Annotated in this window: 335 protein-coding genes, 3 tRNA genes, 1 pseudogene and 2 riboswitches (1 of these 341 only partly in view); of the genes and pseudogenes, 165 read left to right on the forward strand and 174 right to left on the reverse strand. The window is 60.3% G+C overall.

What is annotated here, in order from left to right:
* The 3 genes in view from ARCT_RS0123160 to aroC are tightly spaced (each overlapping or abutting the next) and all read right to left on the reverse strand, a layout consistent with a single transcriptional unit that may run on beyond the window.
* Nucleotides 1-327: the start of an AEC family transporter gene (locus ARCT_RS0123160; RefSeq protein ID WP_027242221.1), read on the reverse strand. The gene continues 618 nt to the left of window position 1, outside the view; the window shows 327 of its 945 coding nt (coding positions 1-327); it begins with the start codon at nt 325-327; its stop codon lies beyond the left edge, outside the window.
* Entirely contained in the window at nt 324-1,010 is a 687-nt protein-coding gene (locus ARCT_RS0123165) for an HD domain-containing protein (RefSeq protein WP_027242222.1), read from the reverse strand. The genes ARCT_RS0123160 and ARCT_RS0123165 overlap by 4 nt, the downstream gene beginning before the upstream one ends.
* Complete coding sequence (gene aroC, locus ARCT_RS0123170; RefSeq protein WP_027242223.1) at nt 1,007-2,113, reverse strand: chorismate synthase; 1,107 nt, start codon at nt 2,111-2,113, stop codon at nt 1,007-1,009. The genes ARCT_RS0123165 and aroC overlap by 4 nt, the downstream gene beginning before the upstream one ends.
* A gap of 251 nt (nt 2,114-2,364) precedes the next feature.
* Nucleotides 2,365-2,461: riboswitch (TPP riboswitch) on the forward strand.
* Nucleotides 2,462-2,493: 32 nt separating this feature from the next.
* Here aroC and thiB point away from each other — a divergent pair.
* The 3 genes from thiB to ARCT_RS0123185 are packed head-to-tail and all read left to right on the forward strand — an operon-like array spanning nt 2,494 to nt 5,685.
* A complete protein-coding gene (thiB, locus tag ARCT_RS0123175; RefSeq protein WP_027242224.1) occupies nt 2,494-3,474 on the forward strand; it encodes a thiamine ABC transporter substrate binding subunit in 981 nt (326 codons plus the stop codon).
* Entirely contained in the window at nt 3,450-5,006 is a 1,557-nt protein-coding gene (locus ARCT_RS0123180) for a thiamine/thiamine pyrophosphate ABC transporter permease ThiP (RefSeq protein ID WP_027242225.1), read from the forward strand. The genes thiB and ARCT_RS0123180 overlap by 25 nt, the downstream gene beginning before the upstream one ends.
* Complete coding sequence (locus tag ARCT_RS0123185) at nt 4,993-5,685, forward strand: thiamine ABC transporter ATP-binding protein (RefSeq protein WP_027242544.1); 693 nt, start codon at nt 4,993-4,995, stop codon at nt 5,683-5,685. Before ARCT_RS0123180 ends, ARCT_RS0123185 begins: the two co-directional genes overlap by 14 nt.
* Nucleotides 5,686-5,731: 46 nt before the next feature.
* On the opposite strand, the gene ARCT_RS0123190 is transcribed toward ARCT_RS0123185, so the two are convergent.
* Complete coding sequence (locus ARCT_RS0123190) at nt 5,732-6,172, reverse strand: 6,7-dimethyl-8-ribityllumazine synthase (protein ID WP_027242226.1); 441 nt, start codon at nt 6,170-6,172, stop codon at nt 5,732-5,734.
* A gap of 86 nt (nt 6,173-6,258) precedes the next feature.
* Nucleotides 6,259-6,471, reverse strand: a riboswitch (FMN riboswitch).
* Between the two features lie 151 nt (nt 6,472-6,622).
* On the opposite strand from ARCT_RS0123190, the gene ARCT_RS0123195 reads away from it, so the two are divergent.
* The 4 genes from ARCT_RS0123195 (at nt 6,623) to ARCT_RS0123210 (ending at nt 10,254) form a co-directional block, all read left to right on the forward strand.
* Nucleotides 6,623-7,225 carry a glutathione S-transferase gene (locus ARCT_RS0123195; RefSeq protein WP_027242227.1) on the forward strand — a complete coding sequence of 201 codons (603 nt, stop codon included), beginning with the start codon at nt 6,623-6,625 and terminating at the stop codon, nt 7,223-7,225.
* Nucleotides 7,226-7,432: 207 nt separating this feature from the next.
* Nucleotides 7,433-7,993, forward strand: a complete 561-nt coding sequence (petA, locus tag ARCT_RS0123200) for a ubiquinol-cytochrome c reductase iron-sulfur subunit (RefSeq protein ID WP_027242228.1) — start codon at nt 7,433-7,435, stop codon at nt 7,991-7,993.
* A gap of 12 nt (nt 7,994-8,005) precedes the next feature.
* Nucleotides 8,006-9,337: a cytochrome b gene (petB, locus tag ARCT_RS0123205; RefSeq protein WP_027242229.1), complete on the forward strand. Its 1,332-nt coding sequence runs from the start codon at nt 8,006-8,008 to the stop codon at nt 9,335-9,337.
* A gap of 17 nt (nt 9,338-9,354) precedes the next feature.
* Nucleotides 9,355-10,254 carry a cytochrome c1 gene (locus tag ARCT_RS0123210; protein WP_027242230.1) on the forward strand — a complete coding sequence of 300 codons (900 nt, stop codon included), beginning with the start codon at nt 9,355-9,357 and terminating at the stop codon, nt 10,252-10,254.
* A gap of 160 nt (nt 10,255-10,414) precedes the next feature.
* Here ARCT_RS0123210 and mtaB read toward each other — a convergent pair whose 3' ends face one another.
* Together mtaB and dapF are read right to left on the reverse strand one after the other, a co-directional pair.
* Nucleotides 10,415-11,671, reverse strand: coding sequence for a tRNA (N(6)-L-threonylcarbamoyladenosine(37)-C(2))-methylthiotransferase MtaB (gene mtaB, locus ARCT_RS0123215; protein ID WP_027242231.1), 1,257 nt, complete (start codon nt 11,669-11,671; stop codon nt 10,415-10,417).
* A gap of 1 nt (nt 11,672) precedes the next feature.
* Complete coding sequence (dapF, locus tag ARCT_RS0123220; protein ID WP_027242232.1) at nt 11,673-12,512, reverse strand: diaminopimelate epimerase; 840 nt, start codon at nt 12,510-12,512, stop codon at nt 11,673-11,675.
* A 186-nt stretch (nt 12,513-12,698) separates the two neighbouring features.
* Here dapF and ARCT_RS0123225 point away from each other — a divergent pair.
* Nucleotides 12,699-12,774 (forward strand) — tRNA-Lys (locus ARCT_RS0123225).
* A gap of 237 nt (nt 12,775-13,011) precedes the next feature.
* On the opposite strand, the gene ARCT_RS0123230 is transcribed toward ARCT_RS0123225, so the two are convergent.
* Entirely contained in the window at nt 13,012-13,725 is a 714-nt protein-coding gene (locus tag ARCT_RS0123230) for a substrate-binding periplasmic protein (RefSeq protein ID WP_027242233.1), read from the reverse strand.
* Nucleotides 13,726-13,871: 146 nt separating this feature from the next.
* The gene (locus ARCT_RS0123235) at nt 13,872-14,480 is read right to left on the reverse strand and encodes a 3'-5' exonuclease (protein WP_027242234.1); all 609 of its coding nucleotides are present in this window, start codon (nt 14,478-14,480) and stop codon (nt 13,872-13,874) included.
* Nucleotides 14,481-14,935: 455 nt separating this feature from the next.
* Between ARCT_RS0123235 and ARCT_RS0123245 the strand changes: the two genes are divergently transcribed.
* Nucleotides 14,936-17,125: a thiamine pyrophosphate-dependent enzyme gene (locus ARCT_RS0123245; RefSeq protein WP_027242235.1), complete on the forward strand. Its 2,190-nt coding sequence runs from the start codon at nt 14,936-14,938 to the stop codon at nt 17,123-17,125.
* On the forward strand, nt 17,122-18,159 hold the full coding sequence (locus ARCT_RS0123250) for an acyl carrier protein (RefSeq protein WP_027242236.1): 1,038 nt from the start codon (nt 17,122-17,124) through the stop codon (nt 18,157-18,159). Before ARCT_RS0123245 ends, ARCT_RS0123250 begins: the two co-directional genes overlap by 4 nt.
* 164 nt (nt 18,160-18,323) lie before the next feature.
* Here ARCT_RS0123250 and ARCT_RS0123255 read toward each other — a convergent pair whose 3' ends face one another.
* The 3 genes from ARCT_RS0123255 to ARCT_RS0123265 form a co-directional block, all read right to left on the reverse strand.
* Entirely contained in the window at nt 18,324-19,997 is a 1,674-nt protein-coding gene (locus tag ARCT_RS0123255) for a DUF427 domain-containing protein (protein ID WP_027242237.1), read from the reverse strand.
* A gap of 249 nt (nt 19,998-20,246) precedes the next feature.
* Nucleotides 20,247-20,948, reverse strand: coding sequence for a winged helix-turn-helix domain-containing protein (locus ARCT_RS0123260; RefSeq protein ID WP_027242238.1), 702 nt, complete (start codon nt 20,946-20,948; stop codon nt 20,247-20,249).
* The gene (locus ARCT_RS0123265) at nt 20,920-21,213 is read right to left on the reverse strand and encodes a hypothetical protein (RefSeq protein ID WP_027242239.1); all 294 of its coding nucleotides are present in this window, start codon (nt 21,211-21,213) and stop codon (nt 20,920-20,922) included. Before ARCT_RS0123265 ends, ARCT_RS0123260 begins: the two co-directional genes overlap by 29 nt.
* A gap of 239 nt (nt 21,214-21,452) precedes the next feature.
* Between ARCT_RS0123265 and ARCT_RS0123270 the strand changes: the two genes are divergently transcribed.
* The 4 genes from ARCT_RS0123270 to ARCT_RS0123285 all read left to right on the forward strand — a co-directional run bounded on the left by ARCT_RS0123270 (nt 21,453) and on the right by ARCT_RS0123285 (nt 25,488).
* A complete protein-coding gene (locus tag ARCT_RS0123270) occupies nt 21,453-21,929 on the forward strand; it encodes a hypothetical protein (protein WP_027242240.1) in 477 nt (158 codons plus the stop codon).
* A 140-nt stretch (nt 21,930-22,069) separates the two neighbouring features.
* Nucleotides 22,070-22,687 carry a ribonuclease HII gene (locus tag ARCT_RS0123275; RefSeq protein ID WP_027242241.1) on the forward strand — a complete coding sequence of 206 codons (618 nt, stop codon included), beginning with the start codon at nt 22,070-22,072 and terminating at the stop codon, nt 22,685-22,687.
* Nucleotides 22,688-22,798: 111 nt separating this feature from the next.
* A complete protein-coding gene (locus ARCT_RS0123280; RefSeq protein ID WP_027242242.1) occupies nt 22,799-23,902 on the forward strand; it encodes a site-specific DNA-methyltransferase in 1,104 nt (367 codons plus the stop codon).
* Between the two features lie 197 nt (nt 23,903-24,099).
* Nucleotides 24,100-25,488 (forward strand): adenylate/guanylate cyclase domain-containing protein, encoded by a 1,389-nt coding sequence (locus tag ARCT_RS0123285; protein ID WP_027242243.1) that lies wholly within the window; start codon nt 24,100-24,102, stop codon nt 25,486-25,488.
* 322 nt (nt 25,489-25,810) lie between these two features.
* Here ARCT_RS0123285 and ARCT_RS0123290 read toward each other — a convergent pair whose 3' ends face one another.
* Both ARCT_RS0123290 and mutY read right to left on the reverse strand, forming a co-directional pair.
* Complete coding sequence (locus ARCT_RS0123290; RefSeq protein ID WP_027242244.1) at nt 25,811-26,947, reverse strand: alkane 1-monooxygenase; 1,137 nt, start codon at nt 26,945-26,947, stop codon at nt 25,811-25,813.
* Nucleotides 26,948-27,080: 133 nt separating this feature from the next.
* Nucleotides 27,081-28,184, reverse strand: a complete 1,104-nt coding sequence (gene mutY / locus ARCT_RS0123295) for an A/G-specific adenine glycosylase (protein WP_027242245.1) — start codon at nt 28,182-28,184, stop codon at nt 27,081-27,083.
* Between the two features lie 84 nt (nt 28,185-28,268).
* Here mutY and ARCT_RS0123300 point away from each other — a divergent pair, with 84 nt between their 5' ends.
* Both ARCT_RS0123300 and ARCT_RS0123305 read left to right on the forward strand, forming a co-directional pair.
* Nucleotides 28,269-28,796 carry a DUF721 domain-containing protein gene (locus ARCT_RS0123300; RefSeq protein ID WP_027242246.1) on the forward strand — a complete coding sequence of 176 codons (528 nt, stop codon included), beginning with the start codon at nt 28,269-28,271 and terminating at the stop codon, nt 28,794-28,796.
* Entirely contained in the window at nt 28,793-29,464 is a 672-nt protein-coding gene (locus tag ARCT_RS0123305) for a DsbA family protein (protein WP_027242247.1), read from the forward strand. The genes ARCT_RS0123300 and ARCT_RS0123305 overlap by 4 nt, the downstream gene beginning before the upstream one ends.
* 98 nt (nt 29,465-29,562) lie before the next feature.
* On the opposite strand, the gene lpxK is transcribed toward ARCT_RS0123305, so the two are convergent.
* The 5 genes from lpxK to ARCT_RS0123330 form a co-directional block, all read right to left on the reverse strand.
* Nucleotides 29,563-30,564: a tetraacyldisaccharide 4'-kinase gene (lpxK, locus tag ARCT_RS0123310; protein WP_027242248.1), complete on the reverse strand. Its 1,002-nt coding sequence runs from the start codon at nt 30,562-30,564 to the stop codon at nt 29,563-29,565.
* The gene (locus ARCT_RS0123315) at nt 30,551-31,735 is read right to left on the reverse strand and encodes a 3-deoxy-D-manno-octulosonic acid transferase (RefSeq protein ID WP_027242249.1); all 1,185 of its coding nucleotides are present in this window, start codon (nt 31,733-31,735) and stop codon (nt 30,551-30,553) included. The genes lpxK and ARCT_RS0123315 overlap by 14 nt, the downstream gene beginning before the upstream one ends.
* A gap of 40 nt (nt 31,736-31,775) precedes the next feature.
* Entirely contained in the window at nt 31,776-32,582 is an 807-nt protein-coding gene (locus tag ARCT_RS0123320) for a 3'(2'),5'-bisphosphate nucleotidase CysQ (protein WP_027242250.1), read from the reverse strand.
* Nucleotides 32,569-33,915 carry a TldD/PmbA family protein gene (locus ARCT_RS0123325; protein ID WP_027242251.1) on the reverse strand — a complete coding sequence of 449 codons (1,347 nt, stop codon included), beginning with the start codon at nt 33,913-33,915 and terminating at the stop codon, nt 32,569-32,571. Before ARCT_RS0123325 ends, ARCT_RS0123320 begins: the two co-directional genes overlap by 14 nt.
* A gap of 123 nt (nt 33,916-34,038) precedes the next feature.
* Nucleotides 34,039-35,559, reverse strand: a complete 1,521-nt coding sequence (locus tag ARCT_RS0123330) for a DUF2125 domain-containing protein (RefSeq protein ID WP_027242252.1) — start codon at nt 35,557-35,559, stop codon at nt 34,039-34,041.
* Nucleotides 35,560-35,701: 142 nt separating this feature from the next.
* Here ARCT_RS0123330 and ARCT_RS0123335 point away from each other — a divergent pair, with 142 nt between their 5' ends.
* The 3 genes from ARCT_RS0123335 to ARCT_RS0123345 all read left to right on the forward strand — a co-directional run bounded on the left by ARCT_RS0123335 (nt 35,702) and on the right by ARCT_RS0123345 (nt 38,361).
* A complete protein-coding gene (locus ARCT_RS0123335; protein WP_027242253.1) occupies nt 35,702-36,451 on the forward strand; it encodes an SDR family oxidoreductase in 750 nt (249 codons plus the stop codon).
* Nucleotides 36,448-37,062 (forward strand): enoyl-CoA hydratase/isomerase family protein, encoded by a 615-nt coding sequence (locus ARCT_RS0123340; protein ID WP_027242254.1) that lies wholly within the window; start codon nt 36,448-36,450, stop codon nt 37,060-37,062. The genes ARCT_RS0123335 and ARCT_RS0123340 overlap by 4 nt, the downstream gene beginning before the upstream one ends.
* A 102-nt stretch (nt 37,063-37,164) precedes the next feature.
* The gene (locus ARCT_RS0123345; RefSeq protein WP_027242255.1) at nt 37,165-38,361 is read left to right on the forward strand and encodes a TIGR03862 family flavoprotein; all 1,197 of its coding nucleotides are present in this window, start codon (nt 37,165-37,167) and stop codon (nt 38,359-38,361) included.
* Nucleotides 38,362-38,402: 41 nt separating this feature from the next.
* On the opposite strand, the gene ARCT_RS0123350 is transcribed toward ARCT_RS0123345, so the two are convergent.
* The 5 genes from ARCT_RS0123350 to ARCT_RS0123370 all read right to left on the reverse strand — a co-directional run bounded on the left by ARCT_RS0123350 (nt 38,403) and on the right by ARCT_RS0123370 (nt 43,778).
* The gene (locus tag ARCT_RS0123350; RefSeq protein ID WP_027242256.1) at nt 38,403-38,996 is read right to left on the reverse strand and encodes a glutathione S-transferase family protein; all 594 of its coding nucleotides are present in this window, start codon (nt 38,994-38,996) and stop codon (nt 38,403-38,405) included.
* A gap of 93 nt (nt 38,997-39,089) precedes the next feature.
* Nucleotides 39,090-40,118 carry a DNA polymerase III subunit delta gene (gene holA, locus ARCT_RS0123355; RefSeq protein ID WP_027242257.1) on the reverse strand — a complete coding sequence of 343 codons (1,029 nt, stop codon included), beginning with the start codon at nt 40,116-40,118 and terminating at the stop codon, nt 39,090-39,092.
* Complete coding sequence (lptE, locus tag ARCT_RS0123360; RefSeq protein WP_027242258.1) at nt 40,115-40,639, reverse strand: LPS assembly lipoprotein LptE; 525 nt, start codon at nt 40,637-40,639, stop codon at nt 40,115-40,117. The genes holA and lptE overlap by 4 nt, the downstream gene beginning before the upstream one ends.
* Nucleotides 40,626-43,193, reverse strand: a complete 2,568-nt coding sequence (gene leuS / locus ARCT_RS0123365; protein ID WP_027242259.1) for a leucine--tRNA ligase — start codon at nt 43,191-43,193, stop codon at nt 40,626-40,628. The genes lptE and leuS overlap by 14 nt, the downstream gene beginning before the upstream one ends.
* Before the next feature lie 96 nt (nt 43,194-43,289).
* Nucleotides 43,290-43,778, reverse strand: a complete 489-nt coding sequence (locus ARCT_RS0123370; protein ID WP_027242260.1) for a DUF3576 domain-containing protein — start codon at nt 43,776-43,778, stop codon at nt 43,290-43,292.
* Between the two features lie 393 nt (nt 43,779-44,171).
* On the opposite strand from ARCT_RS0123370, the gene ARCT_RS0123375 reads away from it, so the two are divergent.
* Both ARCT_RS0123375 and ARCT_RS0123380 read left to right on the forward strand, forming a co-directional pair.
* The gene (locus ARCT_RS0123375; protein WP_027242261.1) at nt 44,172-45,287 is read left to right on the forward strand and encodes a porin; all 1,116 of its coding nucleotides are present in this window, start codon (nt 44,172-44,174) and stop codon (nt 45,285-45,287) included.
* Nucleotides 45,288-45,408: 121 nt separating this feature from the next.
* Nucleotides 45,409-46,071: a YggS family pyridoxal phosphate-dependent enzyme gene (locus ARCT_RS0123380; RefSeq protein ID WP_027242262.1), complete on the forward strand. Its 663-nt coding sequence runs from the start codon at nt 45,409-45,411 to the stop codon at nt 46,069-46,071.
* Between the two features lie 22 nt (nt 46,072-46,093).
* Here the strand turns inward: ARCT_RS0123380 and ARCT_RS0123385 are convergent, their stop codons facing one another.
* Together ARCT_RS0123385 and ribA are read right to left on the reverse strand one after the other, a co-directional pair.
* Nucleotides 46,094-46,612: a L,D-transpeptidase family protein gene (locus tag ARCT_RS0123385; RefSeq protein WP_240476368.1), complete on the reverse strand. Its 519-nt coding sequence runs from the start codon at nt 46,610-46,612 to the stop codon at nt 46,094-46,096.
* The gene (gene ribA, locus ARCT_RS0123390; RefSeq protein WP_027242264.1) at nt 46,609-47,697 is read right to left on the reverse strand and encodes a GTP cyclohydrolase II; all 1,089 of its coding nucleotides are present in this window, start codon (nt 47,695-47,697) and stop codon (nt 46,609-46,611) included. The genes ARCT_RS0123385 and ribA overlap by 4 nt, the downstream gene beginning before the upstream one ends.
* Nucleotides 47,698-47,883: 186 nt before the next feature.
* On the opposite strand from ribA, the gene ARCT_RS0123395 reads away from it, so the two are divergent.
* The 5 genes from ARCT_RS0123395 (at nt 47,884) to ARCT_RS0123415 (ending at nt 51,653) form a co-directional block, all read left to right on the forward strand.
* On the forward strand, nt 47,884-48,570 hold the full coding sequence (locus ARCT_RS0123395; protein ID WP_027242265.1) for a response regulator transcription factor: 687 nt from the start codon (nt 47,884-47,886) through the stop codon (nt 48,568-48,570).
* Nucleotides 48,571-48,836: 266 nt separating this feature from the next.
* Complete coding sequence (locus ARCT_RS0123400) at nt 48,837-49,625, forward strand: exodeoxyribonuclease III (RefSeq protein ID WP_027242266.1); 789 nt, start codon at nt 48,837-48,839, stop codon at nt 49,623-49,625.
* Between the two features lie 238 nt (nt 49,626-49,863).
* Nucleotides 49,864-50,796 carry a tetratricopeptide repeat protein gene (locus ARCT_RS0123405; protein WP_027242267.1) on the forward strand — a complete coding sequence of 311 codons (933 nt, stop codon included), beginning with the start codon at nt 49,864-49,866 and terminating at the stop codon, nt 50,794-50,796.
* 27 nt (nt 50,797-50,823) lie between these two features.
* On the forward strand, nt 50,824-51,468 hold the full coding sequence (locus tag ARCT_RS0123410; protein ID WP_027242268.1) for an LON peptidase substrate-binding domain-containing protein: 645 nt from the start codon (nt 50,824-50,826) through the stop codon (nt 51,466-51,468).
* The gene (locus ARCT_RS0123415; RefSeq protein ID WP_027242269.1) at nt 51,465-51,653 is read left to right on the forward strand and encodes a Trm112 family protein; all 189 of its coding nucleotides are present in this window, start codon (nt 51,465-51,467) and stop codon (nt 51,651-51,653) included. Before ARCT_RS0123410 ends, ARCT_RS0123415 begins: the two co-directional genes overlap by 4 nt.
* A gap of 481 nt (nt 51,654-52,134) precedes the next feature.
* Here the strand turns inward: ARCT_RS0123415 and ARCT_RS0123420 are convergent, their stop codons facing one another.
* A complete protein-coding gene (locus ARCT_RS0123420) occupies nt 52,135-53,361 on the reverse strand; it encodes an FAD-dependent monooxygenase (protein WP_027242270.1) in 1,227 nt (408 codons plus the stop codon).
* 154 nt (nt 53,362-53,515) lie between these two features.
* On the opposite strand from ARCT_RS0123420, the gene ARCT_RS0123425 reads away from it, so the two are divergent.
* From ARCT_RS0123425 to ARCT_RS0123445, 5 genes are all read left to right on the forward strand, one after another.
* Entirely contained in the window at nt 53,516-54,850 is a 1,335-nt protein-coding gene (locus tag ARCT_RS0123425; RefSeq protein WP_027242271.1) for an amidase, read from the forward strand.
* A 142-nt stretch (nt 54,851-54,992) separates the two neighbouring features.
* Nucleotides 54,993-56,177: an aminotransferase class I/II-fold pyridoxal phosphate-dependent enzyme gene (locus ARCT_RS0123430; RefSeq protein WP_027242272.1), complete on the forward strand. Its 1,185-nt coding sequence runs from the start codon at nt 54,993-54,995 to the stop codon at nt 56,175-56,177.
* A 113-nt stretch (nt 56,178-56,290) separates the two neighbouring features.
* A complete protein-coding gene (locus ARCT_RS0123435) occupies nt 56,291-59,377 on the forward strand; it encodes a DNA translocase FtsK (RefSeq protein ID WP_027242273.1) in 3,087 nt (1,028 codons plus the stop codon).
* A gap of 101 nt (nt 59,378-59,478) precedes the next feature.
* Nucleotides 59,479-60,081 (forward strand): LolA family protein, encoded by a 603-nt coding sequence (locus ARCT_RS0123440; RefSeq protein WP_027242274.1) that lies wholly within the window; start codon nt 59,479-59,481, stop codon nt 60,079-60,081.
* A gap of 197 nt (nt 60,082-60,278) precedes the next feature.
* Nucleotides 60,279-60,938 carry a metal-binding protein ZinT gene (locus tag ARCT_RS0123445; protein ID WP_027242275.1) on the forward strand — a complete coding sequence of 220 codons (660 nt, stop codon included), beginning with the start codon at nt 60,279-60,281 and terminating at the stop codon, nt 60,936-60,938.
* 61 nt (nt 60,939-60,999) lie between these two features.
* Here the strand turns inward: ARCT_RS0123445 and ARCT_RS0123450 are convergent, their stop codons facing one another.
* Nucleotides 61,000-61,587 carry a transglycosylase SLT domain-containing protein gene (locus ARCT_RS0123450; RefSeq protein ID WP_027242276.1) on the reverse strand — a complete coding sequence of 196 codons (588 nt, stop codon included), beginning with the start codon at nt 61,585-61,587 and terminating at the stop codon, nt 61,000-61,002.
* Between the two features lie 59 nt (nt 61,588-61,646).
* Nucleotides 61,647-62,534: an AEC family transporter gene (locus tag ARCT_RS0123455; RefSeq protein WP_027242277.1), complete on the reverse strand. Its 888-nt coding sequence runs from the start codon at nt 62,532-62,534 to the stop codon at nt 61,647-61,649.
* Between the two features lie 85 nt (nt 62,535-62,619).
* Here ARCT_RS0123455 and hspQ point away from each other — a divergent pair, with 85 nt between their 5' ends.
* The gene (gene hspQ, locus ARCT_RS0123460; protein ID WP_027242278.1) at nt 62,620-62,946 is read left to right on the forward strand and encodes a heat shock protein HspQ; all 327 of its coding nucleotides are present in this window, start codon (nt 62,620-62,622) and stop codon (nt 62,944-62,946) included.
* A 188-nt stretch (nt 62,947-63,134) separates the two neighbouring features.
* Here hspQ and ARCT_RS0123465 read toward each other — a convergent pair whose 3' ends face one another.
* From ARCT_RS0123465 to ARCT_RS0123475, 3 genes are all read right to left on the reverse strand, one after another.
* Entirely contained in the window at nt 63,135-64,712 is a 1,578-nt protein-coding gene (locus ARCT_RS0123465; protein WP_027242279.1) for a gamma-glutamyltransferase family protein, read from the reverse strand.
* Nucleotides 64,713-65,057: 345 nt separating this feature from the next.
* On the reverse strand, nt 65,058-65,495 hold the full coding sequence (locus ARCT_RS0123470; RefSeq protein ID WP_027242280.1) for an ATP-binding protein: 438 nt from the start codon (nt 65,493-65,495) through the stop codon (nt 65,058-65,060).
* A gap of 43 nt (nt 65,496-65,538) precedes the next feature.
* Nucleotides 65,539-65,877 carry an STAS domain-containing protein gene (locus tag ARCT_RS0123475; RefSeq protein ID WP_027242281.1) on the reverse strand — a complete coding sequence of 113 codons (339 nt, stop codon included), beginning with the start codon at nt 65,875-65,877 and terminating at the stop codon, nt 65,539-65,541.
* Between the two features lie 99 nt (nt 65,878-65,976).
* Here ARCT_RS0123475 and ARCT_RS0123480 point away from each other — a divergent pair, with 99 nt between their 5' ends.
* The 11 genes from ARCT_RS0123480 (at nt 65,977) to ARCT_RS0123535 (ending at nt 79,260) form a co-directional block, all read left to right on the forward strand.
* Nucleotides 65,977-67,149 (forward strand): acetyl-CoA C-acyltransferase, encoded by a 1,173-nt coding sequence (locus ARCT_RS0123480; protein ID WP_027242282.1) that lies wholly within the window; start codon nt 65,977-65,979, stop codon nt 67,147-67,149.
* A 95-nt stretch (nt 67,150-67,244) separates the two neighbouring features.
* Nucleotides 67,245-67,700 carry a GAF domain-containing protein gene (locus tag ARCT_RS0123485; RefSeq protein ID WP_027242283.1) on the forward strand — a complete coding sequence of 152 codons (456 nt, stop codon included), beginning with the start codon at nt 67,245-67,247 and terminating at the stop codon, nt 67,698-67,700.
* A 229-nt stretch (nt 67,701-67,929) separates the two neighbouring features.
* Nucleotides 67,930-68,499 (forward strand): helix-turn-helix domain-containing protein, encoded by a 570-nt coding sequence (locus ARCT_RS0123495; protein ID WP_027242284.1) that lies wholly within the window; start codon nt 67,930-67,932, stop codon nt 68,497-68,499.
* A gap of 3 nt (nt 68,500-68,502) precedes the next feature.
* A complete protein-coding gene (locus ARCT_RS0123500; RefSeq protein WP_027242285.1) occupies nt 68,503-69,129 on the forward strand; it encodes a LysE family translocator in 627 nt (208 codons plus the stop codon).
* Nucleotides 69,129-69,512, forward strand: coding sequence for a GFA family protein (locus ARCT_RS0123505; protein WP_036785373.1), 384 nt, complete (start codon nt 69,129-69,131; stop codon nt 69,510-69,512). Before ARCT_RS0123500 ends, ARCT_RS0123505 begins: the two co-directional genes overlap by 1 nt.
* A 15-nt stretch (nt 69,513-69,527) precedes the next feature.
* On the forward strand, nt 69,528-71,975 hold the full coding sequence (locus ARCT_RS0123510; RefSeq protein ID WP_027242287.1) for a GcvT family protein: 2,448 nt from the start codon (nt 69,528-69,530) through the stop codon (nt 71,973-71,975).
* 149 nt (nt 71,976-72,124) lie between these two features.
* Complete coding sequence (locus ARCT_RS0123515; RefSeq protein WP_027242288.1) at nt 72,125-73,018, forward strand: homocysteine S-methyltransferase family protein; 894 nt, start codon at nt 72,125-72,127, stop codon at nt 73,016-73,018.
* Between the two features lie 30 nt (nt 73,019-73,048).
* A complete protein-coding gene (locus tag ARCT_RS0123520) occupies nt 73,049-74,056 on the forward strand; it encodes a GlxA family transcriptional regulator (RefSeq protein WP_027242289.1) in 1,008 nt (335 codons plus the stop codon).
* 102 nt (nt 74,057-74,158) lie between these two features.
* On the forward strand, nt 74,159-76,609 hold the full coding sequence (locus tag ARCT_RS0123525) for a GcvT family protein (protein ID WP_027242290.1): 2,451 nt from the start codon (nt 74,159-74,161) through the stop codon (nt 76,607-76,609).
* Between the two features lie 225 nt (nt 76,610-76,834).
* Nucleotides 76,835-78,085 carry a D-arabinono-1,4-lactone oxidase gene (locus tag ARCT_RS0123530; RefSeq protein WP_027242291.1) on the forward strand — a complete coding sequence of 417 codons (1,251 nt, stop codon included), beginning with the start codon at nt 76,835-76,837 and terminating at the stop codon, nt 78,083-78,085.
* On the forward strand, nt 78,082-79,260 hold the full coding sequence (locus tag ARCT_RS0123535; protein ID WP_051360971.1) for an alanine racemase: 1,179 nt from the start codon (nt 78,082-78,084) through the stop codon (nt 79,258-79,260). The genes ARCT_RS0123530 and ARCT_RS0123535 overlap by 4 nt, the downstream gene beginning before the upstream one ends.
* On the opposite strand, the gene cobA is transcribed toward ARCT_RS0123535, so the two are convergent.
* The 10 genes from cobA to ARCT_RS0123585 form a co-directional block, all read right to left on the reverse strand.
* Entirely contained in the window at nt 79,257-80,276 is a 1,020-nt protein-coding gene (gene cobA, locus ARCT_RS26765; RefSeq protein ID WP_051360973.1) for a uroporphyrinogen-III C-methyltransferase, read from the reverse strand. The two genes, ARCT_RS0123535 and cobA, sit on opposite strands and share 4 nt — an antisense overlap.
* Nucleotides 80,273-81,223 carry a glycosyl transferase family protein gene (locus ARCT_RS0123545; RefSeq protein WP_027242293.1) on the reverse strand — a complete coding sequence of 317 codons (951 nt, stop codon included), beginning with the start codon at nt 81,221-81,223 and terminating at the stop codon, nt 80,273-80,275. Before ARCT_RS0123545 ends, cobA begins: the two co-directional genes overlap by 4 nt.
* On the reverse strand, nt 81,220-83,847 hold the full coding sequence (locus ARCT_RS0123550) for a nitrate reductase (protein WP_084300932.1): 2,628 nt from the start codon (nt 83,845-83,847) through the stop codon (nt 81,220-81,222). Before ARCT_RS0123550 ends, ARCT_RS0123545 begins: the two co-directional genes overlap by 4 nt.
* Complete coding sequence (gene nirD / locus ARCT_RS0123555) at nt 83,844-84,179, reverse strand: nitrite reductase small subunit NirD (protein ID WP_027242295.1); 336 nt, start codon at nt 84,177-84,179, stop codon at nt 83,844-83,846. Before nirD ends, ARCT_RS0123550 begins: the two co-directional genes overlap by 4 nt.
* Nucleotides 84,176-86,602: a nitrite reductase large subunit NirB gene (gene nirB, locus ARCT_RS0123560; RefSeq protein WP_027242296.1), complete on the reverse strand. Its 2,427-nt coding sequence runs from the start codon at nt 86,600-86,602 to the stop codon at nt 84,176-84,178. Before nirB ends, nirD begins: the two co-directional genes overlap by 4 nt.
* A 3-nt stretch (nt 86,603-86,605) precedes the next feature.
* A complete protein-coding gene (locus ARCT_RS0123565) occupies nt 86,606-88,282 on the reverse strand; it encodes an ABC transporter ATP-binding protein (protein ID WP_027242297.1) in 1,677 nt (558 codons plus the stop codon).
* A 5-nt stretch (nt 88,283-88,287) separates the two neighbouring features.
* On the reverse strand, nt 88,288-89,361 hold the full coding sequence (locus tag ARCT_RS0123570; RefSeq protein WP_027242298.1) for an ABC transporter permease: 1,074 nt from the start codon (nt 89,359-89,361) through the stop codon (nt 88,288-88,290).
* Nucleotides 89,362-89,434: 73 nt separating this feature from the next.
* Nucleotides 89,435-90,802 (reverse strand): CmpA/NrtA family ABC transporter substrate-binding protein, encoded by a 1,368-nt coding sequence (locus ARCT_RS0123575; protein ID WP_027242299.1) that lies wholly within the window; start codon nt 90,800-90,802, stop codon nt 89,435-89,437.
* 236 nt (nt 90,803-91,038) lie between these two features.
* Nucleotides 91,039-92,211, reverse strand: a complete 1,173-nt coding sequence (locus ARCT_RS0123580; protein WP_027242300.1) for a CmpA/NrtA family ABC transporter substrate-binding protein — start codon at nt 92,209-92,211, stop codon at nt 91,039-91,041.
* Nucleotides 92,208-92,792 (reverse strand): ANTAR domain-containing response regulator, encoded by a 585-nt coding sequence (locus ARCT_RS0123585; protein WP_027242301.1) that lies wholly within the window; start codon nt 92,790-92,792, stop codon nt 92,208-92,210. The genes ARCT_RS0123580 and ARCT_RS0123585 overlap by 4 nt, the downstream gene beginning before the upstream one ends.
* 247 nt (nt 92,793-93,039) lie before the next feature.
* Here ARCT_RS0123585 and ARCT_RS0123590 point away from each other — a divergent pair, with 247 nt between their 5' ends.
* The gene (locus ARCT_RS0123590) at nt 93,040-93,246 is read left to right on the forward strand and encodes a hypothetical protein (RefSeq protein WP_027242302.1); all 207 of its coding nucleotides are present in this window, start codon (nt 93,040-93,042) and stop codon (nt 93,244-93,246) included.
* A 26-nt stretch (nt 93,247-93,272) separates the two neighbouring features.
* Here ARCT_RS0123590 and ARCT_RS0123595 read toward each other — a convergent pair.
* Nucleotides 93,273-93,349: transfer RNA gene (locus tag ARCT_RS0123595), tRNA-Arg, on the reverse strand.
* Between the two features lie 167 nt (nt 93,350-93,516).
* On the opposite strand from ARCT_RS0123595, the gene ARCT_RS0123600 reads away from it, so the two are divergent.
* Both ARCT_RS0123600 and ARCT_RS0123605 read left to right on the forward strand, forming a co-directional pair.
* Complete coding sequence (locus ARCT_RS0123600; protein WP_027242303.1) at nt 93,517-94,542, forward strand: LacI family DNA-binding transcriptional regulator; 1,026 nt, start codon at nt 93,517-93,519, stop codon at nt 94,540-94,542.
* Nucleotides 94,542-95,756 (forward strand): winged helix-turn-helix domain-containing protein, encoded by a 1,215-nt coding sequence (locus tag ARCT_RS0123605; RefSeq protein ID WP_027242304.1) that lies wholly within the window; start codon nt 94,542-94,544, stop codon nt 95,754-95,756. The genes ARCT_RS0123600 and ARCT_RS0123605 overlap by 1 nt, the downstream gene beginning before the upstream one ends.
* A 16-nt stretch (nt 95,757-95,772) precedes the next feature.
* Here ARCT_RS0123605 and ARCT_RS0123610 read toward each other — a convergent pair whose 3' ends face one another.
* The 9 genes from ARCT_RS0123610 to ARCT_RS0123655 all read right to left on the reverse strand — a co-directional run bounded on the left by ARCT_RS0123610 (nt 95,773) and on the right by ARCT_RS0123655 (nt 105,750).
* Nucleotides 95,773-96,222: an acyl-CoA thioesterase gene (locus tag ARCT_RS0123610; RefSeq protein WP_051360975.1), complete on the reverse strand. Its 450-nt coding sequence runs from the start codon at nt 96,220-96,222 to the stop codon at nt 95,773-95,775.
* 149 nt (nt 96,223-96,371) lie between these two features.
* On the reverse strand, nt 96,372-97,877 hold the full coding sequence (locus tag ARCT_RS0123615) for a TRAP transporter large permease (RefSeq protein WP_027242306.1): 1,506 nt from the start codon (nt 97,875-97,877) through the stop codon (nt 96,372-96,374).
* Nucleotides 97,874-98,455, reverse strand: coding sequence for a TRAP transporter small permease (locus ARCT_RS0123620; RefSeq protein ID WP_027242307.1), 582 nt, complete (start codon nt 98,453-98,455; stop codon nt 97,874-97,876). The genes ARCT_RS0123615 and ARCT_RS0123620 overlap by 4 nt, the downstream gene beginning before the upstream one ends.
* Nucleotides 98,456-98,530: 75 nt before the next feature.
* Complete coding sequence (locus ARCT_RS0123625; RefSeq protein ID WP_027242308.1) at nt 98,531-99,577, reverse strand: TRAP transporter substrate-binding protein; 1,047 nt, start codon at nt 99,575-99,577, stop codon at nt 98,531-98,533.
* 502 nt (nt 99,578-100,079) lie between these two features.
* Nucleotides 100,080-100,778, reverse strand: coding sequence for a fumarylacetoacetate hydrolase family protein (locus ARCT_RS0123635; RefSeq protein WP_027242309.1), 699 nt, complete (start codon nt 100,776-100,778; stop codon nt 100,080-100,082).
* A 118-nt stretch (nt 100,779-100,896) separates the two neighbouring features.
* Nucleotides 100,897-102,360 carry an aldehyde dehydrogenase gene (locus tag ARCT_RS0123640; RefSeq protein WP_027242310.1) on the reverse strand — a complete coding sequence of 488 codons (1,464 nt, stop codon included), beginning with the start codon at nt 102,358-102,360 and terminating at the stop codon, nt 100,897-100,899.
* Nucleotides 102,361-102,387: 27 nt separating this feature from the next.
* On the reverse strand, nt 102,388-103,425 hold the full coding sequence (locus ARCT_RS0123645; RefSeq protein ID WP_027242311.1) for an LLM class flavin-dependent oxidoreductase: 1,038 nt from the start codon (nt 103,423-103,425) through the stop codon (nt 102,388-102,390).
* A 5-nt stretch (nt 103,426-103,430) separates the two neighbouring features.
* Complete coding sequence (locus tag ARCT_RS27710) at nt 103,431-105,176, reverse strand: alpha/beta fold hydrolase (RefSeq protein ID WP_027242312.1); 1,746 nt, start codon at nt 105,174-105,176, stop codon at nt 103,431-103,433.
* Nucleotides 105,148-105,750, reverse strand: a complete 603-nt coding sequence (locus ARCT_RS0123655) for an amino acid synthesis family protein (protein ID WP_027242313.1) — start codon at nt 105,748-105,750, stop codon at nt 105,148-105,150. Before ARCT_RS0123655 ends, ARCT_RS27710 begins: the two co-directional genes overlap by 29 nt.
* A 107-nt stretch (nt 105,751-105,857) precedes the next feature.
* On the opposite strand from ARCT_RS0123655, the gene ARCT_RS0123660 reads away from it, so the two are divergent.
* Together ARCT_RS0123660 and ARCT_RS0123665 are read left to right on the forward strand one after the other, a co-directional pair.
* On the forward strand, nt 105,858-106,559 hold the full coding sequence (locus tag ARCT_RS0123660) for a GntR family transcriptional regulator (protein ID WP_027242314.1): 702 nt from the start codon (nt 105,858-105,860) through the stop codon (nt 106,557-106,559).
* Nucleotides 106,560-106,563: 4 nt separating this feature from the next.
* Nucleotides 106,564-106,851, forward strand: coding sequence for a DUF1330 domain-containing protein (locus ARCT_RS0123665; RefSeq protein WP_027242315.1), 288 nt, complete (start codon nt 106,564-106,566; stop codon nt 106,849-106,851).
* 71 nt (nt 106,852-106,922) lie between these two features.
* Here ARCT_RS0123665 and ARCT_RS0123670 read toward each other — a convergent pair whose 3' ends face one another.
* Complete coding sequence (locus ARCT_RS0123670; RefSeq protein ID WP_027242316.1) at nt 106,923-107,537, reverse strand: helix-turn-helix domain-containing protein; 615 nt, start codon at nt 107,535-107,537, stop codon at nt 106,923-106,925.
* A gap of 290 nt (nt 107,538-107,827) precedes the next feature.
* Here ARCT_RS0123670 and lipA point away from each other — a divergent pair, with 290 nt between their 5' ends.
* The 6 genes from lipA (at nt 107,828) to ARCT_RS26780 (ending at nt 116,590) form a co-directional block, all read left to right on the forward strand.
* Complete coding sequence (lipA, locus tag ARCT_RS0123675) at nt 107,828-108,772, forward strand: lipoyl synthase (protein WP_027242317.1); 945 nt, start codon at nt 107,828-107,830, stop codon at nt 108,770-108,772.
* Nucleotides 108,773-109,101: 329 nt separating this feature from the next.
* Complete coding sequence (gcvT, locus tag ARCT_RS0123680) at nt 109,102-110,199, forward strand: glycine cleavage system aminomethyltransferase GcvT (protein ID WP_027242318.1); 1,098 nt, start codon at nt 109,102-109,104, stop codon at nt 110,197-110,199.
* A gap of 31 nt (nt 110,200-110,230) precedes the next feature.
* Nucleotides 110,231-110,596: a glycine cleavage system protein GcvH gene (gene gcvH / locus ARCT_RS0123685; RefSeq protein WP_027242319.1), complete on the forward strand. Its 366-nt coding sequence runs from the start codon at nt 110,231-110,233 to the stop codon at nt 110,594-110,596.
* Nucleotides 110,597-110,707: 111 nt separating this feature from the next.
* Nucleotides 110,708-113,566, forward strand: a complete 2,859-nt coding sequence (gene gcvP / locus ARCT_RS0123690; RefSeq protein ID WP_027242320.1) for an aminomethyl-transferring glycine dehydrogenase — start codon at nt 110,708-110,710, stop codon at nt 113,564-113,566.
* A 251-nt stretch (nt 113,567-113,817) separates the two neighbouring features.
* The gene (locus tag ARCT_RS26775) at nt 113,818-116,115 is read left to right on the forward strand and encodes a heavy metal translocating P-type ATPase (RefSeq protein WP_051360978.1); all 2,298 of its coding nucleotides are present in this window, start codon (nt 113,818-113,820) and stop codon (nt 116,113-116,115) included.
* A gap of 1 nt (nt 116,116) precedes the next feature.
* Nucleotides 116,117-116,590, forward strand: coding sequence for a MerR family transcriptional regulator (locus ARCT_RS26780; protein WP_051360980.1), 474 nt, complete (start codon nt 116,117-116,119; stop codon nt 116,588-116,590).
* 119 nt (nt 116,591-116,709) lie between these two features.
* On the opposite strand, the gene trhO is transcribed toward ARCT_RS26780, so the two are convergent.
* Nucleotides 116,710-117,621 (reverse strand): oxygen-dependent tRNA uridine(34) hydroxylase TrhO, encoded by a 912-nt coding sequence (trhO, locus tag ARCT_RS0123705; protein WP_027242321.1) that lies wholly within the window; start codon nt 117,619-117,621, stop codon nt 116,710-116,712.
* A gap of 164 nt (nt 117,622-117,785) precedes the next feature.
* On the opposite strand from trhO, the gene pncA reads away from it, so the two are divergent.
* The 4 genes from pncA (at nt 117,786) to ARCT_RS0123725 (ending at nt 123,042) form a co-directional block, all read left to right on the forward strand.
* Nucleotides 117,786-118,385: a bifunctional nicotinamidase/pyrazinamidase gene (pncA, locus tag ARCT_RS0123710; RefSeq protein WP_027242322.1), complete on the forward strand. Its 600-nt coding sequence runs from the start codon at nt 117,786-117,788 to the stop codon at nt 118,383-118,385.
* Nucleotides 118,386-118,489: 104 nt separating this feature from the next.
* A complete protein-coding gene (locus ARCT_RS0123715) occupies nt 118,490-120,766 on the forward strand; it encodes a hybrid sensor histidine kinase/response regulator (RefSeq protein ID WP_027242323.1) in 2,277 nt (758 codons plus the stop codon).
* 131 nt (nt 120,767-120,897) lie between these two features.
* Nucleotides 120,898-122,187 carry a nicotinate phosphoribosyltransferase gene (pncB, locus tag ARCT_RS0123720; protein WP_027242324.1) on the forward strand — a complete coding sequence of 430 codons (1,290 nt, stop codon included), beginning with the start codon at nt 120,898-120,900 and terminating at the stop codon, nt 122,185-122,187.
* A 159-nt stretch (nt 122,188-122,346) separates the two neighbouring features.
* Nucleotides 122,347-123,042 (forward strand): hypothetical protein, encoded by a 696-nt coding sequence (locus ARCT_RS0123725; protein WP_154665424.1) that lies wholly within the window; start codon nt 122,347-122,349, stop codon nt 123,040-123,042.
* 224 nt (nt 123,043-123,266) lie between these two features.
* Here ARCT_RS0123725 and ARCT_RS0123735 read toward each other — a convergent pair whose 3' ends face one another.
* From ARCT_RS0123735 to ARCT_RS0123765, 7 genes are all read right to left on the reverse strand, one after another.
* The gene (locus ARCT_RS0123735) at nt 123,267-124,739 is read right to left on the reverse strand and encodes an aldehyde dehydrogenase family protein (RefSeq protein WP_027242326.1); all 1,473 of its coding nucleotides are present in this window, start codon (nt 124,737-124,739) and stop codon (nt 123,267-123,269) included.
* 7 nt (nt 124,740-124,746) lie between these two features.
* Nucleotides 124,747-125,217: a GNAT family N-acetyltransferase gene (locus ARCT_RS0123740; protein WP_027242327.1), complete on the reverse strand. Its 471-nt coding sequence runs from the start codon at nt 125,215-125,217 to the stop codon at nt 124,747-124,749.
* Nucleotides 125,217-126,809 (reverse strand): ABC transporter ATP-binding protein, encoded by a 1,593-nt coding sequence (locus ARCT_RS0123745; RefSeq protein WP_027242328.1) that lies wholly within the window; start codon nt 126,807-126,809, stop codon nt 125,217-125,219. Before ARCT_RS0123745 ends, ARCT_RS0123740 begins: the two co-directional genes overlap by 1 nt.
* Nucleotides 126,809-127,621 (reverse strand): ABC transporter permease, encoded by an 813-nt coding sequence (locus ARCT_RS0123750; protein ID WP_027242329.1) that lies wholly within the window; start codon nt 127,619-127,621, stop codon nt 126,809-126,811. Before ARCT_RS0123750 ends, ARCT_RS0123745 begins: the two co-directional genes overlap by 1 nt.
* Nucleotides 127,618-128,565, reverse strand: coding sequence for an ABC transporter permease (locus tag ARCT_RS0123755; protein WP_027242330.1), 948 nt, complete (start codon nt 128,563-128,565; stop codon nt 127,618-127,620). The genes ARCT_RS0123750 and ARCT_RS0123755 overlap by 4 nt, the downstream gene beginning before the upstream one ends.
* Before the next feature lie 15 nt (nt 128,566-128,580).
* Nucleotides 128,581-128,988 carry a (R)-mandelonitrile lyase gene (locus tag ARCT_RS0123760; protein WP_205855547.1) on the reverse strand — a complete coding sequence of 136 codons (408 nt, stop codon included), beginning with the start codon at nt 128,986-128,988 and terminating at the stop codon, nt 128,581-128,583.
* Between the two features lie 70 nt (nt 128,989-129,058).
* On the reverse strand, nt 129,059-130,537 hold the full coding sequence (locus tag ARCT_RS0123765; RefSeq protein ID WP_027242332.1) for an ABC transporter substrate-binding protein: 1,479 nt from the start codon (nt 130,535-130,537) through the stop codon (nt 129,059-129,061).
* A gap of 164 nt (nt 130,538-130,701) precedes the next feature.
* Here ARCT_RS0123765 and panB point away from each other — a divergent pair, with 164 nt between their 5' ends.
* From panB to glpK, 3 genes are all read left to right on the forward strand, one after another.
* Nucleotides 130,702-131,535 (forward strand): 3-methyl-2-oxobutanoate hydroxymethyltransferase, encoded by an 834-nt coding sequence (gene panB / locus ARCT_RS0123770; RefSeq protein ID WP_027242333.1) that lies wholly within the window; start codon nt 130,702-130,704, stop codon nt 131,533-131,535.
* A gap of 8 nt (nt 131,536-131,543) precedes the next feature.
* A complete protein-coding gene (panC, locus tag ARCT_RS0123775; RefSeq protein WP_027242334.1) occupies nt 131,544-132,386 on the forward strand; it encodes a pantoate--beta-alanine ligase in 843 nt (280 codons plus the stop codon).
* A gap of 128 nt (nt 132,387-132,514) precedes the next feature.
* Complete coding sequence (glpK, locus tag ARCT_RS0123780; protein WP_027242335.1) at nt 132,515-133,999, forward strand: glycerol kinase GlpK; 1,485 nt, start codon at nt 132,515-132,517, stop codon at nt 133,997-133,999.
* 255 nt (nt 134,000-134,254) lie between these two features.
* On the opposite strand, the gene ARCT_RS0123785 is transcribed toward glpK, so the two are convergent.
* The 11 genes from ARCT_RS0123785 to ARCT_RS0123835 all read right to left on the reverse strand — a co-directional run bounded on the left by ARCT_RS0123785 (nt 134,255) and on the right by ARCT_RS0123835 (nt 144,223).
* Entirely contained in the window at nt 134,255-135,514 is a 1,260-nt protein-coding gene (locus tag ARCT_RS0123785) for a flavin-dependent oxidoreductase (RefSeq protein WP_027242336.1), read from the reverse strand.
* 114 nt (nt 135,515-135,628) lie between these two features.
* Entirely contained in the window at nt 135,629-136,171 is a 543-nt protein-coding gene (gene idi, locus ARCT_RS0123790) for an isopentenyl-diphosphate Delta-isomerase (RefSeq protein ID WP_027242337.1), read from the reverse strand.
* A 264-nt stretch (nt 136,172-136,435) separates the two neighbouring features.
* Nucleotides 136,436-136,894, reverse strand: coding sequence for a c-type cytochrome (locus ARCT_RS0123795; protein ID WP_027242338.1), 459 nt, complete (start codon nt 136,892-136,894; stop codon nt 136,436-136,438).
* An 88-nt stretch (nt 136,895-136,982) separates the two neighbouring features.
* Nucleotides 136,983-138,014 (reverse strand): P1 family peptidase, encoded by a 1,032-nt coding sequence (locus ARCT_RS0123800; RefSeq protein ID WP_027242339.1) that lies wholly within the window; start codon nt 138,012-138,014, stop codon nt 136,983-136,985.
* Between the two features lie 136 nt (nt 138,015-138,150).
* Nucleotides 138,151-138,504: a cupin domain-containing protein gene (locus ARCT_RS0123805; protein WP_027242340.1), complete on the reverse strand. Its 354-nt coding sequence runs from the start codon at nt 138,502-138,504 to the stop codon at nt 138,151-138,153.
* Entirely contained in the window at nt 138,501-139,247 is a 747-nt protein-coding gene (locus tag ARCT_RS0123810) for an SDR family oxidoreductase (protein ID WP_027242341.1), read from the reverse strand. The genes ARCT_RS0123805 and ARCT_RS0123810 overlap by 4 nt, the downstream gene beginning before the upstream one ends.
* A 68-nt stretch (nt 139,248-139,315) precedes the next feature.
* The gene (gene arfB / locus ARCT_RS0123815; RefSeq protein WP_027242342.1) at nt 139,316-139,735 is read right to left on the reverse strand and encodes an alternative ribosome rescue aminoacyl-tRNA hydrolase ArfB; all 420 of its coding nucleotides are present in this window, start codon (nt 139,733-139,735) and stop codon (nt 139,316-139,318) included.
* Between the two features lie 207 nt (nt 139,736-139,942).
* Nucleotides 139,943-140,566, reverse strand: coding sequence for a queuosine precursor transporter (locus ARCT_RS0123820; protein ID WP_027242343.1), 624 nt, complete (start codon nt 140,564-140,566; stop codon nt 139,943-139,945).
* A 476-nt stretch (nt 140,567-141,042) separates the two neighbouring features.
* On the reverse strand, nt 141,043-141,981 hold the full coding sequence (locus tag ARCT_RS0123825; RefSeq protein WP_240476369.1) for an esterase-like activity of phytase family protein: 939 nt from the start codon (nt 141,979-141,981) through the stop codon (nt 141,043-141,045).
* A gap of 11 nt (nt 141,982-141,992) precedes the next feature.
* The gene (gene mepA, locus ARCT_RS0123830) at nt 141,993-142,862 is read right to left on the reverse strand and encodes a penicillin-insensitive murein endopeptidase (RefSeq protein WP_027242345.1); all 870 of its coding nucleotides are present in this window, start codon (nt 142,860-142,862) and stop codon (nt 141,993-141,995) included.
* Complete coding sequence (locus ARCT_RS0123835; RefSeq protein WP_027242346.1) at nt 142,859-144,223, reverse strand: MFS transporter; 1,365 nt, start codon at nt 144,221-144,223, stop codon at nt 142,859-142,861. Before ARCT_RS0123835 ends, mepA begins: the two co-directional genes overlap by 4 nt.
* Before the next feature lie 297 nt (nt 144,224-144,520).
* Between ARCT_RS0123835 and ARCT_RS0123840 the strand changes: the two genes are divergently transcribed.
* From ARCT_RS0123840 to yaaA, 3 genes are all read left to right on the forward strand, one after another.
* The gene (locus ARCT_RS0123840) at nt 144,521-144,808 is read left to right on the forward strand and encodes a YggT family protein (protein ID WP_027242347.1); all 288 of its coding nucleotides are present in this window, start codon (nt 144,521-144,523) and stop codon (nt 144,806-144,808) included.
* A gap of 160 nt (nt 144,809-144,968) precedes the next feature.
* On the forward strand, nt 144,969-147,041 hold the full coding sequence (recQ, locus tag ARCT_RS0123845; protein ID WP_027242348.1) for a DNA helicase RecQ: 2,073 nt from the start codon (nt 144,969-144,971) through the stop codon (nt 147,039-147,041).
* A gap of 39 nt (nt 147,042-147,080) precedes the next feature.
* Nucleotides 147,081-147,851: a peroxide stress protein YaaA gene (gene yaaA, locus ARCT_RS0123850; protein ID WP_027242349.1), complete on the forward strand. Its 771-nt coding sequence runs from the start codon at nt 147,081-147,083 to the stop codon at nt 147,849-147,851.
* A gap of 15 nt (nt 147,852-147,866) precedes the next feature.
* Here the strand turns inward: yaaA and ARCT_RS0123855 are convergent, their stop codons facing one another.
* Complete coding sequence (locus tag ARCT_RS0123855; protein WP_036785386.1) at nt 147,867-150,161, reverse strand: response regulator; 2,295 nt, start codon at nt 150,159-150,161, stop codon at nt 147,867-147,869.
* A gap of 315 nt (nt 150,162-150,476) precedes the next feature.
* Between ARCT_RS0123855 and ARCT_RS0123860 the strand changes: the two genes are divergently transcribed.
* Entirely contained in the window at nt 150,477-155,882 is a 5,406-nt protein-coding gene (locus ARCT_RS0123860) for an alpha-2-macroglobulin family protein (protein WP_154665425.1), read from the forward strand.
* A 140-nt stretch (nt 155,883-156,022) separates the two neighbouring features.
* A complete protein-coding gene (gene pbpC / locus ARCT_RS0123865; RefSeq protein ID WP_036786212.1) occupies nt 156,023-158,050 on the forward strand; it encodes a penicillin-binding protein 1C in 2,028 nt (675 codons plus the stop codon).
* 119 nt (nt 158,051-158,169) lie between these two features.
* Here the strand turns inward: pbpC and ARCT_RS0123870 are convergent, their stop codons facing one another.
* The 4 genes from ARCT_RS0123870 to ARCT_RS0123885 are packed head-to-tail and all read right to left on the reverse strand — an operon-like array spanning nt 158,170 to nt 164,997.
* Nucleotides 158,170-160,227: a membrane protein gene (locus tag ARCT_RS0123870; RefSeq protein WP_027242353.1), complete on the reverse strand. Its 2,058-nt coding sequence runs from the start codon at nt 160,225-160,227 to the stop codon at nt 158,170-158,172.
* Between the two features lie 11 nt (nt 160,228-160,238).
* Entirely contained in the window at nt 160,239-163,043 is a 2,805-nt protein-coding gene (locus ARCT_RS0123875; protein WP_027242354.1) for a DUF4159 domain-containing protein, read from the reverse strand.
* On the reverse strand, nt 163,040-163,993 hold the full coding sequence (locus ARCT_RS26785; protein ID WP_240476370.1) for a DUF58 domain-containing protein: 954 nt from the start codon (nt 163,991-163,993) through the stop codon (nt 163,040-163,042). Before ARCT_RS26785 ends, ARCT_RS0123875 begins: the two co-directional genes overlap by 4 nt.
* Nucleotides 163,990-164,997, reverse strand: a complete 1,008-nt coding sequence (locus ARCT_RS0123885; RefSeq protein WP_027242355.1) for an AAA family ATPase — start codon at nt 164,995-164,997, stop codon at nt 163,990-163,992. Before ARCT_RS0123885 ends, ARCT_RS26785 begins: the two co-directional genes overlap by 4 nt.
* A 64-nt stretch (nt 164,998-165,061) precedes the next feature.
* Here ARCT_RS0123885 and ARCT_RS0123890 point away from each other — a divergent pair, with 64 nt between their 5' ends.
* From ARCT_RS0123890 to ARCT_RS0123900, 3 genes are all read left to right on the forward strand, one after another.
* Nucleotides 165,062-165,661, forward strand: a complete 600-nt coding sequence (locus ARCT_RS0123890) for a DUF1285 domain-containing protein (RefSeq protein ID WP_027242356.1) — start codon at nt 165,062-165,064, stop codon at nt 165,659-165,661.
* Between the two features lie 117 nt (nt 165,662-165,778).
* The gene (locus ARCT_RS0123895; protein WP_027242357.1) at nt 165,779-166,534 is read left to right on the forward strand and encodes a hydroxypyruvate isomerase family protein; all 756 of its coding nucleotides are present in this window, start codon (nt 165,779-165,781) and stop codon (nt 166,532-166,534) included.
* Between the two features lie 79 nt (nt 166,535-166,613).
* On the forward strand, nt 166,614-166,850 hold the full coding sequence (locus ARCT_RS0123900) for a DUF2798 domain-containing protein (protein WP_027242358.1): 237 nt from the start codon (nt 166,614-166,616) through the stop codon (nt 166,848-166,850).
* A gap of 408 nt (nt 166,851-167,258) precedes the next feature.
* On the opposite strand, the gene polA is transcribed toward ARCT_RS0123900, so the two are convergent.
* Nucleotides 167,259-170,081, reverse strand: a complete 2,823-nt coding sequence (gene polA, locus ARCT_RS26790) for a DNA polymerase I (RefSeq protein WP_036785391.1) — start codon at nt 170,079-170,081, stop codon at nt 167,259-167,261.
* A gap of 240 nt (nt 170,082-170,321) precedes the next feature.
* Here polA and ARCT_RS0123915 point away from each other — a divergent pair, with 240 nt between their 5' ends.
* On the forward strand, nt 170,322-170,864 hold the full coding sequence (locus ARCT_RS0123915) for a hypothetical protein (RefSeq protein WP_051360982.1): 543 nt from the start codon (nt 170,322-170,324) through the stop codon (nt 170,862-170,864).
* Between the two features lie 9 nt (nt 170,865-170,873).
* Here the strand turns inward: ARCT_RS0123915 and ARCT_RS0123920 are convergent, their stop codons facing one another.
* Nucleotides 170,874-171,554, reverse strand: coding sequence for a TIGR02117 family protein (locus ARCT_RS0123920; protein WP_051360984.1), 681 nt, complete (start codon nt 171,552-171,554; stop codon nt 170,874-170,876).
* Nucleotides 171,551-171,733 carry a zinc-finger domain-containing protein gene (locus tag ARCT_RS0123925; RefSeq protein ID WP_027242361.1) on the reverse strand — a complete coding sequence of 61 codons (183 nt, stop codon included), beginning with the start codon at nt 171,731-171,733 and terminating at the stop codon, nt 171,551-171,553. The genes ARCT_RS0123920 and ARCT_RS0123925 overlap by 4 nt, the downstream gene beginning before the upstream one ends.
* A gap of 82 nt (nt 171,734-171,815) precedes the next feature.
* On the opposite strand from ARCT_RS0123925, the gene ARCT_RS0123930 reads away from it, so the two are divergent.
* A complete protein-coding gene (locus ARCT_RS0123930) occupies nt 171,816-172,745 on the forward strand; it encodes an ABC transporter ATP-binding protein (protein ID WP_027242362.1) in 930 nt (309 codons plus the stop codon).
* 246 nt (nt 172,746-172,991) lie between these two features.
* Nucleotides 172,992-173,765 (forward strand): SGNH/GDSL hydrolase family protein, encoded by a 774-nt coding sequence (locus ARCT_RS0123935; protein ID WP_084300934.1) that lies wholly within the window; start codon nt 172,992-172,994, stop codon nt 173,763-173,765.
* Nucleotides 173,766-174,004: 239 nt separating this feature from the next.
* Here the strand turns inward: ARCT_RS0123935 and ARCT_RS0123940 are convergent, their stop codons facing one another.
* The 5 genes from ARCT_RS0123940 to ubiT form a co-directional block, all read right to left on the reverse strand.
* Nucleotides 174,005-175,696, reverse strand: a complete 1,692-nt coding sequence (locus ARCT_RS0123940) for a SulP family inorganic anion transporter (RefSeq protein WP_027242364.1) — start codon at nt 175,694-175,696, stop codon at nt 174,005-174,007.
* A 447-nt stretch (nt 175,697-176,143) separates the two neighbouring features.
* A complete protein-coding gene (locus ARCT_RS0123950; protein ID WP_161631345.1) occupies nt 176,144-177,391 on the reverse strand; it encodes an NnrS family protein in 1,248 nt (415 codons plus the stop codon).
* A 14-nt stretch (nt 177,392-177,405) separates the two neighbouring features.
* Nucleotides 177,406-178,311 carry a ubiquinone anaerobic biosynthesis protein UbiV gene (ubiV, locus tag ARCT_RS0123955; RefSeq protein ID WP_027242366.1) on the reverse strand — a complete coding sequence of 302 codons (906 nt, stop codon included), beginning with the start codon at nt 178,309-178,311 and terminating at the stop codon, nt 177,406-177,408.
* A gap of 4 nt (nt 178,312-178,315) precedes the next feature.
* Nucleotides 178,316-179,293 carry a ubiquinone anaerobic biosynthesis protein UbiU gene (gene ubiU, locus ARCT_RS0123960; RefSeq protein ID WP_027242367.1) on the reverse strand — a complete coding sequence of 326 codons (978 nt, stop codon included), beginning with the start codon at nt 179,291-179,293 and terminating at the stop codon, nt 178,316-178,318.
* Nucleotides 179,293-179,829: a ubiquinone anaerobic biosynthesis accessory factor UbiT gene (gene ubiT / locus ARCT_RS0123965; RefSeq protein ID WP_240476371.1), complete on the reverse strand. Its 537-nt coding sequence runs from the start codon at nt 179,827-179,829 to the stop codon at nt 179,293-179,295. The genes ubiU and ubiT overlap by 1 nt, the downstream gene beginning before the upstream one ends.
* A 106-nt stretch (nt 179,830-179,935) precedes the next feature.
* On the opposite strand from ubiT, the gene ARCT_RS0123970 reads away from it, so the two are divergent.
* Nucleotides 179,936-181,474, forward strand: coding sequence for a UbiD family decarboxylase (locus tag ARCT_RS0123970; RefSeq protein WP_027242368.1), 1,539 nt, complete (start codon nt 179,936-179,938; stop codon nt 181,472-181,474).
* The gene (locus ARCT_RS0123975) at nt 181,471-182,049 is read left to right on the forward strand and encodes a UbiX family flavin prenyltransferase (protein WP_027242369.1); all 579 of its coding nucleotides are present in this window, start codon (nt 181,471-181,473) and stop codon (nt 182,047-182,049) included. The genes ARCT_RS0123970 and ARCT_RS0123975 overlap by 4 nt, the downstream gene beginning before the upstream one ends.
* A 163-nt stretch (nt 182,050-182,212) precedes the next feature.
* Here ARCT_RS0123975 and ARCT_RS0123980 read toward each other — a convergent pair whose 3' ends face one another.
* From ARCT_RS0123980 to ARCT_RS28830, 4 genes are all read right to left on the reverse strand, one after another.
* Nucleotides 182,213-183,553, reverse strand: a complete 1,341-nt coding sequence (locus ARCT_RS0123980) for an HlyD family type I secretion periplasmic adaptor subunit (RefSeq protein ID WP_027242370.1) — start codon at nt 183,551-183,553, stop codon at nt 182,213-182,215.
* Nucleotides 183,546-185,603 carry a type I secretion system permease/ATPase gene (locus ARCT_RS0123985; protein WP_027242371.1) on the reverse strand — a complete coding sequence of 686 codons (2,058 nt, stop codon included), beginning with the start codon at nt 185,601-185,603 and terminating at the stop codon, nt 183,546-183,548. The genes ARCT_RS0123980 and ARCT_RS0123985 overlap by 8 nt, the downstream gene beginning before the upstream one ends.
* A gap of 18 nt (nt 185,604-185,621) precedes the next feature.
* Nucleotides 185,622-187,670: a hypothetical protein gene (locus ARCT_RS0123990; protein WP_027242372.1), complete on the reverse strand. Its 2,049-nt coding sequence runs from the start codon at nt 187,668-187,670 to the stop codon at nt 185,622-185,624.
* 150 nt (nt 187,671-187,820) lie between these two features.
* The gene (locus tag ARCT_RS28830) at nt 187,821-189,566 is read right to left on the reverse strand and encodes a hypothetical protein (protein WP_027242373.1); all 1,746 of its coding nucleotides are present in this window, start codon (nt 189,564-189,566) and stop codon (nt 187,821-187,823) included.
* Between the two features lie 709 nt (nt 189,567-190,275).
* Here ARCT_RS28830 and ARCT_RS28740 point away from each other — a divergent pair.
* Together ARCT_RS28740 and ARCT_RS0124005 are read left to right on the forward strand one after the other, a co-directional pair.
* Entirely contained in the window at nt 190,276-191,061 is a 786-nt protein-coding gene (locus tag ARCT_RS28740; protein WP_240476376.1) for a helix-turn-helix transcriptional regulator, read from the forward strand.
* Complete coding sequence (locus ARCT_RS0124005; RefSeq protein ID WP_027242375.1) at nt 191,058-191,558, forward strand: hypothetical protein; 501 nt, start codon at nt 191,058-191,060, stop codon at nt 191,556-191,558. The genes ARCT_RS28740 and ARCT_RS0124005 overlap by 4 nt, the downstream gene beginning before the upstream one ends.
* A 6-nt stretch (nt 191,559-191,564) precedes the next feature.
* Here ARCT_RS0124005 and ARCT_RS28295 read toward each other — a convergent pair whose 3' ends face one another.
* Entirely contained in the window at nt 191,565-191,807 is a 243-nt protein-coding gene (locus ARCT_RS28295; RefSeq protein WP_161631346.1) for a hypothetical protein, read from the reverse strand.
* Nucleotides 191,808-191,984: 177 nt separating this feature from the next.
* Entirely contained in the window at nt 191,985-192,449 is a 465-nt protein-coding gene (locus ARCT_RS0124010; protein WP_027242376.1) for a DUF1203 domain-containing protein, read from the reverse strand.
* A 144-nt stretch (nt 192,450-192,593) separates the two neighbouring features.
* Between ARCT_RS0124010 and ARCT_RS0124015 the strand changes: the two genes are divergently transcribed.
* The 6 genes from ARCT_RS0124015 (at nt 192,594) to ARCT_RS0124040 (ending at nt 199,417) form a co-directional block, all read left to right on the forward strand.
* Entirely contained in the window at nt 192,594-192,806 is a 213-nt protein-coding gene (locus ARCT_RS0124015) for a hypothetical protein (protein ID WP_027242377.1), read from the forward strand.
* Nucleotides 192,807-192,917: 111 nt separating this feature from the next.
* Nucleotides 192,918-194,435, forward strand: a complete 1,518-nt coding sequence (gene gpmI / locus ARCT_RS0124020; RefSeq protein WP_027242378.1) for a 2,3-bisphosphoglycerate-independent phosphoglycerate mutase — start codon at nt 192,918-192,920, stop codon at nt 194,433-194,435.
* 27 nt (nt 194,436-194,462) lie between these two features.
* Complete coding sequence (locus tag ARCT_RS0124025; RefSeq protein WP_027242379.1) at nt 194,463-195,611, forward strand: murein hydrolase activator EnvC family protein; 1,149 nt, start codon at nt 194,463-194,465, stop codon at nt 195,609-195,611.
* Nucleotides 195,612-195,618: 7 nt separating this feature from the next.
* The gene (locus ARCT_RS0124030) at nt 195,619-196,959 is read left to right on the forward strand and encodes a S41 family peptidase (protein WP_027242380.1); all 1,341 of its coding nucleotides are present in this window, start codon (nt 195,619-195,621) and stop codon (nt 196,957-196,959) included.
* A gap of 202 nt (nt 196,960-197,161) precedes the next feature.
* On the forward strand, nt 197,162-198,259 hold the full coding sequence (gene rsgA / locus ARCT_RS0124035) for a ribosome small subunit-dependent GTPase A (RefSeq protein WP_027242381.1): 1,098 nt from the start codon (nt 197,162-197,164) through the stop codon (nt 198,257-198,259).
* Nucleotides 198,260-198,352: 93 nt separating this feature from the next.
* Entirely contained in the window at nt 198,353-199,417 is a 1,065-nt protein-coding gene (locus ARCT_RS0124040) for a bifunctional transcriptional activator/DNA repair enzyme AdaA (RefSeq protein ID WP_027242382.1), read from the forward strand.
* 178 nt (nt 199,418-199,595) lie between these two features.
* On the opposite strand, the gene ARCT_RS0124045 is transcribed toward ARCT_RS0124040, so the two are convergent.
* From ARCT_RS0124045 to ARCT_RS26800, 3 genes are all read right to left on the reverse strand, one after another.
* Entirely contained in the window at nt 199,596-199,979 is a 384-nt protein-coding gene (locus ARCT_RS0124045) for a hypothetical protein (protein WP_027242383.1), read from the reverse strand.
* Between the two features lie 10 nt (nt 199,980-199,989).
* On the reverse strand, nt 199,990-200,751 hold the full coding sequence (locus tag ARCT_RS0124050; RefSeq protein WP_027242384.1) for a DUF6478 family protein: 762 nt from the start codon (nt 200,749-200,751) through the stop codon (nt 199,990-199,992).
* A gap of 115 nt (nt 200,752-200,866) precedes the next feature.
* Entirely contained in the window at nt 200,867-201,706 is an 840-nt protein-coding gene (locus ARCT_RS26800; RefSeq protein WP_161631347.1) for a hypothetical protein, read from the reverse strand.
* A gap of 400 nt (nt 201,707-202,106) precedes the next feature.
* Between ARCT_RS26800 and ARCT_RS26805 the strand changes: the two genes are divergently transcribed.
* From ARCT_RS26805 to ARCT_RS0124075, 4 genes are all read left to right on the forward strand, one after another.
* Nucleotides 202,107-205,322, forward strand: a complete 3,216-nt coding sequence (locus ARCT_RS26805; RefSeq protein WP_051360988.1) for an ABC transporter transmembrane domain-containing protein — start codon at nt 202,107-202,109, stop codon at nt 205,320-205,322.
* A complete protein-coding gene (locus ARCT_RS0124065) occupies nt 205,319-206,209 on the forward strand; it encodes a CPBP family intramembrane glutamic endopeptidase (RefSeq protein WP_027242385.1) in 891 nt (296 codons plus the stop codon). Before ARCT_RS26805 ends, ARCT_RS0124065 begins: the two co-directional genes overlap by 4 nt.
* Before the next feature lie 73 nt (nt 206,210-206,282).
* A complete protein-coding gene (gene accD / locus ARCT_RS0124070) occupies nt 206,283-207,227 on the forward strand; it encodes an acetyl-CoA carboxylase, carboxyltransferase subunit beta (protein WP_027242386.1) in 945 nt (314 codons plus the stop codon).
* A 101-nt stretch (nt 207,228-207,328) separates the two neighbouring features.
* Nucleotides 207,329-208,603: a bifunctional folylpolyglutamate synthase/dihydrofolate synthase gene (locus ARCT_RS0124075; RefSeq protein ID WP_027242387.1), complete on the forward strand. Its 1,275-nt coding sequence runs from the start codon at nt 207,329-207,331 to the stop codon at nt 208,601-208,603.
* Nucleotides 208,604-208,763: 160 nt separating this feature from the next.
* Here the strand turns inward: ARCT_RS0124075 and zapE are convergent, their stop codons facing one another.
* Nucleotides 208,764-209,837 carry a cell division protein ZapE gene (zapE, locus tag ARCT_RS0124080; RefSeq protein ID WP_027242388.1) on the reverse strand — a complete coding sequence of 358 codons (1,074 nt, stop codon included), beginning with the start codon at nt 209,835-209,837 and terminating at the stop codon, nt 208,764-208,766.
* A gap of 825 nt (nt 209,838-210,662) precedes the next feature.
* Between zapE and ARCT_RS0124090 the strand changes: the two genes are divergently transcribed.
* On the forward strand, nt 210,663-211,904 hold the full coding sequence (locus tag ARCT_RS0124090; RefSeq protein ID WP_027242390.1) for an MFS transporter: 1,242 nt from the start codon (nt 210,663-210,665) through the stop codon (nt 211,902-211,904).
* 74 nt (nt 211,905-211,978) lie between these two features.
* Here ARCT_RS0124090 and ARCT_RS0124095 read toward each other — a convergent pair whose 3' ends face one another.
* From ARCT_RS0124095 to ARCT_RS0124135, 8 genes are all read right to left on the reverse strand, one after another.
* Nucleotides 211,979-212,941 (reverse strand): alpha/beta fold hydrolase, encoded by a 963-nt coding sequence (locus tag ARCT_RS0124095; protein ID WP_051361147.1) that lies wholly within the window; start codon nt 212,939-212,941, stop codon nt 211,979-211,981.
* Nucleotides 212,938-213,855, reverse strand: a complete 918-nt coding sequence (locus tag ARCT_RS0124100) for an ornithine cyclodeaminase family protein (RefSeq protein WP_027242392.1) — start codon at nt 213,853-213,855, stop codon at nt 212,938-212,940. Before ARCT_RS0124100 ends, ARCT_RS0124095 begins: the two co-directional genes overlap by 4 nt.
* Complete coding sequence (locus ARCT_RS0124105; protein WP_027242393.1) at nt 213,852-214,472, reverse strand: HAD family hydrolase; 621 nt, start codon at nt 214,470-214,472, stop codon at nt 213,852-213,854. The genes ARCT_RS0124100 and ARCT_RS0124105 overlap by 4 nt, the downstream gene beginning before the upstream one ends.
* A 14-nt stretch (nt 214,473-214,486) precedes the next feature.
* A complete protein-coding gene (locus ARCT_RS0124110; protein WP_027242394.1) occupies nt 214,487-215,449 on the reverse strand; it encodes a DMT family transporter in 963 nt (320 codons plus the stop codon).
* Nucleotides 215,450-215,911: 462 nt separating this feature from the next.
* Nucleotides 215,912-216,370 (reverse strand): YaiI/YqxD family protein, encoded by a 459-nt coding sequence (locus ARCT_RS0124120; protein ID WP_027242396.1) that lies wholly within the window; start codon nt 216,368-216,370, stop codon nt 215,912-215,914.
* The gene (sthA, locus tag ARCT_RS0124125; RefSeq protein ID WP_379574063.1) at nt 216,367-217,938 is read right to left on the reverse strand and encodes a Si-specific NAD(P)(+) transhydrogenase; all 1,572 of its coding nucleotides are present in this window, start codon (nt 217,936-217,938) and stop codon (nt 216,367-216,369) included. The genes ARCT_RS0124120 and sthA overlap by 4 nt, the downstream gene beginning before the upstream one ends.
* Nucleotides 217,939-217,941: 3 nt before the next feature.
* The gene (fghA, locus tag ARCT_RS0124130; protein ID WP_027242398.1) at nt 217,942-218,775 is read right to left on the reverse strand and encodes an S-formylglutathione hydrolase; all 834 of its coding nucleotides are present in this window, start codon (nt 218,773-218,775) and stop codon (nt 217,942-217,944) included.
* A 134-nt stretch (nt 218,776-218,909) separates the two neighbouring features.
* Entirely contained in the window at nt 218,910-219,839 is a 930-nt protein-coding gene (locus ARCT_RS0124135; RefSeq protein ID WP_027242399.1) for an AEC family transporter, read from the reverse strand.
* 577 nt (nt 219,840-220,416) lie between these two features.
* Between ARCT_RS0124135 and ARCT_RS0124145 the strand changes: the two genes are divergently transcribed.
* From ARCT_RS0124145 to ARCT_RS0124160, 4 genes are all read left to right on the forward strand, one after another.
* Nucleotides 220,417-221,043 carry a TetR/AcrR family transcriptional regulator gene (locus ARCT_RS0124145; RefSeq protein ID WP_027242401.1) on the forward strand — a complete coding sequence of 209 codons (627 nt, stop codon included), beginning with the start codon at nt 220,417-220,419 and terminating at the stop codon, nt 221,041-221,043.
* Between the two features lie 188 nt (nt 221,044-221,231).
* Nucleotides 221,232-221,933: an ArsR/SmtB family transcription factor gene (locus tag ARCT_RS0124150; RefSeq protein WP_027242402.1), complete on the forward strand. Its 702-nt coding sequence runs from the start codon at nt 221,232-221,234 to the stop codon at nt 221,931-221,933.
* Nucleotides 221,926-222,375 carry a hypothetical protein gene (locus ARCT_RS0124155; RefSeq protein ID WP_027242403.1) on the forward strand — a complete coding sequence of 150 codons (450 nt, stop codon included), beginning with the start codon at nt 221,926-221,928 and terminating at the stop codon, nt 222,373-222,375. The genes ARCT_RS0124150 and ARCT_RS0124155 overlap by 8 nt, the downstream gene beginning before the upstream one ends.
* An 84-nt stretch (nt 222,376-222,459) precedes the next feature.
* Entirely contained in the window at nt 222,460-222,798 is a 339-nt protein-coding gene (locus tag ARCT_RS0124160; RefSeq protein ID WP_154665427.1) for a DUF2794 domain-containing protein, read from the forward strand.
* A 165-nt stretch (nt 222,799-222,963) separates the two neighbouring features.
* Here the strand turns inward: ARCT_RS0124160 and ARCT_RS0124165 are convergent, their stop codons facing one another.
* From ARCT_RS0124165 to ARCT_RS0124180, 3 genes are all read right to left on the reverse strand, one after another.
* On the reverse strand, nt 222,964-223,728 hold the full coding sequence (locus tag ARCT_RS0124165) for a C40 family peptidase (RefSeq protein ID WP_027242405.1): 765 nt from the start codon (nt 223,726-223,728) through the stop codon (nt 222,964-222,966).
* 5 nt (nt 223,729-223,733) lie between these two features.
* A complete protein-coding gene (locus ARCT_RS0124170) occupies nt 223,734-225,134 on the reverse strand; it encodes a leucyl aminopeptidase family protein (protein WP_027242406.1) in 1,401 nt (466 codons plus the stop codon).
* A 346-nt stretch (nt 225,135-225,480) separates the two neighbouring features.
* Nucleotides 225,481-225,840: a hypothetical protein gene (locus ARCT_RS0124180; protein WP_027242408.1), complete on the reverse strand. Its 360-nt coding sequence runs from the start codon at nt 225,838-225,840 to the stop codon at nt 225,481-225,483.
* Nucleotides 225,841-226,015: 175 nt separating this feature from the next.
* On the opposite strand from ARCT_RS0124180, the gene ARCT_RS0124185 reads away from it, so the two are divergent.
* The gene (locus tag ARCT_RS0124185) at nt 226,016-226,666 is read left to right on the forward strand and encodes a carbonic anhydrase (RefSeq protein WP_027242409.1); all 651 of its coding nucleotides are present in this window, start codon (nt 226,016-226,018) and stop codon (nt 226,664-226,666) included.
* A gap of 43 nt (nt 226,667-226,709) precedes the next feature.
* On the opposite strand, the gene ARCT_RS0124190 is transcribed toward ARCT_RS0124185, so the two are convergent.
* A complete protein-coding gene (locus tag ARCT_RS0124190) occupies nt 226,710-227,861 on the reverse strand; it encodes a DUF3095 domain-containing protein (protein ID WP_036785399.1) in 1,152 nt (383 codons plus the stop codon).
* A 137-nt stretch (nt 227,862-227,998) separates the two neighbouring features.
* Here ARCT_RS0124190 and ARCT_RS0124195 point away from each other — a divergent pair, with 137 nt between their 5' ends.
* The 4 genes from ARCT_RS0124195 to ARCT_RS0124215 all read left to right on the forward strand — a co-directional run bounded on the left by ARCT_RS0124195 (nt 227,999) and on the right by ARCT_RS0124215 (nt 232,716).
* On the forward strand, nt 227,999-229,171 hold the full coding sequence (locus tag ARCT_RS0124195) for an MFS transporter (protein WP_027242411.1): 1,173 nt from the start codon (nt 227,999-228,001) through the stop codon (nt 229,169-229,171).
* A 79-nt stretch (nt 229,172-229,250) separates the two neighbouring features.
* Nucleotides 229,251-230,273, forward strand: coding sequence for an aspartate-semialdehyde dehydrogenase (locus ARCT_RS0124200; protein WP_027242412.1), 1,023 nt, complete (start codon nt 229,251-229,253; stop codon nt 230,271-230,273).
* A 127-nt stretch (nt 230,274-230,400) separates the two neighbouring features.
* The gene (locus ARCT_RS0124205) at nt 230,401-230,778 is read left to right on the forward strand and encodes a hypothetical protein (protein ID WP_027242413.1); all 378 of its coding nucleotides are present in this window, start codon (nt 230,401-230,403) and stop codon (nt 230,776-230,778) included.
* A 282-nt stretch (nt 230,779-231,060) separates the two neighbouring features.
* Complete coding sequence (locus tag ARCT_RS0124215) at nt 231,061-232,716, forward strand: DUF4139 domain-containing protein (protein WP_027242414.1); 1,656 nt, start codon at nt 231,061-231,063, stop codon at nt 232,714-232,716.
* Between the two features lie 373 nt (nt 232,717-233,089).
* On the opposite strand, the gene ARCT_RS0124220 is transcribed toward ARCT_RS0124215, so the two are convergent.
* From ARCT_RS0124220 to hpaD, 7 genes are all read right to left on the reverse strand, one after another.
* Nucleotides 233,090-234,160 (reverse strand): branched-chain amino acid ABC transporter permease, encoded by a 1,071-nt coding sequence (locus ARCT_RS0124220; RefSeq protein WP_027242415.1) that lies wholly within the window; start codon nt 234,158-234,160, stop codon nt 233,090-233,092.
* Nucleotides 234,157-235,188 carry a branched-chain amino acid ABC transporter permease gene (locus ARCT_RS0124225; protein ID WP_027242416.1) on the reverse strand — a complete coding sequence of 344 codons (1,032 nt, stop codon included), beginning with the start codon at nt 235,186-235,188 and terminating at the stop codon, nt 234,157-234,159. The genes ARCT_RS0124220 and ARCT_RS0124225 overlap by 4 nt, the downstream gene beginning before the upstream one ends.
* Before the next feature lie 82 nt (nt 235,189-235,270).
* Nucleotides 235,271-235,993 carry an ABC transporter ATP-binding protein gene (locus tag ARCT_RS0124230; protein WP_027242417.1) on the reverse strand — a complete coding sequence of 241 codons (723 nt, stop codon included), beginning with the start codon at nt 235,991-235,993 and terminating at the stop codon, nt 235,271-235,273.
* A complete protein-coding gene (locus ARCT_RS0124235) occupies nt 235,986-236,762 on the reverse strand; it encodes an ABC transporter ATP-binding protein (protein ID WP_027242418.1) in 777 nt (258 codons plus the stop codon). Before ARCT_RS0124235 ends, ARCT_RS0124230 begins: the two co-directional genes overlap by 8 nt.
* 154 nt (nt 236,763-236,916) lie before the next feature.
* Entirely contained in the window at nt 236,917-238,092 is a 1,176-nt protein-coding gene (locus tag ARCT_RS0124240; RefSeq protein WP_027242419.1) for a substrate-binding domain-containing protein, read from the reverse strand.
* 201 nt (nt 238,093-238,293) lie between these two features.
* Nucleotides 238,294-239,703, reverse strand: a complete 1,410-nt coding sequence (locus ARCT_RS0124245) for a pyridoxal phosphate-dependent decarboxylase family protein (protein WP_027242420.1) — start codon at nt 239,701-239,703, stop codon at nt 238,294-238,296.
* 75 nt (nt 239,704-239,778) lie between these two features.
* A complete protein-coding gene (gene hpaD, locus ARCT_RS0124250) occupies nt 239,779-240,759 on the reverse strand; it encodes a 3,4-dihydroxyphenylacetate 2,3-dioxygenase (protein WP_027242421.1) in 981 nt (326 codons plus the stop codon).
* Nucleotides 240,760-240,903: 144 nt separating this feature from the next.
* On the opposite strand from hpaD, the gene hpaR reads away from it, so the two are divergent.
* Nucleotides 240,904-241,338: a homoprotocatechuate degradation operon regulator HpaR gene (hpaR, locus tag ARCT_RS0124255; protein ID WP_027242422.1), complete on the forward strand. Its 435-nt coding sequence runs from the start codon at nt 240,904-240,906 to the stop codon at nt 241,336-241,338.
* A gap of 6 nt (nt 241,339-241,344) precedes the next feature.
* On the opposite strand, the gene ARCT_RS0124260 is transcribed toward hpaR, so the two are convergent.
* Both ARCT_RS0124260 and ARCT_RS0124265 read right to left on the reverse strand, forming a co-directional pair.
* Nucleotides 241,345-242,610, reverse strand: coding sequence for a glycerate kinase type-2 family protein (locus ARCT_RS0124260; RefSeq protein WP_027242423.1), 1,266 nt, complete (start codon nt 242,608-242,610; stop codon nt 241,345-241,347).
* Nucleotides 242,611-242,762: 152 nt separating this feature from the next.
* A complete protein-coding gene (locus ARCT_RS0124265; protein WP_027242424.1) occupies nt 242,763-244,319 on the reverse strand; it encodes a sulfatase-like hydrolase/transferase in 1,557 nt (518 codons plus the stop codon).
* A gap of 224 nt (nt 244,320-244,543) precedes the next feature.
* Here ARCT_RS0124265 and ARCT_RS0124270 point away from each other — a divergent pair, with 224 nt between their 5' ends.
* The 7 genes from ARCT_RS0124270 to ARCT_RS0124300 all read left to right on the forward strand — a co-directional run bounded on the left by ARCT_RS0124270 (nt 244,544) and on the right by ARCT_RS0124300 (nt 252,847).
* The gene (locus ARCT_RS0124270) at nt 244,544-245,350 is read left to right on the forward strand and encodes a DeoR/GlpR family DNA-binding transcription regulator (protein ID WP_027242425.1); all 807 of its coding nucleotides are present in this window, start codon (nt 244,544-244,546) and stop codon (nt 245,348-245,350) included.
* Nucleotide 245,351: 1 nt separating this feature from the next.
* Nucleotides 245,352-247,043 carry a Na/Pi cotransporter family protein gene (locus ARCT_RS0124275; protein WP_027242426.1) on the forward strand — a complete coding sequence of 564 codons (1,692 nt, stop codon included), beginning with the start codon at nt 245,352-245,354 and terminating at the stop codon, nt 247,041-247,043.
* A gap of 62 nt (nt 247,044-247,105) precedes the next feature.
* Nucleotides 247,106-247,945 (forward strand): EamA family transporter, encoded by an 840-nt coding sequence (locus tag ARCT_RS0124280; protein WP_027242427.1) that lies wholly within the window; start codon nt 247,106-247,108, stop codon nt 247,943-247,945.
* A 283-nt stretch (nt 247,946-248,228) separates the two neighbouring features.
* Nucleotides 248,229-249,353, forward strand: a complete 1,125-nt coding sequence (locus tag ARCT_RS0124285) for an extracellular solute-binding protein (RefSeq protein WP_027242428.1) — start codon at nt 248,229-248,231, stop codon at nt 249,351-249,353.
* Between the two features lie 159 nt (nt 249,354-249,512).
* Nucleotides 249,513-250,625, forward strand: a complete 1,113-nt coding sequence (locus ARCT_RS0124290; RefSeq protein ID WP_027242429.1) for an ABC transporter ATP-binding protein — start codon at nt 249,513-249,515, stop codon at nt 250,623-250,625.
* Nucleotides 250,626-250,637: 12 nt separating this feature from the next.
* Nucleotides 250,638-251,558: an ABC transporter permease gene (locus ARCT_RS0124295; protein ID WP_027242430.1), complete on the forward strand. Its 921-nt coding sequence runs from the start codon at nt 250,638-250,640 to the stop codon at nt 251,556-251,558.
* Nucleotides 251,555-252,847: an ABC transporter permease gene (locus tag ARCT_RS0124300; protein WP_027242431.1), complete on the forward strand. Its 1,293-nt coding sequence runs from the start codon at nt 251,555-251,557 to the stop codon at nt 252,845-252,847. The genes ARCT_RS0124295 and ARCT_RS0124300 overlap by 4 nt, the downstream gene beginning before the upstream one ends.
* A gap of 80 nt (nt 252,848-252,927) precedes the next feature.
* Here ARCT_RS0124300 and ARCT_RS0124305 read toward each other — a convergent pair whose 3' ends face one another.
* Nucleotides 252,928-253,689 (reverse strand): maleate cis-trans isomerase family protein, encoded by a 762-nt coding sequence (locus ARCT_RS0124305; RefSeq protein ID WP_027242432.1) that lies wholly within the window; start codon nt 253,687-253,689, stop codon nt 252,928-252,930.
* Nucleotides 253,690-253,992: 303 nt separating this feature from the next.
* Here ARCT_RS0124305 and ARCT_RS0124310 point away from each other — a divergent pair, with 303 nt between their 5' ends.
* The gene (locus ARCT_RS0124310; RefSeq protein ID WP_027242433.1) at nt 253,993-254,916 is read left to right on the forward strand and encodes a DMT family transporter; all 924 of its coding nucleotides are present in this window, start codon (nt 253,993-253,995) and stop codon (nt 254,914-254,916) included.
* A 1-nt stretch (nt 254,917) separates the two neighbouring features.
* On the opposite strand, the gene maiA is transcribed toward ARCT_RS0124310, so the two are convergent.
* The 7 genes from maiA to hmgA form a co-directional block, all read right to left on the reverse strand.
* Nucleotides 254,918-255,559: a maleylacetoacetate isomerase gene (maiA, locus tag ARCT_RS0124315; protein WP_027242434.1), complete on the reverse strand. Its 642-nt coding sequence runs from the start codon at nt 255,557-255,559 to the stop codon at nt 254,918-254,920.
* 94 nt (nt 255,560-255,653) lie between these two features.
* The gene (locus ARCT_RS0124320; protein ID WP_027242435.1) at nt 255,654-256,196 is read right to left on the reverse strand and encodes a VOC family protein; all 543 of its coding nucleotides are present in this window, start codon (nt 256,194-256,196) and stop codon (nt 255,654-255,656) included.
* Nucleotides 256,193-256,420 carry a DUF2783 domain-containing protein gene (locus ARCT_RS0124325; RefSeq protein WP_036785404.1) on the reverse strand — a complete coding sequence of 76 codons (228 nt, stop codon included), beginning with the start codon at nt 256,418-256,420 and terminating at the stop codon, nt 256,193-256,195. The genes ARCT_RS0124320 and ARCT_RS0124325 overlap by 4 nt, the downstream gene beginning before the upstream one ends.
* Before the next feature lie 5 nt (nt 256,421-256,425).
* A complete protein-coding gene (locus ARCT_RS0124330) occupies nt 256,426-258,039 on the reverse strand; it encodes an FAD-dependent oxidoreductase (protein WP_027242437.1) in 1,614 nt (537 codons plus the stop codon).
* Between the two features lie 271 nt (nt 258,040-258,310).
* On the reverse strand, nt 258,311-259,261 hold the full coding sequence (locus ARCT_RS0124335) for an MBL fold metallo-hydrolase (protein ID WP_027242438.1): 951 nt from the start codon (nt 259,259-259,261) through the stop codon (nt 258,311-258,313).
* Nucleotides 259,262-259,330: 69 nt separating this feature from the next.
* Nucleotides 259,331-260,593 (reverse strand): fumarylacetoacetase, encoded by a 1,263-nt coding sequence (gene fahA / locus ARCT_RS0124340; protein WP_027242439.1) that lies wholly within the window; start codon nt 260,591-260,593, stop codon nt 259,331-259,333.
* A gap of 133 nt (nt 260,594-260,726) precedes the next feature.
* Nucleotides 260,727-262,082 carry a homogentisate 1,2-dioxygenase gene (gene hmgA, locus ARCT_RS0124345; protein WP_027242440.1) on the reverse strand — a complete coding sequence of 452 codons (1,356 nt, stop codon included), beginning with the start codon at nt 262,080-262,082 and terminating at the stop codon, nt 260,727-260,729.
* A 70-nt stretch (nt 262,083-262,152) separates the two neighbouring features.
* Here hmgA and ARCT_RS26810 point away from each other — a divergent pair, with 70 nt between their 5' ends.
* On the forward strand, nt 262,153-262,635 hold the full coding sequence (locus ARCT_RS26810; protein WP_036785407.1) for a MarR family winged helix-turn-helix transcriptional regulator: 483 nt from the start codon (nt 262,153-262,155) through the stop codon (nt 262,633-262,635).
* A gap of 27 nt (nt 262,636-262,662) precedes the next feature.
* Nucleotides 262,663-263,913: an adenylate/guanylate cyclase domain-containing protein gene (locus ARCT_RS0124355; protein WP_036786231.1), complete on the forward strand. Its 1,251-nt coding sequence runs from the start codon at nt 262,663-262,665 to the stop codon at nt 263,911-263,913.
* Between the two features lie 154 nt (nt 263,914-264,067).
* On the opposite strand, the gene ARCT_RS0124360 is transcribed toward ARCT_RS0124355, so the two are convergent.
* The 5 genes from ARCT_RS0124360 to trmD all read right to left on the reverse strand — a co-directional run bounded on the left by ARCT_RS0124360 (nt 264,068) and on the right by trmD (nt 268,521).
* The gene (locus tag ARCT_RS0124360) at nt 264,068-264,877 is read right to left on the reverse strand and encodes a division plane positioning ATPase MipZ (RefSeq protein WP_027242442.1); all 810 of its coding nucleotides are present in this window, start codon (nt 264,875-264,877) and stop codon (nt 264,068-264,070) included.
* Between the two features lie 238 nt (nt 264,878-265,115).
* Entirely contained in the window at nt 265,116-265,337 is a 222-nt protein-coding gene (rpmE, locus tag ARCT_RS0124365; protein WP_027242443.1) for a 50S ribosomal protein L31, read from the reverse strand.
* Nucleotides 265,338-265,348: 11 nt separating this feature from the next.
* Nucleotides 265,349-265,723 (reverse strand): 50S ribosomal protein L19, encoded by a 375-nt coding sequence (gene rplS / locus ARCT_RS0124370; RefSeq protein ID WP_027242444.1) that lies wholly within the window; start codon nt 265,721-265,723, stop codon nt 265,349-265,351.
* Nucleotides 265,724-266,109: 386 nt separating this feature from the next.
* Complete coding sequence (locus tag ARCT_RS0124380; RefSeq protein ID WP_027242445.1) at nt 266,110-267,567, reverse strand: M20 family peptidase; 1,458 nt, start codon at nt 267,565-267,567, stop codon at nt 266,110-266,112.
* Between the two features lie 120 nt (nt 267,568-267,687).
* Nucleotides 267,688-268,521 (reverse strand): tRNA (guanosine(37)-N1)-methyltransferase TrmD, encoded by an 834-nt coding sequence (trmD, locus tag ARCT_RS0124385; RefSeq protein ID WP_027242446.1) that lies wholly within the window; start codon nt 268,519-268,521, stop codon nt 267,688-267,690.
* A 94-nt stretch (nt 268,522-268,615) separates the two neighbouring features.
* On the opposite strand from trmD, the gene ARCT_RS26815 reads away from it, so the two are divergent.
* Together ARCT_RS26815 and ARCT_RS28745 are read left to right on the forward strand one after the other, a co-directional pair.
* On the forward strand, nt 268,616-269,458 hold the full coding sequence (locus ARCT_RS26815) for a phosphotransferase family protein (RefSeq protein WP_240476377.1): 843 nt from the start codon (nt 268,616-268,618) through the stop codon (nt 269,456-269,458).
* Nucleotides 269,412-269,627 carry a hypothetical protein gene (locus ARCT_RS28745; RefSeq protein WP_240476378.1) on the forward strand — a complete coding sequence of 72 codons (216 nt, stop codon included), beginning with the start codon at nt 269,412-269,414 and terminating at the stop codon, nt 269,625-269,627. Before ARCT_RS26815 ends, ARCT_RS28745 begins: the two co-directional genes overlap by 47 nt.
* A gap of 18 nt (nt 269,628-269,645) precedes the next feature.
* Here ARCT_RS28745 and rimM read toward each other — a convergent pair whose 3' ends face one another.
* The 9 genes from rimM to ARCT_RS0124435 all read right to left on the reverse strand — a co-directional run bounded on the left by rimM (nt 269,646) and on the right by ARCT_RS0124435 (nt 275,728).
* On the reverse strand, nt 269,646-270,161 hold the full coding sequence (rimM, locus tag ARCT_RS0124395; protein ID WP_027242447.1) for a ribosome maturation factor RimM: 516 nt from the start codon (nt 270,159-270,161) through the stop codon (nt 269,646-269,648).
* Nucleotides 270,162-270,312: 151 nt separating this feature from the next.
* On the reverse strand, nt 270,313-270,990 hold the full coding sequence (bluB, locus tag ARCT_RS0124400) for a 5,6-dimethylbenzimidazole synthase (protein WP_051360990.1): 678 nt from the start codon (nt 270,988-270,990) through the stop codon (nt 270,313-270,315).
* 4 nt (nt 270,991-270,994) lie between these two features.
* Nucleotides 270,995-271,354 carry a 30S ribosomal protein S16 gene (gene rpsP / locus ARCT_RS0124405; RefSeq protein WP_027242449.1) on the reverse strand — a complete coding sequence of 120 codons (360 nt, stop codon included), beginning with the start codon at nt 271,352-271,354 and terminating at the stop codon, nt 270,995-270,997.
* A 41-nt stretch (nt 271,355-271,395) separates the two neighbouring features.
* A complete protein-coding gene (locus ARCT_RS0124410) occupies nt 271,396-271,722 on the reverse strand; it encodes a chorismate mutase (protein ID WP_240476379.1) in 327 nt (108 codons plus the stop codon).
* Nucleotides 271,715-272,320 (reverse strand): GNAT family N-acetyltransferase, encoded by a 606-nt coding sequence (locus tag ARCT_RS0124415; protein WP_027242451.1) that lies wholly within the window; start codon nt 272,318-272,320, stop codon nt 271,715-271,717. Before ARCT_RS0124415 ends, ARCT_RS0124410 begins: the two co-directional genes overlap by 8 nt.
* The gene (locus ARCT_RS0124420; protein WP_027242452.1) at nt 272,317-272,844 is read right to left on the reverse strand and encodes a GNAT family N-acetyltransferase; all 528 of its coding nucleotides are present in this window, start codon (nt 272,842-272,844) and stop codon (nt 272,317-272,319) included. Before ARCT_RS0124420 ends, ARCT_RS0124415 begins: the two co-directional genes overlap by 4 nt.
* Nucleotides 272,841-273,383, reverse strand: coding sequence for a GNAT family N-acetyltransferase (locus ARCT_RS0124425; RefSeq protein ID WP_027242453.1), 543 nt, complete (start codon nt 273,381-273,383; stop codon nt 272,841-272,843). Before ARCT_RS0124425 ends, ARCT_RS0124420 begins: the two co-directional genes overlap by 4 nt.
* A 1-nt stretch (nt 273,384) precedes the next feature.
* Nucleotides 273,385-274,914: a signal recognition particle protein gene (gene ffh, locus ARCT_RS0124430; RefSeq protein ID WP_027242454.1), complete on the reverse strand. Its 1,530-nt coding sequence runs from the start codon at nt 274,912-274,914 to the stop codon at nt 273,385-273,387.
* A 301-nt stretch (nt 274,915-275,215) separates the two neighbouring features.
* Nucleotides 275,216-275,728, reverse strand: coding sequence for a hypothetical protein (locus ARCT_RS0124435; RefSeq protein WP_027242455.1), 513 nt, complete (start codon nt 275,726-275,728; stop codon nt 275,216-275,218).
* Between the two features lie 233 nt (nt 275,729-275,961).
* On the opposite strand from ARCT_RS0124435, the gene ARCT_RS0124440 reads away from it, so the two are divergent.
* Nucleotides 275,962-277,920: an elongation factor G gene (locus ARCT_RS0124440; protein WP_027242456.1), complete on the forward strand. Its 1,959-nt coding sequence runs from the start codon at nt 275,962-275,964 to the stop codon at nt 277,918-277,920.
* A gap of 218 nt (nt 277,921-278,138) precedes the next feature.
* Nucleotides 278,139-278,669 (forward strand): prolyl-tRNA synthetase associated domain-containing protein, encoded by a 531-nt coding sequence (locus ARCT_RS0124445; RefSeq protein ID WP_027242457.1) that lies wholly within the window; start codon nt 278,139-278,141, stop codon nt 278,667-278,669.
* A 9-nt stretch (nt 278,670-278,678) separates the two neighbouring features.
* Here ARCT_RS0124445 and ARCT_RS0124450 read toward each other — a convergent pair whose 3' ends face one another.
* Both ARCT_RS0124450 and ARCT_RS0124455 read right to left on the reverse strand, forming a co-directional pair.
* On the reverse strand, nt 278,679-279,449 hold the full coding sequence (locus tag ARCT_RS0124450) for an aspartate/glutamate racemase family protein (protein WP_027242458.1): 771 nt from the start codon (nt 279,447-279,449) through the stop codon (nt 278,679-278,681).
* 155 nt (nt 279,450-279,604) lie between these two features.
* The gene (locus tag ARCT_RS0124455; RefSeq protein ID WP_027242459.1) at nt 279,605-280,186 is read right to left on the reverse strand and encodes an FMN-dependent NADH-azoreductase; all 582 of its coding nucleotides are present in this window, start codon (nt 280,184-280,186) and stop codon (nt 279,605-279,607) included.
* A gap of 151 nt (nt 280,187-280,337) precedes the next feature.
* On the opposite strand from ARCT_RS0124455, the gene ARCT_RS0124465 reads away from it, so the two are divergent.
* Both ARCT_RS0124465 and ARCT_RS0124470 read left to right on the forward strand, forming a co-directional pair.
* Nucleotides 280,338-281,216, forward strand: coding sequence for a LysR family transcriptional regulator (locus ARCT_RS0124465; protein WP_027242460.1), 879 nt, complete (start codon nt 280,338-280,340; stop codon nt 281,214-281,216).
* The gene (locus ARCT_RS0124470; protein WP_027242461.1) at nt 281,213-282,118 is read left to right on the forward strand and encodes a DMT family transporter; all 906 of its coding nucleotides are present in this window, start codon (nt 281,213-281,215) and stop codon (nt 282,116-282,118) included. The genes ARCT_RS0124465 and ARCT_RS0124470 overlap by 4 nt, the downstream gene beginning before the upstream one ends.
* 25 nt (nt 282,119-282,143) lie before the next feature.
* Here ARCT_RS0124470 and ARCT_RS0124475 read toward each other — a convergent pair whose 3' ends face one another.
* Both ARCT_RS0124475 and ARCT_RS0124480 read right to left on the reverse strand, forming a co-directional pair.
* Nucleotides 282,144-282,497, reverse strand: a complete 354-nt coding sequence (locus tag ARCT_RS0124475) for an ArsR/SmtB family transcription factor (RefSeq protein ID WP_027242462.1) — start codon at nt 282,495-282,497, stop codon at nt 282,144-282,146.
* 69 nt (nt 282,498-282,566) lie between these two features.
* Nucleotides 282,567-283,304 (reverse strand): sulfite exporter TauE/SafE family protein, encoded by a 738-nt coding sequence (locus tag ARCT_RS0124480; RefSeq protein WP_027242463.1) that lies wholly within the window; start codon nt 283,302-283,304, stop codon nt 282,567-282,569.
* A 308-nt stretch (nt 283,305-283,612) separates the two neighbouring features.
* Between ARCT_RS0124480 and ARCT_RS0124485 the strand changes: the two genes are divergently transcribed.
* From ARCT_RS0124485 to ARCT_RS0124510, 6 genes and pseudogenes are all read left to right on the forward strand, one after another.
* Nucleotides 283,613-283,957: an AtpZ/AtpI family protein gene (locus ARCT_RS0124485; RefSeq protein WP_205855548.1), complete on the forward strand. Its 345-nt coding sequence runs from the start codon at nt 283,613-283,615 to the stop codon at nt 283,955-283,957.
* A gap of 38 nt (nt 283,958-283,995) precedes the next feature.
* Nucleotides 283,996-284,796, forward strand: coding sequence for a F0F1 ATP synthase subunit A (locus tag ARCT_RS0124490; protein WP_027242465.1), 801 nt, complete (start codon nt 283,996-283,998; stop codon nt 284,794-284,796).
* A gap of 86 nt (nt 284,797-284,882) precedes the next feature.
* Nucleotides 284,883-285,122, forward strand: a complete 240-nt coding sequence (locus ARCT_RS0124495) for a F0F1 ATP synthase subunit C (protein WP_027242466.1) — start codon at nt 284,883-284,885, stop codon at nt 285,120-285,122.
* Nucleotides 285,123-285,209: 87 nt separating this feature from the next.
* Entirely contained in the window at nt 285,210-285,758 is a 549-nt protein-coding gene (locus tag ARCT_RS0124500; RefSeq protein WP_027242467.1) for a F0F1 ATP synthase subunit B', read from the forward strand.
* A gap of 4 nt (nt 285,759-285,762) precedes the next feature.
* On the forward strand, nt 285,763-286,323 hold the full coding sequence (locus ARCT_RS0124505) for a F0F1 ATP synthase subunit B (protein ID WP_027242468.1): 561 nt from the start codon (nt 285,763-285,765) through the stop codon (nt 286,321-286,323).
* Between the two features lie 213 nt (nt 286,324-286,536).
* Nucleotides 286,537-286,869 (forward strand): annotated as a pseudogene (locus ARCT_RS0124510) (SDR family NAD(P)-dependent oxidoreductase); the annotation flags it as partial.
* A gap of 79 nt (nt 286,870-286,948) precedes the next feature.
* On the opposite strand, the gene ARCT_RS0124515 reads toward ARCT_RS0124510, so the two are convergent.
* Complete coding sequence (locus ARCT_RS0124515; protein WP_027242470.1) at nt 286,949-287,719, reverse strand: FadR/GntR family transcriptional regulator; 771 nt, start codon at nt 287,717-287,719, stop codon at nt 286,949-286,951.
* A gap of 215 nt (nt 287,720-287,934) precedes the next feature.
* On the opposite strand from ARCT_RS0124515, the gene ARCT_RS0124520 reads away from it, so the two are divergent.
* The 4 genes from ARCT_RS0124520 to ARCT_RS0124535 all read left to right on the forward strand — a co-directional run bounded on the left by ARCT_RS0124520 (nt 287,935) and on the right by ARCT_RS0124535 (nt 293,954).
* Nucleotides 287,935-289,143 (forward strand): aminotransferase-like domain-containing protein, encoded by a 1,209-nt coding sequence (locus tag ARCT_RS0124520; protein WP_027242471.1) that lies wholly within the window; start codon nt 287,935-287,937, stop codon nt 289,141-289,143.
* Nucleotides 289,144-289,204: 61 nt separating this feature from the next.
* The gene (locus ARCT_RS0124525) at nt 289,205-289,552 is read left to right on the forward strand and encodes a hypothetical protein (RefSeq protein ID WP_027242472.1); all 348 of its coding nucleotides are present in this window, start codon (nt 289,205-289,207) and stop codon (nt 289,550-289,552) included.
* A 292-nt stretch (nt 289,553-289,844) separates the two neighbouring features.
* Nucleotides 289,845-293,300 carry a chromosome segregation SMC family protein gene (locus tag ARCT_RS0124530; protein ID WP_027242473.1) on the forward strand — a complete coding sequence of 1,152 codons (3,456 nt, stop codon included), beginning with the start codon at nt 289,845-289,847 and terminating at the stop codon, nt 293,298-293,300.
* 255 nt (nt 293,301-293,555) lie between these two features.
* A complete protein-coding gene (locus tag ARCT_RS0124535) occupies nt 293,556-293,954 on the forward strand; it encodes a YbjN domain-containing protein (RefSeq protein WP_240476380.1) in 399 nt (132 codons plus the stop codon).
* A gap of 137 nt (nt 293,955-294,091) precedes the next feature.
* Here the strand turns inward: ARCT_RS0124535 and ARCT_RS0124540 are convergent, their stop codons facing one another.
* The 4 genes from ARCT_RS0124540 to ARCT_RS0124555 all read right to left on the reverse strand — a co-directional run bounded on the left by ARCT_RS0124540 (nt 294,092) and on the right by ARCT_RS0124555 (nt 298,382).
* Nucleotides 294,092-295,261, reverse strand: coding sequence for a lytic murein transglycosylase (locus ARCT_RS0124540; protein ID WP_027242475.1), 1,170 nt, complete (start codon nt 295,259-295,261; stop codon nt 294,092-294,094).
* Nucleotides 295,262-295,301: 40 nt separating this feature from the next.
* Nucleotides 295,302-296,273 (reverse strand): adenosylcobinamide-phosphate synthase CbiB, encoded by a 972-nt coding sequence (cbiB, locus tag ARCT_RS0124545; RefSeq protein ID WP_027242476.1) that lies wholly within the window; start codon nt 296,271-296,273, stop codon nt 295,302-295,304.
* Nucleotides 296,270-297,244: a threonine-phosphate decarboxylase CobD gene (gene cobD / locus ARCT_RS0124550; protein ID WP_027242477.1), complete on the reverse strand. Its 975-nt coding sequence runs from the start codon at nt 297,242-297,244 to the stop codon at nt 296,270-296,272. Before cobD ends, cbiB begins: the two co-directional genes overlap by 4 nt.
* A gap of 157 nt (nt 297,245-297,401) precedes the next feature.
* The gene (locus ARCT_RS0124555; RefSeq protein ID WP_027242478.1) at nt 297,402-298,382 is read right to left on the reverse strand and encodes a glutathione S-transferase family protein; all 981 of its coding nucleotides are present in this window, start codon (nt 298,380-298,382) and stop codon (nt 297,402-297,404) included.
* A gap of 331 nt (nt 298,383-298,713) precedes the next feature.
* Between ARCT_RS0124555 and ARCT_RS0124560 the strand changes: the two genes are divergently transcribed.
* A complete protein-coding gene (locus ARCT_RS0124560; RefSeq protein ID WP_027242479.1) occupies nt 298,714-299,082 on the forward strand; it encodes a hypothetical protein in 369 nt (122 codons plus the stop codon).
* Between the two features lie 120 nt (nt 299,083-299,202).
* On the opposite strand, the gene ARCT_RS0124565 is transcribed toward ARCT_RS0124560, so the two are convergent.
* Together ARCT_RS0124565 and ARCT_RS0124570 are read right to left on the reverse strand one after the other, a co-directional pair.
* The gene (locus ARCT_RS0124565; protein ID WP_027242480.1) at nt 299,203-299,742 is read right to left on the reverse strand and encodes a L,D-transpeptidase family protein; all 540 of its coding nucleotides are present in this window, start codon (nt 299,740-299,742) and stop codon (nt 299,203-299,205) included.
* Nucleotides 299,743-299,744: 2 nt separating this feature from the next.
* Nucleotides 299,745-300,917 carry a MalY/PatB family protein gene (locus ARCT_RS0124570; RefSeq protein WP_027242481.1) on the reverse strand — a complete coding sequence of 391 codons (1,173 nt, stop codon included), beginning with the start codon at nt 300,915-300,917 and terminating at the stop codon, nt 299,745-299,747.
* 217 nt (nt 300,918-301,134) lie between these two features.
* Between ARCT_RS0124570 and def (ARCT_RS0124575) the strand changes: the two genes are divergently transcribed.
* Genes def (ARCT_RS0124575) through ARCT_RS0124600 form a run of 6 tightly spaced genes read left to right on the forward strand, consistent with a single transcriptional unit; the run spans nt 301,135 to nt 304,133 of the window.
* Entirely contained in the window at nt 301,135-301,653 is a 519-nt protein-coding gene (def, locus tag ARCT_RS0124575) for a peptide deformylase (RefSeq protein ID WP_027242482.1), read from the forward strand.
* Between the two features lie 5 nt (nt 301,654-301,658).
* Nucleotides 301,659-302,168: a peptide deformylase gene (gene def, locus ARCT_RS0124580; RefSeq protein WP_027242483.1), complete on the forward strand. Its 510-nt coding sequence runs from the start codon at nt 301,659-301,661 to the stop codon at nt 302,166-302,168.
* Nucleotides 302,165-302,662, forward strand: coding sequence for a peptide deformylase (def, locus tag ARCT_RS0124585; RefSeq protein WP_027242484.1), 498 nt, complete (start codon nt 302,165-302,167; stop codon nt 302,660-302,662). Before def (ARCT_RS0124580) ends, def (ARCT_RS0124585) begins: the two co-directional genes overlap by 4 nt.
* Before the next feature lie 16 nt (nt 302,663-302,678).
* Nucleotides 302,679-303,599: a methionyl-tRNA formyltransferase gene (gene fmt / locus ARCT_RS0124590; protein ID WP_027242485.1), complete on the forward strand. Its 921-nt coding sequence runs from the start codon at nt 302,679-302,681 to the stop codon at nt 303,597-303,599.
* A 48-nt stretch (nt 303,600-303,647) separates the two neighbouring features.
* Nucleotides 303,648-303,884, forward strand: coding sequence for a hypothetical protein (locus ARCT_RS0124595; RefSeq protein WP_027242486.1), 237 nt, complete (start codon nt 303,648-303,650; stop codon nt 303,882-303,884).
* A 12-nt stretch (nt 303,885-303,896) separates the two neighbouring features.
* On the forward strand, nt 303,897-304,133 hold the full coding sequence (locus tag ARCT_RS0124600; protein WP_027242487.1) for a GlsB/YeaQ/YmgE family stress response membrane protein: 237 nt from the start codon (nt 303,897-303,899) through the stop codon (nt 304,131-304,133).
* A gap of 68 nt (nt 304,134-304,201) precedes the next feature.
* Here the strand turns inward: ARCT_RS0124600 and ARCT_RS0124605 are convergent, their stop codons facing one another.
* From ARCT_RS0124605 to ispH, 6 genes are all read right to left on the reverse strand, one after another.
* A complete protein-coding gene (locus ARCT_RS0124605) occupies nt 304,202-304,618 on the reverse strand; it encodes a VOC family protein (RefSeq protein ID WP_027242488.1) in 417 nt (138 codons plus the stop codon).
* Nucleotides 304,619-304,683: 65 nt separating this feature from the next.
* The gene (locus tag ARCT_RS0124610) at nt 304,684-305,307 is read right to left on the reverse strand and encodes a trimeric intracellular cation channel family protein (protein ID WP_027242489.1); all 624 of its coding nucleotides are present in this window, start codon (nt 305,305-305,307) and stop codon (nt 304,684-304,686) included.
* A gap of 31 nt (nt 305,308-305,338) precedes the next feature.
* Nucleotides 305,339-305,806, reverse strand: a complete 468-nt coding sequence (rnhA, locus tag ARCT_RS0124615; protein ID WP_027242490.1) for a ribonuclease HI — start codon at nt 305,804-305,806, stop codon at nt 305,339-305,341.
* Nucleotides 305,799-306,392: a class I SAM-dependent methyltransferase gene (locus tag ARCT_RS0124620; protein ID WP_027242491.1), complete on the reverse strand. Its 594-nt coding sequence runs from the start codon at nt 306,390-306,392 to the stop codon at nt 305,799-305,801. Before ARCT_RS0124620 ends, rnhA begins: the two co-directional genes overlap by 8 nt.
* A 44-nt stretch (nt 306,393-306,436) precedes the next feature.
* Complete coding sequence (locus tag ARCT_RS0124625) at nt 306,437-307,051, reverse strand: LysE family translocator (protein WP_027242492.1); 615 nt, start codon at nt 307,049-307,051, stop codon at nt 306,437-306,439.
* Between the two features lie 136 nt (nt 307,052-307,187).
* Nucleotides 307,188-308,162, reverse strand: a complete 975-nt coding sequence (ispH, locus tag ARCT_RS0124630) for a 4-hydroxy-3-methylbut-2-enyl diphosphate reductase (RefSeq protein ID WP_027242493.1) — start codon at nt 308,160-308,162, stop codon at nt 307,188-307,190.
* A 311-nt stretch (nt 308,163-308,473) separates the two neighbouring features.
* Here ispH and ARCT_RS0124635 point away from each other — a divergent pair, with 311 nt between their 5' ends.
* Complete coding sequence (locus tag ARCT_RS0124635; protein ID WP_027242494.1) at nt 308,474-310,693, forward strand: ATP-binding protein; 2,220 nt, start codon at nt 308,474-308,476, stop codon at nt 310,691-310,693.
* Nucleotides 310,694-311,045: 352 nt separating this feature from the next.
* On the opposite strand, the gene ARCT_RS0124640 is transcribed toward ARCT_RS0124635, so the two are convergent.
* The gene (locus ARCT_RS0124640) at nt 311,046-311,618 is read right to left on the reverse strand and encodes a LabA-like NYN domain-containing protein (RefSeq protein ID WP_027242495.1); all 573 of its coding nucleotides are present in this window, start codon (nt 311,616-311,618) and stop codon (nt 311,046-311,048) included.
* A 136-nt stretch (nt 311,619-311,754) separates the two neighbouring features.
* Here ARCT_RS0124640 and folK point away from each other — a divergent pair, with 136 nt between their 5' ends.
* The 12 genes from folK to recO all read left to right on the forward strand — a co-directional run bounded on the left by folK (nt 311,755) and on the right by recO (nt 321,466).
* Nucleotides 311,755-312,336: a 2-amino-4-hydroxy-6-hydroxymethyldihydropteridine diphosphokinase gene (gene folK / locus ARCT_RS0124645; protein ID WP_027242496.1), complete on the forward strand. Its 582-nt coding sequence runs from the start codon at nt 311,755-311,757 to the stop codon at nt 312,334-312,336.
* 82 nt (nt 312,337-312,418) lie between these two features.
* The gene (gene rpoZ / locus ARCT_RS0124650) at nt 312,419-312,772 is read left to right on the forward strand and encodes a DNA-directed RNA polymerase subunit omega (protein ID WP_027242497.1); all 354 of its coding nucleotides are present in this window, start codon (nt 312,419-312,421) and stop codon (nt 312,770-312,772) included.
* Between the two features lie 40 nt (nt 312,773-312,812).
* Nucleotides 312,813-314,945 carry a RelA/SpoT family protein gene (locus ARCT_RS0124655; protein ID WP_027242498.1) on the forward strand — a complete coding sequence of 711 codons (2,133 nt, stop codon included), beginning with the start codon at nt 312,813-312,815 and terminating at the stop codon, nt 314,943-314,945.
* Nucleotides 314,946-314,977: 32 nt separating this feature from the next.
* Nucleotides 314,978-315,685, forward strand: coding sequence for a DUF2062 domain-containing protein (locus ARCT_RS26820; RefSeq protein ID WP_051360995.1), 708 nt, complete (start codon nt 314,978-314,980; stop codon nt 315,683-315,685).
* Between the two features lie 86 nt (nt 315,686-315,771).
* Nucleotides 315,772-316,521: a pyridoxine 5'-phosphate synthase gene (locus tag ARCT_RS0124665; protein ID WP_027242499.1), complete on the forward strand. Its 750-nt coding sequence runs from the start codon at nt 315,772-315,774 to the stop codon at nt 316,519-316,521.
* An 18-nt stretch (nt 316,522-316,539) separates the two neighbouring features.
* Nucleotides 316,540-317,103 carry a hypothetical protein gene (locus ARCT_RS27290; protein WP_051360997.1) on the forward strand — a complete coding sequence of 188 codons (564 nt, stop codon included), beginning with the start codon at nt 316,540-316,542 and terminating at the stop codon, nt 317,101-317,103.
* A gap of 81 nt (nt 317,104-317,184) precedes the next feature.
* Nucleotides 317,185-317,640 carry a holo-ACP synthase gene (acpS, locus tag ARCT_RS0124675; protein WP_027242500.1) on the forward strand — a complete coding sequence of 152 codons (456 nt, stop codon included), beginning with the start codon at nt 317,185-317,187 and terminating at the stop codon, nt 317,638-317,640.
* A gap of 61 nt (nt 317,641-317,701) precedes the next feature.
* The gene (gene lepB, locus ARCT_RS0124680; RefSeq protein ID WP_027242501.1) at nt 317,702-318,538 is read left to right on the forward strand and encodes a signal peptidase I; all 837 of its coding nucleotides are present in this window, start codon (nt 317,702-317,704) and stop codon (nt 318,536-318,538) included.
* Nucleotides 318,535-319,221, forward strand: coding sequence for a ribonuclease III (rnc, locus tag ARCT_RS0124685; protein WP_027242502.1), 687 nt, complete (start codon nt 318,535-318,537; stop codon nt 319,219-319,221). Before lepB ends, rnc begins: the two co-directional genes overlap by 4 nt.
* The gene (gene era / locus ARCT_RS0124690) at nt 319,218-320,123 is read left to right on the forward strand and encodes a GTPase Era (protein ID WP_027242503.1); all 906 of its coding nucleotides are present in this window, start codon (nt 319,218-319,220) and stop codon (nt 320,121-320,123) included. Before rnc ends, era begins: the two co-directional genes overlap by 4 nt.
* Before the next feature lie 124 nt (nt 320,124-320,247).
* Nucleotides 320,248-320,577 carry a DUF1491 family protein gene (locus ARCT_RS0124695; protein WP_027242504.1) on the forward strand — a complete coding sequence of 110 codons (330 nt, stop codon included), beginning with the start codon at nt 320,248-320,250 and terminating at the stop codon, nt 320,575-320,577.
* 154 nt (nt 320,578-320,731) lie between these two features.
* Nucleotides 320,732-321,466, forward strand: a complete 735-nt coding sequence (gene recO, locus ARCT_RS0124705; RefSeq protein ID WP_027242505.1) for a DNA repair protein RecO — start codon at nt 320,732-320,734, stop codon at nt 321,464-321,466.
* An 85-nt stretch (nt 321,467-321,551) separates the two neighbouring features.
* Here the strand turns inward: recO and ARCT_RS0124710 are convergent, their stop codons facing one another.
* Both ARCT_RS0124710 and ARCT_RS0124715 read right to left on the reverse strand, forming a co-directional pair.
* Complete coding sequence (locus ARCT_RS0124710; RefSeq protein ID WP_240476381.1) at nt 321,552-322,220, reverse strand: SGNH/GDSL hydrolase family protein; 669 nt, start codon at nt 322,218-322,220, stop codon at nt 321,552-321,554.
* Between the two features lie 254 nt (nt 322,221-322,474).
* Nucleotides 322,475-324,160 carry an acyl-CoA dehydrogenase family protein gene (locus tag ARCT_RS0124715; RefSeq protein WP_027242507.1) on the reverse strand — a complete coding sequence of 562 codons (1,686 nt, stop codon included), beginning with the start codon at nt 324,158-324,160 and terminating at the stop codon, nt 322,475-322,477.
* A gap of 160 nt (nt 324,161-324,320) precedes the next feature.
* Between ARCT_RS0124715 and ARCT_RS0124720 the strand changes: the two genes are divergently transcribed.
* The 3 genes from ARCT_RS0124720 (at nt 324,321) to dgt (ending at nt 327,499) form a co-directional block, all read left to right on the forward strand.
* Nucleotides 324,321-325,088: a sulfite exporter TauE/SafE family protein gene (locus ARCT_RS0124720; RefSeq protein WP_027242508.1), complete on the forward strand. Its 768-nt coding sequence runs from the start codon at nt 324,321-324,323 to the stop codon at nt 325,086-325,088.
* 65 nt (nt 325,089-325,153) lie between these two features.
* A complete protein-coding gene (locus ARCT_RS0124725) occupies nt 325,154-326,050 on the forward strand; it encodes a cation diffusion facilitator family transporter (protein ID WP_027242509.1) in 897 nt (298 codons plus the stop codon).
* 90 nt (nt 326,051-326,140) lie between these two features.
* Nucleotides 326,141-327,499, forward strand: a complete 1,359-nt coding sequence (gene dgt, locus ARCT_RS0124730; protein WP_027242510.1) for a dGTP triphosphohydrolase — start codon at nt 326,141-326,143, stop codon at nt 327,497-327,499.
* An 82-nt stretch (nt 327,500-327,581) separates the two neighbouring features.
* Here the strand turns inward: dgt and ARCT_RS0124735 are convergent, their stop codons facing one another.
* On the reverse strand, nt 327,582-329,180 hold the full coding sequence (locus tag ARCT_RS0124735) for a phosphoenolpyruvate carboxykinase (RefSeq protein WP_027242511.1): 1,599 nt from the start codon (nt 329,178-329,180) through the stop codon (nt 327,582-327,584).
* Between the two features lie 356 nt (nt 329,181-329,536).
* On the opposite strand from ARCT_RS0124735, the gene ARCT_RS0124740 reads away from it, so the two are divergent.
* Genes ARCT_RS0124740 through ARCT_RS0124770 form a run of 7 tightly spaced genes read left to right on the forward strand, consistent with a single transcriptional unit; the run spans nt 329,537 to nt 334,940 of the window.
* Complete coding sequence (locus ARCT_RS0124740) at nt 329,537-330,241, forward strand: response regulator transcription factor (protein WP_027242512.1); 705 nt, start codon at nt 329,537-329,539, stop codon at nt 330,239-330,241.
* A gap of 33 nt (nt 330,242-330,274) precedes the next feature.
* On the forward strand, nt 330,275-331,990 hold the full coding sequence (locus ARCT_RS0124745; protein ID WP_027242513.1) for a sensor histidine kinase: 1,716 nt from the start codon (nt 330,275-330,277) through the stop codon (nt 331,988-331,990).
* 6 nt (nt 331,991-331,996) lie between these two features.
* Complete coding sequence (locus ARCT_RS0124750) at nt 331,997-332,440, forward strand: HPr kinase/phosphorylase (RefSeq protein ID WP_036785416.1); 444 nt, start codon at nt 331,997-331,999, stop codon at nt 332,438-332,440.
* Nucleotides 332,441-332,454: 14 nt separating this feature from the next.
* On the forward strand, nt 332,455-333,315 hold the full coding sequence (gene rapZ / locus ARCT_RS0124755; RefSeq protein WP_027242515.1) for an RNase adapter RapZ: 861 nt from the start codon (nt 332,455-332,457) through the stop codon (nt 333,313-333,315).
* 20 nt (nt 333,316-333,335) lie between these two features.
* Nucleotides 333,336-333,743, forward strand: a complete 408-nt coding sequence (locus tag ARCT_RS0124760; protein WP_027242516.1) for a PTS sugar transporter subunit IIA — start codon at nt 333,336-333,338, stop codon at nt 333,741-333,743.
* Nucleotides 333,744-334,013, forward strand: a complete 270-nt coding sequence (locus ARCT_RS0124765; protein ID WP_027242517.1) for an HPr family phosphocarrier protein — start codon at nt 333,744-333,746, stop codon at nt 334,011-334,013.
* Nucleotides 334,014-334,046: 33 nt separating this feature from the next.
* A complete protein-coding gene (locus ARCT_RS0124770) occupies nt 334,047-334,940 on the forward strand; it encodes a lysophospholipid acyltransferase family protein (RefSeq protein ID WP_027242518.1) in 894 nt (297 codons plus the stop codon).
* 232 nt (nt 334,941-335,172) lie between these two features.
* On the opposite strand, the gene ARCT_RS0124775 is transcribed toward ARCT_RS0124770, so the two are convergent.
* Nucleotides 335,173-336,048: a 3-hydroxybutyryl-CoA dehydrogenase gene (locus tag ARCT_RS0124775; RefSeq protein ID WP_027242519.1), complete on the reverse strand. Its 876-nt coding sequence runs from the start codon at nt 336,046-336,048 to the stop codon at nt 335,173-335,175.
* A gap of 157 nt (nt 336,049-336,205) precedes the next feature.
* Between ARCT_RS0124775 and ARCT_RS26830 the strand changes: the two genes are divergently transcribed.
* Entirely contained in the window at nt 336,206-337,021 is an 816-nt protein-coding gene (locus ARCT_RS26830; RefSeq protein ID WP_036785418.1) for a DUF6473 family protein, read from the forward strand.
* Nucleotides 337,022-337,205: 184 nt separating this feature from the next.
* On the opposite strand, the gene ARCT_RS0124790 is transcribed toward ARCT_RS26830, so the two are convergent.
* From ARCT_RS0124790 to ARCT_RS0124815, 6 genes are all read right to left on the reverse strand, one after another.
* Nucleotides 337,206-338,135, reverse strand: a complete 930-nt coding sequence (locus ARCT_RS0124790; protein ID WP_027242521.1) for an electron transfer flavoprotein subunit alpha/FixB family protein — start codon at nt 338,133-338,135, stop codon at nt 337,206-337,208.
* Nucleotides 338,135-338,893, reverse strand: a complete 759-nt coding sequence (locus ARCT_RS0124795) for an electron transfer flavoprotein subunit beta/FixA family protein (protein ID WP_027242522.1) — start codon at nt 338,891-338,893, stop codon at nt 338,135-338,137. Before ARCT_RS0124795 ends, ARCT_RS0124790 begins: the two co-directional genes overlap by 1 nt.
* Before the next feature lie 370 nt (nt 338,894-339,263).
* Complete coding sequence (locus ARCT_RS0124800) at nt 339,264-339,836, reverse strand: cob(I)yrinic acid a,c-diamide adenosyltransferase (protein WP_027242523.1); 573 nt, start codon at nt 339,834-339,836, stop codon at nt 339,264-339,266.
* A gap of 2 nt (nt 339,837-339,838) precedes the next feature.
* Nucleotides 339,839-340,045, reverse strand: a complete 207-nt coding sequence (locus ARCT_RS0124805; protein WP_027242524.1) for a twin transmembrane helix small protein — start codon at nt 340,043-340,045, stop codon at nt 339,839-339,841.
* A gap of 72 nt (nt 340,046-340,117) precedes the next feature.
* Nucleotides 340,118-340,948 carry an SDR family NAD(P)-dependent oxidoreductase gene (locus ARCT_RS0124810; protein WP_027242525.1) on the reverse strand — a complete coding sequence of 277 codons (831 nt, stop codon included), beginning with the start codon at nt 340,946-340,948 and terminating at the stop codon, nt 340,118-340,120.
* 53 nt (nt 340,949-341,001) lie between these two features.
* Entirely contained in the window at nt 341,002-341,745 is a 744-nt protein-coding gene (locus ARCT_RS0124815) for an SH3 domain-containing protein (protein ID WP_027242526.1), read from the reverse strand.
* 334 nt (nt 341,746-342,079) lie between these two features.
* Here ARCT_RS0124815 and parC point away from each other — a divergent pair, with 334 nt between their 5' ends.
* The 3 genes from parC (at nt 342,080) to tuf (ending at nt 346,505) form a co-directional block, all read left to right on the forward strand.
* Complete coding sequence (gene parC, locus ARCT_RS0124820; RefSeq protein ID WP_027242527.1) at nt 342,080-344,425, forward strand: DNA topoisomerase IV subunit A; 2,346 nt, start codon at nt 342,080-342,082, stop codon at nt 344,423-344,425.
* A 140-nt stretch (nt 344,426-344,565) separates the two neighbouring features.
* Nucleotides 344,566-345,186 carry a hypothetical protein gene (locus ARCT_RS26835; protein WP_051360999.1) on the forward strand — a complete coding sequence of 207 codons (621 nt, stop codon included), beginning with the start codon at nt 344,566-344,568 and terminating at the stop codon, nt 345,184-345,186.
* Nucleotides 345,187-345,329: 143 nt separating this feature from the next.
* Nucleotides 345,330-346,505 (forward strand): elongation factor Tu, encoded by a 1,176-nt coding sequence (gene tuf, locus ARCT_RS0124830; RefSeq protein ID WP_027238991.1) that lies wholly within the window; start codon nt 345,330-345,332, stop codon nt 346,503-346,505.
* Nucleotides 346,506-346,776: 271 nt separating this feature from the next.
* Here tuf and ARCT_RS0124840 read toward each other — a convergent pair whose 3' ends face one another.
* Nucleotides 346,777-347,499: a lysophospholipid acyltransferase family protein gene (locus ARCT_RS0124840; protein WP_027242528.1), complete on the reverse strand. Its 723-nt coding sequence runs from the start codon at nt 347,497-347,499 to the stop codon at nt 346,777-346,779.
* A 116-nt stretch (nt 347,500-347,615) separates the two neighbouring features.
* On the opposite strand from ARCT_RS0124840, the gene ARCT_RS0124845 reads away from it, so the two are divergent.
* Nucleotides 347,616-347,691, forward strand: a tRNA-Trp gene (locus tag ARCT_RS0124845).
* Between the two features lie 56 nt (nt 347,692-347,747).
* Here ARCT_RS0124845 and ARCT_RS0124850 read toward each other — a convergent pair.
* From ARCT_RS0124850 to ARCT_RS0124880, 8 genes are all read right to left on the reverse strand, one after another.
* On the reverse strand, nt 347,748-348,794 hold the full coding sequence (locus ARCT_RS0124850; RefSeq protein ID WP_027242529.1) for a site-specific integrase: 1,047 nt from the start codon (nt 348,792-348,794) through the stop codon (nt 347,748-347,750).
* Nucleotides 348,769-348,969 carry a hypothetical protein gene (locus tag ARCT_RS28170; protein ID WP_154665428.1) on the reverse strand — a complete coding sequence of 67 codons (201 nt, stop codon included), beginning with the start codon at nt 348,967-348,969 and terminating at the stop codon, nt 348,769-348,771. Before ARCT_RS28170 ends, ARCT_RS0124850 begins: the two co-directional genes overlap by 26 nt.
* Nucleotides 348,962-349,645: a hypothetical protein gene (locus ARCT_RS26840; RefSeq protein ID WP_051361001.1), complete on the reverse strand. Its 684-nt coding sequence runs from the start codon at nt 349,643-349,645 to the stop codon at nt 348,962-348,964. The genes ARCT_RS28170 and ARCT_RS26840 overlap by 8 nt, the downstream gene beginning before the upstream one ends.
* 7 nt (nt 349,646-349,652) lie before the next feature.
* The gene (locus tag ARCT_RS0124860) at nt 349,653-349,913 is read right to left on the reverse strand and encodes a hypothetical protein (RefSeq protein WP_154665429.1); all 261 of its coding nucleotides are present in this window, start codon (nt 349,911-349,913) and stop codon (nt 349,653-349,655) included.
* Nucleotides 349,914-349,919: 6 nt separating this feature from the next.
* Nucleotides 349,920-350,189 (reverse strand): hypothetical protein, encoded by a 270-nt coding sequence (locus ARCT_RS0124865; RefSeq protein WP_036785422.1) that lies wholly within the window; start codon nt 350,187-350,189, stop codon nt 349,920-349,922.
* A gap of 82 nt (nt 350,190-350,271) precedes the next feature.
* Complete coding sequence (locus ARCT_RS0124870; RefSeq protein WP_027242532.1) at nt 350,272-350,556, reverse strand: hypothetical protein; 285 nt, start codon at nt 350,554-350,556, stop codon at nt 350,272-350,274.
* Nucleotides 350,546-350,827 carry a hypothetical protein gene (locus ARCT_RS0124875; RefSeq protein ID WP_027242533.1) on the reverse strand — a complete coding sequence of 94 codons (282 nt, stop codon included), beginning with the start codon at nt 350,825-350,827 and terminating at the stop codon, nt 350,546-350,548. The genes ARCT_RS0124870 and ARCT_RS0124875 overlap by 11 nt, the downstream gene beginning before the upstream one ends.
* Nucleotides 350,828-351,136: 309 nt before the next feature.
* Nucleotides 351,137-351,400, reverse strand: a complete 264-nt coding sequence (locus tag ARCT_RS0124880) for a helix-turn-helix domain-containing protein (RefSeq protein WP_027242534.1) — start codon at nt 351,398-351,400, stop codon at nt 351,137-351,139.
* Between the two features lie 305 nt (nt 351,401-351,705).
* Here ARCT_RS0124880 and ARCT_RS0124895 point away from each other — a divergent pair, with 305 nt between their 5' ends.
* From ARCT_RS0124895 to ARCT_RS26850, 7 genes are all read left to right on the forward strand, one after another.
* Nucleotides 351,706-352,029 carry a hypothetical protein gene (locus ARCT_RS0124895; protein WP_027242536.1) on the forward strand — a complete coding sequence of 108 codons (324 nt, stop codon included), beginning with the start codon at nt 351,706-351,708 and terminating at the stop codon, nt 352,027-352,029.
* The gene (locus ARCT_RS26845) at nt 352,026-352,271 is read left to right on the forward strand and encodes a hypothetical protein (protein ID WP_036785424.1); all 246 of its coding nucleotides are present in this window, start codon (nt 352,026-352,028) and stop codon (nt 352,269-352,271) included. Before ARCT_RS0124895 ends, ARCT_RS26845 begins: the two co-directional genes overlap by 4 nt.
* On the forward strand, nt 352,268-352,918 hold the full coding sequence (locus ARCT_RS0124905; RefSeq protein WP_154665430.1) for a hypothetical protein: 651 nt from the start codon (nt 352,268-352,270) through the stop codon (nt 352,916-352,918). Before ARCT_RS26845 ends, ARCT_RS0124905 begins: the two co-directional genes overlap by 4 nt.
* A 185-nt stretch (nt 352,919-353,103) precedes the next feature.
* Nucleotides 353,104-353,694, forward strand: a complete 591-nt coding sequence (locus ARCT_RS0124910) for a hypothetical protein (RefSeq protein ID WP_027242537.1) — start codon at nt 353,104-353,106, stop codon at nt 353,692-353,694.
* A gap of 2 nt (nt 353,695-353,696) precedes the next feature.
* Nucleotides 353,697-354,386 (forward strand): hypothetical protein, encoded by a 690-nt coding sequence (locus ARCT_RS0124915; RefSeq protein ID WP_051361150.1) that lies wholly within the window; start codon nt 353,697-353,699, stop codon nt 354,384-354,386.
* Nucleotides 354,387-354,470: 84 nt separating this feature from the next.
* Nucleotides 354,471-355,013 carry a hypothetical protein gene (locus tag ARCT_RS0124920; protein WP_027242539.1) on the forward strand — a complete coding sequence of 181 codons (543 nt, stop codon included), beginning with the start codon at nt 354,471-354,473 and terminating at the stop codon, nt 355,011-355,013.
* 113 nt (nt 355,014-355,126) lie between these two features.
* Nucleotides 355,127-355,489: an HNH endonuclease signature motif containing protein gene (locus ARCT_RS26850; protein WP_051361003.1), complete on the forward strand. Its 363-nt coding sequence runs from the start codon at nt 355,127-355,129 to the stop codon at nt 355,487-355,489.
* The last annotated feature ends 124 nt before the right edge of the window (nt 355,490-355,613 follow it).

The raw sequence follows: 355,613 nt of genomic DNA on the forward strand, positions 1-355,613 counted from the left end.
GACAAAGGCATTGTTGGGGCAGGTGGAGCCCATGACTCCCAGCGCGCGGCGCTTGGGGTCTGTGCGGCGCAGCGTGAACAACAGATAGGACAGCGCCACCGTCGCCAGCCCGCCAAGGGCATAGACCACGACATATCCGGGCTGGAAAACCTGCACCGGACTGCGCGCGGCCACAGCGGCAAAGATCAAGGCAGGCAGGGCGATATTCAGAACATAGCGCCCCAACACGCGCATATCATCCGGGCTGAACCAGCCTTTCCATACCACCAGATAGCCCAGTGCCAGAGCGGCGTAGATGGGAAAGGTGATGGCGAGAATGTCGATCATTTCAGCAGCGCGGCCCAGTGGTCTGGCAGCTCGGTGTCCATTTCCTTGGCCAGTTGCCGCAGATAGGCCAGCATCAACCGCGCGCGTTTGCGGGCGATCTTGCGGCCCTTGTCAGTGGCCATGTCGCCGGGAAGTTTCAACAGTTTCAGATGCCAATGATCAATCGACCAGATCTGATCATCCAGCGGCCGGTTGGCGGCAAAGGGATCATCGGGATCACACAGCGGCCGGTCAATTGTGCCCGCCACCATAAAGGTGCGCGCGATGCCAACAGCACCCAAGGCATCCAGCCGGTCTGCATCGCGCAGGATCAAAGCTTCCAGGCTGTTGGCGGGCAGCCCCGCAGAAAAGCTATGGGCTTCGATCACATGTTGCGCGGCGGCGATTTCATCGCTGCTATAGCCCAGACCCTGAAGAATAGGCTCTGATTTTTCTGCCGACAGCCGCGAGGCGGTCTCGCGCTGGGGGTGATCCTTTGGCAGGTTGACCAGATCATGCAGATAGGCTCCGGCAATCAGCACCCGCAGGTTGACCCGGTCAGGTGTTTTTTCATTCTCATCGCGGGCAATCCGGTGGGCATTGGCCCAGACCCGGTCAAGATGGGCGATGTCATGGGCCGGATCCTGTGCCATCTGCACCTCTGAGATGCGGCGGAGCTGGATCTGCAGCTGGTCCAGGCTCATGCGCCGATATGGCCCTGATTGCTGCCAATCTGGCCGCGATGCAGCAGCAGATGGTCCAGGATCACACAGGCCATCATCGCCTCGGCCACCGGTACGGCGCGAATCCCAACACAGGGATCATGGCGCCCCTTGGTGATGACCTCGGCAGCGGTGCCATCCTTGCGGATCGACTGGCGCGGCGTCAGGATCGAGGAGGTTGGTTTGACGGCAAAGCGCACCACAACATCCTGGCCGGTAGAGATCCCCCCGAGAATGCCGCCTGCATGGTTGGAGGAATAGACGGGCTGACCATCGTTGCCCATGAAGATTTCATCGGCGTTTTGCGAGCCCTTCAGGCGGGCGGCATTCATGCCTTCGCCAATCTCCACCGCTTTGACGGCGTTAATCGACATCATCGCGGCTGCCAGATCGGTGTCGAGCTTATTATAGATCGGCGCGCCAATACCGGCGGGTACACCGCGGGCGACCACTTCGACCACGGCACCAACGGAATCATGGGCCTTGCGTAAGCCCTGGAGGTAATCCTCCCAGTCCTGAACGGCACCGGCATCTGGGATCCAGAAGTCATTCTGGCCGATCGTCTCCCAGTCAAAGCGGGACCGGTCGATCTCCATCTCGCCCATCTGGGTCATGTAGCCGGTGATCTGCAGATCCGGCACCAGCGACTTGATGGCCTGGCGCGCCACCCCGCCGGCGGCCACACGGGCTGCGGTTTCGCGGGCTGAGGAGCGACCGCCGCCGCGATAGTCGCGATTGCCGTATTTCTGGAAATAGGTGATGTCGGCATGGCCGGGGCGGAAGGTCTGGGCGATATCGCCATAGTCCTTGGAGCGCTGGTCGGTGTTTTCGATCATCAGCTGGATTGGCGTGCCGGTACTCTTGCCTTCGAAGACGCCGGACAGGATCTTGACCGCGTCGGGCTCGTTGCGCTGGGTGGTGTTCTTGTTCTGGCCGGGGCGGCGGCGATCCAGCCATTGCTGTAGCATCTGAGGGTCCAGCGGAACATTTGGTGGGCAGCCGTCTACGGTTGCCCCCAGCGCCGGTCCGTGGCTTTCGCCCCAGGTGGTGACGCGGAAAAGATGGCCAAAGCTGTTCATCGACATGTGCTGGGATCTCCTTTGCGGGTTGTGCTTAGCGAGCCAGGGGCTGTGGCTCAAGGGCTATTGCACTGCGATGTCCCCGCGACGCAGCTTGGGGCAGGGCAATTGGGGGCGCTGCCCCCGCCGCCGCTGGCGGCTCCCCCGGGATATTTTTGGCCAAATGAAGCCGGGACCGGTCAGCCTGGACAGGCGGGTGAAACTCTCAGGTCGGCGCAGGGTTTGGCTTGCCTTTAAGGCGGTAGAGACCTAGGAGAGAGGACACCTCGGGGTGCTTGGGAGACCCAAGCTGAGAACAGACCCGTTGAACCTGAACCGGCTTGAACCGGCGGAGGGAAGGTTTCGGAGCTGCTCCACCCTTGCCCGATGCCGCAAAGGAGGATGCCATGAAGTATTCTGTTTTTGCAGCAGCAGTATTGGGAGCGTCGGCTGCATATGCTGATACACCCGAGCTGACTGTCTATACCTATGACAGCTTTGTTTCCGACTGGGGCCCTGGTCCTGCGGTGGAAAAAGCATTTGAGGCCCAGTGTGGCTGTGATCTGAAGCTGGTGGGGGCCGGCGATGGCGCGGCGCTGCTGGCAAGGGTCAAACTGGAGGGGGCGCGCTCGGATGCGGATGTGGTGTTGGGGCTGGATACCAACCTGACGGCGGCTGCGGCAGCAACCGGGCTGTTTGCCGAGCACGGGGCGACAGCGGACTATAGCCTGCCCCTGGCCTGGGAAGACGCAACCTTTGCCCCCTATGACTGGGGCTATTTTGCCTTTGTGCACAATGCGGATGCTGTGGCAGTGCCGACGGATTTCAAGGCGCTGGCCGCCAGTGACATGAAGATCGTCATTCAGGATCCCCGCTCATCGACGCCCGGGCTGGGCCTGCTGATGTGGGTCAAGGCAGCCTATGGCGATGAGGCTCCGGCGGTCTGGGCCGATCTGGCGGACAATGTGGTCACCGTGACCAAGGGCTGGTCCGAGGCCTATGGGCTGTTTCTGGACGGGGAGGCCGATATGGTGCTCTCTTATACCACCTCGCCGGCCTATCACCTGATTGCCGAAGACGACGCCACGAAAGCCGCTGCCGCCTTTGATGAGGGCCATTACATGCAGGTTGAAGTTGCAGGCATTCTGGCGGCCAGTGACCAGCCTGAGCTGGCGCGTGACTTCATGCAGTTCATGGTTTCTGAGGAGTTTCAGTCGGTGATTCCCACCACCAACTGGATGTACCCATCGGTAACACCAGCGAGCGGCCTGCCTGAAGGGTTTGAAACCCTGATTACCCCGGTCAAATCGCTGCTTTTGCCAGCGACTGAGGCCGCAGCGCTGCGTGACAGCGCATTGGGCGAATGGCTCGACGCGCTGAGCCGATAAGCGCGCTTCCCGGTGCTGGCGCGGCCCTGATTGTGGCCGCGCTGATCCTGGGGACGCTTGCGGCGGTGGCTTTGCGGGCTGAGGCCGGTCGGGGCTTTGCTGCCAGTGACTGGGCTGCGCTGCGGTTTACCCTGACGCAGGCGGTGTTGTCTGCGATTATGAGCGTCGGGCTGGCGATTGGTCTGGCGCGGGCCCTGGCACGGCGGCGGTTTCTTGGGCGCAGCGCATTGATCACACTGTTGGGGGCGCCGTTTATTCTGCCGGTGATCGTGGCGATCTTGGGATTGCTGACCGTCTTTGGCCGGGCAGGCTGGATCAGCCAGGTGTTGATGTTCTTTGGGCTGGAGCCTTTGCAAATTTACGGGCTGCACGGTGTGGTGCTGGCGCATGTGTTTTTCAACCTGCCGCTGGCAACACGGTTGATTCTGCAGGGCTGGCAGGAGATCCCGGCGGAACGCTTTCGCCTGGCGGCGCAGGTAAATGCCGGACCTGGCGCCATGTGGCAGCTGCTGGAAGCGCCGATGCTGAAGCGGGTGGTGCCCGGAGCTCTGGCGGTGGTTTTTGCCATTTGTCTGTCGAGTTTTGCCGTGGCGCTGACGCTGGGTGGTGGTCCGCGGGCGACCACGATCGAGCTGGCCATCTATCAGGCCTTTCGGTTTGATTTTGATCTCGGCCGGGCGGCGCTGTTGTCAGCACTGCAGCTGGGGCTGACCGGGAGTGCTGCATTTGTGGCGCTGCGGGTCTCTGACAGTGAGGGCGTTGGCGCTGGGCTGGATCGGGTGCTGCGGCGGTGGGATGGAGATAACCACCTGGCGCGGGGTCTGGATACGGCCTGGATTGTATGTGCGGCACTGTTTTTGATCCTGCCTCTGGCGGCAGTTGTTGTCGCTGGGATCTCTGGGCTGTTCCTGTTGAACGCAGGGGTCTGGATGGCAGCGCTGACCTCGGTTCTGGTTTCTGCTCTCAGCACCCTGTTGTTGCTGTGTCTGGCGCTGCCGATGGCGGCAGCCGTGGCCACGAGGCGCAGCACATTGATCGAAGTTGCGGGCATTTTGGGGCTTGCGGCCTCGCCTCTGGTGATCGGCACCGGGCTGTTCATCGTGATTTATCCCTTTGCCGATCCCTTTGCCCTGGCGCTGCCGGTTACGGCGCTGGTCAATGCGGTGATGGCGCTGCCCTTCGCCCTGCGTATTCTGGTGCCGCGCGCCCGCGAGGTGATGATGCGCTATGGCAGGCTGTCGCTGTCGCTGAACATGGCGGGAGGACCGTTTTTGTGGCGGGTGTTTCTGCCGCGGATGCGGGCGCAGATTGGCTTTGCCGCCGGGCTGGCAGCGGCTCTGTCGATGGGCGATCTGGGCGTCATCACCCTGTTTGCCGACCCCGATGTGGCCACCCTGCCGTTGCAGGTCTACCGCCTGATGGGGGCCTATCAGATGGAGGCGGCAGCCGGGGCGGCGCTGTTGTTATTGGTGCTGTCGATGGGTGCATTTTGGATTCTGGATCGCGGAGGCCGGTGGCATGCTGAGGCTTGATAGCTGTGAAATAGCAAATGGCGCCTTCACCCTGCAGGCGGACCTTGAGATCAACAAGGGCGTAAAGCTGGCCATTATCGGCCCTTCGGGGGCGGGGAAATCCACCCTGATCGAGGCGATTGCCGGGTTCTTGCCGCTGCATGAGGGGCGCATTCTCTGGCAGGGGGAGGATCTGAAGGATTTGCCACCAGGGCAGCGCCCGGTGGCGATGCTGTTTCAGGATGGCAACCTGTTTCCCCATCTCACTGTGGCGCAGAACGCAGGCCTGGGGTTACGGCCAAATCTGCGCCTGTCCAGCGCAGAGCACGGCCAGGTGCAGAATGCGCTGAGCCGCGTCGGGCTGAGGGATCTGGCGGCGCGCAAACCGGCGGCCCTGTCCGGCGGCCAGCAAAGCCGGGTGGCACTGGCGCGGGTTTTGCTGCAGCGGCGCGATATCTTGCTGCTGGATGAGCCCTTTGCGGCCCTTGGGCCTGCCTTGAAGGATGAGATGCTGGATCTGGTGGCGGAAATTGCCGATGAGACCGGCTCCACGGTGCTGATGGTCAGCCATGACCCCAAAGATGCCCGTCGCATCGCCGAGCAGGTGGTCTTGGTGGCAGAGGGCAGGGTGCATCCGCCGCAGGCCACGGGGGCGCTGCTGGACAACCCGCCCCCGGCGCTGAAGGCTTATCTGGGCTAGGGCGGCGGGCAGTGGACCCAGCCAGGGCCCACTGCCGTTTGCAATATCAGGCGACAGCGGCCAGTTTCTGGCGCGATTTGGCGATCATCAGCGCAGCATTGGCGGCTTCGCGGCCCTTGTCTACAAAATGGGCGCGGTAGATGGCGTTGTGGTGGTCGGTTTCCTGATACTGATGCGGCGTCAGCGAGACCGAGAGCACCGGCACGCCGGTATCCAGCCCAACGCGCATCAGCCCGTCAACCACGGACTGGGCAACAAAATCATGGCGGTAGATGCCGCCGTCCACCACAAAGGCGGCGCAGGCTATGGCGGTATAGCGGCCGGTTTTGGCCAGATCCTGAGCCATCAGCGGCATTTCAAACGCGCCGGGCACGTCAAAAATATCAACCTGTTCGGCGGGGATAAGCTGGGTGAAGCCAAGCAGAGCCTGGTCAACGATATCGGCATGCCATTGTGCCTTGATAAAGGCGTAGCGGGTGTGTGTCATTGGTATCTCCTATAGGTTTGACACGTCACCCAAGGCGATAACGAGCGGCACAACTGCACCCGGCCGCAGCCGAAAGCAGTCTTGTCGCACGTTCTCTTCCATCCGGACTATGACCGTCGGCTCTGGAATCACACCAGATCTGCTGACACTTCCTTGTTTGCTCCACAGCACAGTCCGAAAACCGGTTCCCACTTTTCGGGCTGTGGAGGCGTCAAACGCAAAAGCCGCTCGCGGGCTTATGACGGGACACCCCGCCACATACCGCCGGTGGGGAATTTCACCCCGCCCTGAGAACAGCGAGACCCTGCCAAGAAGTGAGACGATGTGCAAGATGTGATAGCGCAGCTGACGCCGCGCTCTTTCATTTGGCGGTTGGCGCTTTCCGGCTCGCTTGGGCTTCCCATTTGCGGCAGAGCGGCTAGGCTGCGGCCAAACCTCAAGGAGAGCGCGATGAAACTGCATTATGCCCCGACTTCCCCCTTTGTGCGCAAGGTCATGGTCCTGCTGCACGAGACCGAGACGCTGGACAGTGTGGAGATACACAATGTCGCAACCACGCCCCTCAACCCCAGCGCCGATGTGCAAGCGAGCAATCCGCTGGCCAAGATCCCGGCGCTGGAGCGCGACGATGGCCCGGCGCTATATGACAGCCGGGTGATTTGTGAATACCTGAACGCCCAGGCAGAGGCCGGGCTTTATGCGGCGGGCTGGGACAGCAAGGTGCTGGAGGCCACTGCCGATGGTATCATGGATGCAGCCGTGTTGATGACCTATGAAATGCGGTTGCGGCCCGAGGCGCAGCAATCCCCTGAGTGGATCAAGGCGCAGCTGGGCAAGGTGCTTGGCGCCTGTTCGGCGCTCAATGCACGCTGGATGAGCCACCTGCAAGGGCCGCTGGATATGGGGCAGATCGCGGTGGCCTGTGCGCTTTCCTATGTGGATTACAGACATCCCGATGCTGGATGGCGGGTTGGAAACGAGGCTCTGGCGGATTGGTTCAAGGCGTTCGAATCGCGTGCCTCGATGCAGGCAACGCGGCCGCCAGAGGGTTAATTCTTTCTTTTGGGTGCAGGGGCTGAGGCGGGTCCGCTGTGGCTTTGAGAGCGCCGTTTGAAAGAAACTTGAAACTGGAGTGCCATGTGCGCCTTTGACCGCTGGACGAAAGCGCCTCACCCGGCTATGACCCGCCTGAGTCACCGCGTTTATCGTGGTGCATGCGCATGTTTGCCCTAAACGGGCGCTGGAAATGGAGAAAACCTCGTGTCCCACGCAGAAGACCACGAAGGAACCCGGAGAGATTTCCTCTACTACGCCACTGCCGGCGCCGGGGCAGTGACTGCGGGTGCCGCTGTATGGCCCCTGGTCAATCAGATGAACCCCTCGGCTGACGTCAAAGCATTGTCCTCGATTCTCGTGGACATCAGCGGTGTAGAAGTTGGAACGCAAATTAGTGTGATGTTCTTGGGGAAACCCGTGTTCATCCGCCGTCGTACTCAGGCTGAGATCGACGAAGGCCGCGCGGTTGATGTCGCGAGCCTGATCGATACCACTTCGGAAAACCCCAACAAGCCGGGCACCGATGCTGCGGATCAAAACCGCACCATGGATGAAAATGGCGAATGGCTGGTGATGATGGGTGTTTGTACCCACCTCGGCTGTGTGCCGCTGGGCGATGGTTCGGGCGATTTCAACGGCTGGTTCTGCCCCTGTCACGGGTCGCACTACGACACCGCTGGCCGGATCCGCAAAGGCCCCGCGCCCCAGAACCTGCACGTGCCTCTTGCAGAGTTCACCGACGCAACAACCATCAAGCTGGGATAAGGAGACGTACCTATGTCCGGTATTCCGCACGACCATTACGAGCCAAAGACAGGCGCAGAAAAGTGGCTTCACAGCCGCCTGCCCATCGTTGGTCTGATCTACGACACCATCATGATCCCCACCCCCAAGAACCTGAACTGGTGGTGGATCTGGGGCATCGTTCTGGCCTTCTGCCTGGTGTTGCAAATTGCCACCGGCGTTGTCCTGGTGATGCATTACACCCCGCATGCCGACATGGCCTTTGCCTCTGTTGAGCACATCATGCGCGACGTGAATGGCGGCCATATGCTGCGCTATCTGCACGCAAACGGCGCCTCGCTGTTCTTTGTGGCTGTTTACATCCACATCTTCCGTGGCCTGTTCTACGGCTCTTACAAGGCCCCGCGTGAGATCACCTGGATCATCGGCATGATCATCTATCTGTTGATGATGGCCACCGGTTTCATGGGCTATGTTCTGCCCTGGGGGCAGATGTCCTTCTGGGGTGCGACCGTGATCACCGGCCTGTTTGGTGCCATTCCTTTTGTGGGTGACGCGCTGCAGACATTCCTGCTGGGCGGACCTGCGGTGGATAACGCCACGCTGAACCGTTTCTTCTCGCTGCACTACCTGCTGCCTTTCGTCATCGCCGCGCTGGTTGTGGTCCATATCTGGGCCTTCCACACCACTGGCAACAACAACCCAACCGGTGTTGACGTGCGCAAGGGCTCGAAAGAGGACGTCAAAAAAGACACCCTGCCGTTCTGGCCCTATTTTGTGATCAAGGATTTCCTTGGTCTGGCCATTGTTCTGGTGATCTTCTGGGCCATCGTCGGCTTTATGCCAAACTACCTGGGCCACCCGGATAACTACCTCGAGGCCAACCCGCTGGTGACGCCGTCGCATATCGTTCCTGAATGGTACTTCCTGCCTTTCTACGCGATCCTGCGGGCCTTCACCTCTGAAGTCTGGGTTGTTCAGATTGCCTCCTTCGTGACCGGTGGCATCGTTGACGCCAAGTTCTTTGGGGTTCTGGCGATGTTTGGCGCGATCGCCGTGATGGCGCTGGTGCCCTGGCTGGACACCAGCCGGGTGCGGTCGGGTCGCTATCGTCCGATGTTCAAGTGGTGGTTCTACCTGCTGATCTTTGACTTCTTTGCCCTGATGTGGCTGGGTGCGATGCCGGCGGAAGAGCCCTATGCATCGTTCTCGCTGATCGCATCGGCCTATTGGTTCGGCTACTTCCTGGTGATCCTGCCCATCCTGGGTGTCATCGAGAAGCCACTGGCAGAGCCTGCTACAATTGAAGAAGATTTCGACGCTCACTATGGCGGGAAATCCGACGCAGCCACTCCTGCCGAGTAAGAGAAGGACAGCTACCAATGTTGAAGAAACTCGCAATCGGTGCCGCCTTCGCTCTGGCCCTTGCCCCTGTCGCATCTCATGCGGCAGGCGGTCATGGCCACGTCGAGGACTTCCAGTTCTCGTTTGAGGGACCATTTGGCGCCTATGATCAAAATCAGCTGCAGCGCGGCTTGCAGATCTACACCGAAGTCTGCTCTGCCTGTCACGGGCTGAAGTTTGTGCCACTGCGCACCCTTGGCGACGAAGGTGGCCCTGCGCTGCCTGCCGATCAGGTGCGTGCCTATGCGGCTGAGAACTTTACCGTCTATGACCCGGAACTGGACGAGGATGTACCTGCCAAGCCAGTTAACCACTTCCCAGCCAATACCTCTGCTGGTGCCCCTGACCTGAGCCTTATGGCCAAGGCACGCGCCGGTTTCCACGGTCCCTATGGGTCTGGTATAAACCAGCTGTTCAAAGGGATCGGTGGCGCGGAATACATCGCCTCGCTGATCAGCGGCTATGAAGAAGCGCCTGACTGTGCGCCAGAAGATTTTACCGGCTATTACAACACGGCGTTTGCTGCTGGCGGATATCCTGACGAATGTAAGATCTACAAGGAAACCGAAGTAACTAACGACGACGGTTCGGTCACGATTGAGCGCAAGGAAGTTGGACGGTTGGCTGTTGGCAGCTGGATCGGCATGGCGCCTCCGCTGTCAGATGAGCAGGTTGAATTTGCTGATGGCCATGACAACACCGTGCATCACATGGCGCAGGATGTTGCGGCTTTCCTGATGTGGACCGCCGAACCCAAGATGATGGCCCGCAAGCAAAGCGGTTTTGTCGGGGTGCTGATCCTGACCGTTCTGTCGGTTCTGCTTTATCTGACCAACAAACAGCTCTGGGCGCCGCACAAGGGTAAAAAATCCGCCTGATAGGCTGATTTCACCAGACATAAATAGGCCCCTGCAAGTCACCTTGCGGGGGCCTTTTTGTTTGGTCGGGCGGCTGGCGGGCGCAGGGGCGCTGCCCCTCTGGGCGTGACCGCCCATTCACCCCGAGGTATTTTCAGCAAGATGAAAAGTGCTGCGGGCGTCAGGCGGTGAGATGGATTCCATCGATACCGAGGATGTGGGTGGCGATGATTTTGCCTTCGGTCTGGGGCCTGGAGAATTTCACTTCGGTGAACTGTTCGGTCCGACCCATGTGGGGGTTTTCCATCAAGACCTGATGGGTTTTGCCAATCTGCGCGGCAAGGTGTTGCTGGACCTGGGCGTCGCCAGCGGCACGCAGGCGGGCCGCACGGGCTTTGATGGTATTGCCATTGATCTGTTTGGGGATCTTGGCAGCCGGGGTTCCCTCTCGTTTGGAATAGGGGAAGACGTGCAACCAGGTGAGGTTGCAGTCTTCGACCAGCTGCAGCGAGTTTTCAAAATGCGCTTCGGTCTCGGTTGGGAAGCCGGCAATGATATCTGCGCCAAAGGTCATATCGGGGCGCAGGCGCCGGGCCTCTTCGCAAAAGCGGATGGCATCGTCGCGCAGATGGCGCCGGGCCATGCGTTTGAGAATCATATCGTCGCCATGTTGCAATGACAGATGCAGATGCGGCATCAGCCGCGGTTCTGTGGCGATGGCCTGCATCAGGTTGTCATCCACCTCGATCGAATCGATGGAGGAGATCCGCAGGCGCGGCAGGTCTGGCACCAGCTTGAGGATGCGCATCACCAGATCGCCGAGTTTGGGGTGCGCGGGCAGATCGGCGCCCCAACTGGTGAGGTCAACGCCGGTCAACACTACCTCGTTGTAGCCCTTATCCACCAGCCGTTTGATCTGATCCACCACAACGCCGGCCGGGACCGAGCGGGAATTGCCGCGGCCATAGGGGATAATACAGAAGGTGCAGCGGTGGTCGCAGCCATTTTGCACCTGCACATAGGCGCGGCTACGGGTGCCAAAGCCGTCGATCAAATGGCCGGCGGTCTCGGTCACCGACATGATGTCATCGACCTGGACTTTTTCGGTCTCACCGATGAAATTGGCGGCCATGCCGTTCCAGGTTTCCGGCTGCATTTTTTCGGTATTGCCAATGACCGTGTCGACCTCTGGCATCTGGGCAAAGGTTTCCGGTTCGGTCTGGGCGGCGCAGCCGGTAACCACGATGCGGGCCTGTGGGTTGTCGCGGCGCAGGCGGCGGATTTCCTGGCGGGATTTGCGCACCGCCTCTGCGGTCACTGCGCAGGTATTCACCACCACCAGATCTTCCAGGCCTGCGGCCTGAGACAGTTCTTTCATTGCCTCGGTCTCGTAGGCGTTGAGACGGCAGCCGAGTGTGGTGAACTTTGGCGCTGACATGTCAGAGACTTTCGAGAAAAGCGGTGGTGAAACTGCCGGTAAAGACATGCATGGTCGGGCCGGTCATCCAGACGCCATCGTCGCGCCAGTCGATCCAGAGTGTGCCGCCGTCCAGATCAATCTGGACCCTGCGCCCCGTCAGGCCGCGTCGTGCGGCGGCTACGGCGGTGGCACAGGAGGAAGAGCCAGAGGCCAGGGTGACGCCCACACCGCGTTCCCAGACGCGCATACGGACGTGATCGGGGCCAATAAGTTGGGCGACCTGCACGTTGGTACGTTGCGGGTACAGCGGGTGGTGTTCATGGCGTGGGCCAAATTCGGCCAGCGGAATCAAATCCGCGTCTTCGACAAAGAAGGTGCAATGCGGATTGCCCATGCCAGTGGCGGTTGGGGCGCCTTCGATGGGAAGTTCGAGAGTATCCATCGCTTCGCTCAGGGGGATTTCATCCCAGATCAGTTGTGGCTGCCCCATATTGACCGATGTCAGCCCATCACCGGCATCGCGGGCAAAGAGATCACCGCGATCAGTGGTGAGGTGCAGATCGGTCTTGCCGCTTTCCTCCATCAGATGGCGGGCAATGCAGCGGGTGGCATTGCCGCAGGCCGCCGAGGTGGAGCCATCGGCATTGTAAAAGGTGAGATGTGCATCCCCAGCACCCTGCTCAATCAGCGCCAGCTGGTCAAAGCCAACGCCAAATTGACGATGGGCGATTCCCCGTGCCAGGGCGGGGGTGATCGCCAGCTTTCGCGCACGCGCATCAACAACGACAAAATCGTTGCCAAGCCCATGCATCTTCATGAAGGGAAATTGGGGATCTGGATACATACTCATACCGGGCATATAGACCTGCGATGAAAATGAATCCAGTCTGTGACGTATAAAGTTCAAAAAAGGGCTTGACCCCTTACCCTGCTAACCGTAGACAGCCGCCAATCGGGACGGCAAGAACGACACGGACTTGTCAGACGATAGCAAATTAAGTGCTTGATCAACTTAGACAAACCACTTAAGCAGCGATTATAAAGTGGGCCGTTAGCTCAGCTGGTAGAGCAACTGACTTTTAATCAGTAGGTCGATGGTTCGAACCCATCACGGCTCACCACTTTATCAAAGCCTTAGGCGGAAACGCCTGAGGCTTTCTCCGTTTTGGGATATCTTTTTTGGAATATCTTTGGGGACACATGGGGACATTTTGTGTGGTCCCAGTTTTCACTGCACGCGGCTTTGAATTCCTGCCTTCTTTTAATGGCGGATTGGAAAAAGCGACATAGCCTTCCGTGGGAAGGCGTGAAAAGCCCGGGACTTGGGCTTTTCACGTTTCAAATAGGCAAGGCGCCGCTTAAAACGCGGCGTTGAACTGGTCCCGCAAGGCGCGGCCTGCGTCTGAGTTTTTAAAGCAGATATGAAGCCCGTGTTCGGCCAATAGGGTCGTATTGAACTCCAGTTGCTCAGCAAGCGCGGGCATTCCGGCAAGCAGATGCGCCATGACTTCGCGGTCGATCACAGCGGCATCAATGCGTCCGGCTGCAACTTTTTTGAGGTTCGCGTCATCGGCTGCCACTTCCTGGGTTTGGATTTCCCCATTGGCGACCATGGTGTCAAAACGCGCTTCGTTCAGATAGCCGGAAACCACACCAATGGTGTAATTGGTCAGGTCACTATGGTCAGACCAGGTGATCGGCGCGTCGACGCGCTGCGCAAAGCCAACTGGGCTGGTGCCAAAGGATTTCGAATAGAGGCAACGTGCGCCGCCTTTGTCGGCATCATCCGCTTCGGAGTAATATTCAGGGTAGACGCCAAGCCATGCCGGGTCTTTTGCGGCCAGGTTCACGGCGCGGTTCCAGGGAAAGACCTGCACGGTGGCATCAATGCCAATGCTGTTGAGAATCTCGACAACGCGATCGGTGCTGGTTCCAGAGCTATCTGCATTCACATAAGGGGGCCATTCCAATGTGGTGAGTTTCACAGCTTGGGCCACTGTTTGTGACGCCATAACGGACGTGCCACACACAACTGCCGCCGCCAGGGCCGACATTTTACCAAATAGTTTCATTCATTTCTCCGCGGGTTTTACCCAATTTGGGCATTCAGTTCCGGGATTAACTTTATCGGGCTGGCCTAAATTTCTGGTAAATTCCGCTGCTGAGCGCTCTGGCGAGGGTTGGAGCCTGGGAAAATGGCTGGCAAGGCCTCTGCGCCCTATGGCAGTTGAAGCGGTAGGCTGAACTGTGCCTTGCGGGCTGTGCCGCTGATCCTGTCAAAGCTCTGACCCAACTGACCTTCGGCCAGCAGTACCACCTCGGCGGCGGCACGGGCATCCTCGCCAGCGTCGTGGTGGCGAAACGAGAGCCCCAGTTGCCGCTTTAGGTTGGCCAGCCCGTGCCCGCCGTTGCCTTTGAATTCAGGCCAGGCCCGCCGCGCAATTTTGACGCTGTCGCTCCAGCTCAGATCTGCATTGGGAAGGCGATAGGCGCGGCAGGCGGCCGAGATGGCTTTGCTGTCAAAACCGCTGTGCTGAACCAGATGATGCAGTTGCAACAGGGGTTTGAGCTGGCCCCAGGCCTCGGGAAAACTGGGGGCGGTGGCGACGGTCTCTGCGCTGATGCCGTGCAATTCGGTATTGAAGGGGGCAAAGCTCTGTTCGGGGTTCACATAGGTGGTGAAGGTCTCAATATGGTTGTCGCTGCGCACACAGGCGATGCCGATCTGGCAGATGCTGGCGCTGTCACGGCTGGCTGTTTCCACGTCCAGCGCGATGAACCGAAAGGGGCCTGCGGGCAGGGTTGAGGGGGGTGACTGACCTGCCATCTCAACTGGCCTCATCTCTGCCAGGGCAACTGGTGAGCAGCGACAGCGGGGGGTTACGCATCAGATCCTTCGCCAAGACCAGCTGCCCCGCCTTTTTCCAAAAGGTCGTGAGAGCATTGTCGACAAGGGTGGTACGGAAAGGCGATCTGGCGCGGGGCATTTTGGTCCTGGTTTTGGAAGGGGTGTTCCGAAGGCATTTTCTCACCCTGATCTTAAGGTCGGGGCTGACTCATGCCTACGCGTTTTTGTGACAAAAAGAAATTCGCCACCGTCCATGGCACGGAGATGGCCCCCTATATCGAGCTATATCAAGGAGGGCGCGGGGGCGCGCCAAGCTCTAAGCGGTTTTTTTCGCCAGACCCATGCCGAAACCTCATGAGTTGGGCTGTTAATCTCATTGGAATTCATGTCTGTTCTGCCGGATAACAGGGGCAGAACAGACAAAGGGATTGCCAATGGACCGCGCTCAGATCGTGCATCAAAACTTCCTGGACCGGGTTGGTACTGGCGCCCTGCCGCAGGGCGCGGCGCCCTTGGTTGGGCTGGCCCCTGAGCAGGCCGTGGGGATCTACCGGGCCCAGGTGCTGAGCCGGGCGTTGGATATTACCAGCCGGTCCATGCAAAAGGCGGGGCAGGGGTTTTATACCATCGGCTCGTCAGGGCATGAGGGCATGGCGGCGGTTGCGCGGGCGCTGCGCCCTGATGATATGGCGTTTTTGCATTACCGCGATGCGGCCTTTCAGATCTCCCGCGCCGATCAGGTGCCGGGTCAGCGCATCGCCTGGGATATGCTCCTCTCTTTTGCCTGCTCTTGCGAGGATCCAACCTCGGGTGGGCGGCATAAGGTGCTGGGCTCCAGGGCGCTGATGATCCCGCCGCAGACCTCAACCATCGCCAGCCACCTGCCCAAGGCGGTAGGTGCTGCCTATTCCATCGGCGCTGCCAAACGCCATGCGCCCGAGCATAAGATCATGCGCGACGACAGCATTGTCATGTGCTCCTTTGGCGATGCCTCCGCCAATCACTCCACTGCGCAGGGGGCGATCAACACGGCTGGCTGGACCTCGGTGCAGTCAACGCCGCTGCCGCTGTTGTTTGTCTGCGAGGACAACGGTATCGGCATTTCGACCAAGACACCCCGGGGCTGGATCGAGACCTCAATGCGGGCCCGCCCGGGTATCAAATACTTCAAGGCGGACGGGCTGGATATCTACGCGGCCCATGCCGTGGCACAAGAGGCCGCCGACTATGTGCGCCGCCGCAAGAAACCCGCTTTTCTGCATCTGCGCACCGTGCGGCTTTATGGCCATGCCGGGGCGGATGTGCCGACGACCTATTTGCCCAAATCAGAGGTCGAGGCGGATGAGGCCAATGATCCGCTGCTGCATTCGGTGCGCCTGCTGGAACAGGCCGGGGCCTTGCCCCGGGCAGAGGCGCTGAAGATCTACACAGATACCTGCGCCCGGGTGGAACGTATCCGCGCCGAGGTGGTGACACGTCCACACCTGAAGACAGGTGCGGAGGTTGCAGCCAGCCTGATCCCGCCCACCCGTGCCTGTACTGCCAGCAATGGCTCCAGCGCAGAGGCCCGCGCCGCAGCCTTTGGCGGTGACATGCGGGCAATGTCCGACCCGCAGCCGATGTCACGGCTGATCAACTGGGCGCTGACAGATCTGATGCTGCAGCATGGTGAAATTGTCATGATGGGCGAAGACGTGGGTCGAAAGGGCGGCGTCTATGGCGTCACACAAAAGCTGCACCAGCGCTTTGGCCCGGACCGGATGATCGACACGCTGCTGGATGAACAGTCGATTCTGGGGCTGGCGATTGGCATGGGGCACAATGGCTTTGTACCGATGCCGGAAATTCAGTTCCTGGCCTATCTGCACAATGCCGAAGACCAGCTGCGCGGTGAGGCGGCAACCCTGCCGTTCTTCTCCAATGGTCAGTTCAGCAACCCGATGGTGCTGCGCATTGCGGGCCTGGGCTATCAAAAGGGGTTTGGTGGCCATTTCCACAATGACAACTCGCTGGCGGTGCTGCGCGACATTCCTGGGATCGTGATTGCCTGTCCCTCGGATGGGGCGGAAGCGGCGATGATGCTGCGCGAATCCGTGCGGCTGGCGCGCGAGGAACAGCGGGTGGTGGTCTTTGTTGAACCAATCGCGCTGTATCCGATGCGGGATCTGCACGGGGCCAAAGATGGGGAATGGATGCGGCATTACCCGGCCCCTGATCAAAGCATTTCTTTGGGCGATGTCGGCCAGCATGGCGAGGGCACGGATCTTGCCATCGTGACCTATGGCAATGGCCGCTACCTATCGACCCAGGCCCAGGCCGAGCTGGAGGCAAAGGGCATCAAGAGCCGCATTGTTGATTTGCGCTGGCTGGCGCCGCTGCCGGCAGCGGCGCTGCTGGAAGCGACCAAAAGCTGCAAACATGTGCTGATCGTCGATGAATGTCGCAGCACCGGCAGCCAATCCGAGGCGCTGATGGCGCTGTTTGCGGAACAGGGTGACCGCCCGGCTACGCGCATCGCCGCCGAGGATTGTTTCATCGCCACCGGCCCGGCCTATGCCGCCACGCTGCCCTCAAAGGACAGCATTCTTGCCGCAGCCCTGGATCTGGTAGGAGCAAAACCATGACCCGTACCGCCGTTTTGATCTGTCCCGGCCGGGGCACCTATAACAAGCCCGAGCTGGGTTATCTGCACCGTCATCACGCCGATAAGGCGGCGCTGTTTGCGGGCTTTGATGCGGCGCGGGTCGCATTGGGCCAGGAAGAGGTCACCGCCCTGGATGGGGCAACGCGGTTTTCGGTGGGGAAATACTCGCGCGGCGATATTGCTTCGCCGCTGATCTATGCCAGCGCTCTGGCGGATGCGCAGTCGCTCGCGAGCGATATCGAGGTGGTTGCGGTCACCGGCAACTCCATGGGCTGGTATATCGCTTTGGCCGCTGCTGGCGCGCTGTCGGCACAGGACGGGTTCGCACTGGTGAACACCATGGGGACCCTGATGCAGGAGCATCTGATTGGCGGTCAGCTGGTCTATCCCTTTACCGGCGATGACTGGCGACCAGATCCGCAGCGCAAGGCAGAGCTATTGGCGCTGGTGGCGCAGATCAACGCCCGCAGGGATCATGTGCTGGCGCTGTCGATTGATCTGGGGGGGATGTTGGTGCTGGCTGGAGATGACGCGGGCCTGACTGCCTTTGAGGCTGCCGTACCGCAGATCGCAGATCGTTTCCCGATGCGGCTGGCCAATCACGCCGGATTTCATACCGCGCTACAGGCGCCAGTGGCCACCGAGGGGCGTGAACGGCTGGATGGGGGAATGCTGATGCAGCCCGCAGTGCCGCTGGTGGATGGGCGCGGTGCGATCTGGCAGCCGGGATCCAGCGATCTGGCAGCGCTTTGGGACTATACCCTGGGGCATCAGGTGGTGGAGAGCTATGATTTCACCCGCGCGGTACAGGTCGCGGCGCAGGAGTTTGCTCCGGATCTGTTCATTGTCACGGGGCCAGGCACCACGCTGGGGGGGGCTGTGGCGCAATCGCTGGTGCATCAGGACTGGCGGGGCATGACGGATAAGGCGGCGTTCAAGGCGCGGCAGGCAGAGGCACCGCTGCTGATCTCCATGGGGGATGACAGCCAAAGATCCAAGGTCGTGGCCTCATAAGTCAGCTTTTCAAGAGCAAAAAAGGGGGGGCTCCCGCGCGCAGGGCCGGTTTTGCTGACGCAAAACGACCCGGCGCCGCCCGTTCCGGGCGGCGCGCCAGCATCTGCGGCAAAGGCCGCGCCTTGTTCACAGCGTCTATTGCGGGCTGTGCCGAGCGAACGCGGCTATTTGATGACTTGGACCGGAACCGGCGGTGGGCCTTCGGGGTCGGGCTGGAGGCTGCGTTCTGGCGCAGTGACAAAGGGCGCCACGGCGTAGCTTTCGACGGGCTTGCTGATATTGTGCAGGGTCAAGGCGCCCAAGGAGGTGGCGTTCTGGCAAGAGCCTGGCAAGGAGTTCTGACTGACCACAATCTGATGGCCCAGAGTCTTGCCATAGTCGCCAAGACGGGCGGCGATATTGGCGGCCTGGCCAATGACGGTGAAATCCAGCCGCTCCCGCGAGCCGACATTGCCATAGGTCACGGTGCCATAGGCAATACCGCTGGCACATTCGAGCACGGGCAAATCATGCTCAGCTGCGACCTCAGCCAAAGCCGGTACAATGCTGCGGGCGGATTTCAGCGCCTGGGCGCGGGCCTGATCGGCATCCTCTCCGGTTTCGTTACCGGCGGGAAAGACTGCCAGAACCGCATCACCGATGAATTTTAGCACCTCGCCGCCGTTGTCATGAACGATGGTGGAGGCAGTGTCGAAAAACGCGTTCAGCAGCTTGATATAGTCATGCCGCCCCAGCTGTTCCTGCAGCAGGGTCGAGCCACGCAGATCGCAGAACATGATGGCGGCGTCGATCTCATCGCCCTCACCGCGGCGGATCTTGCCGCCCAGAACCCGCTCGCCGGTGCGTTTTCCCACATAGGTCTCCAGCAGCGACTGAGCGTTTTCGCGCTGCATGAAGACCTCATAATAGCGGGCGACCACGGCGGAGCATTCAAAGATCAGGCCCAGATTTGCGGTGGAAAACCCATCCGGATGATCCGAGGCCACGGTGAGCACATTGATGCGCCCGTCGGAGAAGGGCAGCGGCATGGCGACATAATCCGTTGCACCGGCGGCACGCAGATCGCTGAGGATGGGGAAGGCATCATCGCTGTTTTCGGTGTCGATGCGATGGCGCACACCACCCAGGCCTTTGGAGACATGGCGCAGCGGGCTGGCATTATAGGAGGGGTGTTCGTAGATCTCGTAGCTGGGGGCGTAGGTTGTCACCTCATCTGTGGCCTTTTGCCAGATGAAATTCTTACCCGCGATCTGCGGGTGCAACGACCAGGCCAGCACTGACAGGCGCGAAAGGCAGACGCCTTGCTCCAGCAGCTTTTTGGAAAAGGCCTTGGTAAACTCTGCAGGGGTTGGCAAAAAGGCGGCTTCGCGCAGCAGCCAATCGACCAGCGGACCGGAGATATTGCCATATTCAGGCGGCGCGATCTGATTGGAGCCAAGGTCGATCAATGTATCGGGATCCGCGACAAAGCCCACATGGCCTTCGATCTGGGAGGCCTCCGGCAGGGTGTGTTCATAGATCCAGACGGCGTTGTCGACGCGCCCATCCTCTAGCTTGAGATCATGGAAACAGGCTGTACCTTTGAAGGGGCAGAAGGTTTGCAGGCCCACCTTGTTGGAGAGATCCACCACGAGATCATCGCGCGGAATGTAGATGGTTGGCTGTAGCCGGGTTTCATACATCACGCGCGCGCGGGTGCTTTTGGCCAACAGGCAGCCACCGCGCCGGACCTGGACTTCGCCGCGCAGGGGCTCGACCAGAATACCATAGCCGCGATTTTGCGGGCCACGATTCTGTGGCCCGGCACTGTTGGGGGGAGGCGGAACATGTGCGTTCATTCGGGGCTATCCTCTTGCCCCTCGACGTCCGAGAGGCCTGTTGGGCCCCGAGCGCAACGATAGACGCCCCAGGGCGCCTCCTCAGTGGAGGCAGCCCTATATGTGGGTGTGCAGAGGTAAATATCCAGTGGCTGGAAGGATCATCTGTGCACAGAGCATGTGTTTTGTTGCCAAAACGGCCCTGGCTCGCCAGGTTGTGATCAGCACTCTGCAAGGCGCAGGGTCCTGCCCCAGGCAACAGGAGGCGCGTCAGACCATGCGGATGACGTCTTTGCTGATCGCCAAAACATAGCCGCGTTTGGCTATGTTCTTGACCAATAGTTCGCTCACCATCTGGTTGCCCAGAGTATCGCGCAGCCGTTTTATTCGTGTGGCACCGGCTGCCTCTTCGCAATCGCTGCTGTGCTTTCCGGAAATCACTGCCTCGATCTCGGCGCCTGACAGCACGTCATCATCCATCCGGGCCTCGGCCAAGGCGGACAATGTCTCCATCGCTGCGGGTGTCAGTTTGAAGCCCATGTTATTGAGGTAGACGGTGTGTTCCTCGCGGCTGATCAACAGCTCGGTCACCTGAATACCCGACCGCTCGATCTGGGCCATGCGGCGATTGAGCAGCAAGAGCATTGCCAGCACCACCAGGGCGACAATCATCATGGCGGTGGCAAAGACCAAGAGCACAAAGATCACCACCCGGTAGCTGGCGAGGGTATCGGCAAAAGCAGTGCCGGATTGAGCCAGAATCTCCAGCAGTTTGATTTCGGCCTGAGCGGTCAGGTCGTTTTCGACAAACAGCTGTTCAACCCGCGCGTTAAAAGCATTGGCATCGGGCAGCGCCAGCAATAGCACCGTACCAGCGATGGCCAGCAGGGCGGCGATCAGGGCGATGCCAAAGGCGATGATGCGGCTGCCAGCGGTGCGGGCCTCAGAAACGGAGAAAGTAGGGTCCGGCATTGGCCTTCCTTTGTTGCAGGCCTTCGGGACCAAAGACCGCCATCACATTAAGCAGGGTCCAGCCGGAGGCCGCAAGGCGAGACTGAATTTCCCCCTGCGCGGCGGCCTTGTTGCAGGCGCCCCGGATCTGGATCACTCCGTAATGCAATTTCAGCGGGTTGTTCTGCTTGGCCTTGTAATCGGCATAGCAATCGGCGGCCTGTGCGGGCGCAATTTGCGCCAACAAAGCAAAGCATATCAGCGGTATGGCAAGGGCGTGTTTCATGCGCTTACCCTGCCCTGAAACGCGGGTGAAATTCAATAACAACAGAAGTTTGACCCCATGGTTATTCAATATCATGGCGCTGTTATTGCCTGTCCGAGCCACATTGGCCGACTGTGAGGGTGCAGATTTTAAGCGCGCCAACATCCCTGCCGACTCACTGGCAGACATGGCTGAAACACAGCGGGTTTGCGGCCTCTTCAGGCGGCACCAGCAGACAGTAAACAAGAGGAAACGATACGATGACCCAGAGCACCCAGCCCAAACAGCATCGCAAATTCATCGCCATCATTCTGGCCGCCGCAATGGCCATCACCGGGGCCTCCTCCGGGCCAGCGCGGGCCGGGGATGACTTTGGCAAGGTGGTCGCAGGACTGGCGGTTCTGGGCATCCTTGGCGCGGCGATTCATGATCACAACACCCGGGACCGTCGCGAGACAGTTACCCGGCCGCATCGGCCTCGCCCCGGGCATCCACAGCCCCGCCCACTGCCGCCGCGCGTTGGCCGCTATGATCTGCCGGCGCAATGCGTGAAGTATTTCCCCAACTTTAGAAACGGCAGATCCCTGGTGGCGCGTGGTTGCCTGAACCGCAACTATGATTATGTCCGTTCGCTGCCACAGAGCTGCAAAGTAACCTTCTGGAATGGTCGGAAAAACCGCACCGCTTACAAGCCACGGTGCCTGAACAAACATGGCTATCGTCTGGTCAACCGCTAAGGGTCGCGCTGAAAAGTGATCCAAGCGCAACATGTCGAGCAGACTTGAGGGGGCCCTGGCCCCCTTCTTTTTGTCTGTTGCAGCGACGGAATTGCGCCAGAACCATTGCAATGGGGGATGATTTTGGGTCTGACAGGGGTATGGAACAGCCAGACAACAGCCTAGAGATCGCCGCCCATGACAGGGGCTATTTACGAATTGCCGGAGTCGATGAGGTGGGCCGGGGGCCGCTTGCCGGACCCGTCACGGCGGCGGCCGTGGTCCTGGATATGGCGCAGCTGCCCGAAGGGTTGAATGACTCCAAAAAGCTGAGCGCCAAAAAACGCGCCGCACTGGCCACGGAGATCTGGGCTAGCGCTGAGGTTTCGGTCGCTGAGGCCAGCGTTGAAGAGATTGATTCCATTAATATACTTCGGGCTTCGCATCTGGCGATGGAACGCGCTGTGGCGGCATTGGATCCGCCCCCGGATTATCTGCTGATTGACGGAAATCTGATCCCCCGCGACCTGACAATCGAGTCGGAAGCAGTGGTCAAGGGAGACGGCAAATCAGTCTCGATTGCCGCGGCCTCGATCGTGGCAAAAGAGGCACGCGACAGGCTGATGGTGGATTTGGCGCAACAGTTTCCAGGGTATGGATGGGAGCGCAACGCCGGATATCCCTCAAAGCAACACAGAGAGGCCTTGGTCGAATTGGGGGTGACACCACATCATCGCCGGTCCTTTAAGCCGGTACACAAGATATTGTATCAAGAGTGAACCGTAGTAAGCTGATCTAAAAAACAAATTGACCTCGAATCCCGGATGACTCATCCTGTGGATAACCAAAATGAGCGCAAAAATGCGCCGAGTGGTTTTGAGGCAGAGCAAATGACGAAAACAATGACGAAGGGCGCCGCGGCGCTCCCTTTGAACACGATTCTTGACGGCGATTGTATCGACGTGATGGCCGGGTTGCCGGACAACTCTATCGATCTGATCTTTGCGGATCCCCCCTATAACCTGCAATTGAAGAACCAGCTGCACCGCCCTGACAACAGCAAGGTCGATGCGGTTGATGATCATTGGGATCAGTTCTCCAGTTTTGCGGCTTATGATGATTTCACCAGCCGCTGGCTGCACCAGGCCCGCCGGATCCTGAAGCCAAACGGCGCGATCTGGGTGATTGGCTCTTACCACAATATTTTCCGTGTCGGCACAGCCCTGCAAGACGAAGGCTTCTGGATCCTAAACGATGTGGTCTGGCGTAAATCCAACCCGATGCCGAATTTCCGCGGCAAGCGCTACACCAACGCCCATGAGACGATGATCTGGGCGTCAAAATCCGAAGGTGGCAAATATACCTTCAATTACGAGGCTCTGAAGGCGCTGAACGAGGGTATTCAGATGCGCTCGGATTGGGTGCTGCCGATCTGCACCGGCCATGAACGGCTAAAGAACGAGAACGGTGACAAGGCGCACCCGACGCAGAAACCGGAATCCCTACTGCACCGTATCCTGGTGGGTTCAACCAACCCTGGTGACGTGGTTCTGGATCCCTTCTTTGGCACTGGCACCACCGGCGCCGTGGCCAAGATGCTGGGGCGTGAATTTATCGGCATCGAGCAGGAAGAGAGCTATCGCAAAGTGGCCGAAGAGCGGATCAAATCGGTCCGCAAATTCGACCGTGACGCGCTGCAGGTCTCGACCAGCAAACGCGCTGAACCCCGGGTGCCCTTTGGTCAGCTGGTGGAGCGCGGCATGCTTCGCCCCGGTGATGAGCTGTATTCGATGAACCAAAGGCACAAGGCCAAGGTGCGTGCCGATGGCACGCTGATTGGTGACAATGTCAAAGGTTCGATCCATCAGGTCGGGGCACATTTGGAAAATGCGCCCTCCTGCAATGGCTGGACCTACTGGTGCTTTAAGCGCGATGGCCAGACTGTGCCCATTGACGTGTTGCGCCAGCAAATCCGGGCTGAAATGCAGAACTAGCCCCACCGCTGTTTTCAACATTATCCAAGTTAACCAACGGTCCCCGTGCCTGCGCCAGCCAATGTTGCGCAGCAAGAAACACGGGGATCGCACCTTGCCCCGCCTTATAGGCGGGGTTTTTTCGTGTTGCGGGTCTGTTGGGGGATGTATGCTGCAGAAGGACTGCCTATCTAGGGCGCAGCAATAGGGATTGCCTGATGACTGACACCGCTTTGACTCCGCCCAAGTCCAGATTGATTGACTTGCCCCGGGGGGCAGAGGCCGAAGACGCTCCAGAAATGCAATATGTCCTGACAGCGCTGGAAAATCACAAGCGCGAAGGCCTGGAGCTGGCGGTGAAAGCGCGCTGGATCGCGATGACGATCTTTGCGATCTTTGTCGTCTCGGTGCACCCACATTTCGAAGTCACCTATCACATCGGCATCATGGCGCTACTATGCCTGAATGGCTGGTTCATCCAGCGTGTCGGCCGTGTCGGGCGATCGCGCCTGGAGCTGTTTCTGATCTTTATGGATTTGTTTTTGATGACCCTTGGCATGGTCGGGCCGAACCCGTTGAGTGTCGATGCCATGCCGCTTGCCATGCAGTATAGGTTTGATAATTTTCTCTATTTCTTTGTGATCCTGGCCGTTGGTACGATGGCCTATTCCTGGCGCACGGTGATTGCCATTGGGGTCTGGACCTTTGTGATGTGGCTGGGGGCGACGGCCCTGTCGTGGTGGTTTACCACGCCGACTCCGGGGCTTACCGAAGCGGCAGTTGAGGCCTTTGGCGCCGACTCCAACCTGTTGAAATTTCTGGATCCTAACAGCTATGTGCTGCAGTTGCGGATACAGGAAGTCATTGTCTTCCTCATCGTTGCAATCACACTGGGGGTATCAGCGCGCCGCACCAACACCTTGTTGTTGAATAACGCCGGGCTTGAGCGTGAACGCGCCAACCTGTCGCGTTACTTTTCGCCTAATGTGGTGGAGCAGCTGTCGCAGAACGATGAACCGTTGAAGCAGGTTAAGATCCAGAATGTTGCGGTTCTGTTTATTGATATCATCGGCTTTACCCGGCTTGCCTCCGGGCGGGATCCACATCAGGTCATCGCTCTGCTGCGCGGGTTTCATGGCCGGATGGAGCGGGAGGTTTTTCGTCACAACGGGACGCTCGATAAATATCTGGGGGATGGGTTGATGGCGACCTTTGGCACCCCGTCCGCCGGAGAGCGTGACGCCAGCAATGCCCTGGAATGCGCGCTGGCAATGCAAGAATCCCTGGCGATCTGGAACCGGGAACGCCGTCGTATGGGTGAGCCGGAAATTCAGGCCGGGATTGGCATCCATTTTGGTGAAACTCTGCTGGGGGATATTGGTGCCAACCGCTTGGAATATGCGGTGATCGGCACAGCGGTGAATGTCGCCGCCCGGTTGGAAGAGATGACCCGGCGGTTGAAGACGCCAATTGCGATGAGCGACGCGTTGCGCCTGCAGGCTCAGCTGGAACAGCCTAACTTTGATTTGACCCATGGCTTTGAATGCCACCCAGACCAGGAGGTGCGCGGTTTGGATGAGACGATGAAGGTCTGGGCGCAGCGGTGATTCTAGCGGGTAGAGGGATGATTCCTGCTGCAATTAAAGATTTTTCAAATCTGATCCGACCTCGCGACCAGAAAGGCATTGCATTTTATCGCCTAATTTCAAAACTATAAAGGTACGCCTCCGGGGTGTGATGCACTTGTTAAGTTTTTGGAAGGGTTGCGCTGACAGGATGCCCTCGTTGCAGTGCAGTCAGGGGGCGTTCGTCCACGTTCAACTTCCTGTCTGCGCCTCCTTAAGACCCCTGCCAAGGGTCTTCTAAAGAACACTGACCCTTGGGCCGGTCAGTGTTCTTTTACTTTTCCGAAGAGCGCACCGGGGTGGTTTAGGAGCGGGGCATCGGTGTTTTTGCCTTGTTGTAGCTGCTCCAGTCGGTGATCTCGGGGTAATACATCTGGCGCCAGCGCCGTACCCTTGGGTTCATTACCCGCCGCCACAGTGGTGGGATCATCGCCGCCACCGTCATCACCGGATAGCCATAGGGCAGCTGTGGCGCATCTGCGGGGGTATAGTTCTGCAACAGCGGAAACCGCCGATCCGGGCGGTAGTGATGATCCGAATGGCGTTGCAGATTGATCAGCAGCCAGTTTGAGGCCTTATGGGCGGCATTCCAGGAGTGATGCGGTCGGACATGTTCATATTTGCCCTCACCAAGGTGTTTTCGGGTTAGCCCGTAGTGCTCCACATAGTTCACCAGTTCCAGCTGCCAGATGGCAACGCCGGCCTGCACCAGGAACAGCACCAGACCAGTCACACCTCCAAGCAGCAGCGCCAGAATCAGCATGATGATCTGCAATCCCCAGTAGCGGAAGAACGGGTTCTTGGCATGGGTCCAGGGCAGGTTCTTTTTGGCGAGCTTCTCGCGTTCGGCGCGGAAAGCAGATTGCCAGCATTGTCGCAACACGCGCGGATAAAACCGGTGAAAGCCCTCGTTGTAGCGCGCGGTGACCGGATCGCGCGGGGTGCCGACATAGCGGTGATGCACCAGCAGATGCTCTGAGCGGAAATGCGAATAAAGCACCATGGCCAGCAAGAGATCGGCCAGGCCGCGCTCCAGCCGGTTGCGTTGATGCATCAGCTCGTGGCTGTAGTTGATGCCGATGGTTCCGGTGATCACACCAGTGCCAAAAAAGACGCCGAATTTTTCCAGCCCAGACAGATGGTTCGCATCGCTGACATACCAGATCAGGCCAAACAGGGTGAGCACCTGAAGCGGCACCCAGGCGGTGGTCAACCCACGATACCAGACGAGATCTTCATCCGGTGTTGCCGGGTCGGCATTTTCAAAGTTGAGCCCCAGAATGCCATCCAGCACCGCAAACAGATACCAGGTCACCAGCGGTGGCAGCAAAATGATCCAGCCGCCAAACAGGGCGGCGGCCCAGATCAGCGGCAGCAAGAGAAAGGAGAGCCAGAATGGTAGGGCGGATTGCCAGCGCGGGAGAATATCAGCGGCGATCATCAATCAGTCTCCAATATTTGTGGCCTGGGTCAAGCCGTGAGATATGGGCAAGACTAGGCCTGTTTTATTGGAAACCCAAGGGGAAGGGGACGTGGTGAGCAAAGGCGGCAACGCGCCGCGCTCAACCCCTGAGTTACTGGTTTTTGCCGGGGTTGAAATTCGATCCGGCCCACAAATCAAAGACCTTGCGCATCACTGTTGGCAGGTCTTGGGGGCGAAAGTCGTACCGCGACAGCAGCTCCTGCCCCGGCGCGAGATTATGCCCGGCAGGCAGCTCTGCCAGCTTGACCTGCAGGATCAGATGGAAATGGGTGAAGGTATGGCGGACCTCGCCGCCCAGATCCTGCCAGTTGGTTTCAAAGGGCGGGCGCGGCGCCGGGGCTGCGTTCCACTCCGATCCGGGCCAGCCCAGCATGCCCCCCAATAGCCCCTTGTCGGGGCGCCGCTCCAACAGCCAGGCGCCATCGGCGCTGCGGGCAAGATAGGCCAGACCCAGCCGCGTTGGTTTGGGCTGTTTCGGAGTCTTCTTTGGCAGCTCGGGGGCGGTTCCGGCCTTGCGGGCCAGACAGGGGCTGCGCCAGGGGCAGATGCCGCAGGCGGGATTTTTGGGGGTGCAGATCGTCGCGCCCAGATCCATGACCGCCTGGGCATAATCGCCGGGGCGCAGGGGTGGCGTCAGAATCCCGGCGTGATCTTTCAGTACAGGTTTCACCGCGGGCAGCGGCGCGTGGATGTCATGCAGCCGCGCCATCACCCGCTCTACATTGCCGTCCAGCACCGTTTCGGCGCGGTCAAAGGCGATGGAGGCAATGGCGGCGGCGGTATAGGGGCCAACGCCGGGCAGTTTCAGCAGCGCCTCATAGGTGTCCGGAAAGCAGCCATCCAGATCCTGCGCCACCACGCGGGCGCATTTCAGCAGGTTGCGGGCGCGGGCATAATAGCCAAGGCCGGCCCATTCGGCCATCACCTGAGCATCCTCAGCAGCGGCGAGATCCTGCACCGAGGGCCAGCGTCGGGTAAAGCGTTGAAAATAGTCCGTGACGGCGGCAACCGTGGTCTGCTGCAACATCACTTCGGAGAGCCAGACCCGATAGGGGTCGGGGCGCTGGCCACGGGCGCGATCCGCCGGCGAGACCCGCCAGGGCATGGCGCGGGCGTTGTGGTCGTACCAGGTCAGCAACTGCTGGTTCAGGGCAGAGCTGTCCACCACTTCCGGGGTTTTGTCCAAATCACGCATTCTTTACCCCTTGGTGTCGTTGTTTTGCTGACCACGTTACAACGACCCTTTACAATAGGGGGACCAGTCACGCAAAACCAGATTATGGCATTCAGACGCAGTACCACACGCGGGTTCTCCCGCACCTCCCGGCTCCTGTCGGATCAGATCCGCAAGGCAGGCGAAAGCCGCGGCTTTGCGGTGTCGCGTCTGCTCACCCATTGGGAGGAGATCGTCGGCGCCGATATTGCGGCGATTGCCCGCCCGGTCAAGGTTGGCTATGGGCGCAGTTCCTTTGGCGCCACCCTGACGGTGCTGACCAATGGGGCCAATGCACCAATGCTGGAGATGCAAAAGGAACGGCTGCGGGAAAAGGTGAACGCGGTCTATGGGTACAATGCCATCTCCAAGGTTTGGATCACCCAGACAGCCCCCACCGGGTTTTCCGATGGCCAGGTAGAATTCCAACATGCCCCCAAGGTGCAAAAGCTGGCGCCGGTTGATCCCCAGGATCAGGTCGCGGCAGCCCAGGCTGCCAAAGGGGTGGAAAACGAAGATCTGCGCGCCGCGCTGGAGCGGTTGGGGCGCAATGTGCTGACAAAGAAGAAAACTGAACGAAAGAGGTACGAATGAGCCGTTTTATGTCTGGTGTTTTTGCTGCGGTGGCACTTGCTGCCGGGGCCTATGCGGTCACTGGCTACAACAGTCAAACCCGCCTGCCTGAACTGCCGCTGGTGGGCGCCGCCTCTGCGCAGGAGGCCGAGGTTGACACCTCGACCATCACCGAAATGGTCCTCGGCGCCGAAGATGCGCCCGTCACCCTGATCGAATATGCGTCCTACACCTGCCCGCATTGCGCCAATTTTCACACCGGCGTCCTTCCGAAGCTGAAAGAAGACTATATCGACACCGGCAAGGTAAAACTGATCTACCGCGAAGTCTATTTTGATCGCTACGGCCTTTGGGCTTCGATGATTGCGCGCTGCGGAGGACCGGAAAAATTCTTTGGAATCAGCAATCTGATCTACAAAGGCCAGTCTGACTGGGTCCGCGCGGGTGGGGCCCCTGAGATTACCGAGGCGCTGCGTAAAATCGGCGGTATTGCGGGGCTGGATAAAGACACGGTTGAGGCCTGCCTGCAGGATAACACCAAGGCCCAGACCCTGGTCTCCTGGTATCAGGAGAATGCAGAAAAGGATGAGGTGGAAGCGACCCCCTCCTTTGTTCTGAACGGCACCAAGATTTCCAATCAGTCCTATGAGCAATTCAAAGCGCTGATCGACGCCGAGCTAGAGGGCTAAGTGCCCCAGCCAGAGTGAAGAGACCAGGGCCCGGGGGAAACTCCGGGTCTTTTTTGTTCCGGATCAAAGGGACAGCTCAGAACCAGAACTGTGGCCCGCTAAGGCGCTGGGGCGGCCCTTTGGAGCTGTTTGATCAGTGCCTGACCCTCGGGGATCTTCAAACGCACCGGTAGGGTGATCACCTTGTGACGGAAGCTTGTGGGCAGGCGCACGGCGTCTTTTTCAGTGGTGACCAGCTGCGCGCCGCGCGTCTTGGCGTCGGCCTCCAGCCGGGTCATCAGCGCGGTAGAGAGGGGCTGATGATCGTCCAGTGCCTCGGCGTGGAGAATCCGGGCACCAAGGCCACGCAGCGTGTCAAAGAACTTTTGTGGATGGCCAATGCCGGCAAAGGCCAGAACCGGGGTGTCTTTCCAGGGCATCCCGGTCTGCAGCGGCTCCAGTGTGGCCTGAACATGCGGCAGGCCCTGCAGGCTGGCCCCCCACTGAGTGGCAAAGCGGTCCTGTGCAACGTTATCGCCAATGGAAAGCAGCAGATTCGCCCGGCCCAGCCCGGTTGCCACCGGCTCGCGCAGAGGGCCGGCCGGCAGGCAGCTGCCATTGCCAAATCCACGGGCGGCATCCACCACCACTATCGACAGATCCTTGATCACGCCGGGGTTTTGAAACCCGTCATCCAGCACAATGACCGTTGCGCCCGCTGCTGCGGCGGCCTTTGCTCCGGCGGCGCGGTCGCGGGCCACCCAGACCTCGCCAAAGGCCGCCAGCAACAGCGGCTCGTCGCCGCAATCCTCGGCGCGGTGTTTGCCCGGATCCACGGCCACTGGCCCCTGGAGCGTGCCGCCATAGCCGCGTGTGATCACATGCGGATCATGGCCCATGCCCCGCAGGGTCTCCAGCAGCCAGATCACAGTTGGCGTTTTGCCGGTGCCTCCGGCATTGAGATTGCCAACACAGATCACCGGCACGTCGGCCTGAAACCCTGAGGTGGTGCGCAGCCGTCTGGCGGTGGCTGCGGCATAGATCCAACCCAGTGGCGCCAAGAGCATCCGTTTCAGGTCAAAAGCCTGCGGGGGTTTGTTCCAGAATTCAGGAGGTCGCATCTTGGTCCTCGCGCAGGTCCAGGATGTCCTGAACTTTGTCTATCAGGTGATCGGTCATTTCCGCCCCTTCGGTCACTGCCGTCCAGCCGGCCAGGGCCCGTTTGGCTGCCATGTCCGGTGCCGAGAGATGGATAACCATCTTGGCCAGCTCGCGGGTGGTATTCACCTGCTGTGTGGCTTTGAGTGGCGCAAGCTGATCGTAGATTGCCTTGTGATGTCCCATGCCCGGCCCGTGCAGCACAACAGATCCCAGCGCCAGCGTATCGAGCGGGTTTTGCCCGGGCATATCCTGCACCAGGCTTGAGGCCAGCAAGGTTACGGGGGCGAGCCGGTACCACAGCCCCAGGTGGGTGCTGTCAGTAATCAGGATCTGGGTGTAATCGTTGAGCTCTTCCCCGGCGTCCCAATCGGCACATTGCAGGCCGCTGGCCTGTATCAGGCTGCGGGCGCGAACGCGGTATTCCGGCGCGTCCAGGGCGATGACCAGCAGCATCCGATGCAACAGCCTGAGCGCGCTCCGGTGCGCCTCAAGCAGCCCGGGCAGCTCTTCCAGCTGGGCGCGGGCTGCCAGCCAGACGGGGCGGCTGCCAAGGTCCTGTTGCAGGGCGCTCAGCGCGCCGTGGTCACAGCCCGGCGGCACGGTGGAAAGCCGCAGGCGGCTGGTCAGAAGGACCTGCTCAGGCACCATCTGTCCGCTGCGTAGCAATTGGGTCTGCACGGATTTTGAGGGGGTGAAGACTGCGTCAAAGCCACTAAAGATGCGATGGCGCTGATCCGGCAGCCAGCGCAGCTTGCGGGCAGGCATCTCACTGTCCAGGATATCGACCAGCAGCGCAGAGCCTCCCTGCTCTCGCATCTGCCGCAACAGCCCCCGGCGCAGGTGTCCGCCGGCCCAGAGGCACAGATCGGGTTGCCAGTGGTTGAGGAAGGCCTTGGCCTCGCTGGTTTGATCGTCGGGCAGGGGACCGAGCATAAAATTGCAGCCTTCAAACGCTGGAACCTCGCCCATTTCGGCCTCCCAGGTGGCCAGGACCACCAGATCCGGGCGCATGGCCTTGAGCCGCTGGCCAATGTCACAGAGTGCCAGAAAGCGCTCGATGCTGGTGGCATGGACCCACAGGATTTCTCCCGCAGGCCGGGCAGATGCGGAGAGTGTTTGCGGCTCAGTCATTGGTGCCCAGTCATATGCGCTGTGTGGAGGCCATTGCCGGTCATTGCCCCGCAATGCCGGGACCCTTTGGGTCAAGAGCCTGCAACAGCTCAAGATGCGTTGCGGGGGCTGCCGCCACAACCCCATCCAACAGAGGCGTTGGATTGTTGAACAGCAAAGGCCTGTTCAGCCGGTCGCTGATTAGCCCGCCTGCTTCGCGCAGGATGAGATCGCCGGCGGCAATATCCCATTCCCAGCTGCGCCGCAGTGTCAGCATGGCGCTGTAGCCCCCGTCCGCAACGCGGGCCAGCCGATAGGCCAGCGACGGGCGGTAGCTGCGGTGAAAGGCTGGTGCGGCCCCCCCCAGCCAGTGCTGCGCATCAAGGTTTGGCTTGGCGGTGAGGACCTTTGCAGCACTCAGCGCTGCGGGCGCCGCTACCGAGATCGCTGCCCCATTGCAAAAGGCGCCATCACCTTTGGCAGCGGTATAGAGCAAATCCCGTTGCGGCAGGTAGATCACCGCTGCGGTGACCTCACCACGATCTGCCACCGCCAGGGAATGCGCCCAGGTGGCTGAGCCTTCGGCAAAGCTGCGGGTGCCATCAATAGGATCAATGATGAAGACCCGGTCTTTGCTCAACCGCGCGGCGCTGTCCTCGCTTTCTTCAGAAAGCCAGCCGTAGTCCGGCCGCGCCTGTGGCAGCATGGTTTCAAGCATGGCATTTACCGCCAGATCGGCCTCTGTCACCGGGCCCTGGCCGTCGGGTTTGTCCCAGCGCTGGGCGGATGGCCCGGAGTATTTGAGCGCGATATCGCCTGCGGCCCTGGCGGCCGAGATCAGGAGAGTGAGGTCTTCAGCTGCCGGCAAGGGTCATTCCTTCGACCATGAGCGAGGGCACCACCCGCGACAGGTAGCTGCGGGCGTCATTTGCCGGTGTCAGAGTTTTCAGCATGTCCCGCAGATTGCCCGCGATGGTGCATTCATTCACCGGATAGGCGATCTCACCGTTTTCGACCCAATAGCCCGAGGCCCCGCGCGAATAATCGCCGGTATTGGGATTGATGGTTGAGCCAATAAGCGAGGTCACCAGCAGACCGGTGCCCATGCCCGCGATCAGCTCGTCGCGGCTGTTCTGGCCGGGGGTCAGCGCGATGTTCCAGTTTGACGGCGACGGCACAGAGCCAACACCCCGTGCCGCATTGCCGGTGCTTTGCAGGCCCAGTTTGCGGGCCGAGGCCAGATCCAGGGTCCAGCTGGTCAGGATACCATCCTGAATGATGGCACGTCGTTGGGTGGGCAGGCCTTCGCCGTCAAAGGGGCGTGACCCGGAAATCCGGGCGCGATGGGGGTCCTCGATGACCGACAGTGTTTCGGGCAGGATCTGTTCGCCCACCGCGCCCTGCAACCAGGAAGATCCACGGGCGATGGCAGCGCCATTGGCGGCGGAGAGCAGGTGACCGATCAGCGATGACGATATCCGCTCGTCAAACAAGACCGGGTAGCTGCCGGTCTGCGGGCGGCGTGCGTTGAGCCGCGCCACGGCGCGCTCGCCTGCGATGCGGCCAATATCTGTCGCACTGCGCAGGTCGTTTTGAAAGGTGCGGGAATCCCCATCATAGTCGCGCTCCATCCCGGCGCCGGTCCCGGCAATCCCGGTACAGGACAGCGACCGGCCTGTGCGCTGATAACCACCCGCAAAACCATTGGAGGTGGCCAGGTAGATGCTGTGGTGGCCATAGCTGGCCCCTGCCGCCTGCACCTGGCTGATACCCTGAATGGCGGCGCAGGCCGCTTCGGCCGCCAGCGCGTCCTGTTGCAGAGTCTCGGGTGCGGGTTCCGGGCTGGGGTCACAAAGCTCCAGCGCGTCCAGATCCCAGTTTTGGGCCAGCTGATCAGCGCTGGCCAGACCGCTATAGGGATCTTCGGGGGCCTCGCGGGCCATGGCCACGGCGCGTTCCGCCATGGCGATTAGGGTTTCGGGGCGGCTGTCCGAGGAAGAAACCTGCGCCTGCCGCTGACCAATGAATACCCGCAGCCCCAAATCGGTGCCTTCTGAGCGTTCGGCATGCTCGAGCGTGCCTTCGCGTACCTCGATGCTGAGAGAGCGGCCTTCGGTGGCCATGGCATCAACGGCATCGGCACCGGCTCGTTTGGCGGCGTCAATCAGGGCGTGGCAAAGCGCTTGGGGAGACTGGGTCATGGGCACCTACTGAAGTTGGATTGCTACAAGAGCTAGCCAGACCGGCGCGCTGCCGCAAGGGTGTGGCACAAAAAAGGGCCGCGCGGGGCGGCCCTGATTGTTTATTTTCCGCAGAAGAGGCGCTTATTTGATGCGCTGGCCATTGGCGTGGATCTGTCCGTCTTCGGAGACCTTGATTTCCGATGTCAGGGTGTCTTCGCCTTCGCCGGGAACGCCAAACATGCCCATCATCATCCGCGCGCCCATGGCATCGCTGTCGCTGACCAATCCCATTTTAATCAGGTTGTCGATCAGGCCATTGGCGCCTTCCAGCTGGATATTGGCGGAGCCATCGGGGGCAGGCATACCGTCAAAGGTCACCAGGTCTTCGTTGTTGAAGGTGAAGTCGCCGGTTCCGGTCAGCTTGGCCCCTGCGGCGGTCACCAGCAGTTGCTTGACGCTGACGGCGTTGAATTCACCAGGCTTTTGAGCGCCACGCTCCATGGCTTTCATCGATTCCGGGTCAAACATGTCAAACAGCAGTTTGCCCTTGCCAGCCAGATCCAGCACAATTGTGGCCGGATCATGTGGCAGGGTGCCGGTGGGATCAACCATGCCCCACAGCATGTCAGGAACCGCAAAATCGCGCAGGGTGATGCCAAGACCAAAATCCTGTTCCTCATCAGACTGGCTCACTGGCATCAACAGTTTGAAGCCGGCTTCTGCCATGGTGAGCGCCAGCGGGAAGGGGATTTCTGAGCCGGAGACATTCACCGAGATATCGTTCTGGCCAACGTCATAGGACAGGCCGTCCTTGCTCATGGTGACACCAAACTGCCCGCCGGCAGAGGTGCTTTGCATGTCAAAGCTGTCGGAGCCGGTAACAGCAATGGCGCTATTGCCGCCGGTATAGGCGAGCTTGGCATTGATGCTCAGACCCGCTTTGATCAGATCAGACATCTCCGGGCTGTCCAAACCGGATGGAATGGTGCTGGTTGCCGTGCCGGTGAGGTCGCTGAGGCTGCCTGAGATGGTGCCCGCATCGTCGGAATCCGGGTCTTGGAAGGCGATGTCATAGGCCAGTTTTGCAATCGATTGGGTCTGCGTGTAGCTACGCTGACCTTCAATCTGCATTGTGGTCTTGGCGACCATATCGCTGATCACCACTGAGGCTTTCAAGGCATCTTCGGGCATTTCTTCGCCGTCACCGATGACTTTGCCAAGGGTCAGGGTCGCCTGGCCGGTGGCGTAGTCATAGGTCATGGCCGAGGTATCGCCCGAGACCACCATTGGGCTGCCGTCATGGGAATACAGGATCTCTGCCGAGAATGTCTCGCCATCGCCTTTGCCAGAAATGGTCATCGGGAATTCTTTGGGCAGCACCACATTGACGCTACCATCGCCATTTTCGACAAATTGAATTGACGGCATGGTCACGCCACCCGTGCCGTCCTGCTCGGGCAGGGGCATTGTCATCGAGATATCGCTGACGGTGAGCACATTGCCGGACTGGCTTTCGGTGCCTGTCACGGTGTAGCCCGTGCCGGTCATATAGGCTTTCCAGTCCGACCAGACATCCTGGGCGCTGACATCAGCAAATGCGCCTTGGGCGGAGAAAATCAAAACCGCAGCAGCGCCCGTGCCGCGCGCGAGGGAAACTGTCATAGGATAACCTTTCTGCTTATAAGCAAATACAATGGTCCATATGGTCAACCGCATCATGATGAGGGTCAAGGTGCCAAGGGCTGGACCGTTCCCCCTAAGCAGTTTACCACATTTGTCATTAGAGGATTTGGAGATTTAGCTGATGGATATCAAGGGCAAAACAGTGGTCATCACCGGTGCCAGCCGTGGCATTGGGGCGGATGCGGCGCGCGTTTTTGCGCAGGCTGGGGCCAATCTGGCCTTGCTGGCAAGGAGCTCCGACAGCCTGGCAGCCCTGGCGCAGGAGATCGGCGGAAATGCGCTGGCCTTTGCCTGTGATGTCTCTGAACCCGCAGCGGTCGCGGCAGCGCTGCAAAAGGCGCATGCGGACTTTGGCAGCCTTGATGTCTTGATCAACAATGCCGGGGTCATCGACCCGATTGCCCGGATCGAAGACGCAGACCCGGCGGCCTGGGGTCAATTGATGGATATCAACATCAAGGGCGTTTTTAACGGCATCCACGCGGCGCTGCCGTTGATGAAGTCGGGGGGCGGCGGCACCATCATCAATATCGGTTCCGGAGCGGCCTATAATGCGCTGGAAGGCTGGAGCGGTTATTGCACCTCGAAGGCGGGTGTTTTGATGCTGACCAAGGCCCTGCATCTGGAAGAGGCCAGCAATGGCATTCGCGTTCTCAGCCTGTCGCCGGGAACCGTGGCCACCGAAATGCAGCGCAAGATCAAAGCCAGCGGCATCAACCCGGTCAGCCAGATTGACTGGAAAGACCACGTGCCAGCGGAATGGCCCGCCAAGACCCTGTTGTGGATGTGCAGCTCGGATGCGGATGACTTCCTCGGCGATGAGGTTTCACTGCGCCTCGAGCTGATCCGTCGCCGGGTGGGCCTGCTATGATCAATCTCGACATATCCGAGGCGGGGCTCTGGACGGTCACCATAAACCGGCCGGAAAAGGCCAATTCACTGACCACCGAGATGCTGGAAGAGCTCGTCGATATCGCAGGTCGGGCGCAGGCGGCGCGCGGGCTGATTCTCACCGGAGCTGGCAAGGTCTTTAGCGCCGGTGCCGACCTGGATGAGGCCCGCGCCGGACTGGCGACCTCCACCGTTTGGGAGCGGCTGTCAGCGGCGCTGGCGGCGGTCCCCTGTCTCAAGATCGCGGCGCTGAACGGTACATTGGCGGGGGGCGCCAACGGCATGGCGCTGGCCTGCGATATCCGTCTGGCGGTGCCTGGGGCGAAGGTCTTTTACCCGGTGATGAAGCTCGGCTATCTGCCCCAGCCTTCGGATGTCGGGCGTATGGCTGCGCTGATCGGTCCGGCCCGGACCAAGATGATTCTGGCAGCAGGACAAAAAATCGAGGCGCCAGAGGCCTGCGCCTGGGGGTTGGTGGATCGGTTGGTGGACCCAGAGGATCTGATGGCACAGGCCCAGGCCCTGCTGGCGGATTCTCTGGCGGCCAAGATTGAGATCGCCAGCGGTATCCTGGAGATGTGCCAGAGCTAAAGGTCCGCTGCACAGGCCTCGTCTTTTGTACGGTCCTTCGTTAGGTGCGCTGGGAGAGAGCCCTCCTGAAGTCAGGAGGCCAAAAGCGGGAAAGAGGCCGGGATGGATCAGGAACGGGTATGGGATGCGGTGGTGATTGGTGGCGGGCCTGCGGGGCTGATGGCTGCTGGTGAACTTGCCGCCCAGGGCCATAGCGTCCTGCTGGTCGAGGCCAAGCCCTCTTTGGGGCGCAAATTCCTGATGGCAGGGAAATCTGGCCTGAACCTGACCAAGGATGAGCCCCTGGCGCAGTTGTTGCCGCATTTCGGCGCTGCAGCAGAGGCCATGGCGCCAATGATCTCGGCCTTCGACTCCAGCGCCATTCAGGACTGGGCGCGGGGGTTGGGACAGGTGCTGTTTACAGGCTCCACCGGCCGGGTCTTCCCTGAGAAAATGAAAGCCTCGCCGCTGTTGCGCGCCTGGTTGGGCCAGCTGGACGGGTTGGGCGTGACCCAGCGGACCCGCTGGCGCTGGACCGGTTGGCGGGGGGCAGATCTGTGTTTTGACACCCCCGAAGGGGCGCGGCTGATCAAGGCGCGCAGCACGGTACTGGCGCTGGGCGGCGCCAGCTGGTCCCGGCTGGGCTCGGACGGGGGCTGGAGCGATATTCTGGCGGCGCAGGATCTTTCGCTGGAGCCCTTCAAACCGGCAAATGCGGGTCTTTTGGTCGATTGGTCACCCCACATGCAGGCGCAGTACGGCCAGCCAGTGAAGGGCGTGAAATGGCAGGCGGGCAGCATTGCGTCGCGCGGTGAGGCGGTGATCTCGGCGCGTGGACTGGAGGGCGGCGGGATCTATACCGTCAGCGCTGCGGTGCGCGATGGGGCGGATCTACGCGTGGATTTGCTGCCGGACCTGTCCGGTGTGGAGATAACAAAGCGCCTGGCACGGCCTCGTGGCAAGGCCAGCCTGGCCAATCATCTGCGCCGCAGCTTGAAACTGGGGGCGGCCCGCACTGCCCTGTTGCAGGAATTTGGCCGCCCGCTGCCGCAGGATCCGGCCAGCTTGGCAACCTTGATCAAGGCGCTACCGGTGAACCATGCGGGCCTGCGTCCCATGGATGAGGCAATCTCGACCGCGGGTGGTCTCAAATGGTCAGAGCTGACGCCGGATCTGATGCTGGTCAAACGTCCCGGCACATTTTGTGCCGGGGAGATGCTGGATTGGGAAGCACCAACCGGTGGCTATCTGTTGACGGGCTGTTTTGCCACTGGCCGTTGGGCCGGCCAGGGCGCCGCGCGCTATCTCGCGACCCAGTGACAGGTCCGGTAACAGGCCCGGTAACAACTAGGCCGGGGCGGCTATGTCTTGGTGAGGGCCGCAACCCGTTGATGAGCCGCCCGCCCACGCATTGCCTTGCCGTAGTCCAGCATCGCTTGGTTTTCGACTGGGAACTTGGCGCCAATGGCCCAGCTCAGGCAATGGGTCAGAACGATATCCGCCAGGGTAAAGTTTTCCCCCATGACAAAGGGGCCTTTGATCAGCGGCGCGATCCGGTCAAGGTTGCGGCTGAATTCCCACATCAGGCTGGGTTTCACATCCGGCACACGCTGATCCTTGGGCAGGGCAAAGCTGTGGCGGGCGGAGGTCCACAAAACCGCGTCCAGCTCATCCAGAAAACGCTGGGTCATGGCATCTTGCTGCGCGCGGGCCAGGGTGCCGGCCGGCGCTGTGAGACCACCGTGTTTATCGGCAAGGTAGGTGATGATCGCGGTCGAATCGGTGAGCACTTCATCCCCTTCTATCAGCGCAGGCACCTTCCCCGAGGCATTCACCTGCAAAATTTCCGGGCTTTGCGGCCGGGCTGGGGTCAGCTCATAGGGCTGGCCCAGTTCTTCCAGGGCCCATAGCACCCGAAAGCTGCGCGACATAGGCGTTCCGACAACTTTGTACATGATGATCTCTCCCTCTTGGACGTTGGCGCCAAGATGAAGCCTGGGGACGAGAGGTCAAGGCTGGAAAGGACATGTGACGCAGCGCGTGCGTCCTCAGCGGGCGCGGCCCAGCATCGACAGCCGGATCAGTGCGCGCTCCATCAGCGCTAGGGCGGGCGCGGTTTGCCCGGCCGACCGCAGCAACAGGTCGGTATCTGTCAGGATTGTCAGCGCCCGTTGCACCCGATCTGCCCCCCAGCCCTGCGCCTGACGCAGCACCCTGTCGCGGCGCTTGCCATAGAGCGGCGGACGCAACCGGCCAATGCCCTGCGCGGGACCGCCGGGATCGGCGGTAACGGTGTAAAGCGTGCGAAAATGCCGGGTGGCGCCAATACACAGTGTCACGGCATTGGTGCCCTGTGACTGTAACCTGCTGATCAGGGGGCCAATTTCGGCGGTGCGCCCCTCGGCCACCACATTCAGCACATCGTCCAGGGCTGCCTCGGTCGATTGTGGCGCCACCGCCTGGATATCCTCCAGTGACAAAGGCGCAGTGTCGCCATGTTTATAAAGCGACAGCTTGTCGATCATCCGCGAGAAATCCCCAGGACCAATGTCATTGGCAATATCAGTCAGCGCCAACATGCTGTCATTTGGCACATCGCGGATCTGCGCCGCACCCAGGATGCGCTCGATCTCCCCCCGCGAGGGGGGATCGTCATAGATGCCGGTAGCATAGGCATTTGCGTGGCTTTCAAACCCCTTGCGCAGCTTTGAGGTGGCTTTGAGCTGACCGGCGGTGACGATAATCTGCGCGTCGCCGGGCTGCCATTCTTCAAGCGCGGCCAGAATCGCCGGGGCGGCGGTGTCGTTGGCCTCTTCCACAAATACGGCGCGGGCACCGGGGAAAAACCCCACCGCCTTGACCGCGTCCAACAACTGGGCGGGATCTTTGCGCAGCTCGCTGCCGGGCATCCGGGTCAGCCGCATTTCCTCATCTGCGCCAGGCCCCAGCAGGGCAGCCAGCATCTGCTGCCGCTTTAGCGCCACCCGCATGGCATCGGCGCCATAGATCAGCAGCCCGGTCTTGGAGGGATCCGGGCGCTGGCAATAGGCATCGGTGTCACGCGGCGAAAGCTTCATTCGGCGGCTGTCGTGGTCAGATCCGCTGAGGCCAGCAGGCGCGCAGAGATCTGATCCGCAAGGATGCGCATCAGACGCTCATAGGCGTCGCGCTCCCCGGCAAGGGTTTCAACGGTAGAGCCGGTGGCGGAATAGCCGGTGAAATTGGTCTCACTGCCGCTGGCCACCACCACCCCATCCGATTGGCGGGTCAGGCTGTAGCCCGCAGCGCCGATGATCGAATAGCGGGTGATCGAGTTGTCAGCGGTGATTGCCTGGCCTTCGGTGCTGGTTGTCAGGGTCAGGTCAAGTTGGTAGTCGCCACTGCTGGTGCGTCCCAGGCGCTGCTCCAGATCCCGCACCAGGAAATAGGCATTTCTGTCCCCTGTCGAATCGGGCAGGTCCGGAAAGGTGATGACCACCTCCCCATAGAGCGCATCGCCCGTGCCCCCCGGCGCATTCACCGGCGTAAAGCCACAGGCGCTGACCACCACAGAGGTGGCCAGCGCGAGGATTAGCAAAGGTTGTTTAAGCAACGACATTGACGATACGACCCGGCACCACGATGACCTTTTTCGGGGCGCCGCCATTCAGCGCCTTTTGCACAGCTTCGTGTGCCAGGGCGATTTTTTCAACCTCTGCTTTGTCGAGATCGGCAGCCACGGTGATCTCACCCCGGCGTTTGCCATTGATCTGGATCGGCAGGGTGACGCTGTCCTCGACCAGCATGGCCTCATCCGCGACGGGCCAGGGGGCTGTGGTGATCAGTCCCTCACCGCCCTGATAGGCCCAGATGGCCTCGGCCAGGTGCGGCACCATCGGGGACATCAGCTGCGCCAGCACCATGATGGCCTGTTTCTGCGCTGCCTGACCGGCCTTGGATTTTGCCAGGGTATTGGTGAAGCCATAGAGCCGCGCGATGGAGGCGTTAAAGCCAAAGCTTTCAATGCCCAGGGTCACATCGCGGATGGTTTTATGCATCTCGCGCAGCAGATCTTCGTCGCCTTGGCCCGGCGTTCCGGGTTCCATATCAGCGATCTTGTCGCAGAGATTCCAGACCCGGTTCAGGTGCTTATAAGCGGCCTCGGCGCCAGCAGCCGTCCATTCCACATCCCGTTCGGGGGGCGAATCGGACAGCACAAACCAGCGCGCAGTGTCGGCGCCAAAGGCAGAGATGATCGACAGCGGGTCGACCACGTTGTTTTTGGACTTCGACATCTTGGCCGAAGGGATGGTTTTTACCTCCGCGCCGCCCTCTTTGAGGAAGGCTTTACCGTCGCGCAGTTCGATTTCTTCGGGATAGTGATAAACCGGACGACCATTGGCGCCTTCGCTCTGGTAGATCGCATGGGTCACCATGCCCTGGGTGAACAAGGCATCAAAGGGCTCTTCGGCGCCCTCGGGCAGATGGCCGCAGATCTTCATCGCCCGCGAGAAGAAACGCGCATAAAGCAGGTGCAGAATCGCATGTTCGACGCCGCCGATATACTGATCCACATTCATCCAGTATTCGGCCTCGGACAGAACTGTGGGTGTTTTGGCATGTGGCGCGGTAAAGCGGGTGAAATACCACGAGGAGTCCACAAAGGTGTCCATGGTATCAGTCTCGCGCCGGGCCGGTTTGCCACAGGCGGGGCAGGCGCAGTCGCGCCAGCTGGGGTGGCGATCCAGCGGGTTGCCGGGCACCGAGAAATCAATTGCCTTGCCGTCTTCGTCATAGGGCAGGGCGATAGGCAGGTTTTCTTTCTTTTCGGGCACCACACCGCAATCGGCGCAATGCACCACGGGAATCGGGCAGCCCCAATAGCGCTGACGCGACAGGCCCCAGTCGCGTAGACGGAACTTGGTGACACCTTCACCCCAGCCGGCCTTTTCGGCAAAATCAACGGTGGTGTTGATGGCCTCTTCGCCGGTGGCCTCGGTGAGGCCGGCAAAGTGATCAACCCAGCGGACCTTTTCCGATTTTGCAGGCACCAGAGCCTCGTTCGCAACCGGTGTTGCGTCATCCAATGTAAAGAAGGCGTTTGTCACCGGCAGATCATATTTGCGGCAGAAATCCAGATCGCGCTGGTCATGTGCCGGGCAGGCAAAGACCGCGCCGGTGCCGTAATCCATCAGGATGAAATTGGCGATCCAGACCGGCAGCTCCCAATCCGGGTTCAGTGGGTGTTTGACGCGCAGGCCGGTGTCATAGCCCAGCTTTTCAGCCGTCTCAATGGCCTCTTCGGTGGTGCCACCCTTGCGGCATTCCGCAACAAATTCAGCCACTTCAGGAGAGTTCGCTTCGAGCTCTTTGGCAATGGGGTGATCGGGCGAGATACCAACAAAGCTGGCGCCCATCAGGGTGTCGGGGCGGGTGGTATAGACCTCGATCGGTGCGCCGCCATCTGTGCGCTCAAAGCCAAACTGCAGCCCGCGGGATTTGCCGATCCAGTTTTCCTGCATCAGGCGCACCTTGGCGGGCCAGTTGTCCAATGTGTCCAGCGCGCTCAGCAGCTCTTCCGAGTAGTCAGAGATCTTGAAGAACCACTGGGTCAGCTCGCGCCGTTCCACCAGCGCGCCCGAGCGCCAGCCACGGCCGCCTTCGACCTGTTCGTTGGCCAGAACGGTCATATCAACCGGATCCCAGTTCACCACGGCGTTTTTGCGGTAGACCAGCCCCTTGTCGAGGAAGTCCAGGAACAGAGCCTGCTGCTGGCCATAGTAGTCTTCGTCACAGGTGGCAAATTCGCGCGACCAGTCGAGCGACAGGCCCAGGGGCTTCATCTGCTCTTTCATCGCGGCGATATTGGCGTAGGTCCAGTCCTTGGGGTGGCCACCGCTGGCCATGGCGGCGTTTTCAGCGGGCATGCCAAAGGCATCCCAACCCATTGGATGCAATACGTTATGTCCGGTAGACATCTTATAACGCGCCACCACGTCGCCCATGGTGTAGTTGCGCACATGGCCCATGTGCAGCTTCCCCGATGGGTAGGGGAACATCTCGAGCACGTAGTATTTCTCTTTGCCAGGTGTGCGTTTGGCCTCAAAAATACCGGCCTCATCCCAGGCCTTTTGCCATTTTTCTTCGATTTCGGTGGCAGCGTAGCGCGACATCACGACAGGTCCTTTAAGAATGAAAACGCCGGGTGGTGACCCGGCGCATGTAATACTGTTGTTTTGATCTCTGTTCCAGAGCTTCGTCGCCGGAGGTCAGAGGTTCTTGTCGGCGATGCGCAACTGGCGGGCGCGTGACAGGATTGCGTCCTCAACGGCGCGGGTGGTGGATGCGCTGACGGGGCGTCCGCCCTTTGTCTGCAGCGAGACATTCAGCGACCGCGCGTCCAGGGCCGGATCCTTGATATGAACCGTGGCACGATACGAGCGCCCGCTGCCGGGAGGGGTGCCATAGCCGGTTACGATGACGCCGGTGAAGGGATCAACAGACTGTACTGGCAGGAACTCCAGAACATCCAGAGTGGCATTCCACAGGTAGCGGTTCACCTGAACCTTCTGATCCGGCGTGCCGCCGAACAGATCCCAGATCGATGACCGTTTACTTCCGGCCGCATCGACGTCGTTGTTGAATTCTTGGGGCGCTGTTCCACGGGACGCACCCCTGTCAGCGCGCCCGCCACAGGCTGCTAAACCAAAGCACAAAACCCCTACGAGGGTCGTCTTAACTATCTTATGCAGTGTCATCGTCGCTCCTGGGGCCAGTATCTTGCGGAACTCCTACCGTATCGGCGGGTTGCGGAGCAAGGGGTTTAGCGATCTGCGCTGGCTTCCAGCGAATCGTGTGGGCGGACAGTTATATATGGGGCGCAGAGAATTACGGGCAGATTGGTTATCATGGGTGCTGCGCGGATAGTTGTTGATGAACGCGCTGCACAGCGCGCAAATCAGGCGGATTCAGAGTGGGAAGAGCCGGGGCAGGCTTGAGACTGTGGCAAAGCTGCACCATCCGAAAGAGCAATGCTGGCTGGCAGTTGGGCCGCTCTTGCCAAAACGGGGGTGAAAAAGCGAAACCCCTTGTCATACCCACACCGGATTCCCCGGTTTGGGCATCAGAATTGAAAACCGAGGGAAAAATCGATGAAAAAGGTTCTCTTCGCGACTACCGCGCTGATCGCCACTGCCGGCATGGCAGCTGCTGACGTCCGTCTGTCCGGTTACGGCCGCTTTGGTCTGGACTACAACTCCGCCAACGAGCGTGTTGCTGGCGTTTCCGAAACCAACATCACCAGCCGTCTGCGTCTGCAGGTCGACATGTCCACCGAATCTGACGGCGGCATTGGCTTCAACGCTCGCGTTCGTATGCAGTCCGAAAGCCGTGACGGCAACCCAGGCGCAAGTGCTGGTGCCGGTGGCGACAACGGCTTCAACGGCGCACGTTTTGGCGTGACCTACGGCGGCCTGGCTGTCAACGTTGGCAACATCATCGGTGCTGTTGAAAACGCACCTGGTCTGTATGTAACTGGCGCTCGTTCCGCTGGTACAGGCATCGACGGCCAAGGCTTCCACTCGCTGGCCATCAAATCTTCTAGCTTCTCCGCTGCTTCCATCGCAGCCGGTACAGCTGGTTCCGTTGGCACTAGCTTTAACTGGGATGCATATGATTCCGACGGCATGGGCGCAAACGGCATCGAAGCTCTGTACTCGGTTGGTGGTTTCACTGGTCACATCTCCTACAGCCAGCGTAACGGTGGTCTCGTTCTGGGTGAAGCAAACGGCGAACAGCGCACCGCAGTCATGGTGACATACTCGTTCTCCGATTACTATGTCACCGCTGCTTACCAAGCTGCTGACAACACTGCCACCTACACAACTTCCGGCGGTGTCGTTATCGACGCAAACGACGGCATGTACTTCCTCGCCGCTGGTGGTGACTTCGGTCAGTTCGGCGCCAAAATCGCTTACGGTTCCTCCGACGTTGCTGACTCTGTTACCCTGGAAGGTAACATGGACATCGGCGCAGCTTCCAACCTGGTTCTCTGGGTGAACAACACCGACGTTGACGCAGCTCTGCTGGCTGATACCACCGTTACCGGTGCAACCACTGTTGGTGCAAACGCTCGCGCAACCGACGGCACCTCCTTCGGCATCAACTACCAGTACGACCTGGGTGGCGGCGCTACCTTTGTTGCTGGCTATGTTGACGAAGCAGACAACGACAACTCGTTCCAGGCTGGTGTATACTTCAGCTTCTAAGCTGAACTTACGCTTAGCGTGAATTGGGGGCGGGCTCTTAACAGAGCTCGCCCTTTTCGTTTGGCTCTTAACATTTGCCGCCAAACAGTGTTGTTCTGGCGTCAAAACCGGAGAGAGCAAAATGTCGCTGCAAGAAATCAAAACCCGTATCACAGCGGCAGAGGCTGCTGCAGACCGTCCCGCAGGATCGGTGACGCTGATCGCCGTGTCCAAGGTCCAGCCAAACGCGCGGGTGGCCGCGGTATTGGACGAAGGCCAGCGGTGCTTTGGCGAAAACCGCGTACAAGAGGCCCTGGGCAAATGGCCGGATTTTGCCCAGACCTATAGCGGGTTGGATCTGCATCTGATTGGCCCCTTGCAAAGCAACAAGACGCGTCAGGCGATGGAGCTTTTCAACGCTATCCATACGCTGGATCGCCCAAAACTGGCCAAGAGTATTGCCCGGCTGGCGCAGGAGCTGGGCCACTGCCCGGATCTGTTCATTCAGGTCAATACCGGAGCCGAACCACAAAAGGCCGGCATCCTGCCCGAGGAGGCCGATGGCTTTGTTGCGGACTGTCGCGGGCTGCATCTGCCGGTCAAAGGCCTGATGTGTATCCCGCCGGTGGCAGAGGTCGCAGCCGATCATTTCACCCAATTGGCAGAGATAGCCGCCCGCAATGGGCTGGCGGGGCTGTCCATGGGGATGAGCGGAGATTTTGAGCAGGCGATTGCCCATGGGGCAACCCATGTGCGGGTTGGCTCAGCCATCTTTGGGGCGCGTGCCTATGATGAGCAAGCCTGATGATGAGCAAACCTGACTGGGCCTAGGCCAGATCTGGGACAATCACCCGGCTGCCCGGCTCTATGTGGCGAGCCAGCCACTGCAGATCACGGCGAGCGAGGGCGATGCAGCCCTCGGTCGGATAGCCTGGGCGACGCCATTGGTGGATAAAGATGGCAGAGCCTTTGCCGGGGGTGGCCTTGGGCCAGTTCCAATCCAGTATCAGCACCAGATCATACAACGGGTCGGCGCGGCGCAGGCGCTCGTGGCTGCATCCATAAGGCGCTGTGACCAGAGTGTTGTAGCAGCTGTCGCGGCTGTCATCCGACCACAGATCACCGGGGCCAATCGGCCGGGCCCAGGTGCAGGGCCTGGCCATGCGGTCCGGGCGGTACAGCATGCCGACAATGTGGTGCAGCCCGGTCGGCGTGGCCCCGTCGCCTTCGCGTTTGTGGCGTGAGATACCGCCCTTGCCGATACTGCAGGGCAGCAGCCGCCCGCCGCAGCGCAACCCGCGTTTGGTCAGGATCAGATCTGCTGCAGAATAGGGCGGGGTGGTCACAACATGTGACCCGATTTGGCGGCCTTGGTGGCCAGATACTGCGCGTTGAAGGCATTTTTGCCCACTTTAAGCGCCACCCGCTCGGTGACCTTGATGCCGGTTTTTTCCATCATGGCGATCTTGTTTGGATTGTTGGTCAACAGGCGCACCTGGGAAAACCCCAGCTCTTTCAGGATGGCAGAGCCGAGGCGGAAATCCCGCTCGTCATCTTCAAAGCCCAGGCGGTGATTGGCCTCAACCGTGTCAAACCCCTGATCCTGCAGCGAATAGGCGCGCATCTTATTGGCCAGGCCAATGCCACGTCCTTCTTGGTTGAGGTAAAGCAACACACCGCTGCCCGTCGCCCCCATCTGCGCCAGCGCCGCGTTGAGCTGCGGGCCGCAGTCGCATTTCAGTGATCCCAGAACATCGCCGGTGAAACAGGCCGAATGCAGCCGTGCCAGAACCGGCTGGTGTCGATCAGGTCGTCCCACTTCGATGGCGTAGTGTTCTTCGGCGCCATCTTCGGGGCGAAACACATGCAGCCGACCAGCCTCGGCAGCCTGCATCGGCAGGCGGGCCGCAGCGACAGCATGCAGCGGCGAGCTTTGGCTCATCAGCGGCTCAGCTGCGGCCTGCGGCAACAGGGTAAGCCCATGGCTGACGGCAAACTGTGCGCCACTGTCCAGCGGCACGAGCAACGCAGCAGGCAGCAGCCGCGCCGATTTCACCAGAGCAATGGCCAGACGGTGCAGCGTGGCGGAACCCTCACGGGCGCTAACCAGGGGGCCTTTCATCGGCGCCTTCAGATCGTCCGCTGGATCCGCCAGCGCCTGGATCCAACCCAGATCTGCTGCGGCTGGCAGGCGGATGCGGGCGGTATCGCCATCATAGGCGCGCGCCTTCAGGGTCTCGGCGCGGCGCGCGGTCAGTGCCAGGGTAATCTCTCCCAGCGCCTGCATCTCGGTCAGGCGGTCCTGCGACAGGCTTTCGGCGGCAATGGCGAGAGCGGCCTGACCCTCTTCAACAAGGACGACTGGCAGCCCCATGCGCAGATCCACCCGCGCGCGGGCCAGCAATTCGATCATGGTGGGCATCAGGCTCATGCAGCAGATCCAGCGCTTGGTGACATAAATACCGGCCTTTCCTAGGCTCAATTTCAACAGAAGTGAAATAATTCCTTTGCTACGGACACGACGGCGTGAATGTTTTGCAGCATATCTTGTCCTTTGCAGAGGCGAGGCGCATCTGTGAGACACGGAAACAGGATCTAGAGGCGGGAGAGCATCGACATGGCGCAACTGAAGAAAATTCTACTGGTGGATGACGATGAAGATCTGCGCGAGGCCCTGAGCGAACAATTGGTCATGACCGAAGACTTTGATGTCTTTGAAGCCGAGAGCGGTCAAAGCGCCATGGAACGCATCAAAGAGGCGCTATATGATCTGGTGATCCTGGATGTCGGCCTGCCCGACACCGATGGTCGCGAGCTATGTCGCTTGATGCGCAAACAGGGCGTCAAGGCACCGATCCTGATGCTGACAGGCCATGACAGCGATTCAGACACCATTCTGGGACTGGATGCCGGTGCCAATGACTATGTCTCGAAACCGTTCAAATTCCCGGTGCTTCTGGCGCGTATCCGCGCCCAGCTGCGCCAGCATGAACAATCCGAAGACGCGGTTTTTGTGCTTGGGCCCTATACGTTCAAACCCGCGATGAAGATGCTGCTGACCGAGGATGACCGCAAGATCCGGCTCACCGAGAAAGAGACCAATATTCTGAAGTTCCTCTATCGCTCCACCGATGGGGTGGTGGCGCGGGATGTGCTGCTGCATGAGGTCTGGGGCTATAACGCTGGGGTCACCACCCATACCTTGGAAACCCATATCTACCGGCTGCGCCAGAAGATTGAGCCGGACCCCTCTAATGCCCGTATTCTGGTGACGGAATCCGGTGGCTACCGTCTGATAAGCTAGCGTCTTTACCTTTGACATAGGTCAAAGACGTATCTTTTGCACATCTTTATTTTTGTTCACATCCCGCGCATGTCCGGGTCATGACATGCACCTCCCTGTTGGACTGGGCCGGGCTTCGTGCCCGGCCATTTTTTTGGCGCCATGTTGCCTCGTCTGCTTACGGGGGGGGTGGGCACGGGTTTGGCAAAATCCCGTCGCTGCTCTCTTCTCCGGTTCGCAGCACTGTGGTAGCCAGTGGCATACCCCCTGCCAATTGGAGCATCTACATGGCTTTTTCCCTTGCGACCTGGAACATCAACTCTGTCCGTCTGCGCGAAGGGCTGGTGCAGAAACTCTTGCGCGAGGAAGGACCGGATGTGCTGTGTCTGCAGGAGTGCAAAAGCCCGGTGGACAAGATCCCGACACAGGCTTTTGCCGATCTGGGCTACCCCTATATGGTGGCGCGCGGGCAGAAGGGATATAACGGCGTTGCGATTTTGTCGCGTTTGCCCATTGAGGAGGCCGGGGCAGAGGATTTTGCCAATCTCGGCCATGCGCGCCATATTGCGGGGCGGCTGGAAAATGGCGTGACGGTGCATAATTTCTACGTGCCTGCGGGCGGGGACAAGCCCGACCGGGAGGTGAACGAGAAATTTGGCCAGAAGCTGGATTACCTCAGCGAGATGCGGGACTGGTTCAAGTCTGAGCGACCCGAAAAATCCATTCTGGTTGGCGACCTCAATATCGCACCGCGCGAAGATGATGTCTGGGACCACAAGAAAATGCTGAAAATTGTCAGCCATACACCGGTGGAGGTGGATCTGCTGGCGGAGGTGCAGGAGGCAGGACATTGGGCGGATGTCACCCGGGCGGATATCCCCGAGGGGCTGCTGTATAGCTGGTGGAGCTACCGAGCCAAGGATTGGGATGCGGCTGACAAGGGGCGGCGCCTGGATCACGTCTGGGCCACCGAAGATATTCGCCAGGCGGCGCATTCCAGCCGGGTTCTGCGCGCCGCGCGGGGCTGGGAAAAACCCAGTGATCACGCGCCAGTTTTTGCGACATTTGATCTGTAGCGCTTTTGACGGGCGGGGGGCTCCCGCCCGTCGTTTGGGCATCATAGATGCCCGCCTCCCGTTGGGCCGGGCGCCGCGCAGAGGAGCGGCGCGGTTGCGCTGTGTTGATGCCTGAGACAAAGCCTGGCAGGCTGGTGCGAAATGAGAGCAGGAGCAAGACCGGGTGAACTCCACTCTTGGTTTCTGTGTTCCAGGGCTCCATATAGGGGGCAAGCTTCAAACGGAGAAGATCTGGACAATGGATATTATTGGCGGAGCGGGCACAGCAGCCCCCGCAGGTGATTTGATCAAGGAGGTCGGTGAGGCGACCTTTATGCAGGATGTGATTGAGGCCTCGATGCAGGCGCCGGTGATCGTTGATTTCTGGGCGCCCTGGTGTGGCCCCTGCAAGACGCTTGGCCCTGCTTTGGAAGCGGTTGTGACCAAGGCCAAAGGCGCGGTGACCATGGCCAAGGTCAATGTCGACGAAAACCAGCGCCTGGCACAGGCTCTGTCGCAGCAGGGGTTGCCGTTGCAATCTATTCCAACTGTTGTTGCCTTTGTGGAGGGGCGCCCTGTTGATATGTTTCAGGGCAATGTGCCTCCGAGCGAGATTGAGGCCTTTGTGAACAAGGCCATTGAAGCGGGCGGTGGCAGTGCGGATGGCGGCCTGGCGGAAGCGCTGGACGTCGCCGAGCAGATGCTGGCGGATGGCGAGGTTGCGGATGCGGCGCAGACCTTTGCGGCGATCCTTGGTGAGGATGACAAAAGCGCTGCGGCCTATTCCGGTCTGGCACGGGCGCATATTGCGCTGGAAGATCTGGACCAGGCCGAAGCGGTTTTGAATGGCGCACCGGCGGAGATTTCCGATGCCGTTGAGATCGAGGCGGCGCGGGCGCAGATCGAACTGGCGCGGCAGGCGGAGAACGCCGGTCCCGTCACCGAACTGGCGGCCAAAGTTGAGGCCAACCCCGAGGATCTGGAGGCGCGCTTTGAATTGGCACAGGCGCTGTATGCCACCGGAGATGCGGAGGCTGCGGTGAGCGAACTGCTGGAGCTGTTCCGTCGCGACCGCGACTGGAACGACGGCGCTGCCAAGGCGCAGCTTTTCACCATCTTTGATGCGCTGCAGCCAAATGATCCGGTGGTTTTGAACGGTCGCCGCAAGCTGAGCTCATTGATATTTGCCTAATCGGGCCTCTGCCCTACAGTAATAGCCATGATGCATATCGCAGATCTGCCGGACACTATTGCTGTCTTTCCACTGCCCCGGGCGATTTTATTGCCCCGGGCCCGCCTGCCGTTGCATATCTTTGAACCGCGCTATTTGCAGATGTTCGAAGATGCGCTCAAGACCCCGCAGCGCCTGATTGGCATGATTCAGCCCTGCGCCGGATTTGGGGGGGCTGAGGCGCTGCAGGCCATAGGCTGCGCTGGGCGGGTGACACAGTTCTCTGAGACCGAGGATGGCCGCTATATGGTCACCCTGTCGGGCCTGTCCAGGTTCCGCATTCTGGGAGAGGTCACTGGCTTTAGCCCATACCGTCGCTGCGACGTCAGCTGGAGCGGGTTTGACCGCGATCTTGGTACTGCTGCCGAGACGGATGCCGAGTTTGACCGGGACGATTTTCTGGCCTTGCTGGAACGGTTCTTTGTGGCCCAAGGGCTGTCAACCGATTGGGACTCGTTGAAAGAGGCAGAAGATGAGCTGCTGATCAACTCCCTGTCGATGTTGTTGGAGTTTGAGCCGGAAGACAAACAGGCCTTGCTCGAGGCGCCCTGTCTTGCCACAAGGCGCAGAACGCTGGTGACATTGATCGAGTTTTCCCTGAGGGGCGGCGCAGATGAGGATATCTTGCAATGAGTGATACAAAACCGGTGACCTTTGATCGCCGCATGTTGGAGGCCCTGGTTTGCCCACAAACCCAAGGCACTCTGGAGTATGATGCCGAGGCGCAGGAACTGCTGTCCAGAGCGGCGAATCTGGCCTTTCCAATCCGCAATGGCATTCCAGTTATGCTGGTGGATGAAGCCCGCGCCATTGAATAGGCGCGCAGCTCCTGTTCGCCTCCCCAGTTGCCCCTCCCTTCTGCCTGTTGTTCTCCGCTCGGCTACTCTGGTCGCCTCGCTGTGGGATGAGTGCCGTCGTTTGATAATTTGCCCCGGTTCAGGCGGCATCAGACTGTTTCAGGCGGCATCAGGCTGCGGCAAAAACCTCCGTTGCATGGTTTGGTAAAAAAGGGGGGGCTCCCGCGCCCGCAGGTGCCCCTTTGGTGCCCCTTGGCGGCCTTGGGCCCGGCGCTGTGCTCACGCACAGCGGGCGCGCAGTTTGGACTGTTGCGGTCTTTCGCGATCTGTCGGTGGTGGTTCTGGCGGTAGTGGTTCTTGCGGTCAGGGCGGCTTTTAGCAGCATCTGTGCAACCCGCGGTGCAGCGCCTTGCCTTTAGGCAAGGCGCTGGGCCCAACCAGATCACAACACCAGAGGTGTTGATGGAATGGGCGGGAGCGCTCCCCTTGTCGGGGCGAGACGTCAGATGGCTTCGCCTTTGAGCAGCCGTGGCAAGTCGCCGGTCAGCCCGGCGGCCTCGCGCATGAAGCCGCGTCTGAGACCGGGCAGGCTGTTGACCAGCCCCATGCCAAGATCGCGGCCAAGCCGCAGCAGCGGGTTGTCATTGGAAAACAACTTGTTGACCATGTCCGTGCTGGCGACCAGCGTGGCCGTGTCAAAGCGGCGCCACTGTTGATAGCGGTCCAGCACCAGCGCGGATCCCGCATCTTCGCCACGCCGCCGGGCCTCGGTCAGCACCTCCGCCAAGGCACCAACATCGCGCAGCCCCGCATTCAACCCCTGCCCGGCAATGGGATGCATGCCATGGGCCGCATCGCCAATCAGCGCCATCCGCGCCGCAATAAAGCTATTGGCGATGGTCAGGTTTAGCGGATAGGTAAATCGTTTACCTGCCAGGGAAATTTCGCCGAGGAAATTGCCAAACCGCGGCTTTAGCGCGGTGATATAGTCGCTGTCATCCAGCCCCTGGATCGCCTCGGCCATTTTGGTCTTTTCGCTCCAGACAATCGAAGAGCGATTGCCCGGCAACGGTAAGACCGCCAGCGGGCCAGGTTCCATAAAGAACTGATGGGCAATGCCGTGATGCGGCTTTTCGTGATCAATGGCGCAGACCAGCGCGGTCTGACCGTAGTCCCAGCCCGTGCGCTTGATACCGGCGCGTGCCGCTGTGCCGCTTTTGCGCCCGTCTGCCCCCACCAGGATACCGCCGCGCAGGGTGTCACCACTTTCCAAAGTCAGGGTGACGCCAGTCTGGTCGGTCTCCTGGGCCACCACACGGGCGTCATTGATCAGGGAAATGCGGGGCTCGTCTGCCATGGCCTTGAGCAGAGCGCGGCGCAGGTAGCGATCCTCCAGCATATAGCCCATCGGGCCTTCTTCGATCTCGCGGTGATCAAAATGCACAAAAAACGGCGCCGCTCCTTCGCCGGCATGGCCATCGCTGGCCTTGATTTCCAGCATTGGCTGCGCCTGCTCGGCCACCTCGGGCCAGATGCCGATCTGGGCCAGCAAACGCTGCGAGGCCAGGGCCAGGGCATAGCCGCGGCCGTCAAAATCCTCATCCTCAAACCCGCCCCGGGGCAGGGCGTCGACAACGGTGACACTATGGCCGGTTTGGGCCAGGGCCAAAGCCAGAGCGGGGCCATTCAAGCCACCACCAACGATCAAAATATCGGATGTGTTTTTCATACTTGGCAATATGCGCCGATTGGCGGAATTGTCCATGGCAGTGGATCAAAATCAAACAATTCCCACCCGCTGTGCCGCCTCGATTTTGCGCTTCGGGATTGTACCAGTTTGAGCAGAAGGCTACCGTCTTGAAAAATCAAACGGAGGGATGGCAATGCAGGACTGGCTAAAGATGAGCGCCGCAGATCTGGGGCGGGGAATTGCGGCACAAGAGATTGATCCGGTTGCTTTGGCGCAGTGCTATCTGGACGCCATCGACAGTCATCCGCACCGCGATCGCATCTATAGCATGGTGACCCATGAGCGGGCCCTGGCCGAGGCCGAGGCCGCCGCCGAGCGCGCGCGGGCGGGTCTGCGACGCTCCGCCCTTGATGGGGTGCCGATCAGCTGGAAGGACCTGTTTGATTCTGCGGGTGCCAAGACCGAGGCAGGCTCGGATCTGCTCAAAGGCAGGGTGCCGGACCAGGATGCGCTGGTGCTCGAGACCGCCACGTCCATGGGCGCCGTATGCCTTGGCAAAACCCATATGAGCGAGCTGGCCTTTTCCGGGCTGGGGCTCAATCCGGTGACAGCAACACCGCCCTGTGTGAACGACGAGACCGCAGTGCCGGGGGGCTCGTCTTCTGGCGCGGCGGCCTCGGTTGCCTTTGATCTGGCGGCGGCGGCCATTGGTTCTGATACCGGCGGATCGGTGCGCATTCCCTCGGCTTGGAACGATCTGGTTGGCCTGAAAACCACCGCCGGGCGGATCAGCCTCGAAGGGGTGGTGCCGCTGTGCCTCAAGTTTGACACTGTCGGCCCGCTGGTGCGCTCGGTTGAGGATGCCGGCCTGTTTCTGGGGCTGCTTGAGGGCACGGCTGGCCCGGATCTGCGCGGCGCGACGCGCCTTGAGGGGCGCCGCTTTGCGGATCTGCAAACTATCGCGCAGGATGATCTCGACCCGGTTGTCGCCCAAAGCTATGGGGATGCGCTGCTAAAGCTGCAGCAGGCCGGCGCCGAGATTGTGCCGCTGGAGGTGCCCGAACTGGTTGAGGCCATGGGGTTGAGCGCCATTTTGTTCACCGCCGAGGCCTATGGGTTGTGGAAAGATGTGATCGAGGCCAACCCCGAGGTGATGTTTGACAAGATCCTAGAGCGCTTCCGCTCTGGCGCAGGGTTTTCCGGGCCTGACTACGTTGCCGCCTGGGGGCGGCTGGAGCAGGCCCGTATGGCCTGGGATCAGGCAACGGCTGGCTTTGATGGTATCCTGTCCCCCAGCTGTCCGATCCTGCCGCCCAATCTGGCGCGACTGGAGCAGGAAGAGGACTACTATGTGCAGGCCAATCTGCTGACTCTGCGCAATACCCGCATTGGCAATCTGATGGGCACCTGCGGGTTGAGCCTGCCCACCGGCACCCCCAGTTGCGGCTTGCAGGTCCTTGGCCAACCCAATTGCGAGGAAGCTCTGCTGCGGGTTGGCATGGGGGTTGAGGCGGCCCTGGCAGATTAACGCCGGGCCTGCCAAATGCCAAAATCTGGCTGGAATGCCACAAATTTGGCCAAGGCCGCATCCTGCGGCTGGACGCATTGGCTCTTGCTCTGTAATTTAGCTCCAAACGGGGCGCGAATGATCCCGAAGTTGAGGCACAGCTATGAATTTCCCTGAGCGGTTTGCGAACCTGCCAGCCTATGCGTTTCCGCGTCTGCGGGCGCTTTTGGACCATCACGCGCCTGGCGGCGATGTGGTGCATATGACCATTGGCGAGCCAAAACACCAATTCCCCCAGTGGGTGACGGATGTCATCGTTGAAAACGCGGCTGGCTTTAACAGCTATCCGCCCAACGATGGTTCTGATGATCTGCGCGGCGCGATGGCAGGCTGGATTTCCAACCGCTACGGCGTCGCTATGGATCCTGCGACGCAGGTCATGGCGCTGAATGGGACCCGCGAGGGGCTGTATAATGCCGCGATGGCGCTGTGTCCTGAGCAGAAGAATGGTGAAACACCGGCGATTCTGATCCCGAACCCGTTTTATCAGGTCTATATGGTGGCCAGCCTGTCGGTTGCGGCTGAGCCTGTGTTTCTGCCCGCCAGTGCCGCAACGGGTCATTTGCCAGATTATGAAAGCCTGCCGGCTGAACTGCTGCAGCGCACCGCGATTGCCTATATTTGCTCCCCTGCCAACCCCCAGGGCGCGGTGGCGGATCGAGCCTATTGGCAGCGCCTGATCACCCTGGCTGAAAAACATGATTTTTATATCTTCGCTGATGAATGTTACAGCGAGATCTACCGCGACGCGCCGCCGCTTGGGGCCCTTTCCGTGGCACAGGAGATGGGCGCGAACCCGGAGCGGGTGGTGCTGTTCAATTCGCTTTCCAAACGCTCAAACCTGCCGGGGCTGCGCTCTGGTCTGATTGCCAGCGGGCCGGAGAATATCAAACGGGTCAAGCAGCTGCGGGCCTATTCCGGAGCGCCGCTTCCGGGGCCGTTGCAGGCGGCTGCGGCAAAGGTCTGGGCGGATGAGACCCATGTGGTGGAAAACCGGGCGCTTTACGTTGAGAAATACAATATCGCAGATGAGGTCTTTGCCGGGCTGGACGGATACGTCTCTCCCAATGCCGGCTTTTTCCTGTGGCTGCCCGTTGCCGATGGCGAAGCCGCAGCGTCGAAGCTGTGGCAGCAGACCGGCGTGCGGGTGTTGCCGGGGGCCTATCTGGCCCAGGGCAGTGGTGATGAGAACCCCGGTAAGGGCTATATCCGGGTGGCACTGGTGGCCGCGCCCGAGGTGACACGGGAGGCGCTGACCAAGCTGCGGCGCTGTCTATACGACAATTGACTGACTGCGATGGCCTCCTGGTTTAGGGGGGCCTCGCCAATACGAAAGACAGACCGATGATCCAATCCTGTGGTACAATCAGGGCACATCGGCAACAATGAACCGAGGTAGGCATGGCATTTCAAACCCGCAGCAGGGACCCCCTGCTAGACAGTTCGATGCAGGCGGCGATCGAAAAGCGTGGCAAGGAGCTGATTGGGATCTTTCTGATCACGCTTGGTCTGCTTGTGGCTGCGATGGTTGGGTCCTACACGCCGGATGACCCCAATTGGATGGTCTCTACCGATGCGCCGGTGCAGAATTGGCTGGGGCGCCCTGGGGCCTCGATTGCGGCACCGTTGTTCCTGATTGTGGGCTGGGCGGCCTGGAGCCTGGCACTGACGCCGCTGGCCTGGGGGCTGCGCTTTTTGCTCCATAGTGGCGAGGACCGGGTGCTTGGCCGGATGATCTTTGCGCCGGTTCTGTTGGCGGTGGCCTCGATCTATGCCGCGACGCTGGTGCCCGAGGCCGATTGGAAAACCACCCATAGCTTTGGGCTGGGCGGCCTGTTTGGCGATACCGTGATGGGGGCCTTGCTGACGCTTCTACCGGTCAGTTCGCATTTTGCGGTGAAGCTGATGTCGCTGCTGATGGCCATTGGCATGTTGTCCCTTGGGGCCTTTGTTGCCGGGTTCAGCCGCAGCGAGATCAATCGCGCCGGTCGTTATCTGACCCTGGGCTTTGTGTTGATCTATGGTGGCATTGCCAGCCTGCTGGGGCGCGGCGCCACCAGCGGTTTTCAGGCCGCGATGGCCCTGCGCGACCAACGTCGTGCCGCCAAATTGCAGGCCGAAGAGGAGGCCTGGATCGCCGAGGACAGTGGCGCGCAGATGTTTGAGAGCTATCCGCAAGGCAGTGATGTTGATGCGGGGGTGCTTGAAGATGATTATGTGGTGGAAAAGCCCGAAAAGGCGGGCCTGTTTTCCCGTGTGCCGGGCCTGATGCGCCGCTCTACTCCGGAAGATATCTCCGATCAGATGCCCGAGCCCGAGTTGGTTGAAAATGCCCAATCCGGTGAATCGCTTCTGTCGGGTGACGCGCGTATTTCGGAAAAGATCGCCAGCGCTGTGCGCATCCGCCGCGCGGCTGGCCAGGCTGTTCCCCATGACCCGGATCTGCCTCTGACCAAGGGACGTGGCAAACGGGCTGAGCCTTTGCTGTTCAACCCCAATGCCGCCGCCGCTGATCTGCCCCCCGAGCCGCCGCTGACCGCGACGCACTCCATTCCTGCAGCGCCGGGCGCCGCAGCACCTGTGGCGGCATTTGTGCCCTCTGCCCCAGATATGCCAGCGATGCAGGGCTATGAGGCAACAGCTGTTGAGACCGGATCTGTGTACGCAGAGCCCGCACCGGAGCAATACGCAGCTGAGACCGCGCCGATGGAGCCGGTGGGCCTGCCCTCTGAGCTGGCGCCGGACCGGGTTGCTTCAGAAGATCTGCCTGCTGGCCGGGTCATCAACCGGGAATTTGGCACAGCGCCAAAATCCGGTGATGCCCAGAAGACGCCAGTGCCGGCTGACTTTGATCTGCCTGTTGCCACCCCGCGCAAGGCGGTGGTCGAGCAGCCGCAGCGCAAGCCTGTACAGCCCTCAGCACGGGCCAAGGCCGAGGCGCAGCCGGATCTGGCCTTTGAAGAAAACGCCTTTGAGTTTGAACTGCCGCCGCTGTCGTTGCTCAGCCATCCCAGCGGGGTCGAGCGCCACCATCTGAGCGACGAAGCCCTGGAAGAAAACGCCCGGATGCTGGAAGTGGTTCTGGATGACTATGGCGTCAAAGGTGAGATCGTCTCGGTGCGCCCCGGTCCTGTTGTCACCATGTATGAGCTGGAACCGGCGCCGGGTCTTAAGGCCAGCCGCGTGATTGGTCTGTCGGATGATATTGCCCGGTCGATGTCGGCGCTGTCGGCGCGGGTGTCTACCGTGCCTGGGCGCACGGTCATCGGCATCGAACTGCCCAATGAAAAGCGCGAGATGGTGAATTTCCGCGAAATCCTGTCGAGCCGGGATTATGGCGATGGAACGCAGAACCTGCCGCTGGCGCTCGGCAAGGATATTGGTGGGTCATCCATGGTGGCCGATCTGGCCAAGATGCCTCACTTGCTGATCGCGGGGACCACGGGTTCTGGTAAATCGGTGGCAATCAACACCATGATCCTGTCGCTGCTGTATAAGCTGTCACCGGATGAATGCCGCCTGATCATGATTGATCCAAAGATGTTGGAACTGAGCGTCTATGACGGCATCCCGCATCTGCTTTCGCCGGTTGTGACCGATCCGAAAAAGGCGGTTGTTGCCCTGAAATGGGTGGTGGGCGAGATGGAAGATCGCTACCGCAAGATGTCCAAGATGGGTGTGCGCAACATTGCCGGCTACAATGGCCGCGTGAAGGAAGCGCTGGCCAAGGGCGAAATGTTCAGCCGCACCGTGCAGACCGGGTTTGACGATGACACCGGCGAGCCCGTGTTCGAGACGGATGAATTCGCCCCCGAGGCGCTGCCCTATATCGTGGTTATCGTTGACGAGATGGCTGATCTGATGATGGTGGCGGGCAAGGAAATCGAAGCCTGCATCCAGCGTCTGGCGCAGATGGCGCGGGCCTCTGGGATCCATTTGATCATGGCCACACAGCGTCCTTCGGTGGATGTGATCACCGGCACGATCAAGGCCAACTTCCCCACCCGGATTTCCTTCCAGGTGACCTCCAAAATCGACAGCCGCACGATTCTGGGTGAAATGGGGGCTGAACAGCTGCTTGGCATGGGCGATATGCTTTATATGGCGGGCGGCGCCAAAATTACCCGCTGCCATGGGCCCTTTGTGTCGGATGAAGAGGTCGAAGAGGTGGTGAACCACCTGAAACAGTTTGGTCCGCCTGAATATATGGGCGGCGTGGTGGAGGGCCCGGATGACGACAAGGCCGAAAACATCGACGCGGTTCTGGGGCTGAATACCGGCGGCAACACCACGGGCGAAGATGCGCTTTATGATTCAGCGGTGCAGATCGTGATCAAAGACCGCAAGTGTTCGACCTCTTACATTCAGCGCAAGCTGGCCATCGGCTATAACAAGGCCGCCCGGCTGGTGGAGCAGATGGAGGACGAGGGGCTGGTCTCCCCGGCCAACCACGTGGGCAAACGGGAAATTCTGGTGCCGGAACAGTAAGGCTGGGTGAAAACCGACGTGCTCTAAGCAAGAAATCGCGAGGTCGGCCCGTATATGGGGCGACCTCTTTTCTTTTACGCTTCAAGGCTTATCTAACTCTTATGAAAAAACTTCTTTATGTCCTGGCGCTGGGCGTCACTGCTTCGATGTCCGGCACCCTGGCCTGGGCTGAGGGTAAGCTGAGCCTGGCTGAGATTTCCGGCTATCTAAACGAGATGAAGACCGCAACGGCGAGCTTTACCCAGATCAATGATGATGGATCGCTGACCACGGGTAAGCTGTATCTGCACCGTCCGGGCCGGATGCGGTTTGAATATGACGGGACGGATGGGGGTACTGTTGTGGCCGGGTCGGGGTCTGTGCGGATCCATGATCCCAAATCGAACCAACCTCCCGAAACCTTCCCGCTGAAGCGCACGCCGCTGTCGATCATCCTGGCCAAGCGGGTCGATCTGGATCAGGCCAATATGGTTGTCGGCCACGGCTTTGACGGCACCTCGACCGTGGTGCAGGCTCAGGATCCGGAAAACCCCGACTACGGCAGTCTGGAGCTGATGTTCACGGACGAACCGGTAGAGCTGCGTAAATGGGTGGTGCATGACGGGGCCGGGGGCAAGACCACGGTGATCCTTGGTGCGTTGGAAACGGGGATGCGTTTGCCCTCAACCCTGTTCAGCTCCGGTGGTGGTGGAAATTCACCCTAGCAGCGACCCGTTGAAATCGCAGGACATTTCCGACATTTGCTCCGGCGAGGGCAATGAGTGTTTTCAAGTGTTCAGTGAGGAGCGGGCTTAATCTTGGCGGTTAGGTGACAGTGCGTCTTGCCAAGTTCATCAGGGAAAGATAGATGATCGATGTGTTATGATATATCATAATATACAGCAAAGGCAGGAACCTTCCCATGAAACAGACAATTCTCAAACGCGTTGGCGTCATTGCACTTGGCGCGCTGATCGTAACGTCGACGCAGGCAATGGCCCAAACAGCGGCAAATTCCACCACGACAGACACCCATACACACTCCCATAAGGACGTGGGGCCATCCCTGGTCGACGCGGCTGCAGTGCAAGCCCGCAGCCTGTCAGACTGGGTGGGCGACTGGCAGTCACTTTACCCACTCCTGCAAGACGGCACTTTGGATGCTGTCATGGACCACAAAGCCGAAAATGGAGAAAAGACCGCTGAGGAGTACCGTGCCTACTACGAGCTCGGCTACAAAACAGATGTGGAGCGTATCTTGATAGACGGTTCCAGCGTGACGTTCTTCCGGGACGGCCAGCCCGTACAGGGGCAGTACGCGGAAGATGGATATGAAATCCTGACCTATGAATCCGGCAATCAAGGTGTGCGCTTCATTTTTGAAAAATCGGGCGGCGACGAAGCTGCGCCTCGGTTCATTCAGTTCAGCGACCACAAGATTGCGCCAACCAAGGCTGACCACTATCATCTTTACTGGGGTGATGATCGCGCTGAATTGCTGACAGAAGTTACCAATTGGCCGACATATTTCCCAGCCGCGTTGAGCGGAGCAGAGATCGCAGCCGAAATGATGGCCCACTAAAGTGGGCGCTAAGCCGCCATTCTCTGCAGTCCGGAGAACGGCGGCTTAGTGTTTGAGAGGGTCAGCGGGCGCGGCGGCAGGTGGCAAGCTGGGCCTGGTACATCTGCGAGCGGGCCTCGACCTTGCTGGCGACCCGCAGCAGCCAGGTTTTTGACTTGTAGGTCCCGCGAGCAAAACCCGTGTGACCGTCGTGATAGGCCAGATACTGGTTGCGCGCGTCATAAAGCTGGATGCCGTTTTTCTCCAGACTGGTGTTCATATACCAACCCATAAAATCGGCGGCATCCTCAATCCGGTCGCGCCTGGCCCGGTGCCGCCCGGTATCGCGTTTGTAATCAGCCCAGGTGGCGTCCAGGGCCTGGCCATAGCCATAGGCACTGGATTGCCGCCCCATGGGGATTACTCCCAGCAGGTATTTATGCGGGGTACGGGCATTGCCACGGAAGGCGCTCTCTTGATGGATGGTGGCCATTTGCACATGGATGGGCACGCCCCAGCGGCGCTCGGTGGCGCGAAAGGCGTTCAGGTATTTGGGCCGCTCCTTGATGATAGCGCACGCGTTTTCCAGATTGCGGGGGGGCGTATTGGGACCACCTCCGCAGGATGCGACGACCAGAAGAAGGGCGAGTACGACGATGATTCTGCTCATTGCCTCTGCCTATTGTTATGTTTTTTTGCCATTCTAGCGTGTTTGGGCATCCGTGAAAATCACAAATCAATCAAAAGTGACAGCACCAGCGGCAGGGCAGCAATCGCCATCAGGGTCGAGACCACCACAAGCCCGGCAACTGCCTCTGCGTCGGCGCCGAATTTTTCGGCCAGCAGATAGGAGGTGACGGCAACGGGGGTGGCCAGTTGTAGCACCAACACGCCAAAGGCGATCTCGTCGAGGCCAAAGGCCCATCCCAATCCCCAGCCAATGGCCACGCTGGCGCAAAGCTTGGCCAAAGACAGCAAAACCGCCAGCCCGGTTTTCCCCGGCGTCAACCGGGCGATGGCCACGCCCAGTGTTATCAGCATGATGGGAATGGCCATCTGGCCAATGAGGTCCAGCGCATTGGTCAAAAACCGAGGGGTCTGCCAATCCTGCCACAGAAAGAGCGCGCCCAGCAATGTGGCCCAGACCATCGGCTCGCGCAGGGCCTTGCCGCCGCCACCCTTGCCCGCCACCAAGGACAGGCCGAGGGTAAAGGACAATACCGCCGATACGGCCAACATGGCCACCGCATAGCCGAGGCCAGCCTCGCCAAAAGCAAACAGCGCCAGGGGGATGCCGAGATTGCCGGTATTGCCAAAAATGAAAGGTGCCAAATAGGTTTGCCGGTTCAGGCCCCCTGTTTTGATCAACACTGCTCCAACCAGAGCCAGCAGCAAATGGCCTAAAATGGCAGCGACGACAAAGAGCCCGAGCGCAGACTTGTCGAGCTCGGTTTTCATCAGCGCGGTGAAGATCAGTGCCGGCACTGCAAGGGTCATGGCCAGCCGGGTGACAAACTGAATGCGGTATTCAAACCCGAGCTTGACCCAGGCAAAACCGACCCCGGCAAGCAGGAAAACGGGGGCGGTAATTTCAAGCACTGTTACGGCCAGGTTCACAGACTGTTTCCTCGAAAATTTGCTTCAACAGTTGGACATCTGCCAGCGTTTTACGTTAGTAACAAGTCACGGAGACAGTCTGCCAATGCTAAGAACACGCGCAAAATACAATTTGGGACAGGTCGTCCGTCACCGAAAACACCCGTTTCGCGGTGTGGTCTTTGATGTCGATCCAGAGTTCGAGAACACGGAAGAGTGGTATGAATCCATTCCCGAGGAAAGTCGGCCGGTGAAGAACCAGCCGTTCTATCATCTGCTGGCAGAGAATGATCAGACCTACTATGTGGCCTATGTCTCGGAGCAGAATCTGGTTGCGGATTATTCCGGTGAACCAATCAGCCACCCTGATTTGCCAGAGATGTTTGACCGGTTTGATGGGGCGGCCTACGCCTTGCAGTATCAGCTCAACTGAGCCCCCCCCGTATTTTATCACGCGCAGTTGAAACTTTGACTGGCAGTCCCCTCTGCCAGGGTGGGGCTCCCGCCCCTTGTTGCAGATCTGGCTGCGCCAGCCTGACAAGCGTTGGGCCTGGCGCCGGACCAAAAAAGGTCCGGCGCGGGTGCGTTCCCTCGATAGTCTTCTGATTGGCAGCCAGAGGCCTAATAGCCGAGGGCGCAGCCATCCTTGCGCGGATCGCTGGCGCCTTCCAGCAGGCCATCTGCGTGGATCCTGATACTCTGGGCACCGCCAATGGCCGTGGTTGGGGTCTGGACCCTGTGGCCCAGGTCGCTCAACTCCTGGCGAACCTGGTCACTGTAGCCACGCTCGAGGTTGAGCATACCGCCATCCGAAAAGCTGCGCGGGCTATCAATGGCGGTTTGGGCATCCATGCCAAAGTCCTGCAGGTTTGACACAAAACGGGCATGGCCATTGGGCTGGTAAGCCCCGCCCATCACGCCAAAGGGCATCATCACGCGGCCCTTTTGGCGCAGCATGCCGGGGATGATGGTGTGCATCGGGCGCTTGCCGCCCGCCAGCTCGTTTGGATGACCCTGCTGAAGGGTAAAGCCGGCCCCCCGGTTTTGCAGCAGGATGCCAAATTTGTCTGAGGCAATCCCCGAGCCAAAGCCATGAAAGATCGAGTAGATCAGCGAGACCGACATCTGATCCCTGTCCACCACGGTGATATAGATGGTGTCCTTATGGATGGCTTCGGTAAGCGGAGCGGCTGCGGGCATGGCGCGTTTTGGGTCGATCAGCGCAGCAAGGCGGCTGGCGGTTTCGGGTGCCAGCATATGGTCGAGCCGCTGCATATGTGCGGGGTCAGCGAGGAACCGATTGCGCGCATCATAGGCCAGCTTGGCGGCCTCGGCCTCGATATGGGCGCGCTGAGCGCCAAGAGGGTCCAGGGCCGCGATGTCAAAATGTGATAGGATATTGAGCATCAGCAAGGCAGTTGCCCCCTGACCGTTGGGTGGGTGCTCAACCAGATCAATCCCTTTGTAGGCGGCGGAAACAGGGGTGACCCGGTCGCAGGCTGCGGTTGCAAAATCTGCGACCTGGTGCAGGCCCCCCGCGGCCTGAAGTGTCGCAACCATGTCTTCGGCGATTTCACCGGTGTAAAAGGCATCACGGCCATCCCTGGCGATGCGGCGCAGGACTTCGGCCTGACCGGGGGCGCGAAAGATCTGGCCAACCTTCGGAGCCTTGCCATCAAAAAGGTAGGTCCCGCGGGCCGAGCCCTGCAGCGTGTCGGCGCTATTTGCCCAGTCAAAGGCAACACGTGGTGCAACCGGGACGCCTGTCTCTGCATAGTGGATGGCCGGGGCAAGCAGGGCATCCAGGCCCAGTTTGCCTTCGGTTTCTGCGAGATGGCAAAAGGTTTCGATCGCGGTGGGAATGGTGACCGCATCGGCGCTTTTCAAAGGGACGTTGGTCAGGCCCTGATCCCGCAGTGCCTGGGCCGAGGCTGCGGCCGGTGCCCGCCCCGATCCATTTACGGCCTGGATCTCATCGCTGCCACCGCGCGAAAAGAGCACAAAGCAATCGCCGCCAATTCCGGTCATTTGTGGCTCGCATATCCCCAGCAGAACAGCCCCGGCAATGGCGGCATCCATGGCGTTTCCACCGCGTCTTAGCACATCAATTGCTGCGCCAGCCGCCAGCGGGTGAGAGGTCGCACAGAGACCGTTCTGGGCAAAGACGGCAGAGCGTCCGGGGGATTGAAAGTCGCGCATTGACCACTCCTGTTGGGTTGCCCGGCAAGGTAGTGATCCTGATTGAAATGACAATGAAATTTTCTGCCGCGCTTGTGGGGCCTGGTCCAAGGGGGCAAAACCGCTGCGGATGATACGCAGCGCCACAGGTTCGACGATTTGAGGAGGTCCGCGGGCAGAGTGTCCCTGGCGTCGCACAATCGGTGGGGGCTTAGATGTCCGACGCCAGGAGAAGCTATGACAGCTACGCGTTAATCAATACATGAGACCTGAGGCGAGACTGCGCCGGAAATGCGGCGCTTTTACGGCGTTGATTGCACCGTGAATCACTCGACTTGGCCAAGGCCCCCTTGTGGGCCTCATCAGCTAAGTTTGCTTGGTCGGCATATCAAAAAACAACGACAGTTGGTTGCTGCCAGCCTGTCTTTCGTAATGCAGGCGACAGGTTAGTTCGCGGATAAGATGCCAGCCAAAGCCCCCCTCGGGCAGCGTCTCCAAGGGGCCACTGATATCAGCGGGCAGGCCGACGGGCAGCTGGCCGTCGGGGAGTGGCGGGCCGGTATCGCTGATGCGAATTTGCAGTTCCTCCGGTGACAGATCGCACTGGATAGAGATCTCGCCGTCTTCGATGTCAAAATAGGCGTGCTCTACGATATTGTTTACAGCCTCTGCCAGGGCAATTTGCACATCACCGGCCCGGTCCAGGGGCAAATCAATATCTCGCAGCCCTTGCATCACCGCCGAGATACAGGATCTAGCGCCTTGTTCGGTTGCTTTGAACGAACATGCAAAAGTCTCAGCCATTCATTTCTCGCTTCCCGCCCCTATGCGGTAGGTTGGACAGAACTCAGGGTTTGTTTGCACTGACGGCGTCATTCAAAGAGGCGTAGAGATTGAAAATTGTATCCATGCGCGTCAGGCGAAATACTTTTTCAACCATCGGTGTGGGGCCAGCCAGATCCAGACGACGGTCCCGCCCCAATTGCTTCATTGCGGCAACAATGGCGCCCAGTCCGCTGGAATCGATGAACTGCACCAATGACAGATCCAGAATGACGCGATCAGGTCCGCTTTCGGTCTCCGACCGCATGTCTTCTTTGAATTGAATGGCCATGGCTGCATCGATGCGATCCGCATTTACAGTCACAATCTGTGCACCATTGGCCTCTGTACTTGTCAGGCTCATAGTGATCCCCCAGGAAGTTGTCTCAACGTATTTATACCAGTCTAGACCTCAATCCTTAGCATTCAGTATGTTTATTGGCGACGATTGGAGGAAGATCTGATGAAAAATGTAGTGATTGCCGGTGCGGCGCGAACTCCTATGGGTGGATTCCAGGGTGTCTTTGAGACCCTGCCTGCGTCCGTACTGGGCGGGGTTGCCATCAAGGCGGCGCTGGAAGGGGCAGGGGCCAAGACGGTTGACGAGGTTCTGATGGGCTGTGTTTTGCCTGCTGGGCAGGGCCAGGCCCCCGCACGGCAGGCAGGTTTTGCCGCCGGACTTGGTGAAGAGGTTCCGGCAACCACCCTCAACAAGATGTGTGGTTCGGGGATGAAGGCCGCAATGATCGCCTATGACCAGATCGCCCTGGGACAAACCGACACGGTTGTCGCTGGCGGTATGGAGAGCATGACAAATGCGCCCTACCTGCTGCCAAATCAGCGCGGTGGCGCTCGAATCGGACATGGCCAGGTCATCGACCACATGTTCCTCGACGGTCTGGAAGATGCCTATGACAAAGGCCGCCTGATGGGCACCTTTGCTGAGGACTGCGCCGAACACTACCAATTCAGCCGCGAAGCACAGGATGAATATGCGCTGAAGTCGCTCTCCAATGCCCTGGCTGCACAACAGAGCGGTGCCTTTGCAGATGAAATCGCCAGTGTTACGATCAAAACACGCAGGGGCGAAACCACAAGCGCCGCAGACGAGCAGCCCGGCAATGCCCGCCCCGAAAAGATCCCAACGCTGAAACCGGCCTTCCGCAAGGGCGGAACCGTGACAGCCGCCAATGCCTCGTCAATTTCGGATGGGGCTGCCGCATTGGTTTTGGCCTCAGAAGAGGCGGCAATCGCCCAGGGCCTCACCATGCGGGCCCGCATTCTGGGTCATGCCAGCCATGCCCAGGCGCCGGGCTGGTTCACCACTGCGCCGGTTCCTGCCGCCAAAAAACTTCTCGATGCAATTGGCTGGAATGTAGAGGATGTCGATCTCTGGGAGGTAAACGAGGCCTTCGCTGTGGTCCCAATGGCCTTCATGCATGAGATGGGCATCAGCCGCGACAAGGTCAATGTAAACGGTGGCGCCTGCGCACTGGGTCATCCCATTGGCGCTTCGGGCGCGCGTATCATCGTGACGCTTTTGAACGCTCTGGAAAAGCGGGGTCTCAAGCGGGGGATTGCAGCGATCTGCATTGGTGGCGGCGAAGGCACTGCCATTGCCATCGAATTGGTCTAATTTTCATTTGGCTAAAAATATCCTCGGGGGTGAATTGACCCGGAGGGGCAAGAGGGGGCAGAAAGCCCCCTCTTCTGCTTTTAAAGGACGGTGACATGGCTGTGGATTATAAAACCTTGTCCAAGACAGTTGCAGCCCTGACCGAGGGTGAGGATGACACTGTGGCGCTGATGGCCACTGTCGCCTGCGAGCTGCATCACAGCGATGAACGATTTGACTGGACAGGGTTTTACCGGGTTGTCGCACCTGACCTCTTGAAGATCGGCCCCTATCAAGGCGGGCATGGCTGCCTGCAAATTCCGTTTTCCCGCGGAGTCTGCGGTGCGGCGGCACGCAGCGGCGAGGCACAGCTGGTTGCGGATGTCGACGCCTTCCCCGGACATATCGCCTGTGCCTCTTCAACGCGTTCTGAGGTGGTGATACCGGTGTGGAATGCTGCGGGGCAGTTGATAGCGGTTCTTGATATCGACAGTGACCAACCAAATGCCTTTACCCAGGATGATCTGCACCACCTCTCTGCGATTTTGCAGCAGGTGTTTGGCAAGGCGTGAGGGGTAGGTGAGGCAGGAGGGGCTTTGCCCCTCGGCCTGCGGCCTCACCCCAAGGTATTTTGGAAAGGTGAAAGGCAAAGGGTCTGTGGCGCGGCATGTTCTGGCGGCGCCTGGCGCTGCGTAGGGCGCAAGATGAAGTGAAAAAAACCTTGAAAATTTCACAAAACCGGCACATCGTGAAAAAGTAGGTGAAAATTTCACAAGACAATTGCAAATGGAGATGTCAGGCGTGACCAGCCAAGCCCCGCAATCTGCTACTTTGGGTGCAGATATTCGTGCCCTGCGCAAAGCGCGTGGGCGGACACTGACTGATATCGCGGGAAGGCTGGATAAATCGGTTGGATGGTTAAGCCAGGTGGAGCGGGATCTGTCGGAGCCTTCGATTTCGGATCTGCGGCAACTGGCGCGTTGTCTGGGCGTGCCGATGTCGATGCTTTTTGCCCATTCGGGTGCCCCGGCGCATGAACACGGCTATATTGTTCGGGCGGGATCACGGCGGCCCATGGGGTCTGGCGAGGAGGGGCTGATCGAAGAGCTGCTCTCTCCGGATCTGACCGATGATTTTGAGATGGTGCATTCTACTTTTCGACCCCATTCCAAGATGCAGCAACCGGCAGACCGTCCGACGCAGGAAGTGGGCTATATGATCTCGGGTCGGCTTGATCTTTTGATTGATGCAAAGCCCTTTACGGTTGGGCCTGGCGACAGTTTTCGCATCAAACATCAGCCTTACCAGTGGGCCAACCCCTACGATGAGCCGGCCATTGCGGTCTGGGTGATCGCGCCGCCGGTCTATTGAACGATGAGTTTTGAGGCCTGGACCATATTTGTGGTGTTTTGGGTGGTCTTTGTGACCACTCCGGGGCCAAATGCGGTGAATTGTATCAGCAACGGCATGAGCTTGCGCTTTTCCAAGGCGCTGCTTGGGGTGCTGGCGATTCTGACCCAGGCGGTGTTGTTTCTGGTGCTCTCGGCACTGGGGGTGACGGCTTTGATAGCCGCGTCGCCAACCGGATTTTTTATCGCCAAACTTGTCGGCGCAGCGTTTTTGATCTTTCTGGGTCTGCGCAACTGGCGCAATGCCAGCACGCCAACTCCGGCGGTGGAGCGTCCCGCACGCCATGTCTATCTCCATGCCCTGGCGGTGGCGGTGATCAATCCCAAAAGCGTGGCTGGCTATCTTGCCGCCTTTTCCCAATTTGTGCAGCCGGATGTGCCGATCTGGCAGCAGATGGGGGTGATCATGCCCACTGCGCTGGTGCTGACCACGCTCAGCTATACCGGTTTTACCCTGCTGGGAATGATGATGGGCAAGGCGGCGCTGAAGGCGGTGTTCAACATCTGGATCCGCCGGGGTCTGGCGCTGTGTTTTATTATTTACGGTGTGCTTCTTGGTGCCAGCAGCACGCCACAAGTGGAGGGGATGTGATGACGGATCATGTGACCAGAGGATCCTGCCTGTGCGGGGATATTCGGTTTGAGACTGCGGCAGAGCCACAGGGGGCCTCGATGTGCCATTGCGGCCAGTGCCGCAAGCAATCCGGCGGTATCTGGTCTTCGGCCTATGTCAGGGCCGGCGCGCTGACGATTACTGGCCCGGTTTGCTGGTTTGAAGCCAGCCCGCAGGCCAAACGGGGATTTTGTGGGCGTTGTGGCTCCTCCCTGTTCTGGAAAGCCCATGACGAGGACACCATAAGCTTTGCCCTTGGCGCTGTTGAGGCGCCCACTGGGCTGAGGATCGAGAAACATATCTTCGTGCGTGACAAGGGCGATTTCTACGAGATCGCCGATGGCGTTTTACAAAAAGACTAAGGCCAGGGAGCAAACATGTCTGATTTTCCAACCAAGGCCCGTGTGGTCATTATCGGCGGCGGCGTGATTGGCGCCTCTGGTCTTTATCATCTGGCCAAGAAGGGCTGGAGCGATTGTGTGCTTTTGGAAAAGAACGAGCTGACGGCGGGCTCCACCTGGCATGCGGCGGGCAATGTGCCAACCTTTTCGACCTCCTGGTCGATCATGAACATGCAGCGCTATTCGACCGAGCTTTATGCCCGCCTTGGCGAAGAGGTCGATTACCCGATGAACTATCACCAGACCGGGTCAATCCGTCTGGCCCATAGCAAAGAACGCATGCAGGAGTTTGAGCGCGCCTGTTCCATGGGGCGCTACCAGGGCATCGAGATGGAGATCTGGACGCCGGAAGAGGCCAAGGCGCATTACCCGTTCCTTGAGACCCATGATCTGGCAGGGGTACTATGGGATCCAAGCGATGGCGACATCGACCCCGCACAGGTGACCCAAGCCCTGGCCAAGGGCGCGCGGGACATGGGGGCCAGGATCATCCGCTTTTGTCCCGCCACCGGCGTGACCCAGAAGGCAGACAAGACCTGGATTGTACACACCGGGAAGGGCGACATTGAATGTGACTATGTGGTCAATGCTGCGGGCTATTACGCCCAGCGCGTTGGCGAATTCTTCAAGCCCTATGGCGGGCGTACAGTGCCAATGATGGTGATGTCGCACCAATATCTGCTGACCGAGCAGATCGATGAGATCGAGGCCCATGTCAAAGAGACCGGTAAGAAACTGCCGCTGATCCGCGACGTGGATGTGTCTTATTATCTGCGACAGGAAAAGAACGGCTATAACCTCGGCCCCTATGAGCCCAACTGCCGGGGTCACTGGATGACGGATGACGACCAGATGCCGGAGGATTTCTCCTTCCAGCTTTGGCAGGATGATCTGGACCGGATCGAGGATATCGTTACCGATGCCATGGAGCGGGTGCCGCTGATGGCGACATCTGGGGTCTCCAGCGTTATCAATGGCCCAATCCCCTATGCGCCCGATGGCCTGCCACTGCTTGGCCCAATGCCCGGTGTCGACAATGCCTTTGAGGCCTGCGTCTTTACCTTTGGTATCGCCCAGGGCGGTGGCGCTGGCAAGGTTCTGGCGGAATGGATCGTGGATGGTCAGACCGAATGGGACATGTGGTCGGTCGATCCGCGCCGCTACACCGATTATACCGATCAGGACTATTGCGACCAGAAAGGCATGGAAGTCTACGGCAACGAATATGCCATGCACTTCCCGCATCACGAATGGCCTGCTGCCCGTGATAAAAAGATCAGCCAGGTGCACGACCAAATCAAGCAGATGGGTGGTCAGATGGGGGCCTATAACGGCTGGGAGCGTGCCAATTGGTTTGCCAAGGCAGGCGACGATACCTCCGAAGAGGCCACCCAGACCTGGGGTCGGTCCGGCCCCTGGCAGCAACGCATCCGGGAAGAATGCGAAGCGGTGCGGGATGGAGTTGGCGTGCTCGATCTGCCGGGCTTTTCGCGCTTCAATCTCGAAGGTGAGGGCGCGGCAGAATTCCTGCGTGGCCTGGTCACTGGCGGGTTGCCCAAGGTGGGGCGGATGAACCTGGTGTATTTTTCCGATGATCGCGGCCGCATCCTGACCGAAATGTCCTGTCTGCGTCACGCTGAGGATCACTTTACCATGATCACCGCAGGATCGGCCCAGTGGCACGATTTTGATGTGCTGAAAAAGGCGCTGCCAGCGGCGATCTCGCTGAGCGACCGGACCTCTGATTTTGCCACCATGATCGTCACCGGCCCTCAATCGCGGGCGCTGTTTGCCGGGATCTCTGACGCTGATCTGTCCCTTGGCTGGCTGACCCACCAGACCGCCAGGGTTGCTGGTCAACCGGCCCTATTGGCGCGGGTGTCCTATGCGGGTGAGCTGGGCTGGGAGGTGCATTGCGCCAATGCCCATCAGGCGGCGATCTATGATGCGCTGCTGACAGGTGGTGCCAAACCCTTTGGCATGTATGCGCTGAACTCCCTGCGGATCGAAAAGGGCTATCGCAGCTGGAAAGGCGATCTTTCCACCGATTTTACCCTGCTCGAAGGGGGCTTGGGCCGGTTTGTCAAACTCGACAAGCCACAGGACTTCCCCGGCAAGGAAGCGATCCGCAATGAGTTGCAGCAGGGGCCAAAGAAGATCTTTGTGACTTTGGTTGTGGAGGCAGGCGATGCCGATGCGCCCTATATGTCCTGCATCTGGAAAGATGGGGAGATTGTCGGTGAGACAACCAGTGGCGACTATGGGTATCGCGTCAATGCCTCGATTGCGCTGGGCACTTTGCGCCGCGATCTGGCGGTGCCGGGCACCGAGGTTGAGGTGGAAATCTACGGTGAGAAATGCCGCGCCGTGGTCCAAGACGATCAACCCCTGTGGGATCCCACCAACGCAAGGCTGCGCGCCTGATTGCCAATGCTGGCTTGCGAAAGACCCGAAAGGCGAGGCAATGTTTGATACACTGTTGGCCGGGCTGTTAACCGGACTGTTGGCTGTTTCCTCACGGGGCCTGGCGGGTCCGGTAATCTGGTCCTGATATCATAAAAGAGAAGACGCTCATGCAGATTACCCTGTTGGATGGTTCGATTGGCCAGGGAATTGTCAAACGCTCCGGGGATCGGCCAACGCCGCTTTGGTCGACCTCGGTGATGATGGACCAGCCGGATTTGGTCGGTGCGGTTCACAGCGACTATTTTGCTGCCGGGGCGACCATTGCCACCGCCAATACCTACGCTGTGCACCGGGATCGCCTGGTGCGCGCTGGGCTGGAAGACCGCTTTGAAGCGTTGCTGGACATTGCCATGGCGCAGGCCAAGGCCGCACGGGATGCCCATGGATCGGGACGTATCGCCGTTGCCTTGGGACCACTGGGGGCCAGCTATCGACCCGATTTGAAAATCCCGCTGCAAGAGGCAAAGCGGCTGTTTGCGGAACTGGTCCACCTGACCAAAGACAAGGCGGATTTGTTTCTGATTGAAACCGCCTCGTCGGTCGCACAGGCGCGTGGCGCCCTGATGGGCTGTTTGGAGACAGACAGGCCGGTCTGGCTGGCCGTCTCTGTGAAGGACGATGACGGCAGCCGCCTGCGCTCGGGGGAGGCCCTGCAGGATTTGGCGCCGCTGATCGCAGAGTTCCAGCCTGCAGCGGTGCTGATCAACTGCTCCCGCCCCGAGGTGATTGGTGCCGGGTTGGAGATCATCAAGAGCTTTGGCCTGCCGTTTGGCGCCTATGCCAATGGGTTTGTCGGCATCACCGATGGGTTTCTGCAAGAGGCCCCGACCGTAGACGCCTTGGAGCAACGGCGGGACCTGGGACCGGTTGAATATGCGGAATTTGTGATGGGTTGGGTCGCCATGGGGGCTACAATTGTGGGCGGCTGCTGCGAAGTTGGCCCCGCCCATATTGCCGAGGTGGCCCGCCAGCTGCGCGAGACCGGACACGAGATCATCTAACCAGAGATATGGAAACTCGGGAGGCGTGGCATGACACAGCAAAAGGGAGCAGGCGCCGAGACCTCGCTGACGCGCGTCTGGACGGTGGATATTCTGCTGGCCGACGGCTTTGTGCTGACAGAAATGTCGGCGGTGGCAGAGACGCTGCGCATCGCCAACCGGGTGCTGGCGCAACCGCCGTTTCGGATCTGCATCCGCTCAGCCCGGGGGGGGCAGCTGTCCTGCCGGGCGGGTCTGCTGGTCAATACCGACCCCTATGTTGATCGCCCCGACGCGGATTTTGCCTTTGTTCTGGGCAACACCGACCCGGATCATCCGGCGCTGTCCCTGGGCCGGGTGCTGCAAAGCTACACCAGCCGGGGCGCGCAGGTCTATCTGTTGGCTGAGGCCGCGGCGCGCTACCTCAAAGATCAGGGCAGGGCAGGGGCCACCCATTGGGAAAATGCGGCGCTGCTGCGTGAACGTCAGGGATTGTTCGAGTCCAGCCACGCGCTGGCCAGCGAGGATGGCCCAATTGTCACCTGTGCGGGAATGGGGGCCACCACCGATATTGTGCTGGCGTTGATTGGCCGACTTACCTCTGCGGCGACACAGATGAGCGTGGCCAATATCATGCTGCATGAACAGGTGCGGGACTTTTCTTCGTTGCAGCCCTTTTCCGGGGCCAAGCCGACAATCACCGGCGACGGGGATCTGGACCATGCCATTCGCCTGATGCAGGCCAATATCGAAGAGCCAATGCCCATTGGCGAGATCGTGACCGAGCTGGGGATTTCGACCCGCTCGCTGGAACGCAAGTTCAGGACCTATCTGGCCGCCACACCAAATGGGTTTTACCGCGAAATGCGGCTGAACAAGGCCAATAACCTGTTGCTGAACACCACCATGACTGTGCGCGAAATTGGCCTCGCCTGTGGGTTTCAGAATGGGTTTTCCACGCTGTACAAATCAATCTTTGGGATCACCCCCTTTGTGCTGCGCAAACGCCGCCGCCTGGGGACGGATCAGCCGTTGAGTTTTTTGAAAGTCGGAGAATAGCCAAAGCTGTCTGACGTATTTGGTACATTTTGTGACGGCTGACGGTGGTAATCAGGTGGCAGTGGTAATCAGGGACACCCCTGTTTCTCTTGGAGTGCTGACATGAGCGAACTTCCTACACAGGCCCGCGTGGTCATTATCGGGGGCGGCGTTATTGGCTGCTCAGTTGCCTATCATCTGACCAAACTGGGCTGGAAAGACGTGGTCCTGCTCGAGCGCAAGCAGCTCACCTCCGGCACCACCTGGCATGCCGCCGGTCTGATCGCCCAGCTGCGCGCCACCGCCAATATGACCAAATTGGCCAAATACAGCCAAGAGCTTTATGGCGGTCTGGAACAGGAAACCGGTGTCGCCACCGGCTTTAAACGCTGCGGGTCGATCACCGTGGCCCTGACGGAGGAACGCCGCGAAGAGATTTTCCGCCAGGCCGGTATGGCGCGGGCCTTTGGCGTTGATGTCGAAGAAATCTCCCCCGAAGAGGTGAAGGCGAAATATGAACATCTCAACATTGGCGGCGTGACGGCCGGCGTCTGGCTGCCCAAGGACGGTCAGGGCGATCCCGGCAATATTGCCCTGGCGCTGGCCAAGGGCGCCCGTCAGCGTGGCGCCATGATCAGGGAACGCATCAAGGTCACCGGCCTGTCAAAGACTGGCCGCCGGGTGACGGGCGTTGATTGGATCAGCGACGATGGCGCGGATCAGGGCCATATCTCTGCTGATATGGTGGTGAACTGTGCTGGCATGTGGGGCCACGAGGTTGGCCGTATGGCGGGGGTCAATGTGCCGCTGCATGCCTGCGAACACTTCTACATTGTCACCGAAGCCATCAAGGGCCTGACCCAGATGCCGGTGCTGCGGGTGCCGGATGAATGCGCCTACTACAAGGAAGATGCGGGCAAGATGCTGCTGGGCGCTTTTGAACCCAATGCCAAACCCTGGGCGATGACAGGCATCCCGGACAGTTTTGAATTTGACCAGCTGCCGGAGGATTTTGACCATTTTGAGCCGATCTTGGAAAACGCCTGCAACCGGATGCCGATGCTGGCCGAGGCCGGGATCCACACCTTCTTTAACGGGCCTGAGAGCTTTACTCCCGATGACGCCTATCATCTGGGCCTGGCGCCCGAGATGGATAATTTCTGGGTCGCGGCGGGCTTTAACTCCATTGGCATTCAATCGGCTGGCGGTGCCGGCATGGCGCTGGCGCAGTGGATGGATGAGGGGCAGAAACCCTTTGACCTGGGCGATGTGGACATCTCGCGGATGCAGCCCTTTCAGGGCAACAAACACTACCTGTTTGAACGCTCCAAAGAGACGCTGGGGTTGCTTTATGCAGATCACTTTCCCTATCGGCAAAAGGCCACCGCACGGGGGGTGCGCCGAACGCCGTTCCATCACCATCTGAAAGAACAGGGTGCGGTGATGGGGGAGCTGGGCGGCTGGGAGCGCGCCAACTGGTTCGCCAATGCGGGCCAGAAGCCGGAGTATGAATACAGCTGGAAGCGTCAGAACTGGTTTGAAAACGCGGCCGCCGAACACCGGGCTATACGCGAAAACATCGGCATGTATGACATGTCCTCCTTTGGCAAACTGCGGGTCGAAGGGCCTGATGCTGAGGCCTTTTTGAACTATGTCTGCGGTGGCAACCTTTCGGTGCCTGCGGGTAAAATCGTCTATACTCAGTTCCTCAACGCGCGGGGCGGCATCGAGGCCGATGTCACCGTTACCCGCCTCTCTGAAACCGCCTATCTGGTGGTGACCCCGGCGGCGACCCGCCTGGCGGATCAGACCTGGATGATGCGTCATCTCGGTGGTCATCGCGTGGTCATCACCGATGTCACGGCAGGCGAAGGCGTCTTGGCGGTGATGGGGCCGAATGCCCGCAAGCTGCTGGAGCGTGTCTCTCCCAATGATTTCTCAAACGCGGCGAATCCCTTTGGCACCGCGCAGGAGATCGAGCTGGGCATGGGGCTGGCCCGGGTGCACCGGGTCACCTATGTGGGGGAGCTGGGCTGGGAGATCTACGTGAGCGCGGACATGGCAGGCCATGCCTTTGAGACCCTGCACGCCGCCGGTCAGGACATGGGGCTGAAGCTTTGCGGTATGCATATGATGGACAGTTGCCGGATCGAGAAGGGCTTTCGCCACTTTGGCCATGACATCACCTGCGAAGATCATGTGATTGATGCGGGGCTGGGCTTTGCGGTGAAAACCGACAAACCAGCCTTCATTGGCCGCAACGCGGTGCTCGAGCGTAAGGAAACCGGCCCCAAGGCGCGGCTCTTGCAGTTCAAACTGAGTGACCCCGCGCCGCTGCTCTATCACAATGAGCCGCTCATTCGCGATGGTGAGATCGTTGGCTATATCTGCTCAGGCAACTATGGCCACACCCTGGGGGCGGCCATTGGCATGGGCTATGTGCCCTGCGAGGGCGAGACGGCAGCGGAGGTGCTGGCCTCCAACTATGAGATTGAGGTCATGGGGGTGCGGGTACAGGCCGAGGCTTCGCTCAAACCGATGTATGACCCAAAATCGGACCGGGTGAAGGTCTAACCCAAGGGCGGGCAAAGCAGGCCATGGCTTTTGCTTTGCCCCGGCCAGACCGGACGATTTGGTCCACTCTTTGGGAATGTTTCACCGGTGTTTGTCCTGTGGTCTTTCGTCAGCATCAGAGAGGCATGCTTGACGCATGGTCAGCATTGTTTGCACACCGGTGGCTGCGGCTAGACTAGGCTAGGCCAAAATGCGGGTCAGAAAACAACAAGAAGGGGGAGGCAGATGTGGCAAAACTGGTCTGGCTGTGAGACCTCGGAGGCGGCGGTTGTGGCACCGCGCACGATTGAACAGCTGCGGGATGTTCTGGCAGCTCCCGATAAGGTGTTGCGCCCCGTGGGGGCAGGGCATTCCTTTACCCCTCTGGTGACGGGGGGCGGGCGCATTCTTGACCTGAGCCAGATAGAAACGCCCGCCGTGCTGACGAGCAAACCGGGGCGGGCGCGGGTCAATGCCAATGCCCGGCTGCATGACCTGTCAGCGGCTCTGCAGACCAAGGGGCAGGGGTTCCGCAATCTCGGAGATATCAATGTCCAGACCCTGGCGGGGGCCATGTCCACCGCCACCCACGGCACCGGGTGTGACTTACCCAGCATTTCTGCGGAAATGACCGGTGCCCGGCTGCTATCGGCCAGTGGTGAGCTGGTTGAGATCGCGGCAGAGGATCTGCCGGGGGTTCAGGTCAGTCTGGGCCTTTTGGGGATCCTGCTGGAGATTGAACTGAACACCGTGCCCGCCTTCAATCTGCGCCGTCGCGTTGGGGTGCGGCCGTTTGAGGTGCTGCTGGAGCAGATGCATGACAACTGGGCGGCGCATCGCTGTTTTGAATTCTTCCTGCTGCCCCATAGTGGCAAGGGCGTGCAGATCTCCCATGATGTGACCGAGGCGGCGCCGAGCAAATCGCCGCTTGATCTGGATGCACTGGGGTTGCAGGTGATGAAGCTCGCCAGCGCCCTGCGCCATCTGCATCCCAAACTGCAGCGTGGGGTTCTGGCGCTGATGTTGAAGCTGCAAGCGGAGGAAGACTATGTCGGCGAAAGCTGGCAGGTGCTCAGTTCGACCCGTGCCATGCGGTTCAATGAGATGGAATATCACCTGCCGCCGGAGGTCGCCGAACCGGTGCTGCGTGACATCATCAGGTTGATTGAAACGCGCCACCCAGATGTCTGGTTCCCGATCGAGGTGCGCCAAACCGCTGGCGATACCGCCTGGCTGTCGCCGTTTCAGCATGGCCGCCGGATCTCGGTGGCGGTGCATATGCATGGTGGTCAGGATTACACCGGGTTCTTTCGCGATTGCGAGGCCATTTTTCGCAGCGTTGGCGGGCGTCCGCATTGGGGTAAATTGCACAGCCTGCAACGGTGTGATCTTGAAGAACTCTATCCTGATCTGGGCAAGTTTGATGCGCTACGTGCCCGGCTCGACCCCAAGGATCGCTTTTTGTCCCCCGCCCTGGCCCGGATGTTTCGCCCATGAGCGGCGGCGCAGATAGCCTGCCGGATTTTGCGCTTTGGGACCGGGCGTTGCGGCAAGCAGGCCAGACCCTGCCCTGTCTGGTGCTGGATCGCGGGCGCTTTGTCGCCAACCTGGCGCTGGCCCGCAGCAGGGCCCAGCCCGGCATCGGGCTGCGGGTGGTGGCAAAATCACTGGCCGCGCTGCCGATGCTGGATCTGGCGGTGCAGCAGCTTGGCGCTGTGGGCGTGATGACCTTTTCTTCGGCCATGCTGCACAGCCTGCTGCAGGCGCGCCCCACGCTGGAACATCTCATGGGGAAACCCCTGCCCGTCGGTGCGGCAGCCGGGGTTCTGGCGCAGCAGGCAAAGGCCGCGGATCAGGTGATCTGGCTGCTTGATACAGTGCTGCGGGCGCAGCAATATGCAGAGCTTGCCCGATCGCGCGGCATCCGCCTGCGGGTCGCGATAGAGCTGGACGTGGGGCTGCATCGGGGCGGTGTTGAACCGGCAGAGCTTGCCGCGCTGGTGTCACAGATCCAGCAGATGCCGGAGCTGCATCTTGAGGGGGTGATGGGCTATGAGCCACATCTGGACAAGCTGCCGGCACCGCTGCGCCACCGCTCTAAAGCAGCGGTCGAACAGGCGCTGCGGGGGGCGGCTGAGTTGCTAAAGCAACGGGCGGTGTCCGGGGGGCTGGAGGGGAATGCACCGCTGGTCAATACCGGCGGCAGCCTCACCTTTGACCGCTACGGGCCAGCGCAGGGGGTCAGCGAAGTCTCGTTAGGTTCGGTGCTGGTAAAGCCGCAGGATTTCACCCGTCCCGCAACCCGTGGGTTTCAGCCTGCGATGTTCATCGCCACGCCAATCCTGAAATACCGCGCCAGCAACCCGCTGCCGGGGCTTGAAGGGTTAAGCGCCCTGTTGACCTGGCGCCACCGCGCCAATCTGGCCATCTATGGCGGCTACTGGAAAGGCACCCCTGTCTATCCCCATGGATACGGCTACTCTGCGGTCTTTGGCCGTTCCTCCAATCAGGAGGTCTGGGCCGGTCCGCAGCTCGCGGTTTCTCCGGTAGATCACTTTGCCTTTTTGCACCCCAGCCAAAGCGAGGCGGTAATCCCCGAGTTTGGCGAAATCCTGGTGCTGTCAGAGGGCCGGATCACCGAGACCTGGCCCGCGCTGAGCCAGTTGCACTAGCTTTGCTGCTCTGAGACCGGCGCATGGCCACGTGTCAGGAACATGATCGCCGGGTTTGAGATCCCGCTGGTTTCGATTGTGTCGAGCAGGGTCGAGGCGCGACAGTGTGCAATGACCTGATCCCTTTGCTGGGCACGCGAGACGATGTCGATGGAAACCTGCTGCTCCAGACCAGCCTCGGTCAGGGCCCGTGCAGTGTTGCCAGCGGCCCCAACCCCCATGTAGATCGCCATGCGGGTGCCGGGTTGCAGCTGGGCCATCCATCTGGCATTGCCCGCGTCCTTTTCTGTCTGACCCGTGGCCAGAACCAGGGTGTCGCAGGTACCGCGTTCGGTCAAAAACCCACCCAGCGCAGCAGCGGCGGCGCTGGCGGCTGTCACTCCGGGGATGATTTCATAGGGAATATCCGCCGCAGCCAGAGCATCGACCTCTTCGGCGCCACGGGCAAAAACACCGGGATCGCCGCATTTTAGCCGCACAACGCGCTGTCCCCGGCCTGCGACGGCCACCAGCGCCTCTGATATCTTTTCCTGTGGCCAATGATGGCATCCGGGGGCCTTGCCGACATAGATCCTCTTTGCCCTGGCAGGCGCCAGGTCCAGGATTTCGGGATCAACCAGACGGTCGTAAAAGATCACATCGGCCTCCTGCAGGCGCTGCGCACCGCGCAGGGTGATCAGATCCTTGGCACCGGGTCCGGCCCCAACCAGAGCAACCGATCCCACCTGCTGCATACCGGGCCTTGCCCCGTCAATGGCCTGCTGGAGCAGTCGGTCCCGCTGGCCAGGGTGGCTCGGATCTGGGGTTTTGCGGGCCGCGAGGCCCAGGCGCCAGGATCTGGGTACCACGCCTGCCAGACTGGGAGAAAACTGACTGAAGGACAGAAACCCGGGGGCAAATCCAGTGATCCGCGCGAGGCCCCGCCGGAGGGCGCGCAGCCAAGGTGCCGGGCTGTCTGCTTTGGTCGCAAGGATACGGCGGCTTAGGAGCGGCAGGGAAAGGGAAAAGGTCTTCATAGGCGTCTCCGGTCTTGGCTGTGGCGGTTGCCCCAAAGGGAGGTCGCCAGGGCTGTGGTCTGGTCGAACGTTTGTGCGGCGCCTAAGGTCCAGAGCGCCAATGCCGCAGTGCCGATCACCGTGGCACTGGCAAAGGGATCCTCCTGCGCGCCGCTCCAGAGGGCGGCAATATCAATCGGCTGCTCTGGGTCATGCAGGCGGCGTGTGTCTGTCAGGATCGCGGCGGCCCGGCTGTCGATCTCAACACCGTTATGGAGGCCATAGATGGTGATCTCCTTGGCCGGGTGGCGTTCAAATTCCCCGCCGCCACCTTTGATTACCGTTAGGTTTTTATCCCCCAGCAGGGTTGCCGCACGCGATTGCAAGCCTCGGTAAGAGGGGTGAAAAACACCCTGCACCGAGGCCCGCGCCGCAAAGGGGTTCCACATGCGCAGCACGGTGTTGATGCAGCTGCGCAGGCCAAGGATATTGCGCAGTTTGAGCACCTCAAAGGCCGCTGGGTTCAGCGCTTCCAGGGCACTGTAGGACAGCCCATCCCCCAGGATGCCTGTTGCCTGCAAGGCGCCGCGCAGATCAGCCACAGTGCCCTGGTGAGAGTTCCAACCATGCAGTGCAACCCGGTAGCCTGCCTGCGCAACCAGCTTGGCTGCGAGGGCAAACAGCGGTGCCCCGCGGCTGCGCCCGGCGGCGTAGCAGGGCCAGTCAAGGTCAACTGGGATGTCAGTCGTTCCGCCAAGCCTGTTGTGGCGCAGCGCAGCGGTGAAACCGGCAATTTCGGCATCGGTCTCTCCGCGCATCCGCAGCACCATCAACAGCGCGCCGATGGCTTCCGGGGCGGCCTTGCCCGCCAGGATCAGGGTCATGGCCTGCTGCGCTTCGCCCTGGGTCAGGGGGCGGGCGCGGCCCTTGCCCTGGGCAATGATGCGAACAAAGGGAGCCAGGGTCATTCGGCGGCCATGGGGATTGAATGCTGCGTGATGAGACTGGCGAGTTCCGGCTTGCAGGAGCCGCAACTTGTCCCGGCACAGGTTGCCAGGCCCAGGGTCTCAACCGTGGCGGCCCCGGCGGCGATGGCGGCGCGCAGGGTATTGATACCAACATTCAGACAGGCGCAGACGGTGGTGCCGGGGTCCGGCTGGTCGGCGCCACTGCGACCGGCAAGCGCTGCAAGCGGCGGCGTCTGGGTACCAATCAGCGAGATCGCAAAGGCACGGGCCAATGACACCGGCACGGGGCTGGCAAAGAACAGGCCGACCAGCGTGCCGTCCTGATAAAAGGCCAATCGGGTTTGCCCCTGGTTGGGGTCTTGCATCTCTGTCACCTCGCAGGCCGCAAGACCCAACAGATCCTGTGCCAGGGCCTGCCAGTTGTCGGGGGACTCTGCCCCGGCAAATTCGCCCTGCCAGCCGGTTAGGGAGCGGGCGACAGCGCTATAGGCCCCCATTGGCCGGATCGGCGCGCGGGCGGCGGCAAAGCCGAACCAGGCGGCGTCAAACCGTTTGGCGGCAACAGGAATACGTTTTGAAGCGGGCTGACCAGAGACCGGATCAACAATCGGGGCGGTCAGAGCATTGATGCAGCCGCCCGTGCTTTGCTGGCGGGTCCAGTGCATCGGTGCAAACAATTGACCCGGCGCGCTGCGGTCGGTGATCAGGGCGCGCAGAATGGCCCCGCCAAAACGGTTGTCCAGCGCCAGTAGATCGCCTTCTGACAGGGACAGAGCCTGCGCGTCCTGTGGGTGGATCTCCACATAGGGTTCCGCCAGATGCGCCCCCAGACGTGGGGCCTTGCCGCTGCGGGTCATGGTGTGCCACTGATCGCGGTTCCGCCCGGTGTTGAGGTTAAAGCCCGCGCGCCGGATCGGCTCTGGCGCCGTGATTGGCAGCATCCGGCCCTTGCCATTGGGGTGAAAAAAACCTCCATCGGCAAAAAAGCGTTTGCTGTTCTGGGGCCACTGCGTTGGCAGCAGGTTCGCGTAGTCCACATCGGCAAAGATGCTGAGATCCAGATCGCGGCCAAAATCAGCTGTCGCGGCTGACAGGGCCACGTATTCCGCAAAGACTTCGGCAGGGGAGGCATAGTCAAACGCAGCGCCCCAGCCCATGCGGGCAGCCAGGTCACAGATGATTTTCCAATCCGGGCGGGCAGCGCCCGGGGCCGCAAGAAAGGCGCGTTGCCGCGAGATCCGGCGTTCGGAATTGGTGACGGTGCCGTCCTTTTCGCCCCAGCCGGTGGCAGGCAGCAGCACATCGGCCAGATCGCCAGTATCGGTGCGCGCCATGATGTCAGAGACGGCAACAAAGGGTACCTTGGCAATGGCTGCCGCGACCCCATCGGCATCCGGCAGGCTGACGGCGGGATTGGTGGACATCACCCACAGCGCCTTGATCTTGCCACTGGCGCAGGCCTGAAACAGATCGACGGCCTTGAGCCCGGGCTGGGCGCAGATCGTCGGGCTTTGCCAAAAGGATTGTACGCTGGCGCGGTGGTCGGGGTTTTCGATATCCAGGTGGTTGGCCAGCATATTGGACAATCCGCCAACCTCGCGCCCGCCCATGGCATTGGGCTGGCCAGTCACCGAAAAGGGGCCGCACCCCGGTTTGCCGATCCGCCCGGTGGCAAGGTGGCAGTTCAGGATTGCGTTGACCTTGTCGGTGCCGCATTGCGATTGATTGACGCCCTGGGAATAGACCGTCACCACCTTTTGGCTGCCTGCCCAAAGCTGGTAAAACTGCGCCAGTTCCGCCTCGGTGAGCCCGCTTTCCAGCGGATCGCCCAGACGCGCCTGGGTGACCGCAGGGCGGCGGCCGGTGATGTGCTTTGCCAGGTAGTCATCGTCGAGCTGCCCGCTGTCGGCCAGATGGGCCAGCAATCCGTTGAACAGCGCCACATCGCCATCCGGCACAATCCGCAGGTGCAGGTCGGCAAGCGCGGTGGTTGCGGTCTTGCGGGGGTCGATGTTCACCACCTTCAGGCCGGGTCTTGCGGCTTTGGCAGCGACAATGCGCTGGTGCAGCACCGGGTGGCACCAGGCCAGGTTTGATCCCACCAGTACGACCAGATCGGCCTCTTCCAGATCGGCGTAGGTGCCGGGAACCGTATCGCTGCCAAAGGCGCGTTTGTGCCCGGCCACGGATGAGGCCATGCAAAGCCGCGAATTGGTGTCGATATTTGCCGCGCCGATAAAGCCCTTCATCAGCTTGTTGGCGACATAATAATCTTCGGTCAGCAACTGTCCCGAGATGTAGAAGGCAACGCTGTCGGGGCCGTGGTCCCGAATGGCTGTGCTGAATTTATCTGCCATCAGGTCAAGCGTTTCGTCCCAGGTGGCATCCTGGCCTTTGATCCGGGGTGTCAGAAGCCGCCCCTCAAGATCAATAGTCTGGCCCAGGGCGGCGCCTTTTGAACAAAGCCGCCCAAAGTTGGCGGGATGTTCGGGGTCGCCTTTGATGGTGCCATCCGCCCCGGCAAGCACGCCGCAGCCGACGCCACAATAGGGACAGGTGGTCCGGGTCAGGGCTGCGGTTGCGGCCTGAGTTAGGGTCTGGTTCAGATCCTGACGGCCTGTCATGCGACAGCTCGCTGTTGCAGGAAATCGGCATCCAGCAGAATGCGGCCCCCGGTGACCTTGGCGGGATAGGTGGCAACCTGCCCCTCATCCGCGCCCTGCGCAGCGCCGGTCTCCAGTGAGATGACCCAGTTGTGCAGCGGGCAGGTCACGGCCTTGCCATGCACGATACCATCGGCCAAGGGGCCGTTTTTATGCGGGCAGGCATTGTCGAGCGCAAAGACCTCATCCCCGGCGGTGCGAAAGATGGCAACGCAGCCATGCGGGGTTTTCACCAGACGCGCCCCGCGTTGGGGCACCTCTTCCAGGGCGGCGATATCGATCCAGTTGCTCATTCGGCGGCCTCCAGCGTGAGATTGGCAAGGGGGGTATAGGGGGCAGATTTGGCAACATGCTGCGCCCAGGGGTCCTTACGGTAGATGGTTTGTGACAGATCAAACCGGGCCACCAGCGCAGCGCGGGTATCGAGATCAGCGATCTGCGCCTGGATCCAGTCAAGCCCGACCTTGTCCATCCATTTGTAGATCCGGTCCAGATATCTGGCGTTCTCGCGATAGGACTGCGTGACGGCCTTGACCACATCCATGACCTCTGCCTCGGTTGCCACCTGACACAGCAGCGAGGTCTCGCGCACATCCATGCCGGCAGCGCCGCCAATGCTGATCTGATAACCGCTGTCGACGCAGACAATGCCAATGTCCTTGCAGGTGGCTTCGGCGCAGTTGCGTGGGCAACCAGACACCGCCAGCTTCAGCTTATGCGGCGTCCATGAGCCCCAAAGCGCCTTTTCCAATTGGATGCCCAGCCCGGTGCTGTCCTGGGTGCCAAAACGGCAGTGATCGGTACCAACACAGGTCTTCACCGTGCGCAGCCCCTTTGAATAGGCATGCCCCGAGACCATGCCAGCCTGGTTCAGATCATGCCAAATCGCGGGCAGATCTTCGTTTTTGACGCCCAGGAGATCAATGCGCTGACCGCCGGTGACCTTGACCGTGGGCACCGCGTATTTCTCCGCCGCATCGGCAATGGCGCGCAACTCATCCGGGGTGGTGATGCCGCCCCACATGCGTGGAACCACGCTAAAGGTGCCGTCTTTCTGGATATTTGCGTGTTTGCGCTCGTTTACAAAACGCGACTGTGGATCGTCTTCATAGTCCAGCGGCCAGTCGGCCAATAGGTAGAAGTTCAGCGCCGGGCGGCAAACATGGCAGCCACAGGGGGTTTTCCAATCGCAGGCCTGCCAGACTGCGGGCAGGGATTTCAGCTCTTGGCTTTTGATCATGCGACGCAGATCTTCGTGGGTCATATCGGTGCAGCCACAGACAGGCTGGGCGGTTGGCAGGACAAAGTCATCCCCCAGAGTGACGGAGAGCACCTGTTCCACCAGCCCGGTGCAGGTTCCACAAGAGGCCGAAGCCTTGGTCTGGCTGCGCAACGCTCCGATATCTGTGGCGCCAGCGGCAATTGCATCCTCGATCTGTCCTTTGCAAATGCCGTTGCAGCCACAGATTTCCGCGTCACGCGGTAAGGCTGCAACGGCTGAGAGCGGGTCCGAGGGGGCGCCTCCCTGATAGGCGGGGCCAAAGATCACCGTGTCGCGCATATCCGAGATATCGGTCTTGTCGCGGATCAGGCCAAAGAACCAGTTGCCATCTGCGGTGTCGCCATACATCACCGCGCCGACGATACAGTCGTCTTCGATCACCAGGCGACGGTAGACGCCACGGGCGGGATCACGGAACACGATGTCTTCGCGGCCTTCGCCACTTGCAAAATCCCCGGCGCTGAACAAATCACAGCCGGTCACCTTCAGCTTGGTCGACAGCTCCTTGGGGGTGAAAACCGCAGGCGTCTCCATCAGGCTATGGGCCAGCACCTTTGCCTGGTCATAAAGCGGCGCCACCAGGCCAAAGAGCTGACCGTCGAATTCAACACATTCGCCAACCGCAAAGATATCGGGGTCCGAGGTCTGCAGCTGAGCGCCAACCTCGATGCCGCGCGCCACCTCCAGCCCGGCGTCGGTGGCCAGACGGGTTTCGGGGCGGATGCCTACGGCCATGACCACCAGATCGGCCTCCAGCCCTTCGTTATCTTCCAGCAGCACACCTTCGACCTTGTCGGTGCCGAGGATGGCAGCGGTAGAGGCGCGGCATTTCACCGTGATGCCGCGCTTTTCCAGATCGCGTCGCAGCAGAAATCCGGCGGCCTCGTCCAACTGGCGCTCCATCAGATGACCCATCAGGTGCAACACGGTCACCTCCATGCCGCGCTCGGCCAGGCCGGCGGCGGCTTCCAGCCCCAACAGCCCGCCGCCAATGACCACGGCCTTGCCGCCGGTCTCTGCGGCCTGGATCATGGCATTGGTGTCGTCCAGATCGCGGTAGGTGATGACGCCGGGCAGGTCCTTGCCCTGCACCGGAATGATAAAGGGCGCCGAGCCGGTGGCGATCAGCAGTTTGTCATAGGAAGTCGTGCCCTTGGTGCTGGTGACGGTTTTGGCCTGGCGGTCAATGGCGGTGACATGGGTGCCAAAGTGGCAGGTCACATTGTTGGCCTCATACCAGTCGGCGTCATGGGTGACGATATCCTCATAGGTTTTTTCACCCGACAGCACCGGCGACAGCATGATCCGGTTGTAGTTGCCGCGCTCTTCGGCGTTGAACAGGGTGACGTCAAAATCAGCGTTACCCTCAAAGAGATGTTCCAACACGCGGCCAGATGCCATGCCCGCACCAATAACAACAAGTTTCTGGGTCATGTCTTACTCCGCCGCGATGTTTGTGGGTTTTGATTTGGGTTTGGCGCCGTGCTCGTATTCTTCCAGAAAGTCGAGAACCTCGGCGCGGTAGTTATAATAATCGGGGTGCTCCAGCAGCGCCTTGCGGGTGCGCGGGCGGGGCAAGTTGACCTCGGTGATTTTACCAATTGTGGCCTGTGGGCCATTGGTCATCATCACCACCCGGTCGGCCAGCAGGATTGCCTCGTCCACATCATGGGTGACGCAGATCGCGGTTACTTTGGTGCGCGACCAGACCTCCATCAGCACCTCTTGCAACTCCCAGCGGGTCAGGCTGTCGAGCATGCCAAAGGGTTCATCCAGCAGCAGCAGTTTGGGGGACAGGGCAAAGGCCCGTGCAATGCCAACGCGCTGGCGCATACCGTTGGACAGACCCGAGGCCTGCTTATCCATGCTGTCGGCCAGGCCAACCCGTTCGAGATAGTATTCCACCACATCCTGGCGCTCTGCCTGGCTGGCACTTGGATAGACCCTATCCACCCCAATAGAGACGTTTTCCTTGGCGGTCAGCCAGGGGAACAGGTTCGGCGACTGAAACACCACCGCGCGTTCGGGGTTGGCGCCTTCGATATGTTTGCCATCCAGTCGGATGCCGCCCTTGGAGATCGGGTTAAGCCCCGCCGCCATGGTCAAAACCGTGGATTTGCCGCAGCCGGAATGGCCGATCAGGCTGATGAATTCACCCTTCTTTACCTTCAGGTCAAAATCTTGCACCACGGTCAGCGGACCCTTGGGGGTTGGGTAGACCTTGTGCAGCTGTGAAAACACCAGATAGCGCTCTTTCAGCATGGTTTGTTGCGCTTTGGACAGGGCGGCAGGAACACCATGGATGGGGGTGGCATCGGGCAACAGGCGGGTTTCCTCGATTTTGGCGGCGATGCCCACATCCATCAGATATTTGGTGACCTTGGCCCGCAGCGCCTTGAAGGTTGCATCGTCATTCATGGCGCCGCGATCGCGTGGGCGCGGGATGTTGACGGTGACCGGATCAGCCAGGGTGCCATCCGGGTTCAACGGGACGATGCGGTCGGCCAGCAAAATAGCTTCGTCCACGTCATTGGTGATCAGAATGCAGGTCTTTTTCTCTTGCTCCCAGATCTCCAGGATCTCATCCGCCAGATTAGCCCGCGTCAGCGCATCCAGCGCACTTAACGGCTCATCCAGCAGCAACATCTCCGGGTTCATCGCCAGGGCGCGGGCCACGGAAACCCGCTGCCGCATACCGCCGGACAGCTCGGCGGGGCGACGGGTGGTGGCATGGGAGAGGCCAACCATGCCGACGTAGTGGTCGATCTTGGCCTGGCGTTCAGAAGCCGACAGTTTTGGAAAGACCGCATCCACCGCCAGGCCGATATTGCCGCCCACGGTAAGCCATGGCATCAGCGAGTAACTTTGGAACACCAGTCCGCGCTCGGGGCCGGGGGCGGTGATGGGCGCGCCCTTGAAGGTGACGCTGCCGGTGTCAGGCATTTCCAACCCGGCAACCAGGTTCATCAGGGTGGATTTCCCGGTGCCGGAAAATCCGAGGATGGCGACAAACTCGCCCTCACTGACCTCGAGGTTGATGTCTTTCAGCACATCCACCCGGTTGGTGCCCTGACCAAAGCTCTTGGAGACGTTCTCGAACTTGAGGATACTCATTGGACTCACCGGTTTTCTGTGAAGGTGAACATGGACTGCAGGGCATACATCACCCGATCCAGCAGGAAGCCGATGATGCCGATGGTAAAGACGGCAACCATGATCTTGGCCAGCGACTGTGACGAGCCGTTCTGGAATTCATCCCAGACAAATTTGCCAAGGCCAGGGTTCTGCGCCAGCATTTCAGCGGCGATCAACACCATCCAGCCAACCCCCAGCGACAAGCGCAGCCCGGTGAAGATCAGCGGCAGCGCCGAGGGCAGCACCAGCTTGGTGATCTTGGAATAGGTGCTCATCTTCAGCACTTTGGAGACGCTGATCAGATCCTTGTCGATGGAGGCCACCCCAAGTGCTGTATTGATCAGGGTGGGCCAGAGCGAACAGAGCGTGACGGTGATCGCCGAGACCAGGAAGGATTTTGAGAACATACCGTCATTGGTGGCGTAAACCGCCGAGACAACCATGGTCACAATCGGCAGCCAGGCCAGCGGGCTGACCGGTTTAAAGATCTGAATGATCGGGTTGATGGCGGCATTGGCAGTGGGCGACAGTCCGGCCATGATCCCCAGTGGAATGGCAATCACGGATCCGATCAGAAAGCCAAAGAACACGGTTTTGATCGAGGTCCAGATCTGCTGATAATAGGTGGGTTTGCCGGTATAGATGCGGTCGCGCACCTTGTCGGATTTGCCCTCGGCGATCAGCTTGGCGTTGCGGATATCCTGACGTTCATAAAAGGCCGCAGCCTTTTCGCCTTCGCGCAGCGCATCCGCATGCAGGTTGCCAACCTGCTCCCAGACCTGCGCCGGGCCGGGAATGGCGCCAAGCGAGGTTTGCACCTTGGGCGCCAGCGTGGCCCAGGCTCCGATAAAGATGGCAATGGCCAGCAGAGGAACCCCCAGCAAGCGCCAGATCTCGGAGATCTGCGCCCTGGGGTTGTCCCCTGCGGCGGCTTTCAGAACCGGTGTCAGCCAGGCGATCCCCAGCACTTGGAACCAGGCGTCTGCCTTGTTGATCCGCGTAAACAGGCGGGCACGGCGGGCTTCTGCGGCGAGTGTATCTGGGTCAATGGCGGTCATTGCGGGGCCTATGATCTGGAGGAATGTGCAAAAGAGAGGCCCACCGCAGCATCAGATGCGGCGGGCTGAGGCGTTAGTTCAGGATTTTGGATCCGGAAATTGTCTGGGTGCCTTTGAGACCGATTGGCAGGCTGTCGAGATAGGCATTGGGCGTGCGGCCGTCGTAGGCAATGCCGTCGATGATATCTGACGCCGGGGTTGGTGCCTTGAAACCATCGCTGTCCCAGGGGAAATCAGTCTCATTCGCCAGGTCCTCATCCACCAGCAGGCGTGCGGCCTGCAGGTAGATGTCCGGGCGGTAGACAGATTTGGCGGTATCAAAGAACCACTCATCCGACTTGGGCTCGGCGATCTGGCCCCAGCGCCGCATCTGGCTCAGGTACCAGATTGCATCCGAATAGAAGGGGTAGGTGGCATTGTAGCGGAAAAAGACGTTGAAATCGGGGACGTCGCGGATGTCGCCTTCTTCATATTCAAAGGTGCCCGTCATCGAATTGGCGATAACGGCCTCGTCGGCCCCCACATATTCGGACCGCGACAACATCTCGACCGCTGCGGCGCGGTTGGCGTTATTGTCTTCGTCCAGCCAGATCGCGGCGCGGATCAGCGCCTTGGTCAGGGCGATGGTGGTATTGGGGTTTTCTGCGGCAAATTCGGCTGAAATGCCAAAGACCTTTTCGGGGTTGTTCTTCCACAGTTCATAATCGGTGACCACAGGCACACCGATGCCTTTGAACACAGCCTGCTGATTCCAGGGCTCGCCAACGCAGTAGCCAAAAATGGTGCCGGCCTCCATGGTGGAGGGCATCTGGGGCGGAGGGGTGACACTGAGGAAAACATCGGCGCCAATCTGGCCGGTGACATCCTCGGGGGAGTAGTAGCCGGGTTCCAGACCACCGGCGGCCAGCCAGTAGCGCAGCTCGTAATTGTGGGTCGAAACCGGGAACACCATGCCCATTTTAAAGGGCACACCCTGGTTTTTGTAGTCTTCAACAACGGGGGCAAGAGCGCTGGCGCTGATTGGATGCTGGGGACGGCCATCTGCCATCACTGGGATGTGTGGCTTCATTTGCTCCCAGATGTCGTTGGAAACGGTGATGCCGTTGCCATTCAGATCCATAGAGAAAGGCGTGATGATATGCGCTTTGGTGCCATAGCCGATGGTCGCCGCCAGCGGCTGGCCTGCGAGCATATGAGCGCCGTCAAGCTGGCCGTCGATCACCCCATCCAGCAGGACTTTCCAGTTTGCCTGCGCCTCAAGCGTGACAAACAGGCCTTCGTCTTCAAAATAGCCATTTTCATAGGCCACGGCCAAAGGTGCCATATCGGTGAGCTTGATGAACCCAAAGGTGAGCTCGTCTTTTTCCAGATCCAACATCTCGGCCATTGCGGGGCTGGCGACAAGGGCGCTGGAGGCGAGAAGCCATTTTACAGTTTTCATTTGTTCGCTTCCTCTAAAACACAAAAAGCCGCACGATTGACGCATGCGGGAGGAGGTGCATGCACAATCGAGCGGCTTTGCTCTTAAACTCTTGTAGCTGACAGCGTTGTCAGCCTGACGGGCATCGTTGCCCTGGGTTGATACTGACGGGCGGTTTGGCGGGGTTCTAGAAAAATCGCTGCGTGCCCGGTGAACTATTGCTGCAATGCAGCAATTGCCCGAATTTTAGGCAAATCTCAGGCGGAAAAGTCGAATACCGCGCCGTTAAAAAATCCATCCGGACCCAGAATCATTTTCCCCAGGGTGGAAGACACCGCAGTTGGGGCACGCATGCCGCCCTCAATTTTTTCCGAGGTTTTGGGCAGCTCGATGCCAATGGGCGCCAGGGCTTCGCGGTATAGATCGGTGCGAAAACAGGCGCGGGCGATATCGCGGGCGGCCTGCGTGTCCAGCCCGTGCCAGCCCGACAGAAAATCGGCAATCCAGCTGGCCTGACTGCGCCAGGGAAAGTTTGCCGCGCTTTGGTAAAAGCGCAGAAAGTGCTCTGCTTGCCTGGGGGGCTGCCCCAGTCTGGTGGTGATCTGATGGGTGAGCGCCGGATCAATGGCGTGATCGGGCAGGTCCAGATGTTGGCTCCGGGCGAGAATGCTCACTGCCAGCGGCGTGTTCCTGGGCTGGTCCAGCCACTGGGCCGCCTTTGAGATCGCGCGGATCAGCGCCAGGCAGGTCTTGGTATTCTGCTCGGCCCATTCGTGGCGCACGCCAAGGATCTTTTCCGGCGCACATTCCCAGATGCTGGAACCGGGCAGCACCAAAGTGGCACCGCTTTGTTGCACGGCAACAGTGCCCCAGGGCTCGCCAACGCAGAACATATCCAGCGATCCGTCGCGGACCGCCTCGGCCATCTTTGGCGGCGGAACCGTGACGATCTGGATCCGCTCGGGCCGATAGCCCGGCACCTGCGACAGCCAGGTCTCCAGCAACATGCGGTGCATTGAAAACGGAAAGGGCACCCCAATGCGCAGCGGCTGGGCGCTGGCCGCAAACAGCGCTTTGGAGGTTTCCTGAGGGGTGCCAAAACTGTTGCGCCATCCGGTGTCCTGCATGCGGCGGTCCAGATCGGCAGAGATGCCGATCACGGTACCATTCACCGAAAGCACCATCAGCGCGTCAATCCGGGTGGCCACCCCGCCCAGACCCAAAGACATGGCAACGGGCATTGGCGACAGCATATGGGCAAAATCGATCTGCCCAAAGGCCAGCCTGTCGCGCAGGGCCGACCAGGAGGGCTGTTTCATCAGCTGTAGCTCCAGCCCCTCTTCGGCGGCAAAGCTCAGCTCTTTTGCAATGATCAGCGGGGCACAATCGACCAGCGGCAGGTAGCCGCAATTTATCTGGGTCCTCTTCATTGCAGCAGTTCAGCTGCGGTGACCAGGGCGGTGGCAACGTCGATCACCTTGCGCCCCTGGTCCATCGCGGTTTTGCGCAGCAGGCTATAGGCCTCATCCTCGGAAATCTGCCGGGCGCTGATCAGCAGCCCCTTGGCGCGGTCAATGGTTTTGCGATCGGCCAGTGCCTGTTTGGCGGCTTCCAGCTCGGACTCCATTTTGGTGATCATCTTGAACCGGGCAATGGCCGTATCCAGAACCGGCTTGATCCGGTCCTTTTGCAGCCCGTTGACAACATAGGCGCTGAGCCCCGCCGAGATCGCCGCCTGGGTCATCGCTGCATCGGTTTGATCGACAAACATAGCGACCGGGCGGTTGCGCGCATTGGAGACAAAACACAGGTGTTCCAGGGTGTCGCGATCGGGGTTGGCCAGGTCGATCAGGATAATGTCGGGGTCTTGCTGGGTCAGGGTGTGCTCCAGCGCAGAGGCCGAGGCAATAACGGTGGCATTGGCCCAGCCGCCATCTTTCAGCGCCAGCAAAATTTCCTGCGCTTTTGCGTCGTCGGCTTCGACCACCAATATGTTCAGATCGTTCTGCACAGTCTCTGCGTAGCGCCAAATCCGGGGAAGGATCCATCCGGCAAGGGCCGCAGGGGGTGTGGGATGGCATAAATGCTCAAAAAACGGGCAACACAGGTCGCATCGCTGCTAATTTAGGCTCTAAACATAGGGGCGCTGTCTGCCCGAAATACGCTCGCCGTTTGATTGAGCAGAGAGATTTTTCCGCTCTTAGGAGTTTCAGGCAAAGTCTCAGAGATTTTGTGATCTGGCAGGATTTTGCAGGCATATGTTTCGCAAGCTGTTTGAGGCCTTCTTTGGAGAGGCAAAATCTGTTGATGTCAGCGCGTGGGATGAGCAGGGGCGCGGCAGCAAGGCACTTTGCTATATTCGCACTGCCCAAAGGAAGAAGCTGGCGTCCGGTGCTCTTGCCCTTGCACGGACAAAAACGTCTCCAACCTTTCCGATTGGTTGGACAAATACCATGCTCAAGTGACTGAAAAAATTGAAATAATGGAGCTCTGGCGACCCCGGCAGGATTCGAACCTGCAACCTGCCCCTTAGGAGGGGGCTGCTCTATCCAGTTGAGCCACGGGGCCGGGCTGTTTACGCGATAGCAAATCCTCTTTGGTATCACAATAAGGCGCAGAGCGATTATTCAACGGCTTTGTCGCGCTCCTTTCCTGCGGCGCCCCATTGTGCCCCATTGTACTGGGCGCGCGCACTGGCTAACCTTAAAGCAGCAGAAAATATGAGGCCTTAGAACGTGACCACGGAACCCAAGCGCCCGCTCACCCTACGCGATGTATCAGAAGCCACAGGCGTGTCAGAAATGACCGTGAGCCGTGTGTTGCGAAACCGTGGAGATGTCTCGGAAAAAACCAGGATCAAGGTTCTGACCGCAGCCAAGGAACTGGGCTATGTGCCCAACAAGATCGCCGGGGCGCTGGCCTCCAAGCGGGTCAATCTGGTGGCGGTGATCATCCCCTCGCTGTCCAATATGGTCTTTCCAGAGGTGCTGACCGGCATCAATCAGGTGCTGGAAAACACCGCTTTGCAACCCGTCGTCGGGGTGACGGATTATCAGCCGGAGAAAGAAGAAAAAGTTCTGTATGAGATGCTGTCCTGGCGGCCTTCTGGGGTGATCATTGCCGGGTTGGAACATACCGAAGCGGCGCGGGCGATGCTCAATGCCTCGGGCATTCCGGTGGTGGAGGTCATGGATACCGACGGCAAGCCGGTGGATTCCATGGTGGGGATTTCGCATCGCCGGGCTGGCAGCGAGATGGCCAAGGCGATCCTGAAAGCGGGCTATCGCCATATCGGTTTCATGGGCACCAAAATGCCGCTGGATCACCGCGCCCGCAAACGGTTTGAAGGCTTTACCGAGGCCCTGGCCAAGGAAGGCGTCGAGATCGAAGACCGCGCATTTTATTCCGGCGGCTCTGCGCTGGCCAAGGGGCGCGAGATGACGCAAGAGATGCTGGAACGCTCTCCTGATTTGGATTTTCTCTATTATTCCAACGATATGATCGGTGCAGGTGGGCTGCTGTATCTGATGGATCAGGGCATTGATGTGCCCGGACAGATTGGTCTTGCTGGCTTTAACGGGGTTGAGCTGCTGCAGGGGCTGCCGCGCCAATTGGCCACTATGGATGCCTGTCGGTTGGAGATTGGTCGCAAGGCTGCCGAGATCATTATCTCGCAGCTGGATGATCCCGACGCGGTGCAAGAGCACCATGTGACACTGACCCCCACCATCACTTATGGTGACACGCTCAAGCGGCGCTGATGGCTCTGCCGCGCCTTGAAAATGCAGCGGCACGGCGGTTGTTCATGGATCGTCACGCCCTGCTGGAACAGCCAAGTGGTGGCTCCAAAGGCATGGATCTGTTGCAGCTGATTTCCCGGCTGGGATTTGTGCAGCTCGACAGTATCAATACTGTGGCGCGGGCCCATGATATGATCCTTTATTCCCGTCGCCCCAGCTATCGTGCCAAACATCTGACGGATCTCTATCATGGCGGCGGGGCGCTGTTTGAGCACTGGACCCATGATGCGGCGATGATCCCACTGGCGTTTTATCCGCAGTGGCATCTGCGGTTTCAGCGCGACGAAGCCCTGCTGCGCAAACGCTGGCGCAATTGGCGTCGCGACGGATTTGAGCAACAGTTTGACACAGTGCTCACCCATATTCGGGATCATGGGCCGGTGAGCTCTTCCGATTTGGGCAAGGACGAGAAAAAGAGTTCAGGCGGCTGGTGGGACTGGCACCCCTCCAAAACCGCGCTGGAATATCTGTGGCGCACCGGTGCGTTGACCGTTGTTGGGCGCTCGGGCTTTCAAAAACGCTATGACCTGACCGAGCGGGTGATCGAAGAGGCGCTGCATGCGCCTGCGGATCTGCCGGATCCGGCGCGGACGGTGGATTGGCTGTGCACACAGGCACTGGACCGGCTTGGCTTTGCCACCTCTGGTGAGCTCGCGGCATTCTGGGATACTGCCAGCACTGCCGAGGCGCGGGAATGGTGCCAACAGGCCAAGGCGCGTGGTGAGATCGAAGAGATCGAGGTCGAGGCAGCGGATGGAAGCCTGCGCAAATGCTTTGCCCGTCCCGGCACATTGACCCAGGCGGCAGAGCTGGCAGCGGCGCCGGGTCGGATGCGGGTTCTCAGCCCTTTTGATCCGATGCTGCGTGATCGCAAACGGGCTGAGCGGCTGTTTGGGTTTTATTACCGGATCGAAGTTTTCACCCCGGCGCCCAAGCGCATCTATGGCTATTATGTCTTTCCCCTGATTGAGGGGCAGCACATGGTTGGGCGTATCGACATGAAGGCGGACCGTCCGGCTGATTGCCTGCGGGTGACGGCGCTGTGGCCCGAGCGCAGCGTCAAATTCACCCCAGCGCGCATCAAACGGTTAGAGGCAGAGCTGGAGCGCACGGCCCGTTTTGCCGGGCTGGAAACCGTTGAATTTGCCGCAGACTGGCTGCGAGAACCGGTCTGATCCCGCAGACAAAAACCTATTCGGGGCGCAGGTTGGCCTCAATCACCGCGCGGTAGTCCGCCGGGGCGGGGCGGGCCTTGAACTCTGACGGGTCGATAAAGACGCAGGTGAATTTCCCCTCAAAACAGAGGGTGCCATTCTGGCGGGCATCGACGCGGAAGGTCACGGATTTGGTGCCGAGCGCGCTGGGCCAGACCGCGCAGTCCAGCCGGTGGCGCGGGGTGACGGGCGAGCGGAACTCCAGGTTCATGCTGACAAAGGGGGTGCCGGTGCCACGGTCCAGTTCCATCTGGAACCAGCCGTCGCCATCCAGGTGATGCTCCCACCAGGCGTCGATGGCCTCGAGCGCAAAGCTGGGGAGATGGCCGGTATAGGCGATCTGCGCCGGATCACAGTGGCCCCAGCCAACCCGGATACTATGCACAAAAGCGGGGCTGTCGCCTGTGGTGCCAACCTGTTCGGACATTTCAATTCCTTGCCTCAACTGCCGGTGCCTCATCTGGCCGGTGCGCCACCCTAACAGATCGGGCGGGGCTTTTTCAAACCCGCCCCTATGAAAAGCCCCCTCCCAGCCGGGCTGGAAGAGGGCATGGTTTGGTTTGCCTGTGCCAGGCTTTAGTACAGCAGATACAGTGGCAGCAGGGTGATGAAGGGGAAGAGCACCAGGATAATCACCCGGATGATATCGGAGGCAACAAAATACATCACCGCCTTGTAGGTATCGATCATCTTGGTCTTGCGATCCATCGCGTTGATGATGAACAGGTTCATCCCAACTGGCGGTGTGATCAGGCCAACCTCCACCACGATGAGCACCAGAATGCCAAACCAGATGGCGACATATTCGGCCTCGATGCGGTTGACGCGGCCCTCGGTGACCCGAATGCCCAGCTCCTTCATCTGCTCACGGGTGAGCTCGGTGCCGGTGGCGATAGCGTCCTGTATTGAGGCGAGCATCTCGGCCCCCATGCCGTCCGGCACCCCGTTGCGCAGCACCTCCAACGCGGCATCCGCCTGCATGTCGATGAGCGAGAGCAGGCCAAAATCCATCACCGAAATCACTGGGAAAAAGATTGGAATGGTCAACAGGATCATCGACAGGCTGTCCATCAGGCAGCCAAAGATCAGATAGAAGGCCAGGATCAGTGCCAGAACCATCCAGGGGCTGAACCCCTGGCTCACCACATAATCAGCCAGCTCTTGCGGCACTTTGGTCAGGGCGAGGAAGCCGTTGTAGAAACCGGCCCCCAGCACGATGAAAAAGATCATCGCGGTGGAGCGCGCTGTCACCATAAAGCTGTCGATCAGATTTTCACGATCCAAGCCACCGTTCATCCAGGCAATGAACCCGGTGCCAGCGGCGCCAACAGCGGCGCCTTCGGTTGGGGTAAACAGCCCGCCATAGATACCGCCAACAACCAGACCAAAAACCGTCAAAACCGGCCAGACCTTGATCAGATTTGCAAAGCGCTCGGACCAGGGAATGGCGGGGCGGATGCCTGCAGCATTTGGGTGGAGGCGCACATAAATCGAGATCACGATGACATAGCCAATGGCGGCCAGCAAGCCGGGGATAAAGGCCGCGAGGAACAGTTTGGCGATGTTTTGCTCGGTCAGGATGGCATAGATCACCAGCACCACCGAGGGCGGGATCAGAATGCCAAGGGTGCCGCCCGCCGCCAGTGTCGCGGTGGAAAACCCGCCAGCATAGCCGTATTGTTTCAGCTCGGGCAGGGCGACCCGGCCCATGGTGGCTGCCGTGGCCAGGGATGACCCGCAGATGGCCCCAAAGCCGGCGCAGGCCCCGATCGAGGCCATGGCGACGCCGCCCTTTTTATGGCCCAAGAACCCTTCGGCGGCTTTGAACAGGGCTGATGACATGCCGCCCAGGGTGGCAAAATGGCCCATCAGCAGGAACATTGGCACGATGGTCAGCGAGTAGGAGGAAAAGGTGGTGTAGGTCTCACTTTTGAGACGCCCAAAGGCCACCTGCGTGCCATCGGTGACCACGATCAAGCCGACAAGGCCGACGACGAACATCGACAGTCCGATGGGCACCCGCAGGAAGATCAGAACCATCAGAATGGGAAAGGAGGCGATACCAATTTCAAGAGCAGTCACTGTTCACCCTCCACGCCGTCCCAGATCTGGATGCGGCCGGTAAAAAATTCATAAGTGCGGACGGCAGCCATATAGATGCCAAGGATAGCGGCCATCACGGCGCCAAACAGACTGGCGGCAAAGGCCCACCAGACCGGAAATTCCAGTAGAAACGAAGTCTCGCCATTGCCAAACTTGCTGATGGTGCCAGCGGCAAGACGCCAGGCGATCAGCACCAGAACCGCAGCAAACAGCAGTTCGGTCACCATGCGCAAAAAGCGGTTCACGCCGCGCGGAAAGGAATTGGCGACGACATCAACTGCGGCATGGCCGACAGAGATCTGGCAGAGCGGCAGAAAGGCAAAGATGGCAAAGGCTACGCCGGCTTCGACCAGTTCAAAATCGCCATTGATTGGCCCCACCCAGGTGATCATCCAGTTTGAAAAGCCCGGTGCAATTGCGTGCATCACATCGCCGTGGAAGAGGCTGTTCAGCAAGCGACCGATAATCGACAGGCAGGTCATAATGATCAGGAGAGAGAGGACCATACCGCCGATAATGGCCATGGATCTGGCCAGCCCCATCATGAGCTTGTGCATGGTTAAAAACCCTTTTTTGTGCGCAAAGGGCCGCGGCACCCAGTGCTGCTGCGGCCCTTTGACTGTATTTCTAGCTTACTTCACGTATTGTGGCGTGTATTTTTCGATCAGGTAGGTGGCTTCATCCAGAAGCGCCTGACCGTCGATGCCCTTTTCGGTCATGTCAGCCAGCCATTTGTCGTAGACAGGCTGCGCCAGTTCGCGCCATTCAGCAGTCTGGTCCGCGTCCAGGGTGATAACATTGTTGCCGTTGTCGAGGGCGGCTTCACGCGAAGGATCATCGGAATCGGCCATGGTGCCGCCGGCAAAGACCGAGAATTCCAACCCGGAGTTTTCATCAATTGCCGCTTTCTGGGCGTCCGACAGGCTCTCGTATTTCTCTTTGTTCATCGCCAGGACGAAGGTCAGAGTATAAAGCGCCTTACCGGTGAACTCGGTGTGGTTTTCAACCAGCTCTGGTACTTTCAGCGCAGCGGTGACTTCCCATGGGATTGTGGTGCCGTCGATCACGCCTTTGGACAGGCCTTCGGGGATTGCAGGAACCGGCATGCCAACGGGGGTTGCGCCCAGCTGTGTCAGCAGCGAGTTGACCGAACGGCCACCGCCACGAATTTTCATGCCCTGCAGGTCGGCCGGGGTTTCAACCGGATCAGAGGTGTGGATAATGCCGGGGCCGTGAACCCAGGTGCCAAGGATTTTGATGTCCTTGAACTCGGTGTCTTTCATGTGCTTTTCGAACATTTCCCAATAGGCGTGCGACGTGGCACGGGCATTGGTCATCATGAAGGGCAGCTCAAAGACTTCGGTCGAAGGGTAACGGCCGGGAGTATAGGCAACAACGGTCCAAACGATGTCTGCAACCCCGTCGATGGCCTGGTCCATCAGCTCTGGTGGTTTGCCGCCCAGCTGCATCGAGGGAAAGCGGTCAATGGTGATTTCACCACCAGAAGCCGCTTCGACCTTGTCAGCCCAGACGTCGAGGATCAGCTTGGGCACATTGGCCTGAGCTGGCAGAAACTGGTGCAGTTTCAGGGTGACGTTTTCGGCAAATGCCGAGGTGGCGCTCAGGGCTACGATGGCGGCGGCGCCAGCGGCTCCAAGAAGCTTTCTACGAGTGGTCATATGATTCCTCCCTTTTGACCTTGTCATTTGCCATCCTATTGCCATCGGAAAACGATATTGCAACAAGAGGCTCAATTCTTTCCATTTTGTTCCCAAAGCGCTGGGTTTTGTTCGAAAAACGAACGGGCTGCCCTCTGCTATTGGGTGCATTTGTAACTATCAATGCCGGATTATGTATTTTTCACTCATGAATTTACGGGTCAGAGATGTCATCGGTGGCCCCTCCCCAAAATGACACTGATACGTTACATAATTCTCATGCCAGCAGCCTGCGTGATACATTTCAACATTATGTATCGGTTATTTCAATCCCTCTTTGCCAGACAGCGCGGCGACAAGATCGCACAGGCTGCCTCCGTCCTTGCCTTGGCTGGCGTCACAGAGATGTTCTGCGGCCAAAGCCGGTAGACCTGTAATATGCAAAGCAGGGATGCCCTTGCGAATGGACCCAGCGCACATAGGCTTGTCCCAATCGTACCTGATTGCTGCCTATAGGTCCGGGTTACTCTGCTTCTGTAAGGCTAAGCGAGACCGGGGAGAGCCCGGTGATTGTGCCAGTCATATGTTGTTTGGCATGAACGGGGCCAACGCCTGCGGGGGTGCCCGTCAGGATGAGATCACCGGGGCGCAGATGATAATACCCAGAGAGGTGGCAGATGATTTCCTCAACCGACCAGATCAGTTCGGCCAGAGTGGCGTCCTGTTTGGTCTCCCCGTCCACTGTCAGCCAGATCCGCTGATCTGCCACCGGGCCCCAGTCGCCAGCCTTGGTCAAGGGGGCAAAGACGGTGCCCTGTTCCAGATCCTTGCCGAGATCCCAGGGACGTTGCTTTTTGCGCTCGCGGATTTGCAAATCACGCCGGGTCATGTCCAGGGCGCAGCCATAGCCATAGATGGCGGCGCTGGCCTCTTTGGGGGTGGCGCGAAAGACCGGTGCGCCGATGGCCAGGGCCAGCTCCATTTCATAGTGAAAGTTCTCGGTGCCGGGAGGGTAGGGGCAGCTGGTGCCACTCAGCACTGCATTGACGCTGGATTTGGTGAAATAGAACGGCGCTTCCCGGTCGACCTCGACCCCCATTTCAGCGGCATGCGCCGCATAGTTGCGGCCAACGCAGAAAATGCGGCCAACCGGATAGCCGAGGTCTTCGCCCTGAACGGGAATGACCAGCGGGTCTGGCAGGGGAAACAGGGGTTTGGTCATGTCATCGGCTCCTTTGGGGGCAAGACAGCTGCGTCCTGCCTATGATCACCATAGGCAGAAATCTCGCAATGCCCATGCCAAAGCTTCAGCCAAAGCGCCTGCCAAAGCCCGCGCGGGCCTAGCGCATCACAAAGGGATCCGGGATGGGATCGTCCGAGGTGCGCAGCCAGACCGTTTTGACCTTGGTATAGTCCAGCGCCGCCTGTAAACCGCCTTCGCGCCCATGTCCCGACAGCCCGTGGCCGCCAAAAGGCGCAATGGGAGAGACCGCCCGGTAGGTGTTGACCCAAACGATGCCTGCGCGAATGCCCCGGATCATCCGATGTGCCCGTGTCAGGTTTTGGGTGAACACACCCGATGCCAGGCCAAACTGGGTATCATTGGCGATGGCCAGGGCTTCGGCTTCGGTATCAAAACTGACGACTGACAGCACCGGCCCAAAGAACTCTGTGTGCAGACAGGGGGCGTCCGGCGCCTTTGAGCAATCCAGAATGGTGGGCGGGAAGTAGTAGCCGGGTCGGCCCAGTGCGGTGCCCCCGGTAATCAGCTTTGCACCTGCCTGGGTGGAGGCGGCTATCAAGGCCATAGCATGGTCGCGCTGCGCCTTGGTGCACAGCGGGCCAACCTCGGTTGCCATATCATCTGGTGCGCCAATGACCACGGCCTCGGCCTTTTGCTGCAACCGGGCCAGAAACTGATCCTTGATCGAATTTGCAATCACCAATCGTGATCCGGCCACGCAGCTTTGGCCGCTGGCGGCAAAGATGCCAGAGATCTGCGCGTTCACCGCGCTTTTGATATCGGCGTCTTCAAAGACGATAAAGGGCGATTTGCCCCCCAGCTCCAGCGAGGTGGAGGCCAGGTTTTCGGCGGAGTTACGGACAATATGACGAGCGGTTTCCGGCCCGCCGGTAAAGGCCACATGGGCAACCTTGGGATGCGAGGTCAGCGCCGCACCTGCCGCAGGTCCACCGGTAATCACGTTCAACACGCCGGGCGGAAAACCGGCTTGATCAAAGATACGGGCAAACTCCAGCAGTGGCGCCGGGGCTTCTTCTGAGGCCTTCAGCACCACGGTGCAGCCAGCAGCCAGCGCCGGGCCGATCTTGACCGCCGACAGGAACAGCTGCGAGTTCCAGGGCACAATGGCGGCCACCACGCCCAGCGGTTCGCGCCGCAGCCAGACCTCCATGTCGGGTTTATCAATGGGCAGATGCGCGCCTTCGATCTTATCCGCCAGCCCGGCATAATAGCGGTAGTACTCCGCCACATAGGCAATCTGGGCTGAGGTCTCGCGGATGATCTTGCCGGTGTCGCGGGTTTCCAGCTCGGCCAGACGCGGTGCGTTTTCGGCAACCAGATCCGCCAGTCGCAGCAACAGCTTGCCGCGCTGACTGGCCGTCATCGCTGCCCAGTCGGGACCACAAAAGGCCGCCTCGGCAGCGTGCACGGCCCGGTCCACATCGGCAGGGCTGGCCTCGGGCATCCTGGCCCAGACGTCGCCGGTGGCGGGGTCCAGGCTGTCGAATTGGGCTGAACCGGCCTCAAACTGGCCGCCGATATACTGGTGAAACTGCTGCATGATCTGTCCTTTTGCGACGGCGGGCCTTTAGGCGAAGGCGGGCATGACCTCTTTGATGAAACGTTCAAGCGAGGCCTTTTTGCGCTCAAAGCTCATGCTGGAATCGATCCAGAATGAATACTCATCATAGCCCAGGGCCTCATATTTTTTGATCCGTTCAATAACACCTGCAGGTTCGGCAATCACCAGATCACGTTCCATTGCTTCTGCAGAGTAGAAAGGATGCGCGGCGATTTCTTCATCTGAGAGCGGCGCGATCAGGCCCTGGTCAATGGGGCGTTCGTTTTTGAACCAGGCGCCAAAGTAGCAGTAGAACCGGTTCAGCTCTTCTGCGGCCAGTTTCACGTCCTCGGCGCTGTCGGCCACATAGGTGTGCAGTAGCAGCATGATCTTGGGGCGCGGCCTGTCGGGGAATTTGGCGCAGGCATCAGTGAAACGCTGCATCAGGCTGGTGATCTCAGCGTCGCCCTGCCACAGCGGCGTCACCTGCACATTGCAGTGATTGGCGACAGCAAATTCATGGCTGTTGGGATCGCGGGCGGCAACCCAGATCGGCGGGCCGTCCTGCTGCAATGGCTTGGGGGAGGAGGTGGTTTTGGGGAAGGAATGGAATTCGCCCTGCTGAGCATAATCCCCCTGCCAAAGCCCCTGCACTGCGGGGATCAGCTCGCGCATCCGCTGGCCTGCTTCCCAGGCATCCATGCCGGGCATCATGCGTTCATATTCAAAGGAATAGGCGCCACGGGCAATGCCCAGATCCAACCGCCCATCGGTGATGATATCGGTCAGTGCAGCCTCGCCCGCCAGGCGGATCGGGTGCCAGAAGGGGGCAATCACCGTACCGGTGCCCAGCCGTACGTTTTCCGTGTGGCGGGCCACATCGACAAGATTGAGGAAGGGGTTGGGCGAGATGGTGAAATTCATCCCGTGGTGTTCCCCCGTCCAGATCGCATGCATGCCGCCGCGATCGGCGATTTTGCACAGCTCTATGAACTCATCATAAAGCTGCTTTTGGTCCTGATCGGGTGAGATCCGCTCCATATGGGCAAACAAGGAAAACTTCATGCCGTTCAACTCCCTGACACGATTTTGCGGACATTGCCGCTGATTTGAGTGCCATAAAACACCCCGTAATTGCCCATGCGGCTTTCGCTGGCGAAACGCTCCAGCATAATGCGCAGCGCCGGGTCGGTGACCTCCATCATGGTTGATGGGGTCAAAGGCGTGAAACAGCCCTGTTTGGGGGGGCCCTCGCCAGCCTGACAGAGGAAGGAAATATGCTGATGCTCGCGGGCGGCGTCTTCAAAGACCGAATAGATAAAGCCCGGGTCCGCCTCAATTCCGCAGCTGGCGATCAGCTCGCTCAGCGCCACCGAAGCCCCGGCGCGGCCGACAGGCTTTTGCGGCAGGGTCAGCCCGCCAAGCCCGTCGTCGATCAGCATTACTTCGCCCGCCCGTTCAATCAGGGCCGATACAACCAGGTTGGCACCATGGGCCAGCGCCTCTGCCTCGGCGGCGGGGGTGACATAGGCGCCACGGGCATAGCCCAGACCGGGGGCGGTGCTGGTGTCAAAGGCCTCCACCTTGCCGATCAGGATCACATGGTCACCGGCTTGAACCGTTTTATGCATGCTGCAGTCGAACCAGGCCGAGACCCCGGCCAGAATGGGAGAGCCCTGCGGCCCGACGTGCCAATCCACATAGGCAAAGCGGTCGTCAGAGGGGCGCGCAAAGGTATTGGAGATGTTCTTTTGGTCCTCAGCCAGGATATTCACCGCAAAGCCAGGGGCCTGGGTCAGGGCGTCATAGCTGCGCGCGCTATTGGCCAGACAGACCAGCACCAGCGGCGGGTCCAGCGATACCGAGGCAAAGGAGTTGGCGGTAAAGCCCAGCGGGGCGCCAGTGTCGTCATGGCTGGTGACCACGGTGACACCGGTCATGAAGGTGCCAAAGGCGTCGCGCAGGGCGCGCGGATCGAACGGGGCGGGGGCCATTGGTGTCTCCTTGGTGGTGGGTGTTGGACGTCGCAACCAGCGGGTCAGGCTGTCCGTCACCGCATCCGGGTCCGTCAGATTAACCATATGGCGGCCAGGCAGGATTTCCACCGTGCCGTTCTGGGCCAGATCCGCCATGGCGCGTGACATCGCCGGGGTTGAGTTTGGATCGGCGTCGCCGGTGAGCGCCAGCAGCGGACAAGCAATCTGCGACCAGTTTTGGGCATAGGTGGCATCGCCCCGGGCAAAGGCACCATAGGCGGTGGCATAGCCGGTCTTATCGACCTGCGATAGCCAGCTGGCGACCTGCGCACGGGCCTGCTGTTCAACAGGGCTATCGCCAAACCAGCGGCTGAGCGGCGTTTCCAGATCCACCTTGCCCGCCTTGATCTCGGCAGCACGGGCCAGGACCGCAGAGCGGGCTTGCTCAGAGCGCCTGAACACGCCATTGACCAGCGCAACCCGGCGCAGCATTTTGGGGTGCGAACAGGCAAAGCCGCCGGCAATCAGCGCCCCCATGGAATGCCCCGCCAGATTGACCGGGCCTAAGTTCAGTGCGTCGTTCAGCGCGTTCAGGGCGGCATGCAGCCAGGCCACATAGGCCGGCAGATCGGCACCTTCTGCCAAGGGGCTGCTGCCGCCGTGGCCGGGCATATCCAGGGACAGGACCCGGTGGGTTTTCGACAGCGCCTCAATCTGCGGCGCCCAGGCGGCGCTCTGCATGCCGACCCCGTGGATCAACACCAGAGCTTCGCCGCTGCCGGCTTCGCGGTAGCTGAGGCTGCCGAAGGGGTCAGACAGAGGCAGGGTTGTCGAGATCATGGCCCAGATCCTTTAGATCCTGATAGCGATCACCAATGCGGTGATGTGGCCGCCCGCCGATCGAGGCGCCCAGGGCGATGACGATCTCATCCGCCGCCGGGGCATCCGCCACCGCGCATTGAATGGTGAGATAATGCGAGCGGCGACCGCCGTCGTTTTTATCCATCAGGGGGATCATCAGCGGCGCATTGGCCGGGCCACGGGTGTTGCAAAAGGCCAGGTAGCTCTTGGCGCCCACGGCCTCGCGGTAGTGGTTGCCAAACCGCAGGGTGTGGATCAGCGCCGAGGCATGCTCGATCTCGCCGTCCAGGCCAACAATGGCAGATTTGCCATAGGCTTCGACCCTGTCCCCACCACCGGCAGCATCCAGCACCATCTTGGTCAGCAACTCACCCAGCTCTGGCGCGCAGTCGTGAATTTCCGGCTTCAGATCTTCGACAAAGCCCCGGCCCGCCCAGGGGTTTTTGACCACCGCAATGGCGGCAATCAGTTTGAGCGGAGTTGCGGCTTCCTTGCCGCCCTCGATCAGGGTTTCTTCGATATGGAGGAGAGTTTTGCGAATGACAGCTGGCATGGGGCACCTGAGTTGGAGTGAATCTGTTGGACCAACATATGGTATACCATAATCCTGTTAGTCAAGAATCTATTGTCATGCGGTGGGGCTGCTGGTAGGTAGAAGCCATGGAAAACCCTGGTCTTGCTCAGCTGAGAATCGAACAACCCCCTGCAACGCTTCGTGAAATCGTGCAGGAAAAAATGCGTGAAGCGATCATCTCGGGGCTGTTTTCCCCGGGTGAGCGACTGGTAGAGCGTCCCCTGTGCGATCAGCTGGGGGTCAGCCGGACGGTCATCCGCGAGACGATTCGATACCTGGAGGCCGAAGGTCTGGTGGAGATCCTGCCCAATCGCGGCCCCATCGTAGCCTCGCTGAGCTGGGAAGATGCGCGCCAGATCTACGAGATCCGCCGTATGCTCGAGACCTCGGTTGCCATGGCCTGTGCGACATCCGGTTCGCCCAGACTGCACCGCGATTTGCGGGCGGCGCTTGCAACGCTCAAACGGGCCTTTGCGCAGACCGGAGCGGACGTAGAGCCGGGGGCGTTGTTCAAGGCTTCGACCGGGTTTTATCAGGTGATGTTTGAAGCCGCCGGTCATCATATCGCCTGGGAGGTGGTCAATCGGCTCAATGGTCGGATCAGCCGGTTGCGGGCGATGACGCTTTCGGCCACGGACCGGGCCCAGCCTGGGCTGGTCCATATGCAGGCGATCTGTGATGCCATCGTCGCAGGCGACCCAGAGGCGGCGCGGCGCGCAGTAGAGGCCCATCTGACGGATGCCGCAGCCGTGGCGGAGCGGCTGCTGTCCACAACGCAAGAGGAATAGCATAATGCCCAGGGCCTATTGGATTGCCCATGTCACAGTGACAGACCCCGCGGCCTATGTGGGCTATCAGGCTGTCGCCCCAAAAGCGTTTGAGCAGCATGGCGCCAAATTTCTGGCCCGGGGTGGCACGGCAGAGACCATGGAAGGGAAGAGCTGGCAGCGCCATGTGGTGATCCAGTTCGACAGCCTGCAACAGGCGCGCGATTGTTATAATTCGCCCGAATACAAAGAGGCCCGCGCCCAACGCGCTGGCGCCTGCGAGGCCAGCATTACCATCGTCGAGGGCTGCTGAGCTGCCTGCCGAGCTGTCTGGCCGGCCCGGCTGATATGACAGGGTGATGTTGCAGGTTGATTTTACGGGCGTCAGATTTCCAGCGAGACCCAGAGAACCTTTGCGTCCTCTTCGCTGGTGGAGACGCAGCCATGGCCCATGCCGCTGTCGTAATAGACCGAATCACCTGCGGTCATGCTGAGCGGCCGGTAGTGCTCTGTGTAGAGCACCAGATCGCCGCTGATCACATACATGAACTCTTCGCCGCGATGGCGTACCCAGCTGTCATATTCGGTGACATCCCGCGCCTTGATGGTGCTGATATAGGGCAGCATCCGCTTGCTGGTGAGCTCGGTGCACAAGAGCTCATGGTCATAGGTCTTGGTTTCCTGGTGCTCGCCGCGCCCTGACAGGGTGTAGTCGCGTCGCCCCGAAATGCTGCTTTGCGCCGATTGGACGAACAATTGCGGCGTTTCCAGCTCCAAAGTCTGCATAAGGCGGCGGATGATCTCAAAACTTGGGCGGGTCTGGTTGTTCTCGATCTTTGACAGGGTCGAGCGCCCAATGGCCGCTGCCTTGGCCGCTTCTTCCAGGGTCAGGCCCTTTTCCTTGCGCGCATCGCGAATCATTTTTCCCAGGACAACGCCGTCCGGGGCTTCGGTTGTCTCGGGCGCGAGCCCTGCTTCTTCTGACTGAACCGGTTCCATGTTGGCGGTTTCTCCTGTTGCGACTGAACCTTAGCTTTGATGTATGTGGCCGTCAAAATTTCATCATGACATCTTTTGTTGATTGAAGGGGAAAAGTTTCCTAAAGGGGATATGTGGAGCAAAATGGCCATTTCCCGAACTGGGAGCGCCGTGGTCGCAGAGGGTCTTGGGATGCATAGAGATGTAGGGATCAGACATGTGGCCCCTGTTGAGGGGAGTGCTGATGGCTGTGGTCACGCGCCTGCGCTGGGCGCTTTGCCTGCCGCGATACCGGGTGGAGAGATCATCAGATGACTGTGCAGCCGCGTCCCCGTCACCCCGAAAAGGTCAAACGCCCAGCGAGCCCGGTGCCACGAAAGCCAAAGTGGATCCGCAAGAAAAAGATCGAAAGTGCCGAATATTATGAGACTCGTCGCCTGATGCGCGATCATGATCTCTCTACCGTGTGCGAGGAGGCCTCTTGCCCGAATATCGGCGAATGCTGGTCCAAACGCCACGCCACCATGATGATCATGGGGGAGGTCTGCACCCGTGGCTGTTCTTTTTGTAATGTAATGACCGGCCGCCCAGAGGCGCTGGATGTGTTTGAACCCGGTCGGGTGGCGCAGGCGGTCCAGCAACTGGGGCTGCGGCATGTGGTGATTACCTCGGTGGATCGCGATGATCTGCAGGATGGCGGCGCCACGCATATCGCCCAGACCATTCGCGCGGTGCGCCACCAGAACCCGGAGACCACTGTCGAAGTGCTGACGCCGGATTTTCTGGGCAAGGGGGCTGCGGCGCAGGTGGTCTTTGACGCCGCGCCGGATGTGTTCAACCACAATCTGGAAACCGTGCCACATCTATATGCTACGGTGCGCCCCGGCGCGCGCTATTATACGTCGCTGCGCTTGCTGGATGATGCCAAGCGCGCCAATCCGGCACTCTTCACCAAATCAGGCCTGATGGTTGGGCTTGGGGAGAGCCTGAGCGACCTGCGGCAGGTGATGGATGACCTGCGGGCCGCCGAGGTCGATTTCCTGACTGTGGGCCAGTATTTGCAACCGACGCCAAAGCACCATCCGATTGATCGGTTCTGGTCGCCGGAAGAGTTCGAACAGATCGCACAGATCGCCCGCAACAAGGGTTTTCTAGGCGTGTCAGCCACGCCGCTGACACGTTCGTCGTTTCATGCCGACGAAGATTTTGCCGCCCTCAAACAGAGCCGGGACCGCAGTCTGGCCGCGACCCGATGACCACACCGCATTTGGAGAAAACCATGGACGCGTTGAGTGATATTGCAGCGGATGTGAACGGTATCGTTTGGGGGGCGCCATGATGGCGCTGCCAAACCTGATCGCAACAAAAGGAAAAAAGGGCAGCCGCTACCGCGCGGGTCTGAAAACCGCTCACAGGTTCACCCATAGGCCCATAGGGAAGGGTTTGATCTGATCATCCTGGGTCACGCCCAAAGGTGGCTGCCCGAACGACAAAATTGGCCCAAACCTGGCCCGTGTGGTGTGCAATGCCCATTACACAGTTATGGTTGCCCGTGACTGACTTTCGCAAACAAAGGCCCGATACAATGACTGACGCACCCAAACGCACACCGCTTTATGACCTGCATGTGGAACTCGGCGGTAAGATGGTTGATTTTGCTGGCTGGGAAATGCCGGTTCAATACCCCATGGGCATCATGGGAGAGCACAAGCAATGCCGCGAAAAGGCAGGGCTGTTTGATGTCTCCCACATGGGGCAGGTGATCCTGAAGGGCGCCGATATCGCCACCCAGCTGGAAAAGATCGCCCCCTCTGCCTTCACCACTCTGAAAGAGGGCAAGGCCCGCTACACCTTCTTTACCAATGAACAGGGCGGCATCATGGACGATTTGATCGTTTCCAATGCCGGCGATCATTTCTTTGTCGTGGTCAACGCCTCCATGCGGCACCAGGATATCCCCCATATGGCCCAACATCTTGACGGCATCGAGGTCACCGAGATTTTTGACCGCGCCCTGGTTGCTGTGCAAGGCCCGGCGGCGGAAAATGTGGTGGGAGGGCTCTGCCCGGCCGCGCGTGAGATGAAATTCATGGAAACCATCGTGGCGGACATCATGGGGGTTGAGTGCCGCCTGTCGCGTCTGGGCTATACCGGCGAAGATGGCTATGAGATCTCCATCCCGGAAGACAAGGCGATTGAAATCACCCGTGCCTTCCTGGCGCATGAGGACTGCGAACCCGCAGGTCTGGGCGCGCGCGACAGCCTGCGGCTGGAAGCGGGTCTTTGTCTTTATGGCAATGACATTGACACGGATACCACCCCGGTTGAGGCCTCGCTGACCTGGGCAATGCAGAAACGTCGCCGCGAAGAGGGCGGCTTTCCCGGTGCCGCCCGTATCCAGAAACAGCTGACCGAGGGCGCTGCCCGCAAGCTGGTCGGCATCAAGCCAACTGGCCGCGCCCCTGCCCGTCAGGGCGTCGAAGTGCAAAGCACCGAAGGTGAGACCATCGGGTCGATCACCTCGGGGGGCTTTGGTCCCACCGTCGGTGGACCCGTCGCCATGGGCTATGTCTCGGCCAGTCATGCCAGGCCCGGCGAGACGGTAAACCTGATCATTCGCGGTAAGTCCCAGCCGGCCGAAGTGGTGGCGCTGCCCTTCGTGACCCAGAACTACAAACGCTAAGACAGATGACCAGACACGAGGAGAGTCTCAGATGACCACCTATTATTCAGAAGAGCACGAATGGGTTAGCGTAGAAGGCGATGTTGTCACCCTTGGGATCACCCAACACGCGGCTGACCAGCTGGGCGAGATCGTCTTTTGCGAGCAGAAAGACGTGGGTGACGCCTTTGGCAAGGGCGATGAGATCGGTGTGATCGAATCCGTCAAGGCGGCCTCGGAAATCTACGCGCCGCTGGATGGCGAAGTCATCGCGGTCAACGAGACTCTCGCCGACACCCCCGGTGCTTTGAATGACAGCCCCGAAGGCGATGCCTGGATCTATAAGATCAAACTGGCGGAGGCCGCACAGCTTGAGGATCTGATGGATCTGAACGGCTACAAAACCCTGATTGGGTGAATGTGTCGGGGCCGGTTGTTCCGGTCCCGCTGTTTCACCTTTCTCCAAATATCTCCGCCGGAGGCTCCCACAGCTCCGGTTGGATGCCCCCTCTCCATAGGAACGCTGCACATGGCCTTTAAACTGACCGACTATGAAGCCTATGATTTTGCCAACCGGCGCCACATTGGCCCCTCGCCGACCGAGATGGCCGAGATGCTCAAGGTGATTGGTTTCAAAACCCTTGATGAGCTGATCGACGCCACTGTGCCCGCCGCCATCCGTCAGCAGGAACCGCTCGACTGGGGCCCGGCGATGACCGAGCGCGACGCGCTCTATCACATGAAAGAAGTCGCAGGTCGGAACAAGGTGCTGACCTCGCTGATCGGTCAGGGCTATTATGGCACCTCGACCCCGGCGCCGATCCTGCGCAACATTCTGGAAAACCCCGCCTGGTACACCGCCTATACGCCCTACCAGCCGGAAATTTCCCAGGGCCGCCTTGAGGCACTGTTGAACTATCAGACCATGGTCAGCGATCTGACAGGGATGGATATCGCCAATGCCTCGCTGCTGGACGAGGCCACAGCGGCAGCCGAGGCCATGGCCATGGCGCATCGTGGCTCCCGTTCGAAGGCCAATAACGCCGCCTTCTTTGTCGATCAGAACTGCCACGCGCAGACCATCGCGGTGATCCAGACCCGCGCCGCGCCTCTGGGGATCGAGGTCGTGGTTGCCGACCCGGATGAGCTGGAGGCCGGTGCAGTCTTTGGCGCGATCTTCCAGTATCCCGGCACCTATGGCCATGTGCGCGATTTTACCGATGAAATTGCTGCCCTGCATGACCACAAGGGCATCGCCGTTGTCGCCGCCGACATCCTGTCGCTGGCGCTGCTGAAATCCCCCGGTGAAATGGGCGCAGATATCGCCATCGGCTCGACCCAGCGCTTTGGCGTGCCCATGGGATATGGCGGTCCCCACGCGGCCTATATGGCCACCACGGATAAGCTCAAGCGCGCCATGCCGGGCCGTATCATTGGTGTCTCCATCGACAGCCGTGGCAACAAGGCCTACCGCCTGGCGCTGCAAACCCGCGAGCAGCACATCCGCCGTGAAAAGGCCAATTCCAACGTCTGCACCGCACAGGCGCTGCTGGCGGTCATGGCTTCTATGTATGCGGTTTATCACGGCCCGGATGGCATCAAGGCGATTGCCCAATCGGTGCACCGCAAGACCTCGCGTCTGGCCGCCGGTCTGGAAGAACACGGGTTTCGTGTTGAACCGGAAGTCTTCTTTGACACCATCACTGTTGAGGTCGGCCCGCTGCAGCAGACAGTCATGGAGGCAGCCGTTGCCCGTGGCATCAACCTGCGCAAAGTTGGCGAAACCAAGGTTGGCATCAGCCTGGATGAGCAGACCCGCAAGGAAACCATCGAGGCGGTCTGGGGGGCCTTTGGCATCGACCGCGAGGATGACAGTTCGAACAAACAGTATCGGCTGCCGGATTATGCACTGCGCGAAAGCGCCTATCTGACCCACCCGATCTTTCACAAGAACCGGGCCGAGGCAGAGATCACCCGCTACATGCGCCGTCTGGCGGACCGCGATCTGGCGCTGGATCGTTCGATGATCCCGCTGGGCTCTTGCACAATGAAGCTGAACGCCACGGTTGAGATGACCCCGGTCACCTGGCCCGAGTTTGGCAACCTGCATCCCTTCTGCCCCAAAGATCAGGCGATGGGCTATCATGCGATGATCGAGGATCTGAACGACAAGCTCTGCCAGATCACCGGCTATGATGCAATTTCCCAGCAGCCCAATTCGGGCGCTCAGGGGGAATATGCCGGGCTGCTGACCATCCGCAATTACCATGCCGCACGGGGAGAGGCGCATCGCAACGTCTGCCTGATCCCGACCTCGGCGCATGGCACCAATCCGGCTTCGGCGCAGATGGTGGGCTACAAGGTGGTGCCGGTTGTGGCTGATGATAAGGGCAACATTGATGTGGCTGATTTCCGCGCCAAGGCGGAAAAGCACAGCGACCAGCTGGCGGCCTGCATGATCACCTATCCCTCCACCCACGGCGTATTTGAGGACACCGTGCAGGAGGTCTGCCAGATCACCCATGATCACGGCGGTCAGGTCTATATTGATGGCGCCAATATGAACGCCATGGTTGGGCTGGCCCAGCCCGGCAAGATTGGTGGCGATGTCAGCCACCTGAACCTGCACAAGACCTTTTGCATTCCCCATGGTGGCGGTGGTCCCGGCATGGGTCCCATCGGCGTCAAGTCCCATCTGACCGAATATCTGCCCGGTCACCCCGAGTATGGCTCTGCCGTTGGTCCGGTCTCGGCGGCGCCCTTTGGCTCACCCTCGATCCTGCCGGTGTCCTGGGCCTATGTCCTGCTGATGGGCGGCGCGGGTCTGACCCAGGCGACCAAGGTGGCCATCCTCAACGCCAATTACATCGCGGCCCGGCTCAAGGACGCCTATGGCATCCTCTATACCTCTGCGACGGGGCGGGTGGCGCATGAATGCATTCTGGACACCCGTCCGTTGAATGACGAGGGCGGCGTCAGCGTGGATGACGTGGCCAAACGTCTGATCGACTCGGGCTTTCACGCCCCCACCATGAGCTGGCCTGTGGCGGGAACCCTGATGGTGGAGCCCACCGAGTCCGAGCCCAAGGATGAGCTGGACCGGTTCTGCGACGCCATGTTGTCGATCCGGGCTGAGGCGCAGGATGTGATCGACGGCAAAATCGACCCGCAAAACAACCCGCTGAAAAACGCACCTCACACGGTGCGCGATCTGGTGGGGGACTGGGATCGTCCCTACAGCCGCGAAGCCGCCTGTTTCCCTCCGGGGTCGCTGGGGGTCGACAAATACTGGTCGCCGGTAAACCGGGTGGATAACGCCTATGGGGATCGCAACCTGATCTGCACCTGCCCACCGATGTCGGACTACGACGAAAGTGGCGACAGCTGATCCAAATCCCAAAGGCGCTGCCCCCTGTCCCATGTTGGGGCAGCGCCACCCGCTTTCAGAAGTGCTCGCGCGCAATCGGCAGTTCCCGGGTCAAGGTCCCACGACCAAGGCCCTGCGCCACATTGCGAAGGCGACAAAAGGCACTAAACTGTCAGGTACATCCTTTGGCCAAAGTTTTTAAAAAAACCTCTTGAACCTCTAGTCGCTGGAGGTTCTATCTAGAGGAGGTCTTTGAAAACCAAGAGGCCCCAATGCCCCAGGATAGCTGCTGTAGTTCCGCCAAACTGACCCTTGCTGACCCCAAACCCCATGACCATGCCGCTGAACCCGCAGGCTGTTGCGGCAGTGGGACTTTGGGCCCGACCTTGAATGCGGCACAGCTCACGGCTGGACGCAGTTTTCGCGTCAATGGCCTGTGTTGCGCCGAAGAGGTGGCGTCTCTCAACCGCGTGCTTGGGTCGGCCGTGGGCGGTGCTGATCATCTCGGTTTTGACGTGCTGAACGGGCGCATGACCCTGCTGGCCTCAGCGGTGCAGATCCCGGATACCCAGGTGCTGAACCTGGTTGCCAAGACCGGCATGAGCGCCAAGCCCTGGGATGCCAAAAGCGCCGAGGCCGATCAGGTGGCCCATCTGAGCCGCCAAAAGCACTTTACCGCTGCCAGCGCGGTGTTCTGGAGTGGCGGTCTCGCCTGGCATCTGGCCCATTCCGGAGCCGGTGGCCTGGGGCAGTTGTTTGCCGGTCATGGCGATCTGCCGGTGCCTATGGGCGAGCTGGGTCTCTTTCTGGTCGCGGTGGCGCTGGGGGTCTGGCTGGTGCTGCCAAAGGCCTGGTATGCGCTGCGCAACCTCTCTCCTGACATGAACCTGCTGATGGTGGCGGCCGTTGCCGGTGCCATCAGCTTAGGCGAGTATTTCGAAGCCGCGACGGTGGCGTTTTTCTTTGCCCTGTCACTGACGCTGGAATCCTGGAGCGTCGGGCGGGCGCGCAATGCGGTCTCTGCCCTGCTTAATCTGGCGCCTGCGACGGCGCGGGTGATCCACGATGATGGCCGCGAGGTTGAAATGCCCGCCGCCGAGGTGCAGATCGGCCAGCACTTTGTTCTGCGTGGCGGCGATCGCATCCCGATGGACGGGCAGGTGATTGCAGGTGCTGGCGCGGTGGATCAGGCGCCGATCACCGGGGAAAGCGCGCTGGTTGCCAAAGAACCCGGCGATGAGGTCTACGCAGGAACCCTGAATGGCGAAGGCAGCCTGACGGTGGAAGCAACCAAACTGGCCAGTGATACGGTGCTGGCCAAGATTACCCGCATGGTGGGGGATGCACATGCCCGCCGCGCACCCGTCGAGCAATGGGTGACCAGGTTTGCCCGTGTTTATACGCCGACAGTTTTGGGGCTGGCGATTGCGCTGGCCTGCCTGCCGCCGTTGCTGGCAGGCGGGGACTGGAGCTTTTGGGTCTATAATGCGCTGGTGCTGCTGGTGATTGCCTGCCCCTGTGCCCTGGTGATTTCCACCCCGGTGTCGATTGTGGCGGCCCTCGCCGCGGCGGCCCGTGCCGGTGTGCTGATCAAAGGCGGCGCCTATATCGAGGCCCCGGGAAAGCTGCAGGCCATTGCGCTGGATAAGACCGGCACTTTGACTGAGGGCCGCCCCGAAGTTGCCGGGCTGTACCCGATTGGCGGCATCAGCCAAACCAAGCTGTTGCAGGCGGCGGCTGCGCTGGAGGCGCGGGCTTCGCATCCGCTGGCGCTGGCCATCCTGGCAGAGGCAACACGTCAGGATCTGGCCTTTGTGGCCGCCACTGACAGCCGCACCGTACCGGGGCGCGGGGTGGAGGGCCGACAGGGAGATCAAGCGATCTGGCTTGGCTCCCCCCGGTTTGCGACGGAAAAGGGCTTTGCCTCTACTCTGCCCGCCGCCCAGATGGCCGAGATCGAAGCCGAGGGGGCCACGCTTGTGGTGGTGGGGGATGCCAGTGGGCCTATGGGGCTGATTGCCCTGCGTGACCGGCTGCGCGCAGGGGCGCGAGAAACCATCGCTGCGCTGCACGATCTGGGGGTCAAACAGGTGGTGATGCTCACCGGGGACAATGCGGCAGCCGCCGGGGCCGTCGCGCAAGCCACAGGGATAGATGTGGTGCATGCCGGGTTGCTGCCCGCAGACAAGCTTGCCGAGGTCGAGCGGCTCACCGAGCGCTATGATATGGTGGCGATGATGGGGGACGGGGTCAATGATGCCCCGGCGATGGCGCGGGCGCATTTTGCCGTGGCGATGGGGGCCGTGGGCTCGGATGCGGCGATTGAGACCGCAGATATCGCCCTGATGAGCGATGACATCAGCCGCTTGCCCTGGTTGATCGCCCATTCGCGCCGAACCATGGCGGTGATCCATCAGAACATCGGGCTTTCGCTGGTGACCAAACTGGGGTTTGCCCTGGCAACCGCCTTTGGCATGGCGTCAATGTGGGGCGCAATTGCGGCCGACGTGGGGGTTTCATTGCTGGTGGTGGGCAATGCGCTGCGGCTGTTGAAAGGAAAGGCGGTTTGACATGTTGACCATTGGAACCCTGGCAAAACGCACCGGCACCAAGGTGCAGACCATTCGCTACTATGAGACCATCGGCCTGATGCCAGAGCCCGAGCGCACCGAGGGCGGGCAGCGGCGCTATGGCCAGGCAGATCTGGACCGGTTGGGGTTTGTCCGCCATGGGCGGCAATTGGGATTTTCGCTGGAGGCCATACGGGAGTTGCTGGATCTGGCGGACAATCCGGCGCAGTCCTGTGCCGATGCGGATTCCATTGCCCAGCGACAGTTGAAACAGGTGGAGGACCGCATCGCCAGGCTGCAGGCGCTGCAGATCGAGCTGAAGCGGATGATTGGCGACTGTGGCCACCATTCGGTGGCGCAATGCCGGGTGCTGGAGGTGCTGCGGGACCATACAGAGTGCCTGACAGATCATGATCACACTGGCCGCGATCACACTGGTCGCGATCCCAGAGGTCACGATCCCATTGGCAGCTGACTGGCGCGTCCTTTATTGCCCAATAGGGTCTCGCCCTTTGCTGATCTCATTCACCCGCCCAGGTCCGTTGACAGCGCCGGGAGGTGAAACATCAAAGAGCCGTCACAGAAAACCGTTCACTAAACTTCGCGCCCACCGTGATGCGCTTCCCCGCGTTCCCGGGCGAGCCGCATCTGCTTTTGCCGCTCGCGGAACCGCGCCTTGTCAGCCTCGGAGGTCTCATCAATGCACTGGTGGCACGAAACCCCCATTTCAAAAGATGGCAGTGTCTTGTCTTTGGGCAGAATGGGGCGGCGACAGCCGTGGCACAGCTCATGTGGGCCTTCGACCAAGCCGTGGCCGACCGATACCCGGTTGTCAAAGACAAAACATTCGCCCTGCCAGCTGCTGTCTTCGGGGGGTGTTTCTTCAAGATAGCGCAGGATGCCACCTTTCAGATGGTAGACATCCTCAACCCCTTGGCTCAGTAGGTAGTTTGTTGATTTCTCGCAGCGAATGCCGCCGGTGCAGAACATCGCCACGCGCTTGTTGTGGAACCGTTCCTTGTTGGCCTGCCACCAGGCGGGGAATTCGCTAAAACTGGCGGTTTCTGGGTCGATGGCACCCTCAAAAGTGCCAATCTGCACTTCATAGTCGTTGCGGGTGTCGATGACGGCAACATCTTCGGCGCGGATCAGGTCATTCCAGTCTTCGGGCTCAACATAGTGACCTACACTGGCTTTGGGATCGACATCGGGCTGCCCCATGGTGACGATCTCTTTTTTCAAGCGGACCTTGATCTTGCCAAAGGGCGGGTGGTCGCTAAAGGCCTCTTTCCAGACGAGGTCTGCACAGCCCGGCAGCGTTTTGATATGGCTGAGCACCGCTTCGATCCCGGCTTCGGGGCCTGCAATGGTGCCATTGATCCCCTCCTGAGCCAGCAACAAGGAGCCCGTCACCGCATGGTGCAGACAAAGCTCCAGCAGCGCCGGTTTGAGAGCGGCGGGATCGGTGAAACGGGTGAAGTGATAGAGGGCAGCGATTTTATACATGATGCGCCCTTAGAACTCTGCGCCGCATTTTTCAAGAAAAACAAAAAAGGCGGGCTGTTTTGCCGCCAAATAGCGCGTTTTATCCCTGCGTCTAGGTGACGTATTTCCAGTGCTACAATAGAAGTCTAGGTAGTCTGATTGAAAGAGCGCTTGGAGAAACAGAGATGACGCAGGCCCTGATCGTAATTGATGTCCAGAACGATTTCTGTCCAGGTGGCGCGCTTGCGGTGCCCGGCGGCGATGAGGTGGTCGCGCCGATCAATGCTTTGATGGCGGATTTTGAGACCGTGATCCTGACCCAGGACTGGCACCCGGCGGGACATTCCTCCTTTGCCAGCTCGCACCCAGGCCTGTCGCCGTTTGAGAGCGTCGAGATGAGCTATGGAGCCCAGGTTTTATGGCCGGATCACTGCGTTCAGGGGAGCGCCGGAGCCGCGTTCCACCCGGATCTGGATGTGAGTGGCGATCTGATCATTCGCAAGGGCTTTCGGCCATTGATCGACAGCTATTCAGGGTTCTTTGAGAATGACCAAAAAACCCCAACCGGGCTGGAGGGATATCTGCGCTCGCGCGGGGTGTCGGAGTTGACCTTTGTTGGGCTGGCCACCGATTTTTGCGTTGCTTTTTCGGCCCTGGATGCCGCCAATCTGGGCTTTGACGTCCGGGTCGACCTCACCGCCTGCCGGGGCATAGATCTGGAGGGGTCGCTGGAGAAATCTCTGGTAGAGATGCGGGCGGCCGGGGTGCAGCTACAACAGGGCTGAATGCCGAAACATAGCGCCGCCTCATTTCTAGCTGCTGTTCTTTAGGAGTTTGAAAGAGTGGGTTGCCTATGTTTGGCTGATGGCGCGGAGGCAACAGGCACAGAATGACAATCCAAGGAACGTCTGGGCAAGAAAAGCTAGGTAGCGGTTCTCTTGCCCAACACCATGTCCGGTATAGCGAGGACGGGCTGTTCCTGCGCTATGTGCGTGGCCAGATGAGGGTGTTTTGGCCGCGCCTGGCCTTTATTGCTCTGGTGTCTCTGGCGCTGGCGGGGCTTGCCTCGCCGATGGCTGGGTTGGCAGGCATGTTGATCGCCGGTACCGCCGAGGTGATAGATGGCACATTTATGCGCTATGCCTATCGCAGGCTAAAGGCAGGGGCTCCCAGTCGGGGATTGCGTCGCATCAGCGCGGTGACTGGCCTGCTGCAGGGCATTGGCATATTTCTCGGCGCGGCGACCCCCTATTGGGTGGGGACACTGTTTGACGGGGCCAGCCTGGCTGAAATAGATCCGCTTTTTGCAATGAGCGTTTTGGCGGGGGCGGCGATAAATGCGGGTTTGCTCATGCCCTACAATGTGCCGGCAACGGTGGCCCGTCTGAGTGTCTATACTCTGGCGCCCTATGTTTTGATGTTCAGTGGTGACGCCGTTCTTGACCAAATGGAATTTCAACTGCGTCTCGGAGGATTGGTGATCCTTGATGGGACGCTGCTTTGGTATTTGCATTTTGTCACCCGCAGTTTCGCCCGCACACGCAGTATCTTGTTGACCCAGGCTTTGCAGCAGCAGGAACTGGAGGGGGCATATGAGCGCTTGTTGGAACAACAGGTTGAAGCCAAACGACTGGCCTTGGTGGCGCGACATGCCAACGACAGTGTTCTTCTCATCGACCAGAACAACAAGGTACAATGGGCAAACGAGGCCTTTACCCGGCTGACGGGATATAGCTTTGATGAAATTCAGGGCCGAGAGCCCGGGGACCTGTTGAACCACCCAGACACAAACCCGGAGGCTCTCGAGCAAATTCTGGAGGGGCGGCGGACTGCGCAGCCCATTAGGATGGAGATCCTGAACCGGCACAAGGATGGGCAGGACATCTGGCTGGAGACCAACCAGGTTCCGATACGCGATGGCCCCGGGGGGAAGATGTCCTACATTGCCATCGAACGCGACATAACGGTGGCCAAACATAATGCGCAGCAACTCGAAGAAGCCCGTCAGGCAGCCGAAGAAGGAGGCCGCGCCAAATCGGATTTCCTGGCCACGATGAGCCACGAAATTCGCACCCCGATGAATGGCGTCATCGGTATGGCACAGCTGTTGGAAGAAACGGATCTGGATACCGATCAAAAGCTCTATACCAACACGATTCTCAGCTCAGCCAGAACCTTGTTGGCGTTGATCAACGACATTCTGGATCTGTCAAAGCTGGATGCTGGTCAGATTACGATAAACCCCTGTGATTTTGACCTGCACCAGTGTTTTGACGAGACAATCCGACTGCTGCGTACCCAGGCCGAAACCAAGGGGCTGGTCCTGGATGTCGAGCGCGATGCGGATTTGCCCCGCTACCTGCATGGCGACGATCACCGGCTGCGCCAAATTCTGAACAACCTGGTTGGGAATGCGATCAAGTTCACTGAAAAGGGCAGGGTCAAGGTGACGGTGGAGTCCGAGCCTGCAATCGGCGGTGGGGTGATGCTGAATTGTGCAATCATTGACACCGGCATTGGCATCCCAAAGGAAATGCTCACCGGCATTTTTGAACGGTTCTCGCAGGCGGACGCGGCCATCAGCCGTCGTTTCGGCGGCTCCGGGCTTGGGTTGGCGATTTCCAGGCGCTTGGCCGAGGCCATGAACGGGCGCATTACCGTAACGTCGGAAATCGACTCGGGGTCTTGTTTCACCCTTAGCCTGCCTTTTGCCTTGGCCAACCCTGCTGACATGAGTGTTGTGCCAGCCCCTGAGGGGACGGGGCACCACGACGGGCTGTCGGGGGTGCGGGTGCTGGTGGCCGAGGACAACCGGGTCAATCGACTGTTGATCCAGAAATTCCTGAAAAAGACAGCTCTGGAGCTGGAATTTGCCCATGATGGTTCCGAGGCGGTAGACAAGGCAAAATCATTCAAGCCGGATATCATCTTGATGGATGTCAGCATGCCGGTCATGGACGGGTTGGAGGCGACGCGGATCATCCGTTCCTGGGGACAGCCGCAGCCGGCGATCATCGCCCTGACCGCAAATGCATTTGATACCGATCGCGAGGACTGTCTGGCGGCTGGCATGAATGAATTTGTCACCAAGCCGATTTCCAGAAGCCAGCTTTTGGATGTTCTGGCCACTTTTTCCGAGATCCAGCGGGTGCAACTGACAGGATGAGCCCGACCTGGCACTGAGTGCTGGCTGTCTGCTCTCGCAGGGGCTGCCGCTCTGGCCGGGCGCTGACCCTGCCTTGCTCTGGCTGGCCGCCTGTCCTATCAAGTCGTGACCCAACTTGCATGAGGCCGCCGGTGGATATCGCAACCCGAGTCTACAATCACAAATGGAAGATCGATCCGATCATCCGGTCGCTGATTGATACGGACTTTTACAAACTGCTGATGTGCCAATCAGTCTTCCGCAACAAGCCGGAGACCGAGGTCACATTCTCGCTGATCAATCGGACGACATCGGTGCCGCTGGCCCGGCTGATCGACGAGGGAGAGCTGCGTGAGCAGCTGGATCATATCCGCTCTTTGTCGCTGTCGCGTGGCGAAAGCACCTGGCTGCGCGGCAATACCTTTTATGGCAAACGCCAGATGTTCCGTTCGGACTTTATGGAATGGTTCGAAAACCTGCGCCTGCCGGCCTATCATCTGGAACGCATCGGCGATCAGTATGAGCTGACCTTTGAAGGCAAATGGCACGAGGTCATGCTCTGGGAGATTTCTGCCCTGGCGGTGCTGATGGAGCTGCGCTCGCGGGCGGTGCTGAACGACATGGGCCGGTTTGAATTGCAGGTGCTTTATGCCCGCGCCATGACGCGGGTCTGGGAAAAAATCGAGCGCCTGCGCGATATCGACGGGCTGAGCATTGCGGATTTTGGCACCCGCCGCCGCCACGGGTTCCTCTGGCAGGACTGGTGCGTGCAGGCGATGCGCGAAGGGCTGGGAAGCAAATTCACCGGCACCTCGAACTGTCTGATCGCCATGCGGCGCGAGGTCGAGGCGATTGGCACCAATGCCCATGAGCTGCCGATGGTCTATTCCGCCCTGGCGGCGGATGATGCGGCCTTGGCCCGGGCACCTTATGATGTGCTGTCGGATTGGCATGAGGAACATGACGGCAATCTTCGCATCATCCTGCCCGACACCTACGGCACCCAGGGCTTTCTGGACCATGCGCCGGACTGGCTGGCAGGCTGGACCGGGATTCGCATCGACAGCGGCGACCCGGCTGCCGGGGCCGAGGTGGCAATCAAATGGTGGCAGGAGCGCGGCGAAGATCCGCTGCAAAAACGGGTGATATTCTCGGATGGTCTGGATGTTGATAAAATTGCCGAGCTGCACCACCAGTTTGCTGGTCGGACCAAGATTTCCTTTGGTTGGGGCACCTTGCTGACCAATGATTTTCGCGGGCTTGTACCGGCGGATGCCTTGGCGCCTTTCTCGCTGGTATGCAAGGCGGTGTCTGCCAATGGCCGGCCCACAGTGAAACTGTCGGATAACCCGGAAAAGGCCATGGGCCCGGCGGATGAAATCGCCCGCTACAAACGTGTTTTTGAGGTTGGCGCACAAGACCGCCAGGAAGTGATCGTCTGAGTGATTTGGTGAGGCCCGGCAGCAGCTGTTTTTGGCAACAGACCAATGCCTGCCAAGCAAACAAAATCGACCTTGGTTCAGGGCAGCCAGATACATACAGTATCAAGTTCAAGACATCAGGGTGGATGCCGGGCAGGTTTGCATAGACAGGACGTTGGATTGAAAACTGCATTGTCTTTTGCCGTTCTGGCATTCTGGATCAGCGCTTGGTTTCCGACGTCATTGGACAGATGGGCCGTTGTCTTCGCGGCTTGCTGCTTTCTTGGGCTAATCACCGCCCTTCTGTTTCAAAGACCACTTGAGAAACACCTTTGGGTCGCGAAGATTTTGCGGCTGCTGGCAGGTTTCGTGCTGATTGGCGGGGGGCTGTTCGCATTTCTGGCAGGTGCCGTTGGGACATCCGCAGAGGGATCAATCACCCTGTTTTTCGTCATCGGACTAGCGGGCTATCTATATATGCTTTCTGTTTTTTTGACCCGCAGGCAAACTGCCGGTCGTTGTCTCGGACTCGGGCCCGGCAGCTTGGTGCTGTGCCTTCTCGGAAGCTGGTCCTGGGCGTCAGCCCTGTCGATGCAGGCCCATCGCGGAGCGTTTGGAGATAGCAAGAGTGCCTGTATTATTGTGCCTGACGGCCTTTATTATGACACGGAACTCACCTCTCTCTGGGACATGCGTCTTGCCGAGATCTTGTCGAATAGAACAGGCCCGACGGGCACTGTCATTCTGAACTATCACGCCGTCCTCGTTGTGCCGAAAGAAGAGCAAACAGAGATTTACAACTGGTCAAAAAGATGGATGCGCTTTGAGGCTCTCGACCTGAAACGCAATCCATATCTGCCGACTGACTGTCCGTAAAACCGGGCCCATTTCTGTGGTTTGCGGCGGCTGCACCTTCTGCTGCAATGGCTTGCCACCTGCGAGGCCCCTTGCATGAAAAAAACCAGCTTTCCAATTGGGACGGGCAGGCCGCGCCAAAGGCGCGGCCTGCCCGGGGCGACGCGCTTGCGCGGCGCAAAACCTCTGATATGGGCGCCGAACCGCCTTGCGGGTAAAAGAGCGGCGCCCCCCGCCCCGTGGTCTTAGCCGTGATGGGCGGCCACGGTTTTCAGCTGGGAAAAGCCATAGAGTGCCTCAAAGCCCTTTTCGCGGCCATGGCCGGATTTGCCCACGCCGCCAAAGGGGAGCTCTGCCCCGCCGCCGGCACCGTAGTTGTTGAGGAACACCTGTCCGGCCCGCAGTTTTTTGGCCAGCCGCATCTGGCGGGCGCCATCGCGGCTCCAGACGCTGGCAACCAGGCCAAACTCGGTGGAATTGGCGATCTGGACGGCCTCTTCTTCGGTGTCAAAGGGGATGAGCACCTGCACCGGGCCAAAGATTTCCTGCTGCGCCAGGGCGTGATCGGCGGGCACATCGGCAAACAGGGTTGGGCGGACGTAGGCGCCGGTCTCTGGCGCGCCGTCAACGATGCGTCCCTGGGCTGCCAGTTGCAGATCTGCACCCTTGGCAAGGAAGCCCTCGACGATCTCTTTCTGTCGGTTTGAAATCAGTGGCCCAAGGCGCAGATCCTCGCCGGCCGGGCCAACGGTCAACTCGTCATAGGCTGCGGCCATGCGGGCCTTTACGATCTCATAAACGCCGCGCTGCACCAGAATGCGCGAAGAGGCAGAGCAGGTCTGCCCGGCGTTCTGAATGCCGGCATTGACCAAAAACGGCAGCGCCGCGTCCAGATCGGCGTCGTCAAACACCAGTTGTGGGGATTTGCCGCCCAGCTCCAGTGTCACCGGCACCACGTTCTTGCCTGCGGATTGCTGCACCAGCGCGCCGGTGGCCACCGATCCGGTAAAGGAGATATGATGCACCCGCGGGTGCGCTGTCAGCGCAGCACCTGCCTCGGCACCAATACCGGGCACCACGTTCAGCGCCCCGGCAGGCAGCCCGGCTTCCTGGGCGATATGGGCAAAGGCCAGCGCCGTCAGGCAGGCCTCTTCCGCTGGTTTCAGCACGCAGGCATTGCCCATGGTCAGCGCCGCCCCAACCGAGCGGCCGATGATCTGCATCGGATAGTTCCAGGGCACGATATGGCCGGTGACGCCATGCGGTTCGCGCAGGGTATAGACGGTGTAGCCCTCCAGGTAGGGAATGGTCTCGCCGTGCACTTTGTCCGCGGCCCCACCGTAGAATTCGCAATAGCGTGCCAGAGCCACGGCATCGGCGCGCGCCTGGGTCAGAGGCTTGCCAACGTCGCGCACTTCCAGCGCGGCCAGGTCATCCACCCGTTCCAGCACCAGCTGGCCAATACGGGTCAGGATGCGGCCGCGTTCCAGCGCGGTCATCCGGCCCCAGTCCCCGGCGAGCGCCGCTTCGGCGGCCTCAACGGCGGCCTCAATATCAGGAGCACCGCCACGGGCGATCTGGCACAGGTCCGACCCATCCGAAGGATCCACCAGTGTCAGCGTTTCGCCAGCGGATGCAGGGCGCCAGGTGCCCCCAATCAGGCAAAGGCTCGGGTTGAACCAAATTGGGTTTGCGTCAGCTGTTTTTGTGTCTGGCATCTGTGGGTTAGGCATTATTGGGTCCTGCAATATCAAATGTGTAGCTTTTGGTCTGATGGTCGGTGAAGGGAGCGCCGGTTTGCAGGGCGCTGAGGCCGGGTACCAGGCTGAGACAGGTGCCCCAAAAGGCAGCGGCCTGCGGTGATCGTTCAGAGATGCCCATGCGCCAACGTCCGGGAAACTCTTGCAGGATCAGGCTGGCGGCCTCTTGCCCGTAGCCCTGGCGGCGATACTGCGGCACAATCAAGAACTCTGACAGCTCGCGGCGATCATCCGGCAGGTTCAGCACCAGGGCAAAGCCAATGCGGGCTGACGCCTGATGCAGCCAAAAGGCGGTGACATCCCTGCGGTTCAGCATCTGCTCCGCCCGCTTGACCGGATCAATTGGCGCGCCGGGCGCCACCTCGTGGAAATAGGGCGCCAGTACCGAGGCAAGGATTGTTTGCTCTCGGGGCAGGATCAAAGACAGTGAGACCACTAGGCCACCCCCTGTGCAATGTCAGGCAGCTGCGGCGCCGCCGCGATCAATGCGCGGGTATAGGGATGTTTGGGGGCGGCAAAGATCTCTTCGGTCGGGGCGGCCTCGACAATTTCGCCTTTCTGCATCACCAGGCAGCGGTCGGTGATGGTGCGCACAACGCTCAGATCATGGCTGATGAACAGATAGCTGAGACCATAGGCCTCGCAAAGCTCTGCCAGCAGATCCAGGATTTGCGCGCGCACCGATACATCCAGCGCCGAGACCGCCTCGTCAAACAGGATCAGCTCGGGGCGGGTGATGAGCGCGCGGGCAATGGCGATGCGCTGGCGCTGGCCGCCGGAGAACTGGTGCACATATTTTTGGGCATCCTCCGGTTTCAACCCAACCGCGCGCAGGGTCTCGGCAATGAGATCGCTGCGGGCAGCCCCCCTGGGCGGATTGGCCAAGGTGTAAAAGGGTTCGGTGATCAAACGCTCGACCCGGTGGCGCGGATTAAAACTGCCAAAGGGATCCTGAAACACCACCTGCATACGGCGGCGGATTTCCGGGTTCTGCGTGGTGGTGATCGCCATTCCATCCAGGCTGATTTCACCGCCCTGAAGCGGCTCCAGCCCCAGAATGGCCCGCGTTAGGGTCGATTTTCCACAACCAGACTCGCCCACCAGCCCCAGTCGCTCCCCCCGGTAGAGGGTAAAGGAGACATCCTTGACGGCGCGAAAATGCCTGGGCTTTGCAAACAGGCTCTCGCGGGGCAGCGGATAGTCCCGTATAGCGCCCTTGATCTCGAGCAGCGGGCTTGGCGCGGGCGGCTCCGGCAGGGTCACCTGATGGTTGGAGGCGGCAAACAACATCTTGGTGTAGGGATGTTGCATATTGTGCAAAAGCGCCTGGGTAGAGCCTGTTTCCACCACCTCCCCATGGCGCATGACCACGATGCGATCGGCCAGATCGGCCACCACCGCCAGGTCATGGGTGATGATCATCAGCCCCATGTCGAATTCCCGCACCAGGTCGCGCAGCAGCTCGAGGATCTGCGCCTGGGTGGTGACATCCAGCGCCGTGGTGGGTTCATCGGCGATCAGCAGTTTTGGGCGCAGGGCGATGGCCATGGCGATGACGACGCGTTGCCGTTGCCCCCCCGACAGCTCATGTGGGAACCGGCCAAGCGGGAAGCGATCCGCCGGCAGGCCAACACGGTCCAGCAATTCACGGGCCCGGGCGCGGGCCTGATCGGGGGGCATTGCCTTGTGAATCAGGATGGTCTCCATCACCTGATCGCCAATGGTTTTAACCGGGTTCAGCGCCGTCATCGGTTCCTGAAACACCATGCCGATGCTGTGCCCCCGCAGCCCGCACATCTGGGTCTCGCTCTGGCTCAGCAGATCGACGCCTGACAGGGTGATCTGGCCCACGGTGGTGGCGGTATCAGGCAGCAATCCCATGACCGCAAAGGCAGTCATTGATTTACCGGAGCCGCTTTCACCGGTGATGGCGACAATTTCGCCGGCCTGCACCGACACAGAGACGTCTTTGAGGATCTCAAGCGAGCCGATCCGCAGCGAAAGATTGGAGATATCAAGCAGGGTCATCAGCGTGCCAGCCTCAGTTTGGGGTCAAGCCAGTCGCGCAGACCGTCTCCCATCAGGTTGAGTCCCAGCACGGTAATCACAATGGCAGAGCCGGGAATAAGGGCAAGATGGGGGGCAAAGCTCACCATGGTCTGGGCATCCGCCAGCATGCGGCCCCAGCTGGGGGTGGGCGGTTGCGCGCCAAGCCCGACATAGGACAGACCCGCCTCGGCCAGAATGCCAAGCGAGAACTGAATGGTGCCCTGGACAATCAGCAGGTTGGCGATATTGGGTAGGATATGTTCGCCCGATATGCGCGCCGCCCCCTTGCCCGCGACCCGCGCGGCCATGATGAATTCACGCTCCCACAGCGACAGGGCCGCGCCCCGGGTGATGCGGGCAAAGACGGGGATGTTGAATATGCCGATGGCGGCAATGGCATTGATGGCACCGGCGCCAAAAATGGCGGTGATCAGGATGGCAATCACCAAGGACGGGAAGGCAAACACCAGATCATTGGCCCGCATGATGATCTCATCCAGCCAGCTGCCCTTGTTGGCGGCGGCGGCGAGCCCCAGCGGCACCCCCAGCCCCATGCCGATGCCCACAGCCACCAGGGCCACGGCGATTGAGGTCCGCGCGCCGACCATGATCATCGAGAAGATGTCGCGACCAAAGTGATCGGTGCCCAGCCAATGGGTGCCATTGGGCTGTTGCAGCTTGGCGGGGATATCCATCGCCGCATGATCAAAGGGCGTCCAGATAAACGAGACCAAAGCCGCCAGCACGACAAGTGAGGAGAGCAGGCAGCCCAGGAAAAGATTGCGGCTCATGTGCGGCTCCTCAGACGGGGGTCGACCAGCGCATAGGCAAGATCGACCAGAAAGTTCACTGTGATCACCGCAAAGACCAGGATCATCACGACCGATTCCACCACGATCAGATCGCGAGATGAAATCGCCTGAAACACCAGCCGCCCCAGACCGGGCAGGAAGAACACCTGCTCGATAATGATGGCGCCGGCCAGCAGAAAGGAAAACTGCAGGCCAATGATGGTCAGCACCGGGATCATCGCATTGCGCAAGCCATGGCGCCACAAAGCCTGACGGCGGGTCAGCCCCTTGGCGCGGGCGGTGCGCATGAAATCCTCGCCCAGAATATCCAACAGGGAGGATCGCATGACGCGGGCCAAAATTGCCGCCTGCGGCAGCGCCAGGGCGATGGCGGGCAGTGTCAGTGAGTGGATGGCGGCACCAAAGCCTTTGTCCCAACCGGCAAAACCGCCAGCCCCAAACCAGCGCAGGTTGATGGCAAAGATCAGCACCAGGATCATGGCAAACCAGAAATTGGGCACCGCAACGCCCAGCTGGGTGGCCCCCATCACGGCCATGTCACCGGCCTTGCCGCGACGTGCGGCGGCGTAGATCCCGGCGGGAAAGGCGATCAGCGTCGACAGCGTCAGCGCATATAGCGCCAGCGGCAGAGAGACCCACAGACGATCCGAAATCATGCCAGCCACAGGGGTGCGATAGGTATAGGACATGCCAAAATCGCCGCTCAGCAAGCCGCCCACCCAGGTGAGGTAGCGTTGCAGTTTGCCCTGATCCAGCCCCAGTTCGGTACGCAGGGCCGCGACGGTTTCAGGCTCGGCATTGATGCCAAGCATAAAGGACGCCGGGTCTCCCGGCGCAATTTCAATGACGAAGAAGATGACAAGCGAGGCGACTGCGAGGCTGATCACCAGCGACATGCCGCGTTTCATAGCATAACGAATCATGGGTATTGGTCGCGCCTATTCGGGGTGGCGCAGATAATCTGCGTCCGTGACATGTTCCAGCCAGTCGGCGGCCGAGCCATCCTGTTCTTCCTGCAGGGCCAGATGCACCATGCCCGTTTCGGGCGCGGCGCCGTGCCAGTGTTCCACACCGGGCGGGATCCAGATGGTATCGCCGGGATGCATCTGACGCGGCGCGCCGTCGCGCACCCCAACCAGGCCCAGGCCGCTGATGATCTGCAAAGTCTGACCCAGGGGATGGGTATGCCAGGCGGTGCGCGCACCAGGGGCAAAGCTCACCCGCAGGGCATTGATCCGGGCGGGGGCAGGGGCACTGATAATCGGATCCATCCAGACCTCGCCGGTAAACCACTGTGCCGGGGCTTTGCGGCTGGGGCGACTGCCCGCCGGGTAAAGATCAATCATCGGTTTGGTCCTGAAATAAGAAAGCATGCCGGGCGCCACAGTTGCGGCACCCGGCAGGTGGTCTGGTGGCTTAGTCAGCCCAGCTGACGGCGGTCAGGTCGATGGCTTGGGTCGGCGCATTGGCCCAAAGCCCCTGCAGATCGGCCTTGGCCACGCTGAGCGAGGCCATCTGGAACAGGTATCCGTTCACATAGTCATTGGCGATGATTTCTTGGGCCTGTTGCAGCATCGCCATGCGCTGATCGGGATCGGTGGTGCCGTTCAGCGTGGTCATCAGCTCCTGGAACGCGGCATTGTCATACTGGAAATAATAGTCCGGACGGGCATAGATGCCGATGTCCATGGGCTCGGTATGGCTGACGATGGTCAGACCAAAATCCTTGCCGCGGAACACGGTTTCCAGCCACTGGGCCCATTCCACATTGATGATCTCGGCCTTGATCCCCACCTGGGCCAGCTGCGCGGCGATGATTTCGCCACCACGACGGGCATAAGAGGGCGGCGGCAGGTGCAGCGTGGTTTCAAAGCCATCCGGCAGGCCCGCTTCGGCGAGCAGCGCCTTGGCCTTCTCCGGATCATAGGCAGAGTTGCCGGTCAGATCTTTGTAGGCGGGATGATGCGGCGCAAAATGGGTGCCAATGGGGGTGCCATAGCCAAACATGGCGCCGTCGATGATTGCCTGACGGTCGATGGCATGGGCCAGCGCTTCGCGTACGCGCACATCATCAAAGGGCGCCTGCTTGTTGTTGGTCGACAGGATGGTTTCCCCCTCGGTCGAACCCACCAGGACCTGGAAACGCGGATCGGCCTCAAACTGGGGCAGATTTTCCGGCGCCGGGAAGCTTGCAAAGGCATCCACATCCTCGGCCATCACTGCAGCAAAGGCGGCGGTGGGGTCCGAGATGAACTTGAAAGTGGCGCTGTCGAGCACAGCAGGGGTGCCCCAGTAGTTGGCGTTCTTTTCCAAGGTGATGCTGTCACCCTGCACCCAGCCCGAGAATTTAAAGGCGCCGGTGCCAATGGGGGAGGTCTTGATGTCATCAATGCTTTCGGGGGCAACAATAACCGCGTCGCCCCAGGCAAGGTTGAACAGCATATTGCCGTTGGCTTTGCTCAGGGTGACTTTGACCGTGGCGGGGTCGATGACATCAACGCTGGCGATATCGGCAAACAGGGCCTTTTGCGCATTCGTGCTGTCCTCGGCGCGGGCGCGGTCCAGCGAGAATTTCACGTCCTCGGCATCCATTGTGGTGCCGTCATGGAAGGTGACACCCGCGTTCAGGTGAAAGGTGTAGCTCAGCCCGTCGGCAGAGATTTCCCAGCTTTCGGCCAGACCAGGCACCACAGAGCCATCGCCCATGAACCGGGTCAGCCCTTCAAAGACATTGGAGTACAGCACTTGATCAATCGCGCCGGCGGCGGCGCTGGTGGGGTCAAGATGTGGCGGTTCCAGTTGCAGCCCGATGGTGACGGAATCCTTGGCAAAGGCGGTGCCAGCCATGAGGGCCAGTGTTGAACTGGCGGCAAAAACGATTGATCTGAATGTCATTTCTCAATTCCCTAGTTGCGTCTGATCCCCTGTCGCCGGGGGCCTTGGAACTCAGGTTTCCCGTTTTCCGCCGGGTAATCAAGGGCTGCGAGACATTTCGCCCACTGGAAGCGCGTGGCGTAAGTTGCTAGGCGTGCGAAACCCGCACCAACCCAGGAAAAAACATGAGCGCGAACTCACAAACCTCCTCCATTACCGCGAGCGATATCCTTGCTCAGAAGGGAAAAACGCCGATTGTCAGCCTGACCGCCTATACCACGCCGATGGCGCAGATGATGGATCAACATTGTGACTTTGTTTTAGTCGGCGACAGCGTTGGCATGGTTCTGCACGGGCTTCCCTCGACGCTGGGCGTCACGATGGAGATGATGATTCTTCACGGCGCGGCGGTGGCGCGTGGCCTGTCGCATGCCATGTTGGTCATCGACATGCCCTTTGGCTCCTACGAAGAAAGCCCGGAGCAGGCCTTTTGCAATGCCGCCCGTCTGATGCGGGAAACCAATGCGGCTGCGGTCAAGCTGGAGGGCGGTGTCGAGATGGCCGCGACCATCCGGTTTCTGGTGGCGCGGGGCATTCCGGTGATGGCCCACGTGGGGCTGACGCCGCAGTCGATCAACACGCTTGGCGGCTATAAGGTGCAGGGGCGCGATGACGCGGGGGCCGCAGTGCTGGACGGGGCAAAAGCCGTGGCCGAAGCTGGCGCCTTTGCGGTGGTGCTGGAGAAAGTCCCCCAGAGCCTGGCAGATGAGATCACCGCCGCCGTTGCCATCCCCACCATTGGCATCGGAGCCTCGGCAGGCTGCGACGGTCAGGTTCTGGTGGTGGATGACATGTTGGGGCTGTTCACCGCTTTCAAGCCAAAGTTCGTCAAACGTTATGGCACGTTGGGTGTTGATGCCGAAGCCGCAATCGCCACCTATGCAGCCGAGGTGCGTGCCCGCGCCTTTCCTGCCGCCGAACATGTCTTTGCTGACCAGACAACACCTGCAAAAGGGTAACAGTTGCCATGACTGCTCCGATTATTCGCCAGCTCGCTGCGCTGCGGGCCAAACATAGTGACTGGATTCGCGCCGGTGAACGCGTTGCCGTGGTGCCCACCATGGGGGCGCTCCATCCGGGGCATCTGTCCCTGGTTGAGGCCGCCAAGGCCGCCTGCGACCGGGTTATCGTGACGATCTTTGTCAATCCCAAGCAATTCAACAACCCGGAAGATCTGGCCAATTATCCGCGCACGGAACATGAAGATGCCATCAAACTGGCCCCCTACGGGGTTGATGTGATCTATGTGCCGGACCCGGATCAGATCTACCCTGATGGCTTTGCCAGCACTGTCTCGGTGGCGGGCGTGGCCGATCAGATGGAGGGGGCCTGTCGCCCCGGCCATTTTGACGGGGTCGCCACGGTGGTTGCCAAGTTGTTTTTGCAAACCGGCGCGCATCAGGCGTTTTTTGGCGAAAAAGACTACCAGCAGCTTTTGGTTGTCCGGCGCATGGCACGGGATCTTGATATCCCAATCGAGGTGGTCGGCTGTCCAACCGTGCGCGAGGCTTCGGGCCTGGCGATGTCCTCGCGCAATATGCGGCTCTCGGCTGCGGCGGTGGCACAGGCCGGGGCGCTGCATCCGATCCTGACCAAACTGGCAACGCAGCTGGCCGCTGGTGGTGATTTTACACTCCTGGGCAAGGCGGCGGAGGCTGCGATCCTGGCGGCGGGCTTTGACAGGCTGGAATACCTGTCGCTGTGCTGCGCAGAAGATCTGAGCGCTCTGGACAGTGCCGACCGTCCGGCGCGGCTCTTTGTGGCGGCCTGGCTGGAAGATGTGCGGCTTATTGACAATGTCGCGGTCTAGGGCCCTGCCCCTGGGCGAGGTTGGGGCTCTTGGGCGGTTTTGCCAACTAAAGCTTTAGGAGGGACTGGCAGCGGTAACATCTTGCGGCTAAAGTCCCGCCTTGAGGAGATCCATCACAGGGGCGGGACATGAAATATATTCTGGCAATTGACCAGGGCACCACGTCAACACGGGCGGTTTTGTTTGACGGCGACATGCAGGCCGTGGGCACGGCGCAGCAGGAGTTTCCCCAGTATTTCCCCAAGGCGGGCTGGGTTGAACATGATCTGGATGAGATCTGGGACTCTGTCGTTGCAACCTGCCGTCAGGTGCTGAGGCAGACGGGGGTTGCGGCTGCGGATCTGGCAGGCATCGGCATTACCAACCAGCGCGAAACCACGGCGGTCTGGGAAAGGGCGACGGGTGCGCCAATCCACCGGGCCATCGTCTGGCAGGACCGCCGCACGGTTGAGATCTGCGAGGCTTTGCGCGTCGGCGGCCATGAGGATATGATCCGCCACAAGACCGGCCTGCTGCTGGATCCGTATTTTTCCGGTACCAAAGCCAGCTGGATCCTGGACCAGCAGCCAGAGGCGCGCAATCGTGCGGCGCGTGGGGAGCTGCTGTTTGGCACCATCGACAGCTTCTTGATCTGGCGCCTGACCGGCGGTGCGTCACATGTGACCGATGCCACCAATGCCTCGCGCACCATGCTGTATGACATTCGCGAAGGCGCCTGGAGCGAGGAGATCTGCGGCCTGCTGCAGGTGCCCATGGCGATGCTGCCAGAGGTGAAGGACTGCGCGGCAGATTTTGGCACCACTGTGCCAGAGATCCTGGGCGGGGCGGTGCCCATTCTGGGCGTTGCCGGGGATCAGCAGGCGGCGGGCATTGGCCAGGCCTGTTTTGCGCCGGGGATGATGAAATCCACCTATGGAACTGGGTGTTTTGCACTGCTGAACACGGGCGAGACCCCGGTTGTGTCACACAACCGCTTGCTGACCACCGTGGCCTATCAGCTGGACGGCAAGCCGACCTATGCGCTGGAGGGATCCATCTTTATTGCCGGCGCTGCAGTGCAGTGGCTGCGGGATGGATTGGGGTTGCTTGACGATGCCGCCCAGTCCGGCGCATTGGCTCGGCAGGCAGACCCCGAACAGGATGTGCTTTTGGTGCCCGCCTTTACCGGGCTGGGCGCGCCCTATTGGCAGCCCGAATGTCGCGGCGCGGTCTTTGGCCTGACGCGGGGCACTGGCCCGGCTGAAATGGCCCGCGCGGCCCTGCAAAGCGTGGCCTATCAGACGCGGGACCTGTGGGAGGCGATGCGGGCGGATTGGCCGGAGGACACCCATGTGACCCTGCGGGTCGATGGCGGCATGAGCGCCAGCGACTGGACGATGCAAAGCCTGTCGGACTTGCTGGGGGCCGCTGTGGACCGTCCCAAGATGCAGGAGACAACAGTCCTGGGCGCCGGCTGGCTGGCCGGCATGCAGGCCGGGATCTACCCGGATCAGGCCGGTTTTGCTGCGACCTGGGCGCTGGATCGCAAGTTCACGCCTCAGATGGCCCCAGAGCAGCGCGACGCCGCCTATGCCCGCTGGCAACGTGCGGTGCAGGCTGTCATTGGCGTTTAAGAAACCTGTTTGCTGCCCTGTACCGGCCCTACAACTTCCGGATCATCAAGGGGCAAGGGGGGGGGGCTCCCGCGCCCGCGGGTCATCGGCTGACGCCGAAAGACCCTGGCGGCCTTGGGCCCGGCGCCGCGCTGCCGCGCGGCGCGGTTGCGATACTTTGAACAGAAGCTGCAGAGCGCCCGCCGTGCGTGAGCATGGCGCCGGGCCCAACGGGAAGAGGGCCCAAAGGGCCTGATGACGGGCGGGAGCCCCCCGTTAGCGGATCAGCCGGGCGCCTGCTTTGATTGTTGCCGGGCGGGCATTCAGCGCCTCTATCGAAAAGCCGGCGATGGATTTGTAGCGCTCTGCATGGGCTGCTAGCTCGGTCCGTGGGATGACATCTTCGATGCTGGAAAAATCCCCACCGCAGAGGTCTTCGACCTGCTGCAACACCCCGTCGGGTCCCTTGCCGGCGCGGTTGGTCTGGCCGATGCCGGTTGCCAGAGGTCGCACCTCTGCCTCATAGGCGGCAAGCGCTTCTGAGCTGAGGCCATGGGACAGGAGATAGGCGCCGATGATCCGCGCATCAATGATCGCCTGGCTGGCACCGTTGGAGCCAACAGGATAGGTTGGATGCGCGGCGTCGCCCATCAAGGTCACGGCGCCAAAACTCCATTGTGGCAGCGGGTCGCGATCCACCATCGGGTATTCATAGACTACCTCGGCGCCGCGAATGAGGCCTGGCACATCAATCCAGTCAAACTGCCAGTCTTCGAACTCGGAAATGAAGTCATTGATATCGGCGGCGCGGTTCCAGTCCTCTTTCTTCCAGGGGGCGGAGGGATCAAAGCTTTTCTCCGCGATCCAGTTGAGGGTCGCCAGGCCCTCGGCATTGGGGCGTGAAATTGGATAGGCCACCATGCGCAGGCTGTCGTGGCCAATCATCGCCATGGAGGCCTCGCCCTTCCAGGGCGTGCCCTGGGTGGTGGCGCGCCACAGGATCCGGCCATTCCAGATCGGCGCGCCCTCATCCGGGTACATCTGCGCCCGCAGGGCCGAGTGGATACCGTCCGCCGCAACAACAAGAGACCCGCTTTGGCGGGCGCCATCCGCCAGCAGCAGATCTGCCCCGGCGGCGGTGTTTTCAAACCCCACGGCGCGCGCGCCGGTGGTGATACAGTCAGGACCTGCCCGCGCCACCAGCGCCTGGTACAGCATCATTTGCAAGGCGCCGCGATGGACCGAGTACTGCGGCCAGGCATAGCCGGCCTCAAGCCCGCGCGGTTCTTCCCAGATTGTCTTGCCGAGTTTGGAATAGAACCCCAACTGCCGGGTGCGGATGCCGATCTCTTCCAGGTCCGCCTCCAGTCCAAGATCAAACAACTCGCGTACGGCGTTGGGCTGCAGGTTGATACCAACCCCCATGGGGCGCAGTTCAGCAGCAGATTCGTAGATGTGAAACGGCACACCAATCTGATGCAGTGTCAGACCAAGGCTGAGCCCGGCGATGCCGCCACCGGCAATAAGAACGGACATGATATCTGTGCCTCCCAATATTTGACGGCACAGAACCATAGAGCCCGTCCAAAGGGCAAGGGGAAACAGGGCGGAGTACGGCCCTGTATCTGGGGCAAAATGGCGCGCTCGGGATCAGGTCTTGGAGGCGATGATCAGGTCGGGACCAAAGATGATATCGGCGTATTTGTGCAGATAGATCTTCAGCCAGGGGGTGAAACGTTCGGGGTGACGCTGCACCTCTGCCAACAGGTCATGATAGTCCATCCAGCGGGTTTCCATCACCTCATCGGGGTTGGCAACCGGTGCCAAGGGGCGATGGGCATGGGCGAGAAAGACATCCACGACCTCATGTTCGATCATCCCATGGCCCACATCTGCCCGGTATTCCAACTGATGGCGAAACTCAGGGTAAAGCCCTCTGATGCCCAGCTCTTCTTGCATCCGCCGTACCGCGCAGGCCGAGGAGCTCTCCTCCCACATGGGATGGGTACAGCAGGTATTGGCCCAGAGCCCAGGCGTGTGATATTTGCCCAGAGCACGGCGTTGCATCAGAATTTTGACACCCTTGACCACAAACACCGAGACAGCCTTGTGCTTTAGCCCCTGCTCATGCGCCAGGAGCTTCTCTACCGGTGTTAGTTCGCCGTTCACCCAGGCCGGGATCATATGGGGCATTCAGGATCCATAGTCAGTGTGCCGTCATCGCGCAGCCAGCAATGGCTAACGTGGGTCGCACAGCAAAGCAACTACGCGAAAGGCCGCGCCCCTGAGGTCACGGCCTTTGTTGCCCAAGTTTCAGGCAGTCGGGTTTCAGTCAGTCCCGTCTTTTACCGTTCTGCCAGAACAGGCCAGTCAGAACGGGCTGATAGATGCAGGCCGAAAGATACAGGCCGAAAGATACAGGCCGAAAGACGGGGGCCGAAAGATGCAGGCGTCAGGTTATTCGCTGGCCTCGGTTGCCGCGGCATCTTCGGCGGGCTCTTCGGCGACCGGGCTAAACTGTGCCAGGAAGGCATAGATGTCTTCGGCGCCTTTTTTCAGCTTGAACGTCATCTTTGACTTGGCCTTGCTGTCGCCCAGATGCTCGCGCAGGAACTCACGGGGGTCATGGGTATAGGCCGCAAAGCTCTCAAAATCCCAAACCAGGCCACCTTCGCCGGCGGCAACCAGATCCTTGCCGTATTTGAAGCCTTCGTAGGTGCCGGCGGTACGGCCCACAACACCCCAAAGATTCGGGCCGGTTTTGCCACCCTTGACGATGTTCTCGCCAGTGTCAGAGACAATAGAGTGGCAGGATTTGCATCTGTTAAAGGCCTTTTCGCCTTTTGCTGCATCGCCATCGGCGAAGGCGGGGGCGGCCAGGAGGCCCAAAAGGGCTGCGGTCAGGACAGGTTTCATATGCTTGCTCCGTTTAATGAGTTGGCTTGGGTCGAATACGGCGCTTGTTGGCTCTGAGTGTCAACGGGAGAATCTGCCGCATGGGTTTTCAGGTTTGGGTCGCGCTCCAGCAGGGCAGGAGATCATTTTCCTCTGCTGTGGCGCAAAAGACCGCCCGTGCAATTGCCCGGCTGAGACAGAGCGCGGCGGCATGGCCGATCTGGCCCAGCTCGGCCTCAGCAGACGCGAGGGTCCGGCTGCCGGTGCTGGCGGCAAAGACCAGGTCGCCATCGCCCGGCGCATGGGCCGGAACGGTGGCGCGGCCAATGCCGTCATGGGCCGCGGTGGCCATGCGCTGGCATTCGGCCTTGGTCAGGGCGGCATCGGTGGCGACAATGGCAATGGTGGTATTGCCGCGCTCCGAGGGCAGATCCTCGCCGCCGGCAAGGGCGCGCATGGCGTGCATTTTGCGACTGTCGAGATGGCGACCCAGGCCCGCCGCTGTGTCGGGGCCAATGCCGCCAAATTCGCCATCGACCTCAAAGGGCGCGGCCCAGAAGTGGCGATCCCCGGGGGTGGTGACGCTGCCCATGGGGTTGGCGGCGACCAGGGCGCCCACAGTAACGCCGCTGTCCAGCACAAAAGAGGCAGAGCCCAGCCCGCCCTTTACCATCGCGGTCAGGGCTCCGGTGCCAGCCCCAAAGGTGCCAAGGGAGAAATCGCTTGAGGCATCCTCGAAAGCGGCGCGGCCCAGGGCGCGGTAGGGATTCTCCTGCCAGTCCTTGTTGCCGCCATTCAGCAGATCAAACAGGATGGCACCGGGCACCAGCGGAATGATCGCAGGCCCCAAGGCAAAGCCACGCCCCTGGGCGCGCAGCCCGTCCACCACGCCGGAACAGGCATCCAGCCCATAGGCCGACCCGCCCGAGAGCACCAGCGCGTCGATCTTGGCCACGGATTTATCCGGCGCCAGCAGATCTGTCTCGCGGGTGCCCGGCGCCCCCCCCATGACATGGACCGAGGCGGTCAGTGGCTCGTGGCCAAGCAAAACCGTGCTGCCGGATTTCAGCGCCGCATCACTTGCATTGCCGACCATGAGGCCGGGCACATCGGTGATCAGGTTTTTGGGGCCAGGTTTCATGAGCGGTGGGACCATCTGATGATCTCCTGTTCCAAGGTAAGCGGCGGGGCAGAATTGCCCCTCCCTTCTAGATGTGATTCAGGTTGGGTCTTTGATCCGGCGCAAACAAGCTGCGCCGAAACCCAATGTTCTGTTGCTAGATCCGGTTCTTGGCGGCCGCAGTACTGGGATCGCCCGAGTTTGGCTCCCCCTTTGGCTCGATCAGCAGAACCTTGCATTCGGCCTCGGCCCGGGGGCGGTGGGTGACACCTTTGGGCACCACAAACAGCTCGCCGGCCTTGACCACATGCGCGGCTGCGCCTTCGATTTCCATCACCATTTCGCCCTCTAACACCAGGAAGAAGTCATCGGTGTTGTCGTGCAGATGAAACGGAAAGGCGCCCTGGAATTTGACCACCATGATCTCGTTGTCATTGTAGTCGGCCACAACTTTGGGATCCCAATGGGTGTCAAAAAGCGCCAGTTTTTCGGCCAGATTGATGGTCTTCATATGCAGCGCCCACCGTCAACTTCCATGGCCACGCCTGTCACCATGCTGGCCTCGTCAGAGCACAGATAGCAGGCGGCATTGCCCATGTCCTCGGGGGTGGAAAAGCGGCCAATTGGGATGGTGGAGAGGAATTTGGCGCGCACTTCCGGCGTGTCTTCACCCATAAAGGACTGCAACAAAGGTGTCTCGCCGGCCACCGGGTTGATGGCATTGACGCGAATGCCCTTGGGGGCCAGTTCAATTGCCATGGTTTTGGTCGCGGTGATCATCCAGCCCTTGGAGGCATTGTACCAATTCAGGTTCGCGCGGGGGGAGACCCCGGCGGTGGAGGCGACGTTGAGGATGGCGCCGCTGGCATTTGCCTTCATATGCGGCACCAGAGCACGGGCGGTCAGATAGACCGATTTCATATTCACATTGAACACCCGGTCAAAATCTTCCTCGCTCACCTCGTCCAGCGGTGTGGGCAAATGGGTGATCCCGGCGTTGTTGATCAAAATATCGACCTTGCCAAAGGCGGCAATCGCGGCCGCGGCCATGGCATTTACAGAGGCCGCATTGGCAACGTCGACCTGCTGGGCAAGCGCTGCGTCACCGCGTTCGGCGGCCAGCGCCAAGGCGCCTTCGCCATTTATGTCAGCGATCATCACCCGGGCACCTTCGGCCAGGAATTTATCAACGATGCCAAGGCCAAAGCCAGAAGCGCCGCCAGTTACAATGGCGCATTTTCCTGCAAGCCGCATAGTATTCTCCCTTCAAATCCATTTGCTGCAAACATGGCCAAGGTGACGGCCGGGTGCAATCGCTAGGATCACTCAGGAGTGATTTTTCCGCGTGTTGATTTGACCGCGCTGCGCTGTTTCTTGCTGTCAAGCCGCCGTTTCACCGAACCACGCGTTGGTTTGGTCGCTATACGACGTTTTGGCGCCACCAGGGCCTTGAGGATGAGCTCGGCCAGGCGGTCGCGCACCAACTCGCGGTTGCGCAGTTGCGAGCGGGTCTCGTCGCATTGCAGCAGAATCGCGCCCTCTTTGGTCCAGCGCCGACCCGCCAACCGTTTGAGCCGGGATTTCACCGCCGGAGTGAGCGCAGGGCTGCGGGCGGCCTCGAACCGCAGTTCGACTGCGGTGGCCACCTTGTTGACGTTCTGCCCGCCAGGCCCCGAGGCTCGCATGAAGCTCTCGGAGAGTTCCCAGTCCTGCAGCGCTATATCATCTGTGATATGCAGCATGGGGCGGATGTAGCGCGGTTGGCGCAAATGGAAAAGACCGCAGTCCCGGGGACCACGGCCTTTTGCCGAGACTGTTGTATTGGCGTGGGGCTCGCTTTGTCCCATGCCGACGCCCGTGCCCATGCCCGTGCCGACGCCCGTGCCCATGCCCGTGCTCATGCCGACGCCCTGGCCCAGTCCCGCGCTCTGGCCGGCGCTCAGGCGGTTTTAGATGGGCTTGGCTGTCAGGTGGCTGACAATCATGCGGAAGGGCAGCAGCGCCAGCAGTGCCAGCGCGAGTTTCACCATCCAGTCGGCCACCGCCAAGGAGGCCCAGAGCGGCGCCAGGGGGCCAATGCCCAGCAGTGGCAGCATTTCACTGGCCCAGGAGACGTCATTGCCGGGGTCGATCCAGGTCAGCGCTCCGGAAAAGGCGATGGAAAAGAACAGCGCCGTATCCACCGAAGAACCGACGAGGGTCGAGGCCAGCGGTGCGCGCCACCATTTGCCGCTTCGCAGGGCGGCAAAGATCGACACGTCGAGCAGCTGTGCGGTGAGGAAGGCAAGGCCAGAGCCAAGCGCGATGCGCAGGGTCACAAGCGGGCCAAATTCGCCCATGATCTGGGTGCCGATGAGCGAGCAGATAACCCCCACCACAAAGCCGGCAAAGACCACACGACGGGCAGGCCCGGTGCCATAGACGCGGTTCGTCACATCGGTGATGAGGAAGGCAACTGGATAGGTAAAGGCGCCCCAGGTCAGCCATTGGCCAAACAGGAATTGCACCAGGATATTGGAGGCCACCACAACGGCGGCCATGGCAAGAATGCCTGGGAGATGAGACCGGTTCATTTTTCAGTTCCGTTTTTTATACAAGGTCGCGGCGACTTGTTCCGCAGCCTGTGCGGAAGACGCGCTCATTTAGCTTTGCTGCGCCCTGTTGGCAAGTGTTTTGACACGCCGGAGACCCTGCAGGGTCAGAGAAGGGGGGGCTCCCGCCCGGATCCCCACATTCTGTGAATGTGCCTCTCCCGTTGGGCCCGGCAGCGCGCTGTCGCGCGCTGCGGTTGCGGCTGGGAAAGCCATGTGTGTCATTGCACCGCTGGTTCAATCCGTGAAGATTGCGGGTGCAAATGCAGCTTGTGCAGGTTGGCGTCCCTCTGTGCGCTTGCGTTCCGAACTGCAGCAATCAAAAGGCTTGTGCACGATCTTTCCAGGCGCTTCAAAATCCTTCAGGCTATTCTCCGGCGAGACTAAAGAGGGGTAATCCCACCGGGCCTCCACCGGGCCTCCTGTGTTGTCGTGGCAGGGGTTTCTGGCGGCTCCGGCTATTGCGGAAGAATATATTCTACCAGTTCGGTGCGTTGCAGGGCTTTGAAGTTGTCGTCCGACACCATGGTGGCGCGCAACCGGCCTTTGGCGTCGCGCCAGACCGACAGGCCTTCGAGGTTGTCATGCACGCCGGTGCTGCTTTCCAGCAGGGTGACCTCGTTTATCGCGCCTTGCTTGGTGATATCCCAGCGGCGCAACCGGCTGCGAAAGCCGATAAAGACAAAACTGCGTTCCAGCAGGTAGAAGCGGCCATCGGGGCCAAAATCGGCGCCAACCGGCAAAAAGCCCCCCCGAGGTGGCAGGGTGAAGGGCTGGCTCCATTGGCTGCCATTCCAGCGCCAGACCGGGATCTCTCCGGCGGCATTCAGCGCGTTTTCCGGCAGGGTGTACAACCGCCCCTGGGGATCAATGGCCAGGGCCTCGAGTGATTTGTTCAGCGGTAAGCCGCGAAACTCATTGGGGCGGGGCAGGACCCGCGCGCGGCTGGCCTCGGTCTGGTGATGCACCACGCGCGCCAGGCCTTCAAAGGAGATAAACAGCGAGCCATCCGGCGCCTGTGCGAGCCCCTCGCTGTCCATGATCCGACCCAGGAGCTGTCGCCCCTTGGAGGTCCGCAGGTGCTGGGCGCTGCGCAGGGAAATATCTGCGATCTCACCATCCTGCCGATGGATATCAGCTCGAACCACATGGGCGCGGTCACTGAGAACAACCATCTGAGACCCATCTGCCGAAAGCTCAATACCGGAGAAGCCGCCAAACCAATCTGGGCTGGCCCGCCAGGTATAGCTGCCTGCCAGCTGGGCCGTGTCCTCATGCCGGTCCAGCCGGGCCGCCGCAAAGGCCGCCGCCGTCGCCATGAGGCCAAAGGCCAGCACCAGGCCTCCGGCCCAATGTTTTTTGGCCCAGTGTTTTCTGGCCGGTTGTCTAGGGCGCATGATGTGCAGGCTCAGTTTGATTGCAGCACGGCTGCGCATTGTTTCGGCAGATCCGTGAGGGTGTAGTCGCGCCGGGGCTTGGGCGCCGGGGCATTGGGATCAACCGGCTTTGGCGGGGCGGGATGCAAAATGTCATCGACCCATTTCTGCGCCGCGTCACAGCCATCACCGCGCGGTGGGCGATCCTGATCAACGCAGCCGCGCGCGCCCTTGGGGCAGGCCAGGCGGACGTGGAAATGATAGTGATGCCCCCACCAGGGGCGGATTTTGCGCAGCCAGCGGCGGTCGCCTGTGGCGTCTTTGCACATCTGTACCTTGGCACCGGGAAAGACAAAAATGCGCGCCACGCGTTTGTCCTGTGCGGCGGCCTTGATGATCTCGTGATGGGCGCGGGTCCAGTCTGAATTCACATAGGCGCCGTTGTCGCGCCGCATCGAGATGGAAGAGATCTTTTCGCGCTGGGCCCGGCTGTAGGTCAGCTTGTCCGCCGGGCGCATCCAGATATCAATATCCAGCCCCACCTGATGGCTGCGGTGCCCTGAGGTCATCGGGCCGCCACGGGGTTGGCTGATATCACCAATATAGAGCCCGTTCCAGCCGGGCTGGCTGGCGGCAAATTGGCTGAGCTTTTCGATAAAGCTGATGGTTTCGGGATGGCCCCAGTTGCGGTTGCGGCTAAGCCGCATGGCCTGCCAGGTTGCTCCGGTTTCCGGCAGTTGCACCGCGCCGGCGACGCAGCCCTTGGCGTAGGAGCCATAGGGCGCGGGCGCCTGTTGCGATGCCGCATCCTGGGCGCCAAACAGCTGCTTGGCCGGGGTGGCGGCGCTGGCGCCACTGAGCGCTGCAAAGACGAAACAAAAACTCGCTACAAGCAGTCTCAAACCTGATCTCCTTCTGCCTTGACCCGGTACAAAATGATCAATCCGAGGATGAACAGAAAGATCACCGGGCTAATGCCCAATCGTGCGCTACCTGTCCAGGTTGTGGCAACCCCAATCAGCGCCGGGGCCAGAAATGCGGTGGCGCGTCCCGACAAACCATACAGCCCAAAGCTCTCGGTTGCCTTTGCAGGGTTGGTATGACGCACCATCAGGCTGCGGCTGGCGGCCTGCAAGATTCCGCCGAAACCGCCGATCAGCATGCCGCAGCCAAAGAAGACTGCATCCGGCAGCTTGGACCCTTCGGCCAGCGGCACGCCAAAGAGCGACTCACGCGACATATTGACGACGATGATGCAGACCAGAGTGAGCACCAGAATCGCAGCGACGATAACTGGTTTGGGGCCATAGCGTTTGTCAGCCATGCCGCCGACCCAGCTAAAGGCGGCGGCGGCAATAGCCGAGATGATCCCAAAGGCTGCAATATATAGGATCTCCCAGTCTAGCACCAGATTGGCATAGACACCGCCGAAGCCATAAAGCCCGTTGAGCGCATCCCGGTAAAGCATCGACGAGCCAAGATAGTTCGCCAGGCTAAAGCGGTGCCGTAGGGCCTTGATTGATGACACCACCAGGGACACGGACTGCTTTAGCGTGCCACGTTTGCCAGTATGGGCATCATCCTTCACCCAGAGAAAATAGGGCACCATAAAGACGATAAACCAAAGAGCCGTAAGGGGGCCAACGACACGTCGATCTTCACTTGTTTCGGGGTCGAGACCAAAAGCAGGTGCTAGACCGGCAACGGTTTTGCCTTCTTTAAATTCCAAGAAAAAAAACAACATGATGAAGAGCGCAATCACACCGCCCAGATAGCCAAAGGCAAATCCGGACCCTGAGATCGCCCCGACATCGTCCTTGCCGCCGAGGCTGGGCAGCTGTGAATTTGCAAAAATGAGGGCGAATTCAGCCCCGATGAAACCAAATCCAAAGGTCACCAACATCCACCAAAGGTTGCTGCCGGCGGGATCCGAATACCAGATCCCCCAGGCGCCAAGCACATACATCAGCGAAAAGCCGATCAGCCAGGGCCGTTTGCGCCCGGAAATATCCGCCAGTGCCCCGATGAAAGGCGCACCAAAGCCGATCATCAGCCCGGTCACGGTCATACCAACCGCCCAAAGCGTTTGGGCCTTGGCCTCTGCTGCGGCGTCACTCAGGCCTAGTGTCAAATAGTAATGTTCGGCGACCTCCGAGAAGAAGGGGCTGAAAATAAAGGTCACCAGAAGCGTGTGATAGGGCTGGCTGGCCCAGTCAAAGAACCACCAGCCCCAAATGCGCTTGCGCGCTGAAATATTGCTCATCCTGTCCCCACATTTTTGTTATGTGCGATAAGACAGACACATAGGCCGCTAGGCAAGGGCATCTTGCATTGGTGACCAGGTTGGCAGCCTGATTGGCGGCCAGATTGGCAACCTGGAGCGACCGGCCATGAGCGGGTCGTTGGATCAGGCGAACTAAGCGGAAACAGCGGTGGGGCACCTGCGGAATGTGCCCCTGGTGCCACCGATTAACCAATGGTCAACTGCAACCTCGCGGAAGCCTTGCACATGGGCACAGGGCTGCTTACCTGTAAGCCTGCTATTCCAAAGAGGTAAAGAATGCTCTCTCTGTTCCAAATTCTGCTGCTGATCCTGGACATCGTCTGGTTCTTCATCATTGCCCATGTGATCATGAGCTGGCTGATCAATTTCCAGGTGCTGAACCTGCAACAGCAACTGGTTGGCCAGATCTGGTATATGTTGCAGCGCATTCTCGAGCCGCTTTATGCCCCGGTGCGCCGCATTCTGCCCAATATGAGCGGCATCGATCTGGCGCCCCTGTTGGTGCTGATTGCGGTCTATGCGCTGCGCATCATCATCCAGAATAATATGATGGCCTTCTACTAGGCGCGACCAAACCGCCGCCGAATGCAATTTCAGCGGGCGAAGCCGAGTAAATGTGTAGGGGTGAAGCGGAAAGCTTTGCCCCTTTCGCTTGCCGCCCGAATCGACCTGTGGGATTGTAGCGCTCAAATCAGAGCAGCCGCCCCCAACGAGGTCCCACTTCATGACAGCCGCGCCAGCGACCCCCGAGACAGAGACCTCTGTCACTCCGCTATTGCGCGATATCTTTGGCTTTGATGCCTTTCGCCCCGGTCAGGAAGAGATCGTCGATGCGGTGACGCGCGGCGAGAACGTGCTGGCGATCATGCCCACGGGTGGCGGTAAATCGCTGTGCTTCCAGCTGCCCGCGCTGCAACGGGCGGGCATCACCGTGGTGATCTCGCCGCTGATTGCCCTGATGCGTGACCAAGTGCGCGCCCTGCAGGCGGTTGGCGTCAATGCCGGCGCGCTGACCTCTGGCAATACCGAGGAAGAGACCGAAGCCGTCTGGCAGGCCATCGAGGCGGGCGAGCTGAAGCTGTTGTATATGGCGCCCGAACGTCTGGCCTCGGGGTCGACCCTCAGCATGTTGCATCGCATCAATGTCAGCCTGATCGCGGTGGATGAGGCCCATTGCGTCAGCCAATGGGGCCATGATTTTCGCCCCGATTATCTGCGTATCGGCGAGCTGCGTCAGGCGCTGGACGTGCCCCTGGCTGCCTTTACCGCCACCGCCGATTCAGAAACCCGCGAAGAGATCGTGCGCAAGCTGTTTGACGGCCAGGCCCCGCGCAGCTTTCTGCGTGGCTTTGACCGACCCAATATTCATCTGGCCTTTGCTGCCAAGGATGGTCCACGGCGTCAGATCATGGAGTTTGCAGGGGCCCGCAAAGGGCAGTCTGGCATTGTCTACTGCGGCACCCGCGCCAAGACCGAAGACCTGGCCCGCGCCTTGCGCGATGCCGGTCACGCGGCCTGCCACTATCATGGCGGTATGGAGGCCGGGGAGCGCCGCGATGTGGAAACACGGTTTGCGCGCGAGGATGGTCTGATCGTGGTGGCCACCGTGGCCTTTGGCATGGGGATTGATAAGCCGGACATCCGCTGGGTGGCCCATGCGGATCTGCCCAAAAGCATTGAATCCTATTATCAGGAAATTGGCCGGGCTGGCCGTGACGGGGCGCCTGCTGAAACGCTGACGCTGTTTGGATCGGATGACATTCGCCTGCGGCGCAGCCAGATCGACGAGGGGCTGGCGCCACCGGAGCGTCGCGCCGCAGATCATGGGCGGCTCAATGCACTGCTGGGGCTGGCCGAGGCCCTGACCTGCCGCCGCCAGACGCTGCTGAAGTATTTTGAAGAAGCGTCAGAGCCCTGCGGCAATTGCGATCTTTGTGATAGCCCGGTGGAGGTCTTTGATGGCACCACGGCGGTGCGCAAGGCGCTGTCGGCTATTTTGCGCACCAATGAAACCTATGGCGCGGGCCATCTGATCGACATTCTGTTTGGCAATGAAACTGACCGGGTGCGCGAAAAAGGCCATGATGATCTGTCGGTCTTTGGCTGTGGCAAAGAATACAGCAAGCGCCAGTGGCAGGCGGTGTTCCGGCAAATGATGGGCCATGACCTGGTGCGCCCCGACCCCGAACGCCACGGCGCCCTGCGCATGACCGAGGCGGCCCTGCCGGTGCTGAAAGGCGACGCGCAGATCTCCCTGCGCAAAGACACCATCAAATCGGCGGAGCGCCGCCCGGCGGTCAAGATGCTGGTCTCGGAAGAAGACGCGCCGCTGCTGTCGGCGCTGAAGGCCAAGCGCCGGGCGCTGGCGGAGGCGCAGAAAGTGCCCGCCTATGTGGTCTTTAATGACAAGACGCTGATTGAGATGGCAGAAACCCGGCCCGCAACCCATGACCAGATGGCCAGGATTGGCGGTGTTGGTGCCAAAAAGCTGGAACGCTATGGGGATGAATTCCTGGAGGTGATCACCGGCGCGGTGGAGCAGTTGCACCCTCAGCGGCGCAAGCTGGCCACGCGGGCCGGGGCGGGCTCTACCTATGATGCCTTGATGGAAGCCCAGACCCAGCTTATCCGTGGCGATTGCGGCACCCTGAAACCGCTGAGCTGCCCGGCGGCACTGCTGGCGAAACTGACCCAGATGCGCCCGGAGGATGAACGCGGCATTGTGATGCTCCTGGGCGAACGCCGGGCTGAGAGATTCTTGCCCGCCTTTCTGGACGTTTTGCGCCAGACTGACTAAGTCTAGCGGGAAACAAAGCGGAAACAAAAGGAGCGCGCGATGCTGGTAGTGGTATCCCCGGCCAAAAAGCTGGATTGGTCGGATCGGGAACAAGAGATGACCTTTCCTGCTTTTCATAATGATGCCATCGCTCTGAATGCCGTGGCGCGTGGTCTGTCGGTGCCAGAGCTGATGAAGCTGATGCATATCAGCGAGGATCTGGCCAAGCTGAACCATGACCGGTTCCGCGATTTTGCCGCAGATCCGCAGGCCAAAGACCTGCGCCCTGCCGCGCTGGCCTTTGCCGGTGACACCTATCAGGGGCTGGAGGCCGCCTCGCTGGAGCCCGAAGAAATGGCCTGGGCACAGGATCATTTCCGCATTCTGTCCGGGCTTTATGGCCTGCTGCGGCCGCTGGACGCGCTGCAGCCCTACCGGCTGGAGATGGGGTCGCGGCTGAAAACCCCGCGCGGCAAAAACCTGTATGAATACTGGGGCAGCCAGATCGCCGAGGCGCTGAATGACCAGGCCGCAGAGGTTGGTGCCGAGCTCTTGGTGAACTGCGCCAGCCAGGAGTATTTTGGCGCCGTGGATCTCAAGGCGCTCAAACTTCAGGTGGTGACACCGGTCTTTATGGAAGACAAAAACGGCACCCCAAAGGTGGTCAGTTTTTATGCCAAACGTGCCCGCGGAGCGATGGCGCGGTTTGTGATTCAGAACCGGGTTTCCGAGGTGGCAGCCCTGCAGGAGTTTGACAGCGGCGGCTATGCCTATCAGCCACAGTTGTCAGAGCCGATGAAGCCGGTTTTCTTGCGCCACCAGGCGGAGTGAGACGCTGACCTGACCCTAGGCGGCTGAGATGACTTCGATGGGCTGAAACCCGTCCGAGGTATGTTGCAAAATACGCTCCAGGATAACCGCCTTGCGCAGGGGCTTGGTCAGGTAGTGATCCAGCCCGGCGGCAAGGATGCCATCGGAATCGCCGCTCATGGCATGGGCGGTGAGCGCAACGATCGGCACATGGCGCCCGGTTTGGGCTTCCAGCTTGCGGATCTCGCCGGTTGCCTCTTTGCCATCCATTTCCGGCATGGAAATATCCATAAAGATCAGATCTGGTTCAAAGGACTGGTACAGCGCGACGGCTTCGACGCCATTCTTGGCAAATTGCAGCTCGATGTTGAAATCTTTGACCATCTTGCGAAAAACCAGCTGGTTGGTCCTGTTGTCTTCTGCCGCTAGAATGCGCATCTGGCGCGCCCCGGAGCCGTCAGGGGCAGGCAACTGCGCGGCGGCATTGTCGGCTGCATAGGCCTCTTCCAGGGTTTGAGGCGGGCTGTCGATTTCTGCTATTATCCCCGTCAGATCCGTGGGTTGTGCCGCTTCCGCATTGGTCAGGGCCTGGTCCTTGAACAGCGCATTGCCGAGGCTTTCCAGCTTGGCAAAGAGTTCATTGCGCGGGGTGGGACGGGGCAGCAGCTCCACGTTGAGATTCCGGATGTCAGTTTCGGGGTATTCATGGGGATTGGTGCAGAGCATGAGCATTGGCAGGCTGGCCCATTTGCTTTGTCGCAATTGATGCGCCAGTTCCAGCCCGCCGCCACCGGCAATCGCATGGTCGGCCAGGATCAAATCGACGCCGATATTCATTTTTGACATGGCCCCAGAAACGCTGTCTGCGGTTGTTGTCTCTACGCCCAGCAGCATCAGCTGGCGTTGCAGGATTTCGCAGTTGAGGGTGGATTCGTCCACCAACATGATGTGGCGCAGGCTTTTCGGGAGCCTGGGGGTCGCGCAATGGGAGCCCTTGACGATGGGCAGGGGAATGCGGAAGCCAAAGCAGGAGCCTCGGCCTTCGTCACTTTCAACCCAGATTTCGCCTTCCATCAGTTCAATCAGGCGCCGCGAGATTGCCAGCCCCAGGCCGGTGCCTTCGAACTTGCGATTGCGTTCATCTTCGACCTGGTTGAATTCCCCAAACACGTGGTCGATTTTTTCTTCCGGGATGCCAATGCCGGTGTCTTCTATCATGCAATGCACCGCGCAGATGCCTTCCTCGGGGTCGGAGATTCCGGTTACCCGCAGGGTCACATGGCCCTCGCTGGTGAATTTCACCGCATTGCCGGCAAGATTGGTCAGCACCTGACGGATGCGCCCCGGATCGCCAACAAACTGCGTTGGCAGGAACAGGTCATAATCCACCAGGATCGAGAGCCCCTTGTCGCGTGCCGTGGGCTGCAACAGCATGACAATCTCGTGGATGCAGCGCTCCAGATCAAAGGCTTCTTCGTGCAGCACCAGTTTGTCGGCTTCGATCTTGGAGTAATCAAGCACATCATTGATGATCACCAGCAGCGCTTCGCCCGAGTTCTTGATCGTCGTGGCGTAGAGCTTTTGCTCGTCATTGAGCATGGTATCGTTCAGCAGTTCGGCCATGCCGACCACACCATTCATCGGGGTGCGGATTTCGTGGCTCATATTGGCCAGGAAGGCTGACTTGGCGCGGTTGGCAGCTTCGGCTCTTTCACGGGCGTTGCGCAGTTCTTCTTCGTAATGCACCGAAGAGGTGATATCGAGCGCCAGGCTCACCACATCGCCACCATGGCCCCGTTGGTCAAGGAGGCGCAGATAGCGATCATCCCACATTTGGATGATCACGGGTTCCGGCGACATCGACAACCAGCGTTCGCTCATCATTGCGCGCCAGTTGTCCGGCTTCAAATCGCCCGTGTTGACCAGCCCTTCGTCCGTCAGGATCTGCAAGATGCGCATGTAAGAGATGCCGGGTGCGACCTCTTCCAGCCCGTCAAAAATGTTGAAATAGGCCGTATTGGCACCGATGAGCTGGCTGTCGGCGTTGAAAAAGGCAAAGCCATCCTGAAAGGCCTGGATCGAATGCCAGAGCCGCCGCTCTGCTGTTTCGATCTTTTCATTGGCCATGCTCAGGTCTGATTTTACCTTGGCGTTTTCATCCCGCACGGTGGCCACTTCGGCCTGGGTCACACCAATCTGTTTGGTCAGAGCCAGGGCGTGGCGGCCAAGTTTGCGATTCGCAGCTGATAGTTCGGCCTGCTTGAGTTCAAGCAGGCGCTCTGCCGCCAGTCTTGCCCGGCGTTCTTCTGCAATTTTGTCAGCAAGGCTCATCCCTGCAGGCTCCAACAAATATAACAAACAGTTCCCCCAAAATATGGGGGGCGACAGTCGGGTGAAAATGTAAAGGTCTTGGCAACAGTCTTACGCGTGAACTTCTTGCTATGATGTTAAGCTCGTGCCAGCCTGTGTCTGATTTAGGAGGGCGCCATGCCAGTTTGCTTTATTGAACGGTTCACTTTTTTTCTTCACGGATTTTGCCAGCGTGTTCTCGGCTGGGTCGGGCGGTCTGGGCACAGCGACCCGCATCAGCGGCAGCTTGCGGCATCCGGCGCGCATATTGCGCTTGTGGCGCTCACTGGGTTTTCAATGGTTTTTGCATCTGCGGCGCAGGCTGATTCAGTCATCCCGCCCCAGCGCTATCAGGGCTTTATGGATACCGATTATTACGGTTCGGATCTGCAGGCGCTGTTTGATACTGATCTGGCCTCTTGTCAGGCGGCCTGTAGCGCCCAGGACAGCTGCGCTGGTTTTTCCTACAATACCCGTTCAAATGCCTGTTTTCCAAAGCAGGACATGCAGACGGCGTCGCAGTTCGTCGGGGCGATTTCGGCGCTGAAGCAGGTTCAACCGGCCGCTGTCTTGGCCCAGGGAGAGGCGCGCGCCAAGCGGTTGAGCGCCCTGCGGGCGGCGGATTGGACGCTGGCCTATCAGACTGCCGAAGAGATTGGCCGCCATTTCCCGTCTGAGGGCGCGGCCTTGGAAGATATGGTTGCGGCGGCGCAGATCCAGGCGCGGGGGGGCAATACCAAAGGCGCGCTGCGCTGGTTGGCACAGGCGGTTGCGCTGAGTGACGAGGCCGGGCTTTGGGCTGAATATTCCGCTGTGCTGTTGCGCCACAGCAATTCGCAAAGCGGCTCGCAGCGGGACACGCGGCAACAGGCGCTGGCGGCTGGCCTCAACGCCTATCTGCGTGCCTCCTCTGGTGAGGTTCAGGTCAACGGGCTGGTTGCAGCCGCGCGGGCGCTGGAGAAACTGGGCCGGGGGCGGGATATGCTGCCGCTGCTGCGGCTGGCCGAAGAGATCGCGCCGCGCCGGGATACCGCACGGCTGCTGGACATGATGATTGGAAAATACGGCTTTCACGTCACCGATAGCCGGGTGCAAAGCGACAGCGCCACGCCGCGTCTCTGCGTTGAGTTCTCCGAACCCCTGTTGCTGAGCGGCGTTGCCTATGAGGACTACCTGAAGCTGTCGGCGCCAGGAATCGTGGCTACGGCCGAGGGTCAGGAGCTCTGTATTGAGGGGCTGGAACATGGCCACCGCTACCAGCTGACCCTGCGCAGCGGGCTGCCTGCGGGCAATGGCGATGCGCTGATCAAGGATGTGGAGCTGACCCATTACATTGGGGATCGCAGCCCGGCCGTGCGTTTCCCGGGGCGGGCCTATGTCCTGGCCAAGACCGATCAGGCGGCGCTGCCGGTTGAAACCGTAAACCTGACGGAACTCACCCTGCAACTGCGCCGGGTCAGCGACCGGAACCTGTTGCGCAGCCTGCAAGAGGGGTATTTTGGGCGTCCGTTGTCGCAGTGGCAGGAGGAACATTTTGCCAGCGACATCGCCGAAGAGGTCTGGAGTGGCACGGCAGTGGTGCAAAGCACGCTGAACCAGGACATGACCACCCGTCTGCCCCTGGCCGAGGCCATTGCAGATCAGCCGGTGGGGATCTACGCGCTCTCGGCAAACTACAAGGGCGCCGACCCCTATGATGATCCCAATGCCACCCAGTGGTTTGTGCTGACCGATCTGGGGCTCAGCACGATGTCGGGCAGCGACGGATTACATGTGCAGGTGCAGGGGCTGTCTGATGCCAGGCCGCGCGCCGGGGTTGAGGTGACGCTGATCTCCAATGCCAATGCGGTGCTGGGCACAGCCACCAGCGATGCCACCGGCTATGCACATTTTGCACCCGGTCTGGCCCGTGGACGCGGCGGCGCCGCCGCAGCGATGATTCAGGCGCAGGTTACAGGCGCAGACGGGAGTGAGGATTTTGCCTTCCTGTCGTTGAAAGATGCCGCCTTTGATCTGTCGGATCGCGGCGTTGAGGGACGGCCCTCTCCCGGGCCTGTGGATGTCTTTTTGGCCACCGACCGTGGGGCCTATCGTGCCGGAGAAGCGATCCATGTCACGGCTCTGACCCGCGATGGCGCGGCGCAGGCGATCCAGGATCTGCCGCTGACCGCGATCCTCACCCGGCCTGACGGGGTGGAATACAGCCGCCATGTCTCGGCCGGGGGGGACATGGGGGGGCATGTCTTTGACCTGCCGGTCGGCAGCACTGCGCCACGGGGAACCTGGCGGCTCGAGATCAAGAGCGATGTAAAAGCGCCGGCCTTGGCCAGCCGTCAGATCCTGGTCGAAGATTTCATGCCCGAGCGTATTGATTTTGACCAAAGCATTGCCAATTCCGACAATCTGCGGCCGGGTGAGTTTGCCCAGCTGGATATCTCTGCGCGCTATCTGTTTGGCGCACCGGGGGCGGATCTTGGCATTGATGGGGATTTGCGCCTGCGCCCTGTCAGCACTCTGGCGAAATGGCCGGGCTATCACTTTGGCCGCTATGATGCGCCAAACGACAGCCAAAGGAACTATTTTGGCGGCGACAATACGGATGCCAGTGGCGCTGCCCGGATCACGGTGGAGCTGCCGTTGGTCGAGGCCACGGGGCAGCCCTTTGAGGCCTCGCTCACCACCCGGCTGACAGATGGATCGGGGCGCCCGGTTGAGCGCCGGATGGATCTGCCGGTCAGCCCCTCGGGGCCGATCCTGGGTATCAAACCGCTGTTTGACGAGGTGGTCGCCGAGGGAACCGAAGCCGGGTTTGAACTGGTGGCTCTGTCGCAGGATCTGCAGCCAATGCCAATGCGGGTCAAGTGGAGCCTGAACCGGATCGAGACCCGCTATCACTGGTATCAGCTTTATGGCAACTGGAACTGGGAGCGCAGCACCCGCCGCAAAAGCATCGCCACCGGCGAAGCCCTGCTGGGGGAGACGCCTGTCCTGCTGTCGACCCCCACCGACTGGGGCCGCTATGAACTGGTGGTTGAGCGGCTGGACGGCGCCTATGTCGAGGCGGCTTTGGATTTCTACGCAGGCTGGTATGCGCCTGCCGATGCCTCGGCCACGCCGGACCGGCTGGAGATGTCACTGGATGCCGACAGCTATCAGCCCGGCGATACCGCGCAGCTGCGGCTGGTGCCACAAAGCGCCGGCACGGCGCTGATCTCGGTGTTGTCCAACCGGGTCATCGAACGCCACGCGGTTGAGGTCGAGGCCGGCGAAGTGCTGGTGCCGCTCACGGTCACTCAGCAGTGGGGCAGTGGCGCCTATGTCACTGCAATGATGCTACAGCCGCTGACCGGCAAGACCAGCCGCACCCCAACCCGGGCGCTGGGGCTGGCTCATGCAACCATCACCCAGCCGGGACAAGAGCTCGAGGTCGCCATCGAGGTGCCCGAGGTGGCCCGCCCCCGCAGTACCGAGACCGCGCAGATCAAGGTCACCGGCGCCAAGCCGGGGGAACAGGTCTGGCTGACGGTGGCGGCGGTGGATCTTGGCATTCTCAACCTCACCGGGTTCAAAAGCCCGGATCCCAGCGCGCATTATCACGGTCAGCGCCGTCTGGGGATGGAGCTGCGCGATATTTACGGGCGGCTGATTGATCCGGGCAATGGGGCTCTGGGGCAGCTGCGTTCTGGTGGCGATGCCGATCGGGGCCTGCAGATGCAATCTCCGCCACCGACGCAGGATCTGGTGGCCTTCTTCTCTGGCGCCGTGCAGGTCGATACCAGCGGTATGGTTGCCTTCCCGATGGAGCTCCCGGCCTTTAACGGCACGGTACGGCTGATGGCCATGGCCTGGTCCGGGGCCGCAGTAGGCCAGGCTGAGGCCGATATGCTGGTGCGCGATCCGGTGGTGGTCACGGCCTCCCTGCCGCGCTTTCTGGCGCCTGGGGATCAAAGCCGGATCAATATCGAACTGGTGCACGCCGATGGCCCCGCCGGAGAGATGACCCTGCTGGCGCAGTCCCTGGGCGCGGGCATCACTCTGGGCAATCTGCCCGGCGTGGTGACCCTGGGCGAACAGGGCAAGGCGGTGTTGCAGCTGCCGGTCACGGCGACAGCTGTGGGGGATCCCGAGGTGGTGTTGTCGCTGATTACCCCGGATGGCAAACACCTGAGCCAGGTCTTGCGCCTGCCGGTGCGGGCCAATGATCCGGTGCTGGCCAGAACCCGCCGGTTCACCCTGAACAAAGGCCGCAGTTTTGAGCTGACGGAGGATGTCTTTGCCGGGCTCAGACCTGGCACTGCGCGGGCGGTTCTGTCGGCGGGACCACTGGCAAAATTTGACGTGCCGGGACTGCTCGAAAGCCTGGATCAATATCCCTATGGCTGCACCGAGCAGGTGACCTCCAAGGCGCTGCCGCTGCTCTATCTGTCCTCGGTGGCACAATCGCTGGGGTTGGGACGCGGGCCGCAGGTCAAGGACCGGATCCAATCGGCGATCCAGCGGGTGCTGACACGTCAGGCCAGCAATGGCGCCTTTGGTCTGTGGCGGGCCGAAAGTGGTGATTTCTGGTTGGATGCTTATGCCTCTGACTTCCTGTCGCGGGCGCGCAGGCAGGGCCATGAGGTCCCCGAAGCCGCCTTTGTGCGGGCGATGGACAATCTGCGCAACCGGCTGAACTACGCCTCTGATTTTGACGAAGGTGGCGAAGACGTGGCCTATGCGCTGCTGGTGCTGGCCCGCGAGGGCGCCGCCGCGATGGGGGATCTGCGCTACTATGCCGATGTAAAGGCCCGGGCCTTTGCCACCCCTCTGGCCGCCGCCCAGCTGGGCGCCGCGCTGGCGGCCTATGGCGATCAGCGGCGGGCTGACCGGATGTTTGCCCGCGCAGGCGAGCTGTTGCAGCGGGCCGAGCAGGAAGGGCCGGTCTGGCGGGCGGACTATGGCACCCAGCGCCGCGATGCGGCGGCGGTTCTGGCTTTGATCACCGAGGCGGGGTCTGATGTGATCAGCGCCGAGATGCTGAGCACCCGTGTCAGCGCGAACAGCAACCGGATGTCGACGCAGGAATCCGCTTGGGTGCTTTTGGCGGCGCATGCGCTGATCAAAAACCCCGAGAACTCGGGGATGTTGATCAACGGCCAGCCCTCAGAAGGGCCCTTTGTGCAGATAAGTGGCGGACAGAGCCTGCCAGACATGTCGATCACCAGTGCCAGTGGCGCGGCAACGGATCTCACCCTGACCACGCTGGGCGTGCCCGAGGTGCCACCAGCCGCTGGCGGTTATGGCTATTCGATCACCCGTAGCTATTACAGCCTGGAGGGGAAAGAGCTGGATGGCGGGGCCTTTGAGATCGGAGATCGCTTTGTCACCGTGCTGCGGGTCACGCCCCATGAGACCGTGGGGGCGCGGCTGATGATCAATGATCCGCTGGCCGCCGGGATCGAGATCGACAACCCCAATCTGTTGCGGTCGGGGGATCTGCGCGATCTTGCCTGGTTGGAACCCACCACAGCAGAACATGCCGAGTTCCGCAGTGACCGGTTCCTGGCGGCGATAGATCTGTCAGGGCGCAAGACCGCAACGCTGGCCTATATCAGCCGCGCGGTGACACCGGGGACCTTCCATCGCCCGGCTGCCCAGGTCGAGGACATGTATCGCCCCGCCTACCGTGCCCATACTGCTGCGGGCTCGGTTGTGATCCGGTGATCCGTCGTCGCGGTGCAAAGGCGCGCTTGGCCGCGCCTTTTGCCAGGCTGTTTGGCTGGCTCTCAGCCAGGCCTTTTTCCGGGCGCTTGTTCCGGCGCAGGGGCGGGTCTGGATGGGGGCTGTGGCAGCGCGGCTTTGCGCTGGCGCTGACCCTGGCTGTGACCGGGACGGGCCTGCAGCGCTTTGATCAATGGGTGGCGCAGACGGTTCTGCCAGTGACGTTGGCGGAAACCTCAACCGAGGTTCTGGACCGCGACGGGGCGCTGTTGCGGGTCTATCCGGTTGGTGATGGCATCTGGCGCATGGCACCGCAGCTGGCGCAGGTGGATCCGGATTTCATCGCCATGCTGATCGCCTATGAGGATAAGCGGTTCCTGTCCCATATCGGGGTGGACCCCCTGGCGATGCTGCGGGCTATGGGGCAGGCGCTGTGGCACGGCAAGACCATTTCGGGCGGATCAACCCTGACCATGCAATTGGCGCGGCTGCTGGAGGATGGCACCACCGGGGCCTGGGCCGGCAAGCTGCGTCAGATCCGTCTGGCGCTGGCACTGGAGCGACGTCTCTCCAAGCAGCAGATCCTGGCGCTCTACCTCACCCATGCGCCCTATGGCGGCAATCTCGAAGGCATTCGCGCGGCGAGCTATGCCTGGTTTGGCAAGGCGCCCAACCGGCTGACGCCCTCGCAGGCGGCGCTGCTGATCGCCCTGCCGCAATCGCCCGAGCGCCGCCGACCAGACCGCGCCGCTGCGGCAGCGGCGGCAGCGCGGGATAGGGTCCTGGCGCGGCTGGCACAGGCGGGCCTGCTGACTGCGGCGCAGGTTGCGGTGGCGCAACAGGCGCCCCTGCCGCGCCGGATGCAGAGCTTTCCACGTCTGGCGCCGCATCTGTCGGATCGGCTCCTGGCGGCGCGTCCCGGGGTCTCGCGTCTGGCGGTGACGCTGGATGCACAGGTGCAGGCCAAGATGGAGGCGCTGGTGGCAGAGGCGGCCCGCAATGCGGGGGCGCGGGTTTCTGCGGCGCTGGTGGCGGTGGATCATCGCAGCGGCGAGATCCTGGCCTCGGTTGGCTCGCCCTCTTATGAGGACAGCGCGCGGCAGGGGTTTGTCGATATGACCCAGGCGCTGCGCTCGCCGGGCTCGACCCTGAAGCCGCTGGTCTATGGTCTGGGATTTGACTCCGGTCTGGTCCATCCCGAGAGCCTGATCCATGATGGTCCGGTGGATTTTGATGGCTATGCGCCGCAGAATTTTGACGGGCAGTTTCGCGGTGATCTGCGGGTGCGCGAGGCGCTGCAACTGTCGCTGAATATCCCGGTGGTCCGGCTGACGCGAGAGATCGGCCCGGCGCAGCTGCTGGCGGTGATGCGGCGCGGGGGGGCGGCGCCAGAGCTACCAGGCGGCAAGCCCGGATTGGCCATCAGCCTGGGCGGTATTGGCACCTCGCTACAGGATCTGGTGCAGCTCTATGCCGGTATTGCCGCTGGCGGCCAGGGGCTGCGCCTGCGTGCCCTGCAAAGCGCCAGCTCCGAGGATCTGCCCCGGATGGTCTCCGAGGTTGCCGCCTGGCAGCTGGGGGATATTCTGCGCGGGTTGCCGCCGCCGCCCGGCGCCCGGACCGGGGTGCTGGCCTATAAAACCGGAACCTCCTATGGCCACCGCGATGCCTGGGCGATTGGCTGGGATGGGCAGCATGTGATTGGCGTCTGGCTGGGACGGGCAGATGGCACCCCGGTGCCCGGCGCCTTTGGCGGTGATCTGGCCGCGCCAGTGCTGTTTGAAGCTTTTGGCCGCCTCAAGCCGGAAATCGCGCCGCCGCCGCCGCCGCCCGCAGCCACCTTGATCCTGGGGGCAGCAGAGCTGCCGCTGCCGCTGCGCCGGTTCCGGCCGCGGGATGCGGTTTTTGCCAAAAATGCCGCCGCGCCGCAGCTGTTGTTTCCCCCGGATGGGGCCGCCCTGGCACTGGAGGGCGCGCCGCTGGTGGTGAAGCTGCGCGGTGGCACCGCCCCCTTTGCCCTGTTGGCAGATGGCCGGGTTCTGGCCAAGGGGCAGCGCCACCGTGAGTTTGAAGTGCCAAACCCAGGGCCGGGCTTTGCCAATCTGGTGGTGCTGGATAGCGCCGGTCACAGCGTCAGTGTGGGCGTCGAAATCGACAGGTTGCTTCATTAGGGGCATCAGACCCATCCTTGCCCATTGCCCATTGCCCATTGCCCATTGCCCATTGCCCATTGCCCATTGCCCGTTGCCTTTGCTCTCTGGTGGCTTGTCGGGACAGGCCGCGCTGCCTGCTAACGCCGCCCCTCTCGCAGCCAGCCGGCAATGACCAAGCCCGCCGCCAGCAACAGGCCCAGCCAGGCCGGCAGCAACGTCGTTTGTGAGACCGAGCGGGTCTCATAGGCGGCGCGCGGCGTCAGCCCGATCCAGCCGCGCCCCGAGGCGGGACGACCGGGGCTGACCTCGCGCAGGCGTGGCAGCCCCTGTTCCAGGCGCAGCGCGCCACCGCGCAGCGGCGCCAGCACCGGCGCCAGAAGTTCCGCTGTGGCAATGGTCTGTTGGAATTCACGCGGCGCGGCGGGGCCAAGGCCAACAACCGTATCGACCGCACCTTCGCGCAACCGGTAAAGCCCCGGTTCAGCCCCGGTATAGCTGGTCTCCCAAAGCCCCGGCGCGCGTTGCTGCATCTCCAGGCTGGTCTCGCTGCCATCCGGAGCGGTCACGGTGAGCGCGCCTGCGGTGCCGCTCATCCGGCGGCGAAACACCTGCATGGTCTGTCCGGTGACCTCAGCCCAGAGCATTTCCTCTTCCAGCTCCGGCTCTTTCATCATCCAATGGGCCAGTCGGCGCAGCAGTTCCAGCTGCGGCCCGCCGCCCTGATACCCCCGGCTCCACAGCCAGGCATGGTCCGAGGCCAGCAGGGCCACCCGCCCGGCGGCGACCCGGTTCAGCACCAGCAGTGGCCGCGTTTCGACCCCCTCCATCAGCACATGGCCCTGTGGCGCGGCAACCTCGATCTGGCGCAGCCAGCTGCCCCACTGCGGCTCGCCCTCTTGCCCCTGCGGTTCCAGCCCTGCGGTGACGGGATGGCGATGGCCCAACTCGGTGACCTTGGGGCGATAGGCCTGCTCCAGCACCCGTGCGGTTGGGGCGGCGGGCAGCACCCGCGCCAGCGGCGAGCGATAGATCGAATCGGCACTGGCAAAATCCGGTCCCGCTGCGATCAGAACCGCGCCGCCCTGTTCCACATAGTTGGCCACGTTATCAAGATAGATCGCCGGCAGGATGCCGCGCCGTTTGTAGCGGTCAAAGATGATCAGATCAAAATCGTCGATCTTTTCCAGAAACAGCTCGCGGGTTGGAAAGGCGATCAGCGACAGCTCATCCACCGGTACCCCGTCCTGCTTTTCCGGGGGCCGCAGAATGGTGAAATGCACCAGATCAACCGAGCTGTCGGATTTCAGCAGATTGCGCCAGGTGCGCCCGCCGGCATGGGGCTCACCCGAGACCAAGAGCACCCGCAGCCGGTCCCGCACGCCGTTGATCTGCACCAGGGCGGCATTGTTGCGATCGGTGAGCTCGCCCGGGGTTTGCGGGGTGGCAAAGCGGATCACGTTGCGGCCGCCATGGGGCAGCGTCAGGGGTAGGTCGAAATCCACCCCAAGCGGCAGGTTAAAGCGCTGCGGGGGGCCGCCATCAATGGAGATCTCAAGCGGGGCCTGACGTTGATCCGGGGGCGGCGTGCCCTGATCTTCGATCCGCAGGGTGAGGGTGATGGGCTCGCCGATGATGGCAAAGGCCGGGGCATTGCGCAGGATCAGGCGCCGGTCCCAGTCCCCCTCTCGGCCGGTCATCAACAGATGCATCGGTGCGGGCAGATCAACGGGCTGTTCTGCATCATGCACCTGGCCGTCCGACAGGGCAATGATGCCGGCCACGCGCCCCTGGGGCTCATCCGCCAGCGCCACTGACAGCGCCTGCATCAGCGTGGTGCCGCCGTCACCGGGGCTATCCTCGACGGTGATCCAGCGGGTTTCGGTATTGGGGCGGGCGTTGAGTTGCCGTTGCAACCCGGCGCGGGCCTCGGCCATCTGGGCCTGCCGGTCCGACAGCTGCTGGCTGGCGCTATTGTCCACCGCCACCAGCACGATATCGCTGAGCGGCGCGCGGTCCTCGCTCTGGCTCAGCGGGCCAGTCAGGGCCCCCAGCAGGCAAAGCGCCGCCAGGCCGCGCAGTCCCCAGCCGGGCAAGCGCCGCCAAATGGCCAGCACAATGCTGGCCAGCACAAGCGCCGCCAGGCCGGTCAGCACGGGCCAGGGCAGGAGCGGGTCAAAGAGTATGGTCTGTGTCATCAAATCCGCCCCTATTGTCCCAGCCGTTCCAGCAGGGCCGGCACATGCACCTGATCGGATTTGTAATTCCCGGTAAGCACATGCATCACCAGATTGACGCCAAAGCGATAGGCCAGCTCGCGTTGGCGTTCGCCGGCAAAGCCGCGCCCAACCGGCAACATCGGCCTGCCATTTGTATCCACCGCCCAGGCCGCAGCCCAGTCATTGCCACCAATCACCACCGGCGTTACCCCGTCGTTCAGATCGCGAAAGGGAATGCCTTCCACCTGTTCGGCATCTGCCGGCGCGGCCTCAACCCAGAGCGTTCCGCGCGGGTGGCGGCCGGGGAAATCCTGCAACAGATAGAACGCGCGGGTCAGCACGTGATCGCTGGGCAGCGGCTCCAGCGGTGGAATATCCAGCGGCAGCGCCAGTTGCTGCAACCGCCGCGCTGCCGGACTGGCGCTGCCACTGGCAGGGCGCCCGGCGTCGCGGGTGTCAAACAGGATCATGCCGCCAGAGCCAAGATAGCTGTTGAGCCGCGCATAGGCCGCGCTTGAGGGCAGCGGCTGGCTGGCGGTGACGGGCCAGTAGAGCAGCGGATAAAGCGCCAGATCGTCGCGCTCCAGATCAATGCCGACGGGGGGCGATGGCTCGACAGAGGTGCGGAAGAACAGCGTGTCTGACAGGCCCTGCAGCCCGGCCAGGGCAATGCGGTCGGTCTTGGCTTCGCCGGTGAGCACATGGGCCAGGGTGAGCTCTCCGGCGCGGATGGCATGTTCGCCAGCCAGGTCATCCCGGAGACCGTCTGCCTGCGCTGCAGTGGGCCAGGCGCCGGTCATGCCCAGGCCTGCGCCTAGGACAAGCACCCCCATGGTCAGGCCCTGGCGCCGGGCCAGCAGGCCACTGATCAGCAATGTTGCCACCACATCGAGGCTCAGCAAGATCAGCGCCAGCCCAAGCAGCAGCCCGGCCAGCGCCTGCTCCTGATTGCTGTGGTATCCGGCCTGCACGACATCACTCGCCCAGGTGGCAGCGGTCAAAAGATCGCCATGGGCAAGGGCGTTGCGGGCCAGACTGCGGCTGTCGCTTTGGTACAGGCCGGGGCGCAGGGCAGGCCCGGCGGGCTGATCAATCAGGTCAGGACCGGCCACGCCCGGCAGGGTCGAGGCGTCGATGCTGCGGCCAAACCCATCCAGCACCGTGAGGGGACGCCATGTGGTGCCCTCCAGGCTCTGTGCCTCGGGTGGTTTTGCGGCGGAGGAGACCGCGAGCCGTTCCAGCATGCGCACAAACAGACCCGACAGGGGCAGGCTGCTCCATTCCGCATTGGCGGTGACGTGAAACAGCACCACCTGCCCCTGTCCCAGCGCCTTGCGGGTGACCAAGGGCGTGCCATCGTCCAGGGCGGCAATGACACGGGAGGCGAGGCTGGGATCGGGCTGCGCCACCACCTGTGACGAGACCGAGACCTCGGCCGGGATGGTGAGACCAAAGAAGGGTGAGCCCTCGGCAAAGGGCGCCAGGGTTTTGGGCTCTCCCCAGCTCATGGCGCCACCGATGCTGCGCCCGCCAATGCGCAGCCGTACCGGCATCAGCATCTCTTCGCTGTCGCGGGCGGTGTCGCTGGAGGCGAGGCGCGGCCCGGCAAAGCGCAACAGCAAGCCGCCGGCCTTGACCCATTCCGCCAGCGCATCCTGCAGATCCGGGGCGATCCGGGCCACATCGGCCAGCACGATCACATCCGGGTTGGCGGGCAAAATGTCGCCCAGGCTGCCCTCGATCAGCTCAGCCGTGGGTTTCAGCGCCTGGCGCAGGTAGTGCAGTGGCGACAACAGCGCCAGACCTTCGTCCGGGGCGCCGGATGAAATCAGCGCCACCTCGCGCCGCCGCAGGCTGTCATCACTCAGGGCGACCGCCCCGGCAGAGCGCTGGTCTGGCAGTTCGAAACGCTCAATTCTGGCCCGCAGCTCAGCGGGCAGCGCCAGGTGCAGGCTGGTATTTACAGCGCCGGCTTCAAACTGTGCGGTGACCTGGGCCAGGGTCCGATGGGTGCCCCCGGGATCGCGGCCACGGGCCAGCACCTCAACCGTGCGTGGGCCTAGAGCGGTGCCATCGGGGGTGCTGCGCAAAAGCGAAATCTCCAGCGCACCGTCTTTGGCAACAGGCGGCAACAGGCCCAGTACCGGCAGGCCAGAGGAGATCACCGTGACCGCACCATGGCTGGACAAAGCCTCGGTGAGATCCTGTTGACCCGCATAGACCAGACCATCGCTGAACCAGAGACTGTCAAAGCGCGCATTGCTTGCAGCCAGATGGGCCGCAGTGGCGCTGATCTGATCCGCAGAGGGCTGCCAGGGCTGGGGCAGAAGGCCGGGCAGTTGTTGTTGCCAGGTTGCGGCAGCCTGAAAGTGTAGCGCCTTGGGGGCGGTGAGCTGCAACAGCGCCACGGGACGGTTGGCGCGGCCGGCCTCCGCCAGGCGGGTACTGATCTGTTTGGTGGTTTCCTGCCAGTTTGTTGCCCCCGCCCAGGTGCCATCCAGCACCAGGACCAGCGGCCCGGATCCTGCGCTGTCACGGGTTGGGTTCAGCACCGGCCCGGCAAAGCCAAGGATCGCCGCTGCCACCGCCAAAAGCCGCAACAGCAAGAGCCACCAGGGGGTGCGGTCGGACTGGCTGTCCTGGTCCGACAGGCCCAGCAGCAGGGTCACGGCGGGAAAGATCTGTTTTCTTGGTGCCGGCGGCACCGCCCGCAGCAGGATCCACAGCAGCGGCAGCACCAGCAGCCCCAGCAAAAGCCAGGGTGCGGTAAAGCCAAGGCCACCAATCATCGTCATAGCTGACCCCGATCCATCGTGTGATAGAGCCACATCAGAGCCGAAAGCGCAGGCGTATCGCTGTGATGCTGGCCCAGATGCCAGCCGGCAGTGCGGCACAGGTGGTCCAGCGCGTCCCGCCGCTCAGCCAGACCGTCCAGATATTGCTGCCGCAGCGAAGCGGCCTTGAGCGTTTCATGGGAGAGCGCGCCGGTGACGCTTTCGAACCGGGTGCGGCCCACAAAGGGAAAGCGTTCCTCGGCCGGATCCAGCACCTGTAACAGCACCCCGTGTACGCCGCGATCTGCGGCTTTTGACAGGGCGCGCTCCAGCGGTTCAAAGGGACCAAGGAAATCGGAAATGAACAGGGCGCGGGCCTGGGGAGCCATGGCGCGATCCTCGGGCGGGGCATAGTCCTGGGCATCATCGGCGCTGAGCGCATCACACAGGCGCAGGATTTGCAGGTTGCCACGCCGTGGCGGCAGGCTGCCGCCGGTCAGGCCGACACGTTCACCGCCCCGCAGCATCAGGATCGACAGGGCCAGGCCAATCAGCCGGGCGCGTTCGATCTTGCTGGGCAGGGCAGGGGTTGAGGCAAAGCGCATCGAGGCGCCTTGATCAACCCAGAGATGCACTGTCTGGGCAATCTGCAATTCCCGCTCGCGCACAAATTGCTGATCCCCGCGGGCGGAGCGGCGGTGATCAATCATGCGACGGCTGTCGCCTTGTTGCAGCGGGCGGTATTGCCAGAAATCATCGCCCATTCCGGCGCGTCGCCGCCCGTGTTCGCCGCCCAGTACCGATCCGGCCAGTTGCTGCGCCTGCACCAAAAGCGGCGGCAGGGCGCTGGCGGCCCGTTCGGCACCAAGGCGCAGCTGTGCCGCCGCGGCTTGGGACTGTTGGGTCCTGGCCTGAGAGGGGGCCTGAGAGGGGGCCCGCTGGGCGGCCTGTGGGGCGGCGGGGTGGCTCATGCGGCGATTCCGTTCTGGGCCAGATCAGCGGCGGTCTGCGCGATGAGATCACTGAGACTGTCCCCCCGCGCCCGCGCCGCAAAGCTCAGCTGCATGCGGTGGCTCAGCACCGGCAGCGCCATGTCGAGCACGTCTTCGGCATTGGGAGCCAGGCGGCTGTGCAGCAGGGCGCGGGCGCGCACCGCCAGCATCAGGGCCTGTGCGGCACGTGGGCCAGGGCCCCAGGCGACGGTCTGCGCCACCCGGTCAGAGACACCGGGCTCTTCGGGGCGAAAGGCGCGCACCAGATCAAGGATCATCTCCACCACTGATTCGCCCACCGGCATGCGCCGCAGCAGCTCTTGTGCGGCGATCAGTTCTGGGGCGGAAAACACCTGATGGGCAGAGCCTTCCTCAATCCCGGTGGTGGTCAGCAGGATTTCGCGCTCGGTGTCGCGGGTGGGATAGGGCACGTCGATCTGAAACAGGAAGCGGTCCAGCTGCGCCTCGGGCAGGGGGTAGGTGCCCTCCTGTTCGATCGGGTTCTGGGTGGCCAGCACGTGAAAGGGCAGGCCCAGAGGCCGGTCAGCGCCTGCAACCGTCACTTGGCGCTCCTGCATCGCCTGCAGGAGCGCCGATTGGGTGCGCGGGCTGGCGCGGTTGATCTCATCCGCCATCAGCAGCTGGCAAAACACCGGTCCGGGCAGAAACCGAAAGGCGCGGCTGCCATCGGCGTTGGTATCCAGGACCTCAGAGCCGAGGATATCAGCGGGCATCAGATCCGGGGTGAACTGCACCCGCTTGCCATCCAGTCCCATGACGGTGGACAGGGTTTCAACCAGCCGGGTTTTACCCAGACCGGGCAGCCCCACCAGCAAGCCATGGCCGCCACAGAGCAGAGTGGCCAGGGTCAGGTCCACGACCCTCTCCTGTCCGATGAAACGGCGGGTGATCGATTCCCGTGCCAGTTGCAGCTTGGCTTCCAGAGCTTCAATCTGGATCAGCAGATCGTCGGGTTCGGACATGACATTCCTTTCGCGGCGGATATATGATCGTACTGTATCGCGGTTGAGGGAAATGGCAAAAGCAATGAGTGGACAAAAAACTGTGACACCATCGGCAGATGGCCTGGCGGCCTCGATCAAGGCAGCAGGCAAGGCCGGGGCCAGGTCCGGGGCCAAGGGCGGATTGCCGCCGGTGCATCTGTGGAACCCGCCCTTTTGTGGTGATCTGGACATGCGGATCGCCCGCGATGGCACCTGGTTCTATCTGGGCACGCCCATTGGCCGCTTTGAACTGGTTAAATTGTTTTCTTCGATCCTGAAGCGCGAAGAGGGCAAATATTTTCTGGTGACCCCGGTTGAGAAGGTTGGCATCACGGTGGATGATGCCCCCTTTGTGGCGGTGGATTTTGAGGCGCGCGGCGAAGGCGACGCGCAGGAACTGCACTTTACCACCCATGTCGGCGATCAGATGCAGGCAGGGCCGGAGCATCCGATTCGGGTCGAGCGGGACCCGCAGACGGGTGAGCCCGCGCCCTATGTGCTGGTGCGAAGCGATCTTGAAGCCCTGATTGACCGCAAGAGTTTTTACCGGCTGGTGGAGCTGGGTTGCCATCATGAGGGCTGGTTTGGTCTGTGGTCGGGGGGACGCTTTTTCCCGATCATACCTTCCGAGGAATTGCCCTGAGGGGCCGAGGGCGTGCAGGGGGTAAACAGGTTAGAAAAAATGCGGTGTTTTCTCTGCTTGGCTGCAGGGGGGCGATAGGGCTAGACCACTGGCGACGACAGACAGGAGGTCTCGAACATGCCAAAATTTTCGGCAAATATTTCAATGCTCTTTGCTGAGCTGCCCTATCTGGATCGTTTTGCGGCGGCGGCCAATGCGGGGTTCACAGCGGTGGAGATCCTGTCGCCCTATGAGCTTGCTGCGAAAGAGACCCAGCGGGCCTTGCTGGCCAATGGGCTGGAGCTGTTGCTGATCAATGCGCCACCCCCAAATTACACCGGAGGTGTGCCGGGTTATGCAGCGCATCCCGGTGGTGCCGATCGGTTCCAGCGCGATATCCGCCGGGTGCTGCGCTATGGCAAGATGCTGAATGTGGGGCTGATCCATATCCTGGCGGGCTATGCCAAGGGCGACGAGGCGCGCGATACGTTTATCAACAATCTGCGCTGGGCAGCGGATTTTGCGCCCCAGCAGCGCTTTACCATTGAACCGCTGAATGCCGGCGATCAGCCGGGGTATTTTCTGGATGATTATAATCTGGCCGCTGAGATTCTGGAGGCAGTGAACCGTCCCAATATCGGGCTGCAATATGATGCGTATCACGCGCAGATGATTCACGGCGATGCTGCCCGGGTCTGGGAGAGTTTTGGCAAACAGGCGGTGCATGTGCAAATTGGTGCGGCGCCGAGCCGCTGTGAGCCGGGAACTGGCCCGGTGGATTTTGACACATTGTTTGGCGCCATTGACGCGAGTGGTTATGGCGGCTGGGTGAGTGCAGAATATACCCCATCGACCTTGCGGACCGAGGACAGCCTGAGCTGGATGCAGCAATAGCTCCGGGGATTGGATATTTACATTCCAAATAAGGAATGTAAATTGCCCGTCACCCCACCTTTGTACAAGGAGAGCTGTTATGATTCCTGCCCGTTTTGCCCCCGCACTTGTTGGATTGATCTTATCGGGGTTGATGTCCTGTATCGTCACGCTGGTGGCCTCTGTCAAAACGCTGGGCCTCAGCGATCAGGTGATTTCGGCCTGGCTACAGGCCTGGTTCTTTGGCTGGCCAATTGCCTTTTGTGTGGTGCTGGTTGCAGGGCCGATGGTGCGCGGGCTGGTCGTGAAATGGGTAAAACCTTCGCCTCTGGAGTAAGATTGCCTTTGCAGGGCCGTGCTTTGATCGGCAGGCCTGGTTTGGGGCCGGTGGTGCTCCCGCCAATTCCGCGACATCCTTTGGATGTCCCTCTATTGTTGGGGGTGGCGCCGCGCTGACGCGCGGCGCAGAAAAGCCTGCTGAGATGCGCTTCAGGGGCAGGTGTGCCCTGAAGCGCCTGTTTAAGGATGTGGTATTCCGAGTCGCCTCAAGGGCAAGCCGCGCGGGGCGCGGCGGCTTTGCCGCCCTTGACCCGAATCGGAACAAATAGGTGGGTGCCTTGGCGGCTGGGTGCCCGGCGCGCCGCGCGTCAGCGCGGCGCCACCCCCAACGGGGGAGGATCAATCTTGATTGTTCCGAGACGGGCGGGAGCCCCCCTTTGCTGGCAAGCCTTTATGCTTGCCGGGCTTAATGCGCTTCGGCCCAGTTGCTGCCCTGGCCTGCGTCAACGCTGAGTTTGACGTCCAGATGCACGGCAGGGTCGGCGGCAGTCTCCATGACCTGGCGGGCCGTTGCGATGGTTTCCTCAACTGCGGCCTGGGGGACTTCGAACAGCAGTTCATCGTGGACCTGCAACAGCATCCGGGCGGGTAGATGGGCGATGGCTTGGGGCATGCGGACCATGGCGCGGCGGATCACATCGGCGGCGGTGCCCTGGATGGGGGCGTTTATGGCGGCGCGTTTGGCAAAACCGGCGCGCGGCCCCTTGGCGGCGATTTCCGGCGTATGGATCTTGCGGCCAAACAGCGTCTGCACGTAGCCGTGCTCTTTGGCAAATTCCACCGTCTGATCCATATAGGCGCGGATGCCGGGGAACCGTTCGAAATACCGGTCGATAAAGCCCTGGGCCTCGGCGCGTGGGATACGCAGATTGCGGGCCAGGCCAAAGCCGGAGATGCCATAGATGACGCCAAAGTTGATCGCCTTTGCCTGGCGGCGAATCTCCGGCGTCATCTCTGCCATTGGTACGTTGAACATCTCAGAGGCGGTCATCGCGTGAATGTCGTGACCTTCGGCAAAGGCGGCTTTCAGCGCGTCAATCCCGGCCACATGCGCCAGAATGCGCAGCTCGATCTGGCTGTAGTCCAGTGACAACAGCACGTTGCCTTCATCCGCCACAAAGGCTTCGCGGATGCGGCGGCCTTCCTCGGAGCGCACGGGAATGTTTTGCAGGTTGGGATCTGATGAGGCCATGCGGCCCGTGTTGGCCCCGGTCTGGATATAGGAGGTATGCACCCGGCCAGTATCCGGGTTGATATGGTCCTGCAGCGCGTCCGTGTAGGTGGATTTCAGCTTGCTCAGCTGGCGCCAGTCCAGCACCAGACCCGGCAGTTTATGTTCGGTGGCCAGATCCTCGAGGATATCGGCGCCGGTGGCATAGGCGCCGGTTTTGCCCTTTTTGCCGCCGGGCAGTTCCAGCTTGTCAAACAGGATCTCGCCCAGCTGTTTGGGGGAGCCGACGTTGAAAGGCTGGCCCGCCAGGGCGTGGATCTCATCCTCCAGCCCGGCCATTTTCTGGGCAAAGGCATTGGACATGCGGCTCAGCGTGTCGCGGTCTACCTTGATGCCGTTGCGCTCCATCTCGGCCAGCACCGGCACCAGCGGCCGTTCCAGGGTTTCATAGACGGTGGTCACCTGTCGCTGATGCAGTTCGGGTTTGAAATGCTGCCACAGGCGCAGGGTGATATCGGCGTCTTCGGCGGCATAGGGCACTGCATCGGCCATGGGCACCCGGTCAAAGGTTATGGCGGATTTACCGGTGCCCAGCAGCGGTTTGATCGGGATCGGTTTGTGATCGAGATAACGCTCTGACAGGATATCCATACCGTGGTTATGCTCGCCTGCGTGCAGCGCATAGGACATCAGCATGGTGTCATCAATCGGGGCCACATCAATGCCATAGCGGTGCAGGATCTTGGCGTCATATTTCATGTTCTGGCCGATCTTGAGCACCGCCGGATCCTCCAGCATCGGCTTCAGCATCGCCAGCGCCTGCTCCAGCGGCATCTGCCCCTCGGCGAGGCCTTCACCGCCAAAGAGATCATCGCCGCCCTGTTTATGGGCCAGCGGAATATAACAGGCCTCGCCGGGATCAACACAGAGCGACACCCCCACCAGATCTACCACCATGGCATCCAGCCCGGTGGTTTCGGTATCCACCGCCACATAGCCGCGCTCATAGATCCGGTCGATCCAGCGCTGCAGCCCAGCCGCGTCGCCAAGGCATTCATATTTTTCAGCGTCAAAAGGCACGGCTGCGGCGACTTCGGTCGCGGCAGTGGCGCCCGCAGCACTGGCTTCGGGGAGGGCGGGGGCGTCAATCCCCATCTGTTCCGCCATGCGTTTGGCCAGGGTGCGGAATTCCATCAGTCCCAGGAATTCCATCAACACCTCGGTATCGGGCTCCAGCACCTCTAGGTCTTCGAGGGAGAAATCCAGCTCCATGGTGCAATCCAGCTCCACCAGCTGTTTGGACATCTCGATCTGCGCGCGGTTATCGATCAGGGTCTGGCGACGCTTGGGCTGTTTGATCTCTTCGGCCCGGTCCAGCAATTCTTCGAGCGAGCCATATTCGTTGATCAGCAGCGCCGCGGTCTTGATACCGATGCCGGGGGCGCCGGGCACATTGTCGACGCTATCGCCGGCCAGCGCCTGCACATCCACCACCCGGTCGGGGCCAACGCCAAATTTCTCTACCACGCCATCGCTGTCGATGCGTTTGTTCTTCATGGCGTCCAGCATTTCAACGCCGCCGCCCACCAGCTGCATCAGATCCTTGTCTGATGAAATGATGGTGCAGCGCCCACCGGCATCGCGGGCCTGATGGGCAAGGGTGGCGATGATATCGTCGGCCTCAAAGCCTTCGACCTCTTTGCAGGCGATATTGAAGGCGCGGGTGGCATCGCGGGTCAGCGGGAACTGGGGGCGCAGATCCTCGGGCGCGGGCGGGCGGTTGGCCTTGTAGAGATCATACATGTCATTGCGGAAGCTTTTGCCGGAATGATCAAAGATCACCGCCACATGGGTGGGTGCATCCGGGCCGGTGTTGGCCTCGACATAGCGGTGCAGCATGTTGCAAAAACCGGCAACGGCGCCGATGGGCAGCCCATCCGATTTGCGCGTCAGCGGTGGCAGCGCGTGATAGGCCCGAAAGATAAAGGCAGAGCCATCAATCAAATGCAGATGGCATCCTTTGCCGAATTTGGCCTGGCCAAGTGTACTTTCGCTCATGGGCTGATGCTCCGGCTGTTGCGCGTTTGTCCCGTTATCGGTGATCGCGCGGCAGAGGGCAATTGCCCATTCCGACAGGATTTGCGGTAGGCGGTGCGATTGGCGCAAAACAGAGCAGCAGCCCGTGGCTGTTGCTCAGGTCACAGAGCCGTTATTGGGTTTCACAGCAGTAGATTTTCCCGATTGATCTCGAATAAAGCTATCAACAACAACGGAATATTCTTTGAAAGGATTTATAAAGTGAAAGCCCTGATTTTGGCTTTGTCCACCCTGTCGTCCCTGGTTTTTAGTACATCGCTGGCCCATGCCGATTATTTTGAGCACGGCGATTGGGCGACGGTCAAAATAGGCCAGGTCTGCTATGTCTACTCGCTGAGATCAGCCAAGGATACCTCTGGCACCTTGATCTTTGGCTTCCTGGAAAAGGGCTACAACGCCAGTTTTGAGTACCGCTATGCCCCCTATCCAGGTGAGACAGGTGCGCCCTGGGACGAGGATGATCTTGTCGCCCTGTCCGTCGATGGTGAGGAGTCCTGGCTTGGGGAAGAAATGATGTCCGGCTGGGATTCGCAGGGCTATTTTGCAAGCCTGACGGGGGGCTTTGTCTCCGAGATGATCGGGATGGTTCGGGCGGCGACGGACACTGTCGAAGTGGCCTTTGATCGTGAAAAACTGGGGGAACGTTGGGTCTATGGGCTGTTTTCGGCCACCGGGTTTTCCGCCACCGTAGTCAAGGCCGGTGAGTGGTGTCAGTTCGATCCTGCGAATTTGCCCTCTTCGTGACTTCCAGGCTCAGCCTGGCCCGGCAAACAGCCAATGGGACAGGCTGACGGAATAGGGCAAGGGGGTCCAGAGACCAAAACGGCGACCAGAAGCCCGGATCATGCGTGAGACCCAGGTATTGCAGGTGCGCAAGAGGTGAAACCGCCCCTTGGCGGCATAAAAGCGATCCCCCGGGGTGAACCCAGGGAGATTGAGGCCCTGCACCGGGCCGTCCTCTGGCCGGTCGAAACTATCGGCAATAGCGGCTAGGAAGGCTGCATATTCCGCCTCGTCAAAGTTGAAGCTGCGCAGGTCAGGCAAAGTGTTCAGCGGCCCCAGCACCTCTGCGCGCAACACTGAGCGGTCACCAATCGCGGCGTTCAGCAGGGTTGCCGCGGTCAGCTCCTGATAGTCTGTCGTGGTGTAAAAACCACGGGCGCCCCAGCCAATTACCAGCCAGTGTGCATTTGGATGGTCCACCGGCAATCCGCTGGCCTCCAGAAACTGAAACTGCGCCCGTGTGGCGGCATCCAGCGGCAGTAGAAAATCATAGTGAATTGGCCCGGCAACCAGTCGCACCTGATGGCTGGGTGCCATTTCTGCTGTCTTGGCTGGTCCAGAGGGAATCGCGGCGCCGACAACGGCTGCGAAGCAATAGGCGCAGACCAACCCAATTGGCAAAAGCAGGGCTCTTGCCAGCCAGGAGATCACGCGGCTGTGGCTGCGTGGTCCTTATGGATGTATTTGCAGTCGCAATAGGGACATTCGACAAAGCCGTCGCCTTCGGGGATCTGCAGATAAACCCGGGGATGCCCCAGCGCGCCTTCGCCGCCATCGCAGGCAACGCGGTAGGTTTCAACGATCTTGGTTTCGGGCGCTTCAATAGTCATCGCTGGCGGTCCTTTTGAATTTCGGCTAGGCGCATGGTGAAACCATGTATGTCTGATGCAAAAACCGGGGGCAAGAGCTGCCATGAGAGATGACGCAATCCATATCGAAAGCTTGCGCAAAACCTACAAAGGCGCCAAAGGCCAACCCGAAAAGCAGGCACTCAAGGGCATTGACCTGACCATTCCGCGGGGATCGGTCTTTGGGCTGTTGGGGCCAAATGGCGCCGGGAAATCCACCATGATCAATATTATGGCCGGATTGGTGCGCAAGACTTCGGGCCGGGTGACGATCTGGGGCTTTGATCAGGATACCAACCCGCGCCAAAGCCGCGCCGCCATTGGGGTGATGCCGCAGGAGCTCAACCTTGATCCCTTTTTTACCCCGCGCGGCGCACTGGAGGTGCAGGCCGGTCTCTACGGGGTGCCAAAACAGCAGCGCCGCAGCGATGAGATTCTGGAGATGGTGGGGCTGACAGACAAGGCCCATGCCTATGCCCGTACCCTGTCGGGCGGCATGCGGCGGCGGCTCTTGCTGGGCAAGGCGCTGGTGCATCACCCGCATATCCTGGTGCTGGATGAACCCACCGCAGGGGTGGATATCGGGCTGCGGCAGATGCTGTGGGAAAACATTCGCAAGCTGAACCAGCAGGGCATGACCATTATCCTGACCACCCATTACCTGGAAGAAGCCGAAGAGATGTGCGACGAGATTGCCATCATCGACCAGGGGGAAGTGGTGGCGCGCGACAGCACCGCCAATCTGCTGGGGCGGCTGGATGCCAAATCCATGGTGGTGCATGCTGCCAGCCCGGTTGAGACCCTGCCGCAGGGTGACGGGATCAGTGCTGAGCTGCGCGACGACGGTGCGGTGCTGCTGCGCTATCACGGCAATGAAACCAGCGCCGAAGAGGTGCTGGCAGCGGTGCATGCCGCTGGAATTTCCATCCGCGACGTCAAAACCGGCGAAGCGGATCTGGAAGATGTGTTCCTGGCCTTGACGAAATCTGCTTGAGAGAGACCGGCCGGCTCCAGCCCTTTGACGACGTTTGCCATGGGGCGCAGCGATGGGCTTGCTGCAGGCGGCAGTGAGCCCGAACTTGCCGGTGCTGCAACCTGCGCAGACGGCTGCTAATTTCGGGTACGAGCACATGCGATTGACCATCGTCAATTCCGCATGACGCGATAGCATATACAATAGAACGAATAATCATTTTCTTGAGCTTTGCGGACGAGTTGCTGGACGATACAGACGTTCAGCATGATCTCTCTTCGTGTCAATTTCGACGTAATGCGTCTCATTTTGGAGCCTGAGATGTTAGTCCATGCAGTCCGAATTCTGTTGTTTCCAATTCTGGTCGCTCAAGCCGCATTTGTGCGCCGTTCAGCGGTGCACCTGGCTGATCCTTCCGGTCGCCGCGATGGTGTCAGCGGGCAGGGGCCTGACCTCCGTTTATTGATCATCGGCGACAGTTCTGCTGTCGGGGTCGGCACCTCGCATCAAGAAGAAGCGCTCTTGGGTCATATGCGCAAAAGGCTTTCGCAGACAAATACAGTCTACTGGTCTGTAGATGCCAAGACCGGTGCCACCACTGCCGATACGATCGCCCGTCTGCAGGAGCGCACACCACAGAAATTTGATATCGTGTCCGTTTCGCTTGGCGTAAACGATATCACTGCGCGCGTGCCTTTATCGGAATGGCTGCAGCGGTTTTCGATGTTGCTTCAGTTGGTGGAACTGAAATTTCAGGCCGATGTCATCTGCATATCGGGTATTCCGCCAATCCACTATTTCCCGCTGCTCCCACAACCGCTCCGGTGGGTATTGGGTGCACAGGCCGCACGATTTGATCGGGCGCTTCGCAAACTTGTCTCCAATCGTTCTGGATGTCGGTTTATTGAAATGGATTTTGAACCTAACGTCTCACAAATGAGCCCTGACGGTTTTCATCCGGGTCCAAAAATCTATGCAGAGTGGGGCCGCAAGGTCTATCGTGCAATCCGCCGCGATATCAAGCAGCTCGGCAAAACGTAGCAGCCGTCTCAGAGCGGATTTTCAGGGCATTTGCAGCCGGCAACAGGTTTGCGCCGAGCGTGCTCATGTCCCGCCACCCAGGCCACGGCCCGCCTGTCGCGCAACGGGCCGGATACATTTCAGCGACTTTCGAGACCATGCCGGAAATCATGTGCGAACGGCAGCCGGTGCATAGATGTGGCCCTCAAAGACCCCTTCACAGAACACGGCAGGATCGCCTCCTGATCAATGACAGCGACCTAGCGGACCTGCGCAAGAGCCTCGTCGACCGTGGCGGCATAGTGGACCAACGGGGGGTGCAGGCCATGGGTTGCAAAGACACGCAGGATGTCGCGGCTGGTCCCCGTAAGCCACAACGCGACCCCCCGCTTGCGCGCGCTGTGGGCAAGCCCCTCGATCATGTTGGCGCCGGTCGAGTCGAGCAGGGGCACAGATGAGAAATCGACAATCAGCGCCCTGTGGCTGTCCTGGATGCGGTCGAGCACAGAGCTGATGGAGGCGGTGGCGCCAAAGAAGAGCGCGCCGGTGATCCAGTAGATGACCACATCGGGGGCCTGGGCGGTGTCCTCATGGTATTCCCGGCGCGGGTGTGCGGTGTCGGCCTCGTCGCGCCCGACAAAGGCGCTGCCGGTCGCAACACCTGTGGTCCGGCTCATGCGATGAATAAAGAGCACCGACCCAAGAGCGAAGCCGACGACAATGGCTTCGGTCAGGTCGCGGAAAATGGTCAGAAAGAAGGTGGCACCCAACACCGTAGCCTCTCCCCAGCCTGACCGGACCAGGATCGCGATGGCTGGTTTCTCGATCATGTTCCAGGCAACAACGGCCAGCACCCCGGCAAGCGCGGCCAGCGGGATATATGAGGCCAGCGGCGCGGCAACCAGCATGAACAGGAGCAGAAACGCGGCGTGCAACATGCCGGCCACTGGGCCATGCGCCCCGGCCCGGACATTTGTCGCGGTGCGTGCGATGGTGCCTGTTACGCAAAACCCACCAAAGAGGGACGACCCAATGTTGGCCACACCCTGGGCCACCAGTTCGCAGTTCGAACGGTGGCGGCGTCCGGTCATGCTGTCGGCGACAACGGCGGACAGCAGCGATTCAATGGCGCCCAGCAAGGTAAAGGAGACAGCGGCGGGCAGAACCGCAAAGACGGCCTCTGGTGAGAGAATTGGCAGGTGCGGTGCTGGAAGCGACGATGGAATGCCACCAAACTTGGTGCCAATTGTCTGCACCGGCAGGGTGAGAACGGCGGTTGCAGCGGCGGCCAAGCTGACGGCGATCAGCATCCCCGGCCATTGTGGGCGCCACCGTCGCAACCCAAAGATCACAGCAACCGTGGCACAGGACACCCCAAGCGCGGCTGGCGTCAGGCTTGCCCGCACCTCCCAGAGAGCCGGGAGCTTTTCCAGCAACTCGCCCGGTTCATTCACCAGGGTCAGACCAAACAGCTCCCTGACCTGGCTGGCAAAAATGATGACTGCGATCCCGGCGGTGAATCCCACCGTGACCGGGTAGGGGATGAACTTGATGAAGGCGCCAAGCCGCAGGAAACCGGTAGCGGCCATCATCAGCCCCGAAAGAAAGGTGGCCAGGATCAGCCCCTCTACCCCGTGCTGGGCCACGGTTGCGGCAACCAGCACGATGAAGGCGCCGGCCGGGCCACCAATCTGGAACCGGGATCCCCCCAGCAACGAAACCAGGAAACCACCAACGATGGCCGTGTAAAGCCCCTGGGCTGGGCTCGCCCCCGAGGCGATGGCGATGGCCATCGACAGCGGCAGCGCAACAATCGCGACGGTCAGCCCGGCAATGGCATCTGCGCGCAACTGCGTCAGGCCATAGCCTTCGCGCAGGACAGTAAGGAGTTTGGGGGTGAACAGCTCGGCAAAACTGGGAGCCTCGCTCTGTAGGGGCGTCTGGTCTTTCATCTGTGGCCGCACCTTTAGGAAGAAGGGAGCGGCGGGATCGTCGGCTGTATGTCGGCGGTCGCCGTCGCGGGTTGTGGGGTCAGGATATCGCGAAGGGTTTTTTCTGCCCTAGGCCGCGCCGGTGCACCGTGCTGGCAGCGCCTCCTCGACCCGTTCAATGCCAAAAAGACCGCGTGCCGCGCGCATCGCTGGACCTGCAATCATGATAAATATCCTGAGTATGAGAATGGATAGTACAAATAGAATAAGGGAAATGTAAAACATCATCTTTGGCAGGTGATTTCAGGGAGCACAGGCCAGGGAGCACAGACCAGGTAGCACAATGCCGGTTGCCATGCGCTTCACCACTCTGCCCCCAAGGTCCGGCCCGAGAGAGGCGGGAGACAAGCCAGCTCCCTTGGGCAAAATCCGCGACACCGGCGACACAGCTCTTGGCTTAGGCGGCATTCATTCAGCGCTTCTTTCTGCTGAAACGCTGTCACTGCTGCGCAAGCTGCGACCGCTGAGGACAGGTCGGCGGACCGGGCCTGAGAGGGCCGGCAGAAAAGCGGTGATGAAGGCAAGCCAGCCGAGGCACCAAAGCAGGGCAGTGGCTGTTATCAGGCTGTCGGCAAAGGCCAAGGAAAACGGAGGCGCCAAACGGGCCCAGACCGCGAGCCAGATCAGCGCGCATCCAACCGTGAATCCGGCGCCTGCGCGCATTTTCCCGTCCGGGCGATGGCTGCCCGCCCGTCCGGAAATGGCCATGATGAGCCCGGTCATGGCGCCGATGGTAAGGGCGTGAATTGCCGCAGGCACGGGATAGTCGACGAGCCCAAGCCCGATGACACCAAAAGCCAGAGTGCCAAGGGGCAGCCATAGAAAGGCCAGGTGTTGCGCGGCCAGCAGCGGATTAAAGAGCGCAGTGCCGGTTCGCCATCCCCGCATGCACCACAGCATCATTGCCCCCGTCGCAGCCCATATGGCGTAGGCCGCTTCGGCAAACCCCGCGGGTTTCAATACCAGTCCCATGAACAGCATCCCCAGCAGCAGGCTGCGCAGCCGTGGTGCAGTCCGGACCGGCGGGCCGGTATCGCCCTGCTGGGCCAGCCAGTTGCGGGTAAAGGCAGGGACTGCCCGCGTGCCTACAAAGAACAACAGCAAGAGCATGCCTGTGAGGACCATGTGTGCCAGGTCAAGGCAGTTCCAGATATTGCCGGCGGCGGCGTCGATCAGGAATAGGGCTTCACATAGGCCAAGGCCCAGAACTGCAGCCAGATACCCAAGCTTGCGATAGGCTCTGGCAGCGGCCAGCTGATGGCATAGGATGCCAGCGAGGCCGGCAAAGAACCCCGCATTCAAGGCCAGAGGAATTATCAGGGGGAGCGCATCAAATTTGGCAGTTGCGATCCGCGCCAGGATCCAAACGACAACCAGTGCCTTCAAACCCGCACCTTGCAGGGGAGGACGTGCCGTCCAGCTTTGCAGGGGAGGACGTGCCGTCCAGCCTGGCAGGGCTGTCAGCAGATAGCCTCCGATGGCCGCAGCAGCAAAGCCAAAGAACAGCTCGTGGACATGCCACAGAACGGCAGGCGCAAAGTCCGGACCAGGCAGACCAAACCCGACTCCCAATGGCCACCAGGCCATCGAGAGCAGCGCGCAAAGGAAAGCGGCAAGAAAAAGCGGGCGGTAGGGCGCGTCCCAAAACCTGCTCAAGTCCAGCCCCAAAGTCATGGCGCAGCAGGTTCAACTGACCAGGATGCGCCGCTGGGCCCTACCAGGAAACCGTCACTCAGGCGGGTTTCCGGTGAAGAACGCCGGATCTCGTCGGCAATTGCACCGGCGGGCAGGGCGCCGTCCAGCCGGTCCCGGTACAGCTGGCAAATCCGGGTAAAGCTGCTGGATTGCGGTGACAGCCGCAGGGCTGAAACGCCTGCTGCGGCAAGGGCTTCGATCTGGTAGTCGGCGCAGGCATAGCTATCCGACAGTGTTTGCACCCCATTCACCGCCATGAAGGGACGCTCCTCCAGGGTCCGTACTTCCAGTCCGTCCGGGTCCTCGTCGCAGGCAAACTGGCAATTGTCCTTGGTCCGCTTGTGCAGCCGCGCGTGATAGCAGCGCCCGGATATCGCCAGCGGCAGCCGGCCATGTCCCCAGACCTCGATGGCCACGCCCAGGTCGGCACCGGCGTGGGCCAGTGCTGCAACTGACGCCATGGGCAATTCAGGCGGCAGGCAGATCCGTTTGGCGCCCAGGGATGCCAGCCAGGTCAGGGTGCCCTCGTTATAGACATTGACCAGGGGTCCAACGTGAAAGCCCAGGCCTTTAGGCAAATGCGGCAGGGCGGTCAGGTCGTTGATCTCAACCGTCACCCCCATTTCCGAAAGTTCCGCCGTCAGCTTGCGCTCGCGCTTGAGGGTGACAAGTGCCAGGCTGGTCAAAACCGTCTCCTTGCCTGCTGCGGCCAGGGAGGAGAGGGCTTCGGGAATGCGATCCTGATAAAAGGGCAGGCGTTTTGAGCAGATAAGTTCACCCAGAACAACGCGGTCGACGGGAGCCTCGCCCAGGCCTTCATAAAACGCGCTCCAGGTTTCGGTTGGCCAGAAGAACTGGTTCGGCCCGATAGTCAGTTCCATGGTGCTACCTCCAGGTTTTCTTGTAGGCGCCAGTGGTCATGGCCTGGCCTTCCGAGAGCCGCGCCAGCATGCCCTCGGGCAAGGGGGTGCCGGCCTCCAGCGCATCCACGGCAGCACGGAAGTTGCGCACCACCTGCGCCACATAGGATTTTGAGCGCTGGCGGCCTTCGATCTTCAGCGCCGTGACGCCGGCCTTTTGCAGCTGCGGGATCAGTTGCTCGGCGTTGAGGCTGACCGGGTCTTCAAACAGATGCCCGGTCTGGCCACCTGCGGAGAAGCAGCCCTTGCACAGTGTTGGATAGGGGGCTGGCGCATCCTTTGCCGTGCGGTGGATCGTGAACCCGCCCAGCCTGGCATTCAGCACCCCGTTGTCGTCAATGTATTCCACATGGCTGGCAGGTGAGCAGACGCCGTTCATATTGGGGGACAGGCCGGTTGCATAAGACGACAGCGAGCAGCGCCCTTCGGCCATGACGCACAAACCGCCAAACACAAAGACTTCGGTTTCCACCTCTGTTTCGGCGTTGATGGCGGCAATTTCCGGCACCGAGAGGATGCGCGGCAGCACAACGCGTTTCACGCCAAAGGTGTCGGCGTAGAAGTTGATGATATCGGCATTGGCGGCGGCGGCCTGAACCGAAAGATGCAGGCGCAGCTCCGGATAGCTGCGCGCGCCATAGTCCAGCAAGCCGGCGTCTGCCAGGATCACGGCATCGGCGCCAGCGGCCTGTGCATCGCCAATGGCGCGATGCCAGACCGACTGGCTGCCTGCCCGGGGGAACGTGTTGATCGCCACCAGAACCTTGGCGCCATGGGCATGGGCAAATTCAACACCTTCGCGCATTTCGGCACGGTCAAAATTCAAGCCAGGGAAGTTGCGCGCGTTGGTTTCGTCATTGAAGCCGCAATAGACAGTATGCGCCCCGGCCTTGACGGCGGCGCGCAGCGCAGCGGGGGTGCCGGCGGGGCAGACAATTTCCATCACCATGCCGGGTCCTCCTCCGGCCGGGCCAGGCAGAGGCCTGTACGCCGTTCTGCCAAGGCGGCGGTCTGAAGGATAAAGCGGCCAAACGGCCCGGACACGGCGGCAATTTCCTGCGACAGGTCCAGTTCAGCATCATCCACGGCATTGCGCAGAGCCAGGGCTGCGCCGGTGTCACCCTCAATCACCAAATCGCGTGAGAAAAACAGTGCATCCCCGTCGTAAACCCCGTGGACCAGCCCCAGCAGCGCAGCAAGCGGGCCGGATATGCGCGCCTCAGCCTCGCAGTCCCCGCGCAGGGCGCGCACGGTTGGGGCGCCGCCATTGGGGGCCAGGCAAAGAATGATGGGTAAATCGACCGGGTTGAGGACAAACCGCGCGTGGCTGTAGTCCCCCAGGCGGCGGAACAATCCCGGGTGACGCTTGCCGATTTGGCGGCAGCAGGCGGTCAGCGAGAGGGACAAGGGCGCCAGCGGCACCACCCGCAGAATGCGCGCCAGGGCAGCCGGGCAACAGGGGATTTGGGGGTGTGGCAAAGAGTATTCCTTTCCCGCCGGTGATTTCGGTCACAGCGGTTCTATTCCGCTGCATGCCTCCCGAGTTTGTGCTGCAACAAATTCAGGAGGTGAATCTCTGTTAGGGATCTGCGGAAATCAGCAATGGAGCAGTCCCGTACGCACCCTTCCGCCATATCCCAGCCTGCGCCATTTCCTTGACTGGTGCGAAGAAACCGGCCAGTTCCAGCGCGTTCCGGATCCGGTCTCGGTGCAGCATCAGATGACGGCGGTGCATCGCAGCGTGCTGGAAGGCGGCGGTCCGGTGCTGCAGTTCAACCACCCGGTTCTAGACAGTGGGCTGACGTCGGATATTCCGGTTGTTGTGAACCTGTTCGGCACGGCTGAGCGGGTTGCGGCCGGTCTTGGGGTCACCACAGACCGGCTGGACGACCTGGGTGGCTTTCTCGCGGCCCTCAGGTCACCAGCTCCACCGGACGGGCTGCGCGATACACTGTCCCGCTGGCCCATGCTCAAGGCCGCCTTGGCTGCGAGGCCAAAGCTGATCAAGACCGCGCCGGTACAAGCCGTTGTGCGCGCGGGGGCTGACGTAGATCTGTCCGGACTGCCGGTTCAGACCCATTGGCCTGACGATGCAGGGCCGCTGATTACCTGGCCGGTCGTAATCACCCGACCGCATGACAGCAGACCAGAGGATATCAGCCGCTGCAATGCAGGCGTTTACCGGACCCAGGTGCTGGACCGCTCGCGGTTGATCATGCGCTGGCTGCCGCATCGCGGCGGCGCCGCGCATCATCGTAGCTGGGCGCGTCGGGGAGAAAAAATGCCGGTGGCGGTGGTGCTTGGTGCGAACCCCGCAACGCTGCTCTCGGCGGCGTTGCCCCTGCCGGAAACAGTGTCCGAGCTTACCTTTGCCGGTGCGCTTGGCGGTGCCCGCCCGCGCCTGGTTCCCTGCCGGAGCGTACCGCTGATGGTGCCCGCTGATGCCGAGATTGTGCTGGAGGGCTGGGTATCGCCGAGTGAAACCGCGCCCGAAGGTCCGTTTGGCGATCACACCGGATATTACAACCGCGCTGAGCCCTTTCCAGTCATGCAGGTGAGCGCAGTTACCCATCGCGAAAACCCGCTTTACCTGTCCACCTATACCGGCCGCCCGCCCGATGAACCGGCCATCATCGGCGAGGTGTTCAACCGGCTCGCCCTGCCAATGGTGCGGGCGCAAATCCCCGAAATCCGGGACCTGTGGCTGCCGCCGGCGGCCTGCTCATACCGCATTGCCGTTGTCAGCCTGGACAAGCGCTACCCCGGCCAGGCCCGCCGGGTGATGATGGCGCTTTGGGGAATGCTGCCGCAATTCAGCTACACAAAGATGATTATTGCCGTCGATGCCGATGCTGACCCGCGCAATTGGGATGACATCGCCTGGGTGCTGGCGACACGTATGGACCCCTCCCGCGATGTGATGATTTTGGAGAACACGCCAATGGATTATCTCGACTTTGCCTCGCCCCAACCCGGCCTGGCCGGCAAGATAGGTATCGACGCCACGACAAAAATTGGCAGCGAAACCACCCGGGAATGGGGGCATGTCATGCAGGGCGCGCCAGAAGATCAGGCCTTTGCCGCTGACCTGGTTGCCCGCCTTATACCGGAGTTGGGGGCATGAGCGCACGGCGGGTGGTGCTGGGGGTCTCTGGCGCTTCCGGCGCCATGCTCAGCCTGGCAGTGGCCCGGCATCTGGCCTCGCTTGAGGTTGAGATAGATCTGGTCACCAGCTCCGCGGCAAAGCGTACCCTCGCAGAGGAATGCGGCCCGCAAGCCTTGCAAATGCTCACAGCCATGGCCACCCGCAGCCATGCAATTGATGATATCGGCGCCGCCATTGCCTCGGGCTCGGTTCCGGTTTCGGGAATGATTGTTGCGCCTTGTTCGATGCGCTCCCTGGCCGCCATAGCGCATGGGCTTGATGACAATTTGCTGACACGCGCAGCAGCAGTACAGCTCAAGGAACGTCGGTGTCTGGTTCTGCTGGCCCGCGAAGCCCCGCTGACGCTGGCTCATCTTCGGAACATGACAGCGGCAACCGAGATGGGGGCGATCGTCATGCCGCCCACCCCTGCATTTTATCTCTCGCACAGCACGTTGACAGACGTTGCCAGCCAGATCGCAGCGCGTGCGGTCGACCTCCTGGCCGTATCCCCCCCGCGCGCGCAACCTTGGTCGCCCGAGGCCGAAGGGTAAGCCCCGCCTTTTGCACCGCCACCTGCGCCAGGGCCATCGTTTTGATGGAGCAAAGGCCAGTCATGCTCCAATATTCAAAGGGGACCACTCAGGTGGGGTTGCTCATGCCCGCGAACCGGGACTGTTGCATGGTATGGGCGCAGGTCTGGGATGGTGGGGGCGTTCACTGTTCCCGGAATGCCCTGATCATACTGTCTGCGACGGGTTTCATCAGATATTGGATGAAGGTTCTGTTCTGGGTCTGGATCATGATTTGGGCAGGCATGCCCGGCGTGGGAGTAAAGCCTCTGACGCGCTGCAACTCGCTGGGGGCCACGGAAATACGCGCCACATAGATTTCTTGTGGCAGCTCTTGCGAGCGATCCAGAATCGCGTCTGCGGATACGTAATAGACTTTGCCTTCAAGGATTGGCGTCGTGCGTTGGTTCAGGGCGGTCAGCCTGACTGTGGCAGCTTGCCCCTTGCGGACCACGTCAATTTCGGTGCGCGGAATCTGGGCTTCGATGATCAGGGGTTCGCCGGTGGGCAATATTTCCAGAATAGCCTTGCCACTTTCGACGACACCGCCCGGAGTGTGATAATGCAGGCGCACAACCGTCCCTGAAACCGGCGCAACAATTTCGGTCCGCGTTAAGATGCTTTCGGCCTTGCGGGCCTGTTCGCGAACACTTTCCAGCTCTGATTGTACCGCTTGCAACTCGTCAAGCGCTGCGCTTTGGGTTTCGTTGATGGTCTGCGAGATCTGCGACTCGTAGCGCTGGGACAGCGAGGCGGTTTCGTCGATTTCGGATTGCAGGCGGCCAATCTGGCCCTGGGCTTCAGCCAAAGCGCGGCGCAGGGTGTTGTATTCCGATTTGCGCACCAGGCCCTTTTCCAACAGCACTTCTTTTGCCTGCGAATCTTCTTCCAGAATTTCCAGCTGAGCATGGGTGGCAGCCAGTTGTTTTTCGTAGCCGATCGACCGGCTTTTCAGGGCTTCGATGCTTTGCTTTAACAGGTTTATTTCATTCTTTAATTGCTGGGTGGCGGCGTCGAATACAATCTGCTGCCCATCAAGCATTGCGACCACATTGTAGTCTGAGCGGAGTTGTTCCAGTCTGGCAGGGTAAACCAGCGTATCCTTGCGGTTGTATTCAGCAAGAATACGGCTTTCCATCGCTTCCAATCTGACCTGACGCAAGAACAGCTCGCGTTCGGTTGCAAGGGCAGAGGTTTCATCAAGCAGCACGATTGGCTGTCCTGCGACGACGTTTTCGCCTTCTTCGACAAGAATGGCCTTGATGATGCCGCCTTCGAGGTGCTGAACAATCTTGTTGCTGCCGGTGGCAACAAAGCTGCCCTGAGAAATGACCGCAGCGGCCAAGGGGGCCTTGAACGCCCAGACCCCAAAGCTGCCAAGCCCAAAAATCAGCAGGAACAGACCGAAGGTGACATGCTTTTTGATCGACCGGGGAACGTCGTCATACCATTCCGCCGATTCAGCAAGTACGATTGGATTAGGCATTGCGCTGTCCTCCATTGCCTTGTGGCGGTAGCTTGCCAGCAGCGTTTGTGCGTTCGGACAGTTTTTGCAGAACCTGATTGCGTTCGCCAAACAGCGCGATATTGCCATCCGCCAGTAGCATGATCTTGTCGACGACGCTTAGCAGTGATGGTTTTTGGGTGATGACAACCACGGTGATGCCGGCCTCGCCCGCATGGCGGATGGCATTGGCAAGCGCCCGATCCCCAGAGGTGTCGAGGTTGGAGTTGGGTTCATCCAGAACCAAAAATCGCGGGTTGCCGAAAAAGGCGCGTGCCAGGGCAATACGTTGCTTTTGTCCGCCCGACAGTGGTGAGCCATCGGCAGCGACCATGGTTTCGTAGCCATGCGGCAGCGAGGCGATCATATCATGCACATCGGCCAGAAGCGCCGCACGGTGGATGTCTTCGTCGCTGGCACCCGCGCGCATCCGGGCGATGTTGTTCTTGATGGAGCCCGGAAACAGCTGCACGTCTTGCGGCAAATAGCCGATGTTTTCGCCCAGCTGTCGGTCATCCCAATTGCGGAGGTCCATCAGGTCAAGCCTGACATTGCCCGAGGTCGGCAGAATTGAGCCCACAAGCATTTTCCCCAGTGTCGTCTTGCCGGCACCAGAGTTGCCGATCACCGCCAAGGAATCCCCCGGATTGAGGCTGAATGTCAGACCGTTGAGGATCACCTGTTTTGTGCCTGCCGGGACAAACAGCAGGCGCTCGACATTCAGGCGGCCCTCGGGGCGGGGCAGGCGGAGTTTTTCGTATTTTTGTACCGATGACGCCATCAGGTTGCTGACCCTGTCATAGGCCGCGCGGGATTGCGAAAAACCGTTCCAGCCTTCGATCGAACCTTCGATTGGCGCCAGCGCACGACCGGCAATGATAGAGGCCGCGATGACCATGCCGCCGGTTATCTCCCCCTCGAGCGCCAGATAGGCCCCCCAGCCCAGCATCGCAATCTGGGTGAGCAATCTTGCCCCGCGTGAGACGGCAGCCCAAATGATGTTTCGATCCTGTGCCAGCACCTGGGCGCGCAGTGACGCGGCGGTGTCACGGCCCCACAAGGCGACCGCCTCGGGAACCATGGCGAGGGCATTGATGATCTGGCTGTTGCGCGACATCGAGTCGAGATGCATGTTTGCCCGCGACTGGGCCTGATTTGCCTCGGCAAAGGGTTTGGATGTAGCCTTTTGATTTATCAGCGCAATGACCATGAGCATAATCGCCGTTGCGATCACAATCATGCCAAGATGCGGATGAACAAGGAAAATCGCGGTGATGAAAAGGGGGGCAAAGGGTACATCCAGAAACGAGATCAGCGTACCGGAGACCAGGAAGGACCTGAGCAATTGCAGGTCCCCCAGGGTTTGATACTGGCGTCCGTTGTCATGCAGAGAGGCATGCGCCGCCGCACTCAGGACAGGGGCGCCCAGCAGAACAGCCACCTCTACGGCGGTGCGCATCAAGATGAAGCGTCGGACGGCATCAAAGATGGATTGCATGATCACCGCACCGGCGATGACGATTGTCAGCATGATCAGCGTGTCGAGCGACCGGCTGGTCAAAACCCTGTCGGAAATCTGGAATAGATAGATCGGGATCGCCAGCACCAGAAGATTTGTCGCGCAGGTCAAAATCATGACAAAGCCGAGATTGCGTCGCACGACTTGCCGTCCCTGGCGCATCTTTTGGGCAAATTGTTCCGGGCCGCCGCGTTTGTGGAACTGTGGTTTTGCACCACCGCCATCATCGCCACCACCGCCACCGCTGTTGATATTGGCAGGAGGCTTGCCACCACCACCTGGCTTGAGGGTTGGTCCGGTATCGCCTTCAATCTGAACGCCACCGATCCCCCGGGCGATGGGCGGCGCGGTGTCGATTTTCCTGGAATGGTTGCATCGTTGTGCGGGCGTCAGCAGCAGTGGCTGTTTTGCTGTAACAGTCTGCGCTGCGCCGTTCGTGCCCTTCGTGGTGGTGTTTTGTTGCGTTTTGTTGCGAATGCCTTGGTCAGCTTCGGAAACAGTTTTATCTAACATTTTTTGCACTCAATTCTATTATGCTAACATTGTTTGCATCATGTCTGGGTTGCCGCTGTATTCGGGTGATGTTGCAACGATTTCGGCATCTGGTGGTGCCTCGCCGTCCGGGCTCATCATTCCCTCCGCCAGAAATGCGACGGCTTCATTGGCAAGCGCTGGTAATGCTACGCCCAGTGGATCTGAATCCGTGTCGATCAGATTGGCCTGGTAAAGCAGGGCGTCGCTGTAGGCTTCCCCATTGACCCGCACTTCAGAATCCACGCCGTAGACATTCACGGATGCAGTATTGATCGCGGCATTGGAGCCGGTCACCAGCTCTATGGACGCGCCGGTCTGCGCTTGAAAATTATCAAGTGCCAAATGGACCTGGTCGGAATCCCCCATGATATTGGTTTGGTCCAAACAATTGAGGGTGGTGAAATCTCCGGAGATGTACAAAACGGTCAGGATGTCATCGCCCGCAAAGGCGCTATCATGGGCGACGCTGCCGTCGATCGTGGTTGCGCCATTTGCAAATGCATCGCTCGCCTGCGCAAAATTCGACGTCATATCCGTGTAGCTGTCGATCCCGGTGGTTGAGATATTCGCGCCGTTGAACAACAGGTTGTCGCCGCCGGAAAAGCCAAAGGGCACATCGCCTGTGTATGTGACGGTGTCATAATCCATCACCACGTTCATCTGGCAGATCTGATTGACGGTGATCATGTTGCCACCGATCATCACCAAATCGTAGCCATATCCGATTTCCAGAATATCGGCCAAGTTCACGATGGTGTTGTCCCCCATCACGATCTGCGTGTTGCTCCCGGTGAACTGGACATCGGCGCGATCATGGTCGGTCATAAAGCTGAACTGGCTGACCCAGTTTGCCATGATAATATCGCCATCAATCCGGGTAACCGCCCAGTTCTGCGGCAGGCCGGTGGGCGCGGCGCTTGCATCCTCGGTCATGGCGGCGTCATCCGTGACGGGCTGTGAAGAGATATGCGACATCGTCGCCACGTTGAGGCTGGTTGAAAACATTGCCCCGGGCTGCGCGTTCAAGGTGACATGTTCGAACAGCACATTCACCTGGCTTATCACGTTCAGGTCGACAACATCCCCCATGACCGAAATCACCGGCGCATCAAGCCAGCCCACGGAAATGGACACGTCGTTGACCATCACGTTGGCACCGGTAACCAAATGATGCCCGTCATCAATCTCGAACTGTTCGGAAGCGGGCGATGGTCCGTCGAGCCCCTGGAAGGGATCGGTGTTTGCCAGCGCGTCAGGGTCGTCTTCGTCTTCGGGGGCGTCATCGCTCAGCACGACATCGGGATTTTCCGCCTGGAAGTAGGCCGGCATGATGTCGTCCAAAATTGGCGTTTCTTCGACGGTTTCGCCATTCACAAAGCTGCCGCTGGCCTCCTCCCCGTGCAGGGCGGTTACGGTCTCGCCTAGTCGGGATGTGCCATCGGTGGCGCCCATGCTGTCATGCAGGGCTTTTACGGTGCCGAGGGTGCTTTCGCTCAGGTCCAGCGAAACGCTGGTTGCGGCGACCCCCAGGACCTGGGCAATCGCATTGAGGCTCTGCAACGTGGCAAGGTATTCGGCAGGATCAGAAAATTCCGCCGGTATTTCGTTCAGGAAGAGATCGTCATTGTCTTCCATCCAGGCGGATTGGATCGAAATTGTCACAACGCTGCCCGCAGGCTCCAGCGTTAAGTGAGGTCGATTGAAGCTGAAGGAGAGGGAAGGCGTTCCTGATGCAGCCCAAGCCAGTTCCTCTGCGGCCCCCGCCAAGGGTTGATAATAGGGCAGGTAAGTGTTCAGAATTTCAGGGCCATAGAATTGGGGAGCCTGTTCCAAATCCGTCGGGGTGTATTCCACAACGGGTGTAAAATCCTTGAGTGTGTAGGGCGCCTTGAACTTGACAACAATATTGGTCAGATCATTTGTTTCGGCGTTTGCCAATTGTTGCGCTTTAAAATCATCATAGGCATCGCGCATGCGCTCTTCTTCTACTGCAATATGGAAGAAGCCGATCATATGGGCGACGATTTCGGTTACTTTGTCAAACATTGTACTGGCCCCAATTTCTGCGATTGAATGGCCGCTCACCTCTTGAATTTCTAAATTTGTTGGCAGACCAATTCTGTCTGCAATTGTGGTTGGATGTTTTGGAACGGAACCGGGCCCAATGCTTTGGGCCCGGCCTGGAGTGATTAAGGCTTATGCGCCGTCGCTGTCGTCGCCGATATAGCTGGAGCTGAAGCCCCCGCCGACCACGGTCATGTCGACACTATTGCCAAGCACGTTGGCACCCATCACGATGCTTTGGTTAAACGCCGTGGTGTCGATCTGCGAGGCTGCCGAAGCAAAGGATTCCCCGGTTACGAACCCGTCGTCACCGTTATGCGAACCCCACATTCCGGCATCACCGCCAGCACCACCGGCGCCGGTTGTGGCGTTGCCGCCATTGCCGCCGGATCCACCGCCAGACTGAACGCCACCAGCAGTTGCGTGGCCGCCAAATGCGTTGCCGCTATCGCCGCCCCACGAGTGTCCGCCATAGCCGTCGCCGCCGTCACCAGCCCCAGCGAGGTTGATCCCGCCGTTGCCCTGGGCGTTGTTCAGCGCGGCAGACCATGCACCGGCATCGCCGCCGTCACCGCCGTTGGCGTCGCCGCCAGCACCGAAGCCTGCGCCATTGCCGCCAGCCGCCGCGAGCGAACCAGCATCGCCAGCGTCGCCGCTTTCACCCGAACCGGCACCAAGACCAGCCCCAAGTGCATCAGCATCGGCGTCGCCGGTGTCGCCACCGCTCGCCCCGGCCAATCCAAGGCCAAGCAGGCCCAGACCGATGCCAGCCGCTCCGGCGTCACCGCCTTCGCTGCTGTCCGCACCGGCACCTGCAGCACCAATGCCTACGCCAGCACCACCGGCATCACCGGAATCGCCACCTTCGGCATTCGACCCGGCAAGACCAAGTCCCAGACCAAGGCCAGCGCCGATAGAAGCAGCACCACCACCGGCTGCGCCGTCGGCATCTGCGTCAGAACCGGCACCGCCGATACCAACACCCAGGCCGATTGCAGCGGCACTGCCGCCGTTCGCGCCTGTGCCGCCAGCAGCCGCGCTGTTGCCGCCATTGCCGCTAGCACCACCGGTTGCACCAGCAGAGCCACCAATGCCAAAGCCACCCAGGGCAACGCCACCGCTTGCATCGGCATGGCCGCCACCGGATCCGCCATCTGCGTCGGCATCAATGCCGTCTTCAGATTTTGCAAAGCCGCCGTGAGAGGTGTTGGTCTGGTTCATCGTGCCGCTGTTGGACACGTTGCTCAGGTGGTCATTGTCTTGCAGGTTGTTGGACTGCGTATTGATCGTCCCGGCATCGTTGCCCGCACCATTCAGCGCGTCATTCAACATGTCATCCAGATCCAGGTCATTGCCGGGATTGTAGTCAATGTTGCCGTGCGCCATGATGAAATCGCCGGCATTGGAATGGTCCAGATCAATATCGGCAAAGTCATCGTCTGTTGGCTCATAGCCGGCCAGGTCGATATCAATGTCGACACCAACGGTGGTTTCGCTGGTATTGGTGTTGGAGTTGTGGTTGCCGTTCAGGTTGCCGTTGGCGTTCAGGTTGGCATTCCCGTTGGCATTGCCATTGGCATTACCGTTGGCATTGCCATTATGGTTGCCATTTCCGTTCAGGTTGCCATTCCCGTTACCGTTCAGGTTGCCGTTGCCGTTGCCGTTCAGGTTGCCATTCCCGTTACCGTTCAGGTTACCATTCCAACTTTCACTGGACTGAGATTGGTCCTGTTCCTGATCAGAATGTTGGCCCTGACCCTGCGCCTGCAGCTGCGCCTGAAGTTCGGCCTGTGCTTGCGCTTGTGCTTGATCCTGTTCCTGATCTTGGGAGTCATTGTCCCAAGGACCAAATTGGAAGAGATTATTCTTCGTACCCATTGTGTTTCTCCGAAAAAGGCATAGTCCGGATCGCCACTCATTTCAAAAGCGATCATCGGCGTATGCGATTAGGTTTTTAGGTGATTTTGATTCTGAGGTGCTGACAGGGACATGAGGTTGAGACATGAGATCGTCCTGACCTGGCACCATAAAGTATGATTTTTTTCGTTTTGCCTCCCCCTTGTAACTATTTCGGTTTTGGAAACGATGGTCGCGGAAATGTTGAACTAGATAATTGTGGTCTGGTTGCCGAACCATCCACGAGCAGCATTGCGAAACTGGGTTTGAAAAACTAGACAGCCAAAAGGCTTAATCGGCGAGGTTTCTTGTTACCAATTGTTTATATTTAATTTTTGGAGATATGCTTAGGCCTTGCAGCACGATGGACCTAGTCTCTCTGCAGCTGCGGCTAATCCGTTTGAGATGGATAACCTAATCCGTTTGGTGGGGTCGGTTGTGTATTTGTCCGGGTTTCAATTTTGAGTTGCGGGCGGCGAAGATTTAAAAAAAATACCGATTCCGCCATATAATTATGCTAATTTTATGTTAATGCTTAAGGTCTGGGCGCAATAAGAGATTCGTGAGCAGTCGCCCGACGCTTTGACAAAACTTAAGCTAGCCAAGATTTTATTCTTACAGAGCTAAGCGCAAGGTAACCGTCTATTGGCTTGATTTTAAAAGTTTTTATTGCCATTTAGATGCAGGCACGGTGCGTAATGAGAAAGTGGAGCATGGTGTGGACGTTGAAGAAAAAATTGATTCGATAACTTGTATTTTTGTCGGGAATTCGCATGATTTCTCGGATCATGCGATTGACTTGGCCACGATCAGTGTCGGATCGGTGAAGTTCAGGCGGATGGGGAAAATTGAAGACCTGCTGTCCTGCAAGTTTGATAGGCCGGATCGGGTGCGATCCATCATATTAAATCAATCTATGGCGCATAATCTAATTGATATAATAGATGATCTGCAAAACCGGTTTCCCAATGCAACAACGGCCTTGGCCTTCCGGCAGCCCGAGCTGGCCCGCATGGTACTGACGCAGATGAGCAGGCAACGCCCAGCGGGAGGGTTTGCGTTTCTGCCGATGAATCGCGATATGGACCGTTGGTTGACGGTGTTGCGGCTATTGATTTGTGGTGAAAACTTCATTCCCAGTGATTTGTACGATTTTTCTGCCCAAAATGTGGATGCAGAGCCAACCCACGACGGGTCAGAGGATGCTTTTGCCGCGCCCTGCAAAATGCCAGATGGCAAGCACAACAGGCCAACCAATGGGGCATCCAGGGTCCGATTGACCATGCGAGAGGCAGAGGTTCTGTCCTGTGTGGCGGAGGGCAAGCAAAACAAGCTTATCGCAAACCGGTTGGGTTTGTCTGAGCATACGGTAAAACTGCACATCCACCATGTGATCGCCAAGCTTGGCGTGCACAACAGGACAGAGGCGGCGGTTTGGTTCCTTGAAAACCAGGGGGGCGCGCAGGTCACCCAATGAGTGAGGTGGAGAAGCAGCTTAACTTTGATGCCTTCCTGTTGCTTGTCGGTAAGCTGAACTATGCCTGGACCAACACCGAAAGTTTGTTAATTCACCTGATCGCCGGGCTTGCTGGTTTGGATAAGGAAATAGCCACCGTTATTTTCCTGACATTAAACACCACGCGCGCACGCATAGATTTGGTTGAGCGGTTGTCAAAGCTTGACAAAATTGATGCCGTCGAAAGAGACGCTATTCTGGAGCTGACCAGCCGCATTCAGCGGCAGTCGGCGTTGCGCAACAGATATAATCATTGCATTTACGCATTTGACGCCGAAGGCGGCAATCCACATACGATACTAATGCGGATAGCTGACCGCAAAGATACCCTCAAGATTGGACAGTCGAGGCCGCTGAATGATGCGGCTGCAGAGGATATCGAGGCGGCGATATCGGAGCTGAAGAAAATTAACCAAAAAATATGGAAGACAATTTTGCATTTTGGCTATCCTAGATAGAAAATTTCACCCTAATGTATTTTTTGAATTAGGATTTATCGGCGTAATAATAGTTTGCCTCTGTTCAGATTTGCAGTTTGATTGCTGCCATTGCTGCCATTGCTGCCATTGCTGCCATTGCTGCCATTGGTGCTTGGCAGCGGTCGCTCCTGCTGGGCTGAATGGCGCAGGGTGTGGAGTAGAAACTTGCGACCAACTCCAAGCAGTGAACAGGCGGAGCTTGGCTTCCAAGGCGCCGAATTCGCGCACAGCCTGGCAATTCGCGCACAGCCTGGCAATTCGGGGACGCGGCGTACTGCACGTCCGCTCCCTGCGCATGGCTGGCCGTTGACCCATCGCCCTACCCCCGCACGCCGGGGCAGGGGATGGGCAACCTTTCTTGCCAAACCCTTGCATCGTTTCGCGGGCGAAACATCTGCGGCGCGGCTAGGTTCGGTCGATGCGGGCCTGATAGCAGTTGTTGCGGGCAGAGCGAATGTGGACATAGGCCACGTGCTCTTTTGCCAGAATTTTCTCGGCCTGCTGCATCATCTCTGGCTGCGGGATCACAATGCCGGTGCCATAGACGATGCGATCCTCGGCATTGTAGCCCTTGATCAGATAGTCGGGGGAGCTTGTCAGGACCTCGGGAAGCTCAGCGCTGTCGTGGCGGCTGCAGGGGGCGGCGCAGAGGAAGATTGGTCCGGTTTCGGCATAGGGCTGCGCCGTGGCAAAGGGGCGATGGGCCAGGATCAGCATCTCGGCACCTTTGGGAATATGGCGCAGGCAGTGGCGACAGGGGTTGCCTTCACCGTCCGAAATACTGCGCTCAGCCGGCTGGCCATGGGCGTCCGGCCCGCCATTTTGCAGCTGGCGGGTGATCTTGGTGGAGAGGGCGGTGATTCTGGTCATCGGGGTATCCTTTTGGGGTCGATTGGCTGTGATCCTGGCGCAGATGCCGGTCTGTAAGCGACCCGAAACATGCGGGTAATTGCGGGTAATCCTGCGGGCCCATCAGGGGCGGGGGGGCTCCCGCCCGGTGGCAGTGCATCACAGATGCCCCGCCCACCCGTTGGGCCCGGCGCGCAGCGCTCCTGCGGAGCCCCGCGCGCGGCGCTCTGGGTGGCCAAGGAACATGAAAGCACAGAGCAGGTCCTGGCTGAGACTGAGGATCTGTTGACTGCGGCTGGGATGGCGCGGTATTTTCCGCCCGACGTCCCGGGCCCGGATCTGGCGCGCCGGGTGCCACTTTTGCCGCGTTGGGACTGATTTCCCAACTGATAACGCCACCTGTGACAGGTTGTCGGTTCACCCCGCGAGGCCAAGCGGTTAGAAGGCGAGGACAATCTTTATCACCTGCCCTTGCTCCGGAGCTTTGACATGTCCACGCCCAAACCCGTCGTTCTGTGTATTCTTGATGGTTGGGGAAGTGCCGCGCCCGGAGAGGCCAATGCGCCCTATCTGGCGCAGACGCCGACCTTTGATGCGCTGATGGCGGCGGGGCCGCAGGCGCGGCTGGTGACCCATGGGCCGGATGTGGGACTGCCCAGCGGCCAGATGGGGAACTCTGAGGTGGGGCATACCAATATCGGTGCCGGCCGGGTGGTGGCGATGGATCTGGGTCAGATTGATCTGGCGATCGAGGATGGCTCTTTTGAGCAAAACCCGGCGCTGTTGGACTTTATTGCCAAGCTGAAAGAAACTGGCGGTGCGGCGCATCTGATGGGGCTGGTTTCGGATGGTGGCGTGCATGGGCATATCAGCCATATCCTGGCGGCGGTCCGGGCCATCACCGCAGCGGGTGTGCCGGTCTGGCTGCATGCCATCACGGACGGGCGCGATGTGGCGCCAAAATCCGCCTATGGCTATTTTGAGCAGCTCAAAGACGGCCTGCCCAGAGGTGCCAAAATTGCCAGTGTCACCGGGCGTTATTTTGCCATGGACCGCGACAACCGCTGGGAGCGGGTGAGCGAGGCCTACAACGCGATGATCAAGGCAGAGGGGCGCCCGGTGGCGGATGCTCATGACGCGGTGACCCATGCCTATAACCAGTCGGAAACCGATGAATTCATCGGGGCCAGCGTGTTGCGCGGCTATAAGGGGGTGCAGGATGGCGACGGGTTTTTCTGTCTCAACTTCCGCGCCGACCGCGCCCGCGAAATCCTGCGCGCCATTGGCGAGCCGGGCTTTGCCGAGTTCGACACCGGGGCGCGGCCAAAACTGGCGGCGCTGTTGGGTATGGTGGATTACTCCAAGGCCCATAATGACTACATGACAACCGCCTACCCCAAGGCCGAGCTGGTCAATACCCTGGGCGAATGGGTGGCAAAGCAGGGCAAACGGCAGTTCCGCCTGGCGGAGACCGAGAAATATCCGCATGTGACTTTTTTCCTCAACGGCGGCAAGGAAGAGCCGGAACAGGGGGAAGACCGCGCCATGCCCGAATCGCCCAAGGTGGCGACCTATGATTTGCAGCCAGAGATGAGCGCGCCGGAGGTGACCGCGAAGTTTGTCGCGGCGATTGAGGCTGGCTATGATCTGATTGTGACCAACTATGCCAACCCGGACATGGTAGGCCATACCGGTGACATTCAGGCCGCCATCAAGGCCTGCGAGGCGGTGGATCAGGGGTTGGCCCAAGTGGTCGCAGCTTTGAAAAAGGCCGGCGGCGCGATGCTGGTAACGGCGGATCACGGCAATTGCGAAGTCATGGTGGATCCCGAAACCGGCGGGGTCCATACCGCGCATACCACCAATCTGGTGCCATTGGTGCTGGTTGGCGGGCCGGCGGGCGCCGGGCTGCGCAATGGCCGCCTTGCCGATCTTGCCCCCACCCTGCTAGAGCTTATGAACCTGCCCAAGCCGGAGGAAATGACCGGTGAGAGCCTGCTGACCTGAGACCCTGATCAAAAAGACCTGACCCATATGATGAAACGCGCCGCAGGGCTGCTTCTTTTTGCATTGATCAGCTTTGCCGCACCGCTGCAGGGCCAGCAGGCCCCTGCCGAGGCGGCACGGGCCGCAGCGGATCAACTGGAGGCCGCAACGGTGGCTTTGGAAGCCGCCGAAAGCGCGCGGGATCGGGTCAAGGCGCTGACCGGCACTGTGCGCGCCTATGAGGCCGGGTTGGCGGCCATGCGCGAGGGATTACGGCGGGTGGCGCGCCGCGAATCACAGCTGCTGACCCAGCTGAAATCCCGTGAGGACGAAGTGGCAGAGCTGCTGGGCATCCTGCAGACCATTGAAACCTCGGCGCCGCCGGTGCTGATGCTGCATCCTTCGGGGCCGCTGGGAGCGGCGCGCTCTGCCATGATGGTGGCCGAGGTGACGCCGGGGCTGTATGCCCGCGCCGAGGCGCTGCGTCGTGACCTGGAGGAGGTGCAGACCCTGCGCCTGTTGCAGCAAAACGCCGCTGACACGCTGGAACAGGGGCTGTCCGGGGTGCAAGAGGCCCGCACCGCCCTGTCCACCGCAATTGCAGACCGAACCGACCTGCCGCAGCGCTTTACCGAAAACTCCGTGCGCACCGCTATTCTGATCTCCTCGACCGAGACACTGACAGGATTTGCCAGTGGACTGGCCGAGATTGCCGGCGGTGCTGATAAAATCACACCGCTTTTGGCAGATATCAGCGCTCAGCGGGGAGAGCTTGACCTGCCGGTAGAAGGCCTGCTGCTGCGCGGCTTTGAAAAACGCGATGCGGCGGGCATTGCCCGGCCCGGCCTGCTGATCGCTGCCCGGCCCCGCGCCCTGGTGAGTTCACCAACGGCGGCGACAATCCGCTACCGTGGCCCTCTTTTGGACCTTGGCAATGTGGTGATCCTTGAACCGCAGCCGGATACACTCTTTATTCTGTCAGGACTGGCAGAGGTTTATGGCGCGGCCGGTCAGGTCATTCCCGCAGGCACACCGGTGGGCCTGATGGGGGGAAGTGCCCCGCAGGCTGGTGCCATTTTGTCACTAAGCGGTGAAGGGGGTGGAACTGACCGGACAGAAACGCTCTATATAGAAGTCAGAATGGATAACAGCCCGGTGGATCCTGCAACATGGTTCCGAATCGGAAAAGGTGGATGAAGGTTTCATGAGAAAATTTGCCATGGCGGCTATTGGCGGCACGCTGGCCGGAATCGTTGCAACAACCTATGTGGCCGGCCCGCTGCTGGCGCAGGAAACGGACCGCGAAGCAACGGTCTATGAGCAGCTGGATCTTTTTGGTGATATCTTTGAGCGTATTCGCGCCCAATATGTCGAAGAGGTCGACGAGAAAGAGCTGATCGAGGCGGCCATCGGCGGCATGCTGTCGTCGCTTGATCCGCATTCCAGCTATCTGAAACCCGATGATGCAGCCAGCATGCAGGTGCAGACCCGCGGTGAATTTGGCGGGCTTGGCATTGAGGTGACGCAGGAAGAGGGCTTTGTCAAAGTTGTCTCGCCCATCGACGGCACCCCGGCGGATGAGGCCGGCATGGAAGCCGGTGATTTCATCACCCATGTGGATGGCGAAAGCGTTCTGGGTCTTGGCCTGGATGAGGCGGTTGAGCTGATGCGCGGCCCGGTGGGATCGGAGATCGTGATCACCGTGGTGCGCGAAGGCGAGGGGGAGCCCTTTGACGTGTCGATCATCCGCGACACCATCAAATTGACAGCCGTGCGGGCCCGCACCGAGGGCGAAACCGTGGTGCTGCGGATCACCACCTTTAACCGGCAGACCACGCCGAACCTGGAATCCGGTTTGAAAGAACAGATTGAAGAGGCCGGCGGCCTCGACAAGGTCAGTGGCATCGTGCTGGATCTGCGCAACAACCCCGGCGGGCTGTTGACCGAAGCAATCAGCGTTGCTGACAGTTTCCTCGACAGCGGCGAGATCGTCTCGACCCGTGGCCGCAACCCTGAGGACGGGGAGCGGTTCAACGCGACCCCAGGGGATCTTTCTGGTGGCAAACCCATCGTGGTGCTGATCAACGGTGGCTCTGCCTCGGCCTCTGAAATTGTAGCCGGCGCGCTGCAGGATCATCGCCGGGCCATCGTCGTGGGCACCAAAAGCTTTGGCAAAGGCTCGGTTCAGACCGTGATGCCGCTGCGGGGCGAGGGCGCCATGCGTCTGACCACCGCGCGCTATTACACGCCATCGGGCCGCTCGATCCAGGCGCTGGGGGTCTCTCCGGATATCGTCGTGGAACAGCCCCGCCGCACCGCTCAGGCCGAGGAGGCCGAGGAGGAAAGCGCCGCACGACGGACCCGCTCCGAGGCGGATCTGCGTGGCAGCCTCAACAACGATAGCCTGACCGAGGATGAAATCCGCCAGATCAAAGAGGATCGTGAGCGGGCGGAAAAAGCCGCTGAACTGCGCGAGCAGGACTATCAGCTGGCCTATGCCATCGACATCCTCAAAGGTCTCGTTGCCCTGGGGCCAAAGCAATAATCAGCTGGGAAACACCAGGGGCGGAGTCCCTGCATTTTCTGCCAACCAGTGATCAGGACCGCTCCTTTGGGGGCGGTCTTTTCTTGTTCCGGGGCGGATCGCGCGGGCGCACCCGGCGCAAAGGGGCTTTAGCCGGCGGGCAATATATGGTTCTTAGCGCGCAACCTGGGCCGCCGCGCCTCCGTAAGAAAGCAGATCCTTTATGACCACACGGGATGATCCCCAAGCGCCGCCAAATGGTTTTGATCAGGGGGCCCTGGATCAGAACGGTGCAGAGCTGACCGTGCTGGAGAAACTTGGCTGGCAGGCGTTCTTTGCCGATCAGGTGGCCGCAGAAGATCTGGACGAGACCCCTCCGGTGCGGGTTGTCGAGGCCCATCGCAGCGGCCTGCGGGTGCAGGGCGACGGCATAGACCAGCTGGTGCCGCCAAAACTGGCCGCCACGGTTGGCGACTGGGTGTTGCTCAACCGGGTGCTGCCAACCTCCAGCCGGGTGCTGGAGCGCAAGAGCCTGTTCAAGCGGCGCGCACCGGGACATGACCGCAGTATCCAGCTGATCGCGGCCAATACCGACACCAGTTTTATCGTCACCTCCTGCAATGCAGATTTCAACCTGGCCCGGCTGGAACGCTATCTGGCGCTGGCCTTTGAGGCAGAGGTGACGCCGGTGATCCTGCTGACCAAGTCGGATCTTTGCGCGGATCCCACGCCCTATGTGGAGCAGGCACAAAGCATTTCGTCACGGGTGCCGGTGGTGCTGCTGAATGCCAAAAGCCAGGAGGCCAAAGACCAGCTCGCACCCTGGTGCAAACCAGGGGATACGCTGGTGTTTCTGGGCACCTCCGGGGTGGGGAAATCGACGCTGGTCAATGCTCTGTTTGGCCGCGAGACCGCAGCGACGGCGGAAATTCGTGAGGATGACGCGCGTGGACGGCATACCACGCGGCACCGGCAGATGCGGTTTTTGCCCAATGGCTGTGCGGTGATGGACACGCCGGGGATGCGGGAATTGCAGATGGCTGAAGCAGAGGCAGGCATTGCCGATCTGTTTGAAGATCTGGCTGAACTGGCCGGCCAGTGCAAGTTCCGCAATTGCAAACACGAAAACGAGCCCGGCTGTGCCTTGATTGCCGCCCGTGCGCGCGGCGAAATTGATCAGGTGCGGCTGGAGCGCTGGCGCAAGCTTGTTGTCGAAGACCGCAGCAATACCGCGTCGCTGGCGGACCGCAAGAGTGGTGGCAAGGCCCTGCGCAAGACCATCCGCAGCATGAAAAAGCTGAACAAGAAACTTGGCCGCTGACGGCGCAGCTCAATTTGACGTATGATTTGTTTTTTCGACAGTAACGCCCGGAAACCGGCGACGGCGGGGCTATGGATTGGCTAATCTGGCGCCATGATGTTTGACCTGCCTGATTCCAAAACGCTGTATGCCGCCCTATGTGCCCGCGATGCGCGCTATGAGGGGCGCGCCTATGTGGGGGTCTCCTCCACCGGGATCTTTTGTCGCCTCAGCTGCCCGGCGCGCAATCCAAAGTTTGAGAACTGCCAGTTTTTTGCCTCTCCCGGGGCCTGTATCGAGGCGGGGTTTCGCGCCTGCAAACGCTGTAAACCGCTGAAAGCCGCGGCCGGCGATGATCCGATGGTGCAGCCGCTGATCGACGCGCTGGAGGCCCGCCCGACCCACCGCTGGCGCGAGGGGGATCTGGTGCAGCTGGGCTATGACCCCTCGACCGTGCGGCGGGCTTTTAAGCGCCATTTTGGCATGACCTTTCTTGAAATGGCGCGACAACGCCGCTTGCGGGAGGGCTTTACCGCCCTGTCCGCCGGAGAGCCGGTGATTGCCGCGCAGATCGACGCCGGCTTTGACAGCCCTTCGGCCTTTCGCGCCGCCTTTGCCCGGCTGGTGGGCATGGCCCCTGGCGCCTTTCGCAAGGATGCGCTGCTGCTGGCGGATTGGATTGATACGCCGCTGGGGGCGATGATCGCCATCAGCTGCCAACATCGGTTGCATCTTTTGGAGTTTGCCGATCGCAAGGCCTTGCCACGCGAGATGCAGCGGCTGCAAAAAGCCCAGCCCGGCGGCATCGGCTTTGGCCGCCCGGCACCGACGCAGCAGGTCGCGGCTGAGCTAGCGGATTATTTTGCCGGCACCCAGGCGCGGTTTGACACACCCTTGGCCCTGCATGGCACTGATTTTGAACGGGAAGTCTGGCGCTACCTGCTGCAAATCCCGGCGGGTGAGACCCGCAGCTATTCGCAAATCGCCCAGGATCTGGGCCGCGCTGCCGCAACCCGCGCGGTGGCGCGGGCCAATGGCAGCAATCAAATTGCCGTGGTCATTCCCTGCCACCGGGTGCTGGCGGCAGATGGCAGCCTGACCGGCTATGGCGGCGGCTTGTGGCGCAAACAACGGCTAATCGAAATTGAAACCAGCTACACGGAAAGGCTGACTGCATGACCTGTTCCAGGTCGGTCTGCGCCTTTGGCGCCGGGCATCAACCGGGCAGGCATCAAACGGGCAGGCACCAACCGGGCAGTCCCCTGCTGCCGTTGACCATCCGGGCGGGGATTTTGCCGGGCGGGGATTTTGCGGCGCTAGAATTGCAGCCGCCAGGGCTGGCCCGGTCTAAATTGGATCAGCTGGTTTGCAGGCAATGGCGGCGAAAGGCCCGTTTCAGCATGTCGAGTTCGGCGCGCAGCAGCTCAATCTCGGCGCGCATGTCATCCACTGTGGCCTCGCCGGCGATCAGCGAAAAGCTCGCCAGCTTCTGGCCGTCCCCGCGGCCTTCGGTGATGACAAAGGTCTGAACCCCATCACAAATCGCCTGGGTTGGAATGGTAATATGCAGGGCCCATTCGCTGGAGGTACTTCCCTCGGTGATCGAGATCCCTTCCGCAAGCGGCTGGTCCTGATAGAGCACCTGAATATCCGGCGGCAGGCCGTTCTCTCCGGCATTCTGGATCACCCCTTCCCAGGTGCCATGGTGAAAACGGATCTTGGTGACGGTCAGGTCGCTCATCTTTTGGGCCTCAGATATTGGCGCGGCGGTGGCGCGCAAAAGTCAGATCGCGCAGAACCACCTGGTTCATGTCTGGCGCCTCAAAAATGAGGTCGAGCCAGATACGCTCAATACGCTTTTCGTTGAGATCGGAATAGGCGAGGTCAAATTCCACGGTGACGTCTTTTTCACCCAGAGGCAATTCCCGCACCAGTTGTTCGGTGTTGGGGCCGTGGCGAATATTCAGACGGGCAAAAATCTCGATCGGTTTTTCTGTCTCGATAACACTGTCGATGCGCATCAGATGATGGCGTGACAGACCCTCGCAGGCCTCGGGTGGCAGATCCACCACCAGCGACAGGAAGGAGCCGTCAAAATTGAACACATCCATGCGCAGGCCAAAAGGGGCAAGATCTTCTTCGCGGTTGTTGCGCAGTTGGCGCAGGGTCAGCTCTGATATGCTGCAATCGTGAAACAGGGTGATTTCTTCACCAAGTTTGGATTTGGAGGGCACCGAAGATATTCCGGGTGTCGGCATTGGTCCGCGCCACAGCTCGGGTCGCCAGGACCAGTCGGTGCCATGGGGGCGTGGAAAAAAGGAGGAGCCAATCTGCGGCAGGGCAAGACGCCCCTCTGCGATATGGATCAGCCGGTCCAATTCTCCCCGCAGGGCACGGGCCTGGTTTCGCTGTTGGCGCAGCTGTGACAGCGGTATGCTCGCGGCCTGTGTTGCGCCCTGTCGCCAGCGTCGCAATGCGCGCCGATGAAACAGCTTGTTTAGAAAACCGCCCATATTGCGTTCTGCACCTTTTTATCTCTGGCCTTGTGCCCGCGGCTTCTGCCTTGGGCGGTCTTGTTCAGCAGGTCTGGCCATCGCCGGGTTGGTGCGGCTGAGCCTTCGGCCTTCTTTACTCTGTTGTCAATCTAGCCGTGGAAGAGCGGTGAAATAAACCGCCAATCCGCCTGCGCAGCGAGAGTTTTTGCGCTGGGGCTGGCTGAGCCGGGGCCAGAGCTGGCTCTGACGGGGCGGCCTTGGTTCCGGGGCGCGCCTTTGGCCGGAGTGCGGTGGCTGCAGATCGCTGCGCCAGAGGGGGCGCGGTTTCTTCCCGGGCCGAGATGGCCTCTGGCTGCGGTGCTGTTTTTGTGCTGGCCTGTTGACTGAGGCGGGTCATTTCGGTCAGCAGCTTTGCGCCGGCCGGTCCCAGCAGGCTGCTACCATCGGGGGCATACAGCGCGAGGACAACCACATAGTTGTTGATCACAAAGGCGCCCCGCCAATGCTCGTCACTGGCACCAGATCCGCCCATGGCGCTTTGGCCTGACCATTGCAACCGGACCAGGGGCAACAGGCCCTTGTCATCATAATAGAGCAGTTTTGCCCCCTCGGCTGTCTGGGCAAGCTCTGCCGTTGTCGGCGCCTCAGCCCCCTGAGCGGGACCAATGGTTGCGGTGATGACGGCAGCGCGGTTTCGCCCGAAGAGATGGGGGCCATGCATCAGATTGCAGCGGGGCAGCAGGGCAAACCCGCCATCGGCCTCCTGGCGCAGCATGGTGGTGTCGATGCAATGGCCCGCAGGCGCAACCAGCGTGACCTTGCCCTGGGCAAACTGGGCCTGGGTCTTTGTGTGCTGCGTCGCGGTCTGGCGCTGTTGGTCACTGATCTGTTCGCCCCGGGAGGCAAAGGAAAACCCCGCCTGCGGCAGGGGGGAACAGGCCGCGAGCGCACAGGACACCGCCAGCACCGCCAAGGAGGCGCGCGCGGGCAGGCGGGCCGCGCCAGCAAAGCGCCCTGCAGACCCGCGCTCAAAGTTCTGAAGGCACGGGGGCGTTTGGGCAGTGGAAACTGTGATCCTATCCTGCCCGGAAGGCCGACACGCTGTGCTGAAATTCATCTCTGCTGGTCTTCTGACCTGGTGTGGTCAGCCTCTGTTGCCCCGCAACCGGGGTCTGTTGGTTTGGCTGCGCAATAATTTCGCAGCTTTGTGGGGGCAACTGCATAGTTGCGTGACCTAGATCACCTTTGCTTTCTTGAATTTGCGGCATAGGTTTGCCAAGTTTTGCCACAGTGACTCAATTTCTGCCGCAGGCGGCAAGCCGGAGTCATTTGCAAGGCTCAGCCATGCAGCTTTTATGCAACAAGGACCGGACATGCCGCGCACGCTGTTTTCATTTATCTGGCGCTATTCAAAGCGTCAGCAGCTGGGGCTATTGGCACTGACCTTGCTGATATTTCCGTTTCTTTTTGCCTCCCTGGAACTGCCTAAACGGATCATCAACGATGCCATCGGCGCGCCAACCCCGTGGGTCGAGGTCTGGGGGCAGGAGATGAGCCAGGTTGAATATCTCTTGCTGCTCTGCTGCGGCTTTCTGGCGGCGGTGATCATTGCCGGGGTGTTGAAGATGCGTCTCAACACCGCCAAGGGGGTGACGGCGGAACGGCTGTTGCGGCGGCTGCGCTACACATTGATCAGCCGGATGATCCGCTTTCCCAAACCCTATTTTCGCACCACCAGCCAGGGGGAGCTGGTGTCGATGATCACCTCGGAAAGCGAGCCAATGGGCGGCTTGATGGGGGATGCGCTGGCGCAGCCGGTGTTTCAGGCGGGGCAGATGCTGACCATCGTGGTCTTCTTGTTCATGCAAAGCGTCTGGTTTGGCTTGGTCTCTATCGCGCTGATCCCCCTGCAGGCCTGGCTGATCCCCATGTTGCAGCGCCAGATCAACCTGCTGAACAAGGAGCGCATTCAGCAGGTGCGCGCCCTGGCCGCCGAGATCGGCGAGACCGCCGCCGGGATTTCCGATCTGCGCGGCAATGGCGGCTGGCGCTTTCGTCTGGCGCAGATCTCGGACCGGTTGGGACGCCTGTTTGAAATCCGCCGCCGGATTTACAACAAGAAATACTTTATGAAGTTCCTCAACAATCTGATCGGCCATATGACACCCTTTGCGTTTTATTCCGCGGGTGGGGTGCTGGCGATCCGCGGCGAGATCACCGTTGGGGCCCTGGTGGCGGGGCTGGCGGCCTATAAGGATCTTTCCGCCCCCTGGAAGGAGCTTTTGACCTATTACAACCAGATGCAGGACATGGGGCTGCGCTGGTCGATCATGACAGAACGGTTTGCCCCCAAGGGGATGATTGACGCCGGTCTGATCGAGGGCATGCCCGATGATCTGCCGCATCTGCGCGGGGATGTGATCTTTCGCAATGTCTCGCTGCGCGACGGTGAGGGAAACATGGTGCTTGAGGACCTGTCCCTGACCATTCCCCAGGGCGCGCGGGTGGCGGTCAAAAGCAGCAGCGATGCCGAGCGGGCGGGCTTTGCCCAGCTTCTGACCCGCGAGGTGCTGCCAACGCGGGGCTCGATCACCGTGGCCGGGCACCGGCTGGAGGCGTTGCATCAGGGGGTGATTGCAGCGCGGGTTGGCTATGCCCATTCCCATCCCTACCTGTTTTCAGGCTCTCTGGGGGATAATGTGCTGATGCCCCTGCGCAGCGCCCCCAGCCTGCCGCGCCCCTCGCTCGAGATCGAGCGCCAGATTGCCGAGGCGGTCCGCGCCGGCAACAGCCCTGACCCGCTGGAGGCAGACTGGGTGAACCCGGCGCTGGCGGGGCTGGGCTCGGAAGACGGTATGCGCGATTGGTGGTTTCAGCTGATCGAGGCCATGGGCGCCGACCAGCAGCTGTTTCGCCGCACGCTGCACGCCCAGTTGCAACCCGGCGCGCACCCGGTGCTGGAAAAGCACATCGTGCGGCTGCGGCCGCTGATCAAACGCCGGCTGATCAAGGCCGGGCTGGACAGCGCGGTGCTGCATTTTGACCCCGAGAGCTTTAACCCGGCGGTGCCTCTGGCGAGCAACATGCTCTTTGCGACCCCGACGCGCGACATTGCCCCAGAAGAGCTTTTGGCTCCGGGGCAGCTATTTTATCAGGTGATCCGCGATCAGCAGCTGGCCGAGGAAACGCTGGAAATTGGCCTGGGGGTGGCTGAGATCCTGATCAAGACCTTTGGCCGCGAGGATCTGGATCATCCGCTGTTCCAACGTCTGGGCCTGGACGAGGAGCTGTATTGCCGCCTGTGCAATGCGGCTGAGGAATACGCGGCGCTGGAGAGCGCCGGGCGCGGTGAAACCCGCAGCCGAACCGGGCATCGCGGCGGCAAGCAAGGCCTGAGTGACGCCTCACGCGCGGCGCTGATGACCCTTCCCTTTCTGCTCTCGGCTGAACAGATCGGCCCCGGATTTCCCGCCGCCTTCAAGGCCCGCATTCTGAAAATCCGGGCCACCAGCGGCGGCGCGCTTACCGCCCGGTCCCAGGGCCTGTTTGTGCCGCTGAACGCGGGCACCTATGTGCCGCGCCTTTCGGTGATGGAGAATGCGCTGTTTGGCAAGGTCTCGCTGCATGCCGGGGATAAGGCGCGCCAGGTTGAGGCCCTGGTGAGCGAGGTGGTGACGGACCATGGCTTGCAAAAACGTCTGGCGCTGATCCTCTATGATCTGCCCACTGGTCTGGGGGGATCGCTGTTGGATCCGGTGTTTCAGGAACGCGCCGCCTTTACCCGTGCGGCAATCAAACGGCCCGATGTGCTGATCCTGGATCGCGCCCTGGCCAGCCATGATTCCGACAGCCGCCTGCGCACCCGCGATAGGCTGCGGGCGCTGATGCCTGCGACCACGATGATTTTTCTCGAAGAAGAGTTCCGCCACCCCGAACGCTATGATCTGTTTGTCGAGATCCATGAGGGCCATATCGACGGCCGTGTCGGGGGCGTGGAACGCCGCCAGAAAGACCGCCCTGAGGGGCTGGTCGCCGAAGATTTCCGCCAAAAACTGGATGTGATTGGCCGGGCGGGTCTGTTTACCCAGCTGGATACGCGCAACCAGCGGCTGCTGGCCTTTTCTGCCCAGTGGCACCGGGTCGATCAGGGCGATCTGGTCTTTGCGCGCGGCGAGAGCGGCGATGCGGTTTACCTCTGTCTTGAGGGCCGGGCTGAGCTGCTCTGGCCGGATGCGCCTGTTGGCATGACACCGGTGGCAGTGATCGAGCCGGGCCGGTTGATTGGCGATTTGGCGGTGATCCTGCGGCAGCCGCGTGAAATGGATCTGCGCGCCGTCGAACCCTGCCTGTTCCTGCGGATCGGTGCTGAAGAATACCGCGCGGTGATCGAAAGCGACGCGGGTGTCGCCACCCAGCTGCTGGAAACGGTCTCGGGGCATCTGGTGGCCCTGGCCTCCAAGGTCCGCGAGGCGGGTTTGCCCGCCATGGGCTTTTCCGGCGACGTGGAAACCGTGGCTGAGGTGTCCAGCAGTGACACAGGTTTTGCACCAAATCAGCCAAATGAGCCACAAGAGGATGCACCAAGATGACCCCTGGGTCGCGCTACCCTGCGCATGAAGACCTGGTGGCGCCGGGGCGGTCCAGATCGCAGCTCTGGCGTCTGCTGCTGGGGCTCGGGGTGATTGCGATGGTCAGTTATGGCCTCCAGATCGTGACGTTTCTGGTATTGCTGGGCTTTACCTCTGTCGAGTGGTTATTGGTGATGGAACGGGGCAGCACACCCATCGCCATGCTGATCCTGCTGGCGACATTTGGCTTTCTGCCACTGGGGGTGGGGCTGGCCGCGCGCCTGCTGCACAATCGGTCCTTTTTCAGTCTGATCGGGGCACCGGGATTGACGGTGCAGCAGTTTATCCGAACCTGTCTGGGGGGGACGGCTGTTTTTGCGGTCATCATGGTTTTGCCGCCCTATGATTTTGGCGCGCCACTGGTGGCCAACCTGCATTGGCTGACCTGGCTGGGTCTGCTGCCACTGTCGCTCTTGGCCGTGTTGGTACAGGTCAGCGCCGAAGAACTGGTGTTTCGCGGGTATCTGCAACAGGCCCTGGCGGCGCGGTTCAGTCACCCGGTGATTTGGCTTGGGCTTCCCTCGGCGCTGTTTGGCGCGGCGCATTACATGCCGCAAGAGGCCGGGGACAATGCCTGGCTGCTGTGCCTTTGGGCCATGGGATTTGGGCTGCTGATGGCGGATCTCACCGCCCGTGCCGGCACCCTGGGGCCTGCCATTGCAGTACATTTTGTCAACAACATCGTGGCCTTGCTGATCCTGGGATCGCCCAGCAGCCTGTTTGGTCTGGCGCTTTATCTGCTTCCCTATGAGATGTCGGATGTGGCCGCCCTGCGCCCCTGGCTGTGGGTGGACTGCGCAACGATGCTGGTCCTGTGGTTGGTGGCACGGCTGGCGATACGGCGCTGATTGCAATTCAGCGCAAGGCAGCTTATCTGGTGTCGAAACTGGCCCCGCCAAACGGCTCTGACAGAGGCATGATATGAACTGGATCACCAACTACGTCCGCCCAACGATCAACTCGCTGTTTTCGCGTCGCGAAGTGCCTGAGAATCTTTGGCAGAAATGCAGTGAATGCGGCACCATGCTGTTTCACCGCGAACTGAGCGACAATCAGAATGTCTGCACCAACTGCGGTCACCATATGCATATCACCCCGCGCGATCGCTTCACTGCGCTGTTTGATGGCGGAGTGTTCACCGAGGTTGCGGTGCCAGAGCCAATTACCGATCCGCTGAAGTTCCGCGATCAGAAAAAATACCCAGACCGCATGAAGGCGGCGCAGAAAAAGACCGACGAAAAAGAAGCCATGCTGGTGGCCGCCGGAGAAATTGGCCGCACGCCGATTGTTGCTGCGGCGCAGGATTTCTCCTTTATGGGGGGCTCCATGGGCATGTATGTGGGCAACGCGATTATCGCCGCCGCCGAAGAGGCCGTCAGGCTGGGCCGCCCGTTGGTGCTGTTCTCGGCTGCTGGCGGCGCGCGCATGCAGGAAGGTATCCTGTCACTGATGCAGATGCCCCGGACCACGGTGGCGGTGCAGATGCTGAAAGAAGCCAACCTGCCCTATATCGTTGTGCTGACCCATCCCACCACCGGCGGCGTGACGGCCTCATATGCGATGCTGGGCGATGTGCATATCTCCGAGCCCAACGCGTTGATCTGTTTTGCCGGTCCCCGGGTGATCGAACAGACCATCCGCGAAAAGCTCCCCGAAGGCTTCCAGCGGGCGGAATACCTGCTGGATCACGGCATGCTGGACAGGGTGATCCCGCGCACCGAAATGCGGGCAGAGCTGATCACCATTATCCGCATGCTGATGGGGCTCTCGCCGCAGGTGGTGGGCGATCTGCCCGCGCCGGGTGCAGGTGCAGAGGCCGCGAATGAGACAGAAGATGCCGCAGAAACACCTGCTGCAGAAACCTGATTGACCCTATAGTGTTTTGACGCGGCCCGCCTCTTCAGGGCGGGCCGTTTGTCGTTTTGGTGACCCCGCCCTCCCCCTTTGCTGCCATTGAGTGTGCCCCCATGACCCAGCCGACTTCTGATGCCATCCTTGCCCGCATGCTGGCGCTGCATCCCAAGATCATCGACCTGACCCTGGATCGGGTCTGGCGCCTGCTCAAGCGGCTGGACAATCCGCAAGAGAGCCTGCCTCCGGTGATCCACCTGGCCGGCACCAATGGCAAGGGCTCAACCCAGGCAATGATCCGCGCCGGGCTGGAAGGCTGGGGCAAATCGGTGCATGCCTATACCTCGCCGCATCTGGCGCGGTTCCACGAACGCATCCGTCTGTCAGGAGAGCTGATTTCCGAACAGTATCTCACCGAAGTCCTGGATGAGTGCTACGCCACCAATGGCGATGAGAGCATCACCTATTTTGAAATCACCACAGTGGCCGCTCTTCTGGCCTTTGCCCGCACTGCGGCGGATTATACCCTGCTGGAGGTCGGCCTGGGCGGGCGGCTGGACGCCACCAATGTGATTGCCCAACCGGCCCTCACGGTGATCACGCCGATCTCCATCGATCACGAACAATTCCTCGGTGATACCCTGACCAAGATCGCCACCGAGAAGGCCGGGATTATCAAACGTGGCGTGCCGGTGGTTGTCGGCCCGCAACCGGATGCGGCCCTGGAGGTCATCGAGGCCACAGCCGCGCGTCTGGGCGCCCCCCTGATTGCCTATGGTCAGCAGTGGCATGTCAGCCAAGAGCGCGACCGGCTGGTGTTTCAGGACGAGCGCGGCTTGCTGGACCTGCCCATGCCGGTGCTGCTGGGGGCACATCAGGTGCAAAATGCCGGCGCGGCCCTTGCCGCCCTGCGCCACCTGGGCGCGGATGACGCTGCCTGCGAGGCTGCGATGACACAGGCGCGCTGGCCCGCGCGGATGCAGCGATTGAAATCCGGTCCACTGGTTGCGGCGGCAGGACGGGCCGAAATCTGGTTAGATGGCGGCCACAACGCTGCGGCGGGGCTTGCTCTGGAACACGTCCTGGCAGGGCTGCCAAAGCGGCCCACCCATCTGATCTGCGGTATGCTCAACACCAAGGATGTCAGCGGGTATCTTGCGCCCCTGGCCCGGCAGGCCCAAAGCCTCACGGCCATTTCAATTCCTGATGAAGTCAACACCCTGCCAGCCGAGGCAACCCAAGCCGCCGCGCAATCGGTGGGGTTTGAGGCCACAACCGCCAAAAATACGGCAGAGGCCTTGCAGGCAATTTTGCAAAAAGCGCCGGACTCCCGCGTGCTGATCTGCGGATCCCTTTACCTTGCAGGCCATATCCTGCGTGAAAACGGCTGATCTGGTCCGGCAAGGGGGGGCTCCCGCCCGTCTTGGAACATTCTTGCAGAATGATCCTCGCCCGTTGGGCCCGGCGCCGCTGACGCGGCGCGGTCGCGCTTTCATTTGGCCCAAAATATCCTGGGGGTGAGCGCCTGTGGCGCGAGGGGGCAAAGCCCCCTTATTGCGCCTGCCCCCAATTCTGATCCTGCATTTCGCGCAGGCGCGAGGCGGTGCGCTCAAACTCAAACGCTCCATCCCCCTCGACATAGAGAAACTCGGGCTCTGCCGCTGCGGTGCAGATCAGCCGCACCCGCGCCTCATACAGCGCGTCGATCAGGGTGACAAAACGCTTGGCTTCGTTGAAGTTGTTGCGGCTGAGCCGGGGGATATTCTCCAGCAGCAAGACCTTCACCTCTTCCGCAATAGCGAGATAATCCCCAGGGCCAAGCATCTTGCCGCAGAGATCAAAGAAACTGGCCCGGGCCACACCATTGCGAAAGGCGGGCAGGACCACTTCGCGCCCCTTTACTTCTAGGGTCAGAGGTTGCGCGTCCCCTCCCGCGAGATCCTGCCAGATCGCCTGAAGGCTGGCGCGGGCCTCTGCATCCGCCGGGGCAAAATAGACCGTGCTGCCCGTCAGGCGGTCCTGCCGGTAATCCACCGGGCTGACCATCTCCCAGATCTCCATCTTCTCCTTGATAAGGTCGATGAAGGGCAAAAACAGCTGCCGGTTCAGCCCGTTTTTATAGAGCGCGTCGGGCAGCCGGTTGGAGGTGGTCACCACGCAGACATCCGCCTTGAACAGGGCCTCAAACAGCCGCCCGACAATCATCGCATCGGTGATGTCAGAGATCTGCATCTCGTCAAAGGCCAGGACCCGCACCGAGTCCGCCACCTCCTGCGCCACCGGCGCCAGCGCGTCCTGCACCCCTTGCTGGCGGGCAGCGTGCATCTTGGCGTGGATCTCCTGCATGAAGGCATGGAAATGCACCCGCCGGGACGGGATATCCCCCAGGCTATCGACAAAGAGATCCATCAACATGGATTTGCCACGCCCCACGCCACCCCACAGATACAGACCCTTTGGCGCCGGCGGCGGGCTGGCGCGGCGAAACAACCCGCGTTTCACCGGCTCGGCCTTCACGCCGGCTGAGATCCGGTCGAATTGCGGCAAAACCGCCTCCTGGGCGGGGTCGGGGCGCAGATCGCCAGCGGCAATCTTTTGGGTATAAAGCGTGCTGAGATTGGTCATGGGCTAGGCTTATCGTGCTAGTCGCTGATTGAAAAGATATCCGGTGCATGCACTGCTATTTGGCACCCAAGACCTGTTTGCAAGCCTGTCGGGTGTACAAGGTAAAGCAGTATTGAGGTTGATACTGCTCGCAAAAGTTATATCCTTGCTTCAAGTGAATTTTCTAAGACGGGCATAGATTTATGCGATTTTTTAGCAGCTCTCCAAACCAATCGATTAGACATGTTTCAAGCTATGCCTGGGTGATAGCTCTCAGCGTGATTTGTTCAGTGCTCACAGCAAATAACCTGACCGCGGCGCCCCTTATTAAACACAAACTGGATAGTAGCTTTACGGTTAAAGGGCATTTTGAATCGGAGGTTGTGGATGGGAAAACTGTCCATCCGGTCATCAGTTACCACAAAATAATTCAGCACGAAGGTAAACCCTATGTTTGTGCTGGTTTTAAAGTCGGGGTTCGTTTTCCCCACGCACATGAGTTTTTTCGCCAGATCACGCTAAAGCTGGGTAGCAAAACACTTCGGCGTGGTATGGAGCCGATCCTCCGTGAAATCGATTATCTAAGCCTGTTTTCAAAGTCTCTGAGGGTCCTGTCGGGGGACGTCAGATCGCTTTATGGGACAGAGGTAGAGTGTTTGCGGGTAAACCGGAAATGGCGGGATGAATTCAACTCGACACCAAGTGAGTTGTTCTTTCCTAGAGTGGTGTGGGTATCCGAGGGATAAGAGGTCACATCAAATTTCCTTAACTGGGCGCGCAAAATCTTTGATTTGACCGGGGGGAGATTTTCCATACTCTCGCCACTCTGATCAGGAGAAATGCCCCATGCCCCGCAGCGCTGCGCCCCTTTTTACGCCGGTCTTGATTGTCGGCTGCGTTATTATCATGGCCAGCTTTGCTGTGCGGGCCTCATTTGGGGTGTTTCAGATCCCCATTGCCGAAGAATTTGGCTGGCTCAGGGCTGAATTCTCGCTGGCAATTGCCGTCCAGAACCTTGCCTGGGGCATTGGCCAGCCGATTTTTGGCGCGCTGGCGGAGAAGATCGGCGATCGTAAGGCCATCGTTCTGGGCGCGATCATCTATGCTGCGGGGCTGGTGCTCAGCTCTGGCGCCACAACCCCGTTTGAAATGCAGGCCTATGAATGGCTGGTGGGCTTTGGCATTGCCGGCACCGGCTTTGGCGTGGTCTTGGCGGTGGTGGGGCGGGCCAGTTCCGATGCAAACCGCTCAATGTCACTGGCTGTTGTCACCGCTGCCGGGTCAGCCGGGCAGATCATTGGCGCGCCAACGGCAGAGTTCCTGCTGTCGGTGATGAGCTGGCAATCGGTGTTCATGGTCTTTGCCGGCGCGGTACTGGCCCTCATTCTGACGCTGCCGCTGATGCGGGCGCCGCAGGCGGCCAGCAAGGCCGAGCTTGAGGCCAGTATGGGAACCGTCCTGAAACAGGCCTTTAAGGATCCGTCTTTTACGCTGATCTTCCTCGGGTTCTTTTCCTGCGGCTATCAGCTGGCCTTTATCACCGCGCATTTTCCCGCCTTTGTCACCGAAATGTGCGGGCCGATCCTGCCGGGCGGGGCGCTGCACAGCATTGGCATCACCACGACCTCCGCCCTTGGGGCGGTGTCGATTGCGCTGATTGGCGCGGCCAATGTGGGCGGCACGCTGTTTGCCGGCTGGCTGGGCAATCGCTACAGCAAGAAATACCTGCTGGCCGGGATTTATACGGCGCGCACGGTGGTGGCTGCGGTGTTTATCCTGCTGCCGATCACTCCGACGAGCGTGATCATCTTCTCGGTTGTCATGGGGTCGCTCTGGCTGGCGACAGTGCCGCTGACCTCTGGGCTGATCGCGCATCTTTATGGGCTGCGCTACATGGGCACGCTCTATGGTATCGTGTTTTTCAGCCACCAGCTGGGCGGTTTCCTGGGGGTTTGGCTGGGCGGGCGGATGTATGACGTCTACGGCGATTACACCTTTGTGTGGTGGATCGGCGTTGCTGTCGGCGCCTTTAGCGCCGTGGTGCATCTGCCGGTACGGGAGAAATCCCCGATGGCGCTGGCTGCCTGATCTGCGCTGATATGCAAGCGCCCTAACATGCAAATGCCCGCCCCCCGATACGGGGGAGGCGGGGCTTGCTGGGGTTATTCAAACGCCCTGCGATGGTTGGCGGCGATGATCTCCAGAACCTCCTGGGTATGGGTATAGGGCAGCCCATGACCGGCGGTCTCGATGACCTCCTGGCGGGCAGAGCGCGCCTGTTCGGTCATCCGCCCAATGGAGCTGACCGGTATGACCTCATCTTCCCCGCCCCAGATCGCCAGGATGGGTACACCACTGCGATGGATCCGGCGCAGATCATCGCCCCTGTCTTCCATCAGGATCCCGCGCAGGGAGGCCAGAACCGCCGCCACAAAGCCTTTGTAGCGCAGCTCGTTTTGCTGCAGATCGACGATGCCGGGCACCGAGGAGGGCAGGGCGCGCTCGGCCTCGCAGCCGCGACGATGCAGACGGGGGAAAAGCGCCAGCATCATCCAGTCGCCAAGGGGGCTGTGGTCCCGGATGAACCGTGCCATCTTGCCCGGTTCGGACTTTAGCCCGGCGGAGGCCAGCAACACCAGCGCGCGGATCCGGTCGGGATGCGCCGCAGCATAGGCGGTGGCGATGGCCCCGCCCATGGAGTAGCCCACAAGGGTAAAATCTCCGGTGATCCCCTCCTGCTCCAGCAGCTCTTCCAGTTGGGAGACAAAAAAGGCGCTGTCCTGCGCCCCCTTGGGGCGGTCGGAAAACCCACGCCCGTAGAGGTCATAGGTCAGCACGCGATAGCCTTTGGCGGTGAGCCCCTCGGCAAAGCCGCCCCAGACAAAGGAGGGCGTGGTGAGCCCATGCACACAGACGGCAACAGGCCCCCGGGTGGGGCCGTGCCACTGATAATGGGTGAGCCCGCGCGACAGGCGGGCAAAGCGCCCCGGTGCGCCATTGCGCGCACCAGGCCCCATGGTCCTGCGCAGCCTCTCCCGCACCAGCGGCAGCAGGGCCAGGGTGCTCAGCAGGCCAAGAAACAGCAGGCCAAGAAACAGCAGGGTGGGGAGCAGCAGCCAGGTCATGCGGCGGCGTTCCATTTTTCCAGCACATGATGGCTGGTCATCAGATCGAGATGGGCGCCACCGCCGTTTTTGAACAGGGTGATGGCTGCGGGGTCATAGGCCGGGAACTGGTCGATGCTGTAGAAATCCGCCAGCACATCGCTGCGCTGGATCACGCCCTCGGCCAGCGGGATCTTGAACTCACCGATATGATCCAGCGTGGTGTCAAAGCTGTCGCAGTAGATTTTTGAACGGGTCAGGGCGGTGTCATCCGCCTCGCGCATGTCGGGGCGGTAGGCGCCGATCATGTTCAGATGCTGACCGGGACGCAGCCACTCACCCTTGATCACCGGGCTGGAGGACATGGTGCAGGTGACGATGATATCCGCCGCTTTGACCGCCGCTTCAAGATCGGTGGCAACGGCTGCCCTGGGGTAGCGCGCCGCCAGCTCTTCGGCCTTGGACTGAGTCCGGTTGCAGATGCGGATCTGCGCCTGCGGATAGGCGGCACCAAAGGCCTCAACCAGCGATCCGGCAACGGTGCCGGCGCCGACAATCAGCACTTCACGGCTGTCAGGGTTTGCCAGCCGCAAGGCGCCCAGCAGGCTGTCGCCTGCGGTCTTCCATTTGGTCACCAGATGGAAATCCACAAGCGCTTCCAATGTGCCATCGAGATCCGAATACAGACAGACCGAGCCATTGATCATCGGCTTGCCCGCATCAGGGTTCTTGGGGAAGATATTGGCCGTTTTGACCGCCAGTCCCATGCCATCAATCCAGGCAGAGCGGCTGAGCAGCGTGTCCGGATCCCGGTAGAGAAAGGTATCGCCGATCTCGGCCTTGGGCAGGTCATGGCCCCGGGTCAGGGCCTGGGTGAAGTCAATCCAGTTGAGCAGGGCTTCACCGGCGTCAAAGGGGATCATGGGAATACTCATTGGGCGTCCTGTTCTGATAATAGTCCGGCCTCGACCAGGCGCGCGGCCCAGGCCTCGGGTGTGGTGAAAAGATGGCCCTGCCATCCGCGCGCGGTGGCGGTCTCGATGTTTTCGGGCCGGTCATCGGCAAACAGCAGCCGGTCCCTTGGGACCCCGGCCCCCTGTTCCAGATGCTGATAGATTTTATCGTCAGGTTTGATGCAGCCGAGATGGCCTGAGATATAGGCCTGATCAAATTCAGCCAGAAAGGGATAGGCTGTGACGGCGACTTCAAAGGTGCCGATGCCAAAGTTGCTGAGCGCCAGAACCGGCACGCCCTTGGCGCGCAGGGCGCGCAGCAGGCGGACCGACTGCGGGATATCCGCGTGGGCAAATTCCAGCCAGCTGTCGTGCCAGTGGCGCACTTCTTCGGCCCAGTCCGGATGCTGTTCTGCCAGATCATAAACCGAGGCACGAAAGGGATCGCCGCGATCCAGCCCGAGGTTCATCTGGTGCAGCGGCACCTCGGCAAACAGGCGCTTGCGGGCTTCGGGGCCGAGACGGGCATCATAGAACCGTTCCGGGTCCCATTCGATCAGCACATTGCCGATATCAAAAACGACGGCTTCGATAGTCATGGGGCAGTTGCTTCCTATCCTGTGGATCTGGGTCGCGGGCGGCTGGGCGGGCGATTGTTGCGAGTCTCGCGCCAGAGGGAAACAAGACCAGCGCCAATGATCAAGCCACTTCCGAGCCAGACCGGCAGATCGGGCCATTCCTGAAACACCAGAATACCCCAGAGCACGGCCATGGGCATCGTGATATATTCAAAGGGGGCCACCAGCCCCGCCTCGCATTGGCGATAGGCAAAGCTGATCAGATAGCCGCCAACAGAGGCGGTGAGCCCAAGGGCGACAAAGGCCCACCAATCGCCCATTGGGGGCCAGATCCAGGCCCGCAGGATGAAATCCAGCGCCGGGTTGTCGCCCGTGGCAAAGCGGCCGTCACCGGTGCTGAGACCCACCCCGGCGCTGACCAGCATGAAAGCGAGAGAAGGATAAAAGGTCAGGGCTGCCGGACTGTCAGCGCCGCCAGCCCGGCGGGTCAAAACATGTAGGGTGGCATAGCCACAGGCGCCAAAAAACGGCAGCAAAGCTGTGGCCTGAAAGGTGCCGGGACCGGGGCGCATGATAATCAGCACGCCGATAAAACCAACGACAACCGCGCTCCAGCGCCAGATGCCGGGCCGTTCGCCTAACAGCACCACCGACAGCAGGGTGACAACCAGTGGGGTGACAAAGGCAATGGCCACCGCATCGGCCATCGGCATGGTGGCAAGGCCCGTGTAAAAGCAGATATTGGCCGCAAGCACCGCGCCGCAGCGGATCAGGTGCAGCATGGGCTGGTGTGTCCGCAAGACGTGAAAGCCGCCCTCCAGTGGAACGATGAGCAGCAGCAGGATCGGCATCGCCACCAGAGAGCGCAAGAGCACCACCTGATACAGCGGATAATCCCCGGAGAGGAATTTGACCAAGACATCAATGATGGAAAAACAGATGGCCGAGCCGGCAGCGGCAAAGAGCCCAAGGAGGCTGACCTTCATCGTCTCGCTCATCTAAACCTCGCATTGCATTACCCCCTGATGCATCGCGTAAATATTACGCTGGGGCAATGGGCGGCGCTGTGCTGGCGCGGAAAAGATTTTGCAGTGCCAGGTCCTGCACCTGTGGCTGGCAGGGATTTTATTTGCTGAGAAGCGGTTTGAGGGGGCATGCTGCCCATCAAACGCGCCGCCTCCAGTCTGTACCAACCGATCCCGCCTCAAGGACAAGCCGCTGGCGCGGGGGCCTTGCGGCCCTCCTTGACCCGCGATCTGTTGGGGGGGGCAGTGGTGGATCCTGTTCGCCCGGCGGATCCTGTCAGCCTGGCGGAGGCTCATCTCGGCCAATTGTGCCTCGGGGTCATCACAGAGCGCAGACTGGAACGCAGGGCTTGCTATGGCGGCCAGCAGAGTACAGATGACAATGTCAATTCCCAGATGGTGCAAAGATCGCTTTTGTAACAGAAGATCTCACACTTAGGGTGCTGACTTTGCCGCGCGGATTTCGCGTTCCAATGCGTCCAGAAAACGTGAGCGGTCGGCCTTGGTAAAGCCCTTGCCAGAGCCGCCAGCCCCCAGCGGATTGGCGGCGCGCAGGTCGGCCATGAGATCGCGCATCGCCAGTTGCTGGCCGATATTGGCCGGGGTGAAGCGCTCGCCATTGTGGCGCAGCACCTGGGCGCCGGTCTCGATACATTTGGCCGCCAGGGGGATGTCGCCGGTGACAACCACATCGCCGGTGCCGCAGCGCTCGGCGATCCACATGTCGGCCACATCGGCGCCTTCGGAGACGATGATGTTTTCCACCAGCGGATTGCGCGAGGGGCGCAGGCCACCGTTGGAGACCACATACATTTTCAGCTTGTGGCGGGTGGCCACCCGCTCGGCCTCTTCCTTGACCGGGCAGGCATCCGCATCGATATAAAGCGCGCTCACGTGGCATCCTTTTTGTCAGCGGCTTGGGAGGCCTGGGAGACCTTTGCGACCTGGGAGACCTGGGCAGCCTGGGCAGGGTTCGCCGTGGCTTTATCGGTGGATTTAACCGTGGGAGCGGTGGGCCTTTTCACCTTGAACTCTTTTGGGATGGGCATCCGGTTAAAGGCATCCAGGCCGGCGATCTTATAGGCCTCGGCCAGGGTTGGATAGTTGAAGGTATTCTGCACAAAGTAGTCCACGGTGCCCTGCAGGTTCATCACCGCCTGGCCAATGTGGATCAGCTCAGTTGCGCCTTCGCCGACGATCTGCACCCCCAGAACCCGGCGGGTCTTGAGGCTGATCAGCATTTTCAGCATGCCGTGTTCCAGCCCCATGATATGCCCGCGTGATGTCTCGCGGAAGCGGGCAACGCCGATCTCGTAGTGAATGCCACGCTCGTGCAGCTCTTCTTCGGACATGCCGCAGGTGGACATCTCGGGCACCGAATAGATGCCATAGGGGTACCAGGGGCTTTCGGGCAGGGTGGGCGTTTCCAGCGCGTGGCAGGCGGCAACACGGCCCTGCTGCAACGAGGTGGAGGCCAGCGAGGGGTGGCCGATCACATCACCAGTGGCATAGATATGCGGCACGGCGGTCTGATAGGTCTTGCGCTCGACGCTGAGCCGACCGCGGTGATCGGTTTCCAGCCCGACGGCATCGAGGTTCAGCCCATCGGTATTGCCCATGCGACCGGCGGCAAACAGCAGCATCTCACCACGCACATGGCGGCCATTGTCCAGGGTGACCTCGATATGGCTGCCGGCGTCTTCGATCTTGTCGATGGCGGCGCCAAGGCGCAGATCAACGCCGTTTTCCCGGATCTGATGGGTGAAATCCTGAATGAGGGTGCTGTCGATGAAGTCCAGGAAGGTGCTGCGCGGCTCGATCAGGGTGACCCGCACATCCAGGGTCGAGAACATGGTGGCATATTCCACCCCGATGACGCCGGCGCCAACCACAACCAGGGAGCGCGGGATCGAGGACATCTCGAGGAATTCATCGCCGTCGACAACGGTTTTGCCGTTAAACGGCACATCGTCTGGCCGGTAGGTGCGGGTGCCGGTGGCGATGAGGAATTTTTCCCCGGTGATCCGGGTGGTGTCTCCGGCCTCGGTGGCGACCTCGATTTCGTGTGGGCCAATGAATTTGGCCAGGCCCGCCAGCCATTCCACGTGGTTGCGGTTGAACTGGTGTTCCAGCACATCGACCTCGTGGTCCAGGGTCATATGCAGGCGGGCCTTCAGGTCTTCGGCAGCAATCTGGTCTTTTACCCGGTAGGAGCGGCCGTAAAAGCTGCGTTCGCGCCAGCCAGAGAGGTTCAGCACGGTTTCGCGCAGGGTTTTGGAGGGCACAGTGCCGGTATGGACCGAAACCCCGCCCAGCCGGTCTGCCCGGTCGATGACCAGCACCCGGCGTTTTAATTTGCCCGCCTGAATGGCGGCGGTCCGCCCCGAGGGGCCCGAGCCGATAATCACCAGGTCATAGTCGTAGTCGAAATTGGTCATGGTGGGGGTTGCGGCAGTGGTCATGGATTAATCCCGGTACAGGGCTTCGGCGTGGAAGGTGACGTGATCTTCCATGAAGCTGGAGACAAAGAAATAGCTGTGATCATAGCCCGGCTGCAGGCGCAGGGTGGCCTCTTGGCGCTTTTCTGCCATGGCGGCGGCCAGGGTTTCGGGGCGCAACAGGTCGATGAACTGGTCAGTGGTGCCGGTATCAATCAGCACCGGCCCGTCAAATCCGCTTTCGCGCATCATCAAGGTGGCATCATGCCTGGCCCAGGCGGCTTCATCGTCGCCCAGATAGGCCGAAAGCTGCTTGCGCCCCCAGTCGGCACCGGTCGGGTTGCAGATCGGTGCAAAGGCCGAGACCGATTTGAACCGTCCCGGCAGGTTCATTGCCAGGGTCAGCGCGCCGTGGCCGCCCATGGAGTGGCCGGTGATGGCCTGGCGGTCCAGATCGATGGCAAAGTTTTCCGCCAGCAGCGCGGGCAGCTCTTCGGCGATGTAGTCCCACATCTGGTAGTGCGCCGCCCAGGGCTGCTGGGTGGCATTGACGTAAAAGCCAGCGCCCTGGCCCAGGTCATAGGCCTCGTCATCGGCGACAGCTTCGCCGCGGGGGCTGGTGTCGGGAAAGACAATGGCGATGCCCTGCTCGGCGCACCAGGCCTGGGCACCGGCCTTGGTCATGGCGTTTTCATGGGTGCAGGTGAGGCCCGAGAGATACCACAGGATTGGCACCGGCCCGTCCTTGGCTTCTTCGGGGAGGAACAGGCCAAAGGTCATGTCGCAGTTGGTGGCAGTGCTTTTGTGACGGTAGACACCTTGCTGGCCGGCAAAGGCCTTGTTTTGCGAGAGGGTTTCCATGGTGGGCTCCTATGATTGGTTGCCTTACCGCTACCTGTCGGGGCGGCGCGGGTCCAGTAGAGGCGCGACAGCTGGCTTTGTTATTGCGGCAATCACGTTACAATTCGCTGAATTGCTGCCGCAAAAGCGGGCGGCTACAGCTGCGAGACCCAGGCAATCACCATGGGGACGGTGAAGATGGAGGCGAGGGTTGAAATCAGAATGGCGGCCGAGGCCCGGTGCGGCGCCACGCCATAGTGCTGTGCCAGCATATAGACATTGCCTGCCACCGGCAGAGAGGCCGCTGCAATGGCCACCATGGCTGAGAAGCTGCTGACCGGGAACAGGGTGATCACGCAGAGCGCGACACAGAGCGGGTGCAGCACCAGTTTGGCAAAGCTGAGCCAGACGGCGATCTGCATCCGCTCAGCCGATTTTGACGCCAGCGAGGCACCAATGGCAAACAGCGCGCCGGGGGTGGCAGCCCCGCCCAGGATCGACAGAAAGTCATTCATCGGCACCGGGATCGGGATTTCAGCGGCGGACCAGGCGAGGCCGGCGCAGATGGCCAGGATCATCGGGTTGCGCAGCAGCCCGAGCAGCACCAGCTTGAAGGTTTTCAGACCCAGGCCAGAGCCGCGCCCGAGGTTGATCAGGATGACGATCAGCGAGGAAAACACCACCAGATCGACGCTGAGCACCACCATCATCGGCGCAATGGAGGCTTCGCCAAAGAGCATCGCCATCATGGGCAGACCGAGGAAGCCGACATTGCCGATGGCGGCGCATTGTGCCTCGACGGCGGCGGTGGGCATGTCCAGGCGGCGCAGCACGGCCACCAGGGTCACCAGCAAATAGACCGCCATTGTGCCCGCGAGATAGGCCAGGACGAGGTCGGGATCAAAGATCTCTGCAAAGGAAAGATTGGCGGAAAAGCGAAAGATCATCGCCGAGAGCGGGAAGAAAAAGATGAACTTGGTGAGATAGGCGGTGGCCTCTTCGGTGAAGAACCGCGTCCGTCCCGCCCAGTAGCCGAGGCCGATGATTGCAAAAAAGGGGAGTGTTCTGAAGAAAATATCGGCCATTGCCAGAGTGGTAGCGGCTTTTGGTGAAAAGGCAAGGTGGAAAGGTCGGAGGTGTTTGGAAAGCATCAGGGAAAAATAAGGGGGGGCTCCCGCCCGTCGTTTGGGCATCATAGATGCCCGCCTCCCGTTGGGCCTGGCGCCGCGCTGCCGCGCGGCGTGGGTGATCCAGCCCTGATCCGTCTAATTTAGAGCTCGCCCGGTTTGAGATCTGTCCCTTTGAGATCAGCCCAAAAGAACAGGCCCACAGTGTTGATGCCGTGTTGATGCTGTTCGGGGAAGGGGAAGGGGAAGGGGAAGGGGAAGGAGAAGGGAGCCTGGGGGCCAGGCCTGCAGGGGGCGGGAAGGGGGCTGTGGCGCGACACCGCGCCGCGCGGCAGCGCGGCGCCACCCCCAACGGCCCCAGCCTTCGTCAGAAGGCTGAAGGGTGGGCGGGAGCGCTTGCTTTGTGATTTCTTGGCATGTCCCATGCCTGACCTATTGGGCAGGGTGGTGAAACGAGAGCAAAGAGAAAGGTGTTGCGCTACAGTTCTCTGGGCTAGACTGAAGGTTCTACTCCGCCAGTGCCACGAGGTCAGCCATGAACGAACACGCCAGCATTCTGCGAACCGGTCGGAAGTTTGATCAGGTCCTGAAAGGCGCGCGTGAGGTGTTTCTGGCAGACGGATTTGAAGGCGCCAGCGTTGACGACATTGCCCGGGTTGCCGGGGTCTCCAAGGCGACCCTCTACAGCTATTTTCCGGATAAGCGGTTGTTGTTCATGGAGGTCGCCCGCAGCGAATGTGCCCGTCAGGCGGATGCTCCGATGACTCTGGCCACCTGTTCCAGCACCCCGCGTCAGATCCTGCGCAGCGCGGCCGGGCATATCCTGTCAGCCAGCCTGTCTGATTTTGGCCTGCGGATGTTTCGCATCTGCGTCGCCGAAGCCGACCGCTTTCCTGATCTGGGACGCCAGTTCTATGAAAGCGGTCCGATGTTGATTCGCGGCAAAATCCGTGACTACCTGCGCAGCGCCACCGCAAAGGGCGAGTTGCAGATCGAGGATTTTGACCTCGCCGCGGATCAGTTTGCAGAACTCTGCCGTGCCGATCTGGTGCCGCGTTTTCTGTTCAAAATCGACACCAGCTTTTCAGAGGAAGAACGCAGCAGGATCATTGAAGGCGCCGTTGACACATTCCTGGCCCGCTACGCGGCGGCGCCGGTCTGATCACAGCGCGCTCCTGGGCGCTGTGGTCTCGCCGGGCTGGGTCTGCCAGGGGATATGGCCTGGTGAGTATGGCCAGAGGAGTATGGCCAGAGGAGTATCGCCTGGGACCGCGATCCCTGGCGCATTCTTCGTTCTGCGGCGAAGGGAATTCTATGGGCAGGGGCGCTGCAAAGGGCTAGCCTTGGGGCATGACAACACCACGCTTTGATATTATTGGCCAGGCCTTGAGCGATGCCAGCCGCACCCGGATGCTGTGTGAGCTGATGGAGGGGCGGTCTTTCACCAACAAGGAACTGGCCTCGGCGGCGGGCATCACCGCCCAGACCGCCACGGCGCATCTGCGCATGTTGCAAAACGCCGGGCTGGTGCTGGCCGAGAAACGCGGCCGGTGCGTGTTTCACCGCCTCGCCAATGCCGAGGTGGCCGGGGTGCTGGAGCAGCTGGCCGCCATCGCGCCCAGCTCGCATCTGCATCTGGCCCAGCGGCGCAAGGCGGGGGATATTGCCCAGCTGCGCAGCTGCTACGACCACCTGGCTGGCCCCGTGGCGGTGGCACTTACCGGGAAATTTCTGGACCGTGACATGCTGATCGAGGAAAACGGTGGCTTTCGTGCCTGTGGCCATGAGATCTGGCAAAAGCTGGGCGTGTGCCTGCCACAAAGGCCCTCGGCTGCTGAGGCACGCCAGCCCTTTGCCCGCCCCTGCATGGATTGGACCGAGCGCAGGCTGCATGTCTCGGGACCGCTGGGCAAACAGATCCTGGCTCATTTCTTTGATCAGGGCTGGGTGACGCGCAACAGCCACAAACGCGGGCTGCAGATCACCGGGCTGGGGTCCCGGGCGCTGCAGGAGATTCTGGATCTGCATTGTGAGGAGCTGATCAATGCCTGAGACCTTTGACACCATCCGCTCCGACCGGTTTACCCTCGAACAGGGCACACGGGTGCTGGTCCAGGTGCCACAAGAATCCGCCGCGCGGGTCTTGCAGGCGATCCTGTCGCAGGAGCCATTACACTGGGGTGATTATGATCAGGTGTCCTATACCACCAGCGCCGGGGAGCAGCAGTTTCGCTCCCGCCCCGGAGGGCGCAATCAGGCAACCGACCAGGCGGTTGCGGTGACCTGCGTTGAATTGCAGATCTTTGTCCCCAAACAGGGCCAGGAACTGGCGCCGTTGCTCTGTGCCATCTACCAGGCCCACCCCTATGAAGAGCCGGTATTCCAGCTGATTGCGGCGGCGCGCAGCCTGCATCGGCGTGGCCAGGATGAGGCAAACCCAAACCGGTTTTGGAACCAGAAGGCCGCAGATTGGGTGCCCGAGGCGCATCGCTGAAGCCGGGCTGGTGCAAGCCGAGGCAGGGCCGGTGCAAAATGGCTTGATTAATCCCGTCGTTGCGGCGAGTCTTGGGGCATGACTATGGATCCCTTTCCGCCCAGTCAGGGCGCGCCTATCCCGCAGCAAGTGGCCTTTGACAGGCGTGAAATGTCGGTGATCTTGTCGCTCTATGGCCGCATGGTGGCCGCCGGAGAGTGGCGCGACTACGGGATCTCCTGCCTGCGGGACCTCGCGGTGTTTTCGGTCTTTCGCCGCACCGCTGAACACCCGCTGTACCGGATTGAAAAACACCCCAAGCTGCGCAATCGCCAGGGGCTGTATGCGGTGGTGGGGATGGATGGCCAGATCCTGAAACGCGGCAGCGACCTAAAGGCGGTGCTGCGGGTGCTGGAGCGTAAACTCATCCGGGCGGTGAAATAGCAGGCCGGGACAACAGGCAGGCCGAGACAACAGGCAGGCGGATGCAGGCTGGCGGATGCAAACAGGCAGGCGGATGCAGGCTGGCGGATGCAAACAGGCCGATACAGCAGGCAAGACTGAGACCCAGCCGGGCGCTGACCAAGCCGGGGGTGCTTGCCTGATGGCTCAGCCCGTTTGTGGTAGCCGCCGGTGGGCGGTGACCGGGCCGTCGCCCTGATCGGCAATGCGGGAGATCGCCTGTTCCAGTGGTTCCAGCGCCACGGCCATGGCATGGACATTGGCATGCAGCAGGGTGTTGGGGTCGTGGACCCAAGCAACATGGCCCTTCCAGAACAAGAGATCACCAGGCTGATAGGCGCTGCCGGCGGGCAGCAGTGTTCCCAATTCGCGCTCTTGTGGGCCGCTGTCGCCGGGGCAGGCAATGCCACAGGCAAGGCAGGCCACCTGTACCAGTCCCGAGCAATCAATGCCAAAGCGGCTGTTTCCGCCCCAAAGGTAAGGCGTGCCAAGAAAACCGATGGCGACGGAAAGTGGATCGCTCAGGCGCTGATCCATCGGGGTGAGATGCACCCAGGGGATATAGCCCTGGCCGGTTTTGGCAAACCGCCCCTCCCTGCCAGAGACCAGGACCTGACTGCCAAGGCTGAGTGCTGCAACTTCGGGGGATTTAAAATCGGCGGCGCTATAGGCGTGGCTGGCTGGGGCGCTGATCCAATGGCTGTTCACCTGCGCCGGGGCCAGCGCCGTGGCGGGCAGATAGCCCTGATAGCCGTCCTTGGCCGCGCAAATACGGGCCCACCCCTGATTTTGTTCCAGGACTTCTACCGCCTCGCCACACAAAAGCTGACGGTCGCGCGGCCCGTCGGGGGCGCGCAACAGATCAACAACAGGCAGGGCAATGCGGGCAAATTCTGAGGCACTTTTGGTCATGGTGCTTACAACCCCAGCAGGTCGGGCAGGGCGGCAAACAGCGCCCGGCAGCCCTGTCCGGTGCCGCCCTTGGGACGGGCCGGAGCGGCGCTGGGCGTCCAGCCGTAGATGTCAAAATGCATATAGCGGCTCTCGCCGACAAAGCGGCGCAGGAACAGCGCGGCGGTGATCGAGCCGGCAAAACCGCCCGCAGGCGCATTGTCGAGATCGGCAATGTCAGGTTCGATCATGCTCTCGTAGGGGGTATGAAAGGGCATCCGCCAGACCGGGTCGGCCTGTGGGCCTGCCTGGGCCGCCAGCGCGGCTGCATCCGCGTCATGGTCGGTATAAAACGGCGCCAGATCCGGGCCGACTGCCACCCGCGCGGCCCCGGTCAGGGTCGCCATCGAGATCACCAGATCTGGGCTGCCCTCATCCGCCAGGGTCAAGGCATCGGCCAGCACCAGGCGGCCCTCGGCATCGGTGTTGTTGATCTCAACCGTCAACCCCCTGCGCGAGGGCAGCACATCGCCGGGGCGGAAGGCATTGCCGGAGACGGCGTTCTCCACTGCAGGTATCAACACCCGCAACTGAATTGGCAGCGCGGCTGCCATGATCATCCGCGCCAGACCCAGAACATTTGCAGCCCCGCCCATGTCCTTTTTCATCAACCCCATGCTGGCGCCGGGTTTCAGGTTCAGCCCGCCGGTGTCAAAGCAGACGCCCTTGCCCACCAGGGTCAGCTTGGGTCCAGAACTGCCCCAGTGCAGATCAATAAGACGCGGGGCCTGCTCTGCCGCGCGGCCAACGGTGTGGATCAGCGGCAGATTTGCCTCCAGCAGATCGGCGCCGCTGATCACCCCGACGGAGGCGTCAAATTCCGCCGCCAGCGTCTCGACCGCCTCTGCCAATTGGGCAGGCCCCATGTCGGCGGCGGGGGTGTTGATCAAATCCCGGGTCAGCCATTCGGCGGCGGCCAGAGATTCGATCGCGACCTGATCAACAGAGGCCGGGGCGATCAGGCCTGCCGCCATCGGTGTGGTGCTTTTGTAGCGGCTAAAGCGGTATTGGCTCAGCAGCCAACCAAGGCATTCGGTCGACAGGGTTTCGGCGTCCAGGCGGGCAAGGCCCTGTGCCTCGGTCTGCAGCTGATAGCTACCTGCGGGCAGTTTTTCTGCGGCGGCAGCCAGCGTAAACCGTTGGCGCATGCGCTGCGCAGCAGTGCCATAGCCGGCCAGCGCAACAGATGCCGCGCCATCGCCCCCCGGAACCAAAAGAGCCTGACCGCAGCCTGCCGTAAAGCTATTGGCCGAAACCCAGTCCTGGAACGGCTTGGGCTGATTCTGTAGCCAGTCTTGCAGCTGATCCTGCTCCATCAGATAGAGGGGGACAGCAGTGTCAGAGACTGGTGCAAAGCAAGGGGCCATAAGAAGGATACTCCGGTTGGGCGTCAGGTGCCGCCAGAGTATCTGCCTGCCCGCTGCCTGCAAGGGCCGCCTGCCATTTGTTGCCAGAGTTTTGGGTGCTGCCAGAGTTTTAGGGACATTTGCGGGGCTACATATGACTTTGGTGCAGGGCGCTTGACCTTGGTGCAGGGGCTTGGCGTATAGCCGCTGCGCATGACCCCAAACAGGCCAAGGCCGCCTGAGACCATTTAAGTCTCCAGGGCGGCCTGGCATGTAGGCATTTTACACTACAGTTCTAGTGGTCAGTCTTTCTGTTGGGTCGGGCCGTTCAGAAAGTGCGTTTGGTCTTTCCGTTTGATCTGGGCGTTCAAACAGTGATGTCTTGCTGATCCCAGACGGCTGTCAGGGAGCGCTCGCCGACCCGAAGGAGCCGGAACAGGATCGCGGCCACGGCCGGTGCGTCCTCGTTATCAATGGACGCGGTTACATCGCGGGCAATGGACGCCATGGCGCTCATCCCGATCTGTTCGGCGATTGCGATCAAGGAGCGCGCGTTTTTGCGCAGATCAACCATGTTGTTCTGTCGCCAAAGTCGTTCGCAATGTGTCAGACGCACAGCCAGTTCCTCGATGGCGCGACAAACGACATCTTCGGCACCAACTTCGCCCAGTTGTGCGTAAAGCTCGCCCAGTTTGTCTGGATCAAGACGCACGTTTTCTACCTGCATGACAGTAAGTATATTAGCCACCACATTCACCCTAAATTTAGTGTACCCCCACGGTACAAAGCCAATTTGCCTGCCAGTGGTTGTCAAAAGGTTTCCACGGGGCTGTTCAAATCCCTCGAATTTGTGAACAATTTGGGATATCAGCGCCGCTAACATTCACAAGGGGATGCTCTAAATGGAATTTGCTAAACCTCTACCCAGCTATCTGGTCACCCGCTATCACGGCTGGAAAGCCACGTCCTATGCGGAAAACCGAGGATGGTATCGCCGCCTCGCGACTGAGGGGCAGCGGCCTCGGGCGATGGTGATCTCCTGCTGTGACAGCCGGGTTCATGTGACCTCGATCTTTGGCGCCGATCAGGGGGAGTTCTTTATCCATCGCAATATTGCCAATCTGGTGCCCCCCTTTGCGCCCGATGGGGATCACCACGGCACCAGTGCCACGGTGGAATATGCCGTAACCGTGCTGAAAGTCTCACATCTTATCGTCCTGGGCCATTCGCAATGTGGCGGCGTGCAGGGCTGTATTGATATGTGCAAAGGCCATGCGCCAATCCTGGAAGCCAAGGAAAGCTTTGTCGGGCGCTGGATGGATATCCTGAGACCCAAGTTCGATCTGGTTGCCGAAATCGAAGACGAAGACCACCAGGCGCGGGAGCTTGAACGTCAGGCGGTTGTGGCTTCGCTGGAGAACCTGATGACCTTTCCCTTTATCGAGGAAGCGGTCAAAGACGACAATCTAAGCCTGCATGGGTTGTGGACCGATATCGGTGAAGGTGGGCTGGAATGCTACGATCCCAAGACGGGTGTATTCCAGCAAGTTTGACAGCCAGCCTGCCTGAGTCGCTGTGCCAGGGGGGATCTCTGGCCTAGTTGCTTCGAATTTTACCCATATTGATGGCGGCGCGGGTGTATCCACCGGCGGCGCCATCGACAAAATGCACGTGATCATCGCGGCTGGCGGAGGGCACGATACAGGTGAGCCTGGCCTCATCCTGCGCGTGCAGGCCAAAACGGACATGACCGGCGGTCTGGGCCTGTTGGAGAATCGCCTTGATCTCGTTGTGCAGATCCGGCGTGCAATCAATGGTCATTTTCAGCCCGTCGTCGAACTTTCGGTAGTCGGCATTGGCGCTCATCACGGCAAGATAGTGATTGGGGTCAAACTGCCCCATGGGCTTTTTGCGGCGAAATAACCAGCTTGTCAGCATGGCTCCTGCCATCAGGGTGAGCCGCTTTAGCAGCACAGACCCGGTGCCATGGGTGAGCTGGGCTTCGACATCAAGCCCCTGTGGCAGCAAGGCGATGCCGGGGCCCTCGGCCGGGACCGGGTGGCCGCCCCGCGCCAGAGCCGCTGTCCGGGTCAGGATCTCTGCGGCCACCTGGGAAAACTGCGCCGGTGTTGCGGTTGGCCCTGGCACCATCACCAGCGACAGGATCAGCCCATTGCGCGCCGGGATTGTGTTCCAACGGCACGACAACCCGGTCAGATCGGGAGGCGTGTCGCCTGTGTCCGCAGGGATGGTGGAATGGCCCTGCTTCATCTGACCTTCGGCCCAGGCGAGGCCGCCACCTGAAAACATGGCGTAATCCGCATTGGCAGAGACCGCGTGGCGGGCCACGGTGACATCCAGCCCCTGGGATCGCACCTCGGTCAGGGCAATCACCGCAACCCGCAGGGTAATGTTAAACTCCTGCTGCACCCAACGGCGCAGTTGGGCCAGCGTGAGGCGCGCCGTGGCGGCCTGCTCAGCTGAGACCGCAAACGAGGTCCCGTCGCCGCCAAAGACATAGGGAAAGGCAGCGCCGCCGAGCGCATTCTGCATGGCCGCAATCACCGAGGCCCCAACCATGTTGACAGTCTTGTATTTCCCCGCCGCAATCAGCCCGGTGGAATCGACGATGTCGCTGCAGCAGATAACCCAGTCATCGGGAAGCGGGGTAAAGGCTGCAGGCTTTGTCAGGCTGGCAAAATGGCTCTGTCGGGGCAGAGATTCGTAAAACTTGGCGATATGCATCATCCGTCTCAATCTCTGCTGTCTGATGTCAAAACAATTGTACCCGGGCTGCAAACATGCAAGCTCGCGTCGCGAACATGTGACAACAGATGCTCAATGGGCGCGCAAAGCAAGAGATCTACCTAAAGGGAGCGTTCAAGATGCAGGCTGGATTGATCATGTTGTGCCTGGCCTATGTGCTGAGCCAGTTTTTCCGTGCCTTTCTTGGCGTTCTGACCACGGTGCTGGGGCAGGATATCGGCGCCACGCCCAGTGATCTCGCCGATGCATCCGGTATGTGGTTTTTGTCCTTTGCGGCCATGCAGCTGCCGGTGGGCTGGGCGCTGGACCATCTTGGGCCACGCCGCACCTCTGCCTGGCTGTTGTTCCTGGGCGGTTCTGGTGGCGCGGCGGTCTTTGCGCTGGCGACATCGCCCTTTCATGTCAGCATGGCGATGTTCTTTATCGGCATTGGCTGTTCGCCGGTGCTGATGGCCTCTTATTATATCTTTGCGCGCCAATACCCGGCGGCCCGCTTTGCCACTCTGGCAGCGCTGATGCTGGGCATGGGGTCGGTGGGCAATCTGGTGGCCTCTTACCCGACAGCCTTTGCGGTTGAGCACCTTGGCTGGCGGGCGACGCTCTGGGGGTTGGCTCTGGCCTCCTGGCTGGTGGCCGCAGGTCTGTTTCTGACAGTGCAGGATCCGGCCAAACCTGAGGGCGGCCAGAAGGGGTCGGTGCTGGAATTGCTGAAGATGCCAGTGCTCTGGACGATCTTCCCTTTGATGTTTGTCTGCTATGCGCCCTCTGGCGCGCTGCGCGGGCTGTGGATTGGTCCGTACCTGAACGATGTCTATGGGCTGAGCACCGGCGAGATCGGGCTGGCGGCGCTGGCCATGGGCATTGCCATGGTGGCGGGCACCTTTGCCTATGGGCCGCTGGACCGGATCTTTGGCAGCCGCAAATGGGTGATTTTTGGCGGCAATGCACTGGCGGTGCTGGCCCTGGGGGCGTTGATTACAGTGGACGGGGCTGCGGTCTGGCTTCCGGTTGCGGTGCTGGCGCTGGTTGGGTTTCTGGGCGGCTCTTTCCCGGTGATCATCGCCCATGGTCGCGCCTTTGTGCCACCGCATCTGGTGGGGCGCGGCGTGACGCTGCTCAACTTCTTTGGCATTGGCGGCGTGGGAATCATGCAGTTTGTTTCCGGGCGGTTGCATACAAACATGGCCGCAGCGGACCCTGCGGCGCCCTATCTGGCGATTTTTGGCTTCTTTGCTCTGTCTCTGGCGATGGGATGTGTGATTTATCTGTTCAGCCGTGACCGGCTCGACTGACCTGGCTCTTTAAATGCAGGGCAATTGCCTATATGAGACCTCAGCCGGCCATAAGGCCGGGTGATACTGGAGAAACAAAATGGGTTATCGCGTCGTCGTCGTTGGCGCCACAGGCAATGTGGGCCACGAAATGTTGAACATCCTGGCAGAGCGCCAGTTTCCTGCGGATGAGGTTGCCGTTCTGGCCAGCCGTAAGTCGCTGGGGACCGAGGTGTCGTTCGGCGAGAAGACGTTGAAGACGCAGGATCTCGACACCTTTGATTTCACCGGCTGGGACATGGCGCTGTTTGCCGTGGGGTCTGACGCGACCAAGATCTACGCCCCCAAGGCCGCCAAGGCGGGCTGCGTGGTGATCGATAACTCGTCGCTGTATCGCTACGACGCCGATGTGCCGCTGATCGTGCCCGAGGTAAACCCCGAGGCGATCCATGGCTATGCCAAGAAGAACATCATCGCCAACCCCAACTGCTCGACTGCGCAGATGGTTGTGGCGCTGAAGCCTTTGCATGACCGGGCCAAGATCAAACGCGTTGTGGTCTCGACCTACCAGTCGGTCTCCGGCTCCGGCAAAGAGGCGATCGACGAGCTGTGGGAGCAGACCAAGGCGATCTACAACCCGACCAAAGAGGTGCCGCCAAAGGTCTACCCCAAGCAGATTGCCTTTAATGTGATTCCGCATATCGATGTCTTTCTCGACGATGGCTCCACCAAGGAAGAGTGGAAAATGGTCGCCGAAACCAAGAAGATCATCGACAAATCCATCAAGGTCACAGCCACCTGCGTGCGAGTCCCTGTCTTTGTCGGCCACTCTGAATCGATCAATATTGAAACAGAAGATTTTCTCGACGAAGACGAGGCCCGCGATATCCTGCGCGAGGCCCCCGGCGTCATGGTGATCGATAAGCGCGAAGACGGCGGCTATGTGACCCCGGTTGAATGCGTTGGCGATTTTGCCACGTTTATCAGTCGCATACGCCAGGATTCCACCATCGACAACGGCTTGAACCTCTGGTGTGTCAGCGACAATCTGCGCAAAGGCGCCGCTTTGAATGCGGTGCAAATTGCGGAACTTCTGGGCCGTGAAGTGCTCAAAAAAGGCTAAAGCTCTTTACACTTTAGGTTAGGGGGTCGCTTCGCAAGAGGCGGCCCCTAAACTTTTGCAGGGCTGCCCAAATCTAGCCATAAAACGCAATATCTTAAGGGTGGGATATGAAAACGGGGTTTGAGCCATGTACTCGAAAGATTTTGAACGCGAAACACAGACAACCGGCGACGCGGCCATGCAGCAGACGGCCTGGTCAAGCGCCAGTGACCAGGACCGGATGGATTCTGAAATGGCCATTCAGTTGCGGATCATGCTGACGCCACATTTCCAAGAGGCCACGACCTGGTCAGAGCTGCGCTCGGGTCTGCAGGACAAAGGCTTCTACATGAAACGTGCCAAGGGCCACATGCATCTTTATGATGCGCAGAGCCATGTCAAAATCTGCACCTGTGCCTTTTTGGGCTTTCCTGCCGCAGATCTGGAGCAGCGGTTCAAACGGGTGCGCCCGGTGCGCAAGGCGCCAACCCGCATGATGGCAGATGCCCCGGTGGCGCGGCACTGATCTCAGCTGGGGATTATGAGCTTCCCATTGGCGCTGCCCGCGTGCGGTGTGCGCAGCGCAGCCAATGAGGTTCAAAACGGTGCCAGAACGGCGCCGTTTTTGTTTTTCTGTGGTAGCGTGGCGGGGCTTCGGCAAATTTGCGCCAGATCACAACCGCTTGGCAACTGATGCTTTTATCTGCGCCTTGACGCTCTACTATCAGGACAATTGAGCGGGTCGGTTGCTGTTCCAATCCGGGACGGTGGGCCGGACCTGCGCTCCAAACCTGATTGTGAGACATTCATGCGTTTTTCCCTCTCCTTGCTGTCGCTGCTGGCCAGTTCGGTCGCCAGCCTTGCCTGGGCCGATGACATTACCGTCAACAGCCGGGTGGCTGCGGTCACGGTCTTCCCCGAAATGGCTGAAATCACTCGGCACGCCGCATTTGATCTGCCAGCCGGACAGCATCGTCTGATCCTGCGCAACATTCCCAAGAGCGCGTCTATGGAGACCCTGCAGATAGAGCTGAGCGGAGCAACCCAGACCGCGTTGTTGTTTCGCGAGGATGGCGTGCCGCCACGGCGCGCTGACGATCCAGAAGTGCTGGCGGCTGAGGCGGTGATCAAAGAGGTTGAGGCCCGTATTCAGGCGGTTCGCGATGAGGCCAGCCGGGCTCAAACTGAAGCTGTGGCTGCCCAAACCGCGATTGGTTTTCTGGAGCAACTGGGCAGAAACGAAGGGCTGGCCGAGGCCGGCGCGGAGGCCCTGCGCGATATTACACGGATGATTGCCAGTGAGGCAGATGCCGCCGGAAAACAGACGCTGGAGGCGCAGATTCGGGCGCGTGCCATTGAGGAGCGGCTGGAAGGTTTGCAAGAGGAACTTGCGCAGGCCGAACAGGAGCTGGCGGCCATCGACCGAGAGGATGAGGATCGGCTGTATCTGGTTGTCGAAGTCGCAGTGGCCGAAGCCGGGCCCGCCAGTCTGGAGCTGCGCTACCTGACCGAAGGCGAGGTTGCTTCCCTGCCAAGCTATGAGTGGCACCTGAGCACCGGAGAGACACCTGAGGTTACTCTGAAACGCGGATTTGGCCTGCAGCAGGGAACCGGGGAGAATTGGGAGAATGTCGCCCTCACGATCTCGACCCTGCAGCCGGGAGAGCAGGGATCGCCTTCGGAACTTTATGCTTTGCGGCGTCGGATTGAGGACCCCCGCCCAGAGCCCAAAATGCGCAACCAGGCGGTCGCAGATTACATTGCAGCCGAGGCGCCCGCGCCGATGGTGGAACCCGTGGTGGTCGTGGAGGAAGCCTCCACACCAGCCTGGGGGGCAGATACCAGTGGTCCGGGGGTGACCTATCGCTTTGGGTATCCGGTCTCTCTGGCCTCGGGGGTGGATATTGTGAAGCTTGATATGGATGCGTTGAGCACAGAGGTAGAGGTGCAAGCGGTTGCAGTACCAATGCGCGATGATACCGCCTATCGTGTTGCAAAAACCACCAATACATTTGGTGAGGATCTCCTGCCGGGATATCAGGTGCCAATGTTTGTCGATGGTAAGTTGGTGACACTGGTGGATTTTTACGGGGCCGCCGCTGGGCAGGAGTTCCAGCTTGGCTTTGGGGCTATTCCCGGGCTGCAACTGACGCGCACTGTCTTGCAGAAAAGCGAAGGCGAGCGTGGGATGATTTCGCGCAGCAACCAGCAGCAGGAAGTGGTCGAGATCTCGGTGGAGAACCTGACGGGAGAGACCTGGCCGCTGCGCCTGCTCGACCGGGTGCCCTATAGCGAGCAGGAAGAGCTGGAGATCACCTGGAGCGCCCAGCCCAGTGCGAGCGAAGAGAATGTCGACAAACAGCGTGGTATTCTGGCCTGGGAGTTTGATCTGGCGCCGGGCGCGGACCAGCTGATCCGGCTGGAAACCACCTTGAGCTGGCCCGAGGGCAAACTGCTGCGCTGAGCCGGATTTTGTCCAGCCCCCCGCACCTTCGCCAAGCGGTGCACATAACAAGCGGTGCACATAAAAAGGGGGGGCTCCCGCCCGGAACGGGGATGGATCAAAGATCCCTCCGTTCCCGTTGGGCCCGGCACCGCTGTCGCGGTGCTGGTTCCGTGAGAGGGCACCGCTGACGCGGTGCAAGAGAAAGAAAATCTGGCTGAGAAGGCCCTCAGGGGCAGGTCTGCCCTGAGGGCCTGTTTTCAGTTTGTAAAAGAGCTGCGCGTCAAGGGTGAACCGCGCTGGCGCGCGGCCGCTTGCAGCGGCCCTTGACCCACAGATGGCAGGCTCCCCCAGGTGGCTGTTTCCATCTGGCAGGGGGGGAGCAGGGGGGAGGCTAGCGGTTTTGGCGCAGCCGACCCACAACGCCGGTTGGGAAAAAGTAGACGCTGAGGATAAACAGCACGCCAAGCCAGAGCAGCCAACGGTCAGCGCTGAGCAGTTCGGGCAGCAGCGGCATTCCCTCGACCAGGCCAGAGGCGGCGCCCATCAGGTTTTGCAGATAGTTCTGCGCCAGCACAAACAGGGTGGCGCCGATCATGGCCCCATAGAGCGTGCCCATGCCGCCAATGACCACCATCAGCAGGATATCAATCATCAGCTCCATCGACAGCACGGTGTCGGGGCCGACATAGCGCAGCCAGACCGCATAGAGGGAGCCCGCCAGTGCCGCAATCGCCGCAGAGAGGCAGGTGGCGGCAACGCGGTAGTAGACCACCCGGTAACCAATGGATTCGGCGCGGAAATCATTCTCGCGGATCGCCTGCAACACCCGGCCAAAGGGCGAGTTCACCACCCGCAGCAGCGCCAGGAACAGCAGCGTCGCGCCAAGGAAGACAAAGTAGTAGGCGAGCAATTTGCCGTTCAGTTTGACGCCAAAGAGCGCGCCGTCAAACATCTCCTTGCCAAATTTGAAGGCCGGGCCCAGTTCACGCGGGGTTTTGAAGGTGAGGCCATCTTCGCCGCCGGTGAGGCCCGAGAGTTGGCTGACCAGCACCGCCACAGCTGAGGCCACGGCGAGGGTGATCATGGCAAAGAAGATGGCTCTAACGCGGAGCGAGAACAGCCCGATGAGCAGCGCCAGTGCCGCTGCCAGACCTGCGCCGGCCAGGGCACCGATGGCAATGGCATCAAAGCCGCGGCCCATATGGGTTGAGGTCAGGGCGACGCCATAGGCGCCGATGCCAAAGAACATGGTATGGGCAAAACTGACGATGCCGCCATAGCCCAGGAGCAGATCATAGCTGGCCACCAGCACGATAAAGACGCAGATCCGCGCCGCGGTATCAACAGTGCGCACGCCGGGAAACAGGAAGGGGGCCAGCGCCAGGCAGATCAGAATGCCGCCAAGGATCAGCGCCAGCGGCAGGGAACGCGGCATGTCGCCGGAGAGAAGAGAGCGGATCATTTTGCTTTTACCACCGGAATCATACCCATGGGGCGCCACATCAGAATGGAGACCATCAGGGCAATATTGGAAATAAGGGCGGCTTTGGGCTCGATAAAGGCGATGTAGTTCTGCATCAGCCCCACCAGGAGAGCGCCAATAAAGCAGCCCTCAACAGAGCCAAGCCCGCCGATGATCACCACGATAAAGATCAGGATCATCGCGTGATTGCCCATATGGGCGGTGATGACCTCTTGGTAGAGCGCCCACATGACGCCACCAAGGCCCGCGAGGGCGGAGCCGGCAATAAAGACACCGACAAAGACCAGCTTGAGCCGATAGCCAAGCGCCTGCACCATCTCGCCGTTCTCGACACCGGCGCGCACAATCAGACCGATCTTGGTGCGGCGCAGTACCCAGCGCATGGCGGCAAAGACCACAAGGCCCACGGCGACGGCCACCAGGCGATATTTCTCGATTGCGGCGCCGGCAAAGGTCACCGCGCCTTTCAGCGCTTCGGGGCGGTTGAAGTAGATCTCTTCGGGTCCCCAAAGCACGATGATCAGCTGTTCCACCACGATGAGCCCACCCATGGTGACCAGGATCTGTTTCAGGTGATGGCCATACACGGGCGCGACGATGACTTTTTCGAAGGCCCAGCCCATGGCGCCAGTGGCCAGCATGGCCCCGATGACAGCCAGCAGCACGGCGCCGAGGTTGAGCATCAGCGAGGGCGCCTCGGTCAGATGGCCCAGCCCCATCAGCACGGTAATGCCGACAAAGGCACCAACAGAGACAAAGGCGCCATGGCCAAAGTTGATCACATCCATCAGGCCAAAGACCAGCGTCAGACCCGAGGCCATGATAAAGATCATCATGCCCATGGCGAGGCCGGAAACCGTGAGGGTCAGCCAGCTGGCGGGATTCAGGATGGCGAGAAATCCGGCGATGGCCAGCAGCGGCACCAGCAGGACTGGCATATAGGGGCCGATGCGCTCAGACAGGGTGGTCTGGGCCATGGTGGGGGCGTGTTCAGGTGCAGCGCTCATGTCTGGGCCTCCTGCGATCTATGGGGGAGTGCTCCACAGGGGAGCCAAAGGGCAAAGCGCGGCAGAGTGGGGGCGATGATCATCAATGGGCCTCCATGCTGAGGCCCATCAGGCGCTCTTGCAGAGCGGCATCACGGCCGAGTTCCGCCATCTCGCCGGACCAGATCATCCGGCCATCATCCATCACATTGGCGCTGTCGCCGAGGGCTTTGGCGACGGCAAAATTCTGTTCTACCAGCAGCACCGAGGCGCCCTGGTCTTTGAGATCTTTCAGGGCCCTGGCCATGGTAGAGATGATTGCTGGCGCCAGCCCCTTGGTGGGTTCGTCAATCAGGTAAAGCTTACGTTCTTCGATCATGGCACGGGCAATCGACAGCATTTGTTTTTGCCCGCCCGAGAGCGTGCCGGCATCGGATTTCCAGAATGTTTTGAGCGGCGGGAAGGCGGTGAAGATCCAGTCCAGCCGGGCGGAATTGATCGGGCCGCTGACGGCGGCCAGGGTCATGTTTTCCGCAACCGTGAGATCGGCAAAGATACCCATGTCTTCGGGCACAAAGCCGATGCCAAGACGGGCAATGGCCGGGGTGGGCAGCTTGGTGATGTCGGTGCCATCAAACAGGATGCGGCCCTGATGGGCGCGCCAATGGCCGATGATGCTGCGCAGGGTGGTGGTTTTGCCAACACCGTTGCGGCCCAACAGCATGGTGACGCCGCCGCGCGGCACCTGCAGGTCAACACCCTGCAGGATGTGATACTGGGCGATATTGGTGTAGACGCCATCCAGCGTCAGGATTGCATCAGACATCTGCGAGAATTCCTTCGAGGCCGCGGCCCATATAGGCTTCTTGTACCACATCCGAGGCCATGACCTCAGCCGGGGCACCATCTGCGGCCAGCGCGCCATTGTGCAACACGATGATGCGATCCGCGAGGCTGCGGATCACGTCCATCTTGTGTTCCACCAGCAAAATGCTGCGGTCTTTTTGCTGTTTCAGTTCGGCAATCAGATCCAGCACAACGGGGGCCTCATCGACGCTCATGCCGGCGGTGGGTTCGTCAAACATATAGACATCCGGGTCCTGGGCGATCAGCAGGGCGACCTCCAGTTTGCGCTGGTTGCCATGGGACAGTTCCGAAACCACCTGATCGCGTTGATCCAGCAGGCGCACACGGGCGAGGATCTCTTCGGCCTGATCTGTCAGATCCTGATGGCGCGACACCATGGACCAGAGGTTAAAGCCGCGCCCCAGTTTTGCCTGCACCACCAGCCGCAGGTTTTCCAGCACGCTCAACCCGGGAAACAGATTGGTCAGCTGAAAGGCGCGGCCAATGCCGGCCTTGGTGCGGGCAGACACGGAGGCGCGGGTGATGTCGCGGCCCCGCAGCGAGACCGCGCCGCCAGAGGCCGGAATCTGGCCCGATATCAGGTTGAAATAGGTGGTTTTTCCGGCGCCATTGGGGCCAACAATCGCGGTGAGCTCACCAGCGTTAAAAGCGCAGCTGACGGCATCAACCGCGACATGGCCACCAAAGCGGACGGTCAGGTCACGGGTCTTCAGAATGGGTTGGGTCATTTTGATCTCGGAGTGTTCTCTAAAGGGCGCGTGCCGCGCAACTGGCTGCGCGCCCGGTCTGAGAAAAGGGGCAGACTGGGGCCTTGCGGCCCGCTGCTAAAACCATGGCCCAAAGACTGTATCCTCGGGCCATGGAGATTGACTGTCTACAGATTTACTGGTTGCGGATCGGGATCGGCATTTCGTCAATCGACAGCTCGCGCACCAGTTCTGGCACCGCCCATTCAACACCGTCCTGCACGGTCAGTTTGAAATGGTACATGGTCTGCAGCGCCTGGTGATCCTCAGCCCGGAAGCGCATGGTGCCCTTGGGGGTTTCCCATTCCATGCCTTCCATCGCGGTGATCAGCTCTTCGGTGTCGGTAGAGCCCGCCTTGCGGATCGCCTCAACTGCGGCGATGCCTGCGGCCATGCCCCCGGCGGTGAAGAAATCCGGAGGGCTGTCAAAGCGCTCAAAATGGGTTTTGACCAGCCAGTCATTCACCTCATTGTCGGGCAGCTCGTAGTAGTAATAGGTGCCACCTTCCATGCCCTCATAGTCTTTGAACCCTTTCAGCGCCGCGAGGATATTGCCAACGCCGGCAAATTCGATGCCAAAGCGGCCCGGATCCATGGCGTTGATCTTGCCCAGCGGGTTGCCACCGCCGGCCCAGATCACAAACAGCTTTTTGGGGCCGTCCAGGTCCTTCATGGCATTAAAAATACGCTCACCAGCGGCGGTAAAATCGGTGGTGTCGGTGGGGGCGTATTCTTCGTGGACCAGTTCGATCCCCTGGGTGGCCAGGGCCTCGCGGAAGGCGGCAACCCCGTCGCGACCAAAGGCATAGTCCTGCGCCAGAGTGGCGATCTTGACGTTGTCACCCGCCAGGGCGATGGCGCTGGAAACAGCGTCCTGCGATGAATTGCGCGAGGTGCGGAAGATATAGCGGTTCCAGTTTTCACCGGTGATGCTGTCGGCCACGGCGGGCTCAACAATCAGGATCTTTTCGTATTCCTCGGCTACCGGCAGCATTGCCAGGGCGACGCCAGAGCTGACCGGACCAACGGCGAGATCGACGTCGTCGTCGCCGTAGGCCTCTTCCAGCAGGGCCTTGCCGTTTTCGGGCTTCAGCTGGGTGTCTTTTTCGATCACCACGATTGGCTCACCATTGATCTCCATGGTGCCGCCGGTGGCATATTCCAGCCCCAGCATCAGCCCGTCGTGGCTTTGTTTGGCATAGGCCTCAAACGGGCCGGTCTTGCCATAGATATGGGCGATCTTGATATCTGCGGTGGCGGCCGAAGCCAGTGCCAGTGCAGAGACCATTCCTGCTAGCAAAGTGCGTGTCATGTCGTTCCTCCCTGAGGGCGCGCCAATTTCTAGGGTTGGCGCAGTCTCGCTCCTGTGCCTTCAGGCTAACGGCGGCCTCGCATTCTGGTCAATTGCAGGGAAATACGTATGTGGCGTCTCTCCCCTGCCCAAAGGCTTACTTTGCCTCTCCATCCGCCGCAAGGCGCAGCATCAGCGAGAGGCAAAGCCGGGGAGAGCAGGTCAGAGCGTCGCGGCGATTTCGGTGATGACAGTATGGGCCATCATCACATCGGCCTGGGTGGTTTCAAACTGACCGGCCTGGAAGCGGATCACCAGATCGCCATCGACCCGCGTCTGGGTGAGGTAAATTCGCCCGTCGTCGTTGATAGCATTGACCAATCTCAGGTTCAGATCATCCAGATCGGAGGCGCCTTTGGGGGCATAACGAAAGGTCCAGAGCGACCACATCGGCGGCGTGACGATCTCAAAATCCGGCGTCGCGGCGAGCCTGTCATGCAGGGCTTCGGACCAGGTGATATGGTTGCGCAGGCGCTGGCGCAGCCCTTCCAGCCCATAGGTGCGGATCAGGAACCAGATCTTTAGGGCGCGGAAACGGCGGCCCAGCGGCACCGACCATTCCGAGTAGTTGATGATGCCGTCTTTGCCGTGGGTTTTTAGATATTCGGGGCTGATCGCCAGAGTCTGCACCAGATCGTCGGGGTTTTTCAAAAAATGCGCCGAGCAATCGAATTGCACGCCGAGCCATTTGTGCGGGTTAAAGACGATGCTGTCGGCGCGCTCCACCCCTGACCAGTAGTGGCGATATTCGGGGCAGATCATCGCCGATCCTGCCCAGGCGGCGTCGATATGGCTGTACAGCCCGTAGTCTTCGGCGATTTGCAGGCAGTCATCCACCGGATCAGTGGCACCGGTGCCAGTGCCGCCCACACATAGGATCAGCCCGGCAGGCTGCATTCCGGCGGCAATATCGGCCTCGATTGCCTGGCGCAGCGCCGCAGGGTCCATGCCGCGCCAGTCGCCTTTGATCGGCACGCGCACCAGGTTTTGCTGGCCAATGCCGGCCACCCAGATGGCGCGATCCACCGAGGTATGCACTTCGCTGGAGCAATAGATCCGCAGCGGTTTTTGCGCAAACAGCCCCTGTTGGTTGCCCTGCCAGTTCAGCGCCTTTTCCCGCATGGTGAGGACAGCAGCCAGGGTCGCCGACGAGGCGCTATCCTGGATGACGCCCTGAAACTCCTCGGGCAGATCCAGCGCCTGGCGCAGCCAGTCCATCATCCGGGTTTCCATCTCGGTTGCTGCCGGAGAGGTCTGCCAGAGCATACATTGTGGCGCGATGGCCGAGGTGAGGAACTCTGCCAGCACCGAGGGCGCCGCGGCATTGGAGGTGAAATAGGCAAAGAAACGCGGGTGCTGCCAATGGGTGATCCCCGGCATCACGATCTCTTCAAAATCGGCAAAGATCGCTTCCATGCCCTCACCACCCTCGGGGGGCGTTGCAGGCAGGGCGTTCAGCACCTCGCCGGGTTCGGTGCGGGCGCGTACCGGCTTGTCGCCAACGGTCAGGTGATAGTCCTGCGCCCAATCCGCAATGCGGCGGCCCCAGCCTGAGAATTCATCCCATTTCATTGTCAAAACTCCAGTGTTCGGGCCTTGGCCCGGATAGCCCCCACCCAAGGGAAGGGGGCTGTTCTCATTGTTATACTAAGGGGCGATAATTGGCTGTGCCTTGAGGGCGCTTTCTTGGGTGGCGGCGCCTTCAAACGTCGAGCCTTCCTCGAACCAGCTGCGTGGCGCCGGCTCCCCCCAAAGCGTCTGGCGCTGTGGGTCTTTGAGTGACCATTTGATTGCCTCGTGGTCGGGATCAACGGTTTGATAATCCGAGCAATAGATCTCGATCCGATGGCCATCGGGGTCACGCACATAGAGGAAAAATGCGTTGGAGATACCATGGCGGCCAGGGCCGCGTTCGATATTGCTGACATAGCCGGTGGTGGACATCAGATCGAGCAGATCAATGATGTTGAGCGGTGTCGGCACCCAAAACGCGGTGTGATGCAGGCGCGGGCCGGTGCCATTGGTAAAGGCCACGTCATGCACGCCGCCCTTGCGGTGCATCCAGGCGGCCCAGACCTTGCCGCTTTCGTCGTCCTCTGTGTACTCCGTCACCCGAAAACCGATCTCGTTGTAAAAGGCGACGGAGGCATCCACATCCGCCGAGAACATGTTGAAATGGTCAATCCGCAGGGGTTTTACCCCGTTATAGAGCCTGTATTTCTGGTGAATGGGCTCCAGGCGCTCCATCTTTACATAGAACTCCAGCGGAATGCCCCAGGGGTCACGGGTGCGTAGGGTGCGTCCCATATGAGGGCGCTCGACCCAATCCACCGGCAGGCCTTTGGCAGCAAAGAAGGCTGCGGCCTTGTCGAGGTCGGGCGCGTCATAGAGCTTGAACCCCAAGACACCGACATCGGCGCTATCGGCCTGAACCAGCACGATGCAGTGATGGCCGCGTTCCTCCATGGCCCGCAGATAGATGTGGCTCTCGTCTTCCTGGGTTACCTGTAGCCCCAGGATCTCGACGTAGAACCTGCGAGAGGCTGCCAGATCGGTGACGCGGTACTCTACATGGGACAGCCGGACGATGTTGAAAGGAGGATAGAGCACGGGGGCGGGAACTGGCATGGGTGGGCTCCTAAGTGGAAACGGGGGGACCGGAGAGGTTCACATTTGTTGTTAACATGTGTAGCAATTTGGTGGCGTTCTGTCAAACGGTGAAAATGCGCCTCCGCAATTGCCTTTGGGCAGGATTATGAGTGATAAGCAGATATGAAAAATCGTTTGCCATCTACCGCCCGCTCTTTGCCAATTGCCTTGTTACGGGCGCGTGAACGCGTGATGGGGCCAATCCGGCATCTGCTGAGCGATGTGGATCTCACGGAACAACAATGGCGGGTACTGCGGGTTGTGCAGGAAAACGACGGCATTGATCCAACCGAGATCGCCGAACAGGCCTGCCTGTTGCTGCCCAGCCTGACGCGGATCCTGCAAAAGCTGGACGAAAAAGGGCTGATCAGCCGTAAACGCGACAAGGTGGACCGGCGCCGCCAGGTGATCCGTATCACCGCAGCGGGGGGCAAGATCATCGAGGCCAATATCGCCGCCAGCATCGCCATTGTGGACCGCACCCGCGAAAAAATGGGGCAAGAGCGCTATGAGGCGCTGCTGGATCTTCTGAACGAACTCGACAAGATCGAGCTCTAAGCAAGCTTAGCCTGCTGCCCGCCGCAGAAAGACCTGAACATCTGCCACATTGGTGCCGGTGCCACCGCAGACCAGCAGGGCTTTGGCGGCTTTGAGCGCGGCGTAGCTGTCGTTATTGGCCAGCAAAGCAGCAGGGTCCTTGCCCGCATCGGCAATTGCCTGCCAGGTCTGCGGTGTGGCAAAGCCGCCGGCGGCATCGGTGGGGCCGTCACGGCCATCTGTGCCAGCCGAGAGGAACAGCCAGTCTCCGCTCAATTCGGACGCGCCGCGCTGGGCCATGCGCAGGGCCAGTTCCTGGTTGCGGCCGCCGCGCCCGTTGCCCTGCAGGCGCACGGTGGTCTCACCGCCAAAGATCAGCGCAACGGGCTGGTCTGTCGGCGCTGCCTTGGCCGCTTGCAGGATCTCTTCAACCGCCGCGCAGACATCGCCGACCAGATGATCACTGACCAGCTGCGGCTGCCAGCCCAGGGCACGGGCGCGCTCCATCATCGCTGCAAGGCTGTGACGGTTGGAGCCGATGAGGTTGTTGTGCGCCACTGGCAGGGCGCTGTGGCTCTGCTCCTGTGACAGATGGGTTTTGACGGTCTCGGGCAGGTCCTGCCAGATCCCGGCTTGCTGCAACAGGGCGCGCGCCGCCGCCGGGTCCCCCAGCGCCGAAACAGTCGGACCCGAGGCAATGGCGCGCAGATCGTCGCCAATCACATCCGACAGGATATAGGCCTGCACCGAAGCCGGGGCGGCATGGCGCAGCAGGCCGCCACCTTTCAGCGCGGACAGTTGCTGGCGCACCAGGTTCATGTCGTTGATTTCCAGCCCCGAGGACAGCAGCGCCGCGCCAACAGAAGCCTTGTCCGCCAGGCTGATCCCCGCCGCCGGGGCCACCATCAGCGAGGAACCTCCCCCAGAGACCAGCACGGTGACGCGGTCCTGCGCGGTGGTTTGCGACAACAGGTCCATGACCGCTGCTCCGGCATCGGCGCTGGCCTGATCCGGCAGCGGGTGCGATCCGGCCAGAACCGTTGCACCGGGGACTTCTGTCAGGTTTTCGGGATTGGTGACCACAAGCGCCTGACGCGGTTCAGGGATATGGCGCAGCATTTCCCGCATCATTGGAACCGCCGCTTTGCCGAGCGCCAGAATATAGCTCTGCCCGCCGGGCTCCAAAGCGGGGAGCGGCGTCGAGAGCAGCGCCTGCCTGAGCGCTTTTGCGGGGTCGGCGCGGGCCACGGCGGCGTCAAACAGGGCGCGGGCGTCTTGGGGAAGGGGGGTCATCTTGCTCTTTACCTTGCGTTGGCAGCGGGCGAACCCTCGCCGTGTTACCGCTAAATCTATGGCGGTTTTGCCTGAGCCTCCGGGGTTAGGTCAAGGGGGGCGGATCGCAGCTGCGGACGGCAGCAAGCGCGGGCCGGGCCAGACCCCTGCCCCTAGCGCCCCGGCCTGTCGCGTTTTTGCAGGCGCGGTCCATCGGCTGTGATGCTGTGCAGCGACAGGCTGTGATCGGCGTTGCGCATCCGGTGGCGCAGCATCCGCCGGGTGAGCCGGGCCAGATCCGCCTGCCGCGCGGGGATCTGCGCCACGTTTTCCATCTCGCCGGCGCCTTGATGGTCAAACAGCAGGGGCGGCAGGTCGGCGGCAAATTCCACCAGGCTGAACCGCCCATCGCGCAGAATGGCGAGGCTGGACTCCGATGCCGGGGTGGCAAGCGCCTGTTGCCAGATTGTAGGGGACTGGGGGTCGCCAAAATCCAGCTCGGAATAGGAGTATTGCCGCCAGTCAGCGGGTGTTTCTCCGCGCAGCAGCGGCACCAGCGAGGCACCATCCATCGAATTGGGGATCTCCTGTCCGACCCAGTCCAGAATGGTTGGGGTGAGGTCAATGGATTCGGTGATCTCCTGCACCACAGACCCGGCCCGTGCGGCATTGCCGGGCATGCGGATGATCAGCGGTGTTTTATATGCGGCATCATAGACGGTGAACTTGCCCCAGCTGTGGCGGTCGCCCAGCATCTCCCCGTGGTCGGCGCTCAGCACCAGCAATGTGTTGTCGTCCTGACCGCTGTCCTTGAGGAACTGCACCACCCGGCCGATATGGGCGTCCACTTCGCTTGCCAACCCCAGATAAATCGCCCGCAGGGTCTGGATGTTTTCATCCGTCGGGTCCAGATCCGGAAAGCCCAGCACAGCAGAGGCCGGAGTATAGGCCTGGGTTGTGGGGGGGAAGAACGGATGGATCGCGCATTCATCGGCAACCGTGGCATGGCGGCTGGGCAGTGGCAGATCGGCGGGGTCATACATCGCATTATAAGGCGCAGGGGCCACCAGCGGCGGGTGTGGGCGAATATAGGTGAGATGGGCAAACCAGCTCTGGTCGTCATAGGCGGGCATGGTCGCCAGAAAACGATCGGTCAAAAAGGCGGTATCGCTGTCTGCCGCCTTGTAGGGTGCCGGATCGTTCAGCCGGGCCGGGCCACCGGTTGGGGAGACTGGTTTGTGCAGGTCCCAATAGGTGTCAAATCTGTAGCCCTTTGAGAGCAGGTCAGCGCGCCAAGGATAGGACATCTCCAGCCGCATCTCCAACATCTCCTGAAAGCCCTCCATATGCTGTTCATAGGTGCGGATGGCCGGATCATTGGGATGATGGGTGCGCGGGTCGCGCGCGGTGTCGGTATAGCCAAACAGCATCGGAGTGTATCCGGCCTTGCGCATCTCGCCGGGCAGGGTGGGGGTGTCATGGCGCAGCGGGGTGCCGTTGCGGATCGAGCGATGGTTCATCGCATATTGCCCGGTCAGGATCGAAGCGCGCGAGGGGCCGCAGGGGTTCACCACGGTGTAGTTTTGCTCAAATGTCACCGCCTCTGCCATCAGGGCCCGCAGGTTTGGCAGTGCGACATGCGCGGCCAGGGCACCTGTCAGGCAGTCCGCCCGCAGCTGGTCGATCAGAATGAACAACACGTTCTTTTTCCGGGGGTGATCCGTGCTCATGTGGTGCAGTCCTTTGACAGCTGGGGGGCTCAGTAGCGCCAGATAAGCCGGTCATTTGTGATTTGGGAAGAGGGTTTTCCCATTGGGGGTGACCGTTGTTGACCGATATTTTGGGGTCTTGTGGGTTTTGACTTGTCATGTTGGCGCTAAACTGACATTTTCGCCACATAATTCTGCACAGTGTTGTTGCACTGTGTTTTGCCGTCTTTGTGGAGTTTTGCCTGATGTCCCGTCCCGCGCCGCCGTCCCACCGGGAGGTTGAACTGCTTGAAACCCTGCGGCGGCTGGGCGGATCGGGGCGCAGTGCCGAGCTGGCGATGATGCTGGATGTGTCGGAGGAAACCGTGCGCCGCACCATCAAGGCCCTGGCCAAGGCGGGCTTGGTTGAGCGGGTCCATGGCGGCGCCTATCTGGTTGGGCCGCGCGGCACCGGCGAGGCCGGTCCCAGCTTTTTCCGGCGCATGGGAGAACACCCCACCGAGAAGGCGCAGATCGCCATGGCCGTTTTGCCCAGGATTGCCGATGGCATGACGGTGTTTCTGGATGTGGGTTCCACCACCTCCTTTGTGGCAGAGGCGCTGCGGCAGCGCCGCAACCTGACGGTGGTGACAAACTCCATCGGGGTGGCGCAGTTGCTGGCCAATCACAATGGCAACCGGTTGCATCTGCTGGGCGGCGAGATGTGCAACGATGATCGTGGCACCTTTGGTCCGGTGGCCGAAATGCAGGCGGCACGGTTTGCCTTTGATGTGGCGGTTCTATCTGCCGATGCGCTGTCTCCAAAATATGGGCTGCTGTTTCACAATGCCGCCGAGGCGGAGCTGACGCTTGCGGTCGCGGCTGCTGCCGAGCGGGTCATTGTGGTGACCACCCACGCAAAATTCTCTGAGAGCGCCCCACATCGGGGGCCTGCACCGCAGCAGCTGACGCATCTGGTCAGCGACCGGGAACCGGGAAAAAAACTGGCGCGGGCCCTGCTGGACTGGGGGGTAGAGTTCACCCTGGCCGACCCGGCGCCTGAAGGAGCGTGACATGGCGATTCTGACCTTTCTCATCAGCCTTGCAGGGGCCACCATGTTCCTGCTGTTTGCGGTGCGCATGGTGCGCACCGGCATCGAGCGCAGCTATGGCGCCTCGTTCCAGCGCTTGCTGACCGGCACCGGCAGTCAGATCCAGGCCAGCGGTGTCGGGCTGGGGTTGGCCCTGGTTCTGCAAAGCTCGGCGGCGGTGGCGCTGCTGGTGACCGGCTTTGCCTCTGGCGGGTATCTGGCCTTTCCCACCGGGTTGGCCATCGTGCTGGGCGGGGACCTGGGGTCGGCGCTGATCATTCAGATCCTGTCGTTCAAGCTCGACTGGCTGGTGCCGGTGCTTTTGGCAGTGGGGGGCTACCTTTTTGTCAAAACCGAGGGCAAGAAGACCCGGCAGGCGGGGCGGATCCTGATGGGGGTCGCCTTTATCCTGATCTCGCTGCGCTTTTTGCGCGAAGCGATGGATCCGATCCGCGACAGTGCCTTTTTGCCCGCCGTGGCAGGCTATCTGGCGCGGGACTATATCACCGCCTTTCTGGTGGGGGCGGGGCTTGCCTTTGTGATGCACTCCTCGGTGGCGGCCATTCTGATGTGCGTGACCCTGGTGCAGATCGGCGCCATTCCCTTTGAGGCAGGCCTGTCGCTGGTGCTGGGGGCCAATTTTGGCTCTGGCTTCATTCCGGTCTGGCTGAGCCGCGGGATGAGCCAAAGTGCGCGGCGCATACCCTATGCCAACCTCGGGCTGCGCGGCACCTGGGCGCTGATCTGTCTGCTGGCGGTAAATTCCAGCCTGGGTGTCGGGCTGTTGGCCGCGCCGCAGATCGGGGCGCAGATCGGGTCAATGGGCGGGCAGATGCTGGTCTATGTGCATCTCGCCTTCAACGGCTCCCTGTTACTGCTGGCGCTGCCGATCTCGGTGCGGATTGAACCCTTGATGAAACGCCTGATGGTACAGCCCCCGGCGCCTGAAGCCGACCTGACCGGCAGACCGCCGAGCGCCCTGGAGCCCGGCAGCTATGGCCCGCCGGCCCAGGTTCTGGCCAATCTGAAGCGAGAGCTGTTGCGGATGTGCGATCTGGTCGAGACCATGTTTCGCCCGCTCTCGGAGCTGTACAAAACCGGCGACGGCGCGCAGATCAAGGCGGTTCAGGATCTGGATCCAGAGGTCAATGCCTGCCTGTCGGGGATCCGTTCTTATGTGGCCGATATCCCCGAGCAGGACTTTACACCGGATGAGCTGAAACAGGCGCGTGAAATGGTGGAATATGCCATCCGTCTGGAAACCGCCGGCGATGTGGCAGCGCGGCGTCTGGCGGTGCTGGCGGGGAAGCTGAACAAAAAGCACCTGCGGTTCTCAAACGAGGGCTGGGACGAAATCCTGCATATGCACGAGGCGATCATGGCCAATCTGCGGCTGGCCTCGAATGTGCTGATTTCAAACGATCTGGAAAGCGCCCGTTTGCTCAACCTGGAAAAGACCGAACTCAAGCGGATGGAGCGCGACAGCCGCAAGCGCCACCTGAAGCGGCTGCAACGGGGCACCGGGCATAGTTTTGAAACCTCGGATATTCACCTGGAAACCCTGCGGGCGCTGCGTGAGTTCAACAGCCATGTGGCGGCGGTCTCTTATCCCTTGCTCTATCAGAACGGCCAGCTTCTGGAGACCCGGCTGATCGAAGATATGGAAGCCAGCTGACCGCGCCAAACAGGCTCTGAATATGGCGTTTCACCGCCAGAATTGAAAAGGTTCCCCGAAAAATGACGCCCTTTGTTGTTGCCATCATCCTGTCAGCGGCGCTGTTGCATGCGGTCTGGAATGCGATTGTCAAAACTGCGGTGGATCGCACCGCGACGCTGGGGCTGGTGGCGCTGGGCCATGTTGTTCCCGGTGCGGTCATGGTGGTCTATTTGCCGCTGCCTGAGCCGGAAAGCCTGGGCTATGTGGCGCTGTCGACCCTGATCCATTTTGGCTATTTCTACATGCTGGGGCAGGCCTATCGCCATGGTGACCTCAGCGTGGTCTACCCCATTGCCCGTGGCATTGTTCCTGCCCTTGTGGCGCTGTGGGCGATGATTTTTGCCAGTGAGTTCCTGCCGCTGCAGGCCTGGTTGGGCATTGCCCTGATTGGCCTGGGGATCCAACTGAGCAGCTGGCAGGCGTTGAAATCCGGGGTTGGGCGCAGTGCGTTGCTTTATGCGCTGGGCACTGGGGTCTGCATCTCGCTTTACTCGCTGGTGGATGGTCTGGGGGTGCGTCTGTCGGGCAATACGCTCAGCTATTGGGCCTGGGGCGCCTTTGGACATATCTTTGTTGCCGGGTTTATCGGCCTGCGCCGACGGCGGGTGCTGGCACAGATCCCGGCGCGCAGCTGGGGGATTGGCATTGCCGGTGGCTTGGTCTCGATGACGGCCTATGGGCTGGTGCTCTTTGCCAAGAACTTTGCACCGCTGGGGGCGGTCTCTGCTCTGCGTGAAACCTCGGTCATTTTTGCCGCCCTGATTGGCTTTGTTTTCCTGCGGGAAGGCAACTGGATACGCCGTCTGGGGGCTGCCGTGGTGATGGCGCTGGGGGTGGCCCTGATTGGGTTGTCTGTTTGACAGGCAGTTCCCCCGTCCAGGCTGCGCCGCGAGGCTGTTTACATTGACGGAACTGCCTGGGAGGCGCAAACTCCTGTTACAACACCACCTTATTCTGCTGGAGTTGAGGAGAATCGGGCAGTGTTACTCGAAAACTGGAGCCATGGTTTTAGGTGCTGCGGCATTTTGGCCTTATCAGTTTTTGAAACTGTCACTGTTTGTTGGGCGCAATGCCTCGCACTCTTTAAAATACCAAAAACAATAAAAAACGATACCAACAAACCCACTAGGGAGAAATTTGAATATGACTACCAAATCTAGCGTCACTCGCCGGACCCTGCTGAAAAGCGCCGGTGCGGCTGCTCTCGCAGCGCCGCTCTATTCCAAAAGCGCGCTGGCGTCTTCGGGTGAAGTGAACATTCTGATGTGGTCGGACTATCTGCCCCCAGCCTTTATCGAAGGCTTTGAGGCAAAGACCGGCATCAAGGTAAATTACACCGGTATTGGTTCGAACGAGGAAATCATCAACAAGATGAAGGCCACCAAGGGCCAGGGCTTTGACATTGTCTCGCCCACCAACAACCGGTCACTGCAGTGGGGCCCACTGCAGCTGCTGAAACCTTTTGACATGAACAAGGTCAACATCGACGCGGTGAACCCGGCGATGGCCAAAATCGGCACATCTGCCTGGAACTTTGACGGCGCCGGCGTGCATTGGCTGCCCCATATCTGGGGTACCGAAGGCATTGCCTACCGCACCGACAAATGGCTGCCAGCGGGCGATGCGCCGTCTTATGGCGATGTCTGGTCCGAAGAGAACGCAGGCAAAACCATGGGGCGCGCCCATTCGATGATGCTGGGCGCGGGTCTCTATATGGAAACCTCTGGCGAAATGGAGCCTGGCTCTGTCTGGGCGGCCTATGGTGACGAAGACACCATGCGCGAGGTCTGGGGCAAGATCACCGATTGGTGCATGGCGCGCAAAGACCGGATCAAGCTGATCTGGAATGATGCCGACACCCAGAAAAACGGTCTGCTGAACGAAGGCGTTGTTGTTGGTCAAACCTGGGATGGCCCCCCACTGGCGCTGAAAGCCGCTGGCGAGCCTGTGCATTATCAAGCCCCTGTCGAGGGTGCGATGGCCTGGGTTGACGGCATGTCCATGCCGGTTGGTGCCAAGAACGAAGAGCAGGTCTATGCCTTTATCGACTATGCCTTTGGCAAGGAAGCCGCCGGTAAAGCGATCGACAGCCATGGCTATAACTCGCCGGTTCTGGGCGCGGATGCCTTCTCGGGCGACGTGTACAAAAAGAACTTTGCCGAAGCCTATCCCGGCGACAGCCTGGCCAACCTGAACCCCTGGCCTGCCGAAGCGCCTTGGTATGCTGAAGTGCGCACCGAGTTCGTCAACAAGTTCAAAAGCGCCTGATCCGTTTTTGAACAAACTGGCCCCTGGATTTTCCGGGGGCCAGCCTGTGCGCATGCATGTCCCATGGGCGCATCAACACATCTGAATGAACAGAGCAGCCTGTTTACGCCGGGGGTATTCTCCACCGGGCGGGAGAGCTGCGAGCTGAGGAGAGACCACATGAGTGCTGGGGTCGGCGTAGATCTTGAAAACCTCTGGATCCGCTTTGGAGATTTTGTCGCCGTGCGCGACGCAAATGTGCATATCAACGGAGGTGATTTCTTTTCCTTCCTTGGTCCTTCGGGCTGCGGGAAGACCACGATCTTGCGCGCTGTTTCGGGCTTTTTAGACCCCAGTGAAGGTCAGGTGCTGATTGGCGGCAAGGATATGAAGGGCATCGGCCCGAACAAACGTCCCACCGCGCTGATTTTTCAGAACCTGGCGCTGTTCCCGCTGATGAAGGTCTGGGAAAACATCACCTTTTCGATGGAAATCAAAGGCGCATCGGCGCGGGAACGTCGCAAGCGCGCGGATGAATTACTGGACATGATCGCGCTGCCGGGGCAGGGCGACAAGCTGCCCTCGGAGCTGTCAGGCGGCCAGCGCCAGCGGGTCGCCATTGCCCGCGCGCTCTGCGCCGAGCCGGATGTTTTGCTGCTGGATGAGCCGCTCTCGGCGCTGGATCTGAAGCTGCGCCAGCACATGCGCACAGAGCTGCGCGAAATTCAGAAACGCGTGGGCATCACCTTCATCTATATCACGCACGATCAGGGCGAGGCCCTGACCATGTCTGACAATATCGCGGTGATGCGCGCCGGCGTCATCGACCAGATTGGCGATGGCAAGACCATCTACAATGATCCCGCCACCGCCTTTGCCGCGTCTTTTGTTGGCGAAAACAACGTGTTCCGGGGCAAGGTGAAACAGGTGTCGGGGGAAACCGCCTTGATCAGCACCAACCGGTCTGGCGATCTGCTGGCGCGGGTCTCTTCGGCCAATCAGGGCAAGATGAAACCGGGGGATGACGCGATGATGTTTATCCGTCCCGAAGCCTTTGCCCTGGCGCCGGTTGGCACCGAAGGCGATCACTTTGTCACCGCCACCGTCACCAACGAAGAATTTGAAGGCAATAGCTTCAATATCTTCATGGCGGGCGAAGGCGGCAAGGAAATGAAGGTCTCGCTGCCGAACCTTGGCCAGTCTTTTGACAGCCACAAGGGGCAGCCGATGACCCTGCAATATGATGTCCAGAACGCTGTGGCCCTGCCCGCTGGCGATCTGGCCACCGAATAGGGAGAAGTGGCAATGCCTCGTTTCCTGAAAGAGTTCTTTGACCGCAATGGTCTGGGCATTGGCTCGCTGATGCTGGGGCTGGTGTTGTTCTGGACCATTGGTCTGATCATCCTGCCGCAGCTGTCGATGCTGGATTTCTCCTTCCGTCCCAACCTGCCACCGCCTGAGATCGGCGGGCCAAAAGACATCTATACGATGGAGAATTACACATATCTGGTCTTTGGCCCCGAAGGCGGCAGCCAGGACTATAACGCGGTTGATCTCAAGGTGTTTTACCGGACGTTGATTGCGGCGATCTTTGTCACCATCTTCAACCTGATCCTGTGTTATCCGATCGCCTATTATCTGGCCCAGACCAAGGGCAATCACATCCGTATCTTTGCGCTGATGCTGATCATCCCCTACTGGATCAACGAGATCCTGCGGGCCTTTGCCCTGCGCATCATCTTTGGCGAAACCGGCGTGCTGAACAATCTGCTGGTGGCGGCCGGGATATTTGACACGCCCTTTGACTTTGTTCGCAACGATATCGCGCTCTATGCCGGTCTGGGCTATGCCTATATCCTGTTGATGATCTTCCCGATCTACAACGTGATCGAAAGCCTGGATCGCAACCAGATCGAGGCGGCGCGGGATATGGGCGCCAGCTGGTCAATGATCCACCGCCGGGTGGTTATTCCCTATGCCAAACCGGGCATCAGCTCGGGCTGTACCATGGTGTTCATGCTGTCAGCCGGGGCGCTGGCGGCGCCACAAATCCTGGGCGGACCATCGTCGCTCTGGTTCACCCAGCTGATTTACCAGCAATTCAACGACAACTCTGACTGGCCACAGGGCGCGGCCTATGCCGTGGTGCTGCTGGTGACCTGTATCCTCTTGGTGCTTGCTCTGATGCGGGTCTTCAAGGTGAACATGGGGGATATCGGCAAATGAAGAACCTTTCTCTTATGCGCCTCAGCATCTGGGCCTATCTGGCGATCTTCTTTGCCTATCTGCTAGGGCCGCTGGTGATCATGTCGATCACCGCCTTCAACTCGCCCGAGTTCCCGCGGGCGACCCCCTGGGAATGCCTGACCTTCGAGTGGTTCTCGGCGCTGTTTCAGGATGAACGCATCCTGAATGGCATCAAGAACTCGGTGCTGGTGGGCGCGGGCACTGTGGTGCTGTCGGTGGCCATGGGGCTGGCCGGGGCTTTGATGCTGACCCAGATCTGGCCCAAGCTGCGGGCGACCTACTATACCGTCATCATCGCGCCAATCCTGGTGCCGGGGGTGGTTATTGGTATCTCGACGCTGGTGTTCTGGGACCGGATCAACCGGATGTTGGGTCTGGGGGCGGATAGCTTCTTCTCAAACGGTTTGTTCCTGACAGTCATTGGTCAGTCCACCTTTATCGCCAGCTATTGCATGCTGGTGCTGGTGGCGCGTCTGCAGCGCTATGACATGGCCCTGACCGAAGCGGCCCTGGATCTGGGCGCGACCCATGCGCAGGCCTTCCGCAAGGTGCTGTTGCCCTTCATGAAGCCTGCCATTGCCTCGGCGGCGGTGCTGGCCTTCCTGGCGAGCTTTGAGAACTACAACACCACCACCTTCACCTTTGGGGAATATCCAACCCTGACCATCGAGCTGGCGCAAAAGGTCCGCTATGGCATCACCCCGGCGATTTCGGCCCTGGCCTTTATTATCGTCTTGCTCACGGTTTTTGCCGCCCTGTTCAACGAGGCCAATATTCGCCGCAAGGAACTGGTGGCCGAGGCCCGCAAGGATGCCACGGTGGAAGAGCTGAGCTCAGGCCAGTTCAAACTGCCTGGCTTTCTCAGTTCCAACTGGGCGGCTGTTGCCCTGGTGATTGTCGCCTGTGCAACCGTGGTCGTGGTGGGCACGGCGACCGTCTACAGCCCGCAGCAATGTATCGCCAATGTTCAGGAACAAAAGCGCCTGGAGTCCGAGCTGCGTATTCAAGAGCTCCTGCGCCAGCGTGAACTGCGTCGCCAGCAGCAACAGGAAGAGCAGGGCGACACAACCGCTCCGGCTCAGTCCAAACCTGCGGGCAATGATTCCGGCTTTGGTGGGGTCTTTGCACCCGGAACGCTGTCGGGTGAAGGCAGCGATGAGGGGGCAGGTGCAGCTTCTGAAAGTGACGGGAACAACTCTGGCTTTGGCGGCGTCTTTGCGCCCAATACCCTGAGCGGCGACGACACTAGCGCGGGATCCGGCAACTGATCCTGCCCTAGTCGCCAGAAAAACAACCCCCGCCCGGCAAGGCTGCTGGGCGGGGTATTCTTTTGGGACCTACCCTAAGTTTAGCCCTGCGGCAGGGGTTTTGAGACCAAGACGCCAGGCGCCGCTGCTGCCAGTGGTGCGCCGGACAGGCGCGCCATATGCCAGGCCAGCGCCTGATTGCTGCTGACCACGGGTTTGCCAAGGCGCTGCTCCAGATCCGCGATAATATCCAGCGTCCGCAAGTTCGTGCAGCTGAGGAACACCACCTGCACCTCTGGGTTTGATCCGACCTCCAGCGCTGCGGCGTGGATCGAGGCGGGATCAATGCGGGCGACATTGGCTTCGACCTCCTCGCCAAAGGACACCATGGCGGGCACCGCATAACCTGCGGCTTCAAATGTCTGCCGCATAGGCCCGGAAACAGTGTCTATATAGGGGGAAACCAGCCCGATCGAGGCGACCTCAAGCGCGGCAAAGGCAGCGAGAGTTGCGCTAAGCGGCTGGGCAACGTGGCGCGTTTTCACCGCGCCCTGCACCAGTGCGCGTACCCGGTCCACACCGATCAAGGTGGTGCCTGAGGTGCAGCCGTAGGCCACGGCATCAAAATCAGCTTCCTGCGGCAACAGGGCGGCTGCGGCGGGCAGGTCGCGCCCCATCTGGGCAATGGTTTCGGGCGTCAGCTCGGCCCCCGACGGGATACGGTTGATATAGAGCGCCACGTCATGCGCCACAAACAGGCGGCGAAAATCCTGTTCGATGGTCTCATCCACCTGCAGGACAATCAGCCCAAGCGTGGCCGCAGAGCCGATAGGACCGGTGAGGCGATAGGGGAAATGGCGCATGCCGACAGGCTCCTCGGGAAAACTGTCGCGAGCTTTGCCGACAATGGGCGGCGCTGCAAGAGAGAAGCGGGGGCCTCAGGCCAACCTGGCTGGCGACGGGCAGAGCGGCAGACAGGCAAACAGGAAAACTGGCAAACAGGAAAACTGGCAAACAGGAAAACCGGCAGGCTGGCAAACTGGCAGAGCGGCAAAAGCGATACCAGTCCGTCCCATTGCCCCCTTAATCCCAACGATGGCGCAGGAAACGGGTCGCCTGACAACGGGGGCGGATCTAGGCTGGGACAGCGTTTCAAGGAGCCCCCCATGGCCAGCCCATCATCCCCCGCAATTGATCTCACCGCCGGTCTGCTATTGGCAGTTCTGGCGCTTGTCTGGGGCGGGTCGTTCTTTTTTGCCGAAATAGCCCTGCGCGAGCTGCCCCCTCTGACTGTGACCCTGTTTCGGGTCACGCTGGCGCTGCCGGTGCTGTTTCTCGTTGTGCGGCTCAAAGGCATTGCCATCCCCCGCGGGGTCAGGATCTGGGGCGCTTACCTCGGCATGGGGGCTTTGAACAACGCCCTTCCCTTTTCGCTGATCTTCTGGGGGCAGACCCAAATTGAGAGCGGCTTGGCCTCGATCCTCAACGGCACCACGGCGGTGTTTGGCGCGGTGGTGGCGGGGCTTTTGCTCAAGGATGAGCCACTGACGCCGCAGAAACTGACAGGGGCTACTCTGGGCTTTCTTGGCGTGGCGGTGATCATGGGGCCGACGGCGCTGACCTCGCTGGATCCGCGCAATCTGGCGCAGCTGGCGGTCTTGGCGGCGGCCTGTTCCTATGCGCTGGCCAGCGTCTGGGGAAAGCTGTTCCTGGGGGATCAGCCACCGCTGATGAATGCGCTGGGGATGGTGACGGGCAGTACCGTGCTGATGGTGCCGCTGGCCCTATACGTCGAGGGCGCCCCCCGGTTTGACCTGTCTGTTGAGGTCTGGGGGGCGGTGATCGGGGTGGCGGTGCTGTCGACGGCGCTGGCCTACCTGATGTATTTTGAGATCCTGCGCCGGGCTGGCTCGGCCAATCTGATGCTGGTGACGCTGTTGATCCCGCCGGTGGCGGTCAGCCTGGGTGCCGGTGTTCTGGGTGAACAGCTCAGCCGCGAGGCCGTGCTTGGCTTTGCGATCATCGGGGTGGGGCTGATTGTCACCGATGGCCGCCTGCCCAGAAGGGTGCTGGGCAGGCGGCAGGTGTGATTCAGGCGGCGGCGTTTACCGCATCCGGGTGTGCCTTGGCAAAGGCGGGATGGGCGCTGCAGGCCCCCTCGACTGCCAGAATACGCGGCATATCTGAAAAGTCGGCCCCCCAGCGCCGGGCATTATAAAGCTGCGGCATCAGGCAGATATCAGCCAGACCGGGCGTGGTGCCGGTGCAATAGGGGCTTTGTTCATAGGCCCCTAGCAGGGTCTCAAAGGCCTGAAGGCCGGGGCGGATGAAATGCACCATCCAGTCACCGGGCATGCCTGCGGCGCCACCGGAAAGCTGGGTCGCGTGTTTGGCCACTTGCAGATTGCAGACCGGATGCAGATCTACCGCAATCGAATGCGCCAGCGCCTGAGCCTGCACCCGCGCGGCCGGGTCTTTGGGCAAGAGGCCAAGATCGCGGGTCTGATCCAGGTAGTCCAGAATGGCCAGCGATTGTGTCATCCGCAGACCGTCGATTTCCAGCACCGGCACAAAGCCCTGGGGATTGCGGGCCAGATGTTCGGGGCTTTTGTGCTCGCCCTTGACCAGATCAACGGTGATGGATTGGTAGTCGATGCCTGCGAGGTTCAGCGCAATGCGTAAACGGTAGCTGGCAGAGGAACGCCAATAGTCAAAGAGAACGGTGTCGTGCATCACTGATCTTTCTTCAATTAGGGTCTAATACAGGGAAAATGGGCAACCGAAGCCTCTCCGGTTGCCCATTTGATGTCAATCTATTGCGGCGCGATCAGAGCGCGCTCAGCTCCTTGGCATGCAGCCAGTCGGCGTGTTTGGGGGCTTTCTTGGTCTTGGACCATTCTTCCAGCATGTCCCATTTCACCGCATCGAGTTTTGCCAGCAGCGCCTCTTCTTTGGGGTCTGGGCAGGCCAGTTCCACCCGATGACCATTAGGATCAAAGAAGTAGATCGAGTGGAAAATCGAGTGATCGGTCACCCCCAGAACCTCGACGCCATTGGCCTCCAGGTGGTCTTTGAATTCGATCAGGGTCTCGCGGTCCTTGACCTTAAAGGCGATGTGCTGAACCCAGATCGGCGTGTTGGGGTCGCGGCCCATTTCGGGCTTGGTGGGCAGCTCAAAGAAGGCCAGCACGTTGCCGTTGCCCGCATCCATGAAGACATGCATGTAGGGGTCGGGCTCGTGGGTGGAGGGCACGTGGTCCTCGGCGATGGCCAGGACAAAGTCCATCTTGAGCATCTGGTTGTACCACTCGACGGTCTGTTTGGCGTCTTTGCAGCGATAGGCGACGTGGTGAATTTGTTCGATTTTCACGAGGGGTCCTCCTCTTTGATGAGCGCGGCCGCAGCCAGCGCCTGTTTCAGGATCGCGCGGTCTCCAATGTGATTGGCCAGGACCAACAGCAAACGGGCGTTAAAGGCCTCGCTGTCGGCTTTGTCGCGCCCCTCGTGGGCGGCCAGAAGATCCGCATAGAAATCATCGGCGCCATTGATGTTTGGGGTCAGGATCAGGTGGTCAGGGATCAAGGTCTCGGGCATCTGGCTTACTCCTTACCCATGGCGCGGCGGATGGCAGCGCGGAACTGGTTGTCATCAAACGAGGGGCGGCGGGCGGCGACATGCTGATCCGGGCGGATCAGATAGACGGCGCTGTCATTGTCGCCCAGATACCGCTCTTTCAGGGCCAGGGTCTTGTCGTCCTTGACCGAAAGCGCCAGCCGTTTGACCGTCACGCCCGCCTCTTCGATTTCATCGGGGGCATCGGCGTCAATGGTCAGCAGGATGAAATCATTGCCCAGTTTTGACAGCAGGAAGTCCTCCCCCAAAGGTGCGTCAGGGCAGGCCGAACCAGGGCGGGTGCGCGCAGGCCCATCCAGCAACGCATCTGCTGAGTTCAGCGTTGAACCATCATAGGTACAGGGCACTGACAGGCGGCCAGAGTTCACCAGCGGACGGGCAAATTCATGATGTTCGCTCAGATCCAGCACTGCATCCCGCAGCAGGCGGGACATTTCCGACTTTGGCGTGATGAAATCGGTGGAGCGGCTGGAATTGAGGATATTTTCCTCGGCCCCATGCACCCGCTCCTGGTCGTAGCTGTCGAGCAGGCTGTCGGGGGCCTTGCCCTCCATCACCAGTTTCAGCTTCCAGATCAGGTTGTCGGTGTCCTGCAGGCCGGAGTTGGCCCCACGGGCGCCAAAGGGCGAGACCTGATGTGCGGCGTCGCCGGCAAACAGGACCCGGCCATGGCGGAACTTCTCCATCCGGCGGCACTGGAAGGTATAGATCGAGACCCACTCCAGCTCAAATTCCACGTCATCGCCCAGCATCGCCTTGAGACGGGGAATGACGTTTTCGGGGCGTTTTTCGCGCTCTTTGTCGATGTCCCAGCCCAGCTGCAGATCAATGCGCCAGACGCCATCGGGCTGTTTGTGCAGCAGCGCCGACTGGCCCTTGTTGAAGGGTGGATCAAACCAGAACCAACGCTCGGTCGGGAAATCGGCCTCCATGATGACGTCGGCGATCAGGAAGTTGTCCTCAAAGACGCGACCGACAAAGTCCAGCCCCAGCATCCGGCGGGTGGGGGACCCGGCGCCGTCACAGGCGATCAGCCAGTCCGCTTCCAGGTTATAGGAGCCTTCGGGGGTGTCGATCTCCAGCGTCACATGGTCGGGATGGGTGCCGATTGCCGAGACCTTGTTGCGGCCCCGGATCTCGATTGGCGCGCCTTGTTCTTGCAACTCACGGACGCGATTGACCAGATATTCCTCGAAATAATACTGTTGCAGATTGATAAAGGCGGGACGCTTATGGCCCTCTTCCGGCAGCAGGTCAAAGTCGTAAACCTGGCGGTCATCAAAGAAGACCTTGCCCTTGTTCCACAACACGCCCTTGTCAACCATCGGCTGGCCACAGCCAAGCCGGTCAAGGATCTCCAGCGGGCGTTTGGCAAAGCAGATGGCGCGGGAGCCAAAGCTCACCTTGTCATTCTCGTCAAGGATCACCACCTCGACGCCTGCCTGTGCCAGCTCAATTCCAGCCGCGAGGCCAATGGGGCCGGCGCCAATCACCACCACTTTGTGGCGCACTGGCGCCCCGGCATCCTGATCCTCATGGCGGGCATAAGGATACATCGGGACTTCAAAGATCTTGTTCATCTGGTCTCCTCCCAAAGGGGGTGCCAACCGGAGGTTCTGATCGGCACAGCTTCTCTGTTTCCCGGCATTTCCGTGCCGGGAGGATGTGAGTATCGTTTCACATGTTTTTGTCGGGCGGCACGATCTGGATCAAAGCGCCCGGAGTTGGTGACCGGATTGGCCAGTCTGGGCAGGCTAGTCCGGATCGGCCAGTCTGGATCGGCCAGTTGTGCGGCCGGTTGGTGCGGTCTTGAAAGCCCCCGCGGGTTGGGGGGCTTTCATAAGGTCGGGATTACCCCTGTAGCGCTGCCCACATTTCCAGATCGCGTTCGGCGGTCCAGATGCGTGGGGTGTCGATGCCACGGGCTTCGTCAAAGGCGCGGGCGACGTTGAAGGGCAGGCAATGTTCGTAGATTGCGTAGTCCTTGAACTTGGGGTCGCATTCGGCGCGCACCGCATCCCAGGCCTCTTTCAGGGTGCCGTTGCGGGCCGCTACGCGTGCGGCGGGGCGATAGGTGCTTTCCACAAAATCGCGGGTGTTTTCAATCGCCGCGTTGACCATTTCCTTGCCAACCAGCGCGTCACCGCGACCGGGGGCAATGGCGTCTACGTCAAAGGCGGCGATATTGTCCAGGGTATCCCCCCAGTCGCTGAAGTGACCGTCCCCGCAATAGCAGGCAGAGTGGTATTCCACGATATCACCAGTGAACATCACGTTCTCATCCGGCACATGCACAACGATGTCACCCGCCGTATGGGCGCGGCCCAGATGCATCAGGTCGATGCGGCGGTTGCCCAGATAGACCGTCATGTCTTCGCTGAAGGTGGTGGTGGGGAAGGTCAGGCCGGGAATGCTCTCGTGGCCTTCAAACAGGCGCGGGAAACGCTGGAACTCGCTGTCCCAGTCTTCCTGGCCCCGTTCCACCACCATGGCGCGGGCGACATCGCCCATGATCACCTGACCAGCCCCAAAGGCCGAGGCCCCCAGCACCCGCACAGCGTGATAATGGGTCAGCACCACATGGCTGATGGGTTTGTCGGTCACCGAGCGCACACATTCGATCACCTTGTTGGCCAGACGGGGTGTCGCCTGGGCCTCAATAATCATCACAGAGTCATCGCCAATGATGACGCCAGAGTTGGGATCGCCCTCGGCGGTGAAGGCATAGATGTCCTTGCCCACTTCGCTAAAGGTGATTTTCTTTTCGCTCATGTCCCCTTGGGACGCAAATGCCTTGGCCATGTCTCTATCCTTTTTTCGGGTGCCAGAGGCTGGCTGAAGCCTCTGGCAAAAATGTTTCGAACGACGGGGTTACTCGGCTGCTGGCCAGACCTTGGCGGGCAGGATCTTGCCGGAACAATCGCCAAAGCCAATGGTGAAGCCATCGCCACGGGCATTTCCGCGCAGGGTCAGGGTGTCACCATCCTCGATAAAACCACGGCTCTCGCCGGTCTCCAGCGTAAAGGGCTCACGCCCGGCCCAGCTCAGCTCCATCAACGAGCCAAACTCAGACCGCTCCGCCCCGGAAATGGTGCCCGATCCCAAAAGATCCCCGGTGTTCATCTCGCAGCCACCAATGGCATGATGACACAGCTGCTCAGCCGCCGAGTAATACATCCGGTTGTAGTTGGTCTTGGAGACCACAGTGGCCGTCGCCGCGCCTTCGGGCTGCATCAGCACTTCCAGCTCGATGTCATACAGACCGTTCTTGCTGCCATTCAGATAGGGCAGCAGCTCTTTCTCGCGGGCCGGGGTCGGGGCACGGAAGTTTTCCAGCGCCGCAGCGGTGACGATCCACGGAGAAATCGAGGTGCCAAAGGCCTTGCCCTGGAACGGGCCCAGCGGCTGGTATTCCCAGCCCTGAATATCGCGGGCCGACCAGTCGTTCAGCAGCACATAGCCAAAGATCATCGCATCGGCTTCATCGACGGTGATGGGCTGGCCAAATTCAGATCCGGTGCCAACAATGGCGCCCATTTCCAGTTCGATATCCAGACGTTTGGTCGGCCCAAAGGATGGCATCTCGGCGTCCGGCGCCTTGGTCTGGCCATTGGGGCGGTGGATTGGCGTGCCGGAGACCACAACAGAGGAGGCGCGCCCATTGTAGCCAATGGGAATATGCAGCCAGTTGGCGGGCAGATCCGGGGAGCCCCGCAGGATCGCCCCCATGTTTTTGGCGTGCTGCATGCCGGCATAAAAATCGGTATATTCTGCCACGGCCAACGGCATGTGCAGCTCGGCCTCTGCCTGGGCCGTCAACAGCGGCTCCAGCCTGGCCTGCTCGGCCGCGCCTTCGGCCAACAGCGCTGTCAGCCGTTCCCGCAGGGCAGCCCAGACCGCTGGCCCTTCTTCCATCATTTCGTTCCAGAAGGGCATTTCAAACAGCGGATAATCCGTCAGCTGCAACAGTCCGGCCTCTTCGGCAGCCTGACAGTCAAAGATCATATCGCCAATCGCCACGCCACAGCGCGGCTCGCTATCTTTGGTCGAAAACACCCCATAGGGCAGGTTGTTCAGCGGAAAGGGATGCGCGGCGTCATTGGCCGAGCTCACCCAGGATTTCAGAAGCGGCATAGAGCCTCCAGTCGGTTGCAAGATCCGCAGATCTCATTTCATCTTTCCGGAAATACCTCCGGGGGTGAATGGGCCCGGAAGGGCCCAGAGGGGGGCAGCGCCCCCTTCTGTTTGTGCTTGCTCTACCCGCAGCCTATTTCATACCGGGGGTGCCGTCGAATTTCTTCTCAATGTCGCTCCAGCAATCAATATAATCGTCCTGCAGCGGCGCCTCCTTGGCGGCAAAACTGGTCAGGTGCTGCGGAAAGCGGGTCTCAAACATAAAGGACATGGTGTTTTCCAGCTTCTCCGGCCCAAGGTTGGAGTTCGAGGCCCCTTCAAAGGCATTCTTGTCCGGTCCGTGCGGGATCATCATATTGTGTAGCGACATGCCACCGGGGACAAAGCCCTTTGGCTTGGCATCATACTGGCCGTAGATATTGCCCATCAGCTCGGACATGATGTTCTTGTGATACCAGGGCGGCCTAAAGGTGTTTTCGGCCACCATCCAGCGGTCGCGGAACAGCACAAAGTCGATATTGGCGGTTCCGGGTACTCCCGACGGCGCCGTCAGCACGGTAAAGATCGATGGATCCGGGTGGTCAAACAGAATGGCGCCAACCGGGCAATAGGTCTTGAGATCATATTTATAGGGCGCATAGTTGCCGTGCCAGGCCACCACATCCAGCGGCGACTGGCCGATCTTGGTCTCATGGAACTGGCCGCACCATTTGACGGTCAGGGTCGAGGCCACTTCGCGGTCCTCATAGGCTGCCACCGGCGCTTTGAAGTCACGCGGATTGGCCATGCAGTTGGCGCCGATCGGGCCACGACCGGGCAGTTCAAATTTCTGGCCATAGTTCTCGCAGACAAAGCCGCGGGCGGGGCCTTCCAGGACTTCGACGCGGTAGACCAGGCCCCGGGGAATGATGGCGATTTCCTGCGGTTCCAGATCAATAATGCCCAGCTCGGTTGCAAAGCGCAGACGGCCTTCCTGTGGCACCACCAGCAATTCGGAATCGGCGGAAAAGAAATAGCTGTCGACCATGCTTTCCGTGACCAGATAGACATGGCTGGCCATGCCGACCTGGGTGTTCACATCGCCGGCGGTGGTCATGGTCTTCATCCCGGTCAGCCAGGTCAGCGACTGGCCATCATGCGGCACCGGATCCCAGCGATATTGGCCCAGGCTGGCGACATCAGGGTCGACATGCGGCGCCGATTTCCAATAGGGCAGGTCGATCTTGCTGTAGCGATGCGAATGCTTCACCGAGGGACGGATGCGGTAGCACCAGGTGCGCTCGGGGGGATCGGCGGTAAAGGCGGTGCCCGACAGCTGTTCGCCATAAAGACCGTAGTTACATTTCTGCGGGCTGTTCATACCCTGTGGCATGGCACCGGGCAGGACCTCGGATTCAAAATCGTTGCCAAAGCCGGGCATATAGCCCTCGTGCGGGCCGGCAAGAGAGGGGGCCTGGATCATCTCGTGGGGATCAGCAGCTTTGTTCATGTCGCGCGCTCCTTTTCTCCTTGCGGAATTAATAGTTGTTTTTGTAACTAACAAGGGTAAGGAGAGCGCCATGACTGAAAAAGATGATTTTTCGCTGCAGGATTTTCTGCCCTTTCTATTGAACCGGGCAGCAGAGGAATCTTCGCTGGCCTTTCAGGCCCATTACAAAAACCGCTATGGTATGCTGCGCAATGAATGGCGGGTGCTGTTTCATCTGGGGATCTATGGCCAATTGACCGCGCGTGATATCGGTGAGCGGGCCAAGATCCACAAAACCAAGATCAGCCGGGCTGTGGCCAAGCTGGCGGAACGTCGATTCGTTTCCCGCAGCCGGGATGAAAAGGATCGCCGTTCGGAACATTTGCGGCTTACGCCGGCGGGCGAAGCAGCCTATCGTGATCTGCGCGCCGAAGCGCAAAGCTATGATGGGCAGCTCGCAGAGCGTTTCACGCCAGAAGAGGTGGCGCTGCTGCGGCGCATGTTGCGGCAGCTGGCTGGGATCGAATCCCCGCTGCCAAAAACCGTTGAGCAAGGCCAGGGGCGGGGCAGGTAGAGCGGATACAGGAAAGGCCGGATGGCAATGGAAGGCTTGGAGAGCAGGGCAGCAGCAGTAATCCCCTGGCTGATAGACAAGGGGCTGCGCAGCAACAGTCGTCAGGATCTGCTCAACAGCTTTTGTGAAAAGCTGGTGGAGATGGGGGTGCCGCTGTGGCGGTTTCACCTGGCGCAGCGTGCCTATCATCCCAAATTCGGCGGCATTGGCTACAACTGGACCCGCATGGGCGGCATCAGCCATGAACACTATGAGCGCCGCGAGGCGCCGTTGGAGGCCTGGTTGCAAAGCCCCTTCTACGTCCTGTTAGAGCAGGATCAATCGGTTTTGCAATCTGATCTGACCGGCGAGGACATGGCCCGGTTCCCTTTGCTGCGGGATCTGAAAGAACAGGGCGCAACGGAATACCTTGCGATGGCTTTGCGGTTCACCGAGGAAAACATCCCTTTTGATCCCAATCACCCTTCGGAGGGGGTACTGGCCTCCTGGACCTCGGATGGCGCAGCGGGGTTCTCGCCCGAGGACAAGGCCTTGATCAAGGCGCTATACCCGGCCCTGGGGCTGGCGCTGAAATCGATGTCCAACCGGCAGATGGCCATTGACCTGTTGCAGACCTATCTGGGGCGGGACCCCGGACAGCGGGTGCTCTCGGGTGAATTCCAGCGCGGCTCTTCCTCGGAAATTGACGCGGTGATTGGCCTGTTTGATCTCAAAGGCTTCACCAGCCTGGCCGGAGAGCTGCCGGGACCAAGGCTGATTGATACGCTGAACGATTATTTTGGCATTGCGGTGGCCGCCACCCAGGCACACGGGGGCAATATCCTCAAGTTCATGGGCGATGGCATGCTGGTGATGTTCAATCTCGGCAGCATTGAGCGGGATGCCCAGGCCGCGCTGGATGCCGCCGCAGAGCTGAGCCGCAGTATCCGTCTTCGCAATGCGGAACGCCTGGCTCAGGATCTCCCCGTCACCGACTGGACCCTGGCGCTGCACGCCGGTAAAATTCTCTATGGCAACATCGGTGCAGAGAACCGGCTGGACTTTACGGTGATTGGCCCGGCGGTCAATCAAACCGCGCGCATTGCAGGTATGCACCGTTCCGTTGGCCAGAACCTGATCTTTTCGTCGGTGCTTCAACGCGCCGTCAAAAATGATACGCATGACATGGTGTCCCTGGGGCGCTACATGCTGCGCGGCGTGACGGAACCCATTGACCTGTTCACGGTTTACAGACCCGACGGGGTGGCGCCGGATCTGGCGCCCTATGCCGAGGACTAGGGCCAGAAGACCTATTTGATTTGACCCTCAAAGCTGCTTTGCAGCCGGGCGCGCCCTGGCGCATGTGGCGCAGATAAAGGCCATGCAGATGTCGGCAGGGCAGGCGGCAGCCCTCGCGAGGGGAGGACCGCCGTCTTGTTGGTTGGGCGCGCGTTTAGATGTCGATCTCGACGCCGGGCAGCTTCACGGCCTTCATCATGTCGCGCAATTCCTGACGGGCGGCGATGTTGGAGATGTTCAGCTGCTTGATGCCGATATCCTTGAGGTCCAGCAGGGTCAGACCACGCGGGAACAGCTCGCGGAAGATGACCCGCTCGGAAAAACCGGGGGCAACGCGAAAGCCGATGCGTTTGGACAGCATGTTGATGGCGCGTTCCATCTTTTCCTTGTTGACCATGCGCTGGGTGCCGACACGATTGCGGATCACCACCCAGTCGATGGGTTTCAGCCCGGCCTGGGCGCGCAGCTGGCGGGCGTTCCAGACCATCTCGGAATAAACGGACGGACCGGTGATCTTTTCGCCCTTCTGGTCGGTATGGGCCAGCAGGTCAAAATCCACAAAGCTGTCGTTCAGCGGTGTGATCAGGGTATCGGCCAATGAGTGGGCCACCTGGCTCAACCTGGTGTGCGAGCCGGGGCAGTCGATCAGGATGAAGTCATTGTCCGGCTCCAGACTGGAGACCGCAGCAGACAGGCGATGATCATAGATGTTTTCACCCGGTTGCAGGCTCGCGGCGTCGATTTCGGGCAGTTCGTGCAGCTCGACCAGGGGCAGATCCAGTGCCGCCTTTGTCATGAACTCCTTGCGGTTTTCGATATAGCGACCCAAAGAGCGCTGCCGCAGGTCCAGATCCAGCGCCGCCACCTTGTGGCCAAGTCTGGCCAGGGTTGTGGCCACATGGATCGAGACGGTGGATTTCCCTGCGCCGCCCTTTTCGTTGCCGACGACTATGATATGCGCCATCTTATGGTCCCTTTGGTTCGCCGCGCTGCTCGCGCCTGTTGTGTCGTGCCGACTATAGAGCTGAGGCGAATCAATGGAAAGCGTGCAAATCGCAGGAAAAGACCCTAGTTAGGCTCTGTTTTGGTTTCATTTGACGGACCTATTGACGGGCCTATTGTCGGCTTGCCAATTCTGCGGCACCAACAAAAAATGCCGCCCCCAAAGGAGCGGCATTTCGAAACCAAAAAGGTGGCTAGACTTAGAAGCCCAGGCCTTCGTATTTCTTTTTGAACTTGGAAACACGACCGCCGGCATCCATCAGACGGGTGTTACCACCGGTCCAGGCTGGGTGCACTGTGGGGTCGATGTCCAGCGACATCTGGTCGCCTTCTTTGCCCCAGGTGGAGCGCATCTTCAGAATGGTGCCATCGGTCATTTTGACGTCGATGAAGTGGTAATCGGGGTGAATATCTTTTTTCATGATACCGCTCCTCAGGCTTTTTTGGCTTTGTAGTGTGAATCTTCAGCGATCCGTGCGGACTTACCGCGCAGGGCGCGCAGGTAGTACAGTTTGGCGCGACGAACGCGGCCACGACGCACAACGGTGATGCTGTCGATATTGGTGGAGTGCAGAGGGAACACACGTTCCACGCCTTCACCAAAAGAAATCTTGCGAACGGTGAAGGAACCCGCAATGCCGGAGCCGTTTTTACGGCTGATGCATACGCCTTCGTAGTTCTGAACGCGCGAACGCGAACCTTCGGTTACTTTAAAGCCAACACGGATGGTGTCACCGGCTTTGAAGTCAGGGATGTCGTTCCCCAGGGCGGCAACTTGTTCCGCCTCCAGCTGTGCGATCAGGTCCATCTGATCTTCTCCTATTTTGCTCGTGGTTTTCCACGACGTATTTGCGCGTCCTCAGAGCTCTTGGTCTTCACCGGGTCCCGCATCAGCAGCCCGCCAGAGGTTAGGTCGTCTGTTCATTTGAATGTTGCGCCGGGGTGCTGCAGCAAAACCGAAGAAAGCTTCCGAGGCATTGTCCCAACGTCAAACGGCCCGCAATCGACTCAGCAATTACAGACTGAGGTTAACTAGGAGGGTTGTCCTATTCGGTCAAGGGCAAACAGCCCAGGACATGGCCCACCGGCTGGTTCGGCGGCAAAAATGGAAACATTCGGGCGCGCCTGAACAAAAATGCTGCTGCCTGGCATTTTTTCCAGTGAGGGGGAGGCATTGCAGCTGATGTCGCCAGACTATTGTTTTTGCAGCAGGGCGCCAAAGAAGTTGATGCCGGTCTCCAGGTTTTCGATCGACAGCCGCTCATTGGTGCCATGGAAGCGCACCAGATCTGAGCCGTCGATTTTGAACGGGTTGATCCGATAGGCGTTTTTGGCGGCCTTGCCATAGTGGCGCGCATCAGTGGCGGCAATGGTCAGACCGGGCACCGTTGCCAAGGGGCCAAAGGCATCCAGGATCGAGGTTTTGATATCCAAATAGCCTGTGGCCTCCGAGGAAGACACCGGCGAAGCCGGGTTGGCCAGGCTTTCGTCATAGCGAATTTCGATTTCCGGGTCGTCGATGGTTTGGCGCACATGCGCCACGATGTCGGCGACGGAATCGCGCGGATGGATGCGGAAATTTATCTTGGCAGAGGCCTCGGCGGCCAACACGTTGTCCTTGCTGGATCCTGTCAGCATGGTGGGCGCGGTGGTGCTGCGCAGCATGGCATCTGTTGTTGGCGACCCGGCGAGAATGGATTCAAGCAGCGGCTTGAACAGCCAGCGATTGGCAAAAACCAGCCGTTTGCCAAACGAGAAATGCCGCCCGAGACCGTCAAAGAACTCTTCCGAGATGCCGCTCAGCCCGCCGGGCACGGGATTGTCCTGCAGTCGGGTGATGGCCCTGGCGATACGCCCAACGGCGGTGACGCGCGGCGGCATTGACGAATGCCCCCCGGCGGATTTTGCCACCAGCTCCAAGGTTACATAGCCTTTTTCCGACAGGTTGATACTGGCCACGGGTTGATCCAGGCCGGGGATGACCTTCTCCAGCACAAAGGAGCCTTCATCCAACATCCAGTCCAGCTCGACGCCCTGCTCATTCAGGTGAACAGCGACGGCCATGGCGCCAAGGCCGCCAATCTCTTCATCGCCGCCAAAGCTGAAATAGACCGTGCGCTTGGGGGTGAAGCCATCCGCGATCATCTTTTCGGCTGCGGTGAGCATGGCGATGACGGCGCCTTTGTCATCCAGCGTGCCACGGCCCCAGACAAATTCATCGTCAATCACGCCAGCAAAGGGCTCGTGCTCCCAAAGATGATGGGAACCGGGGGCAATGGGCACAACATCATAATGGCCTGCCAGCAAGATGGGGGCGAGGCCTGGGTCGCTGCCTTGCCATTTGTATAGTGGCGTCTGCCGGGCCAGCACTTCGCGGCTCATGGTGCTGTGCACCAGCGGGTAGCTGTCCTGCAGGAAGGTCAGGAAGGTTGCGAAGTCGGGGTGGGTTAAATCGGTCGAAACGGTGCGGAATTTGACCGCCGCTGACAGATCTTTGGTAGCCTGCTCGATATCTGCGCCAAGATCATAGGGTTCGCCGGTGTCGGCGCTGGCCTCTGGCGCATAGCGCAGGGTGTTGAAGATCAGCACGGCCAGCAGAACGACGATTACCAAAACCAACCCAGCCAAGAGGCGCAGCAATACTCGACCCATAAATTCTCTCCCCGGTCCGGGCTGGGCGCTGGTTGTTGCAGGGCGCAGCCGCAGTCACACTTTTAGATGATTACCGGCATGATGCATGGAAGCAGGCAGGCTGTCGTGGTTGACTATGCGTCACTTCTTTTTGCGCTTGGGCTTTTGCGGCGGCCTGCTGGCCTCATAGGCCTGCCACAGGTCGGGGCGGCGCGCCCGCGTGATCTCTTCCGACATCTGCTGTCGCCACTCTGCCACTTTGCCGTGGTGGCCGGACATCAGCACCTCGGGAATGCTGCGGCCCTGCCATTCCGCCGGGCGGGTATATTGCGGGTGCTCCAGCAGGCCAGAGGAAAAGCTTTCTTCCTCGGTTGAGGCCTGATTGCCCAGCACGCCGGGGATCAGCCGCACGGTGGCATCAATCAGCGCCTGCGCCGCCAGCTCGCCGCCGGTCATGACAAAATCCCCCAACGAGACCTCCTGGATGTTGTAATGCTCCAGGACCCGCTCATCGACGCCTTCAAACCGGCCACAAAGCAGGGTGATGCCATCGCAGCGCGCCAGGTTTTGCATCATGGCCTGATCCATCGGCTTGCCACGCGGGGTGAGGTAGATCAGCGGCCAGTTGCCACCCTGGGGGGCGGTGGTGTCCTGCATGGCCCGGTCAATGGCATGGCCCAGAACATCCGCCCGCAACACCATGCCGGCACCACCCCCTGCCGGGGTGTCATCCACATTGCGGTGTTTGCCAACGCCAAATTCACGCAGATCCACTGTTTCCAGCTGCCACAGCCCTTCCTGCAGCGCCTTGCCGGTCAGGCTCTCGCCCAGAACGCCGGGAAAGGCGGTGGGAAACAGCGTCAGGATCTTGGCCTTCCAGACGCCGACCAGTTCAGGCGTCGGCGTCATCAGCTCACGCGGCTTCAGGGAGGGGCGGATCGCCTTGCGGCCATGGGATTTGTTTGGTGTAGTCATACTACCGTGTTTAGTTCAGATAGAATTACGCGCAACACAAAGCTGTGGTGATTGGATGGAATTAGAGCGGGCCGCTGGCCGGTCAGGTGGGGCAATGCCGCAGCCCGCTGATCAGATACAGGCGCGGGCTGAGGCGCTTTGGCCGCAGATCGCGGCAGAACTGGGGGTGCCCGTTGCAGATGCCAGTTTTCGCAGGTTGCCGGTCAACAGCAGCAGGCAGCACTGGCGCAGCGTTCTGGAGATCAAGCTGCCGCAGGGGGAGCGGTTTGTGCTGCGGGCGGATTTTGACGGCTGCCCGCCCAGCCCGTTTGCAGCGATCCTGGCGCGCCACAGGGCAGCGGTTGCCGGTCTGAAATCTGAACCCGGGGTCTCAGCCCCGGCGATCCTGTGGCAGGACCGCGAACACCCATATTATCTGATGGAATTTGCGTCCGGTGACACCGCCCTCCGGGCTTTGCACGCGACGGAATACGGCCTTGGCGACAGGGCGGCGGTGCTGCAGAACATTGGCCAGGCGGTGGCGGCGCTGCACCGGGTTTCCGGGGTGGGGAGGCGGCAGTTCTGGCCGAAACCCTTTTTGACGCGGATCTCTGAACGGGCGCGGGCGGTGCGGAGCGGGCTGGTTGAGCTGCCAAAACCGCATAAGTTTTTGGGCCTCTGTGCCTTGTTGCACCGGCTGGGCCGCGCAGCCCGTGGGCAGGATTTTGACGCCGCCCTGGAACATGGCGATTTGCATCTGCGCAATATTCTCCTCTGCGAAGACACAACCTGCTTCATCGACTTTGCCAACCACAGGGGGATCTTTCCACAGCGCGACCTCGCCACCCTCTGGCTGGCAAACTGTCCAGACCATCTGGCACAGGAGGGGGCGCGCGCCGGGCTATGGCTTGGTGGCACAGGTGGACTGGGCCGCTTTTCAGCAGGGCTATGGGCGTGATCTGGAAAATGACCCGGTGTTTCGCTTCTTCTTTGCGCGGCGGCTTTTTAAATCCTGGGTAATGCTGGCGCAAAAGCCCCGGTCGCCGGATCCAAAAACCATTCAGCGGGCAGAGAGACTGGCGGAGATTTATCTGCAGGTCTTCAACGCGCTGCTGGCAGCGGAGTGACCGAGGCTCAGCGGGGGGTTAAAACAATCCCTCTGGTGGATCTGCGATGATGCGACCCTGTTCCAGATCCACCGTGGGCACCACTGCCAGGGTGAAAGGCAGGAATACGGTGCCTTTCAGCCCCTCGCCCGTCAGTTCCAGCAGATCGCTGGCGCCGTGGTTTTGCACGGATTTCACCGTACCCAGCAACACGCCGCCGGTGTCAAAGACCTCAACCCCGATCAGATCGGCGTGGTAATATTCGTCGCTGGGCAGCGTTGGCAGTTGATCGCGCGAGGTGAACAGGCGCAGGCCTTTCAGCGCGTCGGCCTGTTCTTTTGTCTCAACGCCCGCAATACGGCCGCAAAAGCCACCCTTTACGGCGCGGGTCAGGGTGATGTTGTAGCTCTGGCTGCCATCCTCACTGGTGAGGGGGGAATAGGTTTCGATCTCTTCGGGCTGGGCGCAAAAGCTTTTCAGGCGCACTTCGCCGCGCACGCCATAAGATCCAGCAATGGCGCCGACACAAATCAGTTCACTTTTAGGAACACTCATGGGGTTTCACTCTCCGGCGCAGAACCCGGCGCGCATCCATTGGCCACCGGATTGTGCGCATAGGTCCTTTTGATGGCTGCGCTCGAATAGAATGCCCGAGGTAAAAGCGATCGCAACAAAAATTACAAGGCGGATCAAGCGTCCCATCGGCTTAACGTGTCTCGATTGACAACGAGTTCTGGCGGCTTTCCCAGCCCAGGCGTTCCAGTTCCGGGCTGTCGTGTAGCTCTTCGGGCAGGCCGATGCAGAAATATCCGATCAGGTGCCAGCCGGTCGGCACCTGCAAATCGCGGCTGAGCTGATCGGGGTCCAGCACCGAGACCCAGCCCAGCCCCAGGCCTTCGGCGCGCAGGGCAAGCCAGAACAGGGTTATGGCTGTGACCACCGAATAGCGGCGCATCTCTGGCATGGTCGCGGCGCCCAGCCCATGGCCCTGCGCGGTGTCATCATCGCAGTAAATCGCCAGCTGCACGGGGGCTTCGCGCATGCCCGACAGTTTCAGGTCCGCATAGCGCGTGGCGCGCTCACCGGAATAGCCTGCCAGGGCCTCTGCATTGGCTTTTTCAAAATTCTTCAGGGCGGCATCACGGGCGGCATCGCTGTCGATGCGCAGGATGCGCCAGGGTTCGCTCAGCCCCACCGAGGGGGCCAGCTGGATGGCGTTGAGGCAGCGCGCGAGCACTGCCTCATCCACCGGATCCCTGCGGAAGCGGCGCACGTCGCGCCGCATCTGCATCAAGAGATCAAGCTGGGTGCGGAACGCCTCTGGAAAGGCACCATCAGGCGCCTCACTTTTGGTCCCCAAGGGGGGCAGGTCCCGCGACCCCATTGTCTTATTCCGCGTCTGCGGCTGGCTCGGCAGCCTTGGCGGCTTTCTCTTCAGCGCGTTCCTGGGCTTTCTTGCCAGGGGTACCCTTTTTAGGGTTGGAGCGCTCGGCCTTTTCACGCACGCCGGCAGCTTCGAGCATACGGGCGATACGGTCGGTGACCTGGGCGCCCTGGCCGAGCCAGTACTGAACGCGCTCCATGTCCATTTTCACACGATCTTCGCTGTCTTTGGGCAGCAGAGGGTTATAGGTGCCGAGCTTTTCAACAAAACGGCCGTCACGTGGCATGCGGCTGTCAGCAGCCACGATGCGGTAGAAGGGGCGTTTTTTCGAGCCGCCACGGGCCAGACGAAGTTTGATAGCCATGGGTGTAGTCTCCTTTGATGGCGTTTACAGGGATTGCCCTGTTATTCCTGGTGTTTCTTGTGGTGTCTGATGACTTCCTGAATGATGAAATTCAGGAAAGCCTTGGCAAAATCGGGGTCCAGGTTGGCCCGTTTCGCCAAATCTTCGAGCCGTGCAATCTGCGCGGCCTCACGGGTGGGGTCCGAGGGCGGCAGCGCATGTTCAGCTTTGAGCTGACCCACGGCCTGTGTGTGTTTGAACCGCTCGCCCAATGTATAGACGAGGATTGCATCCAGCCGGTCGATGCTTTCGCGGTGTCCCAGCAGAATTTCGGCAGCGCGGGCCACGTCGTCCTGATTGTCCTCGGGTGGGGTGATGTGATCAGTCAAGAGCCCATCCTTTTGGTTTGAACAGCGGGTCGGCGTAGTGGCTGATTTCCATCTCGATGCCATGGGCAATCTGGCTGCCCTTCAGCGCTGCAGGGGCGGGGTGGCGATAGACCGCGTCATTGCCATCAATGGTGCTGGCGTCATGGTCTTTCACCGCCCCAAGCCGTTCCGCCAGGCGGATGGAATCGAGGTTCTTGGGGTCGAGATAGCTGACAGCGGTCTCCCAGCCCTGGGTTTCGTAGAAATAGGCGCGGGCGGCATTGGTGGCCTCCAGCGCGTAGCCGTGACCGGCTGCATCGGGCCAGATGATCCAGGCGATTTCCCGTTCCGGCCAGCCCGCAGGCATCCAGCCGCCGGCCATGCCGTAGGTCGCATCTGTTGCCTTGTCGTGGATCATCCACATGCCAAACCCGTGGATCTGCCAATGGCCGATTTCGGCGGCATAGAGCATCCATGCCTCATAGGCGTTCAGCGGTCCGCCCATGAACCGCGCCCGGTAAGAGGCAAAGGTGGCCTCAAAATTGGGGTAGTCCTCGGCCTCGGGGCCGCGCAGCACCAGGCGCTGGGTCTCAAGAACTGGGATGTTCTGGCTGCTCATGCTGCGGCCTCCAGCTTGGGGTGCCGCCAGATTTCACAAGGGGTGCCGCGCAGATCGCCCAGTGTTTCGAGCGTCGCGCCAAGCTTTTGCGCCAGCGCGCGGGAACGGGCATTGGTGGGGCGGATATAGCTGATGACGCCGTCATGGCCCTGATGCATCGCCCCGTAGCGACGGGCGGCGCTGGCGGCTTCGGAGGCGATGCCCTTGCCCTCGGCCTGCTCAAACACAGCCCAGCCCAGTTCGGGTTCCTGCCAGCCGGGGGCAAAGATGATGCCGGTCCAGCCAACAAAGGCCTGGGTTGCCTTGTCGGTTATATGCCACAGGCCAAAACCATGCAGGGACCAATGCCCCAGCCGGGCCACCAGCGAATCCCAGGCGCCAGCCGCGTCACGCGGACCGCCAACCATATGGCTGCGCTCGGTGGTGAAGAACTCAGCCAGGGGTTTCAAATCGCTGCCATGCGGCGCGCGCAGGATTAGCCGTTCGGTTTCGATCACCGGGATAGGCAGTGAGAGCACGGTCATGCGTAGCCCTCCATGCCGCCAGCCGCCAGATCATCGGGGCTCATGTGGCGCCAGACTTCCAGCGCGCCCAGGCGCACATGGGTAAAGTCACCATCGCGACCCGCGCCCAGGCGCTGTGCCACCGCGCGCGAGCCGTGGTTGTCAGGCGCGACCAGGCTGATCGCGGTTGTCCAGCCCAGGGTCTCATAGGCAAAGGTGCGGGCGGCGGTGGCGGCCTCGGTGGCGTAGCCCTTGCCGCCAAAACCTTCAAACAGGTCCCAGCCGATTTCCGGCTCGGGCCAGCCTTCGGGGTTCCACAAGCCGATGATGCCTGCAGCTTTGCCACTGTCCTTTTCAACCAGCGTCCAGCGGCCATAGCCCCGCAAGTGCCAGTGGCCGATCTCCAGCGCCAGATGGCGCCAGACCTTGTCCGGCTCCATCTGACCACCGACAAAATCGGCGCGGGGCGAGGCATAGAAGGCGCAGAGCGGCTCGAAATCGCTCAACGCAGGCAGGCGCAGCATCAGGCGCTGAGTCTCTATGGTGGGAACCTGGATCATGTTATTTCTTTTTGCCAAAGCCAGAGAGCCCGCCGGGCAGCCCCATGCCGCCCAGGCCACCAAGGCCGGGCAGACCACCGGGCATTCCCTTGCCGCCGCCCATGGCTTTGGCTGCCGCTTCCAGCGCTTTGGGGTCCATTTGGCTGGGATCCATACCCGCCATGTCGCCCATGCCGCCGCCTTTGCCGAGCATGCCTTTCATGGCCTGCTTCAGCATCTTGCCTTTGCCCATCTTGCCCATCTTCTTCATCATGTCCGACATCTGCCGGTGCATTTTCAGAAGCTTGTTCAGATCAGAGACCTGCATACCTGCGCCGGCGACAATCCGCTTTTTGCGGCTGGCCTGCAGCAGGCCGGGATTGGCGCGCTCTTTCTTGGTCATCGACTGGATCATGGCGATCTGGCGTTTGATGACCTTGTCGTCCAAGCCGGCGTCCTGCACCTGCTTGGCCATTTTGCCCATGCCGGGCATCATCGACATCATGCCTTCCATGCCGCCCATCTGCTGCATCTGTTCCAGCTGCATCTTCAGGTCATTCATATTGAAATGACCCTTCATCATGCGCTTCATCATGCGCTCGGCCTGTTCGGCCTCGATGGTTTCCTGCGCTTTTTCGACCAGGGCAACAATGTCGCCCATGCCCAGAATACGGCCAGCGACCCGTTCTGGTTCGAAGGTCTCGATGGCCTCCATCTTTTCGCCCATGCCGACAAAGCGGATCGGCTTGCCGGTCACCGCGCGCATCGACAGGGCTGCACCGCCACGGCCATCGCCATCCATCCGGGTGAGCACCACGCCGGAGATGCCGATCTTGGCGTCAAATTCCTCGGCGACCTCAACCGCGACCTGACCGGTCAGACCATCAACCACCAGCAGGGTCTCACGCGGGGAGACCACGTCGCGGATGTCTTCGACTTCCTGCATCAGGACTTCGTCGATCTGCAAACGACCGGCGGTGTCGAGCATATAGACGTCATAGCCACCCAGGGCGGCCTGCTGTTTGGCGCGTTTGGCGATATCTACCGGTTTCTGACCGGCAACGATGGGCAGGGTATCGACGCCAATCTGGGCGCCCAGCACCGCCAGCTGCTCCATCGCGGCGGGGCGATAGACGTCAAGCGAGGCCATCAGCACCCGCTTGCCCTCTTTGTCCTTCAACCGTTTGGCCAGCTTGCCGGTGGTGGTGGTCTTACCAGAGCCCTGCAGACCCACCATCAGGATCGGGGCGGGCGGGTTATCGACCTTGAGGGTGCCGAGGTCTTCGTCGCCACGCAGCACATCCACCAATGTATCGTGAACGATCTTCACAACCTGCTGGCCGGGGGTGACCGATTTGGTCACCGACTGGCCGGTGGCCTGTTCCTGGACTTTTTTGACAAAATCACGCGCCACCGGCAGCGAGACGTCGGCCTCAAGCAGGGCAACACGGACTTCACGCAGGGCGGTTTTGACATCTTCCTCGGACAGGGCGCCCTGTTTGGTCAGCCGGTCAAAGACCCCGGAAAGCCGTTCGGATAGATTTTCAAACATGGCTTACGGCCTCCTTCGCCGACTTCAAAACCAGACAGCCCCTATGTAGTGAGCGGGGTGCCCATGCGCAAATGCCCTTCGGGCCAGATGTCCGTCGTGAGAGCAATCCAAACAGAATTGCCCCCACGGGCGTAACACGCTGGTGGAGGGCGATCCCCGACAGGTCAGGGACCGGAAGACTTAGAGGCTTCCGGATATCGCTGTTGCGTTACGTGGATTGGCTGACAGAGTCAAGCGAAGACAGGCTTGGGCCGGGTTTCGGCCAGGTTTCGGCCAGGTTTCGGGCTGGAGCGAGGCTGGTTCAGATCAGGTCTTTTGCCGGGAGCCAGCTGTTCACAGCCGTGGCAATCCGGTTGGGGCCTGCCCCGTTGGTATAGGCGGCGACAATCGGGATGCGGGTTTTGCTGTTCGCGGCAGAGGATCCCGCCGCGAGAATCAGGGTCGGACGATACAGGGTCGAACTGCGCCCATCGCGAAACGAGGTGGTCTGTTCTATCTCCACATGGGACAGTTGCTCCAGCGGGTGATCCGCGCTGCTGTAGCCAAAGACTGACTGGCGGCGAATGGAGATCTTGCCTGTGGAGCGGTCAAAGATGATCTGCACGCGACGCACAAAGGCGCAAAAGGCAGCAATACCGAGGCCGCCGCCCAGGCTTCCAAACAATATCCCAAACCACAGATCTCCGTCTTCTGCGGTGGCGACGAGAAGACCAGCGCCGATGAAGACCAGAATAAACAAGATGAGCATGATCCCGATCAGCCAGGGCGTATTGGCGATAATCAGTTGGTCTGAGGTGTTTCGCGTGATTCGCATGGTTACATCCTAGTGAAATTGATGCGCACGAGAAGGTCAGCTGCCGACCTGGGCTTGACTCAGGCAGGCAGAGGCTCGCAACATCGGGCAGAGAGGTGCCCCATCAAAGGACCGGATCTCACCGAACTACTGGGCGCCGCGAGGCAGACACCGCATCAGGTAACACAGGCGAAGGCGTCAAGTCTTCGCATGGCCGACCGGGCAGCCATCTGGCTGAGGGAGGACCAAGAGAGATGCGTGTATTCACGATACTGGGGCCATCACAATCTGGCAAAACGACCCTGGCAAGGGCACTGGCTGGCCTCGACGGGGTCATGGGCAAACGGCAGGAAACGGCAACGGTTGCAGCGATGCAGCCGTTTTCGTTTATGGGAGAGGACTGGGCGGTCATTGACATCTCTGGCGGCGCCGAAAACCAGGCCCAGATCGGGCCTGTGCTGACGGCCAGCGATGCGGCGGTGCTTTGTGTGCCTGCGGATCCGGAGGCCGCGGTTCTGGCCGCGCCTTATCTGCGCCAGCTTGAAGAGGCCGGCATTCCCGCCTTTCTGTTTATCAACCGTATAGATCAGGCCAGGGGCCGCATTGCCGATATCATCGCCGCCCTGCAAACCTACAGCAATCACGGCATCGTTCTGCGCCAGGTGCCAATCCGCAAAGCGGGTCAGGTGGTGGGGGCGGTGGATTTGATCTCGGAAAGGGCCTGGAAATACATCGAAGGCCAGCCCTCGGCCCTGATTGAATTGCCGACGGAAATGCAGCGGCGCGAAAAGGCAGCCCGCAGCGAGATGTTGGAAGCCCTGGCGGATTTTGACGATCATTTGCTGGAGGAGCTGATTGAGGACCGCGAGGTTCTGGCAACAGAGGCCTATGACATTGCCACCCGGTTGTTGCAGCATAGCGATCTGTTCCCCGCCTTGCTGGGGGCGGCGGAACACAGCAACGGGGTGTTGCGCCTGATGAAATCCCTGCGTCATGAGGTGCCGCATGTGGAAGCCACCCGGGCGCGGCTGGCCAAACTGGGAGAGGGCCTGGCGGATGTGGTCGCTGTCGGCTGCATGGCGGATCAGGTCAAACATCTTGGCAAAACCGTCCTGCTGCGTGCCTTGGATGGCGGTCTGGGCGCGGGCAATCCGGTTGGTGGCAGCACCCTGGGCGGGCTGACCGGGCTGGCCACTGGCGCCGAGGAGGGGCAGGGGGATCGCGGCAGCACCGACCCGTCGCGCAACGGGTTGGAGGCCGGGGACATTGGCCAAGCGGTGAAGTCGGACCATCTGAACCTTGGCTTTTGCTATTCTGCCGATGGCAGCGCCGGGCTGCCGGAGTGGGCGCAGCCACGGCCTTCGACCTATCGGCGTTTGGTCATGCCGGTGCATGAGCGCGATGAGGCGCGCCTCTCGGCGGCGCTGGATCGTCTGGTGGGGATCGACCCGGCGGTTCGATTGGAACAGGATGCGATTTCCGGGCGCGCGCTGTTGTATCTGCAGGGGCCGCTGCATCTGCGCCGGGTGCTTGCCACGCTGGAAACCGAATTTGGCGTCGAAGCCGTTGGCGAGCAGGTGCCGCCAGCCTTTTGTGAAACCATCAGAAAGCCAATGGAACTGCGCTACCGTCACCGCAAACAGTCAGGCGGGGCGGGGCAATTTGCCGATGTCGTGATCGAAATCCACCCGCTGCCACGGGGCGGCGGCTTTCAGTTCCATGATAGGGTCAAGGGCGGCGCGGTGCCAAAGGTCTATATTCCCTCAGTTGAGGCCGGCGTGCGCGAGGCCCTGCGCGAAGGCAACAACGGCCACCCGGTGGTGGATGTCTCGGTGATCTTGAAAGATGGCAAGCATCACGCCGTGGACAGTTCTGATTTTGCCTTTCGCATGGCGGCCAAGAATGCGGTGCGGAGCATTTTGGACCAGGCTGATCTTGTCCTTTTGCAACCCATCATGAAGGCGGCCATTCACGTGCCCTCGGTGTTTTCCGGCGGGGTGATTCCGGTGATTAGCAACCTGAAGGGGCAGGTTCTTGGCTTTGCGGCAGAAGAGGGCGCTGCGGGCTGGGATGTGCTGGAGGCATTGCTGCCGCTGATCGCGCAGGATGCCCTGTGTCACAGCCTGGCCAGCGCCACCCGGGGCACCGGCTGGTTCGAGACTGCGTTTGACCACTACGAGGAGGTCAGGCAGGAAGATCTCGCGCCCGTTTAAGCGCTCGGCTTGCCACCTGTTTGATGCCCGGCTTTGAGGCCTGGCTGACCGCCGGTTCGACAGTTGTTTTATTGACCCGGCGGACTGGCCGGTTTGGGGTTTTGGTCTTTGCCTGTGGCGCAGTTTTGCCTCCAGGGGGCGCATCGCCCCTTGCGTCACTGGGGCTTTTTGCGTGATCTGAAGGCTACGCAAAACACCGCCTTGGGGAGATTTGAAACATGGATGCCGCCACTGCCGCTCAACAGGACGCCTTGCCCGTCAGCTCAGATGCGCTTTTGGCGCAGCTTGATGACTGGGGGTTGCCCTATAGATTGTTCAGCCATGTGCCGCTGCGGACCGTGCAGGAGGCCAAGCAGGTTGAGGCAGAGATGCAGCAGCCCGGCGTCAGCAGCCTGAAGATCAAGAACCTCTACCTGCGCGATCGCAAAAAGCGCAACTATCTCATTTCTGTCGAACAGGACCGTGAGATCGACCTCAAGGCGCTGGGACAGGAAATTGGCGTTGGCGGGCTGAGCTTTGGCTCTGCTGACCGTCTGATGCAGAACCTGGGCATTCGCCCGGGCGCGGTGAGCCCGCTGGCAATGATCACGGGCGTTGACCGGGGCGTGACCTTTTATATGGATGCTGCGGCGCAGGAGGTGGATGTGATCAATATGCACCCGCTGGTGAATGATCGTACCGTGGTGATGGCACGGGAGGATTTTCTGACCTTTCTGGCCCATATCGGTTGCGACCCCCACTGGATTTGACGTCAGAACCTAGGCGGGCGCTTGGCCCTCGGTTTCCTTCTCTGCCAGATCCAGCGCCGCTGCGACATGGGCTGCTGAGGGATTGATGAACAAGACCCCTGCGGCCTCAAAACTGGGCTCATCAATGTGATCGGGAAAGGCCAGTGGCAGTTCGGTACAGGCAAGGATCACCGCCTCGCCGGCGCTTGCATGTTTCTGGCAAAACCGCAGCAGCCGTGTCCGCGCCGTTGCCGAGGCGCCGCCGTGAAAGTCTTCGTCGATCATCGACTGGGCTTCGGCAATCTCGGCTGGGGGCAGAGTGGGATTGGCCCGGATCCCGTAGGGCGCCAGAACCTCGGCGTAGTTGCGGGCCTGCATGGTGACCCTGGTGCCGATCACCAGGGCGGAGGCGGCCTTGGTTTTTGCAACCACCTGTGCGGTTGCATCAAAAATCGACAGCACAGGCATCTCGACCCCCTGGCGGATGGCATGCAGGCGCGCATGGGGCGTGTTGCTGGCAATCACCGCAAAATCGCATCCTGCGGTTTGCAGCACCAGGAGCGCGTTGCGAAACACCGCATCAAAAGCGGCCCAGCTGTCTTCTTCTCCCGGGCGCCCGCGCAGGCTGCGGGTCTCGGCCTGGTTGACCGATTCTATGGTGATCCGGGGGCAGGGAAGGGGGCCGCTGTGGGTCTTTGCACCATTTTTGATTTGCCGCTGCCAACTGCCGGCGCAAATGCCGCGATAGTAGTCTAGGGTCGAGGCCCAGCCGACGCCGCCAAGGATGCCAATTTTCTTCATGTTCAAACGCCCTGTTCCACATTCTCTCAGAGGTAGCATGGCCCTCAGAGGTAGCATGGCGGATTTGATACCGACAACAAAAACACCGCCTCCCAGGGGGACGCGGTGTTGACATTTCTACTGTCTGGCCAGGGTCAGGACTCTGGTCTGGCGGCTTAGGCAGCCAGTGCTTCGATGGCAGATTTGGCGCGCTGCATAGATCCTTCGGCATCCATCGACAGCTGATCTGCGGCGACCAGTTCAACATCGGTGATGCCAATAAAGCCAAGCACATGGCGCAGGTAGGTGGTGGCAAAATCAATATCCGACCCGGCCTGAGTACCGCCAGAGGCCACAGCGATGATGGCGCGTTTGCCCTCCAGCAGACCAACGGGGCCGGTTTCGGTATAAGTGAAGGTCACACCAGCGCGGGCCACCAGATCAATCCAGGCCTTCAGCGTCGAGGGCACCGAGAAATTGTAGATCGGCGTGCCGATGACAATGGTATCGGCCTGTTTCAGCTCGGCAATCAGTGCGTCAGACTGCGCAAGAAGCGCCTTTTGCTCATCGTTGCGCTGATCGGCAGGGGTAAAGTTGGCCCCCACCCAGGCTTCGTCGAGCAGTGGCAGCGGCGTTGCCAGATCGCGGCGGATGACGGTTTCAGGCGACAGCCGCGCGGTGATCTCGGCGCTCAGCGAACGGGTGACGGAATTTTCGGCGCGGGCGGAGGAGTCGATATGCAGAACTGTGGAGGTCATGATCTGATGTCCTATTTTGTGTTTCGTCTGCTTCAGACATGGGGTATAGCAAAAATGAACTCAATTGCTGTGTTGGCACAGGTTTTGTGCAATTTTGCGTAGATCTTGATAGCCGAATTTCACAAAGCGGATTTGAAGCGAGGACAGTGTCATGGAGAATTGGGACGAAGTTCGCACCGCCTATCAGGTGGCCCGCATGGGGACAGTCAGCGGAGCGGCCGAGGTTCTGGGGGTGCATCATGCGACGGTGATCCGTCACATTGATGCAATCGAGGCGCGTCTGGGGGTCAAACTGTTCCAGCGCCATGCGCGGGGTTATACGCCAACGGAATCCGGTCAGGATTTGCTGCGAGTGGCCCAGGCCACCGATGACCAGTTCAGCCAATTGGTGGGTCGGCTCAAAGGCCAGGGCAGTGAGGTCTCGGGGGAATTGGTGGTGACCTCGCTGTCGTCGATGTCGCATCTTCTGGTGCCGGTCCTGACCGAGTTCCAGCAGATGCATCCGGGCCTGGTTATTCGCTACCTCACTGGCGAGCGCCTGTTTCGGCTGGAATATGGCGAGGCCCATGTGGCGCTGCGGGCGGGCAATGCACCGGATCAGCCGGACAATGTGGTGCAGCCTTTCCTGAAGCAGAAAATCGGTCTGTTTGCGGCACAAAGCTACATTGATCGCCACGGGCCGTTGAAAGGTATCGATGACCTGAAGAACCACCAGTTTGTTGGCACCGACAACCAGGATAGCAGGGCGCCTTTTAATCAATGGCTGCGCGAACACACCACTGAGGATACGATCACATTCCGCTGCTCTGACGGTGTGGCGATGCAAGAGGCGGTTATGGCGGGGGCCGGAATTGGCTTTATGTCCATGTGGGAGGCCTCGCGCCGCCCGGCTCTGGTCAAGATGATGGATCCGCAGGTTGATTGGGAAGGCAGCCTTTGGCTGGTGACCCATGTGGACCTGCACCGAACCAATAAGGTCCAGAGCTTTCTCAGCTTTCTGAAAGAGCGCGCCAAGGCCTGGCAGCAATGAGCCCGGTGCAACGCGCCCATGGCGCCATGCTGCTGTTTTCGGTCCTGGTGGCGGGGTCGTTTTCGCTGGGGGTGCTGATCGCCAATGATATCGCACCAATGGCGCTGAATGCGGTGCGTTTTGTCATCGCAGCTGTGGTGATTGGCGCGGTCGCGGGGCTAAGTGGCAAGCTGCGGCGTCATCATTTCCACGCCCCCTGGCGGTATCTGGTGATGGGCGCGCTGTTTGCCAGCTACTTTGTGCTGATGTTCTATGGGTTGCAGACGGCAGATCCGGTCAGCGCCTCGGCGGTCTTTACCCTCACCCCGGTGCTCAGCGGCATCTTTGGCTATCTGCTGCTGCGCCAGATCACCACGCCGCGCATGGCGCTGGCGCTAGGTATCGGCGCGGCAGGGGCGCTTTGGGTGATTTTCAAGGCGGACCTGGCGGCGCTGCGGGCCTTTGATATTGGCCGCGGAGAGATGATCTATTTTGTCGGCTGTGTCGCCCATGCGATCTATACGCCCATCGTGCGCAAGCTGAACCGGGGCGAGCCGGCGATTGCCTTTACCTTTGGCACCCTGATGGCCGGGGCGCTGGTTCTGCTGGTCGTTGGCTGGGGAGATATCAGGGCAACCCAGTGGGACGCCCTGCCGATGCTGGTCTGGGTTGGTATCTTTTATGTGGCAATCTTTGCCAGCGCCATGACCTTTGTGTTGCTGCAATTTGCCAGTTTGCACCTGCCGGCAGCCAAGGTCATGGCCTATACCTATCTGACCCCCAGTTGGGTGATTGTCTGGCAGGTGGCGCTGGGCAACCCGGCACCAACCGGGCTGATCCTGGTGGGGATCGCGCTGACCGTGGTGGCGCTGGTGCTGCTGCTTGAGGACGCGGCCAAGCCGGTGCGCCGGGCCAAGGCCTGAAGGGGGGCAGTCTCGCTCAGGCCTTTCAGGCCTCGGTGATGTCCGCCGTCTCGGGCTGGCCGTCCAGTTCGCTGGCCAGGAAGCGTTCAAAGGCATCCAGGTTCACCGGCTCGAACTGGCCAAACCCCTGCATCCAGACCGAAGTCGCCCGCATGGCGTCGGGCTGCAGTTTGCACCATTTCACCCGGCCGCGTTTTTCCTGCGCGATGAGACCCGCGCGGGTCAGGATGGTGAGGTGTTTGGAAATCGCCGCCAGCGACATCTCAAAAGGTTCAGCCACATCGGTTACGGCCATATCATCCTCCAACAACATGGTGAGGATCGCCCGACGGGTCGGGTCGGCCAGAGCGGCAAAGACTGTATCAAGTTCACTGGACATCTGGCGCAGACTATTCGGCTCTGGGGTCAAATGAAAGCACAGAACAGGGGCTGAACGCTCCGCTTTACGTTAAACGCCCTGAGCCAGAATGATCCCGCCAGATATCAAGAGCAGGAGCAACACCGCCCGGCGAAAGCTGTTTTCGCTGACGCCTTTGAAGGCTCTGACCCCAAGAAGGGTGCCGATGATGGTAAAGGGGGTCGAAATGGCGACATAGATCATCAGCTCACCGTCCAATTTTCCAATCACGAGCAGCGCGAGTGAGGCAAAAGCCAGCACAAGAAGATTGAAAGGCTGATACCGCGCCCGCTGTTCGCGCGCGGAAAACCCTCTGAGCTGCAACCAGACCAGTGGCAAGACGCCGGAAAGCCCGGCAAAGCCTCCCAGAATACCGCTGGCAAATCCGACACCTCTATCGGCCAGCCCCTCCGGAGATGCCGAGGCTGCCTGCTTTGGCCAGCCTGCAACTTGCAAAAGGGTGTAAGTCACCAAAAAACCACCAACACTGGCTTTGACCAGAGCCGGGTTCATCAGGGCGAGCGCAGCAGCGCCAAGGGGCACGCCCAAGACACCGCCAGAAAGCAGATAACTGCATTTGCGCCAGTTCAGCTCAACCGATAATTTCAACAGCCCGATAAGCTGCCCGACCAAAGCGGAGATGATAATGAGCGGCGGAACAATATGTGCTGGTAAGGCCAGAAACCAGAAGCCGGAGGCGACAAGCGCAGTGCCAAAGCCGGCAAAGCCGTTGATGAAGCCAGCTGTAGAGGCTCCAACGACCAGCAGGATAACGAGTTGTATTTCGATAGGGCTGCTCCTCGATCACTGCGCGCACAATCTTAGCTCTTATGTGGTTTGGCAAGCGAAGACCCTGCCTTGCCGCAAGGGGGGGGCAGGAGCCTGCGATGCGGGGAAATGTAAGATCAACCGATTGGTTGAATAAGGTCTTGGGACCCAAAGTCAGGGGGGCAGGGGTGAGTTTTCTGGATGAGAGAGAGAATGGTTCTTGAAATATTGTTTTTTTTCAATTGGTTGATGTAATTTCCACTGCGACGCTTGAACAATTGACTCTGCGGCCCCAGCGCCTTAGCACCTCTCATAGAAATCGCGTGAGGATGGCGCCTGTGACAGATGATGACCAAAAGCAGCGCATGGCGCAGCTGGAGGCCAAGCTGGCAGCGGCGCGTAAGGCCCAAGAGCCCAAGCCGCGCGCGGATGAACATTATTCGATGGCCAATCAGGCCTGGCGGATGGTGATAGAATTGGTAGCCGGTCTTGGGATCGGCTTTGGCATCGGATACGGGTTGGACCACCTCTTTGGGACCCTGCCTATCTTTATGGTGCTGTTTGTACTGCTGGGACTTGTCGCTGGTGTGAGGGTGATGCTTCGCACCGCGCAGGAGATCCAGGAACAGAAACTGGCCGAACAGGCCGATGAAAATGCAAAGGCTCAGGACTGATCGCGTGATCAACACCTGACGACAGGAGAAGCGGAACGATGGGCAAGCTGTTCTTTTACGTAGCATTGGCACTGGTAGTGGTGTCTGGCTTGGTTTTTGCGCCTGAGCACGCTGCTCTGGCGATCCACCCGATGGATCAGTTCAATGTGGCCTCCCTGACCGGCGGCGCAGTGGGCACCTTTGCAATCACCAATGTCACCCTCTGGCTTGCCCTGGCGGTTGCCTGCGTCTTCTTGCTGATGGTTGTCGGCTCTTCGCGCCGCGCCATCGTGCCTGGCCGCGCCCAGTCGGTTGCGGAACTGACCTACGGGTTCATCTACAAGATGGTTGAAGATGTCGCCGGCAAAGATGGCGTCAAGTTCTTCCCCTATATCATGACCCTGTTCATGTTCATCCTGATGGCCAACTTCCTGGGCCTGATCCCGATGTCCTTTACCACCACCTCGCATATCGCTGTCACCGCGATCCTGGCGGGCCTGGTGTTCCTGACCGTCACCATCGTTGGCTTTGTCAAAAATGGTGCCGGTTTCCTTGGCCTGTTCTGGGTTTCCAGCGCGCCTTTGGCGCTGCGCCCCATCCTGGCCATTATCGAGCTGATTTCCTACTTCGTACGCCCCGTGAGCCACAGCATTCGTCTGGCTGGCAACGTGATGGCGGGCCACGCGGTTCTGAAGGTTTTTGCAGGTTTTGCAGGCGCTCTGGGCCTGTTCAGCTTCCTGCCGATCTTTGCCATCACCGCAGTCTACGCTCTCGAAGTTCTGGTGGCCTTTATCCAGGCCTATGTCTTTACCATTCTGACCTGCGTGTATCTGAAAGATGCCCTGCATCCGAGCCACTAAGGTCTAGATCCAACACGTTCCCCGCTGATCCGATCCCGGGTCAGCGAGATCCCAAATCACCACATTCCATCGTAAGGAGAAACATCATGGAACTCGTAGCAGCAGCAGCTCTCGGCAAATTCATCGGCGCAGGCCTGGCAGCAATTGGTTCCGGCGCAGCCGCAATCGGTGTTGGCCACGTAGCCGGCAACTTCCTGGCAGGCGCACTGCGCAACCCATCGGCAGCCGCCGGCCAGACAGCTACTCTGTTCATCGGCATCGCCTTTGCAGAAGCCCTGGGCATCTTCTCGTTCCTGGTTGCTCTGCTGCTGATGTTCGCAGTCTAAGACCTTAGGACACTTTATCCTTACGGTCGGGCGGTAGGCCAAACGGCCCACCGCCCGATGTAACGGCAAGTTCCCTAGGAGGACGACATGGCATCTAATACGCAAGACGCAGCTCACGGCGCCGCCGAGGCCGCGCACGGCTCTGCTCCGGGCATGCCGCAGCTGGATTTCTCGACCTTCGGGAACCAGATCTTCTGGCTGGCAATCGCGCTGGTCGCGATCTATCTTATTTTGTCGCGTGTCGCGCTGCCCCGCATTGCTGCGGTTCTGGCAGAGCGTCAGGGGACCATCACCAACGACCTTGCTGCGGCGGAAGATCTGAAAGCCAAGGCAGTTGAGGCCGAAGACGCTTATAACAAGGCTCTGGCAGACGCCCGCGCCGAGGCACAGCGTATCGCCGCCGAAACACGCGCCGAAATCCAGGTTGGCCTGGACGAAGCCATTGCCAAGGCGGATGACCAGATTGCAGCCAAGGTCGCTGAGTCTGAAAAGGCCATCGGTGAGATCAAAGCTGGTGCGTTGGAAAGCGTGAAACTTGTGGCCGCTGACACCGCCGAAGCTCTGGTAACAGCGCTGGGTGGCAAAGCTGATGCAAAAGCAGTCGCGACAGCGGTTGCCGACCGGATGAAAGGTTAAGGACATGCGCATAGTTCTGGCAATTGCCCTCACCCTTGGGGCCACCAGCCCGGCCTTCGCCGCCTCTGGTCCCTTCTTTTCGATGAGCAACACCAACTTTGTTGTTCTGCTCGGCTTTCTTCTGTTTGTTGGTATTTTGCTGTTTGTCAAAGTGCCTAGCCTGCTGGGTGGCCAATTGGACGCCCGCGCCGAAGGTATCCAGAATGAGCTGAACGAAGCCCGCGCTCTGCGGGAAGAAGCCCAGACCATTCTGGCCTCTTATGAGCGCAAGCAGCAGGAAGTTCAGGCCCAGGCCGATCGTATCGTGGCTGCGGCCCGTGATGATGCGGCGGCTGCGGCTGAAGACGCCAAAGCAGATCTGGAAATTTCCATTGCCCGCCGTCTGGTGGCAGCGGAAGAGCAGATCGCCTCTGCCGAAGCCTCGGCTGTAAAAGAAGTGCGCGACCAGGCGATTTCGATTGCTGTTGCTGCTGCCGATCAAGTGATCGCCAAGCAGATGACCGCGACTGAGGCCAACAAGCTGATCGAAGCGGCTATCACCGACGTCAACGACAAGCTGCACTGATCAAACATAATCACTGTAGCTAAGTATACCTGTAGCTAAGTAATAAAGAACCCGGCCCCAGTGGCCGGGTTTTTTGTATCCGCCGCATGGGCATTTTCCAAGGTCGGGGCGGGAACGTCGTCCCAATGACCGTATTGCGGGTGCGATTTCAAAAGAACGTGATGCCTTGGCCCGAAAATGTAGCACTGTGGCGTTAGCCTTGGCGCAGGGCCCGGCTTTGGCGCTTATACTGCAATGAAGCACGGACTGGTTGGCCTATCAAAAACGCTTGATGCGGAATTTGGCGCGGATGGCATCCTGTGTAACACTGTCTGCCCGGGATATATCTCTACGGATATGCACAACGCCGCCAACGCGAGGCTGGCCGAGGAAAACCATGTCTCTGTCGACGAAATCAAGGCGCAACGCTATGCCAATGTTGCCTTGACGGACGCTGGTCTGCCGGTCGATGTAGCAAACGCGGTTGCTTATCTTGCCGGTCCGCAATCAAACTATGTAACCGGTATCAACCTACCCGTAACCGGCGGCGTCCCTGCCGGAATTTAGGGTCAAACAATAGGACGTCTGGCCACGAATCCGCCCTGTGCTGGCACGCAGAAAGCCGGGAATTCTGGCAGGCGCTTTGCTATCTCTTCGCGCTCTCGTGCTCCAACCGCTGCTGGGCGATCTCGGCGTTGCGTTCTGCGCGCTGGTGGTCGATCAGGGACTGTTTCACATAGTCCAGATGCGCCTCGACGGCCGCCCGGGCGGCAGCGGGATCACGCGCCTGTAGGGCGGCGTTGATGGCGCTGTGCTGGCCCAAAAGCACCTCGAAGGTGGTGTGACGGCTGAACATGATCCGGCGGTTGTAGAACACGCCTTCGTGCAGCAGATCAAACATCGACCGCATCATATGCAGCATCACTACATTGTGGCTGGCATCCATGATGGCGGAATGGAACTGGGCGTCCAGACTGGCGGCCGCATCCGACACGGAGGGATCGCCGGCAGCAACCATTTTATCAAATATCGTCTGGATCAGTTTCAGATCCGCGTCCGAGCCAAACTTGGCCGCGCGCTCGGCAGCCAATCCTTCCATGTCGCGGCGAAAGCTGAGGTAGTCAAACACCGCCTCATCATGGCGGGCAAACAGCCGGATGAGCGCAGGCGAGAAGGCAGAGCCCAGAACATCAGCCACAAAAACCCCGGACCCCGCCTTGGATTCCAGCAGCCCGACTTCCTGGAGCTCGGCAATGGCATCGCGCAGCGACGGGCGTGAGACGCCCAGACGTTCGGCCAGTTCGCGCTCCGACGGCAGCCGCTCTCCCGGCGACAGGATGCCCCGCAGGATCAGCTGTTCGATCTGGCGCACCACAGAGGCTGAGAGTTTCTCGGGTTGGACTTTTTGAAACGGCATGGGGGCCTCTGTCTGGTCTTGGAGGGGACGGGGGCAGGAGGGACTGCCCCCCTGCAATTGGTAAAAACATATGACCGCTCCTAGTGCAAGGCTGCAAGCGGCGCGCATGATTTGTAAATTCTGATCACATCTGTTGAAATATTAGGTCAGCAATATTGACTATATTTGCAACTTTCCTACTTTCGCCGGAAATCAAATCCAAAAGGAGGTCGCCGATGTTGCTGAAACAGCTCTTTGCCACCCGAACGCACCGTATGAAGGCTTCCGAAATTCGTGAGTTGCTAAAACTGTTGAACCGGCCCGGTTTGTTGTCCTTTGCAGGTGGCATCCCGGACCCGGATCTGTTTCCTGCTGCAGCTTTCTCAGCGGCCTTTCAGGCGGCATTGGAACCAGAGTACCAGGCCCAGGCGCTGCAATATTCGGTCAGCGAAGGTTATCTGCCGCTGCGACAGTGGATCAAAGGCGAAATGCACCGCATGGGCGTCCCCTGCGACACAGATAATATCCTCATCACCTCTGGCTCGCAGCAGGCACTGGATTATCTGGGGAAACTGTTCCTCTCGCCCAATGATACCGCACTTGTGGGCTGGCCGACCTACCTTGGCGCATTGGCGGCGTTTAACGCCTATGAACCGCGCTATGATCAACTCAACCCCGGTGGCAACCGCTCCCCGGCGAGCTATCGAGAGGCCGCAGCTGAGGCCAACAGCCGCGTCAAATTTGCCTATCTGTCACCGGATTTTGCCAATCCAACCGGCGAGACCCTGTCGCGCGCGGGACGCCTGGCATTGCTGGAGATGACCGAGGACCTGGGCTGCGCCGTAATCGAGGATGGCGCCTATCAGGCACTGCGCTATGAGGGCGAGTCGATCCCGCCCGTTTTGGCGCTGGAGATTGCGGAAAAAGGCAGCATAGAACAGTGTCGAACGGTCTATTGTGGCTCGTTCTCCAAAACCCTGTCGCCGGGCCTGCGCCTGGGCTGGGTGGTGGCGGCCAAACCGGTAATCGCGCAGTTGGTTCTGATGAAACAAGCGGCGGATCTGCATTCGCCGACCCTCAACCAGATGGCGGTGCATCAGGTGGCTGAAGCCTGCTTTGACAGCCATGTCGCCGGGCTGAGGCGTGCCTATGGGGCCCGCCGGGATGCAATGCTCGCCGCCCTGCAGGAGTTTATGCCAGAGGGGGTGAGTTGGACCCGGCCCAAAGGCGGCATGTTTGTCTGGCTCACACTTGCGCAACACGTCGACACCGCCGAGGTGCTAAGCCGCGCCCTGGATCAGGAAAACATTGCCTTTGTTCCAGGGAAGGCCTTTTTTGCTGATGGCGCCGGCTGCAATACACTCAGGCTGAGCTTTTCGGTGCTGGATGAGGCGGAAATCCGTACTGGCATTGAACGGCTTGGACGGTTGCTAACAGAGACCTAGACCCCTTGGGGTGAGGGTTGGACTGGATTTCGCGCAAGGGTTGTGTGATGCTTGACGGATCATGCGTATTCTGGTGATTTCTCTGCCTATACTGCTGGTGGCCTGCACAGAGCGGCAGGGGCATTTTGCCTCCGCCCCGCAAGGCTATTTTGCCAATTCGCCGCAGGGCTATTTTGCCGGTGCAAAGGTCACGCGGGTGACATCGGGGGGGAGTGTTTTTGACATCCGTCTGCGGGGAAACCTGGCCGAGGCAATACGGATCAATCCGCAATATGCACCGCGCCTTGGCCCGCTGCGGACGCGGGCGGCCCAGGCGATGGCGGCGGTCAGCGGCTGTCGGATCAAGGCTGTTCTAGGGGATCAGGCACTGATGGTCGGGGTGCTTGACTGTCCTTCCAAAGGGGGGTGAGCAAAACGGATTTGAGAGGCTGCGCGTGCCTGCCATCCTGTGGACAGCAGCGAGGGGCGCCTGTCGAAGGGGCAAGCCAGCGCCAGCCTCTTCGGTATCAGTGAGACACGCACCCCGGAAAAGGTCTGGAAAGATGAACGCGGAACTCTAAGGATTCCGCGGCTCTTGGCAGTTATCCACAAGATATGCCGCTGCTGGGGGTAACTGCCGCTAGCAATGGGGCCGTTTGCGTTGACAGGGCTGTTGCGAAGCTGCTGGACTCGCTGGACATAAGAATCACTCAGGGGCGGCTTTGCGCTTTTCAAAACTCAGGCTCAATGGCTTCAAAAGCTTTGTCGACCCGACCGATTTGATCATCGGGGACGGGCTGACCGGCGTGGTTGGCCCCAATGGCTGCGGCAAGTCCAACCTGCTGGAGGCGTTGCGCTGGGTGATGGGGGAGACCCGCGCCAAGGCAATGCGCGGCGGTGGCATGGAAGACGTGATCTTTGCCGGGACCACCTCGCGCTCAGCGCGCAACTTTGCCGAGGTGAACCTGCTGATTGATAACTCGGACCGGTTGGCGCCGTCGGGGTTCAACGAGGCGGATCAGTTGGAAATTGTGCGCCGCATCACCCGTGATGTGGGCAGTGCCTATAAATCAAATGGCAAAGATGTGCGGGCGCGGGATGTGCAGATGCTCTTTGCCGATGCCTCTACCGGGGCGCATTCGCCGGCGCTGGTGCGGCAAGGGCAGATTTCCGAACTGATCAATGCCAAGCCCAAGGCGCGCCGTCGCATTCTGGAAGAGGCCGCAGGTATTTCCGGTCTGTACCAGCGCCGCCACGAGGCCGAGCTGAAGCTGAAAAACACCGAACAAAACCTGTTGCGGGTGGATGATGTGGTGGAACAGCTGGCGGGTCAGCTGGGGCAATTGGCGCGCCAGGCCCGACAGGCGCAGCGCTACCGCGATATCGGTGAGAAGCTGCGGCTGGCGGAGGGGATGTTGCTCTATCGTCGCTGGCGTGAGGCGGATGATGCCCGGCTGACTGCGGAGCAGGATCTGAGCATTCGACTGACCCAGGCGGCCAAGGGCGAGGCCCTGTCGCGGGCTGCGGCGCAGAATCGGGCCGAGGCCGAGGAAGGCCTGCCGCCGCTGCGCGAAGAGCAGGCCATTGCTGCCGCCATTCTGCAGCGACTGGTGGTGCAGCGTGACTCGCTGGGGGATCAGGAGGCACAGGCGCGTCAGGCCATCGAACGGTTGGTCAGCCGCATCCAGCAACTGGGCAATGACATTGACCGCGAAGGCGGGCTCAACCGCGATGCCGGAGAGACAATTGAGCGGCTGGACTGGGAGCAAAAGGAACTGGCCAAGGCCAGTGACGGCCATGATGAGCGTTTAAGCGAGGCCGCAGAGCTGGCGCGGGAAGCGGCACTGATTCTGGAGGCGCGCGAGGATCATCTCACGCAGTTGACCGAAGATGTGGCGCGGTTGTCGGCGCGGTATCAATCGGCACTGCGTCTGGTTGAGGATTGCAAGCGCACCCTGGCACGGGCCGAAAACGAAGGTGCGGCGGCGCAGCAGGCGCAGGATCAGGCGGGCGAGGCCCTGGAGCTGGCAGGCGAAGGTTTTGAGGCGGCTCTGGCCACCGAGGAGGAGGCCCGCGAAGCCGTGGAGATGGCCGAGGAGGCCCTGGCGGCGGCGGATGAGCTGCGCACCGAAACCCAGTCCTTGGAATCCGCCGCACGGGCGCACCGCTCTGAGGCAGAGGGGGCGCTGGGGGCGATCCGGGCCGAGGTGACAGCGCTGGCAAAGCTGCTGGAGCGGGACACCGCTGAAAGGGGGCAAATTCTGGACGAGCTGAGCGTCGCCCCCGGCTATGAAAAGGCGCTTGGCGCGGCGCTGGCGGATGATCTGCGCGCACCTTTGGCGGCGGTGGACGGGCCGACGGGCTGGATCGAGCTGCCGACCTATGCCCGCGATGTGCCGCTGCCTGACGGGGTGGAGCCTTTGGCAAAGCATGTATCCGGTCCCGAGGCTCTGGCGCGCCGAATTGGCCAGATTGGCCTGGTTGACGGGGATACCGCACGTGGGCTGCAGGTGCATCTGCAGCCAGGTCAGAGGCTGGTGACGTTGGAGGGCGATATCTGGCGCTGGGATGGCTATCGCGCCTGGGCCGAAGACGCGCCCAGTGCCGCAGCGTTGCGGCTGGAGCAGCTGAACCGGCTGGAGGCGCTGAAGCAAGAGTTGGAGCAGGTCAGCGCCAGGGCCGATGGCACCCGCGCGGCGCATGAGACACTGATCCGCCGCCTGGAAGAGGTGACGCAGGCAGATCAGAACGCGCGACAGGCGCGCCGGGTTGCGGATCAACGTGTGGCTGATGCGGCCCGTGCGCTCAGCCGGGCAGAGGCCGAGCGCAACCTGGCCGAGGGCAAGCTGGAGACACTGGGCATTGCTGTTGCGCGCCACAGCGAGGATGCGATGAACGCCCGGCTGCAACTGGCAGAGGCAGAAACAGCCCAGGCGGCTCTTGGCGACCTGGATGCGGCGCGGGCTGGGGTCGAAGACGTTAAACAGGGGGTGGAAGCCGCCCGGATTACCATGCTCACCCATCGTTCGGCCCATGATGAGCTGCGCCGCGACGGCGAGGCCCGGACCAAACGGGCTCAGCAAGTGACCAAGGAACTGTCGGGCTGGCGGCACAGGCTGGAAACCGCAGAGCGCCGCATCGACGAGCTGGCCGAACGCCGCGAAGCCTCGCAGGAGGAGTTGGAAGAGGCCCATGCGGTGCCTGCGGAGATTGCTGAAAAACGCGAAGAACTGAACGAAGCCATCGAGGAGGCCGAAGCGCGCAAGACAACAGCCTCGGAAGCCTTGATCACCGCAGAGGCTGCGCTGCGGGAATTGGTGCAGATTGAACGCGATTCTGAACGTCTGGCCTCGGAAGGGCGCGAGGCACGGGCGCGCTCAGAAGCGCTCTGTGAGGCGGCGCGTGAAACCGTGACCCACGCGGCTGAGCGGATCAGCGAAGACCAGAACTGCAGCCCGCAGGCGCTGCTGGAACAGCTGGGGGTCAGCCCCGATCAGATGCCAGGGGCCGAGGCGCTGGAGGCCGAAGTGAACCGGCACAAGCGGCAACGCGATGCCCTGGGCGCGGTAAACCTGCGCGCCGAAGAAGATGCGCGGGAAATCCAGACCGAGCATGACGATCTGGTGTCGGAAAAATCCGACCTGGAAGAGGCGATCAAGACCCTGCGCAGCGGTATTGCCAGTCTCAACCGCGAGGGGCGCGAGAGGCTGCTCACCGCGTTTGAAGAGGTGAACGCCAGCTTTGCCAATCTCTTTACCCATCTGTTTGGCGGCGGAGAGGCCAATCTGGTGATGGTCGAAAGCGATGACCCGCTGGACGCCGGGCTGGAGATTATGTGCCAGCCACCGGGTAAAAAACTATCGACCCTGTCGCTGCTGTCCGGCGGTGAGCAGACCCTCACCGCCATGGCGCTGATCTTTGCGGTGTTCCTGTCCAATCCGGCGCCGATCTGCGTGCTGGACGAGGTGGACGCGCCGCTGGACGATGCCAATGTTACCCGGTTCTGTGACCTGCTGGACGAGATGTGCCGCCAGACCGAAACCCGGTTTTTGATCATCACCCACCATGCGGTCACCATGGCGCGAATGGACCGGTTGTTTGGCGTCACCATGCAGGAAAAAGGCGTTAGCCAATTGGTCTCGGTTGATCTGAAAAAGGCAGAAGCCCTTGTCGCCTAAATGAGAGTTGAGCAAACCGGACTGTGTAATTTGCGCATGCTTTTTGGACTATGGGGAAAATCAGTCAAAAATCTTCTCTTGCATGCCCTGTGAAGGTCTTCGAAACTAGGCGCTGGTGATGACGGCCCGTGTGGTCTTCCCTGGGTCTTCGGGGTAGCATTGAAACAAACTCAATTGGAGGGAACTATGAATCTTACAAAACTTATTGCGGCTACAGCTCTTGCGATTAGCCCCCTTGCCGTACAGGCAGATAATTTGACCGCCAGACAATCCAGCAGCATCGAGGGTTTCTTCCTGGATGAAGGCTCCAGCGTCGAGGTCCTGGTCGATAATGTTGGGGATCCGCAGCTGAACGTCGAGCACTATGGCAGTGAATTCACGATTTTCTACTATGGCTGTGAGAACAACACCAATTGCGATTCCATCCAGTTCTATTCCGGCTATGCCACAGATGGTGCCGTCCGGTTGAAGACCGTCAACGACTTTAACGCTGAAAAACGCTGGGTTCGCGCCTATGTTGCCGAGGACGGATCAACCAAGCTTGAGATGGATCTTTACATGGGGGACGGCGGCATCAGCGCCGATGATTTTGCCACAGCGGTGGGGCTCTGGTCGCGCCTGATGGGCGATTTTGAAGAGCTCATCGACTACTAAGTGGCACCGCGTGACCACGGCGCGGGAGGTGGTAAGCCCTCCGGCGCGCGGTGCTCGCGTTACGAAAAAGGGGCATGAATAGTCATGCCCCTTTTGCTTTTCTGGATGAAGACGCCGGGTTCAGGCCCCCCGCTGTCCTAGAGATGGTTGAGCAGTGCAGGCGTTGGCCAGGCATCGGCTGGCAGGCCCAGCCGCTGTTGTTCGCGTTGGACTGCTGCCCGTGTTTTGGCGCCAAGAATGCCGTCAATCTTGCCGACATCATACCCCAGGCTCTGCAGTTTCTGCTGCAGCTGTTTCATCTGGGCTCCGGCCAGTCCCTGTTCGGGCTTGCCTGCGGCGTAGATCGATGCGCCCTCGAGCCGATTGGCAAAATAGGCGGCGGTCAGAACATAGGTAAAACTCTGGTTCCACTCAAAATAGACGTCGAAATTTGGATAGGCGAGAAAGGCTGGCCCCTTGTGCCCCTGTGGCAAAAGCAGGGAGGCCTTGAGGGTGCCAGCAGCCAGGGAGCCGTCTTTGGCGCGCAGGCCAAGCGCCTGCCAGTCCCGGACCGACAGTTTGGTGTCGGTGCCGGATTTTGACAGGTCCAGATCACCGGGAATGGTGACTTCTTGCAGCCAGGGTTCACCGGCCTGCCAGCCCAGATGGGACAACATCTTGGCGCCAGACATCAGCGCATCCGGAGCGGAGGTCTTGAGGCTGACATGGCCATCGCCATCGGCATCGACGCCATTGTCGAGGATATCCTGCGGCAGCATCTGCACCATGCCGATTTCACCGGCCCAGGCACCGGTGGTGCGGGCGGGGTCAAAATTGCCACGTTTGTACAGTTCAAGTGCCGCAAAGATCTGCGGGCGGAACAGATCGGGGCGGCGGCAGTCATGGGCCAGGGTGATCAGCGCGTTGCGGGTGTTGAAATCACCCTGAAAGCTGCCGTAATCGGTTTCAAAGGCCCAAAAGGCCAGCAATACGCCGCGGTTGATGCCATAGGTGGTCTCGATCCGGCGAAAGGTGCTGTCGTATTTTTCGGCCATCGACCGGCCCCGGTCGATGCGGCTTTGCGAGATCAGGTGGCGGGAAAACTCGACAAAGGGTTTTTGGAACACGCCCTGTGCCCGATCCGCCCTCAGAACCTTGGCGTCCTGGCTGGCGCCTTTAAAAAAACCGTTGACGGTTGCCCTGTCATATCCCGCAGTCAGGGCCTCTTGTTTGAGAGATTTGACAAAGCCGGAAAAGCTGCCGCCACATTGGGCAAAAGCGGTTGCTGGCATCAAGAGGGCAGCAAGGGCGAGGGGCAAAATGCGCATGGCGGGCAGTCCTTAATGAAGCTCTAAAACATTGTATGTGCTAAAAGATGACTGCAAAAGCAACCAATAGCCCGACCCCAATGGCCCAAGAGGTCCAAAGAATGTCACAGCAGCGCAGAATTGCGGGGCCGGTGATGCTCTTGGTGCCGGGGGCGTTCACCCAGGCAAAATCGCGCATTTCACCATCGTATGACCGGGGCCCCGCCAGCGACAGCCCCAGCGCGCGGGCCATTGCCGCCTCGGGCCAGCCCGCATTGGGCGAGCGATGTCTGGCCGCGTCTCTGGCGATGGCGGGCCAATCGCGCAGCACGCCGCCGGCCAGCGCAATCATCACTCCGGTCAGCCGCGCCGGGATCAGGTTGACCAGATCATCAATCCGCGCCGTGGCCCAGCCAAAGTCCTGGTAGCGGGGGGTGCGATAGCCAATCATGCTGTCGCCGGTGTTGATCATCTTATAGGCCAGCAATCCGGGCAGCCCGGCCAGCAGAAACCAAAAGGCCGGGGCAACAACCCCGTCCGACATATTCTCGGATCCGCTTTCGATGGCGGAGCGGGCGACCTGGGGGCCGGTCATCGTGTCGGTGTCGCGGCTGACAATCATGGCAACCGCCTGACGCCCCTGCACAAGGGACTGCGACAGGCCATCCGCGACGGCGCGCAGGTGCTCAACCAGCGAGCGCTGCGCAATCAGAATGGCGGCCAGCAGCAGCTCGACCAGGGGACCAAAGAGCGACAATAGCCAGCCAAGCCCCAGCCCGAGGCAGACCAGCAGGGTGATTGCCACAACGCCCCTGACGCGTTTGGCCCGGTCGGTGTCTTGGCCGGTATGCTGTCCCGTATCTAGGCCCGTATCTAGGCCGGTATTCGGGGCTGTATTGAGGCGCGCCTCCAGCCAGGACACAGATTTGCCCATCAAAACCGCCGGATGCGGCAGGCGCGACCAGAGCCAGTCCGGCTCTCCCAGGGCGGCGTCCAGCACCAGAGCGAGCAATAGGATCTCAGCGGTGCTCATAGGGCAGCCTCCAGCCGCTCCCAGCCATGCTGCGGTGGCAGGCCCAGGCGGATGTAGGTTTTTGAATAGGGGAAGATGCGGCTCCAGATATGGGCCTTGGCGAGCCGCTCTTGCCACTGTGCGGCATCCTCGACCCGGTACAGGCGAAACAGGTCGGTGCCGCCCACCACTGTGGCGCCGCGCGCGATTGCCAGCTGATCCAGCCGCTGCGCGTCGCGGGCAAGGCTCTGGCGGGTGTGATTGGCCCAGTCCTGGTCCTGCAGCGCCTGCAGACCGGTTTTGAGCGCCGGGCCAGAGACCGCCCAGGGGCCCTGCAGCTGGGCAAGCCGTTGAATGAGGTCTGAATCGCCAATGGCAAACCCCAGCCGCATCCCCGCAAGGCCCCAGAATTTGCCAAAACTCTTGAGCACGATGACGCCGGGCCTGGCGGCCAGATGTATGAGGCTTTGATCGGGGCAGATATCACCAAAGCTCTCATCTATGATGCACAGCGGCGCGGTCATCTCCTCAGCGCGCCACAGACGCCCATCAGGGTTGTTTGGATGCACCGCAACACAGGCTTCGGCAGGACCGCTGCCAGTGATCGCCCAGCCGTGATTGGCAAAGGCGGCGGCATGTTCATTGTAGGTCGGGGTTTCGATCTTGACCCAACGTGGATCTGCAAGCCCCGGCAATAGCGCAATCAGGGCAGAGGCTCCGGGCGCGGGCAGAACCGCTGCTTCGGCGGGTACATTCCAGAACCGCCGGGCTGCTTGTTCAAGTTCGGCACTGGCAGAGGTATCCGGCAGCGCGGTCCAGTCCGAGGCGTCAAAATCGGGCAGCGGATAGGCTGTGGGATTGATCCCCGTTGACAGATCAATCCAATCCGCGCGGTTGCCGCCGTAGTGCTGGATGGCTGCGCTCAGATTGCCGCCATGGTCGCGCAGGGTTGCGCCCGTTTCGATCTGGCTCTCAGAAACACGTGCCGACATGGAAAAGCCCCAACCTGCTATCACCGCCAATGTCTTTGGCGCTGCCTTGTTTCTATGAAACAGGGGCCGCGATAAGGCAAGACAGCTTTGCCGTATCGCGTGGCAGTTCTTTGCCTTCGGGGGCAGGTGTCAGGCTGGTCCGGGAGAGCCGGTTTATTCAGGCCTGGCCACGCCCGTGGGGCTCCAGCCAGTTGATATCCGGGTTCACCGGAATGATGCGGTTGGGGTTAATGGTATCATGGCTGTAATGGTAGTGCCGCACGATATGCTGCATGCCAACAGTCTGTTGCACACCCGGATACTGGTACAGCTCGCGGCAATAGGCCCAGAGGTTGGGATAGTCGATGATCCGCTTTTTGTTGCACTTGAAATGCAGGTGATACACCGGATCAAACCGCAGCAATGTGGTGAACAGACGCCAGTCCGCTTCGGTCAGCTGGGCGCCCATCAGGTAGCGATGCTGCGACAGCAGATCCTCCAGCCAGTCCAGCGAGTCAAACAGGGGTCCCACGGCGGCATCATAGGCGTCTTGCGAGGTGGCAAAGCCGCATTTGTAGACGCCGTTGTTGACCGTGTCGTAGATCCGGCTGTTCACCGCCTCGATGGGTTCGCGCAGCTCTTCTGGCCAAAAGTCGAGACTGTTGCCGGTGAGACCGTCAAAGGCCGAGTTGAACATGCGGATGATATCGGCGCTCTCGTTGGACACGATGGTATTGCGGTTCTTGTCCCACAGAATGGGCACGGTGACGCGGCCGGTATATTTGGCATCTGCGCGGGTGTAGATCTGATGCGCGTGGCTGCTGTCAAACAGGTGATCACCGGTGGCGCCATGTGCGTCGCGCTCAAAGGTCCAACCTTCGCTCAGCATGTCCGGGTGCACGACGGAGACCGTGATGTGATCCTCCAGCTCTTTGAGCGCGCGAAAGATCAGGGTGCGATGGGCCCAGGGACAGGCCAGCGATACATAGAGATGATAGCGGCCAGTTTCGGCCTGAAAGCCGTCCTGACCTGTTGGTCCGGCGCTTCCGTCTGCGGTTACCCAATTGCGGAACTGTGCTTCAGAGCGTTTGAACGCACCTCCGGTGGACTTGGTGTCGTACCATTGGTCTTTCCAGATCCCGTCAATCAATAGTCCCATTGATCTCTCTCCTTAACTCGGCTGGCCCGCAGCATGGGTGGCTGGGAAACACATAGGCGCAGATCTCTGCCGCGCCTATCCGTGCTGTCGCGCAGCTGCTCTGCATGTCTGCACATCACGACCCTGTGCCCGCAGGCCTTTGGTGCGCGTGGGGCCTGTGATCGCCCGACGGGCAGCAGGACAGCCTATCCGGGACCGACCTGCTACCTCGGGGTTTGTTTCAAAATGTTCACTTGATTTTATCTGTTTGTGGGTCACCTTTAGAGGCAGGTACCAAGCCGACCCTGATGCGATTCCCGTCGCTCAACCCATTACCAAAAGGGCCACTGCCATGACCACCTATGTGCCAAAAGCTGTTCAAGAGGCGCTGGATGCTGCACGCGTTTCCGGCCTGAAAAAGAAAAGCCGTCTGCGGGTGGCTGTAGAGGGTGGCTATTTCCCGGTTCTGCGCACCTGGGCAAACGGCTTTTCAGTCGAAGAGGAATTTGTGCCGCAGCTGCGGGGATTGGTCGATCTCTATGAGGGATCGCGTCATGTGTCGCAGTGCCTGATTGTCGCCTCCGAGGCCGAGGGTGGCGAAATGCGCTATGAGTTCAAACGTGCAACTGCCGCCTCTGACACGGCACCGCTGGATTTCTACCGCGCGCCAAATGCGCCGGTTGGGCTGTTGGGCAATGAAGGTGCCGAAAGCCGCCTGTAAAGCCGCCTGTAGGGCCAATCTGACGGACGTGCCCCCAGTCAATACGATCTGGGATCCATAGAAAATAGCCGACCCGCAGACCTGTTGGTTGCGGGTCCTTTTTTTGGGGGAAAGCCCTTATTAGGGTCTGATTTCCACCCTGGTGCCCAGATCCACAAGCCGCCACAGCTGTTCCATTTCGGTGTTGCTGATGGCGATGCAGCCGGCGGTCCAATCTCCTGGCAGCGTTACGAGATTACCCAATGCGTTGGGCTGGCCGTGGATAAAAATATCTCCGCCCGGATCTATGCCTGCCGCAGCCGCGCGGCGGATGTCCTTGGGTTGCGGATAGGTGATCCCCAGCGACAGGTGATAGCTGCTGTTTGGATTGCGGCGGTCGATTGTGAACAGGCCTTCCGGGGTTTTGCCGTCGCCTTCGCGGCTCTTGTCTCCGATGGGATCAAAGCCAAGCGCGATGTCATATTGCAGAACCCTTTGTCCCGCGCGGCTGGCAGTCAGGCGGCGGGCCGATTTTTCAATCAGGATGTGGTCAACCCGATCAACCAGTGTCGCCAGATCGGGACTGGCGGGACTGGGGCGGTAGAGCTGCCACAGCCCCCAGCCAAGGACCAAGACCGCGATCAGGAGGATCGCGGTCCGTTTTGCACCAGGATGCACCATGTTTATTGCAGGTCGGCAAAGGCCTCGGCCAGACGCTGCCCTGCTTCAATCACCCGGCTGCGCTGAGTGCCCATGTTGAAGCGCAGGAAGTTCTCGCCGCCCGTGCCAAAGGTGGTGCCATGGTTGGCGGCAATGCCTGCACCCTGTTCAACGCGTTTGGTGAACTCTTCCCGGCTCATGCCGGTGCCGGAGAAATCAATCCAGGACAGATAGGTCGCCTGCAGTTTCATCGAGCTGAGCCCGGGAATATCGGCGATGGCAGCATCAAAGACCTGACGGTTGCCATCAATATAGGCGACCAGCGCATCGGCCCATTTGGCACCTTCGGGGGAATAGACCGCAGCGGTGGCAAACTGACCGGCGGAGTTTGGCGATAGCGCCAGGGCCAGCATGCGGCGCTGGAACTTCGCCCGCAGATCTGGATCGGGGATGATCACCTGTCCGGTATGCAGCCCGGCAAAGTTGAAGGTCTTGGAGGGGGCGGTCAGCATCAACAGCCGGTCGGTGATCTCCGGCACGGCGTTTTGCATCGGGATATGGGTTGCCCCGTCAAAGACCAGATCATGGTGGATTTCATCCGACAGCAGGATCAGGTCGTGACGCTTGGCAAAATCAGCCACCGCCTGCAATTCCTCTTGGGTCCAGACCCGGCCACCGGGGTTATGGGGCGAGCAGAGGATGACCATCTTTTCGGTGCCGGTCATCTGTGCGTCATAGCTCGCCATATCCATCTCATAGCGGCCATCACGATTGATCATCTGGCATTCCACCACTTCGCGGCCGGCATTGTTAATGACCTTGGCAAAGGCGTGATAGACCGGCGTGAACAGCACAATGCCATCACCAGGCTGGGTGAAGGTATCCAGGCACATGCCGACGCCGTTCACCAGGCCCGTGGTGGTGAAAATGGCTTCGGGGTCGACCGTCCAGCCATGGCGATTCTGCATCCACCAGCAAATCGCATCCTTGTAGGGCGTGTCGCAGTTCACATAGCCATAGACCCCGTGATCGGCCATTTCGCGCATCTTATCGGTGACCATGGGGGGCACGGCAAAGTCCATATCGGCCACCCACATGGCCAGGCCGGTGTCGGGTGAGACGCCGTAAAGGCTCTCCATCAGATCCCATTTGGCGCAATGGGTGCCGCGACGGTCGATGATGCTGTCAAAATCCATGGGGATACTCCGCTATTTTGCCAGCGAAGCTAGCGGCAAATACGCTAGGTGCAAGGGGATCTGTTCCTCTGGGGGCATCAGCTGCCGGGGCCGCGGCACATTTGGGCATCTTTTGGCAGGTGGACAGAGGGTCACAGGGGGCCACAGGGGGGGGCAGGCGACAGAGTTGCGCATGCAGGGCGTTGCAGTGACAGGGGCAATGGCCTAAATCACCCTCATGAAACATTCGATCCTGATCCATCCCGATCCCCGTTTGAAAAAGGTCTGCGCTCCGGTTGCCGATCTGTCGGACAAGCTGCGTCTGCTGGCAGATGACATGCTGGAAACCATGTACGGCGCCCCCGGCATTGGGCTGGCGGCACCACAGATTGGTGTTCTGGATCGCCTTATCGTGCTGGATTGCGAAAAAGCGGAGGGCGTCGAGCCCAAGCCTTTGGTGATGTTCAACCCGGAGATCCTTTCCTTTTCGGATGAAACCAATGTCTACGAGGAAGGCTGCCTGTCGATCCCCGATCAATATGCCGAGGTCACCCGCCCGCGGGATGTCGAAGTGCAGTGGCTGGATCGCAATGGCAACCTGCAACGTGAGACGTTTGACGGGCTCTGGGCCACCTGTGTGCAGCATGAGATCGACCATCTGGATGGCAAACTGTTCATCGACTACCTGAAACCGCTAAAGCGTCAGATGATCACCCGGAAGATGCAAAAGCTCAAACGAGAGCTGGCGCGGGACTAGAGCTCATGGCGCTGCTGCCCATCCTCCAATGGCCGGACGCGGGCCTGTCGACCCCCTGCGCTTTGGTTGCGCCGCAGGAGGATCTTGGCACTTTGATTGCCGATATGTTTCAGACCATGTACGCCGCTCCGGGCCGTGGGCTGGCGGCACCGCAGATTGGGGTGCTGCAACGCGTCTTTGTGATGGATGCCACCTGGAAGGACGGGCCGGGCACGCCTTTGGCGATGATCAACCCCGAGATTTTGACCTTTGGGGCTGAGCTGGCGACGGGCGATGAAGGCTGCCTGTCGATCCCCGGCGTGATGGCACCGGTTCTGCGGCCCAGTTCCGTGACACTGCGCTGGCAGGATGAGGCACGCTGTTGGCAGACCGGCACATTTGACGGCTTTGCCGCCCGGTGCATTCAGCATGAATATGACCACCTTGATGGTCTGGTGACCCTTGACCGCCTCGTGCCTGAGGCCCGCGTTGAGGCGGAAGAAACCTATCGCCGATATCTGGAGAGACCCGCATGACCGCACGTATTTGCCTGCCCTGGCCCGACAAACGCCTGCGCACCGCCGCCACCGAGGTGAGCGAGATCACCGACGAGATCCGCGCAATCTGGACCGACATGATCGACACCATGGAGGCCATGCCGGGCGTTGGTCTGGGGGCCAATCAGATCGGGGTCATGCTGCGCCTCGCGGTGGTGGATGGCTCCAAGGAGCGCGGTCGCGCCGTGCGCATGGCCAACCCCGAGGTGCTGCATGCCTCGACCCAGTTGCGTGAACACGAAGAGGCCAGCCCCAATCTGCCTGGGGTCTCGGCCAGGATCAAACGCCCCCGCGCCGTCACCGTGCGCTACATGGATGAGACAGGCACAATCACTGAGCGCGATTTTGTCGGCATCGAGGCCACCAGCGTGCAGCATCAGATCGACCATTTGAACGGCAAACTGTATTTTGATCACCTGAGCAAGATGAAGCGCGATATGCTGATCAAGAAATCCAAGAAACTGAACGGGTAAATCCAGGGAGCATCTGATGCGTATCATCTTTATGGGAACGCCGGAGTTCTCGGTGCCGGTGCTGGAAGCACTGGTTGAGGCCGGTCACGAGATCGCAGCGGTCTATTGCCAGCCGCCGCGCCCGGCAGGCCGTGGCAAAAAGGACCGGCCCACCCCGGTACATGCCCGCGCCGCTGAGCTGGGTTTTGAGGTGCGCCATCCGGTCTCGCTGAAGGGCGCAGCCGAACAGGCGGAATTTGCCGCGCTGGGCGCTGATATCGCCGTGGTGGTGGCCTATGGGCTGATCCTGCCGCAGGCGATTCTGGATGCGCCAGCCAAGGGGTGTCTGAACATCCACGCCAGCCTGTTGCCGCGCTGGCGCGGTGCGGCGCCCATCCACCGCGCCATCATGGCCGGCGATGCCGAGACCGGCGTCTGCATCATGCAGATGGAGGCCGGGCTGGACACCGGGCCGGTGCTGCTGCGCGAAGGCACCCCCATTGGCGATGAGGAAACCACCAGCCAGCTGCATGACCGCCTGTCGGATATGGGCGCCTCGCTGATTGTCACCGCGCTGCGTCATCTCGATGGGCTGACACCGGATGAACAGCCGCAGGAGGGCGTGACCTATGCCGCCAAGATCGACAAGAGCGAGGCGCAGATCGACTGGACGCAACCGGCAACAGAGGTGGACCGCAAAATTCGTGCCCTGTCGCCCTTTCCCGGCGCCTGGGTCGACATTGATGGTCAAAGGGTCAAACTGCTGGCCTCGCGGCTGGCTGCGGGCAGCGGCGCGCCGGGACAGGTGCTGGACGGTGACAGCCTGACAATTGCCTGTGGCGCGGGTGACGGGGCAGGCGCGGTTGAGATTCTGCGCTTGCAACGGGCGGGCAAAGGCGCGCAGGATCGCGAAATCTTTGTGCGGGGCTTCCCGCTTGCCACAGGGCGCCAGCTGTAACGGGGTGCCAACTGTAACAGGGCGCCAGCTGCAACGGGGAGTAGAGCATTGTTTCTGACCATGATGGGCACCGTGGTGATTGCCGGGATTACTGGCTACGCGGCAGAAAAGAGCGGCTTTACCCAGAACGGCTATCTGCCTTCGATCATCATCTGCGTCGGGGGCGCCTTTTTGTTCTACTTTGTGCGGATCATGTTTGGCATCGGGTTTGCGTCACCGGGGCTGAATGCAATTGCGTCTTCGGTTGGCGCCCTGATCATCGTGCCGTTTCATTGGCGTCGTTAGCGGAGAGACTTCATGAGTGTTATATTTCTGATCATCATCGGTGTGGCCGCCGGATTTCTGGCCACGCGGATCATGGGGATCGAGTCCGATATCATCACCACCATGGCGATTGGCATTGCCGGCGCCCTGATCGGCGGCTTTGTCCTGCGCGCGCTGTTGACGGTGATGGGCATGGTGGCGGGCCTTGTCGGCGCGGTGCTGGGTGCTCTGCTGCTGATCTGGCTTTGGCAGACCTATATCAAACGCTGAGTGGCGCAGGAATAATCCACCAAGCATCCTGCACTACAAGGCCTGATTTTGAGGGGGCTACAGCCCTGCTACCCATCTCGCCCCGGCTCGTCTGGATTACTTGAAAAGAGAGCGATCTTGTTGCCTTGGGGATCGCGTAGATAGCCAACATAGAACCGGGGCCCGTAGCTGGCGCGAAAGCCGGGCTGGCCCGCGTCGGTGCCGCCAGCCGCAAGCGCGGCGGAATGCAGGTCACGGACCTGCTGTTGACCGCCTGCCTCGAAGGCGATCATGGCGCCGTTTCCAGCCGAGGCCGGAGCGCCATCGAAGGTTGGTTTTACGTAAAAGTCAGGCAGCGGCGCAGATTGGTCCGACTGGCGTGGCAGCACATAACTCAGACCTTCGGGGCTCTCGGTCAGCTCATAGTTCAGGGCTGGCAGCAGCGCAGAATAAAACCGCTTTGCGCGCGCAATATCATCTGCCCCGACGGTTACATAGGCAATCATTTGCGCGTCCTCTTCAAATTTTGACCTTCCCTAGATAACAGACCCGCCAGGTGTGAGACGAAAACTTACTGGCGTGGCGGGCGGCTTTTGTAGACCGGCAGGTGCCAGCCAAAGGCAATGGAGCCTGCCCGCAGCCCCCAGCATACCGCAGCGCAGAGGATCAGGGCGAGTCCAGAGGTCAGGCCAAATGAGCTGGCTGCAACCGCCACAATCGCCCCGCTCATGGCGCAGGTGATATAGAGCTCTCCCTGTTTCAGCACCAAGGGTACTTCACCCACCACCACATCGCGCATCAGCCCGCCCAGGCTGCCAGTGGCCATGCCCATCAGCACCACGATGACAGCGGGCTTGCCCAGAGCCAGTGCCGCACCGGTGCCAGCCGAGACCGCAACGGCGAGGGCAAAACTGTCGAGCCAGATCAGCAGTCGCAACCGGCTCTCGACCAGATGGGCAGTAAAGAACACCACGACAGCCGCGCCTGCCGCCAGCAGGATGTGGTTTGGATCGGCAACCCAGAACACCTCTTCGCGGTTCAACACCAGATCGCGCACCGTACCGCCGCCCACCGCCGTCAAACACGAGATGAAGGCAAAGCCGACGATATCCAGCTGGGCGCGGCTCGCCACCAGTGCGCCCGTCAGGGCAAAAACCAGAACCGCAGCATAATCGAGCAGGGTGACAAAAGTCATTGTGATCTCTCCTTGATCCCCTGCGCGGGCCTCATGCCTTTGATTTGCTTTTCTTGAACGGGGCCATGCCGGCGCGGGCCAGCTCATCGGCGCGTTCGTTTTCGGGGTGGCCCGCATGGCCCTTGACCCATTCCCATGTCACCTGATGGCGGCTTTGGGCGGCATCCAGGCGCTGCCATAGTTCGACATTCTTGACCGGCTTTTTGGCGGCGTTTTTCCAGCCGTTTTTCTTCCAGCCAAAAATCCAGCCGGTGATGCCGTTTTTCACATAGTTGCTATCGGTCACCAGGGTCAGCGCCGAGGGCCGGTCGAGGCTTTCCAGCGCATTGATCGCGGCCAATAGCTCCATCCGGTTGTTGGTGGTATTTGCCTCGCCGCCTTTGAGCTCTTTTTCCTTGATGACAGTATCGCCATCCTTGGCCTGCAACAGGGCACCCCAGCCGCCGGGGCCGGGATTGCCCGAGCAGGCGCCATCGGTATAGGCATAGAGATCAGCCATGACAGGCCACCGAGATCCAGCGGGCCATTTGGCCGTCCAGGCCTTTGCCCTGGCCAAAGGCGCAGTTCACCACCGTAAATCCGGTGGTTGTGAGCAGATCTTTCAATTCGTCTTCCTCGTAGTAGGTATAGAGCCGCCCAAGGGCGTCGCGGGCCTCGCCTTTACCCAGTTTGAGGGCGATATAAAAGACGCCACCGGGTTTTAGGCTGCGCTTGAGTGCTGCCAGATGTTTCGTGAAGGCAGCGCGCGGCGCATGAAGCAGGCTGAAATTGGCCCAGATGCCATCATAGACCTTGTCTGCGGAGATCTCGTCAAAGGTTGCCTGCCAGGCGGTGACCCCTTCAAGCGCGTTGGCCAGCGCCACCATTTCGGTTGAGGCATCCATCGCATCGGCGCGCAGGCCCTCTGCGACCATCACCGCAGCCGAGGTGCCCGGTCCACAGCCCAGATCCAAGACCCGCCCACCGCGGGGGCAGGCCGCGATAAAGCTGTGCAGCCGCGGATCCTGGAGCAGGTGCTCGCGGTTCTGCGCTGCATAGTCTGCCGCCTTGTCGTCATAGATGCGGAGAGTTTCTGCGTCGCTCATCGAAGGCCTTACCTATGGGGGTATTGGGAGGAGGGCGGTGGCGTTCAGGCGCGTTCAATGGCCAGTCGCGCGGCAAGGGCGGCAAAAATGCCTGCAAAGCCCCGGTTGAGCCATTTCACCACGGTTTCCGAGCCCAGAACAAAATGCCGCGCCTGGGCTGCAAAATATCCGTAGAGCACAAAAACCACAAAGGTAAGCCCCATGAACACCGCGCCCAGCACGGCCATCTCATAGGTGGCATGCGTAGGATCGCCTGTCAGGAAGGGCGGCAACAGGGCCAGGAAAAACACCGAAAGCTTGGGGTTGAGGATATTGATCAGAGCGCCCCGTTGGGCAATGCGCAAAGCGGGCTGCGGTTTGGTCTCCGAAGAAATGGTCAGGGCACCACCGGAGCGCAGGGCCTGCCAGGCCAGATAGAGCAGGTAAAGCACCCCAAGCATTTTGACGATTTGGAAAAGCAGCGCGGAACTGTGCAGCACGGCCGCCAGCCCCAGCGTCGCGGCAGCGAGATGTGGCAGGATACCAAGGGTGCAGCCCAAAGCGGCCCAGACCGCTGACCGCGCCCCCTGACCAAGTCCCAGCGCCAGCGTATACAGAACCCCGGTTCCGGGAGCCAGAACGACAACAATTGCGGTGATGAGAAATTGCATGGAAATCATAGGCTGGCCCTTTCGGCAGGATTTCAGATCTGATCTGAAGTCATAGCCTAAGAGCAAGCGCGCGCGCCGTAAACAGCCAGAGCCGCCGCAAGCTGGCTCTGGTCACAGCTATCAGGCTGCTGTTATCAGACCACTGTCATGCTGAGGTTTCGGCCACTTTGTCGGCGGGGTGGCGCAGCACTCGCGGGACTTTGAACTCGACACGTTCCACGGCGGTTTCGACCACCTCAACCGTGACATCATAACGGGCGCGAAAGGCGTCGATGACCTCATTGACCAACAGCTCAGGCGCTGAGGCACCGGCGGTGATGGCAATGCTTGAGATCCCCTCCAGGGCGCGCCAGTCGATGTTTTCCGCCCGCTGCACCAGCTGGGCATATTTGCAGCCCGCTTTTGACCCGACTTCGACCAGGCGGCGTGAATTTGACGAATTGGGCGCGCCCACAACCAGCATGGCATCCGATTTTGGAGCAACGGCCTTAACCGCCTCCTGCCGGTTTGTGGTGGCGTAGCAGATGTCTTCTTTGTGCGGGCCGACGATGGCCGGAAAACGCGCTTCCAGCGCCGCAACGATGCCTTTGGTGTCATCCACCGACAGGGTGGTCTGGGTGACATAGGCCAGTTGCTCAGGGTCGCGCACCTGCACCTCAGCCACATCTTCGGGGGTTTCCACCAAAATGACCTCACCCTCGGGCAATTGCCCCATGGTGCCGATGGTTTCGGGATGGCCCTTGTGGCCGATCATGATCATCTGCAGCCCCTGTTCGGCATGGCGCTGCGCCTCGATATGGACCTTGCTGACCAGCGGGCAGGTGGCATCGACATAGACCATCTGGCGCGCCTCAGCGGCTGCGGGCACCGATTTTGGCACCCCATGAGCCGAGAAAATCACCGGGCGGTCCTGGGGGCATTCTTCCAGCTCTTCGACAAAAATGGCGCCCTTGGCCCGCAGCCCATCCACTACAAATTTGTTGTGAACGATCTCGTGGCGCACATAGACCGGAGCGCCCCATTTTTCGAGCGCCAGTTCTACAATCTTTATGGCGCGATCAACGCCGGCACAAAAGCCGCGTGGCGCAGCCAGATACAGTGTCAGGGCAGGTTTGGTCATCGGCGTCTCCTTAACGGCAGAAGTAAGGCTTTGCCGGGCGGAGGTCCAGCCTGATGAGCCGACCTGAAGAAACGACGGGGCACGGCTCCAGCACTTGGAGGGCAGCGAGGGGCACTGCCGCAGCGCTGTCCACAGTTCCGGGCTATTTCAACAGGGAACAAAACTATGAAAAAAGGAATATGTTAACTGATCTGTTGCATGTTCGGGGCAATGGGGTGTGGTCCTGTACCAAAAGGGAGGGGCTACGCGCGATGCCCTTTGGGGGGTTGAGCAGTATGTAATGCTGGTCGGGTAGAGGATTGAAAAGCGCTGTGAACGATAAATCGAGCCAACCCGAATACCTTCCTTGGGATGAAGAGAGCGATTTTGTGGCCCAGCAATACGCGGTCACCATGGGGCGCCGGTTTCGCACCGTAAGCGTCACCTGTAACCTCGTCGTGGTTCTGGGCCTCCTGTGGATCGTTTTGGGCGTTTTCATAAATGCGCCGAGCATGGTGATCATCTCAGCCATTGCAATTGTTGGCTCGATTGCCGCGAGCCTGCTATTGAAAACGGAATACACGCTTTTGGCCCGCCTTCTATGGTATTTTACGGGCTGGGCTGCGGTCATGGGATCTGTTTTTACCATGCCCCCCGAAAGCTATATCGAACTGTTTTTTGTAGTCCTTCTCGGTGGGCCCTTTATGACGTTTTCGATGCGTCGCGAAAAGGCGATGATCGTTACACTGCTGGGCATTGTCTTTGGCAGCTGGCTGATGTTCCGGTTTCTCGGGAGTGACTATTTTGGCCCGCCACTCGTAGAGGTGGCGATTCCCACCAGCTATCTCACTGGCGGTGTTTTGGTCACGGTTTTTGCCGTCCTTGTTGTCGAAATGATGGCCTTTGGCGAGCTGGCCGAAAGCTATAGTGACGATCTGTTGCGGGCCCACCAAAAGGAAAGCCAGGCGAATCACGCCAAAAGCGAGTTCCTTGCCGCCATGAGCCATGAAATCCGCACGCCAATGAACGGGGTGCTTGGTATGGTTGAGGTGCTTGAAAGAACGGAACTTACCCCGGAACAACGGCGCATTCTGCACACCATTCAAGATTCGTCGACCTCGCTGCTGTGGATCATTGACGACATCCTGGACGTCTCCCGTATCGAGGCTGGCAAGATGGAGTTGTTCGAAGCGCCAATGCGGCTGTTGCCGCTGATCGAGGGGGCGACAGCAACGCTGCGGCCCTATGCCAGCCAGATGGATGTGGATCTGTCCCTGGCGGTGCAGTCGGATCTGCCGGATACGCTCAAAGGCGATGCAGGCCGCGTGCGTCAGATTCTGCTCAACCTCATCGGCAATGCGATCAAGTTTTCTGAACCACTGCCCGACGAGACTGCTGGGCGGGTGCGGTTGCGTGTTGAGATATGTGAGCCCGGCTGGATTGATTTTGTCGTCGAAGACAACGGCATCGGTATTGAACCGGAGGTCCAGGAGGCGATCTTTGCACCCTTTGAGCGCTCTGCAGTGGTGGCAAAACGCATGATCAAGGGCAATGGCCTGGGATTGACGATTGTACAGCAACTGGTCTCCAAGATGGGAGGTACAGTTTCGGTGGACAGCACCCTGGGGGAGGGCAGTACCTTCACGGTACGGCTACCTGTTCTGGAACCCTCCGGGCCGATCAAGGGGCCCAGGTTGGCGGGGACAAAAGTTGTGGCGATGCTGCCAGAGCAGGGGCGGGATTGTAACTGGCCCACCTATGTATTGGCTGCGGATTGTGACCTCAAATGGGTGGCCAGCCGGGAAGAGTTTCTTGCCCTCGCCCGCTTGGCCGGCCGGGAGTCCATTTTTGTTCTGCCCGAAGAGACCGCAGATGATCACCTGTCCAGCTGGTGCCGCACCCGGATTGAAAAAGAACTTCCAGACCTGAAAGTTCTTGAGTTCAAATCCTGCGCAGACATGCAGAAGTTCAGCTCAAACAACCGATGGGCCGTGGTGCAGTCCGGGCCGGTCCTGCCCAGCGAGCTGTGGGAGGCCCTTGAAAGCCTGGTTGGCTATAGCAACAAAGAGCCCAAAGAGCCCAAAGCCCGCCCAGGGACCAAGGGTCGTTCCGCCGCGTTGAACAAGACGGGGGGGCGGATTTTGGTGGCTGAGGACAATGAAATCAACCGCGCCGTCATTGAGAGCCAGCTGGCCCTGCTGGGGTGCACGGTGACGATGACACGTGACGGGGCAGAATGTCTTTCGGCCTGGCAGAACGGTCAATTTGATATGGTCTTGGCGGATTGCCAGATGCCGGTCATGGATGGGTTTGAGCTGACCCGCGCCATTCGCCAGATCGAAACCGAACGGGGGCTGCGCCATACGCCGATAGTCGCGGTGACGGCAAATGCTCTGGAGGGTGAGATTGGAAAATGCCTGGCAGAGGGAATGGATGCCTTTGTCTCCAAGCCCGTGACAATTGCCGGTTTGGAAGCTGTGATCCGTCAGCAATTACCGGCCTCCGTTGTCAGCGCCGAAACCCGGAGATGGGCTGCTGCGCAGCGCAGTTAGGGGCTCGGGCTGCGGACTGCCAGGGCAGGTAGGGTGTACGGGGCAAATCAGGCGGAATACCGAGCAGGGAGAACAAGGGGATATCAGGCAGGAGAGTGGACTGAGCAGGAGGGGTTCAAAACGGGCTGAGTGAGTGGCTGCCCGTTTTGAACGACTGTTTTACCTACTGTTTTTTGATCAACTGCTAGAGGCTGCCAGTTTGGAGAGGCCCGGGAACAGGTGATCACTGCTTTTGACAGGGAGGTTTTGACGCTTAGTCCTGCTTTGAGCGCCCGGGCCAGACTTATCCGGCAGGCCGCCAGGCAATGAAACCAGTGTGTCCCAACTGCAGGACACGCCGGAGCGCGTTTCTTTAGCCCTCAACTGCAGAGACTGACCTTGTGTCAGCGGGATGCTCTCGCGGGGGGCGCCCAATGACATCTTTCAGCTCTTCCAACTCGATGAAGTTGTCAGCCTGACGCCGCAGTTCATCAGAGATCATAGGCGGCTGGCTGCGAATGGTGGAAACGACAGAGACGCGAACGCCCTGACGCTGCAAGCTGGCAATCAGCGGGCGGAAATCGCCATCGCCTGAAAACAGAACGATGTGGTCAACGCGTGGGGCCAGTTCCATGGCATCCACAGCAAGTTCGATGTCCATGTTGCCTTTGACTTTGCGGCGGCCCATGCTGTCGGTGTATTCCTTGGCCGGTTTGGTCACCATGGTGAAGCCATTGTAATGCAGCCAGTCAACAAGGGGGCGGATGGGGGAATACTCATCATTTTCCAGCAGCGCCGTATAATAAAAGGCCCGCAAGAGCTTTCCGCGACGCATGAATTCCTGTCGCAAAAGCTTGTAGTCGATATCAAACCCTAACGCCTTGGCTGCGGCGTATAGATTCGAACCGTCTATGAACAGCGCAAGCCGTTCGTCTTTGTAAAACATCCTAAAGTGTCCTTCCGGTAAATCCGTTTACGCCAAAAGATCCGTGAGTGAATTGGGGGCGGCGAAACGGGTGGACATATTGTAAGTACTTTGGCACCTGCTTCAAGTGTACGGTTTTTCCTAAATGAGGTCAAAAGTGACCAATCTACGTTCAAAAGCGATCATTTCTTTGGGGGGTAACTTACCCTTGGGCGAAATGTCGCCACGACAAATACTAATGGCTGCAATGCAGGAAGTTGCTCTCCTTATGGGAGAACAGTGCCAAGTTTCACGCCTTTTTCAAACCCCTTGTTTTCCAGCCGGGGCCGGGCCTGATTTTGTCAATGCGGCGATGGCGGTTGAAACCGCGCTTGATCCCGAAGCATTATTGCAGTGCTTACATAGTGTTGAGCAAAAATTTTCTCGTTTGCGAAAGCAACGCTGGGGGACGCGAACACTGGATCTGGATTTGATTTCTCTGGGCGAGAAAGTGTTTCCTGATCCTGCTATTCACCAACATTGGCGCGACCTGCCTCTGGAACAACAAATGTCACAAACACCTGATCACCTGATTCTCCCGCATCCTCGGATGCAGGACCGCGCCTTTGTTCTGGTGCCGATGTGTGACATCTGCCCGGAGTGGCGTCACCCAATTTTGGGGAAAACGGCGGCGGAACTCTGTGCTGCGCTGCCAAAATCGGATTTGGAGGCGGTTCTGCCGCTGCAATCCCCGGATTGAAGCGTTTTCTGCGCTTGTCAACAAAAAGATATGGGCGTAAAAGTCGCTTTTCCGGACCCACACTGATTTTGGAGAGTCGCCTATGGCCCGCGTAACGGTTGAAGACTGCGTAGATAAAGTACCAAACCGCTTTGAGTTGGTCATGCTGGCGGCCCATCGCGCCCGCGAAATCGCTGCCGGAGCTGCGCTCACGGTTGATCGCGACAACGACAAGAACCCCGTCGTGTCGCTGCGCGAAATCGCGGATGAGACCCAGCGCGCCGATGATCTGCGCGAGCGTCTGATCGAGAGTAATCAAAATCAGATCGAAGTCGATGAGCCCGAAGAAGATTCGATGGCTCTGTTGATGGGGGCCGAAAACGACAAACCTGCTGACGACGACATGTCAGAAGAGAAACTGCTGCGTGCTCTCATGGAGGCGCAGGGGCAGGGCTGACATCAGCCATAACTCCCAATTTTGAGGCTGCGGACCGGATATGATTTCACCAGAAGACCTGATTGCTCTGGTCCGCAACTACAATCCAAAAACCAATGCCGACAAAATCGCCGAGGCCTTTGCCTATGGCGAAGAGATGCACGCAGGCCAGTTCCGCCACTCGGGTGAACGCTATTTTTCCCACCCCGTAGCGGTTGCCGCCCTGTTGACCGAACAGCGACTGGACGATGCCACCATCATCACCGCGCTGCTGCATGACACCATCGAAGACACCAAGGCCTCTTATGAAGAGGTTGTCAGCCGCTTTGGCCTGGAGGTGGCCGAGCTGGTGGATGGCGTCACCAAACTGACCAATCTGCAACTTTCCAGCCGTGAGACCAAACAGGCGGAGAACTTCCGCAAATTGTTTATGGCGATGTCCAAGGATCTGCGGGTCATTCTGGTCAAGCTGGCTGATCGGCTGCACAATATGCGCACCATCAAGGCGATGAGGCCGGAAAAGCAGGCGCAGAAGGCCCGCGAAACCATGGATATCTATGCGCCGCTTGCGGGCCGCATGGGGATGCAATGGATGCGCGAAGAGCTGGAAGACCTGGCCTTCAAGGTGCTCAACCCCGAGGGCCGCCAGTCGATCATCCGCCGCTTTGTGACGCTGCAACGGGAAACCGGCGACGTGATCCACCGGATCACCGGCGACATGCGGGTTGAGCTGGAAAAAGCCGGCATCGAGGCCGAAGTCTTTGGCCGCGCCAAGAAGCCCTATTCGATCTGGCGCAAGATGCAGGCCAAGGATCAGGGCTTTTCGCGTCTGTCAGATATCTATGGCTTCCGTGTCATCACCCAATGCGAAGAAGACAGCTACAGGGCACTGGGCTGTATTCACCAGCGCTGGCGGGCGGTGCCGGGACGGTTCAAGGACTATATCAGCCAGCCAAAATCCAACGGCTACCGCTCGATCCATACCACCGTTTCAGGCCGGGACGGCAAACGGGTGGAGGTGCAGATTCGCACCCGTCAGATGCATGATGTGGCCGAAACCGGCGTTGCGGCCCATTGGTCGTATCGCGATGGCGTGCGCTCGCAGAACCCCTTTGCGGTGGATCCGGCAAAATGGATTGCCTCGCTCACGGAACAGTTCGACGCCGAAGAGGACCACGATGAGTTCCTCGAAGCGGTGAAGCTGGAGATGTATTCCGACCAGGTCTTTTGCTTTACGCCAAAAGGCGATGTGACCAAGCTGCCCAAGGGCGCCACGCCCATTGATTTTGCCTATGCCATCCACACCCGGATCGGCCACGCCTGCGTTGGCGCTAAGATCGACGGCATTCGGGTGCCTCTGTGGACCCGCATTCGCAACGGTCAATCGGTCGAGGTCATCACCGCCGAGGGGCAGACGCCCCAGGTGAGCTGGCTGGAGATCGCCACAACCGGCAAGGCCCGCACTGCCATCCGCCGTGCCCTGCGCGAGGCGGACCGGGCGCGGTTTGTCAAACTGGGGCGGGAACTTGCGCGCTCTGCCTTTGAGCATGTGGGCCGCAAATCCACCGATAAAACACTGGAAACAGCCGCAAGGGCCCTGCGGATCGTCTCGGTGAACGAGTTGTTGGCGCAGCTTGGGGCTGCCGAGATTACCGCCCACGATGTGGTGCAGGCGGTCTACCCTGAACTGTCCTCGCAAGATGGCGATGTGATTTCACCCCGTCGTGCCGTTATTGGCCTGGAAGTCGGCCAGAGTTTTGAACGCGCCCCCTGTTGTCAGCCTCTGCCGGGGGAGCGGATCATTGGCATCACCTACCGGGGCCGCGGCGTTGTTGTCCACACCGCCGATTGCGATCGGCTGGGCGAGTTTGAGGAACAGCCGGAACGCTGGGTTGACGTGCATTGGCACAGTGGCACACACCCTGCGGCTTACGGAGTCACCCTGGAGTTGACCGTCGGCAATGATGCAGGAGTCCTGGGACGAATTTGCACATTGATTGGTGAGAAAAAGGCCAATATTTCCGATCTTGAGTTTTTGGATCGGAAACCAGACTTTTACCGGCTGATGATAAATGTTGAACTCAGGGATGTGGAGCAGCTGCATTCTCTGATGTTAACATTGGAGGCCGAGAGTGACGTCGCCGAAGTTGCGCGTTTCCGGGAGAAGCCGGAGAAACGCTTGATTTCGGGCTGAGGCTCGGTTGGAACTAGGAAGGACGCAGGGCTTTGGTATTCAGGCGCCGTGATAGACGCCCGCTTCATCGAGCGGTCGCGGATTTCATCTGGCCCCGCGGGGGCTGGAAACGGGCATTTCTATACGTAAGGCACCGGGTCCGCCGCCTGCCTGATTCGCCCGAACGCATTGCCCGCGGGGTCTGGGCCGGGGTCTTCACCACTTTTACGCCGTTTTATGCCATGCATTTTATCGTCGCGGCACTGATTGCCCGGCTGATGAACGGCAATATCCTGGCGGCGCTGAGCGGCACCTTCTTTGGCAACCCGCTGACCTATGTGCCGATTGGGGTTGCTGCCCTGCAGACCGGACACTGGATGCTGGGCACCGAATACGAAGAGGTTGATCGCTCTCTGGTTGGTAAGTTTCTGGATGCGGGCAAAGATTTGAAAGACAATCTCTTTGCGCTGTTTCACGACCAGCCGGCTGATTGGCACGGGCTGTCCTTGTTCTACGATGAGGTGTTCTTTCCTTATCTGGTTGGCGGTATTCTGCCCGGTGTCATCACCGCTACCATCTGCTACATGATCAGCCTGCCGGTGATCCGCGCCTATCAGCAGCACCGGCGGTCGCGCATCAAGGCCAAGTTTGAGGCGATCAAGAAGCGCGCCGAGATGGAAGCCGCCGGGATCTCACCGGTGGTCGAAACCAAAAAGCCCAAACCCAAACTGGCCCTGCCACGGGTGCGCAAGGTGAAATAACCAGCCACCTCCGCGCCGGAGGGGTTGCTCTTGGCGGTTTGCGGTCTAATCTCGCGGCAACAGATACTGATCTCGGGATACATGACATGGCTCAGAACGCATTGCGCTTGGGTGTGAATATCGACCACGTGGCCACTGTGCGAAATGCGCGTGGCGGCGATAACCCGGATCCGGTCCGGGCTGCAATCCTGGCGCAGAACGCAGGCGCCGATGGCATCACCGCCCATCTGCGCGAGGACCGCCGCCATATTGTCGATGCCGATATCGACGGCCTGATGGCGGCCCTGCGCATCCCGCTGAATTTCGAGATGGCGGCAACGCCGGAAATGCAGGCCATCGCCCTGCGCCACAAACCCCATGCGGTCTGCCTGGTGCCGGAAAAACGCGAAGAGCGCACCACCGAGGGGGGGCTGGATGTGGCGGGCAATGACAATGCGCTTGCGGACTATATCGCGCCTCTGTGCCAGGCAGGCAGCCGGGTGTCGATGTTCATCGGCGCCGAGAAGTCGCAGGTCGAGGCTAGCCACCGGATTGGTGCGCCGGTGATCGAATTGCACGCCGGAGCCTATGCCGACGCCTGGGCTGAAGGACGCTGGGATGTGCGTGATGCGGAACTGGCCAAGATCACCGAAATGGCCGCCTATGCCACGGATCTGGGGCTGGAGGTGCATGTGGGGCACGGTCTGACCTATGACAGCGTTGGCCCGATTGCCGCCCTGCCCGAGGTCAAGGAGCTCAATATCGGCCATTTTCTGATGGGAGAGGCGATGTTTGTTGGCCTGCCCGCCGCCCTGGCCGAAATGCGCCGTCAGATGGATCTGGCACGCCAGGGATAAGATTTGGGGGTAAACACCATGCGACGTTTCTTTTCAGGACTTACCGGCGGTGCCGTGATCGCTTTGTCGGGGGCGTCAGGTGCTGGGGCGCAAAGCCTGCAGAGCTGTGACTGGGTGGCCTCAGCTGCCAATCTGGTCGAACCCTGGGCAGAGACCAGTCGCACCTATGGGGATGGTGCGGTACGTATTGCTTTGCTGGACACTGGCGGCGAGCCCGCCTGTTGCTCCAGCCATCTGCTTATTCTGTCGCCAGACCCTGAATATGGCCAGGCCTGTCATGTTCTGTCTGACCGGCAAGGAACCGGGTTTCGCCAGGTTTTCCTGGAGCAGAGCAACAGCCGCTATGATGCTGGAAAGGGCCTGCTGGTGACCATTCCCGTTGGCCGGTTTGACCCGGATACCGGTGGTGTGGATCCGGCAAGCATCCAGCCCGTGTCGATCCGGATCAATCAATCCTCTGGTCAGTTGGCCCTGGAGGCAGCATCCGCAGCGCCAGCCTCTGCCCCGTCGGCCAGTACATTATCTGCCAGTACACCATCCGCCAGTGCCCCGTCTGTCGGCGACCAAGGCGCAAAAAAGTAGCGCTGCCGGGCAATTGCGCCGCCCCGGACTGCGCGGTGGCTGGTGCCAGGGCATTCCCCTTGAACTCCTGAGAGGCCCGTCATGATCCTGGGTATCGGAACCGACCTTGCCAATATCGAACGCATCCAGGGCACTCTGGATCGGTTTGGGGATCGGTTCCGCAACCGGGTCTTTACCGATGTCGAGCAGCGCAAGGCCGAACGGCGGCGGGACGTGGCGGGCACCTATGCCAAACGCTGGGCCGCCAAAGAAGCCTGCTCCAAGGCGCTTGGCACCGGGCTGCGCATGGGTATCGCCTGGAAGGACATGGCCGTCAGCAACCTGCGCAGCGGCCAGCCTGTGATGCAGGTCACCGGCTGGGCGGCAGAGCGCCTGGCCAAAATGACACCACCGGGTCACAGCGCGGTTATTCATGTGACATTGACCGATGATCACCCCTGGGCACAGGCCTTTGTGGTCATTGAGGCCCGGCCAATTTGTGCTCAGCCAGTGGATCAGTCTGCGGATCAGTCGGCTGAAACGGCCAGTGAAGCTTGACTCGCGCCCCCCACGCGCTCATGTAGCGCCGGACCCTTCAATTTATAACCCGGAGAGCCTGATGACGGCAAAACCTACGGCCGGACAATCGATCCTCGAAACGGTAAAGACCATTGTTTATGCCCTTTTGATTGCTGGGGTCTTTCGGACCCTGTTTTTCCAACCCTTCTGGATCCCCTCGGGGTCGATGAAGGAGACGCTGCTGATTGGTGATTTCCTCTTCGTCAACAAGATGGCCTATGGGTATTCTTACGCCTCCTGCCCCAGCGTGCGGATCGGTGCGATTGGGCTGAATATCGACGCCGAAGACATCTGTGGCTTTCTCGACAATGACAATTCTCGCTTGTTGGGCTCTGACCCCGAGCGCGGCGATGTGGTTGTCTTCCGCCATCCGGTCACCGGGACCGACTTTATCAAACGGCTGATTGGCCTGCCGGGTGACAGTATCCAGGTGAAAAACGGCGTGTTGTTCATCAATGGCACAGCCGTAGGGCTAGAGGATGCGGGCAACTTTGAGGAAGCCATGGCGCCGCAGGGGCCACAGGGCTCCCGCCCGCGGTGTGAAAATGCGCCTGTGGGCCTTGGCGGAAGCTGTCTCAAATCGCGCCAGATTGAGACCTTTCCAAATGGCAATACGCATGCGATCCTCAATATTGGCAATCAGTCTGCGGACCACACTGGCGTCTATAAAGTCCCCGAGGGGCATTTTTTCTTCATGGGCGACAACCGCGACAATTCCAGCGACAGCCGTCTGGCACAGACTGCTGGTGGCGTTGGCTTTGTTCCGCTCAAAAATCTGATTGGGCGCGCGGATCGTATCATGTTCTCTTCTGCCGGCCGCTCCATGTTGTTTTTCTGGACCTGGCGTTCTGACCGCTACTTCAAGGGGATCGAGTGAAACTATCCAAAGAAATGCGCGTCTTTGAACAGCGGATCGGGCACCAGTTTGCCCGGCCCGAGCTTTTGGTGCGCGCCTTGACCCACCCCTCCGTTTCCTCTCCAAACCGCAAGGATAACCAGCGTCTGGAGTTTCTCGGCGACCGTGTGCTTGGCCTGGTTATGGCAACAGCCCTGCTGGAGCATGACAAAGACGCCAGCGAAGGCCAGTTGGCGCCGCGGTTCAACGCCCTGGTGCGCAAAGAAGCCTGCGCCGATGTCGCCCGCGAGATCGAACTGGGCGAGGTGCTGAAACTGGGCCGTTCGGAAATGATGTCCGGCGGACGGCGCAAGCTGGCGCTGTTGGGCGATGGCATGGAGGCGGTGATTGCCGCCGTTTACAAGGACGCAGGGTTTGAAGTCGCCCAGGCGATGATCCTGCGCCTCTGGGGCGCGCGCATTCACCAGGTCGAAGCCGACGCCCGTGATCCCAAAACCGCGCTGCAGGAATATGTCCAGGCGCGCCGTCAATCGCCGCCTGACTATGTGCAGGTGGGGCGCGAAGGCCCGGATCACCAACCTATCTTTACCATTGCTGTTCGGCTCGAAGATGGCACCGAAGAGCGCGCAGTTGCGGGCTCAAAACGTCTCGCAGAACAGGCCGCAGCCAAGGCGCTCTTGGCACGTTTGGAGCAATCAACATGACAACACGCGCCGGGTTCGTCGCCCTGATCGGAGAGCCCAACGCGGGCAAATCCACTCTTCTCAACCGGATGGTCGGGGCCAAGGTCTCGATTGTCACCCATAAGGTCCAGACCACCCGCGCCCGGGTGCGCGGCGTTGCGATGGAAGGCGAGAGCCAGATTGTTTTTGTCGACACCCCCGGCCTGTTTCAGCCCCGCCGCCGTCTGGATCGCGCCATGGTCGCCGCGGCCTGGGGCGGCGCTGCCGATGCTGAAATTGTGCTGCTGCTGGTCGAGGCCCACCGTGGCATCACCGAAGGCGTGGAGCGCATTCTCGAAGGTCTCGCGGATGTGGCCCAGGGCCGGACCGTGGCCCTGGTGATCAACAAGATCGACCGGGTGCAATCCGAGGTGCTGCTTGGCCTTACCAAGGGCCTGAACGATCGCTTTGATTTTGCCGAAACCTTTTTGATCTCTGCCGAGCGTGGCCACGGGGTCGAGGTGCTGCGCAGCTGGCTGGCCAAGACGCTCCCCGAAGGTCCCTGGCTGTATCCCGAAGACCAGATCGCCGACCTGCCAATGCGGATGATCGCAGCAGAAATCACCCGTGAAAAGCTGACCCTGCGTTTGCACCAGGAGCTGCCCTACCAGATGACGGTCGAGACCGAAAACTGGGAAGAGCGCAAAGATGGCTCCGCCAAGATCGACCAGGTGATCTATGTGGTTCGCGATGGTCACAAAGGCATCGTTCTGGGCAAGCGCGGCGAAACCATCAAGGCGGTTTCGCAGGCCTCCCGCGAAGAGCTGACTGAGTTCCTGGGCCGCAAGGTGCATCTGTTCCTGCAGGTCAAAGTGCGCCCCAACTGGCTGGAAGAGGCCGAGCGCTACTCGGAAATGGGACTGGACTTCAAAGACGGCAACTAGGCGGGGCGCGCTCTGCACAGGGCGCGTACCACCCTTCATCTTTCCCTAAATATCTCCGCCGGAGGCTCCGGCGGCTGCCACAGATGCGGCGGCCTGCGGCGGGGATCACACCAGAGGCCCCGCAATGCCCCGACTGACCGCCCGTTTCTGGGTTGATGCCTATCTTGCACGTCTGCGGTTTCAGGAGATCCCTGGATTTGTCACTGCCCATGGCGATGACACCGCAGGCGCGGTGCTGGTCAAACTGAACACTCTGGACGGGCAGGCGCAGTCGTTTCACCGCTCCTACGATCTGATGAGCGGCGCGCGCAAATGGATTGAACATGCCAGCGGCGTCGAGGCCGATGTTGACGCCGCGATCCGGCGGCAGCAGGAATTTGATCCGGATCTCTGGGTGATCGAGGTCGAGGACCGCGCCGGCCGTCATCTGCTGGATGAACCGGGGCTGGAATAAGCCCAGTTTTGAATAAACCCGGTCTTGAATAAATCCGGTCTGGGCGCCCATCTGTCAAAGGCGATGGCGGGGCTTGCTGTTGCTCTGCTGTTCGGGTCTGATGGCCTGGGCTGGATCCGTCGGGGCCGGATCGCGCAACCAGGGGAGAACAGCAGTGGAATGGCGTGATCATGGCATTTTACTGTCCAGCCGTCGCCATGGGGAAACGGCAGTGATCATTGATGTCTTTACCGAGGCCCATGGCCGCCACGCCGGTATTGTGCATGGCGGTGCCAGCCGCAAAAAGGCGCCGGTGCTGCAACCGGGGGCGCAGCTGGATCTGTTGTGGCGGGCCCGGCTGGAGGATCACCTGGGCAGCTATCAGGCCGAACCGCTGCGCAGCCGTGCGGCTGCGGCCTTTTCTGGTCGTATGGCGCTGGCGGGGCTCAATGCGGTGACGGCTCTGTTGGGGTTTTGCCTGCCCGAGCGCGAAGCCTACCCGGACCTTTACAAACAGTCCGAGCAATTGCTGGATCTTCTGGAGCAGGCCGAGCTCTGGCCCCTGGCCTATCTGCGCTGGGAAATGGCCCTGCTCAAGGAGATGGGGTTTGGGCTTGATCTCAGCGCCTGCGCGGTGTCCGGGCGCAATGAGGATCTGGCCTATATCTCGCCAAGGACGGGGCGGGCGGTGTCTGTGCAGGAGGCCGGGCAATGGGTCGACCGCCTGTTGCCGCTGCCGCCGGTCCTGCGCGGGATAGGCAATGCCGCGGATCATGAGGTGGCGCAGGGGCTGCAGACCACCGGGTTTTTTCTGTCAGAGCGGCTGGCGCCCAGTCTGGGGAACCAACCGCTGCCCCAGGCCCGCAGCAGGTTTATTGACGCATTCATGCGCCGATTGCCGGGCAGTTGAAGCTTTATAGGCGCGCCAGGTCAGGAAACGGCGCTGCTGGGCGGGGCCACCCCTAGCCCGGCTCTCTTCTTGTCGACTGCCGGGGTTATTCCGGCTGTGTTGCCCCTGTGATCAGGTCCACAATCCGGGTGGCAATTGCATCGCTTCCCTTGACCGAGGGGTGGATCATATCAAAGGCGTGGTAGCTGCGATCCCCATGCGGCACCAGATCGGCCAGAGACAGGAAATAGACGCCGTCGTCACGGGCCGCCATCCGGGCTGCGCGCCGATCCAGCTCTTCGCCTTCGTCCTTGCAGTATTCAATGGGAGAGCCGAGTCCGGGGCTGCGCAGATAGCCGGTGTAGATCACCTTTGCCCCCTTGTTGCGCAACCGGGTCACAAGGTCAGGAATTGCGCCGCTGCTGCCATCCCCGGAGGCCAGCCGGTCCATCTTGCGCCGACATGCGGTGCAGCCACAGCCCAGCCACAGATCATTGCCGCCGCCATTCAGCACCACCCAGTCCCAATCGCCTGCACCCTTGGGCATTTGTTTGGGAATACTCAATCCGGCTGCCCCACTGACGGGCAGGCGATAGATCATTCGTGCCGCAGAAACCGAGCGATCCGTGACCTCGACCTGCAGACGTTTCTCCATCACGTCTGAGACCGCGCGCTGGGACGTGCCATTCCAGGCCATCAGCGAATCGCCCATCACCAGAACCCCGCTTTTGGGGTTCTGGGGCGCGCGCTCACCACAGCCGGAAAGGGCAAGCATGGCACAGAAAATATAGAATAACCGAGACAGAAATTGAGGCATGGGCACGGGGCTCACTTGGGTTGGAACTGAGGTTCTGAATGCAATCGCACCGGGTGTCGTTAACCAATAAAAAGCATCAAGGCAGAGGGTAAGGCAAAGCCGGGGCATTTTGGGGGCAGCAGGCCTGATGTGGAGATCGCGTCGAAGAGGCGCCAGGAACAAAAATGCCCGACCAATGGCCGGGCATTTTCAGGGGTCTTGCAGCAAAGGGGTCAGGCCAGCAGGCGGCGCGCAATGACCTGTGCCTGAATTTCCGCAGCCCCTTCAAAGATATTCAGGATCCGTGCATCACAGAGCACCCGGCTGATTTTATACTCCAGCGCAAAACCATTGCCGCCATGGATCTGCAGGCCGTTGTCGGCGGCGGCCCAGGCAACACGGGCGCCCAGCAGTTTTGCCATGCCGGCTTCCAGATCGCAGCGATGGCCGTGATCCTTTTCCCAGGCGGAAAAATAGGTCAGCTGACGCGCGACCATGATCTCGACCGCCATCATCGCCAGCTTGCCAGAGACGCGGGGGAAGTTGATCAGGCTCTTGCCGAACTGTTTGCGGTCCTGGGCGTATTGCATGGCGATATCCAGCGCCGACTGGGCCACGCCGATGGCGCGGGCCGCCGTCTGGATCCGGGCGCTCTCAAAGGTCTCCATCAGCTGTTTAAAGCCCTTGCCTTCGACACCGCCCAGCAGGTTTGCCTGTTTCACGGCAAATCCGTCAAAGGCCAGTTCGTATTCTTTCATGCCGCGATAGCCCAGAACTTCGATCTCGCCGCCAGTCATGCCGGGGGTGGGGAAGGGCTCCGCATCGGTGCCGGGGGTTTTTTCCGCCAGGAACATCGACAGGCCTCGGTGATCGGTGGTGTCGGGGTCGGTGCGCGCCAGCAGGGTCATCACATGGGTGCGGGCCGCATGGGTGATCCAGGTCTTGTTGCCGGTGACCTCATAGTCGCCCGCCGCGTTTTTCACCGCACGGGTGCGCAACGAGCCAAGGTCGGAACCGGTGTTTGGCTCGGTGAAAACAGCCGTCGGCAGGATCTCGGCGCTGGCGATCTTGGGCAGCCACTGCTCTTTCTGCTCATCCGTGCCACCACAAAGGATCAGCTCAGCAGCGATTTCCGAGCGGGTGGCAAGAGAGCCCACACCGATGTAGCCACGCGACAGCTCTTCGGAGACCACAACCATCGAGGCCTTGGAGAGGCCAAAGCCGCCAAATTCTTCCGGGATGGTCAGGCCAAAGACGCCCATCTCGGCCAGCTCTTCGATGACCTCCATCGGGATCAGCTCATCCTTCAGGTGCCAGTCGTGGGCGTGGGGCTCGACCTTGTCCGAGGCATAGCGGCGGAACTGATCGCGGATCATTTCCAGCTCTTCTTCCAGACCCGAGGCGCCAAACATGGTGGCCCCGGCCTGCTCTTGCATCATTTCGGCCAGACGGCTGCGTGCGGCCTGGGTATTGCCAGCCTCGGTGAGGGTCACAACAGCCTCGGTGCGCAGTGCGGTCCAGGCCTCCTGACCAAGGCCAAGATCCTGAAGGCGCAGAATTTCACCCTGGTTCATCTGGATGCCGCCCTGAACCTGCGCCAGATATTCGCCAAAGGCGATCTGGTGGATCAGCTGTTCCATCTCGCCAAAGGCGCCATCGCTTTGCAGTTTGTCGGCCCAGTGCTGCATCTGGCGCAGCGAGTAGACATAGGTGGCAAGCCAGGACAGCCCGTGCGCGGCGGTCTGGTTTTCTTCGATCAGCTGGCCCGAAACACGGCCCTCTTGGGTGACCAGATTGCGCACCGCAGTCCGGGCGGCCTCCAGGGTCGCTTCGAGGGGAGCAATTGCTGCGCCGGTGAGTGTCAGCAGATCGGGGAGCACAATCGGTTTCATTTGCAGGTCCTGTCCGTCATGAGCCATTGAATCACGTCCTTCTTTGGTCGCTAAGGTGGTAAATCACTTTGCAGGTGCAGCGCAACAAAAATACGCCGCACTGCGGCAAAATGATAAAAAGTTGCGTGACGGAAATTTACGCTGCACCGTGGTTCTCTCTGCGCCAATGGGATGATAGGGCAGGGGCATGGACCAGTTTTTCTCGCTTCTCTCTGCCACTGATTTGGCCTTTGCCTTTGCTATTGCCCTGCTTGCAGGCACGGTAAAGGGCATGGTGGGTTTTGCCCTGCCGATGATTCTGGTCTCGGGGTTGAGCCTGTTTATCGCACCCGAGCTGGCGCTGGCGGGGCTGATCCTGCCAACCCTGGTGACCAACTGGATGCAGGCGTTGCGACAGGGGGGCGGGGCGGCCTTTGCCTCGCTGCAACGGTTTCGCCTGTTCCTGCTGGCCGGGCTGGTCTTTTTGCTGCTCAGCGCCCAGATGGTACGGGTGCTGCCACAGCAGGTGATGTTCCTGGCCATTGGTGCGCCGGTGACCCTGTTTGTATTATTGCAGCTGTTGGGGGTGCCCCTGACCCTGGCCAAGCCGACACCACGGGTTGAGGTCATGGTTGGCGCCTTTGCCGGGTTGATCGGCGGTGTTTCCGGCGTCTGGGGGCCACCCACGGTGGCCTATCTGACGGCGCTGGGAACCGAAAAAAGCGAACAGATCCGGGTGCAGGGGGTGATCTACGGCATGGGCGCCTTTGCCCTGTTGTTTGCCCATATGGGGTCGGGTGTGATGCGCATCGAGACCCTGCCGTTTTCGATCCTGCTGATTGTCCCGGCAGTGCTGGGCATGTGGATTGGCGGCATGTTGCATGACCGCATTGATCAAAGAGTTTTTAAGCAAGCCACGTTAATTGTTCTGCTTCTGGCCGGGCTCAATCTGTTGCGTCGCGGGTTGATGTTGTAGGCTGGCCGTGTTGGCCGACAGGCCGGTCTGGCAGGCAGGGGTAACCAAGGAACACTAAAAGCGCAATGCAGCGGATGAATGCAGAACGACTGGCTTCGGGCACAATCCTGATTGCCGTGTTGGTGCTGGGCCTGAAACTGGTGGCCTGGTGGCTGACGGATTCGGTGGCACTGCTGTCGGACGCGCTGGAGTCGTTTGTCAATGTTGGCGGTGCGGTGATGGCCTGGATGGCGGTGCACTACGCCAAAAAGCCCGCAGATGTCGGCCATCCCTTTGGCCACTATAAGGCCGAGTATTTCTCGGCTGTTCTCGAAGGTATCATGATCATCATCGCAGCGCTGCTGATTGTTCAGCAGTCGGTGCAGGCGCTCGGCAATCTAAGCGAGACGGCAGAGTGGGGCCGCGCCGGGCTGCTGGTCAACGGGGCTGCCCTGGTGTTGAACCTGCTTTGGGCGCGGCTGCTGATCACCCGGGGCGGGGCGCTCAACTCTCCGGCGCTGATCGCCGGCGGGCGCCACCTGATGAGCGATGTCTGGACCTCGGTTGGGGTTTTATTCGGGCTGGTGCTGGCGATGGTGACCGGATGGGCCATATTAGACCCGCTTTTGGCGCTCTTGGTGGCGGTAAATATCCTGCGCGAAGGCTACGGCGTTGTTGCCTCCTCGGTGAATGGGTTGATGGATTCCGCCGCCCCCGAGGAAGAGCGGGCCCGGATCGAAGAGGTGTTGCATCACGCGGCTGCGGGGGCTTTGCAGGTGCATGGGCTGAAAACCCGCCGTGCCGGTGTCGCCCTGTTTGTCGAATGCCACATGGTGGTGGAGGGCACGATGACGGTGCAGGCCTCTCACACGATCTGTGACCGCATCGAAGAGCGCATCCAGACCAGCTTTCCAGAGGCGCAGGTCACCATTCACGTGGAACCCGAACATAAGCTGGAACCATCGGGCATCGCCCCGGTGTAGGGCGGCCTGTGAAGCGTTTGCATTTTGCCGCGCGCTCCCGTTTAACCGCCCCATAGAGAGTGGCAGTCACGGGAGTTGGGCGCGATGGCGATGGAATGGGACAGGTTGTTGAATGCGGGGCGTCTGTGCCGCCCGGAGTATACCGAGGACCCTGGCCGTCCGGCCTATGTGCAGGACTATGATCGCATCCTGTTCTCAGAGCCTTTTCGTCGGTTGGCGCAAAAGACCCAGGTGCATCCGCTCTATGAGCATGACCATGTGCACCACCGGATGATCCACTCGCTGGAGACAGCCAGTGCCGGGCGCTCGCTAGGTGTGCTGGCGGGGCAGGCGATGCTGGAGCAGGGCCATATCACCGAGGCGCAGCGCGAGGTGATTGCCGGCACGGTTCAGGCGGCCTGTCTGGTGCATGACATCGGCAATCCGCCCTTTGGTCATTCCGGCGAGGACAGCATTGGCCAGTGGTTTGCGACGCAGTTTCAGACGGGGAACGGCGTTGCCAGAGCGGTGCCAGCGGCCCGGCAGGCGGAGTTTGAGGCCTTTGAGGGCAATGCCCAGGGCTTTCGCATCGCGGCGGCCCTGGAAATGGCGCGGCGCGACGGCGGCATGCGCCTGTCCTATGCGACCCTTGCGGCATTTATGAAATACCCCTGCACCGCCGAGGCACAGAAACTGGCGCGGCAGGGCAGCAACGGGAGCTATGTGGGGCTCAAGAAATTTGGTGTCTTTGGGTCAGAGGCGGCATTGTTTGCCGAGGTGGCCGAGGCAACAGGGCTGCGCAGTGACGGCGCCGGGCCGGGCAAATACTGGCGGCGCCACCCGCTGGCCTTCCTTGTCGAAGCGGCGGATGACATCTGCTATCGGATCCTGGATCTGGAAGACGCCGCCACGGTGGGCGATCTCGGCACCGGCCAGGTCATCGACTGTCTGGAAATGATTGCAGGTAAGCCGAACCGGGCGGATGACGCGGCGATGACAGCGCGCGAAATTGTGGCGATGCGCCGGGCCAGCGCCATCCATCAGGCGATCATAGCTGCGGTTGCCGCCTTTATGGACAATTACGATGCCATTATGGCTGGTGAGTTCAACGAAGGTCTGATGGAGGTCTCCTCAAAGGCGGAGGCCTTTGACCAGATGAAAGAGATTTCAAACGCACGGATCTTTACGGCGCGGCGCAAGACCGAGCTGGAGATTGCCGGGCGTCAGGTGATCTTTGCGGTGCTGGAGCATTTTCACGGGCTTTATGGCGATCTGCGCGCCTGTGATTGGGATGTGGAGAGGTTTCTGGCCGACCATGGGTATTGGGCCAAATTGGTGCGGGCGGTAGATCTGGACCTGCGCGGCATTACGGACGAATATTCGGCGATGCATAGCCTGGCGGATTTTGTCTCCGGCATGACCGACCGCTATGCGGTGAAGGTGCGGGACATGGTGGCAGGGCGGATCTGAAACCGCCTCCAAATCAGAGTATTCAGACCCAAAAAAACCCGGCCAGTGGCCGGGTTTTCCATTTCTGCGGTGACACCGGGCCTTAGCTGATCGCGGCGGCTTTTACGTCTTCGTCGATAAAGGGCAGATACTGCTCGAAGTTGTTGGCGAACATTTCAACCAGTTTGGCGGCCTGTTTGTCATAGGCGGCCTGATCGTCCCAGGTGCGGCGCGGGTCCAGCAGGACTTCGGCAACGCCGGGCACCGAAACAGGTACGTCAAAGCCAAAGTTGCTGTCTTTGCGGAACTCGACCTCGGCCAGGCTGCCTTCGAGTGCGGCCGTCAGCAGCCCGCGTGTGGCGCGGATCGGCATCCGCGAGCCAACGCCGTAGGCGCCACCGGTCCAACCGGTGTTGACCAACCAGCAGGTTGCCCCATGCTGGGCGATCTTTTCACGCAGCAGGTTTCCGTAGACTTCGGGGCGGCGTGGCATGAACGGCGCGCCAAAGCAGGTGGAGAAGGTGGGCTCGGGTTCGGTCACGCCGCGCTCGGTGCCCGCCACCTTGGAGGTGAAACCAGACAGGAAGTGGTACATCGCCTGCGCCGGGGTCAGACGCGCAATGGGAGGCAGCACGCCAAAGGCATCACAGGTCAGCATGATGATGTTCTTGGGGTGGCCGCCAATCGCGGTTTCCGAGGCGTTGGAGATATAGTGCAGCGGATAGGCGCAGCGCATGTTTGCCGTCAGGCTGTCGTCTTCAAAATCGAGCTCTTTGGTCTCTTCGTCAAAGACCATGTTTTCGACCACGGTGCCAAACTTGGTGGTGGTGGCGTAGATCTCGGGCTCGGCTTCGGGGTTGAGGTTGATGGTCTTGGCGTAGCAGCCGCCTTCAAAGTTGAAGGTGCCATTGTCTGCCCAGCCATGTTCATCATCGCCGATCAGCACCCGGTCAGGGTCAGCGGACAGGGTGGTCTTGCCGGTGCCGGACAGGCCAAAGAACACGGCGGTGTCGACCGGGTTGCCCTTGGCGTGGTTGGCCGAGCAATGCATCGGCATGATGCCTTTTTCAGGCAACAGGTAGTTCAGCAGGCTAAAGACGGATTTTTTGTTCTCACCGGCATATTCGGTGCCGCCGACCAGGATGATCTTGCGATCAAAGTTCATCGCAATGACGGTTTCGGTGCGGCAATCGTGACGCTTGGGGTCAGCCTGGAAGCTGGGGCAGTTGATGACGGTGAAGTCAGCAACAAAATCGTCCAGATCTTCGCGCGCGGGGCGCCGCAGCATGGTGCGGTTGAACAGCCCGTGCCAGGCGAGTTCGCTGATCATGCGCACATTGATCGAATGCTTGGGGTCGGCGCCGCCAACCAGATCCTGCACGTGGTAGTCGCCACCCTTCATGTGTTCCAGCATATCGTCATAGAGATTGTCAAAGCCTTCAGGCGACATCTCGGCGTTGTTTTCCCACCAGATGGTGTCTTTGACGCTGTCGGTTTTGACGACGTGCTTATCCTTGGGGGAACGACCGGTGAACTTGCCGGTGGTCACCAGGAAGGCGCCGCCGTTGCCCAGAGTGCCTTCTTTGCCCAGCACCGCTGCTTCGACCAGTGCAGGCTCCATGAGGTTGTAATGGACATTGCCCAGACCCTCGATACCTTGATCCTCGAGGCGGAAATTCGGGTTAACCCGTCCAGATGCCATGTGTTCTCTCTCCTGTGGCGGTTGTCATCAACCGCATGCATTTAAAGCCGCGCCCCAAAGGCAGATCGGGGCAGAAGTGCCGGTAGCGACACCGGTTAGGCTGCTCATAACATGACGTTTCCATGACTGAACAGGACGGTTTGGCGCAGTTAGCGCCATCACAGCGGAGTTTAGCGCAACCATCTGCCGCGATGGTGGATCGCTGTTCACTGTTCAGCGGATGATAAGACATTTTTGCCCTAATTGTGGCCAAAGAGAGGCCTGATTCGCCAATGGGGATTGATTCGCCACGCAAGACGGGCGATGAAAGGTTAAAAATAATGACAATATAATGAGCAGATTTAGGGGCAGATCCGATGTCGAAGATTGCTTTGGTGGATGATGACCGCAACATTTTGACTTCCGTGGCGATGACACTGGAAGCCGAAGGGTTTGAGGTGGAAACCTATAATGATGGGCAGGCCGCGCTGGATGCCTTTAACAAGGTGCTGCCGGATATGGCCGTGCTGGACATCAAGATGCCGCGCATGGACGGCATGGATTTGTTGCAGCGCCTGCGTCAGAAAACCCAGATGCCGGTGATCTTCCTCACCTCCAAAGATGATGAGATCGACGAGGTCCTGGGCCTGCGCATGGGGGCAGATGACTACGTCAAAAAGCCCTTCTCGCAGCGTCTGCTGGTCGAGCGCATTCGCGCCCTGTTGCGCCGCCAAGAGGCGCTGAACAGTGATGAGGCCGGAACCGAGGCCCCAGAGACAAAAGTGATGGACCGTGGCAATCTGCGGATGGATCCACTGCGCCACGCGGTCAGCTGGAAGGGCAAGGACGTGTCGCTGACGGTGACCGAATTCCTGCTGCTGCAGGCTCTGGCGCAGCGCCCCGGCTTTGTCAAAAGCCGCGACCAGCTGATGGATGTGGCCTATGATGATCAGGTCTATGTGGATGACCGGACAATCGACAGCCATATCAAGCGGCTGCGTAAGAAGATGCGGACAGCTGATGGCGATTTTGCTGCGATCGAGACCCTCTACGGGATCGGGTATCGCTATAATGAAGAATAAGACCTGCAGTCTTTCCCAGGGAGGCGTGCAATAATGCGTGACACTGGCATGACACCAAGACGGCAAGATGGAGATGTGGTTCTGGGCGACGACTGGATCGCACCGGATCAGACTGTTGCTGCCGAAATGCAGGTGAAACGGGCGCGCCGCGGGTTTTTCTCTTTGAAAGGCTCACCTCTGACGCGCAAGATCATCACCTTCAACCTGATTGCCCTGATTATTCTGGTCGCCGGCATTCTCTACCTGAACTCCTCGCGGCAAAGTCTGGTAAAACAGCGGGCCGGGGCTCTGGTGGCCGAAGTGTCGTTGCTGGCCGATGTTTTTGAGGCGGTATTGCCCTCCTCGGGGGCGGTCAGCCTGACAACGGGCGATGGCATTGACCCGGTGCAGGTGCTTGATGGCGTGGCCCTGCGCGGCGGGGTCGAGGCCTTTGTCTTTGACACCTCGGGGGTGCTGGTGGCGCAGGTGACCGGGGTCAACCGGCCTGACGCGTTGAATGCGTTGAACGAGGGCGCCAAGAGCCGCACGTTGATTTCCGACGGGTTGTCGACGCTCTGGACGACGTTGGGCGGGGTGTTCCAATCCCAAACTGCCGACGAGGGCCACATCAAGCCGCTGCAGGAACAGTTGCAGGCCTTGGTGCAGCATTCCTTGACCGAAGGCGCCAAGATCGAAGTGGTCGGGGACACCAGCGGCGGAACGGTTTTATCTGCGGTGGCGCCGATTCTCAGCAATGGCACGGCCATCGGGGTTGTGGCGCTTGCCTCGCCTTCCGGTGAGATCGACGCCCTGGTGCGCGGCGAACGGGAACGGGTGTTGCAGATCTTTATCATTGCCCTGCTGGTCTCTGTCGGGCTGAGCCTGGTATTGGCCTCGACCATTGCCAATCCACTAGCGGATCTGGCCGAGGCCGCCGAGCTGGGGCGCGAGCGGGATTCCCGCAAGGCACAATCGGGGCGTATTCGCATCCCAGACCTGTCGGCGCGCCCGGATGAGATCGGCCGGTTGAGCCGGGCCCTGCGTGGCATGGTCAAGGCGCTGTATAGCCGGATCGACAGCAACGAACAGTTTGCCGCCGATGTGGCGCATGAAATCAAGAACCCTCTGGCCAGTCTGCAATCCGCCGTCGGCACCCTGCGGATGGTCAAACGCGACGACCAGCGCGAAAAGCTGCTGGAGGTCATCGAACATGATGTGCGCCGTCTGGACCGGCTGGTGAGCGATATCTCCAATGCCTCGCGTCTGGATGCTGAACTGGTGAAAGAGGAAGAGGACGAATTTGATCTCCTGCAAATGCTGACCAATCTCAACCAGTACCTTGGCGAAGACGCGCGGGCCAAGCAGATCGACTATATCACCGATCTGCCGCAGCGCCCGGTGATGATCCAGGGGTTGGAGGCGAGGCTGGCACAGGTCTTTGTCAATCTGATCACCAATGCGATTTCCTTTTGCGAAGAAGGCGATGCAATCCGCGTCTGGGCGCGCCGACGGGACAACCGGGTGCTGGTCGTGGTCGAAGACACCGGCCCGGGCATTCCGGAACAAGCGCTGGCAAAGATTTTCAAGCGGTTCTACTCGCAACGCCCGGATGAGCATTTTGGCAATAACTCCGGCCTTGGGCTGGCGATTTCCAAACAGATTGTCGAAGCCCATGGCGGTGTGGTCTGGGCCGAAAACATTCGCCCCACCGAGGCCGATGTCACCTCTGAACCCCTGGGCGCACGATTTGTTGTTGGCCTGCCTGTCTGATCTGTGATGGCGCCGCGCTCCCCCAGTCTCACCCTGCATGCCAGTTGTGTGGCTCTGGGTGGACGTGGGGTCTTGATCCGGGGGGCCTCGGGCAGCGGTAAATCTTCGCTGGCCTTGCAGTTGATGGCCTATGGGGCGGATCTGGTGGCAGATGACCAGGTGCAGATCTGGCAACAGGATGCGGGTATTTATGCCAGATCCCCCGGAGCCGGGGGGCTTATCGAAGCGCGATTTGTTGGGATACTGACCGTTGCTGCGGTCACAGAAACCGCGATCTGTGCGATCATCGACCTGGATCAGGTCGAGACCGAGCGCCTGCCCGCTATGCGTCACGAGGAGCTATTGGGGCAGCAGATCCAGATCTTTCGCCGGATAGAGGACAGCCATTTTGCTGCTGCTGTGATACAGTTTCTCAAATCCGGAGCTTTGGATCCCGATGCAAAACCCTGACTGGCGGTGTGGCAATGTCTGACACCAAGGTAACCCCGATTGTTCTGGTGACCGGCCCCTCGGGCGCCGGGCGTACAACTGCGATCAATGTGCTCGAAGATCTTGGCTATGAGGCCATTGATAACCTTCCTTTACGGCTGTTGCCGGGGCTTGTGTCGGCGGCTGGTGGCGCCGGGCCCATGGCCCTGGGGATGGACAGTCGCAACCGTGATTTTTCCCCGGCGGCGCTGCTGGAGGTCTTTGACATGCTGGAAGCGCGTGAGGACTGTGACCTGTCGGTGCTCTATCTGGATGCCCGCCCCGAGGTATTGGTGCAGCGCTATTCGGAAACCCGGCGGCGCCATCCGCTGTCTCCGGGGGAAACGCCCGAACTGGGGGTGCAACGGGAGCTGAGCCTGATGGGTGCGATCCGCGACAGGGCCAGCCTGTTGCTGGATACCTCGGATATGAATGTGCATCAGCTAAAGGCGGAGATCGAGCATCTCTTTGTGCCTGCGGGTCGCAAGCTGGCGCTGTCGATCCAGAGTTTTTCCTATAAACGCGGGGTGCCGCGCAGCGTTGATATGGTGTTTGATTGCCGGTTTCTGAACAACCCCTACTGGGACCTGAGCCTGCGTGGACTAGATGGGCGCGATGCGGCTGTGCAGGCGCATGTACGGGGGGATCCGCGCTATGAAGGCTTCTTTGCGCGGGTGCTGGAGATGACCCTGTATTTGCTGCCGGCCTACCGCGAAGAGGGGAAATCGCACCTGTCAATCGCGTTTGGCTGCACGGGGGGACAACATCGCTCGGTTACTCTGGCAGAAACCCTTGCAAAAGCCCTTGCAGAAGAGGGCCAGCAGGTGTCAATTAGACACCGCGAGCTGCGAGGCTAGCAGGATACGGAGTTGCAGGATTGATCGGGATCGTGATCGTGGCACATGGCGGGCTGGCAAGGGAATACCTGGCCGCAGTCGAGCATGTTGTAGGGCCTCAGCCCAACCTTTTGTCCGTTGCCATCGCCCCTGATGATGACCGTGAAGACAAACAATGCGAAATCTGCGCGGCGGCGGATCAGGTGGATACCGGTGACGGGGTTGTCGTGGTGACAGATCTCTATGGCGGGTCCCCTTCGAACCTCAGCCTGCGGGCCTGCAAACCGTCGAACCGGCGCATTCTTTACGGTGCAAATCTGCCGCTTTTGATCAAGCTGGCCAAATCTCGCAATCTTGTCGTGGGAGAAGCCGTGCGTCAGGCGATGGAAGCTGGGCGTAAGTATATTAATTCTCGAAACATCAACCCCGATGGGGAGCAGGCGCACTAAATGGCTTTGAAGACATTGAAAATCGTGAATGAAAAGGGGCTGCATGCCCGTGCCTCTGCCAAACTGGTGGAGGTTGTCGAAGGCTTCGACGCCACGGCAGAGGTCTCAAAGGACGGACTGTCTGCCTCTGGGGACAGTATTATGGGGCTTTTGATGTTGGCAGCTTCGAAAGGAACGACTATTGACGTCGAGACTTCGGGGCCGGATGCTGGTGCTCTGGCTGATGCAGTGGAGGCCCTGGTGGCTGATAAATTCGGCGAGGGGTTCTAATCTCGGCTCCCCTCAATTGACAGGAATGGCACGGTGGCGGATACGGCACATGAGCAGAGCACCGGTGTTACACCGGAGACCGAAAAGGGCACCGGTGAGGTCTATGACCGCCGCACGTTGACCTATGCCAATTCTTTTGACGATCGCTGGACCTCTTTGGCCATCAAGGTCATCGAGTGGATGACCGGCAAGCTGACCATTATGCGCATGGTCAAGAAGTTTGAAAATCAAAACGCGGAATACCGGGGGCAAAAGTTCTGGCGCGGTGCGCTCAATATCATGGGCATCGACCTGATGACCCCGGAAGAGCAGATCAAACGCATCCCCAGCGACGGTCCGGTGGTGATTGTCGCCAATCACCCCCACGGTATGGTCGACGGCATGATCTTTGCCGATCTGATCGGGCGGGTGCGTCAGGATTACCGGATTTTGACCCGGTCAGTGCTGACCGGTCTCGATGAGGCTGCAACCTCCTTTATGATCCCGGTGCCCTTTCCGCATGATCCGGATGCGCAAAAGAAAATGGTCGAGATGCGCGCCAAGACCATGACCCACCTCAAAGCCGGAGGGGTTGTTGCGCTGTTCCCGTCGGGGGTGGTGATGTCTTCGCAGACCTGGTTTGGTCCTGCGATCGAACAGGAATGGAATGTCTTTACCGCGCAACTGATCCGCCGCTCTGGCGCGCGGGTGGTGCCGATCTTTTTCCCCGGCCGCAATTCACGCAGCTATCAGATCGCCAATAAAATCTCGCCGATCCTGCGGCAGGGCCTGCTGCTGCATGAGATCGTGCGCTCTTGTAATAAACCCCAGGCGCCGGTTGTCGGGGAGGTCCTGACCGAGGCGCAGATGGAGCGGCTGCAAAGCGATCCACGTGGGTTTATGGCCTGGCTCCGCGCGCATACGCTGGGTCTTGGCCAAAAGAGCTGAGACGGGCTTCTGTTGAGGTTGGTTTTCAGCTTCTGAGTCACCAAAGCAGCAACTTCAAAGCCCGCATCTCCTGATCCCTGCGTGACAGCGGCTTGGCCCTGCCCCAAGCAAAATGACGGTATCCACGCCCAAAGGGCGCGGAGCCTCCGCAATTTGGCTTGTGCCCTGTCCGCGCCGCCGTCCTGCGGGCGTCAGGCGATGAGGGCTCCGAAGCAGCAGTTCCGGATCGGGCCTAGCGGGTTGGGACGGGGGATTCGCCGCGGTAGTCATAGAACCCGCGTTGGGTCTTGCGCCCCAGCCAGCCAGCTTCTACATATTTGGTGAGCAGCGGGCAGGGCCGGTATTTGGTGTCGGCCAGACCCTCGTGCAGCACGTTCATGATGGCGAGGCAGGTGTCCAGACCGATAAAATCAGCCAGCTCTAGCGGACCCATCGGGTGGTTGGCGCCCAGTTTCATCGACTCGTCGATGGATTTGACCGATCCGACGCCTTCATAGAGAGTATACACCGCCTCGTTGATCATCGGCATCAGGATGCGGTTGACGATAAAGGCCGGGAAGTCTTCGGCGCTGGCGGCGGTTTTGCCGAGGCGCTCCACCACGGCCTGGCAGCTGGCAAAGGTCTCTTCATCGGTGGCAATGCCGCGGATCAGCTCTACCAGTTGCATCACCGGCACCGGGTTCATGAAGTGGAATCCCATGAAGCGCTCGGGGCGGTCGGTGCGACTGGCCAGGCGGGTAATCGAAATTGATGAGGTGTTGGAGGTGAGAATCGTATGCGGCTGCAAATGCGGCTGCAGATCCTCAAAAATCGCCTGCTTGACGGTTTCACGCTCGGTTGCGGCCTCAATCACCAGATCCGTGGCGCCGATATCAGCCAGAGTCAGCGTTGTGGTGATCCGGGCCAGCGCCTCGGTAACATCTGTTTCGGCGATTTTGCCACGGCTGGCCTGACGCGCCATGTTTTTGTGAATGGCGCTGACCGCAGCATCCAGAGATTGTTGGCTAATGTCATTCAAAACAACATCATAGCCTGCCAATGCCGTGACATGAGCAATGCCATTGCCCATCTGGCCTGCGCCAATGATGCCGATCTTTTTGATATCCATGCCAGTGGCTCCCAGTTTGCCTGCCTGGCAACCTTATCGGGGGCTTTGGGGCAGACACAAGGCTGCACGTCTGGAATTTTAGGTGAAATTTAACTTTAGGGAATTTGCAATCTTTCACCACCAAAGTGAACCTTGGGTGAATAAATTGGTGGGAACTATGAGCTATGAAACCAAAAGCGCTGGCGCGCTTTCGGGTGGAACGTGCTGCTATGCGGGATCGCGCTTGCCAGTACGTGGCCCCCAAAGAGATCTAGACAGTCCATATATCGCTTTTCTTGGTGGAACAGAGGTGTTTGGTCGGTTTGTGAAGACTCCCTTTTCGGATGTAAGCGAATCTTTGTTAAAAACCTCCTGCGTGAACCTGGCTGCGGTGAACGCAGGTCTGGACACCTTTGCCTGCGACAAGGCGCTGCTGGAGGTTGCGCGGGGGGCAGAGCTTTGCGTGGTGCAGGTGCTGGGGGCGCAGAATGTCTCCAACCGCTATTACCGGGTGCATCCGCGGCGCAATGACCGTTTCCTGCAGGCGCAGCCCGCGCTCAAGACGCTGTTCCCAGAGGTGGACTATACCGAATTCCACTTTAACAAACATTTGCTGACCACCTTGCAGGCGCTTTCCGAGGAGCGGTTTGCTGAGCTGCGCCGACATCTTCAGGACACCTGGGTTGAGCGCATGGCGCAGGTGATTGCGACGCTGGAGGGACGGGTTGTACTGCTCTGGGTGCGGTATAACCTCAAAGGCAATGCCGCCTTTAATCACGAGCCAGTCCTGGTGGAGAACAATATGATCCAGGCCCTGCAGGACCGCACCATGGGGGTGGTGCAGGTCGATGTGGCGCCCGCCGGTCTGGTGGATGATTTTGACGGAATGACTATGGGGGAGTTGGACTTTCCTGCGGCCCAGCATGTATTGGGCCCAAAAGAACATGCGCGTATTGGCAACGCCCTGGCTGAGAAGTTGCAGGGCCTGCTGTGATCTTTGGTTGGTCGCGCGGGTAGTATCGCAGCGACAGGCCGTGGCAGAGGCTGGCAGCAACCGGCAGCACCCGGGAACAGTGCGGCGTTTCAGAAGACCCAAAAAAAACGGGGCCAGCAGTTTCTGCGGGCCCCGTTCCTAATAGTGCTGCAGCCTGGGATTGCCCCGGGTTGCAACTGTTCGCTTAGCCGAGTTTTTCGGTCAGCTCAGGCACGGCTGTAAAGAGATCGGCAACCAGGCCAAAGTCAGCAACCTGGAAGATGGGTGCCTCTTCGTCCTTGTTGATTGCGACGATCACTTTGGAGTCTTTCATGCCGGCCAGGTGCTGGATCGCACCGGAAATACCGATGGCGATATAGAGATCAGGCGCCACGACCTTACCGGTCTGGCCAACCTGCCAGTCGTTGGGGGCGTAGCCGGAATCGACCGCCGCCCGCGAGGCACCAACCGCAGCGCCCAGCTTGTCGGCCAGACCTTCGATCAGTTTGAAGTCTTCCTCAGAGCCAACGCCGCGACCACCGGAAACAACCACGCCAGCCGAGGTCAGCTCGGGGCGGTCAGATGCGGCGACCTTGTCTTCGACCCACTCGGACAGGCCGGGGTTCTCAGCGGCACCAATGGTGTCAACCGAGGCAGAGCCACCCTCGCCAGCCGCGTCAAAGGTCGCGGTGCGGAAAGAGATAACTTTCTTTGCATCCGAGGATTTGACGGTCTGGATGGCGTTGCCTGCGTAGATGGGACGCTCAAAGGTGGAGCCGTCAACAACAGCTGTCACATCCGAGATCACCATGACGTCCAGCAGCGCGGCCACGCGGGGCAGCACGTTTTTGGCGTCGGTGGTGGCGGGGGCAACGATGTGCTCATAGTCGCCAGCCAGCGAGACGATCAGCGCCGCTGTGGGTTCCGCCAGGCGGTGGCCAAGCGATGGGTCTTCGGCAACCAGAACGCGTGACACACCAGCGATTTTGGCGGCTTCGGCACCAGCTGCGGCGGCCGAAGCACCAGCGGCCAGAACGGTCACGTCGCCCAGAGCTGCGGCAGCGGTCACAGCCTTTGCGGTTGCGTCCAGCGCCAGGGCGCCATCGGTGACTTCAGCAAGGAGAAGAACAGCCATTACACAGCCCCCGCTTCTTTGAGTTTCTCGACCAGCTCATCAACAGAGCCAACCATGATACCGGCGGCACGGGCCGCTGGCTCGGTGGTGGAAACCACTTCCAGGCGCGGTGTGACATCGACGCCGTAATCGGCGGCAGTCTTTTCGGCCATTGGTTTTTTCTTCGCCTTCATGATGTTTGGCAGCGAAGCATAGCGTGGTTCGTTCAGACGCAGGTCAACGGTGACGATGGCAGGCATGTTCACCTTGATGGTCTGCAGACCGCCGTCCACTTCGCGGGTCACAACAGCCTTGTCGCCGTCGATGTCCAGCTCAGAGGCAAAAGTCCCCTGCGACCAGCCCAGAAGGGCGGAGAGCATCTGACCAGTGGCATTCATATCGTTGTCGATTGCCTGCTTGCCAGCCAGAACCAGGCCGGGCTGCTCTTCGTCGACGATGCCTTTGAGGATCTTGGCAACCGCAAGCGGTTCAATGTCGCTGTGAACGTCGTCAGCAGCAACAACCAGGATGGCGCGGTCGGCGCCCATTGCCAGGGCAGTGCGCAGGGTTTCCTGAGCTTGCTTCACGCCGATGGAAACAGCAATGACTTCATCAGCCTTGCCTGCTTCCTTGAGGCGGATGGCCTCTTCGACAGCGATTTCGTCGAAGGGGTTCATCGACATTTTGACGTTGGCGAGATCGACACCGCTTCCGTCCGCTTTGACGCGGACTTTCACGTTATAGTCAATCACGCGTTTGACAGGCACGAGTACCTTCATTTTGCGTTCTCTCCTTAACAAACGGCACACCGCCGAAACGGGCACCCTCTATGCTCTCGCGCTGTTGATACCGGCTCAGTCCGGGGCACAACAGAGAAAAATCGTCACGTTGCAGTTCGCAGACGTCGTGTTTTGTCTTTTGCCACGACAATCTTGCAAGAATGTTTCGTGGTGGCTGCTCGCATTTCGCATGGGTCACGCGAAATCGGCTGGCGGTTTGCTCCGGTGTGACGGGTCCCGGAGCAAGAGATAGCTAGGCGCGAATCGTCCGCCTGTCGATGGGTTTCCGCGCAGATGACGCTGCGGCGCAGCATGTGACGCGGGGTGCTTTTGTGACGAGACAGGCCACAGCCCGCGTCGGGGAGGTGGCTCAGCGGTTGGCGCCAGGCACCCAGAGCACGTCATTGGCGCCATTGTCATTGGCCTGGCGAGAGGCGACAAAGAACCAGTCTGACAGGCGGTTCAGATAGGTCACCACCACCGGGTTGATCTCGGCGACCATGGCCAGCTCTGTTGTCAGCCGTTCGGCGCGGCGCGCCACGGTACGACAGACATGCAGATGCGCCGCCAGGGCGCTGCCTCCGGGCAGGACAAAGCTGCGCAGGGGTGCCAGCGCCTTGTTCATTGCATCAATCTCGCTCTCTAGCCGGTCGACCTGGGACTGCACAACGCGCAGCGGCGGATATTCGGCTTCGGCGTCTTTCTCCATCTCGGGGCGGCAGAGATCCGCGCCCAGATCAAAGAGATCGTTCTGAATGCGCGACAGGGCGGCGTCCATGTCGCCGCTTGCCTCCAGGCGGGCAACCCCGATAAAGGCGTTGAGCTCATCCGAGGTGCCATAGGCGTTCACCCGTGCATCATGTTTGGCAACGCGTGCGCCATTGCCAAGCGCGGTATCGCCCTTGTCGCCAGTGCGGGTGTAGATCTTGTTCAGTACAACCATGGTTACTGGCCTCCCTGGCCGCGCAGGTACACATAGGCCACCAAAAGCACCACGGCGATGAACTGGAACAACAGCCGCAGCCGCATCAGCTTATTGGCGTATTTATGGTTGAAGGCGCCGCCTTTGCCAAAGCCGCCAAGCCCGAGAACCAGCACCACAACCACAGCCGCCATCGCCAGCACGGCCAGAATATAAAGCGGATCACCCATTTGATGTCTTCCTTCGCGTTTGCCTGGGCTCTGGTCTAGCCTGTGCCGCCGACCTTGGCGACAGCCAATTGCCTATCTGAGCCGCGCCAGGATGCGGTCAATTGCCCGGGTTGTCAGGACACGGCGCAGGAAACCGGCGATATGGGTTGGGGTGGTCACATAATAGCGCGCGCGGGGGCGTGGCGATTCGCAGGCATGGATCAGTTTGGCACTCACCGAAGCAGGTGGCAGTTCGAACTGATCCGGCCCGGTGCTTTCATACAGCCGTTTGAGCAGCTTTTTCTCATAGAGAGGACGAAAGGGCGAATTCTTCCAGTCGATGAAGCGCTCAAAATGGGGAATGGCATTTTCGCGGAATTTTGAGGTCACCGGGCCGGGCTCGATCAGGGCCACCTTGATATCTGTATCGGTCAGTTCAACCCGCAGCGTGTCGGTCAGCCCTTCGATGGCAAATTTTGTCGCCACATAGGCGCCGCGCCAGGGGAAAGAGACCAGCCCCAGAATCGATGAGTTTTGCACGATACGACCATGGCCCTGCGCCCGCATGATTGGCAGCACCTGTCGGGTCAGCTCGTGCCAGCCAAAGACATTGGTCTCAAAGATCTCGCGCAGACCTTCGGTGGCGAGGTCTTCTACCGCACCCGGAAGCCCATGGGCGCCGTTGTTGAACAGCGCATCCAATGTGCCGCCCGTGGATTGCAGGACCTCTGCCAGCCCGGATGTGATGCTTTGCGCGTCGGTATAGTCGATGCGCGGGCTGTCAAAGCCTTCGGCCCGCAACCTGTCACAGTCCGCCTGCTGGCGGCACGAGGCAAAGACCCGCCAGCCGCGCTTTTGCATGGCGCGCGCGGCGTCCAGGCCAATCCCCGAGGAACAGCCCGTGATCAGAATTGTTTTGTGCATCTGGTGACCCTGTTTCTGAATGTCCGGCCTGGAGGCTGGGACCGTTCAGAGGGTTATGAGCGTTTCTTGCTCACCAGGGAAGCGGCAACCCAACCAACCTTGGAGCCGTTGCGGGTTCTGATCTGCAGCCAGCCTGTACCGCTGTCCTCCATGATCAGCACCTCATCCCCAGCCAAGAGCCGTGCCGTTACCGGGTAGAGCGTCCCGGGGCCCTGGCGCATGTTGACGCGCGAGGCGCGGATTTCGCGAATATCGAGATAGCTTTCGGCTGGAATCAAAGGCTGGGCAGGCTCTGCGCCTGTCAGCCCGGTGTTCAGCACCAACCCGCCAGTGTTGCTGCCTGTGTTCCCGCCTGTGTAGCTGCCTGTGGCAGGCTGACTGGTCATCGCCGCCAGCCCGCCCTGGATATTGTCCATATGCAACAGGCCGGTTTCAGCGGAGGGGGCAAAGGCGCTGCCAGAGCTTTGCAGGCTGGCTCCGGCGGAGGCAATTTTGTCCAGCGCAACAGCCTGGCGATGCGCAGGATCGGGGGCTGGCCGCGAAGTGGTCTCTGCCTGGGAGCGCGAGGCCGATGCCTGCTGCAGGACCGGAGCCGTGACCAGGGATGCGGCGCGTATTTTTGCGCTGCGCTGGAAGGTGCTGGCAGCAATTTCCGAGGCGGGCAGCGCTGCTGAGGTATTGTTGATCTCAGCCAGAGGTTCGGGCGGGCGTTCGGGGGCGACAAAGTCGCCTCCGCCGCTGAGTTCGTAAAAGCCCCACCCCAAAAAGGCAAAAGACACAATAACTAAGCGCGACATAGCGCATCCCCCTGAACAATAAATCAATAGCGGCAAAGAATGGCGGCACGTCCAAAGAAGCTGGAACACGGCATTGGACCGACGCGGCAGCACCAAAGGCCGCCATAGCCTAAACTGATCCCCTTAATATAGTTCGAATCTCGACCGAACACAGGGGAGACTGCCCGGGCTTCTCCCCCTTTTGCCGCGATCCGCACAAATCGGCGTCCGCAGCAGGCCTGTGTCGGCTAGCAGGCCTGTGTCGGCATGCTGGAAATGCACCACCTGTCGCAAGTCGGTGGATAAATATGAACCTTCGCTTTACCGCAGCAGATGGGGGAAGTATCACCAAAGCATGAGCGACACCCAAGATAAGACCGATGCCCCGCTGCCGCAAAACGGCGAGATTCTGGAACCCCTGCGCCGCGCCATTGGTGAGCGCTACCTGACCTATGCCCTGAGCACCATCATGCACAGGGCCTTGCCCGATGCGCGCGATGGGCTAAAGCCGGTGCACCGGCGGATCCTCTATGCCATGAGCCGGCTACGGCTCAGCTCTACGGGCGGGTTTTTGAAATCGGCCAAGATTTCCGGCGATACCATGGGCGATTTCCACCCCCATGGCGATGCGGCGATCTATGATGCCATGGCGCGTCTGGCGCAGGAGTTCAACGTGCGCTACCCGCTGGTCGATGGCCAGGGGAACTTTGGCAATATTGACGGCGATAACCCGGCGGCCTCGCGCTACACCGAGGCACGGATGACCTTTGTTGCCGAGGCGATGCTCGAAGGGCTGACCGAGGACGCGGTTGATTTTCGCGACAACTATGATGGTCGCCTCACGGAGCCTGCCGTTCTGCCGGCAACCTTCCCGAATATTCTGGCCAATGGCGCCACCGGGATTGCCGTGGGCATGGCGACCAATATTCCGCCGCATAACATTGCGGAGCTCATTGACGCCTGTATCCACCTGATCAAATCACCGGGTGCCGATGATGATACCCTGCTGAAATATGTGCCGGGACCGGATTTCCCCACCGGCGGCATTATCGTTGAACCCCGCGACAATATCGCCAAGGCCTACCGCACCGGGCGCGGCTCCTTCCGGCTGCGTTGTACCCACGAGGTCGAGGATCTGGGGCGCGGTCAGTGGCAGATCGTTGTCACCGAAATCCCCTATCAGGTGCAAAAGTCCAAGCTGATCGAAAAGATCGCCGAGCTTATCCAGACCAAAAAGGTGCCGATCCTGGCGGATGTGCGCGACGAATCGGCCGAAGACGTCCGCATCGTGCTGGAGCCCAAGTCAAAGAACGTTGATCCCGACGTGCTGATGAACATGATGTTCCGCAATTCGGATCTTGAGCTGCGTTTCAGCCTCAATATGAACGTGCTGATCGACGGGGTTACGCCCAAGGTCTGCTCAATGAAGGAGGTGCTGCGCGCCTTCCTGGATCATCGCCGCGACGTGTTGCAGCGCCGGTCCGAGTACCGCATGGGCAAGATCGACCACCGGCTGGAAGTGCTGGACGGCTTTATCATCGCCTTCCTCAATCTGGACCGGGTGATTGATATCATCCGCTATGACGAGGACCCCAAGGCCGCCCTGATGCGGGAAAACTGGGATCTGGATCATCCGCGTGCCTATGAAGAAGCGGATTATGTCACCCCAGCTGCGGGTGAGGGCCAGCTGAGCGAAGTCCAGGCCGAGGCGATTCTCAACATGCGGCTGCGCTCGTTGCGTCGTCTCGAAGAGGTGGAGCTGACCAAGGAGCGCGACGCTTTGCGCGAAGAACGCGCCGGGCTGGTTGAGCTTTTGGGGTCTGACGATCTGCAGTGGAGCAAGATCACCGAGCAGTTGCGCGCCACCAAAAAGCAATTTGGCAAAGACTATGCAGGCGGCGCCCGCCGCACCCGATTTGCCGAGGCTGGCGAGGTCGAAGATGTGCCACTGGAGGCGATGATCGACCGCGAACCAATCACCGTTGTCTGCTCGCAGATGGGCTGGATCCGGGCAATGACCGGCCATATCGATCTGAACCGCGAGCTGAAGTTCAAGGATGGCGATGGCGCCCGGTTCATCTTTCATGCGGAAACCACCGACCGGCTGCTGGTCTTTGGCAGCAATGGCCGCTTTTACACCGTCAGCGCCGCCAATCTGCCCGGCGGACGGGGCATGGGCGAGCCGTTGCGCCTGATCGTGGATCTTCCCAATGAGGTCGAGATCGTCGATATCCTGATCCACCATCCCGAAGGGCGCCTGTTGGTGGCCTCTTCGGCGGGCAATGGATTTATCTGCGCGGAAAAGGATATCGTGGCGCAGACCCGCAGCGGCAAACAGGTGCTGAACGTCAAAGATGATGATCGCGCTCAGATCTGTATTCCGGTGACCGGTGATCACGTGGCGATTGTCTCGGAAAACGGCAAGTTTCTTGTCTTCTCGGTGGAGGAAATGCCGGAACTCAGCCGTGGCAAAGGGGTGCGGTTGCAGAAATACAATATGGCACGGGGCAAGCAGGGCTCGCTTGAACTGGACGGTGGGCTCAGCGATATCACCACCTTCAACTGGGACGAGGGCATCTCCTGGGAAATGGGTGGCGGCAAGACCCGGCATGAAACCGACCTCAGCCAATGGCTGGGCAAACGCGCGGGTATTGGCAAACGGCCCCCCTATGGCTTCCCGCGGAACTACAAGTTCAAATAATGGGAAGTTTTTCGCCCATGTTCTGTGACCCTTAGGCCACCGACCCTGCCAGAGCCGCCGCTATTGGTTTACCGATTGGGCGGCTCTGGTCTATCTGAAGCTAGATCAAAACCGATTGTTCCTACCCGATGAGGCCCTTGATGTTCCGAATCCTTGCTCTTCTGGCCTCTATGGTCCTGTTGGCTGCCTGCGAAGAAACTCAATTGAACGAGGCCAAAGAAGACCTTGGCGACTTCAACATGCGGGTCTCTTTTGTCTATACCGACAAGGCGCTGCAATGGCCGCTGTCCCGGGCGGCCGAACCTTCCGAGTGGAATGAGCCCATCGAGCGCGCCCTTGAGGCCCGTTTGGGGCGCTACACGGGCACCGGCAAATACGATGTGGCCATCACCCTGGAGGGCTTTTTGCTGGCCACCGGCGGCATCCCGGTGCTGGTGAACCCCAAAAGCGCCGCCGTGGTGAATGTCTTTGTCTATGATGTCACCACCAAGACCTATCTCCTGAAAGAGCATCAAATGAAGATCTTTGAGGATACCACCGGCGAGAGCGCCATCATTGGGTCGGGCTACAGCCGCACAAAGGCCGAGCAGATCGACGGGCTGGCGCTCAAGATTGTTGATGGGCTGGAAGAATACATGGCCAAGCAACGTGTTGAAAAAGGCTGGTTTGGCGGGGACGATACCGCAGAGGCCAGCACCAGCACCGCAGTGGCACCAAAGCCGGTTGAACCGGCGTCCGATACAGCGCCTGTTGCAGAGTAAAAACAGGCGGGAGGAAGATCGCCAAAAGGCGCCTGATCAAACAGGTACGGGTTGATTTTCTTCTCCAAACCAAATATGCGGCGCGCGCAGAGGAAATCTTTGGGTCGGTTGTCGGCCCTCTCTTTCAAAAGGGCGCCTAGAGAATGGCTAAGGAAAAGTTTGAACGTAATAAGCCGCACGTCAACATCGGCACCATCGGCCACGTTGACCACGGTAAAACCACTCTGACCGCAGCGATCACCAAATATTTTGGTGACTTCAAAGCCTACGACCAGATCGACGGCGCACCAGAAGAAAAAGCGCGCGGCATCACCATCTCGACCGCACATGTTGAGTATGAAACCGAGACCCGCCACTACGCGCACGTCGACTGCCCCGGCCACGCTGACTATGTGAAAAACATGATCACCGGTGCGGCACAGATGGATGGCGCCATCCTGGTTGTGAACGCGGCTGATGGCCCGATGCCTCAGACCCGCGAGCACATCCTGCTGGGCCGCCAGGTTGGCATCCCTTACATGGTTGTCTTCATGAACAAAGTTGACCAGGTCGACGATGAAGAGCTGCTCGAGCTGGTTGAAATGGAAATCCGTGAGCTGCTGTCCAGCTACGAATATCCTGGCGACGATATTCCTATCATCGCGGGCTCGGCTCTGGCGGCGATGGAAGGCCGTGATCCTGAAATCGGCGAAGAGAAAATCAAAGAGCTGATGAAAGCGGTTGACGAGTATATCCCTACTCCTGCCCGTGCCGTTGACCAGCCCTTCCTGATGCCTGTTGAAGACGTGTTCTCGATCTCTGGTCGTGGGACCGTTGTGACCGGCCGTGTTGAGCGTGGCGTGATCAATGTTGGCGACAGCATTGAAATCGTTGGCCTGAAGGACACTCAGACCACCACCTGTACCGGTGTTGAAATGTTCCGCAAGCTGCTGGATCGCGGTGAAGCAGGCGACAACATCGGCGCCCTGCTGCGCGGTATCGACCGTGAAGCTGTTGAGCGTGGCCAGGTTCTCTGTGCGCCCAAGTCGGTGAACCCACACACCAAATTCGAAGCCGAAGCCTATATCCTGACCAAGGATGAAGGTGGTCGTCACACGCCGTTCTTCGCCAACTACCGTCCTCAGTTCTACTTCCGGACCACAGACGTCACCGGCACCGTTACTCTGCCCGAGGGCACCGAAATGGTTATGCCTGGCGACAACCTGAAGTTCGACGTTGAACTGATCGCCCCCATCGCGATGGAAGCCGGTCTGCGCTTCGCCATCCGCGAAGGCGGCCGCACCGTTGGTGCCGGCGTCGTTTCTAAAATCACAGAGTGATTTTGAAACAGTGGTGACAGGTGATTTTCCCCACCGGGGAAATCGCCGAGAACCGCCCCGGTGAAAAGATAAAAGGGCGCCCCAAGGGGCGCCCTTTTACTGTGCCCCCAATCGCATGCAGCGTCTGATCCATCGCTCTTTCCAAAAAAACGGGGGAGAACTTGTTCGCCAAGAGCCGTCATCTGCATTTGCAAAGCAGCAGGTGGTTACCCAGGCGTTGGGGGCTCTTGATGCCGCGCGCAGGGTGGACGGGCGTCCTGGGGTTTCTCTGCTATCTTGGTTCAGCTGCCCGCCCGACCGCAAGGTCCGCCCGATCGGTTATCTCATCCAGCGATGCCTGCAGGCTGAGCCGCAGGATCTCGGTCTCGTCTTCGCTGGGCTTTTTCGGCACCGGATCGGTCCATTCCTGACAGATCAGCACGCCGCGCGAAAAGGGCAGGGGCAACATCTGCTTGTCCCAGGTGGGCATTTTCAGCACCCGGCGTTCCGCAAAGGCGACGGTAAAGACCCGGCAGCCGGTCATCCGCGCCCAGGTGACAGGAACCCCAGAACAGACACGCGCAGGACCACGGGGGCCATCTGCGGCAATCCCGATGGAGCAGCCCTCCTTGGTGCGCCGCAGCACCTCACGTGACAGGGCGACATGCCGTTTGTGGCTCGACATCGGGATGGTTTCAAACCCCAGGCGTACCAGGATCTGGCCGGCCAGCCGCCCGGCGCGCGCAGCGGAGGTGAGGGCACAGATGCGGCCCAGAGAGGTGTCAAAGAGAAAGGGAGCCATGATCAGCCGCTGATGCCAAAGCACAAAAATCACCGGCTCTCCGCTGGCCACGGCCGCATCCATGTCGTCACAGCCAGAGCGCTGCCAGCGCGATGTCCGGTAGGCAAAGCTGACATAGCGGGCAAAGAGCCCTTCAATCACCCGGTTGAAGCGAGGGCTGTCGGCAATTTTCTTTCGCAGGCTCAAAAGTCGATCCCTTTTTTCGACTGTCATAGAATACTGAACCGGCAAGAGCCAGTCTGGTTGCGCATCCGGGCAAAAAGCCAAGTGGTTCTGCTGATTTCCCTCTTGCGAGTCAGCGAGAGGTGGCTTAGGAACACCGGCACTGCAGGGGTATAGCTCAGTTGGTAGAGCGACGGTCTCCAAAACCGTAGGTCTCGGGTTCGAACCCTGATGCCCCTGCCAGTAAATTCAATCACTTATAATTATTCTAGGCCGACTGATTCTGATCGGTTGGGACTTTAGTTGGGAATCTTTGTCTTTTTGTCATGGCGCTCCAGCTTCATGATGGCAGATTCTGCGAGTTGTGTATTGCGGCTCAAGTAGTGCGCATCCAAAATTGCTCCGACATCTTTCAGGCTGTGGCCGGTGATTGTCGCAATTTCTGGAACTTCACACCCTGCAATTGCTAGCCGTGTGACCGCAGTGCCCCTCAGGTCGTGAAATGTTAGGCCAGAGATCTTCGCCTTCGCCAGCGTTTTGCGCCATGACGCACTGAACCCATGCGATGTCCATGAGTTGCCCCTTGATGTTGTCAGGATCGTCGTGGCGGTCCGCCTCTTTGCTTCCCCGTCCAGAACAGATCGAAGGGTGGAAGCCACGGGAATGACCACACGGCGTTGTGTTTTGCTTTGGATTAAGCGGATATGGGTTCCATCGTAGGCATCCCAAGGCAGGCGCAATAGGTCGCCTTGTCGCTGGCCAGTCCAGGCTGCCATTAAATAGGCCACCTGAATTCGTGCGGGGGCGATCGCAAATAACGCGCTTTCGTCGGCTTGGGTCCAGATGCGTTCAGCACGTCCAGATCGGTACAGCTTGCCGGGTTTCTCACAGGGGTTTGCATCGGTCAGGCCCCGGTCATAGGCCCAAGCGAGAATAGAGGCAAAAGTGGCAAACACATAGTCTGCCTGCCGCCTCGACGTTGTAGCCATTGTGTCTCGCCATTCGAGGAACGCGGCGCGAGCGCGGCGATCAGCAAGTGCGGAGATCGGGAAATCTCCAAAGGCTGTTTCAATCTTTCGAATGTGAGAGCAGTAGTCTTTCTTTGTGCGCTCCGCGAGGCCTCCCCATTTCGGGGTGTCCTGGTAGCGGTTTAAAAGCGATTGGATGGTGTCCGACCTAGATTCGGCCTTTTGGCCAATGGCTTTGTTGTACGCTTCGATGAATTCTGGATCGCCAGGTTTCCCTGGGAGACGCGGCCCACCTTTCCAAGCATAGTAGTAGGTAACGCTCTTGCCGTTTGCGAGGCGTTTGGTGATTTGGTTAGTACCTTTGAGTTTCACTCTCATTGCGGTTGGCTTTCCACTTGTCGAATGGGGAATCCGCAACGGGTTCGGATTCCGGTAAAATGCGGACCGTTCCTGCAGCCGTCACAATCTCGACTATGGCATTCGGATCGGCAGAGCGGGCAGCGGTAACAAATCGTTTGATCTGGGCAGCGCTAAAGTTTTGTTGTTTACCCATGTCCGCTCCCTGGCTTTACCGCTGGATATTCTTGTCTAGTGGCGTGGCCACCCCACTGATCTGCCATAGCGCTGGCAATGCCTGGGAATGTCTTGCTGCGGATCTGCCAGCGGAGTTTGCCCGGTGGGGCGCGGTGGATGGCGGACCAGCGTTTGTGGGTCTCTGTGCCTTTCTCAGGCGGTGTCAGCTTGTTTGTCGGGACCAGCTTAGGCAGACCGCGCAGGTAAAGCCCTGTTGCCTTGAAAGCAGGCTCCCCAAACCACCAGGGCTGCACATGCTGGGCGGCGGGCTGAAAGTTCTCGATCCGCTGTTTTGCGTGTTTGTGCATTACCGGGTTCTCTACCGCGACGCGCGCGATCGGTGCATTCCAGCAGGCTGAAAACAGCGCGGCACCTTTATCGAGGTCCGCCCACATCTCTGCCAGGCTGCGCCCCTTTGGCGGCTGGTGCAGCCAGCGCACGCCGCTGTTGCACAGCCGGGTGCAGGGCGGGTGCATCACGGCCAGCAGATCCCAGCCCAGACCCAGCACCTCGCGCACGTCACATTGCATATGGCGGTTGCTGCGATCTTGCGCGGGCAACAGATCACAGGACCAGGCGTCATGGCCGCGCTCAAGAAACGCCCGGCGCACCGCGCCGCTGGTTTCGCAGCCGATCAGAACTTTTAGCTGTTTCATGGCGGTCCTAGTCTTTTCCTGTGGCACGGCGCATGCGGCGGATACTGCGGCGCATAATGGTGGCGCGTTCCTGCCGCAGAGCTGCGAGCGCCAATTCCTTGCGCTGGATCCGGTTGTGCAGCCGGGCGAGGCGTTCAAATTCTTCCGGGGTGGCGTGATGCATCCAGGGCGCGCCAAGGCCGAACGGCTTTTCTTGTCGAGGGGCTGGCATCTCTGCCTGTACAGCAGCAGCCAGTGCACGGATGAAATCAGTTGGGGGGTATTTCATGGCCATTTACCCATGCTTTCCGGGGGCTTGGAGGCGGCCAGACCAGATCAGGAAATCTGTGTGCATGTTTTCAAACCGCAGGCGCGCAGCGGTGTCGGTTGCAAGCTGGCGGCGGCTCGTGACCTGGCAGACGGTGCGCAGATGTTCGGTTGCCGCTGTCGGGCTGAACTGGCCACCGGGAAAGCCATTGCGGGTGGCGGCGTAGCGTTGAAAGGCGACGTCATTGGCCAGCATGGCGGCGCGCATGGGGGTCTTGTTCTGGGTGATCTGCTGCATGAAGGCCTCCTGTTGTCTTGATAGGGCGCGGCGGGTGTCGGTGAGTGATGGGCTTTGAGTGCCGCGCCCCATTGGGCAGCGCTCACGCTGCCGGTGTCGGGCATGGGGAAGAGTGCTGAGCGACCGGCGTTTTGGCAGCGGCGGCGAGCCAGGCTGATAGCGCGGCATAGTTATCACTGCCAATTTCACAGATCCCGAGGAGGTCTGCGCGGTGGGTCAGCGTCTCTGGTTCCCACCAGTCCTGCGGATCATCGCTTGGCGGCGTGATGGTGCCGCCAAGGTCAAGGAACCGCAAAAGCCGCTCAACGCCGTGGTATTGCTTCAAATCCTGCGCAGCCGCGCGGATTGCCGGAAAATCAAGCGGCATGGGGCGGCAGGCCACAATAGCCCTTTGTAGCGATCAGGTCGCGGACCCTCTCAGAAACACGATCAAGGGTTTGATCGATCGGCTCTGGTGTTGGGGGCGGGCAGTCCACGATATGCTGCGGCCGCAGCCTGCTGGGATCAAAGCTCTGCCCGCGCTCAGCCTTGAGCGCGGCCCAGGCTGTGGTGAATACGGTTGTGTCGCTCAGGAAATCCTCTGGGTGAGAGGCGATCCCGCGGGCGGTCTGAATGACTTCTTTTGGAAGGTCTTGCATCTAATTCTCCTTCGGTTGATGAGGATTGATATAATTCACAAAAAGTGGATTACGCAACAAGAAAATCACAAAAAGTGGATTTTTGGTGCATGAAAGCACTTTTGAAGGATGAAAATATGATGCTACTGAAGGGTGAAGCTAGAGATTGACCTGGGCGGTTTGGATTGTGTAGTGAGAACAAAAAGAGAACATAAGGAGGGTAAAGCATAGCATGAAGGAAATCGACAAGCGTCTGGATCGCATGATTGAGATTTCAGATTTGCTTGGAATGTCTCTAGATCAAGTAGTGGCCTACATGGGCAGATGTGATCAAAGAACCTTTGCGGCTCTTTCTGAGAGCCCGTCACGTCTTCCCCGATATATGAAATCTAAAGTTAAACCATAGGTTTCACAAAGCTTTTCTGCGCTGTCGACGGGTATGCGGCGCAAACCTTTTTCCCAATTGTTGACCTGGGTCGAGTTGAAGCCATGCTTCTCGGCCCATTCTTTTTGGGTGTTCTCTTTGCCAAAGACGGCCCGGATTTGAATAAGCCGTTCGGCGATTTCGGGATAGGATTTGCTATTTGTGCTCATGCTTCGTTGAACCACATTTTGTGAATTTTGAGCAAACCACAAAATGTGATCTTGATTTGATCCACAAAAGGTGGATATTGCTGTCGCATGAACAATATTTCCCAAATAGCTGATATCATCGGCCGCAAAGTTATCGCTGAGACACTCCAGGTTGGTAGCACTGCGGTCAGCAACGCTATTGCTAGGGGCGCTTTCCCGGCGTCTTGGTACTTGAGCATTCAGGCGCTCTGCGAGGAGAGGGAGTTGGAATTCGACCCTTCTTGGTTCTCCATGATACGTCCCAGCAAGGTAAAGGGAGCAGCCGCATGAGCCGCCCGCGTCTAACCCTGATTGTAAGCAATGATCTGTCATGTGCTGAGGCTGGCACGCCCCAGCTGCAAAGCTCTTGGTCAAAACAGTTGGACCCGTACCGGCTGAAGGTCGAGGCGCCGGACCTGTGGTCCAGCTACTTCCGGGCGCGGTTTAACAGCCCGCGTGAGGTGGCGCTGTTTTGCGATGTCAGCTTTCAGACGGCGCTGAACTGGTGGGGGGCGGTAACGTCCCCGGCCAGCCATATTGCGCTGCTGATGATCCTGACCGATCCAGATGCGCCTGCCTTCTTCCACTCACAGATGGGGCAGGCGGCATGAGCATTCAGACGCAACGCATTGCCTATCAAATCTGGTGGCTGACCCGCGCGACCGCCGGGGATTGCACCTTGGCTGATCTGGCTGAGTTTACGGGGGCTTCCGCGAATACCTGCCGCAACATCTGCATGCACCGGGGCTGGGGCAATCGCTACCGCCGCCGGGTGACGGATCGGCGGCAAAGGGCGGGTGTTCGGCCATACCCCAGTGACAGGGCGCGGGATCTGACGGAGATTTTTGCATGAGCCCATCCCCCAACTTTCTGCGGCCCGTCGATACGGGCGACCTGCCGGAGTACCCGCTGTCCTGCGATGACCGGCTGGACAGCCATTTCTTTATGGCCTGGGAGCGGCGGCGCTGGCTGGCCTCGGATATGCGGCTGAACGCAACGCCGGAATGCCGGGCGCTGTTCTTTGATCTGATCAATATCGCCTATGACAACAGCCCCGTGGGCACTCTGCCGATGGATCAGAACATCCTGGCCAAACTGCTGATGATTGATCCGGGGCATTTTGGCTCGCTGTGCAAGCTGGACTATGGGCCGCTTTACAAGTGGGAGGCCTGCCGTTGCGACAATGGCGATATCCGGCTGATGCACCCCATGGTGCTGCGCAGCCTGACCGAGGCCATGGCCCGGCGCCAGGATCATCGGGCGCGCAATGACGCTGCCAACTCGGCCAAGCGGTTGCAGCGGCTGCGCATCACGGTCTCGGGCTATCACGCGGATCTGGCCAAGAATGACGCGGCGGTGCGCTGGATGGATGAATGGCTGGTGAAAGAGGGCTGCGAATACCGCAGCGCCGCCTGGATCGAGCGCTCGATGCAGGCCTGGTCGAACCACATCTTTGACCTCGGGCGCTCCGGGGGCGCGTTTCAAAACAAAGGAAGCTGACACTGTCTGACAGTGTCCAAGACTGTCCGGCGGACAGTTCAAGACAGTCTCGGACAGTCTCAGACTGTCCTGCACGACATAGACAAAGACAAAGACAAAACATGACAGCAGGACGGTTGCGCCCCAGTTGCAGCGCCGAGCCTGTGGATAAGTCGGACTTGCTGAGAAAGAGGAAGGGCAGAGACATGGAAGCCAAAGAACAGAGCGAAGGCGAAAAGCGGGTTGAAGCGGTATTGATTGCCCCATTGGAGGCCCTGGGGCTTGCCCGGCCAACAACGGCGACCCTTGCCAAGTTTGAGGGGCAGAAGAACGAGCTGCGCCAGAAGCTGGCCTATATGACCGAGCGGGGCTTGATTGAGCTGCGGGAATGGGTCGAGGCCCATCCGGCAGGCAAGGATGCGGATCGGTTCCCCATTCCGCTGAAGATCCTGAAAAAGGCGCGCGAGATTGAGACCCCAGAGACTGGTCCGTCTCCCTTCATCCTCAAGGTATTTGCCACGCATCACCTGGTGCCAGAAGCACTGGCCAAGGGCTGGGCGCCTGAGCTGCTGCGGCAGATTACGGCGGAACGCGGGATTTGGCCCGGTGACTGGACCTGCTCCAAGCTGCGCACTGCGGGCATCGATCATGCGCGCCGCCTTGAGGATATCGAGCTGCGGATGTCGCGCGGTGAGCAGATCCCGCCAGAGGAGGTGGCGTTTCGGGACCGGCGCTTGGCGGCGATGCGCAGGTGTCAGGACATTGCCGATCAGGCGCGGGCGGGGCAGGCGGCATGAATATGGCTGCTGATCTGGCGATCCCGCCTGAGCCGGGCTGTGGGGCTCAGCTGACCGCAGTGCGGGCGCCGCGCAGCGGCAAACTTGAGGTGGGCGTGCTGGACCTGATCGAGTGGGCCTTCCAGCGCGAAAAGGTCAGCCTCGACTTCAACGAGATTGAGAGAGAGACCGGCGCGCGGCCCGGCATCGGGGTGGAATATCTGATGATGCAGCAGGCGAAACTTGGCTGTCGGGTGCAGGGCGGCGGCTCTTCCCCGCGCCACCACGATGCGGATATGGTTGCCGCCTCGCTTGCCAGTCTGCCGGGCAGCCAGGGCGGGCGCCGCATGGCGATCGAGATTGCCGAGCTGGCCCGTGTGGGGCAACGGCCCGATTGCATGATTGGTGTGCGGGCAAGCTGCGGTCCGGTTGCATGGCGGGGCAGTCGCCATGGTCGCTTTGCGGTGTCAGAGCGGTGCACAGAACTTGGGGCGCGGTGGCCGGCCAGCCAGCTGGGCACCAAGGCAAACGGGTCCTGGTGCCGGGTGAGTTATGCCGGGTCGGCGCGTGATGTGGCGGCGGCACGGCGGCGCTATTTGGCGTGGTACGGGGCCTTGTTGCACCTGCGCTATGTGCTGCAGGTGGCTTGCCCGCTGACCTCGTTCACGGTGTCTCAGGCGATGCCTGCGCGCAATCCCTGGCGCGGGGCTTGATGTATGCAAGGCGCTATTATTACGTATTTGGGTTGAAATTTGCAACATTATTACCACGTTTGAAGTGTAGTAGGGAGGCTTGCCATGATTGAAATACTGGAAACTATGTCGCCCATACTGGGGGTAATCACCACAGTCTTGGCGGTCTACATTGCATGGATGGCTTTTGCTGCGAACATCAGGTTCAAGAAGCACTCCAATTACACTGGTGCAATCAATCAGTGGCAGACGGTTAATCAGACTATTCTTGGTGATGATAATCTTCTTGAAATCGAAAGAGAGAACCATCCCTTCGGAACACTGACATTGGCCGAAACAAAAAAAATGTACCACTACTTTTGTAGTTTGAATATCGCCCGGAATGCACTCGTGGGGCTGAACACTGGACACTTGGAAGTTTCATACGCAAACTTCTACATTAACAACTGCGCCAACATTTCATTCAAGGACAGGGACTTCATTAGGATTAATGTATTCCCAAGGGGGTACCCTGTGCTTCGGCATGAAATCGAGAAGCGTTGGGAACTTATCGAGAAAGAAGGAAACCCGATCTGCCAGGAACGGCTGATCACATCAAGGCGAAGTTTTGTAGAACGTGTTCTCGGATTGGTGAAGAACGAGATGTAGTTAGGCACAGGCTTGACGGTCAGGATCTCAATCTCTAGACAAGATGCCAACACCTTATTCATGCCCGAAGCGGAAACCCCGCCTCGGGCGCTTTGCGTTCTGGGGGCCAGTGCATGACAGCCCGAAGCGACTACCACCACCTTTACAATCTGTCGGCCTGGCGGCGTCGGTTGCGTCCGCAGCACCTGGAGCGGGAACCGCTGTGCCGGGCCTGTCTGCGGCGGGGCATCCTGAACGATGGCTCGCTGACCGCGTCGGGGGCGGAACAGTGCAATCCACGGCGGCGGTTTTTGGTGGTGGATCACCTGATCCCGCATCGGGGTGATCGGGGTTTGTTTCTGGATCCGGGCAACCTGCAGACGCTGTGCCCGGATGACCATGACCAGAACAAGCAGCGGCTGGAAACACGGGGCTTCTCGCAGGAACGCGGCAACGATGGCTGGCCGATCGATCCGCTGCACCCGGCTAATCAGTAGACCAGAGGCTTGCCCCGTGATGGGGAGGGGGAGGGTCGGCAGGAAAATCCCTTTTGGTGGAAACCGGAGGGAGACCCTTTTTCTGTGCAAAGCTGTAATTGAATAGAAAAAACCACAGGTTATG

Origin of the sequence: Pseudophaeobacter arcticus DSM 23566 (assembly GCF_000473205.1) — a bacterium.
GTDB lineage: Bacteria > Pseudomonadota > Alphaproteobacteria > Rhodobacterales > Rhodobacteraceae > Pseudophaeobacter > Pseudophaeobacter arcticus.

Bases quoted from the DNA above. Each gene is read 5' to 3' on its own strand.
- ARCT_RS0123270 (WP_027242240.1), top strand. From the start codon at position 21,453: ATGACCCAGAGCACCCAGCCCAAACAGCATCGCAAATTCATCGCCATC.
- ARCT_RS0124280 (WP_027242427.1), top strand. From the start codon at position 247,106: ATGACGCCCTTTGTTGTTGCCATCATCCTGTCAGCGGCGCTGTTGCAT.
- ARCT_RS0123550 (WP_084300932.1), bottom strand. From the start codon at position 83,847: ATGACAGGCCGTCAGGATCTGAACCAGACCCTAACTCAGGCCGCAACC.
- ARCT_RS0124750 (WP_036785416.1), top strand. From the start codon at position 331,997: ATGGCGCCGCGCTCCCCCAGTCTCACCCTGCATGCCAGTTGTGTGGCT.
- mtaB (WP_027242231.1), bottom strand. From the start codon at position 11,671: ATGTCAGCGCCAAAGTTCACCACACTCGGCTGCCGTCTCAACGCCTAC.
- ARCT_RS0124150 (WP_027242402.1), top strand. From the start codon at position 221,232: ATGACAACACCACGCTTTGATATTATTGGCCAGGCCTTGAGCGATGCC.
- zapE (WP_027242388.1), bottom strand. From the start codon at position 209,837: ATGACCAATCTCAGCACGCTTTATACCCAAAAGATTGCCGCTGGCGAT.
- ARCT_RS0123565 (WP_027242297.1), bottom strand. From the start codon at position 88,282: ATGAGTATCCTCAAGTTCGAGAACGTCTCCAAGAGCTTTGGTCAGGGC.
- ARCT_RS0123420 (WP_027242270.1), bottom strand. From the start codon at position 53,361: ATGAAAAACACATCCGATATTTTGATCGTTGGTGGTGGCTTGAATGGC.
- ARCT_RS0123885 (WP_027242355.1), bottom strand. From the start codon at position 164,997: ATGTCCGAACCCGACGATCTGCTGATCCAGATTGAAGCTCTGGAAGCC.
- ARCT_RS0124540 (WP_027242475.1), bottom strand. From the start codon at position 295,261: ATGCGCATTTTGCCCCTCGCCCTTGCTGCCCTCTTGATGCCAGCAACC.
- ARCT_RS0123405 (WP_027242267.1), top strand. From the start codon at position 49,864: ATGGATATTATTGGCGGAGCGGGCACAGCAGCCCCCGCAGGTGATTTG.
- ARCT_RS0124265 (WP_027242424.1), bottom strand. From the start codon at position 244,319: ATGAGCACGGATCACCCCCGGAAAAAGAACGTGTTGTTCATTCTGATC.
- ARCT_RS0123620 (WP_027242307.1), bottom strand. From the start codon at position 98,455: ATGCACAAGCTCATGATGGGGCTGGCCAGATCCATGGCCATTATCGGC.
- gcvH (WP_027242319.1), top strand. From the start codon at position 110,231: ATGACCACCTATTATTCAGAAGAGCACGAATGGGTTAGCGTAGAAGGC.
- ARCT_RS0123350 (WP_027242256.1), bottom strand. From the start codon at position 38,996: ATGTACAAAGTTGTCGGAACGCCTATGTCGCGCAGCTTTCGGGTGCTA.
- rnhA (WP_027242490.1), bottom strand. From the start codon at position 305,806: ATGGCTGATCTCTATGCCTATACCGATGGCGCCTGCTCGGGCAATCCC.
- ARCT_RS0123525 (WP_027242290.1), top strand. From the start codon at position 74,159: ATGAGCGAACTTCCTACACAGGCCCGCGTGGTCATTATCGGGGGCGGC.
- ARCT_RS0124155 (WP_027242403.1), top strand. From the start codon at position 221,926: ATGCCTGAGACCTTTGACACCATCCGCTCCGACCGGTTTACCCTCGAA.
- ARCT_RS0124195 (WP_027242411.1), top strand. From the start codon at position 227,999: ATGCAGGCTGGATTGATCATGTTGTGCCTGGCCTATGTGCTGAGCCAG.
- ARCT_RS0124380 (WP_027242445.1), bottom strand. From the start codon at position 267,567: ATGGGTCGAGTATTGCTGCGCCTCTTGGCTGGGTTGGTTTTGGTAATC.
- ARCT_RS0123980 (WP_027242370.1), bottom strand. From the start codon at position 183,553: ATGCCTAATCCAATCGTACTTGCTGAATCGGCGGAATGGTATGACGAC.
- ARCT_RS0124810 (WP_027242525.1), bottom strand. From the start codon at position 340,948: ATGCACAAAACAATTCTGATCACGGGCTGTTCCTCGGGGATTGGCCTG.
- ARCT_RS0124005 (WP_027242375.1), top strand. From the start codon at position 191,058: ATGAGTGAGGTGGAGAAGCAGCTTAACTTTGATGCCTTCCTGTTGCTT.
- lptE (WP_027242258.1), bottom strand. From the start codon at position 40,639: ATGTCGTTGCTTAAACAACCTTTGCTAATCCTCGCGCTGGCCACCTCT.
- ARCT_RS0124815 (WP_027242526.1), bottom strand. From the start codon at position 341,745: ATGTCGCGCTTAGTTATTGTGTCTTTTGCCTTTTTGGGGTGGGGCTTT.
- ARCT_RS0123260 (WP_027242238.1), bottom strand. From the start codon at position 20,948: ATGCCGGACCCTACTTTCTCCGTTTCTGAGGCCCGCACCGCTGGCAGC.
- ARCT_RS0124415 (WP_027242451.1), bottom strand. From the start codon at position 272,320: ATGAGCAGCCAGAACATCCCAGTTCTTGAGACCCAGCGCCTGGTGCTG.
- ARCT_RS0123840 (WP_027242347.1), top strand. From the start codon at position 144,521: ATGCTCTCTCTGTTCCAAATTCTGCTGCTGATCCTGGACATCGTCTGG.
- ARCT_RS0124325 (WP_036785404.1), bottom strand. From the start codon at position 256,420: ATGCCCGAGACCTTGATCCCTGACCACCTGATCCTGACCCCAAACATC.
- ARCT_RS0124190 (WP_036785399.1), bottom strand. From the start codon at position 227,861: ATGATGCATATCGCCAAGTTTTACGAATCTCTGCCCCGACAGAGCCAT.
- def (WP_027242483.1), top strand. From the start codon at position 301,659: ATGGCGCTGCTGCCCATCCTCCAATGGCCGGACGCGGGCCTGTCGACC.
- thiB (WP_027242224.1), top strand. From the start codon at position 2,494: ATGAAGTATTCTGTTTTTGCAGCAGCAGTATTGGGAGCGTCGGCTGCA.
- ARCT_RS0123290 (WP_027242244.1), bottom strand. From the start codon at position 26,947: ATGATCGCCGCTGATATTCTCCCGCGCTGGCAATCCGCCCTACCATTC.
- ARCT_RS0124245 (WP_027242420.1), bottom strand. From the start codon at position 239,703: ATGAAATGGGATGAATTCTCAGGCTGGGGCCGCCGCATTGCGGATTGG.
- ARCT_RS0123785 (WP_027242336.1), bottom strand. From the start codon at position 135,514: ATGTCCGTTCTTATTGCCGGTGGCGGCATCGCCGGGCTCAGCCTTGGT.
- ARCT_RS0123520 (WP_027242289.1), top strand. From the start codon at position 73,049: ATGACACAGCAAAAGGGAGCAGGCGCCGAGACCTCGCTGACGCGCGTC.
- mutY (WP_027242245.1), bottom strand. From the start codon at position 28,184: ATGCGTGATTTGGACAAAACCCCGGAAGTGGTGGACAGCTCTGCCCTG.
- ARCT_RS0123465 (WP_027242279.1), bottom strand. From the start codon at position 64,712: ATGCGCGACTTTCAATCCCCCGGACGCTCTGCCGTCTTTGCCCAGAAC.
- polA (WP_036785391.1), bottom strand. From the start codon at position 170,081: ATGAGCGAAAGTACACTTGGCCAGGCCAAATTCGGCAAAGGATGCCAT.
- ARCT_RS0123580 (WP_027242300.1), bottom strand. From the start codon at position 92,211: ATGAAGAGGACCCAGATAAATTGCGGCTACCTGCCGCTGGTCGATTGT.
- ARCT_RS0123370 (WP_027242260.1), bottom strand. From the start codon at position 43,778: ATGACACTGCATAAGATAGTTAAGACGACCCTCGTAGGGGTTTTGTGC.
- ARCT_RS0124790 (WP_027242521.1), bottom strand. From the start codon at position 338,135: ATGGCTGTTCTTCTCCTTGCTGAAGTCACCGATGGCGCCCTGGCGCTG.
- ARCT_RS0123375 (WP_027242261.1), top strand. From the start codon at position 44,172: ATGAAAAAGGTTCTCTTCGCGACTACCGCGCTGATCGCCACTGCCGGC.
- ARCT_RS0124050 (WP_027242384.1), bottom strand. From the start codon at position 200,751: ATGGGCGGTTTTCTAAACAAGCTGTTTCATCGGCGCGCATTGCGACGC.
- ARCT_RS0123895 (WP_027242357.1), top strand. From the start codon at position 165,779: ATGCCAAAATTTTCGGCAAATATTTCAATGCTCTTTGCTGAGCTGCCC.
- ARCT_RS26830 (WP_036785418.1), top strand. From the start codon at position 336,206: ATGAGCTATGAAACCAAAAGCGCTGGCGCGCTTTCGGGTGGAACGTGC.
- ARCT_RS0123515 (WP_027242288.1), top strand. From the start codon at position 72,125: ATGCAGATTACCCTGTTGGATGGTTCGATTGGCCAGGGAATTGTCAAA.
- tuf (WP_027238991.1), top strand. From the start codon at position 345,330: ATGGCTAAGGAAAAGTTTGAACGTAATAAGCCGCACGTCAACATCGGC.
- ARCT_RS0124220 (WP_027242415.1), bottom strand. From the start codon at position 234,160: ATGATCCGCTCTCTTCTCTCCGGCGACATGCCGCGTTCCCTGCCGCTG.
- ARCT_RS0123755 (WP_027242330.1), bottom strand. From the start codon at position 128,565: ATGATTCGTTATGCTATGAAACGCGGCATGTCGCTGGTGATCAGCCTC.
- glpK (WP_027242335.1), top strand. From the start codon at position 132,515: ATGAAATATATTCTGGCAATTGACCAGGGCACCACGTCAACACGGGCG.
- ARCT_RS0123300 (WP_027242246.1), top strand. From the start codon at position 28,269: ATGGCATTCAGACGCAGTACCACACGCGGGTTCTCCCGCACCTCCCGG.
- maiA (WP_027242434.1), bottom strand. From the start codon at position 255,559: ATGCACGACACCGTTCTCTTTGACTATTGGCGTTCCTCTGCCAGCTAC.
- ARCT_RS0123900 (WP_027242358.1), top strand. From the start codon at position 166,614: ATGATTCCTGCCCGTTTTGCCCCCGCACTTGTTGGATTGATCTTATCG.
- ARCT_RS0124740 (WP_027242512.1), top strand. From the start codon at position 329,537: ATGTCGAAGATTGCTTTGGTGGATGATGACCGCAACATTTTGACTTCC.
- ARCT_RS0124440 (WP_027242456.1), top strand. From the start codon at position 275,962: ATGCGTGTATTCACGATACTGGGGCCATCACAATCTGGCAAAACGACC.
- rsgA (WP_027242381.1), top strand. From the start codon at position 197,162: ATGACCACACGGGATGATCCCCAAGCGCCGCCAAATGGTTTTGATCAG.
- ARCT_RS0123485 (WP_027242283.1), top strand. From the start codon at position 67,245: ATGGCTGTGGATTATAAAACCTTGTCCAAGACAGTTGCAGCCCTGACC.
- ARCT_RS0124870 (WP_027242532.1), bottom strand. From the start codon at position 350,556: ATGCCGCTTGATTTTCCGGCAATCCGCGCGGCTGCGCAGGATTTGAAG.
- ARCT_RS0124100 (WP_027242392.1), bottom strand. From the start codon at position 213,855: ATGAGTATTCCCATGATCCCCTTTGACGCCGGTGAAGCCCTGCTCAAC.
- ARCT_RS0123330 (WP_027242252.1), bottom strand. From the start codon at position 35,559: ATGACAGTTTCCCTCGCGCGCGGCACGGGCGCTGCTGCGGTTTTGATT.
- ARCT_RS0124445 (WP_027242457.1), top strand. From the start codon at position 278,139: ATGGATGCCGCCACTGCCGCTCAACAGGACGCCTTGCCCGTCAGCTCA.
- ARCT_RS0124040 (WP_027242382.1), top strand. From the start codon at position 198,353: ATGATGTTTGACCTGCCTGATTCCAAAACGCTGTATGCCGCCCTATGT.
- ARCT_RS0123795 (WP_027242338.1), bottom strand. From the start codon at position 136,894: ATGAAACCTGTCCTGACCGCAGCCCTTTTGGGCCTCCTGGCCGCCCCC.
- ARCT_RS0123400 (WP_027242266.1), top strand. From the start codon at position 48,837: ATGGCTTTTTCCCTTGCGACCTGGAACATCAACTCTGTCCGTCTGCGC.
- ARCT_RS26840 (WP_051361001.1), bottom strand. From the start codon at position 349,645: ATGAAACAGCTAAAAGTTCTGATCGGCTGCGAAACCAGCGGCGCGGTG.
- ARCT_RS26785 (WP_240476370.1), bottom strand. From the start codon at position 163,993: ATGAGCCACCCCGCCGCCCCACAGGCCGCCCAGCGGGCCCCCTCTCAG.
- ARCT_RS26810 (WP_036785407.1), top strand. From the start codon at position 262,153: ATGACTGAAAAAGATGATTTTTCGCTGCAGGATTTTCTGCCCTTTCTA.
- ARCT_RS0124310 (WP_027242433.1), top strand. From the start codon at position 253,993: ATGGCCAGCCCATCATCCCCCGCAATTGATCTCACCGCCGGTCTGCTA.
- ARCT_RS0124570 (WP_027242481.1), bottom strand. From the start codon at position 300,917: ATGGATTTTGACAGCATCATCGACCGTCGCGGCACCCATTGCGCCAAA.
- ARCT_RS0124145 (WP_027242401.1), top strand. From the start codon at position 220,417: ATGAACGAACACGCCAGCATTCTGCGAACCGGTCGGAAGTTTGATCAG.
- rpsP (WP_027242449.1), bottom strand. From the start codon at position 271,354: ATGGCTATCAAACTTCGTCTGGCCCGTGGCGGCTCGAAAAAACGCCCC.
- ARCT_RS0123760 (WP_205855547.1), bottom strand. From the start codon at position 128,988: ATGATTGATCTTTACCCGGCGGGCAGTCGCCCCAGCCGCAAAGCCCCG.
- ARCT_RS0124185 (WP_027242409.1), top strand. From the start codon at position 226,016: ATGGAATTTGCTAAACCTCTACCCAGCTATCTGGTCACCCGCTATCAC.
- ARCT_RS0123645 (WP_027242311.1), bottom strand. From the start codon at position 103,425: ATGAAGTTTTCCTTGTTTGCCCATATGGAGCGGATCTCACCCGATCAG.
- ARCT_RS0123510 (WP_027242287.1), top strand. From the start codon at position 69,528: ATGTCTGATTTTCCAACCAAGGCCCGTGTGGTCATTATCGGCGGCGGC.
- ARCT_RS0123745 (WP_027242328.1), bottom strand. From the start codon at position 126,809: ATGACCCTGCTTGATATCTCCAATCTTTCGCTGCGGATCGGCTCGCTT.
- ARCT_RS0124065 (WP_027242385.1), top strand. From the start codon at position 205,319: ATGACCCCTGGGTCGCGCTACCCTGCGCATGAAGACCTGGTGGCGCCG.
- ARCT_RS0124640 (WP_027242495.1), bottom strand. From the start codon at position 311,618: ATGTTTTACAAAGACGAACGGCTTGCGCTGTTCATAGACGGTTCGAAT.
- ribA (WP_027242264.1), bottom strand. From the start codon at position 47,697: ATGAGCCTGATGCCCACCATGATCGAATTGCTGGCCCGCGCGCGGGTG.
- recQ (WP_027242348.1), top strand. From the start codon at position 144,969: ATGACAGCCGCGCCAGCGACCCCCGAGACAGAGACCTCTGTCACTCCG.
- ARCT_RS0124335 (WP_027242438.1), bottom strand. From the start codon at position 259,261: ATGGCCAAGGCATTTGCGTCCCAAGGGGACATGAGCGAAAAGAAAATC.
- ARCT_RS0124605 (WP_027242488.1), bottom strand. From the start codon at position 304,618: ATGATTGCCTATGTAACCGTCGGGGCAGATGATATTGCGCGCGCAAAG.
- ARCT_RS0124805 (WP_027242524.1), bottom strand. From the start codon at position 340,045: ATGGGTGATCCGCTTTATATTCTGGCCGTGCTGGCGATGGCGGCTGTG.
- ARCT_RS0124520 (WP_027242471.1), top strand. From the start codon at position 287,935: ATGTTGCTGAAACAGCTCTTTGCCACCCGAACGCACCGTATGAAGGCT.
- ARCT_RS0124515 (WP_027242470.1), bottom strand. From the start codon at position 287,719: ATGCCGTTTCAAAAAGTCCAACCCGAGAAACTCTCAGCCTCTGTGGTG.
- ARCT_RS0124485 (WP_205855548.1), top strand. From the start codon at position 283,613: ATGGCGCCTGTGACAGATGATGACCAAAAGCAGCGCATGGCGCAGCTG.
- ARCT_RS0123535 (WP_051360971.1), top strand. From the start codon at position 78,082: ATGAGCGGCGGCGCAGATAGCCTGCCGGATTTTGCGCTTTGGGACCGG.
- yaaA (WP_027242349.1), top strand. From the start codon at position 147,081: ATGCTGGTAGTGGTATCCCCGGCCAAAAAGCTGGATTGGTCGGATCGG.
- ARCT_RS0124455 (WP_027242459.1), bottom strand. From the start codon at position 280,186: ATGACCTCCACAGTTCTGCATATCGACTCCTCCGCCCGCGCCGAAAAT.
- ARCT_RS0124895 (WP_027242536.1), top strand. From the start codon at position 351,706: ATGAGCCGCCCGCGTCTAACCCTGATTGTAAGCAATGATCTGTCATGT.
- ARCT_RS0123735 (WP_027242326.1), bottom strand. From the start codon at position 124,739: ATGCCAGACACAAAAACAGCTGACGCAAACCCAATTTGGTTCAACCCG.
- dapF (WP_027242232.1), bottom strand. From the start codon at position 12,512: ATGCCCGGTATGAGTATGTATCCAGATCCCCAATTTCCCTTCATGAAG.
- ARCT_RS0124495 (WP_027242466.1), top strand. From the start codon at position 284,883: ATGGAACTCGTAGCAGCAGCAGCTCTCGGCAAATTCATCGGCGCAGGC.
- ARCT_RS0123855 (WP_036785386.1), bottom strand. From the start codon at position 150,161: ATGAGCCTTGCTGACAAAATTGCAGAAGAACGCCGGGCAAGACTGGCG.
- ubiV (WP_027242366.1), bottom strand. From the start codon at position 178,311: ATGGAACTGACTATCGGGCCGAACCAGTTCTTCTGGCCAACCGAAACC.
- ARCT_RS0123545 (WP_027242293.1), bottom strand. From the start codon at position 81,223: ATGACCCTGGCTCCCTTTGTTCGCATCATTGCCCAGGGCAAGGGCCGC.
- ARCT_RS0124075 (WP_027242387.1), top strand. From the start codon at position 207,329: ATGACCCAGCCGACTTCTGATGCCATCCTTGCCCGCATGCTGGCGCTG.
- ARCT_RS0124505 (WP_027242468.1), top strand. From the start codon at position 285,763: ATGCGCATAGTTCTGGCAATTGCCCTCACCCTTGGGGCCACCAGCCCG.
- ARCT_RS0123610 (WP_051360975.1), bottom strand. From the start codon at position 96,222: ATGTCCGAACAGGTTGGCACCACAGGCGACAGCCCCGCTTTTGTGCAT.
- ARCT_RS0124745 (WP_027242513.1), top strand. From the start codon at position 330,275: ATGCGTGACACTGGCATGACACCAAGACGGCAAGATGGAGATGTGGTT.
- ARCT_RS0124295 (WP_027242430.1), top strand. From the start codon at position 250,638: ATGCCTCGTTTCCTGAAAGAGTTCTTTGACCGCAATGGTCTGGGCATT.
- accD (WP_027242386.1), top strand. From the start codon at position 206,283: ATGAACTGGATCACCAACTACGTCCGCCCAACGATCAACTCGCTGTTT.
- idi (WP_027242337.1), bottom strand. From the start codon at position 136,171: ATGCCCCATATGATCCCGGCCTGGGTGAACGGCGAACTAACACCGGTA.
- ARCT_RS0124225 (WP_027242416.1), bottom strand. From the start codon at position 235,188: ATGAGCGCTGCACCTGAACACGCCCCCACCATGGCCCAGACCACCCTG.
- ARCT_RS0123470 (WP_027242280.1), bottom strand. From the start codon at position 65,495: ATGGCTGAGACTTTTGCATGTTCGTTCAAAGCAACCGAACAAGGCGCT.
- ARCT_RS0124610 (WP_027242489.1), bottom strand. From the start codon at position 305,307: ATGACTTTTGTCACCCTGCTCGATTATGCTGCGGTTCTGGTTTTTGCC.
- ARCT_RS26815 (WP_240476377.1), top strand. From the start codon at position 268,616: ATGCCGCAGCCCGCTGATCAGATACAGGCGCGGGCTGAGGCGCTTTGG.
- fmt (WP_027242485.1), top strand. From the start codon at position 302,679: ATGCGTATCATCTTTATGGGAACGCCGGAGTTCTCGGTGCCGGTGCTG.
- lpxK (WP_027242248.1), bottom strand. From the start codon at position 30,564: ATGCGACCTCCTGAATTCTGGAACAAACCCCCGCAGGCTTTTGACCTG.
- ARCT_RS0123655 (WP_027242313.1), bottom strand. From the start codon at position 105,750: ATGCCAGCTGTCATTCGCAAAACTCTCCTCCATATCGAAGAAACCCTG.
- ARCT_RS0123500 (WP_027242285.1), top strand. From the start codon at position 68,503: ATGAGTTTTGAGGCCTGGACCATATTTGTGGTGTTTTGGGTGGTCTTT.
- ARCT_RS0123325 (WP_027242251.1), bottom strand. From the start codon at position 33,915: ATGACCCAGTCTCCCCAAGCGCTTTGCCACGCCCTGATTGACGCCGCC.
- ARCT_RS0123280 (WP_027242242.1), top strand. From the start codon at position 22,799: ATGACGAAAACAATGACGAAGGGCGCCGCGGCGCTCCCTTTGAACACG.
- lipA (WP_027242317.1), top strand. From the start codon at position 107,828: ATGACTGTGCAGCCGCGTCCCCGTCACCCCGAAAAGGTCAAACGCCCA.
- ARCT_RS0124905 (WP_154665430.1), top strand. From the start codon at position 352,268: ATGAGCCCATCCCCCAACTTTCTGCGGCCCGTCGATACGGGCGACCTG.
- ARCT_RS0124850 (WP_027242529.1), bottom strand. From the start codon at position 348,794: ATGAGAGTGAAACTCAAAGGTACTAACCAAATCACCAAACGCCTCGCA.
- ARCT_RS0124205 (WP_027242413.1), top strand. From the start codon at position 230,401: ATGTACTCGAAAGATTTTGAACGCGAAACACAGACAACCGGCGACGCG.
- ARCT_RS0124860 (WP_154665429.1), bottom strand. From the start codon at position 349,913: ATGAAATACCCCCCAACTGATTTCATCCGTGCACTGGCTGCTGCTGTA.
- cobD (WP_027242477.1), bottom strand. From the start codon at position 297,244: ATGTCGGCACGTGTTTCTGAGAGCCAGATCGAAACGGGCGCAACCCTG.
- ARCT_RS0123305 (WP_027242247.1), top strand. From the start codon at position 28,793: ATGAGCCGTTTTATGTCTGGTGTTTTTGCTGCGGTGGCACTTGCTGCC.
- ARCT_RS0124290 (WP_027242429.1), top strand. From the start codon at position 249,513: ATGAGTGCTGGGGTCGGCGTAGATCTTGAAAACCTCTGGATCCGCTTT.
- ARCT_RS0123570 (WP_027242298.1), bottom strand. From the start codon at position 89,361: ATGACCGCCATTGACCCAGATACACTCGCCGCAGAAGCCCGCCGTGCC.
- sthA (WP_379574063.1), bottom strand. From the start codon at position 217,938: ATGACCACTGCCGCAACCCCCACCATGACCAATTTCGACTACGACTAT.
- rimM (WP_027242447.1), bottom strand. From the start codon at position 270,161: ATGAGTGTTCCTAAAAGTGAACTGATTTGTGTCGGCGCCATTGCTGGA.
- ARCT_RS0123835 (WP_027242346.1), bottom strand. From the start codon at position 144,223: ATGAGCAATATTTCAGCGCGCAAGCGCATTTGGGGCTGGTGGTTCTTT.
- ARCT_RS0124360 (WP_027242442.1), bottom strand. From the start codon at position 264,877: ATGGCGCATATCATAGTCGTCGGCAACGAAAAGGGCGGCGCAGGGAAA.
- ARCT_RS0123890 (WP_027242356.1), top strand. From the start codon at position 165,062: ATGAGTGGACAAAAAACTGTGACACCATCGGCAGATGGCCTGGCGGCC.
- ARCT_RS0123435 (WP_027242273.1), top strand. From the start codon at position 56,291: ATGGCATTTCAAACCCGCAGCAGGGACCCCCTGCTAGACAGTTCGATG.
- ARCT_RS0123340 (WP_027242254.1), top strand. From the start codon at position 36,448: ATGATCAATCTCGACATATCCGAGGCGGGGCTCTGGACGGTCACCATA.
- ARCT_RS0124715 (WP_027242507.1), bottom strand. From the start codon at position 324,160: ATGGCTCATGACGGACAGGACCTGCAAATGAAACCGATTGTGCTCCCC.
- hspQ (WP_027242278.1), top strand. From the start codon at position 62,620: ATGCTAAGAACACGCGCAAAATACAATTTGGGACAGGTCGTCCGTCAC.
- ARCT_RS0124470 (WP_027242461.1), top strand. From the start codon at position 281,213: ATGAGCCCGGTGCAACGCGCCCATGGCGCCATGCTGCTGTTTTCGGTC.
- ARCT_RS0124045 (WP_027242383.1), bottom strand. From the start codon at position 199,979: ATGAGCGACCTGACCGTCACCAAGATCCGTTTTCACCATGGCACCTGG.
- ARCT_RS0123190 (WP_027242226.1), bottom strand. From the start codon at position 6,172: ATGACACACACCCGCTACGCCTTTATCAAGGCACAATGGCATGCCGAT.
- ARCT_RS0123505 (WP_036785373.1), top strand. From the start codon at position 69,129: ATGACGGATCATGTGACCAGAGGATCCTGCCTGTGCGGGGATATTCGG.
- ARCT_RS0124865 (WP_036785422.1), bottom strand. From the start codon at position 350,189: ATGCAGCAGATCACCCAGAACAAGACCCCCATGCGCGCCGCCATGCTG.
- ARCT_RS0124425 (WP_027242453.1), bottom strand. From the start codon at position 273,383: ATGATCCAGGTTCCCACCATAGAGACTCAGCGCCTGATGCTGCGCCTG.
- era (WP_027242503.1), top strand. From the start codon at position 319,218: ATGACAACACGCGCCGGGTTCGTCGCCCTGATCGGAGAGCCCAACGCG.
- ARCT_RS0124260 (WP_027242423.1), bottom strand. From the start codon at position 242,610: ATGACCCCCCTTCCCCAAGACGCCCGCGCCCTGTTTGACGCCGCCGTG.
- nirB (WP_027242296.1), bottom strand. From the start codon at position 86,602: ATGACCCAGAAACTTGTTGTTATTGGTGCGGGCATGGCATCTGGCCGC.
- ARCT_RS0124800 (WP_027242523.1), bottom strand. From the start codon at position 339,836: ATGGTTGTACTGAACAAGATCTACACCCGCACTGGCGACAAGGGCGAT.
- ARCT_RS0123185 (WP_027242544.1), top strand. From the start codon at position 4,993: ATGCTGAGGCTTGATAGCTGTGAAATAGCAAATGGCGCCTTCACCCTG.
- ARCT_RS0124030 (WP_027242380.1), top strand. From the start codon at position 195,619: ATGAGAAAATTTGCCATGGCGGCTATTGGCGGCACGCTGGCCGGAATC.
- ARCT_RS0124555 (WP_027242478.1), bottom strand. From the start codon at position 298,382: ATGGGACTATTGATTGACGGGATCTGGAAAGACCAATGGTACGACACC.
- ARCT_RS26845 (WP_036785424.1), top strand. From the start codon at position 352,026: ATGAGCATTCAGACGCAACGCATTGCCTATCAAATCTGGTGGCTGACC.
- ARCT_RS0124105 (WP_027242393.1), bottom strand. From the start codon at position 214,472: ATGACTATCGAAGCCGTCGTTTTTGATATCGGCAATGTGCTGATCGAA.
- hpaR (WP_027242422.1), top strand. From the start codon at position 240,904: ATGAAAAATCGTTTGCCATCTACCGCCCGCTCTTTGCCAATTGCCTTG.
- ARCT_RS0124525 (WP_027242472.1), top strand. From the start codon at position 289,205: ATGCGTATTCTGGTGATTTCTCTGCCTATACTGCTGGTGGCCTGCACA.
- ARCT_RS0124135 (WP_027242399.1), bottom strand. From the start codon at position 219,839: ATGGCCGATATTTTCTTCAGAACACTCCCCTTTTTTGCAATCATCGGC.
- ARCT_RS0124795 (WP_027242522.1), bottom strand. From the start codon at position 338,893: ATGAAGGTACTCGTGCCTGTCAAACGCGTGATTGACTATAACGTGAAA.
- ARCT_RS0124215 (WP_027242414.1), top strand. From the start codon at position 231,061: ATGCGTTTTTCCCTCTCCTTGCTGTCGCTGCTGGCCAGTTCGGTCGCC.
- ARCT_RS0123335 (WP_027242253.1), top strand. From the start codon at position 35,702: ATGGATATCAAGGGCAAAACAGTGGTCATCACCGGTGCCAGCCGTGGC.
- ARCT_RS0124620 (WP_027242491.1), bottom strand. From the start codon at position 306,392: ATGAGCGACGCAGAAACTCTCCGCATCTATGACGACAAGGCGGCAGAC.
- ubiU (WP_027242367.1), bottom strand. From the start codon at position 179,293: ATGGAAATTGTCTGCCCCGCCGGCACCCCCGCTGCGCTGCGCGCCGCC.
- ARCT_RS0123635 (WP_027242309.1), bottom strand. From the start codon at position 100,778: ATGACCAAACCCCTGTTTCCCCTGCCAGACCCGCTGGTCATTCCCGTT.
- ARCT_RS0123235 (WP_027242234.1), bottom strand. From the start codon at position 14,480: ATGGCAGGTCAGTCACCCCCCTCAACCCTGCCCGCAGGCCCCTTTCGG.
- ARCT_RS26805 (WP_051360988.1), top strand. From the start codon at position 202,107: ATGCCGCGCACGCTGTTTTCATTTATCTGGCGCTATTCAAAGCGTCAG.
- ARCT_RS0123380 (WP_027242262.1), top strand. From the start codon at position 45,409: ATGTCGCTGCAAGAAATCAAAACCCGTATCACAGCGGCAGAGGCTGCT.
- ARCT_RS0124015 (WP_027242377.1), top strand. From the start codon at position 192,594: ATGCCCCGCCCACCCGTTGGGCCCGGCGCGCAGCGCTCCTGCGGAGCC.
- ARCT_RS0124625 (WP_027242492.1), bottom strand. From the start codon at position 307,051: ATGATTTCCATGCAATTTCTCATCACCGCAATTGTTGTCGTTCTGGCT.
- ARCT_RS0123820 (WP_027242343.1), bottom strand. From the start codon at position 140,566: ATGAACCGGTCTCATCTCCCAGGCATTCTTGCCATGGCCGCCGTTGTG.
- ARCT_RS0124200 (WP_027242412.1), top strand. From the start codon at position 229,251: ATGGGTTATCGCGTCGTCGTCGTTGGCGCCACAGGCAATGTGGGCCAC.
- ARCT_RS0124355 (WP_036786231.1), top strand. From the start codon at position 262,663: ATGGAAGGCTTGGAGAGCAGGGCAGCAGCAGTAATCCCCTGGCTGATA.
- ARCT_RS0124240 (WP_027242419.1), bottom strand. From the start codon at position 238,092: ATGACACGCACTTTGCTAGCAGGAATGGTCTCTGCACTGGCACTGGCT.
- ARCT_RS0123765 (WP_027242332.1), bottom strand. From the start codon at position 130,537: ATGACATTCAGATCAATCGTTTTTGCCGCCAGTTCAACACTGGCCCTC.
- ARCT_RS27290 (WP_051360997.1), top strand. From the start codon at position 316,540: ATGCGACGTTTCTTTTCAGGACTTACCGGCGGTGCCGTGATCGCTTTG.
- ARCT_RS0123255 (WP_027242237.1), bottom strand. From the start codon at position 19,997: ATGAACGCACATGTTCCGCCTCCCCCCAACAGTGCCGGGCCACAGAAT.
- ARCT_RS0123315 (WP_027242249.1), bottom strand. From the start codon at position 31,735: ATGACTGAGCCGCAAACACTCTCCGCATCTGCCCGGCCTGCGGGAGAA.
- ARCT_RS0123410 (WP_027242268.1), top strand. From the start codon at position 50,824: ATGATGCATATCGCAGATCTGCCGGACACTATTGCTGTCTTTCCACTG.
- def (WP_027242484.1), top strand. From the start codon at position 302,165: ATGACCGCACGTATTTGCCTGCCCTGGCCCGACAAACGCCTGCGCACC.
- ARCT_RS0124170 (WP_027242406.1), bottom strand. From the start codon at position 225,134: ATGGCCCCTTGCTTTGCACCAGTCTCTGACACTGCTGTCCCCCTCTAT.
- ARCT_RS0123750 (WP_027242329.1), bottom strand. From the start codon at position 127,621: ATGAGCCGCAATCTTTTCCTGGGCTGCCTGCTCTCCTCACTTGTCGTG.
- lepB (WP_027242501.1), top strand. From the start codon at position 317,702: ATGACGGCAAAACCTACGGCCGGACAATCGATCCTCGAAACGGTAAAG.
- ARCT_RS0123715 (WP_027242323.1), top strand. From the start codon at position 118,490: ATGACAATCCAAGGAACGTCTGGGCAAGAAAAGCTAGGTAGCGGTTCT.
- ARCT_RS26835 (WP_051360999.1), top strand. From the start codon at position 344,566: ATGTTCCGAATCCTTGCTCTTCTGGCCTCTATGGTCCTGTTGGCTGCC.
- ARCT_RS0123230 (WP_027242233.1), bottom strand. From the start codon at position 13,725: ATGAAACTATTTGGTAAAATGTCGGCCCTGGCGGCGGCAGTTGTGTGT.
- panC (WP_027242334.1), top strand. From the start codon at position 131,544: ATGACTGCTCCGATTATTCGCCAGCTCGCTGCGCTGCGGGCCAAACAT.
- cbiB (WP_027242476.1), bottom strand. From the start codon at position 296,273: ATGAGCACCGCTGAGATCCTATTGCTCGCTCTGGTGCTGGACGCCGCC.
- ARCT_RS0123800 (WP_027242339.1), bottom strand. From the start codon at position 138,014: ATGAAACCTGGCCCCAAAAACCTGATCACCGATGTGCCCGGCCTCATG.
- ARCT_RS0123425 (WP_027242271.1), top strand. From the start codon at position 53,516: ATGCAGGACTGGCTAAAGATGAGCGCCGCAGATCTGGGGCGGGGAATT.
- ARCT_RS0123440 (WP_027242274.1), top strand. From the start codon at position 59,479: ATGAAAAAACTTCTTTATGTCCTGGCGCTGGGCGTCACTGCTTCGATG.
- ARCT_RS27710 (WP_027242312.1), bottom strand. From the start codon at position 105,176: ATGATCTCGACAACCCTGCCTCTGTCTGACCCCTTCGGCAGCCTCAGC.
- ARCT_RS0123590 (WP_027242302.1), top strand. From the start codon at position 93,040: ATGTTTCGCAAGCTGTTTGAGGCCTTCTTTGGAGAGGCAAAATCTGTT.
- ARCT_RS0124165 (WP_027242405.1), bottom strand. From the start codon at position 223,728: ATGACCAAAAGTGCCTCAGAATTTGCCCGCATTGCCCTGCCTGTTGTT.
- ARCT_RS0123210 (WP_027242230.1), top strand. From the start codon at position 9,355: ATGTTGAAGAAACTCGCAATCGGTGCCGCCTTCGCTCTGGCCCTTGCC.
- ARCT_RS0123445 (WP_027242275.1), top strand. From the start codon at position 60,279: ATGAAACAGACAATTCTCAAACGCGTTGGCGTCATTGCACTTGGCGCG.
- ARCT_RS0124735 (WP_027242511.1), bottom strand. From the start codon at position 329,180: ATGGCATCTGGACGGGTTAACCCGAATTTCCGCCTCGAGGATCAAGGT.
- ARCT_RS26780 (WP_051360980.1), top strand. From the start codon at position 116,117: ATGTTGACCATTGGAACCCTGGCAAAACGCACCGGCACCAAGGTGCAG.
- trmD (WP_027242446.1), bottom strand. From the start codon at position 268,521: ATGACTACACCAAACAAATCCCATGGCCGCAAGGCGATCCGCCCCTCC.
- ARCT_RS0123665 (WP_027242315.1), top strand. From the start codon at position 106,564: ATGCCCAGGGCCTATTGGATTGCCCATGTCACAGTGACAGACCCCGCG.
- ARCT_RS0124665 (WP_027242499.1), top strand. From the start codon at position 315,772: ATGGCTCAGAACGCATTGCGCTTGGGTGTGAATATCGACCACGTGGCC.
- arfB (WP_027242342.1), bottom strand. From the start codon at position 139,735: ATGCTGCATATCACAGATGATATAGCGCTGCAGGACTGGGAACTCTCC.
- ARCT_RS0123195 (WP_027242227.1), top strand. From the start codon at position 6,623: ATGAAACTGCATTATGCCCCGACTTCCCCCTTTGTGCGCAAGGTCATG.
- ARCT_RS0124720 (WP_027242508.1), top strand. From the start codon at position 324,321: ATGGACCAGTTTTTCTCGCTTCTCTCTGCCACTGATTTGGCCTTTGCC.
- ARCT_RS0123450 (WP_027242276.1), bottom strand. From the start codon at position 61,587: ATGAGCAGAATCATCGTCGTACTCGCCCTTCTTCTGGTCGTCGCATCC.
- ARCT_RS0123625 (WP_027242308.1), bottom strand. From the start codon at position 99,577: ATGACCACTCGTAGAAAGCTTCTTGGAGCCGCTGGCGCCGCCGCCATC.
- ARCT_RS0123940 (WP_027242364.1), bottom strand. From the start codon at position 175,696: ATGAAAGACCAGACGCCCCTACAGAGCGAGGCTCCCAGTTTTGCCGAG.
- ARCT_RS0124560 (WP_027242479.1), top strand. From the start codon at position 298,714: ATGACCACCTATGTGCCAAAAGCTGTTCAAGAGGCGCTGGATGCTGCA.
- rapZ (WP_027242515.1), top strand. From the start codon at position 332,455: ATGTCTGACACCAAGGTAACCCCGATTGTTCTGGTGACCGGCCCCTCG.
- ARCT_RS0124270 (WP_027242425.1), top strand. From the start codon at position 244,544: ATGTCCCGTCCCGCGCCGCCGTCCCACCGGGAGGTTGAACTGCTTGAA.
- gcvT (WP_027242318.1), top strand. From the start codon at position 109,102: ATGACTGACGCACCCAAACGCACACCGCTTTATGACCTGCATGTGGAA.
- ARCT_RS0123475 (WP_027242281.1), bottom strand. From the start codon at position 65,877: ATGAGCCTGACAAGTACAGAGGCCAATGGTGCACAGATTGTGACTGTA.
- ARCT_RS0124010 (WP_027242376.1), bottom strand. From the start codon at position 192,449: ATGACCAGAATCACCGCCCTCTCCACCAAGATCACCCGCCAGCTGCAA.
- ARCT_RS0124695 (WP_027242504.1), top strand. From the start codon at position 320,248: ATGCCCCGACTGACCGCCCGTTTCTGGGTTGATGCCTATCTTGCACGT.
- ARCT_RS0123275 (WP_027242241.1), top strand. From the start codon at position 22,070: ATGGAACAGCCAGACAACAGCCTAGAGATCGCCGCCCATGACAGGGGC.
- ARCT_RS0123975 (WP_027242369.1), top strand. From the start codon at position 181,471: ATGAGCGCACGGCGGGTGGTGCTGGGGGTCTCTGGCGCTTCCGGCGCC.
- ARCT_RS0123670 (WP_027242316.1), bottom strand. From the start codon at position 107,537: ATGGAACCGGTTCAGTCAGAAGAAGCAGGGCTCGCGCCCGAGACAACC.
- bluB (WP_051360990.1), bottom strand. From the start codon at position 270,990: ATGGGGTCGCGGGACCTGCCCCCCTTGGGGACCAAAAGTGAGGCGCCT.
- ARCT_RS0124275 (WP_027242426.1), top strand. From the start codon at position 245,352: ATGGCGATTCTGACCTTTCTCATCAGCCTTGCAGGGGCCACCATGTTC.
- def (WP_027242482.1), top strand. From the start codon at position 301,135: ATGAAACATTCGATCCTGATCCATCCCGATCCCCGTTTGAAAAAGGTC.
- ARCT_RS0123265 (WP_027242239.1), bottom strand. From the start codon at position 21,213: ATGAAACACGCCCTTGCCATACCGCTGATATGCTTTGCTTTGTTGGCG.
- ARCT_RS0124875 (WP_027242533.1), bottom strand. From the start codon at position 350,827: ATGCAAGACCTTCCAAAAGAAGTCATTCAGACCGCCCGCGGGATCGCC.
- gcvP (WP_027242320.1), top strand. From the start codon at position 110,708: ATGGCCTTTAAACTGACCGACTATGAAGCCTATGATTTTGCCAACCGG.
- ARCT_RS0123930 (WP_027242362.1), top strand. From the start codon at position 171,816: ATGAGAGATGACGCAATCCATATCGAAAGCTTGCGCAAAACCTACAAA.
- ARCT_RS0124025 (WP_027242379.1), top strand. From the start codon at position 194,463: ATGATGAAACGCGCCGCAGGGCTGCTTCTTTTTGCATTGATCAGCTTT.
- ARCT_RS0123985 (WP_027242371.1), bottom strand. From the start codon at position 185,603: ATGTTAGATAAAACTGTTTCCGAAGCTGACCAAGGCATTCGCAACAAA.
- ARCT_RS0124840 (WP_027242528.1), bottom strand. From the start codon at position 347,499: ATGACAGTCGAAAAAAGGGATCGACTTTTGAGCCTGCGAAAGAAAATT.
- ARCT_RS0124490 (WP_027242465.1), top strand. From the start codon at position 283,996: ATGGGCAAGCTGTTCTTTTACGTAGCATTGGCACTGGTAGTGGTGTCT.
- ffh (WP_027242454.1), bottom strand. From the start codon at position 274,914: ATGTTTGAAAATCTATCCGAACGGCTTTCCGGGGTCTTTGACCGGCTG.
- ARCT_RS0123805 (WP_027242340.1), bottom strand. From the start codon at position 138,504: ATGAAGACCATCAATCTGGCCGAAAAACTGGCGCTTTTTGACACCCAT.
- ARCT_RS0124180 (WP_027242408.1), bottom strand. From the start codon at position 225,840: ATGCAGGTAGAAAACGTGCGTCTTGATCCAGACAAACTGGGCGAGCTT.
- ARCT_RS0124435 (WP_027242455.1), bottom strand. From the start codon at position 275,728: ATGCGAATCACGCGAAACACCTCAGACCAACTGATTATCGCCAATACG.
- ispH (WP_027242493.1), bottom strand. From the start codon at position 308,162: ATGACCAAACCTGCCCTGACACTGTATCTGGCTGCGCCACGCGGCTTT.
- pncA (WP_027242322.1), top strand. From the start codon at position 117,786: ATGACGCAGGCCCTGATCGTAATTGATGTCCAGAACGATTTCTGTCCA.
- ARCT_RS0123660 (WP_027242314.1), top strand. From the start codon at position 105,858: ATGGAAAACCCTGGTCTTGCTCAGCTGAGAATCGAACAACCCCCTGCA.
- ARCT_RS0123250 (WP_027242236.1), top strand. From the start codon at position 17,122: ATGACCCGTACCGCCGTTTTGATCTGTCCCGGCCGGGGCACCTATAAC.
- ARCT_RS0124160 (WP_154665427.1), top strand. From the start codon at position 222,460: ATGGATCCCTTTCCGCCCAGTCAGGGCGCGCCTATCCCGCAGCAAGTG.
- ARCT_RS28170 (WP_154665428.1), bottom strand. From the start codon at position 348,969: ATGGGTAAACAACAAAACTTTAGCGCTGCCCAGATCAAACGATTTGTT.
- nirD (WP_027242295.1), bottom strand. From the start codon at position 84,179: ATGAGCAACTGGATCGATATCGCCGCCCTGGAAGAGGTGCCCCAACGC.
- ARCT_RS0124420 (WP_027242452.1), bottom strand. From the start codon at position 272,844: ATGACCGTGCTCTCACTGCCTATCCCGGTGATCGAAACCGAACGGCTA.
- hmgA (WP_027242440.1), bottom strand. From the start codon at position 262,082: ATGAACAAAGCTGCTGATCCCCACGAGATGATCCAGGCCCCCTCTCTT.
- ARCT_RS0124710 (WP_240476381.1), bottom strand. From the start codon at position 322,220: ATGCTTGCCCTTTCCGGCTGTGGTGAGCGCGCGCCCCAGAACCCCAAA.
- ARCT_RS0124565 (WP_027242480.1), bottom strand. From the start codon at position 299,742: ATGGTGCATCCTGGTGCAAAACGGACCGCGATCCTCCTGATCGCGGTC.
- ARCT_RS0124915 (WP_051361150.1), top strand. From the start codon at position 353,697: ATGGCTGCTGATCTGGCGATCCCGCCTGAGCCGGGCTGTGGGGCTCAG.
- ARCT_RS0124285 (WP_027242428.1), top strand. From the start codon at position 248,229: ATGACTACCAAATCTAGCGTCACTCGCCGGACCCTGCTGAAAAGCGCC.
- hpaD (WP_027242421.1), bottom strand. From the start codon at position 240,759: ATGCCAGTTCCCGCCCCCGTGCTCTATCCTCCTTTCAACATCGTCCGG.
- ARCT_RS0124300 (WP_027242431.1), top strand. From the start codon at position 251,555: ATGAAGAACCTTTCTCTTATGCGCCTCAGCATCTGGGCCTATCTGGCG.
- ARCT_RS0123480 (WP_027242282.1), top strand. From the start codon at position 65,977: ATGAAAAATGTAGTGATTGCCGGTGCGGCGCGAACTCCTATGGGTGGA.
- ARCT_RS0123575 (WP_027242299.1), bottom strand. From the start codon at position 90,802: ATGAAAACTGTAAAATGGCTTCTCGCCTCCAGCGCCCTTGTCGCCAGC.
- ARCT_RS0123640 (WP_027242310.1), bottom strand. From the start codon at position 102,360: ATGCAGCAGTTTCACCAGTATATCGGCGGCCAGTTTGAGGCCGGTTCA.
- ARCT_RS0124655 (WP_027242498.1), top strand. From the start codon at position 312,813: ATGATTTCACCAGAAGACCTGATTGCTCTGGTCCGCAACTACAATCCA.
- ARCT_RS0124465 (WP_027242460.1), top strand. From the start codon at position 280,338: ATGGAGAATTGGGACGAAGTTCGCACCGCCTATCAGGTGGCCCGCATG.
- ARCT_RS0123825 (WP_240476369.1), bottom strand. From the start codon at position 141,981: ATGCGCCCTAGACAACCGGCCAGAAAACACTGGGCCAAAAAACATTGG.
- ARCT_RS0124725 (WP_027242509.1), top strand. From the start codon at position 325,154: ATGCAGCGGATGAATGCAGAACGACTGGCTTCGGGCACAATCCTGATT.
- ARCT_RS0123285 (WP_027242243.1), top strand. From the start codon at position 24,100: ATGACTGACACCGCTTTGACTCCGCCCAAGTCCAGATTGATTGACTTG.
- ARCT_RS26775 (WP_051360978.1), top strand. From the start codon at position 113,818: ATGCCCCAGGATAGCTGCTGTAGTTCCGCCAAACTGACCCTTGCTGAC.
- ARCT_RS0123245 (WP_027242235.1), top strand. From the start codon at position 14,936: ATGGACCGCGCTCAGATCGTGCATCAAAACTTCCTGGACCGGGTTGGT.
- aroC (WP_027242223.1), bottom strand. From the start codon at position 2,113: ATGTCGATGAACAGCTTTGGCCATCTTTTCCGCGTCACCACCTGGGGC.
- ARCT_RS0124450 (WP_027242458.1), bottom strand. From the start codon at position 279,449: ATGAAGAAAATTGGCATCCTTGGCGGCGTCGGCTGGGCCTCGACCCTA.
- ARCT_RS0124600 (WP_027242487.1), top strand. From the start codon at position 303,897: ATGAGTGTTATATTTCTGATCATCATCGGTGTGGCCGCCGGATTTCTG.
- ARCT_RS0124880 (WP_027242534.1), bottom strand. From the start codon at position 351,400: ATGAGCACAAATAGCAAATCCTATCCCGAAATCGCCGAACGGCTTATT.
- ARCT_RS0123165 (WP_027242222.1), bottom strand. From the start codon at position 1,010: ATGAGCCTGGACCAGCTGCAGATCCAGCTCCGCCGCATCTCAGAGGTG.
- dgt (WP_027242510.1), top strand. From the start codon at position 326,141: ATGGAATGGGACAGGTTGTTGAATGCGGGGCGTCTGTGCCGCCCGGAG.
- ARCT_RS0123870 (WP_027242353.1), bottom strand. From the start codon at position 160,227: ATGACACAGACCATACTCTTTGACCCGCTCCTGCCCTGGCCCGTGCTG.
- ARCT_RS0124095 (WP_051361147.1), bottom strand. From the start codon at position 212,941: ATGACCTGGCTGCTGCTCCCCACCCTGCTGTTTCTTGGCCTGCTGTTT.
- ARCT_RS0123875 (WP_027242354.1), bottom strand. From the start codon at position 163,043: ATGACGATGATTGGTGGCCTTGGCTTTACCGCACCCTGGCTTTTGCTG.
- ARCT_RS0123605 (WP_027242304.1), top strand. From the start codon at position 94,542: ATGGCTCTGCCGCGCCTTGAAAATGCAGCGGCACGGCGGTTGTTCATG.
- ARCT_RS0124775 (WP_027242519.1), bottom strand. From the start codon at position 336,048: ATGGATATCAAAAAGATCGGCATCATTGGCGCAGGCCAGATGGGCAAT.
- ARCT_RS0124330 (WP_027242437.1), bottom strand. From the start codon at position 258,039: ATGAACAAGATCTTTGAAGTCCCGATGTATCCTTATGCCCGCCATGAG.
- leuS (WP_027242259.1), bottom strand. From the start codon at position 43,193: ATGTCGCGCTACGCTGCCACCGAAATCGAAGAAAAATGGCAAAAGGCC.
- ARCT_RS0124920 (WP_027242539.1), top strand. From the start codon at position 354,471: ATGATTGAAATACTGGAAACTATGTCGCCCATACTGGGGGTAATCACC.
- ARCT_RS0124230 (WP_027242417.1), bottom strand. From the start codon at position 235,993: ATGTCTGATGCAATCCTGACGCTGGATGGCGTCTACACCAATATCGCC.
- acpS (WP_027242500.1), top strand. From the start codon at position 317,185: ATGATCCTGGGTATCGGAACCGACCTTGCCAATATCGAACGCATCCAG.
- ARCT_RS0123415 (WP_027242269.1), top strand. From the start codon at position 51,465: ATGAGTGATACAAAACCGGTGACCTTTGATCGCCGCATGTTGGAGGCC.
- ARCT_RS0123180 (WP_027242225.1), top strand. From the start codon at position 3,450: ATGGCTCGACGCGCTGAGCCGATAAGCGCGCTTCCCGGTGCTGGCGCG.
- trhO (WP_027242321.1), bottom strand. From the start codon at position 117,621: ATGTATAAAATCGCTGCCCTCTATCACTTCACCCGTTTCACCGATCCC.
- parC (WP_027242527.1), top strand. From the start codon at position 342,080: ATGAGCGACACCCAAGATAAGACCGATGCCCCGCTGCCGCAAAACGGC.
- ARCT_RS0124305 (WP_027242432.1), bottom strand. From the start codon at position 253,689: ATGCGCCATTTCCCCTATCGCCTCACCGGTCCTATCGGCTCTGCGGCC.
- ARCT_RS0124235 (WP_027242418.1), bottom strand. From the start codon at position 236,762: ATGACCCAACCCATTCTGAAGACCCGTGACCTGACCGTCCGCTTTGGT.
- fahA (WP_027242439.1), bottom strand. From the start codon at position 260,593: ATGCCGCTTCTGAAATCCTGGGTGAGCTCGGCCAATGACGCCGCGCAT.
- ARCT_RS0124500 (WP_027242467.1), top strand. From the start codon at position 285,210: ATGGCATCTAATACGCAAGACGCAGCTCACGGCGCCGCCGAGGCCGCG.
- ARCT_RS0124910 (WP_027242537.1), top strand. From the start codon at position 353,104: ATGGAAGCCAAAGAACAGAGCGAAGGCGAAAAGCGGGTTGAAGCGGTA.
- gpmI (WP_027242378.1), top strand. From the start codon at position 192,918: ATGTCCACGCCCAAACCCGTCGTTCTGTGTATTCTTGATGGTTGGGGA.
- ARCT_RS0123925 (WP_027242361.1), bottom strand. From the start codon at position 171,733: ATGACTATTGAAGCGCCCGAAACCAAGATCGTTGAAACCTACCGCGTT.
- ARCT_RS0124765 (WP_027242517.1), top strand. From the start codon at position 333,744: ATGGCTTTGAAGACATTGAAAATCGTGAATGAAAAGGGGCTGCATGCC.
- ARCT_RS26850 (WP_051361003.1), top strand. From the start codon at position 355,127: ATGACAGCCCGAAGCGACTACCACCACCTTTACAATCTGTCGGCCTGG.
- ARCT_RS0123935 (WP_084300934.1), top strand. From the start codon at position 172,992: ATGATCTCTCTTCGTGTCAATTTCGACGTAATGCGTCTCATTTTGGAG.
- rpoZ (WP_027242497.1), top strand. From the start codon at position 312,419: ATGGCCCGCGTAACGGTTGAAGACTGCGTAGATAAAGTACCAAACCGC.
- holA (WP_027242257.1), bottom strand. From the start codon at position 40,118: ATGAAGCTTTCGCCGCGTGACACCGATGCCTATTGCCAGCGCCCGGAT.
- ARCT_RS0123530 (WP_027242291.1), top strand. From the start codon at position 76,835: ATGTGGCAAAACTGGTCTGGCTGTGAGACCTCGGAGGCGGCGGTTGTG.
- ARCT_RS0123860 (WP_154665425.1), top strand. From the start codon at position 150,477: ATGGTTTTTGCATCTGCGGCGCAGGCTGATTCAGTCATCCCGCCCCAG.
- rplS (WP_027242444.1), bottom strand. From the start codon at position 265,723: ATGGACCTGATCGCACAGCTGGAGGCGGAACAAGTTGCCGCCCTGGGG.
- ARCT_RS0124090 (WP_027242390.1), top strand. From the start codon at position 210,663: ATGCCCCGCAGCGCTGCGCCCCTTTTTACGCCGGTCTTGATTGTCGGC.
- ARCT_RS0123345 (WP_027242255.1), top strand. From the start codon at position 37,165: ATGGATCAGGAACGGGTATGGGATGCGGTGGTGATTGGTGGCGGGCCT.
- ARCT_RS0123395 (WP_027242265.1), top strand. From the start codon at position 47,884: ATGGCGCAACTGAAGAAAATTCTACTGGTGGATGACGATGAAGATCTG.
- ARCT_RS0124475 (WP_027242462.1), bottom strand. From the start codon at position 282,497: ATGTCCAGTGAACTTGATACAGTCTTTGCCGCTCTGGCCGACCCGACC.
- fghA (WP_027242398.1), bottom strand. From the start codon at position 218,775: ATGGAAACCCTCTCGCAAAACAAGGCCTTTGCCGGCCAGCAAGGTGTC.
- panB (WP_027242333.1), top strand. From the start codon at position 130,702: ATGAGCGCGAACTCACAAACCTCCTCCATTACCGCGAGCGATATCCTT.
- ARCT_RS0123430 (WP_027242272.1), top strand. From the start codon at position 54,993: ATGAATTTCCCTGAGCGGTTTGCGAACCTGCCAGCCTATGCGTTTCCG.
- ARCT_RS0124110 (WP_027242394.1), bottom strand. From the start codon at position 215,449: ATGAGCGAGACGATGAAGGTCAGCCTCCTTGGGCTCTTTGCCGCTGCC.
- petB (WP_027242229.1), top strand. From the start codon at position 8,006: ATGTCCGGTATTCCGCACGACCATTACGAGCCAAAGACAGGCGCAGAA.
- ARCT_RS28830 (WP_027242373.1), bottom strand. From the start codon at position 189,566: ATGGGTACGAAGAATAATCTCTTCCAATTTGGTCCTTGGGACAATGAC.
- cobA (WP_051360973.1), bottom strand. From the start codon at position 80,276: ATGAAGACCTTTTCCCTTTCCCTGCCGCTCCTAAGCCGCCGTATCCTT.
- rpmE (WP_027242443.1), bottom strand. From the start codon at position 265,337: ATGAAAAAAGATATTCACCCCGATTACCACTTCATCGACGTCAAAATG.
- ARCT_RS0123810 (WP_027242341.1), bottom strand. From the start codon at position 139,247: ATGCGGCTTGCAGGAAAATGCGCCATTGTAACTGGCGGCGCTTCTGGC.
- ARCT_RS0123990 (WP_027242372.1), bottom strand. From the start codon at position 187,670: ATGTTTGACAAAGTAACCGAAATCGTCGCCCATATGATCGGCTTCTTC.